We start from the raw sequence: 461373 nt of genomic DNA on the forward strand, positions 1-461373 counted from the left end.
GTTGTTTTTGCCAGTATTTCTCGAGAAACTCCGGCCAGTTCAGGTTCAGTTGATACGCCATGGTCAGCACCAGTGAGAGGGGAAACAGGCGCGATTATAGGCAAGAAGGCAGAGGGGGAACTTGTCGTGGGTCAAACGTGGGCGCGTAGGTCAGGTAAGGCTGCGCCCCACCCGACGCACGCGCGGGCCAAACTTAGTCCAGGTTCAGCTCGTCATAATGGGTAATCAGCTTGCCGACGATGCCGTAGTCCAGCGCTTCTGCCGGAGACATCCAGAAGTTGCGGTCGGTATCTTTTTTCACTTTTTCCAGCGGCTGGCCGGTAGCGTCAGCGATCAGCTTGTTCACGCGATCCAGCATGCGGATGATCTCACGCGCTTCGATCTCAATGTCCGACGCCTGGCCGCGCACGCCGCCCAGCGGCTGGTGGATCATAAAGCGGGTATTCGGCAGAGAGTAGCGGTGCTCTTTTTTCGCCGCCAGGAAGATGGTGATCCCGGCGCTCGCCACCCAGCCGGTGCCAATCACGTGCACTTCCGGACGGATGAACTTGATGAAGTCGTGGATGGTATCGCCCGCTTCCACGTGGCCGCCCTGGCTGTTGATGTACAGCTTGATCGGATCGTTGCTCACGCTTTGCAGCAGGATCATCTGGGTGATGACCTTCTGCGCCAGCTCCTGGTTGATCTCACCGGAGATAACAATCGAACGGGACTCAAGCAGCTTTTGCTGTAGCGCGCCCGCGCCGTTTGACCCTTCCGCTTTTTCCTTGTCGCTTTCTTTCAGTGTGTAGTGCATTGTTATGTCCTCAGCATTTAGCGCTCAAAACCAGAGTGTAGCCTGTTTTACCGGTGAAAGTCCTCACAGACAAATAACGAGGGATCTTATGAATATTGCACACGTCGCTCTCTGGACCCGCAGCCTCGAGGCACAGGTTCAGTTCTGGGAAACGGTGTTTGGCGGCCGCAGCAATGAACGCTACGTCAGTCAAAACCGCCCGGGGTTTGAATCCCATTTTATTACGCTGGATGACGGGCCGACCATTGAGCTGATGACGCTGCCGGATCTGCCCGGCGCGCCGGCGCACCCGGAGTTCATCGGCTGGGCGCATATCGCCATTAACGTAGGCAGCAGGGCGCAGGTGGACAGCATGGCAGAGCGGGCGCAGGCAAACGGCACGCTGCTCAGCGCCCCGCGCATGACCGGTGACGGTTTTTATGAAGCGGTGATTGCCGATCCGGACGGCAACCGCATTGAGCTGGTCGGTGCATAAAATCAGCGTTTCGTTCCTTAACCGCCCCGCCATGGCTCGCTATACTTCATATGGTTATCATATTGTTAAATGATAATGATATTTAATGTGTTAAGATGAAAGTCAGCATAAACAGTCTCTTACGCAAACGTCGGGGGCTGTTTTTATTCTCGATGATTTACTGATCGCACCGGGGCGGTGAATGGAACACATTGTTTATGTGGTTGATGACGATGACACTGTCAGGCAGTCCGTGGTCGGGCTGCTGGAATCAGCAGATTTACGCGCCCTTGGCTTCTCTTCCGCAGAAGCCTTCCTGAACCATCCCTTTGAGGAGCTGCCCTCCTGCGTGATCCTGGACATGCAGATGCCAACAATCACCGGGTTTGACGTGGCGGACGCGCTGAAGGCCAGCGGGCGGGAAATACCGATTATCTTTCTCACCGGCCACGGCACCATTCCGATGTCCGTCCGGGCGATCAAAGGCGGGGCCTACGAGTTTCTCACCAAGCCCGTTGAGTCCGGCGCGCTGATTGATTCCATCGAATCCGCGCTCAGGCTGGCGGAACACAACGCCGTGCGCAACAAAGAGCATTTCGCCCTGAAGCAGCGGCACAGCTCCCTCACCCCGCGCGAACACGAGGTGCTGACGCTTGCGATTAGCGGCATGCTTAACAAGCAGATTGCCGCCGAGCTTGGCGTCAGTGAGATCACGGTTAAGGTCCATCGCCGCCGGGTGATGGAGAAGATGCAGGTGCGATCCGTCGCGGAGCTGGTCAGGGCCGTTGAGCGCCTGACCAAGGGCCAGCCGACGGAATAGCCGCTACGCCTCCTGCGCGGCAAGCGGCAGCGTAAAGGCAAACACGGTGCCGTGCGGCTCCCGCCGACGCGCGCTCAGCTTCCCGCAGTGGCGCTCAATGATGCTGGCGCTGATGGTCAGCCCCATCCCCATGCCCTGCGCTTTGGTGGAATAGAACGAGTCAAAGATCTTCTCCAGCCGCTCGGGCTCAATACCGCTGCCGGTATCCGCTATTTCCACGAGCACCCTCCCCTCCGCATTGCCGGTAGCGATGGCGATGGTGCAAGGGCGATCTTTCACCTCGGCCATCGCTTCTACCGCATTCATCACCAGGTTAAGCAGCACCTGCTGGATCTGCACGCTGTCGCCGGTGATAAAGCTGCCCTGCGCCTGCAAAAGGTAATCAACGCTAATGTGTCGCTGCTCAAGCTCGCTGCGCGACAGCGCGATGATGTGGTGGATCAGGTAGTGCAGATCGATGCGCGAGAAGGTCGGATCCTGCTTGCGCGTCAGGGACTGGATGCTGCGGATGATCTCCCCCGCCCGCGCCCCTTCCGCGGCGATCTCCTCCAGCCCTTCGCGGACCTTATCCAGCCGGGCGGGCTCCCGGTTGAGCCAGCGCAGGCTCGCCCCGGCGTTCGAGACGATCGACATCAGCGGCTGGTTGATCTCATGGGCAATGGAAGAGGTCAATTGCCCGACGGTGGTCGCCCGGGACACCCGCGCCAGATCCGCCTGCGCCACCCGCATCGCATCCTCCGCGGCGCGCTGGCTGGTGATGTCGGTGATGATGCCGTAATACTCGTTCACTTCGCTGCCCACGCCCACCGGATCGCCAATCCCGAGAATATAGCGGGTGGAGCCGTCGGTACGCTTAACGCGAAACTCCGCCCGCATGGAGAGCCCGTCACGCACGCTTCCGGTGACGAGGGCGCTGATGCGGGCGTAGTCGTCCTCGTGAACGAAGGTTAAAAACTCCGCCATGGAGATCATTTTCTGCATCTCAGGCAGGCCGAGGATGCGGGCGTACTCCTCGGAGATAAACATCAGATCCTGCTCCAGCTCCCAGCGCCAGCTGCCGGTGTGGCTGATCTGCTCGCCCAGCATCAGCGAGGTCTGGCTGGATCGCAGCTCTTTCTCTACCCGTCGGCGCTGGATGTTTTCCGCCAGCAGCTCGGCGTACAGGCGCGCCGTCTCCAGGGATACCGCGGCCTGCGCGCCCAACAGGCTCACCACGCGGGAGTGTTCGGCGGTAAAGACCTCCGGCATCAGGCGGTTTTCCAGATAGAGCACGCCCACCAGACGCGCCTGTTTGAACATCGGAACGCACATGACGGCCGCCCCCGAGGTCACCAGATAGGGATCCTGGCTGAAGGGGTGAAACTCCTCCGGCTTGCCGGTGCGGATCTCCTGCCCGGTGCGGATCACCGCCGCCAGCACCGACAGCGGCATATCGGTCGCCATCGGGGCCTCCTTCAGGATCCGCACCCGTACCCCCTCGGTGCTGGTCCAGGCGCTGGCCTCGATCTCCGGGATATGGCTGTCGCTCACGCGCAGCAGCAGGCCGCGCTGTGCACCGGCCCGTTCAAGCAGCAGCGTCATCAGGTTTTCAATCAGCCGCTCAAGGTTAATTTCTTCAGACAGCGCGCGCGACGCCTTGATCACGCTTTGCAGATCGCGGATCGTCTCATTCTGCGCAAACGCCACCGTGTCGTAGGCGCTGGCCTGCGCGGAGTTCAGCAGGTGCGGGAAATCCTGCTCAAGCTGACGCACTTTTGCCTGCGCCCCGGTGCGTCCCCAGGCGGCTATCGCGCCGCGGAAGTGGGCGTCCGAGGCGGTCGGATAGCCGCAGGCAAGGGCAAAGCGCCCTGCCAGCTCGTGGGCCAGCGCGTTCAGGGGGTTAAAGCCGCCTTCCCGCGAGAGGCGCACCGCCTTCTCATACTGCTCAAGCGCAATGCTGTTCATGCCGTCCAGGCGCACGATTTCGGCATAAATCAGCGCCTCTTTATCGGCAAAGGTGCCCGGATTAATGCGCGCCCAGAGGGCGATTTTGTCGTAGTGGGCGTGAATGCTGCGGCGGTGATTTGCCGAGAAGGTCTCCGGCGTCAGCTGTCTGGAAAGCGACAGGGCGCTGTAGAGATGGTAATCCAGCAGATGGATGTGCCCCGGCGCAGACCACGCGAACCAGCCCGCCTGCTCCAGCTCCGCCTGCGCGGCGGCATACTCCCCGCAGGTGAAGTGCGCCATGCCGCGATACAGCCAGTACCAGAACAGCATGGTCGAGGTATGCTCCGGGGCCTGCTCCGGCGAGGCGGGGAGCAGTGCTTCAGGCAGCACCTGTGACGCGCTCCAGGTGCCGATGGTTGGCGTGCGCAGAAACTCAACGTAGCCGCGCTGGAGCATAAAAATCGTTTCCACGTCCTGGAAGTGGGTTTTACGGACAAAGGCCAGACCGCGATCGATGCTGGTCAGCACCCCGTCCAGGTGATCGCCCCGCGAGAGGAAGTTGATCACCTGGTGGCAGGCCGCAAAGCAGGCCACCGTCATATCGCCGTGGGTCACGGCGGCGGTAAAGCACGCCTTTGCACACTCGATGGTGAAGGACAGCGGCTGGGTCCAGACGCTGAGCTGGTCGAGCGGCAGCAGGGTTTTGGCTTCAAACGCATCGTAGCCGTGGCGGTTTACCAGCTCGCGGGCCAGGGTGCCGTACTGGAACCCGAGGCGGTACTCGGCGTAGCGTTGACCAATCAACACCCCAAACCAGGCCATTGCCGTGGTGGAGGCGCCGGTAATGCCGTGGTCGAGGGTCAGGTGCATCATGCGGCAGAGCAGCAAAAAGTGCAGGCGCGGGCAGATGAAGCTGGCGCAAATGCTGGCGCTGTAGAGCAGGTTCATCACCGCTTCGGTTTGCGGGTTATCCATCTGCGAGAGCTGAACAAAAAGGTTTTGCGGCGCGTCGCCCGCGCGGTTGCAGAAGCGCTCCCAGGCCTCGTCGCACTCGACGTCTTCCGGATAGTGGCTGATCTGGATGCCAAAAATCCCCAGCCAGCACAGCGCCGCCTCCAGCGCCAGGCGGCTGTCCGACTGTCTTATGTACACTTCCACCAGCAGGTTAGCCGCCAGCGCTTTTTCGGTCAGCCCGCCGGGGCAGCCGAGGATGGCGTCACACAGCTCGCGGGTTCGCGCCAGATGGCCGAGCGCAAATTCGCAGCCCGCCTCTTCGATATCGAGCATAAAATCTGACACCGCCCCGGCGTTGCCCAGCGCCCTGGCGGTCTGAATGTAGCTCAGCGCCGAAGGGTAATCGCCCGTGCGCTTCGCACGCCGCGCGGCCAGCAGGCTCAGCTCGCGGAACATCTGGCGCTGCGGCGCGGGCTGAATGCTGTCCAGGGCTGCCGTCACGTGGTGTACCGCGCGGAACAGGAGTTCGTTGCCCGCCGCCTGCCGCGCGGCCTCGGCCAGCAGGCTGGCGGTGGTCAGGTGCAGGTGACTTTTCTCACCCTGATCCAGCAGGGCGAAAGCGGCCTCCTGAACCCGATCGTGGGTGAAGGCGTACTCTTTTTCCGTCAGCACAATCAGCTGCGCTATCACCGCCGGGTGCAGGGCGTAACGAATTTCCGCGACCGACATCCCGACCACGCGGCACATCATTTCCAGCTCCCCCGTGCCGCCGAGACAGGCAATGCTGCCCAGCAGACGACGCGTTTCGTCGGGCATCTCTTCGAGCTTTTCCAGCACCAGGGTAACGACGTTCTCGGTGTAATGCCGGGCGCGGATCGCCTGCAGATCGTACTGCCATTTATCCTGATACTTGTTGTGGACCACCAGCCCGTCATCAACAATGCGGCGGAAAAACTCATGCACGAACAGCGGGTTGCCGCCGGTTTTTTCGTGGATCAGCGTGGCGAGGTCGGTCGTCGCCGCGCTGCGGGTGCGAAACACCGTCGCCAGCCAGCGCGCCACCGCTTTAACCGAGAGCGCCTGCGGGACAATCTCCGTCGCGCGTTGCGCCGCCTCCGGCAGGCTCGCCAGCTGCTGCTGTAGCGCCGGGTCGGACAACGAATCAATATCGCGGTGCGCCGCCACCACCAGCAGCGGGATAACGCCGCAGTTCATCAGCAGGTGCTTCAGCGTATGCAGGCTGGCGGCGTCGCTCCACTGGAGATCGTCGAGCACCAGCACCAGCGGACAGCCCTGGGAGGCAAAGGTTTTGACCAGCGCCAGCACCATATGGCTAAAGCGCGCCCGGGCATCAATGGAAAACGTATCCGCCGAGAAGCGGGGTTTACTCTCCAGCAGCAGGCCCAGCTCGGGCACCAGGCTGACGGCCAGCGCTTCATACCCCTCAAGGGCGCGCGAGAGGCGGATTTTCCACTTCGCCACCTCTTCAGCGGGCAGCCCGAGCAGGTGCAGCGTCAGGGTGCGAAACGCCGAGCTTAATACGCCGTAGGGCAACGTCGGCGAAAACTGATCGACCTTGCCCACCGCCAGCAGCACCCTGCGCTGCTGCAGCGTTTTTAGCGCCGTGGCGATGATCGAGGATTTACCGATCCCCGACGGCCCGCCGATGGTCACCAGCTCCGGCACAATGTTTTGCCCGACCCGCTCAAACGCGGCGATAACGTCATTTGCCTGCGGATGCGCCGCAAACAGGGAGTCCGCCAGATGGATCGCCGGCGTCCGGTCCTGCTGGCCGGGCGTAAAGGCGACGATCTCGCCTTCGCAGGTTAACGTCGCCTGACAGCGTCGAAGATCGGCAATCAGCCCGTCGACCGTCTGGTAACGGTTATCGGGATTCTTCTCCAGCAGCTTGAGGATGATGGTCGACAGCATGCCGGGCACGTCCGGGCGCATCACGGCGGGGGAAAGTGGCTCCGACGCAATGTGGTAATGCGCCCAGTTGGTCTGCTCCTCCGCGGCCAGCTCAAACGGCAGGCGTCCGGTCAGCAGCTCATAAAGCACGATGCCCAGGCTGTAGAGATCGCTGCGGCAATCAACGGCGCGCCGGGTGCGGTTGGTGTGCTCCGGAGACATATAAGCGGGCGTACCGCCCGAGACGGCCAGCCGGGTCTGGGAAAAAGCCCCGGAGATACTGCCTGAAAGGCCGAAGCTGCCCAGACGACAGCTGGAATCGTGATGAACGAAGATGGTGCCGGGTTTGATATCGCCGTGGATCAGGTTTTGCAGGTGCATCTGGCGCAGCGGCGCGCAGATCTGGATCGCCAGCTCGATAAACCGCGCGATCCCCGAGATCGCCCTGCCCGCGCGTCGCGCCAGCAGCTCGAAGGAAAACGGGGCATACACCAGCGCGAAGCGCCCTCGGTACTGGGTGGAGGCCACGGCGCGGATGGCCCAGCCGTCCTGGAGATGGTCTCGCAGCGCAAACTCATTTTTGAGCAGCCGGGTGGCCCGCTCTTCCTCTTCGTCGCTGACCGCGGTGGCAATGATAAAGGAGCCGCCAGAATGAGGATGCCGCGCGTGCATCCAGGAGATCCCTCCCTCCTGCGCCAGCACGGTAAAAATGACATCCTCTTTAAGGACAAAAACCCGCCCTTCATGGAAATTTCCCTGGGCGGGCCAGAATGCAGGCAGCTCGTTTTCGTTCATCCGCGATCCTTATTGTCGGCGGGCCAGCTCCCGCTGAATATGATCCAGCAGAATATCGATGTTAATGGGCTTACGCAAAAATGCAGCGGCGCCCATATCAAGAGCGTACCGCTGCATATTTTCATCAGCATGACCGGAGATAAAGAGCACGGGGGGGAGGCGGGGCGGCCAGCAGCCGCAGCTTTTCAAACAGCTCCAGGCCGCTCATGCCCCGCAGCTTGATATCGGCGATCACCAGCGACGCGCCGGACAGGGCGAACGGGTGGCTCAGAAACACCTCTGCCGAATCAAACGTATCGGTCGCATACCCTTCCGACTCCAGGAGGTTACTCAGCCCGCTGCGGACAGAACGTTCGTCATCGATGATGGCAATGCGCCACGGCAGCGTCATGCTGTTATTCCTCAGAAAATCATTAAACGTCGCGGTTTTCCTTCACGGGCGCGGAAGGCGCCGTGCCGCTGATTTTTGGCACACACTCGTGGCGAAACCAGGCGAGGGTCAGCGGTTCGCGACTCAGTACCCGACGCCCTACCGGGATCAGCTGTTCGCCGACCAGCATGCCAAACAGGCCAAGCAGGGCGACAACCGGCGGTGCCGGAGAATGGACGTTGAGCAGAGCGTAAAGTACCCCAGCCATCACGCCGCACACCAGCGAAATTATCCAGGCCTTCATGACGACTCTCCTGCCGGATGGTGAACCACCGCCGGAACGCTCGCCACGCTGTCGCGGGCCAGCAGATGGCGCGTCGCCTGTTCACCCGCCAGCATTCCCAGCAGGCCAATCAGCGCCAGCGCGGGCGGCGCGGGAGAGCGTACCTTCAGCGCGGCATACATCAGGCCGATCAGCACGCCTGCCGCAAGGGATATCAACCCTGTACTCATAGTGAACTCCAGAAAGCAGTCAGTGGCAGGCCGGATGAGGGACCAGCCTGCCGCCGGGGCTTAGCGGGCCGGGACCGGCGCTAAGGTACGGTGCTCGCTCTTCTGGCGAGACGGGGATTTGTGCACCATGGTGTAAGCGTAATCAACGCCCATACCGTACGCGCCGGAGTGCTCGCGAACGATATCCATCACCGCGGTGTAGGTCTCTTTACGCGCCCAGTCGCGCTGCCACTCCAGCATCACCTGCTGCCAGGTCACCGGGATCACGCCCGCCTGGATCATGCGCTGCATCGCAAAGTCGTGAGCTTCTTTGGAGGTGCCGCCGGACGCGTCCGCCACCATATAAATTTCGTAGTCGCCTTCCAGCATCGCGCACAGGGCGAAGCTGTTGTTGCACACTTCGGTCCACAGGCCGGCAACCACCACCTTCTTCTTGCCGCTGGCCTTCAGCGCGTCGCGCACCTTCTGGTCGTCCCAGGAGTTCATGGAGGTACGCTCCAGGATGTCCTGGCCCGGGAACACGTCCAGCAGCTCCGGGTAGGTGTTACCGGAGAAGCTTTCGGTCTCAACGGTGGTGATGATGGTCGGGATGTTGAACACTTTTGCCGCTTTCGCCAGCGCCACGGTATTGTTTTTCAGCACCTGGCGGTCAATAGACTGCACGCCAAACGCCATCTGCGGCTGGTGGTCGATGAAAATAATCTGACAGTTCGCAGGGGTTAAAACTTCGAGCTTTGAAGTGGTCATAGCATTTTCCAGTGGTTAAGGGTGAAATCGCCGCGAGTGCCGCGCCGATAAAATCACCCCCATCCTGCGGTTTTCCGCCTCCGGGCGTAATTATCTCTTCGTATAGTTAACCTTAGGTATAGTTATACTTTGGTATACCTATCCTATTGTATAACTGGATCTTTGCCGAAACCGGTTCCCATAATCCTGACCATTCCCCTCTCAGTCAGGAGCAGTTATGGTTACCCTCGGTAAAGCCGATCTCATTCTGGTTAACGGCCAGTTTCACACCGTCGATCGCGAGAACCCTCTCGCCGAAGCCGTTGCCGTGCGCGACGGGAAATTTCTGGAAGTGGGTACCGTCGCCGAGGTGATGCAACACCACTGCGACGGCACTAAGGTGGTTGACCTGAAGGGCCACGCCGCCATCCCCGGCCTGAACGACTCGCACCTGCACCTGATCCGCGGCGGGCTGAACTACAACCTCGAGCTGCGCTGGGAAGGCGTGCCGTCGCTGGCCGATGCCCTGCGGATGCTCAAGGAGCAGGCCCTGCGCACGCCGTCGCCCCAGTGGGTGCGCGTGGTGGGCGGCTGGAACGAGTTCCAGTTTGCCGAGCGCCGCATGCCGACCCTGGACGAAATTAACGACGCCGCGCCGGATACCCCGGTCTTTATCCTGCACCTGTACGACCGCGCCCTGCTCAACCGCGCCGCGCTGAAGGTGGCCGGCTACACCAGGGACACGCCAAACCCGCCGGGCGGTGAGATCCAGCGCGACGCCAACGGCAACCCGACCGGGATGCTGATTGCCCGTCCGAACGCCATGATCCTCTACGCCACGCTGGCGAAAGGGCCAAAGCTGCCGCTGGAGCAGCAGGTTAACTCCACCCGCCAGTTCATGCGCGAGCTGAACCGACTGGGGCTGACCAGCGCCATCGACGCGGGCGGCGGCTTCCAGAACTACCCGGAAGATTACGAGGTGATTGCCGAGCTGCACGAGAAGAAGCGGATGACCATCCGCATCGCCTACAACCTGTTTACCCAGCGTCCGGGCCACGAGCTGGAAGACTTTGAAAAATGGACCGACATGCTCACGCCGGGCCAGGGCAGCGACTTCTTCCGCCACAACGGCGCGGGCGAGATGCTGGTCTTCTCCGCCGCCGATTTTGAAGACTTCCTCGAGCCGCGCCCGGACCTCGCGCCGGGCATGGAGGACGAGCTGGAGCGCGTGGTGCGCCATCTGGTGGAGCACCGCTGGCCGTTCCGCCTGCACGCCACCTACAACGAATCCATCAGCCGCATGCTGGACGTCTTCGAGAAGGTGAACCGCGACATTCCGTTCAACGGCCTGCACTGGTTCTTCGACCATGCGGAGACCGTCACCCAGGCCAACATCGACCGCATCAAAGCGCTCGGCGGCGGCATTGCCGTGCAGCACCGCATGGCCTTCCAGGGCGAATACTTCGCCGAGCGTTACGGCATCGAAGCCACCCGCCATACGCCGCCGGTGGCGAAAATGCTCGAGACCGGCGTGCCGGTGGGCTTAGGCACCGATGCCACCCGCGTGGCGAGCTACAACCCGTGGACCGCGCTCTACTGGCTGGTCTCCGGCCGCACCGTCGGCGGAATGCAGATGTACGATCACAGCGCCCGTCTGGACCGCGATACCGCCCTGATGCTCTGGACCCAGGGCAGCGCGTGGTTCTCCAGCGAACAAAACCAGAAGGGGCAGATCAAGGTCGGCCAGCTCGCCGACCTGGCGGTGCTGAGCAAAGACTACTTCCGCGTGCCGGAAGAGGAGATCAAGGGCATCGAGTCCGTCCTTACCGTGGTCAACGGCGATATCGTTTACGCCGCTGGCAGCTTTGGCCCGCTTTCCCCGCCAGCTATTCCGGTCCTGCCCGAGTGGTCCCCGGTGGTGAAGGTGCCGGGCCACTACCGCAGCGCGCCGCCGCAGGCCGCACGCGTCGGCTTGAATGTGGTTCACCACTGCAGCGGCCCGTGCGGCGTGCACAGCCACCAGCACGATTTTGCCCGCACGTCAGCAATGCCGGTGTCCGACGATAACGCTTTCTGGGGGGCGCTGGGCTGCAGCTGCTTTGCATTCTGATGAAAAACACCTTTGCTCCGCCCCGGGTCGACCTGGGGCTGTTCTTCCTGCGCCTGACCGGCAGCCTGCTGCTGCTGTACGTGCACGGCCTGCCGAAGGTGCTGCACTTCAGCGAAGAGCTGACGCGCATTGAGGATCCGTTCGGCTTCGGGCCGTATGCGAGCCTGATCCCGGCGATTGTCGCTGAGGTGATTTGCCCGCTGTTTATCATTGCGGGCGTCTACACCCGCCTGGCGTGCCTGCCGATTATCGCCGTGCTGCTGGTGGCGATGCTGGTGGTACACCCGAACTGGTCGATTGCCGAAGGGCAATTTGGCTGGCTGCTGCTGATTATTTTCACCACCCTTGCCCTCACCGGGCCGGGCCAGTGGCGCGTGCAGCGTAAGGCTGCGGAGAGGTTCGCATGACCCAGGTTAACGACGTTCGCGACGCCCACGTTGAGCCAGCGCCCGCACCGACGGTTTCCCCCTGGCAGCCGCTGAGCCAGCCGGTGTTCCGCATGCTGTGGATCGCCACGGTGGTCTCTAACGTCGGCTCATGGATGAGCGACGTCGGCGTCAACTGGAGCATGCTGACCCTGAGCGCCGATCCGCTGAATATCGCGCTGGTGCAGGCGGCCAGCAGCCTGCCGATGTTCCTCTTCGCCCTGCCCTCCGGGGTGATGGCGGACATCGTCGACCGGCGAAAATACCTGCTCTTCTCCCAGCTGTGGGTGTTTATTGCTGCCGCCGGGCTGACGGTGCTCTCCTTCACCGGACACGTTACCCCCGCGGTTCTGCTGGTGGCGACGTTCCTGCTGAGCGTGGGGGCAGCGATGAGCTCGCCGCCGTTTCAGGCGGTGGTGCCCGACCTGGTGAGCAAGCCGGAGCTGGGTGCCGCCGTGGCGCTCAACTCCCTTGGGGTGAACATCAGCCGGGCGATTGGCCCGGCGCTGGGCGGCTTCCTGCTGTCGCTCGCCGGGCCGTGGATGGTGTTTGCCCTGAACGCGCTCTCCGTGGTCGGCGTGGCGTGGGTGCTGTGGCGCTGGCGTCCGGCGCCGTCCGTGCAGCGCCTGCCGCCGGAGCACTTCTTCTCGGCGGTGCGCTCCGGGATTCGCTACGTGCACGCCGCGCCGGTGCTGCGCAACGTGCTGGTGCGCACGGTGGCTTTCTTCGTTTTCGGCAGCGCGGGCTGGGCACTGCTGCCGCTGGTGGCGCGCCGCGAGCTGGGCTTAGGCCCGGCGGGCTACGGCGTGATGCTGGCGTGTATTGGCCTGGGGGCGATTGCCGGGGCGATCCTGCTGCCGCGCCTGCGCCAGCGGCTGAACGCCGACCGCCTGATGGTGGCCGCCAGCCTGACGTTTGCCCTCACCATGCTGGCGCTGGCGTTCGTGCGCCACTTCTGGCTGCTCAACCTGTTTGAGTTTTTCACCGGCTTCGCGTGGATTGCGGTGCTCTCCACCCTCAACCTCGGCGCGCAGCGCAGCGCCGCCCGCTGGGTGAAGGCCCGCGCGCTGGCGGTGTACCTGACGGTGTTTTTCGGCTCGATGACCGCAGGCAGCGCCATCTGGGGACAGATCGCGTCGCAGTTCGGCACCCCGACCTCGCTGGTGGTCGCCACGCTGGGGATGGCGCTGGCAAGCGCGACGGCGTTCCGCTGGAAGCTGGAGAAAGATCCTGATTTAAATCTCGACCTCAGCGGCCAGCCCCTGGACGGCGTGGAGATCGACCTGCCGAACGAGCGCGGCCCGGTGCTGGTGTCGCACGAGTACATCATCGACCCGCACAACGCGAAAGCGTTTTTGCAGGCGGTGCACGAGCTGCGCCGGGTGCGCCGCCGCGCCGGGGCGATGAGCTGGGCGGTGTACGAGGATATTGAGCGCCCCGGACTGTTTATCGAGACCTTCCTGATGGGCTCGTGGATTGAGCATCTGCGCCAGCAGGAACGCCACACCATGAATGACCTCCTGCTGCAGAGCCGCGTTCTGGCTTTTCATCAGGGCACAACATCACCGGCTATTCGCTACCTGGTCGCGCCGGTATAACCATAACCATCACCTGTACAGGAACACACTATGGCAACGTTTAAGGCAAAAGACGGCACGCAGATTTACTACAAAGATTGCGGCGCGGGCAAACCGGTTCTCTTCAGCCACGGCTGGCCGCTGGACGGCGACATGTGGGACAGCCAGCTGAACTACCTGGCCGAGCGCGGCTTCCGCGCCATCGCCTTTGACCGTCGCGGCTTTGGCCGCTCGGATCAGCCGTGGAACGGCTACGACTACGACACCTTTGCGTCCGACATTAACGACCTGATTACTACCCTGGACCTGCAGGAGGTGACGCTGGTGGGCTTCTCCATGGGCGGCGGCGACGTGACCCGCTACATCAACAACTACGGCAGCGCGCGCGTGGCCGGTCTGGCGCTGCTGGGCGCGGTGACGCCGATCTTCGGTAAATCCGACTCCTTCCCGCAGGGTGTGGATCAGAGCGTGTTCGACGGCATTCGCGACGGCCTGCGTAAAGATCGCGCCCAGTTCATCAGCGACTTCGCCACGCCGTTCTACGGCACCAACGCCGGGCAGACCGTCTCTGCCGGTGCGCTGACCCAGACGCTGAACATCGCCCTGCTGGCGTCGCTGAAGGGCACCATCGACTGCGTGACCGCCTTCGCCGAAACCGACTTCCGCCCGGATATGGCGAAAATCGACGTGCCGACGCTGGTCATTCACGGCAGCAACGACCAGATCGTGCCGTTTGAAAGCACCGGCAAGCTGGCGGCGGAGATGATCAAAAACGCCACGCTGAAGGTGTACGACAACGCGCCGCACGGCTTCGCGCTGACCCACCAGGATCAGCTCAACGAAGATCTGCTGGCGTTTGTGAAGTCGCTGTAATGTCCCGGGGCTGACGCCAGCAGGCGTCAGCCTGAATATGCGCTTCCCGGCATACTAAATTTGAGCGTAGAACTCCCTCTCCCTTGTGACTAGTATTCCTTCATTTCAAAGGGAGACTACATAAGATGAATATCCAGTTTCATAAGCGGCTAACCCGAAAGTTTATCTTCGCTATTTTAACATCCTCTTCATTTGTCACAGCCTGTACATTTAGCGTTATATGGTTCTATCTTGCGAATATTGACCGGCTTGATATTTTATACGATGCGTTGAGCGTGAGTAGCGCAGTAGGAATCATATTTGGATTTACCCTTGTATCACTAATTGGCTTCAGCCTTGTCATTTTTATCTCATCATTCCTTGCTTACTTAATTTACACCGCACATGAGAAAGAGTTTGTTAAATACGAAGGTTTGACACATAGTTTTACCTCAGTCTGTTTTGGTAATAGCTTTGTGATGTGCGTTGTGCTTATCGGAGCGTTTTGCTTACAATTTTTTCTGGATATAAATGGTTTTATCGTTCTTGCCTTAGCGGTAGCCATAATACTGGCCGCATCGTATGGCTTATGCTACAAGCTTATGTTCAACGTGCAGTCATATAAGGATGTTGATAATACGCGTGATGTAAAATATTTGCAGAAAAACGCCGTCAGGAACTGGCTGCCTCTGTTATTGATTGCCCCTGCTTTTACACAAATCTTCCCACTCATTTTTATCGCGGGCCAGCTAGATTTTAACGAAGAAAGTAATACATTATTACAGGTTATCATTTTTCTTGCGCTCTCGGTCGCGATGATTATTGTGGGCATTTTTCCCGGAATGATCCTGATAAACGAGAAGAAAAACAAAAGTATATTGCAAATAATCATTTATACACTAATCATTATTCCTGTCAGCATGCTTGTCCTGACAATGATTTTCCGCCCCACCCCCAATATGATCATTAACATGACCATGAACCTTTCCGGCATAAGCGACTGGCGCACGCATCAATATTACATAGATACTCATACTCACCCGCCAGCGATGTTTGATGGTTTAACATGGAACACACGTTACTATAAAGATATCCCTTCGAGATTCTTTATCACCGGCGTAAACATTTTCTCGCTTGGAAATATTCAGCTTATTTGCCCTACACAAATCAATCATGCCAGATCGCTGAGCCTGAAAACTACGCCAGAGAAATTTGACGAATATGACCTTCGCATAAAACGATTAAAAAACACCGCTATGAAATGTATCCCGTTTAAGAAGGATGAGATACACCAATGGGATTCGCCTATAGCTGAGCCTGTTTATTTTCAGAAAATAAAATCTACCGATGACAGCCTTTTATTAAATTTGCTTCATGATATCAAGTAGCTTGTTAAGAAACGCCCGCAGCGCGGGCGCTACTTAATCAATTCACCGTAAGCGTAGGCTCATGCTTCTGCCCAGGCTGACCGCGTTGCACAACGCCGTGCTCGCGCTCCGCCAGCAGCCGACAAATCTCCGCATGCCTCTCCTCGGTAAAGGTGAAGCGCGACATAAACCCCATGCGGATCAGCGACCCAATCGCCGGCAGCAGGCAGATCCCGAAGAACAGCCCCGACAGCACGCCTTCGCTCTGGATCTGCGCCTGCGGCACGTAGCCAATCATCGTCAGAAACACGCCGATGAGCCCACCGCCTACCGCCACCGACATCTTGCCGGTAAAGGTCTGCCCGGAGAAGGTGATCGCCGCGCAGCGCTTGTGGGTGTGGTACTCCGCGTACTCAATGGTGTCGGCAATCATCGACGAGGTAAGGATGTTGGTCATCATCACGAACAGCGTGCTCAGGCCGAGCAGAATAAACAGCATCGTCACCTGCTGATAGCCGATGATCCACATCACCACGCGCACCGCCACGTCCAGCCCGCAGAGGATCATAAACAGCTTCCGCTTCTGCATCCGGCGCGTCAGCATCGGGGCCACCAGACACAGCACCGCCGCCACAATCCCCATCACGCCAATCGCCATCTGCAGGCTGCCGTCGCCCAGGTTGTTGATAAAGAAGTAGATATAGAGACCACCCGCCACGTTGTGGAACACGCAGAAAAAGAACGACAGCAGCACAATAAACAGCGGCTTGTTCTGGCGCAGGTTGTGGAAGGTGTCGCGGATGGTTACCTTTTCCGGGCTCGGCGGCACGCGCTCTTTGATCTGCATAAAGCCGTTGAGCATCAGCGGCAGGCCCACCAGCATCATCACCAGCGCCGCCATAAAGTAGCCTTTATCGTTGCTGTACTGGGCGAAGAACGCCGCCAGCTTCGGGAAGAAGATGTTGGCGCAGGCAATCCCCGCGTTCACCCCGAGCATCGCCGCCGTTACCGCGCGGGTGCGCTGCCCGGAGTCGTTGGTCATCACCGACGACATCGACCAGAACGGGATATCGGAGATGGCGTACAGCGCCCCCCACAGGATGTAGGTCACCCCGGCGTAGAGGATTTTGGTGGTCATGTCCGCTTCGATTTTATAGAACGACAGCAGCGTGACGCCGGTGATCAGCAGCGGGGCGATCAGCAAAAAGTGGCGAAACTTGCCGAACCGGCTGTTAATGGTGTCCATAATGCTGGCAAACAGTGGATCGTGAACCGCGTCCCACGCGCGGGCAATCAGGAAGATGGTGCTCGCCGCCAGCGCCGAGATCCCCAGCACGTCGGTGTAAAAATAGTTAATAAACGAACCCACTAAACCAAAGCTAAAACACTGGCCTAATCCATAGCCGAAATAAGACCACAGCTCGCGAGACGGTATTTTCATTGTCGTTGCCATTGATATATGCCTGCCTGGTTGCCCGGCGGTGGACCGCCGGGTCGATATTATTAGCCTTGTGCCTGCGGGGCGATCTTGCGCAGCTGCTGCATCAGAGCGATTTCACGGCGCGAGAACGGAATGCCGTTCTCCTCGAACACGTCGTGGAACCAGAGGCGGCAGTAGTCTGTGGACTCCTTCATCACCACCGGCCACGGCAGCCACGTCTGGGTTTTGCCGCGCACCAGCCCCCACTGGTACGGCGCGACCTTCGCCGCGTACATCAGCGGAAGCTGCTCCTCGATAGTGCTGCCCACGTGGCGCGCCAGCCATTCGGTGCAGAACAGCGGTCGACCGAGCTGTTGCAGCTGCTGGATAATCGCCGTCATGCGGCCGGTGTGGGTGTAGGCGTGGAAGCTCACCACGTCCGAGAGCGCCAGTGCGGTCTGGTCCAGCGGATGCTGGAAGAACGTCTCACCCTCCTCCTCCGGCGGCAGGCGCCACGCGCAGACGGTGAGCGGCTGGGTCTGGTCTTCTTCACGCACCCACTGGAACGCCAGCTTCATCAGTTCGTGCGCGCAGGTCTCCAGCTTCGCGTCGTACTGCACCTCCTGCGTGCCGGTCGCGAAAATGCCGCGGTTGCCCGGCTCGTTATAGAGATCCCACAGCAGCACGCGCTTATCGTCGCGGAACTGGCGAACAACGTCGCGGATATAACGCTCAATCTGGGGCCAGCAGTCCGGATCGCACACCTTATCGCGCCCCGGGCTCGCCGCCGCCTGGCTGTTGTGCTTGCCCGGCACGGGCGGCTTTTGCGGGCCGAGGTAGGGCTCGTCGCCGGAGAAGCCGCAGTCGTCCATCAGGGTCAGCATGGTGCTGAAGCCGCGACCATCGGCAATCGTCAAAAAGCGGTCGATGCGCGCCTTCAGCCCGTCGCGGTCGTGCTCCCAGACGATAAACGGCAGGTTGATGCGCAGGGTGTTGTAGCCCGCCTCCGCCGCCCAGCCCAGCTCGCGCTCGATGGTTGCGGCATCGAAGGTCTCTGCCTGCCAGATATCGGTCCAGTTCACCGCCGTCGACGGCAGATAGTTAAACCCGCACAGCCAGCCTTTTTGCTCATACCACGCCTGTGCCTGCTCCCTGCTCCACTGCTCTTTCATTACGCGTCCTCTCACTGATAAAGTTTAGCTAATAAATATTAGTTGCAGGATAAATGCGCAAATCACGGCGTTGAGAAAAGCGACGGCACTCACAAAGTTCACGCTTCGATGAATGAGAAACGTGATCGACGGCGCTAAAGCGTGCGGTTAGGGTATGATGCGAAGTCGCGAAAGGGAGAGGACGGATGAAGCGAAAAACGAAGGTAACGATGAACGATATTGCGCGGGCGGCAGGGGTATCGCAGGCGACGGTATCGCTGGTGCTTAACCAGTCCCGCAACATCAAGCTCAGCGACGACACCCGCCAGCGGGTGATTGGCGTCGCCACCGAGCTCGGCTACGACCGCCTCCCCGCCGTTCACGCCCCGCGCAACCAGGAAGAGATCGCCCTGCTGGTGAGCTCCATGCAGAGCTTCGACCCGTTTATCGACGCCATCAGCCAGGCGCGGGAAGCCGCGTGGCGCAACGAGACGTTGCTCACCGTCTACGACTACGGCGACGACATCGAGCTGGCGCTGAACATCATCCGCCAGCTGGAGAAGCGCAACTGCATCGGGATTATTCTCGCCTCTCCGGTCACCACGCTGGTCGACATGACGGCATTCCAGAACTGCACCCGCATCCCGCTGGTGCTGCTCAACCAGCGTGACCCCGGCTCGCCGCTGCTGCCGTCGTTTATCCCGGACGACTACGCCAACGCCTTCCAGGTGACTAAACACCTTCTCGCCTGCGGGGCCACGCGCATCGCCCACATCACTGGCGAAAGCTGGATGGAGGCCTCGCGCCAGCGTCTGGCAGGCTACCAGGCGGCATTACAGCAAGCCGGACTCGCGTGCGACGATAGACTGGTGCGCCAGACCAACTGGCAGTTCAGCGAGTCCTTTACCGCCACCACCTCCCTGCTGGAACTGGCCGAGCGCCCGGACGCCATCTTCTGCGCCAGCGACTGGCTGGCGATTGGCTGCTATCAGGCGCTGGCGGTGAACGGCGTGCGCATCCCGCAGGACATGCTGCTGGCGGGCTACGACGACCAGAAGATTTCCGAGCAGCTCACCCCGCCGCTAACCAGTATCCAGCTGCCCTACAGCGAGCTGGGACGGCTGGCGGTGGAGTACCTGTGCAATCAGGAAGATGCCGCCACGCACGTGACGCTGGCGGGCAGGCTGAAGGTACGCGCCTCAAGCCTCGTCTGAGGTAAACACCATGCCCGCGTAGGGCTTCTCGCGACACGCCGCCAGCCGCGCGGCGAGGCTGCCCACGTGCAGCTCCAGCTTGTGCCCGTCCGGGTCGAGAAAGTAGAACGACGCCCCCTCGCTTTTGTTCTGCTTCCAGACGGTGACGCCCGCCTGCTCGAGCCTTTGCGAGTACGGTTCGAAATCCTCTTCCGCCACGGTAAACGCGTAGTGGGTGTAGTCGCTCTCCTGCGGCGGCACGTACTGGCGCGCCTCGTCGTACGACAGGCAGACCCACAGATCGCCGCAGGTGAGATAGGCCCCGGTATTCCAGCGGGCGTGCAGCGCAAGCCCCAGCAGCTCGTGCCAGAAGGTGACGCTTTTTTGCAGGTCGCTGACCGCGAGGGTCAGGTGGTTGAGAGATTGCAGCATGACGTGCCCCGCATGACTGAAATTTAGTTAATTGATCTTACCTCTACAGAGCCTTTTCAAAACCATTTCGGAGTAATTTGCATTAAGTAAACTCCATATTTAGCCCCCCCTATAATTGACAGCAGTAGATGCAGAGGATCTTGTTATATGATACTCGCTATCATACACCTCGGACATATAACCAAATGAAAAAAATCATAAAATACCGTTTGAGTAATCTTCAGACATTCATAATTTCTTTTTTCTTAATAATTATCGGTTGTAGTATAACGCGGTATACCAGCCTTGAAACCGCATGGCTTTTTTTGTTGGGTGGGCTTTTTTTAGCATTTATATCACTTCTGGAAAGCAAGCGTCTTTCGCGCGTTGAAAAAGGGGTTTCGCTCATTTTCTTTGGGATTTTCATGGGATTAGGAATCCCCGAACTGTTCCAAAAAAACTATAAAGACTTAATGACCCCTGATTTCGACGAGAACCTTGCTATATTTACTCAAATGGCTTTTTTTGTTTGTGCCGGAGCCGGAGGAGGTGTACTCGCCAACCATGCTGAGAATATTAAGACGGTCGACGTCACACCAAATACGCAAAATGGAAATGTTGATACAGCATTAAACTGTATAAAAACATTGCAAGTAGAAGCCATATCACAGCGTAAAAAGATAGAGCAGTTAAGGTTAGTTATAATCGTAGCTGTAGGCTTGGGTTTGGCAAACCTTATCGTAACCATTTTAAAGTAGAGAAGGATGCAATTGAATTGTTCAATAATTATGATACTGTAGTTCTATGAACATAAACCACGCCGTGCTCACCGTAAACCGCTGGTGGCTGCCTTCTTAAAGGCGGCACGGAGTAGTTTTTTCCATTTTCAGATAGCCGCCGAAAGGCGGCTTTCTCACATCTAAGACCCCTTTCGGCATTACAACGTTAAGGAGTCTTTATGAACCCGCAAACCATCCTCACCGGCGACCGCCCAACCGGCCCGCTGCACCTCGGCCACTTTGTCGGATCGCTGCGCCAGCGCGTGGCGTTGCAGCAGACGCACAACCAGTTTGTGCTGATTGCCGACCTGCAGGGGCTGACCGACAACGGCAGCAACCCGCAGAAGATCCGCGACAACATCCCCGAAGTGCTGGCCGACTACCTCGCTGCGGGCATCGACCCGAACCTGACTACCATCTGCCTGCAGTCCGCCCTGCCCGCCCTCGCCGAGCTGACGATGCTGTACATGAACATCGTCACCGTCGCCCGCGTGGAGCGTAACCCGACGGTGAAAAACGAGATTGTGCAGAAGGGCTTCGCCCGCTCGCTGCCGGTAGGGTTTATGGCCTACCCCATCAGCCAGGCGGCGGACATCACCGCGTTCAAGGCCGAGTGCGTGCCCGTCGGCGACGACCAGCTGCCGATGATTGAGCAGACCAACGAGATTGTGCACAAGATGAACAGCCTGCTGCCCGCCCCGGTGCTGCGCCACTGTAAGGCGATGCTGAGCGACACCAGCCGCCTGCCCGGCATCGACGGCAGCGCCAAGATGTCGAAATCGCTGGGCAACACGCTGCACCTTTCTGCCAGCGAAGAGACCATTCACCGTGCGGTCAGCGCCATGTACACCGACCCGAACCACCTGAAGGTGAGCGACCCGGGGCAGATTGAGGGGAACGTGGTGTTTACGTACCTCGACGCGTTTCATCCGGACAAGGGCAAGGTGGCGGCGATGAAGGCGCACTATCTGGCGGGCGGGCTGGGTGACCGGGCGTGCAAGAACGAGCTGGAGGGATGTTTGCAGGAACTGATTGCGCCGATGCGGGAGCGGAGGACGATGTATATGCAGGACAAGGGGGAGCTGATGGCGATGCTTAAGCGCGGCACGGAACGGGCGCAGGGGGTGACGCAGGAGACGCTGAGGGAGGTGAAGGTTGGGCTGGGGGTGCCGGTGTTTTGAGAGTGTGAGTTAAGAGAGTTGGCGGTGGAGTGTATGGTACCGGCATGAAGCCGCTAACTCTTTTATTACGGAAATCAGCGAGGCGCAATAAATTCTGAAATGCATTATTAGCCAATGTCGTTTGCCACTCTGTTGAGAGACCTATATTCATAGACTCTTTATATATTAACCGACTCGGCAAATGCTATGAGCACGTTTATTACTTATGTGCTGAATATATTTTTTTGTGGCTATGTACTGACTATACTTCTCATTTCTTTGATTAGTTTTGATAACTGGGAGGACCGCACAATCGCAATAATGATCATATGAAGTAGCGCACAGCTTATCGCAACATTACTGAATCGAGTACTTCCTCATAAGATACATATTTTAGGAAGGAAACTTGAACTGGCAGAAGGGCCGCTATTAGTTATTGGAGCTATTGTGTGTCTGGATGTGTTAGAACCTGGCCGATGAAGATTATTGGAATGTTTGCATGGGTTATTTTTATGATGTTTAGGCCATCATTTACGAAAAGAGATTAGTAATGATAATTCCTGCCCACGCATACGAAACACTGGCGGGCAAGTTCAATATAACGTTATGCAGCAGAGCCTGAGGTTGGACGTTCATTCCACGCATCGTGCGCTAACAAGTTACCGTCCTTGTACAAATGGGTAATCTTCTCATAATTAAATGCCACCTCCTCCATATGCCCCGTCCCCGGACAGCCTCGGGTGTCATACATTACTGGACTCACAGAAATGACCTTAACATTCTCGAGCGTGATTCGGTAATATTCCTCCTCTTGCCCGGAGTAGTTAATATGGTAAAACCTGAATTCTGCCGTTTTAAGGGTCTGACCCGTCGCTGCCGCTTTGAACAGATAGGGCGAAGAGCTGTCCAGTTCCTTGGTAAACTGAAACGGCGAATGTTGGCGAGTGCCGGTGACCTTGCCCGTTGCCGAGTCTGTTGGCAGGCTGAGGTTATGTTGTAATCCTCTTAGCTCAATACTTCCTTCCCTTTGTGCAACGTCACAAGAACCACAAATCATTGTGCCGCCGTCATTGGTTAAAAAGAGATGTACAGGTACGGCCATTCTATTGCTCCTTGTGTTTTAGTCGTATAACCATTTGCCCGCTTTTGCGGATTCGATAAGCATTCCGATAGTGAAATCTGGAACCATCACCACCGGGAATTTTTTGAATGGATTCCATGAAAAAGGCTCATCAGGATAGTAGGTGTTTATGTTAAAATTCCCTCTATCAACATCAAATTCTTTAAAAAACTCTTCCATTAAATCTTCTGCTTCAGTGACATCAAGCTGCATGTCAGTATCCAAATCCGTTTTTGCATTCAGTAATTTTTGCTTCGCTTCGTTATTCATCAGATAAACGCCATTATAGCGTCTGGCTAAGGCGTAGATGCGCTGCTCAATATCCTCTACCATAGCTTGTCGTAGCCCCGTGCGATTCGATTATAATCACGTATTGCAGCATAGGTGATTAGTGATACATCAGCGACTAATATCACCATACCAACTAATGGAATCGTTCTTCCGATAAACGTGCTGATTTGTGAAACCATCCTACAGCGTACAGTCCATGGCGTGTAGCCGCCAATCCACGTCGGGAGCCTAATGCCATACGGGAACTTAGCTTGTTTAAAATAACGCCGCATGGCTTTCGAGGCTCGGGACGTTCCTTCCATCGCTCCCGCGGGTTTCTTTCTGGTCTTCTGATTATTAGCACCGCTGTATAGCGCAGCAATTCCAGCGACGTCGTCAATACCAAAATGATCGGCAATTGACTCACAGTAAATCATAAAGAAAAGGCCGCCAGCTGTAAGGTTTGTTCTCCCGGCATAAAAATACGTTCCATTTAGTTCTTCGGTTGTGTCCATTATTCCTCCGAGGATTGTTCCAGGAAGAGATAATAAAAGCTAATAAAAATTTATTTTGAGAGGCACAGCTTATTTCTTTAAATAAAAACAAACATTCATCTGAACACAACTATTCGTAGTTATTATTCACACTCACTATATGAAATACTGCAAAAAAAGAACGGTGGTGCCGGGTGCCTCCCGGTGAGCAAAGCCCGCATAATGACGTTACCCATAAATGATGCCCCGCCGCACAGGGGAATTCGCCACAAAAAAGTATATAAAAAGTGAATGATAAAAAGAGGTTCAAAGAGTTAATAACACGTCGGTTATTTAGGCACCATCCCAAATAAGCTCCAGCAACTCCCGTTTATAACTACAGCCTATCTTTATTACCCTCGCAAATACTAAAATAAGTTCCACTTTATTGCCCATCAATGAGATGATGTATTTTGGTTTTATGTCATCCTTTTTGAGCTAATAATAATGCCTTACTTTGGCAGCAGGTCGTCAGGGCTCAGGGCTACACGGCGTAATCAAAAGACCATGTGACCCACTTTACCGACACGCTGTTCTGTATCGACGGCAATGGCACCATTGTCGATATTAACTGCCCTCTGTCCAACTTCTATTTTGCGAATGCGGTCTTCCCCTGCGCGCCATGCTGGAACGCGGGCTTAACGTTGGCTTAGGCACCGATATTGCGGGCGGCCATAGCCCTTCGGTATTTGATGCCTGCCGCCATGCCATAACCCCCGGCAAAGCCCTGAATGATGGTGTCGATGCCCGTATCGCCGCTGAACAACGCGGCAGACCCGACTCGGCAATCAGCTTCCGGGAAGCGTTCTGGCTGGTAACCGGCGGCGCGGGAGAGGTGCTTGACCTGCGCGTGGGCAAGCTGGCGGAATGATTACCCGCTTAAAAGCGGGCCATTTATCTACCCGATGCTTTCTGCTTAATCTCAGAATAACGGGCGGTTAATTGTTTCAGGTGCATTTCTGCCTGCGAGCTTGCCGCAGAAGGTAACGGCTGGCCTTCGGCCGTTTTGGCCAGGATCCTCAGCTGTTCTTCTACAGGTATCGCCTGGTTAAAGGATTGCATCGTGGAAAACACAGCGGATTTCAGCTCGCTGACGGTCATGTATTTGCCCTTCTGCTCATCCAGCCCGTTCAGACGATCGCTCAGCTGCTTCAGCTTTGTCATCCCCTGATGCCAGCCTTCCAGATTTTCTGTCGGCAAAGCGCTGGCGTTAAGCTGTTGCTGCCACCGTAGCGCCATGGACTCAGCCTGCTTCGGCCACAAAGCCTGCGCCTGCTCCACAAGCTGCCTGCTGTAGGCAATATTCCAGTCCGGGGGAAGCGCATCCAGCCGGATTAGCTGCTGCAGCGTTGCTTTAATAAAGGACTCTGGTGACGTCAGGCGCTGCCGTGCCGCTTCCCGCTGTACAGGCGTGAGCATCGCAGGTAATGGCGCAAGGGTTGCTGCAAGCTGCTGCTCCTGCGGGTCTGGCCGGTTGAAGTGCTGCCACCCCCACACCGCGGCCGCGCCTGCCACCAGCATCGTGCACATCCCCGCCGCAAAAGATCCCCAGGGTTTTACCGGTTCCGGTCTCGCCACAACGTCGATATTTGGCTGAGACTCCGGCTGCGCCACATATACCCACCTCACCGGGTCGTTTTTTGCCGCCACGGGACTACCCAATGCAGCATTGTTAGATATTCCGGCAGCAGCTGTATGATGCTGAATGACAACGCCCGGTTCTGACGCACCATGGCTGTTTTCGAGCCTTACGGCACCGTTATGCATCAGGGTACGCAGGGTATCGAGCTGGCTCAGATGTTTAAGCTCAAGGCGCTGTAACGCCTCCCCGAGAGCCGTAAGCTGTTGCTCCGCTTGATAAAGCTGGCTGAGGTCACTGTAGTTAAGGGAAAGGGTTCGCATCAGCTGCTGCAAACGCTGGCTGAGCCCGCTGAGGATTTCCATGCGGGCATGCACAGGCTGCGGCCAGAGCGTTCCCCACTGGTGGCTTATGAGGGCCTTCAGTATTGCTAACCCTTCATTCAGGCCGGGTAAACCGGCAAGCTGCGTACGGGCAAGCGTATACCAGGATGCGGTCTGAAGCTCGACACCATTTTGCTCAAACAGAGAGAGACAGAGTTTTTCCACATATTGCCAGTTCACATCCGGGCGCGCCGGATGAGTCAGCTTGCTCAGCTCATCGCGCAGGGCTGCATAATCCGGTAGCGTGCGCGGATCGCTGCCGGTTTTAATCTGACGGGAGGGGGTGCCATTCATGACCAGTTGTCCATTTAATGTCGGAGGGGGATTGTTTATGCAGCTTCGCAGCTATCTGCCTTTCTATGGCAAAAGCCCCGCAATAACCTCGAAAAAAACCTCTTCATCAAACGTGCGGGCAGGCCCATTTTGCTGAGTAAAAGTCCAGTGCTTAACGTGACCTGCGCGCATAAATAAACGCCCCAGCGCGGTAACGCGTCCCTGGGCATGAAGAGAAACTTCCACTCCGCCCGTCACGCCCTGAGCGTACAAAAACAGCGGGGTAAGTTTTATCATCCTGTTTTCATAACATAGCGAAATACCCGACACCTTAAAAACCCGGCCTTCCACCAGCAGGTCGGAGAGCAATGCGTCGGATAATTCAGGTGTGACGCCGGTACCCGCTAGCCAGCTGGAGAGCTGTTCCTGAAGCTGCTCCATCCGGAGACGGAACTCCGCAATGTCCGCCTGGTTTCTGTTTTTACTGCCGCGTAGGGGTTCCTTCCGGGCCTGTAGTTTTGTGAGAAACTGCATTTTTGCTGACATGGTTAACCGTTCTTCCCTGTAACTCAGATCCTGGCCCTGCTGTCCAGGTACTGTTGTTGTTTAAGGTGCCGTAACAGCACCCTTCCTTCCGGCATAAACTCGGTGCCATAGCGCACCAGCCCGATGCCCTTCAGTTCAGCATCAATGGCGTAGCGCAGCTCGCCCGGCTGCGTCTGCTCAAGCAGGGTGACATTCAGGCTTTTCAGGCGTGGCTCATATTTCAGTAACACCCCTGACAGGGTGGCTATCAGTTGATGGGCGGTACCGGGCATTCCCTGGAGGATTTTCGTCATGTCCGGCAGGCCGTAGTCAGGCAGATGCGCCAGCGTGCCCGCCCGGCAGTTGAGAATGCGCTGCATGTTGTCCAGCACCGACAGGATGAGCTGGTTTTCTTCGCTGACGTGGTTCAGCTCCAGCCCGCCGGCCACGTTGCCGTACAGCATGTCATACAGGGAAGGACGCGGCATATCAGTTGTCCTCCATAGGTTTCAGCACCAGCCGGTTGTCACCCGCATCAATGATACGGGGTTTGTCGGGGTCAAGGTCATCCCGGGTGAGCACTACCCGCCAGGTATCATTCGCCTGGTCAGGCGCCAGGAACATGGCCGCTACCGCCACGTACCGTGCCGCGTCATCCATCGGCATATCCACCAGTACAGCCCCACCGGGCAACAGCCGGATGTCTTTCTGCGCGACGATATCGGCTTTCAGTGCCTGGCTGTCGCGGGCAAACAGTGACGGATAGTCCGTGCTGTCAAAGGCCTGACGTTCCTTCAGCTGATAAATGCGCACCACGGTGGACAGCGGTATGCCTCCGGCATTGCTGTTAACCGCCTCGCGCGCGCGGATGTCCAGATGCAGCGTTTTCACCTGCCTGTAGAAAATGGATTTCGTCACGGCCACCGTGCCATCCGTCACCTTTTGTGTCAGGCCACAGCCTGACAGTGACAGGGAAAGCACTACAGCAGCCAGACAGGAACCGGTATTACCAGCGGTAATCGCCATCCTCATGAGTCTCCTTACGTTGATGATTTTCCTGAACCCGCTGATATCGGCCCAGACTGATAATGATCGGACGGGGGGTCCGTGACGCCCCCGCAGCCAGCGGTTTCATGATGGCTGTTCGCCCCAGCTGAGGGCTGTCCGGTGCCGTGCGGCAACAGATTTGTGCATCAGGTAGCAGCGCGCGATCCACGCGGAGCTGCATGCGAACGTCCAGGCGGCTTCCGAGATAAACATGCAGCAGCGCCAGAAGGTCAGCGTGCAGTCGCCCTCCGGGTAACCAGCCTTGCGCTTCACGGGCATCTCCGGTTGTGAGCTGCAACAGCACCTGGCCGTTCACATCCGTGGCATGGTCTCCCATTACCGGACGTCCTTTCAGGCTGACCGGCTGGCGCACGCTCATGGTCACCGGGGCGTTCAGCGGTATGCGGCGCCGGTCATGATGCCAGACTCGACCCTGTGTTCCGGGTGCCAGCAGGCTGACCAGCGATACCAGCCCTTCCGCCGTGCGTCCGGGCAGCAGCATCACCGGCAATAACGCCAGGAAGCGTGAAACCGGTGTGGCAATGTTCTGCCCACATCCGGGAATGCCGAGCCCGGCAAGCCCAAGCAGATACTGTGACGTTCTGTCCTGCCCGCCGGCCTCAAAAGTGGCCGGGTACGAATATTTACGCCAGATACGGTAATACTGGGCGATAAGGCGATGGTTGAAGATATCGAGAAAATCCGCCGTCGCTTCATACCCCTCCCGCTGCTGCGCAATATCGTCAATATAGTGAGACGGCAGCGGCGATTCGACGCCGTAAAGCCCCATAAAGTTGATGCGTACGGTGGGCGGCAGATGCGGATGCTCAGGCGCTTCCGCCCCTCTGATTTCACCAGCAGGGAAGCCCATCCCGGGATGAGGACGGAAGCGCACCGGCTCCTGACGGACCTGCCAGCTGCTGCCGGTAACGGGCGCATCCGGCAGGCTCTGTTCAAGCAACTGGCCGAAACGGTAAAAACTGGTATACGGGAGGAACTCCCGGTACTGCGCAATCAGCCGGGCAGGCGCGGGCTGTGGTTCTCTTTCCACCGGATGCATTTTCCTTCAGGCTGAACGATAAGGGTAAGCTGGTTAAACTGGTTCATGTCGGCATAGAGCGCCAGGAAGCGGTTGAGCATCTCGCCGAAAAGGTGGACATCACCCTCTCCTGTGAAACCGTTACCGTCAACCGTCACCTCCACATCCAGCCCCCTGAGCAGATACCCCTCCTCAAAGCGCTGGATGCGGTGGTGCGCCACCGCAAGAATGGCATCAAGACGACGGTTATTCAGCTCATCCTCCTGCCAGTTGTAGAGGGCAAGCGTGCCGCGCAGCACGTCAGCGCTGCTCATCATGTTGAGAAATCCGGTCCCCAGGTGGCTCATCACCCGCCAGTGAAAGCGATCCTCTGCCGGGGGATAGACCGGCAGGGTGGGCTTGCAGAGGTTGCGAACGCTCACCCGGGTCTGTAACGTCTGCTCGCAGCGGTCAAGCAGCGTGCTCTGAAGCGCTCTTCTGGGAAGCTGGCCGTTGGTGCCGGTGATGCGCAGGGATAACGTCTCCCGCTCTGCCATACTGGCAGCCTCCTGTTGCTGTCCCCCGAGGATCAGCCAGGTATCGTGCATGCCGGTGACGCCCCGCTTCACGCGGGTGTGGTAATAACGCTCTGGCGCCTCCAGGCGCAGCATGCCGCCCCGGTGGCGAAAACTGGTAAAGGGGACGTATTCCGCGCTGCCGGAACGCCCGGAGCCGGTCACCGAATCCACGGAATATATCTCCGTATGTCCATCCTGCACGCGTTTCGGGCGCAGCAGATATTCACTCTCCAGGCCGCTGACGGTCAGCGGGTCGGCCTCAAGCGTGAAAAGGTTAATCACCGGCACACAGTGCAGGCGCAGGGCATCATCCGTCACCGGCAGGTCAGACGGCCACTGCTGATTCAGCACCACCTCAATATCAAAACCCGATATACCTGCCGGCAGGGTGATGTTTTCCAGCCCGTTCAGGTGAACGAACATAAACTTTTCCCGGAAGGTAAAATATTCCAGCAGCAGCTGGTAGCCGCTGAAGGCGCTGTCGCCTTTGGGCCACAGGCGGTCCTCCTCTGCAAAGCCGCCAGGGGAAAACCAGGCGTCGAGGCGTATTCTGTCGGTCTGCCCCGGCAGGCGCAGATACAGGGCCGCCTGACGTTTCGTCAACATCAGGTGTAGCGCGCTGCTGACCGGAGCTTCCGCCGCCAGGTACAGGCACAGGCGCTTCAGGTCAGTCTGCGACCAGTCCGCCTGTGTGCTGCAGGCAAAACGTATTCTCAGGAGCGAACGACCGTCCGGCTCCGTGGCCATGGTGACCTGTTCCACCGCCATGGGGTTGAGCGGCATATCGCGGGTGGTACGGTAACGGCAGACGGTATTTTTCGGACCCACGGGCCGGGAGCTGATTTCCAGCCCGGCGGGTACGATTTCGGCCATTTTCATTGCCGACAGCTGGGGCGTCAGGGCCACCACCGACAGGGAGGGAATGGTGCGCAGGTAATGCGGCCAGAGCATGCTGACCAGGCTTTCGGTGAGTTCCGGCAGGTCATCATCAATTTTCTGACGCAGCCGCCCCATGGAAAAGGCAAAACCTTCAAACAGGCGCTCCACGTAGGGATCGGGTGTCCCGGCCTTATCGAGATCCAGCATCGCCGCCCGGTCAGGATGGGTTTGTGCGAACTCCTTTCCGGCTTCGCGCAGGTAGCGCATTTCGGCGTCAAAATAACGCAGGGTTAAATCGTCCATTTCGTTCCGGTTTCTCTTTCACTTTATCCACACAATACCGCTGCACGGGCAGGGTCAATAGCAATCAGCCCTGCCAGTAACGTGTCCATCACAGGAGCCAGGCGGGTTTTATCGGCTTCACTGCGTCCGGCTTTCAGCCTGAGGAGCTTGAGGTGACGGGCGCGCACTTCGAACAGCAGTTCCGGCTCCCAGTCACTGAGCGTCATCCCGCCAGCCTGTTCATCCAGTTTTGCAAACAGATGCACCGCCAGCTCATTTTTGCCGACCTGCTCAGCGACACGTCCCATAAGCAGGCGCAACAGCCACTGCTGGCGTGCTGTGGTAATGCCGGGCCGCTTCTGTAACCAGGAAAGCGCCGCATCCGCTCCTTCGCTGTCGGCAATCTGTAAGGCTTCCGGCTCTAGCGCCAGAATATCGTTATCCCCGGTGGCTGCCGCCGCTGTCACGGATGTCTCGTCCTGCCAGTGGACACCGCCATCCATCACCTGCTGGCGTATCCAGTTCAGCGTCACTTCATCCGCAAACGGCGTGCCGTCGTTAAAGCCCAGCGTCTCAAGGCCCGGCAGGCGGGTGAGCAGCCCATTCAGGTCGTTCTGTACGATATCGGCAAGCGCTTCCTGCCCGGACTTCACCAGCGCCTGATGGCTATACCACTGCAAATCCAGCCACAGGTGGTTGGCTCCCCGGGTAAACATGCTGTCGCCCTGCTCCAGCAGTTCCAGCCAGCTTTGCTGCAGGTACAGCCGTTTCAGCAGCGCGCTGGTCCGGTTTAGGCGGCTCAATACGGGTTTTGCCATCTGCCGATAGCGGTGGTAACTGATGCAGGGTGTCGTGGCGGATGCTGTTCATCAGATGATGCCCTGCGAGCCAGCCGTCTGGCTGGTCACGCAGGTATTTCGCCAGCACCCTCGCCTGTGAGAGCAGGTCCTGTCCGGAGGTGATACCGGACAAGACGGGTGGGCTGCTGCCTGCAGCGGGAGCAGGCGTATCGGCCACGTTCTGGGGGACAATGGCATCGACACCGCCGGATTTCATCAGCCGGGCCTCGAGCGCCTGATACAGGCCACCCAGTTCCGGGCGGGAAGCATCGTCAGTGAATGTTTGCTCGGTCAGCCAGAGCGCACCGGCGATACGCAGGGTATCAGCCTTCGCCACCTCGGGATAAAGTGAGAGACTGTCCAGCATGCGGGTACTGCCCAGCCACGCCAGCGCCGCCGTCCGGCTACGGTCGCGTAGCGGATGCAGTTGACTACCATAACGCTGAAGCAGCCCGGCCAGCAGCTCGAGGCCGTCCGCCAGACCGCTTTCCCCGTCCCTGTGCAGACGGGCCCAGGTGTAGTACGTCGCCACGCGGATATCCTTGGCCGTTGTGGTCAGAACCTTTTCCGCAAGCTGGCAGACAAGCTCCGTATCAGCCCCGGAGAGCTTATTGACCTCCTCACGCATCTGCTGGAAGTCGTCATCGTAACCGGGGTCATCCCCGGCAGGATTGTCCGCGGCAACCGGCGCAAGCCAGTTGTCCCACAGGGCGATACGCGCCTGCGCTCTGGCCCCCGTCTCTTCTGCTGTGGCCAGACAGGCGCTGAGCAGGGAATGAATGGTCGCCATCAGTTGTCTCCTTCTTCGGTGATACCGGCAAAATCCATATCCGCCTGCGGGGCGGCGCTGACGCTGAAAATCGTATCCGGCAGAACAAAGTTACGCAGTTTTAGCAGCGCGAGCGGTCCGGCCCCCGCTTCCGTTCTCAGAATGTAGTTAAGTAGCCTGCCGTCCTGCGCCTTCCAGCGCACGCTGAAGCTGCTGGCGGCTCCGGAATAAGGCTGCACATCGGCTTCATCCAGCAGGCGGATAAGCCCCCAGCTTCCGGGCATATCGGCATACTGCCGCGTACCGGCCTGGGTGCTGATCCAGCTTAAGGCGGCTCCCGGCGCCTCGGTGTCAGCAGGCCAGGTGAAGCGTTTCCAGGTGGGCATCTGGTTGACGTAGGTCAGCTTCTGGCCATCAATCACCATGTCCGTCTGCATGACTCCTGCTGCCGTCCCGGGGCGTAAATCAAAGTGCAGACCGGCTTCACCATTGGTGAATACCACATCCGCAATCTGGCTCAGCGTGTTGACCGCGCGTAAAAAGGCCGGGTTAAAATTCAGCCCCTGCGCATTAATACTATCCGGTACCCAGCGGCTCCCTTCGCGGTGTAACACGCCGTTCAGGTTGCCCTGAAGGAAGCGGGCGATACGCCCGGCGTCGGCGTTGAGGTATTTCGCCAGCAGGGGAAGCGACACGTCGCTGCTGACATTTTTGAACGGATAACGTCCGCCAAAGGTACTGTTCCACTCATCTACCACCGACGCCCTCCACTGTGCGTTCAGGCTTTCCGCCGCCGGAGACAACACCTGCTGCCAAGCCTGCTCCATCGGCCGGACAAAAACAGTCTGGCCAAAGCCGCTCCACTCCTGGCCGAGCCCTGCCGCCATCAGGCTGCCGTAGTCGCGGGTGGTGGTTAAATCCACCGCCTTCCCCTGAAACACGGTTTGCGCCAGCGTCCGGGTCATGGCCTGCGGGTCGGAAGAGTTGGTGACCTGCTGCAGGCGCAGACGCACCTGCGTCACCCGGGTCAGGAAGGTCTTGAGGCTGAGCACGTCGCTGCCACCGCCATGATTATCCATCAGTGCCAGCACCGGCCCGAAGGTAGCATCCAGCGGCCCGTGCGCAACCGCACTCTGGTCAATGGCCGGTTGCGTATCCCGGGAAAGCAGGTTTCTGGCGGATTTAACCAGCGAATCAGCCACCGCCTCGCCGGTTCTGCCGGTACGACCCTGGACATTCAGGGTATTCATCAGGGCAACCAGCGGCGACTGACGCACATCCGCCATCAGCGTCAGCTGGTCAATGGCATCAGAGAGCGTTTCCGCTTTCTGCCAGCGCAGGCCGTTGAGGAAAGCCAGCCAGGCGCCGCCGAAATCGGCAAAATAGCGTGCCGTCAGGCGCTGCCTGACCTCTTCCGGTGAAGCCTGCTGCTGCGATGTCTTGCCGCTGTCCGTTAGCACCCAGTCCATCTCTTCACGCCGCCCTTTTGCCACCCGATCAATGGCTGGCTGAACAGCCTCCTCCCAGGCCTTGCGGGTGAACATCCCGGGCACCACATCATCGGTAGTGAAGAGCCGGGCGGCGTCCGTATCGCCGGTCATGTCTGCAAGACGCATGTCTGCATACTGGTGCGCCACCTGCGAGAGCATTTTCTGGTACAGCGTGGCATCACTGTTACGCACCCCCATCAGGCGGACCAGCAGGGTTCGGGCCTGACTGACAAGCCCGTCATTCGCTGGCAACTGCCACTGCGTATGCGCTGCAGACTGCGCGCCGTAAAAAGCCAGCAGATCCAGCCCCTTCGCCTGCCAGATCCCCTGTGCGACGCCCTCACGCTGGGGCCAGTCCCGCATCAGTGTGCGGCTGAACCAGACAGGCTCCATCCGCTGCGGGTATGCCAGCATCAGGTAGAGTTTGAGCTGGTCATATGCGGCTTTTGCCATCCGGCTGCGCTGCGGGCTGTCCGGCGGAAGCTGGATAAAGCCCTCAAGCTGCTGCTGAAGGTGCCCGGCGGCGGCATCACGCAGCAGAGGTAATACGCCCTGCGCGTAGCGGGGTAACACCGCCGCCAGCAGGGCTGCGTTCTGGTTCATCCCGGCATGAAGGTACCAGGGCGCCCCGTGCGCCTCTCGGTATTGCAGGCGGGATATGGTTTTTTGCATTTCAGACAGCGCCTGCAACCGCCCGGCCTCAGGCTGCCGGGTGTCCAGCGTCCGCCGGACCTGCTCCTGTGCGTTCGAGACCAGGCTGCGGTTGGCAACATATGCGATCCCCATCCATACACCCCATCCCACCATCATCGAGACGACAATTGAAGCCATCACCTTATGCCACGGTATGCCCCGCCTGCGTGGACGAAGTGCCGCTGGTAGCATCCGGACAGAAGCAGGCAGCACATCCCAGCGTCTGTCCATAAACCAGCGATGCTGAACGGCACGTTCAGCTCCGGCAGAAGGCTGACTGAACATTACGCCAGCCAGCGGCAACGGGCGGTACGGATTGAGCATCACCGACAGCGGTGCGGTCACGCTCTGTGGCTCGCGAATAAGCTGGTCAGCCAGAGTTAGCAAGAAGTTATGTTTCACATCACCACAGATCTGCTGCAGCCCATGCGAAATCAACTCCGGCATGAGGGTGGAGAGTTGTTCAGTCAGCCCCTCGGTACGACAACCGGCAGGCAACAGACAGCCTGTCGCCTGCACAATGCGCCCTTCCGGCTTACCGGCACGCGGGTGCAGAGACCAGACGTACAGGGGAAGTTTCCAGCCCAGCGCATCCATGAGGTTGCTGATGGCATGAGACAGGTAATCCATGGTGCTTTCAGACGGCACCGGAATTACTGGGTCCAGACAGGGGGCAGACAACCGGTCAAACGCCGACGTTACCCACACCACGCCATCAACAGGACGACGACGCAGTTTACGCAGCGCGGTCAACCAGGCACTGTCGATTGGTGTATTAAGATCTCCCCCCACAACAACAACGTGCCACGGTCTTCCTGCCATAGTTGGGAAGTAAGACCGGGAGTCAGTAGTTCAACCTCAGCGACGGTGCCGGTTATTAGCAGGATGCGGGTTCTACGAAACCACAATAAACCGTAAGTGGATCTAAGATGCCGACGCAAATCCCTGAGTAACAGAATACGGGGGGAAAGAGTCTCTTTCTTGATAGACTGATTATCTTTACGATCGTTTATATTCTCTGGACTATAAATGATCTGTGCCTTCCTCTGCTTTCTCTGCAACCAGAATGGTGAAGCAGTGATACATAATAATAATGCTGAAAACACGCCTCCCCAAATAGACCATGCTTTGCGCAACGTGATTCCATTAGCCACCACGCTGTCCTGATTTAGAAATAACAGTAATGCACATATCCCGGCAAGACCAATAATTAATATAACGTATCCACTGATGCTGTAACGCACTTCAGTTGCTGGCGTAGTTTTTCCTTTGGTCATTGAAATAGCTCCCGGGTGATCAAGCAAAGTGAGTACACACTTTTCTTCTGCCGAAAGATTAGCAATTGCATTTCATCTGTACTGATTGCAGCATCTACCATCAATGCTATATATACGGGAAATGCCAATGGTCCGTTAGGACCAAATGAATGATCCAGAGAAAAACAAGGATATTTTGGTGGCAAATGCCACTGTTGTGCATAGGCATACTGGACAATTTGCTTTCGGTTTTCACCATCAATGTCTGCAAGCCATACATGTTGGAGATTATTATAATCGACCGAGTTATATTCAAACAAAATGCCTATATCTTTAATTAAGTCTTTGGAAGGCAAAATTCTTCCTAGCCCAGCCAATACTGTCAACTTACATTGGTCAACCAATAAAGGTGACGCGATCAGTTGCCCTGAAATGAACTCACTGTATTTACCCGTTTCCCCCTCCGGCCAAACCTGCAGGCCAAGCAAAAGAATCAGGCCGTCCTGCTGAGCGCGTGATTGCACTTCCTCAATCGAGTTTGCATATTCGGGATACAAATCCCATTGCTCATAAACAGCCAGACTTGTCGATTCCTCGCGAGGCCTGTCAGTAAGCAATACGATGACTGTATACAAACTACGTCTATAACCAGGATATTGTCTCTCTAACTGCTCGTCCACATACTGTAATCGAGTGGGTAAAGTAGAAAATGCAGAAAATAGCGGGCGTGCTTTTTTGGGAAATGCGGGTATATCAGCATAACTCCCAAAAAAAACCTTTACTCCTTGCTCTTCGGGCGTCATAACTACATTTCCCACAATGAGCCATTGTTTCATACACCAATTTTTCCAGTGTAATTTTGTTCGTTCAGCTTCATTATTCCATAACAGAGCAGCATTCATGGATTGTTCATAACGATGCCAGGCCCACCCAAAAAGAAATAACCACAGGAAAATGGCAGGTAGCACACCATAAAGAAAGACATGCACGTAACGGGTATCTCTGCCAACAAGCAGATTTAAGGTTATACCTGTCACCAGCATCATTAAAAATACTCCCCCCCATTTTTTTAAATCGGGACGAGAAAGGGATTGTTTTTCTTGTATATCAGGGATAGGCCATGACATGATTATGACTCGATACTGTTTTCGATGTGAGAACTGATAACCCTACAACCGCATTCACAAAGACAGCCATCGACAACAATAGATATTCCTTCTTCAGTTGCCGTGGGATCGCCTTCAATAATACGGTTTGTACCATGTCCCGGTATTGGACAGAATACGAGATCATCGACAAGTGCCACCTGCCCCCCATTAATAAACATTGTAGAAGAAGCCGAAATGACCTTACCACCATGAGTAGTGGCATCGCCAAGGCAAACTAATGCTGGCATAGCATACCTCTTTTGTTTAATTTAAATAGCAATAGCATTTCAGCACATGGCTAATTTATTTAACCTGAAAATTTTCTTTTTTTACTGCAATCATTCAAATATACTCTATTTAAAGAAAAACTATAACTATTACAAAAATCAGGAGCGTGGTAAAGAAACAGAAGCGAGCGGAGTCATAAGACATTAAATAATAGATTAAAAATATTTAGAAAAATGAAAAGCGAACCATTTAATTATTAGTAGAAACTCAATCAAATCACCCAACAACAAATAAAAACCAACCACATCCCTCCCTATATAAAAATCCAAATAAATTACAATAAATTACTTATGATACGCTCCCGGGCGCAACCTCAACGTACCGGTAATATTCTCCCAGGTGCTTACTGCTTCATTTTCTGTCAACTGATGATTACCCGACAGACCTCGTTGCAAAAAACTAATATACATCCAGGGTGACTCAGGCTGAGTTACATTCTCATTAGAATGAAACACAAAACGCAGCCCTTTTTCATCATTATTTATATTCCCGAAAACCATCCACTCCTCCGTATAAAGGCCATTGATTTTCCGTTTTCCTTTTTGTATGGTTCGGCCTTCCGCTGCTGTTATAATTTCGTCCATCTCAGCACTTCTGTCCAGCATAGTGTCATCGGCTTTATTGAAATTGTCCGTCGAAAAATCAAAATCAGCCCGAGGATATTTATTTGAAGTGTAAGTTATATCAAGCTCTTCCTTATTCTCTCCTAAACCATCTGCAATAAAAACTTCCGGAAGGCAAAACCCTGCCTGCTGTGGAATTTCCGTATCCTTTTTTCCTGATATCCTTTTCAGCAACTGGATCAACTCAGCCAGTTTCTCAGGAACTGTATTACCATAAAGCTCAGGATATTTACCACGTCTTTCAGTATAACGCTTAGCAGAACCATTATCTGCTTTCATAGCAATTTCCACTGCAACACCATTTGTATAAAGGTGTGCTTCTAATATCCGACCAACATCGGGCACTGAGTCGCTTTCGTTTCTTTCAAAAACAACCCCCTCCATCCCTATCGGTAATGGATAGACCTGTTTAAGATAAGGCATATCCTGTGGATTAACAGTTTTCTCTTTCCTTAAGGCTTCTTCCCTGAGTCGGATTTTCTGCTCAAATGCCGGACGGTATAGTCTTTTCGTTTTTACTGATGCCTCATTTATAAATGCCAGAATATTATCACTCGTTACCGAATATGCTTGAGGAATATCAATCAAATAGCGTCCTATACAGCGGGTCGTCATATTATCCAGAAAAGTATTCACCACGCTAGCCTCCTGTGCTGTTAATTTTAATTTTGGCGGATATCCACCGTATAAGTGATAGCCAGTTAAACCTGCGGCCACAGCAAATATTGCCAATAAATGTTTTTTTAGTTTCATGAATAAGCTAGTGTCGTCTGCTTTACATCTTGGATAATTTTAACCAACACACGCAGCGTGAATTGCTGTGCCAGCGTATATTGACAGGTTGAATAGTGCTGCACATGAACAAGATAACGTGCCTGCAATAATTCCACACACTATCCTGCAATAAATACCAGCCACATCAACCCTATATAAAAAGGTTTACACACGATACAATAAATCACTTACGAAATGCCCCAGGGCGCAACCTCAACGTACCGGTAATGTTCTCCCAGGTGCTTACTGCTTCATTTTCTGTCAACTGATGATTACCCGACAGACCTCGTTGTAAAAAACTAATATACATCCAGGGTGACTCAGGCTGAGTTACATTCTCATTAGAATGAAACACAAAACGCAGCCCTTTTTCATCATTACTTATATTCCCGAAAACCAGCCATTCCTCCGTATAAAGGCCATTGATTTTCCGCTTTCCTTTTTGAATGGTTCGGCCTTCCGCTGCTGTTATAACTTTGTCCATCTCAGCACTTCTGTCCAGCATAGTGTCTTCGGCTTTATTGAAATTGTCCGTCGAAAAATCAAAATCAGCCCGAGGATATTTATTTGAAGTGTAAGTTATATGAAGCTCTTCCTTATTCTCTCCTAAACCATCTGCGATAAAAACTTCCGGAAGGCAAAACCCTGCCTGCTGTGGAATTTCCGTATCCTTTTTACCTGTTATCCTTTTGAGCAACTGGATCAACTCAGCCAGTTTCTCAGGAACTGTATTACCATAAATCTCCGGTATATCTTTTCTATCATCATCATATCGGGAGGATAATCCATTTCTTGCCTTCATTTCAATCTCAACCGCCACACCATTAGTGTAAACAAGTGCTTCTAATGTACGAGCAGAATCCGGCATAGAAATACTCCTGTTTCTTTCAAAAACAACCCCTTCCATCCCTGCCGGTAACGGATAGATCTGTTTAAGATAAGGCATGTCCTGCGGATTAACGGTTTTCTCCTGCCTCAAGGTTTCTTCCCTGAGCCTGATTTTCTGCTCGAATGCCGTGCGGTAAATCCTTACTGTTTTTACCGGCGCCTCATTAATAAAAGCCTTTATATTATCATTTGTGACCGAAAATGATTCAGGCATATCAATCAGGTAGCGGCCAACACAGCGAGTCGTCATCTCATCCAGAAATGTATTCACCACACTATTCTCCTGCTCTGTTAGTTTTATTTCTGGAGGATACCCGCCGTATAAGTAATAGCCAGTTAAACCTGCGGCCACAGCAAATATTGCCAATAAATGTTTTTTTAGTTTCATGAATAAGCCAGTGTCGTCTGCTTCACATCCTGGATAATTTTCACCAATGCCCGCAGCGTGAATTGCTGTGCCAGCACATGTTGATAAGCGGGTTCGTGTTGCACGGAAACAGGGTAGCGGGCCCGTAAATGATGCCCGGCAATTCTTCCGGAACGTTCCGGCACAGTACCATCACCGGGTTCTTGCGGGGGTAGAAGTTTCCAGGTCTGATAGATTCCCTGTGCCCATCCTTTTCCGTCCAGTGGAGTTGAGACACTACGACTGGTTGAGTTTTCGGTTTTATCCAGTGCACGTCCATCTTCCGGCCTTCGGCTACGCCCCCGGTTCATCCACTGTTCTATTACTGGGGTTTTTGACTGCCAGATAATATCGCCATATGATGCGAATGATGATTCACAACTGTAAAAGGCATAGGTATTGGAATGATATTTCCCAGAAAGTTCTTCTATAAATGGACTTACTGTTCGATCTATAATTTTGGCGAAATTAGCCCAACTTTGGTCTTGTTCTTTCTGAGTAGCTCTAACTCCCGGATTAATTAACTGCGCTTCACAGAGACCCCACCACTTATCTCTCTGTAGATAAATTTCACTGTAAGGATCCTCTTTTGGATAGAAATGCACATCCTTCCCATCCATTATCTTCAACCATCGCATACCATAATCCCTCCCTGGCAGTAGCTGCATCGGGCCGGGAGCCTGTGATAGTATAGCAGTCATGGCTTCCGCATTGCCCCCCAGAGTCTGTGAAGTTGCCCATCCCTCAATGCTCCCTTCCGGATATTCCGTCCCTGCTTTCATTCTGCGATAGGTGGCTGCGGCCCCCAAGGCTGGCATCACCCCGTGCACTACGCCCAGTACTTTTGTTTCTCCCCCTAGGTTCTGGGTGTAATGGCGGGCAACTAATCCTCCCATTGAATGCGTAATCAGGATCACTTTTTCACATTTTCGCCCTTTCTTCTGGTAAAATTGGATTATCTCTTTGTCTATTTTGGCTGCCAGATCTTTGGCTGAATCCGCATTCGACTGGAGCCAGTTATATCCCACCGCAAAAACTGGATAGATATATCGGTAGGTTAAATCAATGTCTTCTTGTTGCAGCGAAATATCCCCAGAATCCATCAATTGCGTTTTGGTCAGCAGTTTACCGCGTTCTCCCGTGGCCTCGAAATCATTCAATTCATCCTGCAACCAAGAAAGAAAGGGAGCATAGCTTGTATATGCCACACTTCCCCACCCCCTCTCCCGGCGGGTTTTCAGCAGTAAGGTCTCCTCTTTTTCATCAACCTTACCGCTATCATCTACTTCGGTTAATGACGGATCGAGTTTCTTTTTCCGAATGACAGCACTTGCACCAAGCCATGTGAAAGCAATACTCGCCGTGCTGTCAAGATTCCAGATTTTCTGGCCATTCTTACGATTGCTTTTGAGGTTACTCCCCATTACCCCTGGAATAAAAACAACGGGTATCACCCGTTCTGGATACACAATACATTGCTGAACGAGCTCACTCCCTTTTGGTTGGCTATGCAGATCGTACTGTGCATTTCCAGCTTTATCATATGTTGGATAAATTTTTATTATTTCATCAGTATCTTTCATCGTTATCAACTCTCTTTATTCACGGTGAGGCGAACACTACTGACTGCATTAAAATTCTGTCTGGATGTATTGCCATCAGATGTCGTCTTTTCAGCAATTACCCCCATATCGCTATCCAATACCGTCTGGCGATTAGATACAGGAGTCTTTGTCCCACACCAAACCAGAGTTGGCTGCACTTCATAATTACCCTGTTGATATTGATTCAACATTTGACTGGTGCTTTGCCCTGTAAATTTTTGCCACACGGCTGCTCGCTCAATAATCTTATCCGGTGCCCCGCTTTCCACTACTCCATCACCAATTCTGATATAGGCTCCACCGCTACCACACAAAATTATCTCCTTTTTCGCACTAATGACTATTTTCCCTTCACTGCTACTGATTCGAACATCCTTCAGAGCATCCAACGTCATCTCATCATTCTGCGCCTGAATTTCCATCTTCCCTTTACCAGCAAATAATTTTACCCCCTTTTTTTGGGCATACAGACTGATTAATTCACCCGCAGCAACAGTCAGTTTTTTCAGAATACTAAAATCTGTATTCCCACCACTGGTCGCCGTGATATTTTCTCCTGCGGATAATTGCAAAGTTTTCGGTGTCACCTGTGCAATGCCTTCTGGGGCAGATAACAGTAAAGCTGCTTTTTTGAGGTCTCGCAGTGTGTCACTTAGCAAAGCCTTCTGTATTTGTAAATCTGCCAGTTCTGCCCTTGCCGTCTCTGCTGCACTATTTAACGACTCTGTCAGATTCTGAGCCTGCTCCAGTTGGCTTAAAGCTGCTGCCATATCTAGCATCATTCCCTTAGCTGAAGACTGCGTATCAGCCGTGATAAACACACCAGCCCCACCACGAATGGAAACATGCCTGTCGGTACGCAGCTCAGCACCTTCCCCCCGAAGCTCCCTGGACGCATTGACGTTGTGACCTAAATTAAGCTGCGTCTTACCCCCATATTCGGTACTGAGCTTGATATGTTCCTCACCCCGTTTGTCTTCCATCCGCAGTTTGTTAAACGCAGCAGTGCGGATCACATTTCGGGTGCTGTTCTTCTCCGTCACATGGTCAACATGGCGGGAATCATGCAGGGCATGGGCGATATACGGACGGTCGGGGTCGCCTTCGTGGAACGCTATCGCCACCTCCGTTCCCTGTATCAGCGGGAAGTGAAAACCGTACACGTCGCCGCCGTAAGGCTTCGCCAGACGCACCGGCATACTTTCCTGGCCCGGATTTTTGTCATCCAGGTCAGCATCAAATTTCACCCGGTACAGGCCTGATGCATCCTGCCAGGCGTAGATATCCCCTTCTTTTGCACTGGTCACTCGGGCGGTCATGGTGCCGGTGACTTTCGGCCGCGGAAGTAAAGGAGGACGCCAGCAGATAACCTCACTGTAGGGCACCCCCTTCAGAACAACCTGCAGGGCTTCCTTACGACTCGCGGTAAAACCGACACCGGTGAGCAGCACAGGATTGTGCAGCGGCGCAGGCAGCGTTGGCGGAAGACTATCGGTAATGGTCAGAACCTGCGCGGGTGCCAGCGTGGCGTCCGTACTGTTGCCCGTTATCCGCACCTGCTCCGCCAGAAAACGCTCATGGTCGAGGCGGGCATAAAAGTTGGCCGTCTCTGGCGTCGGGTCAATTTTATCACCCTGCTCAAGATGACGAAGATGATAATGGTATACCTCACCATAGTTAATCCCGTCGCCATCGCCGCGCGTCATATCTGCCGGAGCGGACTGCAAAAGATACTGCGCTTCACGATGGTTATAGTCTTTCGTGGTGACGCTGGCTTCCGCCACGTTGTGCGTAACATTCAGCCCCCCACACTGAATCCGCCCCGTTATCATTCATGCCGGACGGGCTATTTATCGCCAGCGTCTTGTCAAACGTCAGAGCTGCCTGACTATCGCCAAAATGCACCACTTCCGTCTGCGTATCCGGTTGCAGGGTGAAAAAATAAAAAATTCCCACCTCCGCCAGAAGACGCTGGATAAATGTCAGATCGCTTTCCTGATACTGGTTAATCTGCTCGCGTTTCGGGTAAGTTTTTTTGAGCCTGAATTCAAACTCCCAGCCTTTAAGGCCGTGCTCCTGGAGAACTTCTGTCACTACCTCAGGCACCGATTTATTAACGAAAAATCGGTGGGAACGATGCTGTTTGTCCAGCAGCTTAAGGGAAGGTTCCAGTGTAACCTGATATTTTGCCTGGTCGGCAGAGCCCGATATGCGGCGAAAATCGGTGATGACACCGTGTACTGCTTTCTGGTTCACCAGATCCTGAAGCACTCCCGTACCCAATGTAAATGTTGCTGATTTACGCAGCAGCAGGCTGGCATCCAGATAGTTGTCAGTACTGGTAAAATTGATGATGTAATAATAGGTCTGACTCAGCCCCTCCCTGCCGCTGAAATGCTCAACATCCAGCGGTGACGGACAGGAAGGAATATTTAAATGGTAGCGATTCAATGGGGGAGGGATAATATTTGAAAGCGTATCTTTCAGACTCATATTGTTAACTCCATGTCCGTAATCTGTATTGTGCAGTAATTATATAATGATGGCCGTTAAGTTTTACTTTTAGGATAAATCAATGATAATCATCCCATTCATCGTAAATATATGCATATGCAAATCGATACATCAGATAACCCGCAAAAAAGACCACAGCCGAGAGCAAACCCCACAGATATTTAAATTCAGAAGACGAGAGAAAAAAGAACCAGATTGTGAATAGTATACCCGACGCACCTAACCCCATACCCCCGCCACGGATAAGTCGGGATAGGATTATAAGTAATATCCGTTTTATCTTCATAATCCACCAAAAAAAATATTTGCCAGACTTATTAGATCTTAGCTTCGATTGAATTAATGGTAATTACCCCATTCATCATATATATAACGCAGAGAAAATCTATACACGAAATAGCCAATACAGATTCCTGCTACTGACATCCCAGCCCAGTAAAAACGCATATCATTTATTGAAAAAAAGACAAACCATATTAAAGAAACAGTACCTAAAGCCCCCATTGTCATTCCGGCAGCGCAAACAACCCTGGATATAATAACTAAGGCTATTTTTTTAAAATTCATAGACCACCGAAAAAATGCTCACATATTCTGTTAAACTTTTCCTTGTCTGCATTGCTGATCTCGCAAGCCTTTTCAAAAGGTTTAACAATATCCTCAACAAGAAAATACAAAAGATCTAAATCCCCCATACACTGTAATTTATTATGCAATACGATATTTCTTCCCTTAAGTTGTCTTGATGTATAAATGGCTCTTGATACCTCACCGCCAATCGCCAGCAGTAGCCCTGACATATAACCCGAGAAAAATGCAGACACGCCGCGTGAGGATATAGCCCTTCCAAGATTAATCCCGGTAAGCTGAGCAAAAAAGACCTTCCCTATAATTTCTCCGCCTACATTACTAATAATGGTAGAAATCTTTTCCATATCAATACGCGATGCAAAATCCTCCATGAATGGACTAATAACCTTTTCAATAAGATCTCTATTGAAAGTCATTGTTTTTACTAACCTGGCCATCCTGAATTTGTCATCCTGATTCTCACGCCGGTGCTCAGTATCTATAAAATCATACCCCATATAACCGAGACTGACCGGTAAAGAAATGATACCTTTCCCGACGGCCCCAAGAAAGCCATCGCCTTTAATATTAATGGCCTCCAACATATCTCTGGCTATTTCTTTAGCACTGTCCATCTATATTTTCCTGCTGAGATTCACCATTGCTTTCATCAAACGCCATCACAATCCCCTCTTCCTCACTCCATCCCAGAGTCAGCGACTGTGGTTTCTGTTTCGCGGCCATGTAGGTCAGCAACTGCTGACTCAGCACCGGCAGGATCTGCTGGTTCAGCAGGCTGTCGATATTGCGCGCCCCGGTATCCGGCAGCAGGCAGGCCGCGGTCAGCGCGTCGTACAGGCTCTCATCAATGGTCGTGCGGATACCGTAGTGACGGGCAAGGCGCTGTGAGACCCTGTCCAGCTTCATCGCCACGATGGTGCGCATGGCGGCCTCACTGAGCGGGCGGTAGAGCACCGTCTGAAAACGCGCCAGCAGCGCAGGCTGGAAGTGGTCGCGCAGTAGCGGACGGACAAGCTCGTGCAGGCCGGCCTCTGTCGCCTCCGGCTGTTCGTCCAGCATCTGCATGATGTGGTCGCCGCCCAGGTTGGAGGTCATCAGAATCACCGTATTACGGAAGTCGATTTCACGCCCCTCGCCGTCGCGCATAAAGCCGCGGTCAAAGACCTGGTAGAACAGGTTCATCACGTCCCGGTGGGCCTTTTCCACTTCGTCCAGCAGCACCACGCTGTACGGGCGCTTGCGCACCGCTTCGGTGAGAATACCGCCCTGGCCGTAGCCGACGTAGCCCGGCGGGGAACCCTTCAGCTGCGACACGGTGTGCGGCTCCTGGTACTCGGAGAGGTTGATGGTAATCAGCGACTTTTCTCCGCCATAGAGCGCATCGGCGAGCGCCAGCGCGGTTTCGGTTTTCCCCGCCCCGCTCGGCCCCGCCAGCAGGAACACGCCCTGCGGCCCGTTCTCCGGCGTCAGGCCGGCTCTGGACGCGCGCAGGCGCTGCGCCACGGCGCTCAGCGCCGCATCCTGGCCCACCACGCGTTTACCGAGGTGCTCTTCGAGGCGTAACAGCTCCGTCTGCTCGTCCTTCATTAATGACGAGAGCGGCACGCCCGTCCAGTCGGCAATCACCGTGGCGACGGTACGCGCATCCACGTCCAGCTCCAGCAGCGGGTTGTCCTGCTGAGCTTCACTCAGTTGCTGTTGCAGGTCTGAAATCTCCGCCTGACGGGAGATATCTGCGCGGCAGGCCACCAGCGCTTCCGTGAGTTTCAGCTCCTGGCCGTACTGCGCCTCCCGTTCGTCGAGCTCCAGAATAATGCGGACCTCGTCCTGCTCGATGGCCGCCAGACGTTCATCGTGGGTGAGGTTACCCACCGCGATATCCTCCAGCAGCGCCTGCTTCTCCATCGCCAGGGCCGTGAGCTGCGCCTTCATCCGGGTCAGCGGCTCCGGCACGGTGTCGAGGCTCATGCGCACGCGGGCCGACGCGGTGTCCAGCAGGTCAACCGCCTTGTCCGGCAGCTGGCGGCCGGTCAGGTAACGCCGGGAAAGGGTCACCGCCGCCCTGACCGCCTCATCGGTAATGTGCACCCCGTGGTGCTGCGCGTAGCGGGATTTCAGGCCCCGGAGCATCAGGCAGGCGGTGTCGTCGTCCGGTTCCTCCACCTTTACCATCTGGAAGCGGCGCTCCAGCGCGGCGTCGCGCTCAAAGTACTGCTTGTACTCGCTCCAGGTGGTGGTGGCGATGGTTCTGAGTTCACCGCGGGCGAGCGCGGGCTTCAGCAGGTTGGCCGCATCGGCGCCACCGGCCTGGTTGCCCGCCCCGATAATGGTGTGGGCCTCGTCGATGAACAGCAGCACCGGGGACGGAGACTGCTGTACCGCGTCGATGACGTTTTTCAGGCGCTGCTCAAACTCACCCTTCACGCCCGCCCCCGCCTGCAGCAGGCCGAGGTCCAGCGTGCGCAGGCTCACCGTTTTCAGGGACTCCGGCACGTTCCCGTCGGCGATGCGCAGCGCCAGCCCCTCCACCAGGGCGGTTTTCCCCACGCCCGGCTCGCCGACCAGAATCGGGTTGTTCTTGCGACGCCGCGAGAGAATATCCACCATCTGGCGGATTTCATTGTCGCGGCCGAACACCGGGTCGATTTTGCCCTCACGCGCGTTAGCGGTGACGTCAAGGGTGAACTTGTCCAGCGCGTTCTGCAGGGCCGGATTCAGTTCGCCCTCTTTCACCTCACCGCCGGACAGCGGCACGCTGCCGCCCTGCGCCAGCTCCTCTTCCTGCTGTACCTCTTCGCGCTCGTCTGACTGCGCATCCAGCAGCGGTCGCAGACGCTCAAGCTGGCTCTGCCCCAGCGTCAGCAGCGGCCATAAGCCGTCGCAGCGCACCAGGCTCTGCCGGTCCACCAGCGCCATCAGCAGGTGAATGCTGCGGATATGCGCTTCGCCTGCCAGCGAGGCGCGCAGCCACGCGTCCTGCATCAGGGTCTGAGTGCTGTCCGAAAGCTGCGGGCGGCCGCGCACTGAACGGGGCAGCTTCTCCAGAAAATTCAGCAAATCCTGCCATATCCCGTCCATGTCCCATTCATAACGGCGGGCCAGCACGGTGAGGTCGCCCTCCCCCTGCTCCAGCAGCTTCAGCAGCCAGTGCTCGGGCAGGATTTCCGCATGGGCGCGGGTCTGGCACAGGGAGGCTGCACCTTCCATCGCGCGGGCACAGTAGGGGTTCAGACGACGTAACAGGCTGGCTGGATTTTCCATGAGACTCTCTCTTTATCAGTTCCGGACACGCTACCGCCCGTCGCTTTTCCTGGTATTCAGGAACCCAAAGCGCATAAGGTCGGGCAGGCAGGCTGTGTTTTTCTTTGCTGAACGTCCGCGGCTACAGGCGTTCAGCAAAAACGGCGGACGGGAGAACCCGCCCGCACGAGACTCAGGCGGTGGCGCGTTCGTTCCAGGAATCGGAATGAATGATGTTGCCGTCCTTGTAGGTCCAGGTGATTTTTTCGTAGCGCAGCTCAATCTGCTCCAGGTGGTTGTGCTTCTCGAAAGACGGATCCTTGATGTCATGCATCACCGGATTCACCTTCACCACCTTCACGTTCTCAAGCTTCGTGTTGAAGTACTCCACTTCCTGGCCGGCATCGTTGATTTTGTACCACTTGAATTCCGCAGATTTCAGGGTCTGGCCGGTGGTCACCGCCTTGTACAGATACGGGCTGGAGGAGTCGATTTCCTTGGTGAACAGGAACGGCGTGTGGATACGGGTGCCGGTCAGCTTGCCGGTGTTGTTGTCGGTCGGGATGTACAGGTTGTGTTCCTGCGCCACCACCTCGATGCTGCCTTCACGATCCTGAACGTCCACGGACCCTTTGATGTCCGCACCGCCGTCGTCCTTCAGCCACAGATAAACAGGAATTGCCATGTTAATTACTCCATTTCATTTTTTGAGACGCCATCATCCTGCGATGGCGCGGGGGTGTTGCCCGGCAGCTGACAGGCGTTCGCCTGCGGCACCAGACTGATTTCGACACGGCGGTTCAGCGCCCGGCCTTCCGGCGTGTCGTTGGTGGCGACAGGACGGCTCTCGCCGTAGCCCTGCACCGCAAAGCAGCTCTCCGGCACGTCGCCGGTGTCGCGCATCCAGTCGCGCACCGCTGTGGCGCGAGCCTGTGACAACCTCTGGTTAAGATGCGGGTTACCGGTGTTATCCGTGTGGCCACTGACCACGATCAGCCAGCCGGGCTTCGCCTTAATTCCCACCAGCGAATTCACCAGCAGCTTCACCGAGCCGGGTTTAAGTTCGGCTTTGCCGGAGTCAAACAGTGAGAGGCTGTCAAGGCGGACGGTCTTCGGCCCCTGCACCACCTTATTAATGACCGGGCGAGGAGGAGGTGGTGGAGCCCAGTCACTGAGCGCAGCCTCCACCGGCGGGATCAGACGCAGCCCCTGATACAGGCCCAGCCCGTACCGCAGCGGCGCACCGCGACGTAGCCAGTCATCCAGCAGGTTACTGTCCGCTTTGAGGCGCTGTTGTGCCTGCGTCTTCGGTGCAGGAGGCTTCCCGTCCAGGCGATGGTAAAGCGCCAGATGATCGCCGACGCTGTTGAGCAGCCGCTGGTTATTGATAAAGGAGGCCAGCATTGCCAGCAGCAGAAACAGGCCTGCAATCATTCCGGCCTGACGCCAGCGTTGCTGGCTGCGGCTGAGTCCACGGCGGCGCGATAGCCCCGCCAGCAAAATATCCGGCAGGGGCAATATCGCCGCCTGCATGTCAGCCGACGGCGGCAGGGTCGTGAGGGCCGTGATATGCTGCTGCCACAGGTTGTCCGCTTTTGCCGCCACCGGTGCCAGGCAGAATCCTGCGGCTACGGGAGGAAGGGCAGGCAAATCGCCCTGGCGGGTATTAAGCTGCGCTCCCACCGCACGGTCGTACCAAGCCTGCATGGCATCCAGCCAGAAGGCCTCCCCCAGGCGTGACAGACGGTCTGTGACAGGGCTTTCCCGCAGCCAGTCGCTCACGGGGATCGCCCCCAAAGCCGGCAGACGCACCCGGACACCCGGCAGGTCCGGCGTTACGGTAAACCAGCGGACAGGTATGTCATCCTCTGAGGCATCCGGCCGGGACGGCCCTGAAACCGTCAGGGTCACCAGCACCGGCGGCAGGCCGTTCAGCCACGGGCGACACTGAGCTACCGCCCGTTGCCAGGTCCGCAGCCACTGCCCGAACGCATCATCCGAGGTATGACGCTCCGGCAGAAGGCCCAGCATAACGGCCACCTGCGGGACGAGCGCGGGGCGCACGGTCGCCAGCTGTTCTGCCAGAACAGGGAGTTGCTCCGGATTCTCTACCGGCAGCCACCAGCCCGAAGGCGTTTCCCGGAATGGCTGACCCGATTCAGACCAGGCCGTAGCATCACCGATAATGAACAGCACGCTGCCCTGATAATCCTCCGGAGGCAGGTGGTCAGCACTGAAACGACTCAGGGCATCACGACGGGACTGCCGCAGGTGCCACTGACGCCACAGCACAAGACCCGCAGCCGTGACAACCAGAAGACAGAGGATCCACCGGGTTGTGACCGACAGCGGCCAGAAGCCGAGGATCAGCCACAGGCTTAAAAACAGGGCCAGCAGCGTCAGCAGAAGACGGGAACGTTCGTGCATGCTCATCCCAGCCCCGTAATCTGCGCCACCTGCCCGGCCAGCAAGGATGAGAGCACAAACCAGACTACCGCCAGCGCCACGATCCCCGCGCCCCATGAAAGCCAGTACATCCGCCGCCCGGTTCGACGCCCGGCGGCCCGGACCACCAGTGGCGCATCCTGGCTGAGGGCGAATGGCGGTACCCGTTCGCCGAGGGCACGCACCACATCCTCACGGCGCTCGTCATCCTGGCTACGGTACTGGCCGGTAAAGCCGAGCTGCAGGGTACGGTACAGACACATCAGCACCACCGGATCCGCTACCGGGGCTTTTAACTGCTCGCGAATACGCTCCCAGAGCTCCTCACCTGCATCAAGCCGGCCAAAAAAGTGCGCCTGCAGCGGGTCCTGCTGCCAGGTGCGCCAGCCATCATCTGCTTTGCCCCGGTTAAGGACGCTCTCGTCCAGCAGGGCACAAAATGCATAGAGCATGGTATCGATGTTCGCCTGGCTAAAGCCTGCCTCAGCCAGTTTGTCACGCGCCTGCGTGACCAGCTGCCGGGCCTTTCGATACAGCGCCCTGCCGTCCTGCACCTCCTGGCCGCTACGCAACTGGCTCACCATCAGCCAGCCGGGATAGAAAATCTGTTCAGCCTGAATGATTCCGGATTGATTCATGTCCGCAGCACCGCAAAGAGTTCCAGTTTCACCTCACCCAGCGAAGCCGGGGTATAGAAGGTACAGTTTCCCGCGTCCAGCATGGCCCGCGCCGCATCCGTGCTTAAATCCAGCGCGAAATACTGGTTTTCCAGCCGCAGCGGAATGGCGGCCGGTACATGGGTGACCGGGCGAATAACCATCCCACTCAGCGCCACATTGACCACCTCGGATACGTCATCCGGGCTCCCGGCCTTGCACAGCTGCGGGAACTTCGTCTGCAGCTCATGAGCGGGCATGGCGGAGCGAACCGATAACCAGAAATCTGCACCTTCCCTGAGGCGAGCATCATGCAGAGCGCCTCTCCACATCACGCCATCCTGTTTCAGTTCAATGGAGACGACCCGGGACGGCAGGCTGGCTTCAAGCAGTTTGTCGAGCAGGGAGAGCAGCGGTGGGAAAACCTGCTCCGGTGCATCATGACGGTACGCAGGAATATCACGCGTATCGTGCTCCAGAGAGAAGGTCAGCAGGCTGCCGGCAAGCCGGGCAAGTTCACGGTAAACCAGCTCCGGGTGACGGTCCGGTACAGCAAGCAGTTCGGCCAGTACGGGTTCTGCGCTGTTCAGGGCATTCAGCAGCCAGAACAGCGACACATCAGCCACGGCGAAATCGGCAAGCCGGGCATTACTTTCCCGGCGCATGGACATCAACCGCTGACGGCGGGCCTGAAGACGATGCAGTAAATCGGAAAGATCGCAGACCAGCGCCGGGCAGGCCGACAGGGCAAGCAGTGGCGGGATAAAGCTGCTGTCGCGCCGCCACAGCCCCTGCGCATCCCGTACCAGCCGGGTGACCGGACAGGTCAGGTACGCCGCATTCTCCTGATGGGCCATGCGCAACGTCAGGCTGTGACGCAGGACAGCCAGCTCGCTGCGCTCATGTCCGGCGAGCTCCTGTACGGTAACCCGTTCAGCTTTCCAGCGGCACGGACGTTCGCTGTCGCTGCCGTCATCAAGATTGCCACCGTTTGCGCTGAGCAACGGCAGGGCCAGCACGATATCCACGGACGTTCTGCCTGAGGCGGCCGAGAGATCGCAGACTGGCGGCAGGTTGTCAGACAGATCGGTATCAATCAGCGTGCCGTCCGGGAAGCGGACGGTCAGGCGTGTAGCGTTCAGGCGGGAAAGCGCCAGCAGGCTGTCATCAAACTCTGCCGCCACCACGCCCCACGGCTGTGCCAGCCCCATTCGGGCCACCGTATCAGCCATATGGGCATCCCATATGGCCTGCTGCTGGAACTGTTGCGGGGCCAGAAAGGCCCCGTCTTCCCATAACGGGCGAAATATTTTCATCCCTGATGCCCCGTCTTATGCTTTGGCTTTCGGCATCTGGCTGACCAGCGACAGATTCACGTCCATGCCTTCCACCTGGAAGTGCGGCACGGCAAACAGCTGTACGCGGAAGAAGCCTGGATTATCCTCGATGTCTTCCACCACCACTTTTGCCTCACGCAGCGGATGAGACGCCTGCAACGCATCGCCTGGATCGGTCATTTCAGTGACCAGGCCTTTCACCCAGTTGTTGAGTTCCAGTTCCAGCAGACGGCGATCCTTGGTGGTGCCGATGTTTTCACGCTGAATAATCTTCAGGTAGTGCGCAATGCGCGACAGCAGGAAGATATACGGCAGGCGGGCGTTGATACGGCTGTTGGCCGTCGCATTAGCGGTGTCATACAGCGCTGGTTTCTGCGTGGAGTTCGCGGAGAAGAAGCAGGCATAATCGCGGTTTTTGTAGTAAGAAAGCGGAATGAAGCCCAGATTTGAGAACTCAAATTCACGGGTTTCCGGGATCATCACCTCAGACGGGATTTTCACCTGGCTGCCGGTACCCAGATCGTACAGGTGGATCGGCAGATCCTGCACTGCGCCGCCCGCCTGCGGACCACGGATCTGAACGCACCAGCCGTTGTTGATAAAGCTGCGAACCATATTGGCGGCAAAAGCAAATGACGCACTGATCCACAGATACTTCTCGTGATCCGGGCCTTTCACCTCTTCCACATAGTTGAAGCTGCGCACCGGCACCGTATCCGGACCGTAAGGCAGACGTCCCAGCACGCGCGGCATCACCAGACCGATATAGCGGGAGTCATCCGTCTCGCGGAAGGATTTCCATTTGATATATTCCGCGCGGTCAAAGTAGTTGCCGATATCCTTAATGGCAGCCACCTGCTCCATATTTTCCTTGAGGAAAAATTTCGGCCCGGCAGAGCCAATGAACGGCATATGCGCTGACGCCGATACTTTGGAGATATTGCGCATCAGCGCCACATCCTGCGGGCTGGCGTCGAATTCATACGCGGAGATCACCGCCCCGATCGGTTCCCCGCCCGGGGTGTCGTATTCTGCGATATAGGTGTGTGCGTACAGTCCGCTCTGGATAATTTCCGGAGAGTCTTCAAAATCCTGGCGCAGATCTTCTTTGGAGACATCAAGGATTTCGGTTTTGACGTTCTGGCGGTAATCGGTGTTGTCCACCAGGTGCTTCAGACCACGCCACAGCCCCTCAACCCGCTGAAACTCCGGGTTGTGCATCACGGCATCCAGCTGGCGGCTAATCTGGTAGTCCAGCGTGGCAATATGGTGGTCAATCAGGGTCTTATCCAGCTTCTCAACTTTTGCACCTGATTTACTCAGGCATTCCAGGAACACCTGCATCCCGGCGGTCAGACGCTCGTCAGCGCTCGCATCAGACATGGCCTGCGCATCCTGCCAGATATCCAGCGCGCTCAGTTCAGAAACCGGGCTGAGATTGATTTTCTCAAACAGGGAAGCATAAACGCCGCCCGTCTGCGGGCGTTCCAGCACAACACTTTCGCCCGTAACGGCATTTTGATTTTGTACAGACATCAGCATTTCCTCATTAATCCGTTAATTCATTGCGACCGTTACGGCTGTTTCGGTGCCAGAGCAGACAATTCATCGCGCAGTTCGCGGCTGAGCGCCGGGTCAAGCAGGATTTTTTCCAGCTCTTTTCGGAAGCCCTGGTTATCCAGCAGATTCGCTTTCAAATCGCGAAGCAAATTGCGCATGGCGAGCATGGCCTTCAGTTGGGGGATCTGGCGCGCGACCTCTTCTGGCGTAAAGTCCTTGATGTCGCGAAATGTCAGGCTGATATTCTCTTCGCTGCCATCACCCGCCAGCGTATTTTCAACAGTGAGATTCACTTTCGGGGAATATTCGGAAAGCACTGCATTAAAGTTATTTTTATTTACATCGATTTTTTCACGCTCTGATAACGGTCTTTGTTCTGCACCATTACTGAAATCGCCAGTCACCAGCAATTTAAGCGGTAATTCAACTTTCTTCTGGGCTCCCCCGGTATGTAAATCCAGTTTTAAATTAACGCGCGCCTTCGGAATCTCATTCTGGAAGCTTTTCTCGCTCATAAATCCCTCTTATCACCACTGTGTGAAAGTTTCCTGACTACATTTCTTTACACGCGGATAATAGGGTAAACGCCTTAACAAAATCAAATACGCAGATCTTTGTTTTTCAACTGGAAAATTCTTAAGAATTTTCTTTCAGAAAACAGGCAATAATCCGAAAAGCTAAAAACAAGGTGTCCCAACACGCGCGTAAAATCCTCCAAAAATTCTGTAATTCCCAGAACAACTATCCAAAGAAAATGAAAACTGCAGTCACTCGTTAATTTTATTTGCAAAACGAACAAAAACTGACCTACCTAAATACGGTAATTTTTTGCAATCCTTTAGAGAAATATCTCATTAAATTACGTCAATGAATAATTCTGAAATACCTCCGCACCGCCAGACGTTACGCGGGGTGTGCTAAAAAGCGTAATATTTACGTCCATTTCTGGACTATCCCTAAAAAGTGCTAATAAAAATCGATAAGTGTGATGCCAATCACAAACATAGGATCACCCCTCTTTTTGCAATGAAGAAAAATCCGGGCAAACATACCCCTCCATAACAATGAACTGCACCTCAACAGTTGGACACCCAACTGAGTAAGGTGCAGATTCATCCATCGTAGCAGGATGCCCGGACCGGAACTGATAGCAGCATTTACCGAAGAGCATTCCTTGCCTGTCAGCATGAGGGGCAAAAAATTATTTTCTCTGTAACGTTACGCTTTCGTCTGCCCATTCCCACGCTTTATCACCGGTATATCGCCCGTATCATTCAACGCGCCCGGAAACGTCTTCAACCACTGCGCGACTTTCTGCTTATTTATATTCACCACGCTCATCCCTTCCAGACATCCCCATAATTCTCTTGTATGCTGCGGCGTAATCACAATGCAGTCTTTCATGGCGCGGATTTTTACCGGCATACCGTTGATAAAGCCCGCACGGGTTAACCAGTCGCCGCCCAGAAGGAGGTATTTCATGTCTATGCGCGCATAAAGTTCGAAGCAAGCGGCACTGTCCTGCGGCGTTTCCGCGCGGGGATGGACGGGCGCCGCGTTGGGCGGGTTGCCGTGCAGACGGCGGGCGCTGTTTTTGCGTACCAGCTCACGGTTTTCAATCATGCCGGTGAAAGCGTCTGATTCTGTTTTGCAAACAGTAAACTCTGGCTTAAAATTCGTCGCAGCCATTTTCAACTCCTTCATAGTTGTTTGTGGTTAGCGGTATGGGGGTGTTGCAGCACCTTCATATCGCGAATTCTTCGTTAAATATTCCTCGATACTTCCTTTGCCGTTCGGCGTAATTTCTGGTGCTTATTATACAGGGCTGAATATAAACACAGCGGTTTTGGGTGGGGTAAATTTGGAATTTGCGAGGGGGATTCAGGAAATAGAGTAGTGTGCGGTAAGATCATGTTTTTGTTGACTGCGGGTTGATTGGTCCGGGTTTTGCGAGCATCATCGCAATTATTTACCTTTTTCCGTAACGCGATGGCTTCCAGCAAAACTCTCGAACAGGCAATTGCCGACATCACCATCTGGCGCAAAGGCGCACAGCGTGCGCCGCATAAACCTTTATTGCTTCTGTACGTGCTGGCGAACTATCAGCAGGGACATGCGCGGCTGTTTGATTACGGAACCGAGGTTCACGAGCAGCTGCTTAGCCTGTTAGAACGCTTTGGCCCACAGCGGAAGGCGCATTATCCGAATATGCCCTTCTGGCGGCTCAGAGGGGATGGATTTTGGGATCTGAAGAATACTGAGTTCTGTTCGACCACTGGCAGTAAGCAACCGCCTGTTAAAGAACTTGTGGAACATAACGTCGCAGGCGGCTTTGATGAAGAACACTTTGCGCTACTGAGCAAGAACAAAAATCTGATCGGCTCGCTGGCGCAGCAGATCCTTGAAGCACATTTCCCTGAAAGCATTCAGGAAGAGATCGCGGATGAGATGGGCTTTAATATCCAGCAGATCCGTAAGGTTCGAGATCCGCTGTTCCGCCAGCAGGTGCTGCGTGCGTATAACTATGAGTGCGCAATCTGCGGGTTTAACATGCGACATGATAACGCCTCTGTTGGACTTGAAGCCGCACATATCAAGTGGAAGCAGTTTGGCGGACCATGTGAGATCCCGAACGGACTAGCGTTGTGTGCAATTCATCATAAGGCGTTTGATAAAGGATCGATTGGACTGGATGAAAGTATGCGGGTGCTGGTGTCCGAGGCGGTGAATGGGAGCGGGATTGTTGGGCGGCTGTTCTGGGATTTTGCCGGGAAGCAGATAGCGTTGCCGATGTTAAAAGGGAATTATCCGAGGGAGGGATTTGTGGATTGGCATAGGACAGAGGTGTTTAGAGTGTGATTTAAGACGTCCCCTACCTTCATATTGATGACGCTTGATGAAAAATTGATTTTTATAGGTATTTTCAAAACTAATATTATCTAATATTCCTAAAAGAGATAACTATAATTTTTTAAAATGGAATTAACATGAAATTCGTATTCAGCCAATTCATCCTCTACTTTGCCGAGGTTAGTTAACCAAGCAAAAAAATAAATCCGAAGGGTTCTTAATAAAGCCACATCTATAAATAAAAAAATATTAATAACTCCCTCGTCCTGAGAAGGATATGCAGTATATTTTACACTCACCATAAACAGAACAAAACATCAATAAATCAAAGGGTTACACAAAAAAAATCAGAAAATTCATGACCTACACTTCCATTGGGATGAATTAATACAAAAATTCTCCCCTCAAATACAAACTGAAACAAAGAAGAGGGTTGAACTGGATCAAAAGATGAGTTTATCAATGCAAACTCTGCATACAGTTCATTTTTTTCCAAACCAAATCTCATAGCTATATTTTTAATCAATCGTTCTTGCGCCAATGAAGATTTTTTTATTTCGAGCAGTTTAAGTTCATCGCTATAATTATAACGACCTTTGATTTCTCCGACTAAAATCATTTTCCCCCTTATAGCGATAACATCCGGAAAAACTGTCTTATTTTTACCATTATCCTTATAGGATATGCTCAAATGGGCCTGCCCACCTGAGCATACAAGCTGTACTACCTGCCAATTATTAGATTGCAGGTATTTTCTGAATTCATTAACCATCAATATTTCATTAGAAAAATCACCCTGCATTAAAGAGAACCCCGTCCTTAAAGATAACGATATCAGCCAACTCCGCATAAATCCTTACAGGCTTTGATTTTGTTTCCTTACATCCATATCGCATATGATAATTGTATGTTTTAGCATTTTTTGGTTCAAACGGATTATTAAATGGACATGACTTCGCAACGAACTTACCCATAACATCAGTAATTTCTTTTATAGATACATTCTCTGCATAAGCAACCATATTATGGTATCTTTCCCTCGTACTTTTTCCAAACCTTGCGAAAGCAATATCATAATATCCAATCATACCAACATAAGGATCGCCTGCATGAGCTGTTATTCTAGTTGGATAAAACACCAATGACTCCTTCCTATCTAAAATATAAGAAGGGATTTTCGAGCATAGTGCTTTATGTAATGGTGAGCTTGCACTGATTTTGTTTATTAGCTCTTGAGTATCAATAAGCTCAAGTTTAACTGTGGAATTTTTATCTCCACCGCCCGGATTAGAAATTGAAGGGACTCCTGCTCTGTATGCGTTTGTACGAATCATATCAGTAAGTGTACTAACTAGTTTCTTTTTTGATAACGACTCGATATAATTTATATCTTCGCGAGATTTGACACACTCAAATATAAATTGCTTTAGATACTGAATCCCTTTACTATCAATTAAAGGATATTGAGTATTTTTTTCATTAATTAAGAAATGATTTTCATCCGAAGGCCAATCCAGAACAAAACATGGTGTTTTAAAAACATCCATTAATCTAACCGCACCATACTCTATCGCAACACTCCGTTTGTATATTCTCTCCCCAGAGTTTTCTCTTTTAATGGAGGGTATAATCAGAATACTCGGGCAGCCACTGCTAATTGACGCCAGCATTCTTGAAAATCTCTGTAGTGAATGCTGGTATTGTGGCGTACAACAAGCAAATTCAATTGAAAGCAACGGCTTTTCATGGCCATCATGTTGCATGGACACGATTAGGTCAGGCTTATCAAGATATAAAATATCGGATACATATGCGGGAAGGTCAGTATATTCACTAGTATCATTCCTGCTAGGCATTTTTTTATATGTCACATCCATATCAACCAAAGATGAAAACCAAGATTTTACTGATTCATCGCCTTCATAATAAACGATTATTTCCATGTTTACGCTCCAAAAACTTTAATATAAGATTTTGATAAAATCTCAGAAAACAAAGGAGGGACGGCATTCCCTATTAAATAATATTGCGTAACTAAACTACCGTAAAATATAAAGTCATCCGGGAACGACTGGATCCGTGCACATTCTCTAGGTGTTAACAACCTGTTCTCAACAGGATGTACAAAACGGCCTACAGTAATTTTATCCATACCAGCAACTATTGTTCCTGATGGTAATTCCCAACTCATACGTCCATAGATGTTCTTAGCATGACCACCTGAGCCATACTCACCTTCTACCATTTTGATTAAATGTTCGGTTAGCAAATTTTTGGGTACGTTTAGCAATCCGCCCCCAACAGGGACATGCTTAAACCTCTCAACCAATTTATCGCTGTGATTCAACGACTTATGGTTGAAAATCTTCAATTCTTTGTCAATGTACTCTTCACCAGGACCTATAGAAGGTAGATCACCGATTAAATCATATAAGGTTGTATGTGTGTTTTTTTTATGGCTTTCAATAGCGTTTATAAATTCAGAAAGAAGTGGTTCTTCGTTTGATTTACATGCAAATAAAAAAAATCTCTGTCTAGTTTGACCTAAACCAAAATCTAACGAATTCAATATGACTGTTTTATAAACATATTCAGATTTATTAAAAATACGCTCAATAGCATCAATAAAAAAACCACCATTAGGATGTTTTTTAGATCTAATAGCTTTAACATTTTCCATTATTATAAATCTAGGATTTATTTTAATAGCAGTGTCTAAAAATGCATCCACCAAGATACTTTTTTTGCAATCAAGCTCTCTTTTCCCAAGCGTACTAAATCCTTGGCAAGGCGGACCACCAATAACAAGGTCACATCGTCCTTTAAATTGGCTGATTATTTCATCTCTATCCTCTTCAAGTGAAAAATCGCTCAATTTAAAATCAATGCCTTCATGATTTAAGTCATAATTGCGTTTTGCTTCCTTCCATATATCCGTAGCTAATAACCCTTTAAAATAAGGAGATTTGTAGAATCCCCATGACAACCCACCGCATCCTGAAAATAAATCTATATAAGTTATTTTTTTTTGCATAATTCTTTCACTTTCTCAGCAATAGACTTAGCTAGTAACGGGGGAACAGAATTACCTACTTGAATATACTGCTCTCTCATATTACCGATAAAATTAAAATAATCAGGGAAGCTTTGTATTCTAGCTGCTTCTCTAACAGAAAGAGTTCTATTTTCAGTAGGGTGAATATATCTATATCCATCCATACCTATGTGAGCAAGAACAGTCCACGATGGTTTATTCATATCCAATCGTTTTAATCTATCCTGAAATCTCCCCTCATTAAAAGGCAATATATTTCTAATGCTTGGATCAAGATCCATATATTTATCACCCTGTTTCATGTGAGGGAAAACCTTCTTAGCTCTCTCGTTTGAAACCCTACAGATGTTATTACCAACAACTCCAGTGCTATTTCTTATCGCCACTTGAAAATCAGTCAAGTTATTATTTAAGGAATAAGGAAGATTTCCTGCTCGAATTCCATCATAAATAATTGGCAAATCAGCTATTGCGTCATAAACAGTTCTTGGGTTTTGTATAAATCTTGCAGTCGGGAAAACAAACTTTCCTAATTTACTGCCTACTATGAATAATCGTTTTCTTTTCTGCGGAACACCATAATGTGATGCATCCAAGATATCATAACTAATTTCATAACCTAACTCGCTACAAATAGAGAGTATTTTCTTGAAAATTTCGCCATTGTATTTAGTTTTTAAATTAGGAACATTCTCCATGACAAACACATCGGGTTTGAAATAAGAAACATAATCAAAGTAATTTTTGAATAAATAGTTTCTTGGATCATGCTTAATATCTTTGCTAGATATTGACTCAATTTTTGATCGACCAATACTAGAAAAAGTTTGACATGGAGGCCCTCCAATTATTATTGTTGGAGTATTACATGAAATCTGTGTTTTCTCAGAGAATTCCTCTGGGGAAATCTTGGTTATATCGCCAGATAAACTCTTACACTCAGGGAAGTTAAGAGAATGTGTTTTTGCGTATACAGGCATAAGCTCAATTGAAGCTGATATGTTAAATCCAGCCATGCTAAAGCCAGTACTCATGCCCCCTGCACCAGAAAACAAATCAATGATTTTATACTCTTTCATACGCTCACCAGAACAACAAAAACACTGTGTATATAAACAGACATTCTGCAACACATCATCTGCATAATCAAGTCAAACCTAGCTCTTAAAGTAAGCTAAATGACCTTAACGAACAGCTAACTTGCCCCTTCACTTCTATTGGCAGATGCACCTCAATAGCACTTTTCAGTAACAACCCCCTCGCTGTACTCTCCCTCCATCATAACGAAGATGCCTAAACTAATTGCAGGCAACGCTGGAATACGACTGTGTTATAGTCATTGCGACAAGGGAAAAATATAATGATACAATTCGCAAAAACGAATCATAAAATATAAACTGCTATCTATTCTGTCAAGTAAAACCCAGGAAACATTAATACAAATTTTTAATTTTAAGAATAGTATATCTAAGAAATAACAACCAATTCGTCCAAAAACTCAGTAAAAAATTCATCCATTTACTCTGTTTTTCAGCTAAACACGCATCCTTAACACTCTTAAAGAAAAAGATTTATATAAATTAATATTGCAGCCCTGACATTAACTATAAAACAATCTATTTAATGCAAATAAAAACTTAAATCTTTTATATTTATAAACCACCATCATAAACTTATTATTCTTAACAGCTTTTAATTGCATACGAATAATTTATATATGATTGAGATCTTTTTAAAGCACATGTTGTACATTTTAAAATTTGTAATTAATGCATCAAAATAAACAGTGTAACATTACAAATAAAAAACTAATTCTCGTAATTCTCGTAATTCTCGTAATTCTCGTAATTCTCGTAATTCTATTCATTTTTTTCAAAATAATCATTCTTAGGACAGTCTGTTTAATTTATTTGTATTTATCAAAATACCCTAGCCCAATTTAGGCTGCATTTAAGTATACAACGAAATAAATCAATTGTTCAAATTATACGAAAAATAGCCAGCGTTGTGTTGTGATATTTGAGATTTTATTAACAAGAAATTTGTTAAACAGACACAAAAAAAGCCGCCCTTAAGCGACTTTGATTTGCATCTTTTGGTGCCGAAGGCCGGACTCGAACCGGCACGTATTTCTACGGTTGATTTTGAATCAACTGCGTCTACCGATTTCGCCACTTCGGCACTGAAGGGGATGCGGAAACGTTGTGGATTATACCTGTCGCGCGCCGCCATGCAAGCGACGACGCGCTAAACCCGCGCTAAGTGCCCAAAAAACCAGCGCCCTTCGTCAGTCCAGCTCAGACACCGCCAGCCGAATCACCCTCGCCGCCTTCTGCTCCGGCAGCGCCAGCACCTTCGCCCACATCTCCTGCACCATATCGCAGGAGAGCTTCTCTTTGCCCACCGCCTTCTCCGGCATCTGCAGCAGCTGGATGTCCTCGCCGTACTTATCGGCAAGTGCCTTCATAATCGGTCGCACATCCTCGATAGCCGCCTCGCGTTCGGCCTGGGTCACGGTGTGGCGGTTTTTGCCGTAGGCCGCGCGCATCATGTCGGCGTCGGCCTGCATGCGCCGCGCCATCAGGTCTTTATCCAGCATGCGCATCGGGTTGATGCCGCCCTTCACCATCGGGTAGAGGAAGCGGAAGCAGGCGTCGTCGCTCACCTTCTGAATGGCGGCGGTCTGCTCCATGTTGATGGTCATGTAGTTCACCACGTTGGCGTCCGGGGCGTTCTGCAGGCGCGTCATCTGCAGATGCAGGATCTGCGGCTGGATGGTGTCGATAATCTGCTGCTCCGGCTCGCCCGCTTTTTGCAGGGCGGCCATCTGGTCGAGGATGCGCTGATGCAGCGCGGGCTCCTGCTCCTTAATCACCTGCCAGGCGGGCATCGCGTTGAGGGCGCTATCCATCTGCCGTTCCGGGGCGCGCTGCCTGTCGAAAAACCCCCAGAATGCCACGGCGGCAGCAGCAATGACGACAATCACAATACGGGTCCACGTTTTATTCATCTCGCATCCTTATCCTTGAATTATGCCGGTTTACACCGGCACGCCGCTGTGGAAGCGAAACTCGTGGTCCGGTGTCGAGATAAGTGTGGCTTCAATTTCACCAAAAAGCTTTATCCGCGGTGAGATATCGTCGTCGCTCACCTGCTGGGCCAGCGCCAGGTAGTCCTGATAGTGGCGCGCTTCCGAGCGCAGCAGCGAGAGATAGAACTTCTGCAGGTCGTCGTCGAGGAACGGGGCCAGCGCGGCGAAGCGTTCGCAGGAGCGGGCTTCGATGTAGGCGCCGCAGATGAGCTTGTCGATCAGCGTCAGCGGTTCGTGGGTGCGCACTTCCTTCAGCATCCCTTTGGCGTAGCGGCTGGCGGTGATTTTGACGTACGGAATGTCGCGGGCCAGCATCGCCTCGCGCACCTGCCAGAAGTGGTGCAGCTCCTCTTTAATCAGCAGCACCATGCTGTCGATGAGCGCCTGGCCCCACGGGTCGTCGGTTTTGGGCATCACGCTTTTGCCAATCTGCCTGTGCAGGGCGATGAAGTCCGGCTCCGGGCCATCGCGGAAGGTGAACTGTTCGTAAGGTTTGAGCCAGTCGAGCAGCGCATCGGCACCGCTTTCGTCGGCGACGTATTTACGCACCAGCAGCAGCGCGGTCTGGGCGGCCTTGAGCTCGCACACCATGTGGTCGGTGAGCAGCAGCGGCAGGTTCGCCGGGTCGCGGGCTTTATCAATCCATGCTTGCGGGGTCGGGCACTGGAGGAAGTTAAGTACAGGGGCGAGTATCTGCGGGTAATCCATGGTTCTGCCTTGAAAAAGCGGTGGCGTGCGCCACCGCCTGAAACGCTTAGTGACGCACGCCGTCGTCGTCTTCGTCGACGTAATCTTCGTCGTCGCCCTCTTCGCCGTCTTCACCGTTCGGATCTTCGAAGTAGGTTCCCCAGCCGTCGTACTCCACGTCAAACTTCTCGGCCAGGTTCATCAGCTGTTCTACCTGCGCGTCGATCAGCTCCGCCTTCAGCGCGCCTTCGCTCAGGATGTCGCAGCAGATGACGGTGTCGCCCTCTTCCACTTCCAGCTCTTCCGGCTCGGTTACTTCGTAACCCAGCTTGAAGGCCTCTACCGCCAGTTTTTCCAGCGCGTCGAAATCATCCGCAGAGAAATGGTGCTCGATGGTGTAAAGCGCGTCCGGATCGCTACCGTCTTCCAGCAGCTCTTCAATAATCAGACGCGTCTCTTCGCGTTGCTCTTCCAGGTGTTCCGGGTTTGCCATGGCTCAATCCTCTTTAAAGTGCGGCAGATACTTCTATTTTCACACACGGACGGGTTTGCCTCCACCTTTGTTAGAAAGATTTGTGAAACGGGGTTGCAAATGAATAATTACACATATAAAGTGAATTTTAATTCAATAAGTGGCATTCGCCATGTGAGGATAAAATGTCCGATTTGTACAAGAAACACTTTCTGAAATTGCTCGACTTTACCCCTGCACAGTTCACTTCTCTGCTGACCCTTGCCGCACAGCTCAAAGCCGATAAAAAAAATGGCAAGGAAGTACAAAAGCTTACCGGTAAAAACATCGCGCTCATCTTCGAAAAAGACTCAACCCGTACACGATGCTCTTTCGAAGTTGCCGCATTTGACCAGGGCGCGCGCGTCACTTATTTAGGGCCGAGCGGCAGCCAGATTGGGCATAAAGAGTCAATTAAAGACACCGCGCGGGTTCTCGGGCGGATGTACGACGGCATTCAGTACCGCGGCCACGGTCAGGAAGTGGTGGAAACGCTGGCGCAGTACGCGGGCGTGCCGGTGTGGAACGGGCTGACCAACGAGTTCCACCCGACGCAGCTGCTGGCGGATCTGCTGACCATGCAGGAGCACCTGCCGGGCAAGGCGTTTAACGAGATGACGCTGGTCTACGCGGGCGACGCGCGCAACAACATGGGCAACTCGATGCTGGAAGCGGCGGCGCTAACCGGGCTGGATCTGCGCCTGGTGGCTCCGAAGGCCTGCTGGCCGGAAGAGAGCCTTGTGGCGGAGTGCGCTGCGCTGGCGGAAAAGCACGGCGGCAAAATTACCCTGACGGAAGACGTGGCGGCGGGCGTGAAGGGCGCGGACTTTATCTATACCGACGTCTGGGTGTCGATGGGCGAAGCCAAAGAGAAGTGGGCGGAGCGGATTGCGCTGCTGCGCGGGTATCAGGTGAACGCGCAGATGATGGCGCTTACCGGCAACCCGGACGTGAAGTTCCTGCACTGTCTGCCCGCGTTCCATGACGACCAGACTACCCTCGGCAAGCAGATGGCGAAAGAGTTCGATCTGCACGGCGGGATGGAAGTGACGGACGAGGTGTTTGAGTCAGCGGCGAGCATCGTGTTTGACCAGGCGGAAAACCGGATGCATACGATTAAGGCGGTGATGGTGGCGACGCTTGGGGGTTGAGTCCTCTGCGCGCTGGTGCCCTCACCCCGGCCCTCTCCCACTGTACGGTCCGGGGACATAGTGAACACTTGTTCGGGGACATGGTAGACACTTACAACTAAGGCATAAGAACCCGTTTATGGAGTCGCTTATGCCCTGGGATGCGAGAGATACCATGTCATTACGTACCGAGTTTGTTTTGTTCGCCTCGCAGGACGGGGCGAACATCCGTTCCCTCTGCCGTCACTTTGGCATTTCACCTGCGACCGGCTACAAGTGGCTTCGCCGCTGGGGAGAGGAAGGTGCCTCCGGCCTTCAGGACCGCCCGCGCATACCGCACCATTCCCCGAACCGCTCATCTGACGACATCACTGCCCTGCTGCGTATGGCCCATGGCCGCCATCAACGCTGGGGCGCACGCAAGATAAAGCACTGGCTCGAAGACCAGGGGCACACTATGCCCGCCTTCAGCACCGTCCATAACCTTATGGCCCGCCATGGTCTGCTGCCGGGCACTTCACCGGGCATTCCCGTCACGGGACGGTTCGAACATGACGCGCCGAACCGCCTCTGGCAGATGGATTTTAAGGGCCACTTTCCCTTTGGCGGGGGCCGCTGCCATCCGCTCACCCTGCTGGACGACCACTCCCGTTTTTCCCTGTGCCTGGCGCACTGTACCGATGAACGGCGCGAGACCGTGCAGCAGCAGCTGGTCAGCGTGTTTGAGCGTTACGGCCTGCCGGACCGGATGACAATGGACAACGGCGCCCCGTGGGGAGACACCACCGGCACCTGGACGGGGCTGGAGCTGTGGCTGATGCGTCTGGGTATCCGGGTGGGGCACTCCCGGCCGTATCATCCGCAGACGCAGGGCAAGCTGGAGCGTTTTCACCGCAGCCTGAAGACGGAGGTGCTGCAGGGGAAGTGGTTTGCGAACGAGGGCGAGCTGCAGCGCGCCTTCGACCACTGGCGGACGGTATATAACCTTGAACGCCCGCATGAGGCGCTGGATATGGCGGTGCCGGGCTCGCGGTATAAGCCGTCTGTACGGCAGTACAGCGGCAACACACCGCCCCCGGAATACGACGAGGGCGTGATGGTCAGGAAAGTGGATATCAGCGGAAAGCTGAGCGTGAAAGGGGTAAGTCTGAGCGCAGGCAAGGCGTTCAGGGGAGAACGGGTCGGGCTGAAGGAGATGCAGGAAGACGGCCGCTACGAGGTGTGGTGGTACAGCACGAAAGTGGGGGTGATCGACCTGAAGAAAAAGTCGATCACCATGGGTAAAGGATGTTAAAAAGTGTTCACCATGTCCCCGAACACCTGTCTACCATGTCCCCGGACCGTACACCCACAGGGAGAGGGAGCAAACCGGCTCTGCTTCATTGATTTTTCACCCTGAAAAAGGTACGTTTTCGCCTTAATTCCAGCGTGGACATGCCAGCATTATGCCGATTATTCAGTCTGTTGAACGTGCGTTGCAGATCCTCGACCTGTTCAACGAGCAGGCCACCGAGCTTAAGATCACCGACATCAGCAAACTGATGGGGCTGAGCAAGAGTACCCTCCACTCGCTGCTGAAAACCCTGCAGCTTCACGGCTATATCGATCAGAACCCGGAGAACGGCAAGTATCGCCTCGGCATGAAGTTGGTCGAGCGCGGTCATTTCGTCGTGGGCTCCATCGACATTCGCCAGAAGGCGAAAGGCTGGCTGACGGAGCTGTCCCGGCGGACCGGGCAGACCACCCATCTTGGGATCCTGGACGGGCGTGAAGGGGTTTATATCGAGAAGATCGAAGGCAAGCTGGCCGCCATCGCCTATTCGCGCATCGGCCGCCGCCTGCCGGTTCACGCCACCGCCATCGGCAAGGTGTTGATTGCCTGGCTGGGCGAGGCCGAGCTGAACGCCCTGCTGGAGGGCTATCAATACACTACCTTTACGCCTGCCACCCTCGCCTCTCGCGAAGCCTTAATGAGCGCCCTGGCGCAGACCCGCGAGCAGGGCTATGCCCTGGATAGCGAAGAGAACGAGCAGGGCGTGCGCTGCGTGGCGGTGCCGGTGTGGAACCATGAATCCCGCGTGATTGCCGCCCTGAGCCTGTCGACGCTGACCTCCCGCGTGGACGACGCTGAGCTGGTTAATTTCCGCGAGCAGCTTCAGCAGGCCGGGCTCCAGCTCTCACGCGCGCTGGGCTACCCGGCCTGAGCCGTTATGCCGGCTCGTAGGTGAAGTAGTCGAAGTCCGCGTGGCAGCCGTCGCCGCTGATGTCCTCGCAGTGCAGCCCCACAAACGCGCCGGTGAAGAAGCCGCGCCCGCCGATGTAGTCGTCCGACAGCTTCCACGCCTCATACGTTACCGGCACGGTGTGCCACGTCTCGCCGTCGAACGAGTAGCTGTAGCGGTAGACCAGCGTATCCACGTCCACCCGCAGCCAGATGCTCTCCGCACTCTCCGGCACCGGAATCGGCTGCTCGTGCAGCGGCCACGACGGCACGTTGTGGTCGAGCTGAATCACCTTGATGGTTCTCCCCTGCCCCTCCTCGTAGTCCACAAAGCAGTAGCTCCAGTTTTTGCTGTTGTAGTAGCAGGTCAGCCCTGCGCTCTGCTGGAAGTGGACAGGCGAGAACTGCATCCGCGTCTCTGCCCGGAAGGTGAAGTGCTGCCAGCGGCGCGCCACGGTCGACTGGGTAAAGGTCGAGTTGAGCGAGTCGTTGCCGTAGAGCCGTAAATAGCCCGGGCGCGCGGTGAGCGAGCCGAGGGTGTCGTCGAACGGGATGCGCAGGGTTTGCAGTTCCGGGTCAAGCGTGCTGCCGTCGAAGTCCTCCCGCCAGCTGCACTGAATGGATGCAGGCTGTTCCGCCACCTGCGGGCCTTTAACGGCCAGCTGCGCGTGCTTGCCGCCTTCCACGTACGGCCAGCCGTCGCGCCATTCAATGCGGGCGATGCCGGTCTCGCGCCCCAGCGGGCAGTAGCCGCGCCCGCCGGATGCCAGCAGCGGCACGCCGGGCAGGCGCAGCGGGCGGCTGGTGAGGTAGGCCATGTACCATTCCCCGGTGTGGGTCTGCAGCAGCGAGCCGTGGCCGCTCTTCTGCAGCGGGTTCTCCGGCAGGTGCCAGCTGGTCATCATCGTCACGTCCGGGTGCAGCTCGTACGGCCCGTCGATGGTTTTTGAACGCAGCACCACGACGGCGTGCTCGTAGCTGGTGCCGCCCTCGGCGACCATCAGGTAGTACCATCCCGCGTGGCGGTACAGGTGCGCGCCTTCGGTGTAGCAGAGCGGCGTGCCGGTAAACAGGGTTTTGCGCTCCGGCAAGAGGGTGCCGGTCTGCGGATCGAATTCCTGCATTACAATGGTGTTGTGCGGGTTGCTGTGGTGGCGCGGCCCCCACGGGCGGTAGAGGTAATACTTGCGGCCATCGTCGTCGTGGAACAGGGACGGGTCAAACCCGCCGTTGCCCATCGGGATCGGCTCGCTCCATGGCCCCTCGATGGACGGCGCGGTGACGAGGAAGTTGCGGCCGTTTTTCCACGGCGAGTCGACAATCTTCACGTCGGTGTAGAGCAGCCAGAATTTGCCGTCGGCGTAGCTCAGGCACGGCGCCCAGATGCCGCCGGAGTCCGGGTTGCCCTTCATGTCCAGCATCGACACGCGGTCCAGCGGGGTGCTGACCAGCGACCAGTTTTTCAGGTCGCGGGAGTGGTAGATGCGCACGCCGGGGAACCACTCGAAGGTCGAGGTGGCGATATAGTAGTCCTCGCCCTGGCGGCAGAGGGACGGGTCCGGGTTGAAGCCGGTGAGTATCGGGTTAGTGATTTCCATATTGCCTCCGGTTAATGGGATGCGGCTGTCGCAGCGTCGGGAACGGCCTCGCCCTGCGCCGCGCGGTGCCTGATCAGCTGCTGGCTGATGGCCTCCACGCGGGCATCGGTGAGCTTATAGAACGACAGCATGATGAACATGCCCGCGTAGAGCACCACCGGCACCACGCAGAACAGAATTTTGATGGTGGTGAGCACCTCGACCGGCTGCACGCTGCTGCTGGCGGAATAGTTGACGTACGCGAGGATCCAGCCCACCACCGCCCCGCCAATCGCCAGGCCAATCTTCAGGCTGAACAGGTAGGTGGAGAACACCAGCCCGTCGAGGCGGCGCCCGCTGCGGCTTTCTTCGTAATCCACCACGTCAGAGGCCATCAGCCACTGCAGCGGCGTGGTGGTGTTAAAGACGAACAGGAACAGGATGTTGAGGGCAAAAATCAGCGCGATGTGCTCCGCCGGGGTGACGAAAATAAGCAGGCTGATCAGCGAGTAGGCGACGATGATCCACTTGAAGGCGGTGACGCGGTCGAAGCGGCCCAGCAGGCGGGAGGAGCAGAGCGAGCCGAACATCGTGGCAAGGCTGCCGTAGAGTAAAAACTGGGTCGCCATCTCCGGGTGATCCATCACGTATTTCACGAAGTAGAGCGTCGCCCCGCCGCGCACCACGTTGGAGCAGGTCGCCATCATCTTGAACGCGCACATGATCCGCCACTGGCCGTTGCCCAGCAGCAGCTTAAGGTCTTTCGCCACCGACGAGCCCGGCTGCACCTCAAAGGTGTAGCGCTCTTTGGTGGTGAAGAAGCAGACGTAGAGCAGCACCACGCCGCTCAGGCCCAGCACGCACATGGCGCCGAAATAGCCCACCTGCTCGTTCCCTTTACCGATGATGCTGACCAGCGGCAGCGCGATGCCGCTGATGGCGAGCGAGCCCGCCGCCGCCAGGAAGAAGCGCCAGGACTGCAGGGCGTGACGCTCTTTCGGGTCGGCGGTAATGACGCCCGGCATGGCGCAGTACGGGACGTTAACGAAGGTGTAGACCAGGGTCAGGAGAATGTAGGTCACGCAGGCGTAGACGATTTTGCCCTGCGCGGAGAAGTCCGGCGTGTAGAAGGTCAGCACGCAGACGATGCCGAACGGGATGGCGCCCCACAGCAGGAACGGGCGGAACTGGCCGTGCCGCGTGCGGGTGCGGTCCACCAGCAGCCCCATCAGCGGGTCGGTGACGGCGTCGAGCACGCGGGAGACCAAAAACAGCGTGCCCATAATCCCCGCCGACAGGCCGAAGACGTCGGTGTAGAAGTAGGCCAGCAGGAACATCGTGGCCTGCCAGACGAAGCCGCAGGCGGTGTCACCCAGCCCGTAGCCAATTTTGTCCTTCATGGTTAATTGCGTCATCAGAATTACACCCTTATGTAGTGTGCTGAATTACAACATCGTGTAGGAGGAGTGTAATGAGCTGTTCAATTAACCAGCAATGGTCATATCTTATTTCTGAATTACGTTATTTTGCTTTTGTGACGCCAGCGATATATCTCAACTTATTGTTTATATTGAAAAATAACAGACACAAAAAAGCCGCCCGCGGAATATTTTCCGCAGACGGGTTTATCTCAAAAAATAATTAAATGCCGAGCGCTTTTTTACCGGCGTTAATTACCTCAATGATTTTATCGGTGTCATAAATACAGCCTTTCCAGGTGCCGCCGCTCACCGACTGCAGCGCCGCCCACAGCCGGGTATCGTCCGGCAAAAAGTCGTGGGCGTGCAGGTCCGGGTGCGTCTGCCTTACTGCCAGCTCGCGCGCCCCCTCTTCCGGCGTCAGCGGGTTTTCTGCGGTACCTATAAAGTTCACGCTGCCCGTTAACGTCAGGCGATCCACGGCAATCTCAATGATGTCGTTATCGCGCAGCTTGCCAATCGGCCCGCCCGCCAGCGCCTCCGGCGACACGTGGCCGAAGCAGGCGCCCGTCGACACGCCCGAGAAGCGCGCATCGGTGATTAACGACACCGTCTTGCCCCACGAGATATGCTTCAGCGCCGAGGTGAGCTGGTAGGTCTCTTCCATGCCGGTGCCGGACGGCCCGCCGCCGATCACCACCATGATATCGCCCTGCTTAATCTCTTCCCGCTTGATGGCCTTAATCGCCTGCGCTTCCGAGACAAACACCCGCACCCGGCCGGTGTGGCGGTAAACGCCATCTTCGCCCACCACCGACGGGTCGATGGCCGTGGCCTTGATCACCGACCCTTCCGGCGCGATGTTGCCCGTCGGGAAGCAGACCGTCGAGGTCAGCCCTCTCGCTTTTGCCTTCTCCGGCGGCAGGATCACGTCATCCGGATCCACGCCGTCCTGCTCGCGCAGGCACTGGCGGAAGCGCGCCCGGCGCTCGGACGCCTGCCACCAGTCGAGGTTCTCGCCCACCGTCTGGCCGGTGACGGTCATGGCGTCCAGGTGCAGCAGGCCGAGTTCGCGCAGGTGGAGCATTACCTCCGGCACGCCGCCCGCGAGGAACGCGCGCACGGTCGGATGATAGTCCGGGCCGTTGGGCAGCACGCTGACCAGGCGCGGCACCCTGCGGTTGACGCGCGTCCAGTGCTCAACGTCCGGAATAGTGCAGCCCGCCGCGTGGGCGATGGCCGGGATGTGCAGCAGTAAATTGGTGGAGCCGCCGAACGCCGCGTGGATCACCATCGCGTTTTCGATGGCTTTGTCGGTGAGGATATCGCGCGTGGCGATGCCGCGGTTATCCAGCTCGCTCACCGCCCGCGCCGACTGGCGGGCGATCTCCAGCCACACCGCCTGCCCGGACGGCGCCAGCGCGGAGTGCGGCAGCGCCAGACCCAGCGCCTCCGCCACCACCTGCGAGGTGCCCGCCGTGCCGAGGAACTGGCAGCCGCCGCCCGGCGAGGCGCAGGCGCGACAGCCCAGCTCGGCGGCCTCCTGCAGGGAGAGTTCGTGGTTGGCGAAGCGCGCGCCGATGGTCTGCACCTTGCCCGCGTCTTCCCCCACGGTCGGCGGCAGCGTCGCCCCGCCCGGCACCAGAATGGTCGGCAGATCGTGCATCGCGGCCAGGGCAATCATGGTGGCGGGCAGTCCTTTATCGCAGGTCGCCACGCCGATCACCGCCCGGCGCGTCGGCAGGGAGCGGATCAGGCGGCGAAACACGATCGCCGCGTCGTTGCGGTACGGCAGGGAATCAAACATGCCGTGCGTGCCCTGCGAGCGACCGTCGCACGGATCGCTGACAAAAGCCGCAAACGGGATCCCGCCGTTGCGGGTGATCTCCTTCGCCGCCGCCTGCATCTGCATGCCGATCTCCCAGTGCCCGGTGTGGTAGCCCAGCGCAACCGGGCGTCCGTCTCCGGCGCGGATGCCGCCCTGGGTGCCGATAATCAGCACCTCTTTGCCGGTCAGCTTGTTGGCATCCCAGCCCATCCCGGCGTTCTGCGTCATGCCGAACAGGTTGCCGCTGGGGGATTCCATCAGCATCTGCGGGGTCAGCGGCAGCGCGCCCTGCGGCCCCGCCGCGTGGGTGATCACCGCATAAAACGCATCGTCCTGTGGGGTGAAAATGTTCTCGATGGTCATGGTTATCGTCCGGCTCAGCAGAGTTTGAGCTGTTGCAGCAGGGTTTTCAGCTGCGCCTTACGCGGCTCGTCCAGCGCGGAGGCGGGCGGCAGCACGTGCGTGGAAATCGGGCGGCCGCAGAGCACTATCGCCTCTTTAATGACGTTCACAAACGGCGTATCCAGCTGATACATCTGCGGTATTTGCAGTAAGGTCTGATGATACTCAGCCGCTTTCGCCACGTCTTTATCCCGCCAGGCTTTCAGAAGATTCACCGACACCTGCGGGGCAAAGTTGCCGCTCGCCGAAATCGCCCCGTCGCCGCCGAGCAGCAGGGTATTAAACAGATGATCGTCGTAGCCGCACAGCACGGTGAAGTGCGGATGGGCGGCTTTGACGGTGTGGATCATGCTGCGCAGGTGGGCCACGGAGTCGATGGTGTCTTTAATGCCGACGATGTTACTGCGCGAGTCGGCCAGGGTTTTGACCAGCGACGGCGTCAGATCCTGCCCGGTCAGCGCCGGGAAGTTATAGAGCATCACCGGCAGCGTGACGCTGTCGGCAACCTGCTCGAAATAGCAGATCAGGTTCGCTTCCGATACCTTCCAGTAGTAGGGGTTAATCACCACGATGCCGTCCGCCCCCGCCTGCTGGGCGTGCTGGCTCAGCGCAATGGTTTCCCGGGCGTTGGTGCCGCCGGTGCCGATCAGCACCGGCACACGACGATCGACGTGTTCAATAGCAAAGCGGGCAATGGTTTTACGCTCTTCGGCGCTGAGCTGGGAGAACTCACCGCCGCTGCCCAGGAAGAACAGGCCGTCAACGCCTGCCGCGATCAGATCGTCGATCAGCGCGGCGGTGCCCGGCTTATCAAGCTGGCCATCGGCGGTAAAAATGGTGGAGACAGGGGGAATGATTCCCGTGAACAACGCGGACTGCGGCATGAGATCTCCTTGCTGAATCATTTTGTTCTACATTATAGAACAGCGTTCATTAATTTAACGATCATACTATGACGCAGAAAAAGCACAGGTAAATGAGAAGGGAAGAGGGAGTGCGGGAAGTTTAAGCTGGATCACATATTAGAGGGTGCGGTCTGGTGCCCTCACCCTGACCCTCTCCCACAGGGAGAGGGAACTTTTACACCCTCTCCCCTTGGGAGAGGGCCGGGGTGAGGGGAAATTACTCCACCAACATCTTAACAACCACTTTCCTGACCTTAGCAGGCGCCCCCACCGCGCACAGCGGCTTATGTACTTCACCCGGCCAGAACACCACGAAATCCCCTTCGCTCAGCACCACGGTTTTCTCCTGCTCGCCTTCCGGCAGGAACGCGATGTCTTTATCCGCCAGCCAGTCGGTGTCCGGCGTGCCGTGTGGCAACGTACTGAACGTCATCCCTTCCTGCCCTTTGAGCACAATCTGAATGTCCAGATAGCGCGCATGGTACTCCGCGCGGCGCTCGGCAAACGGCTGGGTCATGTCTTCGGAGACCAGATAAAACAGGCTGTTGCCGCTGATGTCGTGCTTGCCGATCGGCGTGGCGTCGGTGACGTGTGCCTTAACGTGCTCAATGGCCTGACGCAGCTCGACCGGCAGCCAGGACTGAAGATGATGAATGTTGCCAATAATCATGGTTGAATCCTCAAAGTAAAACATCGTTTCATTTTTATCTTTTATACGAGGATTGTCTCGTTCACACCAGCCCTTTTTAGGCAAGTTTTGCGCGAGCGCATGTTTATCGGTAAATGTGTTAATCCTATGTTAATTACACGCCGGCAATTATGCAGCGGTTATGCATAACCTCATTCGGCGCGTTTTACGTGCCCGGCATAATCGGCTGAAATACAAGGTTAATTCACAAAACCTGCTGCCGCATCACACTTTATCACTTCGATTATTTCCTTTATAACTCCATATTTATTTATTGATTTTTCTTAAGTCAAAAATAGTTAACCGGCATTTCTGCATAGCCATTCTTTCGACATGATTTTATCTTTTAAAATCAAACACATGACCAACCATTTCAAAGTATTTAATTCTACAAAATAATAACAACCTCAAATAATGCCAGCAGATCCTGCTTAGCTATTCATCTGCCCGTAATATGAAATTAATCATTATCTGATGCGAATCATGCAAATGAAAACAAACCTCTTAATATCCGATTTCGCGTGAGCAATATCACATTACGGATTATTTAACTGCCTAGTATAAATCACGAAATCAATTGAGCTTAGCCGCCATGCAATTAAATACATTACATGGCGCATGCCCTTTTTATTCTGAAAAACAGTTAAAGGAATAATTATGGAAAAGCATTACGTCGGTTCTGAAATCGGTCAATTGCGTAGCGTTATGCTGCACCGCCCAAATTTAAGTCTTAAACGTTTAACGCCGTCAAACTGTCAGGAGCTGCTATTTGACGACGTGCTCTCGGTTGAGCGGGCGGGTGAGGAGCATGACATTTTCGCAAACACGCTGCGCGAGCAGGGTGTGGAAGTCCTGCTGTTGACCGACCTTCTGACACAAACCCTTGATATTGAAGAGGCTAAGGCCTGGCTGCTGGAGACGCAAATCTCCGACTACCGTCTCGGGCCAACCTTTGCCGGCGACGTCCGCGGCTGGCTGGCGGATATGCCGCACCGGGAACTGGCGCGCAGATTAAGCGGCGGATTAACCTACGGCGAAATTCCGGCAGCCATTAAAAATATGGTGGTGGATACCCACACGGCGAATGATTTTATTATGAAGCCGCTGCCGAACCATTTATTTACCCGCGACACTTCTTGCTGGATTTATAACGGCGTCTCCATTAACCCGATGGCCAAACCGGCCCGCCAGCGCGAAACGAATAACCTGCGGGCAATATATCGCTGGCACCCGGCGTTTGCCGACGGCGATTTTATTAAGTATTTCGGCGACGAGAATATTAATTACGACCACGCAACCTTAGAGGGCGGCGACGTATTAGTGATTGGCCGCGGCGCGGTATTAATTGGCATGTCTGAACGCACCACCCCGCAGGGCGTGGAGTTTCTCGCCAACAGCCTGTTTAAACATCGCCAGGCCGAGCGCGTGATTGCCGTTGAGCTACCGAAGCACCGTTCCTGCATGCACCTCGACACCGTCATGACCCACATCGACGTGGATACCTTCTCCGTCTACCCGGAAGTGGTGCGCAAGGACGCCCAGTGCTGGACGCTCACCCCGGACGGACGCGGCGGCCTGCTCCGCACCCAGGAAACCGACCTGCTGCACGCCATCGAGAAGGCGCTCGGCATTAATCAGGTACGCCTGATCACCACCGGCGGCGACGCCTTTGAGGCCGAGCGCGAGCAGTGGAACGACGCCAACAACGTGCTCACTATCCGCCCGGGCGTGGTGATTGGCTACGAGCGCAACGTCTGGACCAACGAGAAGTACGACAAGGCGGGTATCACCGTGCTGCCCATCCCGGGCGACGAGCTGGGACGCGGGCGCGGCGGCGCGCGCTGCATGAGCTGCCCGCTGGAACGAGACGGAATTTAAAGGAGCCATCATGGAACGAAAACCCACTCTGGTTGTGGCCCTGGGCGGCAACGCGCTGCTCAGGCGCGGCGAACCGCTGGAAGCCGACATCCAGCGTCAGAACATCGAGCTGGCCGCCCGCACCATCGTCGGGCTGACTGAGCAGTGGCGCGTGGTGCTGGTGCACGGCAACGGGCCGCAGGTCGGGCTGCTGGCGCTGCAGAACAGCGCCTACGACAGGGTCGCCCCCTACCCGCTGGACGTTCTCGGCGCGGAAAGCCAGGGAATGATCGGCTACATGCTCCAGCAGGCGCTGAAAAACAACCTGCCCCAGCGCGAGGTGAGCGTGCTGCTCACCCAGGTGGAGGTGGACGCCGCCGACCCGGCCTTCAGCAACCCGACCAAATACATCGGCCCGGTGTACAGCGAAGCGCAGGCGAAAGCGCTGGCCGCCGAGAAAGGCTGGGTGTTTAAGGCCGACGGCGGCTACTTCCGCCGCGTGGTGCCCTCTCCGCAGCCGAAGCGCATCGTTGAGCGCGACGCCATCGCGGCGCTGATCCAGCGCGACCACCTGGTGATCTGCAACGGCGGCGGCGGCGTGCCGGTGGTGGAAAACACCAACGGCTACCGCGGCATTGAGGCGGTAATAGACAAAGACCTCTCCGCCGCCCTGCTGGCGCGCCAGATTGAGGCGGATGCCCTGCTGATTTTGACCGATGCCGACGCGGTGTATCTCGACTGGGGCAAACCAACCCAGCGCCCGCTGGCGCAGGTCACGCCGGAACTGCTCAGGGGCATGCAGTTCGACGCCGGCTCGATGGGGCCGAAGGTCGCCGCCTGCCGCGAGTTTGTTGAAGCCTGCAATGGGATAGCCGGGATCGGCGCGCTGGCCGACGGCGCGGAGATCCTCGCGGGCGAGAAAGGCACGTTGATTCGTAACTGAATAACTTCACACCTCGCCCCTCACCCCTCACCCTAACCCTCTCCCCTTTGGGGAGAGGGCCGGGGTGAGGGGTGCGGGCACCAGACAGCTGACAATTTAAAAAGGATTCCCCCATGACCATTAACCTGAAAAACCGCAATTTCCTCAAGCTGCTGGACTACACCCCGGCAGAGATCCAGTACCTGATCGACCTTGCCATCGAGCTGAAGGCGGCCAAAAAAGCCGGGCGCGAGAAGCAAACCCTGGTCGGGAAAAACATCGCCCTGATCTTTGAAAAAACCTCTACCCGCACCCGCTGCGCCTTTGAAGTGGGCGCGTTTGACCAGGGCGCGCAGGTCACCTACCTCGGCCCAAGCGGATCGCAGATTGGCCATAAAGAGTCGATGAAAGACACCGCCCGCGTGCTGGGCAGGATGTACGACGGCATCGAATACCGCGGCTACGGGCAGGCCATCGTCGAGGAGCTGGGCGAGTACGCGGGCGTGCCGGTGTGGAACGGCCTGACCGACGAGTTCCACCCCACCCAAATACTCGCCGACCTGATGACCATGCTGGAGCACGCGCCGGGCAAAGCCCTGCCGGAGCTGAGCTTTGCCTATCTCGGCGACGCGCGGAACAACATGGGCAACTCGCTGATGGTCGGCGCGGCCAAGATGGGCATGGATATCCGCCTGGTGGCGCCGAAATCCTTCTGGCCGGAAGCCGGGCTGGTTGAGCAGTGCCGCGCCATCGCCAAAGAAACCGGCGCGCGCATCACCCTTACCGACGACGTGGAGGAAGGCGTTAAGGGGGCCGATTTCCTCTACACCGACGTGTGGGTCTCCATGGGCGAGCCGAAGGAGGCCTGGGCCGAACGCGTCAGCCTGATGAAGCCGTATCAAATCAACGCGCACGTCATGAAGGCCACCGGCAACCCGAACGTCAAGTTCATGCACTGCCTGCCGGCGTTCCACAACGAGCACACCAAAGTGGGCCGCGAGATCGAGATGGCGTATGGCCTGAAGGGGCTGGAGGTGACGGAAGAGGTCTTCGAATCACCGAACTCCATCGTCTTCGACGAAGCGGAGAACCGCATGCACACCATTAAGGCGGTCATGGTGGCGACACTCGGCGACTAATCACCGCCCGGCGCGCCGCGGGGTGCGCCGGGTTTCAGGAGAACATCATGGGCAAGTTCAAGTTTCCCTCCGCTTACACCATCCTCTTTGTGCTGATTGCCGTGGTTGCCGCGCTGACGTGGATTGTTCCGGCGGGGCAGTACCATATGGCAATGAACGAGGCGCTCGGCAAGGAGGTGCCGGTTGCCGGCACCTACGCGCACGTTGCGGCGCACCCGCAGGGTCTGGTTTCGGTGCTGATGGCCCCGATTGCCGGGCTGTACGATCCGGAGTCCGGCCAGGCCGGGGCCATCGACGTGGCGCTGTTTATCCTGATCATCGGGGGATTTCTCGGGATCGTCACCAGAACCGGGGCGATTGACGCCGGGATCGAGCGCGTCACCACCCGGCTGCGCGGGCGCGAGGAGTGGATGATCCCGATCCTGATGGCGCTGTTTGCCGCAGGCGGCACCATCTACGGCATGGCCGAGGAGTCGCTGCCGTTCTACACCCTGCTGGTGCCGGTGATGCTGGCCGCCCGTTTTGATCCGGTTGTCGCCGCCTCCACCGTGCTGCTCGGCGCGGGGATCGGCACGCTCGGCTCCACCATCAACCCGTTCGCCACGGTGATCGCCGCCAACGCCGCCGGGATCCCCTTCACCAACGGGATCGCCCTGCGCGTGGCGCTGCTGGTCATCGGCTGGGTCATCTGCGTGGCGTGGGTAATGCGTTACGCCCGCAAGGTCCGCCAGGATCCGTCGCTGTCGATCGTGGCGGATAAGCAGGAGGAGAACCGCGCCCACTTCCTCGGCAACAGGGGCGAGCAGACGCTGGAATTTACCCCGGTGCGCAAAATGATTCTGGTGATTTTTGCCCTCGCCTTCGCGGTGATGATTTACGGCGTGGCGGTGCTGGGCTGGTGGATGGCGGAGATCTCCGCGGTGTTTCTCGCCAGCGCCATCATCGTGGGGCTTATCGCCCGCATGAGCGAAGAGGAGCTGACCTCAACCTTTATCAACGGCGCGCGAGATTTGCTGGGCGTCGCGCTGATTATCGGCATCGCGCGCGGTATCGTAGTGATCATGGATAAGGGCATGATTACCCACACCATTTTGCACAGCGCCGAGGGGCTGGTGACCGGATTGTCGACGGTCGCGTTCATCAACGTGATGTACTGGCTGGAGGTGGTGCTGTCGTTTCTTGTGCCTTCTTCGTCCGGCCTGGCCGTTCTGACGATGCCGATCATGGCGCCCCTTGCCGATTTCGCTAACGTCAACCGCGACCTGGTGGTTACGGCTTACCAGTCGGCGTCCGGCATCGTTAACCTTGTCACTCCTACCTCTGCCGTTGTGATGGGCGGGCTGGCTATCGCCCGCGTGCCCTACGTGCGTTATCTGAAGTGGGTCGCGCCGCTGCTGGGGATATTAACGGTGGTGATTATGGTGGCGTTGAGCCTGGGTGCCTTGTTGTGATTTGCCGGATGGCGCTGCGCGTATCCGGCCTGCGGATCGGTGCGGTGCCACCGGTTATTTCGGGAACTGATATGGGAACTATGATGGATTACGAAGAGTACTCTCCCAAAGAGCAACTACAGCTAACGGTCTGCCAGCGTCTGATCGCGGAAAAGAGCTATCTCTCTCAGGAGGAGATCCGCCGCGACCTGCAGGAGCATGGTTTTGAGACCATCAGCCAGTCCACCGTTTCACGTCTGCTCAAGCTGCTTGGCGTCATAAAAATTCGCAATGCTAAAGGGCTAAAGATTTATTCGCTGAATCCACAGCTGCGCCCTGCCCCCGACGCGGCGCGCACCGTCTCGGAAATGGTGGTAAGCGTGGAGCACAATAGCGAATTTATCCTTATCCATACCGTGGCGGGATATGGCCGCGCGGTGGCGCGTATTCTGGATTATCACCAGTTACCGGAAATATTAGGCGTGGTGGCCGGAAGCAGTATTGTCTGGGTCGCCCCCCGGGTAGTGAAGCGCACCGCGCTGGTGCATAAGCAAATTAATTATTTACTCAGAACGCATTAATATTCACAAAGAACCGTTTGCTTTGAGTAAAGCGTGCATTAAATCGCTTGATCCGAAAAGCGAGCTGCGTATAATGCCCGACAATTTGCCGGGAGGAAGCATGGTCAAGCGTGTACGACATAACGTCTTACCGCGTCTGAAATCAGACGCTGGCCTGCCGTTTTTCTTCCCGTTGCGTAATCTATTCCCAGAGCCCCTCATTTGAGGGGCTTTTTTTTGCCCGGCGTCAGGAGATAAACATGAATCCGCTTTATCAAAAACACATCATTTCCATAAACGACCTCAGCCGCGAAGAGCTGGAACTGGTTCTGGAAACCGCGGCAAAACTGAAGGCCAATCCGCAACCGGAGCTGCTGAAGCACAAGGTGATTGCGAGCTGCTTCTTCGAAGCCTCGACCCGCACCCGCCTCTCCTTTGAAACCTCCATGCACCGCCTGGGCGCGAGCGTGGTGGGCTTCTCGGACAGCAGCAACACGTCGCTGGGCAAAAAAGGCGAGACCCTGGCGGATACCATTTCAGTGATCGGCACCTACGTTGACGCGATTGTGATGCGCCACCCGCAGGAGGGCGCGGCGCGCCTGGCAACCGAATTTTCCGGCGGCATTCCGGTGCTGAACGCCGGTGACGGTGCCAACCAGCACCCGACCCAGACCCTGCTGGATCTGTTCACCATTCAGGAGACCCAGGGCACGCTGGAGAACCTGAACATCGCCATGGTCGGCGACCTGAAGTATGGCCGCACCGTCCACTCCCTGACCCAGGCGCTGGCAAAATTTAACGGCAACCGCTTCTTCTTCATCGCCCCGGACGCGCTGGCGATGCCGCAGTACATTCTCGACATGCTGGACGAGAAAGGCATTCAGTGGAGCCTGCACGCCAGCATCGAAGAGGTGGTGGGTAACGTGGATATTCTCTACATGACCCGCGTGCAGAAAGAGCGTCTGGATCCGTCCGAATACGCCAACGTGAAGGCGCAGTTCGTGCTGCGCGCCAGCGACCTCGACGGCGCGCGCGACAACATGAAGGTGCTGCACCCGCTGCCGCGCATCGATGAGATCGCCACCGACGTGGATAAAACGCCGCACGCCTGGTACTTCCAGCAGGCCGGGAACGGCATCTTCGCCCGCCAGGCGTTACTGGCACTGGTTCTGAATCGCGAATTAGCTCTGTAAGGGGAAACGACCATGACACACGATAACAAACTCCAGGTTGAAGCCATCAAGCGCGGCACCGTGATTGACCACATCCCTGCACAGGTGGGCTTTAAGCTGCTGACGCTGTTCAAGCTGACCGAAACCGACCAGCGCATCACCATCGGCCTGAACCTGCCGTCCGGTGAAATGGGCCGTAAGGACCTGATCAAGATCGAGAATACCTTCCTGACCGACGAGCAGGTCAATCAGCTGTCGCTGTACGCGCCGGACGCCACGGTTAACCGCATCGACGATTACGACGTGGTGGGCAAATCCCGTCCGAGCCTGCCGGAGCGCATTGAGAGCGTGCTGGTCTGCCCGAACAGCAACTGCATTAGCCACGCCGAACCGGTTTCCTCCAGTTTTGCAGTGAAAAAACGCGCCGATGACATCGCGCTCAAATGCAAATACTGCGAAAAAGAGTTTTCTCATTATGTGGTGCTGGCCAACTAATTGAGGTTGGTAATGAAATCCCGGCTGTTATAATGGCCGGGAACATTCTTAACGCTGTAATTCTGGAGAAAAAATGAGCAAAGTACTCGCGACGGAAAATGCACCAGCGGCCATCGGCCCTTACGTTCAGGGCGTTGATCTGGGCAGCATGATCATCACTTCTGGCCAGATCCCGGTGAATCCAAAAACCGGTGAAGTGCCGGCAGACGTGGCGGCGCAGGCGCGTCAGTCGCTTGAAAACGTGCAGGCGATCGTTGAATCCGCCGGCCTGAAGGTGGGCGATATCGTCAAAACCACCGTTTTCGTAAAAGATCTGAACGATTTCGCCACCGTTAACGCTACCTACGAAGCGTTCTTCACCGAACATAACGCCACCTTCCCGGCGCGCTCCTGCGTGGAAGTCGCCCGTCTGCCAAAAGACGTGAAAATTGAAATTGAAGCGATCGCCGTACGTCGTTAATTCATTTCAATAAATAAAGGGTAGCTCAGGCTGCCCTTTATTATTTTGGCTATTTTTACTCTCGACATTCAATGACGCCATACGCGGTCCATTAATAAACTGCAGTTGCTTTGTTATCTTCTTTTAAATGGACTAAGAATGAAAATTTCAAAAATTGCGTTGGCGATCGCAACATTAACCGTCGCCTCTTCCGCACTCGCGCATGGATATATTGAATCACCCGCCAGCCGCGCTTATATGTGTAAGCTCGGTCAAAATATTGACTGCGGTTCCGTACAGTACGAACCGCAGAGCGTGGAGAAAACCTCCGGTTTCCCGACAGGGGCGATGCCGCCTGACGGCCAGCTTGCCAGTGCGGGGATTGCCAATTACTCCCAGCTGGATAAGCAGAGCCTGAACGCATGGACGAAAAACCCTATAACAGCGGGCCCGCATGAGTTTGTCTGGTATCACACCGCGCCGCACAAAACCACCAACTGGCGTTATTACATTACCAAACAAAACTGGGATCCAAATAAGCCCCTGACCCGCGCTCAGTTTGAATTAACGCCGTTCTGTACCATTAATGGAAATGGCCAGGCACCCGCAATGCGTCAGGCGATGAAATGTAATGTGCCGTCACGTACCGGCTATCAGGTTATTTATGGCGTCTGGGAAATTGCTGATACATCTAATAGTTTCTACCAGGCCATTGACGTTGATTTCGGTAACGGAGGCAACGTAACGCCGGATGAAAATACAGGTATCGAATCTGAGTGGAGCAAAACGCTCAGCGGCCAGATTGCGGGTAATAACCTGAACGTCGGCGATAAGGTCATTGCCCGCTTCTTCGACGCGCACGGTGAAGTGACTTCCCTGCGCACCGAACTGACGATTGCCACTGCCGCTCAGGGTGATGCCAACCAGTGGTCTTACGATCTGGCGCAGAAAATTAACACCGCGCACGACGATATCCGCGTCGGGGTGAAGGATGAAGCGGGCGAAATTAGCCCGGTTCACGGCGCGAACAGCGTATTCGTCAAAGATGGCAGCACCCTGCAATCCGTTGCGATTTCATACGAAGAGCAGAAGGCGGACGTCAATGAAACCATCGCCGTTACCGATTTGCACTACAGCAAAATCGAGAACGGCAGCGCGACCGTGACCTTCCACGTGAATACCCACGGCAACGTCGATTTCGAAGCCCACGTCATGAACCATCACGGCGCGGAAAAAGGGTATCTGAAGCAGGAGATGAACAACGCGAATCAGGACGTCACCATGACGCTGACCGGCGTTGAAGCGGGTCACCACATGCTGAAGTACTATGCCACCAATAAAGACGGCACCCTGTTTGCGCAGGACGTACTGAACCTGATGCTGGAAAGCGATGCCGCGGCGGACACCGGCGGCCAGCACGACTTTATCTTCCCGGATAATATCGCGTCCTACAAAGCGGGTACCGTGGTGCTGCAGCCTAAAGACGGTAAGACCTACGAATGTAAGCCATTCCCGTACAGCGGCTACTGCGTGCAGTGGAGCAAGTATGCGACCCAGTTTGAGCCGGGCACAGGTTCACACTGGAAAGAGGCGTGGGTTCTTAAGCACTGAGTCGTCTGATCCCCTCACCCTAACCCTCTCCCCAAAGGGGAGAGGGAACCGATCGAGCCCCTCTCCCCTTTGGGGATGTACGGTCCGGGGACATAGTGAACACTTGTTCGGGGACATGGTAGACACTTACAACTAAGGCATAAGAACCCGCTTATGGAGTCGCTTATGCCCTGGGATGCGAGAGATACCATGTCATTACGTACCGAGTTTGTTTTGTTCGCCTCGCAGGACGGGGCGAACATCCGTTCCCTCTGCCGTCACTTTGGCATTTCACCTGCCACCGGCTACAAGTGGCTTCACCGCTGGGCGGAGGAAGGGGCCGCGGGCCTTCAGGACCGCCCGCGCATACCGCACCATTCCCCGAACCGCTCATCTGACGACATCACTGCCCTGCTGCGTATGGCCCATAACCGCCATCAACGCTGGGGCGCGCGCAAGATAAAGCACTGGCTGGAAGACCAGGGGCACACTATGCCCGCCTTCAGCACCGTTCATAACCTGATGGCCCGCCATGGTCTGCTGCCGGGCACTTCACCGGGCATTCCCGTCACGGGACGGTTCGAACATGACGCGCCGAACCGGCTCTGGCAGATGGATTTTAAGGGCCACTTTCCCTTTGGCGGGGGCCGCTGCCATCCGCTCACCCTGCTGGACGACCACTCCCGTTTTTCCCTGTGCCTGGCGCACTGTACCGATGAACGGCGCGAGACCGTGCAGCAGCAGCTGGTCAGCGTGTTTGAACGCTACGGCCTGCCGGACCGGATGACGATGGATAACGGCTCACCGTGGGGAGACACCACCGGCACCTGGACGGCGCTGGAGCTGTGGCTGATGCGTCTGGGTATCCGGGTGGGGCACTCCCGGCCGTATCATCCGCAGACACAGGGTAAGCTGGAGCGTTTTCACCGCAGCCTGAAGGCAGAGGTGCTGCAGGGGAAGTGGTTCGCGAGCGGGGGTGAACTACAGCGCGCCTTCGACCACTGGCGGACGGTCTATAACCTTGAACGCCCGCATGAGGCGCTGGACATGGCGGTACCGGGCTCGCGGTATAAGCCGTCTGCACGGCAGTACAGCGGCAACACACCGCCCCCGGAATACGACGAGGGCGTGATGGTCAGGAAAGTGGATATCAGCGGAAAGCTGAGCGTGAAAGGGGTAAGTCTGAGCGCAGGCAAGGCGTTCAGGGGAGAACGGGTCGGGCTGAAGGAGATGCAGGAAGACGGCCGCTACGAGGTGTGGTGGTACAGCACGAAAGTGGGGGTGATCGACCTGAAGAAAAAGTCGATCACCATGGGTAAAGGATGTTAAAAAGTGTTCACCATGTCCCCGAACACCTGTCTACCATGTCCCCGGACCGTACACCCCAAAGGGGAGAGGGAACCGATCGAGCCTTCTCTTCATCGGTGAGAGGGGAACGATAGAGCCCCTCGCCCCTTTGGGGAGAGGGGTTGGGGTGAGGGGGTTCTTTCCTACTGATTCCGCGTCGCTCTGAGCAGCGTCTCCAGCGGATACACCGCCGCAATCACTACCTCATCCTGAATCTTCGCCGCGTTATCCAGCTCGCTCTGAATCGACGCGATCTCCTTATCGTCCAGCGTCCCCTGACGCGCCACCAGATCGGTAAGCCTCAGGCCAATCGACGCCAGCTTGTCCACCTCCTGAATTACCGGCTTGATCGCCTTCAGCTGATAGCTGTTTTCGCTTAACGCCAGCGCGTCGCTGGTGTTGTTCTGCCAGCGGTTAAACACGTGGCGCAGCGCGTCGGCGCTTTCCGTGTCTTCCGCGTCGCTCACCAGACGGTCCGCCCATTTGCTCATCTGACGCACGGTGGCGCTTTCGGCGTTCAGCGCATCGGCGAGCCTGTTTAGCGGTTCAAACTGATGGTAGTTTCCGGCCTGGAATTTGAGGTGCTGGCGGGTGTAATACTGGGCCGGCTCAAGCGCCTGGGCGAGAATTTGCAGTGGGAGCGTATCGGCGTTATTGGCCAGGCGCGTGAACTGCACCTGCTGCTGGGTATGCTGCTGCAGCCCGACCGATACCGTCGACCGGCTGCCCATCGCCTGCAGGCGGGTATACATGTTGTCGACGTCGTTTACGTCCTTCGCCGACCATAGCCGCTCCGCCACCGCAAAGGCGCGCGGCCACAGGCGGATATCCAGCACCGGCGCGACCACGTTTTCCGCCCACAGCGCGGCTTCACCGCCGAGCAGGTTGGCCTCATTCGCCACGTCCGGCACCACCGGCAGGATGCCTTTTGGCACCTCGCTCAGGCGCGTGCCGCTAATCGGGTAGCGGGCATTGCCCACCAGGAAATAGCCGCTCAGCTTATCGTTCTCAACGGAGACGACCGGGCGCGTTTCGCCCATCCAGGTGTCGACGGTAAACGTCACCTGGTTGTCATCGCGCCATTCGATATCCTGCACCGCGCGACGCGACTTCCCGGCAAAATCGATAAACCCGCGCCACCCCGACTCCCCTTTCACCAGCGTGAAGCTGCCCTCTACCGGCTTGCCCTTCAGCCGCTGCATGGAGAAGGCCCAGCTCTGAACGCTGTCGGTATCGGCTATCACATCCACGCCGTTCAGCCCCTGCGGGACAATTTCATTGCGATAGTGATAGGCGGTGGACTGAGGCTGGTCGAGGTAGAAGCCCGTTGAGAGAATGCCCCTGTAGCCGTTCTGCGCCACCTGCCCCAGCGCGTCCTGCCCCTGCCAGGACTGGATCAGAATGCTTTTCGGCAGGTCAGGATGGTAGATCTCATCCCAGCCGACCATCTGCCGGTGATGCTTCTCGAGGATCGTCTCCAGCCTGCGGTTAAAGTGAGCCTGCAGCGCGTGGCTGTCCGCCAGCCTGTTATCGCGCATGAACTGCTGAATGGCCGGATTCGCTTTCCACTGGCTGTCGTCGACCTCATCGCCGCCGATGTGCAGATACGGATCCGGGAAGATCGCCGCCAGCTCGCTGACCATCGCGTCGGCAAAGGCGTAGGTTGCCGCTTTGGTGGGATCCAGCACCGGCTTCAGCACGCCCCAGTGGCGCTCCATTTCGTACGGCCCCGGCGCGCTCATCAGCTCCGGGTAGGCCACGGCAATGGCCGAGGCGTGGCCCGGCATGTCGATCTCCGGCACCACGCGGATGCCGCGCACGGTAGCGTAACGCACCACCTCGCGCATCTGTTCCGGCGTGTAGAACAGCCCGTCGCTGGCAAGCTGGGTCAGCTTAGGATAGCGCGCTGAGCTGAAGCGCCAGCCCTGATCGTCGGTCAGATGCCAGTGCAGAACGTTAAGCTTGGCCGCGGCCATGCCGTCAATCTGGCGTTTGATATCCGGGAGCGGGATGAAGTGGCGCGCCGAATCAAGCAGCAGCCCGCGCCACGGGAAGCGCGGCGAATCCTCAATCTCGACCCACGGAATAGAGGTGTTTTCCGCGCCGTTCTGAATGAGCTGGAGCAGCGTTTCCATGGCGCGCAGCGCGCCGAAGCGGGTGTTGGCGGAGATAGTTACGCCACTGGCATCCACCGTGAGCGTATAGCTTTCGTCGCTGTCCGGCAGCGGCTGCGGCTTGACCTTTTTGACGATAGCGATGCGGATGGTTGGCTTTTCCGGCTTGTCGGCCTGCGGCTGCAGGGTCCAGCCGGTTTGCAGGGCGATGCGCTGGCGCAGGCGGTCCACCGCCTCACCCAGATCGTCGCCGCTGACGCTGACGGAAACGTTGTTGCTCAGCACCAGCGCGCCCTGGGTTGTCGGGCGTTCGACCTTCGCAGGCCAGGGCATCAGGGGAAGATCGCCTGCCGGGGCGGCAAACGCGGAGGCGCCGAGCATTAGCCCGGCGGTTAAGAGAGCGTACCGTAACATGAATGTTCCTTATCTGACGGGCCAAATACAGGCAAAACATTCTGTTAACATGCGCTCAATTTGTCGTCAAGCGAATGCGCCGACGGAGATCACAGGTTGTTGAATTTGGGAGAAAAGCCAGTCCCCTCACCCCGGCAATCTCCCCAAAGGGGCGAGGGTGTAATCATCCCCTCTCCCTTCCAGGGAGAGGGTCAGGGTGAGGGTAAGTTTTTACTGCCACCCGTACCGGCGCGCATAGAATCCTTTCACCAGCTGCGTCAGCACCATATAGCCCGCGAGGATCGCCACCAGCCACGGGAAGTAGCTCAGCGGCAGCGCCTGGAGCTGCAGATAGCTCGCAAGCGGTGAGAACGGCAGCGCGATCCCAAGCGCCATCACAACCCCGGTCATGATAATCAGCGGCCAGGCGGCACGGCTCTGGATGAACGGAATGCGGCGGGTGCGGATCATATGCACAATCAGCGTCTGCGACAGCAGCCCCACCACGAACCAGCCGGACTGGAACAGGGTCTGGTGTTCCGGAGTGTTGGCGTGGAACACAAACCACATCAGGCAGAAGGTCAGGATGTCAAAGATCGAGCTGATCGGGCCAAAGAACAGCATAAAGCGCCCCAGATCGGCGGGATTCCAGCGCTGCGGCTTCTGGATCTGCTCGTCATCGACGTTATCAAACGGGATCGCCACCTGGGACACGTCGTACATCAGGTTCTGGATCAGCAGGTGCAGCGGCAGCATCGGCAGGAACGGCAGAAACGCGCTCGCCACCAGCACGCTGAAGACGTTACCGAAGTTGGAGCTGGCGGTCATCTTGATGTACTTGAGCATGTTGGCGAAGGTCCGACGCCCTTCGATCACGCCCTCCTCCAGCACCATCAGGCTCTTTTCCAGCAGGATGATGTCTGCCGCTTCACGGGCGATGTCCACCGCGCCGTCCACGGAGATGCCGATATCCGCCGCACGCAGGGCGGGCGCGTCGTTGATGCCGTCGCCCATAAAGCCCACCACGTGCCCTTCCCGACGCAGCAGGGTGACGATGCGCTCTTTGTGCATCGGCGTCAGGCGGGCAAACAGCGTGGTGCGCAGGGCAAGCTGCGCCAGCTGGTCGTCTGAGAGCGATTCGATATCGCTTCCCACCACCACGTCGCCCGCGTCCAGCCCCACCTCGTGACACACTTTGGCGGCCACCAGCTCGCTGTCGCCGGTAAGGATTTTCACGGTGATACCGCTCGCCTTCAGCGCCTTCAGCGCGGGGGCGGTGGTCTCTTTCGGCGGATCGAGGAATGCGATGTAACCTTCGAGGATCAAATCGGATTCGTCGATACGCTGATAGTCACCTTCCCGCGCAGGCAGAAACTTGCTCGCCACCGCCACCACGCGCAGCCCCTGACGGTTCAGGTTATCAGTGACGCGTTTGATGCGGCGCAGCATGGTCTCATCCAGCGGCACGATCTCCCCGTTATGGCGCACCTGCGTTGAAACGTTCAGGATCTCCTGCAACGCCCCTTTGCAGATCAGCTGATGCACGTCCGGCTGTTCGCATACCACCACCGACATGCGGCGGCGCTCAAAGTCGAACGGGATCTCGTCGACTTTCTGCCAGCGGCCGGAGAGCATGCGGGCCGACTCTTCATCCACGCCTTCCAGCACCGCCACGTCGAGCAGGTTTTTCAGCCCGGTCTGGTAGTGGCTGTTCAGCCACGCGCTGTACAGCACGCGCTCGCTGGTCTTTCCGGCGATGTCGGTATGGTTCTCCAGCACGATTTTGTCCTGGGTCAGCGTGCCGGTTTTATCGGTGCAGAGAATGTCCATCGCGCCAAAGTTCTGAATGGCGTCGAGGTGTTTGACGATCACCTTCTGTTTAGAGAGTTTTACCGCCCCGCGCGCCAGCGTGGAGGTGACAATCATCGGCAGCATTTCCGGCGTCAGGCCGACGGCCACGGAGAGCGCAAACAGCGCCGCTTCCCACCAGTCGCCTTTGGTGTAGCCGTTGATCAGCAGCACGATCGGCGTCATGACCATCATAAAGCGGATCAGCAGCATGCTGACGCGGCCAATGCCCTTCTGAAACGCGTTCGGCTCGCTCTCCTGCTCGCTGACGCGTCCGGCAAGCTGTCCAAACCAGGTATTGCCGCCGGTGGCGGTGACAATCGCCTGCGCGGTGCCGCTGACCACCGTGGTGCCCATAAAGCACAGGGTGTCACACTCGAGCGGGTTCATCTGCTGCGGATCGCGGGAGCGCGCCACCTTCTCAACGGGCAGAGATTCCCCGGTGAGCGAAGCCTGCGCCACGAACAGATCGCGCGCCTGGATGATGCGCAAATCCGCCGGGATCATGTCCCCGGCCGCCAGCTTCACCAGATCGCCCGGCACCAGCTGGTCAATGGGCAGTTCAACCCAGGCGTTTTCACCGAGTTCGTTAATCACGCGCGAGACCGTCGCGGTGTTGCTGACCATCGCCTTCAGGGCGTCCGCCGCTTTGGTGGAGCGCGCTTCCTGAATAAAGTTGAGCAGCGTGGAGATACCCACCATCAGGGCAATAACGCCGGCGGCGAACAGATCTTCGGTAGCGTAAGAGATGATGCCCAGCACCGTCAGCAGCAGGTTGAACGGGTTGCGGTAGCAGAGCCACAGGTGCACCCACCACGGAGAGGGCTTTTGCGCCGGGATCTGGTTGTCGCCGTGCACGGCACGAATTTTTTCAACTTCGGACGCGTTCAGCCCTTCCGGGTGACCGCCAAAGGCGCGCCAGACTTCGTTTTCATCCATCGCCGCCACGTTAAGGCAGCGCTCGGTCAGGGAGGCGGGAATTGTCGCCCCCGCGATATTTTTGCCGTTCGGCAGCGGATCGCGCGCAATCAGGCGATGCGGCAGATGGCGGCTCAGCTGTGCAAACAGCTGCCGGGTGATATTTTTCAGCATAGTCATTCCCCCGCATCCGCAATGGCGGACGCAGTCTTTCCCGCAGGCGTGGCAAAGCCGTACCTGTCAGGCACTTAATTTTTCAAGCAGGAACGTATGAACGTTGCTGCCTCACGCCGGTGAGACAGCAAAAGGCTGGCTTACCGGAAAGAAGGTTTTCTCCTGGTCAGGAGAGGTGTGGGATCGGGATCCATGTCGCCTCCGGTAAGTAAAAAGTAGGGTGTCGGCACGCAGTATAGCGATTTAACCATACCGTTTGTGTTTAATCGGGCGGTATTATAATGCCCTGCAAATAAACCAAACGTAAACCAGACTTTGCCCATGGCGAATTCGCAGGATAGCATTAGGCTCAACTGACTATTTTATCGTTGTTACAGGGAATACAGCATGCAGAACCGCCTTACGATTAAAGACATCGCGCGTTTAAGCGGCGTGGGGAAATCGACCGTCTCACGCGTGCTGAACAACGAAAGCGGCGTCAGCGAGCGTACGCGCGAGCGCGTCGAGGCGGTAATGAATCAGCACGGTTTCTCCCCTTCCCGCTCCGCGCGCGCCATGCGCGGGCAGAGCGATAAAGTGGTCGCCATTATCGTCTCGCGTCTGGATTCTCTCTCCGAAAACCTCGCCGTGCAGACCATGCTGCCCGCCTTTTACGAGCAGGGTTATGATCCGATCATGATGGAGAGTAAATTCTCGCCGCAGATGGTGGAGGAGCATCTCGGTATGCTTCAGCGACGCAACATTGATGGCGTGGTGCTGTTCGGCTTTACCGGCCTTAAAGAAGATGTCCTCAAGTCCTGGCAGCCTTCACTGGTGCTGCTGGCGCGCGACGCCAGCGGGTTTGCTTCTGTCTGTTACGATGACGAAGGGGCGATTGTGATCCTGATGCAGCGCCTGTATGAGCAGGGCCATCGCTATATCAGCTATCTCGGCGTGCCGCATGCCGACATCACGACCGGCAAGCGTCGTCATGAGGCGTACCTGGCGTTCTGTAAAAAACATAACCTGCCCGCCGTGGCCGCGCTGCCCGGGCTGGGCATGAAGCAGGGATATGAGCAGGTCGCCAGCGTGCTGACCCCGCAGACCACGGCCCTGGTGTGCGCCACGGATACCCTCGCCCTGGGCGCGAGCAAATATTTGCAGGAGCAGCGCATCGGGGAACTGCAGTTAGCGAGCGTGGGAAACACGCCGCTGATGAAGTTCTTACACCCCGAGATTATCAGCGTCGATCCGGGCTACGCCGAGTCAGGCAGGCAGGCGGCCGCGCAGCTGATAGAGCAGATCAACGGGCGCGCTGAGCCGCGTCAGATCGTTATTCCTGCCCGTCTCTCATAACCTTCTTGAATAGATTATTGTGATCTTCGCCCGATTTCGGGAACGTTCCCATTTTCGCCGTCGCGCTCAGGGAGTAGGCTTGCGTTCAGGTCATTCATCCCTTCACCATCTGTCATGAGGTTTCATGATGAGTAAAGTCAAACAAGCCGATATTGATCGGTTGATCGTCCTGGTAGGCGGCCGTGAAAACATTGCCACCGTCAGCCACTGCATTACCCGCCTGCGCTTCGTGCTGAACGATCCGGCTAAAGCTAACCCAAAAGCCATTGAAGAGCTTTCAATGGTCAAAGGCTGCTTCACCAACGCCGGGCAGTTCCAGGTGGTGATTGGTACCGAAGTGGGCGATTACTATCAGGCTCTGCTGGCGACCACCGGGCACGCTTCCGCCGACAAAGAGCAGGCGAAGAAGGCCGCGCGCCAGAATATGAAGTGGCACGAGCAGCTTATCTCCCACTTCGCGGAGATCTTCTTCCCGCTGCTGCCGGCGCTGATCAGCGGGGGCTTAATTTTAGGCTTCCGCAACGTCATCGGCGATGTGCCGATGAGCGACGGTAAAACCCTGGCGCAGATGTACCCGGCGCTGCAAAGCATCTATGACTTCCTGTGGCTGATTGGCGAAGCGATCTTCTTCTACCTGCCCGTAGGGATCTGCTGGTCAGCGGTGCGCAAGATGGGCGGAACGCCGATTCTTGGCATCGTGCTCGGCGTCACGCTGGTCTCTCCGCAGTTAATGAACGCTTACTTACTTGGGCAGCAGGTGCCTGAAGTGTGGAACTTCGGCCTGTTTACCATCGCCAAAGTGGGCTATCAGGCGCAGGTGATCCCGGCGCTGCTGGCCGGGCTGGCGCTGGGCTTTATTGAGACGCGCCTGAAGCGCATCGTGCCGGATTACCTTTATCTGGTGGTAGTGCCGGTCTGCTCGCTGATCCTGGCGGTATTTCTGGCGCACGCCTTTATCGGTCCGTTTGGCCGCATGATTGGTGACGGCGTGGCCTTCGCGGTCCGTCACCTGATGACCGGCAGCTTTGCGCCGGTTGGGGCCGCGCTGTTTGGCTTCCTGTATGCCCCGCTGGTGATCACCGGCGTGCACCAGACGACGCTGGCGATCGATATGCAGATGATCCAGAGCCTGGGCGGCACGCCGGTCTGGCCGATTATCGCCCTGTCTAACATTGCGCAGGCCTCCGCGGTTACCGGCATCATCATCGTCAGCCGTAAGCACAACGAGCGTGAGATCTCCGTTCCGGCAGCTATCTCCGCTTACCTCGGCGTTACCGAACCGGCGATGTACGGTATCAACCTGAAATATCGCTTCCCGATGCTCTGCGCGATGATCGGCTCTGGCCTGGCGGGTTTGCTGTGCGGCCTGAACAGCGTGATGGCGAACGGGATTGGCGTGGGCGGCCTGCCGGGAATCCTCTCCATTCAGCCCGCGTTCTGGCAGGTGTTTGCGCTGGCAATGGCGGTGGCGATTATCGTCCCAATGGCGCTGACTACCGTGGTCTACCAGCGTAAGTTCCGTCAGGGCACGTTGCAGATTGTATAATTACTCTTCGGGGCGCAGTTGCGCCCCTTCGCATTTGCAGGAACGTACTATGAATACCCTTCCTCACTGGTGGCAAAACGGCGTCATCTATCAGATTTACCCAAAGAGCTTCCAGGACACCACCGGCAGCGGCACGGGCGATCTGCGCGGCGTGACGCAGCGCCTGGACTACCTGAAAACCCTCGGCATTGACGCCATCTGGCTGACGCCGTTTTATATCTCGCCGCAGGTGGATAACGGCTACGACGTGGCGAACTACATTGCCATCGACCCGACCTACGGCACGCTGGACGACTTTGACGAGCTGGTCGCCCAGGCGCACGCGCGCGGCATTCGCATCGTGCTGGATATGGTGTTTAACCATACGTCGACGCAGCACGCCTGGTTCCGCGAATCGCTGAACAAAGCGAGCCCGTACCGCCAGTTCTATATCTGGCGCGACGGCACGCCGGACGAGCTTCCCAATAACTGGCGCTCCAAGTTTGGCGGCAACGCCTGGCGCTGGCACGCCGAAAGCGAGCAGTATTACCTGCACCTGTTCGCGCCGGAGCAGGCGGATCTGAACTGGGAGAACCCGGAGGTGCGCGCCGAACTGAAAAAGGTGTGCGAGTTCTGGGCCGATCGCGGCGTGGACGGTTTACGTCTCGACGTGATTAACCTGATTTCGAAAGATTGGTCCTTCCCGGACGATCCCTTCGGCGATGGTCGTCGCTTCTACACCGACGGGCCGCGCATCCATGAATTTCTTCAGGAGATGAGCCGCGACGTCTTTACCCCGCGTAACCTGATGACGGTAGGCGAGATGTCCTCCACCTCGCTGGAAAACTGCCAGCAGTACGCGTCTCTGGACGGACGCGAGCTGTCGATGACCTTCAACTTCCACCACCTGAAGGTGGATTACCCCGGCGGCGAAAAATGGACAAAGGCGAAGCCGGACTTCGTGGCGCTGAAGACCCTCTTTAACCACTGGCAGCAGGGGATGCACAACAAAGCGTGGAACGCGCTATTCTGGTGTAACCACGATCAGCCGCGCATCGTGTCGCGCTTTGGCGACGAAGGGGAACACCGCGTGGCGGCGGCGAAAATGCTCGGCATGGTGCTGCACGGCATGCAGGGCACGCCGTATATTTATCAGGGCGAAGAGCTGGGCATGACCAATCCGCACTTCAGCCGCATCACCGACTACCGCGACGTGGAAAGCCTGAACATGTTTGCCGAACTGCGCGCAAACGGCCGCGATGCGGAGGAGCTGCTGGCGATTCTGGCGTGCAAATCCCGCGATAATGGCCGCACGCCGATGCAGTGGGACGCCTCGCACAACGCGGGCTTTACCGCGGGCGAGCCGTGGATTGGCGTTTGCGATAATTACGAGACGGTGAACGCCCGGGCCGCGCTGGACGACCCGGACTCGGTGTTTTACACCTATCAGTCGCTCATCAGGCTGCGTAAAACCCTGCCGGTGCTGACGTGGGGAGACTATGAAGATTTGCTCCCGACACACCCTTCCCTGTGGTGCTACCGCCGCCGGTGGCAGGGACAAACGCTGATAGTGGTGGCAAACCTGAGCGGCACATCTCAGGAATGGCACGCAGACGCTCCGGGCGGCGAGGCGCGGATCGTGATGAGTAACTACCCTGCCCCCCATACGTCTTCGCTCCGTCCGTTTGAAGCCGTGTGGTGGTTACAGGAGTAACTTCCCCGCCGGGCGCCCGTCGCGCCCGGCTTATTTTGCTGTTTTTGTTGAATAATTAAGCAAAATTTTGCCTCTGCGCATTTACAATCGCTCCAGCGCCCGCCGTTTGTACTCTCGTCTTTTTACTTTGTTCTGAATCAAAAAAATCGCAAACATGTTTGATGCAAATCACTATATGTAGCACTTAAAATGCATCCCGACCCAACATATTGTATCTATCGTCTACAATTCCAACAACAAGACGGCGCTTACGCTGGCCGGAATTGTGGATAACACGAACCGGGAACGCGGGAAGTCTTTGGCCTGCCGAGCAATAAGCCCGGTGAATACTTCCCCACCTCTGTGGATAACCTGTTTTTAAAATGGAGTGATCATGACACCGCATGTGATGAAACGTGATGGCTGTAAAGTGCCGTTTAAATCAGAGCGCATCAAAGAAGCCATTCTGCGTGCAGCTAAAGCAGCGGGAGTCGATGACGCAGATTACTGCGCCACCGTCGCAGAAGTCGTTAGCAGCCAGATGCATGAACGCAGCCAGGTGGATATCAATGAGATCCAGACTGCGGTAGAAAACCAGCTAATGTCTGGCCCCTACAAGCAGCTGGCGCGCGCCTACATTGAGTACCGTCACGACCGTGACGTCCAGCGCGAGAAGCGCGGTCGCCTGAACCAGGAGATCCGCGGCCTGGTGGAGCAGACCAACTCCTCGCTGCTCAATGAAAACGCGAATAAAGACAGCAAGGTAATCCCGACCCAGCGCGACCTGCTGGCCGGTATCGTCGCCAAGCACTATGCGCGCCAGCATCTGCTGCCGCGCGACGTGGTATCGGCGCACGAGCGCGGTGAAATCCACTACCACGATCTCGACTACTCGCCGTTCTTCCCGATGTTCAACTGCATGCTGATCGACCTGAAGGGCATGCTGACCCACGGCTTTAAAATGGGTAACGCCGAGATTGAACCGCCAAAATCCATCTCCACCGCGACGGCGGTCACGGCGCAGATCATCGCCCAGGTCGCGAGCCACATTTACGGCGGCACCACCATCAACCGCATCGATGAAGTGCTGGCCCCGTTCGTAACCGAGAGCTTCAACAAGCACCGTAAAACGGCGGAAGAGTGGCAGATCCCGGACGCCGACGGTTACGCCCGCTCCCGCACGGAGAAAGAGTGCTACGACGCCTTCCAGTCGCTGGAATACGAAGTGAACACGCTGCACACCGCCAACGGCCAGACGCCGTTTGTGACCTTTGGCTTTGGTCTCGGCACCAGCTGGGAGTCGCGCCTCATTCAGCAGTCCATCCTGCGCAACCGTATTTCAGGCCTGGGTAAAAACCGCAAAACGGCGGTGTTCCCGAAACTGGTCTTCGCCATCCGCGACGGGCTGAACCACAAGTTTGGCGATCCGAACTACGACATTAAACAGCTGGCGCTGGAGTGCGCGAGCAAGCGCATGTACCCGGACATTCTGAACTACGACCAGGTGGTGAAGGTCACCGGCTCGTTCAAAACGCCAATGGGCTGCCGCAGCTTCCTCGGCGTGTACGAAGATGAGAACGGCGAGCAGATCCACGACGGGCGCAACAACCTGGGCGTAATCAGCCTTAACCTGCCGCGCATCGCGCTGGAGGCGAAAGGTAATGAAGAGGCCTTCTGGACGCTGCTGGATGAGCGTTTACAGCTGGCGCGTAAGGCGCTGATGACCCGCATTGCGCGTCTCGAAGGGGTGAAAGCCCGCGTCGCGCCAATCCTTTATATGGAAGGGGCCTGCGGCGTGCGCCTGAAGGCGGACGATGACGTTGCTGAGATCTTCAAAAACGGCCGCGCGTCGATCTCGCTGGGCTATATCGGTATTCACGAAACCATTAACGCGCTGTTTGGCGACAGGCACATTTACGACAGCGATGCCCTGCGCGAGAAAGGCATCGCGATTGTGCAGCGCCTGCGTGATGCGGTGGACCAGTGGAAAGACGAAACCGGCTACGGTTTTAGCCTGTACAGTACGCCGAGCGAAAACCTGTGCGATCGCTTCTGCCGCCTGGACACCGCCGAGTTCGGGATTGTGGAAGGGGTGACCGACAAAGGGTACTACACCAACAGCTTCCACCTCGACGTTGAGAAGAAGGTGAACCCGTACGACAAGATCGACTTCGAAGCGGCCTACCCGCCGATCGCCAGCGGCGGCTTCATCTGCTACGGCGAGTACCCGAACATTCAGCATAACCTGAAGGCGCTGGAAGACGTGTGGGACTACAGCTACCAGCACGTGCCGTACTACGGGACCAACACGCCAATCGACGAGTGCTACGAGTGCGGCTTTACCGGCGAGTTTGAGTGCACCAGCAAAGGCTTCACCTGCCCGAAATGCGGTAACCACGATGCGGCCCGCGTCTCCGTAACCCGCCGCGTGTGCGGTTATCTCGGCAGCCCGGACGCGCGTCCGTTTAACGCCGGCAAGCAGGAAGAGGTGAAGCGCCGCGTGAAGCATTTAGGGAATGGGCAGATCGGGTAAGTTTTTTGCCGGGTTCTCCCCCTCACCCCAGCCCTCTCCCCAAAGGGGAGAGGGTGTAATCGTCCCCTCTCCCCTTTGGGGAGAGGGTTAGGGTGAGGGTTAAGGCATCACATCAGGTTAACGCTATGAACTATCACCAGTACTACCCCGTCGACATCGTCAACGGCCCCGGCACCCGCTGCACGCTCTTTGTATCGGGCTGCATTCACGAGTGCCCCGGCTGCTACAACAAAAGCACCTGGCGCTTAAATTCCGGTATGCCGTTCACCGCTGAAATGGAAGACCGCATCATCAGCGACCTGAACGACACGCGCATCAAACGTCAGGGGATTTCGCTATCCGGCGGCGACCCGCTGCATCCGCAAAACGTGCCGGATATTCTGAAGCTGGTGAAACGCATTCGCCGCGAATGCGCGGGAAAAGATATCTGGGTCTGGACGGGCTATAAGCTGGATGAACTGAATGCTGCACAACGAGAAGTGGTGGATCTGATTAACGTGCTGGTCGACGGCAAGTTCGTGCAGGATTTGAAAGATCCCATGCTGATCTGGCGAGGCAGCAGTAACCAGGTTGTGCATCATCTGCGTTAATTAATAGCGGATAGCCTCTATCCGCTTTTTTCTCAAAACCGGCTCAAACTCTCCACGGCCTCAGCCTTAAACGCCGCAAAATCCTCGCACTGGCACAGGCGCGCCATCGCGCGTTCACGCAGGAAGGTGACGAAGATGTCGTAAATGGCCATCGCCTCTTCGTATTCACTCCTGCTAATCGCAAGCAGGAAAATCACATGGGCTGTTTCATCTCCCCACTGAATGCCCTGCGGCGCCAGCACCGTGTAGACCACCGTTTTTTGCGCCAGCAGGCCGAGGGAGTGCGGCAGCGCGATGCCGTCGCCAAGCATGGTGCTGACGATGGCCTCACGCTCGATGACCGAATCCAGAAACTCCGCCCCGACAAAGCCCTCGCGTTCGAGCTGCTCGCACAGTTCGCGGAACAGGGTTTGCTGGTCGACGGGCTTGTCGATAATGCGGAAATGGGCCGCGTCGAAGTATTTCTCCAGCATCCACGGACGGGTTCTGTCCACCAGCACCAGCTTGCCGATCTGCTCCAGCTGATAGTCGGTCGGGAACGGCGCGATCGTCACCACCGGTTTGGATTTCTCGCTCACGCGGGCGGTGGAAATAACAAAGTCTTCGCCGACGGTATCCGCCTGCTCGTACTCGCGCAGGGTGAGCGTCCGCGCGATCTCAATCTGCGGGTATTTACGCTGGAGCACCGCCTCGATCATCCGCACCATCGCGTTTCCGGCGTCGCACACCAGCAGCACCCGCGGCTGGCGCTGGTAGCCGATGTTGTAGTGACGCTCCAGCCCGACGCCGATGTGCAGCACCAGGAAGCCAATCTCGTTTTCGCTGATCGCGTACGGGGTATATTTCCCCCAGCTCGACACGGCCGCGAGGGTCATGTCCCACGCCATCGGATAGTGCTGCTTGATGTTATCCAGCAGCGGATTGGGGATCATGATTTGATACCGCACGCGGGTGATCATGGTTTTGATGTGCGTGAGCAGATCCGCGTGCAGCTGTTCGTCGCTGAGCAGGTTGTAGTTATAGTGGGTATTGATGTAGCGCAGGATGTAGTTGACCAGCGCCTCATCGTCGTCGGCGTTAATCGCGCTGGGGGCGATCTCCTGGATCTGCCGCGCCGCAATGTGCACGCACAGCCAGCTCTCTTCCGAAGGTGAAAGCGCTTTGTCCGCCAGCTGCTGGATGGACGCCGCGATAGCTTTCGCCGCCTCGCGCACGTTGTCCTCCACGTCTTCTGCATGAAATTCCGGCAGCGGGTAACCTTCGCTGATGCGCCGCACCGACACCGCGCAGTACAGGCGCAGGAACAGCTCGCCTTCGTCGGTCAGGCGAATGTGATGGCGGGTCAGCGCGTCGTGAAGTACGGGCACCATCTTTTCCGCCACGCCCGCGTTGAGCGCTACCTCGGTAACCAGCGGGTTCAGGCTGTCCTGCTGCGCCAGCTCCCACAGGAGGTCGGTCAGGCAGGCGCGGATCGCCATCTCGCGGCCAAACAGCTTCATGCCGTGGCGCGGGCGGGTTTCCAGCGTCAGGTTGTAACGGTGGAACCACTCGCGTACCTCCACCATGTCGCTCTGCAACGTGGCGCGGCTGACAAACCACTCGTCCGCCAGGTCCTCCAGCTTAAGGGAAAACGCCGAGGTCAGAAAACGCACCACCAGATAGTGCACGCGCTCCGGCCCGGTTCGCGGAATGCGCAGCGCGCGCGGGTGCGATGCCTGCAGCTGCTGGTAACGTTCAGCATCATCAATTTTAAGCTGATAGCCGTTACCGCGGCTCAGAATGAACTGCGCGCCGTGGCTCGCCAGCAGCGCGTTCAGGGCGGTGATATCCGCCCGGACGGTTCGCGTGGAGACCGACAGCCGCTGCGCCAGCTCGTCCTGCGGCAGCGTCTCGTTTTGCAACAGATCGAAAAGTTGCGCTAAACGTTGGTTCGGAAATCGCACGTCGTCGTCCTCTTACTGCTCAGGGTGAAATAACCATCTGGGATGGGCTGCCGACCGGGGTATAGTCTGGCTCAACGCTCAGCCTGCCGTCCTGCGCCACGCGGAAGCGGGTAATGTTGTCGCTGCGCTGGTTCATGACGTACAGCCAGCGCCCCTGCTTATCGAGCGTCAGGGTTCGCGGATAGTCACCGCGCGTCCAGACATCGTCCTGGTGCGTCAGCGTCCCCTCCGCCGTTACGGTAAAGTGCCCGATGCTGTTATGCAAACGGTTAGCGACATACAGCTGTTTACCATCGGCGCTTAACGCCAGCCCGGCGGCAAAACTGGTGCCCCTGTAACCGTCCGGCAGGGCTGAAACCGTTTTACCTTCTTTGAGCCTGCCGCTGCTGTCCAGCGCATAATGGGTGAGCGTAGAGGCTTCTTCATTAATCAGCCACAGGGCGTCTCCCTTCGGCGTAAAGACAAAGTGGCGCGGCCCGGCACCTTTTGAGGAGGCGCTGATAAACGGCGGATCGTTCGGCGTCAGCTTGCCGCTTCGATCGTCAAAGCGGTACTGGTAGATGCGATCCAGCCCCAGATCGGTAGAAAACACATACTTCCCGCTCGGATCGGCGGCGATCATGTGCGCGTGGGGGCCGTTATGATCGCTGATGGCAAAGCTGCCCTCAACGGCAGCTTCCGGCTTCGCCGCCCCCGGTTCGCCCCGATCCTGATGCGTGTCCGTGGCCTCACCCAGGCTGCCGTCTGCGTTGACGGGCAGCACCGCGATCGATCCGCTGACGTAGTTCGCCACCAGCAGGTGCTGGCCGTTCGGCGTTAGCGACAGGTACACCGGCCCCGCACCGCCGGAGGAGACCTGATTCAGCTCGCTCAGCTCGCCGTTATCGCCCACGCGCAGCGCCTGCACCACGCCCTGCTCCACCTCGCTTGCCAGATACAGCGTTTTGCCGTCGTGAGAGACGGTCAGCTGCGCCGCGTTCGGGAGCCTGCTCACCAGCGTTTTATCGCCGAGCGCGCCGGTGTTCGGGTCGACGGTAAAGCGGTACAGCCCCTCGCCGTTGGGGTTATAGGTGCCAACCCAGGCGTACTGCGGCTGGGCGATAGCGGCAGTGGCAAGCAACGAGAGTGAAGCGACAAGCAGGTTTTGGGTGTGCATGGTGGCTCCTTTGGGGTTGTGCGGCGTGTTTCCCCTCACCCTAACCCTCTCCCCAAAGGGGAGAGGGGACGATTACACCCTCTCCCCTTTGGGGAGAGGGCTGGGGTGAGGGGTAAGGTTTTGTTTTACTTTACCAGCTTCTTCGTCATCGCAAGCAGCGTACGCACGTCTTCCGGACGCGTATCGCCGCTGTCTTTGTCGATAATCGAGCTGTAGATATGCGGAATGATTTTGCTCACGCCCGCGTCCAGCGCGATCTGCAGGATCGCCTCGAAGTTATCCAGATCGATTCCCCCGGTCGGCTCCAGCCAGAAGTCGTGTCGGGCGCAGGCTTCCGCCACCGCTTTATACTCGTCGCGACACTTGAGGCCGCCCATCGGGAAGTATTTGATCGAGCTGCCGCCGAAATCCTTCAGCAGGGCAATCGCCGTTTCAACCGGCACAATGCCGTCCGGTGCCGCGCTGCTCAGCGGGCCGGTGGAGATTTTCACCATCCCGACGGTGCCGGTCGGTGAGACCAGTCCGTTGACCACGGACTCATTCTGCCCCAGCAGCGCGCGGCTGGTGGCCACGCCAGTGAAAACCTGGTTGACGTGCTGCGGCTGAACCTGGCGGGAGATTTCGCTCACCATCGCCGACTGGTTCGGATCGCCCGCGCCCAGCCCTACGGAGAGCGCATTATCAATCAGCGCCGCGTACTCACGCATATCAGCGACCGCGCTCGCCACGTCCGGATAGTTTTTGGAGAGCACGCCCACCAGCACATGGCCTTCCGCCGCCTCGTAAATGGCGCTGGCGTTGGCTTTCGAGCCTGCCAGCACGTTCAGGCAGACGCGGTCACGGTAAAAATTGGGGGTCAGTTTCATGCTTTTTTCTCCTGTCCTAATACTTCGCTAATGCGGCGGTACACGATGTTCAGCTGGTCAGCGCTCACGCTGCGCACGTCCGCTTCGATGATCCCTTCGTTGGCCTTGTAGCCACGGAAGTAAATGGCGTATTCACCCTGCTTCAGCTGCGCGACAAGCTCGCCGGTGCCGACGCCGGTGGTCGCTTCGTCAAACTTAATCTCGGTGCGCGCAATGTCGCGACCGGCGCTGTCCCAGACCACGCTCGCCGTGACGCCGTTCAGGGTGTTGAGCGCGTCGGTAAACGGCGTCATTTTTGCCACCATCTCCGCCCCGCTCTCTTTGGTTGCCGTCAGGTAGTGTTCGATGGCGCAGGTCAGGCCAAGGATGCCCTCTTTACCCACCTTCATGGCGCGGCCAATGCCCGCCGTCTGACGCTTCACCCATTCAACATATTGAGTTTTGCCGATCACCAGCCCGCTGGTTGGCCCTTCAATCGCCTTCGCGCCGCTGTAGATAACAAGAGAAGCGCCGGAGCGGTAGTACGCGTGCAGATCTTCTTCCGCTGCGGCATCGACGATCAGGGGCAGGTCGTGCTTACGCGCCACGACCGCCGCCTGCTCAACGCTGAGCATGCTTTTCTGCACGCAGTGGTGCGATTTGATGTAGAGGATCGCCGCGGTGCGCGGGGTGATCGCCGCCGCCAGCTGATCGGCAGAGCATTCGTTGGCGTAGCCTGCCTCCACCAGCCTGCCGCCGCCCAGCGCCACCATGGTGCCCACCGGCGCGCCGAAGTTTACGTTGTGGCCTTTCGGCAGCACGATCTCGTTGTTTTCAATCGGGGTGACGTGCAGGTTTTCCAGCAGCCAGTCGCTGTCCTTCACCAGCACTGCCGCCACGGACTGGGCAATTCCCGCCGACGCGCAGGAGACCACCGTCGCGCCCTCCACGTCCAGCAGCTTCGCGATGTATTCCCCGGTTTTGTTAACCAGATCCTTCATCTCGAAGTAGTGATTCATGCCGTCCATCGCCGCCTGCACCACCTCCGGGCGCGGCGTGGAGACGCCCAGCGCCGTCATGCGGCCAGAGGTGTTAATAACCTGCTTTAAGTGGTACTTCTCATAAATCGAAGGCATGTTCCGTGCTCCCTTGTTCGGTCATGTAGCCCTTGCCCGCGCGGATCGCGGCAAGCGGCACCAGAATGTGTTCAGCCTGCAGGCTGTCGTTTTCAGCATCCGTCAGCACCGTCGGCTGGCGCTTAACGGTGAACAGCGTCAGGTCGGCGTCGAGGCCGGGCTCGATACGTCCTTTGCGCGTCAGGCGCAGGCCGTCGGCGGCGTTCGCGGTGACGCAGTCAATCACCTGCGGCAACGACATGCCGATGGCGAGGAATTTTGACATCACGCTCGAAAGCGAGCCGACCGGGCCGTTAATGCGGTTGCGGCAGTAGATATCCGAGCTGATGGTGTGCGGCAGAATGCCCATCGCGATGGCGCGTTTCGCCACCTCAAAGCTGAAGCTCGCCGTACCGTGGCCAACGTCCAGGCGCACGCCGCGCTTCAGGGCGGAGGTGATGGAGGCGCGCAGCTCGCCGGAGGGCGTCAGAATGCGGTTTGGCTTGCCGTTGTAGCAGTGGGTAATGATGTCGCCGGAGCTTAACAGCTCGGCAATTTCGTCGAGGTTCGGCGGATTGTTGCCGATGTGCACCATCAGCGGCAGGCCGCCGTTCTCTTTCTGAATGGCCTTCGCGCGCTCCAGCGGGGTAATACCGTTTTCCCCCACCACGCTGCTGCTCATGCGCGCCTTCAGGCCGACGATAAAATCAGGATGGCGCTTCACCGCCTGCTTTACGGCATCGGCATCAATATTCGCCATATTGGCCAGCTCGTTCTGGGCAATCAGCCCCACGCGGGAGATATTCAGCAGGGCAAACACCTCGGTTGAGGCTTTGCGGGTAATTTCATAGAAATCGTCCACGTCGTCGGCACCGGTACTGCCCGCGTCCACCACGGTGGTGACGCCGGTGGCAATGCCGACGCTGTCCGGCTCGTCGTGGTAAATGGGGGAGTTCGGGTAGCAGTGAACGTGGGAGTCAATCCAGCCCGCGCTGACGAACACGTTACCGTTAAGCTCAACCGTTTTGCGGGCGGGAGCGTCAATTTCGCCTGTCGCGGCGATCTTCCCGTCCTGAATGGCGATATCGGTCAGGGTATCGTCGGCAAGGCGCGCACGGCGCAGGAGTAAATCAAACATAAGGTTCTCCTGATAAATCGGGCGCCGGAGCGCCCGCGGGTATTAAAGGGCGACCGGGAACAGCCAGCCCAAAATCATTGCGCCGAGGATGGCGCCACCGGTGATCGGCTTCTGCCAGATGTAGAACAGCAGCGCACCCACCAGGGAGCCGACGCCGATAGGAATGGAGGCCGTCATGGCGCTGAGGATAATCAGCGGACCGAGGAAGCGGCCGGAAGCGTTGCCCGCGCCCATCATCACGTCTGCACCGTAGGTAGAGTTACTCTGGTTGATGGTGAACTTACGCGCCAGGATGATGACGTAGCCAATCGCCAGGCCAATCACCAGGCCGGTAATCAGCGAGGCAATGAAGTTGGTCACCGGGAACATGATCCCCGCACCCAGCAGCAGCGCCGGCACGCCAAGCCCCACGCCGGTCTGGATCGCCCCGCCGATGTCGAGGATCCCCACCAGCGAGCCTTCGATAATACGGGCGAACAGGAAGCTCGCGCCGAACGCGGCCACCGCGCCGTACACGCCGGTATCAATCCCCGCCTTCAGCATCGCCACGAAGGCCACTTCGTTAAACGCGCCGATGCCGTAGAGGTAGTACATGTGCGTCCCGGCAAACACGCCGGAGGAGAGCAGGCCAACGAAGATCGGGAACGACCAGTCGGCATACCAAAAACCTTTATTCTGTTCCATTGGAGGCTCCTGTTATTTACCGCTGAGCGAGTTGTGGATCATGTCGAGCCAGTTCGGCACCGTCAGATGGAAGGATTCGATCATCTTCATGTCGAAGCCGCGGAAGAAGCCGCTCAGCACGAACAGCAGAACGATGGCCGCCATCATCACCTTGGTAACGTGGTTCCAGCCGCTCTCTTCCACGCCTTTACCGATCAGGATCCCCAGCACCAGGCCCGGTACGGCGTTACCCATAATCAGCTGCGCCGCGCCGCCGAAGATGGTGGCCCAGAAGCCCGATTTTTTACCCGCGTCGATGGCCGCCAGCCAGAAGATCACCGGCATTACGGTGTTCACCAGCAGGTTCGCCGCCGGCACCAGCACCTTCACGGCGGTGACCTGAAGCGCGGCCGGAACGGAGGAGGCGGTAAGGTTCAGGAAGGTCACGACAATCATGCCGATGATGCCGCAGGCAATCGCCATTTTGCGGGGATCGTGCAGCGTTTCGCCGACGTTACGGTTTTTGATCATCAGTGCGGCAGCACCCCAGTTTGGGATGATGCGGTGGTCAACGTCCTGTGTGAAGGCGCCAGCGGCCACGGAAGAGGCCCAGGCGTTAAAGAAGAAGCCTAACCCAAAGGAGAAGTGGGACGCCGGATCCCCTTCGCAGGAGTTCAGCTCCCCCAACGTACGAAACGCGCCCATACCCTGAGTGGTAGGCGCATGAAACATGCGTGCAGCCCCGGCTCCAACACCGACGCCAACCAGGCCGCCAATGATGAGCGATTTTATTAATATAATTAAGAACATCAGTCTGCCCTTTTATGAATAATCAGCGTTGCGTGACGAAGTCCACCTGGTCGAGATTGATGGCGGTCACGTTGACGGTCACATCCAGCTCCACGCTGTAGGTGCGTCTTTCCCGGCGCAAAAAGAAGAACAGAAAGGCTTCTTTTCGCACCGCTTCTTGCGCCTGAACGACCTGCACATCCTGTGGCTCAATACGCAGTAAGATATGCGGTGAGGCTTTCATCACCGCGGCCTGAACGTGGTTGAGCGCGTCGGCAAAGGCGCGCGCTTTGGCGTCGCCCTTCCCCTTCACCCTCACCGTGGTTGTGAACTGTTCTTTCATGCTTATGCGCCGTATTTCTTCTGCCACGCCTGCACCAGACGCTCGCCCAGCTCTTCTTTATCCATAAAGCCAAAGCCCAGCACGTTGCAGCCTTCGTTGATGGCGGTCACGCCCTCATCCACGGAACGCATGCCGTACTTAGCCTTGTAGCCGTATTTGGTCTGGGCGGTGATGGCGCCCGCGCCGCCGCTGCCGCAGAACGAGATACCGAAGGTGGCGTTTTCCGCCTTCATTACGTCACCCAGCTTCATGTCCGCGGCCATGCCCGGTACGACAACCGCGCGCCCACCGGCTTTCTCCACGCCGGCAGCCACTTTCTGACCTTTGCCCAGGCGATCGCCAATCACGACTGTAATCTGTTCCATGTGTTGCTCCTTAAAGGTTGTCTTTCGCGACTTCGAAGTGAACGGAGAGCAGCCAGGCCTCTTCATCAGGAAGGTTGCCAAACTGCGCCACCACTTCACGGGCGAGCCGCATTGAATCGGGTGAAATTTCGTCGAACAGCTCTGCTTCAACCTCCGGCAACGGCTCGCCGGTCACGGACCGGTGCGCCATTGCGCGAACGTGGGAGGTCAGCATCTGCTCCTGTACTGCATTGGGGATGATGTTGTGCCGGGCCAGCAGGGCATAAACCTGCTGTAGCATGGTGTTCGCGAGCTGTTCAGTCTGCACCGCCTGTTCCCCAACGTCGTTCATTACCGCTCCGTTAATCACTCGTCTTACCCCGTTAATGGCTCTGGAATAAAACTAACGTTGGGAGGGAAGGGTTTGTAGCGAGTTGTTTTCCACTTCAAAGTGGAAAGGCGAGCAGCGGCAGTGATCTGTGCCACATAAATGCGGTGAATCTGGATAAAACGCTGTATTTGCGTGATGAATATCACGCTATTACGCGGCAATGGACAGGTCAGCGAAGTGGAAAAGATTACGAGCCGACTCGTAGAAATGTGACGTGGATAAGGTTTTCTTATGGGGATCCGCTAGAGTGGCGGCGGGTGCTTGAGACTGACCGTCTCAGGCATGGGACGGAAAGTGGAAAGCCCCGCCTGATAAAAAATCAGGGCGGGGGCTCGAAACGACACGTCACGACCGTGGAGTTCGCTACCTCGCCCGCTTTGAAGCAAGGAGGCATCCATGAAACGCAGAAACCCAAGTATCGGGGTTTTGATGATTATTTCTTTGACAATAATCATCTTAACGCTGGTGACGAGGAAAACACTGTGCGAGATCCGTTTTCGAAACGGCTCGCTTGAAGTGACAGCGCGGATGGAGTGTCGCTCCGGCAAGTAGGGAGCAAAGATGCGGGGGCGCTAACTGCGCCCCCGCATACGGGAAAGGACGTACAGCTCAGGCACCCAATTAACGATATTTTTTGTGATAGGTATTGCGCGTGGTGGCAAACTGCTCCGCTGCCGCCTGGGCTTCCTTCACCTTGCCTTCGTTAGCCAGCTTCAGCGCACCGTCGATCTGGCCGACCAGCACGTCAAAACCGTGACGGTAGTCTTTCATCTCGGCGCTGTCCGCCGCTTTGCTTTCCAGCTTCGGCGGCGTCGCCTTTTGCGCGTCCAGCGCCGCTTCGCGCATTTTGGTCAGGGCGTCTTTCATGTCCGCCGCATTGTCCGTTTTCTGCACAACCTTCAGGTTTTCGCTGAGAATATCCATATTGTCTTCGAGATCGGCAGCAAACGCGGACGAGCCAAGAACCAGCGTTGAAGCCGCGACGATCGCTAACAGGTGTTTACGCATTGCTCACTTCCTTTTTTATTATTAACAAAACGCTATCTTTATTGACCCGCAATTTTCATTTCGGGCAGAAGAACTGAACCACACTGTATATTGCTGCGTGTTTCAATATCGTTACCGACCGTAACGATGTTGCGCCACATGCCCTTCAGGTTACCCGCGATGGTGATTTCGCTCACCGGATACTGAATTTCGCCGTTTTCCACCCAGAAGCCCGCCGCGCCGCGCGAGTAGTCGCCGGTGATGCCGCTTACGCCCTGCCCCATCAGCTCGGTCACCACCAGGCCGGTGCCCATCTCTTTCAGCATCTGCTCAAAGCTCAGGCCCTGGCCGGCAATGCGCCAGTTGTGGATGCCGCCCGCGTGACCGGTGCTTTTCAGCCCCAGCTTGCGCGCGGAGTAGTTGGTCAGCAGCCACTGGGTCAGAATACCGTCCTTAACAATGTCGCGACGTTCGGTGCGAACGCCTTCGCTGTCGAACGGCGTGGAGGCCAGCCCTTTCAGCAGGTGCGGATGCTCTTCGATGGTCAGCCATTCCGGCAGGATCTGCTTGCCCAGCGAGTCGAGCAGGAAGGTCGATTTACGGTACACCGAGCCGCCCGCGATAGCGCCCACCAGATGGCCAAACAGGCCGGTCGCCACTTCGTTGGCAAAGATCACCGGGGCCTTCATGGTGGAAAGCTTACGCGGCGACAGGCGTGACAGCGTGCGTTCGGCACACTCTTTACCCACCCACTCCGGAGACTGCAAATCCCCCAGCGCGCGGCCGATGGTATAGGCGTAATCACGCTCCATGTCGCCGTTCTCTTCGGCGATCACGCAGCTGGAAAGCGAGTGACGGGTAGAGCAGTAGCCCTGCAGCATGCCATGTGAGTTGCCGAAGACTTTGATGCCGTAGTGGCTGTTGAAGCTGCCGCCTTCGGTATTGGTGATGCGTTTATCCGCCTGCAAAGACGCCTGTTCGGCGCGTGCGGCCAGCTCGATGGCTTCATCCGGGGTCACTTCCGCCGGGTGGAAAAGATCGAGATCCGGGGCATCAAACGCCAGCAGCTCTTTATCGGCCACGCCAGCGTAAGGATCCGGGGAGGTGTAACGGGCGATATCCAGCGCCGCCTGCACCGTACGGGCGATGGCATCCGGGCTGAGATCGGTAGACGAGGCGCTGCCTTTGCGATTCTGGTGATAAACGGTGATCCCCAGCGCGCCATCGCTGTTGAATTCTACATTCTCCACTTCGCCATAGCGGGTGCTCACGCTAATGCCGGTGGTTTTGCTGACCGCCACTTCGGCGCCATCTGATTTACCTGAAGCGAGCGTCAGCGCGGTGGAGACGGCTTCTTCCAGGATCTTACGCTGCGCTTCAACTTGTGAGGTTACTTTCATCGCAAATGCCATACTGTAAGAGAGAGTTAAGTGAAGTCTAACAGAGAACCGTTTTTCAGTGCGCGTCTTAACTGGTAACATTAGCCTCTTTTTTTAAGGAGCCTGACATGACTAAGCAGCCCGAAGACTGGCTCGACGACGTTCCCGGTGATGACATCGAAGACGAAGATGATGAGATCATCTGGGTCAGTAAAAGTGAAATTAAACGTGACGCCGAAGAGTTAAAACAGCTTGGCGCAGAGATGGTCGATCTGGGTAAAAACGCGCTGGATAAGATCCCGCTCGACCAGGATCTGCGTGATGCCATTGAACTGGCACAAAAAATCAAGAAAGAAGGGCGTCGCCGCCAGCTTCAGCTTATCGGTAAACTGCTGCGTCAGCGCGACGTTGAGCCGATCCGTCAGGCGCTGGACAAGCTGAAAAACCGCCACAACCAGCAGGTTGCGCTGTTCCATAAGCTGGAGCAGATCCGCGATCGTCTGATTGAACAGGGCGATGACGCCGTACCTGAAGTGCTGAACCTGTGGCCGGATGCCGACCGCCAGCAGCTGCGTTCGCTTATCCGTAACGCGAAGAAAGAGAAAGAAGGGAATAAGCCGCCGAAGTCTGCGCGTCTGATTTTCCAGTATCTGCGCGAGCTGTCCGAGAACGGCGAATAATATGTTTCCCTCACCCCAAAGGGGAGAAGGGAATTGAACAGCCTCTCCCCTTTGGGGTGTACGGTCCGGGGACATGGTAGACAGGTGTTCGGGGACATGGTGAACACTTTTTAACATCCTTTACCCATGGTGATCGACTTTTTCTTCAGGTCGATCACCCCCACTTTCGTGCTGTACCACCACACCTCGTAGCGGCCGTCTTCCTGCATCTCCTTCAGCCCGACCCGTTCTCCCCTGAACGCCTTGCCTGCGCTCAGACTTACCCCTTTCACGCTCAGCCTTCCGCTGATATCCACTTTCCTGACCATCACGCCCTCGTCGTATTCCGGGGGCGGTGTGTTGCCGCTGTACTGCCGTGCAGACGGCTTATACCGCGAGCCCGGTACCGCCATGTCCAGCGCCTCATGCGGGCGTTCAAGGTTATAGACCGTCCGCCAGTGGTCGAAGGCGCGCTGCAGTTCGCCCCCGCTCGCGAACCACTTCCCCTGCAGCACCTCTGCCTTCAGGCTGCGGTGAAAACGCTCCAGCTTGCCCTGTGTCTGCGGATGATACGGCCGGGAGTGCCCCACCCGGATACCCAGACGCATCAGCCACAGCTCCAGCGCCGTCCAGGTGCCGGTGGTGTCTCCCCACGGTGAGCCGTTATCCATCGTCATCCGGTCCGGCAGGCCGTAGCGTTCAAACACGCTGACCAGCTGCTGCTGCACGGTCTCGCGCCGTTCATCGGTACAGTGCGCCAGGCACAGGGAAAAACGGGAGTGGTCGTCCAGCAGGGTGAGCGGATGGCAGCGGCCCCCGCCAAAGGGAAAGTGGCCCTTAAAATCCATCTGCCAGAGCCGGTTCGGCGCGTCATGTTCGAACCGTCCCGTGACGGGAATGCCCGGTGAAGTGCCCGGCAGCAGACCATGGCGGGCCATCAGGTTATGAACGGTGCTGAAGGCGGGCATAGTGTGCCCCTGGTCTTCCAGCCAGTGCTTTATCTTGCGCGCGCCCCAGCGTTGATGGCGGTTATGGGCCATACGCAGCAGGGCAGTGATGTCGTCAGATGAGCGGTTCGGGGAATGGTGCGGTATGCGCGGGCGGTCCTGAAGGCCCGCGGCCCCTTCCTCCGCCCAGCGGTGAAGCCACTTGTAGCCGGTGGCAGGTGAAATGCCAAAGTGACGGCAGAGGGAACGGATGTTCGCCCCGTCCTGCGAGGCGAACAAAACAAACTCGGTACGTAATGACATGGTATCTCTCGCATCCCAGGGCATAAGCGACTCCATAAGCGGGTTCTTATGCCTTAGTTGTAAGTGTCTACCATGTCCCCGAACAAGTGTTCACGATGTCCCCGGACCGTACAGGGGAGAGGGCTGGGGTGAGGGGCTTACTCTGCTACCGCTTCCGCTTTCTTCGCCAGACCGTCCAGCAGTTTCTGATGAATACCACCAAACCCGCCGTTGCTCATCACCAGAATGTGATCGCCAGGCTGTGCCGCTTTCACCACCATATCCGCTAATACATCCACGTCCGCACTCCAGTGCGCAGGCTGAATGCAGGCGTCGGCCACTTCAGCCACCTGCCACGGAATATGCTGCGGCTGCAGCAGGAAGACTTCGTCGGCACGCCCCAGGGACGGCGCGAGATCGTCCTTGCAGATACCCATTTTCATGGTGTTTGAACGCGGTTCCAGCACGGCCAGAATGCGCGCGGTGCCGCCAACCTTGCCGCGTAACGCCGCAAGCGTCGCCAGAATAGCGGTTGGGTGGTGCGCGAAATCGTCATACACCGTCACGCCGTGGGCTTCGCCGCGCAGCTCCAGACGGCGGCGGGCGTTGATAAACGTCCCCAGCGCATTGGCGGCATCCGCAGGCAGTACGCCCACATGACGCGCCGCAGCGATCGCCATCAGGCCGTTGTGCATGTTGTGCTCGCCCACCAGGCTCCACTTCACCTCACCCACTTTCTCACCGTCGAGCAGCACTTCCCACTCGGATGCATCCGCGTTGAGCTTTTTCGCCTGCCAGTGGCCCTGCTCGCCCACCAGCTCCTGCTCGCTCCAGCATCCCATCGCCATGGTCTGCTTCAGGTTGATGTCGTTCTCCGGCAGGATGATGCGCCCCTGACCTGGAACAATACGCACCAGATGGTGGAACTGTTTCTGAATCGCCTTCAGGTCGTCAAAGATGTCAGCGTGATCGAACTCAAGGTTGTTGAGGATCAGCGTGCGCGGGCAGTAATGCACAAATTTGGAACGCTTGTCGAAGAATGCGCAGTCGTATTCGTCCGCTTCTATCACAAAGAACGGGCTGTCACCCAGACGCGCGGAGACGTCGAAATTCCCCGGCACGCCGCCGATCACAAAGCCCGGCTTGTAGCCGCAGGCTTCGAGGATCCAGGTCGCCATTCCGGCGGTAGTGGTTTTGCCGTGCGTACCGGCAACGGCGATAACCCAGCGGTCGCGCAGGACGAAATCATGCAGCCACTGCGGGCCAGACATGTACGGAATATTGCGTTCCAGCACCGCCTCAACGCATGGATTTCCACGGGTCATGGCGTTACCCACGATCACCAGATCCGGCTGCGGCTCCAGCTGGCTGGCGTCATATCCCCGAATCAGAGAGATACCCTGCTTCTCCAGCAGCGTGCTCATCGGCGGATACACATTGGCGTCCGAACCCGTCACTTCATGGCCCAGCGAGCGCGCCAGCATTGCCAGTCCGCCCATGAAAGTGCCACAAATCCCCAATATATGAATGCGCATACGTCACTATCCTTCTTCAATGTGGCGCACATTTTACCCGCATGTCAGCGGCTGTGAAACGCATTTCAGGTAAATCCGTATTTTGCTGGCGCGATTCACCTCTGCGCTAATATTTGAATGTTTGTTAAGATTGTTGGACATCAACCGCTTTACTCAACATAAGATGCAGGGAAAGTGTTATGAAAACGTTAGGTGAATTTATTGTCGAAAAGCAGCACGAGTTCTCTCATGCTACGGGTGAGCTCACTGCTTTGCTGTCGGCAATAAAGCTGGGCGCTAAGATCATCCACCGTGATATCAACAAGGCCGGTCTGGTCGATATCCTGGGTGCCAGCGGTGCCGAGAACGTTCAGGGTGAGGTTCAGCAGAAACTCGACCTGTTCGCCAATGAAAAACTAAAAGCAGCACTGCGCGCGCGCGACATCGTTGCGGGTATCGCCTCTGAAGAAGAAGATGAAATCGTCGTTTTCGAAGGGTGTGAACACGCAAAATACGTTGTTCTGATGGATCCCCTGGACGGCTCCTCCAACATCGACGTTAACGTTTCTGTCGGTACCATTTTCTCTATCTACCGCCGCGTCACGCCTGTTGGCACGCCGGTGACGGAAGAAGACTTCCTGCAACCGGGCAGCAATCAGGTCGCGGCCGGTTACGTGGTATATGGCTCGTCCACCATGCTGGTGTACACCACCGGCTGCGGCGTTCACGCCTTTACCTACGATCCGTCGCTGGGCGTCTTCTGTCTGAGCCAGGAGCGTATGCGCTTCCCGGAGAAGGGCAACACCTACTCCATCAACGAAGGCAACTACATCAGATTCCCGAACGGCGTGAAGAAATACATCAAATTCTGCCAGGAAGAAGATAAGGCTACCCAGCGCCCGTACACCTCCCGCTATATCGGCTCGCTGGTGGCGGATTTCCACCGTAACCTGCTGAAGGGCGGCATTTACCTTTACCCAAGCACCGCAAGCCACCCGGACGGGAAGCTGCGTCTGCTGTATGAATGCAACCCGATGGCGTTCCTGGCCGAACAGGCGGGCGGCAAGGCGAGCGACGGTAAAGAGCGTATTCTGGATATCGTGCCGGAAAGCCTGCACCAGCGCCGTTCGTTCTTCGTCGGCAATGACCATATGGTTGATGACGTAGAACGTATGATCCGCGAATACCCGGACGCGTAATACGCCAACAGGGGAGCCGGGAAGGCTCCCCTTTTTCGTTATGCCGATTGCGCCGTGAGCCTGAAAGAGGCCATGGCTTCCATCAGCTCGCGCGACTGCGCTTCCAGCGAGCGCGTGGCGGCGGTAGATTGCTGCACCAGCGCCGCGTTTTGCTGGGCGGTTTCATCCATCTGATTGACGGCAATATTCACCTGCTCAATACCCCGGCTCTGCTCCTGAGACGCGGTCGCAATTTCACGCATCAGCTTTGTCATTCGCAGCACTTCGGTGGCGATCTCGTCCATCGTCTCGCCGGCCTGCTGCGCCAGCTCGCTGCCTTCGTTCACGTGGGTCTGCGAATCGCTGATAAGCGAGCGGATCTCTTTTGCGGCGTCGGCGCTGCGGCTGGCGAGGTTACGCACTTCGCCCGCCACGACCGCGAAACCGCGCCCCTGCTCGCCCGCGCGCGCCGCTTCAACGGAGGCGTTCAGCGCCAGAATGTTGGTCTGGAACGCGATGCCGTCAATCACGCTCAGGATGTCGGCGATGCGCGCCGAGCTGCCGGAAATATCGCGCATCTTCTCAATCACGTAGCACACCATTTCACTGCCGCGATCGGCGGTATTGGATACCGACTTCGCCAGCTGGTGCGCCTGCCCGGCGTTGTCGGCGTTGAGTTTCACCGTGGCGGTGATCTCTTCCATGCTGGCGGCGGTCTGCTCCAGCGAGGTGGCGGTGGATTCCGTGCGTACGGCAAGATCCCGGTTTCCCGCCGTCAGCTCGCGGCTGCCGGTATCAATCTGCGAGCTGGCGTCGCGCACGCGCAGCACCGAGTCCATCAGCGACCGGCGCATCGCTTCGATCGCCGCGTTAAGGCGATTAAACTCCTGGCTCGCCGGGGCGTTCAGCGCGTGGGTTAAATCTCCGGCCGCTACGTGCTCCAGCTGGGCAATCGAGGCAGAAAGCGGCCTGAGCAGCATGTGGCGCAGCGCCAGCCAGGCCAGCACGATAATGCCCGCCGTCAGCAGCGCCGCGACAACGATCAGGATAAGCACCCGCGTTTTGCTCGCCTGCACGGCGCTCACTTCCGCTTTGCCGCGCGCCTCGCTCCACGCCTGGAACGCCTGCATGTCGTTATCAAACCGCTTCGCCACAGGGATCAGCTTATTTTCCAGCAGATCGTAATAGCTGTCCGCGCTTTGCTCGTTCAGGGCTTTCAGCATCGGGTCAATACCCTGCTTGTTATAGGCCGCCAGGCTCGCGGCCACGTTATCCAGCAGCGTTTGTCCCCGTTCATCCGCTACGCCACCGTCGATCGTGCCCTGCAGCGTTTTCCGCGCCTGCGCCACTTCCTGATTAATGGTTTTGACCGCTTTTGCAGCATCGTCCAGCATGCCGATCTCCATCATGCGGACGGCCTGCCCCGCTTCGTTGCGCGCGCGCAGGATCAGGGTGTAGCCAGCGTTCAGCTGCACCATCTGTTCCCCCTGAAGATGGTTGATGCGCTGGAGCGATGAGGAGCTTTGCGTGAGGGCATAAATGCCGATGCCGCTGACGGCCAGCAGCAGAAGGGTCATAACGGCCAGTAAAGAGAGCAAGCCGGTACGAATCGATAGCGTTTTAAGCATGATGTTATTTCCGGTAGCGAGATATTTCTGGGCATAAAGAAAGAGTATCGGCCGCTACCGGAATTTGTTTAGACTTTCAGCATGTTATCGCTCTGTTACTGATGTGTTCACACGGGTAACAGGCGAGCTCTGGCGGTTCTCCCAGAGCACCGTCAGGCCGCGCTGGAGCGCGATAAAAATAAACAGCAGGATGCCGATGGCGATTTTGGTCCACCAGGAGCTGAGCGTGCCGTCGAAGTTAATGTAGGTCTGGATCAGCCCCTGGATCGCCACGCCAAACAGCGTGCCGAGCACCGTTCCCACCCCGCCGCTGAGCAGCGTGCCGCCAATCACCACCGAGGCAATCGCGTCCAGCTCGACGCCCACCCCCGCCAGCGCATAGCCCGCCTGGGTGTAGATCGAGAACACGATACCCGCCAGCGTCGCCAGCCCGGTCGAGAGCATGTAGATGCGGATGGTGGTGCTGCGCGTCGACACCCCCATCAGGTTCGCTGACGTAGCGCTGCCGCCGATGGCGTAAACCTGATTACCAAACCGGGTACGGCGGGCAAGCAAGATGCCGATTGCCACGACGCCCAGCATCAGCAGCCCCATCGCGCTCAGCCGACCGCCGCCGGGGATTTTCCACGCCAGGCTGGAGAGCGTGTCGTAGATAGGATGGTTAATCGGAATCGACTCCTCCGACACCAGATAGCTTACGCCGCGCAGGAAGAACATCCCGGCGAGGGTGATGATAAACGCCGGGATTTTCAGCGCGTCGATTAAAAGCCCCATAAAGGCGCCGAACGCGCAGCCCATAGCCAGCACCAGCGGGAAGGCCAGCAGCGGCGAGATCCCCCAGTAGCCAATCGCTTTGGCAAGGAACACGCCGGTAAAGGCGATCACCGACCCGACGGAGAGATCGATCCCACCGGAGAGGATCACAAACGTCATGCCGACGGCGATAATCCCAAGAAACGCGTTATCGGTCAGAATGTTGCAAATCACCCGCGTTGAGGCAAAGCCCGGAAACTGGGTCAGGCAGTAAAGGTAACCCAGCACGAACACGCCCAGCGTGATCGTTAACGGTAAATTACGTTTTATCATGACCGCGGATCCCCTTAATGAGAGTGATAAAGCGCGGCGACTGCACGATAAGTACAATAAGCACCACGACCGCCTTGACGACCTGATTAAGCTCCAGCTGGAACCCGGAGAGCAAAATCCCGGTGTTCATGCCCTGAATAATCAGCGCCCCCACCACCGAGAGCAGGAGGTTGAAACGCCCGCCCATCAGCGACCCGCCGCCGATAACCACCGCGAGGATCGCGTCCAGCTCCAGCCAGAGTCCGGCGTTGTTGGCATCCGCCCCGCGAATATCTGCCGCCACAATCACCCCGGCAATTGCGGCACAGACGCCGCTCAGCACGTAGGTCAGCATCACCATCAGCCGTGTATTTACCCCGGCGTTTTTCGCGGCCCGGATGTTAATCCCGACCGCTTCGATGAACATGCCAAGCGCCGTTTTGCGGGTGAAAAGCCAGAACACCACCAGCGTTACCAGGGCGACAATCACCGGCGTCGGGAAGAACAGAAAATTACCGCTGCCGATCCACGCCAGGCCCGGAGAGTTAAAGGTGACGATCTGCCCGGAGGTGATAAGCTGCGCCACGCCGCGTCCGGCCACCATCAAAATCAACGTCGCGACAAACGGCTGGATCTTGAGAACCGCGACCAGAATGCCGTTCCACAGCCCGGCCAGTACTCCAGAGCCCAGCGCGGCGAGCAGGACTACCGGCAGGCTGTGCCCGGCGACGGTCATCGAGGCGGCGGTAGCGCCCGCTATCGCCATCACGGCGCCAACAGAAAGATCAATGCCGCCGGTGGCAATCACCAGCGTCATCCCAATCGCCAGCAGCGCCACGGGCGCGGCACGGTTTAAGATGTCGACAGGGCTGCCAAACAGGCGGCCATCCTGCACGACGATCTGAAAGAAGTGCGGAGCCACCAGGCTATCCACCAGCAGCACCAGCAGCAGCGCCGCGATTTGCGGGGTGCCGGTCGGCCAGCTGAAGCGGCGCTTCGCTTCGCCGGTTTGCGAAAGAGAACGGGACATCACATGTGACTCCTTACGCCGCGATGGCATTCATGATCGCCGGAACGGACAGTTCATCCAGCGGGATCTCCGCCACCTGCCTGCGATCGCGCATGATGATGACGCGATCGGCATAGCCAACCAGCTCCTCCAGCTCCGACGAGATGACCAGCAGCGCCAGGCCGTCGGCGCACAGCGTTTCGATAAGCCGGATGATTTCGGCGTGCGCGCCCACGTCGATGCCGCGCGTTGGCTCGTCGAGGATCAGGAACTGCGGTTTGGTCAGCAGCCAGCGAGAAAGCAGCACCTTCTGCTGGTTGCCGCCCGACAAAAACTCGATGGGCTGCTCAGCGCTCGGGGTACGAATGCCGAGCTGTCGGATAAAGCGCTCGGCAATGGCGTTCTGCTCCTTACGCGGGATCGGCCGCAGCCAGCCGCGCTGGGCCTGCAGGGCCAGAATAATATTTTCGCGCACCGAGGCGGCCGCAATAATGCCGTCCGTTTTCCTGTCTTCCGGGCAGAAGCCCACTCCCTGACACGACGCCTTATGCGGCGAACGCAGCGTTTGCGGTTTGCCTTTGATCAGCGCCGTTCCGCTGTCGGCGGGTTTGATCCCGAAGATCACCTCGGCGGTTTCGGTGCGACCAGAGCCTAACAGCCCCGCCAGCCCCACAATTTCACCGGGGCGCACCTCCAGGTTAAACGGTGCGATAGTGCCTTTTTTGCCGTAGTCGTGAAACGCGGCGACCGGTTTTTCGCTCAGCAGCGTCCGGCCCGCGCGCTGGAGCGCGTTGGCCTCCAGCTCCCGGCCCAGCATCATTTTAACCAGCTCAATCTGCGGCAGCTCGCGGGTTTCGCGGCAGCCAACAAAGCTGCCGTTGCGCAGCACCGTAATGCGATCGCTTACCTCGTAGACCTGATCGAGAAAATGGGTAACGAAAATCAGGCTCACGCCCTGATTGCGCAGCTGGCGCATCAGGGTAAAAAGCATCTCCACTTCCTGGGTATCGAGGCTGGCGGTGGGTTCATCAAGGATCAGCACTTTTGCCGAGAGATCGATAGCGCGGCAGATCGCGACGATCTGCTGCATCGCCACGGAAAAGCGGTTCAGCGGCTCGCGCACGTCGAGGGAGAAGCCGTAAGATTCCATCAGCTTCGCCGCGCGGGCTTCCATCTCCTTGCGGCGCAGCAGCCCAAAGCGCCTGGGCTCGCGGCCAATAAACAGGTTATCCGCCACCGACATGTTCGGCAGCAGGTTCACTTCCTGGTAGACCGTTCCGATCCCCAGCTGCTGCGCGTGGGCAGTATTTTTTGGCGAAATGGCGTTGCCTTCCAGCCAGATGGTGCCGCGATCGGCGTGATACACCCCGGTCAGGGCTTTGATCAGCGTCGATTTCCCCGCGCCGTTTTCGCCGAGCAACGCCATGATCTCCCCGCGCCGCAGGCTAAAATCAACGTTATCCAGCGCCTTAACGCCCGGGAAGAATTTACTCAGGCCCTCTGTGCGGAGGATTTCCTGGTGTTGTTCAGTGGTCATGGTTTTCCCCCTCACCCTGACCCTCTCCCCGGAGGGGAGAGGGGATTGATCGTGCCAACTGTTAATATCCAGCTCCGCCCTGCCTTTCCCCCTCTCCCCTCCGGGGAGAGGGCTGGGGTGAGGGGGCTGAGCTTAGTAGCCCATATTTTTCTTCTTCTCTAACTCTTCTTTCGCCGTATCCGGCAGGTAGAGCGTGGATTTGGTGACCGTCACTTTTTCAGGCATCGTGCCGTCTTTCTTGAATTTCTCCAGCGCATCGAATGCCGGGCCCGCCATGTTTGGCGTCAGCTCGACGCTGGCGTTCGCTTCACCGTCAATCATCGCTTTATAGATGTCCGGCACGCCGTCGATAGAGCCGGTGAGAATATCTTTGCCCGGCTTCAGGCCCGCTTCTTTGATGGCCTGGATAGCGCCGATGGCCATGTCGTCGTTGTGGGCGTAAACCATGCAGATGTTTTTGCCGTTATTTTCAGCTTTGATGAAGCTCTCCATAACCTCTTTGCCCTTGCTGCGGGTGAAGTCGCCGGACTGAGAGCGGACGATCTTAATATTTGGCGCGCTGGCGATAGCCTCCGCAAAGCCTTTCTTACGGTCGATAGCCACGCTCGCGCCGACGGTGCCCTGCAGCTCAACCACGTTACACGGCTTGCCATCCACCTGCTTCATCAGCCATTCACCAATCAGCTTGCCTTCGAGAACGTTATCTGCGGTGACGGTGGTCATATAGAGAGATTTGTCTTTTACGTCGATGGAACGGTCAAGCAGGAAGACTGGAATTTCAGCATCTTTGGCTTCCTTCAGAACCGGCTCCCAGCCCGTGGCGACAACCGGGGCGATAAAGATCGCATCCACGCCCTGGGCGATAAAGGAGCGTACCGCTTTAATCTGGTTCTCTTGCTTTTGCTGACCATCGGCGATTTTCAGCGTAATACCGCGTTTTTCAGCTTCACTTTTCGCCACGTTAGTTTCAGCGGCGCGCCAGCCGGATTCAGATCCGACCTGCGAAAATCCAACGGTTAACGGTGCGGCCATCGCCATAGACGACATGGCTGCCGAAACTGCTGTAACAAGAAGTAAGCGCTTCCACATATGAACGTCCTCGTAGGGTAGGTTATTGTTGGTTAAAAGATGTTCCGCGGTTGAACTATAGCCAATCGAATATGTTACGGATTGCGTTACATCACACTTCAGAAAAGTGAATAAAACGTTAATCACAAGTTTGTAATCGCTTTCATTTCAACATTTAAAATGCGACTGAGTTTATGGATTATCCTGTCATGGAATCGGTCCGAAAAGTGACGGGAGGAGGGAGAGAAGACGAAAACAGGCGGAGACTTTCAGCGCCAGTTGGCTATAATACTTGCCACTTGTTTACCATCCATTTTAAAGGACACCGACATGAGCTTACTCAACGTCCCAGCGGGTAAAGAACTGCCAGAAGACATCTACGTGGTTATCGAAATCCCGGCCAACGCAGATCCAATCAAATACGAAATCGACAAAGACACCGGTGCGCTGTTCGTTGACCGTTTCATGTCTACCGCCATGTTCTATCCATGCAACTACGGCTACATCAACCACACCCTGTCTCTGGACGGTGACCCGGTTGACGTGCTGGTCCCAACGCCGTACCCACTGCAGCCAGGTTCCGTCATTCGCTGCCGCCCGGTTGGCGTGCTGAAAATGACCGACGAAGCGGGTGAAGATGCGAAGCTGGTTGCCGTACCGCACACCAAGCTGAGCAAAGAGTACGATCACATTAAAGATGTGAACGACCTGCCAGAGCTGCTGAAAGCGCAGATCGCCCACTTCTTCGAGCACTACAAAGACCTCGAAAAAGGCAAATGGGTTAAAGTTGAAGGTTGGGATAACGCAGAAGCTGCGAAAGCAGAAATCATCGCGTCTTTCGAACGCGCTGCTAAGAAGTAATTCTTACCGCTGATGCTAAGCCCCGCGCGTCGGGGCTTTTTTATGGCTGGCGCCTGGCTTAAGGTGAAGCGCGTTCATCACAATATCAGGAAAGACCATACCGGCACTGCTTCCCCTGATAATACGCATCGACTCCTCCAGAGTCATACAAAATATAATTCATACGATGCGAATGAAGTTGCGCTCTTAAAACAGCCACATACCAGCAGAAAGATATACGAGAAAAAATTACGAAGCATGCTCGACGTTAAAAATATTACAAAAATTCATTTCACATTTTTTGTGATACTTCCCACGTAACTTCTCCAAAGAGCACAGCGTAAGTATCGACTGTGGTATCAGAAGCAGGACAGGCCCGCTAAGAATAATCTTAATTTTGGGAGTGTAAATAGTAAAACTGAAGAGAGCCCTATCATAAATGGTGGGAAATAGTTGAATGAATGTGTCATGAGTAACATACTGTTTTAATAATACATACAGCTTTCTCTTCCACAGGTTCACTATGTCATCCATTAACATTGATGTTGCCCGTCCTACTGGGATTTATTTTATCATTGAACGGCTGTATTCCCGTGATGGCCTTATGCCTTCTTTTGGGGAAATCAGCCCCTCTTTAACGCAGGTACACCGTACTGTCATTCAGCTAAAACGTAAGCAAGACATGTTCATGGATGGCGTTAAGGTTACACCTAAAGATATAACCCTTTGGCAACAGATAAAATACCTTACGGGTTCAAAAGTCACGACTAAAGATACAGAAACGCTAGTGTATACCACCGATTTTATCGGCTCCCTTGTTGCCACAACACCGTTAGGCAATATTGAGCTTGAAAATATTCCTCGTTTCCTCACAACAGAGTCTATCCACTCCCTGCCACAGGCGGTGAGTTATGGCCGTGATCCCATACCACACGTTCTACTTTATGGTCGTAAGGATATTGTCTTTTTTATGGATAATGGTGGAAAAGGTACGCCAACCGCTATTGCAAAATATAATCATAATACGCGTGATCTTGCCATAATCAAAGATCAGCTAGAAGCCAGTAAAACAATGAAAGAACTGCTCTCAAAAGGAGCAAGACTATGAGTAATAAAAGTCATATTGTAAGTTTAATCATCCTTATTATTGCCGCTTTTATCTTCGGCAGAAGCACGTATATTGATTATCTGGCATGGTATTACGGGAGCAATGATTTACTATTTAAAGAAATCACCCCCTCATTAGTATCCAGTTTATTTAACGGCCTTTATTTCGCTTTGTCAGCATGTATCATTTACGGGTTACTCACTCTTTTAAAAAGAATACCCAAAAATATCGTAGTTTCTTGTCTGCTTCAGTTCTGTATTAACATTGGGCTATATACCCTTTTCGTTGCAGTAGATAGAGGATATAGTAAATTGCATACATTAGGCCCGGGTGCTACTGACATTACCTACGGCTATTTTTTAGGGGCGTTGCTGACGAGCACTCTCCTGACCGTCGCGATCGTGAGCGTAATACATGCTAAGTTTCTTTCTTCGAAGCATAAAGATGGGCTACATAAAGGCGTTTGACTGCTACGGCAAAGACAGCAAAGGGCAGTATCTCTGCATCATGGCGTTCCAGCTTGCCTGGTTTATGTGTTACTTATGGCTCCCTTATCGAAGCGATTATGCGATTCTGCTGTTTTTACTGTTCTTTCTGCCCGTCATTTCAAGCAATACGCGGTGCATAAACTACTATGGCCGTTCACGCTCGCTGTGTTTGTTATGGCTTATTGCCCCGTACATCATGCTGTTCGTTCCTCTGTTTTTAACCCGGCGCAGGGATACAGAACAGAGCTGAATGAATAAAAAACAACGCCACCTTACGGTGGCGTTGTCGTTTTTCAGTACTGGTCTCTGTCTAACCAGTTACCGCTTTCAATCAGCCTTAACCCGTCAACCGAACGCTGGTACACGTACATCCATGCACTGCCGTAAGGCGTCTGGATCAGCTGGCGAGCGTATTCACCGCCCCTGGTGCGCAAGGCATCAAGTTCGGCCAGCGTAGCATTATCAATACGATAAACTTCACCCTGTACCGTTCCGTTCCCCGGAACCGCGCCTGGATAGTGGCCCAGACTGTACAACTGGTAGTTTTCGATTGTGTAATTTCCCAGCAACTGGGCGTTGGTCATCCAGTGGCTGTTGCCTTGCTTGGTTCGTAAACTGCCGTAAACAAATATTCGCATTGCTAAAACTCAAACTGATAGAGCAGATCAAGTGCCTGGTCTACGCCGGACACTGCTTCCAGATATAGCTTAGGCATCAGGCGATAACGTAACGTGAGTGTAGCCAGCGAGTCAAAGATCCCCACGCCATATTTTACCTGCAGACCCGGCAGTACATAGCCACTGACCACTACCTGCGAAGAGTCACCCACGCCCTGAGTGTCCAGCGCCAGATTGCTTACGCCAAACGTCTCGCCGATTTTACCCACAACCTGACCACTTTGTGCAACCCCCAGACCCACTAACATTGACGTCATTGCCGCGCCATCGCCCTGCTGGCTATCCAGCCCCTGACCGCGCAGCAGGTACGAGAGCGCTTCCTGTTGCGACATGGCCGGGTCTGAGAAGATTTCAGCCTTAGGTTCGTCGGCAGAGCCGGTAACGCGCACGCCCGCAATCACGTCATCTTCGGTGGCGTCCGGGTTACGAATCGCCTCGATGTTAAGGACCGGCTGATCCGGCGGACCGGAGAACAGCAGCTCGCCTTTACGCACAATCAAATCCTGGCCGTAGGCATGGAAGCGCCCTTCAGGAATATTGATTTGCCCGTTCAGGCCAAGCCCCTGCTGATCCTGCGCCACTTTCAGATCGCCCGTGAGCCTCGCCTTCAGCCCAAACGCGTCCAGACGCACGTTATTCCCCACGTGCACGATAAGATTACTATTGATCGGTATGCCGGCGCTCTTCTGTTCAAGAGGTTTCAGATTTTCATCGAGCATCACTTCATCACTGGAGACGCCGACCGCGCTTTCCGGCACCTCGTGCACGACGATGCGCGCCCACGGCACGTCAACGCGGCCATCCAGCGTGAAGAGACTCGGCGTCGCCTCAAAGACCACGTCTGGCGACACGTCCAGCCGCACCATCGGCGGTACCGTGATGCGAACCCTGCTGCCCTTGGCCGCAATACGGGCGCGCCAGTTGTCGAGCTGGCTCCAGTCTGCGTCACCGCTCAGGTTAATTTGCCCCTGCTGCGTCAGCACTGAACCGCTGAGGGTTGAGCTCTGGCCGTTAAAGTTCATCGCAAGCTGGCTTGGCTGCATATCGAACGGCATAAAGTTACCGTCGATATCCACACCGTTTAACCGCATCTGGCCGAACAGCTGCGGGCTTTGCGCATCCCCCGCCAGGCGCAGGTTGGCGCTGAGCATGCCCGCCGCCTTTTCCCCGCGCGAGAAAATCGGGTTCACCATCGCCAGGTTGAAGTTGCGAATATTGACGTTGCCGCCAAGATTGCGTCGGCCCTGCGGATCGGTGATTTGCACCTGTCCGTCAAGCTGGCCGTTGTTGGTCAGGCGGATAAGCCATCCCAGCTCGGCGCGGTTGTTACGCAGGTCGGCATTCAGGTTCAGGGTGTCAAACGCCACGGGCAGCGGCGCGTCATTGACCTCCTGCGTCACCTTCACGTTACGCCCGGAGAGCGTAACGCTACCCTGCGGTAGCCCCTCTTTGGTGGTGTCCCACGCCACGTCCGCTTTACCGCTAAAGACGCCGCTGGCCTGAGTGGTTTCCGGCATAAACGGTTTCAGCATCGCCAGGTCGAAACGGTTGAGGTTGATCTGCGCGCGCCCTTCCGCCCCCGCATCAATGGTCTGCGGCACGCACAGCTCGGCATTCGGGTTGGTCCAGCAGTGTGGCCCAATGCTGATCTTTTGCTCCGCATTGCGATAGTCCAGCGCGACAGAGCGTGACAGCACCAGCGGCCCTACCGGCGTACTGAAGCGGGTGTTATCCAGCACGCCTTTCCAGCGCGTCGCTTCACGGTCAAAACTGCCTGCCAGGTGGAGCTGACCGGAGACCGGCTCGCCCTGCACGCGCAGCTGGAGATCGTGCTGCTTTTCGTTACCTTTGGCCACCAGCGTCACCAGGCTGATGTTCACGTCAGGCTGGGAGATACGCTCCACGCGCAGGTCCAGGTTTCCGCCAATCTGATCGGTGGACTTCACGTCGCCGTCGACCCGTACGCGGGCGATGGAGAGCTCCTGCCAGCGCAGGTTATTGGCGGTGATGTCTGCCAGCAGCTGCGGCGCTTCAACCGTACCGCGAACCTTCACTAACCCCTTCGCCGTGCCGCCCAGCCCGGGCAGGGCGTTATCAAGATTCGGCGCGTCGATGGTGGCATCCAGATTCAGGTCTTTCACCCCCAGCTCACCCTTAATGTCCGCCGTGTTGCGGCCGAGCGCCACGTGCAGGCCCGGGATCACCCACTGGAGATAGCTGTTGCCCTTAACCGAACCTTCGACCTTGACCTTGTTCTGCTTCACGTTGCCGGTGAGCCTGATCTCCGGCACGTCCATCTGCCAGGTGCCGCCGTACAGGCTGCCGCGGGTTTTGATCAGACCATCCAGTTTTGACGGCCAGTTCGGCACCTCTTTGGCGGTGTTGATGCCGGTCAGCTTCAGCTCGCCGCGCCAGCTGATCGCCTGCTGCCAGTCGAGCAGCGCGGTCAGCTCGGTTTTCCCTTCCAGCGCCGCCACGGTCAGCTTGTCGAGGTTAACCTGCAGCTCGTTGCCCTTCGCATCGAGGGTGATATCGGCGGGAGGTACACCCTGCCCCTTCACTGCCGTACGGAACGACAGCGTGTAATCGGTCATTTTGCCGCTTAGCTTCAGCTTCAGATCGTCGGCCTGGAACTGTTTTTCGCCGGTGAACGGCCAGTAAAGCTGCTTGCTGACGAGCTCAAGATTGAGCGGTAAACCGGCCTCCGCCAGCCGGGTTTGCCCACGCAGCACCATATCCACCGGACCGGAGAGGTTTACGCCGAACTCCAGCTTGTCGCGCAGCGCACCGCCAACCTTCACCTTCACCTTCTCGCCCTTCAGCGGATCGACGTTCAGGGCGCTGTTAAGCGTGATATCCACCGGCCAGCTGTCGCGCAGCAGCGCGTTGCCTGATGCGTTCACCGAGCCCTGGTTAGTGTCGATATCCAGCGCGTCGAGCTTCATGTTGCCGTCGATGCTGCTGACCTTAAGCAGCATGTTATAGACCGTCAGATCGGTATCCCCGGTCAGACGCAGCTGCTCGCCCCTGAACGATTCGATATTAAGATTCAGCGGCAGATGCACGTCGGTCATCTCAGGCAGAACCGGTTTCGAGAAGAGCGCCTTCAGGGTTTCACCCAGCGGTTTTTCTTCCGGCTGCGGGTTCTGGATCTTCGGCTCAACGATCTCTTCCTGCGCCACGTCAGCGACCTTCGGCAGCGCAATCAGCAGCCCCTGCAAAGAGGTTGGCGTCAGGGTGAGGTTTTTCTCCTGCCAGCGCAGGCCGGAGGTGAAGTCCATCACGGACACCGTCGTATCGTCGATTTTGATATTGACGTTATCCAGCGCCACCCGACTGAGCGCGATCGGGTACGGCGTGGAGAGATTAAGCGGGCCGCTATCCTCTTCCTCGACCGGCGCAGACTTTGGCATTTTCTCGGAATCTATCGCCACGTTAACGTCTTTTAACGACAGATCGTTTACGCACAATTGACTATCCCGCAGGCAGCCCAGCTTCACCGCCAGATGAAACTCACCGGCGTTTACCGCCACGCCGGGCTGTTCGTAACGGATATTTTTCAGCCGCAGATCGCGCCAGCCGCCCGTCACCTGACCGATTTCAAGCCCCGGCACCCAGCGGTTCGCGGCGTTAAACAGCAGGTGCAGGCCGGTGGTGGTGCCCACCAGAAACGCCACCGCACCAAGCAGCAATACGATAAAAATCAGCACTCCGAGGCTTATTTTCTTCCATAAACTCATAATTCAGGCCCCAGACCGATGTAAAACTGTAAACCGTGTTCGTCTTTGTCACCCACCGGAACGGCGAAATCGAGCTTGATCGGCCCGACCGGTGACTGCCAGCGCACGCCCACGCCCGCGCCGGTTTTGAAATCGCTGCGGCGGATGTCGTTCACCGCTTCACCACCGTCGACAAACATGGCGCCCCACCATTTGCCGCTGACGTTGTACTGGTACTCCAGCGAGCCGGTCGCCAGCTTAGATGCCCCGGTCAGCTGCCCTTTTTCGTTTTCAGGCGAGATCGATTTGTACTTATACCCGCGAATGCTGCGGTCGCCCCCGGCGAAGAAGCGCAGATCCGGCGGAACGCGCTCAAAGTCGCCGGTTTCAATCCAGCCGAGGTTGCCGCGAACCACGAAGCGGTGTTTGTCGTACAGGGTGCGGATCCAGACGTTCTGCGCCTGTACCACCGAGAAGTCCACGTCCGAACCCCAGGCCGTATTGGAATAATCAATGGAGTAGCGCTGCGAATCGCCCCAGGTTGGCATCAGGCCGCCGCGCGAGCGGGTACGGCTGATCATCACCCCCGGATAAAGCAGCATGGTGGTGTTGGTGACGTTTGCCTGGGTAAAGTGGTCGAGGCTCCAGCGCAGGTTGATGGCGCGCTGCCAGCCGCTGGAGAGATCCCAGAAGCGGGATACCGCAAGCGTCGTCGAGTCCTGCTCGGTATCGTTCAAATCGGTGCGCTTAAAGCCGCCCTGAAGCAGGTAATACTGCTCAAGCGGGTTTTTCAGCAGCGGCATTTTATAGCTGAAGTCCAGCTGCTGCTCGGGTGCCGAGAGGCTGACGCTGGTGGTCAGGCTGTGGCCGTAGGAGTTCATCCACGGTTTTCGCCACTGGGCTTTCACCCGTGGGCCGACATCCGTGGAGTAGCCGACACCGGTCTCAATGGTGTTCTCGGTGCGCGGAGAGACCACGCCATGCAGCGGTAAAACCTTCGTTTTACGGGACTTCTCAAACTCCGGCGCCACCACCACCGAGTTAAACCAGCCGGTGGCGGACAAACGGCGGTTAAGCTCGCCCAGATCGCTGGACTGGTAGTAGTCGCCCTTTTTGAACGGCACCAGGTTTTGCAGGTACTCTTCGCGGATCTGCGAGCCTTCGAAGGTTACGTCGCCAAACCGATAGCGCTCGCCGCTGTCGTAATCGATATCCCAGAACGCCTGACGCCGCTCCAGCGCGACGCCCAGCTGGCTTTTATTGAACTGGCTGTCGAAGTAGCCTTTGCGCAGCGAGACGCTGGTGAGCGACTTTTTAAAGCGGTCGTAATCACCGTGATTCAGGACGGTGCCCACTTTCGGGCGGGTGCTGAGCAGGTCGAGATAATCCCGATCCGTACGCGCACCGCCGCGCAGCACCACGTTTGTGCCGCCAATTAAAACGGGTTCGCCCGGCGAAACGCGGGCAATCAGCACCTGCCGCCCTTTGGCCGGCGGCGGGCGTAAATCGAAATCGATGGTGGGCTCGTAATACCCCAGCGCCTTTAGGCCCTCACGGATAGCGTCATCCACGCGCGCGCGAAAACGCCGGTCCGGCGTCACTTCGTCGCTCTGGATGGTGGAAAGCTGCGCACGCACGTTTTTTTCCAGCGCCCCGGATAGCCCCTCAACCTGCAAACGGACATTCGCCGCGCTGGCAATCCCGCTTGTCAGCATTAAACTGACCAAACATAACTGGCGGATCTTTGTCACGTTTTCTCCTGAATATCCCTGTTTCCACCCTGGAAGCAAATGCAGTGCCGCTCCGCGGCAAAATACGGCCTGGTGGCCAAAAACCCAAATAACGGGTTGAAAAAGGGTGTAACACCCAAATATTTCTTATGATTAAATCTAGACTCATTCATCGCATTTATTGTGTTCAATTAAACGCGTCGTGACAACCTTAACCGAAACAACGCCACCCGGGAGGCCCCACCGTGAGTTTATTCGATAAAAAGCATCTGGTATCACAGGCCGATGCGTTACCGGGACGCAACACCCCTATGCCCGTGGCGACATTACACGCCGTAAACAACCATTCAATGACAAACGTTCCTGATGGAATGGAGATCGCCCTGTTCGCCATGGGCTGCTTCTGGGGCGTGGAACGCCTCTTCTGGCAGCTGCCGGGCGTGTACAGCACCGCGGCGGGCTATACCGGAGGGTATACGCCTAACCCAACCTATCGCGAAGTCTGTTCCGGTGAGACCGGCCATGCCGAAGCGGTCCGCGTGGTGTATGACCCGGGCGTCATCAGCTATGAACAGCTGCTCCAGGTGTTCTGGGAAAACCATGACCCGGCGCAGGGCATGCGTCAGGGTAACGATCACGGCACCCAATACCGCTCGGCCATCTATCCGCTCACCCCAGAGCAGGAGGCCGCCGCCCGTGCCAGCCTGACGCGCTTCCAGGAAGCGATGCAGGCAGCGGGTGATAAACGCCAGGTGACGACCGAAATCGCCACCGCAAAACCGTTCTACTATGCCGAGGACGACCACCAGCAGTATCTGCATAAAAATCCGTACGGCTACTGCGGTATTGGCGGCATCGGCGTTTGCCTGCCGCCGCAGCAGGCCTGACTACCGATCCAGCGCCACGCGAGCCGCGTGGCGCGTGGCGTTGCTCACCGAACCGTAATCCAGCACTTTCCCCTGCAACAGCAGGTTAAAGACCGGCGCCTGCGGCCGGTTAAGCCGCGTCTGCACCAAATGCACCGCCTCTATCCCCAGCTCCCGGCAGGGCACCGCAATCCCCGTAATCGGCTTTTCCAGCCGGTTGGCTAAGTTCCATGCAAAATCGGTGGTGATGATGGAGATATCTTCCGGCACGCGCAGCCCGTGGCGCCGGAGTGCCCTGAGCACGCCCTCCGTCATGCTGGTGCTGTTGGGAAAAATCACCTCGGGCCACTGCGCTCTGTCGTGGCCTGACAGCCATGCGTCAAGCTCGCGTTCAGCCTCCTCCGCCGTAAACCACTCCGTGACCAGCAGGTCCCGCTGCGGCTCAAACGCCACGTGAAAATGCCGGTACGCCTCTTTTATGCCGTCCAGCCGCGCATAGAGCGTGTCCCGCCGCAAGCAGGTGATGGTCAGCACCCGCCGGTGCCCCTGCTCGAAGAGATACTGCATGGTGGTAAAGCCAATCGCGCGGTGATCGGGAGAAACGGAATCCAGCACCCGATCCCGGTCGACGGAATTAATTAATACGCAGGGTTTATTTAGCGTACTGGCCAGCTTAAATATGGTGGAATCATCCGTACCAATGATAATGATCGCGTTAATATTTTTATGGCTGGCTTTTTCCATAAATAATTTCACATCCGCATGCTGTTCCTCTAATCCGCAATAGCTGATCCAGACATTGTGCGGCGCGCTGGCCTCGGCAATACCTTTGGTCACTTCCAGATAAAAAATATCCCCGCGCCCCTGAAAGGTTCTTTCGGGAGCAAATACCGCGATGCCGTTAATTAAGAGCCGCCCGCTCGCCATCGATTCCAGCACGCCAAGCTCCCGCGCGGTGCGGACAATCGCCTCCCGGGCCCTGTCGCTGGTGTAAGACTTGCCGCTTAACACTCTGGAAACCGTGCTCACGGAATACCCCGTCAGGGAGGCGATCTCCTCCATTTTTAACCTGCCCGGCATAGTGTGACCTCGCTCTCAATCAGTTTTTGCAAATATTTGCAGAAACAGCGCATTGATTTTAAAACTAAATTTCAAAACGGTTAGAGTTTACTTATTGACCTTGCGAGTATTCTCACAAAAACACATTGTCGCTGCGGCTCGCCTTTCCTATTTTTCGGTCATCACGCTTTTTGGCTGAAATTAAGGTGAGACATGGAGAAGGTACGTTTTGGCATTATTGGTGTAGGTAATATCGGTACGGTTCACGCGCGCTATTTACTGGCCGGTACCGTCAGCGACGCCTGCCTGACCGCGGTGTGCGATAACGCGGTGGATAAGCATCCCGCCATTCGTCAGCTGGTTGGCACCCTTCCGCTGTTCAGTGACGCGCAGGAGATGCTCCAGAGCGGGCTTATTGATGCGGTTATTGTCGCTACGCCGCATTACGACCATCCGCGCCTGTCGATGCTGGCGATGCGTCACGGCGTTCATACCCTGTGCGAGAAGCCGGCAGGCGTTTATACCGCGCAGGTGCAGGAGATGAACGCCTGCGCCCGCGAGTGCGACGTGGTGTTCGGCATCATGTATAACCAGCGGCCCAACCCGCTGTATCAGAAAGTGAAAGATCTGATCGACAGCGGCGAGCTGGGCGAGATCCGCCGCTCCAACTGGATCATCACCAACTGGTATCGCTCGCAAAGTTATTACAACTCCGGCGGCTGGCGCGCCACCTGGAAAGGCGAAGGCGGCGGCGTGCTGCTCAATCAGGATCCGCATCAGCTCGATCTGTGGCAGTGGCTGGTGGGCATGCCGGTTCGTCTGCGCGCGTTTTGCCAGTTCGGCAAGCATCGCGATATCGAAGTGGAAGACGAGGTCACCGCCTATGCGGAGTACGCCAACGGCGCGACCGGCGTGTTCATCACCACCGTCGCGGAAACGCCGGGTACCAACCGCCTGGAGATCGTGGGCGATCGCGGCAAAGTCGTCGTTGAGGAAGGGAAACTGCGCTACTGGCGGCTGCGCGAATCGGAAACCTCGTTTAACGCCCGCTGGCAGAATGGCTTTGGCGAGCCGGAATGCTGGGAAGTCACCCTCCCCGTAGCCCCTGAATACAGCGAGCATCACGTTATCACCGCCAACTTCTGCGCCGCCGTGCTGCGCGGCGAACCGCTAATTGCGCCGGGTCTGGACGGCATTCGCGGCTTAACGCTCTCAAACGCCATGCACCTCTCGACCTGGACCGACGACTGGGTTGAGCTGCCGCTGAATGAAAAACAGTATCTACGCCTGCTTCAGCAGCGCATCAGCACCTCTGTAGATAAAGGGGCCGCCAGCATCACGCTGGACGCCTCGGGCACCTGGTAACGCCGGAGAAAATCGATGCTAAATGTCGCCATTGTGGGAACGGGCAACATTGCCCATAACCATATTCAGGGTTATTTGCAGTTTGGACAGCGCTGCCGGATTGTCGCGCTGGTTGATATCTACCCGGAGAAAGCGGAGGAGAAAAAAGCGCGCTACGGCCTGACGGAGGCCCGCGTGTACGCCAGCCATCAGCAGATGCTGGAAGAAACGGTCGCGCTGGACATCGTTGACGTCTGCACCCCGCCCTATGTTCATGCGGAAATCAGCATTGATGCGCTGCGTGCGGGCTGCCATGTGCTGTGTGAAAAACCGATGGCCGCCTCGCTGGAGGAGTGCGACGCGATGATCGCCGCACAGCAGGCCAGCGGAAAAATGCTCTCGGTTATTGCCCAGAACCGCTTCACCGATGCCTTCTGGCGCTTAAAAGCGGCGGTGGATTCCGGCCTCGCCGGGAAGATCTGCCATGCGCAGGTAGATTCGTTCTGGTGGCGCGGGCACTGCTACTACGACCTGTGGTGGCGCGGCACGTGGGAAAAAGAGGGGGGCGGCTGCACGCTTAACCACGCGGTGCACCACATTGACGCCATTCAGTGGATGCTCGGTTTTCCGTCTGAGGTGGTGGCGATGATGAGCAACGTGGCCCACGATAACGCCGAGGTGGAAGATCTTAGCGCCGCGATATTTAAATACCCCAGCGGCGCGCTCACGCAGCTTACGGCTTCGGTGGTGCACCACGGCGAAGACCAGAAAATCATTATTCAGGGCGATAAGGCGCGCATCTCCGCGCCGTGGCAGGCTTTTGCCAGCGTAAGCGCCGACAACGGGTTCCCGCAGGAGACCAGCGACGCTGAACGCGAAGCGCGGCTAAACGCCGTGTTTCAGGAGACACCCAGGCTCGCATGGACGCTCCACGCCGGGCAGATTAATGACCTGCTCCAGAGCATTGAGCGCGGCACGGCCCCGCTGGTGGACGGCGTGCAGGGTAAGCGCTCGCTGGAGCTGATAACCGCAATTTACAAGTCGGCCATCACCCGCAGTATCGTCGCCTTACCCATCCGCAGCGATGACCCGTTCTACCTGACCGGCGGCATTAATGCTCTCGCCCCCCGTTTTTATGAAAAATCCGCAAGCGTCACCAGCTTCAGCGAAGTGGGCGCTATCCCTCTGGGTAAAGATCTGGATCGAGGACTGTAACCATGAACAAGAATGACGGAATGAACTACGCGCCGGTCGGCAAACCGCAGCCGGTGGTGCAGGCGGGTGAATTTGTGTTTGCCGCCGCCGCGCTCGACCACGGGCATATCTACGGCATGTGTAACGGCCTGATTGAAGCAGGCGCCACGCTGAAGTGGGTGTACGATCCCGACCCGGCCAACGTGGATAAATTTATCCAGCAGTACCCGCAGGCGAAAGTCGCGGAGTCGCTGGAGGTGATACTCAACGACGACGAGGTACGTCTGGTCGCGGGGGCAGCCATCCCCTCCGAACGCTGCGCGCTGGGGCTGAAGGCAATGGCGGCGGGCAAAGACTACTTCACGGACAAAGCGCCGCTCACCACGCTGGAACAGCTGGCCGATGCCAAAGCGATGGTGGAGAAAACCGGGAGAAAATACGCGGTCTACTACAGCGAGCGCCTGCACGTGGAAAGCGCGGTCTTTGCCGGGCAGCTGGTGCAGCAGGGGGCGATTGGTCGCGTGGTGCAAACCCTTGGCACGGGGCCGCACCGGGAAGGCACGGGCCGACCGGCGTGGTTTTACGATCGTCGCTACTTTGGCGGCATCCTGTGCGATATCGGCAGCCACCAGATCGAGCAGTTCCTGTTTTATACCGGCAACAGCGATGCCCGCGTGGTGGCCAGCCAGGTGCGCAACGTTAACCACCCTCAGCATCCGGCCTTCGAAGATTTTGGCGACGCCATGATTAAAGGGGCAAACGGCGCCAGCGGCTATTTCCGCTGCGACTGGTTCACTCCTGACGGGCTCTCTACCTGGGGCGATGGTCGCCTGACGCTGCTCGGTACCGACGGCTATATCGAGATCCGCAAGTATGTCGATCTTACCCGTGGCGAGCAGGATGTGGTCTACCTCGTCAATAAGGAGGGCGAGTTCCGCTATCCGGTCGCCGGGCAGGTCGGATTCCCGTACTTTGGCGCCCTGATCCTCGACTGCCTGCACCGCACTGAAAATGCCATGACCCAGGCACACGCGTTCAAGGCGGCCGAGCTGTGCGTTAAGGCGCAAATGCTCGCCAATGCGGCCGGGTAAGGGGGCGAGATGACACACCTCAACGCGGCGATTATCGGCGCCGGGGCCATTCACGGCTGCCACGTGAATGCCCTGAGGCAACTCCCCAACGTGGCCCTGCGCGCGCTGGTAGACACTGACAGCGTCAAAGGGCTGACGCTGGCGATGAACTATCGGTGCCGCTTTTATCAGGATTACCGGGAAATGCTGCTGGATGAGAGTATCGATGTGGTGCATATCTGCACGCCCCACTTCGAACATAAAAATATGATTCTGGCGGCGCTGGCCGCCGGGAAGCATGTTTTTTGTGAAAAACCGGTGGGCATGAACAGCAGCGAGCTTGCGGACATTGCCTCTGCCGCCGTGCAGGCGCCCGGCAGGCTCGGCGTTTGCTACCAGAACCGGCTCAACCCTACCAGCCTGCGCATTCGCAAGGAGCTGGCGGAGGGCGGGCTGGGCAGGATGTTAAGTATCAAGGCCGTACTCACCTGGTCCCGCTCTGGCGCGTACTACACGGAAAGCCCGTGGCGTGGAAAGCTGGCAACGGAAGGCGGAAGCCTGCTGATCAACCAGGCGATCCATACTCTCGACCTGATGCAGTGGTTCGGCGGTGGCGTGACGCGGCTGAAGGGGGTGGTCGACTGCGGTGAGCTGGCCGACGTCACGGAAGGGGAAGACAGCGCGATGGCCACGCTGCACTTCGCCAACGGGGCCCGCGGCCTGTTTTATGCCAGCAACTGTCACACCGCGGACTCCCCCCTCTGGCTGGAGATCCGCTGCGAACGCGGCTCGCTGTTGCTTAACGACAACACCCTATGGCGCATAACGCCCGACGAGCGGTTTCGTCTTGAAAGCGATGCTTCTCCCGACGGCACGGCGAAAAGTTACTGGGGATTAGGACACCAGCAGGCCATTCGCCGTTTTTATCACGCCATTCATCACCCGGAGAATACGGATTTTATCGATATCCGTACCGCCGGAATATCACTCAGGCTCGTGGAGGCTTTTTATCGATCGTCTCAGCTAAGGCAATGGATTGATATTAATAATCAGAACGTCACGTGTAGTCCAGCAGTGAAATAAAAAAACAACCTCTACATCTACCCTACACTGGATATTATTATGGTTAAACCAACTGAACGCAGAGTGGGTTATGGCGTGGCGCTTGGCTACGGCATAACCGACCTCTTTGGCGGAGGCGCTTTCGCCATTATCGGCACCTGGCTGCTATTTTTTTATACCACCTACTGCGGATTATCCGTCGTAGAAGCGGGTTCTATATTTGCCATAGCCCGCGTCATTGATGCGTTATTAAGCCCGATAATGGGGTATATCACCGATAATTTCGGCGATACCTGGCTTGGGCGTAAATTTGGCCGTCGCCGCTTCTTCTTATTACTCAGCTCCCCGCTCATGTTTCTGTATGCCCTGCTGTGGCTGACGGATATGGGCTACTGGTATTACCTGGGCACCTACCTTTCTATCGAGCTGCTGTCGGCGATGGTGCTGGTGCCGTGGGAGACCCTCGCCGCTGAAATGACCAACCGCTATGAAGAGCGCAGCCGCCTGTCCGGCGTACGTATGATTTGCTCCCAGCTGGGCGGTTTTCTTGCGGTGTCGGTCCCCGGCGTAATTATGCAGTTTACCGGCAAGGATAATTCATTTACCTATACGCTGACCGGGCTGATATTTTCCTGCGTCTTTTGTATTGCGGTATTTATTACCTGGTACACCACCTGGGAAGCAAAAGACGTGCATCAGGAGTCGGACTTTAAGATGGATACCCGGCGCAGCAGCGGAATAGGTAATCACCTGAAATATCTGGTTCTGGATCTCTTTTCGTCATTCCGTATTCGCGCGTTCCGCCTGCATATTCTGATATATATTTTTTCCTTCACCGCGATGGACGTATTTGGTTCAGTATTTACCTATTACGTAGTCTATTGCCTGAGTCAGGACGCGGCAGCGGTGTCCGGCTGGCTGAGTATTGCGGCGTTTGCCTCCGTGCCGGGCACGTACGGATTTATGCTGCTATTGAACAGGCTCAACATAACCCCTTCCGCCGCGCTGCGCCTCTCGTATGGCTGCATCTTTCTGGTGCTGGCGTTCCTGTTTACGGTCTATCTCACTGAAACACAGGTACCGACGCTGCTGTTCTCCGCCGTCTTTATCCTGCTGGGTGCCGCCCGATCCGGCCTTTATTATATCCCGTGGAATATTTACAGCTTTATTCCGGATATCGACGAAATCGTCACGCAGCAGCGCCGGGAAGGCATTTTTGCCGGCGTGATGGTGCTGACGCGCAAAAGCACCGTCGCGATTGCCATCATGATTATCGGCCTGGTGTTGCAGGAGTCCGGCTTTGTGAAAGGCAGCGGCGCGCAGCCTGAAAGCGCCCTCGGGGCGATAATCGGCCTGATGATTTTTGCCACCGCAGCGCTGCTGGCCGTGAGCTTTTTCACTACCTATAAATTCAAGCTGACCCGTGAAACGCACAAGGTGCTGCTCAAGGAGATCGCCCGTCGGAAGCTTGGCGGCGATTACCGCGACTGTGACGCCAACACCCGCGCGGTCATAAAGCAGCTTACGGGCTACGAGTACGATCAGGTCTGGGGCGGCGAAGCTACCCGCCAGGCGGTGGGAGATGTTAGCTTATCCCCCGTAAAATAACGCCCTTGCGCCGGATCGGCCCTGTGCCGGTCCGGCTTTTTTTGTCGAAAACGTGACCTCTGGCAGATTTACATCTCTTTACGCTATACTACCGCTGAAATAATCGGCTCAACGCTACGAGCTGAGTTCAATGTGTCTTCACACGAATGGTATCAACTCCCCTTCTGAGGATCTGGCGTTACGCCGGATAAACTATGTTAAACAGTATTTTAGTAATACTTTGTCTCATTGCCGTCAGCGCATTTTTCTCGATATCTGAGATCTCGCTGGCAGCCTCCCGTAAAATCAAACTGAAGCTGCTTGCCGACGAGGGCAACATCAACGCATCACGCATTCTGAAAATGCAGGAAAATCCCGGCATGTTCTTTACCGTGGTGCAGATTGGCCTGAACGCGGTCGCCATTCTTGGCGGTATCGTGGGCGATGCAGCATTCTCCCCGGCGTTTTATAGCCTCTTCGTTAACTACATGTCAGCAGAGCTGGCCGAGCAGCTGAGCTTCATCCTCTCCTTCTCGCTGGTCACCGGTTTGTTCATTTTGTTCGCGGACCTGACCCCGAAACGCATCGGTATGATTGCGCCAGAAGCCGTGGCTTTGCGTATCATCAACCCGATGCGCTTCTGTCTGTACGTCTTCCGCCCGCTGGTGTGGTTCTTTAACGGCCTGGCGAACGTCATTTTCCGCATCTTCAAGCTGCCGATGGTGCGTAAGGACGACATCACCTCCGACGATATTTATGCGGTGGTGGAAGCCGGCGCGCTGGCCGGCGTGCTGCGCAAGCAGGAACACGAACTTATTGAGAACGTGTTCGAACTGGAATCCCGTACCGTTCCCTCTTCCATGACCGGCCGTGAAAACATCATCTGGTTCGATCTGCATGAAGATGAGCAGAGCCTGAAGACCAAGGTGGCGCAGCATCCGCACTCCAAGTTCCTGGTCTGTAACGAAGATATTGACCATATCATCGGCTATGTTGACTCCAAAGACCTGCTGAACCGCGTGCTGGCGAACCAGAGTCTGGCGCTGAACAGCGGCGTGCAGATCCGCAACACCCTCATTGTGCCGGATACCCTGACGCTCTCCGAAGCGCTGGAAAGTTTCAAAACCGCCGGGGAAGACTTTGCGGTGATCATGAATGAGTACGCGCTGGTGGTAGGTATTATTACCCTCAACGACGTCATGACGACGCTGATGGGCGACCTGGTCGGCCAGGGGCTGGAAGAGCAAATTGTGCAGCGTGACGAGAACTCATGGCTGATCGACGGCGGTACGCCGATTGAAGACGTGATGCGCGTGCTGGATATCGACGAGTTCCCGCAGTCCGGAAACTACGAGACCATCGGCGGCTTTATGATGTTTATGCTGCGTAAAATCCCGAAACGCACCGACTCGGTGAAGTTCTCAGGCTACAAGTTTGAAGTGGTGGATATCGATAACTACCGCATCGACCAGCTGCTGGTGACGCGTATTGACAGCAAGCCGACCGTGCTGGTGCCGAAATTGCCGGACGCGGAAGAGAAGGTGTCGGCGTAATAGCTCATATACCCTAAATACATCAACGGCTCCCATCGGGAGCCGTCTTTTTAACTACTGCATAGCACGTTGGTTAAGCCATCTCAGTCTGCAGACGCATAACCTGGCGGTTGACTTCGGACATCACAGACAGGTGCTGTTTGTCCTTCACTTTCGGGATAAGGATTTTCCCCTTATCGAACTCAAAAGCGCCAACATCCTTGATGTACAACCGTCCACGGAACAGGATCTTCACGTACTTCGCCACCTGAAGCGGGTTGTAGCGTTGGAAAATTTTCATTCTTGTATCTCCTGTGAATCATACGCTCTTGCGGTGCCACAATCGGCCCGACTGTCCTGAGCGCAAATTTTGATGCCCAATGACTATAGACCAGAACCTCGTACTTACCCAGTGTGCATAAGTTTATTTACCGTTTGATTACAATTATTCAGAATAATCTTTGCAAACCGTGATGCAGAGCAGTATATGCCGTCGTTTTTGCAAGGATATGTGCGTTCGCCCGCAAACTGGCATCGGGATTGCGGGAAAAGCCCATTGATCGCACTTATGATTAAAGCGCATGACCAAGTGGTCGGATCACCTGCTCACAATAAGGAAACACCATGACCCTACGTAACATCCTGGCAGCAGCTTGCCTGTTGCTGCCTCTGATGGCATCCGCACATAACATTGAAAAAGGACAACGCGTTCCGCCCGTCGGCATTGCTGACCGGGGAGAATTGATTCTCGACAATGATAAGTTTAGCTATAAAGCCTGGAATAGCGCGCAGCTCGCGGGCAAAGTGAGAGTTGTACAACATATTGCCGGTCGTACATCCGCAAAAGAGAAAAACGCGACACTCGTGGAGGCGATCAAGTCAGCAAAATTCCCTCACGACCGCTACCAGACCACCACCATCGTGAACACCGACGATGCCATTCCCGGCTCCGGGATGTTTGTGCGTTCAAGCCTGGAGAGCAATAAGAAGCTCTATCCGTGGTCGCAGTTTATTGTCGACAGCAACGGCGTGACGCGTAAGGCCTGGCAGCTGGAAGAAGAGAGTTCAGCGGTTATCGTACTGGATAAAGAGGGCCGCGTAGCGTGGGTCAAAGACGGCGCGCTGACCCAGGATGAGGTGCAGCAGGTGGTTGCCCTGCTGCACAAGCTGCTGGCTCAGTAAAGTGATACCCGGAAGCCCGGGTTCAGGAATGACTCGCGCGGGGTGTAGTCCAGCGGCTTGCCCTGCCAGTCATGCACATGCGCACCGGCCGCAGCGGCAACGGCATGGCCCGCTGCGGTATCCCAGACGTTCGTTGGCCCGAAACGGGGGTACAGCTGCGCCTGCCCTTCCGCCACCAGGCAGAACTTCAGCGACGAGCCAATCGACGTGGTCTGATGTTCGCCCAGCTGCTGCAGGTACTCCTCCAGCTCGCTGTCGCTGTGCGAGCGACTGATCACCACCAGCGGTGGACGCGCGTCGCGCACCTGAATCTGCTTACGTACCCCGCACTCTTCCTTCCAGGCCTTGCCTTCCGCCGCGCTGTACATCACCTTCATCACCGGAGCGTAAACCACGCCCAGCACCGCTTTCCCGTTTTCAATCAGGGCGATGTTCACAGTAAATTCACCGTTACGCTTGATGAACTCTTTGGTGCCGTCGAGCGGATCCACCAGCCAGTAACGCTGCCAGTGCTGACGTTCGTCCCAGCTCTGGGGCGCTTCTTCGGAAAGCACCGGGATGTCCGGCGTCAGCGCCTGTAAGCCTTTCAGGATCACCGCATGCGCCGCGATATCCGCCGCCGTAACCGGAGAGTCGTCCGCCTTGCTGACAACGTCCATCGGCTGCGCACCGTCGTACACCTGCATGATCGCATCACCCGCATCCCGTGCGAGCTGACAAATCTTATCTAACATTCTCCACCTCTTCGTTAACGCAGTGGGCATAACTTATTGTTTTAGTTATATCGTAATGTGAACAATTCCGCTATCTGTGAAGCAATTCTGGTTTCAGGGGCCTTTTTTCTGGCAGCATTCACACTTCTGTAAGCAATAAAATATACATACATATTCTTTTGTGGCTTGGATCGAAAAAAAGGACTCCTCAGATGATTAAGTTTAGCGCAACGCTCCTGGCAACGCTGATTGCGGCAGGCGTTCAGGCAGCGACGGTGGATCTCCGCATTCTGGAAACCACCGATCTGCATGGCAACATGATGGACTTCGATTACTACAAAGATACCCCAACCGAAAAATTCGGCCTGGTGCGCACGGCAAGCCTGATTAACGCCGCTCGCGGTGAGATAAAAAACAGCGTGCTGGTGGACAACGGCGATTTGATTCAGGGCAGCCCGCTCGGCGATTACATGGCGGCGAAGGGGCTGAAGAACGGTGAGATCCACCCGGTCTATAAGGCGATGAATACGCTGGACTATGCCGTCGGCAACCTGGGCAATCACGAATTTAATTACGGGCTTAAATACCTGCACGACGCGCTGGCAGGGGCTAAATTCCCGTACGTTAACGCCAATATCATCGACGTTAAAACCCAGAAGCCGCTGTTTACCCCTTATCTGATTAAAGAGACCGACGCCGTCGATCGGGACGGTAAAAAACAGACGCTGAAAATCGGCTATATCGGCTTTGTACCACCGCAGATCATGACGTGGGATAAAGCCAACCTCGACGGTAAAGTGACCGTCAACGATATTACCGAAACCGCGCGTAAGTACGTGCCGGAGATGCGCGCGAAAGGCGCAGACCTGGTGGTGGTTGTCGCCCACTCGGGCCTCTCCGCCGACCCGTATCAGGCGATGGCCGAAAACTCCGTTTACTACCTCAGCCAGGTGCCGGGCGTCGATGCGATCCTGTTCGGCCACGCCCACGCGGTCTTTCCGGGCAAAGATTTCGCCGGAATCAAAGGCGCAGACATCGAAAAAGGCACGCTCAACGGCGTACCGTCCGTGATGCCGGGCATGTGGGGCGATCATCTTGGCGTGGTGGATCTGGTGCTGAATAACGACGGCGGAAGCTGGAAAGTCACGCAGTCGAAAGCGCAAGCGCGTCCGATTTATGACGTCGCCGCGAAAAAATCCCTGGCCGCAGAAGATAAACCGCTGGTCGAGGTGCTGAAGCACGATCACGACGCCACGCGTGAATTTGTCAGCAAGCCGATCGGTAAATCAGCCGACAACATGTACAGCTTCCTGGCGCTGGTTCAGGATGACCCGACCGTGCAGGTGGTAAACATGGCGCAGAAAGCCTACGCCGAACACTTTATTCAGGGCGACCCGGACCTGGCAAAACTGCCGGTGCTGTCTGCCGCCGCGCCGTTCAAGGTGGGCGGCCGCAAGAACGATCCGGCCAGCTACGTTGAGGTGGAAAAAGGCCAGTTGACCTTCCGCAACGCCGCCGACCTCTATCTTTATCCCAACACCCTCGTCGTGGTGAAGGCCACGGGGAAAGAGGTGAAGGAGTGGCTGGAGTGCTCCGCCGGGCAGTTTAACCAGATCGACCCGCACAGCAGCAAGCCGCAGTCGCTGATTAACTGGGACGGCTTCCGCACCTACAACTTCGACGTGATCGACGGCGTGGAGTATCAGATTGATGTAACCCAGCCCGCCAGATATGACGGCGAGTGCCAGACGATAAACCCGCAGGCGGAGCGCATCAAAAACCTGACCTTCAACGGTAAGGCCATTGACCCGAATGCGACCTTCCTGGTGGTGACCAATAACTATCGCGCCTATGGCGGTAAGTTCGCCGGAACGGGCGACAGCCATATCGCCTTTGCGTCCCCGGACGAGAACCGCTCGGTGCTGGCGGCGTGGATCGGCGCAGAGTCTAAAAAAGCGGGTGAAATTCATCCGGCGGTGGATAACAACTGGCGTCTGGCGCCCATCCACAGCGACACAACGCTGGATATTCGCTTTGAGACCTCACCGTCCGATAAGGCAGCCGCGTTTATTCAGGATAAAGCCCAGTATCCGATGAAAAAGGTCGCGACGGATGACGTTGGCTTTGCGATTTATCAGGTGGATTTGAGCAGGTAAAAGCAAAACGGCAACGCACGTTGCCGTTTTTAACGTTTGTTCCCTCTCCCGCGGGAGAGGGTCAGGCTGAGGGCATCAGGCCGCGCGCTCGTCCCGGTTCGCCAGCACCTGCGGCGTATTCACCTCAATCCAGTCCGCCAGCGCGACCACTTTCTCGCTTACCTCAACGCCCAGCGGCGTCAGGCTATACTCCACATGCGGCGGCACGACCGGATACGAGACGCGATCGACAAATCCGTCCTGCTCCAGCGCCTGAAGCGACTGGGCCAGCATCTTCTCGCTGACGCCGCCCATCTTGCGGCGCAAGTCGCTGAAGCGGTGCGTGCCCTCGCGTAATGCCACCAGGATCAGCACGCCCCAGCGGCTGGTTACGTGTTTGAGCACGTCCCGGGAGGGGCACTGTTCGGCAAAAAGATTCCCGTCACGCATTTGCTCGGTGAGCATTGGTATCGTCATTTTAATACTTACCTTTTTGTACGTACTTACTAAAAGTTAGTTATGGTGCTAGTGTGCCACAACACCAGACAAACACGAAGGAGATTCATCATGATCGCAATTACCGGCGCTACCGGCCAGCTTGGCAAACTCGTTATTGAACAGCTTCTGAAAACCGTTCCGGCCAGCCAGATTGTGGCTATCGTGCGTAACCCGGCGAAAGCCGACGCGTTGAGTCAGCAGGGGCTCGACGTGCGTCAGGCGGACTACACCGATGAAGCTGCCTTCACCACCGCGCTGAACGGCGTGGATAAACTGCTGCTCATCTCCTCCAGCGAAGTGGGCCAGCGCGCCGTACAGCATCAGAACGTGATTAACGCTGCCAAAGCGGCAGGCGTGAAGTTCATCGCCTACACCAGCCTGCTGCACGCGGATAACTCCCCGCTGGGCCTGCACGCAGAGCACGTTGAAACCGAAAATGCGCTGGCGGCCTCCGGCGTGCCTTATGCCCTGCTGCGCAACGGCTGGTATACCGAAAACTATCTGGCGAGCGCGCCGCCAGCCCTCGAGCACGGCGTGTTTATTGGCGCGGCGGGTGACGGCAAAATAGCCTCCGCGACCCGTGCGGATTACGCGGCGGCAGCGGCGAAAGTCATTTCTGAAGAGGGCCATGCAGGCAAGGTCTACGAGCTGGCGGGCGACCACGGCTGGACGCTGAGCGAGCTGGCGGCGGAACTGAGCAGGCAGAGCGGCAAGCCGGTGGCTTATCAGAACCTGAGCGAAGCGGATTTCGCCGCCGCGCTGAAGGGCGCAGGGCTGCCTGCCGGGCTGGCGGATATGCTGGCGGACTCCGACACGGGCGCGTCCAGAGGCGGCCTGTTTGACGACAGCCGTACCCTGAGCAGGCTGATTGGCCGTCCGACGACGCCGCTGGCGGAAAGCATCAAAGCCATTCTGTAATTGTTAAGAATCGGTTATTTTTTGTGGCATCCCCCTGGGTCATCTCTGATAATGAAGCGATGACCCACAAGGAGGCTCACCGTGCAAGGCGTACCGGAACAGTTTACTGATGAGAGAGACAGCGCGCGCTTTCGCCATCTGGCGCAGCTGCCCGGTCTTGAGCTTTATCATGCCCATATCTCTGACTACGCCTTCGAGCCTCATACCCATGAAGCCTTCGGCATCGGCACCATCGAAACCGGTGCCGAGCGCTTTCGCTATCGCGGGACCCAGCATCTCGCCGCTGAAAAATCCGTTGTCACCATGAACCCGGACGAGATCCACACCGGAGAGTCTGCAACCGAGGGCGGCTGGCGCTATCGGATGGTCTATCTCGAACCCGATCTGCTGGAGGAGGTCACCGGCCTGCGCCACTGGTGGTTTAGCGACGTAACCCGCCATGACCCGCTGCGCTCGCAGCAAATCGGCCAGCTGATTTACGGCCTGTGGCATACGGACGATCCGCTGGCACAGAAGGGGTTATTGCTGGATTTGATTCAGACTTTTCAGCCGCTGGCCCACCATGCGCCGGTCGTTAACGAAGGCGCGCACCGCTTCGAACGCGTTCGCGACTATCTGCACGATAACTATATGCGCTCGCTTACCCTGGACGAGCTGGCCAACGTCGTCTCGCTCAGCCCGTACCATTTTCAGCGTCAGTTCAAAGCCCATTTTCACGTCACCCCGCATCAGATGCTGATGGCCATTCGCCTGTGGCGCGCCAAAGCGCTCCTTACGCACGGCATGCCTGCCGCCGAAGTGGCCGCCGCAACGGGGCTGACCGATCAGTCGCACCTGACCCGCGCCTTTACCCGCCGCTACGGCATTACGCCCGTGCGCTACCAGAAGCAGGTTGCCAGGCGCTGATGCGCAATCTCATACAATACGCGCGCGCGTCCGCCTCCTACACTGGTTACAAAATGAATCACTGTGGATGAGAAGATGATTAGCGGCGTGTTGTATGCCCTGCTTGCGGGTTTAATGTGGGGGCTGATTTTCGTTGGCCCGCTGATTGTGCCGGAGTATCCGGCGATATTGCAGTCTACCGGACGCTATCTGGCGCTGGGGCTGATTGCCGTGCCGCTGGCGTGGCTGGGACGCGCGCGCTTGCGCCAGCTTGGTCGTCAGGACTGGGGCACCGCGCTGGCGCTGACTATGATGGGCAATCTCATCTATTACGTTTGTCTGGCAAGCGCCATTCAGCGCACCGGCGCGCCGGTTTCCACCATGATTATCGGTACGCTGCCGGTCGTGATCCCGGTTTTCGCGAACCTGCTTTACAGCCAGCGTGACGGCAGGCTGGCGTGGTCAAAAATGGCGCCGGCGCTGGCCTGCACCGCTGTGGGGCTGGTGTGCGTTAATATCGCCGAGCTGCGCCACGGTCTGGAGGATTTCAGCTTGTGGCGCTACGGTTCGGGTATCCTGTTAGCGTTCATCTCGGTGGCGTGCTGGGCCTGGTATGCCCTGCGCAACGCGCGCTGGCTGCGGGAGAACCCGGACAAACACCCGATGATGTGGGCCACGGCGCAGGCGCTGGTGACGCTCCCCGTCTCGTTAGTGGGCTATGTCGGCGCGTGTATCTGGCTGGGCAGCCAGCAGCCGGCGTTTACCCTGCCCTTTGGGCCGCGCCCGTGGGTGTTCGTCGGGCTGATGGTAGCCATTGCCGTGCTGTGTTCATGGGTAGGCGCGCTGTGCTGGAACGTGGCCAGCCAGAAGCTGCCGACGGTGATCTTGGGGCCGCTGATTGTCTTCGAAACCCTGGCCGGGCTGCTCTATACCTTCCTGATGCGCCAAAGCGTGCCGCCGCTGTTAACGGCCTGCGGGATCGCGCTGCTGGTCCTTGGGGTGGTGATTGCGGTGAGGGCGAAGCCGGAAAAACCGAGGGTCGTTCCGGCTTCGGAGACGTGATTTTGCCGGGTGGCGCGAACGCCTACCCGGCACCGGGTTAAAACGTTTCCCAGTTCGCTTCAGACGCCGACGCTACGGGCTGCGCCCTGGCTGCAACGCTTTTCACCGGGGCTGCCTTCACCGCCTGGCTGCGGGTAATTTTAAATACCGCCACCGCTTCGTTAAGGCGCGCCGCCTGGTCTTCCAGGGCTGCCGCCGCTGCCGCAGACTCCTCCACCAGCGAGGCGTTCTGCTGGGTGACGCGATCCATCTCCGCCACGGCCTGACCTACCTGGTCGATACCGCGGCTCTGCTCGTCGGACGCAGAAGCAATCTCGCCCATAATGTCCGTTACGCGCGTAACCGCACTGACGATTTCCGCCATCGTCGCGCCCGCCTCATTCACCAGCTGAGAGCCTGCGTTCACGCGCTCGCCAGAATCGTCGATTAGCGCTTTGATCTCTTTCGCCGCCTGAGCGCTGCGCTGGGCCAGAGTACGCACTTCGCCCGCAACCACCGCAAAGCCGCGGCCCTGTTCGCCCGCGCGCGCGGCTTCTACCGCCGCGTTCAGCGCCAGGATGTTGGTCTGGAAGGCAATACCGTCGATCACGTTGGTGATCTGCGCTATTTTGCTGGAGCTGGTGGCGATTTCATCCATTGTGCGCACCACGCCTTCCACCACGTTCCCACCCTTCTTCGCGGTGGAGGAGGCATCCAGCGCCAGACGGGAAGCCTGACGCGCGTTATCGGCGTTTTGCTTCACGGTAGCGGTCAGTTGCTCCATGCTGGCGGCGGTTTCTTCCAGCGACGCGGCCTGCTGCTCGGTACGGGAAGAGAGATCGTTACTGCCGGCAGAAATTTCACCCGCGCCGGTGTAGATGGTGTCTGCGCCTTCACGCACCACGCCCACCGTGTTGGCCAGCGCGGTTTGCATCTCCTGGACGTTACGCGCCAGGATCGCCATTTCGTTTTTCCCCTCAGCCTGAACGGTCTGGGTTAAATCCCCTGCTGCAATGGCGCGGATGTGGTTAATCACCTCTTCCAGCGGCAGCAGCAGCACGCGGCGCATCGCAACCCAGCTGGAAATAATCACCGCGATCACCAGCAGCATCACCGCAGAAAGGATCCACAGAATGCGCTTGTAGTCGCTTTCATTGTCCTTGATGCCTTTCGCGGTAAGCGCGGCCTGTGCCTCACGCCACTCGTGATAGACCTTCTGCATCGCGGTCTGTTTCTGCTCCGCATTTTGCTTGAACATATCTTCCAGATTACCCTGGCCCAGCAGGACGTTCATTTGCGTCAGCGTGGCGGAGTAAATGCGGTACTGTTCTTCCAGCCTGTCGGCCAGGCGCTCATCCAGCCCCGGGGTTTCCGGCAGCGCGTAGTAGGTATCGTAGTGGGCCTGCGCGTCGGCCAGCAGGTTTTTCGTGGTATTCACCAGCTCGTTCAGCTGGCCGCCGTTGATTTGGGAAGCCATGCTGCTTTGCAGGCGCAGCATGCCGCGGTTCAGGGTGACGCGCGCCTGGTTCAGGCTAATCCATGCATCGGTAAACTCCGCCACGTTCTGGCTGGAAACCTGAGAAACGGTGAAGTTCTCTTTATCGTTATTGAGCGCGTTAATGAAAATGCCGGCGGAGATCAGTTGCATAATGCCGAGCACAAGCAGCACCGAAATCAGAAGAGTAATCACTTTTATACGTTTAAACATGCGTTGCCTTTTTATATGCAGGTTTGTCTGACGTGTATCTATCGGCACGCGCGGCGGGTTGTTTACTGTTTCTCCACCTTTAAAAACTTTCTAAAGCCCTTTTCTGCATTCAATCAGCAGCTTAAAAGCGCTCTTTTTTTTTGTGAGCGCCCTCTCATTTTTACCCTTGCCACTAAAGGGTTATAGTATCGGCTTAAAGATGTATTTAAAATGCATCTTATATTACTGATGATGAGGTAACGACTATGGCCTTCCGCGATCAACCCCTGGGCGAGCTGGCGCTCTCCATCCCTCGCGCTTCTGCGCTGTTCCGCAAATACGACATGGATTACTGCTGCGGCGGTAAGCAAACGCTGGCGCGTGCAGCGTCGCGTAAAGAGCTGGACGTGGAGGCTATCGAAGCGGAGCTGGCGCTGCTGGCCGAACAGCCTGTCGATAAAGACTGGCGCACCGCGCCGCTTGCTGAAATCATCGACCATATCATCGTGCGTTACCACGATCGTCACCGCGAACAGCTGCCGGAGCTAATTTTGCAGGCGACCAAAGTCGAGCGCGTTCACGCCGACAAACCCTCCGTACCGCGCGGTCTGGCAAAATACCTGACCATGCTGCACGAAGAACTTTCCAGCCACATGATGAAAGAAGAGCAGATCCTCTTCCCGATGATTAAACAGGGAATGGGTAGCCAGGCGATGGGGCCTATAAGCGTGATGGAAAGCGAGCATGATGACGCCGGCGAGCTGCTGGAAGTGATCAAACACACCACCAACAACGTCACCCCGCCGCCAGAAGCGTGCACCACCTGGAAAGCCCTGTACAACGGCATTAACGAGACGATCGACGATCTGATGGAACACATCAGTCTTGAGAATAACGTTCTGTTCCCGCGTGCACTGGCCGGGGAATAAAAAAGGCCGCTGCGGCCTGATGCCCCCTCCCACGGGGAGAGGGAGCAAAAACTAAAAACGGCAACCGACGTTGCCGTTTTGCTTTTACCTTACGCCCGCCATACGTTTCTTACCGATAAACAGCCAGCCCAGCCCCAGCGCGATAAACCACAGCGGGGTGACGATCAGCGCCTGACGGGTATCTTCTTCCAGCGTCAGCAGCACCAGCACGAAGACGAAGAACGCCATGCATACCCAGCACATCAGCTTGCCCAGCGGCATCTTGTAGATCGACTTCTCATGCAGGTGTGGACGCTGTTTGCGGTACACCAGGTACGAGCACAGGATGATGGTCCAGACGAACATGAACAGGATCGCAGAGACAGTGGTAATCATGGTGAATGCGCCAATCACGCTCGGGTTGACGTAGAGCATCACCACGCCGCCCAGCAGGCAAATGCAGGAGAAGGTCAGCCCCTTCGCCGGTACCGCGCGTTTAGAGAGTTTGGCAAACGCGCTCGGGGCAACGCCTTCCTGCGCCAGGCCGAACAGCATGCGGCTGGTGGAGAACACGCCGCTGTTCGCCGATGAAGCCGCGGAGGTTAGCACCACAAAGTTAATCAGGCTCGCCGCCGCCGGCAGGCCGACCAGCACGAACAGCTCGACGAACGGGCTCTTCGTTGGCACTACCGAACTCCACGGCGTCACGGACATGATGATAATCAGCGCGAACACGTAGAACATGATGATACGCAGCGGAATGGAGTTGATCGCGCGCGGCAGGGATTTCTCCGGATCTTTGGTTTCCGCCGCCGTGGTACCGACCAGCTCAATGCCTACAAACGCGAATACCGCAATCTGGAACCCGGCAAAGAAGCCGCTAATGCCTTTCGGGAACCAGCCGCCGTCATTCCACAGATGGGCAAACGACGCCTGAACGCCGGTTGGCGACTGGAAGTGCGTCAGCACCATCACCAGCCCGACGACAATCAGCGCGATGATGGCGACGATTTTGATCATCGCGAACCAGAACTCCATCTCACCGAACATTTTAACGGTGGCGAGGTTGAGGCTCAGCAGCAGAATTATCACCGCCAGCGAGGCTACCCAGTCCGACAGGCCGGGGAACCAGAACTGTGCGTAAGCCGTAATGGCAACGACGTCCGCCATACCGGTAACGACCCAGCAGAACCAGTAGGTCCAGCCGGTAAAATAGCCCGCCCACGGGCCGAGCAGATCCGACGCGAAATCGCTGAAGGATTTGTATTCGAGATTCGAGAGCAGCAGTTCGCCCATTGCGCGCATCACGAAAAAGAGCATAAAGCCGATGATCATATAAACGAAGATGATCGACGGCCCGGCAAGACTGATGGTTTTGCCCGAGCCCATAAACAGCCCGGTGCCGATGGCGCCCCCAATGGCAATAAGCTGAATGTGACGGTTTGTGAGATTACGCCGTAGCGACTGTTCAGATGTCGCCTCTTCTGCGGCGGCGACTTTGACCTGATCTACCATGTTATATTTTCCTGTTTATGCCTGTCTGTGTTGTTAAGGCTCTGTTGGCCTTTAAATACGCCAAATAAATGACGGTCCCTTTGTAAGGGCTTATCGATAGTAGGTAAGAATCGGCGGGATGAATACTATGAATTGAATATTATGTTAATAATATGTTGAAAGTGAGTGTCATATCACTCATACAGCGCGAAACAGCTCACAAAAATACACGCAACAGTTTCGTTTGCAACATAAAATGTTGATTCCGTCGTAACTATAGGTTTTATCGCTATTTTCCTCTCCCCGTGCTGAGAGAGGAAAATAAGAAAAGCCGATTACAGGATTTCCAGCAGCTCGACTTCAAACACCAGGGTGCTGAACGGCGGAATGGACGCGCCAGCGCCGCGCTCGCCGTAAGCCAGGTTATGAGGGATAGTCAGTTCCCATTTGGAGCCTACTGGCATCAGGGTTAATGCTTCGATCCAGCCAGCGATAACGCCGTTAACCGGGAACTCAGCCGGTTCGCCGCGCGCTACGGAGCTGTCGAACACGGTACCGTCAATCAGCTTACCGGTGTAGTGGACGCGAACGTGGTCGGTACGAGCCGGGATTGCGCCGTCACCCTGGTTGATCACGCGGAACTGCAGGCCAGACTCGGTGCTGTTCACGCCTTCACGCTCGCGGTTCTCTTCCAGATATTTCACGCCTTCTGCCGCCATCTCTTCGAAACGCGCGCGACGTACGGCGTCAGCACGTTCGTGGATTTCACGCAGCGCACGGTGCACAACGTCTACCGGCACGGCAGGCTGCTTGCCTTCCAGCGCATCAGCGATACCCGCCACCAGCGCTTCCGGTAACAGACCTTCCAGGCCGGATTCGCTCAGCTGCTGTCCTACCTGCAAGCCGATGCCGTAGCTTGCCTGCGCTTCGATAGTGTCAAAAGTCGGGGTGGTCATGGGTTTTCCTTCCATCACATTTAAAGTAGCGGGCAGCATATCAGCCATGCCCTTATGGGTAAAACTTTGTCTTAAGTAAAGGTGACAAACTGCGGCGAAACGGAAACAATAGTAGCCGTCAGGATTTTCCCGAATATATGTCACGAAAGCTGGCTTTGTTACGCCCATCAGGCAGTTAGCAAACTACACTTCTCAGGACAGGATAAAAAGACGCGGAGCAGGAGGAGAGCCATGCCCGGGCGATTTGAACTGAAACCTACCCTGGCGAAAATCTGGCATGCGCCGGATAACTTTCGCATCATGGACCCGCTGCCGCCTTTGCACCGCAGGGGCATTATCATTGGCGCGCTGCTGATCGTCATCGGCTTCCTGCTTCCTTCCGGCGGTGACAGCGGTGATACCGCGCCGGTTAGCCGGAATGCCGAGCTGGATATTCAGTCGCAAAGCCGGCCGCAGCTCGATTCACAGCCGATGCAGACGCAGCTGGTTACGCCATCTAACGATCCGGGCCAGGTTGCGCCAGTTGAGCCTGAGCCCGTTCAGGACGATCAGGAGCAGGCCGCCGCCCCTTCTGAACCGCAGGCTCAACAGCCTACCGGCATCGAGCAGCAGTGGCGCTCGTATCGCGTCGAGTCGGGGAAAACCCTTGCCCAACTATTCCGCGACCACAATCTGCCCGCGACGGACGTGTATGCCATGGCGCAAGTCGAAGGGGCAGGCAAGCCGCTCAGCAACCTGCAAAATGGTCAGATGGTGCAGATCCGCCAGAATGCCAGCGGCGTGGTGACCGGGCTGACGATTGATACCGGGAACGGCCAGCAGGTGCTGTTTACCCGCCAGCCGGACGGCAGCTTTATCAGAGCACGGTAGTTTGCAGGCCGGGTAAGGCAACGCCGTTACCCGGCAATAATTCTCAGGCGCTCCGCTTATTTACCCACCATATCCCCGAACAGACCAGCACCAGCGCAATCGCGTATTTGATGTCCAGAATGTTTTCGCCGAGAAAAATAGCGGAGAGCACCGTCCCTGCCACGGGGATGACAAAGTTGAACGGGGCAATCATGCTTACGCGGTTCACCTTCAGCAGCGCGCTCCACAGGGCGAACGCCACCGATGAAAGCAGCGTCAGATAGCCCAGCACGGCGGCGGCCTTCATGCTGTGCACTTCCAGCGTCCCGCCCGTAGCATAGCCACCCGCAACCAGTGCCGCCCCGCCTATCCCCAGCTGCCAGCCGGTCATCACCGTCGGGTCAACGGTCTGGGAGATCCGTTTTCCGTAAAGCGTGGCGGCAGAGAGAATAAAGGCCGCCAGCACCACGAAACCGTCACCTTGCCAGACAAACTGGAAATCACTCAACCCGCTGTGGAAGTTTACCAGCATCACCCCGGCAAACCCGAGAATGCAGCCCAGCGTTTTGTTATAGCTGAGCTTGTCGTTGTGATAGATAAAGTGCGCCAGCAGCACGCTGAAGAAGGTGCCGGTGGCGTTCATGATGGAGCCATTCACGCCCGTCGTGTAGGCCAGGCCAATATAAAAGAAGGTGTACTGAATGGTGGTCTGAGTCAGCCCGAGGATCGTTAGCTGGCCAAACTGCGTGGGGGTGAGCCTGCCAATCGGTTTTCGCTGGGCCAGGGCAAACAGCAGCAGTAGCGCACCGGCAAACAGAAAACGGTATCCGGCAAACACCACCTTGGACGGGATATCATCGGTCGCGATCTGAAAGAGTTCGTAGCCACTTTTTATGGCCGGGTACGAGCTACCCCAAAGCAGACAGCAGAGCGTGGCGCAGGCATAGGCCACATTTCGACGGGCAAAGACGGGCGTGGGTAGAGCGGTGTCCATGACTAATCTCATAAATAAAATTGCGTTTCAATTTATTATCAGAGAATGCGTCAGGAATAGCGACCTTACAAGAGCAAAAGATGATGCAGGGTCACGCTAAAAAGCAAAACGCCGGCACAGGGCCGGCGCTTCGACGTGAGCAGAGTAAAAAATTACTCAGCTACAACGTTAACAACCAGTTTAGCGAACACTTCGCTGTGAACCTGGAAGTCAACTTCGTGCTCACCAGTGGTACGCAGAACGCCGTTCGGCATGCGAACTTCGCTCTTAGCCACTTTAACGCCTGCTGCAGTTACTGCATCAGCGATATCGCGGGTACCGATGGAACCGAACAGTTTACCTTCGTCGCCAGCTTTAGACGCGATAGTAACGGTGCCCAGTGCGTTGATTGCTTCAGCGCGAGCGTTAGCAGCCGCCAGAACGTCAGCCAGTTTGGCTTCCAGTTCAGCACGACGTGCTTCGAAAAACTCTACGTTTTTCTTAGTAGCTGGAACAGCTTTACCCTGTGGTACCAGGAAGTTACGAGCGTAACCCGCTTTAACGTTTACCTGATCACCCAGGCTGCCCAGGTTTGCTACTTTATCAAGCAGAATAACTTGCATTACCTTATCCTCTTAAAGTCGTATTAATGGACCGTGCCCGATTACTGATGACGATCAGTGTACGGCAGCAGAGACAGGTAGCGAGCGCGTTTGATAGCGCGAGCCAGCTGACGCTGATATTTTGCACGAGTACCGGTGATACGGCTTGGGACAATCTTACCGCTTTCGGTGATGTAGTTTTTCAGCGTTGCGATATCTTTATAGTCGATCTCTTGAACGCCTTCCGCGGTGAAACGGCAGAACTTGCGACGACGGAAATAACGTGCCATATGGCTAGTCTCCAGAATCTATCAAATCAATCTGCTCGGCATGCAGAACCATTTTGCTCAGACCGTTCTTTGCCTTGTGGCAAGAAATGAACCCCTGAACGATTACTGCGCTACCGACCGTTAAACTGTGAGTAATGGCCTGGTTTTCGTGTCCGCTAATAATTACGGGCATTTGGCACCACGCCTGCCGGTGAAACCCGGCTTCCTCTTGCACAGAACGATGCTCAAGCACGAACTGGCAATGCGGAATTCCTGATGGACTGACCTTTCGAAGGGGGGTCCTGCACACGGTACCGGACAACACCAGACGGTTGGTCATCAGAAATTACTCTTCAGAATCCCCAGCATCAGAATCATCTGCGGTTTCGTTTGCGAAATCATCGCGACGTTCACGACGCTCGTCTTTCGCTTTAACCATCGGAGATGCTTCGGTAACTGCGTGCTTAGTACGCATAACCATGCTGCGGATAACGGCATCGTTGAAGCGGAAGGTAGTTTCCAGCTCATCGATCACTTCCTGCGGAGCTTCAACGTTCATCAGAACGTAGTGAGCTTTGTGCAGTTTGTTGATCGGGTAAGCCAGCTGACGGCGGCCCCAGTCTTCCAGACGGTGGATCGTGCCTTCTGCACCAGTGATGGCAGCAGAGTAACGCTCGATCATGCCCGGAACCTGTTCGCTCTGGTCAGGGTGGACCATAAAAACGATTTCGTAATGACGCATCGAATTGCTCCTTACGGATTATTCAGCCTCCTGTCTGGGTCAGCCGAGGCCCGGGGAGGCAAGGAACGTGTTAAAGGTCGGCTGAAAAATTGACGCGTCATAATACTTGCGCCCCCCGGAAACTCAAGCTGATTGCACAAATAATTCGCACAAAGCGCGAAGCGGGTCTAAGTGGGTGATTTAAAATCGCTCATATCTGAAGTGCTGTTTTTTTGAACAACACCATCAGAAATGGTCACTCATCGCTGACAGAGAAGCGATTACACTTTAAGCAAAGACCATATAAACCGGGAAGGAGAGCAGCAACCGTATTACCGCAGCATGCAGTCGTGGAGCGCAAATCATGAAAAACATCGCAATCGCCATTATGGCTGCGCTTTTGCTCAGTGCAAACGCGATGGCAGCCATCAGGATAGACAGCCAGCAGGCCAGAAACATGGATGATGTGCAGAGCTTAGGCGTAATTTACATCAATCATAACTTCGCCACCGAAAGTGAAGCAGATCGGGCGCTTAATGAAGAAACCGACGCCCGGGGCGCAAAATACTATCACGTCATGCTGACGCGTGAGCCCGGCAGCAACGGCAATATGCACGCCAGTGCAGATATTTACCAATAACGCTTTATCGCCAGCACCAGGAAAGCCAACGAGACAGAGCAACAACCAGCCAGCCCCCTGCACGGGGGCTTTTTTATGAATGGCTCCGGAATACCACCGGTTACAGCTGTTTCGGTATCCCAGAGCGCATATTTACTTCTGCCCGTAATAGGCATTCGGGCCGTGCTTACGCGTGAAATGCTTGTTCATCAAATAATCATCAATGCCCTGAAGCTGTGGGTCAATGCCGCGGGCAATCCACGCCATTCTTGCCACCTCTTCCATCACCACCGCGTTATGCACGGCGTCGTGCGCATCCTTACCCCAGGAGAACGGACCGTGCTGGTACACCACAATACCCGGCGTATGCAGCGGTTCCGTCTCCCCCAGCGTTTCGATAATCACCCTGCCGGTGTTGAGCTCGTACTCGCCTTCCACCTCAGCCTGCGTTAGTGCTCGCGTGCACGGAATGTCTCCGAAGAAGTAGTCCGCGTGCGTCGTGCCCAGCGCCGGGATGGCCAGGCCAGCCTGCGCCCAGGCAGTGGCGTGCGTAGAATGCGTGTGCACGACACCGCCCAGCGACGGATAACGCTGGTAGAGCGCCAGATGGGTAGCCGTATCCGAAGAAGGACGCCACTTGCCCTCAATCACGTTTCCTTCGAGGTCGACCACCACCATATCGTCTGCTTTCATGGCGTCATATGCCACGCCGCTCGGCTTAATCACCACCAGCCCCTGCTCGCGATCGATGGCGCTCACGTTGCCCCAGGTAAACGTCACCAGGCCATAGCGCGGAAGATCCAGATTAGCCTCAAAGACCTGCTGCTTCAGCTTACGCATGTTCCGCCTCCAGTAAGCCTGCCCGCGCCATGCGCTCGCGCACCCAGTCCCGGGCTTTCGCCACTTCCGCCGCCGGATCGTCCGAGGTTTCGCTCCACATCTCAATCAGGTAAGGCCCGCAATAACCTGTCTGTTTGAGCGTCTCAAAGCAACGTTCGAAATCCACTACCCCGGTGCCGAACGGCACATTTTTAAACACGCCGGGACGGGTGTCCTTGACGTGCACCGCCACGATATGCCCGATGCCCGCCTGTAGCTCCATCTGCACGTCGTTATCCCATGCCGACAGGTTGCCGATATCCGGATAGAGCTGGAACCACGGGTTATTCAGATAGTGCGCGTAGCCCAGCGCCTTGCTGATGGAGTTCATCAACGGGTAGTCCATGATCTCCATTGCCAGCGTCACCTGCGCGCGGCTTGCCATGTCGACGCTCTCTTTCAGGCCGTCACGAAAACGACGCCGCGTTTCGTCGTTGGCCTCCTGATAGTAAACATCGTAACCCGCCAGCTGGATCACGCGGATGCCGACATCCTGCGCAAAGCGGATAGCTTTCCGCATGATCTCCAGCCCCTGCGCGCGCACGGCATCATCTTCGCTGCCGAGAGGAAAGCGGCGATGAGCGCTCAGGCACATGGACGGCACGCGCACGCCGGTCTCGGCAATGGCGCTCACCAGCGCCAGACGCTGTTCGCGGCTCCAGTCCAGGCGCGAAAGGCGCTCGTCCGTCTCATCCATGGACATTTCGACAAAATCAAAGCCCAGCCGCTTCGCCAGCTGTAGCCGCTCCAGCCAGCACTCCCCCGCCGGGAGTGCCTTTTCATAGATGCCAAGCGGGACCTGTTTTGACAACATACCCGCTCCTTAGCCCCAAAGCTGAGCGATTGAGCGTTTGAACTGGCGCGCCGCTTCCACCGGAGACGCCGCGTCGCGAATGCTACGACCGGCAATAAAGACGTGAATTGGAATACCCTTGAACAGCGGCAGATCTTCCAGCGCCAGGCCACCGGTTACGGTCACCTTGAAGCCCATATCGGCCAGGCGTTTGATCGCGCTGATATCGGCTTCGCCCCACGCCACGCCGGCGGCCTGCGCATCACGGCTGCGGTGATAAACCACCTGCTGGATGCCCGCCTCGCGCCACTCCTGCGCCTGCTCCCAGGTCCAGAAACCGGTCAGTTCAATCTGCACGTCGCCGTTGAACTCTTTTGCCACGTCCAGCGCGCCTTTGGCCGTGTTGATATCCGCGCAGCAGATGACGGTGACCCAGTCGGCGTTGGCTTCAAAACACATGCGTGAGAGAATTTTGCCCGCATCGGCGATTTTGGCATCCGCCAGCACGATTTTGTGCGGATAGAGCGCTTTCAGGTCGCGAACCGCGCGAACGCCCTCGCCCACGCACAGAATGGTACCCACTTCGATAATATCTACCTCTTCCGCAATCAGGCGGGTGGTTTCGTAGGCGTGAGACAGAGTCTGGTTATCCAGCGCGACCTGCAACATTGGTAATGACATTTTCAATTCCCTCTTAAACTGCCGCCGCAGTGGCGTTATCAATTAAATCCAGCACGTCCTGCGCGGTACGGCAGGCGCGTAAACGGTCAAAATTAGCTTCATCATCAAACAGGTTAACAATCTGCATGATGCCCACCTCCTGGTGGGTATTGGCATCTACGGCCGCCATGGTGATCAGGATGTCGACCGGGTCGTTATCTTCGTGGTTGAACACCAGCGGGGTTTTCAGCGTCACCAGCGCAAAGCCGGTTTTCTTGACTCCCTCTTCCGGACGGCCATGCGGCATTGCGAGGCCCGGGGCAATCACAAAGTACGGGCCGTGCTGCGCCACGCCATCCAGAATGGCCTGGTAATAACGCGGCTCGACAACGTCCGCCTTGACCAGCAGATCCACGCTCAGCTTCACCGCTTCCTGCCAGGTGCTGGCTTCGGCCTGTAGAAGAATGGAGTTATTCTCTGCCAGCGAATCACGTAGCTTCATGTGTCGCCCTCACTTCACGTCTTGTGGGAAGTGTTCTTTGATCACTTCCAGCAGTTTTGGCCCGAAATCCGCAGGCGACAGCATGTTGCGCACGCCTACCACATATTTGTTGCCCGACACGCTGATCTCACCGGCAATGTGAGTTGAAGCGATAATGATGTCCGCGCCGTTCAGTTCACTTTTGTATTCACCCACTGCGCAGCTGTTCACCGTGTGGTCAATGTTTGACTGGGTTAAAAACTGGTCCACTTTCATTTTCATGATCATGGAGCTTCCTTGCCCATTGCCACACACAGCCAGGATACGTACGGTCATAATCGAAACTCCTTAGTGAGCAGAAACTTCTGCTGTTTGTTTTTCCGCATCTTCTTCAGCCCGCAGCGAACGGCCAGCGAAGAACATATAAGTCAGTGCAATCAGGATGATGACGGTCATAAAGGCCAGCCCGACGGAGGCAAAGCCCTGCATCATTGGCGGTGCCAGAATTGACCAGTCCGCCATGCCCATCCAGGCGCTCATACCGGTGAGCTTGACCGCCCACACGCAACCAAAGATTTCAACCATGCCCATGACCAGGCAGATCTTGAGCGCCGCGCGCCAGCCGCCGAAGTGGTTAGCAAACACGCCGATAGTGGCGTTGGAGAAGAACATCGGGATAAAGCCAGGAATAATCAGGATGGAGGAGCCGCAGCCCACCAGGATGCCAACTGCAATCAGCTGGCCAATGGTGCCCCACATGAACCCCCACACGACGGCGTTTGGCGCAAAGCTATAGATAGCCGCACAGTCAATCGCCAGCACCGCGCCAGGGATCAGGCGCTGAGAGATACCGTTGAACGCTTCAGACAGCTCGGCGACGAACATACGCACGCCCTGAGTGATGATGAAAATAGCCACGGCAAAGGAGAAACCGGTTTGCAGGATATAGACCGTCCAGTGGGTTTTACCCGCCATCGCCTGCACCACGTCAATGCCGAAGGAGAGGAGAATGGCCCCGAAGAAGATAGTCATTACAATCGCCGTTGAGACGATGTTGTCGTGGAAGATGTTCAGCCAGCCCGGCAGCTTGAGGTCTTCAACGCTCTCCTCTTTTTTGCCCAGATACGGCGCAACTTTGTAAGCTATCCATGAAGCGAACTGCTGCTGGTGACCGATGGAGAAGCCGCAGCCGTCAGTGACCTCCTGCGTTGGCTTGTACATCATGTTGGAGGTAATGCCCCAGTAAAGTGAGACCAGCACAGCGGTGCAGATAACCGTGGTCCACATTGGGTAGCCAAAGATATAGAGCGAAACCGCAATCAGCCCCGCCTGCTGGAACATGATGTGCCCGGTGAGCATGATGGTGCGAATACCGGTGATGCGCCGCAGGAGCACATAAATAATGTTCAGCGCCAGCGCCAGCAGTACCGCATATCCAACCCAGCTGTACGCATCCCCCATGCGATCGATAGTGGCCATCATGGACGCGTAGGTATCAGAGATGGCGCCGTTAATGCCGTACACCTCCGACATTTTGGCAACCACCGGCTTAAAGGTGCTGGTCAGAATGCCAGACCCCGCCTGCAGCAGCATAAAACCAATGATGGTTTTGATGGTGCCTTTGATAATCACGCTGACGCTTTTGCGCAGCAGGATGTACCCCAGGCACGTCACGATACCCAGCAACAGCGGGGCGTTGGTCATTACCTGATTAAAGAAAACGGTAAAGACGTTGTAGAGGATCTCCATAACTCTCTCCAGAAAATGAGAACACGCGGGGCAATCCCTGCGTGGTTGGTGCCTTCACTCTATTAATCACAAATAATCACCACAAGATTGCATTTGATTATTTGTGACGTATCACGCAATTTATTTCCCTGGTATCAGTAATGATTTTCACTACCGATTAAAGAACATTAATTAATTCTTAAAATTCAGCATATTAATGATAATTAGAGGTTATCTTAACAATGCTAAACGGTATTTACCGTGATGCGGCGAGGGGAATTTTCCGCAAGATAGTCATTGCAAACCGATTCAAACAGTGCCAACATTAATCACAACACGTCACAACATGATTATTTTTGATTAAAAGCAGGAGCTAAACCGATGAGTAAAGTGAAAACCATCACCCGTGAGTCATGGATTCTGAGCACCTTTCCGGAGTGGGGTAGCTGGCTGAACGAAGAGATTGAGCAGGAACAGGTTGCTCCCGGCACGTTTGCAATGTGGTGGCTGGGCTGCACCGGTATCTGGCTGAAATCTGAAGGCGGCGCCAATATTTGCGTCGATTTCTGGTGCGGCACCGGTAAACAGAGCCACGGCAATCCGCTGATGAAAAAAGGCCACCAGATGCAGCGCATGGCCGGCGTGGAAAAACTTCAGCCGAACCTGCGTACCACGCCGTTTGTTCTTGATCCTTTTGCCATTCGCCAGATCGATGCCGTTCTTTCTACCCACGATCATAACGATCACATTGATGTGAACGTGGCGGCAGCGGTAATGCAAAACTGCGCTGACGACGTGCCGTTTATCGGGCCGCAGACGTGCGTGGATTTATGGATTGGCTGGGGAGTGCCAAAAGAGCGCTGCATCGTGATGAAACCTGGCGACGTGGTCAAAATCAAAGACGTTGAAATTCATGCGCTGGATGCCTTCGACCGCACTGCGCTGATTACCCTGCCCGCCAACCAGAAAGCCGCCGGCGTACTGCCAGACGGCATGGACGAGCGTGCGGTGAACTACCTGTTCAAAACCCCCGGCGGTTCCCTGTATCACAGCGGTGACTCCCACTACTCCAACTATTACGCGAAGCACGGTAACGAGCATCAGATTGACGTGGCGCTCGGCTCTTACGGTGAAAACCCGCGCGGTATTACCGACAAAATGACCAGCGCGGATATGCTGCGCATGGCGGAGGCGCTGAATACCAAAGTGGTGATCCCGTTCCACCACGATATCTGGTCGAATTTCCAGGCCGACCCGCAAGAGATCCGCGTTCTGTGGGAGATGAAAAAAGATCGTCTCAAGTATGGCTTCAAGCCGTTTATCTGGCAGGTTGGCGGCAAGTTCACCTGGCCGCTGGACAAAGATAATCTTGAGTACCACTACCCGCGTGGCTTCGATGATTGCTTTACTATTGAGCCAGATCTGCCGTTCAAGTCCTTCCTCTGATTGTGAAGCCAAATCGCCAGACCCTGTGTCTGGCGATGTCGTATTTCTTTTAGTAATTTCACGCTATTTCAAATATCATCTTTTCAAATCAATTCTTATCGGAATAGCTCATGACGGAAGCGCAACGGCATCAAATTTTACTGGAACTCCTGGCGCAAACCGGGTTTATCACCGTCGAGAAAGTGATCGAACGTTTAGGGATCTCCCCCGCCACCGCGCGGCGGGACATCAACAAGCTGGATGAGAGCGGCAAGCTGAAAAAAGTCCGCAACGGCGCAGAGGCCATTAGCCAGCAGCGTCCACGCTGGACGCCGATGAACATCCACCAGGCGCAGAATCACGATGAAAAGGTGCGGATTGCCCGGGCAGCGTCACAGCTGGTGAACCCCGGTGAAAGCGTCGTGATCAACTGTGGCTCAACGGCATTTCTGCTGGGTCGGGAGATGTGCGGCAAGCCGGTGCAAATCATTACCAACTATCTGCCGCTGGCCAACTATCTCATTGACCAGGAACATGAAAGCGTGGTGATCATGGGCGGCCAGTACAACAAGAGCCAGTCCATTACCCTCAGCCCGCAGGACAGTGAAAACAGCCTCTACGCCGGGCACTGGATGTTTACCAGCGGCAAGGGGCTGACCGCAGAAGGTCTCTATAAGACGGATATGCTCACCGCCATGGCGGAACAAAATATGCTTAACGTGGTGGGCAAGCTGGTGGTGCTGGTGGACAGCAGCAAGGTCGGTGAGCGCGCCGGGATGCTTTTCAGCCGCGCCGAGCAAATCAGCATGGTGATCACCGGCAAAAACGCCAACCCTGATATCCTCAGCAAGCTTGAGGATCAGGGCGTTAAGGTGCTTCGCGTCTAAAGATGCTGGCGGAAAAATGCGACGGTCGCATCCAGCGCCGCGGGCGTAATGCGGTGCCGGACGCCGGCTCCCCACAGGCAGGTCAGATTGCCATCCAGCCCTTCGCGCTGTAGCGCCTGCTGCAGACGGAACGTCTCGCCGGGCGGGACCACGTCGTCAGCATCGCCATGCCACAGCAGCAGCGGGCGATCGGCCAGCTGCGGGAGCGCATGGCTGACGTCCCACTCGGATAGCAAAGCCTCAATCTCCTGAGGCGCCTGCGGCGGAAACAGCGTCTTAGCCAGTGACGAAAAATAACCCGACCCCATCAGGCACGCCACGGACTTCACTCCAGGATGTCGGGCCATGATCCCCAGCGCCGTCATTCCGCCCATCGATGCGCCCGCTACCCCCAGCCGTTGCCCCTCCACCAGCCCGCCCGACAGGAGCGCGTCGCGCAGCCCGGCGAACTCGGTCAAGCTGCCGTGCAGCGTTTGCCAGAACAGCCCCTGCCGCGCCTGTTCATCACCCGTAAAGCGGGCGCCATGATTTGGCGCATCAGGCATGACTACACGAAAACCGGCCTGCGCCAGCGCTACGGCAAAATAGCTGTAGACCAGCTTAGAGGAGAGAAAGCCGTGATAAAAAACCACCGTCGGCAACGGTTGTTCAGCTTTACCTGTCGGAAATGCATGAATGATTTCATGGTCAACAAGGCGCCGGGTTTCAATTTCAATCATTGTCGATCCTGAACTGATGAATGATTCATAATGTTGAGAGCTGGATTACGGTTTCGCGATATTTTCATTCGAAATCTACGCCCCAGATAACACTTCGGGAACATTCCCCCAAAACTAAATTCGCAGACAACTACACTATGGCTATCAGGAAAAGAGACAGGTTTATGCGCAGGCTTACCGCTTTATTGCTGGTCTCACTGCTTAGCGGATGTTCCGTACTGCAGGGTACGCCAGAACCGGCTCCACCGGTTACCGATCGTCCTCAGGAAATTCGTCGTAACCAGACGGAAGGATTACAACGTCTGGGTTCCGTCTCCGCGATGGTTCGCGGTTCCCCGGATGATGCAGAAGACGCAATTGAAGCACAGGCCGTCGCCGCAAAAGCAGATTATTACGTCATCACGATGATTGATGAAACCATTATTACGGGACAGTGGTACGCACAGGGGATTTTGTACCGCAGGTAAGCATCATCATTTAAACGACTTTTACACTGCTTTGCGTCCGTAGACATTTTCCTGTCCACAATAAACTCCATGCCAGCAACAATGGAAATGAGTTTATTCGCGAAGGATTGCCCGGCGGATACCGGAGACACGTGAAAAGGAGCTGACGATGAAACGAACCCTTGCCTTAACGACGTTATTACTTTCAGCAGGCCTGCTGAGCACCACGGCGCAGTCAGCCGAATTTGCCAGCGCTGATTGTGTCACTGGCCTGAACGAAATTGGTCAGATCTCCGTGACGAATATTACGGGGAGCCCGCAGGACGTTGAACGTGTCGTGGCCCTGAAGGCGGACGAACAGGGCGCCTCCTGGTATCGCATCGTCCAGATGCAGGAAGACCGCCATATTAACCACTGGCGGGTCCAGGCCATTCTTTATGCATAACTTCCTCCCGATAAAAGCCACTTAATTTTAGTGGCTTTTCGTATTTGCAAATTTTTTATCCTCTCTGAAACCAAATAAAAACAACCATGTAACACCTTGTTACATTAAAGTGATAAACGTTCGCTTCGCTCTGCCGTTGAACAGCCATACCTTTTCAATGATGAGCAATTTATGATCACTTTCTTCCACCGGGCGGGCCTGGGCACGAAGCTATCGCTGCTGACAGGCGCGGGTGTCGCCACGCTTTTTTTGCTGTTCACCTTTCTTCTCAGCCACAAAGCCAGCCAGCAGCTCGAAGATTTAGCGGTTGAAGACCTGCACAATCAGTCTACCGGCATGGTGGACATGGTGCAGATGTTCAACACCAGCCTGAGCGAAGAGGTCGAAAGCTATACTCGCCTGTTCACCACCTTTTTGCCGCAGCCGCTGAATAGCGACAGCAGCCAGAGCCGGACCATCAACGGGCTTACCGTTCCCCTGCTCAAAGGTGGGGAAACGGAACTACACGAGAACAATACGCTTTCTGATGACTTCCTGAGCCGTACGGGGGCAATTTCGACGCTGTTTGTCCGCAGCGGTAATGACTTTATCCGCGTGGCCACGTCGCTGCGCAAAGAGAATGGGGAGCGCGCGATCGGAACCGTACTCGACGCCACCGGCCCGGCGTTCGCGGCGGTAACCAAAGGGGAAGTCTATCGTGGGCTGGCGCTGCTGTTTGGTAAGCGCTACATCACGCAGTACCAGCCCGTTAAGGATCCGCAAGGCCAGGTAATCGGGATTATCTTTGTCGGCGTGGACATCACCCATTCGTGGAACGTCATGCGCGAGAAAATCCTGAACCGTCGTCTGGGCGAGAGCGGTCGCTTCTTTGTACTGGACCGCAGCAATGGCAAAACGCGCGGACAGTACCTGTTCCACGCCACCGAAGAGGGTAAGCTGCCGAACTGGGACGCCGCCACACAGCAGCAGCTTCTGGGTGATAAACCCGGCACGCTGGAACGCGTGAGCGCGGATGGCCGTACGCTAAAAGTCGCCTATACGCCGCTGCCGGGCTGGAACTGGACCATCGTGGGTGAAGTGGATAAAGCCGTGCTGCTTTCAAGCGTGACGACCCTGCGCGATCGCTTCCTGCTGGCGGGCGTGGCGCTGTCTGCACTCTTCGCGGGCCTGTTCGTTCTCATCATTCGCCGGATGCTGACCCGCCCGCTGCGCGGGGTAATCGATCTTGCCCGCCAGTATGCCGCAGGCGATCTTCGCGCCAGCCTGCCGGTAACGCGTCAGGATGAGGTCGGCCAGCTGGTTGACGCCATTAACGGCATCGGGGATGGCCTGCAAAAAATTGTGCTGCAGGTCCGCGAGGCCGCAGGCGAGATCCATCAGGGAACTAACGCGCTGGCCTCAGACACTGGCGAGATTTCTGAGCAAATCAACAAGCAGGCCAGCAGCGTTGAGGAAACGTCTGCCAGCATGGAGCAATTAGCCGCGACCGTGCAGCAAAACGCCGCCAACATGGAGCAAACGCAGCAGCTGGTGGGAGAAACTTCGCGGGCGGTACACCACGGTGGACAGACGGTAACGCATGCCGTATCCACCATGGATGATATTCGCGACGCATCGAAACGTATCGAAGACATCACCCGCGTAATTGAGTCCATCGCTTTCCAGACCAATATTCTGGCACTCAATGCGGCGGTTGAAGCGGCGCGGGCAGGCGAACACGGCAAGGGCTTTGCCGTGGTGGCGCAGGAGGTGCGTGCCCTGGCGGCGCGCAGCGCCAATGCGGTGAAGGAGATTGAGCAGCTGATTGGCGACACGCTGAACAAGGTTAGCGAAGGCCATGCGCTGTCTGAACAGACGCGCCTGGCGATGGACTCGATCATTGTCCATATCGATAACATCAGCCAGCTCGTTACCGAGATCAACCACGCGTCCCGCGAACAGTCTGCGGGGATTGGTCAGGTGAATCTGGCGATGACGCACATCGGGGAGGCATCGCACATTAACGCCGATCGCATCTCACGCAGCGAGCAGACGGCGCAAACGCTGCGCGAGAAGGGCTCCCACCTCACAAGGCTGGTAAGCCTGTTCCAGCTGAAGGGTTAACCGACTCTGCCCGTTGCGCGCAGCAGCAGGTCATTTTGCACCTGCTCGCTCAACAGCGTACCGCCCCGGGCATCCAGCATCATGCGGCACCACGCCTGCGCCACGGGCGGCGATGCGTGCCGCAGCATCTGACTTCCTGCGCCAAGTAAAAAGAGCTGCTGGACGATCTCCCTGCCCTGCGCCTCCTGCGGTTTACGCAGCTTCTGCTGCAGCTGCCGCCAGCTGCGATCGAAGTGTCTGTCCTGGCCTTTCACCTGCGCAAAATCGTCGGTGAGCAGCTCGAGAATGCCTGGCTGCTTCGCCAGCACGCGCAGGACGTCCAGGCACATAATATTGCCTGAACCTTCCCAGATGCTGTTAACCGGCATTTCACGGTACAGCCGCGGCAGTTCGCTCTCTTCGCAATAGCCTGCGCCGCCCAGCACCTCCATCGCTTCCGCCACAAAGGGGATACCCGCTTTGCAGACGCTGTATTTAGCCGCCGGAGTGAAAAGCCGCGCCCATGCGGCTTCCTGCGCGTTTTCACGTTTGTCCCACGCGCGGGCCAGGCGGAACAGCAGCGCCGTGTGTCCCTCCAGCACCAGCGCCATACGGCCTAGCACCTCGCGCATCAGCGGCTGATCGACAAGGTTTTTACCGAAGGTCTGGCGCTGATGGGCATGATAAAGCGCCACCGAGAGCGCCCGGCGCATCAGTCCGTGGCTGCCCAGCGCGCAGTCAAAGCGCGTCAGCCCGCCCATCTTCAGGATTTGCCGGACGCCTTCGCCCTCTTCGCCCAGCAGCCAGCCGGAAGCATCAAGGAACTCCGCCTCACTGCTGGCGTTCGAGCGGTTGCCGAGCTTATCCTTCAGACGCTCCAGGCGAACGGCATTACGCTGGCCGTCAGGCAGGAAGCGCGGGACAAAAAAGCAGGATAAACCGCCTTTCGCCTGCGCCAGCACCAGGTGCGCATCGCTCTGCGGCACGGAGAAAAACCATTTGTGGCCCACCAGCCGGTAACTGCCATCGCTGCATTTTTCTGCTTTGGTAGTATTGCTGAGCACGTCCGATCCGCCCTGCTTTTCCGTCATCCCCATACCTATCAGCAGGCCGCGCTTTTGGGTGCCCGGCGCAAGATGGGGATCGTAGCGATCGCTCATCAGCGGCGTTAGCCAGTCATGAAAGGGCGCGGGCAGCGACTGCTGCAACAGCGGCGTGGCGGCAAAGGTCATGGTCACCGGGCATAACGTCCCGGCCTCCACCTGAGCATGAAGCACGAAACGCGCGGCCCTGGCGACGAAAGATCCTTTTCGCGCCGCTTCCTCCCACGCCAGGTTGTGGACCCGGTTAGCGCAAAGCCCCTGCATCAGAAGATGCCATGCCGGATGAAAGCGAACGTCATCCAGCCGCTCTCCCGTAGCGTCATAACGCAGCAGTTCAGGCGGGTTAACGTTCGCCAGCCTGCCCAGCTCCAGCGACTCCGCCGTGCCCAGCTGCTGTCCGATGCTGGCAAGAAGCTCCATATCCCATTCAGCCCCTTCGCGCGCAACCGCATCGCGCAGGGCGCAGTCAGAGAGAAAAAGGTTACTGTTCGAAAGCGGCGCGGGTTGATTAAAAACGGTATGCGTCTGCCAGTGCATGCTGTCTCCCTCCTTTCATTGGCAATTAGCGTAAGTATGGACAGGGCGCCTGAACGCTGCATGGGAGGGGGGTCACACGATGGCGATCGCACTGATATCATTCGTGAATTAGCTCACAGAACATAAGAATAAACTATTTCATTACTCCGCTTATGTTGAATAATTTATTCTTAACCCGTCGTTGTGAGGATCGTTATGCAACAGGATGCGCACAAGCGTGCATTAATTGCAGGCTCCATTGGTAACTTCATCGAGTGGTATGAATTTGCGGTGTACGGTTTTCTGGCAACCGTTATTGCGAAAAATTTCTTCCAGCTTGAAGGGGAAGCGGGACTGACGAGCCTGATCCTCACCTGGGCCTCGTTCGCCATCGCCTTCTTCTTCCGCCCGCTGGGGGCGGTGGTGTTTGGCCGCACTGGCGACCGGATCGGCCGTAAACCGACGCTGATTATCGTGCTGGTGCTGATGACGCTCGCCACCGCCGCCATCGGTATTGTGCCGGTCTACGCCAGCATCGGGATTGCCGCGCCGCTGATCGTTACGCTGCTGCGTATTCTGCAAGGTCTGTTCGCGGGCGGTGAGTATGGCGGTGCGGTTTCGTTGATGACGGAATTCGCTCCGCGCGGCAAGCGCGGCCTTTACGGCGCCTGGCAATCCTTCACCGTAGCGCTCGGACTGTTAGCGGGCGCAGGCATTGTCGCATTGCTCTCCGCCCTCCTAACACCCGAAGCCCTGCACGACTGGGGCTGGCGGATCCCGTTCTTCCTGGCGCTGCCGATGGGTGCGGTCGCGCTATGGCTGCGGGTGAGCATGGAAGAGACGCCAAGCTTCGTGCAGCAGCAGGAAAAACCGGTTATTGCACGGGCCAGCACCGCCGCCACCTTCAAAACCATCCTGATGGGCATTGGTCGCGTTATGGTCTGGTCTGCGGCGGGGTATACCTATCTGGTGATTATGCCGACCTATCTGCAATCGGCGCTGCACACCGGGTTTAACCAGGCGCTGCTGATTGCGGTGATTTCTAATGTTGGCTTTGCGCTCACCATCATTCCGTCGGGAATGCTCAGCGACAAAATCGGGCGGCGTACGGTAATGGTTATCGCCACGGTGCTGCTGCTGATCCTCGCCCTGCCGCTGCTGAAAATACTGCAGGCGGAGTCCAGCACGCTGGCGGTCAAAGCGATTGTGGTGTTGATTGCGGGAGGTCTGGTGGGAATGCTGGCAGGCCCGGGGCCGGCAATGCTGTCTGAAATGTTCCCGACGCGCGTGCGCTATACCGGGCTGGGGCTGGCCTATTCCCTGTCGAACGCGATCTTCTCGGGCTGTGCGGGGCTAATCATTACCGGGCTGATTAAAGAGACGGGGAATCTGGATATTCCGGCGTATTACGTAATGGCGACGGCGGTGGTGAGCATTTTTGCGCTGATGACGTTGAGGAAGGATGACCATTTGCGGTCGCTGGAGGAGTGAGGTTATCACCGTCTGGTGCCCTCACTCCGGCCCTCTCCCACAGGGAGAGGGAGAATGGCTGTTTATGCTCCGCGCTGGCGCACCGCTTCAAACAGGCAGATGCCCGTCGCAACGGAAACGTTCAGTGACGACACGCTGCCCGCCATCGGGATGCTGATTAGCTCGTCGCAGTGCTCGCGCGTCAGACGGCGCATACCTTCGCCTTCAGCACCCATCACCAGCGCCAGACGGCCGGTCATTTTGCTCTGATACAGGGTGTGATCCGCTTCACCGGCGGTGCCGACGATCCAGATGTTCTCTTCCTGCAACAGACGCATGGTGCGCGCCAGGTTGGTGACGCGGATCAGCGGCACGTTTTCCGCCGCGCCGCAGGCTACTTTTTTAGCGGTCGCGTTCAGCTGTGCGGAGCGATCTTTCGGCACAATCACCGCATGCACCCCTGCCGCATCCGCGCTACGCAGGCACGCGCCAAGGTTATGGGGATCGGTTACGCCATCGAGGATCAGGAAGAACGGGTTCTCCAGCCCGGCGATCAGATCCGGCAGATCGTTTTCCTGATACTGACGACCCGGCTTCACGCGCGCGATGATGCCCTGGTGCACCGCGCCTTCGCTTTTCTCATCCAGATACTGGCGGTTCGCCAGCTGGATCACCACGCCCTGCGCTTCCAGCGCGTGGATCAGCGGCATCAGACGCTTATCTTCACGCCCTTTCAGAATAAATACTTCCTGAAAACGCTCTGGTGCGCGCTCCAGCAGGGCCTGCACCGCGTGGATGCCGTAAATCATTTCACTCATTGATGGTTCTCGTAATAAATATTTCCCCTCTCCCCTGGAGGAGAGGGTCAGGTTGAGGGGAGGATTTACTCCGCCTGCTGTTTCTTCGCCGCGCGCTTCGCTTTGGTCGCGGCCGCTATTTTTTGGGTCTTAGTCGACGGTTTTTTCGCTTTACGGGCATCTTTCTTCGCCGCCTTTGGCTTCTGCTTCTTCTCGCCACGGAAGGCGCTGTCTGGCTCAAAGTTCACGCGCTTACCCGCCTGGCGGCGCTTGCCGCCCGCTTTGCCGTTGCCGCCTTTCTTCGCCTTTTCGCGCTCGGTTTTGCCGACGTTACGCGGCGCACGCTCGCTGGAGATGAGGCTAAAGTCGATTTTACGGTCGTCCATATTGACGGCTTCGACCTTCACTTCCACACGATCGCCCAGACGGTAGGTCTGGCCGCCAGATTCGCCGATCAGGCGCTGGCCAACCTGGTCAAAGCGGTAGTAATCATTATCGAGGCTGGAAACGTGCACCAGGCCGTCGATAAACAGCTCATCCAGACGCACGAAGAAACCAAAGCCGGTGACGCTGGCAATCACGCCCTTAAAGACGTTACCTACCTGATCCAGCATAAAGTCACACTTCAGCCAGTCCGCCACGTCGCGCGTGGCTTCATCGGCACGGCGCTCGGTCATGGAACAGTGCTGGCCCAGCTGCAGCATCTCTTCCACGGAGTAGTGATACCCCCCGGTTTCGGTCGTGTTGCCTTTGTGGCCCTGCTCATGCGCCAGCAGATACTTGATCGCACGGTGCAGCGACAGATCCGGATAACGGCGGATCGGCGAGGTAAAGTGCGCGTAAGACTGTAGCGCCAGGCCAAAGTGACCGCGGTTTTCCGGATCGTAAATCGCCTGCTTCATGGAGCGCAACAGCATGGTTTGCAGCATTTCCGCGTCAGGACGATCGCTGATGGACTCCAGCAGCTCGGCGTAATCGCGTGGCTCAGGCTTATTACCGCCCGGCAGTTCCAGACCGAGCTCGGCCAGTACGGAGCGGAACGAGGTAACGGCTTCCGTGGTCGGCTTATCGTGAATACGGAACAGCGCAGGCTCTTTGGCTTTCTCAACGAAACGTGCCGCCGAGATGTTCGCCAGGATCATACACTCTTCAATCAGCTTGTGGGCATCGTTACGCTGGGTCTGTTCGATACGCTCGATGCGACGTTCGGCATTGAAGATAAACTTCGCCTCTTCGCTCTCAAACGAGATCCCACCGCGCTCTTCGCGCGCCTGATCCAGCGTTTTGTAGAGGTTGTGCAGCTCTTCAATATGTTTGACCAGCGGCGCGTACTGTTCGCGCAGGTCACGGTCGCCCTGCAGCATATGCCAGACCTTGGTGTAGGTCAGGCGCGCATGGGAACTCATGACCGCTTCGTAGAACTTGTATCCGGTCAGGCGCCCCTTACTGGAGATGGTCATTTCACAGACCATACACAGGCGATCAACCTGCGGGTTCAGGGAACACAGACCGTTGGAAAGCACTTCCGGCAGCATCGGCACAACCTGAGACGGGAAGTAAACCGACGTGCCGCGGCTGCGCGCTTCGTTATCAAGCGGCGTATGCGGGCGAACGTAATAGCTCACGTCAGCGATGGCTACCCACAGGCGCCAGCCGCCACCGCGTTTTTTCTCGCAATACACGGCGTCATCAAAGTCGCGGGCGTCTTCACCATCAATGGTGACCAGCGGCAGATCGCGTAAATCCACGCGGCCTGCTTTGGACTCTTCCGGCACTTCTTCACGCAGGTTTTCGATCTGGTCTTCCACCGCTTTCGGCCAGACGTACGGAATTTCATGGGTGCGCAGCGCCATATCAACGGCCATGCCGGTGCCCATGTTATCGCCCAGCACTTCGACGATTTTACCTACCGCTTTGGTACGGCGGGTCGGGCGCTGGGTAAGTTCAACCACCACCACAAAGCCCATACGCGCGCCCATCACCTCTTCAGGCGGGATCAGGATGTCGAAGCTCAGACGGCTGTCGTCCGGCACAACAAAGCCTACGCCCGCATCGGTAAAGTAGCGGCCCACAATCTGGCTGGTTTTCGGCACCAGCACGCGGACCACGCGCGCTTCGCGGCGGCCCTTACGGTCTGCACCCAGCGGCTGCGCCAGTATCTGGTCGCCGTGGATACACATTTTCATCTGTTCGGATGAGAGGTACAGATCGTCCTTACGGCCTTCCACACGCAGGAAGCCAAAGCCATCGCGGTGACCTATAACGGTGCCTTTCAGCAGGTCGAGGCGTTCCGGCAGCGCGTAGCACTGGCGACGGGTAAAGACCAGCTGCCCGTCGCGCTCCATGGCGCGCAGGCGGCGGCGAAGGGCTTCAATTTGCTCTTCACCTTCAATGTTTAATTCAGCGGCAAGTTCTTCACGATTGGCGGGTTTTTCGCGTTTTGTTAAGTGTTCAATGATGAACTCGCGGCTGGGGATAGGATTCGCGTATTTTTCTGCTTCGCGTTCCTGGAAAGGATCTTGTGACATGTCGGTTCCTCCGTTGTCAGCTCCGGTGGAAATTTTCTTCATTCCACCAGCAATAATTTATAAAGCGGTTGATTCTCTTCAACCAAATCGGCCAGCGTGTAGTTATCCAGTTCCTTGAGAAAACTTTGCACGGCCTTTGAAAGCGCCTGTTTCAGGCGACAGGCGGGCGTAATGTGGCAGAACTCGCTGCTACAGTTCACCAGAGATAGCGGCTCCAGCTCACGTACCACATCGCCGATACGAATACTCTGTGCCGGTTTACCGAGACGGATCCCTCCATTCTTCCCGCGGACGGCAGCAACGTATCCGGCACGACTAAGTTGATTGATTATTTTGACCATATGATTACGGGATACACCGTACACCTCTGTGACTTCAGAGATACTGGTCATCTTCCCATCGGGTAACGACGCCATGTAAATCAGCGCGCGTAAGCCGTAATCGGTGAAACTTGTTAACTGCACATCAACCTCAGGAAAAAGGGAAAACGCGGTTAAACCGCAGAGATATTCATTAATGATGATAAACCAGCCAGATAGGTAGCGGCTAATTTATTTGAACTGAAAGGGGGAAGGAGAACGAAAAAGCCGGATGCGCGTTGCATATCCGGCCTGAGACAGTTTTTTCAGGCCCGGCAAGCGCAGCGCCGCCGGGCGAAACCATCATTATGCGTCGAACGGGTCGCGCAGGATCATCGTTTCAGTACGATCCGGGCCGGTGGAAATAATATCGATCGGCACTTCGGTCAGTTCTTCAATACGCTTAATGTAATCCAGCGCGGCTTTTGGCAGGCCACTACGCTCTTTCACGCCGAAGGTGGTCTCAGACCAGCCCGGCATGGTTTCGTAGATTGGCTCGATGCCTTCCCAGTCGTCAGCAGCCAGCGGAGTGGTGGTCACTTCACGGCCATCCGGCATACGGTAGCCTACGCAGATTTTCACTTCTTTCAGGCCGTCCAGCACGTCCAGCTTGGTCAGGCAGAAGCCAGACAGGGAGTTAATCTGCACTGCGCGACGCACGGCAACGGCGTCCAGCCAGCCGGTACGACGACGACGACCGGTGGTCGCGCCAAATTCGTTACCCTGCTTGCACAGGAACTCGCCGGTTTCATCAAACAGCTCGGTCGGGAATGGACCTGCACCCACGCGAGTGGAGTAAGCTTTGATGATACCCAGAACGTAATCCACATAACGTGGGCCCAGACCGGAGCCGGTTGCCACGCCACCGGCGGTGGTGTTAGAGGAGGTTACGTACGGATAGGTACCGTGGTCGATGTCCAGCAGCGTCCCTTGCGCACCTTCAAACATGACGAAATCGCCACGCTTGCGCGCCTGGTCCAGCAGATCGGACACATCAACAACCATACCGGTCAGAATGTCTGCGATCGCCATGACGTCATCCAGCACTTTCTGGTAGTCAACAGCGTCAGCTTTGTAGAAGTTCACCAGCTGGAAGTTGTGATATTCCATCACTTCTTTCAGTTTTTCAGCGAAGGTGGCTTTGTCGAACAGATCGCCCACGCGCAGACCGCGGCGTGCAACTTTATCTTCGTAAGCCGGACCGATACCACGACCGGTGGTGCCGATAGCTTTCGCGCCACGCGCCTTTTCACGCGCAACGTCCAGCGCCACGTGATAATCCAGGATCAGCGGGCAGGCTTCGGAGAGCAGCAGACGCTCACGAACAGGGATACCACGGTCTTCCAGACCTTTCATCTCTTTCATCAGCGCAGCTGGAGACAGCACAACGCCGTTACCGATGATGCTGGTGACGTTTTCGCGAAGAATGCCTGATGGAATAAGATGAAGGACGGTTTTTTCACCGTTGATTACGAGAGTATGGCCTGCGTTGTGACCGCCCTGGTAGCGTACAACATATTTAGCCCGTTCAGTCAGAAGATCGACAATCTTCCCTTTACCTTCGTCACCCCATTGGGTGCCCAGTACGACGACGTTGTTACCCATTTTTTTCAAAATCACCGTTTGCTTAAAAATGGATTCTACCATCGCTTTTTCAGATATACAGCACTTTTTGACCCTAAAATATGCCAGTTACGGTTAGTTTTTGATCAGCCAATCGTTTTCCTCAACATGTAGTAGATAACGATACCGGCAACCACAAGACCGCCGCCGAAACGACGCAATATATTGTCCGGCAGTTGGCTCATTGTTGCGATCATTCGACGCCACGCGCGGGGATAAAGCATCGGGCCGAGACCTTCCAGCACCAGAACCAGGGCCAGAGCAAGCCAGATCGTTGAATTCATTTTTCATCCTTATAAAAGAAAACCACCGCTCCTGACGAAGCGGTGGTTTGAATACTCAAACGAGACTGAGTTTATCGCGTTGCGTTGGATGGCGTCTTCATATAACGGAAGAAATCGCTGTCCGGGCTGAGCACCATCACATCCTGGTTGCTCTTGAAGCTATTCTCATAAGCTCGCAGGCTACGGATAAAGGCGTAGAAGTCAGGATCCTGGCTGAATGCATCAGCAAACAGTTTCGCCGCTTCGGCATCACCTTCACCGCGCAGGATACGGCCCTGACGCTCAGATTCCGCCAGCGTCTTGGTCACTTCATAGTCCGCTGCCGCGCGCAGTTTTTCCGCTTCTTCCTGACCCTGTGAACGGTGACGACGGGCTACCGCCTCACGCTCGGCGCGCATACGGTTGTAGATAGCCTCAGACACTTCCGCCGGCAGGTTGATCTGCTTGATACGCACGTCGACCACTTCAATACCCAGCGCCGCCATACTGTTCGGGTTGATCACCGGCACTTTACCGTTGGTTTCAGCCTGAACGCGTTCAGCCGCTTTAGCAATCGCATCATCCGCTGCTGGCGTTTCCACTTCGTCTTCCGTGCCCGCGGTACCGGAGTTCAGCGCATCGCGCACTTCCAGCGTCAGTCGGCCACGGGAGTCGGTCACGATGTCTTTCACATCCAGACGACCAATCTCGGAACGCAGACGGTCAGAGAACTTACGCTTCAGCAGCACTTCCGCCTGAGAAACGTCGCCGCCGCCTGTTGCCAGGAAGTAGCGGCTGAAATCGCTGATACGCCATTTAATATAGGAATCAACGATCAGGTCTTTCTTCTCTTTAGTCACAAAACGGTCGGCCTGGTTATCCATGGTCTGGATACGCGCGTCGAGCGTTTTAACAGACTGAATGAAAGGCACCTTGAAGTGCAGGCCCGGCTCGTAAATCACCGGACGCTTGTCGCCGTCACGCACGACGCTGCTGAACTGGAACTTGATCCCACGCTCGCCCTCTTTCACCACAAAGATCGAGGTATAAAGCACGACAAGTACGATGACGACGATCGCAATAACTGACTTACGCATCCTTATTCCCCCTGACGCTGGTAGTCGTTACGCTGCGCGTTAGCACGGCGTTGGTCCATAATGTCACCATCGTTCGAAGAAGGCGTTGTGTTCGCGCTGGCGCTGCCAGACGAGGCTGGCGGCAGACGCAGCAGGTTGTTCGCACCGCTGTTATCTTTCGCGGCTGGCGCAGAACCGCCTTTCAGCATCTGATCCAGCGGCAGTACCATCAGGTTTCCGCCCTTGCTGTCGTTAACCAGCACTTTGCGGGTATGGCTCAGCACTTTTTCCATGGTCTCGATATAGAGACGCTCGCGGGTAATTTCCGGAGCCGCTTTATATTCCGGCAGGATACGCGCGAAGCGAGCCACTTCACCCTGCGCTTCCAGGATGGTCTGGGTCTTATACGCACGCGCCTCTTCCAGAATACGCTGCGCCTGACCGTTAGCACGCGGCTGAACTTCGTTGGTGTACGCTTCCGCTTCACGGATGTACTGCTGTTCGTTTTCACGCGCAGCAATCGCATCGTCAAACGCGGCCTTCACCTCTTCCGGCGGACGAGCAGCCTGGAAGTTGACGTCCAGCAGGGTGATACCCATGTTGTACGGACGGATGGTCTCTTCCAGCTCGCGCTGGGTATCGCTACGAATAACGGTACGACCTTCGGTCAGGATACGGTCCATGGTGTATTTACCGATCACGCCACGCAGGGCGCTGTCGGTCGCCTGACGCAGGCTGTCATCCGCACTGGTCACGCTAAACAGATAACGTTCTGGATCCGTCACGCGGTACTGCACGTTCATCTCAACGCGCACCACGTTTTCGTCAGACGTCAGCATCACGCCGGAGGCCGCCAGTTCGCGAACGGACTCCACGTTCACCGCGGTCACGTTGTCAATGAAGGTCGGCTTCCAGTTCAGGCCCGGCTCAACCAGATGGCTGAACTTACCGAAACGGGTTACCACGCCGCGCTCTGCTTCTTTAATGGTGTAGAACCCGCTGGCTGCCCAGATGATTACCACCGCAGCGGCCACAATGCCGACTACGCGGCCACCCATAGGCGGGCGCGAACTCTGAGTGGAATTGCCACCCGAGCCAGAACCTTTTCCTCCGCCGAGGCCACCAAGCTTTTTGCTCAGTTTGCGGAAGATATCATCCAGATCCGGTGGCCCCTGCTCGCGACCACCTTTGTTGCCATTTCCCCCAGAGTTGCCGCCTTGATTATTGCTGCTTCCCCACGGGTCGCGGTCTTGTCCGTTATTACCGGGCTGATTCCACGCCATGTATATGCTCCATATTTGTTATGCAAGGGCGAATTATTCAGGCTTCCCCTTTCTGATCAGACGATATAGTCCGCCAGCGCAGGTTCTTGTTTACAGAGGCGACGCCAGTCAACGATCGGCATACGCACCTGCATCCCCACGCTGCCGTCATCCTCCATCCACTCTTTTTCTATCGCCTGAAGCTGATAAAACCGGCTGCGCAGCCTGCCTTCCTGTGGCGGCAGTCGCAGCGTGTGCTGAGCTACCTCACCGGAAAGACGTTCTGTCAAAGCCTGGAAAAGCAGTGGCACACCAATCCCGGACTGCGCAGACAGCCAGACCCGAATCGGTTTGTTCTCTTCATCTCGGTCGATACGCGGTTCGAAATCGTCCAGCATATCGATCTTGTTCATTACCAACAGCGTGGGAATGTCGTGGGCGTCGATCTCTTCGAGCACCACATTCACCGCGTCGATGTTTTCCTGCACGCGTACGTCTGCTGCATCAATCACGTGCAGCAGCAGGGTTGCCTGACGCGTCTCCTGCAACGTCGCTTTAAACGCCGCGACGAGATCGTGCGGCAGATGGCGGATAAACCCTACGGTATCCGCCAGCACCGTTTCACCGACGTCAGCTACGTCAATCCGGCGCAGCGTGGGGTCCAGGGTCGCAAAAAGCTGGTCTGCGGCATAAACCCGGGCCTCGGTTATCTGGTTAAACAGGGTGGATTTACCGGCGTTGGTATAGCCCACCAGCGACACCGTCGGGATGTCCGCTTTGGTTCGCGCACGACGCCCCTGCTCGCGCTGTTTCTCTACACGTTCCAGACGTGAAAGGATCTGGGTAATACGGCCACGCAGCAAACGGCGGTCGGTTTCGAGCTGGGTTTCACCCGGGCCGCGCAAACCAATCCCGCCTTTTTGTCTTTCAAGGTGTGTCCAGCCACGCACCAGACGCGTCGCCAGATGGCGCAGCTGCGCCAGCTCAACCTGCAGCTTACCCTCGTGGGTACGCGCACGCTGAGCAAAAATATCTAAGATCAACCCCGTGCGATCGATAACACGGCATTCGCAGAGAGCTTCCAGGTTACGTTCCTGAGCCGGAGACAGCGCATGATCAAACAGCACAACGGATGCGCCGGTTGCTTTTACGGCATCCGCAATTTCTACTGCTTTACCTTCACCAACAAAATACTTCGGGTGCGGCGCTTTACGGCTACCGGTAATCACCTGCATTGCTTCGACACCGGCGGAAGAGACCAGAGATTCAAACTCCTGGAGGTCTTCCATATCTTTGTCTTGCGAAAAATAGATGTGTACCAGCACCGCCTGCTCACCGGCGTCATAACGGTCAAACAAGCGTAAACCTCTCTAAAAAGATCAGCGGGGAACGCAGGATCCCTGGCTCCCCGTGTGGATAACAGTACGAAACCTTATTCAGTCTCGTCGCTGTCCTGCGCAGGAGAAGAAGAACCCTGCGCGTTGCTGCCATGATGGTAGTTACTACCAGTGCCGCCGCCAGCGTTATTGCTGTGATGAGATACCGGACGGGACGGAACAACAGTAGAAATAGCGTGCTTATAGACCATCTGACTGACCGTGTTTTTCAACAGGATCACGAACTGATCGAAAGACTCAATCTGACCTTGCAGCTTAATACCATTCACCAAATAAATAGAAACTGGAACACGTTCCCGACGCAATGCGTTCAGGAACGGATCTTGTAAAGATTGCCCCTTAGCCATTCTATCTTTTCCTTATATGCTTGTTTTGTACTTAGAACCTTGCGATTCTGAAAAATTGCGCACGATACGCCTCAATTGTACACATTCAGTGAGCGATATCACCAATAACCTCAATCACTTCGTTTAACGCCTGTTGCGGTTTTTCGCTGTCTAACCAGTGAACTCCCTCCCAACCGCGCAACCAGGTGATCTGGCGCTTCGCTAACTGTCTCGTGGCGCAAACACCTCTATAAACCATTTCATCGTATGAAATCTCGCCTTCAAGATACGACCACATCTGGCGGTATCCCACACAACGAACGGAAGGCATGTCCGTATGCAAATCTCCACGGGCAAAAAGCGCCCGCACTTCTGCTTCAAAATCTGAAGCCAACATCTGATGAAAACGCTGCTCAATTCGTTGATGGAGCAGTTCACGGCTCGCCGGGGCGATGGCGAACTGATGCACCTGATACGGCAGAGCGTCTCCTGACGTTTGCGTCAGTTCCGTTAAAGTTTTACCCGAAATGAAAAAAACTTCCAGTGCCCGGGAAAGCCTTTGCGGATCGTTTGGATGGATCCGCGCTGCGGCAACCGGGTCAATCTCTTCCAGTTGCTTGTGCAAAACGTCCCAACCCTGCTCTGCCGCCTGCTGCTCAATCTTTGCCCTCACTTCAGGATCTGCCGATGGCAGAGGCGATAACCCCTCCAGCAGCGCCTTAAAGTAGAGCATGGTTCCGCCAACCAACAGCGGTATACGTCCCGCGGCGGTAATCTCGGCCATCTCGGCTAACGCATCGCGGCGAAAATCTGCCGCGGAATAAGCCTGCGCCGGGTCGAGAATATCCAGCAAACGGTGCGGTGCCGCACGCAGTTCCTCTGCGCCGGGCTTCGCCGTGCCGATGTCCATCCCTCGGTAAATGAGGGCAGAATCGACGCTAATCAACTCTACTGGCAAAACTTTACGTAGCTCAATGGCTAACGCCGTTTTGCCGGAGGCCGTTGGGCCCATTAAAAAAATTGCCTTTGGCAGGCTCGCCTTACTTACGTCATTCATGTTTCAGGGCGGTCATCGCCTTTTGTAAATCAACAGGTTGTAACAAACCCTCTGGCGGCGCTTTTACCAGCTGCGGGCAGAGACGCTCCACCTCCGCCAGCACGGTAATCGCCTGCGCCACACTCCACGACGAATGTTCGCTGGCCAGACGGCGGGCGATCCACTGCGCGGTATCGGCGGCATCAAACGTCGTTTGCTGCGCCAGGTAGCCTATCAGTTCAGGAATCAAGTTTTGTAAATTTTGTTGGCGTAAGGGTAAAGGCACTGCGCGAATTGTCACATGCTGCGCGTCCAGTACGATTTCGATGCCCATTTCGGCCAGCTGCGCCTGTACCTGCTGCAAAACCCTTGTTTCTTCCGGGGATATTTTCAGGCGAACGGGGATCAGCAGCGGCTGCGCGCAGGCAGCATTCACGCCGGGCGTTAGCTGCGCCTGCTTGAGCCAGCGCTCCGCCACGGTAAGGGCCAGCAACATTAGCTTACCCTCGCGTTCAAGCAGGGCCACGTCAGGCGCGACGATGGTCAGCACCCGGCCAAAACTCTGGCTATGCCCATCCAGAGAGGGTGTTGAAACCGTGATGTGCTCTTTATGCTCTACCGACGGCGTATCCAGCAGTTTGCGGTACAGCGCTCCCTGCTGCTTTTGATAGCCCGGCTGGGCGTTGGGATAGTTCGCCCCGGTCGGTCGCGGAGCGTTACCCGTCGAGGCTAAGCGCGGCGCAGACGGCTCGCGCACCGCCGCCGGTTCGGCAAAGTGATTCCGTCCGGCCGCCACGCGGTTTTCCGGAAGCGGACGCGGCTCGGGTTGTTCCTTTGCCAGCGGCAGCTCTGGCGTGGCCTGCTGCTGCAATACAGCGGCCACGCCCTGATAGATAAAATCATGCACCAGACGCGACTGGTGGAAACGCACCTCATGCTTGGCTGGATGCACGTTAACGTCAACCTGATGCGGGTCAATTTCCAGATAGAGCACAAAGGCAGGCTGCTGATCGGCTCCGAGCTTATCCTCGCAGGCCTGCCGAATAGCGTGGTTTATCAGGCGGTCACGCATCATGCGGCCGTTAACGTAGCAATACTGGATCTCAGCAAATGCGGCGCTGCTCGCGTTCGGATCGGCAACCCAGCCGCGCAGGGCCAGATCGCCATGCTGCCACTCAATAGCCAGCGCTTTTTCCAGAAACGGCGTGCCGCAGATGGCCCCCAGCCGACGCTCCTTTTGCCCGCCTTCCGCCACCGCGCGATACTGGCGCATCACCTTGCCGTTATGGCTGAGGTTAATGGTGACGTCAAAACGCGCCAGCGCGATGCGGCGGATGATCTCGTCGATATGTCCGAATTCAGTCTTTTCGGTTCGCATAAACTTGCGGCGAGCGGGCGTGTTGTAGAAGAGATCCAGCACCTCCAGCGTGGTGCCTACCGGATGCGCCGCAGGCTTGACCGTGACGTCCATATCGCGCCCTTCGGCGTAGGCCTGCCAGGCTTCCTGCTGTTCCGCCGTGCGGGAAGTAAGGGTCAGGCGGGAAACGGAGCTGATACTGGCCAGCGCTTCGCCGCGAAACCCCAGGCTGATAATCGCTTCCAGATCGTCCAGCGAGGCAATTTTGCTGGTGGCATGACGCGCCAGCGCCAGCGCCAGCTCGTCTTTTTTAATGCCGCAGCCGTTGTCGCGAATGCGGATGAGCTTTGCGCCCCCGCGTTCAATATCGATATCAATGCGGGTTGCCCCCGCATCGAGGCTGTTTTCCACCAGCTCTTTCACTACCGACGCAGGGCGTTCCACCACCTCACCGGCGGCGATTTGGTTCGCGAGCTGCGGCGGTAGAACCTGAATCGGCATGAATTCTCCTTAATTAGTCGCGGTCATCTCACCCGGCAGCGCTGCACTGGCCGTCTGGGCTGCACCGCCCTGTGGTGCAGACTGAAGCGGATGCGCCTCAAAGTATTTACGCAGGCCGTTATAAATCGCTTCGGCAATTTGCTGCTGATAGCTGTCGCTTCCCAGTAGACGCTCTTCACCGTGATTGCTGATAAAGCCGGTCTCTACCAGAATCGACGGAATATCCGGCGAGCGCAGCACGCCGAGGCTCGCATGCTCCGGACGACGCTTGTGCAGCGATCCAACGCTTTGCAGCTGATTGAGTACGTTAGTGGCGACATCATACCCGACGCACTGAGAATGACCGAACTGTAAATCCAGCACTGCCTGGCTGAGATACGGATCGGCCTGGCTGTTTGCCAGCACATCGCCTGCCCCACCTAACAGTTCCGACTGCTTCTCATGCTCTTCAAGCCAGTTGGCCATTTCGCTGTTGGCGCGACGGTTGGACAGCACCCACACGGACGCACCGGTGGCGCTACGGTTCGGCGCTGCGTCCGCATGAATCGAGACCAGGAAGTTAGCGTTCTGTTTGCGCGCCACGTCCGAGCGTCCCATCACGGAGATAAAGTAGTCCCCGTCGCGGGTTAATACGCCTTTAAACATCGGATCGTCATTCAGAAGCGCGCGCAGCTTGCGGGCAATGGCAATGGTGACATTTTTCTCACGCGTGCCGCCCGGGCCAATCGCGCCGGGATCTTGCCCACCGTGTCCGGCGTCAATGGCGATAATCACCTTATCGCCGCTAGCTGGCGTACGTCGCGCGCTGGCCGCCGGACGCGTCACCGTGTTGCTGCTGGTCACGGCGGTAAGACGGTCATTTTGTGATTTAAACGGATTACGGGCAGGCTCAGACGGTCGTGAGGTATAAACCGGTGCCTCTACGCGCTTTGCCACAACGGGTGCAGGCGGCGGTGGTGGCGGCGGTGGCGGCACGTCGGCATTGATGGTGAAGACCACCGTATAATTCGCGCCGTTTTGCTGCTTAACCGCCTTCGTTTTGCCTTTTTCGGTGAGGTCAACCACCAGGCGAAGAGACTGGGCATCCTTCGGAGTACCCGAACGGATGCTTTTCACCAGATTATTACCGCTGAACTGTAGCGGCAGCCCCTGGATCACCCCGGACTGTTTAATATCGAGCGCCACGCTGCGGCTGTCGATTTGTGAAAAAGCATATTCAGGATCGCCCATAAAGCTGAACGTAATGCGGGCCTGGCTATCGCCATTCGACACCTGAATATCCGAGAGGCTTGCCGCCCCGGCCTGCGCGCACAACAGTACCGTGGCAGCCAACACCCAACTTTTAACGCGATTAATCATCCCGTTATCCCTACGCTCAACCGGCTAAACGCGCCAGTAAGGAACAGCCTGATGAGGAAACCGCACTGATGCGCGCCTCACGCCCTTGTGCCTGGTAATCTAAGTGAATTTCGACATCCGGGTCAGGCAGCACACCCGCACCTTGTTGCGGCCACTCCACCAGGCAGATGGCGTCGTTGGCAAAGTAATCGCGGATCCCCATAAATTCCAGCTCCTCCGGATCCGCAAGACGATATAAATCAAAGTGGTACACCATGATATTTTCAAGCGTGTACGGTTCTACCAGCGTGTAGGTCGGGCTTTTTACGTTCCCGTTATGGCCTAACGCCTGCAAAAAACCGCGGCTGAAGGTTGTTTTACCCGCGCCTAAATCGCCATACAGATAAATGACGGTCGCCCCCTGACAGGCCTGCGCCACGCGCTTGCCGAGATCTAAAGTGGCTTGTTCATCAGGTAAAGGAATTGCTCGATTAGTCATTTTCTACGTCAATCACATCCGGGTTAACAACACGCCGCAGCGTGCAAAAAAGATCGGTGGCCAGCATACCGCGCGTACCATAACGGGCAGCCAGCCCGTCAGCCGCCGCACCGTGGGCCACGCAGCCAGCACAGGCTGCATCATAAAGGGGAAGTTTCTGTCCGAGCAATGCGCCAATGATGCCGGAGAGCACATCGCCCATGCCGCCGCTCGCCATGCCTGCATTACCGGCATCAATAATGCCCACGGCGTCATCGCTTGCGATGACGGTTCCCGCCCCTTTCAAAACGGCAACACCTCCGTAACGTTTTACCAGACGTTGGGCAGAAAGTAAGCGATCGCTTTCAATTTCTGCCACGCTACAGTTAAGCAGCCGCGCGGCTTCGCCGGGGTGTGGCGTCAGAATGCGATTGTGACGCTTATCCGGATTTATTGCCAGAAGGTTAAGCGCGTCGGCGTCCCACAGCATCGGTTTACGAAAGTTCTCGACTTTTTGCAGGGCCTGTTTACCCCAGCTTTGTTGCCCGAGCCCGGGGCCAATTACCACCACATCCGCCCATTCGAGGCTCTCCTCCAGCGACTGCGGGGTAAGCTCGTGGACCATCAGTTCCGGACGCGCGGTAACGATCGGCGCAATGTTTTCGCTGCGGGTGAGCACGCGCACTAAACCGGCACCGCTGCGCAGGGCCGCTTCTCCGGCCATGCGAATCGCGCCTGCGGTACCGCTATCGCCACCAATTATCACCAGCCGGCCATGGTCGCCCTTATGGGACGTGGGCCGGCGCGGCGGCAGCCACCGTGCAAGCTGAGAGGCATCAAAGCGGGAAAGCTGGGTTTCCTGCCCCGCCAGCCAGTTTTCCAGCCCCAGCGCGTTGTGGTGCAGGATACCCACCACGTCCCGCGCCTTGCCGGTAAGCAGGCCCGGCTTCAGGGCGATAAAGGTCACGGTATGCGCGGCCTCGATCGCCGCTCCCGGCGTCGCGCCGGTTTGCGCCATCAGGCCGGAGGGAATATCCAGCGCAATCGCCGGAGCGGGATGCGCGTTGGCGCGCGCAATCAGGGCGGCGACGTTATCGCGAGGGGCGCGCATCAGTCCCGTTCCCAGCAGCCCGTCAACAATCACGTCCACGTCATCGGGCCAGGCGATATCAGGCGCGTGAATAACGCCCCCGGCGTTCAGCCAGGCTTCTCTCGCCGTACCGGCTTCTTCCGGCAGCGGTTTATCACTCTCCAGCGCCAGCAGGGTGACGCGCAGCCCCGCCGCCACCGCCAGACGAGCCACGACATAGCCGTCGCCACCGTTATTGCCGTGCCCGCACAATATCAGGTAATGCGAAGCATCCGGGTAGGCCATGCGCGCAACGTTGAACGCCGCCTCGCCCGCGCGCTGCATCAGTTCATAAAGGGTGATGCCCAGGCTGTCTGCGGCCTCTTTTTCGGCGCGTCGGAGGTCATCCGCATGCCAGATGGAATGTGGTATACTTGCGGGGTTTTTCTTCACAGTATGGTCCGTCATGTCACAGCCCCTCGATCTCAATGAATTAGCGCAAAAAATAAAACAGTGGGGCGCTGAACTGGGCTTCCAGAAGGTCGGTATCACCGACACCGATCTCTCTGCCAGCGAGCCTAAGCTACAGGCATGGCTGGATAAACAATATCACGGCGAAATGGAGTGGATGGCGCGTCACGGCATGATGCGTGCCCGCCCTCACGAGCTTTTGCCGGGTACGTTACGCGTCATTAGCGTACGCATGAACTATCTTCCCGCCAGTGCGGCCTTTGCGCGTACGCTAAAAAATCCCTCTCTGGGCTACGTCAGCCGTTACGCTCTGGGGCGTGATTACCATAAGCTTCTGCGCAACCGCCTAAAAAAGCTCGGGGAAACCATTCAGCAGCACTGTGTTTCGCTGAATTTTAGACCCTTTGTTGATTCTGCGCCTATTCTGGAACGTCCAATTGCTGAAAAAGCCGGGCTTGGCTGGACAGGTAAGCACTCACTTATCTTAAGCCGCGACGCGGGCTCGTTCTTTTTCCTGGGCGAGCTGCTGATTGATTTACCGCTGCCGGTAGACGGCCCGGTGGAAGAAGGCTGTGGGCGCTGCGTGGCCTGTATGACCATCTGCCCAACGGGCGCTATCGTTGAGCCGTATACCGTTGATGCGCGTCGCTGTATCTCCTACCTCACGATCGAACTGGAAGGGGCTATTCCGGAGGAATTCCGCCCGCTTATCGGCAACCGCATCTACGGCTGTGATGACTGCCAGCTGATCTGTCCGTGGAACCGCTATTCACAGCTGACGGACGAAGAAGATTTTAGCCCACGCAAGGCGTTACATGCTCCGCCGTTAATCGAGCTGTTTGCCTGGACCGAAGCCTGGTTCCTGAAAGTGACGGAAGGTTCCGCCATTCGTCGTATCGGCCATCTGCGCTGGCTGCGAAATGTGGCCGTCGCGCTGGGCAATGCCCCGTGGGATGAAGCGAATATTCAGGCGCTCGAAAGCCGAAGAGGTGAGCACCCACTTCTCGATGAACACATAGAATGGGCGATTGCGCAGCAAATCGAGAAGCGAAATGCCTGCGTGGTCGAGGTGCAGTTACCGAAAAAACAGCGTCTGGTCAGGGTCATTGAAAAAGGGCTTCCGCGGGATGCGTGATATATTCACAGCCTGTGAATAAAAATAAGAACGCAGGCGCCATCAGGCTTAGCAAACAGGTCAAGTGATCTCAATAACATTTTGACATGAAATTTTATTAATATAATTCATGCGGTTAGGAGAATTTCATTCACCCTGCTAACTTTTTGAACGGTTCTGGTTAAGCGACTTTTCTGTGGATAACTCTGTTTACAAGAGTATTTCAGATACAACGAAAGATGTCCCCAACGACGAAACTCGCTGTGGATGATTTTGATAAGAAGTAAAAATTTGGAGCGGGAAACGAGACTCGAACTCGCGACCCCGACCTTGGCAAGGTCGTGCTCTACCAACTGAGCTATTCCCGCTTGGGTGTTCTGGTGCTGGCGTATCTTGCGATACTTTTCAAATTTTGGAGCGGGAAACGAGACTCGAACTCGCGACCCCGACCTTGGCAAGGTCGTGCTCTACCAACTGAGCTATTCCCGCAAATCTGTACTGCTTTTGTTGCTGTCGTAACGTGTAATTCTCTGTCGTTACGGGAGGCGCATTATACGAGAAATCCGTTTAGCTGCAACCCCCCTCAAAGCGATTTTTTCGAAATTAAGTTCAAGTGCTTATTTAATCGGCAAGCTGAACAATTTAACGACAAAAACCCGGCCGCGCAAGGCGCCGGATCGCAAAATCACAGCTTAATAAAGTTTTCGCGGTAGTACGCCAGCTCCGCAACAGACTCGCGGATGTCGTCCATTGCCTGGTGCGTCCCCTGCTTTTTGAAGCCGTCGAGAATTTCCGGTTTCCAGCGGCGGGCCAGCTCTTTCAGGGTGCTCACGTCCAGATAGCGGTAGTGGAAGTAGGACTCCAGCTCCGGCATGTACTTAAACAGGAAACGACGATCCTGGCCAATGCTGTTGCCGCAGATAGGCGATTTTCCTGCGGGCACCCACTGCTTAAGAAATTCAAGCGTCGCCAGCTCCGCTTCGCGGTCGCCCATGGTGCTGGCCTTCACGCGCTCCACCAGCCCGCTGCCGGTATGGGTACGCACGTTCCACTCATCCATCAGCGCAAGCTGGTCATCAGACTGATGCACCGCAATCGTTGGGCCTTCCGCCAGAATATTGAGGTTAGCATCGGTGACCAGCGTGGCGATCTCAATAATGCGATCGCGCTCGGGATCCAGCCCGGTCATCTCCAGATCGATCCAAATCAGGTTATTTTCGTCCGCGCTCATGTTATTTTCCACCCTTCTCGCATAACCGGCAGTAGCAGGTTAACTAGTATTAATTAGAGTGTATCATAGAGGTTTTGCCCGCTACGGGCGACCAGGAGCCAGCGCGATTGAGTAAAAATAAACTCTCCAAAGGGCAGCAGCGCCGCGTGAACGCCAATCACCAGCGCCGTCTTAAAACCACTACGGAGAAGCCCGATTACGACGACAACCTGTTTGGCGAAGCGACAGAAGGCGTTGTGATTAGCCGCTTCGGTATGCACGCCGATGTCGAATCCGCCGACGGGAACATCCACCGCTGCAATATCCGTCGCACCATCCGTTCACTGGTTACCGGTGACCGCGTGGTCTGGCGTCCAGGCAAAGCGGCAGCGGAAGGGGTAACGGTTAAAGGCATTGTTGAGGCCGTACATGAACGCACGTCGGTCCTTACCCGCCCCGATTTCTATGACGGCGTGAAGCCTATTGCCGCCAATATCAACCAGATTGTGATCGTTTCGGCGATTTTGCCCGAGCTTTCGCTCAATATTATCGACCGTTACCTGGTGGCCTGCGAAACCTTGCAGGTTGAGCCGCTTATCGTCCTGAATAAAATCGATCTGCTGGATGACGAGGCCATGGCCTTTGTGAATGAGCAGATGGATATCTACCGCCATATCGGTTATCGCGTACTGATGGTTTCCAGCCGCACCAAAGATGGCCTGAAGCCGCTGGAAGATGCGCTGACGGACCGAATCAGCATCTTTGCAGGGCAATCCGGCGTAGGTAAATCGAGCCTGCTTAACAACCTGCTTGGCCTTCAGCAGGAGATCCTCACTAACGATGTGTCAGACGTCTCCGGCCTCGGCCAGCATACGACCACCGCCTCACGCCTCTACCACTTCCCGCACGGCGGCGACGTGATTGACTCTCCGGGCGTGCGTGAATTTGGTCTCTGGCATCTTGAGCCGGAACAAATCTTCAACGGATTTGTCGAATTCCATGACTATTTAGGCGCTTGCAAATATCGCGACTGTAAACATGACAACGATCCGGGCTGCGCAATCCGCGAAGCGGTAGAGAACGGTGAAATTGCGGAAACCCGTTTCGAAAATTACCACCGTATTCTCGAAAGCATGGACCAGGTAAAAACGCGTAAAAACTTTTCTGATTCTGATAACTGACAACTAAGCTAAGCGTCGCTAAAATCGTCCCCTTTTTTCAGGTTCCGGCGGCGTGCTGCCGGATCAGGAACGACAAAACAATGACCTGGAGGCTACCTTGTTAAACTCATTTAAACTTTCGCTTCAATACATTCTGCCGAAACTGTGGCTCACTCGCCTGGCGGGCTGGGGCGCGAGCAAACGAGCGGGCTGGCTGACCAAACTGGTCATCGATCTGTTTGTGAAATACTACAAGGTCGACATGAAGGAAGCGCAGAAGCCGGATACGGCCAGCTACCGCACGTTTAACGAATTTTTCGTGCGCCCACTGCGCGACGAAGTGCGCCCGCTGAATACCGACCCTAACGTGTTGGTCATGCCTGCGGATGGGGTGATCAGCCAGCTTGGTAAAATTGAAGACGACAAAATTTTGCAGGCGAAAGGCCATAACTACAGCCTCGAAGCGCTGCTGGCCGGGAACTACCTGATGGCGGACCTGTTCCGCAACGGTACGTTCGCCACCACCTATCTCTCCCCGCGCGACTACCACCGCGTTCATATGCCGTGTAACGGTATCCTGCGCGAAATGATCTACGTGCCGGGCGATCTGTTCTCCGTAAACCACCTGACGGCGCAAAACGTCCCTAACCTGTTTGCCCGTAACGAGCGCGTCATCTGCCTGTTCGATACTGAATTTGGCCCAATGGCGCAGATTCTGGTGGGTGCGACCATTGTAGGCAGCATCGAAACCGTCTGGGCGGGCACCATTACGCCGCCGCGCGAAGGCGTGATCAAGCGCTGGACGTGGCCTGCCGGTGAAGCAGAAGGCTCCGTTGCCCTGCTGAAAGGCCAGGAGATGGGCCGCTTCAAGCTGGGCTCAACGGTGATAAACCTGTTCGCACCGGGCAAAGTTAACCTGGTTGATGAGCTTAAGAGCCTGTCAGTGACCAAACTCGGCCAGCCTCTGGCAATCTCTACCGAAACCTTCGTGACGCCGGATGCAGAGCCTGCGCCGCTGTCTGAAGAAGAGATCAAAGCCGAACACGACGCCAGCCCGCTGGTTGACGACAAAAAAGACGAAGGCTAACAACAGAAGGATCGCTGACGTGCGCCCGATTATCGTATTACTGATGGCCTGGTGCCTCAGCATGGGGGCGTACGCAGCGACGGCCCCCGACGCCAAACAGATAGCCCAGGAGCTGGAGCAGGCAAAGGCGGCGAAACCCGCTCAGCCGGAGGCCGTTGAGTCACTCCAGTCTGCACTGAACGCGCTTGAGGAGCGGAAAGGCTCCCTCGAGCGCGCGCAGCAGTATCAGCAGGTTATCGACAATTTCCCTAAACTCTCACAGACCCTGCGTTCGCAGTTAACTAACCTGCGCGATGAGCCACGCGAAGTCCCGGCAGGCATGACCTCCGAGGCGCTGAACCAGGAGATCCTCCAGGTCAGCAGCCAGCTTCTGGAAAAAAGCCGCCAGGCGCAGCAGGAGCAGGAGCGGGCGCGTGAAATTGCCGACTCGCTCAGCCAGCTTCCGCAGCAGCAGACCGATGCCCGCCGTCAGCTGAACGAGGTGGAACGCCGTCTCGGGGCGCAGACAGGCAGCACGCCGCAAAACCAGGCGCAAAATCTTGGGCTACAGGCGGAATCCGCCAGACTCAAAGCGCTGGTCGATGAGCTTGAGCTGGCGCAGCTTTCCGCTAATAACCGCCAGGAGCTGTCGCGTATGCGCTCCGAGCTGGCGCAAAAGCAGAGCGAGCAGCTTGACGCGTATCTCCAGGCCCTCAGAAATCACCTCAACAGCCAGCGTCAGCGTGAAGCTGAACGTGCGCTGGAGAGCACCGAGCTGCTGGCCGAAAACAGCGCAAACCTGCCCGCCGGCATCGTCGATCAGTTTAAGGTTAACCGCGAGCTTTCCGCCGCGCTGAATCAGCAGGCGCAGCGAATGGATTTGGTCGCGTCGCAGCAGCGTCAGGCCACCAATCAGACGCTCCAGGTTCGTCAGGCGCTCAACACGCTGCGCGAGCAGTCCCAGTGGCTTGGCGCGTCGAACCTGCTCGGCGAGGCGTTACGCGCCCAGGTTGCTCGCCTGCCGGAGATGCCAAAACCGCAGCAGCTTGATACCGAAATGGCGCAGCTGCGCGTTCAGCGCCTGCACTATGAAGATCTTCTCAACAAGCAGCCGCAAATCCGCCAGATCCGTCAGGCCGACGGGAAGCCGCTCACCGGCGAGCAGAGCCGTATTCTGGAAGCGCAGCTGCGCACCCAGCGTGAGCTGCTGAACTCTCTGCTACAGGGTGGCGATACGCTGATCCTGGAGCTGACCAAGCTGAAAGTTTCCAATAGCCAGCTGGAGGACGCGCTGAAAGAGGTGAACGAGGCGACGCACCGTTATCTCTTCTGGACGTCTGACGTGCGGCCGATGACCTTCGCCTGGCCGATTGAGATCGTGCAGGATCTGCGCCGCCTCATTTCGCTCGACACCTTTAGCCAGCTGGGCCTCGCCAGCGTGATGATGATTACCAGCAAGGAAACCATCTTCCCGCTGCTGGGGGCATTGATTCTGGTGGGCTTCAGCATATATTCCCGTCGCCACTTCACCCGTTTTCTTGAGCGCTCCAGCGCCCGGGTGGGGAAAGTGACCCAGGACCACTTCTGGCTGACGCTGCGCACGGTGTTCTGGTCGATTCTGGTTGCGTCTCCGCTGCCGGTGCTATGGATGACGCTCGGATACGGCCTGCGCGAAGCCTGGCCTTACCCGCTCGCCGTCGCGATTGGTGATGGCGTGACCGCCACCGTGCCGCTGCTGTGGGTCGTGATGATTTGCGCCACGTTCGCGCGGCCAAACGGTCTGTTTATCGCCCACTTTGGCTGGCCGCGAAACCGCGTTGCGCGGGCGATGCGCTACTACCTGATGAGTATCGGGCTGATTGTGCCGCTGATTATGGCGCTGATCATGTTCGATAACCTCAATGACCGGGAGTTCTCCGGATCGCTGGGGCGCCTGTGCTTTATGCTGATCTGCGGGGCGCTAGCGGTGGTGACGCTCAGCCTGAAGCGCGCCGGGATCCCGCTCTATCTCGATAAGTCCGGCACTGGCGATAACATGTTTAACCGTCTGCTGTGGAACCTGCTGCTCGGCGCGCCGCTGGCGGCGATGCTGGCGGCGGCCGTCGGTTACCTTGCCACGGCGCAGGCGCTGCTCGCCCGTCTGGAAACGTCGGTTGCGATCTGGTTCCTGCTGCTGGTGGTGTACCACGTTATCCGCCGCGGCATGCTGATCCAGCGGCGTCGGCTGGCCTTTGACCGTGCCAAACACCGTCGTGCGGAAATCCTGGCCCAGCGCGCGCGCGGCGAAGAAGAGCCGAACCACGTTAACAGTACCGAGGGGGCGACGGACGCAGATGAAGTCGAACTGGATCTGGATGCCATCAGCACCCAGTCCCTGCGGCTGGTGCGCTCCATTCTCATGCTGGTCGCCCTGCTGTCGGTTATCTTCCTGTGGTCGGAAATCCACTCCGCGTTTGGCTTCCTGGAGAACATCTCTTTATGGGATGTAACCTCTACGGTGCAGGGAGTGGAAAGCCTTGAGCCAATCACCTTAGGCGCCGTGTTGATTGCGATTCTGGTGCTGATCATCACCACGCAGCTGATACGTAACTTCCCGGCCCTGCTGGAGCTGGCGCTGTTGCAGCATCTGGATTTAACCCCCGGCACGGGCTATGCGATCACCACCATCACCAAATACTTAATCATGCTGTTTGGTGGGCTGGTTGGCTTCTCGATGATTGGGATCGAATGGTCAAAGCTGCAATGGCTGGTCGCCGCCCTGACCGTGGGCCTCGGCTTCGGTTTGCAGGAGATCTTTGCCAACTTCGTCTCCGGCCTGATCATTCTGTTTGAAAAGCCGATTCGCATTGGCGATACGGTGACTATTCGCGATTTAACCGGCAGCGTTACCAAGATCAATACCCGCGCAACCACCATCAGCGACTGGGACCGGAAAGAGATCATCGTGCCGAACAAGGCGTTCATCACCGAGCAGTTTATCAACTGGTCGCTGTCTGACTCCGTCACGCGCGTGGTGCTGACCGTACCGGCACCGTCGGATGCCAACAGCGAAGAGGTAACCCAGATCCTCTATACCGCTGCGGAACGCTGTTCTCTGGTGATCGACAACCCGCCACCGGAAGTCTTCCTGGTGGATTTGCAGCAGGGGATCCAGATTTTCGAGCTGCGTATCTACGCCGCGGAGATGGGGCACCGTATGCCGCTGCGCCATGAGATCCACCAGCTGATCCTGGCAGGCTTCCGCGAGCACGGTATTGATATGCCGTTCCCGCCGTTCCAGATGCGTCTGGAAACGCTGGATGGACGCAAAACGGGACGAACGTTAACGTCTGCGGCGCGTTCGCGCCCGGCCGGCAGTCTGTAATCTTTTCCCCCTCCCCGTCGGGAGGGGGTTTTAGCCTACTGCGCGACGTCTGCTACGCAGGCCGTCGGGCGACGGCGGTAATTCTCATAAATCCCCATTGCCAGCAGCGAGAAGAAGATCGGACCGCCGACCATCCACAGCGCGCTGCTCCAGTCACCGGCCTCTGCCACTGGCTGAATAACGGTAAAGATGTTGGCAAACGCCACGACAAGCACCACTACGGTAGTCGCCAGCAGCGTTGCCGTGCGGGTTTTGAAGATCACAAACGGTCGCTCCAGCCCCTGCTTCGCCTTGAAGAAGGGAAACGCCAGCGTCAGGAACAGGTACGGAAGCGTCATCGACACGTTCGCCATCAGGGTTAGCTTGTTGTAGAACGCCGACGCGGTATCCCCGCCAAACGACACCAGCAAAATAAACACGCACACCAGCAGGCACTGCATCCACATGGCGTTTGCGGGCATACCGGCAGTATTTAGCTGCGTTATACAATCAGGCCACAGCGCCTTTGGCGTACCCTGAACGATCGCCTTCAGCGGGGAGTAGATCAGCGTAAAGAACGCGCCGGTATAGGCCAGGAACATCGACAAGCCGGTGATACGCGCAAACCAGATCCCCAGGGTGGCCGAGACTTCCGGCGTCAGGTTCATGGCGTTACCCAGCGTCATCCCCAGGCTTTTCATCAGAACGTAGGTGATGTTGCCGAGGTTGGTGGTGTTGTTGCTCAACACCTGCTGCCAGCTGGTGCTGACGCCCCAGAGGAAAATCGCCAGCGAGTAGCCAATGGAAATGACGATGGCGGCAAAGATAATGCCTCTGGCGAAGTTCTTTTCCGGGTTCTCTGTTTTGTCGACCAGCCCGCCTACGGCTTCAATCCCCCCGTAAGCGAAGATGGCAAATACCACAAAGGAGAGCATGGCCAGCCCGGACTGATAGCCCGGATTAGGTGATGAAACGAAATTCACCTCCTGCGCGAAATGCCCCCCCGTTCAGGCACAGGATGGCGATGCTGGCCAGCAGCAGCACCAGGTTCAGACACATCACTGAAATTCCGCCCACCGCGGTGATACGGGCAATTTTGTTGATGCCTTTCGAGGCGACCAGCGTAACCACCACCATCCAGCACACCGCCAGAATACCGACCACCTGCGTGGAGCTCAGCCCCGCCAGAGACCAGGCCTGGGTTTTATCCGCGCCGAAGAGAAACGTGGAGAACGGCACCCAGACCTTAGCCGCCGTGCTGACCATCCAGACGACGTAGGATGAAAACCACATGAACGTACCGATAAACGCGTAACGGGGCCCGACGCTGTTGTTCATCCACGAATAAATGCCGCCCTCCTCTTTTCGGTAAGCCGAGCCCATCTCCGCCATCATCAGCGCAAACGGGATAAAGAAGAACAGGGCAGAAAGGATATAAAACGGCGTCGCGCTGTAGCCCATCAGATAGAAAGCCGACGGGCTGTTGGCAAAGCCGAACACTGAGGTAAAAATCATGAGGATGAGCCCGGTAAGGGTCATCTTTTTAAGCGAGTGGGACATATAGCCATCCGGTAAGGAAGTAAACTGCGCGGATGGTAGCAGATGACCAGACAAATATTGTGGCTATACGAGTCAAATTAAGAAAAAGACCCGTGTACAGAGAATGTGGCAGTTTTTAATGTTGTTTGCGGAGATGGAAAGGGAAATTGCCGTCTGAAACAGGCCGGGTAAGCGACAGCGCCACCCGGCTAATCTTTAAGCGCGATCGACCGTAAACGCGATCACGTCGCCCAGCTGTTCCGCGCCAAGCGCCAGCATGACCAGACGATCCACGCCCAGCGCCACGCCGGAGCAGTCCGGCAGACCGGCCTTAAGCGCTTCCAGCAGGTTGGTATCAATCGGCTGCTGCGGCAGGCCGCGCGCGTTGCGCTTGCGGTTATCCTGCTCAAAACGCTGCTGCTGTTCACGCGCGTCGGTCAGCTCGTGGAAACCGTTCGCCAGCTCGATGCCTTTGTAATACACCTCAAAGCGCTCCGCCACGCGGTGATCTTCGGTGCTGATCTGCGCCAGCGAGGCCTGGCTGGCCGGGAAGTGATAAACAAACGTCGGACGATCTTTGCCAATCTGGGGTTCAACGCCAAAGGTGAACAGCAGCTGCAGCAGCGTGTCGCGGTCCTCTTCGGTATCCGCCACGTTGCTCAGATCCAGCTTTGCCGCCGCCTCACGCAGCTGGGTTTTATCGGCCGAGAGCGGATCGATTTCCAGATGGCGCTGGAAGGCCTGCTGATAGGAGAGCGTCTCGGCTTCCGCGCAATCCAGCACCTGCTGCAGCAGATCGTCGACTTCGTTCATCAGGCGATACATGTCGTAGTGCGGGCGGTACCACTCCAGCATGGTAAATTCCGGATTGTGGTGGCGGCCCATCTCTTCATTACGGAAGCTACGGCACAGCTGATACACCGGGCCACACCCGGCCGCCAGCAGACGCTTCATATGGTATTCCGGGCTGGTCATCAGATACAGATTCATGCCCTGAGAGTGGCCAGGGCCAACAAAACGGGTTTCAAACGGGACCAGATGAATATCCGTTACCGTTGCCTGACTCATGCACGGCGTTTCCACCTCCAGGACTCCGCGGTCGGCAAAGAAGCGGCGGATCTCCGCCATAATTGCCGCGCGCTTTAACAGGTTTGGAATGGATGCGCTCGGCTGCCAGGTGGCCGTTTCGCTCATGAGTATTTTCTCCGATTTCATACAAGGGCACGAAGTCTACTCGCAAGCCGGAGCAGAGACAAATTTTGCGCAGTAAAAGTCCTTTTTCATTACGCAGAAAAATACTGTGACGAAATTCATTAATCACGATGATAAATCACCGCACAGAACAGCAAAAAAATCGAACACGTCAAATTTCCCTTCCATCTACGCGGTTATACTGTTTTACCCATAAAGGAGCAGTGGAATCGCTTCCGCAACCGCCCGTTCGGGCAGGTGAACGACCTTTAGCTCATCGCGTTGCGGGAAAACAAAAATCTGGAGGAATGTCGTGCAAACTTTTCAAGCCGATCTTGCCGTAATAGGCGCTGGCGGGGCTGGATTACGCGCTGCAATCGCAGCAGCACAAGCCAATCCGAACGCTAAAATCGCACTGATTTCAAAAGTCTACCCGATGCGCAGCCATACGGTGGCCGCAGAAGGAGGGTCCGCCGCCGTCGCGCAGGATCATGACAGCTTCGAATACCATTTCCACGACACGGTTGCAGGGGGCGACTGGCTTTGCGAACAGGATGTCGTTGATTACTTCGTACACCATTGCCCAACGGAAATGACCCAGCTTGAACAGTGGGGTTGCCCGTGGAGCCGACGTCCGGACGGCAGCGTCAACGTCCGCCGCTTCGGTGGAATGAAGATCGAACGCACCTGGTTTGCCGCCGATAAAACCGGCTTCCACATGCTGCACACCCTGTTCCAGACGTCCCTCCAGTTCCCACAAATTCAGCGCTTCGACGAACACTTCGTTCTCGACATTCTGGTGGACGACGGCCAGGCGCGTGGCCTGGTGGCGATGAACATGATGGAAGGCACGCTGGTCCAGATCCGCGCCAGCGCGGTAGTCATGGCGACCGGCGGCGCGGGCCGCGTTTATCGCTATAACACCAACGGCGGCATCGTGACCGGAGACGGTATGGGCATGGCGCTCAGCCACGGCGTGCCGCTGCGCGATATGGAGTTCGTGCAGTATCACCCAACCGGCCTGCCCGGCTCCGGCATTCTGATGACGGAAGGCTGCCGCGGCGAAGGCGGTATTCTGGTCAATAAAAACGGCTATCGCTATTTGCAGGATTACGGCATGGGTCCGGAAACCCCGCTCGGCGAGCCGAAAAACAAATACATGGAGCTTGGCCCGCGCGATAAAGTCTCTCAGGCCTTCTGGCACGAGTGGCGCAAAGGCAACACCATTTCCACGCCGCGCGGCGACGTGGTGCATCTCGACCTGCGTCACCTGGGCGAGAAGAAGCTGCTGGAGCGTCTGCCGTTCATCTGCGAGCTGGCTAAAGCCTACGTGGGTGTCGACCCGGTGAAAGAGCCGATTCCGGTTCGTCCAACCGCGCACTACACCATGGGCGGTATTGAAACCGATCAGCAGTGCGAAACCCGCATCAAAGGGCTGTTTGCGGTGGGCGAATGCTCCTCCGTCGGCCTGCACGGCGCAAACCGTCTTGGGTCTAACTCGCTGGCTGAGCTGGTGGTCTTTGGCCGCATGGCGGGCGAGCGCGCGATGGAGCGTGCCGCAACCGCAGGCGAAGCAAACGGCGCGGCGCTGGATGCGCAGGCCGCAGACGTCGAGAAGCGTCTGAAAGGCCTGGTAAACCAGGAAGGCAACGAAAACTGGTCGAAGATCCGCGACGAAATGGGTCTCTCAATGGAAGAGGGCTGCGGGATCTACCGTACGCCGGAGCTGATGCAGAAAACCGTCGACAAGCTGGCGGAACTGCAGGAGCGCTTCAAGCGCGTGCGCATTACCGACACCTCCAGCGTCTTCAACACCGACCTGCTCTACACCATTGAGCTGGGCCACGGTCTGAACGTCGCGGAGTGTATGGCCCATTCCGCCCTGGCTCGTAAAGAGTCGCGCGGTGCGCACCAGCGCCTGGATGAAGGCTGCACCGAACGTGACGACGTTAATTTCCTTAAACACACTCTCGCCTGGCGCGATGCGGATGGCACCACCCGTCTGGGCTACAGCGACGTGAAAATCACCACGCTGCCACCAGCGAAACGCGTGTACGGTGCAGAAGCAGAAGCCGCCGATAAGAAGGAGAAGGCGAATGGCTGAGATGCAAAAACTGAAAGTTGAAGTGGTGCGCTACAATCCGGAAGTGGACACCGCGCCGCACAGCGCTTTCTATGAAGTCCCTTACGACGAGCAAACCTCCCTGCTGGATGCGCTCGGCTATATCAAAGATAACCTGGCGCCAGACCTGAGCTACCGCTGGTCCTGCCGCATGGCAATCTGCGGCTCCTGCGGCATGATGGTCAACAAGGTGCCGAAGCTGGCGTGCAAAACCTTCCTGCGTGATTACACCAAAGGCATCAAGGTTGAAGCGCTGGGCAACTTCCCGATCGAGCGCGATCTGGTGGTTGATATGACCCACTTTATCGAAAGCCTGGAAGCGATTAAGCCGTACATTATCGGCAACCCGCGCACGCCGGATCAGGGGCCCAACACCCAAACGCCGGCCCAGATGGCGAAATACCATCAGTTCTCCGGCTGCATTAACTGCGGCCTGTGCTACGCCGCCTGTCCGCAGTTTGGCCTGAACCCTGAGTTCATTGGCCCGGCGGCGATCACGCTGGCGCACCGCTACAACGAGGATAGCCGCGACAACGGTAAAAAAGAACGTATGGCGCAGCTTAACAGCCAGAACGGCGTCTGGAGCTGTACTTTTGTGGGCTACTGCTCCGAAGTCTGTCCGAAGCACGTCGACCCGGCCGCCGCCATTCAGCAGGGTAAGGTGGAAAGCTCGAAAGACTTTCTTATCGCCACCCTGAAACCACGCTAAGGAGTGCATGATGACGACTAAACGCAAAGCCTACGTGCGGCCGATGCCGTCCACCTGGTGGAAAAAACTGCCGTTTTATCGCTTCTATATGCTGCGTGAAGGCACGGCAGTTCCTGCGGTCTGGTTCAGCCTCGAACTGATGTACGGCGTTTTTGCCCTCAAGCACGGCCCGGAAGCCTGGACGAGCTTTGTGGGCTTCCTGCAAAACCCAATCATCGTTGTTCTGAACCTGATTGTGCTCGCAGCCGCGCTGCTTCATACCAAAACCTGGTTTGAACTGGCGCCAAAAGCCGCGAACATTATTGTAAAAGGCGAGAAAATGGGACCAGAGCCGGTCATTAAAGGGCTCTGGGGAGTGACGGCAGTGGTCTCTGTAGTCATTCTGTTTGTCGCACTGTTCTGGTAAGGAGACTATTGTGATCAATCCAAATCCAAAACGTTCAGACGAGCCGGTCTTCTGGGGCCTGTTTGGCGCAGGCGGCATGTGGAGCGCCATTATTGCCCCGGTCATCATCCTGCTGGTCGGGATTATGCTGCCGCTGGGGCTGTTCCCGGGCGACGCGCTGAGCTACGAGCGCGTGATGGCCTTTGCGAGCAGCTTTATTGGCCGCGCATTCATCTTCCTGACGATCGTTCTGCCGCTGTGGTGCGGCCTGCACCGTATCCACCATGCGATGCACGATCTGAAAATCCATGTACCGAGCGGTAAATGGGTCTTCTACGGTCTGGCGACCATTCTGACGGTGGTCACGCTGATTGCCGTGGTCACTATCTGAGTGAACAGGCCCGCCATCCGGCGGGCCTTTTATTTTTTCATCTTCTCCACCAGCCACCCGGCAAATTCACGCATGGCAGGGGTTTCCGCCCGCGACTGCAGTCTGGTCAGCCAGTAACTGCCGAGATCGATCTGCGTCGCAAACGGCTGCACAATGCGCTCGCTGGCTAACTGATGGGTAAACATATCGACGGGCGCGATGGCTATGCCCACGCCCGCCTGCGCCGCTTCCAGCATCGTGACTGACGAATCGAACACCATCACACGATGCGTTGGTGAAGGCGGGAGTTCGCCAGCTGCCTGCATCCACGCGCTCCACTCGTCGCGTCGGTAGGAGCGCAGCAGCGTAAACCTGAGGATGTCGGACGGACTGTGCAGTTCGGCGGCGATATCCGGCGTGCACAGCGGCGCGAGCGGCGCATGGCAAAGAAACTCGGCCTCGGTGCCGTGCCACGCCCCTCCACCGTAGCGGATGGTGTAATCAAGACCTTCGGCAGCCGGATCGACGCGGTTGTTATGGGTAGAAAGCTGAAGATCGATGTGCGGATAGCTGCGGCGAAAATCATCCAGACGGGAGAATAAAACGCCGGTCGCGAACGTGCCCACCACGCCGATTTTCAGCTTCTCCTGCGCGCGATGGTTAGCAAAGCGATCCAGCATTCCGGCTATACGGTCAAACGAATCATTCAGCACCGGCAGCAGGTTCTCGCCCTCGGTGGTCAGCATCAGCCCGCGCGAAACGCGGACAAACAGCTGACAGTTCAGATGCTGCTCCAGCGCTTTCACATGCTGGCTAATGGCCGAGTGCGTCACGTTCAGCTCAATGGCCGCATGCGTAAAGCTGAGATGCCTTGCGGCCGCTTCAAAGGCTCGAAGCGAATTAAGGGGGAGATAGCTTCGCGTCATGGCCTCATCCGTTAGAAAAATTAACAGCTAATGCTAAATTTAACCGTTTGTCAGATACAGTCAAATCCAACAGACTAGGCCTGTCTGACGGGCCCGGACATCCCCTTGACTCGCTATTACGGAAGATTACTGATGATGAAAAAATCCCTTTGCTGCGCCCTGCTGCTCGGCGTTTCTTGCTCTGCTCTGGCCGCGCCGGTGTCGGATAAACAGCTGGCGCAGGTGGTCGCGGATACGATTACGCCGCTGATGAAGGCCCAGTCCATTCCCGGCATGGCGGTGGCCGTTATTTATCAGGGTAAACCGCACTACTACACCTTCGGCAAAGCCGACGTCGCGGCCAACAAACCGGTCACCCCAGATACCCTGTTCGAGCTGGGCTCTATAAGTAAAACCTTCACCGGGGTATTGGGTGGGGATGCTGTCGCTCGCGGTGAAATTTCTCTGGGCGATCCGGTGACCAAATACTGGCCTGAGCTGACAGGCAAGCAGTGGCAGGGCATTCGGATGCTGGATCTGGCGACCTACACCGCCGGCGGTTTGCCGCTACAGGTACCGGATGCGGTGACGGATAACGCCTCACTGCTGCGCTTCTATCAACGGTGGCAGCCGCAGTGGAAGCCGGGCACAACGCGTCTTTATGCAAACGCCAGCATCGGCCTGTTCGGGGCGCTGGCGGTTAAACCTTCCGGCATGCGTTACGAGCAGGCAATGACCGAGCGGGTATTTAAACCGCTGGCGCTGCATCACACCTGGATTAACGTTCCAGAAGCGGAAGAGAAAAATTACGCCTGGGGCTACCGTGATGGTAAAGCCGTTCACGTTTCGCCGGGAATGCTGGACGCGGAAGCCTATGGCGTCAAAACCAACGTGCAGGATATGGCAGACTGGGTGATGGCAAACATGGCACCGGAGAAGGTCGCTGACGCCTCACTTAAGCAGGGCATCGCGCTGGCGCAGTCGCGCTACTGGCGGATAGGTTCAATGTACCAGGGTCTGGGCTGGGAGATGCTCAACTGGCCGGTGGAGGCCAAAACGGTGGTCGAGGGGAGTGACGGCAAGGTGGCGCTGGCCGCCTTGCCGGCGGTCGAGGTAGTTCCTCCGGCACCGCCTGTAAAAGCCTCCTGGGTGCACAAAACCGGATCGACTGGCGGGTTCGGCAGCTACGTGGCCTTTATTCCGGAAAAACAGATCGGGATCGTGATGCTGGCGAATAAAAGTTACCCCAACCCGGCGCGCGTTGACGCGGGTTATCGTATTTTGAGCGCGCTGAAGTAAAACACTGCCGGGTAGCGGCTTCACCCTACCCGGCCACATCCACATTTTCCTGCCGTCATCTACACTTAACAAAAAACGGTAAGGAAATTCTTATGCGCATTCTGTCCGTTATTGCCGTCGTGACGGCCGCATTTTTAGCTGTGGCCTGCAGTTCCCCCACTCCCCCGCCCGGCGTTACGGTGGTTAGCAACTTCGACGCACAGCGCTTCCTCGGTACGTGGTATGAAATCGCCCGTATGGATCATCAATTTGAACGCGGTTTAGAGAAAGTCACGGCCACCTACAGCGCGATGGATGACGGCGGGATCCAGGTCGTTAATCGCGGCTATAACCCGGATCGGCAGATGTGGCAGCAGTCGGTTGGTCAGGCCTATTTCACCGGCGCGTCGAACCGCGCCGCGCTGAAGGTCTCCTTCTTCGGCCCGTTCTACGGCGGGTATAACGTCATTGCGCTGGACAGAGAGTACCGCCACGCGCTGATCTGTGGGCCGGATCGCAACTACCTGTGGATCCTCTCCCGCACGCCAGCGATCTCTGCGGAAATGAAGCAGCAGATGCTTAACGTTGCGACCCGGCAAGGGTTTGATGTGACGAAATTAATCTGGGTGAAACAGCCGCATTAGTGCGTGCTGAGTTTTAACCCAATGATACCCGCGACAATCAATGCGAGGCTGGCAATACGCGCCAGGCTCGCGGATTCCCCCAGCAGGAGAATGCCGGTAATGGCAGCGCCTACCGCGCCAATTCCCGTCCAGACAGCGTAAGCCGTCCCTACGGGCAGGGTGCGCATCGACCATGAAAGCATGACGATACTGACAATCATCGCGGCAATGGTAATAACGCTGGGCGTCAGGCGGGTAAAACCGTGGGTGTATTTCAGGCCAATAGCCCATACCACTTCGAGTAAACCGGCAATAACAAGAACGATCCAGGACATAACAGGCTCCTTAACTTAACGACAAGTTGGGGCCGTCCCCGATGAGTGATGCGCTTGCGGGTCGTCCCGCAAGGCAGAGATTGAGCCTCTTATTTTGGTTAGCGAGAAATTTTTTTTCAATCCTTTTCTGCTGAACGCGTTAAGGCAAGAAATAGCCTCTGTAAGGCACGTAGTTCCGGCATTTATAACTCATCCGACTTCTCTATGATGTTAGGCTTTCTGATGGCAGGAAGCCAAACCACTAGCCGACTGCGAATATTTTATGTTCAAAATTCTTTTGGTTGACCGTTGTCACTTCACCCGCACGGGATTTGAAGCATGGCTCAATCATTCCGGCCTGTTTCCGGGTCAATTCGTCGTAACCGGGTTAAATAATCTCTTTCTTGCCAGAGAGCATATTTTGCAATGGAAGCCTTCGCTGGTGATCGCCGATTTATATAGCTTTCGGCAGGATATGCACCACTTCCAGCAGCTCTCTTCCCTGCTGATTGCCAGCGAAACGCTGCCTTTTATACTGCTGCAGCCGGGGCAGGAGCAGGAGATGACGGATTATCTTGCGCATTACCCGGTATGGTCTTCGCTGTCGAAGCATACCGATCTGGAAGGATTAGCGACGGTTATCAATGACGCCCTGACGTCATGCGCCACTGCGGAAATACCAAAAGTTGCGGCACCGCTGCTGACGCGTCAGGAAGAGAGAGTGCTGACTTTGTGGATGGATGGCGCAAGCAACCAGAAGATTGCCAGCAATTTACGTATTAACGGTAAGACGGTATATACGTACAAACGCAACATCCGCATGAAGCTGCATATGGATACGCGCTATTCCCCGTTTTTATCGCTACAGGAAGCGGAGAATTGACGGTACGGTGAAACCAGGCGCCGTACCGTCGCTTTCATTAGTTCTGAGCTTTAGTTGCTGCACCAGAAATAGCGTTACCACCGTCGGAGATATCTTCCCCTACGCCACGGGTGGTGTTACATGCAGTCAGTACCGAAGAAAGCACCAGAACAGAAAAGATCGCTGCAATTGTTTTCTTAACCATAATATCTTCCTTTTATAGCCAAAGTTATTTTGTGTATAGCAACTTAAGAATAGACAAGATCTTGTCGTTTGACGGAAAAGGAAGAATTTTTAGGAAAATTAGACGGAATTAGCTGGCAGCATGGGAAATGATATGGCCGAGATCCTGGATATCTTCACCCACGCCACGCGCGGTGTTGCAACCGGAGAGAATGGCGCCGGAGAGCGCTAACAGAAGCAGAATTTTAACGGTGCGTTTCATCTTCCCTGCCTGCAAAATCAGGCGCAGCGGGCGCTGCGCCTTATATCATCACGTAAATTACTTCACGCGGGATACGTATTCGCCGGAGCGGGTATCCACTTTGATCACTTCACCAATCTGAACGAACAGCGGCACTTTTACCACAGCGCCGGTGGACAGCGTTGCTGGCTTGCCGCCGGTACCTGCGGTATCACCTTTCAGGCCTGGATCGGTTTCAACGATTTCCAGCTCAACGAAGTTCGGAGGCGTAACGGCGATAGGCTGACCATTCCACAGGGTCACGATGCACTCAGCCTGATCCAGCAGCCATTTGGCGTTGTCGCCAATCGCTTTCGCGTCAGCAGACAGCTGCTCGAAGGTTTCGTTGTTCATGAAGTGCCAGAACTCACCGTCGTTGTACAGGTAAGTCAGGTTCATATCGACAACATCAGCGCCTTCAGCGGAGTCAGTAGATTTGAAGGTTTTCTCAACACGGGTACCGGTCAGGAGGCGGCGCAGCTTAACGCGCGCAAATGCCTGGCCTTTACCTGGTTTAACGAATTCGCTGGCTTCAACCGCGTACGGTTCGCCGTCCATCATGATTTTAAGACCAGCACGAAAATCGTTGCTATAGTACGTTGCCATAAGGCCCTCTAAATTTGTTAACTGGTAGCTAAGCCACAAAATGGCGCATATTGTAACCCTAAACACCCCGTCCAGAGAAGATTGGTTATCGCAACTTGCCGATGTAATCACCAGTCCTGATGAATTGCTGCGTCTTTTAGACCTCGAACAGCATGAAACGTTGCGTGCAGGCCGTGAGGCGAAGCGCCTTTTCGCCCTGCGCGTTCCCCGCGCGTTTGTTGCCCGCATGGAAAAAGGGAATCCCGACGATCCATTGCTTAAACAAACGCTTACCTCTCAGGACGAGTTTATTACGGCACCAGGATACAGCACCGATCCTCTGGAAGAGCAGAACAGTGTGGTACCGGGGTTGCTGCATAAATATCGCAACCGTGCCCTGCTGCTGGTAAAGGGCGGCTGCGCGGTAAATTGTCGCTATTGCTTCCGTCGTCACTTCCCGTATGCCGAAAATCAGGGCAACAAGCGCAACTGGCAGGTGGCGCTGGACTACATCGCGGCGCACCCGGAGCTGGATGAGATCATCTTCTCCGGCGGCGATCCGCTGATGGCTAAAGATCATGAGCTAGACTGGCTGCTGACTCAGCTTGAGTCCGTTCCGCACGTTAAGCGTCTGCGCATTCACAGCCGTCTGCCGATCGTGATCCCGGCGCGTATTACCGACGCGCTGGTCACGCGCCTCGAACAGTCCCGTTTGCAGGTGCTGCTGGTGAACCATATCAACCATGCGAATGAAATTGACGCAGACTTTCGTGCATCGATGGCGCGTCTGCGAAAGGCGGGCGTCACGCTGCTCAACCAGAGCGTACTGCTGCGCGGCGTAAACGACAGCGCCCGCGTGCTGGCCGATCTCAGCAATGCCTTATTTGATGCGGGCGTGATGCCGTATTACCTGCACGTTCTGGATCGCGTACAGGGTGCGGCACACTTCATGGTGACGGATGACGAGGCCCGACAGATTATGCGCGAGCTGTTAACGCTGGTTTCAGGTTATATGGTGCCGAAGCTGGCACGCGAGATTGGCGGAGAGCCGAGCAAGACGCCGCTGGATTTGCAGCTTAGGCAACGCTAGCTTACCTAACCCTCTCCCTGCGGGGAGAGGGAAAAGGCTATCAGTTCGGGCACTTATAGACCTGGCCGTTCATCTGGCTGGCGGTCGGCACAAAGCTGGACAGCATCCCCTGCGTCGGGCTGCTTACGCCGTAAATCACGTTACCGCCCATTGCCGCAGCTTGATTACGCAGGGCGTTGGCCGCACCGCGCATAGAGCCGCCCTCTTCGCCGTGCTGTCCCGACATCCAGTTGCTTTGCTCGCCGGTGGCGGTGCCTAACAGCTGGCATTCGCTGCCCGGCTTATCTTCCACAAAGCGAACGCTCTGGCCCGCTGCCGTCAGCTCATTGCTGGTGCTACAACCCGCCAGCAGCAATGCTGCACCTACAATCCCTGCACAGACTTTTATGCGCATGTTATTCCTCGTTTTCAATAAGCTGGACAGTAGTTGTCCGCGTGTAAACCTTATACTAAAAAGATGACCAAAAGAAAAATGCTGAGCATTTCTGCGAGCCAGATTCCGCCCGGCACTCCTCCGACATCTTAAATGAATTCTGATAATAACCTTTGGGATATCGTGTTTTAGCCCCCGATCGTTTTTAGTGGTGCGACGTACAACTTTTGTACGCGACTAAAACGGGGGGTTTCATGAGTGCATCATCCTCAGGAGAGGAAAAAGTAACATGGGTGGGCTATCTGGCGTTCGTGCTCACCATCGTATTTTTCTCAGGCTTTTTCGCTAAAAGCACCGAATGGTGGCGGGTGCTGGATTTTACCGTCTTAAACGGCAGCTTTGGGCCGGTGAGCGGCGCGCTAACGTTTCGCGGCGAGGGCGGCTCGGGGGCGAAAGACGGTTTCTTGTTTGCCCTTGAGCTGGCGCCGTCGGTCATTTTATCGCTCGGGATCATTGCCGTCACCGAAGGGCTGGGCGGGCTGCGTGCCGCCCAAAAGCTTATGACGCCCGTTTTGCGCCCGCTGCTTGGCGTGCCGGGCATTTGCTCTCTGGCGCTTATCGCCAACCTGCAAAACACCGATGCTGCCGCAGGGATGACCAAAGAGTTGACCGACGAAGGGGCGATAACGGACCATGAGCGCGCCATTTTCGCCACCTTCCAGACCAGCGGCAGCGCCATTATTACTAACTACTTTTCTTCCGGAGCAGCCCTCTTTGCCTTCATTACCGTCCCGGCGATCGCGCCGCTGGCGGTCATTCTGGTATTCAAATTTGTTGGCGCCAACTTCCTGCGGCTGTGGATCGCCCACATGGAACATCGTCGTATTCAGGAGGAAAAATGATCGCCCAGCCGCGTAAAAATATGATGGACATGTTTATCGATGGCGCCCGCCGCGGCTTCACCATCGCCACCACCAGCCTGCTGCCGAACGTGGTTATGGCGTTTGTCCTCATTCAGGCGCTCAAGGTCACTGGCCTGCTGGATGTTGTCGGCAGGATATGCGAGCCGATTATGGCGCTGTGGGGACTTCCGGGCGCGGCGGCGACGGTCCTTCTTGCCTCGGTGATGAGTATGGGCGGCGGCGTGGGGGTTTGCGCCAGCCTGGTCGTCGCCGGCACGCTCAGCGGCCATGATGCCACCATCCTGCTGCCCGCCATCTACCTGATGGGCAATCCGGTGCAAAACACGGGCCGCTGCCTCGGCACCGCGGGCGTGAACCCGAAATATTACCCGCACATAATTACTCTCTGCGTCATTAATGCCCTGCTCTCAATGTGGGTGATGCAGCTACTCTTCTGAGGAGATAAAAATGGATTTTTCAGTGCCGGAATCCCCGCTTTTACGCTATGCACATCTTGTTTGAGTAACGGCTCGACGGGCAATAAAAAACCCCGGACATCGCTGCCCGGGGTTCGTTCTGAGAGGTTCAGAACAACATGATTACATCATGCCGCCCATTCCACCCATGCCGCCCATACCGCCAGCAGCACCTAAGTCAGGCGCGTCGCCTTTAGGCAGGTCGGTTACCATGCACTCGGTAGTGATCATCAGGCCAGCTACAGATGCCGCGTACTGCAGAGCAGAACGGGTAACTTTAGTTGGATCCAGGATACCGAAGTCGATCATGTTGCCGTATTCTTCCGTTGCAGCGTTGTAACCGTAGTTACCTTCACCCGCCTTCACGTTGTTCGCTACCACAGACGGCTCTTCACCGGCGTTGGATACGATCTGACGCAGAGGAGCTTCCATCGCGCGCAGCGCAACTTTGATACCCACGTTCTGGTCTTCGTTCTGAGCGGTCAGGCCAGCCAGTTTAGCGGCTACACGCACCAGCGCGACACCACCACCAGCAACCACGCCTTCTTCTACCGCAGCACGGGTCGCGTGCAGGGCATCGTCAACGCGAGCTTTCTTCTCTTTCATTTCAACTTCGGTTGCAGCACCCACTTTGATTACCGCAACGCCGCCTGCCAGTTTCGCCACGCGCTCCTGCAGTTTTTCACGGTCGTAATCGGAAGTTGCTTCTTCGATCTGCTTGCGGATCTGACCAACGCGGCCCTGAATAGCGGCTTCTTCACCCACACCGTCGATGATGGTGGTGGTGTCTTTGTTGATCACAACGCGTTTCGCCTGGCCCAGGTCTTCCAGGGTCGCTTTTTCCAGCTCCATACCGATCTCTTCAGAGATCACGGTACCACCGGTCAGGGTAGCGATATCCTGCAGCATCGCTTTACGGCGATCGCCGAAGCCAGGTGCTTTAACCGCAGCCACTTTCACGATGCCGCGCATGGTGTTGACCACCAGCGTTGCCAGCGCTTCGCCTTCAACATCTTCAGCGATGATAACCAGCGGCTTGCCTGCTTTCGCAACGGCTTCCAGTACTGGCAGCATTTCGCGGATGTTGGAGATTTTCTTGTCAGCCAGCAGGATGAACGGGCTTTCCAGCTCAACGGCGCCAGTTTCTGGCTTGTTGATGAAGTATGGGGACAGGTAACCGCGGTCGAACTGCATACCTTCAACCACGTCCAGTTCGTCTTCCAGACCGGTACCGTCTTCAACGGTGATAACGCCTTCTTTACCGACTTTATCCATCGCTTCAGCGATCAGTTTACCTACGGTTTCGTCGGAGTTAGCGGAGATGGTACCAACCTGAGCAATAGCTTTAGAGTCAGAGCACGGTACGGACAGCGCTTTCAGTTCTTCAACAGCGGACGCGACAGCTTTGTCGATACCACGTTTCAGATCCATTGGGTTCATGCCCGCAGCAACAGCTTTCAGGCCTTCGGTGATGATCGCCTGCGCCAGTACGGTCGCGGTGGTGGTACCGTCACCTGCTGCATCGTTCGCTTTAGAGGCAACTTCTTTCACCATCTGCGCACCCATGTTTTCGAACTTGTCTTCCAGCTCGATTTCACGTGCAACAGAAACACCATCTTTGGTGATGGTTGGCGCGCCGAAGGATTTATCCAGCACTACGTTACGGCCTTTCGGGCCCAGGGTGACTTTCACTGCGTCTGCCAGTACGTTTACGCCGCGGAGCATTTTTACACGAGCGTCGTTACCGAATTTTACGTCTTTAGCTGCCATGTTCTTATTTCCTCAAATTCGTACAGTTTCGTGCGTTAATTACGCTTCAACAATTGCCAGAATATCGCTCTCGGACATGATCAACACTTCTTCATTGTCGATCTTCTCGGATTTCACGCCGTAGCCATCGTTGAAAATGACGATGTCACCAACTTTAACGTCCAGCGGCTGCACAGTTCCGTTTTCCAGGATGCGGCCCTTACCGACAGCGATGATTTCGCCACGCGTTGATTTTGCTGCTGCAGAACCGGTCAGAACGATACCGCCAGCAGACTTGGTTTCAACTTCTTTACGTTTGACGATCACACGATCATGTAACGGACGAATACTCATTGATAGCTCTCCTTTGAGAAAGTCATTATCAGTTATGGATGACGCCGGTCCGCATGCGGTTTTCCGGCTAGTGCCCTGAGAGATGGGGATAGCTTTTTACCCCTTCAAGGGGTAGCCGAAAAAAAATTTGCGAAAGTGTTACCATCGACTCTCTTTTGACGGTGGCAGGACGAGGTAAATGAGTGGACTCAGGCAGGAGTTGGGGCTGGCGCAGGGCATTGGCCTACTCTCAACGTCATTGTTAGGTACGGGCGTATTTGCGGTTCCCGCCCTGGCGGCGCTGGTAGCAGGAAATAACAGCCTGTGGGCGTGGCCGGTGCTTATCGTGCTGGTATTCCCGGTAGCAATCGTGTTTGCCATCCTCGGCCGGCACTTCCCGAGCGCGGGCGGCGTAGCGCATTTTGTCGGTATGGCGTTTGGTCCGCGGCTGGAGCGCGTGACCGGCTGGCTGTTTCTGTCGGTGATCCCCGTCGGCCTTCCGGCAGCCCTGCATATCGCGACCGGCTTTGGACAGGCGCTGTTTGGCTGGCACGACCAACAGCTGCTGCTGGCTGAACTGGGTACGCTGGCGATTATCTGGTGGGTCGGCTCACGCGGGGCCAGCTCCAGCGCCAATCTGCAAACGCTGGTCGCGGTGTTAATCGTCGCGCTGATCGTCGCCATCTGGCTTGCGGGCGACATTACCCTGGCGGATATTCCTTTCCCCGCGGTGAACGACATCGATCGCCCGCAGCTATTTGCTGCGTTATCCGTCATGTTCTGGTGTTTCGTCGGCCTTGAGGCGTTCGCTCACCTGGCATCGGAATTTAAACAGCCCGAGCGTGATTTTCCGCGCGCCCTGATGATTGGCCTGCTGCTGGCGGGCACCGTGTATTGGGCCTGTACGGTACTGGTGCTGCACTTCAACGCGTTCGGTGACGATAAAGCCGCCGCCGCGTCGCTGCCGGGCATCGTGGTGCAGCTGTTTGGCGTAAAAGCGTTGTGGGTAGCCTGCGTAATCGGCTATCTCGCCTGCTTTGCCAGCCTCAATATTTATATTCAGAGCTTCGCCCGGCTGGTGTGGTCTCAGGCACTTTATAAACCGGATAGCCGCCTGGCTCGCCTTTCTGCACGGCAGCTTCCGATAAATGCGCTGAATACCGTACTGGGCTGCTGCGCGGTGAGTTCCCTGGGCATTTATCTTCTCGACATCAACCTTGACGCGCTGATTGTTTACGCCAACGGTATTTTCATCATGATCTACCTGCTGTGCATGCTGGCGGGCTGTCGGCTGCTGAAGGGACGCTATAAGGCGCTGGCGGCCGTCGGGTGTGTGCTGTGTCTGGTGCTACTGGCGATGGTGGGCTGGAAGAGCGTGTACGCTATCGTCGTGCTGGCGGGGCTGTGGGCGTTCTTACCGAAGCGGAGCAGCCTGTGAAATAAAGCCCGGTGGCGCAACGCTTACCGGGCTTAACATTCCTTAACGATCGTCCTTATGATCTAAGCGGTCACGCTGGTCGTCCTTGCGCTGGTATTCCCCTTCAAAGGTATCTCCCGGCCCGGTACTGAACCCACCGCCCGGCATACGGCTGAATCGCAGATGCGGCAGCAGCTTCAGAGTCAGGTGCTTCTGCACCGGCGGCAGCAGCAACAGCAGGCCGAGGAAGTCGGTGAAGAACCCCGGCAGGATCAGCAGCAGGCCAGCAATAATCAACGACACGCTTTTGATCATTTCGGCTGCCGGGCTTTCGCCTGCGGCCATCTTCTGCTGCATTAACAGGAAATTTTTGAAACCCTGATTACGCACCAGCGACATGCCGATGACGGAGGTGAAGATCACCAGAATCAGCGTCAGCAGGACGCCCAGCACGTGGGCAACCTGGATGAAAATCGAAATCTCAATGTAAACATAGAGAAAGAAAGCAATAAATGGTATCCAGCGCACTGGCATCTCCTGTGTGGCAGGTGCCTTCGGGCCCCTGTCTGAATGTGTTCGCGAAGCGCGTAAGTAAGAGATGGAGACGGTTAGCCAAAATTCAATCGGTTTGCACGGATATTTTTTTTGGAAATATTAAAGCGGTGACCCATTTCACAGATTAATAATTATCATGGAATCGGGTCGATAATAAGTGATCCAGCTTACGGCAATTCGCTATCATCAGCATATGATCTCGAACATCGGGCCGATTGAGGGAATAATCGTCGGTCAGAAAATATTCAAAACCACATATATACTGTGTGTTTAGTACAATCCATCGGCAGCTTGAAAAGAAGGTTCACATGTTAAACAACATTCGTATCGAAGAAGACTTGTTGGGTACCAGGGAAGTTCCAGCGGATGCCTATTATGGTGTTCATACTCTGAGAGCGATTGAAAACTTCTACATCAGCAACAGCAAAATCAGCGACATCCCTGAATTTGTGCGTGGCATGGTGATGGTAAAAAAAGCCGCGGCTCTGGCGAACAAAGAGCTGCAAACCATTCCTAAAAGCGCTGCAAATGCGATTATCGCCGCGTGCGATGAAGTGCTGAACAACGGCAAGTGCATGGATCAGTTCCCGGTTGACGTCTATCAGGGCGGCGCGGGTACCTCCGTCAACATGAACACCAACGAAGTACTGGCAAACATCGGCCTGGAACTGATGGGCCATCAGAAAGGTGAATACCAGTACCTGAACCCGAACGACCACGTTAACAAATGTCAGTCCACCAACGACACCTACCCAACCGGCTTCCGCATCGCGGTGTATGCCTCTGTGGTGAAACTGGTGGACGCGATTAACCAGCTGGGCGATGGCTTCCAGCGTAAAGCCGTTGAGTTCCAGGACATTCTGAAAATGGGTCGTACCCAGCTTCAGGACGCGGTGCCAATGACCCTCGGCCAGGAGTTCCACGCGTTTAACGTGCTGCTGAACGAAGAGACCAAAAACCTGCTGCGCACGTCCGAACTGCTGCTGGAAGTGAACCTGGGCGCAACCGCCATCGGTACACGCCTGAACACGCCGGATGGCTATCAGCAGCTGGCAGTACAGAAGCTGGCGGAAGTGTCTAACCTGCCGGTGGTGCCTGCCGAAGACCTGATTGAAGCTACCTCCGACTGCGGCGCCTACGTGATGGTGCACAGCGCGCTGAAGCGTCTGGCGGTTAAGCTGTCCAAAATCTGTAACGACCTGCGCCTGCTCTCCTCCGGCCCGCGCGCTGGCCTGAACGAAATCAACCTGCCAGAGCTGCAGGCGGGTTCTTCCATTATGCCAGCCAAGGTGAACCCGGTGGTGCCAGAAGTGGTGAACCAGGTTTGCTTCAAGGTTATTGGTAACGACACCACCGTCACCATGGCTTCCGAAGCCGGTCAGCTGCAGCTGAACGTTATGGAGCCGGTGATTGGCCAGGCGATGTTTGAATCCATTCATATCCTGACTAACGCCTGCTACAACCTGCTGGAAAAATGCATCAACGGCATCACCGCCAATAAAGAGGTGTGCGAAGGCTACGTGTACAACTCAATCGGGATCGTCACTTACCTCAACCCGTTCATCGGCCACCACAACGGCGACATCGTCGGGAAGATTTGTGCCGAAACCGGTAAGAGCGTGCGTGAGGTCGTTCTCGAGCGAGGATTGTTGACCGAAGCCGAACTGGACGATATCTTCTCCGCCCAGAACCTGATGCACCCGGCGTATAAAGCGAAACGATATACCGATGAAAGCGAACAATAACCGTTCAGGCTAAGCTTCCGAAAGGCACGTCACTTGTGACGTGCCTTTTTTCTTTATGGGCGTTACCAAAACACAACAATTCAATATCAACTTGTTAATGAGCAAGGCAGGTCTTTATGTTTGGAGCAGAACTCGTCATCGTCCTGTTGGCGATTTATTTGGGAGCAAGACTCGGGGGTATCGGCATCGGTTTTGCCGGCGGTCTCGGTGTGCTCGTACTTACCCTTATCTTTCAGATTAAACCCGGCGCCATCCCGTTTGACGTTATCGAAATCATCATGGCGGTTATTGCCGCTATCGCGGCCATGCAGGTCGCTGGCGGTATGGACTACCTGGTGAGCCTGGCGGAGCGTATGCTGCGTCGCCATCCTAAATACATTACCTTCCTTGCCCCGCTGGTGACCTGGTTTATGACCATTCTCGCCGGTACTGGCCACACCGCCTTCTCCACGCTGCCGGTGATCACCGAAGTGGCGAAAGAGCAGGGTATTCGCCCGTCCCGCCCGCTTTCTATTGCCGTGGTGGCATCCCAGATTGCAATCACCGCGTCGCCTATTTCAGCGGCCGTGGTCTTCTTCGCGGGTATTCTTGAGCCGATGGGCGTGAGCTACCTGACGCTGCTGGCAATTTGCATTCCGGTGACGCTGATTGCGGTAATGATTACTGCCGTGCTGTGCAACTTCCTCGGTGCCGAGCTGAAAGACGATCCGGTTTACCAGGAGCGTCTGGCAAAAGGCGAAGTGAGCCTGCGCGGTAGCCAGGTCTTCAGGCTGAAGCCGCACGCAAAACGCTCCGTACTGCTGTTCCTGATTGGTATCGTCGCCGTCATGTTCTACGCGACCGCCATCAGCGACACGGTAGGCCTCATTCAGAACCCGGTTCTGCCGCGTAACGAAGCGATTGTCGTGTTCATGCTGACCATCGCAACGCTGATTAGCATCACCTGCAAAATCGACACCAGCGAAGTGCTGAACGCCAGCACCTTCAAATCCGGCATGAGCGCCTGCGTGTGCGTACTGGGCGTGGCGTGGCTTGGTGACACCTTCGTAAAAGCGCACATCAGCGATATCCAGACCGTCGCAGGCGACCTGCTGCACAACTATCCGTGGCTGCTGGCGGTGGTGCTGTTCTTTGCCGCGACGCTGCTGTACTCCCAGGCGGCAACCACCAAAGCGCTGATGCCTGCGGCACTGATGCTGGGCGTTACGCCGCTGACGGCGATTGCCTCTTTCGCGGCCGTTTCCGCCCTGTTCGTTCTGCCCACCTATCCAACCCTGCTCGCCGCGGTTGAGATGGATGACACCGGCTCAACCCGTATCGGTAAATACGTGTTTAACCACGCGTTCCTGATCCCGGGCGTGGTGGCGATTACGCTTTGCGTGGTCCTCGGCTTTATCATCGGCGGCATTGTGCTGTAAACGATTAGCCGTTGTAAAAATAGTTAAAATCGGGCCGCTCTGCGGCCCGTTTCATTAATGACCAGACGCCTTGCGTGATATAGTGAAGACTTTCGTGATGAGGAGGTCAGCTTGTGAACACGCCTGATGCTGTTGTTGTACTGTGTACCGCCCCTGATGAAGCTTCTGCCCAGGATCTCGCCGCCAAAGCGTTGGCCGAAAAACTGGCTGCCTGCGTCACGCTGCTTCCCGGCGCTACCTCCCTTTATTACTGGGAAGGCAAGCTGGAGCAGGAGTATGAAGTCCAGATGTTGCTTAAAACTAATCTGACAAATCAGCAGGCGCTCCTCGACTGCCTCAAGTCTCATCATCCATACCAAACCCCGGAACTGCTGGTGCTGCCAGTGGTCCACGGCGATAACGACTATCTCTCATGGCTCAACGCTTCCTTACGCTGATCCTGCTGCTGTGCAGCACGTCAGTTTTTGCCGGGTTGTTTGACGCGCCCGGCCGTTCGAACTTTATTCCTGCCGACCAGGCGTTCGTTTTTGACTTCCAGCAGAACCAGCACGAGCTCAGCCTCACCTGGCAGGTAAAAGAGGGGTATTACCTCTACCGCAAGCAGGTCAGCATCACGCCGGCAAAGGCTGACGTCGGTGCATTGCAGATGCCCGCGGGCGAGTGGCACGAGGACGAGTTCTACGGTAAAAGCGAAATCTATCGTCAGCGCTTAAGCGTGCCCGTCACGGTGAACCAGGCGGATAAAGGCGCTACGCTGACGGTGACCTATCAGGGCTGCGCCGACGCCGGATTCTGCTATCCGCCGGAAACGAAGGTCGTACCGCTCAGCGAAGTGAAAGCGGCTGTCGCCGTTTCTCCGCCCCCCCTCCGGCGAGAGCAGCGAAGGCAATACAGACCTTCCGTTCTCAGCGCTTTGGGCCTTACTGATTGGCATTGGCATCGCCTTTACCCCCTGCGTGCTGCCGATGTACCCGCTTATCTCTGGCATCGTGCTGGGCGGCAAACAACGTCTTTCCACCGCCCGCGCGCTGCTTTTGGCCTTTATCTACGTGCAGGGCATGGCATTAACCTATACGGCGCTTGGCCTGGTGGTCGCCGCTGCCGGGTTGCAGTTCCAGGCTGCGCTTCAGCATCCTTACGTGCTTATTGGGCTGTCAGCGGTATTTGTCCTGCTGGCGCTGTCGATGTTTGGTCTGTTCACCCTGCAGCTGCCCTCTTCCCTGCAAACCCGCCTGACGCTGATGAGCAATCGCCAGCAGGGCGGCTCTGCGGGCGGGGTATTCGCCATGGGGGCTATCGCAGGGCTGATTTGCTCTCCCTGCACCACCGCGCCGCTGAGCGCCATCCTGCTGTACATTGCGCAGAGCGGCAACATGTGGCTCGGCGGCGGAACGCTGTACCTCTACGCGCTGGGCATGGGCCTGCCGCTGATTCTGGTGACGGTGTTTGGCAATCGCCTGCTGCCGAAGAGCGGCCCGTGGATGGAGACGGTGAAAACTGCATTTGGTTTTGTCATTCTGGCGCTACCGGTGTTCCTGCTGGAGCGTATCATCGGTGACGCCTGGGGCATTCGCCTGTGGGCGATGCTTGGCGTGGCCTTCTTCAGCTGGGCGTTCATCGTCAGCCTGGGGGCGAAAAAACCGTGGATGCGTCTGGTGCAAATTCTTCTGCTGGCCGCCGCACTGGTGAGCGTTCGTCCTTTGCAGGACTGGGCGTTCGGCACCCCGAGTGCCCAGGCGCAGGCGCATCTGAATTTCACCCCGGTTAAAAACGTGGATGACCTCAACCACGCACTGGCACAGGCGAAAGGTAAACCGGTCATGCTCGACCTCTATGCCGACTGGTGCGTAGCCTGCAAGGAGTTTGAAAAATACACCTTCAGCGATCCGCAGGTACAGCGCGCCCTGAGCGACACCGTTCTGCTTCAGGCAAACGTAACCGCCAACAGCGCGCAGGATAAAGCCCTGCTGAAGCAGCTTAACGTGCTCGGCCTGCCTACCATCCTTTTCTTCAATGAAGAGGGGAATGAGCAGCCAGCGCAGCGCGTAACCGGGTTTATGGACGCAACGGCTTTCAGCGCGCATTTGCGCAATCGCCAACCGTAAACAACACTTTAGACGGGATAAACCGTTGGGAATAGCGGAGGAGATAACCGTGCAACGCGAAGACGTACTGGGACAAGCCCTGCAATTACTTGAGATTCAAGGGATCGCCAGCACCACGCTTGAGATGGTCGCCGACCGTATCGATTACCCTCTGGATGAACTTAAGCGCTTCTGGCCGGATAAAGAGGCGCTGCTTTACGATGCCCTGCGCTATCTCAGCCAGCAGGTAGATATCTGGCGCAGGCAGCTGTTGTTGAACGAAGAGCTGAGCACAGAGCAAAAGCTGCTGGCGCGCTATACCGCGCTGACGGAGTGTGTAAGCAACAACCGCTATCCCGGCTGCCTGTTTATCGCCGCCTGCACCTACTTTCCCGATCCTGGACACCCTGTTCATCAGCTGGCCGATCGGCAAAAACGGGCAGCGTACGAGTTCACACACGAGCTGCTGACCACGCTTGAAGTGGATGACCCGGCAATGGTGGCGAAGCAGATGGAGCTGGTCCTGGAAGGTTGCCTGAGCCGTATGCTGGTGAACCGTAGTCAGGCGGACGTGGATACGGCTCACCGTCTGGCGGAAGATATCCTGCGGTTTGCTCAGTGTCGTGCGGGTGGGGCGTTAACGTAAGCGTCCCCAGAAGCCAGCACATTGCCGTAAAGTTGAGCAGTTAAACCGCTTTTTCTGAATTAGTATTGACGATCTCACGTGATTGCGGTTTAATGCGCTCCGTTGCCCGGATAGCTCAGTCGGTAGAGCAGGGGATTGAAAATCCCCGTGTCCTTGGTTCGATTCCGAGTCCGGGCACCACTATTCTAAGAACCCAGCCTATGGCTGGGTTTTTGCTTTTCTGTTCCAGCTAAAATCTCGCCTCTCTCCCTGTTTCCTTACAACAGCACGTGTAATTTCAGTTATGCATTATGGTAACGCCAAAATAGTTGCCCGTGTACACTATACATCGGGCATGAGGGCAAGCTTAAACGAAGAGAATAAAAAATAATTGCCATTATGCAGGAACATTAAAACTTCATTGGGAATTTTCTTAAGACCTTGCGAGATTATAATTAGTATTTATCAACTCCTTTAGCTTATCTATTTGACTTCCCGTACTATGTTGCAAATGAAAATACCCCTTGTTAGAATACTGACATACTTTATGTGGTCTCCTTTGACAAAAACCACTGATGATGCTTTTGCATTTTATCCCGCATAACCTGACCATATTTTTCAAGCGGAAGCAGCAAGTGTCTCACTTTATAAATTGAAATACCGCACAGATCGGCAAGTTCTCTGGTCGACAAGCCGCGCATGCTGTGGTTTTTTAATAAATTGAGTATCAATATTTGTTCAGGCCCTCTGATCATCGCCAGACCACTTATTCCCATTTCCGCCGCTAACATTTGCAGATTGTCATGAGGTGCGTTGTAACCTGGATGTACTGCACCCGGGTTGTATGAACACTGTGGGAGTTTCATCGTCGACTCCTTGGTATTGAAGGAGTTAGCAGTATGTATCCCCCTGAGTCAATCAGCAACATTAGCTTCAGATGAGCGCAAAAACAGGATTTTTATCTGACATTCATAATGTTTTATCAAATTGAGTCGGTATGTTAGGGGAAAGTAAGGCTAAGGGAGAGGATCGACATGAGGTTCGATATTGAGGGATTCATCACTTTTGATACGGAGGAGGCATCCCTCCTTAACTTACTGACCGGGGATAGCGTTGAATTATCCCAAACCTCGACACGTCTGCTGGCTGAATTACTCAATCACCAGGGCGATATCCTTTCGCGAAATGAAATTTTCCAGTCCGTATTTGATAAATATGGTGCCAGAGCGTCAAACAGTAACCTGAACCAATATATCTCAACGTTACGCCGAAACCTGAGCGATCTGGGCGTTGAGAAAGAGATCATTACCACAGTTCCTCGTATTGGTTTTAAGATTGCGGACGATGCCATTATCCACAACGATCGCGAGTATCGCCCCCCTTTCTTGAGGAAAAGATACCCAAACCGACAATCAGACCGCCGCATTTATCCCTTTTTCAGCGGGCAGGCAGAATAGCTATTCTGGCCTTTGCTTTTATTCTTCTCTTAATCAAGCCGGTGGCCTTCAAATCAGACACTGACGTTCAAAAAATGATTGAGGATCAATGCATCATTTTCATGTCTCCTGCCCTGTCACTGCGCGAGGTGCAAAGTAGTTTTAACTTTACCTCCCAAAAGTTCGACTGCTCGCATCCAAAGGAGCTGTACGTCTACAAGAAACAGGTAAAAGGAACCCTGGGTAATATTATGCAACTGCTGCTCATCGAGTGTAATAAAGACAGTTGCGTAAGTTTTTATTACAGAGAAAAAAACAATGTCTAAACGCCTCCTTTTCCTGATAGTCATCGTCGGTCTGGCCCTGATCGGCATGGTTTACGCTCTTACCAGGCCTACGGCTTTCTCGTGCGAATCTCAGTTTTCTGTCTTGCAAAGCATCAACGGAGATAACATCCGTGCAGAAGGACTCATTTTTTTTAACATGACAGATGACGTTATCCTTATCAACATTGATGGTCTTCTTTCACACAATAACAAAAAATATCTAATCTCTCGCACGCTTAAGATTAGCTATAAAGCTTATAATACTAAAGCGCACCTATATAAAATAACGCATATTAACATTCAGCGTGACAATACAGATAACGTCGACGATAAGATTGCCATAAACCTGCTGTTTGGCAAAGGCCCTGACGGGAAGCTCATTTATCTTAATAAACTCAATAATAATACAATACTCTTTGGTAACCACACATTTCCGCAGTATGGTTGCAAACGAAAATAATTCGTGTGGTTTTCTTTAACGAAGCGCAGCGTAAATTAATTTTCTTAATATCATGAATATAAACCTAATAGAATTACTGGCTTGCATCTCAAAAATAATAGATATGATCAATCCTCGACTTAACTTGCATCATGTCCGAACGGCATATATTGCCTGGCATCTTGCCCGTGAATCGCAGTTAACGTCTGCGCAATGTCGGAAGACCCTGCTCGCAGCCCTGCTTCATGATATCGGCGGGCTTAACGAGGAATCACGACAGCAGCCCATAAGCTATTACGATAATGAATTCAATAACCATGCTGCTGTGGGCGCGGAACTGCTGGCGACCGTGCCGCTGCTGGCCCCCCTTAAGACCATTGTCCGTTATCATCATATTCCCTGGGAAAATGGCAAAGGCGCGAGTGTTAATGGTGCAAAAACGCCAAAAGAAAGCCATATCATCTTTCTGGCTGATCGACTGGACGTATTAATTGCTCAATACCGTACCAGCGATATAATCACGGCCAAAGATGAAATCATAGACATTATTTCCAGTGGAGAAGATACCCTGTTTAAACCAGACTATATCCGAGCATTCCGTCGAATGACAAACAGCGCGCTTTTTTGGCGAATAATTGAATCGACAGAATTTCATGACTATATTCAGGATATCCCTCGTATAAATAATGACTCCGTTTCGTTACATAATTTCCGCGATATTGCCGGGATGCTGGCATTTATAATTGACGGCTTCAGCCATCATGGCGTCCAGCACTCTCTGGTGGCCGGACGAATCTCGGGATACCTCGCAAAAAAAATGGGTATCCCACCGGAACAATGTCTGAAAATTGAAACAGGTGGATTGCTGCATAACCTTTCTTCTCTGGCACAGTGCGATACACCGGCGCATGCCGACGGGGGGAGTGCCGTCTGGAATGAACTCTGTTCCATTGAAGCCATAAGAGATATTGCGCGCTGGTGTCAGATTCAAAAAACCGTTGTTGCTAAATCTGGCTGTCCGCAGGAAGTGATGATTATGAAAGCCAGCATCTGGCTGGCGTCACTGCTGCAGGGGGTTACGTTATCATCGGAGTTTAAAGCGCGCGTCGGGGAAACGGCGGAAATCGCACCAGAGCTGGCAGGCATAGTGCAGCAACACAGTGCGGTTTTATTGCAGATCTTTCAGGAGTCCGTTAAGGAACGACGCGCTCTGGTGCAACGCATTAACCAGCTTAGCCAGCCATGAACCGCGAGAAGCCTCTTCTCGCGGTTGTTGTTCCTCAGGCGGATAACCCACCGTCCAGTACCAGCGTCTGCCCGGTGAGGTAACTGCTTCCTTCCCCGATCAGAAAAGCTACGGCACGCGCTACGTCCTGCGTTCGTCCCAGTCGCCGCAAGGGAATATTCTGCCGCATGGCTTTCAGCCGTGTTTCAGGAATAGCCTGAACCATTTCACCATCAATCAGGCCTGGAGCCAGACAGTTAACCCGAATGCCAAAGCGCCCTACTTCCCGCGCCAGTGAACGCGTGAGGCCGATCATTGCCGCCTTACTGGCCGCATAGGCCGTCTGCCCACTATTGCCCTTTATGGCCGTCACGGACGACATAAAGACGATTGCACCACTTCCCTGCATCATCATCGCTGGCAGCAGGATCCGATTCCAGTTCACGACAGCAACAAGATTGTTTTCCAGCACCTCATGCCAGTCGCGTGCTTTCTGGTGAATATGCAGCGCATCAATGGTCATTCCGGCGTTGTGAATAATTGCAGAGGGCGCGCCGAACTCACTGAGCAATGACGTCGCTAACTTCTCGACTCCAGCTTCGTCACTTCCATCGCAGCGGTAGCCTTTAACCCAGTTTGACGTACTGCGGCTGCGCGCGTATTGCAGCGTGCGGTCAATGCCGGCCATATTTCGACCGGTGAAGACGATATTCCACTCAGGCAACAGGTGGTTCACCAGGCTCTGACCAATTCCCCGGCTGCCTCCGGTGATCAACATCCATTTCTTCTCCATCTTAGCCTGCCATTTCCTGTGCAATCAGCATGCTCAGGTCGCGAAGCGTGACGGGTGGTTTTGTCATAAACATGTCAGCAGTGAGCGTTACGTTAAACTCACGTTTCGCCAGCACCATCAACTCCACATAGTCCAGGCTATCTGGTTCCAGTTCAGCCAGTGTCGTCTCCGGCGTGAGGGCTTCCGGTGCCAGATCTTTCGCATCGCAGAGCATTTCAGCGATGCTGTCGTAGATGGTTTCATATTGGCTCATGTTATTTTCCTTTTGTCAGGGCGCCGATTTTTAGCGTCACGGCACTGCTAATGTAGCGTTGTTGATAATGCGTACGCGCAGCGATTCTCACCGCTGCGCCATTTACCAGGTCGCCGACCACCACGGCGGGCAGCGTTTCAATTTCCAGGCTTTCTGAAAATGGCTCCGTAGACCAGGGTTCCAGCAGATGAGAGTCGAAGATAACCTCCTGATGGGTCTGTACTACGTGAAATCGGGAAAACAACATATCCAGCGAGTGGCAGACCGGCAGGATGGCCGCGATGGCCTGCTGACGTAGCAGCGCGCTATCCTGAAGAAGGTGACGAAACAGCAGCGCATCAAGAAAATGCCACTGCCGGGCATCGGGTAACAGGGGTAAAAAGGTCTGATGCAGAGCAACAATTGTCGATGCCCCCAGCTCCCGCTGGCTTTTTTCGTGTTCAATGGCAAAGAGATTTACCGGCGCGATTTGGCACGAGAGGTAATGCTCTTTTGCAGAAAGATCGCGCACAAAAGCAGCATCACGCTTATTCACGTCGCGCATCATCAGGTAGGCGGTATCGCGCCACAGCGGTCGGCGAAAACGTACGGTACACTTGAGAAAGGGGGCGCTGGTGGCCATAGGGCTGATAAACCGTTTCACATCCAGCGCGGCACGCATACCATGTACGCTGAGCTGATTTCCGCCACGCGCTTTCACCCACGCTTTATCAAAATGCACAGGATTATAATCTCCCGAAAACGCAGCCCACTGACGCGCATCCAGCTGGCTGTAACACAGCGTCCTCATGCGTGCTTCTCCAGAATCAGTGCCGCGTTTGCGCCACCAAAACCAAAGCTCAGGTTCAGCGTTCTGCGGATGTTACCGGCACGATGGCCTTCAATGACGTAATCCAGATCGCAGCGTTCATCCGCCTGCTGATAGTTGGTCGTCGCGGGAATGATACCGTGGCCGATAGCCTGTAAGCAGACGATGCTCTCAAACGTACCTGCGGCAGAAATTAAGTGCCCGGTGTACGATTTGGTGCTGGAAACCGGGATAGACCAGGCCGCATCGCCCAGCGCCATTTTCAGCGACTGCGTTTCATTGATATCATTGAGGGGAGTCGAGGTGCCGTGCGCGTTGATATAGTCCAGCTGCTCAGGCTGTAGTCCCGCCTGTTGCAGTACACAGGTGATGGTGTGCTCGCGAGCGAGGCAATCCTCCGCGGGAGACGTAAAATCCCAGGCATCTGAGAAATTGGCGTAACCGGTGACTTCGCCCAAAATCGTCGCTCCGCGCGCAATCGCCCCCTCACGCTCCTCAAGGCACAGCACCGCCGCGCCTTCAGACAATACGAATCCGCTACGATGGGCGCTGAACGGGCAACTGGCACGTTGAGGATCTGACGCCTCTTTACTCAGCGCCCCCAGCACGTCAATGTTCCAGATCGCACAGTGGCTTGTCAGAGATTCTCCGGCCCCTGCAAGCATCATCTGCGCCCTGCCGCTGCGGATCACTTCATACGCTTCACCAATAGCGATAGTTCCCGTCGCACAGGCAGCGACTACCGTATTCTGATAGCCATTTAGCCCCCAAAATTGACTACAGGCAGCGGTGGTAACGCTTGGCATGGAATAAAAACAGGTAAACGGAGAGGCGAGCCCTCTTGTCGCAAACTCACTCTGTGCATGGTAGCTTTCGTCCAGCCCTCCCCAACCGGTGCCCATGATCGCGCCGCAGTCTAAAGGGCTGTAGAATTCCTGCGGTGGCTCACCGCCAAAGGCCATTGCCATGGCCTGACGAGCCGCACCGAGCGTAAGCCGGGCAAAGCGTGGCAGCCGACGCCGTACCACGGCAGGAACGCCGCTCAGGCTCGGTTCGTTGTCCACCAGCCCCAGAAAGTAGGTTTTAATATTCCGCGCCGAGTTATCGACATAGCGATAGCCCAGGCGATAACGCATGATTGCCTGCCAGCTCTCATCTGCCGTGGCGCCAAGTGGGGTGACCGCACCATACCCGGTCACCACCACCCGCTTATATCCATCATTTCGCTTCATGTCTTATCATCCTGTATTGCGTGTCGCCTCCCTGTGCCAGCCAGAGCTGCAGCGTGGCGTAGAGGTAGTCGTATTGAGCCTGCGCAAGGGCATTCTCCAGGTTCAGCCGATCGTCCTGCGCGTTTAACAGCGTCTGAAAATCCACCGCCCCTGCGCGATAACGGCTTTGCGTCAGGGATAAACGCCGCTCGCTGAGGGTCAGCGACTGGTGAAGCCGAACGCGTTGTTCCTCAGCGCTCGATCGGTTTTCCATGGCATCGTCCACTTCGGCGAGTGCGCTGTAGGCGGTAGCGCGAAAAGCGATGGCTGCCTGTTTTATTGCTAAATCTGCCTGCGTGATGGTGAGCTGTCGGGTATTCCACTGAATAAAGGGCAGCGTCAGCGCGGTGCCCGTTGTGCGTATAGGATCGTGGAACCACTGGCTAAAGATCTGACTTCCGGCATTCAGGGAAGCATCAAGAGAAAGCGCGGGATAGAACTGCAATCGCGCCGCGTCATAGCCTGCCAGTGCTGCTCGCAGGCGGGACTCAGCAGCCTGAATATCAGGCCGGCGGGCAATCACCCGCAGCGGGGTATGTTGTGCAACTGGAACCTGCTGATTCACATCCAGCACGGTCGCTTCATCCGCGTGCTGTTCTGCCGGTCTGTTGAGCAACAGCGCCAGCGCATTGCGGGCGTTCTGCCGCTGCTGGTTCAGGAGGCGTAATTGATTCTGCCGCGTCAGCAGCGCCTGTCGGGATTGCAGTACATCAAGCTGACCGACCTTCCCTGCGTTGAACCATGATACGACCTGCTCAACGGTCTGCTGCGAGATTGCCAGACCGGCACGCTGATTACGGATCTGCTGGTTATAGAGGGCGATCCGCCAGTAAAGCTGAGCGGTGGTGCTGATGGTAGAAAGCACCGTTGCATGATAATCCTGCTCGCTCGCCAACGCCTGCCACTCGCTTTGCTCACGAATACGCGCCAGTTTTCCCCACAGATCCAGCTCCCAGGCGATGGAAATACCGCTGCTGTAGCTCTCCTGAGACGCCCCCCCGCTACGTACATTTTTGACGTTACTGGCCGCGCCGCTAATCGTGACGGCAGGCGTCATGTTAGTGTGGGTGAGCCCCGCCGTTACGCGCGCCTGCTGCAACGCGATCGCCGCCGCAGCCAGATCGTTATTGCTTACCAGCACCTGTTCAATCACCCGCGCTAATCGGGGATCGTCAAAACGCCAGCGGCTTTCAGCATTCTTATCCATTGCCGCAGGCCACTGGGTGGGCAACGACAGCAGCGGGCGCTGGAAGTCGCTGCGGGTTAATGCACCACATCCCGTCAGAAGTAACAGCATCGATAGCATCAGAAGACTTTTCATTCTCGGGCCAGCGCCTCGGTGGGATTGAGGCGGGCCGCGCTGCGCGCCGGAAAATAGCCAAACGTCAGGCCGATCAATGCGGAGAAGCCGCAGGCCAACAGCACCGGGAAAAGAGTAAAAACCATTGGGAACGCGTCGGTCACACAGGCGAAAAGCAGCCCAACTAACCACGATCCGAAAACCCCTGCCAGGCCTCCAAGGGCGCAAATCATCACTGCCTCAATCAGAAACTGGTTGAGGATGTCTGAGGGGCGTGCACCAACAGACAAGCGGATCCCAATCTCGTGTGTCCGTTCCGTCACCGACACCAGCATGATATTCATCACCCCGACGCCGCCCACCAGCAGGGAGATTGCCGCAATCGCGGTTATCAGCAGCGACATAGAGTCAGAGGTTTTCTGCATGGCGTTCGCCAGCCGATCGTCAGTCTGAACAAAGAAATCTTTGCGCCCATGCTCACGCAGCAGATGATGTTCCACACGCCGTGCCGCCTCATGCGGGTCCAGAGGCGGCTGAAAACGCAGAACCAGGGATTCCAGCGGTTTTTCACCCGTAAGCCGCTGCTGCAAGGCAGTATGAGGTACCCATGCGGCCATAAACCCACCCACCACTTTTGGTCCGGGGCGAGATGCAACACCGATCACCCGCCATGGCGCACCGGCAATCTGCACGATCTCGTTGAGCGGATCTTCTCCACCGGGAAACAGCGTATCGCGACCGGTTTCATCGAGGATCAGAACCGGTTCACCTTCAGCAACATCGCGCGCGGTAAAACCGCTACCCTGCACAAACCGCAGACCTTGCAGGGTGAAAAAGTCCTGCGAAACGCCGGACAGCAACATTGAGGAGTCTAAGCCCTTGCGAACGGCCAGCATGGTGGTGCTGATGACCGGCGAAACGCCCATAATCCAGGGAAGAGCCTGCAGGCTGCGCACGTCGTCCAGCGACAGCGCGCGCGCCATGTCCGGGCGCGTGTTGCCCCATCCGGTGCCGGGTCGGATCTCCAGCGTTGTGTTTCCCAGCTTGCCGATCTCATTCATGATCGCCTGCCGGGCGCCTTCGCCTGCCGCCATTGATGACACAACTGACGCAATACCGATGATGATCCCCAGCATAGAGAGAAACGCACGCAACCGGTGCCCGAGCAACGAACGCCAGGCCATGCGGACAGATTCGTGAAGGCGACGATGTAACGACGCGCGCCCGTTATCCTGCTCCGGCAACGGAACAGACGCATGAGCAGCGGTGTGCTGGACGTCGCTGATAAGTCGTCCGTCTCCGATCTCGATAGTGCGCTGTGCCTGCCGGGCGACGTCGCGATCGTGGGTAACGATAATCACCGTATGCCCTGCCCTGTGCAGTTGGTGGAATACCTCCATTAGCGCCTTGCCGCTGAGGCTGTCGAGCGCACCGGTAGGTTCATCCGCCAGGATGACATGCGCGCCGTTAATCAGCGCCCGGCAAACGCTCACTCGCTGCTGCTGACCACCGGAAAGCTGGGCAGGGCGGTGCTGTAGCCGATCTTCCAGCCCAAGCTGACGCGCAAGTCTGTGCGTACGTGCGTGACGTTCCTGTTCAGGCATGGCGGTATACAGCGCAGGGATAGCAATATTTTCTTCCGCCGTCAGATAGGGCATCAGGTGGTACCGCTGGAAAATGAATCCCAGATAGCGACTGCGCAGGTCGGCCAGATGAAGGCTGTCAGCGTTATGTACCGGCGTGCCGTTTATCAGTACCTCGCCCGAGGAAGGCCTGTCCAGGCAACCAATAATATTCATCAGCGTGGACTTTCCCGAGCCGGACGCCCCCACGATCGCTACCATCTCCCCGGGATAGATGGTCAGTGAAATATTGTTCAACGCCGCCAGCGTTTGCGTTCCCGCATGAAAGGTACGGCAGACCCGCCGTAGCACGATAATCGGCTCCATCCGCTATCCCCTCACCGTATCCTGCGCCAGCACGACCCGATCGCCCGCCTGTAATCCGTCCAGCACTTCTGCATACTGCCGATCGTTGATACCGATGCGGACCGCACGGGGTTGCGGTAATCCGTTTTCAAGGATGGTAACGGTGTAACGCCCGGCATCCAGCGCCTGACCTAGCGCGGCAACCGGAACGCGCAGAGCATTTCTGGCCTCGGCAATCTTGATAAATACCTGTGCCGTCATGGCCGTTTTAAGTTCGCGCCCGACGTTAGGCACTTCAAATGTGCCGGTGTAGTAGACCGCCATCGCCTGCTGGTTCCCTCCAGCGCCTCGCTCACCGGAGCCGTCCAGCGTCTCCTGTGGCGCCGGCTGTACAAAACCCATGACGCCGACGTAGCGTTTTTCCGGATTAGCTATTACATAGAAACTTAGCGGCTGGCCGGGGCGTATTTTTTGCACGTCGGCCTCTGAGATGCGCGTTTGTACCTGCATCGTATCGAGGTTCGCCAGTACCAGAATGGTCGGCGCGCTTTGCGAAGAGACAATAGTCTGCCCCTCCCGGGTCACGATGCCCAACACTTCACCGTCTACAGGAGCGACGATGCGGGTATAGCTCAGGTTGGCCTGCGCTGCTTTCACCGCCATTTCAGCCTGAGCAATCTGCGCGTCGCTCACCTCGACCTGCTGCACCTGCACAGCATATTGCGCGTTGGCCTGCTCAAGCTCGCTGCGCACCCCCGAGCCGTCGCGAAGCATCATCCGCTGGCGGTCGCGTTCCTGACGGTAACGCAGCAGCGTGGCCTGCGCCGACAGTTTTTGCGCTCTGGCGCTGGCCAGCTGAGCCCGTGCGTTTTTCAAATCAGACTCCTGCAAAGTCGGATCAATTTCCGCCAGCAGTTGCCCTTTTTTTACCTTTTCTCCCTGGCGAACGTACAGCTTACGCAACTGGCCGTTGACCTGAGCACCGACGTTAACCTGTACCGCCGGTTTCAGGATCCCCGTCACCAGCACGACCTTTTTAATATCGCCGGTGCCGATCGTTTCCAGCGGTAAAGCGTCGTGCGGTGAGGTTGTGTCCATCGTCAGCCAGGCTGCTGCTGACGCAACGGTAAGCACCAGAATGCAGCTCAGCACAACCCAACGATAATCAGGCTTCATCACGGCTCTCCCTCAGGCTGAGCTTGCCTGCGGCCAGCTGATAAATCCTCTGAAAGTTCGTCAGAACCTGCTCGCTATGGGAGACCACGATCAGCGATTTTCCGCTTTTCCGGCAATGCGCGTGGATCGTCGCCATCACAACTGCGGCGGTATCATCGTCAAGATTGGCGGTCGGTTCATCGAGCAATAAAACCGGGCGTGTACTGTACATTGCGCGCGCCAGCAACAGACGCTGGCGCTGGCCGAGCGAAAGCGCCGCGTGACTTTCGCGGATCAGGGCGTCAATCCCCCCCGGTAATGCACGCACCACGTCACCCAGCACAAGGGAATCAAGCAGGGCTTCAATCCGTGCACGCTCGCGTGTCCGGTAGCGCGTGTCGAATAATGTGATGTTTTCACGCACCGAGGTATTAAACAGAATGTCCTCCTGGCTTTGCAGGAAAACATAGTGCGCCAGCTGTGCAGCCGGGAGTACAGTTCCTGCGGCATAACATTCGCCCGCCTGCGGAGTTAACAGCCCGGCAATCAGCCGCAATAAGGTGCTTTTGCCCGCGCCGGACCCGCCCACGATCGCGATGTGTTCACCTGCCCCTAACGAAAACGAGATGGATGACAGGAGGGGGTTCGCGGGATCGTAGCCGTAACACCATCCCCTGAAAGCCAAATCCGGTGCCCTTTCTGCAGGTCGCTGTAGCGCCAGAGACGAGCGGGCCTCCTCTTCACGTGGCGCAAACAGGGCATGAGCACGGGTGTCGATCACGTGTAATTGCGATTTCTGAATGATGGCGTAGAAGATCCGCGTCACATATGAGATGAAGATTTGCCGCAGAAAGCTGTAGGCAAAAAAATCGCCAAGGGAGATCTGTTTGCTGTGGACCATCGGCAGCACCACCAGCATAAACGCCACCATCTCCAGGCTTCCGCTAAGCTGATACAGCCCTTCTTTTACCTGCTGATAAACTTTCTGACGCTGCAGACACGCGTATAAATCGCGGCTCAAGGCGGCAAACTGTCCCTGCCGCTGGCTTTCCAGTGCGGCGGTTTTTACGGTCAGAATGCCCTGTATGGTCTCCATGAAAAAGTCATTCAACGCGGCGCTTTTTAACTGGAGCTGCTGGGTATACCAGCGGTCGCGGATCACGGCCCAGACGCTGATGATCCCCATCACCGTGACACCGATAGCGGAGATCGCCGCCAGTACAGGGGCGATCCAGAACATGATTGCCAGGGCGATCGTGCCGATCACCTAGTCGGAACGCAGCCCGTTATCCAGCTCAATTTTTTGTAGCAGGCCCATCTGCCAGGCAGTGAAACGGCTGAAGATCTCCCCCGGAGCACGTCTTTCAAAAAAACGAAGCGGGTTCTGAAGCAAACGAGAAAACCCAGTGCCGCTGTTAAGCAGTACAAAGCGTTTGATATAACGCTCGCTGAGCACTCGCACGCCCAGCGCCATCAGGGAAGCCGCCACAAACGCCAGCATAAACCACCCGTACGGAAAGGCGCTGTTTTCTACGCTTGAGAACGCCTGGTTGATGGCGCCACTCACCATCGTTGGCATCAGAAACAGCGTCAACGATACGAGGAAGGTCAATATCATCAGCCGATAAATGCCCGACACCTGCGCCGTCTCCTGAAGGCTCATCGCCCCCGGCACGCTTCGCGTTTTTGTGGGTAACGCAAGATGGGGCTCGGCCGTCTGCTCCTGGCCGCGATCAACGATCAGCGCGTAGCCGCTGATCTCCTGCTTAAGCGCAGCGAAAGGCAGCCACTGTTCGCCTATCGCTGGATTCATTACACAGACATGGCTACCTTTTCGCCATGCCAGCAGGACATAGTGGTTCGCGCCATAATGTAAAATAGCGGGCAGCGGCAGATCGCTCAGCTCATCGTGTTCGAATAATACCGGCGTCGTCGTGATACCGAGGCGTGTCAGAATGTTCATCAACGCGTCCAGCGAGGTGCCGTGATCGGATGCCGGAAAAATATCGCGCAGCGTTTCCAGAGAAACTGTTTGTCCCTGCGTTTGTGCCAGCATCGCCACGCATGCCAGCCCGCACTCGTTAGTCTCTTCCTGAAAAATCAGATTCGGGATCGTGGTTGTCATGTTTATCGTTAATGATTAATAAAGTAGAGAGAATGGCTGTGCCACAAAAGCCATTCCTGCGGATGTTCACGCAGGGTTGATTCGATAACCCTGGGCAGAACACCAGCAACGTTTAGACTGCTCACCGGAGGATGAATGTGGATGCGCAGCCTGCTGTCATAACTCAGGTGGTAAAACACCACCTGAGCCGCAACAGCACCAGCAAGGCGCACAACGCCGCTGTGCAGCTTCGCGCTGCGTCCGAATAAACGACACGGCAGTTTCGCCGCCAGACTCCCTTCAGCCTGCAGGGTGTAATCTGGGGAAATATCAGGAAAAATAATCATATTCTGCTGCCCGGTGGCGACTTCAGTGATATGCGCCATCAGGCTACTGGCAAGTGCGTTGTTCTCCTGATGGATAGAGCAGTAGGAAAGCGCAATCCCGCCCAGGGCACGGGCGCGCGCGTTATACAGTTCTGCACTGGAGGAGACCAACGCGCAGGCCTTTCCTGGCGTAACGCTGGCACCGACGATAGCGGCTAATACGTCCGAAACCGTATGGAGCGGAGCCAGAATACAGGGCGTTTTTTGCTGGTGCAGCGGTGCAACCACCGCTTCCAGTTCCGCCGTACACTCACGGATTTGCTGAAGTAGTCCCGCGTTTTGCCCCCAGGTGGCCGCCTCTTCCAGAAGGCGTCGACGCACCGCAATCCAGGCCACGTCTATCCGGCCGTTTTGACCCGTCAGGCAGCGGTAGTTTTCGTTTGCTACCGCGTTTCGAAGATGAAATAAACGTCCGGTCAATCGCAACGCACAAAGCCCTTTCGCCACGACCAACAGTACGGGAAGAGGTCCGTAGCGCACCATTCTCCGCAGGAGAAATAACGCGGTCCGCGAAAGACTGTGCCGAAGGTCGACAATTCTTTCGGCGCTGTTCTTAAAACCGAACACGCTCCAGAGAATAAAAATTCTGACCACGAAATTATTTATCCTCTTTAAGCAATTTCAGCATACGCTGTGCAAATGTAGGAAACTCGCTATCCTGAGCAACTACATAGCGTTTATTAATAATGAACATCGGCGTAGCGCTGATATTATAGTGCTCGGTAATAGCCGTCATTTCGTTGAGCCGATCTTTTACCGCCTTGCTGTAACGCAGATTTTTAAATTTACTGACATCGATGTGATTTTTTACCAGCCAGGCGTCGAGATTTTTTTCATTGGTGAGGTCGATGTTTTTCGTGATAATGGTGTTATATGCACTCTCCCGAACAGTCTTTTCTACCCCCATAGCTTCCAGCGTGGCAAAAACAGGCGCCCAGACGGCAAGGCCATTATTATCACCTGCGATATGTATAGCGGTAAATGTGCTGCCCTGCGGCAGAGCCCGTGAAAATTCAGTCAGATTGTCTTCGTTCGCTGCACAATAATGGCAGCCATAAGACATTACTTCGATAATACCGTAGGGTTCTTTTATTGGACTTTTGGCAAGTTGTTCGCTGCTGACTTCCTGAAACGCCTGGGTCTGCGAGTCATCTTTTGCAAAAGAACTAAAGACAAAAATATGGTAATAAAGCACTGTAATCAGCGCTGAAACCATAACCAAAAACAAGGAGTAGGCTATAAGCGTAACGCGTGTAAATTGAGTCACCAGTATATTCTCGTCAGAAGTAAAGAAACCTGGAGGCGGAATCCCCCAGGCCAGAGTCGATTAATAACGGTTCGGGATGCCGCCACATTTGCTGGAATCAGCATCCTGCATAGAGGTGGTACAGCCGTGTTTATCCGTACAGGTGGTTATCTGCTTACAGGAAGTTACGCCACCGATCGTGACGTTCTGATAGGTGATTTCGCAGGTTTTACAGGTTCCACCTACAACGTTAGCTGCTTCGACTACTGTCAGTTTTTTCATATTCATTTCCTTACTCAGATTTAATTGAAGTGCCATAATTTGCACCGATAATTCGACAAATCGTTCTGCCGAAAATGTTTCACAGGATCAGGGCATCATGCCTCTGAACGCTGAGAATAAGGCGATGTTGTTTCTGATATTCAATCTTTTCATTAGATGCCGTTTGATATAACTCAGGCGACGGACATCTACATTAATCTCACCGGAGATTTGCGACAGTGATTTTCCTTTAAATAACTCTTCTATTAACCACCACTCATTTCCTGAAATCGTAGGTTCCACGTCCCGGTTAAAGAGTTTTCGTCGCGTATAGCTCACCAGAGAGGGGCTGAAGCAATATCCCTGACACCTGTGTTGCAGAAGCTCCTTAAAATATAACGTTATGCTTTCCATACTTTCGCTTTTTAAGAGCCAATGGGCGGTTGGGAATATGGCATAAAGTGCAAAGAAAATGGGCATATGGTGCTTACCCAATAAAATAACCATTTTTTTATTTTCATGCTGATAGCATTCCTTCATTATTTGCAATGTATGAATCCGTTCTCGCGGCAGGCTATCCACATCACAGAGGATCCATGCGCAACACTCATCATTAACCCGACGCTGAAGCTGAGTGATAAGCTGTTCATAATCATCCGTTACGGTATATAAAGCTTCCGTCGTTTCAGCCAGTAAACTGGTAATAAGTATTCTAATTCCTTGCGAATAAAAGATGTTTTTATCGTAAAGAAAATACTGATGATTCATGTGTCACTATCCTGTTAACGCCGCTACTGATAGTTCAATGTATAATTGGCAGTGGCGGTAAATGGCCCTGCGGTTATCGTTCCATTTGTTAAGGCATCCGGCTCGGCTTCAATAAAAGCCAGAAAGCTCAGCCGTATTAGCGTGTCGTTAAGAGGGGTTGGACGGGTCGCAACGTTCAGACGCACGGGCGTTTCATCGGCTTCCAGCAGACCAATCCCAACCCCTCCCGCATTCCCGGAGGGGGTTGCGTTGATCGCCAGTCGATCCGCCAGGTTTGCGTTAGCGACGCCACTGAAAGTTACCGTTACCGCGTCAAACACGTTCGGATTACAGTCCTGCAATCGAATGGTGAAGGGTACGGGCGTCGTTTTTCCGCTGCCAGACAACGATTTTGTAGAAATTTCACCAAAATCGACCTGCACGCGTTCAGACTCTGGTGCAATACTGCACGGGTAAGCCATGACCACCCCTTTAAAGCTGAGATCGCCACCGGTCAACTCGGCCTTCGCCCAGGCTGGTACTACTGAAACTACCGTCAACAAACAGGCGAGGATAAGTGTCATGCGATGCATATTCCCTCCTTACTGGAATTCAGCCACAACGGTTGCAGACGCGTGAAAATCACCTTCAGGGATCGATGAAGTGACGCTTTTGGCCACCGGAGCGGCAGTCAGGTTCCAGTCGCCCTGGTTGTTGGAGAATCCCGGCACGTTATAGAACGTATTTGGCACCACGGGGTTGCCCTGGGTATCGCGCAGCGCAATACCCAGCTCTGAACGATCGGTTGCTCCCTGCGTACTCAGGTACTTACCGTCTTCAAATGCCGGGTTAGCCTGCTGGATCCCCAACCTGATATTGAGTGCTCCCTGAGAAAAACTGCCGCCCTGGCATTTCACGTGTATCGGTACGTTCTGACTGTAATTGATACCGTTCAGGCGACTACCTGTCCCAGGGATGTTGCCGAAATCAACGACGATAGGCGTACCCTGATTGACGATGCATTTATCTGGAACGGTGACGACGCCGGAGGCGATGGTAACGCGCGACAGCGGGGTTTGCCCCATCACGCCAGGCCCCAGACGACCGTAAAGTGTCGCAATTTCAGAGCCCTGTAAATTCACCCCGTTGATAATGGGCCTGGTGATCATAAAGGTCACCCTTCCCTTCGCGCCGGACGCAAACTGGTTGGACAGGACGGTGCTCGGCGGGTTGCAGTAGTTCTGATTGACGTTGTTTGAAACACTGTCGAACGGCACGGTTTTGTACTGTTGCAGGTTACCGCCGATATAGATCTCAATTTTCACGTCCATATACTCATTGAGCTTGAGATAACCCGTCGTCATTCCAGATTGGGTCAGCGTCGCCTTCGATGTGTAATACACTGGCTGGTTAACCATAGGCTGCGTGCAGTAAGCCCGGCCCTGGAACATCCCTGCCAGGTCAAATTCATCCGTAACCACAGCGCCGACCTGATTGTTGGTAATATCCTGATTATTAATATTAATAAGATATTCGTAGGTGCCATTCACCGCCTTAATTTCGCCGCCCACTTCGGACCATGCCGTCCCGGGTGCCCCAAGCGCGCACATCGCCAGTAGGGCTGCATAATGATATTGCATCTTCAGGCTCCTTCCTGATTAACCCTGCTGGGCCGCTGGTAACGCTTTACAGGTATTGCCATCGCAACGATATTTCAGCGCCGGATGCCCGCCATAATCGTTCACAAACATCATGGAAAACTGGCTAACGTTTGGGTCTGTTATCGCAAACTGCTGGCTCGACCTGGGGGCAATCATAATCCCCGGAAACCGCGTGATCTTCTGCCCATCATCTTTGGTCAGGTTAAGGATTGTGACGTAGTAAGGCGTTGGGTTCTGTGCTGTCATCTGACCGGCATTTTTATGAAACACCACCTGATCCTGCCAGATTTCTCCCTTCATCTTCGGGATCACCGACGCCGGACGGTAAAACAGCTTAATGCGTGACTGCATAGCCAACTGTAGCGTATTGGGCTTTTCCGGCTTAGGCGGTATCTCCCTGACATTGAGATAGAAAAGGCTCTCTCTGTCCTTCGGCAATTTGTCTATGTCGGCCGTTTTGGTCACGCGCGCGATCCCTTTTTGCCCCCCGTTGATGCGCTGTAACGGCGGTAAAACAATCAGAGGCGAGGTGATCTTGTTGCCCTTTTCATCCTCCACCCACGACTGAGCGAGGAAAGGAATATCCGGACTGGTATTTGAAAGATTGGCACTGGATGATGCATCTTTCTCCGTAATAATAAGGCGAGTCCGATCCAGAGAAACTCCCGCCTGGGCGCAGCCTCCCACCATACTCAAAACACACGCCGCCATCAGATAACCATTCTGTCTTTTCTTGCTCATTTTTGGCCTTTATTACAGTGAGATAACATGTCTACAGGGTTTTACGGCACGGCAATAACGTGTCCGAATGGCCATTGTTTATGCTCGGCGGGATTGTGACCTTGCATTGCTGTTTGCCGCCCCACAAAACGTTCAGGGTTTCATTGGCATTGACGCCGGAAAGCCAGGCCTTACCGTCCTCAAGCACCATCGCGACGCTAACGCCATCGGTGTTGTAAATTTCCGCTCCGAATGGCGGAACGCTGTTGTCCGCAAGCCGTACCGTACCCATCATCTTCATCCCCTTCGCGATGCCGAAAGCCTGATAGCCAATGGCGCCTTCCGTCAGAGTGGTCGTGCTGATGGATTTTGCCGGTTCGATATCGCTGTCCATTGCATCGACATCCACACGTGTATCAAAGCTGTTGTAGCTCACCACGTCCGGTACTACGGCGATACCGAAGCGGTTCGTTCGAGACTTTTCACCGTTAAGCGGCACACCGCTAATGCCGTTGGTATCGACCATGACGCGGGCCGTATTCATCGTTGCCCCGCTGTTATGCATAGCCGCTCCATGGCGGGTTGCCGTAAAACCGCCGCGCAATGTGGTGCTTAGCGCCATGAACTCATTCTGCTGATAGCTGGCATTAGTATTAATTTCAGCCAACTGAGAACGATGCAGGTAATAGCCATCTACGCTGGCGTTGCTGTTCTGGCTGGCACCCGCGCGAACCCGCCACAGGTTATTGAAGTCGCTGTTATCGGTGTATGAGGCCATCGGGCTGCTCTTACCGTTAGTGGTCTGGATATCCAGCCCCCCCCCCACGTGTTATCGCCTATCGGCACGGAGAGGGAGAAAGATATCGCGTCATCCTGGCGTCCCTGATAATCGGTACGGTAAGCGGAGAGATTGGCGGTAATACCGCTGATATCACCGATACGGAAGGCGCGGCCCACCGACAGGCCGTAGCGATCCTGGCTGCGTTTATTCCAGTAGTTTTGATGAGTCCAGGTGAGAAAAAGGGTTGTTGCCTTGCCCGCTTCGCCTGCCCAAAATGTTTTACTTCCGGTGAGGGTATAGAGCTCTTTTTCACGTCCTCTTTGGTCATAACCTTCATAACGCTCATCCAGGTACTGTGCCATCGAACGGAAGTCTTCCTCCGAGAAACGGTAGCCCGCAAAAGTGATTGAGCTGTTGTATTCATCAAAGGTCTTTGCGTAACTGAGCTTGAATGAGGTACCTTTCAGGCGTTTACCGTCAGGCTGGCGACTCCATGACTCGGTGGCATCGACGGAAATAGCCCCAAAAGCATTCAGATCGCGCCCAATACCCAGCGAGGTCGCCGTGTAGGCTTCGCCCGAAGACTGCAAACCTCCGTACAACGACCAGGCGTTGCTGATCCCCCAGGAGAAATCGCCGGAGAGGAATGATGGCCCCTTCAGGGAGTGGTCGTAACGGGACGGAGTACCACCAGCGAGGTTGTAACGTACGTAGCCCGGACGGGTGAGATACGGGATGTTGGCAGTGTTCACCTGGAAAAGGGAGACAGAACCATCCTGCTCCTCAACGCGTACGTCGAGCGTTCCGCGTACCGAGCTGCGTAAATCCTGAATATTGAATGGACCAGCGGGCACCGTGGTTTCATAAATCACTCGTCCACTCTGGCTGACAGTCACTTTGGCATTTGAGCGGGCAATGCCGTGGATCTCAGGCGCATAGCCCTGTAGAGCAGGTGGCAACATGCGCTCGTCACTCGCAAGATTGATCCCGGTGAAACGTAAGGTATCGAAAACCTGTGAGTTCAGGTAAATCTCACCCAGCGTCAGTTTCGCCGCCATCAACGGCAGTGGTCGATAAGCGTAGATCTGATTCCAGTCGAAATCGGATTGATGGTCCTGGCTGTAATAGCTGGTCTGGTATTCTCCCCGAACCCGCCAGCCCCCCACATTGGCTCCAGCCTGGCCGTACCCCGATATTGCACTGTAGCTTTCATGATCGTTTAACTGACGGGTAAGCTGCCCGTTCAGGCTGTAATCAAAAATCAGACCGGCAATACCTTCATCCCAGCGTTCAGGCGGCGTCCAGTCAGGATCGTTATATTTCATCCATGCCTGCGGCACGGTAATATCAAGCACGCCGGCATAGTTGCTTAATTTTGCCCCCTGGCAGACGATGCAGCGAATAGCAGTTCTCGTAGATCTGAGTAGCCTGTAAACGCGCGTCCTCCTTGAGCGCAAGTTTGTCCAGCAACTCGCCGCTTATGCACGGCAATGAACGTTTTTCTCCAGGCGCTTCGACATAACGAATTTTCTCTTGCCCTACCGACTGACCGTTAATACGGATATCCAGCAGATAGTCTCCCGGTGTGACATAGTTGTCTGTCGCAAATCGCGACAGATCGATATGTGTGCGGTCCGCAGCGTCCAGGACATCGGTATTAAACTCAATACGTTCCTCTGCACTGGCCATTGCGGTATAGCAACTGGTCATGATCAGAAGAGCTATCATCGTCAGATTAGTTTTTAATTTTCCCGACATCATCCCCGCCCTGAACAAATCCATTAAAAACGTCCTGTATTCCACTGCGAATTTTTATTGTGTTAGTTACAATACGTAAGCAAACTGATAAGTGCTTATGTCTTCTCGTCTTAATGCGTTATGCACTAAATACGGAAATAAAATATTTTTACGAATAGATTTTTATTATGCTAATTTTAAAAAGTGCGGGAAATATTCCCGCACTTTGTACGTTGTGCGAATTACTGGTAAGCAATCTCGAAATTAACCGTGGACTGGAAGGAACCCGCTGTTACAGTCGCACTTGTACTTTCTGCTTTTACGTATGCCACGAACGGGATAGCGTTAGCGCCATCGACCAGCTGCACAGGAGTGGTTGCCGTACCCCATACCACGTCCTGACTGGCGCTGTCACGCAAACCAATGCCTGCACCAGACGCCGTTCCCGAGGTAAAGGCTGCCAGAGAGGCATCTGTTGGGTTGACGCTGGTTGGGGTATATGTCACTTCAGCCGTTTGCGCTACGGTAGTATCGCAGTGTTGCAGTTCGATATTCTGGTGTACGTTTCCGGCGTGTGCTCCGTTAGCCAGCGCAGAAACAGGAATCTGACCAAAATCGACGCTTACCGGGCTTGAACCTGGCGCCAGACCGCACGCGGTGTTCACCAGCTCACCCTGGAATTCAATTTGGCCTGTCGTCGTGTCAGCGAATACAGACACCGATCCCAGAGCGGCGGTAAAAGCCACTGCCATAGCAATTTTATTCAGTTTCATAACAATATCCTGTTTGTACTAATATCCTGAGAAATAAGGAGGCAGCACACCGCGATCGATATATATCGCGACTGTAATTAACTCCTTGTTTGTCCGGGAAACGTTATGGCAATCTTTAAGGTCGCCATATTTTTAATTACCACCGTTTCTTCGAACTGATAGAAATGCTATCAAATCAAAATTTCAGTACAAAGCAATACATTTGATGTGGAATATATACGCATTGTTAATTCGCGGGAATGCGAAGGGCAGGAGTTATATGTCGCAAAGAGTAATGATTAATCCTAATTTCATGACGTTTTTATAAAGGAATAATTCTCCTGGACTGAAATCAATTAAGATAATTCGTAGAAGAAAATACGAATATATTTAATAACACAGGATATGCGGTAGGATGTGAAGCGGGATAGTGTATTGAATCTTCTACCAATACGCTCAATAGTTAGCTTTTTCGAATCAGTTAATGTCTATGTTACTCATAAGTAGTTGAGAATAGGCCGAGAAATATGCCCGGTAACACAACCCAGGGGGGCGTACCTGTATCAGAAGAAGTTATGTTGCACGGTAGGGAGAGACTAAGATGATGGGGTTCAGGTAGGGGGCGACATTGATTGATGAGTGGGTACCTTACGCGCGCTGAAGTTTGTGCAACGCACAAACGCAAAAAGGCCATCCTTCCGGATGGCCTCTTCACTTATTTGATGCCTGGCAGTTCCCTACTCTCACATGGGGAGACCCCACACTACCATCGGCGCTACGGCGTTTCACTTCTGAGTTCGGCATGGGGTCAGGTGGGACCACCGCGCTAAAGCCGCCAGGCAAATTCTGTTAATCTGTATCAGAGCTGAAATTTGAGTGTCTGTCTCTTCGCCAAAACATCTTCGGCGTTGTAAGGTTAAGCCTCACGGTTCATTAGTATCGGTTAGCTCAACGCATCGCTGCGCTTACACACCCGACCTATCAACGTCGTCGTCTTCAACGTTCCTTCAGGAGACTTAAAGTCTCAGGGAGAACTCATCTCGGGGCAAGTTTCGTGCTTAGATGCTTTCAGCACTTATCTCTTCCGCATTTAGCTACCGGGCAGTGCCATTGGCATGACAACCCGAACACCAGTGATGCGTCCACTCCGGTCCTCTCGTACTAGGAGCAGCCCCCCTCAATTCTCCAGCGCCCACGGCAGATAGGGACCGAACTGTCTCACGACGTTCTAAACCCAGCTCGCGTACCACTTTAAATGGCGAACAGCCATACCCTTGGGACCTACTTCAGCCCCAGGATGTGATGAGCCGACATCGAGGTGCCAAACACCGCCGTCGATATGAACTCTTGGGCGGTATCAGCCTGTTATCCCCGGAGTACCTTTTATCCGTTGAGCGATGGCCCTTCCATTCAGAACCACCGGATCACTATGACCTGCTTTCGCACCTGCTCGCGCCGTCACGCTCGCAGTCAAGCTGGCTTATGCCATTGCACTAACCTCCTGATGTCCGACCAGGATTAGCCAACCTTCGTGCTCCTCCGTTACTCTTTGGGAGGAGACCGCCCCAGTCAAACTACCCACCAGACACTGTCCGCAACCCGGATTACGGGTCTACGTTAGAACACCAGCCATTAAAGGGTGGTATTTCAAGGTTGGCTCCACGCAGACTGGCGTCCACGCTTCAAAGCCTCCCACCTATCCTACACATCAAGGACCAGTGTTCAGTGTCAAGCTATAGTAAAGGTTCACGGGGTCTTTCCGTCTTGCCGCGGGTACACTGCATCTTCACAGCGAGTTCAATTTCACTGAGTCTCGGGTGGAGACAGCCTGGCCATCATTACGCCATTCGTGCAGGTCGGAACTTACCCGACAAGGAATTTCGCTACCTTAGGACCGTTATAGTTACGGCCGCCGTTTACCGGGGCTTCGATCAAGAGCTTCGCGTTGCCGCTAACCCCATCAATTAACCTTCCGGCACCGGGCAGGCGTCACACCGTATACGTCCACTTTCGTGTTTGCACAGTGCTGTGTTTTTAATAAACAGTTGCAGCCAGCTGGTATCTTCGACTGATTTCAGCTCCACCCGCAGGGGCTTCACCTACATATCAGCGTGCCTTCTCCCGAAGTTACGGCACCATTTTGCCTAGTTCCTTCACCCGAGTTCTCTCAAGCGCCTTGGTATTCTCTACCTGACCACCTGTGTCGGTTTGGGGTACGATTTCGTGTTACCTGATGCTTAGAGGCTTTTCCTGGAAGCAGGGCATTTGTTACTTCAGCACCGTAGTGCCTCGTCATCACACCTCAGCGTTAAAAAGGTACCGGATTTACCTGGAACCTCCGCCTACATGCTTAAACCGGGACAACCGTCGCCCGGCTAACATAGCCTTCTCCGTCCCCCCTTCGCAGTAACACCAAGTACAGGAATATTAACCTGTTTCCCATCGACTACGCCTTTCGGCCTCGCCTTAGGGGTCGACTCACCCTGCCCCGATTAACGTTGGACAGGAACCCTTGGTCTTCCGGCGAGCGGGCTTTTCACCCGCTTTATCGTTACTTATGTCAGCATTCGCACTTCTGATACCTCCAGCATGCCTCACAGCACACCTTCAACGGCTTACAGAACGCTCCCCTACCCAACAACGCATACGCGTCGCTGCCGCAGCTTCGGTGCATGGTTTAGCCCCGTTACATCTTCCGCGCAGGCCGACTCGACCAGTGAGCTATTACGCTTTCTTTAAATGATGGCTGCTTCTAAGCCAACATCCTGGCTGTCTGTGCCTTCCCACATCGTTTCCCACTTAACCATGACTTTGGGACCTTAGCTGGCGGTCTGGGTTGTTTCCCTCTTCACGACGGACGTTAGCACCCGCCGTGTGTCTCCCGTGATAACATTCTTCGGTATTCGTAGTTTGCATCGGGTTGGTAAGCCGGGATGGCCCCCTAGCCGAAACAGTGCTCTACCCCCGAAGATGAGTTCACGAGGCGCTACCTAAATAGCTTTCGGGGAGAACCAGCTATCTCCCGGTTTGATTGGCCTTTCACCCCCAGCCACAGGTCATCCGCTAATTTTTCAACATTAGTCGGTTCGGTCCTCCAGTTAGTGTTACCCAACCTTCAACCTGCCCATGGCTAGATCACCGGGTTTCGGGTCTATACCCTGCAACTTAACGCCCAGTTAAGACTCGGTTTCCCTTCGGCTCCCCTATACGGTTAACCTTGCTACAGAATATAAGTCGCTGACCCATTATACAAAAGGTACGCAGTCACCCCATAAAGAGGCTCCCACTGCTTGTACGTACACGGTTTCAGGTTCTTTTTCACTCCCCTCGCCGGGGTTCTTTTCGCCTTTCCCTCACGGTACTGGTTCACTATCGGTCAGTCAGGAGTATTTAGCCTTGGAGGATGGTCCCCCCATATTCAGACAGGATACCACGTGTCCCGCCCTACTCTTCGAGTTCACAGCAAGTGTGCTTTCGTGTACGGGACTATCACCCTGTACCGTCGGACTTTCCAGACCGTTCCACTAACACACAAGCTGATTCAGACTCCGGGCTGCTCCCCGTTCGCTCGCCGCTACTGGGGGAATCTCGGTTGATTTCTTTTCCTCGGGGTACTTAGATGTTTCAGTTCCCCCGGTTCGCCTCGCTAGCCTATGTATTCAGCTAACGATAGTGCAACGAATTGCACTGGGTTTCCCCATTCGGACATCGCCGGGTCAAGGGTTCATATCACCTCGCCGGCGCTTTTCGCAGATTAGCACGTCCTTCATCGCCTCTGACTGCCAGGGCATCCACCGTGTACGCTTAGTCGCTTAACCTCACAACCCGAAGATGTTTCTTTCGATTCATCGTCGACTTGCGAAAATTTGAGAGACTCGAACACACATGAGCTGTGTGTCGTTTCAATTTTCAGCTTGATCCAGATTTTTAAAGAGCAAATATCTCAAACGTGACTCGTAAGTCAGTTTTGAGATATGACGGCAGGTGACTTTCACTCACGAACCAGCAAGTGGCGTCCCCTAGGGGATTCGAACCCCTGTTACCGCCGTGAAAGGGCGGTGTCCTGGGCCTCTAGACGAAGGGGACACTGAAGTCTCAATCGCAAGACGCCTTGCTGTTTACTTTTCATCAGACAATCTGTGTGGACACTACAAAGGCAGGTTCTTTAAGGTAAGGAGGTGATCCAACCGCAGGTTCCCCTACGGTTACCTTGTTACGACTTCACCCCAGTCATGAATCACAAAGTGGTAAGCGCCCTCCCGAAGGTTAAGCTACCTACTTCTTTTGCAACCCACTCCCATGGTGTGACGGGCGGTGTGTACAAGGCCCGGGAACGTATTCACCGTAGCATTCTGATCTACGATTACTAGCGATTCCGACTTCATGGAGTCGAGTTGCAGACTCCAATCCGGACTACGACGCACTTTATGAGGTCCGCTTGCTCTCGCGAGGTCGCTTCTCTTTGTATGCGCCATTGTAGCACGTGTGTAGCCCTACTCGTAAGGGCCATGATGACTTGACGTCATCCCCACCTTCCTCCAGTTTATCACTGGCAGTCTCCTTTGAGTTCCCGGCCGGACCGCTGGCAACAAAGGATAAGGGTTGCGCTCGTTGCGGGACTTAACCCAACATTTCACAACACGAGCTGACGACAGCCATGCAGCACCTGTCTCAGAGTTCCCGAAGGCACCAATCCATCTCTGGAAAGTTCTCTGGATGTCAAGAGTAGGTAAGGTTCTTCGCGTTGCATCGAATTAAACCACATGCTCCACCGCTTGTGCGGGCCCCCGTCAATTCATTTGAGTTTTAACCTTGCGGCCGTACTCCCCAGGCGGTCGACTTAACGCGTTAGCTCCGGAAGCCACGCCTCAAGGGCACAACCTCCAAGTCGACATCGTTTACGGCGTGGACTACCAGGGTATCTAATCCTGTTTGCTCCCCACGCTTTCGCACCTGAGCGTCAGTCTTTGTCCAGGGGGCCGCCTTCGCCACCGGTATTCCTCCAGATCTCTACGCATTTCACCGCTACACCTGGAATTCTACCCCCCTCTACAAGACTCTAGCCTGCCAGTTTCGAATGCAGTTCCCAGGTTGAGCCCGGGGATTTCACATCCGACTTGACAGACCGCCTGCGTGCGCTTTACGCCCAGTAATTCCGATTAACGCTTGCACCCTCCGTATTACCGCGGCTGCTGGCACGGAGTTAGCCGGTGCTTCTTCTGCGGGTAACGTCAATCGGCAAGGTTATTAACCTTACCGCCTTCCTCCCCGCTGAAAGTGCTTTACAACCCGAAGGCCTTCTTCACACACGCGGCATGGCTGCATCAGGCTTGCGCCCATTGTGCAATATTCCCCACTGCTGCCTCCCGTAGGAGTCTGGACCGTGTCTCAGTTCCAGTGTGGCTGGTCATCCTCTCAGACCAGCTAGGGATCGTCGCCTAGGTGAGCCGTTACCCCACCTACTAGCTAATCCCATCTGGGCACATCCGATGGCAAGAGGCCCGAAGGTCCCCCTCTTTGGTCTTGCGACGTTATGCGGTATTAGCTACCGTTTCCAGTAGTTATCCCCCTCCATCAGGCAGTTTCCCAGACATTACTCACCCGTCCGCCACTCGTCAGCGAAGCAGCAAGCTGCTTCCTGTTACCGTTCGACTTGCATGTGTTAGGCCTGCCGCCAGCGTTCAATCTGAGCCATGATCAAACTCTTCAATTTAAGTTTGATGCTCGTGAATTAAACTTCGTAATGAATTACGTATGTTCACTCAGAGACTTGGTATTCATTTTTCGTCTTGCGACGTTAAGAATCCATGTCACTTTGAGTGCCCACACAGATTGTCTGATAAATTGTTAAAGAGCAGTGCAACGCGGCTTTCGCTCACCGTTGCGAGGTGGCGTATATTACGCTTTCCTCTTTCAGAGTCAACCCGTTATTTCAGGATTTTTTCTCTTCAACCTACCGGGCTGTTTGTGAAGTGATTCACATCCGCCGTGTCGATGGAGGCGCATTATAGGGAGTTCCCGAGCGACCGCAACAGAAAAGTTGCAAAAAAATGACTGACTGCTGTATTCCCCAGCAAAACCCCGCCTTATACCCTTTTACGCACAGAGTTATCCACAATTCATCGACGATCCCTGTGCGATCCAACGAATTGAAAGCGAAGATCCACTATACTAGCGGCAAATAATTCCCTCGCAGGTCAACCTTATGACGACACAACGTCTTCATCGTGACTGGCGCATCCCTGCAGCCGGACTCACCGTGCTGGTGTTACTCATTGCAGGTTTTGCCCTTCACGCGCACTGGAATGCTTTTCTTCAGTGGTGCCTGGCTGCCCAGATCGCTCTGCACCGTTATCTGGTGATGTATCTGTTGCAGCTTAATAACCACCAGTACAGCGGTGGGCTATGGCTGGTAACCGGCGCTTTCTTTTATGGCGTACTCCATGCCATTGGGCCAGGGCACGGCAAATTTATCGTCGCTACGTATCTCACCACCAATAAAGAGAGCCAGCTCGCGGCGCGCGTCGTACCGTTTATCGGTAGCCTGATGCAGGGCGTCAGCGCGATCCTCTTTGTCTTTATCCTGGCGGTGGGCTTAAACCTCGCATCCGGGGATATCAGCACCAGCCGGTGGTACGTCGAGAAAATCAGCGCCGTACTGATTGCCGCCTTCGGGGCGTTTATCATTTATCAGGCCTTGAAAAGCCTGCGCCCGCGCAAATTGACGATTAACACGCTCACGCCGCTTCACCAGCACGATGAGCATTGCGGCTGCGGCCATCACGGCGTGGGGGTAGATCTCGCAAAAAGCGACTGGAAAACCCGTCTGGGAGTAGTGCTGGCAATTGGCGCGCGCCCGTGCAGTGGCGCAATCATGATTCTGATGTTTTCGAATGCGCTTGGCATCATCAGCTGGGGCATTGCTGCGGTAATGACGATGTCGCTGGGCACGGCGCTGTCGATTATGGGCCTGTCGCTGGCGGTACGTTACGCCCGTGAACGCACAGTGGCCTGGTTTGGCGGCGGATCTTCCCTGAGCGGGATGGTTCCGCTGGTCAAAATTGCCGGCGGGATAGTTCTTATCCTCTTCGCGACCGTCCTGTTCCTGACGGTGATCCCCGTCAGCGCCGGCGGCGACTACATTGCCGCAGGATGCTAATAAAAGAAAACCCGCCAGCGGCGGGTTTTTTTATTACTCGTTGATTCGCGGATGCTGGTCAACAAGGCGAGAGCGTTTTTTCTGAAGCTCTTCAATCTCTGCGTCAATATCTTCAATCTTCTGCTCTACATTATCGTAGTGCTCACGCAGGATCTCTTTCGCTTCCTGAATATCGGACGCCGCGGGCGTTGCCCCTTTCAGCGGACGGTTCGCCGTCTCCTTCATGGTAATACCGGTAATCAGGCCGACCACCGCAATGACCATCAGGTAATAGGCAGGCATCATCAGATTCTGCGTGCTCTCCACCAGGGAAGCGGCAAGCGTCGGCGTCAGGCCCGCAATCAGAACGGAGATGTTGAAGGCTGCCGCCAGCGCACTGTAGCGAATATGCGTCGGGAACATTGCCGGCAACGTAGAAGCCATCACCCCGATAAAGCAGTTAAGGATCACCGCCAGCATCAGCAGACCGGCGAAAATCAGCCCCAGCACATTACTGTTAATCAGGATAAAGGCCGGAATAGCCAGGGCGAACAGCGCGACGCTGCCGAGAATGATGAATGGTTTACGGCCAAAGCGGTCGCTCAGCAGACCCATAATCGGCTGCACAAACAGCATACCCACCATGATGGCGATAATAATCAGCACACCGTGGTCTTCCGAGTAGTGCAGGTTATGCGACAGATAGCTCGGCATGTAGGTCAACAGCATGTAATAGGTGACGTTGGTGGAGATCACCAGGCCAATACAGGTCAGCAGGCTGCGCCAGTGTTTGGTTGCAATCTCCTTGAACGACACTTTCGGGCCATCCTGCAACCCTTCGCGGTCGCCCTGCTCCAGTTTTTCTACGTGCTGCTGGAATGCAGGCGTCTCTTCCAGCGCGTGGCGCAGGTATAGACCGATGATGCCCAGCGGCAGCGCCAGGAAGAACGGGATACGCCAGCCCCAGCTGAGGAAGTTCTCTTCCCCGACCACGGTTGAGATCAGCACCACGACCCCCGCGCCCATGACGAACCCGGCAATCGAGCCAAAGTCCAGCCAGCTGCCCATAAAGCCGCGTTTACGGTCCGGAGAATACTCGGCGACAAAAATCGACGCGCCGGTATATTCGCCGCCAACGGAGAAGCCCTGTGCCATCTTACAGATCAACAGCAGAATTGGCGCCCATATGCCAATGGTCGCGTAGGAGGGAATAAGGCCGATACAGAATGTACTTATCGACATAATGACGATGGTAATAGCCAGGATCTTCTGGCGACCATATTTATCACCCAGCATGCCGAAGAAAAGGCCACCGAGAGGGCGAATAAGGAAGGGAACAGAGAACGTACCCAGCGCGGCAATCATCTGCAGGCTGGGATCGGCACCAGGGAAGAACACTTTACCAAGCGCGTAGGCAACAAAGCCGTAGACGCCAAAATCGAACCACTCCATCGCATTACCGAGCGAGGCCGCCGTAATCGCTTTGCGCAGCTTAGCGTCATCAATAATGGTGACATCGCGCAGCGTGATGGGTTTAACCTTTTTCCTTCTAAGCATAGCTTTCCTCGTAGACTCAGCCCCGTCCGTTTCACAGCGTATTTAGCACTCTGTGAACCAGGGATCCGCTCCATGCGAATCTCCTTATTCAAGCGTAGCAGGTTTACTTACATTGACGTTTTACGTCGATACAACCGAACCTGTTGACGCCTGTCTGGGCAGCTAATGACCTTTTTACCCTACCAGCGTTTATATATGTGATCAACTTCACATATATTTTTCGCGTTCGTAAAGTGGCTTCAGCTTTTGTCAATTCCCGAGAATTAAGGTCATTCGCAATCTCCTTCACGAAGAGATCTTCACGGGCGTTATTATTCCTTTCAAAACCAAAAACAATCACATTTCTTCACATCGAATTTACACAAAATTTAATAATTAACAGCGGGAAACGCGGTTTACATTGAATATGTGACGAAGATAACTAAAACACTGTTTTATTTTCATTGAATCACAATTCCAAAGATCGCATCATAAATCCGAACACGATTTCTCAACGGCTTTCAAGCGAAGGCTGAATGAAAGCCAGTATTTCGCTTTACAGCATAAGTGACCAATTAACTGGCCTGTCCATAAGCCAATTAGTTGAATTTATTGAGCTATTTTTTTAAAGCTTTCCGCCAGCCAAGCGGGCGAGATGTGAGGGTTAATGATGAAGATTAAAGCAACAATAGAACGCATCCCTGGTGGGATGATGCTGGTCCCGCTGGTACTTGGTGCGATATTAAATACGCTGGCTCCGAATACCGGCGCTTATTTTGGTGGTTTTACAAAAGGAATGATTACCGGAACGGTACCGATTCTGGCCGTCTGGTTCTTTTGCATCGGCGCGTCTATTAACTTACGTGCAACAGGTACGGTATTACGTAAATCGGGGACGCTGGTTATTACTAAAATAGCGGTCGCCTGGGTTGTTGCCATGGTCTGCGCGATGTTCATTCCGGAGAATGGGATCCAGACCGGATTCTTCGCCGGGTTATCCGTTCTGGCGATTGTCTCAGCGATGGATATGACCAACGGCGGTCTGTATGCCAGCCTGATGAATCAATACGGCACCAAAGAAGAGTCGGGCGCGTTCGTGCTGATGTCCCTGGAGTCGGGTCCGTTGATGACCATGCTGATCCTGGGCTCTGCGGGCCTCGCCTCCTTTGAACCTCACCACTTTGTCGGCGCAATTCTGCCATTCCTGATCGGCTTCGCGCTGGGTAACCTCGATCACGATCTGCGCGATTTCTTCAGCAAAGCTACGCCGGTGCTGATCCCATTCTTCGGTTTCGCGCTGGGCAATACCATCAACCTGAACGTGATCCTGGAAACCGGCCTGCTGGGCATTGTGCTGGGTGTGGCAGTTATCATCATCACGGGTATTCCGCTGATTATTGCAGACCGCGTAATCGGGGGTGGCAACGGAACGGCAGGCGTGGCCGCCTCGTCAGCAGCGGGCGCAGCGGTAGCCAACCCGGTGATTATTGCCCAGATTAACCCGGCCTTCGAACCGGTTGCGGCCTCCGCCACAGCTCTGGTTGCCGCCAGCGTGATTGTGACCGCAATTCTGGTGCCGATCATCACGGCGCTGTACGCCAGACGCTTTGGACAGGTTCCGGAGACTCAGGCAGAACCAAAAGCGGTAGAAATGCACCACTGATCCTGTCGCCCCCCTCTTCCCAACGAGGGGGCATCTCACGCGCCAAAAATCTCCTCCACCATGCCATCTACCAGCCGTTTTGCCGAACAGAGCCTCGGCATACCCAACGCAACCGTCTGCCAGCTCTGCGTCACCGACCAGCACAGCGGGTGGTTATCCGCCTGACACCAGTCCCCCAGCCAGCCCAGCATGTCTTTATAATCCGTCAGATCGGGAGAAGCGGGCGTCGTCAGCCATTGATGATAAAAATGGCGGGTCGTGGGAGAGGCATTAATCCCCTGCGCCAGATAGTTAGCCGCCATGCTGCGCAGGTTATCCTTAAGCATTGCCGCCACATCGTGATTTGCCAGGCGGCAGGCATCGCCAAAGGCGCCCCAGCGCAGCTCCTCCAGGACAATATAGCAGCGGCCAGCCAGCGACCAGCCGTCATACTGCCTGGCCCGCCAGCGGGTAAAGATTTGCTCGCTGTGCTCCCCTGCCTGAACCATCAGGCCGCGCTGGGCAAGCGCTTTCTCTTTATAGGCGGCACGCTGGCTGAAATGAGCGGAGAGCGCCTCGCACTGCTGTAACACTCCGGGAGACTGAGGAAGGCGTGGATTAGCCTGCTGGCGCAGGGCTACCAGCCTGTCGGTCATACGGGTCAGCGCCAGGTGCCCGGGATCGAGCATACCGGCCAGCTTCTCCGCCAGCCCCATCCGTAATGCTGCATTTTCGTTGAGCATTCCCGCCATGGCCCACGCCCGCAGCCGGGCGTGCAAAATGATTTCCTGCGTCAAACGCTCACGAAACTGCAGCTGCTGTGGCCCGGAGAGGGAATGACGCGCAGCATCCACCCCCTGCACCAGATCGACCATAAATTTGGGATGAATACACTCCAGCGTCCGCCCGGGACCGTCCAGTAGCCGTGTTGTCATGGTTGCTCTGCCGCGAATAAGGTTTGAATGTCATCGCGTAACAGTCGGGTATCTTCCTGAATCCACGCCGCTGTGGTCATACTTTGCTTCAGCTGCTGGCTAAGCGCCCGGGTTGAACGCTCATTTTGCTGCCGCACGGCAAGGCTATCACGCAAGCTTTCCTGTAAACCGGTCAGGCATAACGAAAATTCCGCAAAGAACGTTGCCATACCCGCCGTAACAGAAACATCGACCTGCGCAGCCAAAGCTTTACGGATTTGATCGCAAAACCGATCGGTATGCTGCGTAAAGTTGTCATGAAGCTGAGCGATGTTGATGACGTATCGTGTGCGGGTCGCCACATATTCCTCCCAGCCCCAGGACGGATTATTGAGCCAGCGCGAGACGGTCTCCCGCATGCTGCCCGTCCCTGAAGGCCGATCGGCTGGAGGGGTGTCCCGCACAATGGCATCATTAAACAGCCCGCGCGTATTGAAATTAAGCTGGTTCGCCTGAAACGCCGGAAAGCTGATCCGCGCCCGAAAACCGGCATGGCTGAGCTGTTCTTTAATTCGCGTCTCGATGGGGCGTATGGCCTCGTTCAGAGAGCGGGCCAGCGTGGACTCCAGCTGATCGAAGCGTAGCGCCAGCTCCCGGCTAATCCTGCTCTGCGCATCCAGCACGATCGGTTCGCATGACGATCTGATCTTATTCAGCAAAATCTGCGCCTGCCCTTCATCTTCAAGCACCAGCTGCTGGATCCCGTCCGCGTCGTCAGCATGCGCGCAGGCTGACTCACGTCCTGCTAAATCAAGAAGATAAGGACGGCTAAAAATGTCGCCTAGCGCCTGCCGAAGCGCTTCTTTCTGGCGAAGCAGGAACGCATCCGCTGCGTTGAGGGCTTCTTCGACTTCATGCTGCACCTCATCGCTTACCGCGCTCTGCCGCTGCCTGAGCATCGCCATATCCTCTTCCAGACGGGCAATATTCAGCTCCAGTTCGTCAAAGGCGACGGTCAGCCCCTGATGGCGAAAGTCCAGGTACTCTCGGGCGTTTTGCGCGTAATTAAGCAGCTTATGCGAAGCCGAACGCAGCGCGAACAGCGAGGCGTTGGCGTAAGCCGCGTAAATCAGCCTGCGGATCGGTTGCTCAAACAGCGAATCTTCCCACAGCAGATCTGCCGCGTGGCGAATATGGTCGATATCGTCCAGATCCGCCGTTCGCCAGCGTCGGCCCAGCGCGGCCTCGGCAAAATCCTGTACCCAGCGCTGATCCTGATGATCGGGAAGCCGCCCGTGGGCGTTTATCTCATAGCGGGCGCGGTTCGCCAGATAGGCCCACATGGATGAAACGGGATAAATCTGCCCGGGCGAAATATTCCCCTTCATCAGCGTGCCGGAGATCATCGCCCGCACCTGCTCAGCATCATCGCTGTTACGATCTTTCTGATCGAACTTATTGACCAGGGCATAAAGCGGCACGGATTTTCCCGCCGCCGAAACCGCCTGACGAACCTCTGCGTCCGAAATGGATTTGAGCTGGGTATAGTCCATTACCGCCAGCACGGCGGAGGCGCGCGCCAGCTGCTCGCTGAGCATTTTTTGCAGATGCGGCTGACCGGCCTCGTTCGGCCCCGGCGTGTCGAGCAGCGTCAGCTGGCCAAGGTGCGCATCCAGTCCGGCGAGGTGCACAAACTCCACCTCAATCACCGGAATATTTTCAATCGCCGCATACTCGGAAAACGGAAACTCCACGCCCAGCGCCTGGGAAAGGCGCACCAGATCGTTCAGGCTTTTCAGGCAGTGAAAGATAGGCTCTGCGCCCAGATGATGTTTTTCAAACGCCTCGCCTTTTTCGATGCGCGCCAGCAGCGTGTTCATGTCCTTGTCTATTTCCAGACGCCGCGCCAGCTTGCCGCGATCTTTATCGGACAATTTTTTCTGCAGCTGAGAAATCAGGATATCAATGGGCGCAACGTGTAAAAAATGGAGAACCGGCTCCTTCTGGCCCGGCGTATGGCGGATTAGCGTGGGAAGCGCCGTCATCGGACGATTGCGATTGGGCAGCACCTCGGTGCCCACAATGGCATTGATGGTGGTCGATTTCCCCGCTTTCATGGTGCCAACAATCGCCAGCACCATTTCGAGGCGGGTTATTTTGCGTAATTCATTATTCAGCATCGCCTGCTGCGCATCGACGCCACGCGCGCTGAAATGTAATGGCAAAACGTTGTTATTAATGCCGCTCATCGCAGCGGCTGTACTATCCAGCTTAGCTATCGGTATTGATTTTAATGAAGCAAGATTGTTCAGCGCGAGCTGCAACAAACGTTCGGCTTCCTGGCTTAATTCAAATATGGTCTGTGTGTGCATGATAAAAGCCTTTCCTTAACGCAAATTTATTACTTTTATTAAGCCACTTTTTTTAATTATGCTTTTTAGGCTTATATGACCACGTATGGAAAACATGTTCATTTAATACAACGTACTGAAGGCAATGGAAATTTAATTCCCATTGTTGTAACGCGTGTTAAGCATCCCCTGGCCAGAAAGCCAAAAGTGAATAGACAGAGCTCATTTTCAGAAAACTTCAGGATATATCACCGTTATTTACCCACCAAAAAAGAGAGGTATTCCCCGTCACCAAAAGATGTATAGGTTAAGAGAAGATGGATAAATAACGGCTTGTGGCTTCACCTTATCCGAAATGACACAGCGTAGCAATTTGCTGTAATAAAATATTCGATATCGTTAGCATCATTACCATCGCTGCCGTTAGGGGCTTAAGCGTCCCTTCAATGACTGACGATACCTCTCACCCGGCAGCATTGATACGCTATTTTTATAAGATAATATCACCGACAAAAGTGGGGATTTGCGCTATACTCGCTGCCTTTTTCGGCATCCTGCCGTCATTTGCTGGCATTTTCCAGCGTGTTAACACTTTTGAGGATACCAACATGCAACTTCCACACTGCCCGAAATGCAATTCTGAATACACCTATGAAGACAATGGCATGTTCATTTGCCCGGAATGCGCCCATGAATGGAATGATGCGGAGCCTGCACCGGACAGCGATACGCTGATTGTGAAAGACGCAAACGGCAACCTGCTGGCAGACGGCGACAGCGTTACCGTAGTAAAAGATCTGAAGGTTAAAGGCAGTTCTTCCATGCTGAAGATTGGTACCAAAGTGAAAAACATCCGTCTGGTGGAAGGCGATCATAATATCGACTGCAAAATTGACGGCTTTGGACCAATGAAGCTGAAATCTGAATTTGTGAAAAAGAACTGATTTATCCGCCCGGTCGCGCTTCGCTCACCGGGCTGACGGATACTACACTTAACGGGCTTCTCTTACCTGAGGTAATGATTATGCCCTTAAGTCCCTACGTCTCCTTCGCCGGCAACTGTGCAGAAGCCACCGCCTTCTACCAGCAGGCCGTCGGCGCAGAGCTTCTCTATAAAATCACCTTCGGTGAAATGCCAAAAGACGAAAACAGCGATGAAGGCTGCCCGTCGGGCATGAACTTCCCGGACTCCGCCATCGCCCACTCTAACGTTCGCATTGCCGGCAGCGATATCATGATGAGCGACGGGCTGCCGCCGGGCAGCAGCGCGCAGTATGCCGGATTCACGCTGGTGCTCGACACCCAGGACGTGTCGGAAGGCAAGCGCTGGTTCGACAACCTCGCCGATGGCGGCACTATCGAAATGGCCTGGCAGGAAACCTTCTGGGCGCACGGATTCGGCACAGTGACCGACAAATACGGCGTACCGTGGATGATTAACGTCGTTAAGCAACAGCAACCGTCCCAGGCCGGATAAGCGCTGCGCATCCGGCAACCGCGCCCGGTGACGCCTGGCTCACCGGGCCTGGCGTGGCTGTCATCAAACTCCGCACAACTCTTCAAATTCCCGCAACCAACACTTAACCCAAATGTCACATTGATGCGCCAGCATGAGGCCACATTTATCGTGAGGCCCAGCACATGCAAACTGTCATCCGCGTCGAGAAACTGAGCAAGACCTTCAATCACAACAGGGCGCTGCATGCCGTTGATCTGACCGTCCAGCAGGGCGAAATGGTAGCACTGCTGGGGCCGTCTGGTTCAGGTAAATCCACCCTTCTGCGCCACTTAAGCGGCCTCATCACCGGTGATAAAACGCCGGAAAGCCACGTTGAGCTGCTGGGTAACACCGTGCAGCGCGCGGGCCGCCTGGCGAGCGATATCCGTAAAAGCCGCGCCCGCACGGGCTGTATCTTCCAGCAGTTCAACCTGGTAAACCGCCTGACGGTGCTTGAGAACGTGCTGATTGGCGCGCTCGGCAGCACCCCGTTCTGGCGCACCTGCCTGCGCTGGTTCTCCCCGTCCCAGAAGCAAGACGCCTTAAGGGCGCTGACCCGCGTCGGCATGGCCCATTTCGCCCACCAGCGTGTTTCTACCCTGTCCGGTGGGCAACAGCAGCGTGTGGCCATTGCCCGCGCCCTGATGCAGAAAGCGAAAATCATTCTGGCCGATGAGCCTATCGCCTCGCTGGATCCGGAATCGGCCCGCATCGTGATGGAGACCCTGAGCGACATCAACAAGCACGACGGCATCACCGTGGTGGTAACGCTGCATCAGGTGGATTACGCCCTGCGCTACTGCGAGCGGATCGTTGCCCTGCGTCAGGGGCATGTCTTCTTCGATGGCGCCAGCCACCAGTTTGATAACGAACGTTTTGATCGTCTCTACCGCAGCGTAAACCGCGTCGAAGAGCGCGCGCAGGCTGCTTAACGTCCGCATAACGAGGAATGGAAATGAACTACAAAGCCGTTGCCGCGCTGGCCTTCACCAGCATGTTCAGCATCAGCACCCTGCTAAGCCCGGCGTACGCCGAGGAACAGGAAAAAGCGCTGAACTTCGGCATCATTTCGACGGAATCACAGCAAAACCTGAAGCCGCAGTGGGAACCGTTCCTGAAGGACATGGAAACCAAACTGGGGATCAAAGTGAACGCCTTCTTCGCCCCGGACTACGCGGGCATCATCCAGGGGATGCGCTTCAATAAAGTGGATATCGCCTGGTACGGCAACCTCTCCGCCATGGAAGCGGTGGACCGCGCCAACGGTCAGGTTTTTGCCCAGACCGTTGCGGCAGATGGCTCCCCGGGCTACTGGAGCGTGCTGATCGTTAACAAAGACAGCCCGATCAACAACCTCAACGACATGATCGCCAAACGCAAAGAGCTGACGTTTGGTAACGGCGACCCGAACTCGACGTCCGGCTTCCTCGTGCCGGGCTACTACGTCTTCGCGAAAAACAACATCTCCGCCAGCGATTTCAAACGCACGGTGAACGCCGGGCACGAAACCAACGCGCTGGCCGTGGCGAACGGGCAGGTAGACGTCGCCACCAACAACACCGAAAACCTCGACAAGCTGAAGACCTCCGCGCCGGACAAGCTGAAGGCGCTGAAGGTCATCTGGAAATCACCGCTGATCCCCGGCGACCCGATCGTGTGGCGCAAAAATCTCTCCGAAGGCACCAAGGACAAGGTCTACGACTTCTTCATGAACTACGGCAAAACGCCGGAAGAGAAAGGGGTTCTGGAGCGTCTGGGCTGGGCACCGTTCCGTGCCTCAAGCGATCTGCAGCTGGTCCCGATTCGCCAGCTGGCGCTGTTTAAACAGATGCAGGGCGTGAAGGATAACGCGGGTCTGAAGGAAGAGGAGAAGACCAGCAAAGTGTCGGAAATTAAGGCGCAGCTGGAAGATCTCGACCGTCTGACCGCCGCGCTGAGCGCCATGACCAGCGTGAATAAAGCGGTGCAGTAATGCTTTTCTACCCCTCACCCTAACCCTCTCCCCATAGGGGAGAGGGAACTGCCCGGTGCGGTTATTTCCCCCCTCGCCCCTTTGGGGAGAGGGTCGGGGTGAGGGGACATAAACCAACGGAGTTATCATGCAAACCATCACTCTCCCACCGCCAAAACGCAGCTGGTTTTCGCTCATAAGCTGGGCCATTCTGCTGGCGGTGCTCGTTATCTCCTGGAAGGGCGCGGAGATGGATCCGCTGCTGCTCTTCAAGGATTCCGGCAACATGGCCACCTTCGCCGCCGACTTCTTCCCGCCGGACTTCAGCCAGTGGCAGGACTACCTCGGTGAAATGGCGATCACGCTGCAAATCGCCGTCTGGGGCACCGCCCTCGCCGTGATCCTCTCCATTCCGTTTGGCCTGATGAGCGCCGAAAACATCGTGCCGTGGTGGGTATACCAGCCCATGCGCCGCCTGATGGACGCCTGCCGCGCCATCAACGAAATGGTCTTTGCAATGCTGTTCGTGGTGGCCGTCGGCCTCGGTCCGTTCGCGGGCGTGATGGCGCTGTTCATCCATACCACCGGCGTGCTCTCCAAGCTGCTCTCGGAAGCGGTCGAAGCCATCGAGCCCGGCCCGGTGGAAGGCATCCGCGCGACCGGTGCGAACAAAATCGAAGAGATCCTCTACGGCGTGCTGCCGCAGGTCATGCCGCTGCTCATCTCCTACTCCCTGTACCGCTTTGAGTCCAACGTCCGCTCCGCCACCGTTGTCGGCATGGTCGGCGCAGGCGGGATTGGCGTCACCCTGTGGGAAGCGATTCGCGGTTTCCAGTTCCAGCAAACCTGCGCGCTGATGGTGCTTATCATCGTCACCGTCAGCCTGCTGGATTTCCTTTCTCAACGTTTGCGTAAGCACTTCATCTGAGAAGCGAGGCTTTGTTTTATATGCACTTATCCAGACATCCGACCAGTTACCCCACCCGCTGGCAAGAGATTGCGGCAAAGCTCGAAGTGGAGCTGCGCACGCACTACCGCTGCGGTGACTACCTGCCCGCCGAGCAGCAGCTTGCCGACCGCTACGAGGTCAATCGTCATACCCTGCGCCGCGCCATCGACCAGCTGGTGGAGCGCGGCTGGGTGCAGCGTCGCCAGGGCGTGGGCGTGCTGGTGCTGATGCGCCCGTTTGACTATCCGCTCAACGCGCAGGCGCGCTTTAGCCAGAACCTGCTGGACCAGGGCAGCCATCCCACCAGCGAAAAGCTGCTCTCGGTACTGCGCCCGGCCTCCAGCCACGTGGCCGACGCGCTGGGGATCCAGGAGGGCGACAACGTCGTTCATCTGCGCACGTTGCGCCGGGTAAACGGCGTGGCGGTGTGCCAGATCGACCACTACTTCGCGGATCTTACCCTCTGGCCGGTGCTGCAACATTTTGCCAGCGGTTCCCTGCACGACTTCCTTCAGGACGCCACCGGCATTGCCCTCAAACGCACCCAGACGCGCATCAGCGCCCGCCGCGCGCAGGCGAAAGAGAGCAAGGTGCTGGAAATTCCCAACATGGCCCCGCTGCTCTGCGTGCGCACCCTCAACCACCGTGACGGCGACATCAACGCAACGGAATACTCCGTCAGCCTGACCCGCGCCGACATGATTGAATTTACCATGGAGCACTGAATGCACTTCGATACCGCCACCCGTCAGCGCTGGATGCGCGTGCTGGCCCACAGCCAGCCTGCCGCGCTGCACAGCCGCATGAAAACGCTCGGCCTGACGCCGGACTACGACACCATTCGCGCGCCGGAAATTGGCCTGGTACAAATTCAGGCGCGCATGGGCGGCACCGGCGAGCGCTTCTTCGCCGGTGACGCCACCCTTACCCGCGCGGCAATCCGCCTGCACAGCGGCACGCTGGGTTACAGCTATGTGCTCGGCCGCGATAAACCGCACGCCGAGCGCTGCGCGGTAATAGACGCGCTTTTACAGGAACAGCCGCATTTTCAGACGTTAATGGAAACCCTTATTGCCCCGCTGGAAGCCGACCGCGCCGCACGCATTGCCGCGCGTCAGGCCGAGGTAAACACCAGCCGGGTCGACTTCTTTACGCTCGTTCGCGGAGATAACGCATGACGCTTCAACCTGCTTTTACCCTTGCCGTTCAGGATGCCCAACAGAGTTTTCGTCGTCTGCTGAAGGCCATGAGCGAGCCCGGGGTGATCGTTTCGCTGCACCAGCTTTCGCAGGGCTGGCTACCGCTGAACCTCGCCTCCACCAGCGTGCTGCTGACCCTGGCCGACAACGACACCCCGGTGTGGCTGTCGGGCGCGTTACTGAACGATATCGCCAGCCAGAACCTGCGTTTTCACACCAGCGCACCGCTGGTCGATCGGCCCCAGCAGGCGGTCTTTGCCGTGGCCGACGAGCAAATCAGCCATGAGCAGCTGAATGCCCTGAGCGAAGGCAGTGCCGTCGCCCCTGAAACCAGCGCCACGCTGATTTTGCAGGTCTCCAGCCTGAGCGGCGGGCGCATGCTGCGCCTGACCGGTGCAGGTATTGCCGACGAACGCATGGTCGCGCCACGTCTGCCGGAGTGCATTATTCACGAGCTGACCGAGCGCCCGCATCCGTTCCCGCTGGGCATTGACCTGATCCTGACCTGCGGCGAGCGCCTGCTGGCGATCCCGCGGACCACTCACGTGGAGGTGTGCTGATGTACGTAGCCGTCAAAGGAGGCGAGAAGGCGATCGCCGCCGCCCATGCATTGCAGGAGCACAGACGACGGGGTGATGAACAGCTTCCCGAGCTCAGCGTCGCCCAGATTGAGCAGCAGCTAAACCTGGCCGTCGACCGGGTGATGACCGAAGGCGGCGTGGCCGACCGCGAGCTTGCAGCGCTGGCGCTGAAGCAGGCCAGCGGCGATAACGTCGAAGCCATCTTTCTGCTGCGCGCCTGGCGCACCACCGTTCCCCGCCTTGCCGTCAGCGAGCCGGTGAACACGGCGGAGATGCGCCTGGAGCGCCGCATTTCTGCCGTTTATAAAGATATTCCCGGCGGCCAGCTGCTTGGCCCGACTTATGACTATACCCATCGCCTGCTGGACTTCACCCTGCTGGCGAACGGCGAAGCCCCAACGCTCAGCACGTCAGACGCCGGGCAGGAACCGTCTCCGCACGTCTTCAGCCTGCTGGCAAACCAGGGGCTGGCGAAGGCGGAAGAAGATACGGGCGCACAGCCCGACGACATCACCCGCACGCCGCCGGTTTACCCCTGCTCGCGCTCGTCCCGCCTGCAGCAGCTGATGCGCGGCGACGAAGGCTACCTGCTGGCGCTCGCCTACTCTACCCAGCGCGGCTACGGGCGCAACCACCCGTTCGCGGCGGAGATCCGCAGCGGCTATATCGACGTTGAAATCGTGCCGGAAGAGCTGGGTTTTGCGGTGAACGTCGGCGAACTGCTGATGACCGAGTGCGAAATGGTCAACGGCTTTGTCGCGCCAGAAGATGAAGATCCGCATTTTACCCGCGGCTACGGCCTGGTGTTTGGCCTCGGCGAACGCAAGGCGATGGCAATGGCGCTGGTTGACCGCGCCCTGCAGGCGCCGGACTACGGCGAACATGTCTCCGGCCCGGCGCAGGACGAGGAGTTCGTGCTGGCCCACGCGGATAACGTCGAGGCCGCGGGCTTTGTCTCGCACCTCAAGCTGCCGCACTACGTCGATTTCCAGGCCGAACTGGAACTGCTGAAACGCCTGCAACGGGAGCGCGCCAATGGCTAACTTAAGCGGCTACAACTTTGCCTATCTGGATGAGCAAACCAAACGCATGATCCGCCGCGCCATCTTAAAAGCGGTCGCGATCCCCGGCTATCAGGTGCCGTTCGGCGGCCGTGAAATGCCGATGCCCTACGGCTGGGGGACGGGCGGCATCCAGCTTACCGCCAGCGTCATTGGCGAGGCGGACGTGCTGAAGGTCATCGACCAGGGCGCGGACGACACCACCAACGCCGTATCGATCCGCAACTTCTTTAAGCGCGTAACGGGGGTGAACACCACCGAAAAAACCGAAGACGCGACGCTGATCCAGACCCGGCACCGCATCCCGGAGACCCCGCTGACGGAAGATCAGATTTTGATTTTCCAGGTGCCGATCCCGGAGCCGCTGCGCTTTATCGAGCCGCGCGAAACCGAAACCCGCACCATGCACGCGCTGGAGGAGTACGGGATCATGCAGGTCAAGCTCTATGAAGATATCGCCCGCTTCGGCAACATCGCCACCACCTACGCCTATCCGGTGAAGGTGAACGGTCGCTACGTGATGGACCCGTCGCCGATCCCGAAATTCGATAACCCGAAGATGGACATGATGCCCGCCCTGCAGCTCTTTGGCGCCGGACGCGAAAAACGCATCTACGCCGTCCCGCCCTGGACGCGCGTCGAAAGCCTGGATTTTGACGATCACCCGTTTACGGTGCAGGAGTGGGACGAGCCGTGCGCCATCTGCGGCTCGACGCACAGCTATCTGGATGAAGTGGTGCTGGACGACACGGGCAAACGGATGTTTGTCTGCTCCGACACCGATTACTGCCGCCAACAGAGCGAGGCGAACGCCCAATGAAACCGCTGCTTTCGGTTAATAACCTGACCCATCTTTATGCGCCGGGAAAAGGCTTCAGCGACGTGTCGTTTGAGCTGTGGCCGGGCGAAGTGCTGGGCATTGTCGGCGAGTCCGGCTCCGGCAAAACCACCCTGCTGAAGTCTATCTCCGCGCGCCTGACGCCGCAGAACGGCGACATTTTGTATGAAGGCAGGTCGCTGTACGGCATGAGCGAAGCCGAGCGCCGCCGCCTGCTGCGCACCGAGTGGGGCGTGGTGCACCAGCACCCGATGGACGGCCTGCGCCGTCAGGTATCGGCGGGAGGCAACATCGGCGAACGGCTGATGGCCACCGGCGCGCGCCACTACGGCAGCATTCGCGCTACGGCGCAGCGCTGGCTTGAAGAGGTTGAGATCCCCGCCTCGCGCATCGACGACCTGCCCACCACCTTCTCCGGCGGCATGCAGCAGCGTTTACAGATCGCCCGCAACCTGGTCACTCATCCGAAGCTGGTGTTTATGGATGAGCCCACCGGTGGGCTGGACGTCTCGGTGCAGGCGCGCCTGCTCGACCTGCTGCGCGGTCTGGTGGTGGAGCTGAACCTTGCCGTGGTGATTGTCACCCACGATCTGGGCGTTGCGCGCCTGCTGGCGGACCGCCTGCTGGTGATGAAGCAGGGCCAGGTGGTGGAAAGTGGGCTAACCGACCGCGTGCTCGACGATCCTCATCATCCGTATACCCAGCTGCTGGTGTCATCTGTTTTGCAGAACTGATGCTCATTCGCCGGGTGGCGCTGCGCTTACCCGGCAAGTCGATTCGCGAGGCCAAAATGATTCACGTTGAAAATGTCAGTAAAACCTTTGTGCTCCATCAGCAAAACGGCGTGCGCCTGCCGGTGCTGCAAAACGCCTCTCTGGACGTCAGCAAGGGCGAATGCGTGGTGCTGCACGGCCACTCCGGCAGCGGCAAATCCACCCTGCTGCGCTCCCTGTATGCCAACTATCTGCCGGACGAAGGCCATATCCGCATACGCCATAACGAAGAGTGGGTCGATCTGGTGCAGGCTCCGGCGCGCAAGGTGCTGGAAGTGCGCCGCTCGACGATCGGCTGGGTCAGCCAGTTTCTGCGGGTGATCCCGCGGATCTCCGCCCTGGACGTGGTGATGCAGCCCCTGCTTGATCTCGGCGTGCCGCGGGAAACCTGCGTCGCCAAAGCGTCCAGCCTGCTCGCGCGCCTCAACGTGCCGGAGCGCCTGTGGCACCTTGCCCCGTCGACCTTTTCCGGCGGCGAGCAGCAGCGCGTGAACATCGCGCGCGGCTTTGTCGTCGACTACCCGATTCTGCTGCTGGATGAACCCACCGCCTCGCTCGATGATAAAAACAGCGCGGCAGTGGTTGAGCTGATCGAACAGGCCAAAGCGCGCGGGGCGGCGATCGTCGGGATCTTCCACGACGACGCCGTACGCAACCGCGTGGCGGACAGGCTGCATCCGATGGGGGAAAACGCATGATTATCAATAACGTCAGGCTGGTGCTGGAAAACGAGGTTGTGGAGGGTTCGGTCGACGTCCGGGACGGCGTCATCCGCTCGTTTGCCGAAACCCAGAGCCGCTCCCCCGAGGCGATGAACGGCGAAGGCGGCTGGCTGCTGCCGGGGCTGATCGAACTGCATACCGATAATCTCGATAAATTCTTCACTCCACGCCCGAAGGTGGACTGGCCTGCCCATTCGGCGATGAGCAGCCACGACGCGCTGATGGTCGCCAGCGGCATCACTACCGTACTGGATGCGGTAGCGATTGGCGACGTGCGCGACGGCGGCGATCGCCTGGAGAATCTGGAGAAGATGATTAACGCCGTGGAAGAGACGCAAAAACGCGGCCTCAACCGCGCCGAGCACCGTCTGCACCTGCGCTGCGAATTGCCGCACCACACCACCCTGCCGCTGTTTGAAAAACTGGTTGGCCGCGATCCGGTCTCGCTGGTCTCGCTGATGGATCACTCGCCGGGGCAGCGCCAGTTCGCCAACATAGAGAAATATCGGGAATACTATCAGGGCAAATACGCCCTCAGCGATGCGGAGATGGCGCGCTACGAAGAGGAGCAGCTTCAGCTTGCGGCGCGGTGGTCGCAGCCGAACCGACTTTCGATTGCCGCAATGTGCCGTGACCGCAACATCGCGCTGGCCAGCCATGACGACGCCACGCACGACCACGTGCGTGAATCCCACCAGCTTGGCAGCGTCATAGCCGAATTTCCCACCACCTTCGAGGCGGCAGAAGCCTCGCGTAAGCACGGTATGAACGTGCTGATGGGCGCGCCGAACGTCGTGCGCGGCGGTTCGCACTCCGGCAATGTGGCGGCAAGTTCGCTCGCCTCCCTCGGCCTGCTGGATATCCTCTCTTCCGATTACTACCCCGCCAGCCTGCTGGATGCGGCCTTCCGCGTGGCGGACGACGAGGAGAACAGCTTCACCCTGCCGCAGGCGATTCGCCTGGTGACGAAAAACCCGGCCACCGCGCTTCACCTTCACGATCGCGGTGAAATCGCCGAAGGCAAGCGGGCCGATCTGGTGCTGGCCCACCGTAAGGGCGAACACGTTCATATCGACCACGTCTGGCGTCAGGGAAAAAGGGTGTTTTGATGGGAAGATTAATCTGGCTAATGGGCCCGTCCGGCTCCGGTAAAGACAGCCTGCTGTCGGCGCTACGGCAGCGGGAACATTCACAGCTGCTGGTGGCGCACCGCTACATTACGCGCGCCGCTAACGCCGGAAGCGAGAACCATATCGCCCTGAGCGAGCAGGAGTTTTTTACCCGCGCCGGGCAAAACCTGCTGGCGCTCAGCTGGCACGCCAACGGCTTTTACTATGGCGTGGGCATTGAGATCGATCTCTGGCTGCACGCGGGGTTCGACGTGCTGGTTAACGGCTCGCGGGCGCATCTCCCGCAGGCTCGCGCCCGATACGAAACGGCGCTGCTGCCGATCTGTTTACAGGTTTCTCCGGACGTTTTGCGCAGCAGGCTGCAAAACCGGGGACGCGAGAACGCGCGCGAGATAGACGAGCGGCTGGCGCGCGCGGCGCGCTACGCCCCGTCCGGGTGTCACGTCCTCAATAACGACGGAAGTTTGCTACAGTCAGTCGAGACCTTTCTATCCCTTATCCGCCAGAAGGAGAGACAGCATGCCTGACTGCCAGCTTCGCCCCGCCTCGGCCGAGGATGCACAGAGCGTTTACGCCCTTATCTGCGAGCTTAAGCAGTGTGAATTCGATCGCCAGGCGTTTCACGCCGGATTTCTTGCCAACCTTCAGGATCACAATATGCGCTACCAGCTTGCCGAGCTGGACGGGCAGGTCATCGGCATGATCGGCCTGCACATGCAGTTTCACCTGCACCACGCCCGCTGGATCGGCGAGATCCAGGAGCTGGTCGTGATGCCGCAGGCGCGCGGGCTGAAGGTGGGCAGTCAGCTGCTCGCCTGGGCAGAAGATTTCGCGCGACAGGCCGGCGCCGAGCTGACCGAGCTCTCCACCAGCGTGAAGCGCGTGGACGCGCATCGTTTTTACGTTCGTGAAGGGTACACGCAAAGCCATTTCCGATTCACCAAACCGCTGTAGAGGTGCGCCATGAGTCTGACGATCGCGTTAACGGGTACCGGAGGCGCGCAGCTGGTGCCGGTTTTTGGCTGCGACTGCGCGGCGTGCCGCCGGGCGCGTTTGCAGGAGAATTATCGTCGTCGCCCCTGCAGCGCGGCCGTTAAGTTCAACGATGCGGTCACCTTGCTTGACGCGGGGATCCCGCACCTGATGGACGACTGGCCCGCGGGCAGCTTCCAGCAGTTTTTGCTTACCCATTATCATATGGATCACGTTCAGGGGCTGTTCCCCCTGCGCTGGGGCGTGGGCGCGACGATCCCGGTCTACGGGCCGCCTGACGACGCAGGCTGCGACGACCTGTTTAAACATCCTGGCCTACTGGATTTCAGCCACACGGTCGAGCCGTTTGTGACGTTTGAGCTACAGGGTCTGCGGGTCACGCCGCTGCCGCTCAACCATTCAAAGCTTACCTTTGGTTATCTGCTGGAGTCTGCCCACAGCCGGGTGGCGTGGCTTTCGGATACCGCCGGCCTGCCGGATAAAACGGTGAAGTTCCTGCTCAACAACCAGCCGCAGGCGATGATTATCGACTGTAGCCATGAACCTCGCCCGGAGACGCCGCGCAACCATTGCGATTTAAACACCGTGATTGCGCTGAACGAGGTGATTGGCTGTCCGCAGGTGATCCTGACGCATATCAGCCATCAGTTTGACGTGTGGATGATGGATAACCCGCTGCCGGACGGCATCGAAGCGGGATATGACGGCATGGTACTGGTGCTGGACTAAGCGATTTCCCTCTCCTGCGGGAGAGGGCATCAGGCAGCCCCTACCACCGTTCGTAATCCTCTTCCAGCCTGCGTTCATCCTCTTCTAGCCGACGTCGGTCATCATCCAGTTGGCGCTGGCGTTCGTCCAGGCGGCGGCGCCTGTCTTCGAGCTGTCGGCGGCGATCGTCGTACTGCCGGCTGTCGGTTTGACGGCTGCGATCGTAACGATCGTCATCATCGTCATTACGGCTGCTGCCGGGGTTATAGGCGTCGTTGATCGCCTGCTGAATATTGCCAATGGCATCATCAATCACATCGGCATGCGCCAGCTGGCTGGTTAAAGTCAGCAGACCCCATAGCAGGGCGGTAGAGTAACGTTTCATAAGGCCAGACTCGCAGGTGAACTGGCCTTAAGGTAATGACTGGCTACTGGCTGGTGTAGCGGAGGAATCTCAAATTATCATCACCTGAGCAGCGCCGCTCAGGCTTGCCGAAGGTTTATTCAACCCCCGTCACCTCCCCCTGCCCTTTCGACACGTCAATTTTGACGATTGCCTGTTTTTCGTCAGGGTTTTGCCCGACAAAGGGTCGTAAAGTCAGGAAATACCCACAACAAAAACATGGCATAGAAGCTGCATAATGGGCAGGTAAGAACTGTTTAACTGGAGCAAAGTGATGAAAAAAGTCGTCACGGTTTGCCCTTATTGTGCCTCAGGTTGCAAGATCCACCTGGTGGTCGATAACGGCAAAATCGTCCGGGCGGAAGCGGCGCAGGGTAAAACCAATCAGGGCACGCTGTGCCTGAAAGGATACTACGGCTGGGATTTTATTAACGATACCCAAATCCTCACGCCACGCCTGAAAACCCCTATGATCCGCCGCGAGCGCGGCGGCAAGCTGGAAGCCGTCTCCTGGGATGAGGCGCTGGATTACGTCGCCTCGCGCCTCAGCGCTATTAAGGCCAAGTATGGACCCGATGCGATTCAGACTACCGGCTCCTCCCGCGGAACCGGGAATGAAACCAACTATGTAATGCAAAAATTCGCGCGCGCCGTTATTGGTACCAATAACGTTGACTGCTGCGCTCGCGTCTGACACGGCCCATCGGTTGCAGGTCTGCACCAGTCGGTCGGTAACGGCGCAATGAGTAATGCCATTAATGAGATTGATAACACCGATCTGGTGTTTATCTTTGGCTATAACCCGGCGGATTCTCACCCCATCGTTGCGAACCACGTGATTCGCGCCAAACAGAACGGGGCGAAAATTATCGTCTGCGATCCGCGCAAAATCGAAACCGCGCGCATTGCCGATATGCACATCGCACTGAAAAACGGCTCGAATATCGCGCTGCTGAATGCGATGGGGCACGTCATTATTGAGGAGAGCCTGTACGACCAGGCGTTTGTTGCAAGCCGTACGGAAGGGTTTGAGGAGTACCGGAAAATCGTCGAAGGCTATACGCCGGAGTCGGTGGAAGCGATAACCGGGGTAAGCGCGCAGGAGATCCGCCAGGCGGCACGTATGTATGCCGGGGCCAAAACCGCCGCCATCCTCTGGGGTATGGGCGTGACCCAGTTCTATCAGGGCGTGGAAACCGTGCGCTCGCTGACCAGCCTCGCCATGCTGACCGGCAATCTGGGTAAAGCGCATACGGGCGTGAACCCGGTGCGTGGCCAGAATAACGTGCAGGGTGCGTGCGATATGGGTGCGCTGCCGGATACCTATCCAGGCTATCAGTACGTAAAATTCCCGGAAAACCGCGAGAAGTTTGCGAAGGCCTGGGGCGTGGAGAGCCTGCCGGAACATACCGGATATCGCATCAGCGAGCTGCCGCACCGTGCGGCGCATGGTGAAGTGCGTGCGGCGTACATCATGGGTGAAGATCCGCTCCAGACCGACGCCGAGCTGTCCGCGGTGCGCAAAGGCTTTGAGGATCTGGAGCTGGTCATCGTCCAGGATATCTTTATGACCAAAACCGCGGCGGCGGCGGATGTGATTTTACCGTCGACCTCCTGGGGCGAGCATGAAGGTGTCTATACGGCGGCAGACCGCGGCTTCCAGCGCTTCTTTAAGGCGGTTGAGCCGAAATGGGATCTGAAAACCGACTGGCAAATCATCAGCGAAATCGCCACCCGCATGGGCTACCCGATGCACTACAACAATACCCAGGAGATCTGGGACGAGCTGCGTCATCTTTGCCCGGACTTCTACGGTGCTACCTATGAAAAAATGGGTGAGCTGGGCTACATCCAGTGGCCGTGCCGGGACGAGTCGGAGGACGATCGGGGAACGTCTTATCTCTTTGAGGAGAAATTCGATACCCCGAACGGGCTGGCGCAGTTCTTCACCTGCGACTGGGTCGCGCCGATCGATAAACTCACCGATGAGTATCCGATGGTGCTCTCCACCGTGCGCGAAGTGGGCCACTACTCCTGTCGTTCGATGACCGGTAACTGTGCCGCGCTGGCGGCGCTGGCGGACGAACCGGGCTACGCGCAAATCAACACCGCCGACGCCGAGCGGCTCGGTATTGAGGATGAAGCGCTGGTGTGGGTGAACTCCCGTAAGGGCCGCATCATTACCCGCGCGCAGGTTAGCGACCGTCCGAACAAAGGCGCGGTGTATATGACCTACCAGTGGTGGATTGGCGCCTGTAACGAACTGGTGACGGAGAACTTAAGCCCGATAACCAAAACGCCGGAGTATAAGTACTGCGCCGTAAACGTGGAGCCCATAGCGGATCAGCGCGCTGCGGAACAGTATGTGATCGACGAATATAACAAGCTGAAAGCCCGCCTGCGTGAAAGCGCAATGGGATGACGCTGTTAATTATTCAATGAATAAATGGGGTGAAAGATTCACCCCATTATTATTTCTGACATAACTATTAATAATATCTATAAATATCTCTGAAGGCGTCTCGCAGAAAAATGTAATTCACAAGAAAATGAATTACATCTTTGCATTTTGATTCAGGCAGATAAGATATGCGGCGGGTGCTTAAGGCTTTCTGTCTTGAGCATGGTTGAGGGACAGAAGGTGGAAAGCCCCGGGAAATCGTCATTTACCCGAGGCTACCCCTCAACTACCAACAGGTTGAAAGTAGCCTCTTATTCTATTTTTCACAAGGAGTAAAAGGCATGACGCCATTAAAATCTGCGTTAGGCATCGTCTTTATTATTTGCCTGACGATAGTGGTATTTACCTTTATTACTCGCGGCAAGCTATGCGAGTTTTCAATTAAGGGTGAACATCGGGAGGTGGCGGCGAAATTAGCCTGCAACGCAGGCTAACCTCTTCGGGCGGAGCGACGGTTCCGCCCGGCTTGTAGGATGCTGAGGTCTTAACGCACCCGTTTTTTTCTTCTGTCACCACGACTATACTGCGCGGCATGTACCCAGATGATAAGAATCCATGAAATCCATTTTTTTGTTGTTGTTATTTTTTATCGCTTTTGCCCACGCCGACGAGATTGGCAGCCAGTATAAAAAGCAGGCTGAAGCCGGCGATGCGCGCGCGCAGTATTATCTCGCTGACACCTGGTTCAGCTCCGGCGATAGCGCGCAGGCGGCACGGTGGGCAGAAAAAGCGGCAAAAGGCGGCGACGTCGACGCCATGGCGCTGCTGTCGCAAATCCTCTTTACGCAGGGCGACTATGCGCAGGCTAAAGCCCTGGCCCAGCAGGCGAACATTGCCGGCAGCAAACGCGGCGCAATCATGCTGGCGCGGTTGCTGGTGAACACGCAGGCGGGCAGTACCGATTACCCACAGGCCATCAGGCTGCTGCAAACGGCTACCGAAGACATCGATAGCGACTCGGCGGTAGACGCGCAGCTGCTGCTGGGGCTGATTTATGCCAACGGTGTAGAAGTGGCGCAGGATGACGTGCAGGCCGCGTCGTGGTTCAAGCGGAGTTCAGCCCTGTCACGCACGGGCTATGCGGAGTACTGGGCAGGAATGCTGTTCAGGCAGGGCGAGAAAGGCTTTATCGCGCCGAATAAACAGAAAGCGCTCTACTGGTTGAACCTGAGCTGTACCGAGGGGTTTGATACGGGGTGCGAGGAGTTTGATGCGCTGAGCGGGGAGTAGAACCCCCTCACCCTGCCCCTCTCCCCACTGGGGAGAGGGAAGGATACGTTACATCACTGGTCAGCCGTCTTATCAAAACGGCCCAGCACGTCGCGTTCATACGCGAGCGCTTTTTTACGGTCGAACTTGTGTTCCCACTTGGAGATAACCAACACCGCGAGCGCATTGCCCACCACGTTCAGCGCGGTACGCGCCATATCGAGGATACGGTCCACACCGGCGATAAACGCCAGGCCTTCCAGCGGAATACCGACGCTGCCCAGCGTTGCCAGCAGCACCACGAACGAGACGCCCGGCACGCCTGCGATACCCTTTGAGGTCACCATCAGGGTCAACACCAGCACGATTTCCTGCCACAGCGACAGGTCAATGCCGTACAGCTGAGCGATGAAGATTGCCGCAATACTCTGATACAGCGTTGAACCATCCAGGTTGAAGGAGTAACCGGTCGGTACAACGAAGCTGGTAATGGAGGCCGGCGCACCGTAGGCCTCCATCTTCTCAATGATACGCGGCAGCACGCTCTCGGAGCTTGCCGTGGAGTACGCCAGAATCAGCTCATCTTTCAGAATGCGGATCAGGATCCAGATACTGAGCCCGCACAGACGCGCCACAATCCCCAGCACCACCAGCGCGAAGAACAGGATCGCGAAGTGCACCAGAATCACCAGCTTCGCCAGCGGCCACAGGGAAGCAAAGCCGAAGTTCGCCACGGTCACGGCGATCAGCGCAAAGACCCCGACCGGAGCATAGCGCATCACCATGTGGGTCACTTTGAACATGGTTTCAGAGATAGAGCGGAACACGGTTACCAGCGGTTCACGGTGCGTCGCCGGGAGTGAAGAGAGTCCCAGACCGAAGAGAACCGAGAAGAAGATGATCGGCAGCATCTCGCCCTTCGCCATCGATGCCACGATGTTGGTCGGAACCAGCGACAGGATCGTGCCCATCAGACCGTGCGCATGGCTCTGCACGTCGGCGGTGGTGCTTTGATATTTCGAAATATCCACCGTCGCCAGCTGCGACATATCGATCCCGGAACCTGGCTGGAACACGTTCGCCAGGGTAATGCCGAGAATGATGGCAACCGTAGTGATCACTTCGAAATAGATAATTGTTTTTGCACCGATGCGGCCCAGCTGTTTCGCATCACCCACTCCGGCGATACCGACCACCAGCGTCGAGATCACAATCGGTACAACGATCATCTTGATCAGATGAATAAAGATATCGCCCGCCGGCGAGAGAAGGTTCGCAATCAGCCACTCGCGGCTGTCACTATGATAATGGAGATAACTGCCCAGCAAGATGCCCAGCACAAGGGCCAGCAGGATCTGCCAGGCCAGGCTGACTTTCAAATTTTTCATAGAAACTGACTTCCTCAATGAAATCTCCGCACCATCAAAACTGCATGAATATGGAGACATACTGAAAGGGTATGAATTGTGTTGCGTTGGTTTATGGGATTTTTTAACGCGGCGTATGAGTATCATTTGCACGGCATGCTGCGCAAGCCTTAAAAAACAAGGCATTTCACTGCAAAAAGGGTCAATGACGGTAATTTATAACAATACGCATAAATAACCGTTTGTTATACAAACTATTTTCACTTCAAAAAAGTGAATAATTCTTCAGTTGAATTATTTCCCTTCAAAGTTTCATTCGCTCAATTTTCATACTATTCAAACATTGCGTGATCTGTCGCCCAAATACTAAACAAAGCTTGTAAAGCCCCTACTATTAACGTTTTTGCGACATATTATTAACATCTTACAAGGAGAAAAAAAGCCATGAGCCAAATACACAAACACGACATTCCCGCAAACATTGCGGACCGTTGCCTGATCAACCCGGAGCAGTACCACGAGAAATATCAGCAATCCGTATCCAGCCCTGACGCATTCTGGGGTGAGCAGGGCCATATCCTCGACTGGATCAAACCTTATCAGAAGGTAAAGAACACCTCCTTCGCGCCGGGCAACGTCTCCATTAAATGGTATGAAGACGGCACGCTGAACCTGGCGGCGAACTGCCTGGACCGCCACCTGGCGGAACGCGGCAACGAAACGGCTATTATCTGGGAAGGCGACGATGCCTCTCAGAGCAAACATATCTCCTATAAAGAGCTGCACCGCGACGTGTGCCGCTTCGCCAACGTCCTGCTGGCCCAGGGCATTAAAAAGGGCGACGTGGTGGCTATCTATATGCCAATGGTGCCGGAAGCCGCAGTGGCGATGCTGGCCTGCGCGCGCATTGGCGCCATCCACTCCGTTATCTTCGGCGGCTTTTCACCGGAAGCGGTTGCCGGACGCATCGTTGACTCGAACTCGAAGCTGGTGATCACCGCTGACGAAGGCGTGCGCGCCGGGCGCGGTATCCCGCTGAAGAAAAACGTCGACGACGCGCTGAAAAACCCGAGCGTAAAATCCGTCACGAACGTCATTGTGCTTAAGCGCACCGGCGGCAAAATCGACTGGAACGAGGGGCGCGACCTGTGGTGGAGCGACCTGATTGAAAACGCCAGCGACCAGCACCAGCCGGAAGAGATGAACGCGGAAGATCCGCTGTTTATCCTTTATACCTCCGGCTCCACCGGCAAGCCAAAAGGCGTCCTCCATACCACCGGCGGCTATCTGGTTTACGCGGCCACGACCTTTAAATACGTTTTCGACTACCATCCGGGCGACATCTACTGGTGCACCGCCGACGTGGGCTGGGTCACCGGTCACAGCTACCTGCTGTACGGTCCGCTGGCCTGCGGCGCAACGACGCTTATGTTTGAAGGCGTACCGAACTGGCCGACCCCGGCGCGTATGTGCCAGGTGGTGGATAAGCACCAGGTCAACATTCTCTACACCGCGCCGACGGCCATCCGCGCGCTGATGGCGGAAGGCGACAAGGCCATCGAAGGCACCGATCGCTCATCCCTGCGTATTCTCGGATCCGTAGGCGAGCCTATCAACCCGGAAGCCTGGGAGTGGTACTGGAAGAAAATCGGCAACGAGAAGTGCCCGGTGATGGACACCTGGTGGCAGACCGAAACCGGCGGCTTCATGATCGCCCCAATGCCCGGCGCTACGCGGCTGAAAGCCGGCTCCGCAACTCAGCCGTTCTTTGGCGTGCAGCCTGCGCTGGTGGATAACGAAGGCAACCCGCAGGAAGGCGCTACCGAAGGCAACCTGGTGATCGTCGACTCCTGGCCGGGACAGGCGCGTACCCTGTTCGGCGATCATGAGCGCTTCGAACAGACCTACTTCTCCACCTTTAAAAACATGCACTTCAGCGGCGACGGCGCGCGCCGTGATGAAGACGGATATTACTGGATCACCGGGCGCGTGGACGACGTGCTTAACGTCTCCGGCCACCGTCTCGGCACGGCAGAGATTGAATCGGCGCTGGTGTCACATCCGAAAATCGCCGAAGCGGCGGTTGTTGGCATTCCGCACAACATTAAGGGCCAGGCGATTTACGCCTACGTTACCCTGAACCACGGCGAAGAGCCGTCTCCAGAGCTGTATACCGAGGTGCGTAACTGGGTGCGTAAGGAGATCGGCCCGCTTGCCACGCCGGACGTACTGCACTGGACGGACTCCTTACCAAAAACCCGTTCCGGCAAAATTATGCGCCGAATCCTGCGCAAAATCGCGGCTGGAGACACCAGTAACCTCGGCGACACCTCGACGCTTGCCGATCCTGGCGTGGTGGACAAACTGCTCGAAGAGAAGCAGGCCATCGCAATGCCATCGTAATCTTTTCTCCCTCTCCCTGTGGGAGAGGGCCGGGGTGAGGGCATCAGACCGCACCTTCCTCCCTTCACCCTAACCCTCTCCCCATAGGGGAGAGGGGATAAAACAAACCAACCTTACTTCTGGAGATTTCTGTGATGAATAACGATATTTGTCAGCAGATAGAGAATAGTGCGCACTACAGGGAGCTGGTCGAAAAACGGCAACGGTTTGCCTTCTTGCTTTCCATCATCATGCTGATCATCTACGTCGGCTTTATTCTGCTGATCGCCTTTGCCCCCCAGTGGCTCGGCACGCCGCTGCACGCCGGAACCAGCGTCACGCGCGGTATCCCGATTGGCATTGGCGTTATTGTGATTTCATTTCTGCTGACCGGCGTCTACGTCTGGCGCGCGAACGGCGAATTCGATCGCCTTAATAAAGCGGTACTGCAAGAGGTAAAAGCATCATGAAGCGAGTCCTGACGGCGCTTGCTGCCACTCTTCCCTTTGCCGCCCACGCGGCAGATGCCCTTACCGGCGAGGTCCAGCGCCAGCCTACCAACTGGCAGGCGATTGTTATGTTCCTGATTTTCGTCGTGCTGACGCTGTACATCACCTACTGGGCGTCAAAGCGCGTGCGCTCCCGTAACGATTACTACACCGCGGGCGGCAATATTACCGGCTTCCAGAACGGGCTGGCGATTGCGGGTGATTTTATGTCTGCCGCCTCCTTCCTCGGGATTTCTGCGCTGGTCTATACCTCCGGCTATGACGGCCTGATCTACTCACTCGGGTTCCTCGTCGGCTGGCCGATCATTCTGTTCCTGATTGCCGAGCGCCTGCGTAACCTTGGCCGCTATACCTTTGCGGACGTGGCCTCCTATCGTCTGAAGCAAGGCCCTATCCGCATGCTCTCCGCCTGCGGTTCGCTGGTGGTGGTGGCCCTGTATCTGATCGCTCAGATGGTGGGTGCAGGCAAGCTGATCGAGCTGCTGTTCGGCCTGAACTACCACGTCGCGGTGGTGCTGGTTGGCGTGCTGATGGTGATGTACGTCCTGTTCGGCGGCATGCTCGCCACAACCTGGGTGCAGATCATCAAAGCCGTGCTGCTGCTGTTCGGCGCGAGCTTCATGGCCTTTATGGTGATGAAGCACGTGGGCTTCAGCTTCAATAATCTGTTTACCGAAGCGATGGCGGTGCACCCGAAAGGGGAAGCGATCATGAGCCCGGGCGGGCTGGTGAAAGATCCGATATCCGCGCTCTCTCTCGGTCTCGGCCTGATGTTCGGTACCGCAGGCCTGCCGCATATCCTGATGCGCTTCTTCACGGTATCAGACGCGCGTGAGGCGCGTAAGAGCGTGTTCTACGCCACCGGCTTTATGGGTTATTTCTACATCCTGACCTTTATCATCGGCTTCGGCGCGATCATGCTGGTGGGTGCAAACCCGGCGTTTAAGGACGCGGCGGGCGCGCTGATCGGCGGTAACAACATGGCGGCGGTGCATCTGGCCGACGCGGTGGGCGGTAACCTGTTCCTCGGCTTTATCTCTGCCGTGGCCTTCGCCACCATCCTCGCGGTGGTTGCAGGGCTGACGCTGGCTGGCGCGTCTGCGGTATCCCACGACCTTTACGCCAACGTCTTCCGTAAAGGCGCAAGCGAGCGCGATGAGCTGAAGGTCTCCAAAATTACCGTGCTGGTGCTGGGCGTGGTGGCGATCCTGCTGGGCATTCTGTTTGAGAAGCAGAACATCGCCTTTATGGTGGGGCTGGCCCTCTCGATTGCCGCAAGCTGTAACTTCCCGATCATTCTGCTCTCCATGTACTGGTCAAAACTGACCACCCGAGGGGCAATGATTGGCGGCTGGCTGGGGCTGCTGACGGCGGTGATTTTGATGATCCTCGGCCCGACCATCTGGGTGCAGATCCTCGGTCACGAAAGCGCGATCTTCCCGTATGAATACCCGGCGCTGTTCTCCATTGCCGTGGCGTTTATCGGGATCTGGTTCTTCTCGGCTACCGATAATTCACCGGAGGGTAACCTGGAGCGTGAGAAATTCCGCGCCCAGTTTATCCGCTCGCAAACCGGCCTGGGCGTTGAGCAGGGCCGCGCGCACTAAGCCTTACTCCCCGGCCGCTCCGGCCGGGGTTTTAAAACATCACCCACGCCACCAGCGGTGCAATCAGCACCATCAGAACGCCCGAAAGCATCATCACCAGGCTTGCCACGACCCCTTCCTGCTGGCCGAGCTCGTACGAACGCGCCGTCCCCGCACCGTGCGACGCCGCGCCAAACCCTGCCCCTTTCGCCATCCCTTCGCGGATAGAAAGCCGCAGGAACAGCACATCCCCCACCGCCATACCAAAGACGCCCGTGACCACCACAAACAGCGCCACCAGATCCGGCTGTCCGCCGAGCGGCTTAGCGGCCGCCAGCGCAAACGGCGTGGTCACCGAACGCACGGCCAGGCTGCGCTGAATTTCATCGGACAGGGTAAACAGCCGCGCCAGCCAGACGGAACTGCACACCGCCACCACCGTCGCGGTGATAACGCCCGCGCTGAGGGACATCCAGTGACGTTTGATAACGCGCAGATTGTCATACACCGGCACCGCAAAGGCGACGGTAGCCGGGCCGAGCAGCCACAGCAGCCAGTGGGATTCGCCGATGTAGTTCTGCCAGGAGATATGGCCGAAGACCAGCATCAGCACCAGCAGGATCGGCGTAAAAACCAGCGGCATCAGCGGCAGCGCGCGAAAGCGGCGATACAGGCGCTTGTTGGCATAGTAGATCGCCACCGTCGCAATCAGGCACAGCACGCTTATCTGAAAGTTAGTCATGCTTGTGCCTGCTGATTTCAAACCGATACACCTTATCCACCACCCAGGCGGTGGCGCCCAGCACCATCAGCGTGCTCAGGGCGATAACCGCGAAGATGCGCCAGCCGTCGACCATCAGCAGCTGCGCATAGTTCACCACCGCCACCACGGCCGGCACGAAGAACAGCAGCATCTCCGCCAGCAGCCAGCGCGCGCCGGCCCGCACCCAGCTAAGGGGCAAGGCGCGCGAGAGGATCAGCGTCAGCATCAGCACCATCCCCACCAGGTTGGCGGGTAAAGGCAGATGCAGCCAGTCGACAAGATATTCCGCAAAAACAAACAGTCCCGCGTAGAGCAGTACCTGAACCGGTACCTGGAGTCGTTGCACAACGGCAGGCGTAACACGGCTTAACGCCACGGCCATGGGGGTTTTCCTCAGAAATGAGACGAGGCGCCAGTATAGTGAGCGTACGTAATCGACTGAAATGAATTAAAATCATCGAAGGTATAGTTTCGAGGAATAATCATGGACATAAGAACGCTGCGCTATTTTGTCGAGGTGGTTCGCCAGCAAAGTTTTACCCGCGCAGCGGAGAAGTTGTTCGTTACCCAGCCCACCATCAGCAAGATGCTGAAAAACCTTGAGGATGAGCTGAACTGTACCCTGCTGATCCGCGACGGACGCAAGCTGCTGCTGACCGATACCGGACGCGTGGTGTTCGAACGCGGGCTGGCGATCCTCGCAGAGTTCCGCCAGCTGGAGGCCGAGCTTGGCGATATCAACCACCTGACGAAGGGGCTGCTGCGGCTCGGCATTCCGCCGATGGTCGGCATGATGATGGCCGGACCGATAAGCCTGTTCCGCCAGCGCTACCCCGGCGTTGAGCTAAAAATTTCCGAGTTTGGCGGCCTGACCGTGCAGCAGGCGGTGATGAACGGCGAGCTGGACGTTGCCATGACGGCCCTTCCCGTGGAGGAAGAGAGCGGCCTGGCGACGCTGCCGCTGTTCAGCCATCCGCTGTGCGTTCTGGTGCCGCGCTCCGGCGCCTGGCTGAAAACTGACTCGGTGAAGCCCGAGCTGCTCGGCGAACACCCTTTGCTGATCTATAACGAAGATTTCGCCTTAAGCCGTCAGCTGATGGCGCTGTTTAATCACCACAGCGTGAAGCCGCGCATTGCGGTGCGCAGCGGCCAGTGGGATTTTCTGGCTGCCATGGTGCAGGCGGGCGTGGGGATTGCCATTCTGCCGCAGCCCATCTGCGAGCGTCTGGATAAAAGCACGCTGCGCTGGATCCCACTCGAAAGCGATCTGCACTGGCAGCTGGGGATGATCTGGCGGGAAGGGGTGTATCTGTCGCACAGCGCGCAGGCGTGGCTGGAGTGTTGCGAGGGGTTTTGGGTTTCCCCCTCACCCCAACCCCTCTCCCCATAGGGGCGAGGGGCTCGATCGGTTCCCTCTCCCCTATGGGGAGAGGGTCAGGGTGAGGGGCAACAGCGCTACTGATTCTCTATCAGCAGCGCTTCCAGCAGATCCAGATCGTGCAGCAGCTTTTGCAGCGTCTCGTTGCTGATCTGACGCGTCGCGCGCAGGTGATACAGCTCGGCACGCTCGGAGCGCAGCGCCGCAAGGCGGAAACGCCGCTCCAGGTTCTCTTCCTGCAACGAGCTTTCCACGTCGTTACGTCCGTCAGCACGGCGACGCAAATTACCTATCACGCGTGAGCTGACTTCCTTCAGCAGCTGGTTATCAATATTCTCTTCGGCATCGGCTGCCAGACGCTCCTCCATCTTCTCGATGGCCACAATCGCCACCTCTGCCGTCGCCGCACGGGCAATCCGCTCCTCTTTGTGCTGCTGCGAGGAGTCACCCGCGTCAATATGTTGCAGCAGAATCGGCAGCATAATCACGCCGACAAACAGCGAGAAGAGGATCACGCCCGCCGCCAGGAACACCAGTTCGTAACGCGCCGGGAAGACGTCGCCCGTCGGCAGCAGCAGCGGAATAGAGAGCACACCGGCAAGGGTAATCGCCCCGCGAACGCCAGCGAAAGAGGCAATCAGCAGCTCGCGCGTGGTCCAGGAGCCGAACTCCATTGGCTTTTTCGTCAGGAAGCGAACGCTGAACTTTTTCATCGTCCACAGCCAGCCGAAACGCACCAGCATCAGCGCGATGTAGATCAGCACGATATCGGTAAACAGCATCCAGACTTCAACGTTGGGATCCGCTTCTGCCGCGATAAGCGAGGATTCCATGATGCCCGGCAGCTGCAGGCCCAACAGCAGGAAGACCATGCCGTTAAAGACAAACTCCAGCATCGCCCAGGTGCTGTTTGCGCGCAGGCGCATCGCCAGCGGCGCGCGGCGCATCACGCCGGAACGGGTGATGGTCATCCCCGCCGCTACCGCCGCCAGAATGCCCGATACGCCGATATGTTCGGCAATCAGGTAGGAGGCAAACGGCAGCAGGAACAGCAGAACGATCTGCGTCGCCGGCTCATCGCCGCCCCAGCGGCTGAGGAAGCGCAGCGAGCGGCCGTACAGCCAGCTCACCACAAAGCCTGCGAGGATGCCGCCAATCGCCACCTTGAAGAATTCCAGGGTCGCGCCGCCCACGGTAAAGACCATGGTTCCCATGGCAACCGCCACGGCAAACTTCAGGGCCACCAGGCCGGAGGCGTCGTTCATCAGCGCCTCGCCCTGCAATATGCCCATGATTTTCTTTGGAATACGGCCTTCGCCCACGATGCCGGACAGCGCCACGGCGTCGGTAGGCGACAGCACGGCGGCCAGCGCAAAGGCGGGAATTAACGGGATACCCGGTACGGCCCAGTAGATCAGGAAGCCAATCCCAACCACGGTAACGACCACCAGCGCCAGCGCCAGCCCGAAGATCTCTCGCCCGTGCTCAAGAAATTCGCGCGTCGGGGTTTTCCAGCCATCGGCAAACAGCAGCGGCGGGATAAACAGCACGAGGAACAGTTCCGGATCGAACTCCACGTGCAGACCGAACGTCGGCCACGCCAGCAGCGCGCCGATAGCTATTTGCATTAAAGGCAGGGGGACCTGGAAGGGCAGTACGCGTGTAACCACCCCGGATAATGAGACCACAAGGGTCATGATGAGTATTGTGAAGAAAATTTCCATGCGTTCCCTGTTTGCTGTGTTACTTATGTACTACGGAAGGCGTCGTGCCTTTTATTCTATCCTCACCAGAGTAACGCAAAAGACAACGGGATGAGTCCTGAAAATAAAAAAACGGGCGGCCTTAGCCACCCGTTTTCGCATCAAAGGTTAACTCAGATTGCCCAGCCGCCCGCGTAGAACGCGACCAGCGCAACGGCGATAACCACGGTACCAACGTTCAGCTTGCGCCACTCGCCGGATACCAGACGGCCAATCACCAGCGAGGCGAAACCGATCATAATGCCGGTCACGATGTTACAGGTCAGCACGATAAACACCGCGGTGATCAGGCCGGACATGGCATCCACGAAATCCGCAAAGTCGATTTTCGCCACGTTGCTCAGCATCAGCAGGCCGACGTACATCAGCGCAGGCGCGGTCGCGTAAGCCGGCACCAGATAGGAGAGCGGCGAGAGAAACAGGATCAGCAGGAACAGCACGCCGACGGTAATTGCCGTCAGGCCGGTTTTACCGCCTGCCGCCGTACCCGCCGCGGACTCAATGTACACTGCCGCAGGCGCGGCCCCTACCAGCCCAGAGAAGACGCTGCTCAGGGAGTCGGTGGTCAGCGCTTTGCCGCCGTCGATAATCTGACCGTCTTTATCCAGCAGGTTTGCCTGACCGGCCACGGCACGAATGGTACCGGTCGCGTCAAACACGGCGGTCATCACCAGCGCCAGCACGCTCGGCAGAATAACCGGATTCAGCGCGCCCACGATGTCCAGGCTGCCGATCAGAGAGTTGCCGTTGTCGTCGCTCAGCGACGGCATGGCGAAAATACCGGAGAAATGAACGGCTGGATCGAAGATCAGGCCGACGATGGAAACGCCGATAATGGTCAGCAGAATGCCGCCCGGCACCTTCAGCTTTTCAAGACCGATAATTACCGCCAGCCCCACCAGCGACATGATCACCGGGAAGCTCGCGAAGTTACCCAGCGCAACCGGCAGGCCGTCCAGCGGGTTCTTGATGACCAGGCCCACGCCGTTCGCGGCAATCAGCAGCAGGAACAGGCCGATACCGATACCGGTACCGTGCGCCACGCCCTGCGGCAGGTTGCGCAAAATCCAGCTACGGATGCCGGTGGCAGAGATTACGGTGAACAGTACCCCCATCAGGAATACCGCGCCGAGCGCTACCGGCACGCTGATCTGCTGGCCCAGCACCAGGCTGAAGGCGGTAAACGCGGTCAGGGAGATGGCGCAACCGATCGCCAGCGGCAGGTTCGCCCACAGGCCCATCACAATAGAGCCAACACCCGCAACCAGACAGGTAGCAACAAAAACCGCCGCTGGCGGGAAGCCAGCCTTGCCGAGCATGCCCGGCACGACGATAACGGAGTACACCATCGCCAGGAACGTCGTCAGACCGGCAACGACTTCCTGACGCACGGTGCTGCCGCGTGCAGAAATTTTAAACATGGCGTCAAGTGAACCGCCGGTACGCGCGGATGGCGTAGACATAGAAAACATCCCCTGAGAGTTTTTATAGAAAGTCCGTAAGCGTGGTGGAGACTCCACTGCCAGCGAAACGTCAAATCCTTGTGCTGCGTTTGCGACGAAAGGGGCGTCACAAAAAAAGCAAACGTTTAGCTCCGCGCTTACAAAACGGGTGGTCAAATTTAGGCAAACGATTATCCAGCCTAATACCCGCCCTTTTCAACTGAACTTTCTCGTTTTTCGCTAAAATTCCCTTATGACGATGAAGAAGTAATCAGAGGATGCGCAAACGTTATCGTCCATGCGCAATTTCGTTACAGATCACCCCTCGCCGGGAATGGTCAGCGGGCCGCCTTTCTCCAGCGTGGTCTGCCAGCCGGGACGCGCTTCCACTCTCTGCTTCCACGCCTGAATATGGTCCAGATTGTCGATGCCGCCTCGCGCCAGCAGGGCAAAAAGCGGAAAACTCATCTGTATATCGGCCATGGTCAGCGCGTCGCCCGCAAACCAGGGGCGCTTAGCCAGATAATCGTTGATAAAACGCGCGTGCGTTTCCAGCTGGCGGTTGAGATATGCCTTTTGCACCCCTGCCCCAGCGCCTTACCCAGCGTGCGCAGGCCAAACGGTACGGGAGGTTTACCCAGGCTGCTGAAGACCAGCTTCATTAACAGCAGCGGCATCAGCGAACCTTCGGCGTAGTGGAGCCAGAATCGATACTGCACTTTATTGGCGGGATCTAACGGCTTGAATCGTGATTCCGGATCGTACGTTTCCTGAAGATATTCCAGAATCGCCCCCGATTCGGCCAGAACCAGTCCGTTATCTTCCAGCACCGGGGATTTACCCAGCGGGTGCACTTTTTTGAGCGAGTCAGGCGCCAGCATGGATTTTTCGCGCTGGTAGCGCACAATCTCATACGTCAGCCCCAGCTCCTCCAGCGCCCAGAGGACGCGATGTGAACGAGACTGGTTAAGGTGGTGGACCGTTAGCATGATGTTCTCCTGTGAGTCATACTTATTAACTATAGAAAACTGAACAACTTCACGAAAAAAATTCGGCTAAAATCCGACCGTCCCCGCTGGAAAAAACGACCACCACGCTTAGAATTAAAGTGTCAGCACAAACCGGAACCTCCTCCACAAGCTCGACACGAGGGGTGCTGATGTCGGGGGAAACCCTCCCGTGAACCAGCGGGATAGAGCGAAAGACAAAGACCGGAAATAAACTAAAGCGCCCTTGTGGCGCTTTAGTTTTTGATGCTTTTACACGGCAACGGGCGGCGCTGGCTCAATCTTCCTCCAGCAGGCGCGCCCCCGTCCCCTGCTCGCCCAGCCTGTCGCCCGGGTTACGCAGCGGGCAATCGCTACGGGATAAGCACCCGCAGCCAATGCATCCGTCCAGCTCATCGCGCAGCGCTACCAGGGTATGAATACGCCGGTCCAGCTCCTCTCGCCACTGGGACGACAGCTCCTTCCACTCTTTTGCGCTCAGGGAGTGCCCTTCCGGCAACACGCCGAACGCGTCCCCAATCGTGGCCAGGGGGATGCCGATACGTTGCGCAATTTTAATGATGGCCACGTAGCGGAGCACGTCACGGGTGTAGCGCCGCTGGTTTCCGGCGTTACGGATACTTTTTATTAACCCTTTGCTTTCATAGAAGTGAAGCGCCGACACCGCCACGCCGCTTCGCTTAGCCACTTCACCGGGGGTTAACAGCGCTTTGATACGCGGCAATCTCTTTTCCATAAAACCTCTTTACCTCAAGTTAACTTGAGGAATTATACTCCCCCGCAGAGAAAACGACGAATCAACCAGGACAGATGTCTCCACAGAGGGGTAACCTTATGTCGCATCAGCAAATTATTCAGACGCTTATTGAATGGATTGATGAACACATCGACCAGCCGTTAAGCATTGATGTGGTCGCTAAGAAGTCGGGCTATTCGAAATGGTATCTTCAGAGAATGTTCCGCACCGTGATGCACCAGACGCTCGGGGACTATATCCGCCAGCGCAGGCTGCTGCTGGCGGCACAGGCGCTACGCTCTACGCAGCGGCCCATTTTTGATATCGCGATGGATTTGGGTTATGTGTCGCAACAAACGCTTTCCCGCGTGTTCCGCCGCGAGTTTGACCGAACGCCGAGCGACTACCGCCATCAGCTTAATTAATGCGTGTTAACGCGATGGCTGCTGCTGCCAGGCCATAAACGCCTGGGGCGGCATCGCTTTCGCGAAGTGCCATCCCTGACAGTACTGCACGCCGCGTTTCAGCAGCCAGCTCACCTGATCCCCCGTCTCGACCCCTTCCGCAATGGTCTTCAGCCGCAGGCTTTGCGCCATCTCTATGATGTGCTCGGCAATCAGGTGGCTGGTGCTGTTGGTGGTTAAGGTATCGATAAAGGATTTGTCGATTTTCAGAATATCGACGTTCAGCGAATAGAGGTTATGCAGGTTAGAGTAGCCGGTTCCGAAATCATCAATCGCCACTTCATAGCCCGCCTGGCGGAACGCCTGAATCACCGGCGTGGTTTTGGGCACATCAATAAAGCCACGCTCCGTCACCTCAATTTTGATCTGCTGCGCGCGAACCGCGTAATAGCGGGCTTTGTCTGAGATCAGCGCGATAAGACGCGAGGAGTGGAAGTCCGAGGCCGACAGGTTAATCGAGATATAGAGATGAGGATGAGCGGCAAGAAAATGCCCCAAATCGCTGAACACCTCCTCCACGACGTAATCCGTTATGCGCTCAATCATCCCCTCTTTTTCGGCCAGGGGAATAAACTCCGCCGGGCTCATGACCTGTCCGTTAAAGCCGGGCCAGCGCAGCAGCGCCTCTGCACCCACGCACTGGTTATTTTTAATATCAATAATGGGCTGATAATGTACGCAAAGCTGCCGCTTATTCAGCGCCCGGTGCAGAAGGCGGCCAGGGGAATTAAATTCACGGTGCGTGCGGGACCACACCAGCAGAATAATAATGCTGCAAATCATCCCCAGCGGCAGCGTCAGGGTAGCCTGATGATAAAGCGTTTGATAAAAGCGGGCGCTGGAGGTTGAAACGATGGCGGCAATGGGCCGCGTATCCGATTTCACGATCGTATAAAACCGGTCATCCTTTTGAAACGCCGCGTCCTTATGTCCAATCATCGAGCTTAATAAGGAAATATTGGCTTTCTGGCTAACGGAAAAAAAAGCATTGCTGACGGTGTCATACACGCCCCACGCCAGGGCACGATCGTCTGACATCACTTCGCTATATGAAAGCGGATTAACCACCACCACATTATGTCCGCGCTGCACATATATCATTTTATAGCCGTTAAAAAATGGCGTATCGCGAAAATAATAGATGGCAACGTCGGGCTTACGATTGTAATTGGCAGTGGAGATCGTATAAGGATGTGCCGGTGTAGAAATGGTCGAACAAAGAAAACTCTGACCTTCAGCATAAATTAAATCAGCAACAAACAGGCGGCCGCGGACAACGTTCAACATATATTGACGATGCTCCGGCGTACAAACTTTACCCTGATATTTTTCCGCCTCGTCCTGCGCCAGACCAATCTGTTGAATAACCAGTTCAGTTTTGTCTAAAGCAAGTTCAGCAAACGTGCGAAGCTGGGAACTGGTTTCCGACACGGCTCTCAGCTGGGCAAACCATAGCGCAAGCATCACCGGCAGCATGACTACCATGATAATCCCTACCGCTCTGAGCACCTTGCGCCGCGCGCTACGATTCATTTCCCGCTCTATATCCCTGCATGTTGTACGCCTGCGGCAATCAAGGCCGGCTGCTTTGAAAAACAGGTGATTACGTTGCATGAATCATGCGAAGTTAGCAACTGACTTTTGGTATTAAAAATCTGAAATTTCATGATGACGATAATATTTTCCCGTAAGCCAAACTAAAAGTATTCGTTTCGTTTAAGGTAAGGAAATAATTACCCGCGGCAGAAGTGAAAAGTCTGCCAACATGAAATAGGGGCTATTTGTTCCCGTGCTGATTTATAAATAATCAGATGCCAGGACCGTTTTCCGTCTTTCCGTACGCCTGGCGTCATATAAGGCATTATCGGCACGGGTCAGTATTGCTGAGTTTCCCGCTGCCGCTCACGCTTCAACCACGCCTGCGCTGTAGGAGAGCTCCGGCGCCGCCCCAGGAGAGATTTGCCCCATGCCGCCGGCTGGTGCAGCTTTTTCAGCGAACGCCGGGCGTTGAGCGACGCCAGCGCCTGCATGCCGTCGTTAATAAGCACCCGTTTTTCTTAAATTATCTGTTCTCTGCACCGCAGAGATGCTGATTTGCGCGACGGAGATATATTTTCCTGAGCTATAAATTCCCTTTTTTCGACGCGCAGAGACTGGCGAATAAAACAGCAAATGTGATATAGTTCACACATCTTATGTAACGAGAAACATTGTTTCATTCCAGTTCGTCTGCTCTGTCGAGGATGGGTTTTATGGCAACCATTACCACCAGCATGGTACTCCTGCGCTGGCCGTTGTTAAGCGCGGTTTTGATGTTCCTGGCCAGCACGTTAAACATTCAGTTTCGAAAATCGGATTACGCGGGTCTTGCCGTCATTAGCACCCTGCTGGGACTAGGCGCCGCGTGCTGGTTCGCGACAGGTCTGCTCGGCATTACGCTGATGGATATGGCCGCCGTCTGGGAAAACATTAAAGTGGTAATGGTGGAAGCCATGAGCCATACGCCACCAGACTGGCCGATGGTCATTACCTGATTATCTTTTGATAACAAACTGTTGAAAGCCTCCTGCGGGAGGCTTTTTTATTTCCAATTGTAATGATAACCATTCTCATATTAATATAGCGGCGTGATGATTAACTTTTGATGCATTCCGCATGTCTGACCGCGCCGCCAACACAGCTTCTTTGACCCTCGAATCGCTTTACGGCGCGCATCACGGCTGGCTGAAAAACTGGCTTACCCGCAAACTGCAGTCCACCTTTGATGCCGATGATATCGCGCAGGACACCTTCCTGCGGGTGATGGGCAGTGACGCCCTGACCACAATCCGCGATCCGCGCGCCTTCCTGTGCACGGTTGCTAAACGGGTGATGGTCGATCTCTTTCGCCGAAACGCGCTGGAAAAAGCCTACCTGGAGATGCTGGCGCTTATGCCAGAGGCGCTGGCACCGTCACCGGAAGCGCGCGAAAGCCAGCTGGAAACCCTACAGCTTATCGACGCCATGCTTGACGGGCTCAGCGGCAAAACGCGCGAGGCTTTTTTGCTGTCACAGCTCGAGGGCCTTTCCTACAGCGAGATTGCCCAAAGGCAGTCCGTCTCCGTCAGCTCGGTGAAAAAATACGTGGCAAAGGCCGTTGAGCACTGCCTGCTGTTTCGCCTGGAGCACGGCCTGTGAATCCTTCCGTAACCGACTCCCGCCGCCGGGCGCTGCGCTCGGCATCGCACTGGTATGCGGTATTAAGCGGCGAACGCGTCAGCCCGCAGCAGGAAGCGCGCTGGCAGCAGTGGTATGAAGAGGACCAGGATAATCAGTGGGCCTGGCAGCAGGTCGAAAACCTGCGCAGCCAGCTCGGCCGCGTGCCGGGTAAGGTTGCCAGCCGGGCGCTGCAGGACACCCGTTTTACCCGTCGCCACGTCATGAAAGGTCTGCTGCTGTTGCTCGGCGTCGGCGGCGGCTGGCAGCTCTGGCACTCTGAAGCCGGGGAAGGCCTGCGTGCCGACTACCGTACCGCCAGAGGCGCGGTCAGCCATCAGCGGCTGGAGGATGGTTCACTGCTCGCGCTCAACACGCAGAGCGCAGCGGATGTTCGTTTTGACGAGCATCAGCGTACCGTCCGGCTCTGGTACGGCGAAATTGCCGTCGCTACCGCTAAAGATGAGCGCCAGCGGCCTTTCCGCGTTCTGACCCGCCAGGGCCAGCTCACCGCGTTAGGCACGCGTTTCTCCGTGCTGCATGAGGACAACAGCACGCTGCTCACGGTCCAGCAGCATGCGGTTGAGGTTTCACTGGCACGACATCCTCAGGAAAAACGCATCGTAAACGCTGGCGAAAGCCTGCGGTTCAGCGACGCTGAGTTCGGCGAGACGATTCCGGCGGAGGAGGAAAGCGCCAGCTGGACGCAGGGGGTGCTGAGCTTTAGCGATAAACCGCTGGGTGAGGTTATTGCCACGCTGAGCCGCTACCGCAGCGGCGTACTGCGCTGCGATCCGGCGGTCGCGCAGCTACGGCTGAGCGGCACCTTCCCGCTGAAAGATACCGATGCGGTTCTGAACGTTATAGCACAGACGCTGCCGGTGAAAATTGAGTCAGTTACGCGCTACTGGATCACCCTCTCTCCAGCGTAAGAAAAATAATTCTCATTTCGATTGTCCTTTTTACCCTTCTCGTTCGACTCATAGCTGAATACAACAAAAATGATGATGGAGAAGGTATGACGCCTTTACGCGTTTTTCACTCAGCAACACCTTTGGTTAACGCCATTCGCCTGAGCCTGCTGCCGCTGGCCGGGCTTTCGCTATCCGCCTTCGCCGTACAGGTTGATATCGCACCGGGCACGCTCGATAAAGCGCTTAACCAGTATGCCGCACGCAGCGGAATTACCCTGTCGGTTGACGCCAGCCTGACGCGCGGCAGGCAAAGTAACGGTCTGCACGGCGACTACAGCGTCGAAAGCGGCCTGCAGCAGCTGCTGAACGGCAGTGGCCTGCAGGTTAAAGCGCTGGGTAACAACAGCTGGACGCTGGAGCCTGCTCCCGCCCCACAGGAAGATGCCCTGATCGTATCAGGAGACTGGCTGGGCGAAGCGCGTGAAAACGACGTATTCGAACATGCCGGCGCGCGCGATGCGATCCGCCGTGAGGATTTCGCCAAAACCGGCGCAACCACCACGCGCGAAGTGCTCAACCGCATTCCCGGCGTTAACGCCCCGGACAATAACGGAACCGGCAGCCACGATCTGGCGATGAACTTTGGTATTCGCGGCCTCAACCCGCGTCTTGCCAGCCGCTCGACCGTGCTGATGGACGGTATTCCTGTGCCGTTTGCCCCCTACGGCCAGCCGCAGCTCTCGCTTGCACCCGTCTCGCTCGGCAACATGGATGCGATTGACGTGGTGCGCGGCGGCGGCGCGGTTCGCTACGGGCCGCAAAGCGTGGGCGGCGTGGTGAACTTTGTTACCCGCGCGATCCCACAGGATTTCGGCATCGAAGCGGGGGTGGAAGGCCAGCTCAGCCCCACCTCCTCACAAAACAACCCGAAAGAGACCCACAACCTGATGGTGGGCGGCACGGCGGATAGCGGATTCGGCACTGCCCTGCTCTACTCCGGCACCCGCGGCAGCGACTGGCGCGAGCACAGCGCAACCCGCATCGACGACCTGATGCTGAAAAGCAAATATGCGCCGAACGACGTGCACAGCTTTACCAGCCTGCTGCAATACTACGACGGCGAAGCAGATATGCCCGGCGGCCTGTCCCGCGCGGATTACAACGCCGACCGCTGGCAATCTACCCGTCCGTACGATCGTTTCTGGGGCCGTCGCAAGCTGGCAAGCCTGGGCTATCAGTACCAGCCTGACGGTCAGCATAAGTTTACCGTTCAGGGCTTTTATACCCAAACCCTGCGCAGCGGCTATCTGGAGCAGGGGAAACGTATCACGCTCTCCCCGCGAAACTACTGGGTACGCGGCATCGAGCCACGTTACAGCCAGAGCTTTACGATCGGCCCGACCGCGCACGAAGTGGGCGTAGGTTATCGCTACGTGAATGAATCCACCCACGAAATGCGCTACTACACCGCCACCCGTAGCGGCCAGCTGCCGTCAGGTTCAAGCCCTTACGACCGTGACACCCGCTCCGGTACCGAGGCGCACGCCTGGTATCTGGATGACAAAATTGACGTCGGCAACTGGACCATCACGCCGGGCATGCGTTTTGAACATATCGAGTCATACCAGAACAACGGCATCAAAGGCACGCACCAGGAAGTGAGCTACAACGCCCCGCTTCCGGCATTAAACGTGCTCTATCACCTGACTGACAGCTGGAATCTTTATGCAAACACCGAAGGCTCGTTCGGCACCGTACAGTACAGCCAGATTGGCAAGGCTGTGCAAAGCGGCAATGTGGAACCGGAAAAAGCGCGAACCTGGGAGCTCGGCACCCGATACGACGATGGGGCGCTGACGGCGGAAATGGGGCTGTTCCTGATTAACTTTAACAATCAGTACGACTCCAACCAGACTAACGACACCGTTACCGCGCGCGGTAAAACGCGCCACACCGGGCTGGAAACCCAGGCTCGTTACGATCTCGGTACCCTGACCCCGACGCTGGATAACGTCTCTGTTTACGCAAGCTACGCCTACGTGAATGCGGAGATCCGCGAGAAAGGCGACACCTATGGCAATCAGGTGCCGTTCTCCCCGAAACACAAAGGTACTCTGGGCGTGGACTACAGGCCGGGCAACTGGACGTTCAACCTGAACGGCGATTTCCAGTCCAGCCAGTTTGCGGATAACGCCAATACCGTTAAAGAGAGCGCCGACGGCAGCACCGGACGCATTCCGGGCTTTATGCTCTGGGGCGCGCGCGTGGCGTACGACTTTGGCCCACGGATGGCCGATCTCAACCTGGCGTTCGGGGTGAAAAACATCTTCGACCAGGCGTACTTCACCCGCTCTTACGACGACAACAACAAAGGCATCTACGCTGGCCAGCCGCGCACGCTGTATATGCAGGGGTCGTTGAAGTTTTAACTCCCGCCAGCCCGACCTGCACGCGGGTTTTGCAGGTCGGGTCAGCGAAGCGCTACAGGACACAGGCTACTCACATGTTCACACCATTACGCACCCTTTTCGCCGCTCTGCTGCTGATCGCCGGCCACGCCTTTGCCGTCACGGTTCAGGACGAACGCGGCACGTTTACGCTGGATAAAACGCCGCAACGGATCGTGGTACTGGAACTGTCGTTCGCGGACGCGCTGGCCGCCGTAGACGTCAGCCCGGTCGGTATTGCCGACGATAACGATACCAACCGCATCCTCCCCGAGGTGCGCGCGCGGCTGAAGCCCTGGCAGTCCGTCGGCACGCGTGCGCAGCCGAGCCTGGAGGCGATCGGCGCCCTGAAGCCGGACCTGATTATTGCCGACAGCAGCCGTCATTCAGGCATCTATGGCGCGTTGCAGAATATTGCTCCGGTATTATTGCTCAAGTCACGGAACGAAACGTACGCGGAAAACCTGCAGTCTGCCGCCCTCATCGGCGACGTTGTGGGGAAATCAGCGCAGATGAAGGCCAGGCTGGCGCGTCATAAACAGCTGATGGCGCAGTGGGCCAGCCAGCTGCCAAAGGGAACGCTGGCGATCTTCGGTACCTCTAGGGAACAGCAGTTCAACCTGCACACCCGGGAGACCTATACCGGCAGCGTCCTGACCGCCCTGGGGCTAAAGGTGCCAACGGCGATGGCCGGGGCATCCATGCCGTCTGTTGGGCTGGAGCAGCTGCTGGCGCTCAATCCGGCCTGGCTGCTGGTTGCGCATTATCGCGAAGAGAGCATCGTTAAGCGCTGGCAGCAGGATCCGCTCTGGCAGATGTTAACCGCGGCGCAAAAACAGCAGGTTGTTTCGGTCGACAGCAACGCCTGGGCGCGGATGCGCGGTATTTTCGCCGCCGAGCGCATCGCCAGCGATACGGTAAAAATCGTTCATCACCAGCCTTTATCCGATGTGAAATAATGCCTATCAGACATCCGGCGCTACGGTGGGGCCTCCCCGCTGTCGCGCTCTTGCTTCTTTTCTGGCTGAGTCTGTTTTGCTACTCGGCCATTCCCGTTTCCGGGGCTGACGCTTTTCGCGCCCTGCTGCCTGGCCACGCGCCGACGCTCCCCGAGGCGCTGGTGCAAAACCTCAGGCTACCGCGCAGCCTGGTCGCGATCCTGACCGGTGCAAGCCTGGCCCTTGCAGGCTCGCTCCTGCAAACCCTGACGCATAACCCCATGGCCTCTCCTTCCCTGCTCGGCATTAACAGCGGGGCAGCGCTGGCCATGGCGCTCACCAGCGCGCTGAGCCCGACGCCGGTGGCCGGTTTTTCCCTCTCCTTCATCGCCGCATGCGGCGGCGGCGCGAGCTGGCTGCTGGTGATGACCGCAGGCGGCGGATTTCGCCATACGCAGGACAGAAACAGGCTGATCCTCGCGGGTATCGCCCTGTCGGCCTTTTGCATGGCCCTGACCCGCATTACGCTGCTGCTGGCGGAAGATCACGCTTACGGCATTTTCTACTGGCTGGCAGGGGGCGTTTCACACGCCCGCTGGCAGGAGTTCTGGCAGCTCCTGCCGGTGGTGGCCATTGCCGCGCCGGTCGTGCTGCTGCTGGCGAAGCAGCTGAATCTGCTTAACGTCAGCGACAGCACCGCCCATACGCTGGGGGTGGATCTGCCGAGGCTGCGCCTCATCATCAACGTACTGGTGTTACTTCTGGTGGGAGCCTGCGTCAGCGTGGCGGGGCCGGTGGCCTTTATCGGACTGCTGATGCCGCATCTGGCACGCTACTGGACAGGATTCGATCAGCGCAGCGTCTTGCCGATGAGCATGCTGCTGGGCGCGATGTTTATGCTGCTGGCTGATGTACTCGCCCGCGCGCTGGCTTTCCCCGGCGATCTTCCCGCCGGCGCGGTGCTGGCGCTGGCCGGTGCCCCCTGCTTTGTCTGGCTGGTCAGGAGGCGGGGATGAAAAAGGTGCTGGCCATCGTGCTTGCCCTGGCAGGGTGTTCCCTGCTGTCGCTCCATCTGGGCGTAATCCTCGTTCCGTGGCGTTCGCTGCTGACCGACTGGCAGCCCGGACGCGAGCACTATTACGTGTTGATGGATTACCGCCTGCCGCGCCTGCTGCTGGCGCTGTTTGTCGGGGCGGCCCTCGCGGTGGCGGGCGTGCTGGTGCAGGGGATCGTACGTAATCCCCTGGCCTCGCCGGATATTCTCGGCATCAACCATGCCGCCAGCCTTGCCTCGGTGGGCGCTTTGCTGCTTATCCCGTCGCTGCCGGTGATGCTCCTGCCGCTGCTGGCGTTTGCCGGAGGCATGGCGGGACTTTTCCTGCTGAAAATGCTGGCAAATACCCGACAGGCGATGAAGCTGGCGCTGACGGGGGTCGCCCTTTCAGCCTGCTGGGCAAGCCTGACGGATTACCTCATGCTCCTGCACCCGCAGGATGTGAACAGTGCCCTGACGTGGCTGACAGGCAGCCTGTGGGGACGAGACTGGACCTTTGTGAAAATCGCCGTGCCGCTGCTGATGGTATTTCTGCCCCTGAGCCTGCGTTTCTGCCGCGATCTTGACCTGCTGGCCCTGGGCGATGCCCGGGCAGCCACGCTCGGCGTATCGGTATCCCGCACCCGGTTTCGGGGCCTCCTGCTGGCGGTTGCCATGACCGCAACCGGCGTGGCCGTCTGCGGCCCCGTCAGCTTTATCGGCCTCGTGGTGCCGCATATGGTGCGAAAAATTACCGGCGGAAGACACCGCAGGCTGCTGCCCGTTTCTGCCCTGACGGGCGCGCTGTTACTGGTTATCGCCGACCTGCTGGCGCGGGTGATTCATCCGCCGCTGGAGCTTCCGGCAGGCGTTATGACCGCGATTATCGGCGCGCCGTGGTTCGTCTGGCTGCTTGTGAGAATGCGATAAATGACGTTACGAACTGAAAATCTGTCCCTCCGCTACGGCACGCAAACGGTGCTCGACGGGCTATCTCTTACGCTGCCTGCGGGAAAGATCACCGCGCTGCTCGGCCCGAACGGCTGTGGAAAATCGACGCTCCTGAACTGCTTTTCCCGGCTGTTAACCCCTGAGTCCGGGACGATACTGCTTGATGAACAGCCTGTCGCAGGCATGACGGCCCGCCAGCTGGCTCGTCGTCTGGCCTTGCTGCCGCAACACCATTTAACGCCCGAGGGGATCACCGTTCGGGAACTGGTCTCTTATGGCCGCAGCCCGTGGCTACCGCTATGGGGGCGTTTATCCGTTGAAGACAATGCCCGCGTTAACGTGGCCATGAGCCAGACCCAGACCCACGCTCTGGCTGACCGGCGGTTAACCGAACTGTCTGGCGGCCAGCGCCAGCGCGCGTTCCTGGCAATGGTGCTGGCGCAGGATACCCCCGTCGTGCTGCTTGATGAGCCAACGACGTATCTGGACATTAATCATCAGGTTGAGCTGATGCGTCTGATGGGTGACCTCAGGACGCAGGGAAAAACGGTGGTCGCGGTGCTGCACGATTTAAATCAGGCAAGCCGCTACTGCGATTATCTGGTGGTGCTGGCAAGCGGACGCGTGATGGCGCAGGGTACGCCAGAGGAGGTGATGACCCCCGCGTTGCTGAAAGCCGTGTTTAACGTGGAGGCGGAAATCCATCCGGAGCCGGTATCGGGCAGGCCGATGTGCGTGGTGGTGTAGTTTTTTACCGCCCGTAGCCGCGTTGGCCATCGCGTACTAACACACCTACGCGCTAATCGGCAGCGGAAATTTACTGATAATCGCCAGTCGGTTCTGGTGGTGCTCTTCATCGCCCCAAAGCCAGTTCACCTGATCGCCTATATCACTGTCTTTCACAATCGGCCGCATTTCACAGGTGATCATGTCGTACGCATACAAATGATGCCCACTGGCGATGGCATCATATAGACGCGATTGCCAGAAGCTCATACCATCTCGTGTCTGATGGCGGTCTGTAACAATGACGTTGTATTTTTCCAGTAAATAGCGAGAAAACACTTTTCCTGGCAAATCGCGCAACACGCCACGGTGCGACGGTTTAGGCGAGCGCCATATCAGAATTTGCGTCACTGGCATGTAATTTAAAAATGCATCTTTCTGATAAATCACGCGATTGTAGTAAACAATCTCCTGCGTAATTTCATTGACCAGCGCCAGTTCAAAGTGCTCATTAGGAATATCAGCAATTCGATTTTCAGCTCTGACAAAATGATATCCCGGCGGGAATGGGCCAAAGCACAGTTCTTCATCCACTGACGCGCAAGGGGAAATTTCATTCAGCAACGCAGCGTTGTGGTTATCCACCGTGAGCATTGCGAATGTCTTCTGAACGTCTGCGGGATCAAAGAGTTGTTGTGGCATAGCTCCTCGCGGATGATATGGGTCAGGTACCCAATATAACGTGATGAGTATTAAACAAGAAGCCCTGCAACAGCAGGGCTTTTTTTAGTGCTGAAGACAATCAGAACGGGATGTCGTCGTCAAAATCCATTGGCGGTTCGTTAGACGGTGCCGGAGCAGACTGCTGCTGCGGACGAGACTGCGCACCGCCGCTGAACTGGTTGCCGCCCTGTGGCTGCTGAGGCTGGCCCCAGCCGCCCTGCTGCTGACCGCCACCCGCTGGTGCGCCGCCGCCCTGACGGCCACCCAGCATCTGCATGGTGCCGCCAACGTTGACCACCACTTCCGTGGTGTATTTTTCCTGACCGGATTGATCGGTCCATTTGCGGGTGCGCAGCTGGCCCTCAATGTAAACCTGAGAGCCTTTACGCAGATATTCACCGGCCACTTCTGCCAGCTTGCCAAACAGCACTACGCGGTGCCATTCGGTCTGCTCTTTCATTTCACCGGTCGCTTTATCACGCCAGGATTCGGAAGTAGCCAGCGTAATGTTGGCAACTGCGCCACCACTCGGCATGTAGCGTACTTCCGGGTCCTGGCCCAGATTACCGACGAGAATCACCTTGTTTACGCCTCTGCTGGCCATGTTCGTGTCTCCTGAATACGTTTCTTAATAGTGTAAACGCGCGAGTGTACCATTTCCATGCGACACTTTGATAGTTGCGTAGCATGTTCCAGAGTTCTCTCGCGGACTCGACATTGTTACACAGACAATCAGAAAATGCATTCCAATACTGTATATTCAAACAGGTCATTTTGTGTCATAATTAGCCGTTTCTGACAGCCGTTTGTCCTTCAAACAAATCAGGCAATCCGTGTTCCAACCGGGAAAGGTGAATGGATAAGATCGAAGTTCGGGGCGCCCGCACCCATAATCTCAAGAATATCAACCTCATAATCCCTCGCGACAAACTTATCGTCGTGACCGGGCTTTCGGGGTCTGGCAAATCCTCACTGGCTTTCGACACCTTGTATGCCGAAGGACAGCGTCGTTACGTTGAATCACTCTCGGCGTACGCGCGTCAGTTCCTGTCGCTGATGGAAAAACCGGATGTAGACCATATTGAAGGGTTATCGCCTGCTATCTCCATTGAGCAGAAATCTACCTCGCATAACCCGCGCTCCACGGTCGGTACGATTACCGAAATCCATGACTACCTGCGTCTGCTGTATGCGCGCGTGGGCGAGCCGCGCTGTCCGGACCACGACGTCCCGCTGGCGGCGCAGACCGTAAGCCAGATGGTGGATAACGTGCTGTCGCAGCCGGAAGGCAAACGCCTGATGCTGCTTGCGCCAATTATTAAAGAGCGCAAGGGCGAGCACACCAAAACGCTGGAAAACCTGGCAAGCCAGGGCTATATCCGCGCCCGTATCGATGGCGAAGTGTGTGACCTGTCGGATCCGCCAAAGCTGGAGCTGCAAAAGAAACACACCATCGAAGTGGTGATTGACCGCTTTAAGGTGCGTGACGATCTGGCGACCCGTCTGGCGGAATCCTTTGAAACGGCGCTGGAGCTCTCCGGCGGCACGGCGGTGGTTTCCGACATGGACGACGCAAAAGCGGAAGAGCTGCTGTTCTCCGCTAACTTCGCCTGCCCGATTTGCGGCTACAGCATGCGCGAGCTGGAACCGCGCCTGTTCTCGTTCAACAACCCGGCGGGCGCATGCCCAACCTGTGACGGCCTGGGCGTGCAGCAGTACTTCGACCCGGACCGCGTGATCCAGAACCCGGAGCTGTCGCTGGCGGGCGGGGCCATTCGCGGCTGGGATAAGCGTAACTTCTACTACTTCCAGATGCTGAAATCGCTGGCAGAGCACTATAAGTTCGACGTCGAAGCCCCGTGGGCCAGCCTGAGCGCAACCGTGCACAAAGTGATCCTGTTCGGTTCCGGTAAAGAGAACATCGAGTTCAAGTACATGAACGATCGCGGCGATACCTCCGTGCGCCGTCACCCGTTCGAAGGGGTGCTGCACAACATGGAGCGCCGCTACAAAGAGACCGAATCCAGCGCGGTGCGCGAGGAGCTGGCGAAGTTCATCAGCAACCGCTCCTGCGCCACCTGCGAGGGCACGCGCCTGCGTCGCGAAGCGCGCCACGTGTTTGTGGAAAACACGGCGCTGCCGACCATCTCAGACATGAGCATCGGTCACGCGATGGACTTCTTCAACAACCTGAAGCTCTCCGGCCAGCGGGCGAAAATCGCCGAAAAAGTGCTGAAAGAGATCGGCGACCGTCTGAAGTTCCTCGTTAACGTCGGCCTGAACTACCTGACGCTTTCCCGCTCCGCGGAGACCCTGTCCGGCGGTGAAGCCCAGCGTATTCGTCTGGCGAGCCAGATTGGCGCGGGCCTGGTCGGCGTGATGTACGTGCTGGATGAGCCGTCTATCGGCCTGCACCAGCGCGATAACGAACGTCTGCTCGGCACGCTGGTTCACCTGCGCAACCTTGGCAACACGGTGATCGTGGTTGAGCACGACGAAGACGCAATTCGCGCCGCAGACCACGTGATTGACATCGGCCCGGGCGCTGGCGTGCACGGCGGCCAGGTGGTTGCGGAAGGAACGCTGAAAGACATTATGGCGGTGCCGGAGTCGCTGACCGGTCAGTACATGAGCGGAAAGCGCAAGATTGAAGTGCCGAAACAGCGCGTGGCAGCGAACCCGGAAAAAGTGCTGAAGCTAACCGGGGCGCGCGGCAACAACCTGAAAGACGTGACCCTGACGCTGCCCGTCGGGCTGTTCACCTGTATTACCGGCGTGTCCGGTTCCGGTAAATCGACGCTGATCAACGATACGCTGTTCCCGATTGCGCAGACGGCGCTGAACGGCGCGACGCTGGCCGAACCTGCGCCGTACCGCGACATTCAGGGGCTGGAGCATTTCGATAAGGTTATCGATATCGACCAGAGCCCGATTGGCCGCACGCCGCGCTCCAACCCGGCGACCTATACCGGCGTCTTTACGCCCGTACGTGAACTGTTTGCCGGCGTGCCGGAAGCGCGCTCGCGCGGGTATACGCCAGGACGCTTCAGCTTTAACGTGCGCGGCGGCCGCTGTGAAGCGTGCCAGGGCGACGGCGTGATCAAGGTTGAAATGCACTTCCTGCCGGATATCTACGTGCCGTGCGACCAGTGCAAAGGCAAGCGCTATAACCGCGAAACGCTGGAGATTAAGTACAAAGGCAAGACCATTCACGAGGTGCTGGATATGACCATCGAAGAGGCGCGCGAGTTCTTTGACGCCGTCCCTGCGCTGGCACGCAAGCTGCAAACGCTGATGGACGTAGGTCTGACCTATATTCGTCTGGGACAGTCTGCGACGACGCTGTCCGGCGGGGAAGCGCAGCGCGTAAAGCTGGCGCGTGAGCTGTCCAAACGCGGTACCGGTCAGACGCTGTATATTCTGGACGAGCCGACCACCGGCCTGCACTTTGCGGATATCCAGCAGCTGCTGGACGTGCTGCACCAGCTGCGCGATCAGGGCAACACTATCGTGGTCATTGAGCACAACCTGGACGTGATTAAAACCGCGGACTGGATTGTCGATCTCGGCCCGGAAGGCGGCAGCGGCGGCGGTGAAATCCTCGTCTCCGGTACGCCAGAGACCGTTGCAGAGTGCGAAGCCTCGCACACCGCGCGCTTCCTCAAACCACTGCTGTAATCGTCACACGGAGAGCTGCTGTCGAATTGTTTCCGGCAGCAGCTCAACCGCCTGTTGATACGACGCGTCTACCAGATAGTAAATCTGCGATCCCGGCAGCGAGCCGTCGAGAAACACCGTACTCCAGTGCGCTTTGTTCAGATGCTTGCTTGGCCTGACGTCATCGTGCTGCTGGCGCAGTAAATCGGCCAGTTCCGGGCTGGTTTTCAGCGACGCCGCAGGACGTCCCTCCACCTCTTTCACCATCGCGAACAGCACGTCACCCACTTTGATCTGCGTGGCTTTCCAGTCGCTGTGAACGCTTTGTTCCGCGCCAGGCTTGCTCATGCAGTACTGAAGTATCTCCGAAATTGTCATCATTATTCCCCTTGTAGCGTTGCGATAATTTTACGCGAACCACCGTGAATGCGATGCTCTCCCAGCCAGATCCCCTGCCAGGTACCCAAAAGCAGGCGTCCATTGTGGACCGGCAGCATCAGCGAGACGCCCAGCAAAGAGGATTTGATATGCGAAGGCATATCGTCCGCCCCCTCGTAATCATGCTCATACGGAGCGTTATCCGGAACGCTTTTCAGGAAATGTCTTTCCATATCGGACCGGACGGTGGGATCGCAATTTTCATTCAGCGTGAGAGAAGCTGAGGTGTGCTGAAGCAGCAGATGCAGTAAACCCGTTTTAACGCGCGACAGGTCGCGGATTTGACCGATGACTTCGTCCGTCACAAGGTGAAATCCGCGTGGTTTTGCGCTTAGGGTCAGGGTCTGTTGATACCACATGTGCTGCTCCGTGTTGAAAGATGAATCTTTCTAAGTGTGCAGCAAGAAAGCGAAAGGTAAAACCCGCGCGGCGAGATTTGCTTAAAAAAGAATCAACCCGCCGCTAACGCATCAATATTCGGAGTTAACGATCACCTCTTCGCCAAATTTTCCGGCCATTGGCAGCGGCCGGTAGGTCGAGTTCGAGGCGCGTAACACCCGGATGCCTCTGGCTCCCACGTCGTGCGCCGCAGTGATGTCGTTATCCGAATCGCCGTAGAACACCCTGATGTTTTTCTTTTCCAGCCACTGGGTTTTGGTGTTTTGCCCTTCATGGTCACCGGCAAAGATGACCGGGTTCATGCTGGCAGCCGGGATCAGGAAATCATCCTGCAGCGTTTTCGATACGGTTTCGGTTTTGGTCTGGCTGCGCCCGGTTACAAAGTAGATGCTGTCGCCGCGCTTTACGTGCATGGCGATAAGCGCGCGGGCAACCTCTTTCGGAATACTGAACTCATCCCAGCCGTTGTTCATCTTTTCCCAGAATTCCGGGTTTTTCAGATAGGCTTCGCTGCCCGGCGAATAAGTTTTTTTGCCGCGCCAGAAGCCGGGGCTGGAGAAGAGAACGGTGTCGTCAATGTCGAAGCCCACGGCCATCGGCGGCCGACCCGTCAGGCTGTTTTCAATTTGTGCCACAGAGACCCAGTGAATGGGCGCCTGTTCGGCAAGAATGGCGGCGGTGGTTCCGGTGTAAAGCGGCGTCGGTGCGGAGGCTCGCGCCACTACGGCGCTATTAAGCGAGAACAATAAGCAGGCGGCGCTGAGCGCCAGTGTGATCTTGCGCATATTTTCCCCTGAATTTTCAGCTTGTTATCGTTTTAATTTGAGTGGATGGTCAAAAAACTATCCGACCATAACCCCGACGGGAGGGGATGGAAAGGAGTTTTTACTTATGAAGCTGAATAAAAAGAAGAAGATCACAAAGCGGGACATCGACCTGAGCAGCCTGATGCCCTCACCCCGCCCCTCTCCAACCGGGAGAGAGGGGGTTAGTGAGTGCCTACATAACGGCGGCAAAGGCCTGCGCCACGCGCTGAACGTTGCTGGCGTTCAGCCCCGCCACGCACATGCGGCCGCTGGCGATCAGGTAGACGCCGAATTCTTCGCGCAGGCGATCGACCTGCGCAGCGCTTAGCCCGGTGTAGCTGAACATCCCGCGCTGCTTGAGCAGATAGTCGAAGTTATGCCCCGGCACCGCCTCTTTCAGCACGTTAACCAGCTCCTGGCGCATCGACAGAATACGCTTACGCATCGCTTCCACTTCCGCAAGCCAGTTGGCTTTCAGCTGGTCATCGCCCAGTACGGTCGCCACCACCTGCGCGCCAAAATTCGGCGGGCTGGAGTAGATGCGGCGGACCGTCGCTTTAAGCTGGCCGAGCACGCGGCCTGCCGCCTCAGCATCGTCACACACCACGGAAAGGCCGCCAACGCGCTCGCCGTACAGTGAGAAGATTTTCGAGAAGGAGTTGCTGACCAGAGCAGGCAGACCCGCGCTGGCGATAGCGCGAATGGCGTACGCGTCCTCCTTCATGCCCGCGCCAAAGCCCTGGTAGGCAATGTCGAGGAACGGGATCAGGTTTCGCGCCTTCAGCACTTCGATTACCGCATCCCACTGCGTATTCGTGAGATCGGCACCGGTCGGGTTATGGCAGCACGGGTGCAGCAGCACGATGCTGCGCTCCGGCAGGGTATTGAGTTTTTCAAGCAGCGCGTCAACGCGCACGCCGTTGGTTTCGCTGTCGAACCACGGATAGGTCGCGACCTTAAAGCCCGCGCCTTCAAAAATGGCCACGTGGTTTTCCCACGTCGGGTCGCTGACCCATACGCCGGAATCCGGGAAATATTTTTTCAGGAAATCGGCGCCCACCTTTAGCGCACCCGAGCCACCCAGCGTCTGGATAGTCGCCACGCGCTTTTGCGCGAGCACCGCGTGGTCCGCACCAAACAGCAGCGGCGCGATGGTATTGCGGTATGCGTTTAACCCTTCCATCGGCAGATAAAGCGAAGCACCGTGCGGCGTGGCGTTAAGACGCGCTTCAGCTTCGGCAACGGCCTGTAGCTGAGGAATAATGCCGTCCTCGTTGTAATAAAGACCGATGCTGAGGTTCACTTTATCGCTGCGAGGATCTTCTTTGAAACGCTCCATCAAGGAGAGGATAGGGTCGCCGGCGTAGGCGTCTACTTTCTGAAACACGCGATGTTCTCCGGATTTTTTTTGCGGCAGGGAATTCCACAATAAACCGGAAGCAGGAGAAGATCGAGAAGGTTATGAAAACCGTTTCTGTATATGCCGACGAATTTGTTCGATACGCTCACAGGTCGACCCTGTGACGTGTAAATACGGGATATTTCGGCGCGCCAGTTCAGCGACATACCACGCCTGCTGCCTGTGGCGAAACGCCGCGCCTTGCCGGGTACCATCCTGTACAAATGGAAATTCATCGCCGCACAGTATAACCAGCGAATAGTCCCGCCGGGCTAAGTCGTGCAGCGCCTGAGGCGCCGAGCCATACTGGTCGAGCGTATAAAACAGCGTGGTTAAGGGCGACGTATCGCAGATCAGATAAGGCGCCGTGCTGGCTGCTTCCTCACGCCGCACCTGCTCACGCGCAATATGCAGGAGATCGTCGCATTCCAGTACTCCGTTCTTTTCCTCCCAGTATTCGCGACCGAACTCAGCGACGCAGGGCGCGTTAAGCGCTGCTGCCAACGCCCGGGAAAGCGTGCTTTTGCCCGTCGATTCGCCGCCTAATAAGCAAATTCGAAAGACAAAACTCCGGTAAACCTCCGCCGGGAGCATCTCACGGTAGCGATGAACATCGGAGCGAATAAGCGTGCCTGAGGGCGCATCAGGGCCCTCCGGGCGCTGAAGCCGCACGTGCGTAACCGGGGATCCGAAACGCTGGCTTAACACACCCGCAAAACCGTCCCCATAGTCTTCTGCGGTGAATACCGCCTGCGGCTGACAGTGCAGAACGTCTTCACACAGCGTGGCAACGTAATGACGATGGAGATCGTCGTCAGCGTCATTCGGTGGCGGTGGCGGTGGCGCAATATCGTGGGTCGCCATCACCCGCTCAGACAGCACAAGGTGGCGGCACTGAGGGAAACGCGTCCGTAACCAGTGAAGCCGCTTTTCTGGCTCGTAGCCCGGTATTTCAGGCGACGAATAGCTGATGATAACGACCGTATCGCACTGCGCGAGCGCTGCATGGATAAGCGCTTCATGGCCTAAATGTAAAGGTGCAAATTTGCCCACGACCAGGCCGGTTGGGTAACGCTTCATTGCGTACGGAGTTCCTTACGCCATTGATACAGTCCGTGCCAGGCATTACACCAAAACGCCAGGTATAAAACGGCCGTCAGATACAGCTCTCTCGTCGCATACAGCGGAACTGCCAGCGTGTTTACTGCCAGCCACACGTACCAGTTTTCCAGGCGCCGTCCCATCAACATAAACTGAGCAAGGACGCTGAATGTTAAAATAAGGGAGTCCAGCCAGGGGGCCCAGGCATTGGTGTAGAGATGCAATATCAGTCCATACCCCGCCGCCACAATCGTGGCGCAGGCTAGCAAAATAGCAATATGCCCAGGCCTGGTTCGCCGTACAGGTAATACATCTCCACGGTGCCCTTTAAGCCAGTGTATCCACCCCGTTATGCTCGTGATGATGAAGAAGAGCTGTAGGGTGACATCGGCATAAAGCTGCACCGAATAGAAGACCCAGGCGTATAGCCCGCTGCCGAGAATGCCGATCCACCACGTATTGATATTGTTTCTGGCCGCCAGCCAGACGGAGAGCGCATAGGCCAGACAAGCAGCCATTTCAGATGGTGACATATCCCTTCCCGGACAATGTGTTAGTCGATGTATTTCATCGCCACCCGCGACGTCAGCCGCGTGATAAGTTCGTAAGCACTCACTTTTGTGATTTCAGCAATGCGCTCAACGGGCAGGCCTTCCCCCCACATAACCGCTTCATCACCCGCCTTGTCCTGCGCGTCTGGCCCCAGATCGACACAAATCATATCCATCGCCACGCGGCCGACAATCTTCACTTCCCGGCCGTTGACCAGCACCGGCGTACCCGTTGGGGCAGCGCGCGGATAACCGTCGCCGTAGCCCATCGCCACCACGCCGAGGCGCGTATCGCGCTCGCTGGTCCAGGTTCCGCCGTAGCCCACCGGCTCCCCCGCTTTGTGCTCGCGCACGGCAATCAGCTTTGAAACCAGCGACATAACCGGCCTGAAGCCAAAGTCAGGCCCCCAGGGTTTGTGCTCCAGGGGTGAAACGCCGTAAAGAATAATGCCCGGGCGCGCCCAGTCGAAGTGCGACTGCGGCCACAGCAGAATACCGCCGGACGCCGCAATCGAGCGCATCCCCGGCTTGCCTTCGCAGAAGGTGTTGAAGATATCAAGCTGCTGCTCGGTCGCACCGCATTCAGGCTCATCGGCACGGGCAAAGTGGCTGACAATATTCACCGGCTGGCGCACATTTTTGCACCGGCACAGGCGCTGATAAAAGGCCTCTGCGTTTTCCGGGCGCACGCCCAGACGGTGCATGCCCGTGTCGAGCTTCATCCACACGGTAACCGGCTCGCTCAGCCCGGCCGTTTCCAGCGCGGCCAGCTGTTCTTCATTGTGTACCGCGGTGTGCAGATGCTGGTCGGCAATGGTCGGCAGATCGGCGGCGTCAAAAAAGCCTTCGAGGAGCAGAATCGGTTGCGTTATGCCGCCCGCGCGCAGGCGCAGAGCTTCTTCGAGACGGGCGACGCCAAAGGCGTCGGCATCGGGGAGCGTTCGCGCGGTCTCAAGAAGACCGTGACCGTAAGCGTTCGCTTTCACGACTGCAACGAGCCTGCTGGCGGGTGCCAGCTCACGCAGTCGTTGCAGGTTGTGTCGCAGAGCGCGGCGGTTAATAACAACAGTTGCCGCTTGCATGTAAAAAATCCTTATTCGTCGTCGTACTGCGGGCCCGCATAGTTATCAAAGCGTGACCACTGGCCGTTAAAGGTAAGACGTACCGTACCGATAGGACCGTTACGTTGCTTACCGATAATAATTTCGGCGATCCCTTTCAGGTCGCTGTTCTCGTGATAAACCTCATCACGGTAGATGAACATGATTAAGTCGGCATCCTGCTCGATGGAGCCGGATTCACGCAGGTCGGAGTTGACCGGACGTTTGTCAGCACGCTGTTCCAGGGAGCGGTTAAGCTGGGAGAGCGCCACCACCGGGACGTGCAGCTCTTTGGCTAACGCCTTGAGCGAGCGGGAGATCTCGGCGATTTCCAGCGTACGGTTGTCGGAGAGCGACGGGACGCGCATCAGCTGAAGGTAGTCGATCATGATGAGGCCGATGCCGCCGTGTTCGCGGGCGATGCGGCGCGCGCGGGAGCGCACTTCCGTCGGGGTCAGGCCGGAGGAGTCATCGATGTAGATATTACGCTTTTCCAGCAAAATGCCCATGGTACCCGAGATGCGCGCCCAGTCCTCATCGTCGAGCTGGCCGGTACGGATACGGGTCTGATCCACGCGCGACAGGGATGCCAGAGAACGCATCATGATCTGCTCGGAGGGCATTTCAAGACTGAAGATGAGTACCGGCTTGTCCTGCAACATCGCCGCATTTTCGACGAGGTTCATCGCAAATGTCGTCTTACCCATCGACGGACGCGCTGCGACGATGATCAGATCCGAAGGCTGAAGGCCCGCGGTTTTCTTGTTGAGATCGTCATAGCCGGTGTTAACGCCGGTGACGCCGTCGTGCGGCTGCTGGAAAAGCTGTTCGATACGCGCAACGGTGGCATCGAGCACGTCGGCGATGTTTTTCGGCCCTTCGTCTTTGTTCGCGCGGCTTTCAGCGATTTTAAAGACCCGGGATTCCGCCAGGTCGAGCAGATCTTCGCTGGTGCGCCCCTGCGGATCGAAACCGGCCTCGGCGATTTCGTTCGCCACCGAGATCATCTCGCGAACAACGGCGCGCTCGCGAACGATGTCCGCATAGGCGCTGATGTTCGCGGCACTTGGCGTGTTTTTTGACAGCTCCGCCAGATAGGCAAACCCGCCGACGCTGTCCAGCTGCCCCAGGCGCTCCAGCGATTCTGCGAGCGTAATCAGGTCAATCGGGCTACCCGACTCCTGCAAACGCGCCATCTCAGTGAAGATATGGCGGTGCGGGCGGGTATAGAAATCTTCCGCGACAACGCGCTCGGCGACGTCGTCCCAGCGTTCGTTATCCAGCATTAAACCGCCCAACACGGACTGTTCCGCTTCAATCGAGTGCGGCGGGACTTTTAACCCGGCGACCTGATAATCACGCTCACGAGGTTCAGTCTGTTTGTTGAAGGGTTTGTTTCCTGCCATAGTGAATGGAGTTACCGAGATAAAGAGTGGGTCGAAAGGTTACCATATTTTTCTTACGGAGGGAGCATGGCAACGCGCATTGAGTTCCAGAAACACGGCGGTCCGGAAGTGCTGAAGGCGGTTGAATTTACCCCCGCTGCGCCTGGCGAGAACGAAATTCAGGTTGAAAACAAAGCGATTGGCATTAACTACATCGATACCTATATTCGCGGCGGTCTCTACCCGCCCCCGTCAATGCCGAGCGGGCTGGGCACCGAGGCGGCCGGTATCGTCAGCAAAGTAGGCAGCGCGGTTAAGCACGTTAAAGAAGGCGATCGCGTGGTGTACGCGCAGTCCGCGCTGGGTGCTTACAGCTCCGTTCATAACGTACCGGCCGAGAAGGCGGCGCGTCTGCCAAACGCCATCTCCTTCGAGCAGGCTGCTGCCTCATTCCTGAAAGGGCTGACGGTCTTTTACCTGCTGCGCAAAACCTACGAAATTAAGCCGGATGAGCAGTTTCTGTTCCACGCTGCCGCAGGTGGCGTGGGGTTGATTGCCTGCCAGTGGGCGAAGGCCCTGGGCGCGAAGCTGATCGGCACCGTCGGCAGCGCGCAGAAAGCCCAGCGTGCGCTGGACGCGGGCGCATGGCAGGTGATCAACTACCGGGAAGAGAGCATCGTTGAACGGCTGAAAGAGATCACCAGCGGCAAAAAAGTGCGCGTAGTGTATGACTCGGTGGGGAAAGATACCTGGGAGTCCTCGCTCGACTGCCTGCAACGTCGCGGGCTGATGGTGAGCTTCGGTAACGCCTCGGGCGCTGTCACCGGCGTGAATCTGGGCATTCTGAATCAGAAAGGGTCGCTGTACGTCACGCGCCCCTCTTTGCAGGGTTACATCACCAGCCGGGAAGAACTTGAGGAAGCCAGCAACGAGCTGTTCTCGCTGATCGCCAGCGGCGTAATCAAAGTGGACGTGGCCGACGCGCAGAAGTACGCGCTAACCGATGCGCAGCGGGCGCACGAGGTGCTGGAGAGCCGGGCGACGCAGGGGTCGAGCCTGCTCATTCCCTGAGTTCTGTAAAGAAATTGGGCTTCCCGTGGGAAGCCCTTTCTTTTTTTAGTTCGGCTGTATGTAGGGTACAGCTCGATGAATTCTTTAGCGGCAGCCATAGTGACAGATTCGATAAGTAAATCCTATTCTGTTCTAAACATTGCCGCCGGAAAAGTTGCAGGTATGTGACGTACCCCTCAATACCTTAGTAACGAAAGCGGTTATTACGCTGATAAGCGGGCAGTTTTGGCGATTTAATCGCCCGTATCGCCCATACCACCGCAACCGCCAGCAGCAGCCACGGCAACAGCTTGATCGTCAGGGCAAACAGTCCGCCGACAAACATCACCACCGTAGCGACAACGAGCGCGGCCAGAATACCGAGCAGCGATACGCCCGTGACCATCAGCATGATAAAGAAGCCAATCACAAAAAGTAGTTCCAGCATGGTGCTCTCCCACGAATTCCCGAATGATGCTGCAATCGTTACAAGAATCATGCCAAAAATAACCCTTTGTTTTGAAAACAAAACGCCCCGCAACGTGTTGCAGGGCGTGGTGTTTTTGACCATCTTTTAGCGAATATTATTGCTTATCCGCGACCAGGCGCAGCGCGTGTTCCAGCACGTTAATATCCGCACCGGCCTTATGCGCGTTCTCGCTGAGGTAGCGACGCCACTGGCGCGCGCCAGGAATGCCCTGGAACAGGCCGAGCATGTGGCGGGTAATGTGGCCCAGATAGGTACCGTTGCTCAGCTCGCGCTCAATGTACGGATACATGGCGCGCACCACGGCTACCGGATCGGCGTCGGCACCTTCAGTGCCGAAGATTTCACGGTCAACCGTCGCCAGGATGCCCGGGTTTTGATACGCCTCGCGCCCGACCATCACGCCATCCATATGTTCGAGGTGCGCTTTGGCTTCGTCCAGCGACTTAATTCCGCCGTTGATCGACATGGTCAGATGCGGGAAATCGCGCTTCAGCTGGTACACGCGCGGGTAGTCCAGCGGCGGGATCTCGCGGTTCTCTTTCGGGCTGAGGCCCGAGAGCCAGGCTTTACGGGCGTGGATGATAAACATCCCGCACTCGCCCTTCCCTGACACCGTGTCGATGAAGTCACACAGGAATTCGTAGCTGTCCTGGTCGTCAATGCCGATACGGGTTTTGACCGTAACCGGAATGGACACGACATCGCGCATCGCTTTGACGCAGTCTGCGACCAGCTGTGCGTTACCCATCAGACAGGCGCCGAACATGCCGTTCTGTACGCGGTCGGAGGGGCAGCCGACGTTGAGGTTAATCTCGTCATAGCCGCGCGCTTCAGCCAGCTTTGCGCACTGCGCCAGCGCGGCCGGATCGCTGCCACCCAGCTGTAGCGCAACCGGATGCTCTTCTTCGCTGTACGCCAGATAGTCGCCCTTGCCGTGGATAATTGCGCCGGTGGTGACCATTTCGGTGTACAGCAGCGTATGGCGGGAGAGCTGGCGCAGGAAATAGCGGCAGTGTCTGTCCGTCCAGTCGAGCATCGGCGCAATGGAGAAACGGTGTGCTGGGAAGGTGGTCTGGCGTTCTGACAACATGGCGAAGTTTTAAGCATCTGGTGGAAAAGGGGCGCTACTATAGCACAAAGAAAAGCCGGAGGCGCAGCGCCTCCGGTGTACTTTAGAACGTCATGCTCAGCTGAGCGCCGGCGCCCCAGGTTTCGTCTTCGCCATAAAGCCCCATCAGATCGACATGAACGGTGCTGAACGGCGCAAACCCGACGCCGCCGGTAAAGACGTTGCTGTCATTACCTTTCATGTCCGCACGGTAACCGGCGCGCACCGCCAGCCAGCTAAGCGGCGTGACTTCAGCACCAATGCCGGCGTACTGGGAGGTATCTTCGCTTTTGAAGCCTTTGGTTTCGGTCAGATCCCCGTCCGCGGTCAGCGTCACCAGATCGTTATGCCAGGCGGCTCCGGCGGTCACCAGCGGACGGATCTGATAGGTGTCTTTATAACTCACCACCTCTCCCGTACGCCCGTTGCGGATGCGGATATCTTTGGTATCGATATCGCGCGACATCAGGTTTTGCCCGCTTACGCCAACCGTCCAGTTTTCACCGAAATCAGCAGCAATACCGGCATCGACGTTGAAGCCGGTGTCGTCGGTACGGTAGCGGCTGTCGTTCCACTTATTACTGTCGTAATCGTAGATTGAGGTGGTGTAGTTATAGAGCCAGGTTTTTTGCAGCTTTGGCGTGACGCCAACGGAAACCGGAACGCCGCCAAAATCGAACTGGCGGGCCACCGCAATACCGTAGTCGGACACAATTGCCGCCCGGCCGGACGCCGTAGAGTTCAGGTTTTTGGTGATTTGATCGGTACCGTTTAGCGCGGCGTCCAGCGCCACGCCGGCCGCCACCGCATCGCTTCCCTGAATACCGCGCAGATAATCAATGTCCTGCTGATCGATAGAGGAGCTGACCCGGCCATGGGCGTAGCCTTTCGCCATAAAGGCCACCGAGAGCACATCGTTAGGGATACTGACGGCAATTCCGGCGCCCGCGTTAGCGCGTGCGGTTTTGCCCTTCAGGTAGTCCAGCTCATCAGCGAGATCTTTCGCGGCGCCCTGGAACTGATTGATCGAACCTAATGGATTGGTGATGATATCAATGGGCGTCAGGCTATCAACCACATCCTTGTAACGATTGATTTTGTCGTTAATGGTGTCGATTTCGTCCTGAAGATTGTCTTCATCGGTCACCTGCACGCCAACGGACGGCAAAATGACCGTCACGTCATCCTCAGGTTTAGACTTTGCCAGCAGCGCGGGGTTGATTAACGCCCCGCTGCCATAACTGCCTGCTGCCACTCCCGTGCCGCCCATTGCGTCACTACGCGCTTCCGTCCAGGTATTGGCTGCTCCCGCCTGATTTGCCATAAAAAAGGAGACAGCGATGCTAACCATCGAAAATTTAAAATGTTTTTTCACAGTGTGCTCGTAAATAGTTTGTTATTAGTTAACCCTGTCTGTTATCACCCAAACAGGAACGAACTATTGCTGTGAATAAGTGCAAAAAGACCCGCTATTTCCCTAAGTTAAATTCCATCCCGGCCTGTTGTAATATGTGACGACCATCAATATTTATAGAAGAGGAAATTATTTTCGCCCAGGTTTTCCATCGTGCGGACCAAAAAATTGAGGCGGATGATCCACCCAGCGGTCTTCGCGGGTCGCGGCATATACCGGATTGAGCGGATAGTAGATGCGGTTATGTTTTTTATTGGCCTCCCCCACCACCAGCAAGCGCACCTCTTCATCGGTGTTGTTGATAAAGGTATGGCAGACTCCCGTCCCGGCAGGGAAACCCACGCTGTCTCCGGGTTCGAGCTTCCACAGATAGCCATTGATCCAGGCCTCCGGGTAACCCTCCAGAACGTACACAAACTCTTCTTCGTCGCTTTCAGCATGGGGATAAGACGTGCGGCGTCCGGGCGGCAGCCGTTCATGGTGAATACCGATGCGGCCCAGCCCCAGCTTGCGGGACAGCGGCGCACCAATTGAAAAATGTTCGTTGCTGTCAGGATAGGTGGCGTTATCGGCACCTTCTACGTCCCGCCAGTGCCGAATACAGTCAGGTCTTTTCATTATGCATTCTCCCCATTTGCGATGCGTCAGGTATAGCACAGCCCGGCGGATCTCGGTGTTTTTATCAGAACATGATAAAGTGAGGGTTTTCTACCCTTTCCACATCCGAGGTGCCCGATGGACAAGTCCACAAAAGAGCTGTTAGCGCAAGCTGAAAAGCTGTGCGCGCAACGCAATGTGCGCCTGACCCCGCAGCGCCTTGAGGTACTGCGTCTGATGAGCCTGCAGCAGGGCGCCATCAGCGCGTACGATTTGCTCGACCTGCTGCGCGAAAGCGAGCCGCAGGCAAAACCGCCAACCGTCTACCGGGCGCTCGACTTCCTGCTCGAACAAGGGTTTGTGCATAAGGTGGAATCAACAAACAGCTACGTGCTTTGCCACCTTTTCGACCAGCCGACCCACACGTCCGCTATGTTTATCTGCGATCGTTGCGGCGTGGTAAAGGAGGAAGGTGCAGAAGGCGTGGAAGATATTATGCATACGCTGGCAGCCAGAATGGGCTTTGCGCTACGCCATAACGTGATAGAAGCACACGGCTTATGCTCTGCCTGCGTGGAGGTGGAATCATGCCGCCATCAGGATGCCTGCCAGCACGATCACTCCATTCTGGTGAAGAAAAAACCGCGCTGACGGCAAAGAAAAAGGCGGCTCATGGCCGCCCTTTAGGGTACTGTCCGGTTACCAGCGGTAGTCGTTACGGGTTTCCCAGTCTTTGACTTCGTTTTCCGCCTGATCTTTTTCGTAACCGTAGCGCTCCTGGATTTTACCTACCAGCTGATCGCGCTTGCCTTCAATGACGGTCATATCGTCATCTGTCAGCTTACCCCACTGTTCTTTCGCTTTACCTTTGAATTGCTTCCAGTTGCCGCCGATTTCATCTTTATTCATAATCGTGTCCTCGTGTTAAGCGTCTAAGAGTATCGTCCGCTTCGTTCTTTTCTGCTGGACGTGATTATTATTGTAGTTAAGGATTCGGCAGCTGGTTTTATATTCGGAATCTTTAACCGTTACGATATATCGCTTCGGGCAGGAAACCAGGTATTGTTTCGCCAGTGGCGACGCCAGATAACAGCCAGCGAAAGGCCGCGCAGTGAGAGAAAGACCGCCAGCGCCAGCCACAGTCCGTGGTTGCCGAGATACGGCAGCGTCAGCAGCGTCAGGCCGAACCCCGCCGCAGCGACGGCCATGCTGTTACGCATCTCCGCCCCTCGCGTCGCACCGATAAACATGCCGTCCAGCAGATAGCACCACACGCCCACCACCGGTAAAACCACCTGCCAGAGGATATAGCGATCTGCCAGCTCGCGCAGCGCGGGCAACGAGGTGAGTAGCGCGACAATATGCCCGCCAAAGCAGGCGTAAACCAGCGCAAAAATCAGCGCCACCAGGCCCGCCTGCCGGCAGGCTGCACGCCATACTTCGCGCAGCTGGCCGCTTTCACGCGCGCCATAGGCCTGACCTGAGTGCGCTTCCACGGCGTAAGCAAAGCCATCCAGCGCGTATGCGGTAAAGGTCAGGAGCGTCATCAGAACGGCGTTGACCGCAACTATTTCTGGCCCAAGGCGCGCGCCAAAAACCGTCAGTGCGCCAAAGCACAGCTGCAACAGGAGCGAACGCAGCATGATGTCGCGATTGAGCGCCAGCAGCTTACGCATATTGCCGCGCCAGGCCGTTTTCAGCAGCGCAAGCGTAATACCGCGCATCGCCAGCACGCGCCAGACCATCCACAAACCGATAAGCAGCGTGCCGTATTCGGCGATTGCCGTGGCCAGCGCCGCGCCGCGGACGTTCATGTGCAGCCCCATTACCAGCCAGAGATCGAGGAGAATATTGAGAAGGTTACCCACCACCAGCAGGATCACCGGCGCGCGGGCATACTGCACGCCCAGCAGCCAGCCCAGCAGGACCAGGTTTGCCAGTGAAGCAGGCGCGCTCAGCCAGCGAATTTCAAGGAACCGCCGGGCCTGCTCCAGTACGGCATCGCTGCCGCCCACAATATGAAGCGCCAGATCGATAAGCGGCGTACGCAACAGAACGATTAACGCGCCGGCACCAAAAGCCAGGATAAGCGGCTGAACCAGCGCGCGAGCAAGACGCAGGGGATCTTTTGCACCGTACGCCTGGGCCGTCAGGCCTGTCGTACTCATGCGCAAAAAGAGCAGCAGCATAAAGAGGAAGCTGGTCGCCGTTGCGCCAATCGCGACGCCGCCCAGATAAATCGGCGAATCCAGATGCCCGATTACCGCCGTATCAACCAGCCCCAGCAGAGGAACGGTGATATTGGAAAAAATCATCGGTAGCGCAAGACGCCACAACGCCTTATCGGCAGAAGTTAGCAAGGCCATTGAAATTACCGGAATCAGAAAATAAGCCAGGCCGCAGAGGAACTGCGGCCCGTCAGGAAGAGATTACAGCCATTCGCCGTTGCGGATAACACCTACCGCCAGGCCTTCAACAGAGAAGTTCTGCTCGCGGAGATCCACTACAATGGGGGAAAACTCGCTGTTTTCTGGCAGAAGCTGTACGGTGTTACCCTGTTTCTTCAGGCGCTTAACCGTCACTTCATCATCAATGCGCGCTACGACCACTTGTCCGTTACGCACGTCCTGGGTTTTGTGTACCGCCAGCAGATCGCCATCAAGAATACCGATATCTTTCATGGACATACCGCTAACGCGCAGCAGGAAATCAGCGCTCGGCTTGAACATGCCCGGGTCAACCTGATAGTGCCCTTCGATATGCTGCTGTGCCAGCAGGGGTTCACCTGCGGCGACGCGACCCACCAGCGGAATACCGGTCTCTTCTTCCACCAGCAGACGAATACCGCGTGACGCGCCGGAAACTATCTCAATGACGCCTTTACGCGCCAGCGCTTTAAGGTGCTCTTCGGCAGCATTAGGAGAACGGAAGCCCAGACGCTGCGCGATTTCTGCACGCGTGGGTGGCATACCCGTCTGGCCGATATGATCCCGAATGAGATCAAACACCTCTTGCTGCCTGGTCGTTAACGCTTTCATTCCGCCCCTGGGTGTATATACAGTTATGCTGTGAGTATATACAGTCAAAGGCGATTTTGGAACCAAAAACTGCACAAAAAACCAGGGACTTAATTATTCCTCGAGGCTCATCGGAAATGTGACCAAAGCAGCGTGACCCAGGTTATTACCGCAGTGATAATCGACAGCAGCACGGCGGCAGAGCCCATGTCTTTCGCCCGGCCAGAAAGCTCATGGAATTCTGACCCAATACGGTCAACGACGGCCTCAATAGCGCTATTAAGAATTTCCACTATCATCACCAACAGTACGGAGCCAATTAAAAGCACGCGGGTAATCGCGTCAACATCAAGGAAACAGGCGATAATCACCGCAACAATAGCTGCGATACCCTCCTGGCGAAATGCGGCTTCATTGATCCACGCGGCACGGAAACCTTTCCAGGAATAGCCGGCGGCTTTAATGATTCGGGTTAACCCAGTGGTATTATTGGCCATTTAAAGAACCTTTTAGGAAAAAGAGCGTCTGTAACAGGGGGCGCAGCGCGTTGCGCTACAGCCTCAAGTATGACGGGTAACAACAGAAATTTTGCGCGCTTTCTGTTATCCTTGCGCCGCAATTGCATTATTAACCAGAGGCTTTACATCGTTTATGTCCGGCTGGCCACGAATTTACTACAAATTACTTAATTTACCATTAAGCGTACTGGTAAAAAGTAAGTCTATTCCAGCAGAACCCGCGCTGGAATTAGGGCTCGATACGTCGCGCCCTATTATGTACGTTTTGCCTTATAACTCGAAGGCAGACCTGCTGACGCTTCGCGCTCAATGTCTGGCGCACGATTTACCCGACCCGCTTGAACCGCTGGAAGTCGACGGCACCCTGCTGCCGCGCTACGTGTTCATTCATGGCGGGCCACGCGTGTTTACCTATTACACGCCGAAAGAAGAGTCCATCAAGCTGTTCCATGACTACCTCGATCTGCACCGCAGCAACCCCGATCTGGACGTACAGATGGTGCCGGTGTCGGTGATGTTTGGACGTCGTCCGGGACGCGAAAAAGGGGAAGAGAACCCGCCGCTGCGCATGCTCAACGGCATTCAGAAGTTCTTCGCCGTCTCCTGGCTGGGACGCGACAGCTTTGTCCGCTTCTCTCCTTCCGTTTCATTGCGCCGCATGGCGGACGAACACGGCACCGATAAGATCATTGCGCAAAAGCTGGCGCGCGTTGCCCGAATGCACTTTGCACGCCAGCGTCTGGCGGCAGTGGGGCCACGCCTCCCGGCGCGACAGGATCTGTTCAACAAGCTGCTGGCATCCAAAGCGATTGCCCGTGCCGTAGAAGACGAAGCGCGCAGCAAGAAAATTTCACACGAGAAAGCGCAGCAGAACGCGATTGCGCTGATGGAAGAGATCGCCGCGAACTTCTCCTACGAGATGATTCGTCTGTCCGACCGTATTCTCGGCTTCACGTGGAACCGCCTCTATCAGGGCATTAACGTCCACAACGCCGAGCGCGTGCGTCAGTTAGCGCACGACGGCCATGAGATTGTCTACGTGCCCTGCCACCGCAGCCACATGGACTACCTGCTGCTCTCTTACGTGCTTTATCACCAGGGTCTGGTACCGCCGCACATCGCTGCCGGTATTAACCTGAACTTCTGGCCAGCGGGCCCGATTTTCCGCCGTCTGGGCGCGTTCTTTATTCGTCGTACCTTTAAGGGCAACAAGCTCTACTCCACCGTCTTCCGTGAGTATCTGGGCGAGCTGTTCAGCCGCGGCTATTCCGTAGAATACTTCGTGGAAGGGGGACGCTCCCGTACCGGTCGTCTGCTCGATCCGAAGACCGGCACGCTGTCGATGACCATCCAGGCGATGCTGCGCGGCGGTACGCGCCCTATCACGCTGGTGCCGATTTACATTGGTTATGAGCACGTGATGGAAGTGGGAACCTACGCAAAAGAGCTGCGCGGTGCGACCAAAGAGAAAGAGAGCCTGCCGCAGATGCTGCGTGGGCTGAGCAAGCTGCGCAACCTCGGCCAGGGCTACGTAAACTTTGGCGAGCCAATGCCGCTGATGACCTGGCTGAACAACCACGTTCCGGAGTGGCGCGAGTCTATCGATCCTATCGAAGCGGTACGCCCGGCCTGGCTGACGCCAACGGTTAACGGCATTGCTTCCGAGCTCATGGTGCGCATCAACAACGCCGGCGCAGCGAACGCCATGAACCTGTGCTGTACCGCGCTTCTGGCCTCTCGCCAGCGTTCACTCACCCGCGAACAGCTGACCGAGCAGATCGATTGCTACCTGGACATCATGCGCAACGTGCCGTATTCCGCGGATTCGACCGTGCCGTCTGCCACCGCCAGCGAGCTAATCGACCACGCGCTGCAGATGAACAAGTTCGAAGTCGAGAAAGATACGATCGGTGACATCATCATTCTGCCGCGCGAGCAGGCCGTGCTGATGACCTACTACCGCAATAACATCACGCATATGCTGATGCTGCCGTCGCTGATGGCGGCCATTATTACCCAGCATCGCCGTATTTCACGTGAGGAGCTGCTGCGCCATATTCAGACCATCTACCCGATGCTGAAAGCGGAGCTGTTCCTGCGCTGGAGTAAAGATGAGCTGGCGGTAGAGCTCGATAAAATGTCGGCAGAGATGCATCGTCAGGGGCTCATTACCATCAATAGTGACGAACTGCATATCAATCCGTCACGTTCTCGCACCCTGCAGCTCCTCGCTTCCGGCGCGCGCGAAACATTGCAGCGCTATGCCATCACCTTCTGGCTGTTGAGTGCAAACCCTTCAATCAACCGCGGTACGCTGGAAAAAGAGAGCCGGACCCTGGCACAGCGCCTGTCCGTACTGCACGGCATTAACGCACCGGAATTCTTCGACAAAGCGGTATTCAGCTCGCTGGTACTGACGCTGCGCGATGAAGGGTTTATCAGCGATACGGGCGACGCCGAGCCTGCTGAGACGCTGAAGGTTTATCAGATGCTGGCGGAGCTGATTACCTCGGATGTGCGTTTGACGATTGAGAGTTCGACGCAGGGCGAGTGATGTTATCAGCGGTTTGATGCCCTATCCCAGGTGCATATGTGAAAACATGAAAAACGGCAGTCTCTGACTGCCGTTTTTTTACCTCGTCACCGGGCTTTCAGGAGAAGTAACTCATCGCCAGCCCCAGGAACAGCACCAGCCCGACGTAGTTATTATTCAGGAACGCCTTAAAGCAGGCTTCACGCTCGCGCTTTGCGATCAGCTTCTGCTGGTACGCAAACAGCAGCCCCGCCACCAGCACGGACCAGTAAAACTCCCAGTTCAGTCCGTTCAGGCGGCCAATCGCCACCATCAGCGCCAGCACCGCCACCTGCAAAATGCCGATGATCAGCCTGTCGTGACGACCAAACAGGATCGCCGTCGACTTAATGCCGATCTTCAGATCGTCATCGCGATCGACCATCGCATATTGCGTATCGTACGCGACGGCCCAGAGAATATTCGCCAGGAACATCAGCCAGCAGCTAAGCGGAACGGACTCGCTGACCGCGGCAAACGCCATCGGAATCGACCAGCCAAATGCCGCACCCAGCACCACCTGCGGCAGATGGGTGTATCGCTTCATAAACGGGTAAACCCAGGCCAGCGCCAGCGCGGCGACGGACAGGAGGATAGTCATGGTGTTGAGCGTTAACACCAGCAGGAAAGAGAGCAGCACCAGCACCACAAACAGGATGCGCGCCTCTTTTCCGGTTACCTGACCGCTCGGCAGAGGACGATTGGCGGTGCGCTTAACGTGTCCATCAAATTTTCGGTCGGCATAATCGTTGACCACGCAGCCCGCGGCGCGCATCAGCCAGACGCCCGCCACGAACACCGCCAGGATCCACAGCGGCGGCACGCCCGGCGTTGCAACCCACAGCGCCCATAAGGTCGGCCACAGCAGCAGCAGCGCGCCGATGGGTTTATCGGTACGCATTAAGCGGTGATAGGCCAGCAGCTTATTCTGCGTCAGACTCCACTCCATTTTTTCTCCCTCTTAGTACAACGGCGATGCGGGCAAAAATAGTTCCGTCAGTATTAACGGCTTGCCGCTCAAACGAAGGTGGGAACGGCGCCCCCACAGGTCGGCATCGCGACCAATTTCAATAAAATCACGGGTCAGTTCAGACGAGGTGAACAGATATCGCCCCAGCGGCGTTTTGCCGAGGCGTTGCAGTGCAAGCTCCGGCCCGGAAAGTGTAGACTCAGGAACGACCGTCCGCCCGGCAAGCCACGGCTCGCCATCCGCACAGAGTAAAATTTCACGCAGCCAGTATCGTTCTTCCTGCGGCAACAGCGGCAACTCGCTGGCAATCGCCTCAGCCGAGACAAACCCTTCCTGAATCATCGTCACCGTGACCGTTTTGCCCTGCTGCTCAAAACGTTTTGTCATGGAATCTTCCAGCAGCAGCCAGTCCAGCTGTTCTGGGTCAAGCGCAGGAATTTGTTCGAAATAGCGTAGCGCACGCAGCTGCGTTAGCGCGGGGTGTGACATGCCAGACTCTCCGATACATAACGTAAAAGCATTGTATCGCAGATTGGCAAAATGAGGACGGACAAACAAAATTTAACGATCACTATCGCAACAGGGGCGCAACAAGGCGGGAGAAATGTTCGTGGCAGCAACAGCAGAACTTGATTTTGGTTAAGTATCGCGCGGATAAATTGTGAGCTAATGCAGCTCTTGGGAAGGAATATCAGGAACTTAATACATGGATGACAATAAAAATAGCCCCCCTAATCGCTCTTATCATCGCCCTATCTGGGATGACGATGGCACGTTTCATTATAAGCTTGTTCCTCAGCCAAAGGACAAAAACCACACGTCGGTTTGCCTTGTGCCGCCTACAAAAGTGATCCCGGTGATTTTTATTCCTGGGGTGATGGGGTCAAACTTAAAGAGTGGGGATAAGAAAGTCTGGCAGTTCAGCTTGTCATCGCTTAAAAAATGGCCACTTGCCGGCCCCAAAAAAGAAAGCAACTGCTTGATCCGACGACCACCGTCGTCGATGACTCTGGGGAAATTTTAAACGACGGTGCGGATGGGAAAAAATTCCCGTCCCGTCGCGCCCGAGGATGGGGAAGTGCATTTTACATGAGCTACGGTGAGGCGCTTGACCGGCTGCAATATCTGCTCAGCGACGACGATATCCTGATGGATAATTACTTTCGGGAGACACAGTTGCAAACGGCACGGCAGCGTTTTATCGGTGTCAAAATCGGTGACGAGCCTCAGGAGCAGGTGCTGAGCGAAGAAGAAGTGGCTCACGGACACAAGTTCTTATTCCCGCTGCACGTTTTTGGTTACAACTGGCTGCAATCTAATGCGGACTCTGCGGCGTTGCTGGGCGAATATATCCGTAAGGTGTTGAGTGCGTACCACGGACGCCTGGCAGTCAACAAGGTCATCCTGGTCACCCATTCGATGGGCGGACTGGTCGCCCGCCATTACTCGGAAAATATGGGCGGACAAGACTTAATCCTGGGCATCGTACACGGCGTCATGCCGGATCTCGGCTCACCGGCAGCTTATCGCCGCATGAAGATCGGTGAGCGTGGCATTACTGGAATGATTATCGGAGACAGTGCAGAAAAGCTGATGCCGGTGCTAGCACAGTCTCCCGGTCCGTTACAGCTTCTGCCGGGTATGGCTTATGGTCCGGGATGGCTGAAAATCAACAGTAAAGAGACTCAACTCTCCCTCCGGTGGCCAATCCGTATGAGGAAATTTATCTAAACAAAACAGCGTGGTGGCGTCTATGTGAGCAGGATTTGCTGCTGGATGATACTGACCGGGAATGGAGCGATTTTCAAGATAGAATAAAACAGGACGTATACAAATTTATTGAGAAGTTAAACGGCAAATACCACCCCCAGACCAGGCTGTTTTACGGAGCCAGCAAAAGCAACCCGTCAGATGGATTCCTGACATGGAAAGAGCGGATCCCCCAAAGCGTCAAGGAAGCGCAGAGGTACAGGATGAATGCAGGTCACCCTTTTGAACTGTCCCCGTTAAGGTCCCATCAACTAATTTCATCCGCAAGCCCCGGCGATGGGACCGTGCCGATCACCTCCGTCCGCACCTCCTCTTCACGTATTCAGGGCGTCCTGGCGACAGATGTCGATCATGAAGGAGCTTATGCTGTCGATCCTGTCGATCGCTCCCGCTCGGTATACAGCGATCTCTCCGACGCACTGGTGTTCACGGTTCGCTCGGTGGTGAAAATTGTGCAGCAGGTTCCCGCTCCATGAAAAAAGATACCTCCCCCGTGATTGTCACGCTGACGCTCCTGCTGCTGGCGGCAGGATATTACACCCATAACTATGTGACATTCGTGCATGCGCCCCCGGCGTTAACGGACAAGGAAAAACGTATGGTTAATACTCTTTTTGCCACCACCAAATCCCAGTGCGTGGGGCGCTATGTGTTTGAGGTTCCGGCCTCGTTCGAAAATACCCTGACTGACCGGGCACAGATTAATGAGATCCGCATCAGCAGCAAGCGGCTCTACCGCCCGGCATTTGAGCAGCGTATCCGGTTGCGGGAACAGAAACTGAAAAACAGCGCTACCGTGGACCCTGTAGATCAGCCATTTCTCAAGCAGATATACAAGCTGAGTGATAATGCGGTGATTTTTGACCGCAACAGAAATGAGAGTGTGGCGGGGTTTGGGCGCGTTCTGGAAGGTCACCTCTACGTTGACGGAGTGGCATTCATCCTGACTTCTGAAATCAGAGACGTATCGGATCCCAAATACAGGAAAGACAGGATTGATTATTTAAACGGGGGGATGAAAGAGCATCAACTCAATACTAAACCCCAGAAACTGACAGAATTACAGGACCTCATGTCCCGGCTGAGCGGACGGCATAATGAGGATATTCCTTCCGTACCCGGCACCTGTATTCCGCAAGGGTTTATCCGCGACGGAAACGGCAAGCCTAAGGAAGATATTACCTTTGTTTACCCTTATAGTTCGGTGTTTTCTTTTTCAGTCTGGAGCAATAACGCCCTTAAGGAAAGTACAACCATGCTGGAGCGCAGCGGGGAAATTCAGCCTTACATCAATAGCATAGACGGAAGTACGCTGCGAAAAGGAGAAGCACGCATTGCCGGCTTTAATGCCAGTGAATGGCTAATCACCGCCCCGCCAGATAACTCATCCGATAATCCGTCAAAACAACTAATGTTTACCGCCGTAGCCAATGAAACCAACGCTGATTTTGCACACCCCAGCCTTGATCTGACATTAAGCAATGAAATCTTACCTGAAGGAAGTGATGTCTCATCCCCACCGGCCTACAGCGACGCTGAAATGGTGGAAATCTGGGATCGCATCATTCGTTCTTTCCGCGTCAGGGAAAATGCGTTCTGAACAGATTGCCCCTGAGTAGTGGCCAAAAAAAGTGCGCCCGTTAAGGCGCACTAAACTACTAACAAAATCAGCACTGTGGGGAGACGGTTACCCCTTGCCTTTTACACTGCTGATAAAGGTGGAACGGGCAGTGGTTGAACCTAAACGTTCGGCTTCATCAAGCAGCTTCAGCGCTTTATCGACGTCGCCGCGCTTCACCGCCTGCTTAATGGCGTTGTTGAAGTATTCTTCGGTGTCGTTCAGTACCGGCTCAGCTTTCTTGGCCGGGGCTGGCGCTGCGGCTGGTGCAGCGGCAGGGGCGGCATAAGCAGGCGCGGCGGTATTACCTACCGTTACCGGGCCAGGACCCGACGAGCCGAACAGCGGGCCTACGAGCACGCTGGAGGCGCTGTTGGTGGACACTTTCAGTTTGATCAGGCCGTCGGTAGTATGGCGAGCATGCGGGTCCGGGATGTCCGGGACAGCGTTACCGGTGCCTTTCGCGTAGGCTTTTGCCGGATCGACAAGCTTCGTTGTCTGTTGCAGATCTTTCTCTGTGGTGAACACCAGAACATAAATCTTCTGCTGACCCAGGGCCGGCGTCAGGCGCATAACGCCTTCCAGACGGTCTGCACTCATCACGCCAGGCTCCTGATAGCTAAAATAGGAGCTTGGGAAGAATGCGGATGGCGTCATGTTCTGATCGAGGATCAGCACGTTAGGCGCGAAGACGCTGGTCTGTTTATTGACTTCACTGGTCAACGTCAGGGTCAGCTCGCCGATATTCGCGGGCACGCTGAACGCCGCGACAGGACCGCTGATACCCGGAACGTTCAGCGACTGACCGCCAGCGGCAAGCTGGGTGGTTTGCGTTTTCGACTGGTCAACTGGCGTCCACACCAGCTGCTGAAGTGCCGCCGCCGGAATAGCTGGCGCAGCACTGGTATTTTGAGGAACGAAATTCACATCTGCAAAGGTGACCGCAGGCGCGCAGGCCAGCAGCCCCGCAGAGAGGCACAGCGCGACGAGACTTTTCTTCATTTTCATTGTTATTACCTCTGATAGCGTGAGCGCTGCGGTGGCCAGGCAATAGCGCGCAGCGCCTAAGGAGAGAGGGGCTTACGCCCCTCTTTTCAGGTCATTACGTCAGGTTTGACGAATTACCACCAGATTTCCATCTGGGCGCCGAAGGTCCACTCATCGTTGTCGCCACGGCTGAAGGTTTTCGCGGACGTGTCGCTATACGCTACGCCAGAGGTGTAACCTGCACCTGAGTCGTTGTTCGCGTAGCCCCATTTCTCATCCCACTTCGCGTAGGTTGCGAAGACGCGGATAGCCGGACGAGACCAGATGCTGTCGCCTGCCTGCCACTGCTGGGCCAGGGTGATTTTGTACTGGCTGTTTTTGTCGTCAGTTTTCTGAGACTTAACGTTGTCGTAGCCCACTTCAAGCAGGGTGCTCATGATCGGCGTCCATTTGAACATTGGACGAACGCCCACGGTCCACCACTCGGTACCGTTGTTGTTATCACGATCGATGTTCTGGTACATACCGACGTACATCAGGTCCCAACGATCTGCCAGGGTGATTGCACCGTGGTCCAGCACGCGCCACATGGAGCCGTCGTTATCGATGCTGCCACCCTGCGGAATGCCTTTACCGTTAGAGGTCATGGAGTCCGTACCGTACTGGAGCACGAACTTGTTGAAGCCCTTCATCATGCTCTGGGTGTGTTCAGCGGTGAACAGCCAGCCATCTTTAGAGGCGCCAGGTTGCAGGTAGTAGTCGTCAGGAATGTTGGTGTGACCGTAGTCAACGCCCAGCTCCAGCGTACCGCCCGGGTTAGTTTCCAGACCGGCTAAGCGAACGTCGAAGACGTCGTTTGGCACCACGTTGTCATAAATACGGTCACCGTTCGCGTCACGATCGGCGAAGGTTGCAGAGCCGCCGGATTCAGAAGAACGGGTCGCGGCCAGAGACAGTTTACCGAAGCCCAGATCGATGTTTTCGATACCCGCACCAGGACCAGAGATATCCCAGTAGTAGAAGTCGATCATGTGGACGTCATGACGCTGATAGAAGCGCTTACCGGCCCAGATGGTGGAGCCCGGCAGCCATTCAATCAGGTTTTTACCCTGCACGTTAGCTTCACGGAAGGCCGGGCTGGTGGATTCCCAGTCGTTCTGCTGAGAAACGGAGTAGGCTACGTTGGTGTCGAAGTAGAAGCTCTTGTCGCCCTCTTTCCACACTTCCTGGCCCAGCTTCAGCTCGGCGTAGGTTTCACATTCGTTACCGAGACGGTACTTACTTTGTGCCCCGGTTGCCTGGAAACACTGTTGTTCACCGCCACTACCGGTCCAGCCGATGCCGGAACGAGCATAACCTTTAAAGTCTACGGCGCCCGCCTGGGCAGACAGGATGCCTGCCGCAATGGCGACAGCCAGAGGGACCTTGCGCAGAGTAATCATTATTCTATCTCCTGAGATCATTGCTTTTCTTTGTAATTGGAATGCTTAAACGCCTGGCTCTTTGTGCAGCCGACGACACGCTGTGCCATCCTCACGGAACAGATGGCAACGCTCTGGCGGCAAACCGATAGCGAATGTGGCACCCTCTTCTACCAACACCACGTCATTCTGGCGGTAGACCAGGTTCTGACGGATGGCGGGGATCTGGATATGAATCTGTGTTTCGTGACCAAGCTGTTCGACCACCTGAACTTCACCTTCCAGCGTCACATCGGCGATATGGCTCGGCAGTAAATGCTCAGGACGGATACCGAGGGACATATTGGCCCCCACCTGTACGTTGGCGCTGTCGACCGGCAGCCAGACTTGCTGGCGGTTAGGCAGTTCCACCTGTACCTGTTCAATCGCCGTCGCGGTCACTTTAACGGGCAGGAAGTTCATTTTTGGCGAGCCAATGAAGCCCGCAACAAAGCGGTCTGCCGGATAGTGATAGAGCTCAAGCGGTTTGCCCACCTGCGCCACGCGGCCGGCATCAAGCACCACGATCTTATCGGCCAGCGTCATCGCTTCGACCTGATCGTGGGTGACGTAAATCATCGTGCGGCCAAGACGCTTGTGCAGACGGGAGATTTCGATACGCATCTGGACGCGCAGGGCGGCATCCAGGTTAGAGAGAGGTTCATCGAGCAGGAATACGCGCGGCTCGGCCACCAGCGTGCGGCCAATCGCCACGCGCTGACGCTGACCACCGGAGAGCGCTTTCGGCTTACGCTCCAGCAGGTGTGCCAGCTGGAGCACTTCCGCCACCTGAGTGACGCGCTGGTTAATGGTCTCTTTTTTCGCCCCGGCCAGCTTCAGGCCAAAGGACATATTCTCGGCAACGGAAAGATGCGGATACAGCGCGTAGGACTGGAACACCATGCCCACGCCGCGTTCAGCGGGCGGGACGTCGTTCATTCGGGTATCACCAATAAACAGATCGCCGCTGGTGATGGTTTCAAGACCGGCAATCATACGCAGCAGAGTCGATTTACCACAGCCTGATGGACCAACAAACACCACGAACTCGCCGTCGTGGATGTCCAGATTGATGTCTTTTGACACCACTACGTCGCCCCAGGCTTTCGTTACATTACGCAGCTGTACGCTCGCCATGCCCTTCTCCCTTCGTTACAACCTGTCACCGACAGAAACATTCAAGATAAGTTCACTATGCGTGTTTCATTACTTTCGTGAATCCTCCACCCCCGGCTTTTTTATGGGGGAGGAGGCGGGAGGATGAGAGAGCAGGCTCTGCGACCGCAGCTGAGGGGCTGAGGCAAAAATCGTGAAGCGGCCTGCAAATTTCGGTGGGTTTTTATGTGCGCCAGCACTCATAACTTAAATTTATGTTACAGCGATCACACAAACGGGGGGTGGGGCGTAGGGCCTGGGAGGATGGAAAGAGGATGTCAAATAAGGAGACTGAGTCACGTTGAACCACCTTATGTATCCACGAGCACATCACCAAAAAGGATGGCAGATATGAAGATCAAGACTGGCGCACGCGTTTTCGCATTGTCCGCCCTCGCAGCAATGATGATTTCCGCACCGGCTCTCGCCAAAATTGAAGAAGGTAAGCTGGTTATCTGGATTAACGGCGACAAGGGCTATAACGGCCTGGCCGAAGTGGGCAAAAAATTCGAGAAAGACACCGGTATCAAAGTTACCGTAGAACACCCGGACAAGCTGGAAGAGAAGTTCCCGCAGGTTGCCGCGACGGGCGATGGCCCGGACATCATCTTCTGGGCGCACGACCGTTTTGGCGGCTACGCGCAGTCTGGCCTGCTGGCGGAAGTCACGCCAGACAAAGCCTTCCAGGACAAGCTGTTCCCGTTCACCTGGGACGCCGTTCGCTATAACGGCAAGCTGATTGCTTACCCAATCGCGGTTGAAGCCCTGTCGCTGATTTACAACAAAGACCTGGTGCCAAACCCGCCGAAAACCTGGGAAGAGATCCCTGCTCTGGATAAAGAGCTGAAGGCGAAAGGTAAATCCGCCCTGATGTTCAACCTGCAGGAGCCGTACTTCACCTGGCCGCTGATTGCTGCCGACGGCGGCTACGCCTTCAAGTTTGAAAACGGCAAATATGACGTGAAGGACGTGGGCGTGGACAACGCGGGCGCGAAAGCGGGCCTGACCTTCCTGGTTGACCTCATCAAGAACAAACACATGAACGCCGATACCGACTACTCCATCGCGGAAGCGGCGTTCAACAAAGGCGAAACCGCGATGACCATCAACGGTCCGTGGGCCTGGACCAACATCGACAAGAGCAAAATCAACTACGGCGTTACCCTGCTGCCAACCTTCAACGGCAAGCCGTCTAAACCGTTTGTTGGCGTGCTGAGCGCGGGCATCAACGCCGCCAGCCCGAACAAAGAGCTGGCGAAAGAGTTCCTGGAAAACTACCTGCTGACCGATGAAGGTCTGGGTAACGTGAACAAGGACAAACCGCTGGGCGCCGTTGCGCTGAAATCCTTCCAGGATCAGCTGGCGAAAGATCCGCGCATTGCGGCCACCATGGATAACGCCCAGAAAGGCGAAATCATGCCGAACATCCCACAGATGGCAGCGTTCTGGTACGCCACCCGTACCGCGGTCATCAACGCCGCCAGCGGTCGTCAGACTGTCGATGCCGCGCTGAAGGATGCTCAGGGCCGTATCACTAAGTAACGCCGTAGTCTCCTCTCCCTCTGGGAGAGGGTTAGGGTGAGGGTTGTCGCTATCCGCACGCCCTCACCCCGGCCCTCTCCCCCAGGAGAGGGAGAAAAGATCAAATGTTGTAGAGGAAGAACCCCATGGATGTCATTAAAAAGAAACACTGGTGGCAAAACGACGCGCTGAAGTGGTCAGTGATTGGTCTGCTGTGTCTGCTGGTGGGTTACCTTGTTGTTTTAATGTACGTGCAAGGGGAATACCTTTTCGCCATCATGACGCTGATTTTAAGCTCGGTTGGCCTGTATATTTTCGCCAACCGCAAGGCGTATGCCTGGCGCTATGTCTACCCTGGCGTTGCCGGAATGGGGCTTTTTGTCCTCTTTCCGCTGATCTGCACTATTGCGATTGCCTTTACCAACTACAGCAGCACCAACCAGCTTGCGCAAGAGCGCGCCACTCAGGTGCTTCTGGACCGTTCCTATCAGGCCGGTAAGACCTTCAACTTCGGTTTGTATCCTGAGGGCGACGAATGGAAGTTAGCGCTTACTGACGGCGAGAGCGGCAAACATTATATTTCCGACGCGTTCAGGTTTGGCGGCGAGCAGAAGCTGGCCTTAAAAGAGGCGGCGGCCCTGCCGGAAGGTGAACGTGCCAACCTGCGTATCATTACCCAGAATCGTCAGGCGCTGACCCAGCTCACCGCCGTGCTGCCCGATGACAGCAAAGTGACCATGAGCTCGCTGCGCCAGTTCTCCGGCACGCAGCCGCTTTACACCCTGGCGGATGACGGCACGCTGACGAACAACCAGAGCGGTGTGAAGTACCGCCCGAACAATGATATTGGTTTTTATCAGTCCGTGAACGCAGACGGCGGCTGGGGTGATGACAAACTCAGCCCGGGCTATACCGTCACCATCGGCTGGGATAACTTTACCCGCGTATTTACCGACGAAGGCATTCAGAAACCGTTCTTCGCCATCTTCGTCTGGACGGTGGTATTCTCCGTACTGACCGTGATCCTGACCGTAGCCGTGGGCATGGTGCTGGCCTGTCTCGTTCAGTGGGAGTCACTGAAAGGTAAAGCGATTTACCGCGTGCTGTTGATTCTGCCCTACGCCGTACCGTCGTTTATCTCGATTCTGATTTTCAAAGGGCTGTTTAACCAGAGCTTCGGTGAAATCAACATGATGCTGAGCGCGCTGTTCGGCATCAAACCGGCCTGGTTCAGCGACCCAACCACCGCCCGCTCGATGATTATCATCGTGAATACCTGGCTGGGTTATCCGTACATGATGATCCTGTGCATGGGGCTGCTGAAGGCCATCCCGGATGACCTGTATGAAGCCTCGGCGATGGACGGCGCAGGCCCGTTCCAGAACTTCTTCAAAATTACGCTGCCGCTGCTCATTAAGCCGCTGACGCCGCTGATGATCGCCAGCTTCGCCTTTAACTTTAACAACTTCGTGCTGATTCAGCTGTTGACCAACGGTGGCCCGGACCGTCTCGGCACGACCACGCCGGCAGGCTATACCGACCTGCTCGTGAGCTACACCTACCGTATCGCCTTCGAAGGCGGCGGCGGCCAGGACTTCGGTCTGGCGGCAGCGATTGCCACCCTGATCTTCCTGCTGGTTGGCGCGCTGGCGATTGTGAACCTGAAAGCCACACGTATGAAATTTGACTAAGGAGGACACTGAATATGTCTATGGTACAACCCAAATCTCAGAAGCTGCGCCTCCTCGCGACGCACTTAGGCCTGCTGATTTTCATCGCGGCAATCATGTTCCCGCTGCTGATGGTTATCGCCATCTCCCTGCGTTCGGGCAACTTCGCAACCGGAAGCCTGATCCCGGACGAAATCTCCTGGGAGCACTGGAAGCTCGCGCTGGGCTTCAGCGTTGAGCACGCCGACGGCCGCGTTACTCCACCGCCGTTCCCGGTGCTGCTGTGGCTGTGGAACTCGGTAAAGGTGGCAACCATCACCGCAATCGGCATCGTAACGCTCTCCACCACCTGCGCTTACGCTTTCGCCCGTATGCGTTTCCCTGGCAAAGCGACGCTGCTGAAAGGGATGCTGATTTTCCAGATGTTCCCGGCGGTGCTCTCACTGGTGGCGCTGTATGCCCTGTTTGACCGTCTCGGCCAGTACGTGCCGTTTATCGGCCTGAACACCCACGGCGGCGTGATCTTCGCCTATCTTGGCGGTATCGCCCTGCACGTGTGGACCATCAAAGGCTATTTCGAAACCATCGACGGTTCGCTGGAAGAAGCCGCCGCGCTGGATGGCGCGACCCCGTGGCAGGCATTCCGTCTGGTACTGCTGCCGCTGTCGGTCCCGATTCTGGCGGTGGTGTTTATCCTGTCGTTTATCGCCGCCATCACCGAAGTGCCGGTCGCCTCGCTGCTGCTGCGTGATGTGAACAGCTACACCCTGGCCGTGGGCATGCAGCAATACCTCAACCCGCAAAACTACCTGTGGGGCGACTTTGCCGCTGCGGCCGTACTTTCCGCTATCCCGATTACCGTGGTGTTCCTGCTGGCGCAGCGCTGGCTGGTTAACGGCCTGACGGCGGGCGGTGTGAAAGGTTAAGTTTTATCTGTTATGCCACTGCAACCCTCAACTTTAGACGTATTGTATTAACCCAACTTGTGACTGTTGTTAGGCGCTCTCCGGAGCGCCATTTTTTTATTCGCGCTTAAGCCGCTTCGAGTTGCACAGCCAGAGGGTGATCACCAGCAGCAGGATCGCCGCCGAGTAGATCAGCACGTCGAGCGGGGATTTGTGATCGACGATGATCAGCCGCACAATCGCGGTGATGCCAATGTAGATGAAATAGCGCAGCGGGAAGTGAAAGCCGGACTGGAAATACTTCACAATCAGGGCAATAAATTCGAAGTAGAGAAAATAGACCACCAGGCCTTCCACCAGCGCGTATTTGCTGGTTTGTTCGGGAGCAAACAGCACATCCGCCAGATGCACCGTCTCTTTGCCGAGAAAGACGACCAGGATCAGGCCAAGGCTTAGCAGACCGAGGTTGAGCACGGTCTGGAGGATGGTTGAGATGAACTCAACGCGCGGACGAGTCAGGGATGTCATACAGCACCTCATTCTCCGGGGCGAGGTTCCTGTATAACGCAAAAATGTGACGGGGATCTATATTTTTTGTTTATGTTTGACGCAGTGGAGAGGGGACTGTTCGGTGCGGTTTTCACCCTCGCCCCTCTGGGGAGAGGGACGGGGTGAGGGGAACAAGCGTCAGCGGAAGTTAATGTTCTTATCGCTGGTCATGTTATACAGCTGGAACTTACGTCCAAGCTGCTGACCACCGTCACGCGTCAGCGGGGTCCAGCCCACCGCCGCGCGGCTGCGGGTTGGGCCTGACGAGAAGAGATCCAGCGGAATCGACACATAAACCCCTTTGGTGAAGTCCCCTTCACCGTACTCGTCCGGCGAAACGTTGGTGATGGTGGCATAACCGCCCACCACTACGCCGCTGTCGAAGTGTTTAGAGATATCCAGCGTGCCGCCCTTATCGCCGGCAAGATACTGCCCGACGCTGGCTTTCACCAGCACGTCCTGCGCGAATGACGGCGTCCAGTAGGCGGTCAGGTGGCCGGTTTTGACGCTGTAGTCGGTGAACTTCATCATGTCCTGCGCGCTGCGCCAGTCACGCTGTTTCACGTAGTTGGCATCAATCCCAAACGCCCAGTTGCTGTCGACGGGACGGTAAAGCACCTCAGCTCCCGCACCGCCAAACATGGTTTCCAGATAGCCACCGTAAACCTGGCCGTAGAAGCCGTTGCCGAAGTACTGGAAGTAGTTGGCCTGCAGGTTGTTCACGTAAGCGTTGTTCTGTACGTATTCACGCACCTGGGTACGCACGCGCGGCAGTTTTGAATCGTTCGGCGGGTTGGTGTAGTTAAATTTATCGTAGTTGTTCGCAATATTGCCGAACAGGCTGCCCGTCGTCAGCAGGTGATCGGTGACCCACAGATCCGCCGTTGCCATGACGCCCAGCTGATACATGTAGAAGTTTTCCGGCCCGCCGACGGACTGGTTCAGCACCGGATCGATATGGAAATCGAAGCGGGATTTATCGATATACCAGCCCTGCTCGGTGGTTTCTGGCACTACCGGCTCAACGCGTTTTTGCACCAGCTCGGTTTCATGCCCCAGCGGTTCGCCTTCCAGATGGCGCTTAAGGCTGGCAACATCGGTTTCGGTGGTCACCTGCGGCAGGTTAAGACGGTTCTCCGTAATGCGGATTGTGCGGATCCCCTCCGGCAGATCGTTCATGACGATCCGGTTGGCGCGCTCGATCCCTTCGCGGGAGTCACGGTATTTCACCTGCTCGCCGGTGACGTACAGCGTATCGCCTTTGGTCTGGATCTTCGGATCCGCCAGCCCCGCGTTATACTTCAGCAGCGTCAGCTGGTTCGCCACCACGGAGTGCTGAATGATCGCATCCTGCGGCTCCGGCTGGTATTTCGGCCGCGGATTGTCGTTATAGCGCGGGCGCATGTCGTTAAAGTTGGTGCGCAGCGTAAAGCCAAACATCAGGGTATTGCCGCGCTCGTAGCTGAGGTTAACGTCGGCCCAGTCGGTCACGCGATAAATGGCCCCGACGTTAAACTTGCTCTTCTGCTCAATTTTGCCGGCGAAATCTTCGCTGTAGTTATTGCCTTCGTATTCCAGCTTCAGGCGCAGGGGCTGCCATGGGGTTTGATACTCGACGCCGCCAAACAGCGAGGCCGGGCCGTGGAACATCTGGTCGCCGTTGATGGAACCCGCTTTTTTGTAGCTGTTATCGCGGTAGCAGTATTTGTCGCTGTAGGTACAGAACGGGTTGGTTACGTTGCCGCTGGTACCGAGGTAGCCCCAGCCAAGACCCAGCGAGAAATCAAACGGTCCCCAGGCTTTGCTGGCAACGATGTATTCCGCATCAAACAGGCCGGTCCCGCCAATGTCCTTCGCCCCAACGGAGACCTGCGGCATCCAGTAGCTCTCTTCCCACAGGCGCAGCTTCACGTCGAAGGCTTTGTCTTTATAGGTCTGATCGCCGGAGAAGGCGTCGACGCTGCTGTACTGTTTTGTACGCACGTCGGTGTAGCGCAGCGTGGTCTCCAGCCAGGGGAACAGCTGCACGGACGCAGAGTAATAGCGGTACTGATCGTTATCGCGATAGTTAAGGCTAATTTCCCCCTCGCGCGCCATACGCGCGGTTGGGGTTTGCAGTAAGCCCACGCCGCCAAAGTCGGACTGAGACGTGCCAATCGGTGCCGGATACGTTTCTGCATGACAGGCGGCACTCACGCACAGTGCAAGCATGCTGTAGAGATAGGTTTTTTTCATTATTCCGGTATCCGCTGTATCAGGGAGCGAAGGATGTCGGCATTAAGCCCGTCATACGCTTTCGTCCAGAAATGGTCGGCAAATCCGACAAAAATGATGCTGCCCGGCATGGGTTCGATATGGCGTTTATTCCAGTAAGCAACCGGCGCTTTTTGCGTGCGCCCGTCAGGGTAAACGACCCAGGCGTAGCTGTTATCGGCACCGCTCAGCAGGCTTTGCTCGTCAAGGTAGCTCGCAACATCGCGGCCCGGCGTAAACGGCTTATCGCCAGGGCTGCTGATAAGCCCCATCACGGTGACGGTGGACGGCTGAGCCGGAAGCCACAGGGTATATTCCCCTTCCAGCGACGGGTTGCCGTTTTCCGCCACCCGCACTTCGTCAGGATCGAGGTTCACCTTCTGGCGTCCCGTCACCTTCAGCGCCTGGAGCTGCTGGCGCAGGCTGTTGATGGCGCCCGCATCGTCGGCATCTTCCTGTTGCGTCAGCCCGTTCAGTCGGGCGAGCAGCGCCTGATGCCTTTGTTCCGCGCGAATCGTCGCCTGACGCTCGCTTATTACCGCCCCGGTCCACCAGCTTTTCGCCAGCCTCGGCTGTCCAACCAAATCAAGCAGGTGTCCGGCATTGGTTAAGGTTTTAGGTTTTTCGCTGTCGGGGGTATAGACCTGTACCGTTCCGGCAGACCATGCCAGCGGTGAGGCAAGAGAGGCGATCAGCGCCGCGTGAAGAAGTGCTTTCATGATTTCGCCGCCTTGATCAGGGTGGTTTTCACCGGGAAGAAACCGGCACCAAGATACTGTAAGGACTGGCGAATCTGGCCCTCGTCGTCCACCCAGAAGCGGTTATGCCAGGTGGCCCGATCGGTTGTCACCTCTTCATCAAGCACGCGAACCTGCGTTTCGTCGCTGCCGACCTTCACGGTGTCCGTACCGTCCCAGCGGAAGGTCGAGCGAGCCGTGGCATAGCGCACCTGCTTGTGCTCGGTCCAGCCCATCGTGCGCGTCCAGCCTGCGCCGTCGACGATCTGATTGGGCCTGGCGAGCGGATCCGCAGCCAGGTTGTTCACCTCAAGCAGGTTGTCGCCGCCGAGCAGGGTTTTCACGATGCGGGCGTGCTGCGTCACGATGGTGGCCTGATCCTGCGTCACCCATTTCTGCTGCCCGTTTTCGTCGAAAGCGAGCACCACAAACAGTTGCGGACCATCGTTTAGCTGCATGTACTGGCTGGCATACGGCATGTTCTGAAGTTCGTCATCGGTCAGATGCACGCCCGGTGTGCCGAACATGCTGTCCCACAGTGAGTTGCCCAGCCCTTTGGTGGTGGCTGAGCACGCCTGCAACAGCAGGCAAATCAGAATGATTGCAGGTCGCTTCACGACTCTTCTCCGAAGGGGCGAAATAACCACACCGAAGTGTGGTTATGATTAAAACACCCGGAATTACTGGGTGCTGGTCGTCGTAGTGGTCGTGGTTCCGGTATTGGAGCCATCACCGCCACCGGTTGCCGCCAGCGCGACACCCACGGCTGAACTTACGGCGCTGGTGCTGGCTGCGGTAGAACTCCCCGCAGACGCAGACGTCGCTGCCGACCCTGCTGCTTCCCCGACCTGGACCGGAGCTGCATAGACAGACGTCGCCGCAAGTGCAGATATGGCAAAAATGCCATACAGTACTTTCTTCATAACAATTTCCCTTCAATGAATGAATGGAGATTTGCCCGAAAAGAAATTCAGGCGGATTCGAGTATACACAACTAAAGCAGCGGGTTTACCGTGGGGGGAAATAGGGATGAAGTTTTCGGACTAATGGTTAAAATCGAAAGAGGATAAAAATAAATAAAATATATAAACCATAAAAATCAGCTAGTTATAATATATCCACAATATATGCCTGCTCCGTATTTTCTTAAAATAAACCGCAGTAATTAACGGGTTGCCCGTCTTTTTCGGATTAAACTCAGATTCAGAATTTGAGTTAACTAACAGACATCAGGAATTATCCGATAAAAAAATGCCGGCATATCGCCGGCATGCTTCATGACATATTTATTACGCGCGCCATGCTTTATAACGGTTAATCAAACCATTGGTGGAGCTGTCGTGGCTGTCGATCGCTTTATCGTCACCCAGCTCTGGCAGAATACGGTTTGCCAGCTGTTTGCCCAGCTCTACGCCCCACTGGTCAAAGGTGAAGATGTTCAGGATGGCGCCCTGAGTAAAGATCTTGTGCTCATACAGCGCAATCAGCGCGCCCAGGCTGAACGGGGTGATTTCGCGCAGCAGGATGGAGTTGGTTGGGCGGTTGCCTTCGAACACTTTGAACGGCACAACGTGTTCCAGCGTTGCCGGATCTTTACCCTGGTCACGATACTCCTGCTCAACCACCTCGCGGGATTTACCAAACGCCAGCGCTTCGGTCTGCGCGAAGAAGTTAGACAGCAGCTTCGGATGGTGGTCGGACAGCGGGTTGTGCGTGATAGCCGGGGCGATGAAATCGCACGGTACCATTTTGGTGCCCTGGTGGATCAGCTGGTAAAACGCGTGCTGGCCGTTGGTGCCCGGCTCACCCCAGATAATTGGGCCTGTCTGGTAGTCCACGGCGTTGCCGTTACGGTCAACGTATTTACCGTTGGACTCCATGTTGCCCTGCTGGAAGTAAGCCGCAAAGCGGTGCATGTACTGGTCGTACGGCAGAATTGCTTCGGTTTCAGCGCCGAAGAAGTTGTTGTACCAGATACCGATCAGCGCCAGCAGCACCGGCAGGTTTTTCTCTGGTGCGGTGGTGGAGAAGTGTTTATCCATCGCGTGCGCGCCGGAGAGCAGTTCAACGAAGTTGTCGAAGCCCACGGACAGGATGATGGACAGGCCAATCGCAGACCACAGGGAGTAGCGGCCGCCAACCCAGTCCCAGAACTCGAACATATTCGCGGTATCAATACCGAACTCGCCTACCGCTTTACCGTTGGTAGACAGGGCCGCGAAGTGTTTCGCTACGTGCTTTTCGTCACCCGCGGTTTTCAGGAACCAGTCGCGCGCGCTGTGGGCGTTGGTCATGGTTTCCTGGGTGGTGAAGGTTTTAGACGCTACCAGGAACAGCGTGGTTTCCGGGTTCACGTTCTTCAGCACTTCGGCGATGTGGGTACCATCGACGTTAGACACGAAATGCATGTTGAGGTGGTTTTTGTATGGACGCAGCGCTTCGGTCACCATGAACGGGCCGAGGTCAGAGCCGCCGATACCAATGTTCACCACGTCGGTAATCGCTTTGCCGGTGTAGCCTTTCCAGCTACCGGAGATAATCGCTTCTGAGAAGGTTTTCATCTTTTCCAGCACCGCGTTCACTTCAGGCATCACATCTTTGCCATCAACGATGATTGGCGTATTGCTACGGTTACGCAGCGCCACGTGCAGCACGGCACGGTCTTCGGTGCGGTTGATCTTCTCACCGGAGAACATGGATTTGATGGCGTCTGCCAGCTCGGTCTCTTTCGCCAGATCCTGCAGCTTTGCCAGCGTCTCTTCGGTGATACGGTTTTTGGAGAAATCCACCAGCATCAGGTCATCGAACGTTGCGGAGAACTTGCTGAAACGATCGGCATCCTGCGCGAACAGATCCGCGATGGTGACGTCTTTCATTTCATCAAAATGTTTCTGTAGTGCCTGCCATGCAGCGGTCTGCGTTGGGTTGATGTTTTTCATAGCAATACTCTTCTGATTTGAGAATTGTGACTGCGGTCGATTGTAGCGCCTGCAAATAAAAATTGTGATGGTTTTTATGCCATTGCCCTGGCCTGCATCAAACGCAGGTGAAAAGACCCGAAAAGTATAGCTGCTGACGCCCTCTCCCGGAGGGGCGAAATGTCGGTCAAAATGGGGTAAAAAGGAGCATAAAATATGGGCCTGTTATTAGTCCTGTTTCTGAGGGGTACCCCCCCATGAAAAATCCGCATAATCCCAGCATTGACAGGACCTCCCCCGCATTTTATTTATAGGGCCGTATTTTGCGCCTGCACCTGTTCTCGCTCCACTCTTGTGCCAAGGTCGCTCTATTCATTCCCTGACACGAGGTTGTTATGACGAGTTTTGTGGTCGCCAAGTTTGGCGGCACCAGTGTGGCAGACTACGCTGCCATGAACCGCAGCGCCGATGTGGTGCTGGCCGATCCGAATACCCGCCTGGTGGTGCTCTCTGCATCCGCCGGCGTGACGAACCTGCTGGTTTCGCTGTCTGAAGGACTGGAAGCGACCGAACGTTTCGTGAAGCTGGATGCACTGCGCAAAATTCAGTTCGATATTCTTGAGCGTCTGCAAAATCCGAACGTCATACGTGAGGAAGTGGAACGCCTGCTGGAAAATATCACCACCCTGGCAGAGGCCGCGTCGCTGGCAACCTCCACCGCCCTGACCGACGAGCTGGTCAGCCACGGCGAACTGATGTCCACCCTGCTGTTCGTTGAGATCATGCGCGAACGTAATATTCAGGCGCAGTGGTTTGACGTGAGAAAAGTGATGCGCACCAGCGATCGCTTTGGTCGCGCCGAGCCGGACGTGGAAGCGCTGGCCGAGCTGACCAACCAGCAGCTTGCCCCGCGCCTGGAAGAAGGCATTGTGATCACCCAGGGCTTTATCGGTAGCGAAGCCAAAGGGCGTACAACGACGCTGGGCCGTGGCGGCAGCGACTATACCGCCGCCCTGCTGGGCGAGGCCCTGCACGCCACCCGCGTGGATATCTGGACGGACGTGCCGGGCATCTACACGACCGACCCGCGCGTGGTGTCTGCGGCAAAACGTATTGATGTGATTGCGTTTGAAGAAGTGGCTGAAATGGCCACCTTCGGCGCGAAAGTGCTGCACCCGGCAACGCTGCTGCCAGCCGTGCGCAGTGACATTCCGGTCTTCGTTGGCTCCAGTAAAGATCCAAAGGCGGGCGGTACGCTGGTCTGCAAGAAGACGGAGAACCCGCCGCTGTTCCGCGCGCTGGCCCTGCGCCGTAAGCAGACGCTGGTCACGCTGCACAGCCATAATATGCTGCACTCACGCGGCTTCCTGGCAGAAGTGTTTGGTATTCTGGCGCGCCATAATATCTCCGTGGATTTGATCACCACCTCGGAAGTCAGCATTGCGCTGACGCTCGACACTACCGGCTCCACCTCAACCGGTGACACCCTGCTGACGCAGTCACTGCTGATCGAGCTATCCGAACTGTGCCGCGTGGAAGTAGAAGAAGATCTGGCGCTGGTTGCCATTATTGGCAACAAGCTCTCACGCGCCTGCGGCGTGGGCAAAGAGGTCTTTGGCGTACTCGACCCGTTCAGTATTCGCATGATTTGCTACGGCGCGTCCAGCTATAACCTCTGCTTCCTGGTGCCCGCCGATCAGGCCGAGCAGGTCGTGCAGAAACTTCATCAGAATTTGTTTGAATAAAATTCATTAGCACGATAAACAATACCAATAAGCCGGGCACAGACCCGGCTTTTTTATAACAAAACAACACGACAATACTGCAAGGAATCCACTATGTTATCCGCCATCACCCGGCTGTTCCCGTTATGGGCGCTGCTGCTCTCCGTACTCGCGTACTACACCCCCACCACGTTCACCGGCATTGGTCCGTGGGTAACCACGCTACTGATGCTGATTATGTTCGGCATGGGCGTACATCTTAAAATCGACGACTTTAAGCGCGTGCTTGCGCGTCCGGCCCCGGTTGCCGCAGGGATTTTCCTGCACTATCTGGTGATGCCGCTTGCGGCGTGGCTGCTGGCGATGGCCTTCAGGATGCCGCCGGATCTCTCCGCCGGGATGGTGCTGGTGGGCAGCGTAGCCAGCGGTACGGCCTCTAACGTGATGATCTATCTGGCGAAAGGGGATGTCGCGCTCTCCGTCACCATCTCGTCCGTTTCGACGCTGGTGGGCGTGATTGCCACACCGCTGTTAACCCGCCTGTACGTGGATGCGCATATCCAGGTGGACGTGATGGGCATGCTGCTGAGCATTCTGCAAATCGTGGTGATCCCGATCGCGCTGGGGCTTATCATTCACCACCTCTTCCCGCGGGTAGTGAAAGCGGTTGAGCCGTATCTGCCCGCGTTTTCGATGGTCTGCATTCTGGCCATCATCAGCGCCGTGGTGGCGGGTTCCGCATCGCACATCGCATCCGTGGGCTTTGTGGTGATTATCGCTGTGGTGCTGCACAACACCATCGGCCTGCTGGGCGGATACTGGGGCGGGAAGCTGTTTGGCTTTGACGAATCCACCTGCCGCACGCTGGCGATCGAAGTGGGAATGCAAAACTCTGGCCTGGCGGCGGCGCTTGGCAAAATTTACTTCTCGCCGCTGGCGGCTCTGCCGGGGGCGCTATTCTCCGTCTGGCACAACCTGTCCGGTTCGCTGCTGGCGGGCTACTGGTCCGGCAAACCGATTGACGAACAAGCGAAAAAAGATGCGGTGAAGCAGGGTTAATTTACGCGGCTTGCTTTACACTGAAGCCTCCCCATCAGGAGGCTTCAGCAATGGCTACACCACGATTGACCCAGAAAGACATGACGGAAGCCGAGCAGCGCGAACTAAAAACGCTTCTTGACCGCGCCCGCATCGCGCATGGCCGCACGCTAACGAACGCCGAAACCAACCAGGTTAAAAAAGAGTACATCGATAAACTGATGGCACAACGTGAGGCCGCGGCGAAAAAGGCCCGCAAGCTGAAAAAAGAGCAGGCTTACAAGCCGGACGCAGAGGCGACCTTCTCCTGGTCCGCCAGCACATCAACCCGTGGAAGGCGCTAATCAGCGCCCTTTCTTTTTACGCCCCGGCTGGGTAAAGCGTTTTCCGTTACCCGGCTTGCCTCGTCCTTTCTCTTCCGCATGCGGCGCCTTAACCACCGGACGCTTAACCGCCTGCGTTTTCGGTTTGGCTTTGGCTTTCGGCTTCGCTTCTGACGAGGAGTTCTCGATAAGTTTGAACAGCTCAATCAGCTCGTCGTCCGTTAAGTCACGCCACTCGCCCAGCGGGATCCCGGACAGGCTGACGTTCATGATGCGCGTGCGTTCCAGCTTCGTCACTTCATAACCGAAGTATTCGCACATGCGGCGGATCTGTCGGTTTAAGCCCTGCACCAGGGTAATGCGAAACGCGAACGGCGCCTCTTTCCTCACCTTACACTTCTTCGTCACGGTGCCCAGAATCGGCACGCCTGCGCCCATTCCGCGAATGAATTCGTCCGTGACCGGCTTGTTCACCGTAACGATGTACTCTTTTTCATGGTCGTTACCGGCACGCAGGATTTTGTTCACCAGGTCGCCGTGGTTAGTGAGAAAAATCAGCCCCTGAGAGTCTTTATCCAGGCGGCCAATCGGGAAAATACGGCTGCTGTGGTTCACGAAGTCAACAATGTTGTCCCGCTCGCCATCTTCCGTGGTGCTGACGATACCAACCGGTTTATTCAACGCGATAAACACCAGGTCTTCGGCATCACGCGGTTCGATGACCTGACCATTCACTTTGACCACGTCGCCAGGCACCACCTGATCGCCGATGGTGGCGCGTTTGCCGTTCAGAAACACGTTACCCTGTTCAATGTAACGGTCAGCCTCGCGACGTGAGCAGATCCCGCTCTCGCTAATGTATTTGTTTAATCGGGTTGATTGAGTTGGCAGCATAGTTTCTCCTGTGAAGGGCGAAATATACCTTACCTTGCGGCTGACAAAAAAGACCTAGTAACCGTTGATCAGAAAATCGAGTGCATCCCGCAATGAAGCACTGTTGTCAGTGAGATCGGCAACGCGTTCACCTAACTCTTTTGAAGAGATGCCTGACAGCATATGCATCATGACAACGCAGGGCTTACCCGCGATTTCAACGACAGGGCACACTTTCGCAGGCGGACGAATGCCGCCAAGCTGGCTTAATTCAACGGCGGGAGCAACCAGTACATGCTTCATCACATTAGCAACAGGATGCTGCATATTAATAAGCCATGGATAAGCTTTTCTCCCATTACCTTCATTCTCATAAGCAAAATATTGCTCCATCAGAACGACCTCTGAAAGTCACTAAAGGAGCCATTTTCATCAACCCACTGGTTGATGGCCTCTATAGACGCTTTATTTTCTGCTAACCACTCTGCGCGCTGATGCGCACGAAACTGCTCCTGTAGCGCGGCCGTGAGTACAGCAGAGAGATTGAGTTTAAGCCGTCGCGCTTCCTCAAGAATTTCTGGTGCTAACGAAACATTGACTGATTTTTTAATGCCATGAGTAGTGCGCATGAGAACCCCCATTGGAATGCGCATGAATTGGCGAAGTGTAGCGTAATAAACGAGCATTTTCTATTCCCTTCAAAAAGTAAGGTCTGAAGAGTAAATTGACCCTTATAAAGTGTCACGCCTCGCAAATGGGTTTTGCGAGACGCTTTCAGAGATTAATACTCATCCCGCTGGTCGTCTTCATCCGGCTGTTCCATCACGCTGTACGCCACGGCGCAGAACAGCGAGTTGAGGCGCTTCATATCCCCCAGCAGCCCCAGGTGCAGGGAGCTGGTCTCGATACTCTGCACGTTTTGCTGATGCAGGCGCTCAACGTGGGCGTGCGAGTAGCGACGGTTAAGGATGCGGAAACGATGCTTGTTGCGGCGCAGGCGCCTCGCGCTCGGCACGTCGCTGGAGAAGAAGACCGACATCGCCAGCTTCAGGTTGCTCACCAGCTGTTCGTGCAGCGCTTCCAGCTCCTTCAGCCCTTCAACGGAAAAGGCCCGACGCGCGGCCAGGGATTTGTCCGCGATTTCGCTGCCCATACGCTCGACGATATCCGAGGCCTGTTCCAGGTTCAGCGACATCTCGATGATTTCCGCCCAGCGGCGGGACTCTTCTTCCGCCAGCTCGTCCTGCGGAATGCGCGCCAGATAGAGCTTGATGGCGGTGTACAGCACGTTGATATCGTCCGCCAGCCTGCGCAGCTCTTTCTCCTGCCGCGGCTCGCCGTGCATCACCTTTTGCAGGCCTTCGAGCATGGTTTCCATCGCATCGCCCATGCGCAGCGTTTCGCGGGCGGCATTGGCGATGGCCAGCGCGGGGGTATCCAGCACCGAGGTGTCCAGATGCTTCGGCTTAAGGCGCGCGTCCAGCTCCGGTTCATCACGAATTAGCCGCTCGCAGAAGCGGGCCATCGGCGCGGCAAACGGCACCATCGCCAGGCAGCGCACCAGGTTGTAGAAGACGTGGAAGTAGATCACCAGCTCCGACTTTGGCAGAGGGAGGTTATCCATCAGGTTCGCCAGCGGGTGTACAAACGGCAGAATAATCAGGCTGCCCACCAGCTTAAACAGCAAACTTCCCAGCGCCACGCGGCGGGCAGCGGCATTGGCAGCGCTGTTGTTGAGCATCGCCAGCAGGCCCGAGCCGAGGTTGGCGCCGATCACCAGACACAGCGCGACGGGGAAAGAGATGGCCCCTGCGGCGGTGAGCGTGGCCGTCAGCAGCACTGCCGCCAGGCTGGAGTAGCTGACGATGGCAAACACCGCGCCGATGAGCGCATCCAGCATAATATCGCCGGTTAACGAGGCGAAAATAACCTGCACGCCGTTGGCCTGGGTGATAGGCGTGACCGCCTGCACAATCAGCTCCAGCGCCAGCAGAATCAGCCCGAGGCCAATACCGACGCGACCGAGCTGCCCGGCGCGGCTTTGCTTACGGCTGAGGAAGAAGATGACGCCGATAAAAATCAGCAGCGGCGACAGCCAGGAGAGATCGAAGGTGAGGACACGCGCCATCAGCGCGGTACCGACGTCGGCACCCAGGACAATGACCAGCGCCGGGGCGAGCGCCACCAGATCCTGCGCCACGAAAGAGGTGACGAGCATGGTGGTGGCATTGCTGCTCTGCACCAGCGCCGTCACGCCAATGCCCGCGCAGAAGGCGAGCGGCTTCTTCTCAACGCTGCCGCTAAGAACGGTACGTAAGCGCGCGCCGAACACGCGCATCACGCCGGTACGGACAATATGGGTGCCCCATACCAGCAGTGCGACTGCCGAGAGCAGGTGTAACAACGTCAACACGGAAGGTGTTCCTCCTTATCGTTATTCGTTTTTATGATTCAGTATAAGGGTTTAAACGTAAGAAAGAGACAAGGCACCCTAGCGGTGCCCTGTTTGTTGTAAGGAAAAGTGACGTTAGTCCGCGTCGTAGCCTAAATTTGGCGCGAGCCAGCGCTCTACCTCTGACACGCTCATGCCTTTGCGCCGGGCATAATCTTCAATCTGATCGCGCTGAAGCTGCGCCACGGCGAAATACTTGCTGTCCGGATGGCTGAAATACCAGCCCGAAACGGACGCCCCCGGCCACATGGCGAATGACTCGGTGAGCTTCATGCCGGTATGCGCTTCTACGTCGAGCAGTTTCCAGATGGTGCCCTTCTCCGTATGTTCCGGGCAGGCCGGATAGCCCGGCGCCGGGCGGATGCCCTGGTAGTTTTCGCGGATCAGATCCTCGTTGCTGAGATTCTCGTTCGCCGCATAGCCCCAGTACACCTTGCGCACGCGCTCGTGCAGATACTCGGCGAAGGCTTCCGCCAGGCGGTCGGCAATCGCTTTAACCATGATTTTGTTGTAATCATCGTGCTGCGCGTCGAACGCGTCCGCCAGCGCGTCTTCTTCCAGACCGCCGGTTACCGCAAACGCGCCGATGTAGTCGGCTTTACCACTCAGCTTCGGCGCGACAAAATCCGCCAGGCAGTAGTTGGCAAAGCCCACTTTCTCCGTTTGCTGGCGCAGGTGATGGCTCACTGCCAGCACGTGGGTACGGGTCTCATCGCGATAAATTTCCACGTCGTCGCCCACGCGGTTCGCCGGGAAGAGGCCCACCACGCCGCGCGGATTAAGGGCTTTCTCTGCGCTCAGTTTGTCGAGCATGTCGTTGGCGTCTCTGAACAGGCGCTTCGCCTCTTCGCCTACCACTTCATCTTCAAGGATGCGCGGATATTTGCCCGCCAGCGACCAGGTCATAAAGAACGGCGTCCAGTCGATGTAGTTACGCAGCGTCTCGATGCTGGCGGTGACGTCCTGCACGCCCAGACGGTGCGCAACCGGCGGCGTATAGCTGGACCAGTCGAACGCCAGATCGTTATCCCGCGCCGCCTGAAGTGAAACAGGCGGCGTGCGCGGTTTTTTACGGCCGTGCTGAATGCGGACGGTTTCATACTCTTTGCGGGTGCGCGCCACGAAGTCATCGCGCTGGGTGTCGGAGAGCAGCGCGGAAACCACGCCAACGGTGCGCGAAGCGTTCTGCACGTAAACCGTCGGGCCACTGTAGTTCTGTTCGATTTTCACCGCCGTATGCGCTTTCGAGGTGGTCGCCCCGCCAATCAGCAGCGGAATGGTGAAGCCCTGACGCTCCATCTCTTTTGCAACGTTGACCATCTCGTCCAGCGACGGGGTGATTAGCCCTGAGAGGCCAATCAGATCGGCGTTCACCTCGCGCGCGGTCTTGAGGATTTTATCCGCCGGAACCATCACGCCAAGATCGATAATCTCGTAGTTATTGCACTGCAGCACCACGCCGACGATGTTCTTGCCGATGTCGTGCACGTCGCCCTTCACGGTAGCGATGACCATCTTGCCGTTGCTGGAGCCTTTCTCTTTGCTGGCTTCGATAAACGGCTCCAGATAAGCCACGGCCTGCTTCATGACGCGGGCGGATTTCACCACCTGCGGCAGGAACATTTTGCCCTCGCCAAACAGATCGCCGACCACGTTCATGCCGTCCATCAGCGGCCCCTCGATCACCTCAATCGGGCGGGCTGCCTGCTGACGCGCTTCCTCGGTATCCTGCTCGATGAACTCGGTAATGCCTTTCACCAGCGAGTATTCCAGACGCTTTTTCACGTCCCAGGCGCGCCATTCGGCCTGCTGAACGTTGGCTGATTCGTCAGATTTACTGCCGCGGTATTTTTCCGCCAGCTCCAGCATGCGTTCGGTTGCGTCGTCACGACGGTTGAGGATCACATCTTCCACCGCATCGCGCAGCTCCGCTGGCAGATCGTCGTAAATTGCCAGCTGCCCGGCGTTAACGATCCCCATGTCCATCCCGTTGCGGATGGCATAGTAGAGGAACACGGCGTGGATTGCTTCACGCACCGGGTCGTTACCGCGGAACGAGAACGACACGTTCGACACGCCGCCGGAGATCAGCGCATGCGGCAGCTCGCGCTTAATATCTTCACATGCCCCGATAAAGTCCTGGGCGTAGTTATTGTGCTCCTCGATGCCGGTCGCGACGGCGAAAATATTCGGGTCGAAGATAATGTCTTCCGGCGGGAAGCCCACCTCTTCGGTCAAAATCTTGTACGCGCGGCGGCATATCTCGATTTTGCGCTCGCGGGTATCCGCCTGGCCCACTTCGTCGAAGGCCATCACCACCACGGCGGCACCGTAGCGGCGCACCATCTTCGCGTGGTGGATAAAGATATCAACACCCTCCTTCATGGAGATGGAGTTAACGATGCCTTTACCCTGAATGCACTTCAGCCCCTTTTCGATCACTTCCCATTTGGAGGAGTCAATCATGATCGGCACGCGGGCGATGTCCGGCTCGCCGGCAATCAGGTTGAGGAAGCGCACCATCGCCGCTTCGGCGTCGAGCATCCCCTCGTCCATGTTGATATCGATGATCTGCGCGCCGCTTTCCACCTGCTGGCGGGCAACGTCCAGCGCTTCGCTGTACTTCTCTTCTTTGATCAGGCGCTTGAATTTAGCAGAACCGGTCACGTTGGTACGTTCACCCACGTTCACAAACAGGCTGTCGTCGCCGATGGTCAACGGCTCCAGGCCGGAAAGGCGACAGGCAACGGGAAGCTCCGGCAGCTTGCGCGGCGGCAGCCCGGCCACCGCATTGCTCATGGCGGCGATGTGCTCCGGCGTAGTACCGCAGCAGCCGCCAACGATGTTCAGGAAGCCGGACTCGGCCCACTCGCGGATTTGCGCCGCCATGGTGTCGGCATCCAGATCGTACTCGCCAAACGCGTTCGGCAGGCCGGCGTTCGGGTGCGCCGTGACGTAGCACTCCGCAATGCGCGACAGCTCCTGCACGTACTGGCGCAGTTCGTCTGGCCCCAGGGCGCAGTTCAGGCCAAAGGAGAGCGCCTCCGCGTGACGCAGCGAGTTGTAGAAAGCTTCCGTTGTCTGGCCGGACAGGGTACGGCCGGAGGCGTCGGTAATGGTGCCGGAAATCATGATCGGCAGGTCAACGCCCAGCGCCTCGAACTCCTCCTTCACCGCGTAAATCGCGGCTTTGGCGTTGAGGGTGTCGAAGACGGTTTCAATCAGGATCAGGTCGGAGCCGCCCTCCACCAGCGCTCTGGTCGATTCACGATAGGCCGCGACCAGCTGGTCAAAGGTGATGTTACGGAATGCCGGGTCATTGACGTCCGGTGAAATCGACGCGGTGCGGTTGGTGGGGCCAAGCACCCCGGCAACGTAGCGCGGCTTGTCCGGCGTGCGCGCCGTCCACTCATCGGCACAGGCGCGGGCGAGTCTGGCCGCTTCAAGGTTGATCTCCGCCGACAGGGATTCCATCCGGTAATCCGCCATGGCGATGGTTGTCGAGTTAAAGGTGTTGGTCTCAACGATATCCGCACCCGCTTCGAAGTAGGCGTTGTGGATATCCTTAATCACGGACGGCTTGCTGAGCACCAGCAGGTCGTTGTTGCCTTTCAGGTCACAGGGCCAATCGGCAAAGCGTTCGCCGCGGAAATCGTCTTCGCTCAGACGATAGCCCTGGATCATGGTGCCCATGCCGCCGTCCAGCACCAGAATTCGTTCATTTAACTGCGCACGCAGTTGCTCTACTTTGCTGCTCACACTTGCTCCCGACAACGCTCAACATGGCCAATAGGCTGCGTTCCATACTGGCATAATCTCGCAGGGCCGAAAAGCCACACGGCGGTAACATGAGACATGTTCACCATCACTCCTCCGATCAGTCAGGATAACGGTTGCAAAACCACCAAATAAAACGAAAATGATTTCCACGATACAGAAAAAGGAGTTCATCATGGTTACGACCGTTCCCGCCAAACGCGGCAGAAAACCTGCCGCCAACCCTGCCGCACAGCCCGGCGGACAGGTTCAATCCCTGACCCGCGGCCTGAAGCTGCTGGAATGGATAGCCGAATCGCACGGCAGCGTGGCCCTGACGGAGCTGGCGCAGCAGGCGGGACTGCCGAACTCCACCACTCACCGCCTGTTGACCACCATGCAGCAGCTGGGCTTCGTACGTCAGGTGGGCGAGCTGGGTCACTGGGCGGTTGGCGCGCATGCCTTTATCGTTGGCAGCAGCTTCCTGCAAAGCCGCAACCTGCTGGCCATTGTCCACCCGATTCTGCGCAAGCTGATGGAAGAGTCCGGCGAGACGGTAAATCTCGCGGTGCTGGACCAGAGCGACCATCAGGCGATTATCATCGACCAGGTGCAGTGCACGCAGCTGATGCGTATGTCCGCGCCGATAGGCGGCAAGCTGCCGATGCACGCCTCCGGGGCGGGAAAAGCGTTTCTCTCGCAGCTGAGCGAAGAGCAGGTGACGGGGCTGCTGCACCGCAAAGGGCTGCACGCCTACACCCACGCCACGCTGGTATCGCCGGTTCATCTGAAGGAAGATTTGGCCCTGACCCGCAAGCGCGGCTATTCCTTTGATGACGAAGAACATGCCCTCGGGCTGCGCTGCCTCGCGTCCTGTATCTTCGACGAGCACCGCGAGCCGTTTGCCGCCATTTCTATCTCCGGCCCCATTTCACGTATGACCGATGACCGGGTAACCGAGCTAGGCGCGCTGGTCATTAAGGCGGCGAAAGAGGTCACGCTGGCGTACGGCGGGATTCGCTAGGATTGAGGGCGGTCTGATGTCCTCACCCGGGTCCTCTCCCACAGGGAGAGGGAGAAAACATGATGCCCTTACCCTGCGGGAGAGGGAGAAAACCGGACGCAAAACCGCTGCTTGCGGCGGTAAGCGTAGACGTCTTCCACATGTCCGTTTTTAATCCGCGTTTGCAGCCCGCGCCAGTAGCTGGCCCGAAACAGGTCGGCATGCATCTCTTCAAATAACGGTGCAATGCGCGGGTCCGCACATAGCCAGTGGCGAAACTCTTCGGGAAACACATCCCCCGGCGAAACGCTGTACCACGGCTCGGCGGAAAGCTCGTCATCCGGATACCGGGGCGGCGGTATATCGCGGAAATTCACCTCGGTCATATAGCAAATTTCATCGTAATCGTAGAACACAACCCGGCCGTGGCGGGTGACGCCGAAGTTTTTAAATAGCATATCGCCCGGAAAAATATTGGCGGCGGCAAGCTGGCGAATCGCGTTGCCGTACTCCTCAATGGCATCACGCAGTGCCTGGCCTTTAGACTGCTCCAGCCAGATATTCAGCGGCACCATGCGGCGCTCTATATAGAGATGGCTTATCACGATTTTGTCACCAAGATCGGTGATTTTGCCGGAGGCTTCCTGCATTAACAGCGACATAAGCGCCGGGTCGATTTGCTGCTTGTCCAACACAAAGTTTTCAAACTCCTGGGTATCGGCCATGCGCCCGACGCGATCGTGCTCTTTAACCAGCTGGTAGCAGGCGCGAACGTGGGCTGCGGTCATCTCTTTCTGCGGGGCGAATGTATCCTTAATCACCTTAAACACCCGGTCAAAGCCCGGGAGCGTGAAGACCAGCATCACCATGCCGCGGATTCCCGGCGCTTCGATAAACTGCTCATCGGCCGTCGTGACGTACCGCAGATACTCCCGGTAGCTTTCCGTTTTGGCGTGCTTCTGGCAGCCAATCGCCATATACAGCTCGGCGGTGGTTTTGCCCGGCAGGATCTCCCGCAGCCACTCCACCAGCGCGGCGGGCAGCGGGGCGTAAACCATAAAGTAGGAGCGGGCGAAGCCAAATACGATACTGGCCTCGGCGCTGGTGGTCAGGCAGGTATCGACAAACAGTTCGCCCTCGTCGGTACGGTGGATGGGTAACAGAAACGGCACGATGGCTGTTGGCGTAACCAGTTTGCCGACCAGCCAGGCGGCTTTATTGCGGTAGAATAGCTCGTTGGCCACCTGCAAATGGCTGCGGCTGAGCACCTGCCCGCCGAAGGTTTCGCTGAGATGCGCATGGATATAGCCGACATCACGGGATTTATTCTCCCAGGGCAGACGCAGCGGCAAATCCGTTAAGATGCGGTGCAGCAGCTTTTCCCATCCGCGGTCGGGGAAAAAATCTTTCGCCAGCGGGCGCGGAATGGTACGAAAGCGTCGCTCGGGCTGGGAGCTGAAGATAAATAACCGCTCAGGAGATAACGAGCGGTGGTCAAATAACCGGCAATAGACGGAGTTAAAAAAGCTCTCCGCAATTTCGAAGCGAGGGTAGTCGGGTAACAAATGGGTATAGTGCTCTTTGACGCGCAGTAGAAATTCCGCATCAGGACTTTTACCGTCGGTAATACAGCGCAGCTGCTCCACCACCAGACCCACGTGGTGGTCGTAAAGATGGATACGCTGCTTCATGGCCTGCTGAACCGCATGCCAGTCGGCGTGCTCAAAGCGCTGCTGCGCGCCGGATGTCACTTCAAGAAAACGACCATACTGGGCATCAAAGCCCTGCAAAATGGTTTGGACAATCAGCAATTCCAGGCCACGCGACATAGATTTCCCCTCACCCCTCACCCCGGCCCTCTCCCCGGAGGGGAGAGGGAGAAAACAGATCCGCACCAGACCATCCCCTCTCCCTTTCGGGGGAGGGTTAGGGTGAGGGAAAAAATTAGAACTGCGCTTCTTCAGTTGACCCCGTTAAGGCGGTGACGGAAGAGGTGCCGCCCTGAATGATAGTGGTCACGTTATCGAAATAGCCCGTCCCGACTTCCTGTTGGTGCGAGACGAAGGTATAGCCCTCTTTACCCGCGGCGAATTCCGGCTGCTGCACCTTCTCAACATAGTGCTTCATGCCTTCGCCCTGCGCGTAGGCGTGCGCCAGGTCGAACATGTTGAACCACATGCTGTGGATGCCCGCCAGGGTGATGAACTGGTACTTGTAACCCATATCCGACAGCTGCTGCTGGAAGCTGGCGATGGTGGTATCGTCCAGATTCTTTTGCCAGTTGAAGGATGGCGAGCAGTTATAGGCCAGCAGCTTGCCCGGATATTTCGCATGAATGGCGTCGGCAAAGCGCTTCGCCAGCGCCAGATCCGGCGTGGAGGTTTCACACCAGACCAGATCGGCATACGGCGCATACGCCAGGCCGCGGCTGATCGCCTGTTCGATACCGGCATGGGTGCGGTAGAACCCTTCGCTGGTGCGCTCGCCGGTGATGAACTCGCTGTCGTACGGGTCACAGTCAGAGGTGATCAGATCCGCCGCGTCCGCATCGGTACGGGCAATGACCAGCGTTGGCACGCCGAGCACGTCCGCGGCCAGACGCGCGGCAACCAGCTTCTGAATCGCTTCCTGGGTCGGCACCAGCACTTTCCCGCCCATGTGGCCGCACTTCTTCACCGACGCCAGCTGATCCTCGAAGTGAACGGCCGCTGCACCAGCCTCAATCATCGATTTCATCAGCTCGAAGGCGTTCAGCACGCCGCCGAAACCGGCTTCCGCATCCGCGACGATCGGCAGGAAGTAGTCAATAAAGCGCGGATCGTTAGGTTCGATACCCGCGGCCCACTGGATCTGATCCGCACGGCGGAAGGTATTGTTGATCCGATCCACCACCGACGGTACGGAGTTAGCCGGGTAGAGGGACTGATCCGGGTACATGCTGGAGGCCAGGTTGGCGTCAGCCGCAACCTGCCAGCCGGAGAGATAGATAGCCTCAATACCGGCCTTCGCCTGCTGCAACGCCTGGCCGCCGGTCAGCGCACCGAGGCTGTTGATATAGCCCTTTCTGGCGCCCCCGTGCAGCAGATCCCACATTTTCGCCGCGCCGTTCTGCGCCAGCGTGCATTCCGGGTTAACCGAGCCGCGTAACTTCACCACTTCCTCTGCGCTATAGGGACGGCGGATGCCTTCCCAGCGCGGTTGAGTCCACTCTTTCTGTAATTCTTCGATTTGTTGGGTACGGGTTTTCATGTGCAGATGCTCCATATTGTTATGTGGTGAATTACGCCAGGAAGCGGTAGCCCGGCAGGGTCAGGAAGTCGATTAACTCATCTGACGTGGTGATTTGCTCCATCAGGCGCGCGGCATCGTCAAAGCGACCGCTGCTGAAGCGGTGCTCGCCCAGCTCGTCCTGGATCACCCGCATCTCTTCGGCCAGCATCTGGCGGAACAGTGCTTTCGTTACCGGCTTGCCGTTGCTGAGCGTTTTTTGATGGTGGATCCACTGCCAGATTGAGGTACGTGAAATTTCCGCCGTCGCCGCATCTTCCATCAGGCCGTAGATTGGCACGCAGCCGTTACCGGAAATCCACGCTTCGATGTACTGAACGGCGACGCGAATGTTAGCGCGCATTCCCTCTTCCGTTCGTTCACCCGCACACGGTGCCAGCAGGTGTTCTTCAGCGATGGGGGCATCGTCTTCACGCGTAACAAAAAGCTGGTTTTTATTGTCACCCAGCACGCGGTTGAAAACCTCCATCGCCGTATCGGCCAGGCCCGGGTGAGCGATCCACGTCCCGTCATGGCCGTTGCGGGCTTCCAGCTCTTTATCGGCTTTCACCTTGTTGAGCACCTGATTGTTACGCTCCGCGTCTTTGCTCGGGATAAAGGCCGCCATGCCGCCCATCGCAAATGCGCCGCGTTTGTGACAGGTCTTGATCAGCAGGCGCGAGTAAGCGCTGAGGAACGGCTTATCCATAGTGACGACCTGGCGATCCGGCAGCACCCGATCGGCGTGATTTTTCAGGGTCTTGATATAGCTGAAAATGTAGTCCCAGCGACCGCAGTTCAGGCCCACAATGTGGTCGCGCAGCGCGTGAAGGATCTCGTGCATCTGGAATACGGCAGGCAGGGTTTCAATCAGCAGCGTGGCCTTAATGGTGCCGCGCGGCAGGTTGAAGCGGTCTTCTGCGTAGCTGAACACTTCACTCCACCACGCCGCTTCCTGCCAGGACTGGGTTTTCGGCAGATAGAAATAGGGTCCGCTGCCTTTCGCCAGCAGGTTTTTATGGTTGTGGAAGAAGTAGAGCGCAAAGTCGAACAGGCTGCCCGGAATCGCTTCTCCGCGCCACGTGACGTGTTTTTCAGGCAAATGCAGACCGCGTACGCGGCAGACCAGCACTGCCGGATTAGGTTTGAGCTGGTAAATTTTACCGGCTTCATTGGTATAGCTGATGGTACCGTTTACGGCATCGCGCAGGTTGATCTGCCCTTCGATAACTTTCCGCCAGTCCGGCGCGAGGGAGTCTTCGAAGTCCGCCATAAACACTTTGACGTTCGCATTCATGGCGTTGATCACCATCTTACGCTCTACCGGACCGGTGATCTCGACGCGACGATCCTGTAAATCTTCAGGTATACCGCGGATTTTCCATTCGCCTTGCCTAATGGAAGCGGTTTCCGAAATAAAACCAGGCAACTTGCCGTTATCGATTTCCTGCTGTTGATGAATACGTGCCGCCAGCAGCTTGTTGCGCTGCGGGGTAAAGCGGGTCACCAGCTCAGTCAAAAATTCGACGGCTTCTGTCGTTAAAACGTGTTGTTCCTGCTCGCCGTATGGCTGGGTAAAGGCCAGTTCATCCGCAGTGGTTGCCTGTTGATTCATTACGCTGCTCCTCGTCAAAGATCCAAATTCACGCTCCCGATGCGAGCGAAAGATCGTTGTGTAGTTTTCGCTCAGCAGAATTAAGACTATCTATATTTTTTCCAAAATCAAAAACAATTTCCATTTTAATAAAATATTGTAGATAACCTGTTGATTAACATTGAATTAAAATATCATTGCTTGTTGAGCGGTATTTCGGAAATAAAAAAGGCACCCGAAGGTGCCTGTTTTGAACAGCTGAAACGCTTTAGGATCGTTTAACGCAGAAGATTACTCCAGCGTCGGATTCATGTGGCGCAGATCGTATGGCGTGATTTGGTAGACGTAGTAGTTGAGCCAGTTAGTAAACAGTAAATTGCCATGGCTGCGCCAGGTAGCTCTCGGTTTGTTCTGCGGATCGTTTTTTGGGAAATAGTTGTACGGCACTTCAGGATTAAGGCCCGCTTCGACATCACGGAAATACTCTGACGCGAGGGTGTCCGGATCGTATTCCGGATGGCCAGTCACAAACGCGATGCGCTTGTCCCGGCTGGCAAACAGGTAAGCATCGCCCTCTTCCGTTTCGGCCAGGATCTCCAGATCGGTGTAATCGCGGATCAGCTGCGCCGGGAAATCAGCATAGCGGGAGTGCGGTGCCAGGAAGGAGTCATCGAAACCGCGCGTCAGCAGCGCGTGAGGGTGAATAATGTGGTGTTCATAAACGCCAGAAAGCTTTTCGGTTCGGGTTTGCTTAGGGATGCCGTAGAGAATATTCAACGCGGCCTGGACTGCCCAGCAGACAAATAGTGTGGACGTGACGTGATCTTTTGCCCACTCCAGCACCTGCCTGATCTGCGGCCAGTAGGCAACGTCATTAAATTCTACCAGCCCCAGCGGAGCGCCGGTGACGATCAACCCGTCGAAGTTCTCCTCGCGAATGTCGTCAAAATTACAGTAGAAGTTATTCAGATGCTCAGCAGGCGTATTCCGCGATTCACGCGCGTCAATGCGCAGCAGCTGGATATCAACCTGAAGCGGAGAGTTCGAAAGCAAACGCAGGAACTGGTTCTCCGTTTCGATCTTCTTTGGCATCAGATTAAGAATCAGTACCTTCAGCGGGCGAATTTCCTGACCTGTAGCGCGTGAAGCCGTCATCACAAAGACGTTTTCTTCACGTAAGAAATTGACGGCTGGTAGCTCGTCCTGCACCCGAATCGGCATAACCTTAAATCCTCACAGCATACGTATAAACGTTTAGACATCCAGACAGCTAACGATAACCAGATTTGGCTGGAATGTCGAGTCTGCAAGCGAAAGGTGAGAAAGTTTCAAGGAGGGGATGGTGCGGTCTGAAGGCCTCTTTCACAGGAAGAGAGGAAAGCCCAAAGCAAAAAACCCCGCACCTTACGGTACGGGGTTCTTCTAATTGATGCCTGGCAGTTCCCTACTCTCACATGGGGAGACCCCACACTACCATCGGCGCTACGGCGTTTCACTTCTGAGTTCGGCATGGGGTCAGGTGGGACCACCGCGCTAAAGCCGCCAGGCAAATTCTGTTAATCTGTATCAGAGCTGAAATTTGAGTGTCTGTCTCTTCGCCAAAACATCTTCGGCGTTGTAAGGTTAAGCCTCACGGTTCATTAGTATCGGTTAGCTCAACGCATCGCTGCGCTTACACACCCGACCTATCAACGTCGTCGTCTTCAACGTTCCTTCAGGAGACTTAAAGTCTCAGGGAGAACTCATCTCGGGGCAAGTTTCGTGCTTAGATGCTTTCAGCACTTATCTCTTCCGCATTTAGCTACCGGGCAGTGCCATTGGCATGACAACCCGAACACCAGTGATGCGTCCACTCCGGTCCTCTCGTACTAGGAGCAGCCCCCCTCAATTCTCCAGCGCCCACGGCAGATAGGGACCGAACTGTCTCACGACGTTCTAAACCCAGCTCGCGTACCACTTTAAATGGCGAACAGCCATACCCTTGGGACCTACTTCAGCCCCAGGATGTGATGAGCCGACATCGAGGTGCCAAACACCGCCGTCGATATGAACTCTTGGGCGGTATCAGCCTGTTATCCCCGGAGTACCTTTTATCCGTTGAGCGATGGCCCTTCCATTCAGAACCACCGGATCACTATGACCTGCTTTCGCACCTGCTCGCGCCGTCACGCTCGCAGTCAAGCTGGCTTATGCCATTGCACTAACCTCCTGATGTCCGACCAGGATTAGCCAACCTTCGTGCTCCTCCGTTACTCTTTGGGAGGAGACCGCCCCAGTCAAACTACCCACCAGACACTGTCCGCAACCCGGATTACGGGTCTACGTTAGAACACCAGCCATTAAAGGGTGGTATTTCAAGGTTGGCTCCACGCAGACTGGCGTCCACGCTTCAAAGCCTCCCACCTATCCTACACATCAAGGACCAGTGTTCAGTGTCAAGCTATAGTAAAGGTTCACGGGGTCTTTCCGTCTTGCCGCGGGTACACTGCATCTTCACAGCGAGTTCAATTTCACTGAGTCTCGGGTGGAGACAGCCTGGCCATCATTACGCCATTCGTGCAGGTCGGAACTTACCCGACAAGGAATTTCGCTACCTTAGGACCGTTATAGTTACGGCCGCCGTTTACCGGGGCTTCGATCAAGAGCTTCGCGTTGCCGCTAACCCCATCAATTAACCTTCCGGCACCGGGCAGGCGTCACACCGTATACGTCCACTTTCGTGTTTGCACAGTGCTGTGTTTTTAATAAACAGTTGCAGCCAGCTGGTATCTTCGACTGATTTCAGCTCCACCCGCAGGGGCTTCACCTACATATCAGCGTGCCTTCTCCCGAAGTTACGGCACCATTTTGCCTAGTTCCTTCACCCGAGTTCTCTCAAGCGCCTTGGTATTCTCTACCTGACCACCTGTGTCGGTTTGGGGTACGATTTCGTGTTACCTGATGCTTAGAGGCTTTTCCTGGAAGCAGGGCATTTGTTACTTCAGCACCGTAGTGCCTCGTCATCACACCTCAGCGTTAAAAAGGTACCGGATTTACCTGGAACCTCCGCCTACATGCTTAAACCGGGACAACCGTCGCCCGGCTAACATAGCCTTCTCCGTCCCCCCTTCGCAGTAACACCAAGTACAGGAATATTAACCTGTTTCCCATCGACTACGCCTTTCGGCCTCGCCTTAGGGGTCGACTCACCCTGCCCCGATTAACGTTGGACAGGAACCCTTGGTCTTCCGGCGAGCGGGCTTTTCACCCGCTTTATCGTTACTTATGTCAGCATTCGCACTTCTGATACCTCCAGCATGCCTCACAGCACACCTTCAACGGCTTACAGAACGCTCCCCTACCCAACAACGCATACGCGTCGCTGCCGCAGCTTCGGTGCATGGTTTAGCCCCGTTACATCTTCCGCGCAGGCCGACTCGACCAGTGAGCTATTACGCTTTCTTTAAATGATGGCTGCTTCTAAGCCAACATCCTGGCTGTCTGTGCCTTCCCACATCGTTTCCCACTTAACCATGACTTTGGGACCTTAGCTGGCGGTCTGGGTTGTTTCCCTCTTCACGACGGACGTTAGCACCCGCCGTGTGTCTCCCGTGATAACATTCTTCGGTATTCGTAGTTTGCATCGGGTTGGTAAGCCGGGATGGCCCCCTAGCCGAAACAGTGCTCTACCCCCGAAGATGAATTCACGAGGCGCTACCTAAATAGCTTTCGGGGAGAACCAGCTATCTCCCGGTTTGATTGGCCTTTCACCCCCAGCCACAGGTCATCCGCTAATTTTTCAACATTAGTCGGTTCGGTCCTCCAGTTAGTGTTACCCAACCTTCAACCTGCCCATGGCTAGATCACCGGGTTTCGGGTCTATACCCTGCAACTTAACGCCCAGTTAAGACTCGGTTTCCCTTCGGCTCCCCTATACGGTTAACCTTGCTACAGAATATAAGTCGCTGACCCATTATACAAAAGGTACGCAGTCACCCCATAAAGAGGCTCCCACTGCTTGTACGTACACGGTTTCAGGTTCTTTTTCACTCCCCTCGCCGGGGTTCTTTTCGCCTTTCCCTCACGGTACTGGTTCACTATCGGTCAGTCAGGAGTATTTAGCCTTGGAGGATGGTCCCCCCATATTCAGACAGGATACCACGTGTCCCGCCCTACTCTTCGAGTTCACAGCAAGTGTGTTTTCGTGTACGGGACTATCACCCTGTACCGTCGGACTTTCCAGACCGTTCCACTAACACACAAGCTGATTCAGACTCCGGGCTGCTCCCCGTTCGCTCGCCGCTACTGGGGGAATCTCGGTTGATTTCTTTTCCTCGGGGTACTTAGATGTTTCAGTTCCCCCGGTTCGCCTCGTTAGCCTATGTATTCAGCTAACGATAGTGCAACGGATTGCACTGGGTTTCCCCATTCGGACATCGACGGGTCAAGGGTTCATATCACCTCGCCGTCGCTTTTCGCAGATTAGCACGTCCTTCATCGCCTCTGACTGCCAGGGCATCCACCGTGTACGCTTAGTCGCTTAACCTCACAACCCGAAGATGTTTCTTTCGATTCATCGTCGACTTGCGAAAATTTGAGAGACTCGAACACACATGAGCTGTGTGTCGTTTCAATTTTCAGCTTGATCCAGATTTTTAAAGAGCAAAACTTCTTAATGCACTCGAAAGTACATTCAGAAGTTCATCATTCATCAGACAATCTGTGTGAGCACTACAAAGGCAGGTTCTTTAAGGTAAGGAGGTGATCCAACCGCAGGTTCCCCTACGGTTACCTTGTTACGACTTCACCCCAGTCATGAATCACAAAGTGGTAAGCGCCCTCCCGAAGGTTAAGCTACCTACTTCTTTTGCAACCCACTCCCATGGTGTGACGGGCGGTGTGTACAAGGCCCGGGAACGTATTCACCGTAGCATTCTGATCTACGATTACTAGCGATTCCGACTTCATGGAGTCGAGTTGCAGACTCCAATCCGGACTACGACGCACTTTATGAGGTCCGCTTGCTCTCGCGAGGTCGCTTCTCTTTGTATGCGCCATTGTAGCACGTGTGTAGCCCTACTCGTAAGGGCCATGATGACTTGACGTCATCCCCACCTTCCTCCAGTTTATCACTGGCAGTCTCCTTTGAGTTCCCGGCCTAACCGCTGGCAACAAAGGATAAGGGTTGCGCTCGTTGCGGGACTTAACCCAACATTTCACAACACGAGCTGACGACAGCCATGCAGCACCTGTCTCAGAGTTCCCGAAGGCACCAAAGCATCTCTGCTAAGTTCTCTGGATGTCAAGAGTAGGTAAGGTTCTTCGCGTTGCATCGAATTAAACCACATGCTCCACCGCTTGTGCGGGCCCCCGTCAATTCATTTGAGTTTTAACCTTGCGGCCGTACTCCCCAGGCGGTCGACTTAACGCGTTAGCTCCGGAAGCCACGCCTCAAGGGCACAACCTCCAAGTCGACATCGTTTACGGCGTGGACTACCAGGGTATCTAATCCTGTTTGCTCCCCACGCTTTCGCACCTGAGCGTCAGTCTTTGTCCAGGGGGCCGCCTTCGCCACCGGTATTCCTCCAGATCTCTACGCATTTCACCGCTACACCTGGAATTCTACCCCCCTCTACAAGACTCTAGCCTGCCAGTTTCGAATGCAGTTCCCAGGTTGAGCCCGGGGATTTCACATCCGACTTGACAGACCGCCTGCGTGCGCTTTACGCCCAGTAATTCCGATTAACGCTTGCACCCTCCGTATTACCGCGGCTGCTGGCACGGAGTTAGCCGGTGCTTCTTCTGCGGGTAACGTCAATCGGCAAGGTTATTAACCTTACCGCCTTCCTCCCCGCTGAAAGTGCTTTACAACCCGAAGGCCTTCTTCACACACGCGGCATGGCTGCATCAGGCTTGCGCCCATTGTGCAATATTCCCCACTGCTGCCTCCCGTAGGAGTCTGGACCGTGTCTCAGTTCCAGTGTGGCTGGTCATCCTCTCAGACCAGCTAGGGATCGTCGCCTAGGTGAGCCGTTACCCCACCTACTAGCTAATCCCATCTGGGCACATCCGATGGCAAGAGGCCCGAAGGTCCCCCTCTTTGGTCTTGCGACGTTATGCGGTATTAGCTACCGTTTCCAGTAGTTATCCCCCTCCATCAGGCAGTTTCCCAGACATTACTCACCCGTCCGCCACTCGTCAGCGAAGCAGCAAGCTGCTTCCTGTTACCGTTCGACTTGCATGTGTTAGGCCTGCCGCCAGCGTTCAATCTGAGCCATGATCAAACTCTTCAATTTAAGTTTGATGCTCGTGAATTAAACTTCGTAATGAATTACGTATGTTCACTCAGAGACTTGGTATTCATTTTTCGTCTTGCGACGTTAAGAATCCATGTCACTTTGAGTGCCCACACAGATTGTCTGATAAATTGTTAAAGAGCAGTTGCAACGCGACTTTCGCTCACCGTTGCGAGGTGGCGTATATTACGCTTTCCTCTTTCAGAGTCAACCCGTTATTTCAGGATTTTTTCTCTTCAGCCGACCGGGTAGTTTGTGAAGTGATTCACATCCGCCGTGTCGATGGAGGCGCATTATAGGGAGTTCTCCGCAGGCCGCAACCGCTAAATGACAGAAAAATGACTGACTGCTGCATTCCCCAGCAAAACCCCGCCTTATACCCTTTTACGCACAGAGTTATCCACAGCGCTTCGAAAAAGTGAAAATATGCGAGCGTTGCGCAAACGTTTTCGTTAAAATGCTCGCGCCTAACAAGGATGCCCCGTCAGGTGTGTTAGATGAGTTTTTCGCGGGAAAATTCATCTAACGCTCTCTGTAATCGTGAAATCCAGGGGATTTACCATGCAACAACGTCGTCCAGTCCGCCGCGCTCTGCTCAGTGTTTCTGATAAAGCCGGTATCGTCGAATTCGCTCAGGCACTTTCCGCACGTGGTGTGGAGCTGCTTTCTACAGGTGGCACCGCGCGCCTGTTAGCAGATAAAGGTCTGCCGGTAACCGAAGTGTCCGACTACACCGGTTTCCCGGAAATGATGGATGGACGCGTCAAAACCCTGCACCCGAAAGTGCACGGAGGTATTCTTGGCCGTCGCGGTCAGGACGACGGCATTATGGAACAGCATGACATCGCGCCAATCGACATGGTTGTCGTTAACCTCTATCCATTTGCCCAGACCGTAGCCCGCGAAGGCTGCTCCCTGGAAGATGCGGTTGAGAATATCGACATCGGCGGTCCGACCATGGTGCGCTCTGCCGCCAAGAACCATAAAGATGTAGCCATTGTGGTGAAGAGCAGCGACTACAACACCATTATTAATGAGATGGACGCCAACGAAGGGTCGCTGACCCTGGAAACGCGTTTCGACCTCGCCATCAAAGCCTTCGAACACACCGCCGCGTACGACAGCATGATTGCCAACTACTTCGGTAGCCTGGTGCCGGCTTACCACGGTGAAAGCAAAGATCCTTCCGGCCGCTTCCCGCGCACGCTGAACCTGAACTTCATTAAGAAACAGGATATGCGTTACGGCGAGAACAGCCACCAGCAGGCTGCCTTCTATATAGAAGAAGAGGTAAAAGAAGCTTCTGTCGCAACCGCTCAGCAGGTTCAGGGCAAAGCGCTCTCCTATAACAACATTGCCGACACCGACGCCGCGCTGGAATGCGTGAAGGAATTCAGCGAGCCGGCCTGCGTTATCGTCAAGCACGCCAACCCGTGCGGCGTTGCCGTGAGCACCTCTATCCTTGACGCTTACGATCGCGCCTACAAAACCGACCCGACCTCCGCGTTTGGCGGCATTATCGCCTTCAACCGCGAGCTGGATGCCGAAACCGCACAGGCCATTATCTCCCGCCAGTTTGTTGAAGTGATCATCGCGCCGTCCGCATCAGAAGAAGCGCTGAAAATCACCGCTGCGAAACAGAACGTGCGCGTGCTGGTTTGCGGCCAGTGGGCAGAACGCGTGCCGGGCCTGGACTTCAAGCGCGTGAACGGCGGCCTGCTGGTTCAGGATCGCGATCTGGGTATGGTGACGGAAGCCGACCTGCGCGTGGTGACCAAGCGCCAGCCGACCGAACAGGAGCTGCGTGATGCGCTGTTCTGCTGGAAGGTGGCGAAGTTCGTGAAATCCAACGCCATTGTCTACGCGAAAGAGAACATGACCATCGGGATAGGTGCAGGCCAGATGAGCCGCGTTTATTCTGCGAAAATTGCCGGTATCAAAGCAGGTGACGAAGGTCTGGAAGTGAAAGGCTCCGCCATGGCCTCTGACGCCTTCTTCCCGTTCCGCGACGGCATCGATGCGGCCGCTGCGGTGGGCATCACCTGTGTGATCCAGCCTGGCGGCTCAATCCGCGACGACGAAGTGATTGCCGCCGCCGACGAACACGGCATCGCGATGATCTTCACCGACATGCGTCACTTCCGCCATTAATTCCCGGAGCAGAAAATGAAAGTATTAGTGATTGGCAACGGCGGGCGCGAGCACGCGCTGGCGTGGAAAGCGGCGCAGTCCCCGCAGGTTGAAACCGTCTTTGTGGCACCGGGTAACGCCGGTACTGCGCTTGAGCCCGCGCTGCAGAACGTCGCCATCGGCGTCACCGATATCCCCGCGCTGCTGAGTTTTGCTCAGCGCGAAAACATCGATCTGACTATTGTTGGTCCGGAAGCGCCGCTGGTGATCGGCGTGGTAGACGCCTTCCGCGCCGCTGGCCTGAAAATCTTTGGCCCAACGGAGGGTGCTGCCCAACTGGAGGGTTCGAAAGCCTTTACCAAAGATTTCCTGGCTCGCCATAACATCCCGACGGCGGAATACCAGAACTTCACAGAGGTGGAGCCCGCTCTGGCTTACCTGCGCGAAAAAGGCGCACCGATTGTCATTAAGGCCGACGGCCTGGCCGCCGGGAAAGGCGTGATCGTGGCGATGACGCTCGAAGAAGCCGAAGCCGCCGTTCACGATATGCTGGCCGGCAACGCCTTTGGCGATGCGGGTCACCGCATCGTGATTGAAGAGTTCCTCGACGGCGAAGAGGCGAGCTTTATCGTGATGGTCGACGGCGAGCACGTTCTGCCGATGGCCACCAGCCAGGATCACAAGCGCGTGGGTAATGGCGATACCGGCCCGAATACCGGCGGAATGGGTGCCTACTCCCCTGCTCCGGTGGTCACTGATGAAGTGCATCAGCGCACCATGGATCGCATCATCTGGCCAACCGTGAAAGGGATGGCGGCAGAAGGCAATACCTATACCGGTTTCCTTTATGCGGGCCTGATGATCGACAAGCAGGGCAATCCGAAGGTTATCGAATTTAACTGCCGCTTTGGCGATCCGGAAACGCAGCCGATCATGCTGCGCATGAAATCTGACCTGGTGGATCTGTGCCTGGCGGCTTGCGACGGCAAGCTGGACGAGAAAACCTCAGAGTGGGACGAGCGTGCATCGCTGGGCGTGGTGATTGCTGCGGGTGGATATCCTGGCAACTACAACACCGGGGATGAGATCCACGGCCTGCCGCTGGAGGAAATTGACGGTGCGAAGGTGTTCCACGCCGGTACGACGCTGGCTGACGACGATCGCGTCCTGACCAACGGTGGCCGCGTGCTGTGCGCCACCGCGCTGGGCGATACCGTTGCCGAAGCGCAGAAGCGCGCCTATGCGCTGATGGCGGATATTCGCTGGAACGGCAGCTTCAGCCGTCAGGATATCGGCTATCGGGCGATTGCGCGGGAGCAGGGCGAGTAATTTCCCCCTCACCCTAACCCTCTCCCCTCAGGGGAGAGGGAAATCAAATCAGAAACTCTTTTCTGTCGGCTGCCAGGTGCAGAAATCTTCGTTCGCCACCAGCAGCAGCTGTGAACCTTCCGGCGCCTCAAGCCACGCCACGCTCACTTCCATCGATGAATGCCGCTGACGGCGCTGAATATGTTCGGTTGCCCAGGATTCAAGGTCAGGCTTTACCGTCTGCCCTTCGCAGGTGGTCACCGTCCCATCGGTATGCCAGCGCCCCTGGCGCAGCACCACGCGGCCCTGACGCAGCGCATCGCTGGTCTGGCGGATTTGTTCAGCGCGGTAACGGTAGAGGGCGATCTGATCGCTGGAAAGCTGCTGTTTCTGACCGCTGGCTTCATGCTGCATAAAGCTCAGCTCGCCGTGGTCATCGAAACGCACTTTCACGTGTTCGGGGGTCTTGCTGTAGATGTTCAGCTCAATCAGCGTTAGCGCCTCGCCCTGCCAGCGATATTCTGCGGTCGAGGTATTGCCGCTATGCCACGGGCTGAATGCGGAAAGCAGATGAACTTCATTGCTGGAGTCTTTACGCCAGATCCTGACCGCCCCCTGGTTGTCAGCGTAACCGCTGGCGGTAAACGGAGGGAGTGAGGCATCGTGGCTACAGGCGGACAGCAACAGCGCGCCTGCCAGCGCGAGCGCGCCACGCCAGAATGACAAAAGGGGCGTTGCCGCCCCTTCGTTAAAACTGTTCACTGCCACGCGTCTTACTTAACTGCGTCTTTCAGTGCTTTACCAGAAACAAATGCCGGCACGTTAGCTGCGGCGATTTTGATTTCTTTACCGGTCTGCGGGTTGCGGCCAGTACGCTCAGCGCGGTGGTTCACTTTGAAGGTACCGAAACCAACCAGTTGTACAGCATCACCTTCTTTCAGAGACTCAGTAATAGCAGCAGGGTAGATTCCAGAGCAGCTTTAGCCTGCACTTTAGACAGATCAGCCTTGTCCGCAATTACATCAATCAGTTGAGTCTTGTTCATAAGTTATCCTTTCAATGTGTTTATCGCTTGCTAAGCATCGAGTGCGACGAAAATGCCAAAAAAGCACTCTCCTGCATACACGCACCGATAGCCACTTTTTTTCGCCCCCCAAATGTAGACCAGACGGGGGGCGAAAGGGAAGAGTCGAGGAGTGACAAAACAGGCGTTAAATCACGTTTTGTTGTCTCATTGGTTAAAAATTATACCAATATTGCTCTCACCGGCCTCGCGCAGGTCCGCGCGCAGCCCTTTGATCAGCTCAATATCACGCTCTTCACACTCTGCCAGCAGGCGGAAAATCTCCCACTGAATGTCCCATTCTTGTTCCACCGCCGGGTTAGCACGCAGCTCATCGTCGGTCATTTCGCGGCCTTCCTGGGTCATTTCCAGCATCGCGACGGTAGTGATCGATGCCTTACTGACTTCAATAGCGTGTTCCAGGGTTTCACCGCTCAGACGGGAGTGGATTAGCTCGCTCAATGCCACACAGGCATCGATGGCCGGGTAAACACCATACAGGTCGTAATCATCCGCTGCCGGGATCGCCTCCTCCAGCTTTTCGAGCTGAGAGTCAAAATTCACCTTCGCGTCTTTGACCGTCAGCGTCTCCCAGATCAAATCCAGGATACGACGATAAATCTGGCCTTCGCCAAACTCCGTTTGCTTACAGAACGCGGCGTAGTTGGGATACATGCGCTCGCACAGGCAAGCCATAAAAGTCACGTGCTGCCAGCTTTCCAGCTTCTCAAGGCGCAGATGAATCGGGTTTTGTAACATGATGATGTCTCGAATCGAAAATTAGCCGCAGTTTACCTGAATCACGGCTGAATTGCCTGCCATCGAACAAAAGCCGGACGCGAGGAAGCGACGGCATCAGCCCAGCGCGTCGGCTCCGGTAAGCGGTAGCCCTTCATGCAGCGTTGTACCCACGCCAGCGCGCTGTCCATGCTCACACGGTGCCCGGTCGCGATAAACAGCGGATTGCAGCGCGCCTTACTGCGCCAGACCCACGCCAGCTGCTCGCCTTTATGGATAAGCGGCGCCAGCGCGCCCGGTTCAGCAGAGAGCGGCTCAAACGCGCCGCACAGGCGTTTTTTCGCCACGCCAATGGTAGGCACATCCACCAGCAGACCAAAGTGGCTGGCGACGCCCAGGCGGCGCGGGTGCGAAATACCGTGTCCGTCCACAAACAGCAGGTCAGGTTTTTGCGAGAGTTGCTCCCACGCGGCCAGCAGCGCCGGATATTCGCGGAAGGAGAGAAAGCCGGGGATGTAGGGCATTGTGGTGGCGATACGCGCCACCTTGTATTCCACCAGCTCCAGCGAAGGGTATTTCAGCACCACCATCGCCGCCCGCGTGACTTCACCGCCCTGCTCAAACCCGACGTCCGCCCCGCCAATGTACTGCGGGGGATCCTTATCCAGACGATCCTCGCGGATCACTGATGAAGCCAGTTCGATTTGCTGAGCGCGTAGCGACGCGAGATCCATACCTACTCCTTACCTGTGATACTGGGCTGAAAGCCGATGCACCGCCTCCACAAATACGCCCGCGTGTTCTGGCGGCACATCCTGATGAATGCCGTGGCCGAGGTTGAAGACGTGGCCTTCACCCTGGCCGAAACCAGACAGTATAGTCGACACTTCCTCTTCAATGCGGGCTGGCTGAGCATAGAGCATGGAGGGATCCATGTTGCCCTGAAGCGCGACTTTGTCGCCCACGCGACGGCGCGCATCCGCGATATCGGTGGTCCAGTCGAGGCCCAGCGCGTCGCAGCCGGTTGCCGCCATGGCTTCCAGCCACTGGCCGCCGCCTTTCGTGAACAGCGTCACCGGCACGCGGCGGCCTTCGTTTTCACGCAGCAGGCCATCGACGATTTTGTGCATGTAATACAGCGAGAACTGCTGATAATCACGCCCGGTCAGCACGCCGCCCCAGGTGTCGAAAATCATCACTGACTGCGCGCCCGCTTTGATCTGCGCGTTGAGATAGAGCGTGACGCTCTTCGCCAGCTTGTCGAGCAGCGTATGCAGCGCCTGCGGCTCGGCGTACATCATTTTTTTAATAACGGTAAAGGCTTTGCTGCTGCCGCCTTCCACCATGTAGGTTGCCAGCGTCCACGGGCTACCGGAGAAGCCAATCAGCGGCACTTCACCTTTCAGCTCGCGGCGAATGGTGCGCACGGCGTTCATCACGTAGCCCAGCTCGCCTTCCGGATCGGGGATCGGCAGCTTATCGACGTCGGCTTTGCTTTTAATCGGAGAGGTGAAGCGCGGACCTTCGCCGGTTTCAAAATAGAGCCCAAGGCCCATCGCGTCCGGAATGGTAAGGATGTCCGAAAAGAGAATGGCGGCATCGAGCGGGAAGCGGCGCAGCGGCTGGAGCGTCACTTCGCAGGCCAGCTCGGCGTTTTTGCATAGCGACATAAAATCGCCCGCCTGCGCGCGCGTGGCTTTATATTCTGGCAGATAGCGTCCCGCCTGGCGCATCATCCACACCGGGGTGACATCAACGGGCTGGCGCAGCAGCGCACGCAGATAACGATCGTTCTTCAGTTCGGTCATTTTGCAGTTCCTTATTGCGTCAGTCCGTCAGTGTAACACTACTCATACTCGGCCCGACACATTGCCACGGTATCTTCTATCAGGCGGCGCGCCACGGTTCCCGGCGGGGGCAGCAGGGGTAAATCGTCGTAGCGATACCAGTTCGCCTCAAGCAGCTCTTTCTGGTCGATAACAATCTCGCCGCTGTCGTAGTCCGCCATAAACGCCGTCATCAGCGACATCGGGAACGGCCACGGCTGGGAGGTCACGTAGCGCAGATTTTTCACCTTAATGCCGCTCTCTTCCATCACCTCCCGCGCCACCGCCTGCTCCAGCGTTTCACCCACTTCGACGAAGCCGGCGAGGACGGTATGAATGCCGTTACGATGACGAGTGTGCTGCGCCAGCAGAATGGAATCGTCACGCCGGATGGCGACGATGATGCACGGTGCGATTTGCGGATAGTAGCGTTCCCGGCAGTGGCCGCAGAGCATCGCCCACTCGGTTTTGCTCGGGTGCATGGTGTGGCCGCAGTAGCCGCAGAATTTGTGCGAGCGGTAGAACTCCGCCAGCTGCACGCCCCGGCCCGCCAGCTGGAACAGGCCAACATCCAGATCCAGAACCTGGCGAACGGATCCCATATCCTGACGGCGCGCCTGTTGGATCAACCACACGGATTCGCCCTGCCACTCGCCGATCTTCAGCGCGGGTTGCCCCACAAGATCGAACGTTTCCGCCGTACCGTAGGGTAATTCTCCACCGGGCAGCCATAATTTCTGTTCGTGGCTGACGATCCACCAACCCAGATCTGATTTTTCAATAATACGATCCATATCTATTGCACTACCTTCGCTTCACTGACATGTTGTTAGCATTGTGGTTACATTTTGGATAAGTAGATCCCATTCTAAACCTTGTGGAGTCGACCATGTTAAACCAGCTGGAAAGCCTGACTGAGCGCGTTGGAGGAAGTAACAACCTGGTGGATCGCTGGCTACATGTGCGCAAGCATCTACTCGTGGCGTATTACAATCTGGTCGGTCTTAAGCCTGGCAAAGAATCCTTTATGCGGCTGAATGAAAAGGCGCTGGATGACTTTTGTCAGCGCCTGGTCGACTACCTCTCCAACGGCCATTTCAACATTTATGAACGCATTATCCGCGAAATGGAAGGCACAAGCCCGTTTTTAGCCGCAACAAAACTCTATCCACAGCTGGAGGCCAATACCCAGCAGATAATGGAGTACTACGATTCAACGCTCGAAAACGCTATCGATCACGATAATTATCTTGAGTTTCAGCAGGCGCTGTCCGATCTTGGCGAAGCGCTGGAAGAGCGGTTCACGCTGGAAGACAAGCTCATTGCCCTCGTGCTGGATAACAACCTGCTTGTCAGCAGCGACGATAACGTCGTGCGTCCTGCTTGAGTTATTAATCGTTAACGAGTAATTTACAACCAGTCGCCCCTCTGCGGAGGGGGATTTTTCTTGTCGGAGTGCCCAGTGTGAAAGCACGGGCTGAGACCGTTAATTCGGGATCCGCGGAACCTGATCAGGTTAATACCTGCGAAGGGAACAAGAGTCATGCTGCTGTTGTATCGCCCCAGAGGCGATCTTCTCTTGCTTCATCCGTCGTCTGACAAGCCATGTCCTTCACTTTTGGAATGAGCTATGTCTACAACAAAACTGACCCGCCGCGAACAGCGCGAACACGCCCAACGCTTCATCGACACCCTGGAAGGCACCGCTTTCCCGAACTCTAAACGCATCTACATTTCCGGCTCGCAGGCCGATATCCGCGTGCCGATGCGCGAAATCCAGCTTAGCCCGACGCTTATCGGCGGCAGCAAAGAGAACCCGCAGTTTGAAGACAACGAAGCCGTGCCGGTGTACGACACCTCCGGCCCTTACGGCGATCCTTCTGTTGCTATCAACGTGCAGCAGGGTCTGACAAAGCTGCGACAGCCGTGGATTGACGCGCGTAACGACTGCGAGGAACTGAGCGTGCGCAGCTCAGCGTACACTAACGAGCGCCTGGCCGACGACGGCCTGGACGAGCTGCGCTTCACCGGCCTGCTGACGCCAAAACGCGCCAAAGCGGGCAAATGCGTGACCCAGCTGCACTACGCGCGCCAGGGGATCGTCACGCCGGAGATGGAGTTCATCGCCATTCGCGAAAATATGGGGCGCGAGCGCATCCGCAGCGAAGTCCTGCGCCACCAGCACCCGGGCGAAGGCTTTGGCGCACGCCTGCCGGAGAACATTACGCCGGAGTTTGTGCGTGACGAAGTGGCCGCAGGCCGCGCGATAATCCCCGCCAACATCAACCACCCGGAATCCGAGCCGATGATTATCGGCCGCAACTTCCTGGTGAAGGTCAACGCCAACATCGGCAACTCGGCGGTAACATCCTCCATCGAAGAAGAGGTGGAAAAGCTGGTCTGGTCGACGCGCTGGGGAGCGGACACGGTGATGGATCTTTCCACCGGCCGCTACATTCACGAAACCCGCGAGTGGATCCTGCGCAACAGCCCGGTGCCGATTGGCACCGTCCCGATTTATCAGGCGCTGGAAAAAGTGAACGGCATTGCGGAAAACCTTACCTGGGAAGCGTTCCGCGATACGCTGCTGGAGCAGGCGGAACAGGGCGTGGACTATTTCACCATCCACGCCGGCGTGCTGCTGCGCTACGTGCCGATGACGGCGAAACGTCTGACCGGCATCGTCTCGCGCGGCGGTTCGATTATGGCGAAGTGGTGCCTGTCCCATCATCAGGAAAACTTCCTCTACGAACATTTCCGCGAGATCTGCGAAATCTGCGCCGCCTATGACGTTTCGCTATCGCTGGGCGACGGCCTGCGTCCGGGCTCCATCCGCGATGCCAACGACGAAGCGCAGTTTGCCGAGCTGCATACGCTGGGCGAGCTGACCAAGATCGCCTGGGAATATGACGTGCAGGTGATGATTGAAGGCCCGGGACACGTGCCGATGCAGATGATCCGCCGCAACATGACCGAAGAGCTGGAGCACTGCCACGAAGCGCCGTTCTACACCCTGGGGCCGCTGACCACCGATATTGCGCCGGGCTATGACCACTTCACTTCAGGGATTGGCGCGGCGATGATCGGCTGGTTCGGCTGCGCCATGCTCTGCTACGTTACGCCGAAAGAGCACCTCGGCCTGCCCAACAAAGAGGACGTAAAGCAGGGGCTGATTACCTACAAAATCGCCGCCCACGCCGCCGACCTGGCGAAAGGCCACCCGGGCGCGCAAATCCGCGACAACGCCATGTCCAAAGCGCGCTTTGAATTCCGCTGGGAAGACCAGTTTAATCTGGCGCTCGATCCCTTCACCGCCCGCGCCTATCACGACGAAACCCTGCCGCAGGAATCCGGCAAAGTGGCCCACTTCTGCTCCATGTGCGGACCAAAATTCTGCTCAATGAAAATCAGCCAGGAGGTGCGCGACTACGCCGCCGCGCAGACCATTGAAGTGGGTATGGCGGACATGTCAGAAACCTTCCGCGCGAAAGGCGGCGAAATCTACCTCAAAAAAGAGGAGGCATAATGTACAAGCCCGATTTCCCCCCCGTCCCCTTCCGCTTAGGGCTTTACCCGGTGGTGGACAGCGTGGCGTGGATTGCCCGTCTGCTTGAGGCAGGCGTGCGCACCATCCAGCTGCGCATCAAGGATAAGCGCGATGAAGAGGTAGAGGCTGACGTGGCCGCCGCCGTTGCGCTGGGGCGTCGCTACGATGCCCGCCTGTTTATCAACGACTACTGGCGGCTTGCCGTTAAGCACGGGGCCTACGGCGTGCATCTGGGTCAGGAAGATCTGGAGACGACCGACCTGCATGCCATCCGCGAAGCCGGCTTGCGTCTTGGCATTTCCACTCATGACGATATGGAGATTGACGTGGCGTTCGCGGCCCGCCCCTCCTACATCGCCCTCGGCCACGTTTTCCCGACGCAAACCAAACAGATGCCGTCGGCCCCGCAGGGCTTGACGCAGCTGGCGGCGCACGTTAAACGCCTCGCCGATTATCCCACCGTCGCCATCGGCGGGATCGGCCTTGAGCGCGCGCCTGCCGTGCTGGAAACCGGCGTCGGCAGCATCGCCGTGGTCAGCGCGATCACCCACGCGGCCGACTGGCAGGCCGCCACCGCGCAGCTTTTACAACTGGCAGGAGCTGGCGATGAGAGATCGTGATTTTATGCGCTACAGCCGCCAGATCCTGCTGGAAGATATCGCCATCGACGGGCAGCAAAAGCTGCTCGCCAGCCGGGTACTGATTGTTGGCCTGGGCGGATTAGGCGCCCCCGCCGCGCTCTATCTGGCCGGCGCGGGCGTGGGCACGCTGGTGCTGGCGGACGACGACGAGGTGCACCTCAGCAACCTGCAGCGGCAAATCCTCTTCACAACGGAAGACGTCAGCCAGCCTAAAGCGCACGTCACGCGCCAGCGGCTGAACCAGCTAAACCCGGACATTGAGCTGGTTGCGCTCCGGACGCGGCTTAGCGGCGAAGATCTGCAGCGCGAAGTTGCCCTTGCCGACGTGGTGCTGGACTGCACCGACAACATGGCGACGCGCCAGGCGATCAATGCCGCCTGCGTGGCCCGGAATACGCCGCTGATCACCGCCAGCGCGGTCGGTTTTGGCGGGCAGATAATGGTGCTTACGCCGCCGTGGGCGCAGGGCTGCTACCGCTGCCTGTGGCCAGACGAGGTCGAACCGGAGCGCAACTGCCGCACGGCAGGTATTCTTGGCCCGGTTGTGGGCGTGATGGGCACGCTGCAGGCGCTGGAGGCCATCAAGCTGCTCAGCGGCATGGAGACGGAACGGAACACGCTGCGGCTGTTCGATGCCCGCTCCGGCGGCTGGCGCCATCTGGCGTTACATCGCGCCAGCCGCTGCCCGGTATGCGGAGGCCGCGATGCGCATTCTGCTTAACGATGAGCCGGTGACGTGCGACGACGGGCTCACCGTTGCCGCACTGCTCGACACGCTGCGCCAGCTAAAGCCGGGAACGGCGCTGGCGCTCAATCAACAGATCCTGCCGCGCGAGCGGTGGGAACACCAGCAGGTCAATGAAGGCGACCAGATCCTGCTGTTTCAGGTTATCGCAGGGGGCTGAGATGTTACGTATTGCCGATAAGGTCTTTGATTCACATCTGTTTACCGGAACCGGGAAGTTTGCCTCTCCGCAGCTGATGGTTGATGCCATCCGTGAAAGCGGCAGCCAGCTGGTGACGCTGGCCATGAAGCGCGTGGACCTGCGCCAGCACAACGATGCCATTCTTGCGCCCTTGCTGGAGGCTGGCGTGACGCTTTTACCGAACACCTCCGGGGCGAAAACGGCCGAGGAGGCCATTTTCGCCGCCCGGCTGGCTCGCGAGGCGCTCGGCACCCGCTGGCTGAAGCTGGAAATTCACCCGGATGCCCGCTGGCTGCTGCCCGACCCGATTGAAACCCTGAAAGCCGCCGAGAAGCTGGTGCAGCAGGGGTTTATCGTGCTGCCCTACTGCGGCGCCGACCCCGTTCTCTGCAAGCGCCTGGAGGAGGTCGGCTGCGCCGCCGTGATGCCGCTGGGCGCGCCCATCGGCTCTAATCAGGGGCTCGAAACCCGCGCGATGCTGGAGATCGTCATTGAGCAGGCTACCGTACCCGTGGTGGTGGACGCGGGGATAGGTGTACCCAGCCACGCCGCGCAGGCGCTGGAGTTGGGGGCCGATGCGGTACTGGTGAATACCGCGATTGCGGTCGCCGACGATCCGGTGATGATGGCGCGCGCGTTCCGTCTGGCCGTGGAGGCTGGCGTGCTGGCGAGAGAGTCCGGCCCCGGCGCGCGCAGCTTTCAGGCGCAGGCCACCAGCCCGCTCACCGGCTTTCTGGAGGCGCTCTGATGGCTACCTTTACCGATCGCTGGCGTGAGCTTGGCTGGGACGATATTGCCCTGCGCATCAACAGCAAAACCGCGGCTGACGTTGAGCGCGCGCTGCATGCCCGCCACCTTACCCGTGAGGATCTGATGGCCCTTCTCTCCCCCGCGGCCAGCGCGTATCTCGAGCCAATGGCGCTGCGCGCGCAGCGCCTCACCCGCCAGCGCTTCGGCAACACGGTGAGCTTTTACGTGCCGCTCTACCTCTCTAACCTGTGCGCCAACGACTGTACCTACTGTGGTTTCTCCATGAGCAACCGCATTAAGCGTAAAACGCTGGACGAGCATGAGATCGCCCGCGAGTGTGCGGCTATTCGTGAAATGGGGTTTGAGCACCTCCTGCTGGTGACGGGTGAACATCAAAGCAAAGTGGGAATGGACTACTTCCGCCAGCACCTTCCGGCCATTCGTCGGGAATTTTCCTCGTTGCAGATGGAAGTGCAGCCTTTGTCGCAGGAGGAATACGCAGAGCTGAAAACCCTCGGGCTGGACGGCGTTATGGTTTACCAGGAAACCTACCACGAGACGACGTATGCCCGGCACCACCTGAAGGGGAAGAAACAGGATTTCTTCTTCCGGCTGGAGACGCCGGACAGACTGGGACGGGCCGGGATCGACAAAATCGGTCTGGGGGCGCTGATTGGGCTTTCCGATAGCTGGCGGGTGGATTGCTACATGATGGCGGAACATTTGCTGTGGTTGCAGCAACGCTACTGGCAGAGCCGCTATTCCATCTCGTTCCCGCGGCTGCGTCCCTGCGCGGGCGGCATTGAACCGGCCTCGCTAATGGATGAACGCCAGCTGGTGCAAACCATCTGCGCTTTTCGCCTGTTCGCGCCGGAGGTGGAACTGTCGCTCTCCACCCGCGAGTCCCCGGCGTTCCGCGATCGCGCCATCCCGCTGGCCATCAACAACGTCAGCGCCTTTTCCAAAACGCAGCCTGGCGGCTATGCCGACGAGCGTCCGGAGCTGGAGCAGTTTGCGCCTCACGACGGGCGGCGGCCAGAGGCGGTCGCGGAAGCGCTGGCCGCGCAGGGGCTACAGCCCGTGTGGAAAGACTGGGACAGCTGGCTGGGAAGAGCCTCGCATTTGCGCTGAAACAGACTGTAAAAACGCGGAAAGGTTACGAGGCGTCTCGTAGGATTGAAACCGGGCGATTGTTATCCTCAGCCCGGTTTCCTTATGCTTGGCACGTCAGCAACGGATGCTGACCAGGGCGAAAATGCTTCTTCCTCGTTTCGCCCTGCCCCCCGCCTCTTAATCAGAATCTTAACCGATAAAATAAATAGGACGCTTCTTATCTGTTCTTAAGATAAATCATCTCGTCGGTAATCACCTTCTGTATAATTTACTACCAGCAACCGGACAGCGACTATGCTGAGGATTACGACAGACGCAACGCGTCCACCTTCTGGACTGATGTACAACTCATGGCACTCCACAGTAAAAAGCTCTCTTTTACGCGGCCGATTATGGTCAGCTTCGCCGGGATCCTGTTCAGCTTCGTGCTGATCGCCGTGCTGGTAACCCTTTCACAGCGAAAGGACTTTCTCGAGGATTATCATAGAATTAATGGTAATTTCACCCATAACCTGGCGGTGAACTACACCGAGTCTATCCTGCGAGAAAATGACTATATTCTCGGGCGCGCCGCGATGTACTTCGCGCGTAACGACAGAGTGAATCAGACCATTAATATCGATCCAACACACGGCCTGCAGATGTTAATGCATTTACAGAACCTGATGCCGACCGTGTCGTCTATCTCTCTCGCGGACACCGGGGGGCATCATCTGCGCGCGCCGGAAGTGCTGCCTACGGAAAAGAGCCGGTCTTTCGACGCAAAAACCCGCCCCTGGTTTATCGGGCAGGCAGAGGCCAGCAACTTCCCCCACTATACCCGCCCCTATCTGGACTATTTCACCGGGCATCCCACCGTCACCCTTTTTAAGCCGGTCATTTCACCCGAAGGCCGCCTCAAGGGCACGCTCGCTTTCCATCTTGATTTGACCTCCATGGGATATACCCTGCGCCAGATGGTGGCGCCGGTGCAGGGTGAGTTTTTTGTCGTTGAGCGCGACGGCGCCGTTGTGCTTCATCCGGACACGGGCGCGCTCTTTAAGCAGTACGTAAGCGAAGCGCTGATGGACAAAATGACCAGCGGCGAAGGCCATATTTTCGATCCCAAAAGTAAGACCTGGTACTACTACTACTCCTTCACCAACCCGGACTGGTTTGTAATTTATCGGGTTTCCGATACCACCCTCACCGTCATTACCCGGCATGAGACCACTATCGTCGGCTGGGGATTTGCGCTGGCGGCCATCATCATCATGCTGTTCGGGCTGTACCTGCGTCACGCCTCACGTTCCGTGCTGATGAACATTATCAACGCCATCAAAACCGGGGACGTCAACCAGGCTCCGCGCCTTGAGGCGATGCTCAGCCATACCATACAGTCGAACAAGGAACGCGAGATGGCGTATGTCCGTCAGGCCACGCATGATGCGCTAACGGGCTGTAAAAACCGCCGGGCGTTCGACAGCGATGTGGATGAGCTGCTGAACGCCCATCAGCCGTTCGCCCTGGCGCTGGTCGACATTGATAACTTCAAATCCATCAATGACACCTGGGGCCACCTGAGCGGGGATATCGTGCTGCGCAACGTGGCGCGCGAAGGCATTCAGATCATGCAGCCGCATCACCTCTCCGTTTACCGCTACGGAGGTGAAGAGTTCGCGGTGATTTTCCCTGCCGAGCTGATTCACTCCGCTCATGCACTTCTGGAAGCCTGGCGCACCGCCGTCCAGCAGCGTGCCTGGCGGGAAGAGAACCTGCAGGTGACCTTCAGCGCCGGGCTGGGAGAATGGCATTTCGAACCGCTGGAGCAATTTGTTGGTAGCGTTGATGAAGCGCTTTACCGCGCCAAACAGCAGGGCAAAAACCGTGTTTTAAGCACGTCCAGCCGTTAATTTCCCGCCTGGCATTTCGCCCGTTCCGACGGGCAGAACGCACGCCTGTTTAAAATTGTAACCGGTTTCAGGAAAATGCCGATTTCTTTGTGATGCCTGACACACAATCGCGGTAAAGCGGTTGTTGAAGCGGTCTGCACGGGATAATTATCAATAAACACATGTAGATCGAGGCTGACTATGAAGAACATCGTTTTATGCTGTGCAGCGGGAATGTCAACCAGCATGCTGGTTCAACGTATGAAAGATGCCGCGCAGAAAAAAGGAGTCGAAGTAACCATTAAAGCCGTTCCGGTCGCGGAGTTTAAAGACAACATCGCGACGGCTGACATCGTATTACTGGGGCCACAGGTTAAATACGAGCAGGCAAAACTGCAGGCTCAGGCCGATCCGCTGGGCAAGAAGGTCGCGGTGATCGACATGATGGATTACGGCATGATGAAAGGCGATGCCGTACTGGAAAAAGCGCTCAAGCTGCTGGAGTCATAATGGAAGACTTAGAAACCACCATCATGGAACTGCTGGTTAACGCGGGCGCGGCGCGCAGTGCGGCGCTGACGGCGCTGCAGATGGCGCGTAAGGGTGAGTTTGACGAAGCTGAAAAAGCGATGGAAGAATCGCGCGAGTATGTGAAGCATGCGCACACGATTCAGACGCAGCTTATCGGCCTTGACGAAGGGACCGGGAAACTTCCGGTTAACCTGATCACCGTTCACTCGCAGGACCATCTGATGAACGCGATGGTTATTCAGGATCTGGCAGGCGATATGATTGAGCTTTATCGGCGGATCCCGCTGGTAAACTGATAAAAAGCCCGGTGGCGCTACGCGTTTCGGGCCTGAAAAAACACAATAAAAAAACCCGCCGAAGCGGGTTTTTTATTAACGGCATCAACGATTATTCGTTGTCGGAACCGCCCAGACCTGCGTTCAGCAGTTCTGCAAGGCTCGCGGATGCATCTTCGGCAGTAACCTGCGGAGCAGCCGGCAGTTCGCCCGCTGCGCGACGACGCATACGATCCTGGTGGTACGCATAACCGGTACCGGCCGGGATCAGACGACCCACGATAACGTTCTCTTTCAGACCGCGCAGTTCATCACGTTTACCAGCAACAGCCGCTTCGGTCAGGACACGAGTAGTTTCCTGGAACGACGCTGCGGAGATGAAGGACTCGGTTGCCAGAGACGCTTTGGTGATACCCAGCAGATCGCGTGCGAAGGTTGCACCGATTTTGCCATTCGCTTCCAGATCGCGGTTAGCGATCTTAACGCGTGAGTATTCAACCTGCTCGCCTTCCAGGAAGTCGGAGCTGCCCGCGTTTTCGATGGTTGCTTTACGCAGCATCTGACGAACGATTACTTCGATGTGTTTATCGTTAATCTTAACGCCCTGCAGACGGTATACGTCCTGTACTTCGTTAACAATGTAACGAGTAACAGCATGCACACCACGCAGACGCAGGATGTCGTGCGGCGCTTCTGGACCGTCGGAAACCACGTCACCACGTTCCACGCGTTCACCTTCGAACACGTTGAGCTGACGCCACTTAGGAATCATCTCTTCGTACGGCTCGCTGCCATCTACTGGAGTAATAACCAGACGGCGTTTACCTTTGGTCTCTTTACCGAAGGAGATGATACCGCTGATTTCCGCCAGAATTGCAGGCTCTTTCGGACGACGTGCTTCGAACAGGTCCGCAACGCGTGGCAGACCACCGGTGATGTCCTTGGTACCGCCGGATTCCTGAGGAATACGCGCCAGGGTGTCACCAGAGCTGATCTGTACGCCATCTTCCAGCTGTACAATCGCTTTACCCGGCAGGAAGTACTGCGCAGGCATATCGGTACCAGGGATCAGAACGTCGTTACCCTGAGCATCAACGATTTTCAGTGCAGGACGCAGATCTTTACCGCCGGTAGTACGTTCAGCAGAATCCAGAACCACCAGAGAAGACAGACCGGTCAGCTCGTCGGTCTGACGAGTAATGGTCTGGCCGTCGATCATGTCAGTAAAGCGGATGAAACCACTTACTTCGGTGATAACCGGCATGGTGTGTGGATCCCAGTTTGCAACGGTTTCACCGCCGGCAACCTGCTCGCCATCACCTTTCGCCATAACCGCACCGTAAGGCACTTTATAGCTCTCTTTGGTACGACCGAATTCGTCGATCAGCTTCAGCTCGGTGTTACGAGAGGTCACAACCAGCTTGCCTGCAGAGTTAACAACAGACTTCGCGTTGCTGAGCTTGATGCTACCTTTGTTTTTCACCTGGATGCTGGATTCAGCAGCCGCACGAGATGCCGCACCACCGATGTGGAACGTACGCATCGTCAGCTGTGTACCCGGCTCACCGATGGACTGTGCCGCGATAACGCCGATGGCTTCACCTTTGTTGATGATGTGGCCACGCGCCAGGTCACGACCATAGCAGTGTGCACACACGCCAAAGTCGGTGTCACAGGATACAACGGAACGCACCTTCACGGAGTCAACAGAGTTCGCTTCCAGCAGGTCACACCACTGTTCGTGCAGCAGCGTGTTGCGTGGAACCAGAATGTCTGCGGTGCCCGGCTTCAGAATGTCTTCCGCGGTCACACGACCCAGTACGCGATCGCGCAGTGGCTCTTTAACATCACCACCCTCGATAACCGGGGTCATGGTGATACCTTCAAGGGTGCCACAGTCGTCTTCGGTTACGACCAGATCCTGCGCAACGTCAACCAGACGACGCGTCAGATAACCGGAGTTCGCCGTTTTAAGTGCGGTATCCGCCAGACCTTTACGCGCACCGTGCGTGGAGATGAAGTACTGGAGTACGTTCAGACCTTCACGGAAGTTCGCGGTGATTGGCGTTTCGATGATGGAGCCATCCGGCTTCGCCATCAGACCACGCATACCTGCCAGCTGACGAATCTGTGCCGCAGAACCACGCGCACCGGAGTCGGCCATCATGTAGATGCTGTTGAAGGAAACCTGCTGCTCTTCTACGCCGTCACGGTTAATCACGGTTTCGGTTTGCAGGTTATCCATCATCGCTTTGGATACACGATCGTTCGCCGCAGCCCAGATATCGATAACTTTGTTATAGCGTTCGCCTGCGGTTACCAGACCAGACTGGAACTGCTCCTGGATCTCAGCAACTTCAGCTTCCGCTTCAGAGATGATCTCGTGTTTCTTCTCCGGGATGACCATGTCATCGATACCAACAGATGCACCTGAACGCGCTGCATAAGCAAAGCCGGTGTACATTGTCTGGTCAGCGAAGATAACGGTCGGCTTCAGACCCAGAATGCGGTAACAGGTGTTCAGCATTTTGGAGATCGCTTTCTTGCCCAGCGCCTGGTTGACGATGGAGAAAGGCAGACCTTTCGGTACGATCATCCACAGAATCGCACGGCCAATGGTCGTGTCTTTCAGGCTGGTTTTCGCAACGAATTCGCCGTTTTCATCTTTTTCGTACTCGGTGATACGCACTTTAACGCGCGCATGCAGAGAGGCCAGGCCAGCGCGATAAATACGCTCAGCTTCTTTAGGGCCAGTCAGCACCATGCCTTCGCCTTTGGCGTTAACACAGTCACGGGTCATGTAGTACAGACCCAATACAACGTCCTGAGAAGGAACGATGATTGGTTCACCGTTCGCTGGAGACAGGATGTTGTTGGTAGACATCATCAGCGCACGCGCTTCGAGCTGGGCTTCCAGCGTCAGCGGTACGTGAACAGCCATCTGGTCACCATCGAAGTCGGCGTTATATGCCGCACAAACCAGCGGGTGCAGCTGGATAGCTTTACCTTCGATCAGTACTGGCTCAAATGCCTGGATACCCAGACGGTGCAGGGTTGGTGCACGGTTCAGCAGTACCGGGTGTTCGCGGATAACTTCGTCCAGGATATCCCAAACGACAGCTTCTTCACGCTCAACCATTTTCTTAGCGGCTTTGATGGTGGTGGCCAGGCCACGCAGTTCCAGCTTGCCGTAGATGAACGGTTTGAACAGCTCCAGTGCCATTTTCTTCGGCAGACCGCACTGATGCAGACGCAGGTATGGACCTACGGTGATTACAGAACGACCGGAGTAGTCAACACGCTTACCGAGCAGGTTCTGACGGAAACGACCCTGTTTACCTTTGATCATGTCGGCCAAAGATTTCAGAGGACGTTTGTTAGAACCGGTGATCGCACGACCGCGACGACCGTTATCCAGCAGGGCATCTACCGCTTCCTGCAGCATACGTTTTTCGTTGCGTACGATGATGTCCGGCGCAGCCAGATCCAGCAGACGTTTCAGACGGTTGTTACGGTTGATAACGCGACGGTACAGATCGTTCAGATCGGACGTTGCGAAACGACCACCATCCAGCGGAACCAGCGGACGCAGATCTGGCGGCAGAACCGGCAGAACGGTCAGGATCATCCACTCTGGTTTGTTACCAGACTGAACGAACGCTTCCAGCAGTTTGATACGCTTGGTCAGCTTTTTACGCTTGGTTTCGGAGTTGGTTTCGTTCAGCTCTTCGCGCAGAGTTTCACACTCTTGCTCCAGATCCATGCTCTTCAGCAGGGCCTGAATAGCTTCCGCACCCATCTTAGCGTCGAATTCGTCACCGAACTCTTCCAGCGCGTCCAGATACTGTTCTTCGGTCAGAATCTGGTTACGTTCCAGATTCGTCATACCGCCTTCGATAACCACATAAGATTCGAAGTACAGAACACGTTCGATATCACGCAGCGGCATATCCAGCAGCAGGCCGATACGGGACGGCAGGGATTTCAGGAACCAGATGTGAGCAGTTGGAGACGCCAGCTCGATGTGGCCCATACGCTCACGGCGTACTTTGGTCTGGGTCACTTCAACGCCGCACTTCTCACAGATCACACCGCGGTGTTTCAGGCGCTTGTACTTACCGCACAGGCACTCGTAGTCTTTTACTGGCCCGAAAATACGCGCACAGAAAAGGCCGTCACGCTCAGGTTTGAACGTACGGTAGTTGATGGTTTCCGGCTTTTTAACTTCACCAAAAGACCATGAACGGATCATGTCTGGCGAAGCCAGAGCAATTTTGATCGCATCAAACTCTTCGGTTTTAGTCTGCGCTTTCAGAAACTTTAATAAATCTTTCACGGATTTGCTCCCGTCGGAGTTAGCACAATCTGGTGTCGGGGGTTAACCCGACACCAGTGACCTGTTTGAGCGAGAATTACTCGTCTTCCAGTTCGATGTTGATACCCAGCGAACGAATCTCTTTCAACAGTACGTTGAAGGATTCCGGCATGCCTGGTTCCATCTGATGGTTGCCGTCTACGATGTTTTTATACATCTTAGTACGACCGTTCACGTCATCAGACTTAACGGTAAGCATTTCCTGCAGGGTGTATGCTGCGCCGTATGCTTCCAGCGCCCACACTTCCATCTCCCCGAAGCGCTGACCACCGAACTGAGCCTTACCACCCAGCGGCTGCTGAGTAACCAGGCTGTAAGAACCGGTAGAACGAGCGTGCATCTTGTCGTCGACCAGGTGGTTCAGTTTCAGCATGTACATGTAACCTACGGTTACCGGACGCTCGAACTGTTCCCCAGTACGGCCGTCAAACAGCGTAATCTGACCAGACGTTGGCAGACCACCCAGTTGCAGCAGCTCTTTGATTTCAGCTTCTTTTGCACCGTCGAATACCGGCGTTGCAATTGGCATACCTTTGCGCAGGTTCTCTGCCAGACGCAGCACTTCTTCATCGCTGAAGGTGTTCAGGTCGACTTTCTGACGCACGTCGGTACCCAGATCGTAGGCACGCTGGATGAATTCGCGCAGTTTCGCGACTTCCTGCTGCTGTTTCAGCATGGCGTTGATCTTGTCGCCGATACCTTTCGCAGCCATACCCAGGTGGGTTTCCAGAATCTGACCGATGTTCATACGAGACGGTACGCCCAGCGGGTTCAGTACGATATCTACCGGCGTACCGTTAGCATCGTGCGGCATATCTTCGATCGGGTTGATCTTAGAGATAACACCCTTGTTACCGTGACGACCTGCCATCTTATCACCAGGCTGGATCTGACGTTTAACGGCCAGATATACCTTAACAATCTTCAGCACGCCTGGTGCCAGATCGTCGCCCTGAGTGATTTTACGGCGTTTCGCTTCGAGTTTTTTCTCGAACTCGTGTTTCAGTTCGTCATACTGCTCAGCCAGCTGTTCCAGCTGATTTTGTTTCTCTTCGTCGGTCAGGCCCAGTTCCAGCCAGCGATCGCGTGGCAGTTTGTCGAGCTTCTCAGCTTCAACGCCACCGGCAACCAGCACCGCATAGATACGGCTGAACAGACCCGCTTCGAGGATCTGCAGTTCTTCAGACAGGTCTTTCTTAGCCTGCTTGAGCTGCATCTCTTCGATTTCCAGCGCACGCTTATCTTTCTCAACGCCATCACGAGTGAAGACCTGAACGTCGATAACCGTACCGGAAACACCGTTTGGTACGCGCAGAGAAGAGTCTTTAACGTCAGACGCTTTCTCACCGAAGATTGCACGCAGCAGTTTTTCTTCTGGCGTCAGCTGGGTTTCACCTTTCGGCGTTACCTTACCAACCAGAATGTCGCCGCCGGTCACTTCCGCACCGATGTAAACAATACCGGATTCATCCAGTTTGGAGAGCGCAGCTTCACCCACGTTAGGGATGTCAGCGGTGATCTCTTCTGGCCCCAGCTTGGTGTCACGGGACACACATGCCAGTTCCTGAATGTGGATGGTGGTGAAACGATCTTCCTGAACCACACGCTCGGAGACGAGGATGGAGTCTTCGAAGTTGTAACCGTTCCACGGCATGAACGCTACGCGCATGTTCTGACCGAGCGCCAGTTCACCGAGGTCGGTGGACGGACCGTCTGCCAGCACGTCGCCGCGCTCAACTGGCTCACCCAGAGATACGCAAGGCATCTGGTTGATACAGGTGTTCTGGTTAGAACGGGTGTATTTGGTCAGGTTGTAGATGTCGATACCCGCTTCGCCCGGATACATCTCGTCTTCGTTAACTTTGATAACGATACGGGATGCGTCAACGTACTGAACGGTACCGCCACGCTTAGCAACTGCAGTAACACCGGAGTCAACGGCAACAGCACGTTCCATACCGGTACCAACCAGCGGCTTATCAGCGCGCAGAGTTGGAACGGCCTGACGTTGCATGTTCGCACCCATCAATGCACGGTTGGCGTCATCGTGTTCCAGGAACGGGATCAGGGACGCACCGACGGATACCACCTGCTGGGTGGATACGTCCATGTAGTCAACCTGGTCGCGGCTGAACAAGCTGGATTCGCCTTTGCTACGGCAGGTAACCAGGTCTTCTACAAAGTGGCCTTCGTCATCCAGGTTGGAGTTCGCCTGAGCGATAACGTAGTTGCCTTCTTCGATAGCAGACAGGTAATGAATTTCGTCGGTAACAACACCGTCAGTCACTTTACGGTACGGCGTCTCAAGGAAACCGTATTCGTTTGTCTGTGCATACACGGACAGGGAGTTGATCAGACCGATGTTTGGACCTTCAGGCGTTTCGATAGGACATACGCGACCGTAGTGCGTCGGGTGTACGTCTCGAACTTCAAAGCCTGCACGTTCACGGGTCAGACCGCCTGGGCCGAGTGCAGAGATACGACGTTTGTGCGTAATCTCAGACAGCGGGTTGTTCTGGTCCATAAACTGAGACAGCTGGCTGGAACCGAAGAACTCTTTCACTGCTGCAGAAATCGGCTTGGCGTTGATCATATCCTGAGGCATCAGGGTATCCAGATCGCCCAGAGACAGACGCTCTTTCACCGCACGCTCTACACGTACCAGGCCAACGCGGAACTGGTTTTCCGCCATTTCGCCTACGGAACGGATACGACGGTTGCCGAGGTGGTCGATATCATCCACTTCGCCTTTACCGTTACGGATATCGATGAGCTTCTTCATCACTTCAATGATGTCGTCTTTGCTCAGGATACCGGAACCTTCGATTTCGTCGCGCAGCAGAGAACGGTTGAACTTCATACGACCAACCGCGGACAGATCGTAGCGGTCTTCGGAGAAGAACAGGTTCTCGAACAGGCTTTCAGCCGCTTCACGAGTTGGTGGCTCACCAGGACGCATCATGCGGTAGATTTCTACCAGCGCGCTCAGACGATCGTTGGTTGGATCGACGCGTACAGTCTCAGAGATGTACGGACCGTGGTCCAGATCGTTAGTGAACAGCGTTTCGATACGTTTGTGGCCAGACTGGCTCAGCTTAGCCAGCAGATCCAGGCTCAGCTCCATGTTAGCCGGGCAGATCAGCTCGCCAGTTGATTCATCAACGTAATCTTTCGCGGCTACTTTTCCTGCAATGTACTCAACCGGAACTTCGATGTGTTTGATATCATCTTTTTCCAGCTGGCGGATGTGGCGCGCGGTGATACGGCGACCTTTTTCCACATACACTTTGCCGTCGGCTTCGATGTCGAACGACGCGGTCTCACCACGCAGACGTTCCGGCACCAGCTCCATCTGCAGCTTGTTGTCGCGGATTTCAAAGATCACTTTCTCAAAGAACAGGTCCAGGATCTGCTCAGTGGTATAGTTCAGTGCACGCAGAATGATTGTTGCAGGCAGTTTACGACGACGGTCGATACGGACAAACAGGTTGTCTTTCGGATCGAACTCGAAGTCCAGCCATGAACCACGGTAAGGAATGATGCGTGCGTTATACAGTACTTTACCGGAAGAGTGTGTTTTACCTTTATCGCTGTCGAAGAAGACGCCCGGGCTACGATGCAGCTGGGAAACGATAACACGCTCAGTACCGTTGATAACGAAAGTACCGTTGTCCGTCATGAGTGGAATTTCACCCATGTAGACTTCTTGTTCTTTAATGTCTTTTACGGTGCCTTCCGGCGCTTCGCGCTCGTAGATCACCAGACGCAGTTTTACGCGCAGCGGTGCGGAATAGGTCACGCCACGGATCTGACATTCCTGAACGTCAAACACCGGTTCGCCAAGGCGGTAGCTGACGTACTGCAGCTCGGAATTACCGCTGTAGCTCTGAATCGGGAACACGGAACGGAAGGCTGCTTCCAGGCCGTACTGCCCTTCAGGATCTTGCTCGATAAACTTCTGGAACGAGTCAAGCTGGATAGAAAGGAGATATGGAATGTCCAGAACTTGTGGACGTTTACCAAAATCCTTACGAATACGTTTTTTCTCGGTATAGGAGTAAACCATAGGGTTCCTCAGCTCGCTGACAAGTCGACCCATCTGTCCGACGAAGGGACAGTTTGTGCAACACCATTTTGTGGACCGGAAAATTGAATACTTTCCGCAATACCTGTTGCTATCACGCTTAAACCATTTCATTGCGATTTACACAGAGCGAGCACCCTGTCGCAGTATATTAAGTCGTCGATAGAAACAAGCATTGTCAGGACAACCAGCAGTCAAACAGTGTGAAATGCTGCTGATGCCTTACAGCGCAAAAAGGCTGGTGACTAAAAAGTCACCAGCCATCAGCCTAATGACTTAGGCTGCAACCAGAAAAGTTGGCTTATTTAACTTCAACTTCAGCGCCAGCTTCTTCCAGAGATTTTTTCAGTGCTTCTGCGTCGTCTTTGCTCACGCCTTCTTTCAGCGCAGCTGGAGCAGATTCTACCAGGTCTTTAGCTTCTTTCAGACCCAGGCCAGTTGCGCCACGTACTGCTTTGATTACAGCAACTTTGTTCGCGCCAGCAGCTTTCAGAATTACGTCGAATTCAGTTTTTTCTTCAGCAGCTTCAGCCGGGCCAGCAGCTACAGCTACAGCAGCAGCAGCAGAAACACCGAATTTTTCTTCCATTGCAGAAACCAGCTCTACAACGTCCATTACGGACATAGCTGCTACTGCTTCAATGATTTGATCTTTAGTGATAGACATTTAAATTGTTCCTGAAAATCAGAATAAGTTTATACGTAAGCAAATGCTTTATAAAGATAACTGCGATTAAGCAGCTTCTTTCGCATCGCGTACAGCAGCCAGAGTGCGAACCAGTTTGCCAGCCGCAGCTTCTTTCATGGTTGCCATCAGGCGTGCAATTGCTTCTTCGTAGGTCGGCAGGGTTGCCAGGCGATCGATTTGCGATGCCGGGATCAACTCACCTTCAAAGGCTGCAGCTTTGACCTCAAATTTTGCATTCGCTTTCGCGAACTCTTTGAACAGACGAGCAGCAGCGCCCGGGTGTTCCATAGAGTATGCAATCAGGGTCGGACCAACAAACGTGTCTTTCAGGCACTCGAACTGAGTACCTTCAACTACGCGACGCAGCAGGGTGTTACGAACAACACGCATGTATACGCCAGCTTCACGACCTGCTTTACGCAGTTCAGTCATTTTGTCTACAGTAACGCCACGGGAATCCGCAACTACTGCAGACAGCGCGCCTTTGGCTACTTCGCTGACTTCAGCAACAATCGCTTGTTTGTCTTGAAGATTTAAAGCCATTAGCTTTGCTCCTGGATGTTTGCCGGAACTCATGTTCCGGAACTCACTTCACTCAACCCAACGGGAAGAGCGTCTTAATACGGTGAGCAGAAACAAGCCAGAGTATTTAAAATAATCTTAGCGTTCTGTCACCGTCTACGCAGGGGATTAAGTTTCTTGCGAAACACCTGCGGTCTTCGACGGAGGCCTGGATAGGCCAGGCTCCAACGAACAATTCTTTTAGCCGCTAACTTTTGTTAGCAAACGTGGGGGTAAGATTGTAGACAAAATCACCGCCCACGTAAAGGCATTAGTTTGCAGCAGCGCTCAGGCCAGCCTGGTCAACTGCAACACCTGCACCCATGGTGGTGGAGATGCTAACTTTCTTGATGTACACGCCTTTAGCCTGAGTTGGTTTTGCTTTTTTCAGCGCAACCAGCAGAGCTTCCAGGTTTTCTTTCAGTTTGTCAGCGTCAAAGTCCACTTTACCGATGGTGGTGTGGATGATGCCGTTTTTGTCGTTACGATAACGAACCTGACCTGCTTTAGCGTTCTTAACCGCTTCAGCAACGTTAGGCGTTACAGTACCAACTTTCGGGTTTGGCATCAGGCCGCGTGGACCCAGAACCTGGCCCAGCTGGCCAACAACGCGCATTGCATCTGGAGATGCAATAACAACGTCAAAGTTCATTTCGCCTTTCTTGATCTGATCAGCCAGATCTTCCATACCTACCAGTTCAGCGCCGGCAGCTTTTGCGGCTTCAGCGTTTGCACCCTGAGCAAATACAGCTACGCGTACGGAACGGCCAGTACCGTGTGGCAGTACAGTTGCGCCACGAACGTTCTGATCGGATTTACGAGCGTCGATGCCCAGGTTAACGGCAACGTCAACGCTTTCAACGAACTTAGCGGTAGCCAGTTCTTTCAGCAGAGCGATAGCTTCGTTGATGTCGTACTGTTTGGTCGCATCAACTTTGTCACGGATCACGGACATGCGCTTGGTCAGTTTAGCCATTTCTTAGTCCTCCACTACCAGGCCCATGGAACGTGCAGTACCTTCGATGGAGCGAGTCATCGCTTCAATGTCGGAACCAGTCATGTCGGCAGCTTTGGTCTGCGCGATTTCCTGCAGCTGAGCGCGGGAAATTTTACCCACTTTGTCTTTGTTCGGCTTACCGGAACCAGACTTGATACCAGCCGCTTTCTTCAGCAGAACTGCTGCTGGAGGGGTCTTGGTAACGAAAGTGAAAGAACGGTCAGCGTAAACAGTGATAACAACTGGAATTGGCAGACCTTTTTCCATGGATTCAGTTTTCGCGTTGAACGCTTTACAGAATTCCATGATGTTCACACCCTGCTGACCCAGAGCTGGACCAACTGGTGGACTTGGGTTCGCCATACCTGCTGCAACCTGCAGCTTGACGTAGGCTTGTACTTTCTTAGCCATTCTAAAATCCTCTGATTGGGTAATAACGCCTCAGAGAGGCTCCCCGTGAATAAAATTCGTTTTACGGGCCGGGACCCATAAAAACAAAAGGCGCGAAATTGTATTCCAATCTCGCGCCCTGTGCAACGATTAAATCGTCGCTTTTTTGATCGCTGCTTAGGCTTTTTCTACCTGGGCAAAGTCCAGCTCTACCGGGGTCGCACGACCGAAGATAGAAACAGAAACTTTCAGGCGGGACTTCTCGTAGTCCACTTCTTCCACAACGCCATTAAAGTCAGCAAACGGACCGTCATTAACACGAACCATTTCACCCGGTTCAAACAGCGTTTTCGGACGCGGCTTATCACCAACCTGCTGGAGGCGGTTCATAATCGCATCAACTTCTTTGTCGCTGATTGGCGCCGGACGGTCAGACGTGCCGCCGATAAAGCCCATCACGCGCGGTACGCTGCGCACCAGGTGCCAGCTCGCGTCGTTCATAACCATCTGAACCAGCACGTAACCCGGGAAGAATTTACGCTCGCTTTTGCGACGTTGGCCGCCACGGATCTCGACCACTTCTTCGGTCGGAACCATAACTTCGCCAAATAACTCTTCCATGTTGTGTAATTTGATATGCTCACGCAGCGACGTTGCTACGCGGCCTTCAAAACCGGAAAACGCCTGAACGACGTACCAGCGCTTTTTAGGGGCTTCAGACATCTCAGAACCTCAGGCCAGTGATAAAGGATACCAGGCGAACCAGAATACCATCCAGTCCCCACAGGATCAGTGACATTACAGCGGTAACCGCCGCTACAATCAGCGTGGTGTGCAATGTTTCCTGGCGAGTCGGCCAAATGACCTTGCGGACTTCGGTACGCGCTTCGCGGGCAAACGCAACGGTCGCTTTGCCTTTTGTCGTCAACAGCGCGACACCACCCGCTGCAGCAATCAGAATTACCACTGCAAGCGCACGTAGCGGCAGCATCATGTCACGATAAAGATAGTTGCCGACAATCGCCACAATCAGCAGCACGGCTACAACTATCCATTTCATCGCTTCCAGGCCGCGCCCGCTCCCTTGAGCTTCGGTATTCGCACTCATAAACCAACCTGTCAGAAGTATTCTACAAACATTTTCACCCCGCGAGCGCGAGGCAAACCAATCGAAATGCTATTCGCTTTTCGTATTATACGCTCTCTGCAGAGCCTGTCTCAGCAATGATTATGACAAAATTAATCACTGATGAGCCAGGTTCTGATGTGAAAGCGTGCAAAAAGGGCATCAAATGATGCCCTTTTATTGCGCATTGCGTCAAATGTTATCAGCGATTAGCCGAGAACTTTAGCAACAACGCCCGCGCCAACGGTACGGCCGCCTTCACGGATTGCGAAACGCAGACCGTCGTCCATCGCGATTGGGTGGATCAGAGTCACAACCATCTTGATGTTGTCGCCTGGCATTACCATCTCTACGCCTTCTGGCAGTTCGATGGTACCGGTCACGTCAGTTGTACGGAAGTAGAACTGTGGACGGTAGCCTTTGAAGAACGGAGTATGACGGCCGCCTTCGTCTTTGGACAGAATGTACACTTCAGATTCGAACTTGGTGTGTGGCTTGATTGAACCTGGCTTCGCCAGTACCTGACCACGTTCGATTTCTTCACGTTTGATACCACGCAGCAGAACACCTACGTTCTCACCAGCACGGCCTTCGTCCAGCAGTTTGCGGAACATTTCAACGCCAGTACAGGTAGACTTCGCAGTGTCTTTGATACCAACGATTTCAACTTCTTCACCAACTTTGATGATACCGCGCTCTACACGACCGGTAACAACGGTACCACGACCGGAGATGGAGAATACGTCTTCGATTGGCAGCAGGAATGGCTTGTCAATCGCACGCTCTGGTTCTGGGATGTAAGAATCCAGGTAGCCAGCCAGTTCGATGATTTTCTCTTCCCACTCTGCTTCGCCTTCCAGCGCTTTCAGCGCGGAACCACGAACGATTGGGGTATCGTCGCCTGGGAAATCGTACTGAGACAGCAGTTCACGAACTTCCATCTCTACCAGTTCCAGCAGCTCTTCATCATCAACCATGTCGCATTTGTTCAGGAACACGATGATGTAAGGAACGCCTACCTGACGACCCAGCAGGATGTGCTCACGGGTCTGAGGCATTGGGCCGTCAGTCGCAGCAACAACCAGGATCGCGCCGTCCATCTGCGCAGCACCGGTGATCATGTTTTTAACATAGTCGGCGTGGCCTGGGCAGTCTACGTGAGCGTAGTGGCGAGTCGGGGTGTCATACTCAACGTGAGAGGTGTTGATGGTGATACCACGAGCTTTTTCTTCTGGTGCGTTATCGATCTGGTCGAAAGCACGAGCAGCACCACCGTAGGTTTTAGCCAGTACGGTAGTGATTGCAGCGGTCAGCGTTGTTTTACCATGGTCAACGTGGCCGATAGTACCGACGTTAACGTGCGGTTTTGTACGTTCAAACTTTTCTTTAGACATCGATTGTCCCTCTAAGACACGGATAAATCGGTGATATCACCACATCAACCAGGCGAAAATGCCTGAACTGTTGAATACATTTATATTGAAACAGAGAGAAATGGGAGGGAGAAGTGAAGTGGTGCTGATACCCAGAGTCGAACTGGGGACCTCACCCTTACCAAGGGTGCGCTCTACCAACTGAGCCATATCAGCACGTATTGGAGCGGGCAGCGGGAATCGAACCCGCATCATCAGCTTGGAAGGCTGAGGTAATAGCCATTATACGATGCCCGCATCCTGAAACTCGGCTACCCAGTTCTTTCTGTAACAAAAAAAGAGATTTCTCTCTTTTCTGTTCGAGCTGGTCAATTTTTCCAACCAGCTCTGGCGGCTTTGACGCTGCCAGAAAGTGGTGGTGGGGGAAGGATTCGAACCTTCGAAGTCTGTGACGGCAGATTTACAGTCTGCTCCCTTTGGCCGCTCGGGAACCCCACCGGACTTGATGGTGCCGACTACCGGAATCGAACTGGTGACCTACTGATTACAAGTCAGTTGCTCTACCTACTGAGCTAAGTCGGCATCAAGTAGCGCGCATTCTATGGAGACATGCGCGGTCATGCAACTAAAAAATTGCATAAAACGTTCTTTCGCTCACATTTTATTCGAAACCAGTGCTAACCGCTGTAAATTCATCCACTCGCGGTTAAATATTCAACATGAACCTCTGATTTTGACATGCTATAGCCCTGCGTGATGCCTCCCCGGTTACGCATCGCTTTCCCATATTTTTTCTTATTATTCCTCTCATCTGGTGTTAACCTCCTGCCCATTGTCCAAAATTAACTATGTGATGAGCCCGCACCCGCCGTTTCGTGATGGTTCACAGAAGCATGCTTATGAGCAAAAAAGAGCAAACGTTAATGACGCCATATCTTCAGTTTAACCGTAGCCAGTGGGCAGCCCTGCGTGACTCCGTCCCTATGACACTGACGGAAGGTGAAATCGCACGGCTAAAAGGGATAAACGAAGATCTCTCCCTGGAAGAGGTGGCAGAAATCTATCTCCCCCTCTCTCGCTTGCTTAACTTCTATATCAGCTCCAATTTGCGTCGTCAGGCCGTGCTGGAACAGTTCCTTGGCACGAACGGTCAACGTATTCCTTATATCATCAGCATTGCGGGCAGCGTGGCAGTGGGCAAAAGTACCACCGCGCGCGTGCTACAGGCGCTGCTGAGCCGCTGGCCAGAACACCGCAGCGTTGAGCTGATCACCACCGACGGCTTCCTGCATCCCAACGAGGTCTTAAAAGAACGCGGCTTAATGAAGAAGAAGGGCTTCCCGCTCTCCTATGATATGCACCGCCTGGTAAAGTTTGTCTCTGACTTAAAATCGGGCGTGCCGAACGTTACCGCGCCGGTCTACTCGCATCTGATTTACGACCGCATCCCGGACGGCGACAAAACGGTTGTGCAGCCCGATATCCTGATTCTGGAAGGATTAAACGTTCTGCAAAGCGGGATGGACTATCCTCACGATCCGCATCATGTGTTTGTCTCTGACTTCGTCGATTTCTCTATTTATGTCGATGCGCCGGAGGAACTGCTGCAGCGCTGGTACATCAACCGCTTCCTGAAGTTCCGCGAAGGCGCTTTCACCGACCCGGATTCCTATTTCCATAACTACGCCCAGCTCTCTGAAGAAGAGGCTATCAACGTGGCGACCGGGCTGTGGAATGAGATCAACTACGTGAACCTGAAAGAGAACATCCTGCCGACGCGCGAACGCGCCAGCCTGATCCTCACCAAGAGTGAGAAACACGCCGTCGACCAGATTCGTTTACGGAAGTAGACGTCAGGCGTAAAAAAACCGGCTCATCGCCGGTTTTTTTCTTTATGCTTGCGGCTTTTCGCCGTTTTCATCCTGATCGACCGCGAAGCAGGCCACCAGTTGACCGCCGTAATCCTTCAGCTGTGGCTGCAGCTGCGTGCACGGGCCAAAGCGGCGACGGCAGCGGGCGTTGAAGGCACATCCCGGCGGCGGATTCAGCGGGCTTGGCAGCTCGCCGGTCAGCTTGATGCGTTCACGACGGTCGTCCGGGTTCAGTCTCGGCGTCGCGGACAGCAGCGCCTGCGTATAGGGATGACGCGGGTTAGTAAAGATCTGGTCTTTGGTCCCCTTCTCCACGCAGCGTCCCAGATACATCACCATTACCTCGTCGGCAATGTGCTCGACGACGGAGAGGTCATGGGAGATGAAGACGTACGACAGCCCAAGATCCTGCTGTAAATCCATCATCAGGTTAAGCACCTGCGCGCGAACGGAGACGTCGAGCGCCGAAACCGGCTCATCTGCGATCACCACGTCCGGGTCAAGCATCAGACCACGGGCGATGGCAATACGCTGACGCTGACCGCCAGAGAACATATGCGGGTAGCGATCGTAATGCTCGGTTTTAAGCCCCACTTTCGCCATCATTGCCAGCGCTTTTTCGCGGCGCTGCGCTTTGCTCAGATTGCTGTTAATCAGCAGCGGTTCTTCCAGAATTTGCCCGACCTTCTTCCGCGGGTTCAGCGAGCCGTACGGGTTCTGGAACACAATCTGGATTTTCTGACGACGCAGCTTCTGCGCCTGCGGATCGTGCTTGAGCAGATCCTGCCCCTGATAGTAAAGCTCGCCGCCGGTTGGCGTTTCAATCATCGTCAGCAGACGGCCCAGCGTGGATTTTCCACAGCCAGACTCCCCAACCACCGCCAGCGTTTTACCGCGTTCGAGGCTGAAGGAGACGCCGTCCAGCGCTTTCACCAGGCGCTCAGGGGCAAAAATGCCCTTCTTCACCGGGTAGTGTTTTTTCAGGTCGATAGCCTGCAACAGCGGCTGTTGCGTGGTGGCCTGTTGCGTACTCATAGTGTTGGCCTCCCGGCATCATCGAGTGGGTAGTGGCATTTTGACTGTCGACCATCGGCCAGCAGATTCAGCTCTGGCTCCTCAGCGCGGCATTTGTCCGTCGCATACGGGCAGCGCGGATTGAGCAGACAGCCCTGCGGACGGTCGTATTTACCCGGCACCACACCCGGCAGCGACGCCAGACGCGCTTTGTCCTGGGCAAACTCCGGCAGCGCACGCAGCAGCGCCTGCGTATACGGGTGACGCGGCGCGCGGAAGATATCGTGCGAACTTCCGGTCTCCACCACCTGGCCCGCGTACATCACGATGATCTTGTGCGCCGCTTCCGCCACCAGCGCCAGATCGTGCGTAATCAGCACCAGCGCCATGTTCTCTTTCTGCTGCAGCTCCAGCAGCAGCTCGATGATTTGCGCCTGGATGGTAACGTCCAGCGCGGTTGTCGGTTCATCGGCTATCAACAGCTTTGGCCGACAGGCGATCGCCATGGCGATCATCACGCGCTGGCTCATCCCGCCTGAAAGCTGATGCGGGTAAACATCCAGGCGTGACGCCGGATCGGGGATCCCCACCTGCGTCAGCAGATCGATAGCACGCTGGCGGCGGGTTTTCTTATTACCGCCCTGATGCACCTTAATAGCTTCCATAATCTGGAAGCCAACGGTGTAGCACGGGTTCAGGCTGGTCATGGGGTCCTGGAAGATCATTGCCACTTCTGCGCCCACCAGCTGGCGGCGCTGCTTCTCGGAAATGCGCTTCAGATCCTGGCCGTTAAACTCCAGGCTTTCCGCCATCACGCGGCCGGGGTAGTCAATCAGCCCCATGATTGCCAGCGAGCTAACGGATTTACCGGAACCTGACTCTCCAACGATACCGACCACTTCACCCTGATTTACGCTGTAGCTGATTCGGTCCACGGCGCGAAACGGTGTGCCTTCGTCGCCGAAGTGCACGGATAATTTATCTACATTTAATAACGCCATCTCGTGCCTCTTACTGCTTCAGTTTGGGATCAAGTGCATCACGCAGGCCATCACCCATCAGGTTAAATGCCAGCACCGTCAGCAGAATCGCCAGACCCGGGAAGGTGACGACCCACCAGGCGCTTTGCGCGAACTGCAACACGTCGGAGAGCATGGTGCCCCACTCCGGCGTTGGCGGCTGCGCACCCATGCCAAGGAAGCCAAGAGCGGCCATATCGAGAATGGCGTTAGAGAAACCGAGCGACGCCTGAACGATCAGCGGCGCAAGGCAGTTCGGGAAGATATTGATAAACATCTGGCGCATCGCACCGGCACCCGCCACCCGGGACGCGGTGACGTAATCGCGGTTCACTTCCACCAGCACCGCCGCACGGGTTAAACGCACGTAGTGCGGTAGCGCAACAAACGTAAGCGCAAGCGCGGCGTTACCGATCGACGGACCGAAGACCGCCACCAGCACCAGGGCCAGCAGCAGGCTTGGCAGCGCCAGCATAATATCGACGACGCGCATAATGATGTTATCAACGATGCCGCCGAAGTAGCCCGCCACCAGGCCGAGCACGACGCCCATGACCAGCGACAGCACCACGACAAGACAGCCAACCAGCAGCGACAGACGCGCGCCGTACATCAGGCGCGACAGAACATCGCGGCCCACGTCATCGGTGCCCAGCAGGTGGGCAAAGCTGCCCCCGTCCTGCCAGACCGGCGGCACAAGCAGCGCATCGCGGAACTGATCCGCCGGGTTATACGGTGCGAGGAAGTTCGCAAATACCGCAATCAGGATCATGATGGAAACATACGCCAGCCCGACAACCGCGCCTTTGTTGCGCTTGAAGTAGTGCCAGAACTCCTGCATCGGCGTCATAGGCACCGGTGCAGTGACCACGTTATTTTGAGTTACTTGTGACATGATGGCCCCTTACTTCTTATGACGAATACGCGGGTTCACCACGCCGTACAGCAAATCGACCAGCAGGTTGACGAGAATAATCATCGTCGCGACCAGCAGCACACCGCCCTGCACCACCGGATAGTCACGGCGTTGCAGCGCATCAATCAGCCAGCGTCCGAGGCCCGGCCACGAGAAGATGGTTTCGGTCAGGATTGCCCCCGCCAGCAGTGTTCCCACCTGCAGGCCGATAACGGTGACAACCGGCAGCATGGCGTTACGCAGGGCATGAATGATGATGACGCGCATACGGGTCAGGCCCTTGGCGCGGGCAGTACGAATATAATCTTCGCCCAGCACTTCCAGCATGGAAGAACGGGTCATACGCACGATTACCGCCAGGGGTATGGTGCCCAGCACCATCGCAGGCAGGATCATGTGCGCAACCGCATCAATGAAGTTGCCCTCTTCGCCCCAGATCGCCGTATCAATCAGCATAAAGCCGGTTAACGGGTTGGTGTCGTCAAGGAAGACCATATCGCTGACGCGACCGGAGACCGGCGTCAGGTTCCACTGCACCGATACCAGCATGATCAGCATCATGCCCCACCAGAAGATAGGCATGGAGTAGCCGGTCAGGGCCAGGCCAACGGCAGTGTGGTCGAAAATAGAGCCACGCTTAACGGCAGCCAGTACGCCAACGGGAATACCCACCGCGGTCGCAAAGATCATGGCGCAGATACCCAGCTCCAGCGTCGCTTTAAAACGCGGCACGAACTCGTCCCACACCGGGAGCCGGCTTTTTAGTGAAATCCCTAAATCGCCGTGCAATACGCCCCAGATATAGTGGAGGTACTGCTGCCACATCGGCTTATCAAGGCCGAGTTCAGCCAGCAGTTGCGCATGACGTTCAGGGGAGATACCACGCTCGCCCGCCATAATCATCACCGGGTCACCCGGGATCATATGGACGAAGGCAAAAGTGAGAAGGGTGATACCGATAAACGTCGGGATAACAAGTCCCAGACGTCGGAGGATGAACTGCAACATAACCCGGATTCTCTCTGATGACGCACGCCCAGTGGCGCAACGTCTGTATTGCTCACAAATGTAAATTCCCTCTCCCATCGGGCGAGGGTCAGGGTGAGGGCAAACATGCGCGGCCCTCACCCCTGCCCTCTCCTGAAGGGAGAGGGAGAACACCCTACTTATTATTCGATTGATACGTTTTCGAAGTGATGTTTGCCGAGCGGATCAACAACGTAGCCCTTCACTTCTTTACGCACCGGCTCGTACACGGTGGAGTGAGCAACAATCAGCGCCGGAGCCTGGTCGTGCATGACAACCTGCGCCTGCTTGTACAGTTCAATACGTTTGTTGTGATCGTCGGTCGCACGCGCCGGCTGGATCAGGTCTTCAAACGGCTTGTAGCACCAGCGAGAGTAGTTAGAGCCGTCTTTCGCTGCCGCACAGCTGAACAGGGTAGCGAAGAAGTTATCCGGATCCCCGTTGTCGCCGGTCCAGCCCATCATTACCGCCTGGTGTTCACCCGCTTTGGCGCGCTTCAGGTACTCGCCCCACTCGTAGGTCACGATCTTGGCCTGAACGCCAATCTTCGCCCAGTCAGCCTGGACCATTTCCGCCATACGGCGTGCGTTCGGGTTGTAAGGACGCTGTACCGGCATTGCCCACAGCTCAACGGTGAAGCCTTTGTCCTGACCCGCTTCCTTCAGCAGCGCTTTCGCTTTCTCAGGATCGTAGGTGTAGTCCTTGATGTCATCGTTATAGCCCCACATGGTTGGTGGGATCAGGTTCTTGGCCGCAACGCCCGCGCCCTGGTATACGGCTTTGATGATCGCTTCTTTGTTCACCGCGTAGGTCAGCGCCTGACGCACTTTCACGTCGTCGAACGGTTTCTTCTCGGTGTTGAAGGAGAGATAGCCCACGTTCAGGCCCGCCTGCTCCATCAGGTTGATATTTTTGTCCTGCTTCATGCGAGCAATGTCAGCCGGGTTTGGATACGGCATCACCTGGCATTCATTTTTTTGCAGTTTTGCGTAACGCACGGATGCGTCAGGGGTGATGGAGAAGACCAGACGGTCGATCTGCGGCTTGGTGCCCCAGTAGCCCGGGAAGGCTTTATACAGGATACGGGAATCTTTCTGGTACTGAAGCAGCTGGAACGGGCCGGTACCGATTGGGTTCAGGTCCACTTTTTCCGGCGTGCCGGCTTTCAGCATGTTGTCCGCGTACTCTTTAGAGAGAATAGAGGCGAAGTCCATGGCCAGGTCAGCCAGGAATGGCGCTTCCGGACGCGTCAGCACGAACTGAACGGTTTTATCGTCCACTTTTTTCACTTCAGCGATCAGGTCCGGCAGGCCCATCCCTTCGAAGTATTCATAGCTGCCGCCAGACACTTTATGGTACGGGTTCTGCGCGTTTTTCTGACGGTCGAAGGAGAACACAACGTCGTCGGCGTTAAGATCGCGCGTTGGTTTGAATTCTTTGCTGTCCTGCCACTTCACGCCCTGACGCAGGTGGAAGGTATAGGTTTTACCGTCTTCGCTGATATCCCACTTTTCAGCCAGGCCAGGAATCACTTCCGTGGTGCCGGTTTTAAATTCAACCAGACGGTTATAGATCGGTACAGAGCTTGCGTCGTAAGTCGTACCAGAGGTAAAGAGCTGTGGGTTAAAGCCTTCAGGAGAGCCCTCAGAACAGTAAACCAGGGTTTTGGCCTGTACGCTTGCTGCGACGGTCATGGCCACCAGGCTCAGACCAAGCTTCAGCACCCCTGACTTCTTCAAGGAAATACTCATTATTGTGCTCCAATGTGATGTTTTGCTTTGTTGTGTTACGCCGCCTGACCTTTATTTATTTTTTACCCGGTCCGGTCGGTGATGCCCGAAGGCGTTAAAAGGGATAGAGAATCCTTTCAGAAGAGCGTTTGAGTTGCAGCGCAGATCCTCCCTGATATGCCCCTCGTGCCCTACAATCTGTCAACAGAATGTGAAAATGTCAATACAGGTGGCGGGGATTTACGTGGAGTGTGAGAAACCGCAAACAAAGATTAAAAAAACTCTGAAAGCCAGTTTTCAGCAGAGAAATTTATGCTACTCGCCATGATGCAGCACAACTATCTTCATATTTCGCAACACACAGTGATTAAGTTTTATTCAGAATGGGTAAATTTTCTTACAGAATGGTGATTATCTGAGCACTAAATACCGCGAACGTTAAAACGCACAGCGAAAAATGCTGAGGTTATCCATAAGCAACGCGAAAAAAGATCAAACTATATATAAAAAAATACAATGGATTATGTCACAAAACCGTGAGCAGACAGGGAGAAGCAGGGCTAAGGGGTATTTTAATAAATGGCATGGGATAAGGCGTTAATGCAAAAAGGGCTAACCTTGCGGTTAGCCCTTTTTAGAATGTGGTCGGCGAGAGAGGATTCGAACCTCCGACCCACTGGTCCCAAACCAGTTGCGCTACCAAGCTGCGCTACTCGCCGAATGCGGAGCGCATCTTACTGCTGAGGTACGCTCCCCGTCAATCCCTTATTTTCAAAAAGCCATTCAACTGGCGATATTGTCGCCAGAGCAGCTACTGCGCGGCTTTTGTGGTGTTATCAGGGAGTTTACACCAGTTGTTATTTTCGTTAATCCCACCGTCTGGGGAGGTATAGCCGAGACAGCCCATAATGGTGTCGTACAGCTCAACGTGACGGCGCGGCACCTTAATCTCTGCCTGCTGTTTCAGATGGGCAAACATTTTGGCTTTGTCAGGGTTTTCCAGATACTTATCCGACATCCACATAATCATCGGTACCCGGAACTGCTCCGGCGGCGCCAGCTTACGCGGCGTACCGTGTAAATGCTCTTTCTCGTTGATGGACTCGCCGTGGTCAGCCGCGTAGATAACGATCGCTTTCTTATCGCGCAGCTGATCTATTACCCTGCTGAGGAAAGTATCCACATACAGCACCGTGTTATCGAAAGCATTTACCAGCTCTTCCTTACTACAGCTGGCATTAATGCTGACACACTCCGGCTGCCACTTCGCATAATCTCGCGTGTAACGCTGGTAATAGCTGTAATGTGATCCTTTGGTATGCAGGATAATCAAATGCTTACCTTTAGGATGACTTTTCAAAGACTGTGACATCTCCTCGAGCAACAGCATATCATCGACGCTCTTTCCACGGTTACGCGGCTCGGCGCCAATCTGTTCGCGGTAGGCGATATTGTCCGCCATGGTGTTGGTGTAGAACCACATCTCGCTTTGCATGGCGAACAGATCAGAGCTAAAGCCAAGCTGCTTCAGCACAGCAAACACGTTTTGCTCTTTGAGGGTACGCTGCGGGTTTTCACTCGCACCGCCCTCACGCACAAACATACAGCGCAGCGAGAGCTTCGTGGCGGTATCGCAGGAGTAGCCGCGGTAAGCCACCAGATTCTTTTCCTGCGCCAGCTTCGGCGTGGTGTCGCGGTCATAACCGAGAATGCCCATATGATCCCAGCGCGTCGTTTCGCCGATTACAAAGACCACATACGTATCATCCAGCCCGTCTGCCGGGGCCTGGTAGGTGAATTTTTTGGTCGGGTTGATCAGCGATTTCACATCACTGGACTCGTCCGCCTGCGCCCATGCATACAGGCCTAGCGCCGACAGCCAGTTAGAGGGCAGATACGAGTTGGCGACCACGCCGCCGTAGCTTGGCATATCCACGCCCGTGGCTTTTTCGACATTTCGTTGCTGTTTTTCCATCAGGCGAATCGGTGCCCACACCAGCAGCCCCGCCAGCAGAACAACGACGACGTTGCGGATACGCTGTCCCCGGGTACGCAGCTGGCGTAACAGGGTATAGCGGCAGGTATTGCTCCAGATAAAGAAGAGCGGCACCAGGCAGGTCAGAATTGTCCACATGATGAACCCTTGTCCCACCACCTCTTTCGAGAGGTCGATGTCCGTGGTCATCACCGAGGCGACAATACCATAGCCAATAACTACGTTCATGAAGGTCATGTAATAGCTGGCGGCGGCGGAGATAATCACCACCAGCGAGGCCAGAATTTGCCAGGTACGGCGGCCAAAGAGCGAGAGCAGGCGTAACAGGAAGAATGTCGCGAGGACGGAACCGAACACTTCAATTACGGCAAAAATTCCATTTCTTACGGTGAGGTGCTCGAAGTAACCTTCCACTCTTCTGAACAGCACCGCGCCATTCAGAAATAATCCGATATAGACAGCCAGCATCAAACACAATCTTTGCTGGGTAAGAGACCTAATATATTTCATGCAAACAACCCTGGGGGAAGGGGTATATAGACCCGCCGAATCTCATTGAGAAAGCTGACAGAGTAAGTAGATGCGAGAGAAACCGTTATCAGAAACGTCTACAAGCGCGATAAGTAGACCACAGCGGGAAAGAAAAGTGGCAGCAGAGAATGTGATCGATAAGGATTTTTACAAAATAACAAGTCCGGAAGCGATGCTGAGATAAAAAAAGAGGCCCTGCGGCCTCTTTTTATCGAATCATGCATGCGCTTCTTTATACGCTTCACGCTGCGGCTGACGAATCGTCGTGGAGAGCGCGAGGGAAATAATCAGCAAGGCAAATATCACGCAGAAGGTCACGTAGAAGCCACCAAACAGCGAGGCAATCAGCGAACCGCAAATACTGCCGATACCAAAGCCGAGATAAATCACGCCGTAGTTTTTTGCCAGGTTATTCAGGCCAAAGAACTCGCTCACCAGCGACGGGAAGACGGTAATGGTGCCGCCAAAGTTAAAGGCCACGCACGCGATTGCCGCAAAGAATGTCGCCTCGTTCAGCGGCGCGAACAGCAGCGCCGCCATGCCCACCAGCGAGATAACCTGTCCCAGCGTAATCACGCGGATACGGGCGATTTTGTCAGACAGAATACCCAGGACCAGGCGACCAGAGAGGTTAGCGATGGAGATCACCGTCACCGCATTCGCCGCCGTCGCTGCATCCAGCTTCACCATTCCCTGCGCGATATCTTTCGCCACGCCAATAACATACAGACCGCTCATGCAGGCCGTCAGGAACATCACCGCCAGCATCCAGTACTGCGGTTTACGCATGGACTGCGCGAGGGTGAAATCATTCTCCACCACGCCGTTAACGCTTTTTACCTCCTGCTGAGGAGCATCTTTCATCAGCGTGGCGCCGAAGAGGATCATGACCAGAACAATCACGCCCCAGATCATAAAGGTTTTCTCAAGCCCTACCGAGGCCAGCAGTTGGGAGTCGATGAATTTAAAACCAAGGCTGCCCAAACCATATGAACCAATGGCAAAGGCTGAGATGAGCCCTTTACGCTCCGGGAACCACTTCACGCAGTTGGACAGCGTCAACAGGTAGCCTGCGCCGTCCGCCAGCCCCACCAGCACCCCGGCGCTCAGCCACAGCATCATCAGGTTACTGGAGTGCGCCGTCAGGAAGAAGCCCACCCCCAGCAGGATGCCGGAGGCCATGGTCACGCGCTTCACGCCGAAGCGCTCCTGCAGTTTACCCGCCACGGAGGAGGAAATTGCTAACCCAAGGCTCAGCAGGCCAAAGGAGAACGCCACCTGGCTTATCGGTGCGCCGAGCTTATCGGACAGCGCGCTGTTAAACAGGCTCCAGGTATAGACCGAGCCCAGTGCAAACTGGGTAACGATGGTGCCGAATAGCGTCAGCCAGCGCGTGCGGTTATAGGTTGATGTGTTCATGGCAGTTGTCCTGCAAGAGAAATTAAGGGAATTCGCTGAGGACAACGATACAGAAAACCCTGCAACAGCTGGGGTAAAACGGCATGAGATGCAGGAGAAACGGAATGAAATGCCTGGAATCGGGAATGAATGACCTTGCCGGGAAAGAAAATGCCCGGATGTGAGTGGACACTATCGCCACAAGCCGCGCCATTATTGTATTAAATATGTTACCGCAGCGTTTAAAAAAATAACAACCCTAAAATCTGGCACTCAATCCCAGGGTATATAAATACTCTTCATCGGCCTGCTGGTTATAGCTTATCTTCGCCCAGGGGTGTAAATCACCGTACTGCGTATCGACACGCCACCCCAGCGAGTTAAAGCTGGCATGCCAGAGGGGGTCGGTAAGCGACTGCGTGGTGGTTGTATCACCATACGCATTCACCACTACAGGGGCAGAGCCATCATTGCGCCACGCCATGACGGGTCCGGTCGTGAAACGTCCCGCCACGGGAAAATTCCAGCCAACGCTCAGAACGGTTTCCGCATCCGAACCGGATGGGTCGTTCAGGGCAAACCCCGCAGCATTCTGCGAGCGATTAATACGTTCCGCGAGAATATCTTCATAGCGAGGTTGGTGATCGGCGTCCCATGTATAGCGTTCTGTCGTATTACTTTGTGCATCTGAAACGATATATTCCTGTTGCCACGCAAAAGCGGTGTTACAAGAAAACAGGCAGGCTGAGACGCCCACCAGGCCAGAAGCAGCATGGCGACCACTGATTTTTTTTATCATCATCAAAGCGACTCCAGAAAGAGCCGAGTCCGGCGATATATGTCATTGTTCGAAGAGGTATTAGGGCATATAGCCCTGTATTAACTATTGTCTCTTTAGCAGGCACGTCAAGCCGGGCAGATTGAAATTTTTGCGTTTACCGTATCAGGAAGGGAGAGAGCCTATGCAACGTTGCGGCTGGGTAAGCCAGGATCAGCTTTATATCGATTATCACGACAGGGAATGGGGCGTACCGGAGACCGACGGTAAAAAACTGTTTGAGATGATCTGCCTTGAAGGCCAGCAGGCTGGGCTATCGTGGATCACCGTGCTGAAAAAGCGTGAGAACTACCGCAACGCCTTTCACCGGTTCGATCCGGTTGCCGTTGCGGCAATGGGTGACGAAGACGTGGAAAGGCTGGTTCTGGATGCCGGCATCATCCGCCATCGCGGTAAAATTCAGGCGATTATCGGTAACGCGCGGGCTTACCTGGCGATGGAGCAAAACGGCGAACCTTTTTCGGCCTTCGTCTGGTCGTTTGTGGATAACGAGCCGAAGGTAACCCAGGCCGCCACGCTTGCAGAGATCCCAACCTCGACACCCGCTTCAGATGCCCTGTCAAAAGCGCTAAAAAAACGCGGCTTTAAATTTGTGGGCACCACCATCTGCTACTCCTTTATGCAGGCCTGCGGGTTAGTCAATGGCCACATCACGGGCTGCTTCTGCCACCCGGAGGGAGAACATGATCCGCAAATGGGAAAGTGAGAATACCGCCCGGCTTTTAAGCCTGTGGCTTGAGAGCACAACCGAGGCGCACCCGTTTATCGATGCAGGCTACTGGAAAGCGAATGAAGCAATGGTGCGCGATGAATACCTTCCCGTTGCCGAAACCTGGGTATGGGAGGAGAACGGCGCCCTGCGTGGCTTTATCAGCGTGATGCAGTCCCAGTTCGTTGGCGCCCTGTTTGTCGCCCCGGCATTTATCGGAAAGGGTATCGGGCATGCGCTGCTGAACCACGTTCAGCAGCACTACCCGTATTTAACCCTGGAGGTGTATCAGAAAAACGTGCGGGCGGTGAATTTCTATCATGCTCAGGGTTTTCGCATTGAAGACAGCGCCTGGCAGGATGATACTCAGCACCCGACGTGGATCATGAGCTGGCAGGCGGATCGAACGCCGTCAGCGTAAGCTCTGGCCCCTGATATTTCTCGACCCATGCCAGCGCCGTATTGCCCGCGCAGCCGTTCCCCAGCTTCGAGCTGGGGAGATCTTTGGTCAGCACGTTTACGGCCCCGTTCTTACAAATGCCGCCCTCGTCCAGCGCCAGATCGGGCCATGCGCCCTGATGAATGCAGAAAACGCCAGGGCGGATCCCGTCACTCACCACGGCACCCGCCAGCACCTGCCCGCGCGCGTTCCAGACGCGAACGATATCGCCGCTGTGGATCCCCCGCGCTTTTGCGTCATCGCTATTCAGCACGATCGGCTCACGCCCGGCCACCGCATACTGCTCGCGCAGCGACGAATAGTTGAGCTGGCTGTGCAGACGATGCGCCGGATGGGCTGAGAGCAGCTGGAGCTGCTCCGGCTGCGCATTGCCATGCCATTCGTCCGGCTCCAGCCACGCTGGGTGCGGCGGGCAGTCCGCATAGCCAAAGCTGGCGATGCGCTCGCTGTGGATCACAATCTTCCCGCTTTCCGTTTTTAACGGGTGATTCTCCGGGTCGCGACGGAAATCCGCAAAACGTATAAACCGCGCGTTCTGCTCGCTTTCCGGCATTTCGATAAGCTGATTCGCCTCCCAGAATTCAGCAAACGGCGGCAGCGTCACGCCCTGCGCGGCCCCGCGCTGGCCGGCAATCTGATAAAACGTTTCCAGCCATTGCAGATCCGTTTTACCTTCGGTGAAACGCTCGCGGCCGCCCGCTTCCCACATTTCGCTCAGGTCGGCAAAGACGTCAAAATCATCACGCGCTTCATCCCGTGGAGCGACGACGCGCTTCATCGGCACCATGTGCTGGTTGCTGTAATCCCCGGTCATGGTGAGATCGTTACGCTCGAAAGAGGTCGTGGCCGGCAGCACGATGTCGGCATGCTTCGCTGATGCGGTCCAGAAGCACTCCGAAATCACCACCAGCTCCGGCTTCTGCCAGGCGCGGATCAGGCGGTTAGTATCCTGATGATGGGTGAAGTTGGCCCCGCCCGCCCACCAGACAAATTTGATATCCGGGAAATGGCGGTCCTGACCGTTATGCTGATAAAACCCGCCCGGGTTCTCCAGGGCCTCAACGATGCGCGCCACGGGGATTTTATCTACGGCGTCCACGCCGCCCTGCACCGAGCCCTGCATAGAAGCCAGCACCGCCGCTTTACGCGTCGGATTGCCGCCGTTCGCAAAGTGATAGGAAAGACCAAAACCGCCGCCCGGCGTGCCAATCTGTCCGAGCATGGCGGCAAGCGTCACCAGCATCCAGTGCTTCTGCTCGCCAAACTGCTGGCGCTGCATTCCCCAGCCGGACATCAACATCGTTGCATTATTATGGAATAAGACCGCCAGTTCGCGGATTTTAACCGCCTCTACGCCGCAAATCCCCGCGGCCCACTCTGCCGTTTTGGCGACACCGTCGGATTTGCCCGTCAGATAGTCGGAAAATTTATCGAAACCCGTGGTGCAGCGCGCGAGAAATGCCGTATCGTGCCAGCCGTTCTCAACCAGCGTATGGGCGATACCCAGCATCATTGCCACGTCGGTACCCATATGCGGCGCGATCCACTCGGCGCTGTCCCCGAAGAAATCCATGGTTTCAGAGCGCATCGGGTCGATACAGATGATGCGCTTGCCGCTTTTACGCAGCGCATCGAAATACCCGATGCCCTGTTCGTCGGACGCATTCCAGGCAATTTTCAGGGTGTTGAGCGGGTTGGCGCTCCACAGCACCACCACCCCGGTATGCTCCAGCACCAGCGGCCAGCTGGTCTGCTGCTGGTATACCTCATTGCCTCCTACGACATACGGCATGATCGCCTGCGCCGCTCCGGTAGAGTAATCACCCAGATGGCCGGTATAGCCCCCGGCCAGGCTCATGTAGCGCTGCAGCAGGGTGGCGGCCTTATGCAGCACGCCGTTAGAGCGCCAGCCATACGATCCGGCAAAAATGGACGACGGGCCGTAGCTGTCGCGGATGCGTTTATGCTGCGAGTGGATCAGCGCCAGCGCGTCGTCCCAGCTTACGCGAACGAATTCATCCTGCCCGCGAATGCCCTGCGGTTTATCCGGCGAGGCCAGAAAGCCCTTACGCACCATCGGCCAGCGCACGCGGGTTTTGCTGTGAACCTGATCGCGAACGACGGTCTGTAACGAGTTGAGGTGGCGTGAAGGCAAAGCCCCGCGGGACGACAGCACAGTATCGCCATCAGTTTCGACCAGCATTGGCCCCCAGTGGGCGGCGGTCAGAATGGTTTTGATTGAGGTGCTCAAAGCGTGCGCTCCTGGTTGCGTGCAGGTGTTCCGGCCTTTCGATGAGGCAGTTTAAGGTTTGTGACGAATTTCAGAGTTATGCACTGAATTTTCTCCGTATCCGGACGTCATAATCCACTGCCACGTTCGTCGTGGCAAAGAATAAAAAGGATTAAGGAAATAAGATGAAAAAACGCGTACTCGTTATTGCCGCTCTGGTGAGCGGTGCACTGGCTGTATCTGGCTGCACAACCAACCCTTACTCCGGCGAACGCGAAGCGGGTAAATCCGGCATCGGCGCAGGTATTGGCTCGCTGGTCGGCGCAGGCGTGGGTGCCCTCTCCTCCTCCAAGAAAGATCGTGGCAAAGGCGCGCTAATTGGCGCAGCAGCAGGCGCAGCGCTGGGCGGCGGCGTGGGTTATTACATGGATGTGCAGGAAGCGAAGCTGCGTGACAAAATGAAAGGTACGGGCGTGAGCGTCACGCGCAGCGGCGACAACATCATCCTGAACATGCCAAATAACGTGACCTTCGACAGCAGCAGCGCAACACTGAAGCCCGCAGGCGCGAATACCCTGACCGGCGTGGCCATGGTGCTGAAAGAGTACAACAAGACGGCGGTAAACGTAATTGGCTATACCGACAGCACCGGCGGCCAGGAGCTGAACATGCGCCTGTCGCAGCAGCGTGCCGATTCCGTGGCCAGCTCGCTGATTACCCAGGGCGTTGAAGCGAACCGCATCCGCACCAGCGGTATGGGTCCGGCTAACCCGATTGCCAGCAACAGCACGGCGGAAGGCAAAGCGCAGAACCGTCGCGTTGAGATCACCTTAAGCCCGATTCAGTAGGTGGAAGCAAAACGGCAACGTTCGTTGCCGTTTTTAGCGTTTGCGCCCTCTCCCACGGGAGAGGGTTGGGGTAAGGGCATCAGGCAACACCTTTCATAATGAACCACTTGCCATCGATAATTTTCCCGCTAAGGTATTCTCACTCATTTCAGGGAAATCAGCGATGCGCAAACCAGCCCGGGCCACCATCAGCGACGTGGCGAAAGCCGCCAGAACCGGTAAAACCAGCATCTCGCGCTACCTCAACGGCGAGAAACACCTGCTTTCCGATGCCTTGCTGGCGCGTATTGAACAGGCCATTGCCGAACTCGACTACCGTCCCAGCCTTATGGCGCGCGGCCTCAAGCGCGGTCGAACCCGTCTGATAGGCCTTATTATCGCCGACATCACCAACCCCTACTCCGTTAACGTCCTCAGCGGCATCGAAGCGGCGTGCCGTGAAAAAGGCTTTACCCCGCTGGTCTGTAATACCAATAACGAGGTTGATCAGGAGCTGCACTACCTCGATCTGCTCCGCAGCTATCAGGTAGAAGGGATCGTGGTGAATGCCGTCGGGATGCGTGAAGAAGGGTTAAATCGCCTGCAACAGTCGTCCCTGCCAATGGTGCTTATCGACCGTAAAATCCCGGAGTTTGCCTGCGATGTGGTCGGGCTGGATAACACCCAGGCCGCCACCACCGCCACCGAGCACCTTATCGAGCAGGGTTTCGAAGCGATTCTGTTCCTGAGCGAACCGCTGGGTATGGTAAACACCCGCCGCGACCGTCTGGCGGCGTTTCACGCCACGCTGGCGCGTTATCCCGGCGTAATCGCCGAAAATGCCGAAATCCCCCTGCACGAATCTGGCCAGATGGATAATGCCCTGCGCCAGTTCCACACCCGCCATCGGGGCATGCGTAAAGCGGTGATCTCCGCTAACGGCGCGCTCACGCTTCAGGTGGCGCGCTCGCTCAAGCGTATTGGCCTGCACTGGGGCAGCGACATCGGCTTACTCGGCTTCGATGAGCTGGAGTGGGCAGAAATAGCAGGCGTGGGGATTACCACACTCAAGCAACCTACCTGGCAGATCGGCTATGCCGCTGTTGAACAAGTGGTTCGTCGAATTGAAGGCACCAGCGACGCCGTCCGCGAGCAGGTTTTTTCCGGCGAGCTGATCGTTCGCGGCTCTACCGCCCGTTAAACTCCCCTTCGTGACAGCGATCATAAATCTGGCATCCTGAACTTTTCTTTGGAACCGGTTCCATCTAGCGTAATACTATCGATTACGCGATGGAGTCAGGAAATGAGCAGGAAAATAATGGTGGTCACCGCCGCGTATGGCGCCGACCGTGTGCGTCAGGCGGGCGGACAGCGGGCGATGCTGCCCGTAATTGCTGCCGCAGGGGCGGATGGCGTCGAGATCCGCCGCGAGCTGTTTTGCAGCGACGAACTGCTGGCGCTGCCTGCGCTTGGCGAGTCCATTGAACTGCTGGGTTTGCTGGCGTGCTACTCGGCACCGGCGCCCCTGTTTATGCCAGACGGAACCCTCACCCCGGATCTCCCGCGCTATCTTGCCGAAGCCAGCACGCTGAACGCGCTGTGGCTTAAGGTCTCACTGGGTCATTTCAGCAACAAACAGCCGCTTCACTCCCTGCGCGCGCTGCTGGATGAAAGCGGCATGACGCTGGTGGTAGAGAACGATCAGACGGACTGCGGCCAGCTCGCCCCGATGCAGCGCTTCAAGGCCGCCTGTCGGGTGATGTCGCTGCCGGTTACGCTGACGTTCGATATGGGCAACTGGCTGTGGGTCGGCGACTCTCCGGAAGAGGCCGCGCGCCAGCTGGCTCCGGCCGTCAGCTATATTCACGTCAAAGCCGCCGTCCCCCACAAGGAGCAGTTCCGCGCCGTTGCCCCGGACCAGAGCGACTCAGGCTGGCGGGATCTGCTTAATCAACTGCCTGCCGACGCCCCGCGCGGTATCGAGTTTCCGCTCGAAGGGACGGACTTGACCGCCGTTACCCGTCATTACGTCAACCTGCTGCGCGAGGAGTAAACCATGCACAAGACGCTGGATGTGATCACTATCGGCGAGGCCATGGCAATGTTCGTTGCCACCGAAACGGGCGAGCTGAGCGCGGTTGAACGCTTTATTAAACGCGTGGCAGGCGCAGAGCTGAACGTTGCAACCGGGCTGGCGCGCCTTGGGCTGAACGTCGGATGGGTGAGCCGCGTGGGGGATGACAGCTTTGGCCATTTCGTTCTCGACTCGCTGAAAAAAGAGGGGATTGATGCCGAAGGCGTCACGCTCGACGGGCGCTTCCCGACCGGCTTTCAGCTTAAGTCTAAAGTCGAAAATGGAACCGATCCCATCGTGGAATACTTCCGCAAAGGGTCGGCGGCAAGCCATCTCTCGGTGGAAGATTATCACGCCGACTATTTTGCATGTGCACGCCATCTGCACCTGAGCGGTGTGGCAGCCGCATTGTCGGCCAGCTCGTATGAGCTGCTCGATCGTGCCGCGACCACCATGAAGGCTCTGGGTAAGACGATCTCGTTCGATCCTAACCTGCGTCCGGTGCTGTGGAAAAGCGAGGCGGATATGGTCGAGAAGCTGAATCGTCTGGCATTCCAGGCGGACTGGGTTCTGCCGGGTATAAAAGAGGGAATGATCCTCACGGGCGAAGGTACGCCGGAAGGCATTGCTGATTTTTATCTCAACAGAGGTGTGAAGGCCGTGGTGCTGAAAACCGGTGCCGACGGCGCATGGTTTAAAACCGCCGACGGTGAGCAAGGCGCGGTCGCCGCGGTAAAAGTCGACAACGTGGTCGATACCGTGGGCGCTGGCGATGGATTTGCCGTCGGGGTCATCAGTGCCCTGCTGGAAGGCAAACCGCTGCCGCAGGCCGTGGCGCGTGGCAACAAAATTGGTTCGCTGGCGATTCAGGTGCAGGGCGACAGTGAAGGCCTGCCAACCCGCGCGCAGCTTAACGACTAAATCCCCTCACCCCGGCCCTCTCCCCAAAGGGGAGAGGGTTAGGGTAAGGGGTTAACAACCTCAACAACAGAGGCAAGCCTATGAACAGTTCGACCAATGCAGTAAAACGCTGGTGGTACATCATGCCAATCGTGTTTATCACGTACAGCCTGGCGTACCTGGATCGTGCCAACTTCAGTTTTGCATCCGCCGCCGGGATCAACGAAGACCTCGGGATCACCAAAGGGGTATCCTCCCTGCTGGGGGCTCTCTTCTTCCTGGGCTATTTTTTCTTCCAGATCCCCGGCGCGATTTACGCCGAGCGCCGCAGCGTGCGAAAGCTTATCTTCATCTGCCTGATCCTGTGGGGCGCATGTGCATCCCTCACTGGGGTGGTGAATAATATTCCTGCTCTGGCCGCCATTCGCTTCATTCTCGGCGTGGTTGAGGCGGCAGTTATGCCGGCGATGCTGATTTATATCAGCAACTGGTTCACGAAATCCGAGCGTTCACGCGCCAATACGTTCCTGATACTCGGCAATCCGGTCACCGTACTGTGGATGTCGGTGGTTTCCGGCTACCTCATCCAGTCCTACGGCTGGCGTGAGATGTTTATCATCGAAGGGGTTCCCGCGATCCTCTGGGCCTTCTGCTGGTGGGTGCTGGTAAAAGATAAGCCTGCCCAGGCAAAGTGGCTTTCGGAGGATGAGAAAGCCGCACTGCAGGCGCAGCTGGATAAAGAGCAGCAGGGGCTGAAAGCGGTGCGTAACTATGGCGAAGCCTTCCGCTCCCGTAACGTCATCCTGCTGTGCGCGCAGTATTTTACCTGGAGCATTGGCGTGTACGGCTTTGTGCTGTGGCTGCCGTCGATTATCCGCAGCGGCGGTGAGAACCTGGGCATGGTGGAAGTTGGCTGGCTGTCATCGGTGCCTTACCTGGCCGCAACCATCGCGATGATCGTCGTTTCCTGGGCGTCGGACAGGCTGCAAAACCGTAAGCTGTTCGTCTGGCCACTGCTGCTGATCGCTGCCTTTGCCTTTATTGGCTCCTGGGCCGTGGGTGCGAACCACTTCTGGGCCTCCTATACGCTGCTGGTGATCGCGGGTGCTGCCATGTACGCCCCATATGGTCCGTTCTTTGCCATCATCCCGGAAATGCTGCCGCGTAACGTCGCGGGCGGCGCGATGGCGCTGATCAACAGCATGGGTGCGTTGGGCTCGTTCTTTGGCTCGTGGTTTGTCGGCTATCTCAACGGCGCAACCGGCAGCCCTTCAGCCTCTTACATCTTTATGGGGGTGGCGCTTTTTGCCTCGGTATGGCTTACTCTGATCGTTAAGCCTGCTAATAATCAACAGCTACCCGTCGGCGCACGCCACGCCTGAATCCTTTTAAAATCAACGGAGATTAGCATGAAGCCGTCCGTCATTTTGTACAAAGCACTGCCCGAAGATCTGCAAAAACGCCTGGAAGAACACTTTACCGTTACCCGGGTGAAGAACCTCAGCCCGGAAACCGTGGCGCAGCACGCCGACGCGTTTGCCAGCGCCGAGGGCCTGCTGGGGTCAAGCGAAAAGGTGGATGCAGCGCTGCTGGAGAAAATGCCGAAGCTTCGTGCAACCTCAACCGTTTCCGTGGGTTACGACAACTTCGACGTGGATGCGCTTAACGCGCGCAACATCCTGCTGATGCATACGCCACATGCCCTGACGGAAACCGTCGCCGACACGCTGATGGCGCTGGTGCTCAGCACCGCCCGTCGCGTGGTGGAAGTGGCTGAGCGCGTAAAGGCAGGCGAATGGACGAAAAGCATCGGCTCCGACTGGTTCGGCGTGGACGTTCATGGCAAAACCCTGGGAATAGTCGGGATGGGGCGTATCGGTATGGCGCTGGCCCGGCGCGCCCATTTCGGCTTCAACATGCCGATTCTCTATAACGCACGCCGTCATCACGGCGAAGCTGAGGAGCGCTTCAACGCCCGCTACTGCGAGCTTGATGCGCTGCTACAGGAAGCCGACTTTGTCTGCCTGATCCTGCCGCTGACGGATGAAACGCGTCATCTCTTTGGCAAAGCGGCGTTTGAAAAGATGAAGAGATCGGCCATTTTCATCAACGCGGGTCGCGGCCCGGTGGTGGATGAGAAGGCGCTGATTGAGGCACTGCAAAACGGTGAGATCCACGCCGCCGGCCTGGACGTGTTTGAACAGGAGCCGCTGCCGGTAGATTCTCCGCTGCTGGCCATGCCAAACGTCGTCGCCCTGCCCCACATCGGCTCTGCGACTCACGAAACGCGCTACAGCATGGCGGCGACCGCAGTAGACAACCTGATTGCTGCGCTTAGCGGAAAAGTGGATAAAAACTGCGTTAATCCGCAGGTACGGCAGTAGAAACGAAAAAACCCGCCAGAAGGCGGGTTTTTGAATTTTGTGCTACTGGGTTGGAAGCTTACAGGCTTACAACGTTACCAGCTGCTGGGCCTTTAGCGCCGCTTTCGATGGTGAAGGAAACTTTCTGACCTTCATCCAGAGATTTGTAGCCATCGTTCTGGATAGCAGAGAAGTGTACGAACACGTCTTTAGAGCCATCGTCAGGAGTGATGAAGCCGAAACCTTTATCAGCGTTGAACCATTTTACCAGACCAGTCATTTTAGCAGACATAGAAATTACCTTATTAACAAATATATTGTGCCTTCCGGCTTTGATGGATTGCGTTACAGATTTTTAAGCGATGAAGGAAGGGTCACTACGAAGGGTATCTATGGATAACAATCTGGACTGCTTTACTAAACTGCTTTAGGTCTGTGTAACAAACCGACGAACATAGTTATACCGATGTGGTAGACGAATGACAAGCGTTATTTTCATTACGCATAAAAAAACCCCGCCGGAAGCGGGGGTTTTTATTATTCCGTAGCAGCGACCGCTGCGCTCCATGCCTGGCTAAAGGCCTGGTGCTGGGACGCCAGCGGCCCGATCAGCGTATTGTACTGGCTCGCCTGCTGGGAGGTCGGGAACTGGATACCATTAGAGACGAAGCTCACCTGCGTACCCTGTTCACTGATAAAGTCACCCACCTGCACCAGCTGCTGAGTAAAGACCTGAGCAGCCGGGATCAGCGGCTGCAAGGCGTTTGACGGTTTGGTCACCACTTTCTCATACACCTGGTCGTAGACCGGTTTCAGATCTTCGCCCTGCTTCAGCGCGGAGCGCGATGCATCAGCCTGCATTTTGGCATTTTGCAGCTGCTGGCTCAGCACCCCAAGCGCACCGTTGGACTGGCGCAGCGGTTCACGCTGGGTCATATAATCCTGCGGTACGCGGATGGCATTTACGCTGTCCACGACCGGGCGGATCCCGGAATCCATCGCCTGGCTTACCTGCTGCGAATAGCCATACAGAATGGCGTAATCAGAGACGAATGGACCAAACTGTTTTTTCTGATCCGCAGTCAGCGTTGGTAAACGCTCGCCGCTACGCATCACTGTATTCTGGAGAAAATCGATAAACGCTTTGCGCTGATCGCCTTCCTTATCAAAACACCCGCTCAGGCTAACCACCATTAATAACGCCGCTACAGGCGCAAACCAGCGAGAGCAGGACTTTCCTGTCGCCATTTTATTACTCCTTTCACCCAAAAAAGCGCACACCGGCACACGCGTGCCTAACGCTGACAAGAATAGTCCAGGACAGCCTTGCAAGATAGACTTTTCATACAAAACGGGTATTCCCATTTTATGGCTTACTATTTACAAAAAAATACCTGACCCGCCCGATATATGACTAATCAGGTAATTAGCATAAATATCCATATAGCTGAAACGCGTAAAGCGATGGTGATCGCACAATTAATCACAGCCGTGACGATCCTGTGTCTGGTTTAGGGACTATTCTTAACAGGCTCTCTGATGTTCATGATCCCGATGTGTGATTTATGAGGAGTTCTCAATGGAATTAAAAGATCCTGAGTTTGAGCTGCTGAGCAGCCTGGAACAGATTATTTTTAAAGATGTACCGCCGACGTTTACCCTGCAAACAAAGCCCAATCCTTTCAGTGAATTTGAGCGTTTACGCAAAGGATCGGGCCTGAAAACAGATGAATTCGCAAGAGCGATGGGTGTCAGCGTAGCGATGGTAATGGAGTGGGAGTCAAAACGCGAAAAACCTACTCCGGCCGAGTTAAAGCTGATGCGCCTGATTCAGGCGAACCCAGACCTTCGCAAGCAGTTAGCCTGATAACGTTTTTTTGCCCCCGCCCTTGCGGGGGCTTGTGTTTACAGACTTCCGCATCGCCATCCTGACTCTTCCCACACCAGCTCATGCGTCAGCTTCAGCCCTTTCAGAAAGGCTTCATCGTGCGATACCACCAGCAGCGCGCCGGGAAAATCGGCCAGGGCCGCTTCAATGGCCTGAACGGAGGCCAGATCGAGATGATTGGTCGGCTCATCCAGAAGCAACAGCTGCGCTGAAGCTTCACGCCACAACGCGCAGGCCAGCGCGGCCTTCAGGCGCTCGCCGCCGCTCAGTTCACCCAGAGGAAGCGTTACTTTTTCCGCGCCCAGCTGAAGCTGCGCCAGCCGGGTACGCAGCGTGCCCTCCTCGAGCGGCGTATTGCCCAGGTTGAGGTGTGTCATCACCGACTGCGACAGATCCAGCCGGGAAAGTTGCTGATCGAGACAGGCGCGCGTGACGGAGACGTTACAGGTACCGGAAACGGGGGCAGTTTCGCCCAGCATCACTTTTAAAAGCGTAGATTTCCCACAGCCGTTAGGCCCGCGAAGCGCCACGCGCATGGGGCCGTCCATTCGCCAGTTTATCGGCGGGAGAGACACATGCGGAAGCACCAGATCCTGGAGCACCAGCACCTGCTTCCCTTGCGCAATTTGACTGCCCGGCAGGGTAAACATCACCGCGTTATCCGCTTCTACCCGCTCGCGTGCCTGGTTAACCGCAGCGTTAAGCGCATCATTTTGATCGCTATGCTGTTTTTTCCAGGAACCGATGCGCTCTTTCGCCGCCGCTTTGTACTTGACCCGTTCAAACGAGGCAATGTTGAGGCTATCGACCTTGCGAAGCGTTTTTGCTGAACGCCGCTGGCTGTCATCATGCTCTTTATGCATACGGGCGCGGGTACGTTTACGCTCGGTGGCGGCATGTTCCAGCGCAGCGCGGGCGGCCTGCTGCTCAGCGTCACGCTGGCTTTTATAGTCAGCATAATTTCCGCCGAAGCTGCGCAAGCCAAAAGCGCTCAGTTCAAGGATGCGCGTTACCTGCGCCAGTAACTCACGGTCGTGAGAGGCCACCAGCACGCCGCCCTGATACCGGGAAAGCTGCTCGTAGAACCATTCCCGGCCCTGCCCGTCGAGGTGGTTGGTCGGTTCATCCAGAAGCAGGTAATCCGCATCTTCGGTGAATGCGCCACACAGCAAGGCACGAATACGCTCGCCGCCGCTCAGCGCCGCTGCGGGTTTATTTGGATCGAACGGGGGAAGGTTTGCAGCGATGAAAGCATGGCTCAGACGTTCAGCCAGATCCCAGCGTCCCTCGAGCGTGTCGAGATCCTCGGGTTCATAATCACCGCTGTCGACGCGTTTACGGGCGGCGAAGATCGCCTCATGGCCAAGCAGCCCGGCAAGCGTGGCGTGAGGGGAAATATCCTGCTGCTGGGCCACGTAGGCGTGCGAGCCAAAGCGCTCAACGTGCCCGCTGGCGGGTTCGTCTATGCCAGCCAGCAGGCGCAGCAGGCGCGTTTTTCCACTGCCGTTGCGGCCAACCAGCGCGCAAACCGACGAATCCAGAGAAAGATTCAGTGGACCAAAAAGGATATCGCCCGTCGCAAACTGACAGGTGACCTGATGCAAAATAAAAGAGGGGGACTGCGCAAAATGAGCCATAAGCACTCCTGAATGAAATCAAAACATCCCCTGCCGACGCGTTGCGTTTAGCAAGGATCGAAATTCATCAGTCGTGTTTGTTCATTTTTGGGGGGCGCTCCTGAGGACGAAATTTATCCGGAATAAGGATAGCGGTAATGCGCTGCCCATTTCAAGGTTAAATTTTCACCAGCGCTTTTATCAGAGCAGAAAAAACCCGCCGAAGCGGGTTTCTGATTCAGATAAACGCAAACGCATCGCCGAACAGGCGATCTTCCCGCGCGTCACGTTCGTTACAGAACAGGTCGCGGGCAATTTTCGCCATTTCAAAGCGACCGGCAATGTAGATATCGTGCCCGGCCAGCGTTCCGTGATCCTGCAATACCGCTGTCAGCACGGTACCGCTGCGCCCGCGCCAGCCCTCTTCCGGCTGCTCGACAACCGGCTCGATGCGCAGGTGTGGATGATTCACGCTCAGCGCTTCCAGCTCCGACAGATCGTAAAGGTGCTTCTCTTCACGGCCACCCCAGTAGATGGTGATATCACGATTCGGATTGCGCGCCAGAGCGGTCAGCAGAATAGAGCGAACATAAGAGAAGCCCGTGCCACCGGCAATCAGGATCAGCGGGCGATCTTCGTCTTCACGCAGCCAGGCCTCGCCGTGAGGGATATCGACCACGATTTCACGCTCTTTCAGGATGCGGTCCATCACGGCCATCGCGTACAGGTTAAGCTCAGACGCACCAATATGCAGCTCAATAAATTCCTTCTCTGCAGGCGTAGAGGCCATAGAGAAAGGACGCTTATCACGCTCGTCCATCACGACCATCAGGTACTGGCCGGCACGGAATGAGAATGCCGCTTCAGGAACCAAACGGACGCGATATACGGTGTCGGTAATAGCATCTACCGACGTCACTTTACAGCTTAAGGTTGTCATTCGCTCTCTCTGTCGGGAAGTCTATAGGGCTAAACGGTCTTATTCTGCCTTACCGTTATTCATTATGGCCAGCTCGTCCCAGATCGCGTCAATGCGCGCGGTCACGGCAGGATCTTTCTCGATCGGGCGACCCCATTCACGGTCGGTTTCGCCAGGCCATTTATTCGTGGCATCCAGTCCCATTTTTGAGCCAAGGCCGGAAACCGGCGAGGCAAAGTCCAGATAATCAATCGGCGTGTTTTCCACTAACACCGTATCACGCGCGGGATCCATACGCGTGGTGATGGCCCAGATGACGTCATTCCAGTCGCGGGCGTTGACGTCATCATCGCAGACAATCACAAACTTGGTATACATAAACTGGCGCAGGAAAGACCATACGCCCATCATCACGCGTTTAGCGTGACCGGCATACTGCTTCTTCATCGTTACCACCGCCAGGCGATACGAACACCCTTCCGGCGGCAGATAAAAATCAACAATTTCCGGGAACTGTTTTTGCAGGATCGGCACGAACACTTCATTCAGCGCCACGCCCAGTACCGCCGGCTCGTCGGGTGGACGGCCGGTGTAGGTGGAGTGATAAATGGCATCTTCACGCTGGGTAATGTGCGTGACGGTGAACACCGGGAAGTTATCCACTTCGTTGTAGTAGCCGGTGTGGTCGCCGTACGGCCCTTCGGGTGCCAGCTCGCCCTGTTCAATGTAGCCTTCCAGCACGATCTCCGCACTGGCCGGTACTTCCAGGTCATTGGAGATACACTTAACCACTTCAGTTTTGGTGCCGCGCAGCAGCCCCGCAAAGGCATATTCCGACAGCGTGTCAGGAACGGGCGTAACCGCGCCCAGAATGGTTGCCGGATCGGCACCCAGCGCGACGGAAACCGGGAAGCGTTCGCCCGGACGGGCCGCGCACCACTCCTGGAAATCCAGCGCGCCTCCGCGATGGGACAACCAGCGCATGATGAGCTTGTTTTTGCCAATCAGCTGCTGACGATAGATGCCGAGGTTTTGACGCTCTTTATGCGGCCCACGCGTGACGGTGAGGCCCCACGTTATCAGCGGTGCGGCATCTTCAGGCCAGCACTGCATAATCGGAATGGTGGTGAGATCAACCGCATCGCCTTCCAGCACTTTTTGCTGGCACGGCGCACCGCGCAGGCGTTTGGTCGGCATGTTCAGTACCTGCTTAAACTGCGGCAGCTTGTCGAACAGGTCGCGGAATCCTTTCGGCGGTTCCGGCTCTTTCAGAAAGGCCAGCAGTTTGCCCACTTCGCGCAGCGCCGTAACATCTTCCTGCCCCATCCCCATCGCCACGCGGCGAGGTGTGCCGAACAGGTTACACAGTACCGGCATGGCGTAGCCTTTTGGGTTTTCAAACAGCAACGCCGGGCCGCCCGCGCGCAGGGTGCGGTCAGCGATTTCTGTCATTTCCAGATACGGATCAACAGGAAGCGTAATGCGTTTGAGTTCGCCCTGCTTTTCAAGCAGCGCCAGGAAGTCGCGTAGATCGTGGTATTTCATGCAGTTAATCATGGCCTCTCTGTAAGCGCTTCATTATACGGCGTAAGCCCGCGTGATGCTGTAATTTTGTTAAATTAGCGTGAACTTCCACGACTTACTCGCTTTTTGCCCATTATAATCACCTTAGCGATCCCGCCAGGGTTTTGATATGCTTGCGCCCCGAACAATGGGAAGAGTGATTATGCAGGCCTGGTATTTACTGTATTGCAAACGCGGGCAACTTCAGCGCGCGCAGGAACATCTTGAACGTCAGTCTGTTAACTGCCTGACACCCGTGATCACGCTTGAAAAAATGCAGCGTGGAAGACGCACGACCGTCAGCGAGCCCCTGTTCCCGAACTACCTGTTCGTTGAGTTCGACCCCGAAGTGATCCACACCACGACGATCAGCGCCACGCGCGGCGTCAGCCATTTTGTGCGTTTTGGCGCCCATCCGGCAAGAGTACCGTCATCGGTTATTCATCAGCTTTCCGTTTACCAGCAGCCTGAAGATATTACCGATCCGGAAACCCCCTATGCCGGCGACAGCGTGGTGATCACCGAAGGCGCCTTTGAAGGCTTACAGGCCATCTTCTCTGAGCCGGACGGTGAAGCGCGTTCAATGCTGCTGCTTAACCTGTTGAACAAAGAGGTGTTGCAGAGCGTCAAAACACCGATTTCCGTAAAGTTTAGAACTGCACGCCGAACAGACGACGCACGTTGTCATCGGTTCGTGCTGACAGCCACTGGGCATCCTCTCCGCGCCAGTGCGCCACGCGTTCAGCTATGTGCCCCAGGTAAGCGGGTTCATTACGTCGCGATGCCGGTTTGGGCTGCATATCCCGAGGCAGCAGATACGGCGCATCTGTTTCAAGCAGCAAACGATCGGCCGGGATAACGGGCAGCAGCTCGCGCAGCTCAAGCCCACGCCGTTCATCGCACACCCAGCCGGTAATTCCCAGATAAAGCCCGCGGTTCAGGCAATCCAGCGCCTCCTGCCGGGAGCCCGTAAAGCAGTGCAGCACCGCGCCAGGCAGTTTATCCAGCCAGGGCTCCAGCAATGCCAGAAAACGTTCATGCGCATCGCGACAGTGCATAAACACCGGCATTCCCAGCTCTGCTGCCAGGGCGAGCTGGGCGGTAAACGCGTTTTCCTGCTCTTCAGGCGTTGAGAAGTTGCGGTTGAAATCAAGCCCGCATTCACCAATGGCAACGACTTCCGGCGTTTTCGCCAGGCGATGAAGTACCTCAGCACTTTCATGCGTCCACTGGCTGCTGTCATGAGGGTGCACGCCTGCGGTGGACCAGCAGCGTTGATAGCGTTGCGCCAGCTGCTGTGCCTGCTCGCTCTCGTGCAGATTGGTTCCCGTCAGCAACAGCCCGTTAACGCCAGCGGCAAACGCGCGCGCCACCACCTCATCACGGTCTTTCGCAAACTGTGAGCTGGTCAGGTTAAGCCCAATATCAAACATGGTATTCCCCATATGACAACCGCCCTGACGGGCGGCTGATTTTATTCTTTAGTGGTCTCTTCCGACTCTACGTCTTCATCATCACGCGTACGCCCCTTACCCACGTAGAAACGTGCGAAGAACACGCCGACTTCAAACAGGCAGTACATAGGTATTGCCAGCAGCGTCTGCGAGAAAACGTCTGGCGGAGTTAACAGCATACCCACGACAAACGCCCCGACGAGGATGTACGGACGCTTTTTACGCAGATCGTCCGGTGTCGTAACGCCTACCCAGCAGAGCAGGACTATCGCCACGGGCACTTCGAACGCGACGCCGAACGCCATAAACAGCGCCATGACAAAGCTGAGGTAGCTGGCGATGTCCGTGGATACCTGCACCCCTTCCGGCGCGGTATGCGTCAGAAAACCAAAGGCCAGCGGGAAGACCACGAAATAAGCGAACGCCATGCCGATATAGAACAGCAGGGAGCTGGATACCAGCAGCGGGATCACCAGCTTACGCTCATGCCTGTACAGCGCCGGGGCGATGAAGGCCCAGACCTGATACAAAATAACCGGCGCAGACGCAATCAGCGACACCCAGAAGGTGAGCTTGATTGGGGTAAAGAACGGCGAAGCAACGTCCGTTGCGATCATCGTTGCCCCCAGCGGCATCTGTTTAATCAAGGGCGCAGAGACCACCTGGTAGATATCGTTGGCGAAATAGACCAGACACAGGAATATGAGGAAAACCGCAATAATGCAGTTTAACAGGCGCTTGCGCAGTTCAATGAGGTGCGCGATGAGCGGTTGAGTATCATCTACTGCCATGTTTACGCTTTATCACTTGAGGAAGGGGATGATTCGGAAACGGGTGCGGCAGGTTTAACTTCAGCGGCTTTCACCACGGGCTCTTCTGACGGCACCTGCTTTTTCACTTCAGGCTCCTGCGGCGATTGCTCTGGCGAAGCAGCCTGATGCTCCGCGCTGGAAGGCGTCACCCCCTCGCGCTGCTCCTCGCTGCCCTTCACCACCGGGTTATGGATGGTGTTAGCTTCGTCGCTCGCCTTTTCAGGATCGTTAATGCTGTATGAGCGCTTCATGGATTCGGCTGCTTCACGCAGCTCATCCATCGACGCTTTCAGCTCCGGCGTCAGGTTGTCCATGCTCGCCTTTTCAACCTTTTTCAGGCTGTCCTGAAATTCCTGAAGCTTAAGCTCCTGCGCCAGCTCGTTCTGCACGGTCGTTGCCAGCGAGCGAAGCGCACGCACCCAGCCCACCACGGTTTTCACCGCAACGGGCAAGCGCTGCGGCCCTAACACGATCAGACCAATCACAAATACCAGCAGTAACTCACCAAAACCAATGTCGAACACGAATTACACCTGCTCTTTATCGTGACGTTTAGCATCGTCCTTTTTGGCTTCATCCTGCTTGTCGGCGATGGACTTAGCAGTGAAATCAGCATCCTGACCGGTTTTATCCTGCTTATTCTCGTCATCGCTCATGGCTTTCTTAAAGCCTTTGATTGACGCGCCAAGGTCGGAACCAATGGACCCGAGTTTTTTCGTGCCAAACAGCAGCACAACGATGACGGCAATGATCACTAACTGCCAGATACTGATACCACCCATGCGCGTTCCCCAGTGATAGATGATTAATTAGTCAGATCGCATTATACGTATGCAACCCATCGATAGCGACGCTAATTCAACGCGTTTTTCGCCAGCCAGCAAGCCAGACAACAACACCGGCAGCCATAATCCACGCAGGCATCATTTCCCAGTCCGGGCGATTGATCAATAGCAACGTGCCGCTTATCAGCAGCGTCGCGCCAATTCCGAAGAGATAGCGAGACTGCCCCTGACGCACGCGGCTGGATTGAAGCTCATGCGCGATTTTATCCATGCTGTGCTGAAGGTTCTTGCTCTGACGCAAACTGTCGTAAACCAGCTCAGGAATTTCAGGCATTTTTTCAATCCAGAACGGGCCTTTCTCCTTAAGCGAGCGAACCAGCGCTGGAATACCGACCTGATCCTTAATCCAGGATTCGAGGAAGGGTTTAGCGGTTTTCCACAAGTCTAACTGAGGATAGAGCTGGCGGCCTACGCCCTCAACGTAAAGTAATGTTTTCTGAAGTAAAACTAATTGAGGCTGCACTTCCATATTGAAACGGCGCGCGGTGTTGAACAGGTTGAGCAGAACGTGTCCGAACGAGATCTCCGACAGCGGCTTTTCAAAAATCGGCTCGCAGACGGTGCGGATCGCAAACTCGAACTCTTCCACGTTGGTATCTGGCGGAACCCAGCCTGAATCTACGTGCAGTTCGGCCACCTTACGGTAGTCGCGGTTGAAGAAAGCGATAAAGTTCTCGGCGAGATAACGCTTATCCTCTTTGTTCAGCGAGCCGACAATACCGCAGTCGATGCCAATATATTGTGGATCTTCCGGGTGCTCATAGCTGACAAAAATGTTGCCAGGATGCATGTCCGCATGGAAGAAGCTGTCGCGGAAAACCTGAGTAAAGAAGACCTGCACGCCCCTTTCGGCCAGCAGCTTCATATTGGTGCCCTGTTTTTCCAGCGCCACCACGTCCGAGACAGGAATACCGTAGATACGTTCCATTACCATCATGTTCTGGCTGCAATAGTCAGAATAGACTTCAGGAACATACAGCATCGGGCTGTTTTCAAAGTTACGACGCAGCTGAATGGCGTTGGTCGACTCGCGCAGCAGGTTTAGCTCATCAATCAGCGTTTTTTCGTATTCCCGTACCACTTCCAGCGGGCGCAGACGGCGGCCATCCGGCAGCAGGCGCGGCACCCAGCGAGCCAGACGATAAATCAGCTTCATGTCCGCTCTGATAACCGGCAGGATATCCGGGCGAATCACCTTAATGACCACCTCTTTGCCATTCTCCTTCAGGCGCGCGGTGTGAACCTGCGCGATAGAAGCGGATGCCAGAGGCTGGATATCGAAATCATCAAACCAGGTGTCGATGGGAATATTGCCCATCGCTTCCTCGATTTGTTTCTTTGCCCTCTCCCCATCAAACGGGGCGACGCGGTCCTGCAACAGCGCGAGCTGATCGGCTATCTCCGGCGGGAAAAGATCGCGACGTGTTGAGAGCATCTGACCAAACTTGATCCAGACCGGACCCAGTTCCTGCAAAGCAAGACGCAGGCGTGTACCCAGCTCCTGATCCTTATGGCGATTCGGCATCCAGAACAGCGTGCGCCGCCAAAGCCGAAGCGGCAGGGTGATACGCATTCTGGGGATAAGCTCGTCGAGCCCGTAGCTCAAAAAGGTGCGAACGATAAAATAGAGGCGCCGAATTTCACCAGGCGTCATTTGCCCTCCAGTTTTTCCAGCCGTTTGGTTAACGCATCCACTGCGCGCTCAACTGCCGCGGTCTCTTCTGCAAACCAGGCAACTTCCAATGGCCCCGGCGCCATACGCCACTCTTCGGTCAGAACCTCAGCAGCGTAGCGCTGTTGACGCTGGAGACCTTTGCGCAAAAAAGCAGAACCCGTGCGCAGCGTTTTGCTTATCCCTTCAGCCGCGATATCGCCGATATAGGGCGCCAGCAGCTCCGCCGGGTCGAATTCGGCCTGGTCGCTAAGCGCAGCGAAGTTCTGTACCACCTGAATATCGCCCTGGACTTCCAGTTCGCCGCTGCGAATAAGCGCCGTCAGCTGCTGGCGATCGCGCAGTTTTGGCAACACGCTCATGTGCGTGATCACCGAGCAGTCAGCCTCGCCTTCCCACTCACCCAGAACGTCAAGCTGGCGTTCGCTGAAGACCAGCACAAGCGGCGTCGAGAACTCTTTTAAAACGATACGCAGTACCTTTCCGTTAAGCCGCTGACGTGCGGTTTTCAGCGCCGGGGCGCGATACAGAAAGGCATTCAGTACATTCTCGATGCCTGCGGTGACTAAGGGTTTAATGGGCACGGGAAACCTCCACTCAGAACTTGTAACCACGATGCAGCGCGACGACACCCGCCGTCATATTGAAGTACTCCACGTTTTCAAATTCTGCATCCTGCATCATCGCTTTCAGCGTGTCCTGATCCGGGTGCATTCGGATGGATTCAGCCAGATAACGGTAACTTTCGGCATCGTTCGCCACCAGCTCGCCAATGCGTGGCAGAACGTGGAAGGAATACGCATCGTAGGCTTTGCTCAGCGGGTCGATAATCGGTTTGGAGAACTCGAGCACCAGCAGGCGTCCACCCGGCTTCAGCACGCGGTACATAGAGCGCAGCGCTTTATCTTTATCGGTCACGTTACGCAGCCCGAAAGAGATGGTGATGCAGTCAAAGGTATTGTCCGGGAACGGCAGCGCTTCGGCGTTGGCCTGAACGTATTCAACATTGCCTACCACGCCGATGTTGCGCAGCTTCTCGCGTCCCATTTTCAGCATGGAGTCGTTGATATCGGCCAGTACCACGCGACCGGTTTCACCTACCAGGCGGGAAAATTTTGCGGTGAGATCGCCCGTTCCTCCGGCTAAATCCAGCACCGTTTGTCCACGGCGTACGCCGCTGCAATCAATGGTGAAGCGCTTCCACAAGCGATGAATGCCGAATGACATCAAATCATTCATCACATCGTACTTCGCCGCCACGGAATGAAATACGTGGGCCACCATGTCAGCTTTCTGCGCTTTGGCGACAGTCTGAAAGCCAAAGTGCGTCGTGTCTTGTGAATCGTCAACCATCTCAGAGCCTGCTAATCAGTCAAATGTTCGTGAAGTGTAACAGATTGGGCGCATTTGCCCTACGTTTCAACCACCGCGAAAGAAACGCGTCGGCTGCGCTTCTGGTGATAAACTCGCCGCTAAATCGTTGTCTTCATTGCGGGTATTTTGCTCAGCGTCGCCTTCGCGCAGGCGGAACTCTTCGTCCTGCGCGGTCGCCTGCTCCACCAGATCCGGATTAATCTCGCGTTTAACCTCCACCCCCAGGCTGCGAAACGCCTCCGCCTGCGCCAGCAAATTGCCGCGCCCGGAGGAGAGTTTTTTCATCGCCTGACGGTAATTATCCTGCGCCCGATCCAGGCTTTGCCCCACCGAGGACATATCGTCCACAAACAGCCGCATTTTGTCGTACAGCTTGCTGGCGCGATCGGCAATCTGCTGCGCGTTACGGCTCTGGTGTTCATAACGCCACAGGTTGGCAATGGTGCGTAATGCCACCAGCAGCGTGGTGGGGCTGACCAGCATAATGTTATTTTTCAGCGCTTCGGTGATCAGTTCGGGCTGTCTGTCCAGCGCCAGCAGAAAGGCCGGCTCGACCGGAATAAACATCAGCACGTAATCCAGCGATCGCAGCCCCGGCAACTGCTGATAGTCTTTTCTGCCAAGCTGACGAATATGGTTACGCACGGAAGCAATGTGCTCCTGCAGCGCCGATTCGCGGGTGTAGTCATCCTCGGCGTTGAAGTAGCGTTCATAGGCCACCAGCGTCATTTTCGCGTCGATGACCACATCTTTGCCCTGCGGCAGACGCACAATCACGTCCGGCTGCATTCGCGAGCGCGCGTCAGTCTCGATGCTGACCTGCGTCTCATATTCGTATCCCTCGCGCAGGCCAGAGGCTTCCAGCACGCGGGTTAAAACGACTTCGCCCCAGTTCCCCTGCGCTTTGTTATCGCCTTTGAGGGCGCGCGTCAGGTTAACCGCCTCTTGCGCCATCTGGGCATTCAGCTGCTGGAGATTACGAATTTCATGCGCCAGCGTGTGGCGCTCGCGTGCCTCCTGACCAAAGCTGTCCTGCACCTGGCGGCGAAAGCCGTCCAGCTGTTCGCGCAGCGGCGTCAGCAGGCTGTTCAGGCTCTGGCGGTTCTGTTCATCCACGCGGCGGTTGCTGTGTTCAAAAATACGGTTCGCGAGGTTCTCAAACTGCTCGCTAAGGCGCTGCTCGCTGTTGATCATCTGGCGGATTTTGTCTTCGGCGTGCAGCTGGGTGGATTCGAGGCGGGTGGTTACTTCGCGAAGATCGGCCTCCAGCGAGGTGTTGATATCACGCAGGTTACGCAGTTCGTTATTGAGCAGTTCGCACTCGTCGCGCCAGTGAGCGCTTAACGAAAGCTGCTGCTTCGTTGCGCTGAGCTCGGCGACGATCTCCTCGCGCTCTGCCAGCTGCTCGGCTTTCTGCTGCGCGTGCTGATAGCTGGAGATGAGCCAGCCAATCCCCGCACTCGCCAGCGCAACTACCGCATAAATCAGGATTGAGATATCCACAATGCCCCCTGCATCCACGTATTACCCGCACAAAATAGAATTGTGCTGTATAAACGTCCAGTTTGAAAGGGTTTTCCTGCGAGGCGCTACGCAAAAAAAAATAAAGGCCGAACGCGTCGGCCTTTACTCTCAGAAGAGAGGATTAGATCAGGCGGCGAGCCGCTTCTACCACGATTTTCACCGCATGGCTTTCAGTCTGCTTCATGGTTTCGGCGTTCGGGATCTCCTGCTGGGTACGGTTAACGATAACGCCCGCCACCATACCGGCACGCAGACCCTGGCTCGCGCACATGGTCAACAGCGTCGCGGATTCCATTTCGTAGTTCATCACGCCCATGGACTGCCACTCTTCCATAGAGCCTTTGAAGCGGCTCACCACGCGGCCTGAGAAGGTGTCGTAACGCTCCTGGCCCGGGTAGAAGGTATCGGAGGATGCCGTGACGCCCACGTGAGTGGTGGCACCCACGGATTTCGCCGCTTCAACCAGCGCGGTGGTGCATTCGAAATCAGCCACTGCCGGGAACTCCATCGGCGCAAAGTGCAGGCTTGCCCCGTCCAGACGGACGGATGCCGTCGTCACCAGCACGTCGCCCACGTTGATGTGCGGCTGAATGGCGCCAGTGGTGCCGATACGCAGGAAAGTACGAATGCCCAGCTGCGCCAGCTCTTCAACGGCGATAGAGGTAGACGGGCCACCAATACCGGTAGAGCACACGATCACCGCTTTACCGTCCAGCTCCGCGCGCCAGGTGGTGAATTCGCGATGGGCTGCCAGCTTAACCGGCTTATCCATCAGCGCGGCGATCTTTTCCACACGCTCAGGATCGCCGGGGACGATAGCAAGCGTAGCCCCTTGTAAATCGTTTTTAGTGAGGCCGAGATGAAAAACATCAGACTTAGACATAGGTGACTCCTCTGTGGGTCGGTTAGTCAGAAGAAGTAAAACGGTACTTTACAGAAGCAACACGCATCATTTCGTGACACACCTCACCATGAATGAAAATGGTTGCAGTTAATTTCCACAAAATAGTGATTTACATCACATTAACAAGTTATAACGTAGGGTGCTGCACAAAAGATAGACGCTATGAGGCACTGTGGGTTGTTAACCTGGTGTCTATATTTATCTTTGCGCTAATCCATTCATTGGTACGGAGAATGCCATGACTGAAAAAACCGGTTTTGCACCTGCTGCTGCCCCGCATGCTTCAACCATCGTCTCAACCCCTGAAGAGGCTATTACCGCGGGCGAGACCTCCATTCCCTCGCAGGGAGAGAACATGCCGGCGTACCACGCGCGGCCAAAATCCGCCGAGGGCCCGCTGCCCATCGTGATTGTGGTTCAGGAAATATTTGGCGTTCATGAACATATTCGCGACCTCTGCCGCCGTCTGGCGCTGGAGGGCTATCTGGCCGTTGCGCCAGAGCTCTATTTCCGTCAGGGCGATCCGAACGATTACAGCGACATCCCGACGCTGTTCAGCAACCTGGTCAGCAAAGTGCCGGATGCGCAGGTGCTGGCCGATCTGGATCATGTTGCCAACTGGGCGGCGCGCAACGGCGGTGATGCGCATCGACTGATGATAACGGGTTTCTGCTGGGGTGGACGTATTAGCTGGCTGTATGCCGCGCATAATCCACAGCTCAAAGCTGCCGTCGCCTGGTACGGCAAACTGGTGGGGGAAAAGACCCTAAACTCACCGAAATATCCGGTGGATATCGCCACGGATTTAAATGCACCGGTATTAGGCCTGTATGGTGGCCAGGATACGGGGATCCCGCTTGATACCGTCGAGACCATGCGCCATGCCCTACGCGCGGCGAATGCGAAGGCGGAGATTGTGGTGTATCCGGATGCCGGACACGCGTTTAACGCCGACTATCGTCCGAGCTATCACGCCGAATCCGCGAAAGATGGCTGGCAGAGAATGCTGGCGTGGTTCAGCCAGTACGGCGGAAAGAAAGCGTAAAGCAGAAGCCCGGCGGCGGCTACGCCTTACCGGGCTATAGATATGACTAATGACTTAACCCTGACGCAAGTTCTGCGCCGCCTTCACCATGTTCGCCAGCGCCGCGCGCGTCTCCGGCCAGCCGCGGGTTTTCAGGCCGCAGTCCGGGTTCACCCACAGGCGTTCCGCGGGGATGCGCTGGGCTGCTTTTTGCAGCAGGCCCTCAATCCACTCCACGCTCGGCACGTTCGGGGAGTGAATGTCATACACGCCCGGCCCTATTTCATTCGGGTAGTCGAACTCTTCAAACGACTCCAGCAGTTCCATGTCTGAACGCGAGGTCTCGATGGTAATAACGTCGGCATCCAGCGCGGCAATCGAATCCATGATGTCGTTAAATTCGCAGTAGCACATGTGGGTGTGGATCTGCGTGTCGTCCTTAGCGACGGCGGCGCTGATGCGGAACGCTTCCACGCCCCACCGTAAATAGGCATCCCAGTCGCTGCGGCGCAGCGGCAGACCTTCGCGCAACGCCGGCTCGTCGATCTGGATGATGCCAATGCCCGCCGCCTCCAGATCCGCTACTTCATCCCGCAGCGCCAGCGCTATCTGTTTGGCGATGGTTTCGCGGGTCACGTCTTCGCGCGGGAAGGACCAGCAGAGGATCGTCACCGGCCCGGTCAGCATGCCTTTTACCGGCCTGTCGGTCAGCGACTGGGCATACTTCGCCCACTCAACCGTGATCGCTTCGGGGCGGCTGACGTCGCCAATGACTATCGGCGGCTTCACGCAGCGGGATCCGTAGCTCTGCACCCAGCCGTTCTGGGTAAAGACGAAGCCGTCCAGGTGTTCACCAAAGTATTCCACCATGTCGTTACGCTCGGCCTCGCCGTGTACCAGCACGTCCAGCCCGAGGCGTTCCTGCTCGACGATCGCCTGCTTGATGTGTTCGGCGATACCGGTGCGGTAGTGGTTCGCATCAAGGTTGCCCTTTTTGAAGTCCAGGCGCAGGCTGCGGATCTCCGTCGTTTGCGGGAAGGAGCCGATGGTCGTAGTCGGCCATGCGGGCAGGTTGAAGCGGGCGCGCTGGGCTTCGGCGCGCACCTCATAGGGGCTTTGACGCTGGCTGTCCTGGCCGGTGATGGCCGCCAGACGTTTCTCCACCGCCGGGTTATGCACGCGCGCCGAGTGGCGACGTGCCTGGATCGGTGCGCTCCAGCCGGCAATCGCCGCCGTATCGCCGCTGTTCAGCGCTTCGCGCAGCAGGGTCAGCTCTTCACATTTTTGCAGGGCGAAGGCAAACCAGCTTTTTACCTCGGCATCCAGACGGGTCTCTACGCTCAGGTCGATCGGGCTGTGCAGCAGGGAACAGGACGAGGCCACCCACAGCTCACGTTTGCCGACGATATCTTTGATTTGCGCATATTTCTCCGTCAGATCGGCGCGCCAGACGTTACGGCCATTAACCAGACCGGCGGAGAGCAGCCAGTCTGCGGGCAGTCGCTTGTGCAGTTCCGCGACATCGTCTTTACCGTGTACGAGGTCAACGTGCAGGCCCTGCACCGGCAGTCTGACGATGGTGCCGAGGTTCGGCGTCACGCCATCAAAATAGGTCGTCAGCAGCAGCTTCACCTGCCCTGTGAGCGCGTCATACGCCGGCCTGAAGGCGTCGAGCCAAACCTGGGGCAGCTCGAGCACCAGCGCCGGCTCGTCGATTTGCACCCACTGAATGCCGCGTTTGCCCAGCTCAATCAGCACCTGTTTGTAGACCGGCAGAATGTCCTTCAGCAGGCTCAGACGATCGAACTGCTCGCCTTTCACTTTGCCGAGCCACAGGTACGTTACCGGCCCCAGCAGCACCGGTTTTACCTGGTGGCCCAGCGCCAGCGCTTCGTCCACTTCATCCAGAAGCTGGGTCCAGGTCAGCCTGAACTGCTGGCCTTTTACAAACTCCGGCACCATATAGTGATAGTTGGTGTTAAACCATTTGGTCATTTCCGCCGCCGCCGCTGGCTCACCCGTTGGCGCACGGCCACGGCCAATGCGGAACAGGGTATCGATATCTACCGATCCATCGTTGTTCTGATGACGAGCCGGCACGTTGCCAAGCAGCAGGCTGGTCGTCAGAACATGGTCGTACCAGGCAAAATCGCCCACCGGCAGCAGGTCAATGCCCGCCTGCTTTTGCTGCTCCCAGTGACGTGCACGAAGCTCACGCCCCACCGCCAGCAGTTCTTCACGGGTGGCATTACCCGCCCAGTAGCTTTCTTGCGCTTTTTTCAGCTCGCGACGCAGGCCAACGCGAGGGAAACCGAGAGTGTGATTGCGGATTGTCATGGCATACCCCTTGTAGAAAATCGTTATTTAGACGTCCAGATGTTTACACTTCTATAATTGGCAGGTACTGTATATTCCTCAAGCGCAAAATGTTCATGGCGAAGTGAAGGACTTTCATGATCGAGATTAAACACCTGAAAACGCTACAAGCGTTGCGGAACTGCGGTTCTCTTGCGGCGGCAGCGGCCACGCTGCACCAGACCCAGTCTGCCCTTTCTCACCAGTTCAGCGATCTGGAACAACGCCTCGGCTTCCGTCTTTTCGTGCGTAAGAGCCAGCCCCTGCGCTTTACGCCGCAGGGCGAAATTCTGCTTCAGCTGGCTAACCAGGTACTGCCGCAAATTGCCAGCGCGCTGCAGTCCTGCAACGAGCCGCAGCAGACCACGCTGCGCATCGCCATTGAGTGTCACAGCTGTATTCAGTGGCTGACCCCCGCGCTTGAGAACTTCCGCCAGAAGTGGCCGCAGGTGGAGATGGACTTCAAATCCGGCGTCACGTTTGATCCGCAGCCGTCGCTCCAGCAGGGCGAGCTGGATCTGGTGATGACCTCGGACATTCTGCCGCGCAGCGGCCTGCACTATTCGCCGATGTTTGATTTTGAGGTGCGTCTGGTGCTGGCGCCGGATCACCCGCTGGCCGCCAAAACGCGCATTACGCCGGAAGATCTTGCCAGCGAAACGCTGCTGATTTACCCGGTGCAGCGCAGTCGCCTGGATATCTGGCGTCACTTCCTGCAGCCCGCTGGCATTAGCCCACAGCTGAAAAGCGTGGACAATACCCTGCTGCTGATCCAGATGGTGGCGGCCAGAATGGGGATCGCGGCGCTGCCGCACTGGGTGGTCGAGACCGTTGAACGCCAGGGTCTTGTCGTGACCAAAACCCTGGGTGAAGGACTGTGGAGCCGGCTGTACGCCGCCGTGCGCGATGGCGAGCAGCGTCAGCCGATTACGGAAGCGTTTATTCGCTCAGCGCGGAACCACGCGTGCGACCATCTTCCGTTTGTGCGGAGCGCGGAGCGACCCAGCGGCGATGTACCCACAGCGAAGCCAGGATCACCGTTCCCCCAATAAGGAAACTCGGCCAGTGCGGCTGTTCCTGCCAGATGGCGAGGTTCACCAGCAGCCCCGCCGGCACGCGCACGTTGTTCATGATCCCAAGCGTCCCGGCGTCTACCTGCGTAGCGCCGTAGTTCCACATGAAATATCCCAGCCCTGACGCCACCACGCCCAGCCAGACCAGCACTCCCCACTGCACGGAGGTAGTCGGCAGCTTTTGCGGGTTGCCGAGCAGAAACCACGCCGCCACCGCGACGATCGCCGCGCCCGTATAGAACCACGCAAACGCGTTGTGCTGCGGCATCGGGCGGGTTTCCATCAGGCGCTTGTAGCCCACCATACCGATGGCGAAGCTGATATTGGCGAGCTGGACGAACATCAGCCCGGTCCAGAAGTGATCGCTCACCTTGTCGTAGCGAATGATCGCCGCGCCAACCACCGCCAGCGCGGCGCTCAGCAGATATCCCCAGCGCAGGCGCCGCTTGCTCAGCAGATCGTAAATCAGCGTGATATAGAGCGGCGTAAGCACGGTAAAGAGCAGAAACTCCGAGACGGACAGGTAAACGTAAGCCCTGAAGCTGAACAGGTACATGATGCCGAGCTGCATCGCGCCCACCAGCATGTACAGCAGAATGGTTTTCAGCGTTTGCCCGCGGGTGCGCAGGAACGGCAGGAATACCAGCGCCGCCAGCCCTACGCGCATCAGCACCGAGAAGTAGCTGTCGACCGATCCGGCAAGGTATTCGCCAATCAGGCTAAAGGAGAAGGCCCACAGGATAGTGGTGATAATGAGTAGCGCCACAATGCTTGTCTCTGAGAAAGAAGGAGAGGCATTGTAGCGAACTCTTTAGTTGACATCTGAACAATAAACAACCGAATGAAGATTATTCAAGGAACAGCTTGCGCAGGTATTTTGGTACCGCGTTGTCGCCGTTGGTGCCGATGACCTCCAGCTCCGGGTGCAGATCCTTCAGGCGCTGGTGCGCGTTCTGCATGATGCAGCCTTTGCCCGCCATAGAGAGCATCTCGGCATCGTTCATGCCGTCGCCAAAGGCGATGCAGTCTTTCAGATCAAAGCCCAGGCGTTTTGCTACCGCTTCCAGCGCATGGCCTTTGGACACCCCGCCCGCCATCACTTCCAGACAGGTCAGCGTGGAAAAGCTCACGTTTACGCGGTCGCCCCAGCGCGCGTTAATCGCCTGCTCCAGCGGCAGCAGGGCTTCGTGGCTTTCACAGGTAAAGAACACCTTGCTGATCCCTTCAGGATCCAGCAAACCCGGCTCATACAGGGAATAGCTGAACACCGCTTCCTTGAAGAAGCGCATTTCGTCCGGACGATGACGGTTCATAAACCATTCGTCGTCGCGGTAAACGTTGGTAACGATATCCGGGTTGTTATGCACCACGCCAAACAGATCGGCGGCGATATCGCGATCCAGGTTGTGGGTGAAAATCAGGTTGCCGTCCGTGTCATGCACGCGCGCACCGTTGGAGGTGATCATGTACGACCTGATCTCCAGGTTATCGCGGATCTGCCCCACGTCCACGTGGTGGCGGCCCGTGGCGAACACAAAGTTCACGCCGCGGGCAGTCAGGAGTTTTAAGGTCTCTTTCGCGTAAGGCGACAGGGTGTGGTCGGGAGAAAGCAGCGTGCCATCTAAATCAGATGCAACAACCTGGTACATAGGGATTTAAACCTCTGGTAAAAGCAAGAATCAGTTATGCCTGTTGAAAAATTCAACAATGGCGTTGAGCGCGACTGAGCGCATAGCGTCCTTTTCAAAAAGGATCTCATGGTACGCGCCGTTGATGACCAGCGGTTTACCCCCTTCACAGGGATTGCCCGCGGCGGCGCGCAGTTCACAATAGCGGTCGTGCATGCGGTTATCTACCACACGCTCTTCTTCTGCCTGAATCAGGAGCGTCGGCGTGTCATCATCACCAACGCCAGCCAGCACCTGCTCGCCGGCATGAATACCTTCCCGCACCCAGTGCCAGGTGGGGCCGCCAACGCGCAGGCGCGGCTCGTCGGCATAGAAGCGCAGGTTGCGGCGATAACGCTGCCGGCTGTGGGTTAAGACGTTGATGGCAAACGGCAAAGCCCGCCAGCGCCCCGTTCCGATGGCGTAACCTTCGCGGATGCGCTGATGGCCCTCAGCCCAGTCGAGAAGATGGCGCACCATCCAGTCCGGAAAACGTATCACGATGCCATACATCGGCGCGGTAAGCGCAATGGCATCGCACTGGTGATCGTAGCGCTGCAAAAAGAGCGTAGAAATGGCGCCGCCCATGGAGTGCGCCAGAATATAGCGCTTGCGCCACGGGCCGGGCTGCACTTCCTGCTGCCAGAAGGCGGCCAGATCGTCGACGTAATCGCTGAAGTTATCCACGTGGCCGCGATGGGTATCCGGCAACATCCGGCCGGAGAGTCCCTGCCCGCGATGGTCGATAATTAACACGTCAAAACCCAGATGGAACAGGTCATACGCCAGCTCGGCATATTTGATGTAGCTTTCGATACGCCCGGGGCAGACCACAATCACCCGGTCATTTTTTTCATCACGGAAACGAACGAAGCGTACCGGGATATCCCCGACGCCCGTAAACTCATCTTCCTCACGCTGGCGCCAGAAATCGGTCAGCGGCCCCATGGAGAAAGCAGCAAATGCGTTTTCTCGCGTTTCCCAGTCCTTTTTCTGCTGCAACATCGGGTTTCCACCCCCGTTTTCAGGGAATATTGTTTTTTTCGTCACCGGTCACAAAATGACTCAACAATAGCGTATTGTGGCATAAAAACAGACGTTCCGGGAGCTTCAAATGACCTTCGAGTGGTGGTTCGCTTACCTGCTGACATCCATCATCCTCAGCCTTTCACCTGGCTCTGGCGCAATTAACACCATGACCACCTCCATCAACCATGGCTATCGCGGTGCGGTGGCTTCGATTGCCGGCTTACAGACCGGGCTCGGCATTCACATTGTGCTGGTGGGGATTGGCCTGGGTACGCTGTTCTCCCGCTCGGTGCTGGCCTTTGAGGTGCTGAAATGGGCCGGTGCGGCGTATCTGATTTGGCTCGGTATTCAGCAGTGGCGGGCGGCAGGCTCGATTGACCTGAACACGCTCTCCCGGACGCAAACCCGCGGGCACCTGTTTAAGCGCGCGGTATTCGTTAACCTGACCAATCCGAAAAGCATTGTGTTCCTTGCCGCCCTGTTTCCGCAGTTCATCGTGCCGCATCAGCCGCAGGTGATGCAGTACAGTACGGTGCTGGGCGCGACCACTATCATTGTCGACATCATCGTGATGATTGGTTACGCGACGCTGGCGCAGCGAATTGCGGCGTGGATCAAAGGGCCTAAGCAGATGAAGGCCCTGAATAAAGTCTTTGGTTCGCTGTTTATGCTGGTTGGCGCGCTGCTTGCGTCAGCGCGTCATGCTTAGCGAGAGAGGATAAGATGAATGCCGAAGCCGGCGAACAGCGCGCCGGCAAAGCCGTCGATCCACTTCGCGATGCGCTGGTAGCCGCGACGCATCGCCGGTAAGGCGAACAGGCTGGCAACGATAGTGAACCAGGCAAACGTCTCAACAACGATCAGCAGGAATATCCCCCAGCGTGCGCCTGCGCCGACGCTGTCGCCGACAAACAGCGAGAACACAGAGCCGAAGTAGATGATCGCTTTCGGGTTCGCCAGGTTGGTCAGCAGCCCTTTCACAAAGCTACGGCCTCCGGTGGCCAGCTCAACCTTTGGCGCGTCCGGTTTTTTCGCTTCTTTCTTTAAGGCCCCGCGCAGCATCTGGTAGCCCATCCAGCACAGGTACAGACCGCCACCGACCATGATGATGTTATGCAGCCACGCCATCTTCGCCAGGATCAGGTTCAGACCGAGCAGCGCAACCGCTGCCCAGACCATGACGCCCATGGTAATACCGAGCACGCCCATCATCGCCTCTTTGCGGGAGCGGCTGACGGCCGTTTGCGACACGAAGAAAAAGTCAGGGCCAGGACTCATCAGCGCAACGATGTGCACTAACGCCACGGTGAGAAATAGCATTAACATAATTAGCTCGCGGGGAAATAATTCAGTGAGTCATCATCCTGGCACTTTTTAGCCCGACTGACTACTCCTCATCATCACCATCAGCGTGGGAACGGATAAGCGCCATAAACTCTTTACCAAAGCGCTCCAGCTTACGCGTGCCGACACCGTTGACGCTGAGCATCTCGCTGGCGCTGAGGGGCATCTGTTCGGCCATCTCAATCAGCGTCGCGTCGTTGAACACCACGTATGGCGGGATGTTCTCTTCATCAGCAATGGCTTTACGCAGCTTACGCAGCTTGGCGAACAGCTTGCGGTCGTAGTTGCCGCCGTAGGATTTCTGCATCACGCGCGGCTTCAGGGCGATGACGCGCGGTACGGCGAGCTTCAGTTCAACTTCACCGCGCAGGACCGGTCGCGCGGCTTCGGTTAGCTGAAGCGCAGAGTGTTGGGCAATGTTTTGCGTGGCAAAGCCGAGGTGGATCAGCTGGCGGATGATACTCACCCAGTGCTCGTGGCTCTGGTCTTTACCGATGCCGTAAACCGGCAGCTTGTCGTGGCCCATGTCGCGGATACGCTGGTTGTTGGCACCGCGCAGCACTTCTACCACGTAGCCCATCCCGAAGCGCTGGTTCACGCGTCCGATAGTCGAAAGCGCTTTACGCGCGTCCATCAGGCCGTCGTACTGCTTCGGCGGGTCAAGGCAGATATCACAGTTGCCGCACGGCTCCTGGCGCCCTTCCCCAAAGTAGTTGAGCAGCACCAGGCGGCGGCAGGTCTGCGCTTCGGCAAACGCGCCCATCGCGTTGAGCTTGTGGCGCTCGATATCCTGCAATTGACCCTGCGGTTTCTCTTCCAGGCAGCGGCGCAGCCACGCCATGTCGGCCGGATCGTAAAACAGCATCGCTTCCGCAGGCAGGCCGTCGCGCCCCGCGCGGCCGGTTTCCTGATAGTAAGATTCAATGTTGCGCGGGATATCGAAATGCACCACGAAGCGGACATTGGGCTTGTTGATACCCATGCCGAACGCCACCGTCGCCACCACGATCTGCAAATCGTCGCGCTGGAATTTCTCCTGCACGTCGGCGCGGATGTGGTTCTCCAGCCCGGCGTGATAGGCCGCGGCGCTAAAGCCGCGGTTTTGCAGACGCGCGGCGGTGTCTTCCACCTTCGCGCGGCTGTTGCAGTAGATGATGCCGGACTTGCCGCGCTGCTCCTGCACGTAGCGTAAGAGCTGGTCCAGCGGCTTGAATTTTTCCATCAGCATGTAGCGGATGTTCGGGCGGTCGAAGCTGCTGACCTGAATGTAGGGGTCGTTCAGCCCCAGCAGGCGAACGATATCCAGACGCGTGGTGTCATCCGCCGTGGCGGTAAGCGCCATAAACGGCAGCTCAGGGAAGCGCTGACGCAGCTGGCCGAGAGCGGCATATTCGGGGCGGAAGTCGTGCCCCCACTGCGAGATACAGTGCGCTTCATCCACCGCCAGCAGCACCGGATTCCAGTGCGCCAGGTGATCGAGGAAGTTGTCCAGCATCAGGCGCTCTGGCGCAATATACAGCAGGCGAACCTGCCCGGTACGGCACCCGGCCATCACCTCTTGCTGCTGCTCGCGGGTCTGGGTTGAGTTAAGACAGGCGGCCGCTACGCCGTTGGCGAGCAGCTGGTCGACCTGGTCTTTCATCAGGGAAATAAGAGGAGATACCACGACCGTCAGGCCGTTAAGCACCAGCGCGGGCACCTGATAGCAGAGCGATTTCCCGCCGCCGGTCGGCATCACCACCAGGCAATCGCGCCCTTCCAGCACGGTTTCAATGATGGTTTCCTGGCCAGGGCGAAACTGCTGGTAGCCAAAGGTTTCATGCAAAACCTGTTTAGCCAGCGATTCCTGATTCAATACTTCCGCCTGCGCCACGTTAACCCCATATGCCAGAAATGAAACAGGCGCTATTTTCAGCGCCTGAGAGAGAAACTTCAACGTTTAACGCAAAAACATTCGAGCAGCTTAGAAAATATCGTTCAGCATCACGCCCACGCCGACGCGGGTCTGGTTGAAGTTATAGTCGATCAGCGATTCACCATAGCCGCTATATACCTGAGTATAAAGGCGTACGTGTTTCGTTACCGGGTAGCTCAGGCCCAGCTCAGCGCCGCCGTATCCGGTATTCCAGTTGTACTGACCTTTGGCGCTCAGCACCGCGTCACCCAGCTGATAGCCCACCTTAAGCTGGTAGTAACCCATGTATTTGGTGATATCCGGGTTGTCATCGGTATCGCCCACCACATACCACGGCTTCACTTCCACCATGAAATTGCCGTTCTGCGCCATCAGACGCGTATAGGCGCGGTTCCAGCTGCGTGAGGTTGGGTCGGAACGCCCGTTGGAATCGTGGTTGAAGCCCACCTCAACGTCGCGCAGCGTCCAGCCTGCAAACTCATAATCGGTGGCGAAACCGAGGAACAGCTGCGGTTCATAGTTGGTTTCGCGGAACGGTGAAGATTCGCCGCTGTTGGAGAGCTGCCACCAGGACTTCTGGGTGTATGACGCGCCAAGCACCGAGTTAGGCCCTAAAATCCCGCGCCAGAACGGGAAGGCGAGGCTGAGCTGGAACTTCACCTCATCTTTACGCGCATTATCAGACCAGTTATAGGAGCTTATCGCCTCTTTGTTGAGATCGCTGGTCTGGGTGTAAATCACGTAGTTCGTGTCGTAAGGGTAAAGCGTGAACGGATTGTCATGCTCCTGAAGCATATTGGCGATGATGCTGCCCTGAACGGCAGGCTTATCATGCACCTCTTTGATCGTCGCTTCCTGCGCATATGCTGTGAGGGGCAGCGCAACCGCCGCCAGTAACCAACCCAGATACGTCCGCATCGGTGGTGTTCTCCTGAAATGGTGACATTTAATGAATAGTTTTGTCCGGGCATTCTACAGACTTCTGCGATAACTTCCGCTACCTCGTTTCTTAAAGTGGCATTCCTTAACCCTGAAGCATAAAATCAACATTTTGTTAACAACAAGGATGCCGCGTCTCATGTCAGCCACGCTAACTGCCGAAGAAACCTTAAAACTCGTGGGCGAGATTTTTGTGTACCACATGCCGTTCAACCGAGCGCTCGGTCTTGAGCTGGAGCGATACGAAAAAGACTTTGCCCAGCTGAGCTTCAATAACCAGCCAATGATGGTGGGTAACTGGGCGCAAAGCATTTTACACGGCGGCGTTATTGCCTCTGCGCTGGACGTGGCGGCAGGGCTGGTCTGCGTGGGCAGCACGCTGACGCGCCACGATACCATCAACGAAGATGAGCTGCGCCAGCGCCTTTCACGCATGGGCACTATCGATTTACGCGTCGACTACCTGCGTCCGGGGCGTGGAAATCGCTTTACCTGCACCAGCAGCCTGCTGCGCGCCGGGAATAAAGTTGCCGTTGCCCGCGTTGAGCTGCATAACGAAGAGCAGGTTTATATCGCCAGCGCAACCGCCACTTATATGGTGGGTTGAGGCGGCAAAATCGGGTAAAATTACTTCACTTTTTTGTAACGGATTTTCCCGATGGATGCTAAACAGACGCGGCAGGGCGTTTTACTCGCCCTTGCCGCTTATTTTATTTGGGGTATTGCACCAGCGTACTTCAAGCTTATCGCCTATGTACCGGCGGACGAGATCCTCACCCACCGCGTCATCTGGTCGTTTTTCTTTATGATCGCGCTGATGAGCATTAGCCGCCAGTGGTCAGGCGTCAAAACGCTGCTCAAAACCCCGAAGAAGGTGTTCCTGCTTGCGCTCTCCGCGGTGCTGATTGGCGGAAACTGGCTGCTGTTTATCTGGGCGGTAAATAACCACCACATGCTCGAAGCGAGCCTTGGCTACTTTATTAATCCGCTGGTGAATATTTTGCTGGGGATGATTTTCCTCGGCGAGCGGTTCCGCCGCATGCAGTGGGTGGCCGTGATTCTGGCCTTCTGCGGCGTGCTGGTGCAGCTGTGGACCTTCGGCTCGCTGCCGGTTATCGCCCTGGGGCTGGCATTCAGCTTTGCGTTTTACGGCCTGGTGCGTAAGAAAATTGCCGTAGAAGCGCAGACGGGAATGCTGTTTGAAACCCTGTGGCTGCTGCCGGTTGCCGCGATCTACCTGTTTGGCATTGCCGACAGCGCGACGAGCCACATGGGCAGCAACCCGTGGTCGCTGAACCTGAAGCTGATGGCCGCAGGCGTGGTCACGACGATCCCCCTTCTGTGCTTCACCGGCGCGGCAACGCGTCTGCGCCTCTCCACGCTGGGCTTCTTCCAGTACATTGGCCCGACGCTGATGTTCCTGCTGGCAGTGGTGTTTTACGGCGAAGTGCCGGGGGCAGATAAGATGGTAACGTTCGCGTTTATCTGGGTGGCGCTGGCGATATTTGTTGCCGATGCGATTTATACCCAGCGCCGGGTGCGTAAAGGGTTGTAATGCTGCCCTCACCCTAACCCTCTCCCACAGGGAGAGGGAATTCCCCTGGATCTTACAGCCAGTTCTTCCGCTTGAAGTACAGATACGGCGCCAGCCCCGCGAGGATCATAAAGATAATCGCCCCCGGGTAGCCAAAGCTCCACTTCAGCTCCGGCATAAACTCAAAGTTCATCCCGTAGCTGGATGCCACCAGCGTCGGCGGCAGGAACACCACGGATACCACCGAGAAGATCTTGATAATGCGGTTCTGCTCGATGTTGATAAAGCCCATCGCCGCCTGCATCAGGAAGTTCACCTTCTGGAACAGGGATTCGTTGTGCGGCAGCAGGGATTCGATATCGCGTAAGATCTCACGCGCCTGCTCCAGCTGGCCGCCCGGCAGACGCGCCTTGCGCACCAGGAAGTTCAGCGCGCGCTGGGTATCCATCAGACACAGGCGCACCTTCCAGCCGATATCTTCCAGCTCCGCCAGCGTGGACAACGCTTCGTCGTACTCATCGCCCTGATGGCCTTCCATGATCACCCGGCTCAGCTTTTCCAGATCGCTGTAGATGTTTTCAATTTCATCCGCCAGCTGTTCGATTTTGGTTTCAAACAGGTCCAGCAGCAGCTCGTAGGCGTTGCCGTCCATCATCGCCTGGCTGCGGGCGCGCATGCGGTAGAGACGAAACGCAGGCAGTTCGCGCTCGCGCAGGGTAAACAGGCGGCCATCACGGATGGTGAACGCCACGGTGGAGTTCCCCGCGTGGTCTTCGGCATCTTCAAAGAAGAAGAAGGAGTGAATGTGCAGGCCGTCTTCGTCTTCAAAAAAACGGGCGGATGCTTCGATGTCTTCCAGTTCCGGGCGTGTCGCCAGGCTTTGCCCCAGTTCAGATTGTACGCGAAGGCGTTCATCGTCGTCCGGCTCGACCAGATCCACCCATACGGCATCAATGAGGGGCTGTGACTCTTCGGCTTCAAGCCGAGTCAGTCGGTTATTTTCGAGTTGAAATGCGCTCAGCATGACCGGGACTCCCAATGCAAAAAATATCGGACAGTTCGGTGGGCACACAGAAACAAATTGGGTTTCAGACCATTAAACAGCCTGACTCAGCGCGACGGGAATGATGCAGTCGCTGACAACCACTAAGGCCATCAGCAAGAGGAGATAGCCTTAGGAGTTGTTCCTGGATGACAGGGAATTGAGCCAGTATCTACTGGGTGTGTCCAAGGCGAATGTCCTCTTAGCGTAATCGTGCGCGCATGTTACGCCAGCAATAACTGTGGCGTCAACACGCAACGGAACGCTGAAGGGCATTAATTGACCTTCAACGTATAAGGCTAGCAGATTATTACAAAATAGTGATATTTTTCTGAAAGTTACACACTTTCCAGCTTAGCATAGGCCGCTACCAGCCATTTGATCCCCTGCCCCTGGAACGCGACCTGCAAACGGCTGTGCTCGCCGCTGCCTTCCAGGTTCACGATGGTTCCTTCGCCAAACTTCGAATGGCGAACGCGCTGGCCCAGCTTGTAGCCGGTGTCGGTTTCAGAGATTGGCGACCCCATACGCTGATGGCTGACCGGACGGCTGATGCTGGCGCGCAGACGCACCTCTTCCACGCACTCTTCCGGCAGCTCGCCGATAAAGCGCGACGGACGGTGATACACCTCTTTCCCGTACAGACGGCGGGTTTCGGCGTAGGTCAGCGTCAGTTTCTGCATCGCACGGGTCACGCCCACGTAGGCCAGACGACGCTCCTCTTCCAGCCGTCCGCCCTCATCCAGCGACATCTGGCTCGGGAACATGCCTTCTTCCATCCCGACGATAAACACCTGCGGGAACTCCAGACCTTTCGCGGAGTGCAGGGTCATCAGCTGAACCGCATCCTGCCAGGTATCGGCCTGCCCTTCACCCGCCTCAAGCGCGGCGTGAGAGAGGAATGCCTGCAACGGCATCAGGTCTTCATCTTCTTCGTTGTAGCTGAACTGGCGCGTTGCCGTCACCAGTTCCTCTAAGTTCTCAATACGGGTCTGGCCCTTCTCGCCTTTTTCCTGCTCGTACATGGTGCGCAGGCCGGAGTCTTTGATTACCCGGTCAGTCTGCACGTGCAGCGGCATGTCGGCGGTTTCCTGCGCCAGCGCGTCAATTAGCTCCAGGAAGCGCTGCAGCGCGCTCGCGGCGCGCCCGGCGAGGGCTTTTTCCTGTAACAGCTCGCGGCACGCCTGCCAGAGCGTGAGCTGGCGATCGCGCGAGGCCTGGCGCACCACGTCCAGCGTACGGTCACCGATGCCGCGCGTCGGCGTGTTTACCACGCGCTCAAACGCCGCATCGTCGTTACGGTTGGCAATCAGGCGCAGATACGAAAGGGCATCTTTGATTTCCTGACGTTCGAAGAAGCGCATACCGCCATAAATACGGTACGGCATGCTCACCTGTAACAGCGCCTCTTCCAGCACGCGCGATTGGGCGTTGCTGCGATAGAGAATGGCACACTGCTCCAGCGCGCCGCCGTTGTCCTGCCAGGTTTTGATGCGGTTCACCACGAAGCGCGATTCGTCGAGCTCGTTGAAGGCGCAATAAATCGAAATAGGTTCGCCGTCGACGCCGTCGGTCCACAGCTTTTTACCCAGACGCCCGTTGTTGTTTTCAATCAGGGCGTTGGCCGCGCTCAGAATGTTGCTGGTTGAACGGTAGTTCTGCTCCAGTCGGATGGTTTGCGCGCCGGGGAAATCGTTGAGGAAGCGCTGGATGTTCTCTACCTGCGCCCCGCGCCAGCCGTAGATAGACTGGTCGTCATCCCCTACGATCATCACCTTGCCGGTATCCCCCGCCAGCAGGCGGATCCAGGCGTACTGGATGTTGTTGGTATCCTGGAATTCGTCCACCAGGATGTTGGTGAAGCGCTCGCGGTAATGTTGCAGGATATGCGGCTTATTCAGCCACAGCTCGTGGGCGCGCAGCAGCAGCTCGGCGAAATCGACCAGGCCGGCGCGGTCGCACGCTTCCTGATAGGCCTTGTACACGTTCTGCCAGGCCTGCTCGACCGGATTGCCGAAGCTCTGAATGTGGTGCGGGCGCAGCCCCTCGTCTTTCTGACCGTTGATGTACCACATCGCCTGACGCGGCGGCCACTGCTTCTCGTCGAGGTTCATCGCCTTAATCAGGCGTTTAAGCAGGCGAAGCTGGTCTTCACTGTCGAGGATCTGGAAATCCTGCGGCAGGTTGGCGTCCATGTGGTGCGCGCGCAGCAGACGGTGCGCCAGGCCGTGGAAGGTGCCAACCCACATGCCGCCCTGGCTGGTGCCCATCAGCTGTGCGATACGGTGGCGCATCTCTGCTGCCGCCTTGTTGGTAAACGTCACCGCCATGATGGAGTACGGCGAACAGTTCTCCACGCTCTGGAGCCAGGCGATACGGTGAACCAGCACGCGCGTCTTACCACTGCCCGCTCCAGCCAGTACCAGCAGGTTTGTACGCGAGGCGGCAACCGCGTCACGCTGTTTGTCATTAAGGCTGTCGAGCAGGTAAGAAACGTCCATTGGCACCGTCACGTCATGTCGGGCAGGCGAATGTTTCCACTCGCCAAAACCCTGTTAATTTATACAGAACAATTGATGATTATATCAGCGTCGTGAGGGATGCCAACCGTGAAATTTCCACGTGCGGCAGAAGACGGCTGTCGGAAGTGGTCATCAGGTCGGCGTTTTCCGGCTTGATCCAGCAGGCCTGCATGCCGCAGCGGATCGCCCCGGCGACGTCCGTGGTCAGGTCATCGCCCACGTGCAGAATTTCACCGAGCGGCAAGCCCAGCTTTTCCGCCGCCAGATGATACATATCGTTGAACGGCTTCGAGCGTCCGTGCGGGCCCGCGCGCAGCACGAACTGAAAATAATTCCCCAGGCCAAACAGTTCTGGCTGGGCATTGCCGTTTGTTATTGCCACCAGCGGCCATTTCGCGGCCAGTTTAGCCAGCGTGTCGTGGGTTTCCTGCGGCACGTCGATGCGGCTACGCCATCTGGCGAAGTTTTCCATGGCCGCTTCGGCACCCACGGCCGCTTCCTGCGCGCTCAGGCCCGCGTTGAGCATTGCCTGCTCAACAGCACGACGACGCCATTCGGTTACGTCGTGGTAAATCTCCGGTTCGGTTTCCCGCAGGGACTGGCGCAGCAGCTGGAAGTCTTTGTTCTGCATCGCTTTCAGCGCAGGATGATAGTTCTGCACAAACGCCAGCGACTCCTGCTCGGTGCGCACGATCACCGGGCGGTTGTCGTAAAGGGTGTCATCAAGATCAAACGTCAGGGCTGAGATCTGACCGAGTGGGCGGTAAAAACGCATTATTTCCCCCGTTTGGCGCGTGGATGCGCCGCGTCATACACCGAGGCAAGGTGTTGGAAGTCTAAGTGGGTATAGATTTGAGTGGTCGACAGATTCGCATGGCCAAGAAGCTCCTGCACGCCGCGCAGGTCGCCGCTCGATTCCAGCATGTGCGTCGCAAAAGAGTGGCGCAGCTTGTGCGGGTGAACGTGGCTGTTCAGCCCCTGTTTGATCCCCCACTCCGCAAAGCGCTTCTGCACGTTTCGCGCCGAGATCCGCTTGCCGAGCTTCGATAAGAACAGCGCATCGTCTTCCGCGCCAAACAGCCCGCGCAGATCCAGCCAGTGCTCGATCCACGAGACGGCGTTGCGGCCAATCGGCAGGCGGCGCTCTTTGCTGCCCTTGCCCATGACCCAAACTTCGCCCGTTTCCAGATCGAGGTGTTTTATGTCGAGATTGACCAGCTCTGACAGACGCAGCCCGGCCCCGTACATCACTTCCAGCATCGCGCGGTCGCGCACGGCCAGCGGATCGTTAAGATCGATATCCAGCAGGCGGTTTACGTCGTCAACGTCGATATTTTTAGGCAGATGGCGCGGAGCCTTTGGCGTGGCAATACCCTTTGCCGGGTTGGCTTTCAGGCTGCCCTGGCTGACCAGCCAGTCGAAGAAGCTGCGCAGCGCAGAGAGCCGGAGCGCCAGGCTCGCCGGGCTTAAGTTTTTTTTACGGCTACGCACCACGAAGCCGCGTACCGTCGCGGCGTCGCACTGCTGCCAGCTTTTAAGGCCGATGTCGCCGGCAATCTGCATGATGGCTTCAAGCTGGCGCCGATAGTTCAGCAGCGTGACGGGGCTAAGCTGACGTTCCACGCTCAGGTAACGCAGAAAGCGCGTGACGTCAGCGGCGAGGAGATCGTCCATCATACGCGCTCGATCCAGCGCTCCAGCAGCTCGGGCAGCATCAGTGCCACCTCCTGCAACAGCTGCGTGCCCTGCCCCTGCTCATAGTGATGCGCGTCGCGGCTGGTAAATAACATCACCCCCAGATCGCCGTCGCGCCCCATCAGCGACATCGCCACCGAGCCGATGGCTTTAGCTTCAGGCAGCACCACCAGCAGCTCTGGTCCGTTCAGCGGCCCCAGATAATGGTGCTCGTGGCCCAGACGCTGAATGCGCAGCGGCTCAAACGCCTGACGGCTCAGCGCCAGGTGGGTAAAACCGGACGGCGCGCCAATACGCCAGCGGTCAGGGAACAGGCGGATAGTTGCGCCTGCCAGCCCCAGCTCGCGCGCCCAGCGGTGGAAGCGGTTGAGGAACTCTTCGAGGCTGTGCGCAGAAGCCAGGCGCGCCTGCAGGTGCAGAAGGCGGTAGAACAGGCTTTCGTTAGTGCTGGCCTGCTCCATCAGCAGCGTCATGTTCTCTTCGAGCTGGCTGATGTGGTTGCGCGAGCGCGCCATGTGCCATTCGACCAGCGACACGGTCTCGCGAACCGGATGCGGCACGCGCATCCGTTCGACGACGCGTGCATTGCGGATAAAAAACTCAGGATTGTTCAGCAGGTAATCCACAACTGCGCTATCGTCCAGCTCCGTTACGGGTTCCTGCAGTTCTTCCCCTGGTTGCTTCATAGATGGATAAACCCGTCATAAACATGTGTCGCCGGGCCAGTCATGTACAGTGGATGACCCGGTCCTTTCCAGGCGATATCAAGCCGCCCACCTGGCAATTCCACGCGAACCTCTTCCGCCAGTAACCCCTGGGAGATACCAACAGCCACGGCCGCACAGGCACCGCTTCCGCAGGCCTGGGTTTCACCCGCGCCGCGCTCGTAAACCCGCAGGCGAATGAGTTCACGCTTCACCACCTGCATGAAGCCGATGTTCGCCCGCTCAGGGAAGCGTTCATGGCCTTCCAGCACCGGGCCAAGCGTTTCAACCGCGGCGGTGGCAACATCATCCACCTGAATTACGCAGTGCGGGTTACCCATCGAGACGACGCCGCACAATACTGTCTGCTCGGCGGCACGCATGATATAGGTCTTTTCCGCTTTGTTGGCGCGAAACGGCACGGCAGACGGTTCGAAGTTGGGCTCGCCCATGTGCACGCGCACCAGCTCGTCGTCAGTGACGCTGAGCACCATCCGGCCATTGGCCGTGCTGACGCGGATATCGCGCTTGTTGGTCAGCCCTTTCAGGCGAACAAAGCGGGCAAAACAGCGCGCGCCGTTGCCGCACTGGGAGACTTCACTGCCGTCGGCGTTAAAAATGCGATAGTGGAAGTCCAGGTCAGGATCGTAAGGAGGTTCCACCACCAGCAGCTGATCAAACCCCACTCCCACGTGTCGATCCGCCAGACGACGGATCAGCTCCGGGGAGAAAAAAACATTCTGCGTTACCGCGTCGACGACCATAAAATCGTTGCCAAGGCCATGCATTTTAGAGAACTGCATCATTTGCTCCATTGCGCGGGTACAGAACGTAATCGTCAGAGATTGACCTGAGTCGGGCCACCGTTGTTGCCGCGATCGTTAGTATTCGGCGTTGATGACTCGATACCACTTTGCACCGGTTTCGTCGGCGGTGGTGCGTTTTTATCCTCTGGCGGGAAGTACAGCGGCCCTTTCAGTCCACAGCCGGTCAGGCTAAACAGAGTGACAAGAACGGCAAGCGTTCGAAAGACGTTTTTCATGTAGAGGTTGCCCGTAAGTTCAAATCTGTTTCTATCATCGCAGGAGAAGACACAAAAGCAAGAGTTTGCCGCTTTCCTGCAACGGGAATTATTTAGCGTTATACTGCCGCCATCACGAAAAACAGGAACAACACCATGAACGACAGTGAATTTCATCGCCTTGCCGACACCCTGTGGATGACCATCGAAGAGCGTCTGGACGACTGGGACGGCGACAGCGATATCGATTGTGAAATCAACGGCGGGATCCTGACCCTGAGTTTTGAAAACGGCAGCAAAATCATTATTAACCGCCAGGAGCCGCTTCACCAGGTATGGCTGGCGGCCAAACAGGGCGGCTATCACTTTGATCTGAAAGGTGACGAGTGGATTTGCGACCGCAGCGGCGAAACGTTCTGGGATCTGCTGGAGCAGGCAGCGACGGCGCAGGCGGGCGAGGACGTGAGTTTCAGGTAGTTTTTTGCTGCCCGGTGGCGGCTATGCACCGGGCCTGCAACGGCTCGAAAAGCGCAAGCGCCACCCGGCTAAAAGACTCAGGAGAAATACTGCTGCAACAGCGGTGCGGTATCCTGATTAGCAGGCACGGCGGGCGTAATCGCCTGCGTACGGAACGGGATCACCTGCGCGCGTCCGTCCACGTTCACAATCTGGTAGAACTGCGGCAGGTTGAAGTTGATGAAGCTTGAGCCGTAGGTGAAGCGGTCATGCGAGGACGAATAGAAGCGGCTGACGTCGCGCACCAGCTCCTCTTTACTGCCTTCACAGTGGTGATACACCTCGGCGCGGTTGGTTTCATCCAGGATGTAGATGTTAAACCCGGCGTTGTCGCCCGACTCTTCGAAGAAGAACTGAATAATCCCTTCACTCGCAAAGCCGTCCACTACCTGCGGCAGCTTGACGTGGTTGGTTTCCACCTGAACGGACAAGCCATGCAGCTTGTTGTGCGAAATCGCGCCGTAGAACTCAATGGCGTTTTCCAGCTTCTGCACCGACACGTTCAGACGTTCAAAGAACAGGCCCCAGGTCTGACCGGAGACGCGCAGCGCTTTGAAACGCCCGGTTTCCTGACGGGTGCTGGAGAGGCGCAGCTCGATGCACTCTGAAACCAGCTGCTGCACGCGGGTACGAATCAGGCCGCGCAGGTGCTGGCTGTAGCAGAACACTTCCACGCTGTCCGGCGGCGCGGCGTCCTGATGCATCTTGCCGAGGATGGTTTTCAGCGCTTCGATCATCGCCTGCTCGCCGTTGAAGTGCAGGGTACGCACTTCGTTCCACGAGTTGCGGTACAGCAGATCCACGCTGCCCACCAGGCAGTTTTGCTGCTCGCCGAAGCTAAAGACGTCCAGCTTGCGGAAGTCGAAATGGACCACCTGATTGCGGAAGGCCGCCGTCGGGTCATATTCCAGGTTGACGATGATCGCCAGGTGGCGAATCTCGCATGGGCTATAGAGCGCTTTCGGCGTTGGCGCCGGCAGGCGCAGCGGGAAGTGGTGGGAGACATCCGCCACCATCTCCTGCAATTTGGCTAAATCGACCACCTCGTTGCCTTTGATAAACAGGCGGGTGCGCGAGGTCAGCAGGCCGTTAAACCAGGCCCAGGCCACCAGCTTGTTCAGGTAGCGGTTATACTCCAGCGGCTGATGGCTGATGATCGAGTCCATGCTTGGCGCACGGTTGTACAGATACCATCCGGTGCGGTTAGCGCGGCCCGGCGGCACGTAGATAAAGGTCAGATTCGGCTCAGACAGGTCAGGCGAAATCTGCGGGTTCACCAGGGTAACTTTGCCCGGCAGCGCTTCAAACGCGGCGTACAGCTTACGGGTCAATACCCCGATATCCTGCGGGCTGGCGGAAACGCTCAGGTTGTTACGGCGAGCAAAGCGGATCAGGTTACGGTAGCTCTGCATCATCGCATCGAGCAATTCGTTGTGCGCTTCACGCACCTGATCGATCTTCCAGTTGGCGCGGTTGTCGAGCATAGAGAGACGCTCTTCGTCCCATCCCCACTCTTTTACCAGCTGGCTCACCACTTCACGACGCCAGCCAACGCAGGCGCGTTCGCGGCTCAGTTTTTCACAGACTTTGAGGTAGAAACACCGGCGCACCAGGTCAAGACGCGTGGTGTCATCAATGGCCGTCAGGTATTCGGTAACGCGTTCCAGCATCATGCAGTAGGCATCAAGCCCGTAGGAGACAATCTCTCCGTCGTGCAGACGCTGCTTGATATCTTTCGCCAGCAGGCGCGGCGTAGGGTATTCCCAGGAATAGGCTTCCAGCAGCAGGGTTTTCAGCACCGCTTTGTACGGCGAATCAATACTTTTATAGAGCTGCCAGAGGCTTGCGCCAAAGTACTCTTCGGCGGACAGGGAGCTAAGGCCACCCAGATCCAGCCACTCGTTTGGCGTCAGGACGCCCTGCGAGTAGAGCGACATAACGTAGTCGTCGTAATGCTCTTCTTCATCGCACGGCACCATATTCCACAGAATACGCTTCCCGGCCAGACGAACGGCAGTACGGTAAAATTCATCCAGCAGCAGGATGTGCTGAGTCGAGCCACAGTCTTCACCACCCAGACTGCCGCTTTCATTATGGCGGAAACGGTTTTCATCAATCAGGAAGAAGCTCACTTCCACGCCGAGCGACGCCGCCCAGCTCTCCAGCAGGCTACATTTACGCTGCAGCAGCTGGCGCTCTTCGTTATCGAGCCATGACTGATGGCAGACCCAGATATCCAGGTCAGACGAACAGCTTTGCCCAACCGAGGAGGTGCTGCCCATGGAGTAAACCCCGGTGATCGGCAGCTCACCTTTCGGCGAGACCTGCGGCGGCATGCCGCGGTAAAGCTCAAGTTCAGTCAGGTAGTGCTGTTGGGTTTCATCAGGCGTGAAGAGGCAAATGCCCTGGGGAACGTTACCATCAAGGTAACCCGGCATTAGCGGATGGTGATAGTGCAACAATGTCGGCAGTAGACTGTATACCTGCTGGAAAGCAGGGCCCATGGCAGCAAGCGCGCGATCGACACGCAGTTGGTTGATGGCATCCAGTCTCTGTTTCAGAGTCTCAATATAGAGGTACAAGACGTATCGCCTGATGTTTCCGGGTGTCGCACGCCAGTCAAAACAGAAAAAGCAGCGGACCCGCAGTATTTCAAAAAGATAACCGTTACCCTTCTTTCGCCTTTTGCTTTTCTGGTGGTACAGACGAAAAAATGGTCTAAAACGTGATCAATTTAACACCTTGCCGGTTGACCGTAAAGAAAGATGCGCTACATACAAGTGTAGCACCGTTCTGCACGTGTAAATTCCTGAATACGGCTGTGGCTGACGAGAACGCCGCCCGTCCCTCTCACTCTTCATCAACCGTAAAACTGCCATCCGAGTGTCAACAATGTTAGGATGGTTAGCGATTGATAATGACGGTAACAAGCATGTTAGACAATGTTTTGAGAATTGCCACACGCCAAAGTCCTCTTGCGCTCTGGCAGGCACATTATGTTAAGCAGCGCCTGGAAGCCTGCCACACCGGATTACGCGTTGAGCTGGTGCCTATGGTTACGCGTGGCGATGTCATTCTTGATACGCCCCTGGCCAAGGTCGGTGGGAAGGGCCTGTTTGTCAAAGAGCTGGAACTGGCATTGCTTGAGAACCGCGCCGATATCGCCGTGCATTCGATGAAGGATGTGCCCGTTGAGTTCCCGGAAGGGCTGGGGCTGGTGACCATCTGCGAGCGCGAGGATCCTCGCGATGCGTTTGTCTCTAACCGCTATGCGTCGCTCGACGCTTTGCCAGAGGGCAGCGTGGTCGGCACGTCAAGCTTACGCCGCCAGTGTCAGCTGGCTGAACGTCGCCCTGACCTGGTGATTCGTTCGCTGCGGGGTAACGTCGGCACGCGCCTTGGCAAGCTGGATAACGGCGACTACGATGCCATTATCCTTGCGGTTGCAGGTCTGAAACGCCTGGGGCTGGAGTCGCGCATTCGCGTGGCGCTGCCGCCCGAGCTGTCGCTGCCCGCCGTCGGTCAGGGTGCCGTCGGCATTGAGTGCCGTCTGGACGATGCGCGCACTCAGGAACTGCTCGCGCCGCTGAATCATGACGACACCGCCGTTCGCGTAAAAGCCGAGCGCGCAATGAATACTCGCCTTGAAGGTGGCTGCCAGGTGCCAATTGGCAGCTATGCTGAATTAACCGAGGGTGAACTGTGGCTGCGTGCGCTGGTCGGCGCACCGGACGGTTCACGGATGGTGCGCGGTGAACGCCGCGGCACGCCGCAGGATGCCGAGCAGCTTGGCGTGTCGCTGGCGGAAGAACTGCTGAATAACGGCGCACGTGAAATTCTGGCCGAGGTCTATAACGGAGAGCCCCCTGCATGAGTATTCTTGTCACCCGCCCTTCTCCCGCAGGAGAGCAGTTAGTGAGCCGTCTGCGCACACTGGGGCAGGTGGCCTGGAGTTTTCCGCTGATTGAATTCTCCCCCGGTCGCGAGCTGTCCACGCTCACGAACCAGATGAATATCCTCCGCGAAGGAGATCTGCTCTTTGCCCTGTCGCAGCATGCCGTGGAGTTTGCCCATGCGCAGCTGCAACAGCAGGCCGTTAACTGGCCCCAGGCCCCGCACTATTTCGCCATCGGGCGCACCACCGCGCTGGCCTTACATACCGCCAGCGGAATAGATGTTCGTTACCCGTTAGATCGGGAAATCAGCGAAGTCTTGCTACAATTACCTGAATTACAAACTATTGCCGGAAAGCGCGCGCTCATTTTGCGCGGCAACGGTGGCCGCGAGCTGCTGGGCGAAACGCTGCGGGAACGCGGTGCGGACGTGACGTTTGTTGAGTGCTATCAGCGTTGTGCAAAACACTATGATGGCGCGGAAGAGGCGATGCGCTGGCAGGCGCGCGGAATTAATACGCTGGTCGTCACCAGCGGTGAAATGTTACAACAGCTTTGGTTGCTGATACCGCTCTGGTATCGCGAAAACTGGTTACTCCGCTGTCGGCTTCTGGTCGTCAGCGAGCGTCTGGCGAACCACGCCCGGGAACTGGGCTGGCAGGATATTCGGATCGCTGATAACGCCGACAACGATGCGCTGCTGCGCGCATTACAATAACTCTCAAATGGGAAGCCATAATGACGGAACACGAAAAATCCTCCGCCGTGGTTGAAGAGACCAGGGAGACTGTGGACACCACGTCACAGCCAGAGACGACAGACAAAACCGTTGAGAAGAAAAACGGCAGCAACAAAACCAGCCTTACGCTGAGCGTTATTGCCATCGCGATTGCGCTGGCCGCAGGCGTGGGTCTTTACGGGCTGGTGAAAAAACAGGGCACGAACCAGACGGCCACCAGCGACGCGCTGGTGAACCAAATCACGGCCCTGCAAAAAGCGCAGGAGACGCAAAAAGCCGAGCTGGAGGGCGTGATTAAGCAGCAGGCCGCCGCTCTCGCCGACGCGAACAGCAAGCGTGAAGCGTTGACCAAACAGCTGAGCGAAGTGCAGGAAAAAGTCGCCACGATTTCCGGGACCGATGCCAAAACCTGGCTGCTCTCGCAGGCCGATTTTCTGGTGAAGCTGGCCGGACGTAAGCTCTGGAGCGATCAGGATGTCACCACCGCCGCCGCGCTGCTGAAAAGCGCCGACGCAAGCCTGGCCGACATGAACGATCCAAGCCTGATCGGCGCGCGTCGCGCCATTACGGAAGATATCGCCAGCCTGTCGGCGGTGTCTCAGGTCGATTACGACGGCATCATTCTTAAGGTGAATCAGCTCTCAAACCAGATTGATAACCTTCAGCTTGCCGATAATAACGACGACGACTCCCCGATGGATTCCGACGGTACCGAGCTGTCCAGCTCCCTGAGCGAGTGGCGTATTAACCTGCAAAAAAGCTGGCAGAACTTTATGGACAGCTTTATTACCATTCGCCGCCGCGACGAAACTGCCGTGCCGCTGTTAGCGCCGAACCAGGACGTCTATCTGCGCGAAAACATTCGCTCCCGCCTGCTGGTGGCGGCTCAGGCCGTACCGCGTCATCAGGAAGAGACTTACAAACAGGCGCTGGATAACGTATCAACCTGGGTTCGTGCTTATTACGATACCAATGACGCCACCACTACCGCGTTCCTTGAGGATATCGACAAGCTGAGCCAGCAAAATATCACCATGAACGTGCCGGACAGGCTGGAAAGCCAGCCGATTCTTGAGAAGATCATGCAGACGCGCGTGCGTAACCTGCTGGCCCAGCCGGGCGTTCCGGCGGAGCGCCCGGCTGAAACCCCTGCCGCCGCGCCAGCGCCTGAAAGCGCGCCGCAAGGAGAGTAATGATGCTAAAAGTATTCTTGCTCTTCATCCTGCTTATCGCCGGGATCGTGCTGGGGCCAATGCTCGCGGGGCACCAGGGCTATGTGCTGATCCAGACCGATAACTACAATATCGAAACCAGCGTTACCGGGCTTGTGATTATCCTCATCCTGGGCGTTGTCGTGCTGCTGGCGGTGGAATGGATCCTGCGCCGTATTTTCCGCACCGGGGCCCATACCCGCGGCTGGTTCGTTGGTCGTAAGCGCCGTCGCGCCCGTAAACAGACCGAGCAGGCGCTGCTGAAGCTGGCCGAGGGCGACTATCAGCAGGTTGAAAAGCTGATGTCGAAAAATGCCGACCACGCCGAACAGCCGGTGGTGAACTACCTGCTGGCGGCGGAAGCGGCACAGCAGCGCGGTGATGAAGCGCGCGCGAATCAGCATCTTGAGCGCGCGTCTGAGCTTTCTACTAAGGATCCTATTCCGGTTGAGATCACCCGCGTACGCCTGCAGCTGGCGCGGAATGAGAACCATGCGGCGCGTCACGGCGTCGATCGCCTGCTGGAAATTACTCCCCGCCATCCGGAAGTGCTGCGTCTTGCCGAACAGGCGTACATTCGCACCGGTGCCTGGGGCTCGCTGCTGGACATTATCCCTTCCATGGCGAAAGCCGACGTGGGCGATGACGAACATCGTGATGAGCTTCAGCGTCTGGCCTGGATTGGCCTGATGGATCAGGCGCGTGCCGATCTCGGCAGCGACGGCCTGAAAACCTGGTGGAAAAACCAGAGCCGCAAAACGCGCCAGCAGGTTCCATTGCAGGTAGCGATGGCGGAACATCTGATCGAGTGTGACGACCACGACACCGCGCAGGAGATCCTCCTCGACGGCCTGAAGCGCCAGTATGACGATCGCCTGGTGATGGTGATCCCGCGCCTGAAGACCAATAATCCTGAGCAGATCGAAAAAGTGCTGCGCCAGCAGATTAAAACCGTCGGCGATCGTCCGCTGCTGTGGAGCACGCTGGGCCAGTCCCTGATGAAGCACGGCGAATGGCAGGAGGCGAGCCTCGCCTTCCGCGCGGCGCTGAAACAGCGCCCGGACGCGTTTGATTATGCCTGGCTTGCCGATTCGCTGGACAAGCAGCACAAGCCGGAGGAGGCCGCCGCCATGCGACGCGATGGGCTTTTGCTAACGCTACAGAACAACGGAACGCAGCAGTAATTATCAAGGAGGCCAGACGGCCTCCTTTTTTTAGGCATAAAAAAACGCCTGCTATAAAAGCAGGCGTTAAAACAGGTCTGTAAGACAACATATTTGGTGCTTCACTCAACGTTATGCCCATGGTGTCTGATGAGGCCGAAGCGACATCTGTCAGTGGACGATAAGCACCGTAAACGGCTCTGCGTCATTCCTGAGTATATGAGGCACTAAGGCGAACATACGAGATGGAATGAGCATCTACACGTATATTATTGCACGTAATGTGCCAGGTTTACACGCAGAACTTTTACATCGCGCAACATTTTAAGATTAAAGGAAATTATGCTGTTTAGCGCCGTCTGAAGCCGCACAACGTAGCGCCGCAGGCGGTAATTTGTCGCCATCAGGAGACAGCCAGAGCGATAAAATTAAAAAGCTTTTAATATTAACAGGTTAAATGTCGCTGAATCGCGACAATGAAAAAGGGTGCTGTCGGGGAAGGACTACAGGATGTAAAAGCGCAGAAAACAAAAAACCCCGCCGAAGCGGGGTTCAAAATTGGTCGGCGAGAGAGGATTCGAACCTCCGACCCACTGGTCCCAAACCAGTTGCGCTACCAAGCTGCGCTACTCGCCGATGTACTGCTTTTTTGAATTTTTAGTTCAATTCATTAAAAAGTCGTGGTGCGAGGGGGGGGACTTGAACCCCCACGTCCGTAAGAACACTAACACCTGAAGCTAGCGCGTCTACCAATTCCGCCACCTTCGCAATTCACAACTCTTTCAATAATGGGGTGGCTAATGGGATTCGAACCCACGACAACTGGAATCACAATCCAGGGCTCTACCAACTGAGCTATAGCCACCACTGTATTCTTTCACGCGGTTCTGACTACTTCTCAGACCACCGCAGCTTAGCGCCGGGACTAAAATGGCGCGCCCGACAGGATTCGAACCTGAGACCTCTGCCTCCGGAGGGCAGCGCTCTATCCAGCTGAGCTACGGGCGCTTAGCGCCGTTGCGGGGCTGGATATTACGTACCTCCGCCCCCGCTGTCTAGTGCTTTTTTGAAAAAAATGCGCGTTTGGTTATGGTTTGCACATTTTGCCGCTTATTCCTCCACTTTCTGGGCGGAGCCACGGCGGCCCAGGCCAAAAAGCTTATAGGCAGCCGTCACGGCGGCCAGGAAGATCATCCCGACAAACAGCGACATGCGGGTATCTTCATTAAAGTACATTCCAATTAATACGCAAATCAGGAACGCCATCGTTAAATAGTTCGCATACGGGAACAGAATGGAGCGGAACGGATGGCTGGCAATCGCCTGTTTGTGCGCCTGACGAAAACGCAGCTGGCTAATCAGAATAACAAACCACGGCACCATTCCCGGCAGCACGCTGGCACTATAAACATAAACGAACACGCGCTGCGGATTCGGGATGATGTAGTTCAGGCAAGAGCCAATCAGCAGGATCACAATCGACACCGCCACGCCCGCCACGGGGACCCCCACGCGGGAGACTTTGCCCATCGCTGCCGGCAGCTGTTTGTTTTGCGAGAGCGCGTAAAGCATGCGTCCGCAGCTGTACATCCCGCTGTTACAGCCCGAGAGCGCCGCCGTCAGCACCACAAAGTTGATAATCGCGGCTGCCGCCGTGATGCCAATCTTAGCGAAGGTTAAGACAAACGGGCTGCCGGTAGTGCCGATCTCGTTCCAGGGGAATATGGTGACGATAACAAAGATCGCACCCACGTAGAAAATCAGGATACGCCACAGCACCTTGCCAACCGCGCTACGCAGCGTGACCTGTGGGTTTTTCGCTTCACCCGCGGTAATGCCGATCAGCTCAACGCCCTGATAGGATGCCACCACGATACAGAGCGCCGTCAGGAAGCCCTTCCAGCCGCCCGCAAAGAAGCCGCCGTGCTCTGTCAGGTTACCAAAACCGATGGCGTGCCCGCCGTTACCGAAGCCAAAGAAGATGACGCCGAGGCCCACGACAATCATCACGATGATAGTGGTGACTTTGATCATCGCAAACCAGAACTCGATTTCGCCGTAAAGACGAACGGCGGCAAGGTTCGCCAGCGCTACCAGCCCTACGGCGATAAGCGCGGGTATCCACTGGGCCATCTCCGGGAACCAGAACTGCACGTAGACCCCGATGGCGGTGATCTCTGAAATGCCGACGGCCATCCACATAAACCAGTACGACCAGGCCGTGAGATAGCCGAAAAACGGGCTCATATAACGGTGGGCGTAAACGGCGAAAGAGCCCGTCACCGGCTCCAGGAACAGCATTTCGCCCATGGAGCGCATGATGAAGAAGACGAACAGCCCGGCAATGATATAGGCCAGCAGCACGGAAGGCCCCGCCCACTTCAGCGTGCTTGCCGAGCCCATAAACAGGCCAACGCCGATAGTTCCGCCCAGCGCGATCAATTCAATATGTCGAGCTTCCAGCCCACGCTGAAGCTCCGGTTTTTTCTCTGCCATAAATCCTCGGTTGTGTTTGCTGTTTCCCGACTTGCTGCCGGTTATTATTTTTGAGGGGTAGTGAAATACGGAGCGAATGGTTTCTTAAATTCTGGCAAATGGCAAACAATGCATTAAAAAAATGAATGCATTGCACATAAACTCAGCAGTTTTGCGGGAGGCGTTGCAGCGCGAACAGCAGATCGCGCTGCCTTGTGGTTACATTTTTCCGGTGTAGTGCCAGGCGAGGTAGCGCAGCAGACGAATCTGCCGTTTGATACGCGTCGGCTGGGAAAGCAGGCGGTACAGCCACTCCAGCCCAAGGTTTTGCCAGACCTTTGGCGCACGCTTAACGTGGCCGGTAAAGACGTCGTAGGTGCCGCCCACGCCCATATAAAGCGCGTCCGGGCTGACCAGACGGCAATCACGCATCAGGATCTCCTGGCGCGGTGATCCCATGGCAACGGTGACAATTTTCGCCCCGCTGTCGCGCACGCGCTCAAAGAGCGCCTGGCGGTCTTCCGGCCTGAAGTAGCCATCCTGGCTGCCCACGATGTTAACGTTCCACTGGCTGCGCAGCTTTTGTTCCGTCTGCGCCAGCACCTCGGGCTTACCGCCTATCAAAAACACCGGCGTGCCTTCAGCCCCTGCGCGCTCCATAAGCCGCTCCCAGAGATCGGCTCCCGCCACGCGAGAAACATTAGCGCCAGGAAACTTTTTCCGGATTGAACGCACCACGCTTATACCGTCTGCGTATTTGAACTCCGCGGCCTCAATCAGGCCTTTCACTTCCGCATTGTCCTCAACCGCCAGCATTTTTTCTGCGTTGATGGCCACCAGCGTGCCCGATTTCATCTGCCCGTCCGCGAACAGAAAATCCAGCGCATGTTGCATATCGCGCCAGCCGATAAGCTGTAGCCCACGCAGCGCATAACGCGGTGCTGAAGTTGTATCCGTCATGATAATCCCTACTCAGACTTGCGGCAGCGTTGTGCTGCCCTGTGGCTCACGTCTGTGCACAAGCCCTGCACTTTCAAACAGCCAGTACAGGAGTTTTGCCAGCAGCAGACAGATGCCGAAAACGACCATAAAGAACACCACGCGTGAGACGAACGAATCTAGCCCCTCGCGCGCCAGAACGATCATATTGAAAATGGCACCGAAACAGAAACTGTGCAAAACAGCGGCTTTGTAGCGGTTGGTCTCTTCATTGCCCAGCGTGTACAGCCAGTCGAACCATTTTATTATCAGCCCTACCGCGATCGCGCCAGGCAGGATAAACCAGTTACCGCCCATCACTACCAGCGAGCCGATCAGGGTTGGCGAAATCGCCAGACCTGAATGGTTGTTCAGCACTTCCCAGGTGAAATAGTTCGCCGTGTTGAGGACAATACCGGGGCGATCGGGCCACAGCCACGACGGGATAAAGACGTAAAAATCTCGCGCAATCGGCGCCAGCCCCTGGAATTCGATCTTGTCGTAGTTTTGCAGCAGTAGCGCCAGGTTTTCCCACGGAGAGAAGGTATCGCGCGTGAGGTACAGGAAGGTGTAAAACGCTTCGTCGCCGGCCACGTTCAATCCATAGCGCTTCAGCGCCAGCCAGAACATCCCCACAATGCCAAAGACGCCTGCCGCCACCAGCATCCACAGGGAGATCCAGCCGCGAATAATGCCGATAAACAGGAAAATCGCGAAGGCGATAATGATGTTGGCGCGCGTACCGCCGACGATCATATAGGTCAGAATGCCAAACGCGACCGTGCTGACCAGGAAGAACAGCCAGGCTTTGCTGTCCTGACGCAGGAAAAAGACCATCAGCATCGCCGGAATGAAGAAGTAGAAGAAACGCTTAAGCGCGACTCCGGAGACTTCGGCGGAGAATATCTGGCTGTAGGACTGGAGCTTAAACAGCAGGAAGCCGTTATGCATGAAGAAAATCGCCACGCTGACCAGGGCGATGGTCATCAGCATGACCCACGTCAGATGGGTTTCTACCCGGTTCATGGTAAAAAGCGGGCGACGGGGCGTAGCGTCTTTCGCAGCCCGCAAGCGCGTTTTGTAGGTGACGTAGTACACCGCGTAGAAGCAGGTGGCAGAGAGCAACGCCTGCAGCAAAATGTCCGGTGGCGCGACGCCAACATCAAAGCGGAACACGAGGATGCTGGTCAGCGGGAAGCCAAAGAAAAAGGTCAGCAAAAACAGCAGCGAGAAGAATACGTTGAAGTTAAAACGTACGCGCCGGAACTCAAACCAGGTGAGCGTGGCGATAAACAGCGTGCTCAGCAGCCAGACCACCAGCAGGCCGCTAAACTGCAACTGGCTCATGCGTTGTCTCCTGAAGCAATACGCAGCGCGCGTTGCCACGGCGTAAGGTAGTTCGGGCTGAAAAAGTCGATGCTATTTTTATCCACCAGCGCGAGCTGGCGCTGTGCTTCCCGCACGACGTCGACATTTAGCGTGTCGGAGGTAAACAGGACCGGAATATGCTGCTCGGTCATGTCCTGCCAGAACGGGTTTTCGCGGTTGAGCACGCACGGCACACCCGCCTGAATCAGCAGACACAGCGTGCCAATCCCCTGCTGACGGGCAAAGATGAAATAGCCCAGATCGCATTTTCGCAGCAGTGCGAGGTAGTCATTAAATTCCAGCCTGTCGCTGAGAATGTGCAGGTTTTCCGCGCTAAACAGCGCAAGCCCCTGCTGGCGGACCTCGTCGATATAGGCGTCGTTGTTGGCGGGATAGCCCATCGGCACCACCACGCTTACCGTATCGCCAAACTGCTGATGCACCGCCCGGAGCGCCGCGACATGCTCGTTACTGCGATCGCCGGAATTCCCCACCAGGATGGTCAGCTTGCCCTCACGAACCGCGTCATTCGCCATGCCGTTCAGCGCCGGATCCATACGGGTTGGAAAATAAAGCAGCTCCCCGCGAACCTTCGGGTGCTGCCTGGCAAAGTAGTTGAGATCGCCCCGGGTGGCAAAAACACAGCCCACGCGCGCCTGCGCCAGACGACGCAGCGGATAGAAAAGACGGAATTTCCAGCCCCGGGAGACTTCGTAGAGATCGGCCCCCCAGATGTGCCAGCTGAACTGGGAAGGCTTGATCCCACCGCTTAACAGCGCCAGCCACAGCCCGGCGTTGAACTGTCCGTGGAAGAAGAAACGCTGGGTACGATCCGTTTTGGCTTTAGCCACGACGGCCTTCTTCAGTGCCGCTTTGTCTGGCCAGAACGTGATGTTCAGTGCCGGACACGCCGCGCTCAGGCCGTTATCCTTTCCAGCGACCATAAACTCGCGCGCATCGGGCGTGCCGGATGCCAGCTCATCGTTGAAGAAGCGAAGTACGGTCTGGTTATGATGCGGAATGTCCGATCCCAGTATGTGAATCAGTGCAGTCATGCGCGTTTACGCCAAAGTAAAAATACGCCGCAGCAGGCAGCGAAATAAACGATATAGGTTGCCATATAGGCCTGAGCCGCTCCCAGCGCGCCGTGGGCAGGGATCAGCCAGTGAGAAAACGCCGTCAGCAGCGCAAACTGGCTAATCTCTGCCAGGATATACAGCCGCAGCGACGCCTTCGCAATCACCAGATAGCCGAAAACGTAAGCCCCTACTTTCAGCACATCGCCGACCAGCTGCCAGGCAAACAGGTCGCGCATGGCGGTAAACTTCGCCGAGAACAGCAGCCAGATGGCGACATCACGCAATAGCCAGACGGTAAAGCTGGCGACCGCAACAGCTGGCAGCACAAAACGCAGGGAGCGAAAAATCTCGCGGGTAATATCCTGCCTGGAAGTCAGGCGCGATAAGGTTGGCAGCAAATAGACGCTAAAGGAAGCCGTAATAAACTGTAGGTAGGCGTCGGAAATGCTGCTTACGCCCTGCCAGATTCCGACCTCGTCCCAGCTGTAATGCGCCGCCAGCAGGTTTCGCATCATCACGTAGGCCACCGGAATCGTGACGGAAGTGATGAGGGCCATCAGCGTAAATTTCGCCAGCTGGCCCGCCAGCATCTTGTCCCACTGCGGCTTCAGGTAGCTCAGCGGGACGTCGCCCCTGCGCATCACCATGAAGGCCGCCGGAATGACAACCAGGGCAGGCACCAGCGCCAGCCCCAGCAGCGCGCCTTCATAGCCGCCCAGCCGGTAGCAAAAATAGTAGGCAATCACGCCGATGACGCTACCGAGGATGAGCGCCAGCGCATTCCCGGCGGCATCGCGGAAGCCTTTCATCAGCGCCAGCAGCAGGTTCGCCCAGGCGATGCCCATCTGAACGAGCGCCACCAGCCGCACAAGCCCCTGATAGTGCGAGTGTCCGAACAGCCCCTGGCTAATCGGTGCTGCCGCCAGCAAAAATACCGCAGCCAGCAGCGTGGAAAAGCCCAGCACCATGGCAGAAGAGGTGCCCACCACGGTCCGGAGCTTTTCGGCATCGTCGCGATGCTGGGCGACGTATTTGGTCACGCCGTTGAATATCCCGGCGCCTGCCAGAACGCCAAGCACCGTGACCAGCTGGCGGAAATTTCCCGCCAGACCAACGCCTGAAGGGCCAAATGAGACGGCCAGCAGCTTGACGACCAGCAGCCCGGCGCCAATTTTTACAAGCGTGGACGCTGCCGTCCACACCGACGCTTTTGCCAGAGACATATCAGCCGAAATAACTCAGAAGCGTATTGATTACCGTACGCTGGTTCACCGGCGCGAGGTTGTAGAACAGAGGCAGGCGGAGCAGGCGTTCGCTCTCTTTGGTGGTGTAGCGGTCTTCACCGGCAAACGTCCCAAACGCTTCTCCAGCCGGGCTGGAGTGCAGCGGGATATAGTGGAATACCGCCATAATTTCCGCCTCTTTCAGCCAGGCGATCAGCTTGCTGCGATCGTCGTTATCGTGCAGCTTGATGTAGAACATATGGGCATTGTGGACGCAGTCTGCCGGAATGGTCGGCAGCTCAATACGTCCCGCTTTCGCCAGCGGCTGCAGCGCGTCGTAGTAGGTTTGCCACAGGGACAGGCGTTGCAGATTGATACGCTCTGCCGCTTCAAGCTGCGCCCACAGGTACGCGGCCTGCAAATCTGCCATCAGGTAGCTTGAGCCGATATCGCGCCAGGTGTACTTGTCCACCTGACCACGGAAAAACTGGCTGCGGTTGGTCCCTTTTTCACGGATCACTTCCGCACGCTCAACCAGCGCACGATCGTTAATCAGCGTCGCGCCACCCTCACCGCCTGCGGTGTAGTTTTTGGTTTCGTGGAAGCTAAAGCAGCCGATATGGCCGATGGTTCCCAGCGCGCGACCTTTGTAGGTGGACATCACGCCCTGCGCGGCGTCTTCCACCACGAACAGGTTGTGCTTTTTGGCGATCGCCATGATGGTGTCCATTTCACAGGCCACGCCCGCGTAATGCACCGGGACAATCGCCCGCGTTTTGTCGGTGATGGCCGCTTCAATCAGCGTTTCGTCGATATTCATCGTATCCGGACGGATATCCACAAACACAATTTTTGCGCCGCGCAGGACGAACGCGTTTGCCGTGGAGACGAAGGTGTAGCTCGGCATAATCACTTCATCGCCGGGCTGAATATCCAGCAGCAGCGCCGCCATTTCGAGCGATGCGGTGCAGGACGGCGTCAGCAGTACCTTAGCACTCTGAAAACGTTGCTCCATCCACTGCTGGCAGCGACGGGTAAAACCGCCGTCGCCGCAGAGCTTGCCGCTGCCCATAGCGGACTGCATATAATCAAGTTCAGTGCCCACGACGGGAGGCGCGTTAAATGGAATCATTTTGTCACCTGTATAACCAGTAGGCGGTGGCGTCGATGCTGGCACCACTCGCGATATAACGTTTAAGCGCAGCGGTGTTGCCCATCTGGGTCGCTACCCGCAGCGTCGAAACCTGTTGTTGATGCGCCCAGTGCAGCGCCGCCTGCATGAGTTTCGCGCCCATGCCGCGACCGGCTAACAAACCGATGCGCGCTTCGCGCTCGTTGAGCTTGCGAAGCGAAACAAAGCCCTGAATCTGCCCCTCCGCAGCGCGGAACACCAGACAAACGTGGTCAAACGTGCCTTTAACCGCATTTTCAATCCACTGGGCATAAAAACGACCGCTGTCATCAGGTCCATACCAGGGCGCACGAAAGCGGCTCTGAGCGAAGGCCTGTGCCGCCATCTGGCGCAGCGCTGGAATGTCCTGCTCTGATGCCACTTCCGCGCCCGGGGTGCCGTGAAGGGTCACGTTAATGGAGAGATCGACCTCACCTTCAACCAGCCGGAATCCGTGCTGCTGGAGCGCGTCCAGCAGATCGGCGCGGTCCGCCGGGATCTTCGCCTGTACGCGCTGCCAGGCGCTGAAGTCTGCGTCCTGCAACGCGGGGGCATTCTCGCGCAAACGTACTATCGCCGAAGGGCGGGAAAAAAATGCGCTTTCCCACTCAAGCGATTCCAGCACGCCGTTGAGCGTACTCAACGCCACACGCCTTTAGTATCAACAATATACTTCTGGGATACGGCATCACCGGAAACGGCTTTAAACGCGTTGTGATCCACCAGCAGCACCAGCACGTCAGCCGTCGCCAGCGCGTTATCCAGTGCGGTAAGGGTACAGTGGCCCGCAAGTTTTGCCGGCAGCTCATGAATATTCGGCTCAACCACCAGCGTTTCACCGCTGTGCCAGTGGGCGATCGTTTCGGCAATGGCCATCGCCGGGCTTTCGCGCAGATCGTCAATATTCGGTTTGAATGCCAGGCCAAAGCAGGCAATTTTCAGCTCGCTCGCGCGCTTGCCGCTCTCGGCCAGGCAATCGGCAACCGTGGCTTTAACCTGATTAAGCACCCACTGAGGTTTGTAGTCGTTCACTTCGCGCGCGGTACGGATCAGGCGCGCCTGTTCCGGGTTTTGCGCCACGATAAACCACGGGTCGACCGCAATACAGTGCCCGCCCACGCCCGGCCCCGGCTGAAGAATATTCACGCGCGGATGGCGGTTAGCAAGGCTAATCAGTTCCCAGACGTTAATCCCCCGATCGGCGCAAATCAGCGACAGCTCGTTTGCAAACGCGATGTTGACGTCGCGGAAGCTGTTTTCCGTCAGTTTGCACATTTCGGCGGTACGCGAGTTGGTCACCACGCATTCGCCTTCAAGGAAGATCTTATACAGCTCGCTGGCGCGCGCGGAGCAGACTGGCGTCATGCCGCCAATCACGCGGTCATTTTTAATCAGTTCCACCATCACCTGGCCCGGCAGCACGCGCTCAGGGCAGTAGGCGATATTGATGTCGGCCTGTTCTCCCGCCTGCTGCGGGAAGCTGAGGTCGGGACGCGCCTCGGCCAGCCACTGCGCCATTTGCTCGGTTGCCCCAACAGGCGAAGTGGACTCAAGGATTACCAGCGCGCCTTTCCTGAGCACGGGCGCAATTGATTTTGCTGCCGCCTCGACGTAAGCCATGTCTGGCTCATGATCGCCTTTAAACGGGGTGGGAACAGCAATCAGGTACGCATCGGCTTCCACCGGCGTAGTGCTGGCACGCAGGAAGCCACCTTCCACCGCCTTTTTCACCACGCGATCGAGATCGGGCTCCACGATATGAATTTCGCCACGGTTGATGGTTTCCACCGCGCGCGCGTTGATATCAACGCCGACAACCTGCTTTTGACGAGAGGCAAAGGCCGCGGCGGTAGGCAGCCCGATATAGCCAAGACCAACGACAGAGATGGTAGTAAAACTCATAGCGTTACCCGATTGTGTTTAAGTGCGTGCAAAATACGACCACAAGCCTGGCCATCACCGTACGGGTTATGGGCCCGGCTCATCGCCTGATACTCTTCTTCGTCATGCAGTAAGCGCGTGACCTCTTCGACAATACGGCGCGGATCCGTTCCCACCAGACGTACCGTACCGGCAGTCACCGCTTCCGGACGTTCGGTGGTTTCACGCATCACCAGCACCGGCTTGCCGAGGGATGGCGCCTCTTCCTGAATACCGCCGGAATCGGTCAGGATCAGCCAGGCGTGGTTCATCAGCCAGACAAACGGCATATAGTCCTGCGGCTCAATCAGGAGCACGTTCTCCACGTGGCCCAGGATACGGTTGACCGGTTCACTGACGTTAGGGTTGAGGTGCACCGGATAGACAATCTGCACATCGTCGTTCTGCGCGGCGATTTCAGCCAGCGCATGGCAGATGTGCTCAAAGCCACGACCAAAACTTTCGCGGCGGTGCCCCGTTACCAGAATCGTTTTCTTGCCGTTGTTCAGGAACGGATAGCGTGCAGCAAGTTCAGCCTGAAGCTCGCTGTTAGCCAGCACGCGGTCACGCACCCAAATCAGCGCGTCAATAACCGTATTGCCGGTAACAAAGATTTTGCTGTCGCTGATGTTTTCTCGCAGCAGGTTCTGACGTGAGTTTTCGGTTGGCGCAAAATGGTACATTGCCAGGTGACCGGTGAGCGTGCGGTTGGCCTCTTCCGGCCACGGGGAATAAAGATTGCCGGTACGCAGACCCGCTTCAACATGGCCAACAGGGATACGCTGGTAGAACGCGGCCAGGCTGGTCGCCACGGTGGTGGTGGTATCGCCGTGCACCAGCACCACATCTGGCCTGAACGACTCAAGGATAGGCTTTAACTCTTGCAAGATACGGCAGGTAATTTCCGTCAGTCCCTGCCCCGGTTTCATAATATTTAGATCGTAATCCGGGACGATAGAAAAGAGGGTTAAAACCTGATCGAGCATCTCGCGGTGCTGGGCAGTCACGCAGACTTTCGCTTCAATATCAGGATCTCTGGCCAGCGCATGAACCAGAGGCGCCATCTTAATGGCCTCCGGCCTGGTGCCAAATACGGTTAGTACTTTCACATCGATTCTCTTCGATTAGACGATGAAGGCCGCAGCCTTCATCGTAGACGGCGTTCTTAGTTTGTGCGGCGACGCATTAACGCCACGCCAGCGCCAGTCAGTGCGCCCACAATCCCCCACATGATCATCAGGAATGCGCGACGCGGACTATCGCGTTTTACAGGTTCTTCAGGCGTTCTCAAATAACGATAGGTCTGAAAACGCGGATCCAGCGTTGGACCAACGTTGAGCGTGTTGAGCATGGCGCGGTTTTGGTCGTAATCAAGATCGAAATCAGGGCCAACGGCCTGGATATTTTCCAGCCGGGCCTGAAGCATTGGACGACCAAGGAGGAACATTTCTGAGTCAGGGAGTTCGTCAGCGGGAACATCCGTTTCGCTACGGGAAATATTGTGCTGTTCCGCAATTTTCAGTGCCTGCTCAATGTTATGCACGCGTCGCGCGAAGATAGCTTTTGCGACCTCTTCCTGACGTTTCACCTGCGCTTTCATCTGGATAGTACGCGCAGCCCAGGCGCCTTTAAGTTCGTCATTCAGATGACTCGCCGCGCGCTGGCTGGCAAACGCGACATACTGACGCAGAAGATTATTGGCATCCGGCGCCGTTTCCGCGATCAGCTTTACGCTGTCGCTGACATTACGGAGTGCATCACCAGGCATAAACTGAATGTTGTTGATTAAATCATCCAGCAGCGCGGCATCCGCTTTGCTGTTACCGACCATGCGCTGCTTGTAGTAGTCCGTCTGGGACCAGAAATCACGGCGCGTATCCCATGACGCCAGCTGCATCACGAACTCTTTGTAGGATTCATCCATGACCGAGGCCTGATCCGGGGTCGCCAGATTGGCCTTGATATCAAGATTACGCAGGAACTGCTGCTGGGAGTAGTATCCTCCGAGCATATTTACCGTTGGTCGGTCCGTGATCGCCGTGGCGCTCCACTCCTGTTTTGCGAAGAAGGTGTAGGCTAGCGCCAACAGTGCGAACCCCAACGCGATCCCCACAATCCACAGCTTGCCTCGCCAAAGCACTCGAAACAAACCACGAATATCCAGCTCGTTCTCAGTTACCACTGATTTCGCTCCCGCCAACGGTTGAGTCATCATAGTCCCGGTTTTACTTAGTTAATGTTGTGTTTTTGCCACTGTTACGACGCATCCTGCGTTTTAAACGTTTAATGAAACGCGCGACTTTCCATGCACGCTTGATGCAGTAACCGTACATGAAAAATGCTAGCAAGAATAATACCAACATTACCCATTCAGGAATGAAATGTGCGTATTCCGCAGCAACGCCGATGGCAGCCAGAATGGCAGCCGCAAGCGTAATCAGCACAAATGCCTGACGGGACGTGAAACCGGCGCGCATAATCAGATGGTGAATATGCTGACGGTCGGGGGAGAATGGGCTCATCCCTTTACGCAGACGGCGGTACATAATGGCAACCATGTCCATCAGCGGGATAGCAATAATCCAGAGCGCCGTTACCGGGCTAATAGGATGCGTTTTACCCTGAGTGGTCTCCAGCAGAACCCAGATAACCGTAAAGCCAATCAGCGTACTGCCCGCATCGCCCATAAAGACCTTATAGCGACGTCCTAACACACCCAGGTTGAGGCAAATGTAAGGCAGGATGGCGGCAATCATGGCAAAGCACCACATTGACAGGCTGTACTGGCCGTCAAACCATAAAATGATGCCGATAGCGCCAAACGAAACAGAGGACAACCCGCCAAGCAGGCCGTCTATACCGTCAACCATGTTGA

404 protein-coding genes, 14 tRNA genes, 6 rRNA genes, 12 pseudogenes and 1 riboswitch (2 of these 437 only partly in view) are annotated in these 461373 nt (G+C 56.3%); of the genes and pseudogenes, 165 read left to right on the forward strand and 271 right to left on the reverse strand.

Going from position 1 to position 461373, the window contains the following annotated elements; translation table 11 throughout:
* Nucleotides 1–61, reverse strand: partial view of a cupin domain-containing protein gene (locus tag HWQ14_RS01870; protein ID WP_176608802.1) — the start only. The gene continues 1061 nt to the left of window position 1, outside the view; 61 of the gene's 1122 nt are visible here — the first part of the coding sequence; its start codon is at nucleotides 59–61; its stop codon lies off the left edge, out of view.
* 132 nt (nucleotides 62–193) lie between these two features.
* A complete protein-coding gene (locus HWQ14_RS01875) occupies nucleotides 194–796 on the reverse strand; it encodes an ATP-dependent Clp protease proteolytic subunit (protein ID WP_148422090.1) in 603 nt (200 codons plus the stop codon).
* An 88-nt stretch (nucleotides 797–884) separates the two neighbouring features.
* On the opposite strand from HWQ14_RS01875, the gene HWQ14_RS01880 reads away from it, so the two are divergent.
* On the forward strand, nucleotides 885–1271 hold the full coding sequence (locus tag HWQ14_RS01880; RefSeq protein WP_176608803.1) for a VOC family protein: 387 nt from the start codon (nucleotides 885–887) through the stop codon (nucleotides 1269–1271).
* A gap of 181 nt (nucleotides 1272–1452) precedes the next feature.
* Nucleotides 1453–2070: a response regulator transcription factor gene (locus tag HWQ14_RS01885; RefSeq protein ID WP_148422094.1), complete on the forward strand. Its 618-nt coding sequence runs from the start codon at nucleotides 1453–1455 to the stop codon at nucleotides 2068–2070.
* A 3-nt stretch (nucleotides 2071–2073) separates the two neighbouring features.
* On the opposite strand, the gene HWQ14_RS01890 is transcribed toward HWQ14_RS01885, so the two are convergent.
* From HWQ14_RS01890 to HWQ14_RS01910, 5 genes and pseudogenes are all read right to left on the reverse strand, one after another.
* Nucleotides 2074–7656, reverse strand: coding sequence for a trifunctional serine/threonine-protein kinase/ATP-binding protein/sensor histidine kinase (locus HWQ14_RS01890; protein WP_176608804.1), 5583 nt, complete (start codon nucleotides 7654–7656; stop codon nucleotides 2074–2076).
* 9 nt (nucleotides 7657–7665) lie between these two features.
* Nucleotides 7666–8047 (reverse strand): annotated as a pseudogene (locus HWQ14_RS01895) (response regulator transcription factor).
* Between the two features lie 22 nt (nucleotides 8048–8069).
* Complete coding sequence (locus HWQ14_RS01900; protein ID WP_176608805.1) at nucleotides 8070–8330, reverse strand: XapX domain-containing protein; 261 nt, start codon at nucleotides 8328–8330, stop codon at nucleotides 8070–8072.
* A complete protein-coding gene (locus HWQ14_RS01905) occupies nucleotides 8327–8539 on the reverse strand; it encodes a DUF1427 family protein (RefSeq protein ID WP_029882206.1) in 213 nt (70 codons plus the stop codon). Before HWQ14_RS01905 ends, HWQ14_RS01900 begins: the two co-directional genes overlap by 4 nt.
* 60 nt (nucleotides 8540–8599) lie before the next feature.
* The gene (locus HWQ14_RS01910) at nucleotides 8600–9286 is read right to left on the reverse strand and encodes a hydrolase (protein ID WP_148422098.1); all 687 of its coding nucleotides are present in this window, start codon (nucleotides 9284–9286) and stop codon (nucleotides 8600–8602) included.
* A gap of 217 nt (nucleotides 9287–9503) precedes the next feature.
* Between HWQ14_RS01910 and HWQ14_RS01915 the strand changes: the two genes are divergently transcribed.
* The 5 genes from HWQ14_RS01915 to HWQ14_RS23185 all read left to right on the forward strand — a co-directional run bounded on the left by HWQ14_RS01915 (nucleotide 9504) and on the right by HWQ14_RS23185 (nucleotide 15617).
* Nucleotides 9504–11375 (forward strand): amidohydrolase, encoded by a 1872-nt coding sequence (locus HWQ14_RS01915; RefSeq protein WP_176608806.1) that lies wholly within the window; start codon nucleotides 9504–9506, stop codon nucleotides 11373–11375.
* The gene (locus tag HWQ14_RS01920) at nucleotides 11375–11782 is read left to right on the forward strand and encodes a DoxX family protein (RefSeq protein WP_176608807.1); all 408 of its coding nucleotides are present in this window, start codon (nucleotides 11375–11377) and stop codon (nucleotides 11780–11782) included. Before HWQ14_RS01915 ends, HWQ14_RS01920 begins: the two co-directional genes overlap by 1 nt.
* Nucleotides 11779–13398 carry an MFS transporter gene (locus HWQ14_RS01925; RefSeq protein ID WP_176608808.1) on the forward strand — a complete coding sequence of 540 codons (1620 nt, stop codon included), beginning with the start codon at nucleotides 11779–11781 and terminating at the stop codon, nucleotides 13396–13398. The genes HWQ14_RS01920 and HWQ14_RS01925 overlap by 4 nt, the downstream gene beginning before the upstream one ends.
* 30 nt (nucleotides 13399–13428) lie before the next feature.
* Nucleotides 13429–14250 (forward strand): alpha/beta fold hydrolase, encoded by an 822-nt coding sequence (locus HWQ14_RS01930; RefSeq protein ID WP_176608809.1) that lies wholly within the window; start codon nucleotides 13429–13431, stop codon nucleotides 14248–14250.
* Nucleotides 14251–14375: 125 nt separating this feature from the next.
* Nucleotides 14376–15617, forward strand: coding sequence for a hypothetical protein (locus tag HWQ14_RS23185; protein WP_245166432.1), 1242 nt, complete (start codon nucleotides 14376–14378; stop codon nucleotides 15615–15617).
* A 37-nt stretch (nucleotides 15618–15654) separates the two neighbouring features.
* Here HWQ14_RS23185 and HWQ14_RS01940 read toward each other — a convergent pair whose 3' ends face one another.
* Both HWQ14_RS01940 and HWQ14_RS01945 read right to left on the reverse strand, forming a co-directional pair.
* Nucleotides 15655–17049 carry an MFS transporter gene (locus HWQ14_RS01940; protein ID WP_245166433.1) on the reverse strand — a complete coding sequence of 465 codons (1395 nt, stop codon included), beginning with the start codon at nucleotides 17047–17049 and terminating at the stop codon, nucleotides 15655–15657.
* 50 nt (nucleotides 17050–17099) lie between these two features.
* Complete coding sequence (locus tag HWQ14_RS01945) at nucleotides 17100–18188, reverse strand: cellulase family glycosylhydrolase (RefSeq protein WP_176608810.1); 1089 nt, start codon at nucleotides 18186–18188, stop codon at nucleotides 17100–17102.
* Nucleotides 18189–18373: 185 nt separating this feature from the next.
* On the opposite strand from HWQ14_RS01945, the gene HWQ14_RS01950 reads away from it, so the two are divergent.
* Nucleotides 18374–19381, forward strand: coding sequence for a LacI family DNA-binding transcriptional regulator (locus tag HWQ14_RS01950; RefSeq protein WP_176608811.1), 1008 nt, complete (start codon nucleotides 18374–18376; stop codon nucleotides 19379–19381).
* On the opposite strand, the gene fosA is transcribed toward HWQ14_RS01950, so the two are convergent.
* A complete protein-coding gene (gene fosA, locus HWQ14_RS01955; protein ID WP_176608812.1) occupies nucleotides 19367–19792 on the reverse strand; it encodes a FosA/FosA2 family fosfomycin resistance glutathione transferase in 426 nt (141 codons plus the stop codon). The genes HWQ14_RS01950 and fosA overlap by 15 nt on opposite strands.
* Nucleotides 19793–19977: 185 nt before the next feature.
* Here fosA and HWQ14_RS01960 point away from each other — a divergent pair, with 185 nt between their 5' ends.
* Both HWQ14_RS01960 and trpS read left to right on the forward strand, forming a co-directional pair.
* Entirely contained in the window at nucleotides 19978–20529 is a 552-nt protein-coding gene (locus tag HWQ14_RS01960) for a hypothetical protein (RefSeq protein ID WP_176608813.1), read from the forward strand.
* A gap of 200 nt (nucleotides 20530–20729) precedes the next feature.
* Nucleotides 20730–21731: a tryptophan--tRNA ligase gene (gene trpS / locus HWQ14_RS01965; protein WP_176608814.1), complete on the forward strand. Its 1002-nt coding sequence runs from the start codon at nucleotides 20730–20732 to the stop codon at nucleotides 21729–21731.
* A gap of 583 nt (nucleotides 21732–22314) precedes the next feature.
* On the opposite strand, the gene HWQ14_RS01970 is transcribed toward trpS, so the two are convergent.
* From HWQ14_RS01970 to HWQ14_RS01980, 3 genes are read right to left on the reverse strand one after another with little or no spacing between them, the layout of a single operon-like run.
* Entirely contained in the window at nucleotides 22315–22812 is a 498-nt protein-coding gene (locus HWQ14_RS01970; RefSeq protein ID WP_023315311.1) for an Hcp family type VI secretion system effector, read from the reverse strand.
* An 18-nt stretch (nucleotides 22813–22830) separates the two neighbouring features.
* Nucleotides 22831–23163 carry a DUF1493 family protein gene (locus tag HWQ14_RS01975; RefSeq protein ID WP_032625306.1) on the reverse strand — a complete coding sequence of 111 codons (333 nt, stop codon included), beginning with the start codon at nucleotides 23161–23163 and terminating at the stop codon, nucleotides 22831–22833.
* Nucleotides 23157–23615 carry an STM2901 family protein gene (locus tag HWQ14_RS01980; protein ID WP_176608815.1) on the reverse strand — a complete coding sequence of 153 codons (459 nt, stop codon included), beginning with the start codon at nucleotides 23613–23615 and terminating at the stop codon, nucleotides 23157–23159. The genes HWQ14_RS01975 and HWQ14_RS01980 overlap by 7 nt, the downstream gene beginning before the upstream one ends.
* Nucleotides 23616–24255: 640 nt before the next feature.
* Here HWQ14_RS01980 and HWQ14_RS01985 point away from each other — a divergent pair.
* Nucleotides 24256–24504: a hypothetical protein gene (locus HWQ14_RS01985; RefSeq protein ID WP_176608816.1), complete on the forward strand. Its 249-nt coding sequence runs from the start codon at nucleotides 24256–24258 to the stop codon at nucleotides 24502–24504.
* 23 nt (nucleotides 24505–24527) lie between these two features.
* Here the strand turns inward: HWQ14_RS01985 and HWQ14_RS01990 are convergent, their stop codons facing one another.
* The 23 genes and pseudogenes from HWQ14_RS01990 to HWQ14_RS02100 form a co-directional block, all read right to left on the reverse strand.
* Nucleotides 24528–25889, reverse strand: a complete 1362-nt coding sequence (locus tag HWQ14_RS01990) for a VasL domain-containing protein (RefSeq protein ID WP_176608817.1) — start codon at nucleotides 25887–25889, stop codon at nucleotides 24528–24530.
* Between the two features lie 63 nt (nucleotides 25890–25952).
* Nucleotides 25953–26414 carry a hypothetical protein gene (locus tag HWQ14_RS01995; RefSeq protein WP_176608818.1) on the reverse strand — a complete coding sequence of 154 codons (462 nt, stop codon included), beginning with the start codon at nucleotides 26412–26414 and terminating at the stop codon, nucleotides 25953–25955.
* 23 nt (nucleotides 26415–26437) lie between these two features.
* Entirely contained in the window at nucleotides 26438–26881 is a 444-nt protein-coding gene (gene tssE, locus HWQ14_RS02000; RefSeq protein ID WP_176608819.1) for a type VI secretion system baseplate subunit TssE, read from the reverse strand.
* A gap of 1 nt (nucleotide 26882) precedes the next feature.
* Nucleotides 26883–27419, reverse strand: coding sequence for a type VI secretion system lipoprotein TssJ (tssJ, locus tag HWQ14_RS02005; protein WP_176608820.1), 537 nt, complete (start codon nucleotides 27417–27419; stop codon nucleotides 26883–26885).
* Nucleotides 27400–28500 carry a type VI secretion system baseplate subunit TssG gene (gene tssG / locus HWQ14_RS02010; protein WP_176608821.1) on the reverse strand — a complete coding sequence of 367 codons (1101 nt, stop codon included), beginning with the start codon at nucleotides 28498–28500 and terminating at the stop codon, nucleotides 27400–27402. The genes tssJ and tssG overlap by 20 nt, the downstream gene beginning before the upstream one ends.
* Entirely contained in the window at nucleotides 28455–30218 is a 1764-nt protein-coding gene (tssF, locus tag HWQ14_RS02015; RefSeq protein WP_176608822.1) for a type VI secretion system baseplate subunit TssF, read from the reverse strand. Before tssF ends, tssG begins: the two co-directional genes overlap by 46 nt.
* Before the next feature lie 23 nt (nucleotides 30219–30241).
* Nucleotides 30242–31826: pseudogene (tssA, locus tag HWQ14_RS02020) on the reverse strand (type VI secretion system protein TssA).
* Nucleotides 31826–35265 (reverse strand): annotated as a pseudogene (locus tag HWQ14_RS02025) (ImcF-related family protein). The pseudogenes tssA and HWQ14_RS02025 overlap by 1 nt, the downstream one beginning before the upstream one ends.
* Nucleotides 35262–36371 (reverse strand): hypothetical protein, encoded by a 1110-nt coding sequence (locus HWQ14_RS02030; RefSeq protein WP_176608823.1) that lies wholly within the window; start codon nucleotides 36369–36371, stop codon nucleotides 35262–35264. Before HWQ14_RS02030 ends, HWQ14_RS02025 begins: the two are co-directional and overlap by 4 nt.
* Nucleotides 36372–36373: 2 nt before the next feature.
* The gene (locus HWQ14_RS02035) at nucleotides 36374–36640 is read right to left on the reverse strand and encodes a PAAR domain-containing protein (RefSeq protein ID WP_176608824.1); all 267 of its coding nucleotides are present in this window, start codon (nucleotides 36638–36640) and stop codon (nucleotides 36374–36376) included.
* A gap of 324 nt (nucleotides 36641–36964) precedes the next feature.
* The gene (locus HWQ14_RS02040) at nucleotides 36965–38056 is read right to left on the reverse strand and encodes a T6SS immunity protein Tli4 family protein (RefSeq protein WP_176608825.1); all 1092 of its coding nucleotides are present in this window, start codon (nucleotides 38054–38056) and stop codon (nucleotides 36965–36967) included.
* Between the two features lie 205 nt (nucleotides 38057–38261).
* On the reverse strand, nucleotides 38262–39353 hold the full coding sequence (locus HWQ14_RS02045; RefSeq protein WP_176608826.1) for a T6SS immunity protein Tli4 family protein: 1092 nt from the start codon (nucleotides 39351–39353) through the stop codon (nucleotides 38262–38264).
* Nucleotides 39350–40954 carry an esterase/lipase family protein gene (locus HWQ14_RS02050; protein ID WP_176608827.1) on the reverse strand — a complete coding sequence of 535 codons (1605 nt, stop codon included), beginning with the start codon at nucleotides 40952–40954 and terminating at the stop codon, nucleotides 39350–39352. The genes HWQ14_RS02045 and HWQ14_RS02050 overlap by 4 nt, the downstream gene beginning before the upstream one ends.
* 5 nt (nucleotides 40955–40959) lie before the next feature.
* A pseudogene (locus tag HWQ14_RS02055) lies at nucleotides 40960–43468 on the reverse strand (type VI secretion system Vgr family protein).
* A 584-nt stretch (nucleotides 43469–44052) separates the two neighbouring features.
* Nucleotides 44053–44694 carry a hypothetical protein gene (locus HWQ14_RS02060; protein WP_176608828.1) on the reverse strand — a complete coding sequence of 214 codons (642 nt, stop codon included), beginning with the start codon at nucleotides 44692–44694 and terminating at the stop codon, nucleotides 44053–44055.
* Entirely contained in the window at nucleotides 44681–47341 is a 2661-nt protein-coding gene (gene tssH / locus HWQ14_RS02065; protein WP_176608829.1) for a type VI secretion system ATPase TssH, read from the reverse strand. Before tssH ends, HWQ14_RS02060 begins: the two co-directional genes overlap by 14 nt.
* A 172-nt stretch (nucleotides 47342–47513) precedes the next feature.
* Entirely contained in the window at nucleotides 47514–48005 is a 492-nt protein-coding gene (hcp, locus tag HWQ14_RS02070; protein ID WP_001007319.1) for a type VI secretion system effector Hcp, read from the reverse strand.
* A 5-nt stretch (nucleotides 48006–48010) separates the two neighbouring features.
* Nucleotides 48011–49747, reverse strand: a complete 1737-nt coding sequence (locus HWQ14_RS02075) for an OmpA family protein (RefSeq protein ID WP_176608830.1) — start codon at nucleotides 49745–49747, stop codon at nucleotides 48011–48013.
* A gap of 2 nt (nucleotides 49748–49749) precedes the next feature.
* Nucleotides 49750–50403 (reverse strand): type VI secretion system protein TssL, short form, encoded by a 654-nt coding sequence (tssL, locus tag HWQ14_RS02080; protein ID WP_176608831.1) that lies wholly within the window; start codon nucleotides 50401–50403, stop codon nucleotides 49750–49752.
* On the reverse strand, nucleotides 50400–51737 hold the full coding sequence (gene tssK, locus HWQ14_RS02085; protein ID WP_176608832.1) for a type VI secretion system baseplate subunit TssK: 1338 nt from the start codon (nucleotides 51735–51737) through the stop codon (nucleotides 50400–50402). The genes tssL and tssK overlap by 4 nt, the downstream gene beginning before the upstream one ends.
* Nucleotides 51738–51752: 15 nt before the next feature.
* A complete protein-coding gene (tssC, locus tag HWQ14_RS02090; protein WP_176608833.1) occupies nucleotides 51753–53300 on the reverse strand; it encodes a type VI secretion system contractile sheath large subunit in 1548 nt (515 codons plus the stop codon).
* A gap of 32 nt (nucleotides 53301–53332) precedes the next feature.
* On the reverse strand, nucleotides 53333–53833 hold the full coding sequence (tssB, locus tag HWQ14_RS02095; protein ID WP_014830481.1) for a type VI secretion system contractile sheath small subunit: 501 nt from the start codon (nucleotides 53831–53833) through the stop codon (nucleotides 53333–53335).
* 703 nt (nucleotides 53834–54536) lie between these two features.
* Entirely contained in the window at nucleotides 54537–55007 is a 471-nt protein-coding gene (locus HWQ14_RS02100) for a SymE family type I addiction module toxin (protein ID WP_176608834.1), read from the reverse strand.
* Nucleotides 55008–55307: 300 nt separating this feature from the next.
* Between HWQ14_RS02100 and HWQ14_RS02105 the strand changes: the two genes are divergently transcribed.
* On the forward strand, nucleotides 55308–56177 hold the full coding sequence (locus tag HWQ14_RS02105) for a phosphorothioated DNA-binding restriction endonuclease (RefSeq protein WP_176608835.1): 870 nt from the start codon (nucleotides 55308–55310) through the stop codon (nucleotides 56175–56177).
* Nucleotides 56178–56493: 316 nt separating this feature from the next.
* Here the strand turns inward: HWQ14_RS02105 and HWQ14_RS02110 are convergent, their stop codons facing one another.
* The 8 genes from HWQ14_RS02110 to rraB form a co-directional block, all read right to left on the reverse strand.
* The gene (locus HWQ14_RS02110) at nucleotides 56494–56970 is read right to left on the reverse strand and encodes a hypothetical protein (RefSeq protein ID WP_176608836.1); all 477 of its coding nucleotides are present in this window, start codon (nucleotides 56968–56970) and stop codon (nucleotides 56494–56496) included.
* Nucleotides 56960–58111, reverse strand: coding sequence for a hypothetical protein (locus HWQ14_RS02115; RefSeq protein ID WP_176608837.1), 1152 nt, complete (start codon nucleotides 58109–58111; stop codon nucleotides 56960–56962). The genes HWQ14_RS02110 and HWQ14_RS02115 overlap by 11 nt, the downstream gene beginning before the upstream one ends.
* A gap of 2 nt (nucleotides 58112–58113) precedes the next feature.
* Entirely contained in the window at nucleotides 58114–59202 is a 1089-nt protein-coding gene (locus tag HWQ14_RS02120; RefSeq protein WP_176608838.1) for a DNA cytosine methyltransferase, read from the reverse strand.
* Nucleotides 59187–60302 carry a DNA cytosine methyltransferase gene (locus HWQ14_RS02125; protein WP_176608839.1) on the reverse strand — a complete coding sequence of 372 codons (1116 nt, stop codon included), beginning with the start codon at nucleotides 60300–60302 and terminating at the stop codon, nucleotides 59187–59189. Before HWQ14_RS02125 ends, HWQ14_RS02120 begins: the two co-directional genes overlap by 16 nt.
* Nucleotides 60303–61319: 1017 nt before the next feature.
* A tRNA-Leu gene (locus HWQ14_RS02130) sits at nucleotides 61320–61404 on the reverse strand.
* 106 nt (nucleotides 61405–61510) lie between these two features.
* Nucleotides 61511–62233 carry a topoisomerase II gene (locus HWQ14_RS02135; protein WP_176608840.1) on the reverse strand — a complete coding sequence of 241 codons (723 nt, stop codon included), beginning with the start codon at nucleotides 62231–62233 and terminating at the stop codon, nucleotides 61511–61513.
* Nucleotides 62234–62263: 30 nt separating this feature from the next.
* Nucleotides 62264–63022, reverse strand: a complete 759-nt coding sequence (gene miaE / locus HWQ14_RS02140) for a tRNA isopentenyl-2-thiomethyl-A-37 hydroxylase MiaE (protein WP_176608841.1) — start codon at nucleotides 63020–63022, stop codon at nucleotides 62264–62266.
* A 46-nt stretch (nucleotides 63023–63068) separates the two neighbouring features.
* The gene (gene rraB / locus HWQ14_RS02145) at nucleotides 63069–63494 is read right to left on the reverse strand and encodes a ribonuclease E inhibitor RraB (protein ID WP_023334329.1); all 426 of its coding nucleotides are present in this window, start codon (nucleotides 63492–63494) and stop codon (nucleotides 63069–63071) included.
* Between the two features lie 99 nt (nucleotides 63495–63593).
* Here rraB and argL point away from each other — a divergent pair, with 99 nt between their 5' ends.
* The 4 genes from argL to xynR all read left to right on the forward strand — a co-directional run bounded on the left by argL (nucleotide 63594) and on the right by xynR (nucleotide 66846).
* Nucleotides 63594–63689 (forward strand): putative translational regulatory protein ArgL, encoded by a 96-nt coding sequence (gene argL / locus HWQ14_RS23190; RefSeq protein WP_242527695.1) that lies wholly within the window; start codon nucleotides 63594–63596, stop codon nucleotides 63687–63689.
* Nucleotides 63659–64663 (forward strand): ornithine carbamoyltransferase, encoded by a 1005-nt coding sequence (gene argF / locus HWQ14_RS02150; protein ID WP_176608842.1) that lies wholly within the window; start codon nucleotides 63659–63661, stop codon nucleotides 64661–64663. Before argL ends, argF (HWQ14_RS02150) begins: the two co-directional genes overlap by 31 nt.
* Nucleotides 64664–64793: 130 nt before the next feature.
* A complete protein-coding gene (locus tag HWQ14_RS02155) occupies nucleotides 64794–65936 on the forward strand; it encodes an IS481 family transposase (protein WP_432418025.1) in 1143 nt (380 codons plus the stop codon).
* A 151-nt stretch (nucleotides 65937–66087) separates the two neighbouring features.
* Complete coding sequence (gene xynR / locus HWQ14_RS02160) at nucleotides 66088–66846, forward strand: DNA-binding transcriptional repressor XynR (RefSeq protein WP_176608844.1); 759 nt, start codon at nucleotides 66088–66090, stop codon at nucleotides 66844–66846.
* A gap of 4 nt (nucleotides 66847–66850) precedes the next feature.
* Here xynR and HWQ14_RS02165 read toward each other — a convergent pair whose 3' ends face one another.
* The 5 genes from HWQ14_RS02165 to HWQ14_RS02185 form a co-directional block, all read right to left on the reverse strand.
* Nucleotides 66851–68461, reverse strand: coding sequence for a glycoside hydrolase family 43 protein (locus HWQ14_RS02165; protein WP_176608845.1), 1611 nt, complete (start codon nucleotides 68459–68461; stop codon nucleotides 66851–66853).
* Nucleotides 68462–68472: 11 nt separating this feature from the next.
* Nucleotides 68473–69855, reverse strand: a complete 1383-nt coding sequence (locus HWQ14_RS02170) for an MFS transporter (RefSeq protein WP_176608846.1) — start codon at nucleotides 69853–69855, stop codon at nucleotides 68473–68475.
* A 226-nt stretch (nucleotides 69856–70081) separates the two neighbouring features.
* A complete protein-coding gene (yagF, locus tag HWQ14_RS02175) occupies nucleotides 70082–72049 on the reverse strand; it encodes a xylonate dehydratase YagF (protein WP_176608847.1) in 1968 nt (655 codons plus the stop codon).
* Nucleotides 72050–72063: 14 nt separating this feature from the next.
* The gene (gene yagE / locus HWQ14_RS02180; protein ID WP_176608848.1) at nucleotides 72064–72972 is read right to left on the reverse strand and encodes a 2-keto-3-deoxygluconate aldolase; all 909 of its coding nucleotides are present in this window, start codon (nucleotides 72970–72972) and stop codon (nucleotides 72064–72066) included.
* A gap of 238 nt (nucleotides 72973–73210) precedes the next feature.
* Nucleotides 73211–73663, reverse strand: coding sequence for a YhcH/YjgK/YiaL family protein (locus tag HWQ14_RS02185; protein WP_176608849.1), 453 nt, complete (start codon nucleotides 73661–73663; stop codon nucleotides 73211–73213).
* 675 nt (nucleotides 73664–74338) lie between these two features.
* On the opposite strand from HWQ14_RS02185, the gene arcA reads away from it, so the two are divergent.
* The 5 genes from arcA (at nucleotide 74339) to HWQ14_RS02210 (ending at nucleotide 79610) form a co-directional block, all read left to right on the forward strand.
* Nucleotides 74339–75559: an arginine deiminase gene (gene arcA / locus HWQ14_RS02190; RefSeq protein WP_176608850.1), complete on the forward strand. Its 1221-nt coding sequence runs from the start codon at nucleotides 74339–74341 to the stop codon at nucleotides 75557–75559.
* Between the two features lie 10 nt (nucleotides 75560–75569).
* Nucleotides 75570–76481, forward strand: a complete 912-nt coding sequence (gene arcC, locus HWQ14_RS02195; protein ID WP_176608851.1) for a carbamate kinase — start codon at nucleotides 75570–75572, stop codon at nucleotides 76479–76481.
* Between the two features lie 113 nt (nucleotides 76482–76594).
* Nucleotides 76595–77599 (forward strand): ornithine carbamoyltransferase, encoded by a 1005-nt coding sequence (gene argF, locus HWQ14_RS02200; RefSeq protein WP_176608852.1) that lies wholly within the window; start codon nucleotides 76595–76597, stop codon nucleotides 77597–77599.
* A 47-nt stretch (nucleotides 77600–77646) separates the two neighbouring features.
* The gene (locus HWQ14_RS02205; RefSeq protein ID WP_176608853.1) at nucleotides 77647–79050 is read left to right on the forward strand and encodes a YfcC family protein; all 1404 of its coding nucleotides are present in this window, start codon (nucleotides 77647–77649) and stop codon (nucleotides 79048–79050) included.
* An 80-nt stretch (nucleotides 79051–79130) separates the two neighbouring features.
* A complete protein-coding gene (locus HWQ14_RS02210) occupies nucleotides 79131–79610 on the forward strand; it encodes an arginine repressor (RefSeq protein WP_042322591.1) in 480 nt (159 codons plus the stop codon).
* Nucleotides 79611–79613: 3 nt separating this feature from the next.
* On the opposite strand, the pseudogene HWQ14_RS02215 reads toward HWQ14_RS02210, so the two are convergent.
* Nucleotides 79614–79731 (reverse strand): annotated as a pseudogene (locus tag HWQ14_RS02215) (hypothetical protein).
* Here HWQ14_RS02215 and HWQ14_RS02220 point away from each other — a divergent pair.
* From HWQ14_RS02220 to HWQ14_RS02245, 6 genes are all read left to right on the forward strand, one after another.
* On the forward strand, nucleotides 79711–79815 hold the full coding sequence (locus tag HWQ14_RS02220; protein ID WP_176608854.1) for a pyrBI operon leader peptide: 105 nt from the start codon (nucleotides 79711–79713) through the stop codon (nucleotides 79813–79815). The pseudogene HWQ14_RS02215 and the gene HWQ14_RS02220 overlap by 21 nt on opposite strands.
* A 34-nt stretch (nucleotides 79816–79849) precedes the next feature.
* Nucleotides 79850–80782, forward strand: coding sequence for an aspartate carbamoyltransferase (gene pyrB / locus HWQ14_RS02225; protein WP_148422660.1), 933 nt, complete (start codon nucleotides 79850–79852; stop codon nucleotides 80780–80782).
* A 12-nt stretch (nucleotides 80783–80794) separates the two neighbouring features.
* Nucleotides 80795–81256 (forward strand): aspartate carbamoyltransferase regulatory subunit, encoded by a 462-nt coding sequence (gene pyrI / locus HWQ14_RS02230; RefSeq protein ID WP_014830457.1) that lies wholly within the window; start codon nucleotides 80795–80797, stop codon nucleotides 81254–81256.
* Between the two features lie 73 nt (nucleotides 81257–81329).
* Entirely contained in the window at nucleotides 81330–81716 is a 387-nt protein-coding gene (ridA, locus tag HWQ14_RS02235) for a 2-iminobutanoate/2-iminopropanoate deaminase (RefSeq protein ID WP_003863373.1), read from the forward strand.
* A 138-nt stretch (nucleotides 81717–81854) separates the two neighbouring features.
* A complete protein-coding gene (gene gbpA / locus HWQ14_RS02240; protein ID WP_176608855.1) occupies nucleotides 81855–83306 on the forward strand; it encodes an N-acetylglucosamine-binding protein GbpA in 1452 nt (483 codons plus the stop codon).
* Nucleotides 83307–83471: 165 nt separating this feature from the next.
* A complete protein-coding gene (locus HWQ14_RS02245) occupies nucleotides 83472–84614 on the forward strand; it encodes an IS481 family transposase (protein WP_432418028.1) in 1143 nt (380 codons plus the stop codon).
* Between the two features lie 161 nt (nucleotides 84615–84775).
* Here the strand turns inward: HWQ14_RS02245 and HWQ14_RS02250 are convergent, their stop codons facing one another.
* On the reverse strand, nucleotides 84776–87160 hold the full coding sequence (locus tag HWQ14_RS02250; RefSeq protein WP_176608857.1) for a beta-N-acetylhexosaminidase: 2385 nt from the start codon (nucleotides 87158–87160) through the stop codon (nucleotides 84776–84778).
* A gap of 210 nt (nucleotides 87161–87370) precedes the next feature.
* Nucleotides 87371–90079 carry a magnesium-translocating P-type ATPase gene (gene mgtA, locus HWQ14_RS02255; RefSeq protein ID WP_176608858.1) on the reverse strand — a complete coding sequence of 903 codons (2709 nt, stop codon included), beginning with the start codon at nucleotides 90077–90079 and terminating at the stop codon, nucleotides 87371–87373.
* A 387-nt stretch (nucleotides 90080–90466) separates the two neighbouring features.
* On the opposite strand from mgtA, the gene treR reads away from it, so the two are divergent.
* The 5 genes from treR (at nucleotide 90467) to nrdG (ending at nucleotide 97755) form a co-directional block, all read left to right on the forward strand.
* Nucleotides 90467–91414, forward strand: coding sequence for a trehalose operon repressor TreR (gene treR, locus HWQ14_RS02260; RefSeq protein WP_176608859.1), 948 nt, complete (start codon nucleotides 90467–90469; stop codon nucleotides 91412–91414).
* A gap of 127 nt (nucleotides 91415–91541) precedes the next feature.
* A complete protein-coding gene (gene treB / locus HWQ14_RS02265; RefSeq protein ID WP_176611142.1) occupies nucleotides 91542–92960 on the forward strand; it encodes a PTS trehalose transporter subunit IIBC in 1419 nt (472 codons plus the stop codon).
* Between the two features lie 49 nt (nucleotides 92961–93009).
* Nucleotides 93010–94653 (forward strand): alpha,alpha-phosphotrehalase, encoded by a 1644-nt coding sequence (gene treC / locus HWQ14_RS02270; RefSeq protein WP_176608860.1) that lies wholly within the window; start codon nucleotides 93010–93012, stop codon nucleotides 94651–94653.
* Between the two features lie 373 nt (nucleotides 94654–95026).
* Entirely contained in the window at nucleotides 95027–97165 is a 2139-nt protein-coding gene (gene nrdD, locus HWQ14_RS02275) for an anaerobic ribonucleoside-triphosphate reductase (protein ID WP_176608861.1), read from the forward strand.
* Nucleotides 97166–97290: 125 nt separating this feature from the next.
* Nucleotides 97291–97755: an anaerobic ribonucleoside-triphosphate reductase-activating protein gene (nrdG, locus tag HWQ14_RS02280; protein ID WP_176608862.1), complete on the forward strand. Its 465-nt coding sequence runs from the start codon at nucleotides 97291–97293 to the stop codon at nucleotides 97753–97755.
* Nucleotides 97756–97787: 32 nt separating this feature from the next.
* Here the strand turns inward: nrdG and HWQ14_RS02285 are convergent, their stop codons facing one another.
* The 10 genes from HWQ14_RS02285 to HWQ14_RS02330 form a co-directional block, all read right to left on the reverse strand.
* Entirely contained in the window at nucleotides 97788–99698 is a 1911-nt protein-coding gene (locus tag HWQ14_RS02285) for a BglG family transcription antiterminator (protein WP_176608863.1), read from the reverse strand.
* A gap of 19 nt (nucleotides 99699–99717) precedes the next feature.
* Nucleotides 99718–100854, reverse strand: coding sequence for a lactonase family protein (locus HWQ14_RS02290; protein WP_176608864.1), 1137 nt, complete (start codon nucleotides 100852–100854; stop codon nucleotides 99718–99720).
* A gap of 125 nt (nucleotides 100855–100979) precedes the next feature.
* Nucleotides 100980–101720: a 2-dehydro-3-deoxy-phosphogluconate aldolase gene (gene dagF / locus HWQ14_RS02295; RefSeq protein ID WP_176608865.1), complete on the reverse strand. Its 741-nt coding sequence runs from the start codon at nucleotides 101718–101720 to the stop codon at nucleotides 100980–100982.
* A complete protein-coding gene (locus tag HWQ14_RS02300; protein ID WP_176608866.1) occupies nucleotides 101717–102835 on the reverse strand; it encodes a DgaE family pyridoxal phosphate-dependent ammonia lyase in 1119 nt (372 codons plus the stop codon). Before HWQ14_RS02300 ends, dagF begins: the two co-directional genes overlap by 4 nt.
* Complete coding sequence (locus tag HWQ14_RS02305; protein WP_176608867.1) at nucleotides 102819–103952, reverse strand: amidohydrolase/deacetylase family metallohydrolase; 1134 nt, start codon at nucleotides 103950–103952, stop codon at nucleotides 102819–102821. Before HWQ14_RS02305 ends, HWQ14_RS02300 begins: the two co-directional genes overlap by 17 nt.
* Before the next feature lie 42 nt (nucleotides 103953–103994).
* Nucleotides 103995–104636 (reverse strand): DUF4310 family protein, encoded by a 642-nt coding sequence (locus HWQ14_RS02310; RefSeq protein WP_003856081.1) that lies wholly within the window; start codon nucleotides 104634–104636, stop codon nucleotides 103995–103997.
* 12 nt (nucleotides 104637–104648) lie between these two features.
* Nucleotides 104649–105425 (reverse strand): DUF4311 domain-containing protein, encoded by a 777-nt coding sequence (locus HWQ14_RS02315; protein ID WP_006810337.1) that lies wholly within the window; start codon nucleotides 105423–105425, stop codon nucleotides 104649–104651.
* A 22-nt stretch (nucleotides 105426–105447) separates the two neighbouring features.
* Entirely contained in the window at nucleotides 105448–105747 is a 300-nt protein-coding gene (locus HWQ14_RS02320; protein ID WP_006810338.1) for a DUF4312 family protein, read from the reverse strand.
* A gap of 2 nt (nucleotides 105748–105749) precedes the next feature.
* Nucleotides 105750–106112, reverse strand: a complete 363-nt coding sequence (locus tag HWQ14_RS02325) for an SFCGS family glycine-rich protein (protein ID WP_006810339.1) — start codon at nucleotides 106110–106112, stop codon at nucleotides 105750–105752.
* Between the two features lie 10 nt (nucleotides 106113–106122).
* The gene (locus HWQ14_RS02330) at nucleotides 106123–106461 is read right to left on the reverse strand and encodes a glycine dehydrogenase (protein ID WP_086527803.1); all 339 of its coding nucleotides are present in this window, start codon (nucleotides 106459–106461) and stop codon (nucleotides 106123–106125) included.
* Nucleotides 106462–106911: 450 nt separating this feature from the next.
* Between HWQ14_RS02330 and HWQ14_RS02335 the strand changes: the two genes are divergently transcribed.
* Nucleotides 106912–107034 carry a Hok/Gef family protein gene (locus HWQ14_RS02335; RefSeq protein ID WP_230372849.1) on the forward strand — a complete coding sequence of 41 codons (123 nt, stop codon included), beginning with the start codon at nucleotides 106912–106914 and terminating at the stop codon, nucleotides 107032–107034.
* 69 nt (nucleotides 107035–107103) lie between these two features.
* Here the strand turns inward: HWQ14_RS02335 and cybC are convergent, their stop codons facing one another.
* Both cybC and pmbA read right to left on the reverse strand, forming a co-directional pair.
* On the reverse strand, nucleotides 107104–107490 hold the full coding sequence (gene cybC / locus HWQ14_RS02340) for a cytochrome b562 (protein ID WP_148421948.1): 387 nt from the start codon (nucleotides 107488–107490) through the stop codon (nucleotides 107104–107106).
* A gap of 38 nt (nucleotides 107491–107528) precedes the next feature.
* The gene (pmbA, locus tag HWQ14_RS02345; RefSeq protein WP_176608868.1) at nucleotides 107529–108881 is read right to left on the reverse strand and encodes a metalloprotease PmbA; all 1353 of its coding nucleotides are present in this window, start codon (nucleotides 108879–108881) and stop codon (nucleotides 107529–107531) included.
* Nucleotides 108882–108976: 95 nt separating this feature from the next.
* Between pmbA and yjgA the strand changes: the two genes are divergently transcribed.
* Entirely contained in the window at nucleotides 108977–109528 is a 552-nt protein-coding gene (yjgA, locus tag HWQ14_RS02350; RefSeq protein WP_148421944.1) for a ribosome biogenesis factor YjgA, read from the forward strand.
* 110 nt (nucleotides 109529–109638) lie between these two features.
* Here the strand turns inward: yjgA and HWQ14_RS02355 are convergent, their stop codons facing one another.
* Nucleotides 109639–110781 (reverse strand): IS481 family transposase, encoded by a 1143-nt coding sequence (locus tag HWQ14_RS02355; protein WP_432418029.1) that lies wholly within the window; start codon nucleotides 110779–110781, stop codon nucleotides 109639–109641.
* A 113-nt stretch (nucleotides 110782–110894) separates the two neighbouring features.
* Nucleotides 110895–112271 carry a UDP-N-acetylmuramate:L-alanyl-gamma-D-glutamyl-meso-diaminopimelate ligase gene (gene mpl / locus HWQ14_RS02360; RefSeq protein ID WP_176608870.1) on the reverse strand — a complete coding sequence of 459 codons (1377 nt, stop codon included), beginning with the start codon at nucleotides 112269–112271 and terminating at the stop codon, nucleotides 110895–110897.
* Nucleotides 112272–112450: 179 nt separating this feature from the next.
* Here mpl and fbp point away from each other — a divergent pair, with 179 nt between their 5' ends.
* A complete protein-coding gene (gene fbp / locus HWQ14_RS02365; RefSeq protein WP_148421940.1) occupies nucleotides 112451–113449 on the forward strand; it encodes a class 1 fructose-bisphosphatase in 999 nt (332 codons plus the stop codon).
* Nucleotides 113450–113487: 38 nt separating this feature from the next.
* On the opposite strand, the gene HWQ14_RS02370 is transcribed toward fbp, so the two are convergent.
* The 5 genes from HWQ14_RS02370 to ytfQ form a co-directional block, all read right to left on the reverse strand.
* Nucleotides 113488–115056 (reverse strand): methyl-accepting chemotaxis protein, encoded by a 1569-nt coding sequence (locus tag HWQ14_RS02370; RefSeq protein ID WP_176608871.1) that lies wholly within the window; start codon nucleotides 115054–115056, stop codon nucleotides 113488–113490.
* Between the two features lie 84 nt (nucleotides 115057–115140).
* Entirely contained in the window at nucleotides 115141–116142 is a 1002-nt protein-coding gene (gene yjfF, locus HWQ14_RS02375; protein ID WP_176608872.1) for a galactofuranose ABC transporter, permease protein YjfF, read from the reverse strand.
* Nucleotides 116129–117154, reverse strand: a complete 1026-nt coding sequence (gene ytfT, locus HWQ14_RS02380) for a galactofuranose ABC transporter, ATP-binding protein YtfT (RefSeq protein ID WP_176608873.1) — start codon at nucleotides 117152–117154, stop codon at nucleotides 116129–116131. Before ytfT ends, yjfF begins: the two co-directional genes overlap by 14 nt.
* A 10-nt stretch (nucleotides 117155–117164) precedes the next feature.
* Nucleotides 117165–118667 (reverse strand): galactofuranose ABC transporter, ATP-binding protein YtfR, encoded by a 1503-nt coding sequence (gene ytfR / locus HWQ14_RS02385; RefSeq protein ID WP_176608874.1) that lies wholly within the window; start codon nucleotides 118665–118667, stop codon nucleotides 117165–117167.
* A gap of 132 nt (nucleotides 118668–118799) precedes the next feature.
* Nucleotides 118800–119756, reverse strand: a complete 957-nt coding sequence (gene ytfQ, locus HWQ14_RS02390; protein ID WP_176608875.1) for a galactofuranose ABC transporter substrate-binding protein YtfQ — start codon at nucleotides 119754–119756, stop codon at nucleotides 118800–118802.
* A gap of 309 nt (nucleotides 119757–120065) precedes the next feature.
* Between ytfQ and ppa the strand changes: the two genes are divergently transcribed.
* The 3 genes from ppa to HWQ14_RS02405 all read left to right on the forward strand — a co-directional run bounded on the left by ppa (nucleotide 120066) and on the right by HWQ14_RS02405 (nucleotide 122150).
* Nucleotides 120066–120596: an inorganic diphosphatase gene (ppa, locus tag HWQ14_RS02395; RefSeq protein ID WP_006810347.1), complete on the forward strand. Its 531-nt coding sequence runs from the start codon at nucleotides 120066–120068 to the stop codon at nucleotides 120594–120596.
* A 502-nt stretch (nucleotides 120597–121098) separates the two neighbouring features.
* A complete protein-coding gene (locus HWQ14_RS02400; protein ID WP_176608876.1) occupies nucleotides 121099–121683 on the forward strand; it encodes a hypothetical protein in 585 nt (194 codons plus the stop codon).
* A complete protein-coding gene (locus HWQ14_RS02405) occupies nucleotides 121680–122150 on the forward strand; it encodes a hypothetical protein (RefSeq protein ID WP_176608877.1) in 471 nt (156 codons plus the stop codon). The genes HWQ14_RS02400 and HWQ14_RS02405 overlap by 4 nt, the downstream gene beginning before the upstream one ends.
* A gap of 314 nt (nucleotides 122151–122464) precedes the next feature.
* Here HWQ14_RS02405 and HWQ14_RS02410 read toward each other — a convergent pair whose 3' ends face one another.
* From HWQ14_RS02410 to tamA, 3 genes are read right to left on the reverse strand one after another with little or no spacing between them, the layout of a single operon-like run.
* Nucleotides 122465–122809, reverse strand: a complete 345-nt coding sequence (locus HWQ14_RS02410; protein WP_148421929.1) for a gamma-glutamylcyclotransferase family protein — start codon at nucleotides 122807–122809, stop codon at nucleotides 122465–122467.
* Between the two features lie 2 nt (nucleotides 122810–122811).
* Nucleotides 122812–126588, reverse strand: a complete 3777-nt coding sequence (tamB, locus tag HWQ14_RS02415) for an autotransporter assembly complex protein TamB (RefSeq protein ID WP_176608878.1) — start codon at nucleotides 126586–126588, stop codon at nucleotides 122812–122814.
* Entirely contained in the window at nucleotides 126585–128318 is a 1734-nt protein-coding gene (tamA, locus tag HWQ14_RS02420) for an autotransporter assembly complex protein TamA (protein ID WP_148421926.1), read from the reverse strand. Before tamA ends, tamB begins: the two co-directional genes overlap by 4 nt.
* Nucleotides 128319–128542: 224 nt before the next feature.
* Between tamA and msrA the strand changes: the two genes are divergently transcribed.
* The gene (gene msrA / locus HWQ14_RS02425; RefSeq protein ID WP_148421924.1) at nucleotides 128543–129184 is read left to right on the forward strand and encodes a peptide-methionine (S)-S-oxide reductase MsrA; all 642 of its coding nucleotides are present in this window, start codon (nucleotides 128543–128545) and stop codon (nucleotides 129182–129184) included.
* On the opposite strand, the gene HWQ14_RS02430 is transcribed toward msrA, so the two are convergent.
* Entirely contained in the window at nucleotides 129185–130243 is a 1059-nt protein-coding gene (locus tag HWQ14_RS02430) for a LacI family DNA-binding transcriptional regulator (protein ID WP_148421923.1), read from the reverse strand.
* A 192-nt stretch (nucleotides 130244–130435) separates the two neighbouring features.
* Between HWQ14_RS02430 and HWQ14_RS02435 the strand changes: the two genes are divergently transcribed.
* From HWQ14_RS02435 to HWQ14_RS02460, 6 genes are all read left to right on the forward strand, one after another.
* Entirely contained in the window at nucleotides 130436–131587 is a 1152-nt protein-coding gene (locus tag HWQ14_RS02435; RefSeq protein ID WP_176608879.1) for a Gfo/Idh/MocA family protein, read from the forward strand.
* Between the two features lie 15 nt (nucleotides 131588–131602).
* Nucleotides 131603–132781, forward strand: coding sequence for a Gfo/Idh/MocA family protein (locus tag HWQ14_RS02440; protein WP_148421919.1), 1179 nt, complete (start codon nucleotides 131603–131605; stop codon nucleotides 132779–132781).
* Between the two features lie 2 nt (nucleotides 132782–132783).
* Nucleotides 132784–133851 carry a Gfo/Idh/MocA family protein gene (locus tag HWQ14_RS02445; RefSeq protein WP_176608880.1) on the forward strand — a complete coding sequence of 356 codons (1068 nt, stop codon included), beginning with the start codon at nucleotides 132784–132786 and terminating at the stop codon, nucleotides 133849–133851.
* A 9-nt stretch (nucleotides 133852–133860) separates the two neighbouring features.
* Nucleotides 133861–134913 (forward strand): Gfo/Idh/MocA family protein, encoded by a 1053-nt coding sequence (locus HWQ14_RS02450; protein ID WP_176608881.1) that lies wholly within the window; start codon nucleotides 133861–133863, stop codon nucleotides 134911–134913.
* Nucleotides 134914–134952: 39 nt separating this feature from the next.
* Nucleotides 134953–136500: an MFS transporter gene (locus HWQ14_RS02455; RefSeq protein WP_176608882.1), complete on the forward strand. Its 1548-nt coding sequence runs from the start codon at nucleotides 134953–134955 to the stop codon at nucleotides 136498–136500.
* A 194-nt stretch (nucleotides 136501–136694) separates the two neighbouring features.
* On the forward strand, nucleotides 136695–138032 hold the full coding sequence (locus tag HWQ14_RS02460; protein ID WP_148421912.1) for a hemolysin family protein: 1338 nt from the start codon (nucleotides 136695–136697) through the stop codon (nucleotides 138030–138032).
* A gap of 73 nt (nucleotides 138033–138105) precedes the next feature.
* On the opposite strand, the gene HWQ14_RS02465 is transcribed toward HWQ14_RS02460, so the two are convergent.
* Complete coding sequence (locus tag HWQ14_RS02465) at nucleotides 138106–138312, reverse strand: DUF1107 domain-containing protein (protein WP_003856054.1); 207 nt, start codon at nucleotides 138310–138312, stop codon at nucleotides 138106–138108.
* Nucleotides 138313–138635: 323 nt separating this feature from the next.
* On the opposite strand from HWQ14_RS02465, the gene HWQ14_RS02470 reads away from it, so the two are divergent.
* Nucleotides 138636–139193 (forward strand): YtfJ family protein, encoded by a 558-nt coding sequence (locus tag HWQ14_RS02470; protein WP_176608883.1) that lies wholly within the window; start codon nucleotides 138636–138638, stop codon nucleotides 139191–139193.
* Here HWQ14_RS02470 and cysQ read toward each other — a convergent pair.
* Nucleotides 139187–139927, reverse strand: a complete 741-nt coding sequence (gene cysQ, locus HWQ14_RS02475; protein WP_148421904.1) for a 3'(2'),5'-bisphosphate nucleotidase CysQ — start codon at nucleotides 139925–139927, stop codon at nucleotides 139187–139189. The genes HWQ14_RS02470 and cysQ overlap by 7 nt on opposite strands.
* Before the next feature lie 191 nt (nucleotides 139928–140118).
* On the opposite strand from cysQ, the gene HWQ14_RS02480 reads away from it, so the two are divergent.
* Nucleotides 140119–142062: a bifunctional 2',3'-cyclic-nucleotide 2'-phosphodiesterase/3'-nucleotidase gene (locus tag HWQ14_RS02480; RefSeq protein WP_176608884.1), complete on the forward strand. Its 1944-nt coding sequence runs from the start codon at nucleotides 140119–140121 to the stop codon at nucleotides 142060–142062.
* A 75-nt stretch (nucleotides 142063–142137) separates the two neighbouring features.
* Here the strand turns inward: HWQ14_RS02480 and HWQ14_RS02485 are convergent, their stop codons facing one another.
* Complete coding sequence (locus tag HWQ14_RS02485; protein ID WP_176608885.1) at nucleotides 142138–142518, reverse strand: winged helix-turn-helix transcriptional regulator; 381 nt, start codon at nucleotides 142516–142518, stop codon at nucleotides 142138–142140.
* A gap of 90 nt (nucleotides 142519–142608) precedes the next feature.
* On the opposite strand from HWQ14_RS02485, the gene HWQ14_RS02490 reads away from it, so the two are divergent.
* The 3 genes from HWQ14_RS02490 (at nucleotide 142609) to HWQ14_RS02500 (ending at nucleotide 145404) form a co-directional block, all read left to right on the forward strand.
* Complete coding sequence (locus tag HWQ14_RS02490) at nucleotides 142609–143457, forward strand: SDR family oxidoreductase (protein ID WP_176608886.1); 849 nt, start codon at nucleotides 142609–142611, stop codon at nucleotides 143455–143457.
* Between the two features lie 81 nt (nucleotides 143458–143538).
* Nucleotides 143539–144363, forward strand: a complete 825-nt coding sequence (locus HWQ14_RS02495; protein WP_176608887.1) for an AraC family transcriptional regulator — start codon at nucleotides 143539–143541, stop codon at nucleotides 144361–144363.
* A 75-nt stretch (nucleotides 144364–144438) separates the two neighbouring features.
* On the forward strand, nucleotides 144439–145404 hold the full coding sequence (locus HWQ14_RS02500) for a DMT family transporter (protein WP_148421959.1): 966 nt from the start codon (nucleotides 144439–144441) through the stop codon (nucleotides 145402–145404).
* Between the two features lie 37 nt (nucleotides 145405–145441).
* Here the strand turns inward: HWQ14_RS02500 and HWQ14_RS02505 are convergent, their stop codons facing one another.
* A complete protein-coding gene (locus HWQ14_RS02505; RefSeq protein ID WP_176608888.1) occupies nucleotides 145442–147091 on the reverse strand; it encodes a methyl-accepting chemotaxis protein in 1650 nt (549 codons plus the stop codon).
* Nucleotides 147092–147336: 245 nt separating this feature from the next.
* Between HWQ14_RS02505 and ytfE the strand changes: the two genes are divergently transcribed.
* Nucleotides 147337–147999 (forward strand): iron-sulfur cluster repair protein YtfE, encoded by a 663-nt coding sequence (gene ytfE / locus HWQ14_RS02510; RefSeq protein ID WP_176608889.1) that lies wholly within the window; start codon nucleotides 147337–147339, stop codon nucleotides 147997–147999.
* An 84-nt stretch (nucleotides 148000–148083) separates the two neighbouring features.
* On the opposite strand, the gene cycA is transcribed toward ytfE, so the two are convergent.
* Both cycA and fklB read right to left on the reverse strand, forming a co-directional pair.
* Entirely contained in the window at nucleotides 148084–149493 is a 1410-nt protein-coding gene (cycA, locus tag HWQ14_RS02515) for a D-serine/D-alanine/glycine transporter (protein WP_176608890.1), read from the reverse strand.
* A 314-nt stretch (nucleotides 149494–149807) separates the two neighbouring features.
* The gene (fklB, locus tag HWQ14_RS02520) at nucleotides 149808–150428 is read right to left on the reverse strand and encodes an FKBP-type peptidyl-prolyl cis-trans isomerase (RefSeq protein WP_008502892.1); all 621 of its coding nucleotides are present in this window, start codon (nucleotides 150426–150428) and stop codon (nucleotides 149808–149810) included.
* A 231-nt stretch (nucleotides 150429–150659) separates the two neighbouring features.
* Here fklB and HWQ14_RS02525 point away from each other — a divergent pair, with 231 nt between their 5' ends.
* Nucleotides 150660–151298, forward strand: coding sequence for an OapA family protein (locus HWQ14_RS02525; protein WP_176608891.1), 639 nt, complete (start codon nucleotides 150660–150662; stop codon nucleotides 151296–151298).
* Nucleotides 151299–151341: 43 nt separating this feature from the next.
* Here HWQ14_RS02525 and HWQ14_RS02530 read toward each other — a convergent pair whose 3' ends face one another.
* The 5 genes from HWQ14_RS02530 to rpsF all read right to left on the reverse strand — a co-directional run bounded on the left by HWQ14_RS02530 (nucleotide 151342) and on the right by rpsF (nucleotide 153863).
* A complete protein-coding gene (locus tag HWQ14_RS02530; protein ID WP_176608892.1) occupies nucleotides 151342–152271 on the reverse strand; it encodes a DMT family transporter in 930 nt (309 codons plus the stop codon).
* A gap of 152 nt (nucleotides 152272–152423) precedes the next feature.
* Nucleotides 152424–152873, reverse strand: coding sequence for a 50S ribosomal protein L9 (rplI, locus tag HWQ14_RS02535; RefSeq protein ID WP_006810372.1), 450 nt, complete (start codon nucleotides 152871–152873; stop codon nucleotides 152424–152426).
* Between the two features lie 41 nt (nucleotides 152874–152914).
* A complete protein-coding gene (gene rpsR, locus HWQ14_RS02540; protein WP_000135199.1) occupies nucleotides 152915–153142 on the reverse strand; it encodes a 30S ribosomal protein S18 in 228 nt (75 codons plus the stop codon).
* A 4-nt stretch (nucleotides 153143–153146) separates the two neighbouring features.
* The gene (gene priB, locus HWQ14_RS02545; protein WP_003856035.1) at nucleotides 153147–153461 is read right to left on the reverse strand and encodes a primosomal replication protein N; all 315 of its coding nucleotides are present in this window, start codon (nucleotides 153459–153461) and stop codon (nucleotides 153147–153149) included.
* Nucleotides 153462–153467: 6 nt separating this feature from the next.
* On the reverse strand, nucleotides 153468–153863 hold the full coding sequence (rpsF, locus tag HWQ14_RS02550) for a 30S ribosomal protein S6 (protein WP_003856034.1): 396 nt from the start codon (nucleotides 153861–153863) through the stop codon (nucleotides 153468–153470).
* A 343-nt stretch (nucleotides 153864–154206) separates the two neighbouring features.
* Here rpsF and yjfY point away from each other — a divergent pair, with 343 nt between their 5' ends.
* Nucleotides 154207–154482, forward strand: coding sequence for a DUF1471 family protein YjfY (gene yjfY / locus HWQ14_RS02555; RefSeq protein ID WP_148421885.1), 276 nt, complete (start codon nucleotides 154207–154209; stop codon nucleotides 154480–154482).
* 132 nt (nucleotides 154483–154614) lie between these two features.
* Here yjfY and HWQ14_RS02560 read toward each other — a convergent pair whose 3' ends face one another.
* The 6 genes from HWQ14_RS02560 to ulaA are packed head-to-tail and all read right to left on the reverse strand — an operon-like array spanning nucleotide 154615 to nucleotide 159023.
* Nucleotides 154615–155301 (reverse strand): L-ribulose-5-phosphate 4-epimerase, encoded by a 687-nt coding sequence (locus tag HWQ14_RS02560; protein WP_176608893.1) that lies wholly within the window; start codon nucleotides 155299–155301, stop codon nucleotides 154615–154617.
* A complete protein-coding gene (locus HWQ14_RS02565) occupies nucleotides 155294–156154 on the reverse strand; it encodes an L-ribulose-5-phosphate 3-epimerase (protein ID WP_176608894.1) in 861 nt (286 codons plus the stop codon). The genes HWQ14_RS02560 and HWQ14_RS02565 overlap by 8 nt, the downstream gene beginning before the upstream one ends.
* Before the next feature lie 9 nt (nucleotides 156155–156163).
* On the reverse strand, nucleotides 156164–156814 hold the full coding sequence (gene ulaD, locus HWQ14_RS02570) for a 3-keto-L-gulonate-6-phosphate decarboxylase UlaD (RefSeq protein ID WP_028015985.1): 651 nt from the start codon (nucleotides 156812–156814) through the stop codon (nucleotides 156164–156166).
* A 13-nt stretch (nucleotides 156815–156827) separates the two neighbouring features.
* Nucleotides 156828–157295 (reverse strand): PTS ascorbate transporter subunit IIA, encoded by a 468-nt coding sequence (gene ulaC / locus HWQ14_RS02575; RefSeq protein WP_003856024.1) that lies wholly within the window; start codon nucleotides 157293–157295, stop codon nucleotides 156828–156830.
* 9 nt (nucleotides 157296–157304) lie between these two features.
* A complete protein-coding gene (ulaB, locus tag HWQ14_RS02580; protein WP_003856022.1) occupies nucleotides 157305–157610 on the reverse strand; it encodes a PTS ascorbate transporter subunit IIB in 306 nt (101 codons plus the stop codon).
* A 12-nt stretch (nucleotides 157611–157622) separates the two neighbouring features.
* Entirely contained in the window at nucleotides 157623–159023 is a 1401-nt protein-coding gene (ulaA, locus tag HWQ14_RS02585) for a PTS ascorbate transporter subunit IIC (RefSeq protein WP_148421881.1), read from the reverse strand.
* Between the two features lie 360 nt (nucleotides 159024–159383).
* Between ulaA and ulaG the strand changes: the two genes are divergently transcribed.
* On the forward strand, nucleotides 159384–160448 hold the full coding sequence (gene ulaG, locus HWQ14_RS02590; RefSeq protein WP_176608895.1) for an L-ascorbate 6-phosphate lactonase: 1065 nt from the start codon (nucleotides 159384–159386) through the stop codon (nucleotides 160446–160448).
* A gap of 110 nt (nucleotides 160449–160558) precedes the next feature.
* Nucleotides 160559–161314 carry an HTH-type transcriptional regulator UlaR gene (gene ulaR / locus HWQ14_RS02595; protein WP_148421879.1) on the forward strand — a complete coding sequence of 252 codons (756 nt, stop codon included), beginning with the start codon at nucleotides 160559–160561 and terminating at the stop codon, nucleotides 161312–161314.
* Here ulaR and yjfP read toward each other — a convergent pair.
* A complete protein-coding gene (gene yjfP / locus HWQ14_RS02600) occupies nucleotides 161311–162033 on the reverse strand; it encodes an esterase (protein ID WP_176608896.1) in 723 nt (240 codons plus the stop codon). The genes ulaR and yjfP overlap by 4 nt on opposite strands.
* A 137-nt stretch (nucleotides 162034–162170) precedes the next feature.
* Between yjfP and bsmA the strand changes: the two genes are divergently transcribed.
* The 3 genes from bsmA to HWQ14_RS02615 all read left to right on the forward strand — a co-directional run bounded on the left by bsmA (nucleotide 162171) and on the right by HWQ14_RS02615 (nucleotide 165027).
* On the forward strand, nucleotides 162171–162500 hold the full coding sequence (bsmA, locus tag HWQ14_RS02605) for a biofilm peroxide resistance protein BsmA (RefSeq protein WP_148421875.1): 330 nt from the start codon (nucleotides 162171–162173) through the stop codon (nucleotides 162498–162500).
* 148 nt (nucleotides 162501–162648) lie between these two features.
* A complete protein-coding gene (gene yjfN, locus HWQ14_RS02610; protein ID WP_148421873.1) occupies nucleotides 162649–162924 on the forward strand; it encodes a DUF1471 family protease activator YjfN in 276 nt (91 codons plus the stop codon).
* 171 nt (nucleotides 162925–163095) lie between these two features.
* Nucleotides 163096–165027 (forward strand): methyl-accepting chemotaxis protein, encoded by a 1932-nt coding sequence (locus tag HWQ14_RS02615; protein ID WP_176608897.1) that lies wholly within the window; start codon nucleotides 163096–163098, stop codon nucleotides 165025–165027.
* On the opposite strand, the gene HWQ14_RS02620 is transcribed toward HWQ14_RS02615, so the two are convergent.
* Nucleotides 165024–166646, reverse strand: coding sequence for an isovaleryl-CoA dehydrogenase (locus HWQ14_RS02620; RefSeq protein WP_176608898.1), 1623 nt, complete (start codon nucleotides 166644–166646; stop codon nucleotides 165024–165026). The genes HWQ14_RS02615 and HWQ14_RS02620 overlap by 4 nt on opposite strands.
* A 195-nt stretch (nucleotides 166647–166841) precedes the next feature.
* On the opposite strand from HWQ14_RS02620, the gene HWQ14_RS02625 reads away from it, so the two are divergent.
* A complete protein-coding gene (locus HWQ14_RS02625) occupies nucleotides 166842–168116 on the forward strand; it encodes an MFS transporter (protein WP_148421868.1) in 1275 nt (424 codons plus the stop codon).
* Between the two features lie 62 nt (nucleotides 168117–168178).
* Here the strand turns inward: HWQ14_RS02625 and rlmB are convergent, their stop codons facing one another.
* From rlmB to nnr, 14 genes are all read right to left on the reverse strand, one after another.
* Nucleotides 168179–168913 (reverse strand): 23S rRNA (guanosine(2251)-2'-O)-methyltransferase RlmB, encoded by a 735-nt coding sequence (gene rlmB / locus HWQ14_RS02630; RefSeq protein WP_148421866.1) that lies wholly within the window; start codon nucleotides 168911–168913, stop codon nucleotides 168179–168181.
* A gap of 65 nt (nucleotides 168914–168978) precedes the next feature.
* On the reverse strand, nucleotides 168979–171420 hold the full coding sequence (rnr, locus tag HWQ14_RS02635; RefSeq protein WP_148421865.1) for a ribonuclease R: 2442 nt from the start codon (nucleotides 171418–171420) through the stop codon (nucleotides 168979–168981).
* A gap of 38 nt (nucleotides 171421–171458) precedes the next feature.
* The gene (gene nsrR / locus HWQ14_RS02640; RefSeq protein ID WP_014882230.1) at nucleotides 171459–171884 is read right to left on the reverse strand and encodes a nitric oxide-sensing transcriptional repressor NsrR; all 426 of its coding nucleotides are present in this window, start codon (nucleotides 171882–171884) and stop codon (nucleotides 171459–171461) included.
* A 201-nt stretch (nucleotides 171885–172085) separates the two neighbouring features.
* A complete protein-coding gene (locus tag HWQ14_RS02645; RefSeq protein WP_032628076.1) occupies nucleotides 172086–173384 on the reverse strand; it encodes an adenylosuccinate synthase in 1299 nt (432 codons plus the stop codon).
* A 104-nt stretch (nucleotides 173385–173488) separates the two neighbouring features.
* Entirely contained in the window at nucleotides 173489–173686 is a 198-nt protein-coding gene (locus HWQ14_RS02650) for a DUF2065 domain-containing protein (RefSeq protein WP_003855996.1), read from the reverse strand.
* 71 nt (nucleotides 173687–173757) lie between these two features.
* Nucleotides 173758–174762, reverse strand: coding sequence for a protease modulator HflC (gene hflC, locus HWQ14_RS02655; RefSeq protein ID WP_148421863.1), 1005 nt, complete (start codon nucleotides 174760–174762; stop codon nucleotides 173758–173760).
* Nucleotides 174763–174764: 2 nt separating this feature from the next.
* Complete coding sequence (gene hflK, locus HWQ14_RS02660; RefSeq protein ID WP_176608899.1) at nucleotides 174765–176024, reverse strand: FtsH protease activity modulator HflK; 1260 nt, start codon at nucleotides 176022–176024, stop codon at nucleotides 174765–174767.
* A 56-nt stretch (nucleotides 176025–176080) separates the two neighbouring features.
* Nucleotides 176081–177361 carry a ribosome rescue GTPase HflX gene (hflX, locus tag HWQ14_RS02665; protein WP_148421859.1) on the reverse strand — a complete coding sequence of 427 codons (1281 nt, stop codon included), beginning with the start codon at nucleotides 177359–177361 and terminating at the stop codon, nucleotides 176081–176083.
* A 74-nt stretch (nucleotides 177362–177435) separates the two neighbouring features.
* Entirely contained in the window at nucleotides 177436–177747 is a 312-nt protein-coding gene (hfq, locus tag HWQ14_RS02670) for an RNA chaperone Hfq (protein ID WP_148421858.1), read from the reverse strand.
* An 85-nt stretch (nucleotides 177748–177832) separates the two neighbouring features.
* Complete coding sequence (miaA, locus tag HWQ14_RS02675; protein ID WP_148421857.1) at nucleotides 177833–178783, reverse strand: tRNA (adenosine(37)-N6)-dimethylallyltransferase MiaA; 951 nt, start codon at nucleotides 178781–178783, stop codon at nucleotides 177833–177835.
* Entirely contained in the window at nucleotides 178776–180620 is a 1845-nt protein-coding gene (gene mutL, locus HWQ14_RS02680; RefSeq protein ID WP_176608900.1) for a DNA mismatch repair endonuclease MutL, read from the reverse strand. The genes miaA and mutL overlap by 8 nt, the downstream gene beginning before the upstream one ends.
* 9 nt (nucleotides 180621–180629) lie before the next feature.
* On the reverse strand, nucleotides 180630–181979 hold the full coding sequence (amiB, locus tag HWQ14_RS02685) for an N-acetylmuramoyl-L-alanine amidase AmiB (protein WP_176608901.1): 1350 nt from the start codon (nucleotides 181977–181979) through the stop codon (nucleotides 180630–180632).
* Nucleotides 181980–181995: 16 nt separating this feature from the next.
* A complete protein-coding gene (tsaE, locus tag HWQ14_RS02690) occupies nucleotides 181996–182457 on the reverse strand; it encodes a tRNA (adenosine(37)-N6)-threonylcarbamoyltransferase complex ATPase subunit type 1 TsaE (protein ID WP_003855970.1) in 462 nt (153 codons plus the stop codon).
* Nucleotides 182450–183973 (reverse strand): bifunctional ADP-dependent NAD(P)H-hydrate dehydratase/NAD(P)H-hydrate epimerase, encoded by a 1524-nt coding sequence (gene nnr, locus HWQ14_RS02695; RefSeq protein ID WP_176608902.1) that lies wholly within the window; start codon nucleotides 183971–183973, stop codon nucleotides 182450–182452. Before nnr ends, tsaE begins: the two co-directional genes overlap by 8 nt.
* On the opposite strand from nnr, the gene queG reads away from it, so the two are divergent.
* A complete protein-coding gene (queG, locus tag HWQ14_RS02700) occupies nucleotides 183972–185111 on the forward strand; it encodes a tRNA epoxyqueuosine(34) reductase QueG (protein WP_148421849.1) in 1140 nt (379 codons plus the stop codon). The genes nnr and queG overlap by 2 nt on opposite strands.
* Before the next feature lie 271 nt (nucleotides 185112–185382).
* On the opposite strand, the gene HWQ14_RS02705 is transcribed toward queG, so the two are convergent.
* The 3 genes from HWQ14_RS02705 to orn all read right to left on the reverse strand — a co-directional run bounded on the left by HWQ14_RS02705 (nucleotide 185383) and on the right by orn (nucleotide 186321).
* A tRNA-Gly gene (locus HWQ14_RS02705) sits at nucleotides 185383–185458 on the reverse strand.
* Between the two features lie 45 nt (nucleotides 185459–185503).
* Nucleotides 185504–185579: transfer RNA gene (locus tag HWQ14_RS02710), tRNA-Gly, on the reverse strand.
* A gap of 196 nt (nucleotides 185580–185775) precedes the next feature.
* A complete protein-coding gene (gene orn / locus HWQ14_RS02715) occupies nucleotides 185776–186321 on the reverse strand; it encodes an oligoribonuclease (RefSeq protein WP_013095280.1) in 546 nt (181 codons plus the stop codon).
* A 107-nt stretch (nucleotides 186322–186428) separates the two neighbouring features.
* Here orn and rsgA point away from each other — a divergent pair, with 107 nt between their 5' ends.
* The 3 genes from rsgA to mscM all read left to right on the forward strand — a co-directional run bounded on the left by rsgA (nucleotide 186429) and on the right by mscM (nucleotide 191890).
* A complete protein-coding gene (gene rsgA / locus HWQ14_RS02720; RefSeq protein WP_176608903.1) occupies nucleotides 186429–187481 on the forward strand; it encodes a small ribosomal subunit biogenesis GTPase RsgA in 1053 nt (350 codons plus the stop codon).
* 97 nt (nucleotides 187482–187578) lie between these two features.
* Nucleotides 187579–188547 carry an archaetidylserine decarboxylase gene (gene asd / locus HWQ14_RS02725; RefSeq protein ID WP_176608904.1) on the forward strand — a complete coding sequence of 323 codons (969 nt, stop codon included), beginning with the start codon at nucleotides 187579–187581 and terminating at the stop codon, nucleotides 188545–188547.
* A gap of 19 nt (nucleotides 188548–188566) precedes the next feature.
* Nucleotides 188567–191890 carry a miniconductance mechanosensitive channel MscM gene (gene mscM, locus HWQ14_RS02730; RefSeq protein WP_176608905.1) on the forward strand — a complete coding sequence of 1108 codons (3324 nt, stop codon included), beginning with the start codon at nucleotides 188567–188569 and terminating at the stop codon, nucleotides 191888–191890.
* A gap of 35 nt (nucleotides 191891–191925) precedes the next feature.
* Here mscM and yjeM read toward each other — a convergent pair.
* Both yjeM and epmA read right to left on the reverse strand, forming a co-directional pair.
* Nucleotides 191926–193429: pseudogene (gene yjeM / locus HWQ14_RS02735) on the reverse strand (glutamate/gamma-aminobutyrate family transporter YjeM).
* A gap of 195 nt (nucleotides 193430–193624) precedes the next feature.
* Nucleotides 193625–194602 carry an elongation factor P--(R)-beta-lysine ligase gene (epmA, locus tag HWQ14_RS02740; RefSeq protein WP_176608906.1) on the reverse strand — a complete coding sequence of 326 codons (978 nt, stop codon included), beginning with the start codon at nucleotides 194600–194602 and terminating at the stop codon, nucleotides 193625–193627.
* Nucleotides 194603–194912: 310 nt separating this feature from the next.
* On the opposite strand from epmA, the gene frdA reads away from it, so the two are divergent.
* Genes frdA through frdD form a run of 4 tightly spaced genes read left to right on the forward strand, consistent with a single transcriptional unit; the run spans nucleotide 194913 to nucleotide 198206 of the window.
* Complete coding sequence (gene frdA, locus HWQ14_RS02745; RefSeq protein WP_148421839.1) at nucleotides 194913–196703, forward strand: fumarate reductase (quinol) flavoprotein subunit; 1791 nt, start codon at nucleotides 194913–194915, stop codon at nucleotides 196701–196703.
* Nucleotides 196696–197430, forward strand: a complete 735-nt coding sequence (gene frdB / locus HWQ14_RS02750) for a fumarate reductase iron-sulfur protein (protein ID WP_148421837.1) — start codon at nucleotides 196696–196698, stop codon at nucleotides 197428–197430. The genes frdA and frdB overlap by 8 nt, the downstream gene beginning before the upstream one ends.
* Before the next feature lie 10 nt (nucleotides 197431–197440).
* A complete protein-coding gene (gene frdC / locus HWQ14_RS02755; RefSeq protein ID WP_176611143.1) occupies nucleotides 197441–197836 on the forward strand; it encodes a fumarate reductase subunit FrdC in 396 nt (131 codons plus the stop codon).
* A gap of 10 nt (nucleotides 197837–197846) precedes the next feature.
* Complete coding sequence (gene frdD, locus HWQ14_RS02760; protein ID WP_148421835.1) at nucleotides 197847–198206, forward strand: fumarate reductase subunit FrdD; 360 nt, start codon at nucleotides 197847–197849, stop codon at nucleotides 198204–198206.
* A 29-nt stretch (nucleotides 198207–198235) separates the two neighbouring features.
* Here frdD and ampR read toward each other — a convergent pair whose 3' ends face one another.
* Nucleotides 198236–199111: a LysR family transcriptional regulator AmpR gene (gene ampR / locus HWQ14_RS02765; protein ID WP_176608907.1), complete on the reverse strand. Its 876-nt coding sequence runs from the start codon at nucleotides 199109–199111 to the stop codon at nucleotides 198236–198238.
* A 132-nt stretch (nucleotides 199112–199243) separates the two neighbouring features.
* Here ampR and blaACT point away from each other — a divergent pair, with 132 nt between their 5' ends.
* A complete protein-coding gene (gene blaACT / locus HWQ14_RS02770) occupies nucleotides 199244–200389 on the forward strand; it encodes an ACT family cephalosporin-hydrolyzing class C beta-lactamase (RefSeq protein ID WP_176608908.1) in 1146 nt (381 codons plus the stop codon).
* Between the two features lie 92 nt (nucleotides 200390–200481).
* The gene (locus HWQ14_RS02775) at nucleotides 200482–201012 is read left to right on the forward strand and encodes a lipocalin family protein (protein ID WP_176608909.1); all 531 of its coding nucleotides are present in this window, start codon (nucleotides 200482–200484) and stop codon (nucleotides 201010–201012) included.
* Here the strand turns inward: HWQ14_RS02775 and sugE are convergent.
* Entirely contained in the window at nucleotides 201009–201326 is a 318-nt protein-coding gene (gene sugE / locus HWQ14_RS02780) for a quaternary ammonium compound efflux SMR transporter SugE (RefSeq protein WP_063450951.1), read from the reverse strand. The genes HWQ14_RS02775 and sugE overlap by 4 nt on opposite strands.
* Nucleotides 201327–201588: 262 nt before the next feature.
* Here sugE and HWQ14_RS02785 point away from each other — a divergent pair, with 262 nt between their 5' ends.
* The gene (locus HWQ14_RS02785) at nucleotides 201589–202188 is read left to right on the forward strand and encodes a helix-turn-helix transcriptional regulator (RefSeq protein ID WP_176608910.1); all 600 of its coding nucleotides are present in this window, start codon (nucleotides 201589–201591) and stop codon (nucleotides 202186–202188) included.
* Nucleotides 202189–202225: 37 nt separating this feature from the next.
* Here HWQ14_RS02785 and ecnB read toward each other — a convergent pair whose 3' ends face one another.
* The 3 genes from ecnB to efp form a co-directional block, all read right to left on the reverse strand.
* Complete coding sequence (gene ecnB / locus HWQ14_RS02790; protein ID WP_003855942.1) at nucleotides 202226–202372, reverse strand: lipoprotein toxin entericidin B; 147 nt, start codon at nucleotides 202370–202372, stop codon at nucleotides 202226–202228.
* 108 nt (nucleotides 202373–202480) lie between these two features.
* Nucleotides 202481–202612, reverse strand: a complete 132-nt coding sequence (locus HWQ14_RS02795; protein ID WP_148421825.1) for an entericidin A/B family lipoprotein — start codon at nucleotides 202610–202612, stop codon at nucleotides 202481–202483.
* Between the two features lie 57 nt (nucleotides 202613–202669).
* A complete protein-coding gene (gene efp, locus HWQ14_RS02800; protein ID WP_003855940.1) occupies nucleotides 202670–203236 on the reverse strand; it encodes an elongation factor P in 567 nt (188 codons plus the stop codon).
* 40 nt (nucleotides 203237–203276) lie between these two features.
* Here efp and epmB point away from each other — a divergent pair, with 40 nt between their 5' ends.
* Nucleotides 203277–204305 (forward strand): EF-P beta-lysylation protein EpmB, encoded by a 1029-nt coding sequence (gene epmB, locus HWQ14_RS02805; protein WP_148421823.1) that lies wholly within the window; start codon nucleotides 203277–203279, stop codon nucleotides 204303–204305.
* Between the two features lie 40 nt (nucleotides 204306–204345).
* On the opposite strand, the gene HWQ14_RS02810 is transcribed toward epmB, so the two are convergent.
* On the reverse strand, nucleotides 204346–204699 hold the full coding sequence (locus HWQ14_RS02810) for a DUF4156 domain-containing protein (RefSeq protein ID WP_003855938.1): 354 nt from the start codon (nucleotides 204697–204699) through the stop codon (nucleotides 204346–204348).
* Nucleotides 204700–204932: 233 nt separating this feature from the next.
* On the opposite strand from HWQ14_RS02810, the gene HWQ14_RS02815 reads away from it, so the two are divergent.
* Both HWQ14_RS02815 and HWQ14_RS02820 read left to right on the forward strand, forming a co-directional pair.
* The gene (locus tag HWQ14_RS02815) at nucleotides 204933–205580 is read left to right on the forward strand and encodes a nucleoside recognition domain-containing protein (protein WP_176608911.1); all 648 of its coding nucleotides are present in this window, start codon (nucleotides 204933–204935) and stop codon (nucleotides 205578–205580) included.
* A complete protein-coding gene (locus tag HWQ14_RS02820; RefSeq protein ID WP_176608912.1) occupies nucleotides 205577–206038 on the forward strand; it encodes a YjiG family protein in 462 nt (153 codons plus the stop codon). The genes HWQ14_RS02815 and HWQ14_RS02820 overlap by 4 nt, the downstream gene beginning before the upstream one ends.
* A gap of 141 nt (nucleotides 206039–206179) precedes the next feature.
* Here HWQ14_RS02820 and groL read toward each other — a convergent pair whose 3' ends face one another.
* On the reverse strand, nucleotides 206180–207826 hold the full coding sequence (groL, locus tag HWQ14_RS02825) for a chaperonin GroEL (RefSeq protein WP_015572446.1): 1647 nt from the start codon (nucleotides 207824–207826) through the stop codon (nucleotides 206180–206182).
* A 39-nt stretch (nucleotides 207827–207865) separates the two neighbouring features.
* Entirely contained in the window at nucleotides 207866–208159 is a 294-nt protein-coding gene (locus HWQ14_RS02830) for a co-chaperone GroES (protein WP_003855929.1), read from the reverse strand.
* A 178-nt stretch (nucleotides 208160–208337) separates the two neighbouring features.
* Here HWQ14_RS02830 and yjeH point away from each other — a divergent pair, with 178 nt between their 5' ends.
* Entirely contained in the window at nucleotides 208338–209576 is a 1239-nt protein-coding gene (gene yjeH, locus HWQ14_RS02835; RefSeq protein ID WP_148421816.1) for an L-methionine/branched-chain amino acid transporter, read from the forward strand.
* Nucleotides 209577–209618: 42 nt separating this feature from the next.
* Here yjeH and HWQ14_RS02840 read toward each other — a convergent pair whose 3' ends face one another.
* Entirely contained in the window at nucleotides 209619–210083 is a 465-nt protein-coding gene (locus HWQ14_RS02840; RefSeq protein WP_176608913.1) for an FxsA family protein, read from the reverse strand.
* A 335-nt stretch (nucleotides 210084–210418) separates the two neighbouring features.
* Between HWQ14_RS02840 and aspA the strand changes: the two genes are divergently transcribed.
* From aspA to HWQ14_RS02870, 6 genes and pseudogenes are all read left to right on the forward strand, one after another.
* A complete protein-coding gene (gene aspA, locus HWQ14_RS02845; protein WP_176608914.1) occupies nucleotides 210419–211855 on the forward strand; it encodes an aspartate ammonia-lyase in 1437 nt (478 codons plus the stop codon).
* 116 nt (nucleotides 211856–211971) lie between these two features.
* Nucleotides 211972–213273: an anaerobic C4-dicarboxylate transporter gene (locus HWQ14_RS02850; RefSeq protein ID WP_176608915.1), complete on the forward strand. Its 1302-nt coding sequence runs from the start codon at nucleotides 211972–211974 to the stop codon at nucleotides 213271–213273.
* 113 nt (nucleotides 213274–213386) lie between these two features.
* Nucleotides 213387–213710, forward strand: a complete 324-nt coding sequence (gene cutA, locus HWQ14_RS02855; RefSeq protein ID WP_059354422.1) for a divalent cation tolerance protein CutA — start codon at nucleotides 213387–213389, stop codon at nucleotides 213708–213710.
* A pseudogene (locus HWQ14_RS02860) lies at nucleotides 213686–215378 on the forward strand (protein-disulfide reductase DsbD). Before cutA ends, HWQ14_RS02860 begins: the two are co-directional and overlap by 25 nt.
* A 49-nt stretch (nucleotides 215379–215427) precedes the next feature.
* Nucleotides 215428–216003 (forward strand): transcriptional regulator, encoded by a 576-nt coding sequence (locus tag HWQ14_RS02865; RefSeq protein WP_148421810.1) that lies wholly within the window; start codon nucleotides 215428–215430, stop codon nucleotides 216001–216003.
* A gap of 104 nt (nucleotides 216004–216107) precedes the next feature.
* A tRNA-Phe gene (locus HWQ14_RS02870) sits at nucleotides 216108–216183 on the forward strand.
* Between the two features lie 344 nt (nucleotides 216184–216527).
* Here the strand turns inward: HWQ14_RS02870 and HWQ14_RS02875 are convergent.
* A complete protein-coding gene (locus tag HWQ14_RS02875; protein WP_176608916.1) occupies nucleotides 216528–216848 on the reverse strand; it encodes a FaeA/PapI family transcriptional regulator in 321 nt (106 codons plus the stop codon).
* Nucleotides 216849–217016: 168 nt separating this feature from the next.
* On the opposite strand from HWQ14_RS02875, the gene HWQ14_RS23195 reads away from it, so the two are divergent.
* From HWQ14_RS23195 to HWQ14_RS02890, 3 genes are all read left to right on the forward strand, one after another.
* The gene (locus HWQ14_RS23195) at nucleotides 217017–217439 is read left to right on the forward strand and encodes a winged helix-turn-helix domain-containing protein (protein WP_245166434.1); all 423 of its coding nucleotides are present in this window, start codon (nucleotides 217017–217019) and stop codon (nucleotides 217437–217439) included.
* 297 nt (nucleotides 217440–217736) lie between these two features.
* Complete coding sequence (locus HWQ14_RS02885) at nucleotides 217737–218204, forward strand: FidL-like protein (RefSeq protein WP_176608917.1); 468 nt, start codon at nucleotides 217737–217739, stop codon at nucleotides 218202–218204.
* A 103-nt stretch (nucleotides 218205–218307) separates the two neighbouring features.
* A complete protein-coding gene (locus tag HWQ14_RS02890; RefSeq protein WP_176608918.1) occupies nucleotides 218308–219429 on the forward strand; it encodes an HD domain-containing protein in 1122 nt (373 codons plus the stop codon).
* A gap of 34 nt (nucleotides 219430–219463) precedes the next feature.
* On the opposite strand, the gene HWQ14_RS02895 is transcribed toward HWQ14_RS02890, so the two are convergent.
* From HWQ14_RS02895 to HWQ14_RS02995, 21 genes and pseudogenes are all read right to left on the reverse strand, one after another.
* Complete coding sequence (locus HWQ14_RS02895) at nucleotides 219464–220201, reverse strand: SDR family NAD(P)-dependent oxidoreductase (RefSeq protein ID WP_148422632.1); 738 nt, start codon at nucleotides 220199–220201, stop codon at nucleotides 219464–219466.
* Between the two features lies 1 nt (nucleotide 220202).
* Nucleotides 220203–220454 carry an acyl carrier protein gene (locus tag HWQ14_RS02900; RefSeq protein ID WP_148422633.1) on the reverse strand — a complete coding sequence of 84 codons (252 nt, stop codon included), beginning with the start codon at nucleotides 220452–220454 and terminating at the stop codon, nucleotides 220203–220205.
* Nucleotide 220455: 1 nt separating this feature from the next.
* The gene (locus HWQ14_RS02905) at nucleotides 220456–221244 is read right to left on the reverse strand and encodes a MaoC/PaaZ C-terminal domain-containing protein (protein WP_176608919.1); all 789 of its coding nucleotides are present in this window, start codon (nucleotides 221242–221244) and stop codon (nucleotides 220456–220458) included.
* Nucleotides 221241–222494 carry a beta-ketoacyl-[acyl-carrier-protein] synthase family protein gene (locus tag HWQ14_RS02910; RefSeq protein WP_148422635.1) on the reverse strand — a complete coding sequence of 418 codons (1254 nt, stop codon included), beginning with the start codon at nucleotides 222492–222494 and terminating at the stop codon, nucleotides 221241–221243. The genes HWQ14_RS02905 and HWQ14_RS02910 overlap by 4 nt, the downstream gene beginning before the upstream one ends.
* Nucleotides 222481–223854: a TolC family protein gene (locus tag HWQ14_RS02915; protein ID WP_176608920.1), complete on the reverse strand. Its 1374-nt coding sequence runs from the start codon at nucleotides 223852–223854 to the stop codon at nucleotides 222481–222483. The genes HWQ14_RS02910 and HWQ14_RS02915 overlap by 14 nt, the downstream gene beginning before the upstream one ends.
* Entirely contained in the window at nucleotides 223851–225782 is a 1932-nt protein-coding gene (locus tag HWQ14_RS02920; RefSeq protein ID WP_176608921.1) for an ABC transporter permease, read from the reverse strand. The genes HWQ14_RS02915 and HWQ14_RS02920 overlap by 4 nt, the downstream gene beginning before the upstream one ends.
* 3 nt (nucleotides 225783–225785) lie before the next feature.
* Complete coding sequence (locus tag HWQ14_RS02925; RefSeq protein WP_176608922.1) at nucleotides 225786–226937, reverse strand: efflux RND transporter periplasmic adaptor subunit; 1152 nt, start codon at nucleotides 226935–226937, stop codon at nucleotides 225786–225788.
* A pseudogene (locus tag HWQ14_RS02930) lies at nucleotides 226927–229041 on the reverse strand (peptidase domain-containing ABC transporter). The gene HWQ14_RS02925 and the pseudogene HWQ14_RS02930 overlap by 11 nt, the downstream one beginning before the upstream one ends.
* 8 nt (nucleotides 229042–229049) lie before the next feature.
* Nucleotides 229050–230000, reverse strand: coding sequence for an ABC transporter (locus HWQ14_RS02935; RefSeq protein ID WP_176608923.1), 951 nt, complete (start codon nucleotides 229998–230000; stop codon nucleotides 229050–229052).
* Between the two features lie 4 nt (nucleotides 230001–230004).
* A complete protein-coding gene (locus tag HWQ14_RS02940) occupies nucleotides 230005–230622 on the reverse strand; it encodes a DsbA family protein (RefSeq protein ID WP_176611144.1) in 618 nt (205 codons plus the stop codon).
* A gap of 111 nt (nucleotides 230623–230733) precedes the next feature.
* The gene (locus HWQ14_RS02945) at nucleotides 230734–230934 is read right to left on the reverse strand and encodes a DUF4762 family protein (protein WP_148422641.1); all 201 of its coding nucleotides are present in this window, start codon (nucleotides 230932–230934) and stop codon (nucleotides 230734–230736) included.
* 87 nt (nucleotides 230935–231021) lie between these two features.
* On the reverse strand, nucleotides 231022–231681 hold the full coding sequence (locus HWQ14_RS02950) for a DNA-binding response regulator (protein ID WP_148422642.1): 660 nt from the start codon (nucleotides 231679–231681) through the stop codon (nucleotides 231022–231024).
* Nucleotides 231682–231704: 23 nt separating this feature from the next.
* Nucleotides 231705–232244, reverse strand: a complete 540-nt coding sequence (locus HWQ14_RS02955; protein ID WP_432418036.1) for a fimbrial protein — start codon at nucleotides 232242–232244, stop codon at nucleotides 231705–231707.
* Between the two features lie 18 nt (nucleotides 232245–232262).
* Nucleotides 232263–233270, reverse strand: coding sequence for a fimbrial protein (locus HWQ14_RS02960; RefSeq protein ID WP_413815243.1), 1008 nt, complete (start codon nucleotides 233268–233270; stop codon nucleotides 232263–232265).
* Nucleotides 233271–233318: 48 nt separating this feature from the next.
* On the reverse strand, nucleotides 233319–234062 hold the full coding sequence (locus HWQ14_RS02965; RefSeq protein WP_245166435.1) for a fimbrial biogenesis chaperone: 744 nt from the start codon (nucleotides 234060–234062) through the stop codon (nucleotides 233319–233321).
* Between the two features lie 31 nt (nucleotides 234063–234093).
* Nucleotides 234094–236580: pseudogene (locus HWQ14_RS02970) on the reverse strand (fimbria/pilus outer membrane usher protein).
* A gap of 221 nt (nucleotides 236581–236801) precedes the next feature.
* A complete protein-coding gene (locus HWQ14_RS02975) occupies nucleotides 236802–237332 on the reverse strand; it encodes a fimbrial protein (protein ID WP_176608926.1) in 531 nt (176 codons plus the stop codon).
* A 703-nt stretch (nucleotides 237333–238035) separates the two neighbouring features.
* Nucleotides 238036–238151, reverse strand: a 5S ribosomal RNA gene (gene rrf / locus HWQ14_RS02980).
* A 72-nt stretch (nucleotides 238152–238223) separates the two neighbouring features.
* A 23S ribosomal RNA gene (locus HWQ14_RS02985) occupies nucleotides 238224–241129 on the reverse strand.
* A 192-nt stretch (nucleotides 241130–241321) separates the two neighbouring features.
* Nucleotides 241322–241397: transfer RNA gene (locus tag HWQ14_RS02990), tRNA-Glu, on the reverse strand.
* Nucleotides 241398–241482: 85 nt separating this feature from the next.
* Nucleotides 241483–243024: ribosomal RNA gene (locus HWQ14_RS02995) — 16S ribosomal RNA — on the reverse strand.
* The 16S, 23S and 5S rRNA genes sit together here with 1 tRNA gene alongside, the layout of an rRNA operon.
* A 492-nt stretch (nucleotides 243025–243516) precedes the next feature.
* Here HWQ14_RS02995 and HWQ14_RS03000 point away from each other — a divergent pair.
* Nucleotides 243517–244470 carry a nickel/cobalt transporter gene (locus tag HWQ14_RS03000; protein WP_176608927.1) on the forward strand — a complete coding sequence of 318 codons (954 nt, stop codon included), beginning with the start codon at nucleotides 243517–243519 and terminating at the stop codon, nucleotides 244468–244470.
* A 33-nt stretch (nucleotides 244471–244503) separates the two neighbouring features.
* On the opposite strand, the gene proP is transcribed toward HWQ14_RS03000, so the two are convergent.
* Nucleotides 244504–246006, reverse strand: a complete 1503-nt coding sequence (gene proP / locus HWQ14_RS03005; protein WP_148422140.1) for a glycine betaine/L-proline transporter ProP — start codon at nucleotides 246004–246006, stop codon at nucleotides 244504–244506.
* A gap of 649 nt (nucleotides 246007–246655) precedes the next feature.
* Between proP and kdgT the strand changes: the two genes are divergently transcribed.
* Nucleotides 246656–247648, forward strand: a complete 993-nt coding sequence (kdgT, locus tag HWQ14_RS03010; protein ID WP_148422285.1) for a 2-keto-3-deoxygluconate transporter — start codon at nucleotides 246656–246658, stop codon at nucleotides 247646–247648.
* Nucleotides 247649–247683: 35 nt separating this feature from the next.
* On the opposite strand, the gene HWQ14_RS03015 is transcribed toward kdgT, so the two are convergent.
* Both HWQ14_RS03015 and crfC read right to left on the reverse strand, forming a co-directional pair.
* Nucleotides 247684–248562 carry a diguanylate cyclase regulator RdcB family protein gene (locus tag HWQ14_RS03015; RefSeq protein ID WP_176608928.1) on the reverse strand — a complete coding sequence of 293 codons (879 nt, stop codon included), beginning with the start codon at nucleotides 248560–248562 and terminating at the stop codon, nucleotides 247684–247686.
* Complete coding sequence (crfC, locus tag HWQ14_RS03020; protein WP_176608929.1) at nucleotides 248559–250913, reverse strand: clamp-binding protein CrfC; 2355 nt, start codon at nucleotides 250911–250913, stop codon at nucleotides 248559–248561. Before crfC ends, HWQ14_RS03015 begins: the two co-directional genes overlap by 4 nt.
* Nucleotides 250914–251500: 587 nt before the next feature.
* On the opposite strand from crfC, the gene HWQ14_RS03025 reads away from it, so the two are divergent.
* From HWQ14_RS03025 to phnP, 16 genes are all read left to right on the forward strand, one after another.
* Nucleotides 251501–251836 (forward strand): zinc ribbon domain-containing protein YjdM, encoded by a 336-nt coding sequence (locus HWQ14_RS03025; RefSeq protein WP_148422145.1) that lies wholly within the window; start codon nucleotides 251501–251503, stop codon nucleotides 251834–251836.
* An 80-nt stretch (nucleotides 251837–251916) separates the two neighbouring features.
* The gene (gene yjdN / locus HWQ14_RS03030; RefSeq protein ID WP_148422147.1) at nucleotides 251917–252369 is read left to right on the forward strand and encodes a VOC family metalloprotein YjdN; all 453 of its coding nucleotides are present in this window, start codon (nucleotides 251917–251919) and stop codon (nucleotides 252367–252369) included.
* 164 nt (nucleotides 252370–252533) lie between these two features.
* Nucleotides 252534–253322 (forward strand): phosphonate ABC transporter ATP-binding protein, encoded by a 789-nt coding sequence (gene phnC, locus HWQ14_RS03035; protein ID WP_176608930.1) that lies wholly within the window; start codon nucleotides 252534–252536, stop codon nucleotides 253320–253322.
* Between the two features lie 23 nt (nucleotides 253323–253345).
* Nucleotides 253346–254362: a phosphonate ABC transporter substrate-binding protein gene (gene phnD / locus HWQ14_RS03040; protein ID WP_176608931.1), complete on the forward strand. Its 1017-nt coding sequence runs from the start codon at nucleotides 253346–253348 to the stop codon at nucleotides 254360–254362.
* Nucleotides 254363–254489: 127 nt separating this feature from the next.
* Nucleotides 254490–255269 (forward strand): phosphonate ABC transporter, permease protein PhnE, encoded by a 780-nt coding sequence (gene phnE / locus HWQ14_RS03045; protein ID WP_032646912.1) that lies wholly within the window; start codon nucleotides 254490–254492, stop codon nucleotides 255267–255269.
* A gap of 20 nt (nucleotides 255270–255289) precedes the next feature.
* Nucleotides 255290–256015 carry a phosphonate metabolism transcriptional regulator PhnF gene (gene phnF, locus HWQ14_RS03050; protein ID WP_176608932.1) on the forward strand — a complete coding sequence of 242 codons (726 nt, stop codon included), beginning with the start codon at nucleotides 255290–255292 and terminating at the stop codon, nucleotides 256013–256015.
* Entirely contained in the window at nucleotides 256016–256468 is a 453-nt protein-coding gene (phnG, locus tag HWQ14_RS03055) for a phosphonate C-P lyase system protein PhnG (protein WP_176608933.1), read from the forward strand.
* On the forward strand, nucleotides 256465–257049 hold the full coding sequence (gene phnH, locus HWQ14_RS03060) for a phosphonate C-P lyase system protein PhnH (RefSeq protein ID WP_176608934.1): 585 nt from the start codon (nucleotides 256465–256467) through the stop codon (nucleotides 257047–257049). Before phnG ends, phnH begins: the two co-directional genes overlap by 4 nt.
* Nucleotides 257049–258113, forward strand: coding sequence for a carbon-phosphorus lyase complex subunit PhnI (locus tag HWQ14_RS03065; protein ID WP_176608935.1), 1065 nt, complete (start codon nucleotides 257049–257051; stop codon nucleotides 258111–258113). The genes phnH and HWQ14_RS03065 overlap by 1 nt, the downstream gene beginning before the upstream one ends.
* Nucleotides 258106–258951: an alpha-D-ribose 1-methylphosphonate 5-phosphate C-P-lyase PhnJ gene (phnJ, locus tag HWQ14_RS03070; protein ID WP_176608936.1), complete on the forward strand. Its 846-nt coding sequence runs from the start codon at nucleotides 258106–258108 to the stop codon at nucleotides 258949–258951. Before HWQ14_RS03065 ends, phnJ begins: the two co-directional genes overlap by 8 nt.
* Nucleotides 258948–259703 carry a phosphonate C-P lyase system protein PhnK gene (gene phnK, locus HWQ14_RS03075; protein ID WP_148422159.1) on the forward strand — a complete coding sequence of 252 codons (756 nt, stop codon included), beginning with the start codon at nucleotides 258948–258950 and terminating at the stop codon, nucleotides 259701–259703. Before phnJ ends, phnK begins: the two co-directional genes overlap by 4 nt.
* 56 nt (nucleotides 259704–259759) lie before the next feature.
* The gene (gene phnL / locus HWQ14_RS03080) at nucleotides 259760–260440 is read left to right on the forward strand and encodes a phosphonate C-P lyase system protein PhnL (protein ID WP_176611145.1); all 681 of its coding nucleotides are present in this window, start codon (nucleotides 259760–259762) and stop codon (nucleotides 260438–260440) included.
* Complete coding sequence (gene phnM / locus HWQ14_RS03085) at nucleotides 260437–261573, forward strand: alpha-D-ribose 1-methylphosphonate 5-triphosphate diphosphatase (RefSeq protein WP_148422160.1); 1137 nt, start codon at nucleotides 260437–260439, stop codon at nucleotides 261571–261573. Before phnL ends, phnM begins: the two co-directional genes overlap by 4 nt.
* Nucleotides 261570–262121 carry a ribose 1,5-bisphosphokinase gene (phnN, locus tag HWQ14_RS03090; protein WP_148422162.1) on the forward strand — a complete coding sequence of 184 codons (552 nt, stop codon included), beginning with the start codon at nucleotides 261570–261572 and terminating at the stop codon, nucleotides 262119–262121. Before phnM ends, phnN begins: the two co-directional genes overlap by 4 nt.
* The gene (phnO, locus tag HWQ14_RS03095) at nucleotides 262114–262548 is read left to right on the forward strand and encodes an aminoalkylphosphonate N-acetyltransferase (protein ID WP_148422165.1); all 435 of its coding nucleotides are present in this window, start codon (nucleotides 262114–262116) and stop codon (nucleotides 262546–262548) included. The genes phnN and phnO overlap by 8 nt, the downstream gene beginning before the upstream one ends.
* A gap of 9 nt (nucleotides 262549–262557) precedes the next feature.
* Nucleotides 262558–263316, forward strand: coding sequence for a phosphonate metabolism protein PhnP (gene phnP / locus HWQ14_RS03100; protein ID WP_148422167.1), 759 nt, complete (start codon nucleotides 262558–262560; stop codon nucleotides 263314–263316).
* Nucleotides 263317–263356: 40 nt separating this feature from the next.
* Here phnP and yjdP read toward each other — a convergent pair whose 3' ends face one another.
* Nucleotides 263357–263680, reverse strand: a complete 324-nt coding sequence (gene yjdP / locus HWQ14_RS03105) for a DDRRRQL repeat protein YjdP (protein ID WP_148422169.1) — start codon at nucleotides 263678–263680, stop codon at nucleotides 263357–263359.
* Between the two features lie 292 nt (nucleotides 263681–263972).
* On the opposite strand from yjdP, the gene fdhF reads away from it, so the two are divergent.
* From fdhF to HWQ14_RS03120, 3 genes are all read left to right on the forward strand, one after another.
* On the forward strand, nucleotides 263973–266120 hold the full coding sequence (gene fdhF, locus HWQ14_RS03110) for a formate dehydrogenase subunit alpha (RefSeq protein WP_176608937.1): 2148 nt from the start codon (nucleotides 263973–263975) through the stop codon (nucleotides 266118–266120).
* Nucleotides 266121–266440: 320 nt separating this feature from the next.
* A complete protein-coding gene (locus HWQ14_RS03115) occupies nucleotides 266441–266593 on the forward strand; it encodes a Hok/Gef family protein (RefSeq protein ID WP_176608938.1) in 153 nt (50 codons plus the stop codon).
* 121 nt (nucleotides 266594–266714) lie between these two features.
* Nucleotides 266715–267389, forward strand: a complete 675-nt coding sequence (locus HWQ14_RS03120; RefSeq protein WP_176608939.1) for a tetratricopeptide repeat protein — start codon at nucleotides 266715–266717, stop codon at nucleotides 267387–267389.
* Between the two features lie 53 nt (nucleotides 267390–267442).
* Here HWQ14_RS03120 and gltP read toward each other — a convergent pair whose 3' ends face one another.
* The gene (gltP, locus tag HWQ14_RS03125; RefSeq protein ID WP_148422177.1) at nucleotides 267443–268756 is read right to left on the reverse strand and encodes a glutamate/aspartate:proton symporter GltP; all 1314 of its coding nucleotides are present in this window, start codon (nucleotides 268754–268756) and stop codon (nucleotides 267443–267445) included.
* A gap of 423 nt (nucleotides 268757–269179) precedes the next feature.
* Here gltP and acs point away from each other — a divergent pair, with 423 nt between their 5' ends.
* The 3 genes from acs (at nucleotide 269180) to actP (ending at nucleotide 273233) form a co-directional block, all read left to right on the forward strand.
* Nucleotides 269180–271138 carry an acetate--CoA ligase gene (acs, locus tag HWQ14_RS03130; RefSeq protein ID WP_176608940.1) on the forward strand — a complete coding sequence of 653 codons (1959 nt, stop codon included), beginning with the start codon at nucleotides 269180–269182 and terminating at the stop codon, nucleotides 271136–271138.
* 134 nt (nucleotides 271139–271272) lie between these two features.
* Entirely contained in the window at nucleotides 271273–271587 is a 315-nt protein-coding gene (locus HWQ14_RS03135) for a DUF485 domain-containing protein (protein ID WP_003860260.1), read from the forward strand.
* Nucleotides 271584–273233, forward strand: a complete 1650-nt coding sequence (actP, locus tag HWQ14_RS03140; RefSeq protein ID WP_176608941.1) for a cation/acetate symporter ActP — start codon at nucleotides 271584–271586, stop codon at nucleotides 273231–273233. The genes HWQ14_RS03135 and actP overlap by 4 nt, the downstream gene beginning before the upstream one ends.
* Nucleotides 273234–273264: 31 nt before the next feature.
* Here actP and HWQ14_RS03145 read toward each other — a convergent pair whose 3' ends face one another.
* Entirely contained in the window at nucleotides 273265–273954 is a 690-nt protein-coding gene (locus HWQ14_RS03145; RefSeq protein ID WP_176608942.1) for an LrgB family protein, read from the reverse strand.
* Complete coding sequence (locus HWQ14_RS03150) at nucleotides 273947–274357, reverse strand: CidA/LrgA family protein (protein WP_148422183.1); 411 nt, start codon at nucleotides 274355–274357, stop codon at nucleotides 273947–273949. Before HWQ14_RS03150 ends, HWQ14_RS03145 begins: the two co-directional genes overlap by 8 nt.
* Nucleotides 274358–274459: 102 nt before the next feature.
* Here HWQ14_RS03150 and HWQ14_RS03155 point away from each other — a divergent pair, with 102 nt between their 5' ends.
* Nucleotides 274460–275365, forward strand: coding sequence for a LysR family transcriptional regulator (locus HWQ14_RS03155; RefSeq protein WP_176608943.1), 906 nt, complete (start codon nucleotides 274460–274462; stop codon nucleotides 275363–275365).
* 65 nt (nucleotides 275366–275430) lie between these two features.
* Here the strand turns inward: HWQ14_RS03155 and HWQ14_RS03160 are convergent, their stop codons facing one another.
* The 4 genes and pseudogenes from HWQ14_RS03160 to soxR form a co-directional block, all read right to left on the reverse strand.
* Nucleotides 275431–277077, reverse strand: a complete 1647-nt coding sequence (locus HWQ14_RS03160; protein ID WP_148422186.1) for a Na+/H+ antiporter — start codon at nucleotides 277075–277077, stop codon at nucleotides 275431–275433.
* 152 nt (nucleotides 277078–277229) lie between these two features.
* The gene (ghxP, locus tag HWQ14_RS03165; protein WP_148422188.1) at nucleotides 277230–278579 is read right to left on the reverse strand and encodes a guanine/hypoxanthine transporter GhxP; all 1350 of its coding nucleotides are present in this window, start codon (nucleotides 278577–278579) and stop codon (nucleotides 277230–277232) included.
* A 297-nt stretch (nucleotides 278580–278876) separates the two neighbouring features.
* Nucleotides 278877–279547, reverse strand: a pseudogene (locus HWQ14_RS03170) (glutathione S-transferase family protein).
* 295 nt (nucleotides 279548–279842) lie between these two features.
* Nucleotides 279843–280301, reverse strand: coding sequence for a redox-sensitive transcriptional activator SoxR (soxR, locus tag HWQ14_RS03175; protein WP_176608944.1), 459 nt, complete (start codon nucleotides 280299–280301; stop codon nucleotides 279843–279845).
* 98 nt (nucleotides 280302–280399) lie between these two features.
* Between soxR and soxS the strand changes: the two genes are divergently transcribed.
* On the forward strand, nucleotides 280400–280726 hold the full coding sequence (gene soxS, locus HWQ14_RS03180) for a superoxide response transcriptional regulator SoxS (protein ID WP_176608945.1): 327 nt from the start codon (nucleotides 280400–280402) through the stop codon (nucleotides 280724–280726).
* Between the two features lie 6 nt (nucleotides 280727–280732).
* Here soxS and HWQ14_RS03185 read toward each other — a convergent pair whose 3' ends face one another.
* On the reverse strand, nucleotides 280733–282298 hold the full coding sequence (locus HWQ14_RS03185) for an EAL domain-containing protein (RefSeq protein ID WP_176608946.1): 1566 nt from the start codon (nucleotides 282296–282298) through the stop codon (nucleotides 280733–280735).
* A 719-nt stretch (nucleotides 282299–283017) separates the two neighbouring features.
* On the opposite strand from HWQ14_RS03185, the gene HWQ14_RS03190 reads away from it, so the two are divergent.
* The 8 genes from HWQ14_RS03190 to fecE all read left to right on the forward strand — a co-directional run bounded on the left by HWQ14_RS03190 (nucleotide 283018) and on the right by fecE (nucleotide 290990).
* Nucleotides 283018–283299 carry a YjcB family protein gene (locus tag HWQ14_RS03190; protein WP_148422198.1) on the forward strand — a complete coding sequence of 94 codons (282 nt, stop codon included), beginning with the start codon at nucleotides 283018–283020 and terminating at the stop codon, nucleotides 283297–283299.
* A gap of 121 nt (nucleotides 283300–283420) precedes the next feature.
* Nucleotides 283421–283942 (forward strand): ferric citrate uptake sigma factor FecI, encoded by a 522-nt coding sequence (gene fecI, locus HWQ14_RS03195; protein WP_020686643.1) that lies wholly within the window; start codon nucleotides 283421–283423, stop codon nucleotides 283940–283942.
* A complete protein-coding gene (gene fecR, locus HWQ14_RS03200; RefSeq protein WP_176608947.1) occupies nucleotides 283939–284892 on the forward strand; it encodes a ferric citrate uptake sigma factor regulator FecR in 954 nt (317 codons plus the stop codon). Before fecI ends, fecR begins: the two co-directional genes overlap by 4 nt.
* Before the next feature lie 86 nt (nucleotides 284893–284978).
* Nucleotides 284979–287303, forward strand: coding sequence for a TonB-dependent Fe(3+) dicitrate receptor FecA (fecA, locus tag HWQ14_RS03205; protein ID WP_176608948.1), 2325 nt, complete (start codon nucleotides 284979–284981; stop codon nucleotides 287301–287303).
* A gap of 74 nt (nucleotides 287304–287377) precedes the next feature.
* Nucleotides 287378–288280, forward strand: coding sequence for a Fe(3+) dicitrate ABC transporter substrate-binding protein FecB (locus HWQ14_RS03210; protein WP_176608949.1), 903 nt, complete (start codon nucleotides 287378–287380; stop codon nucleotides 288278–288280).
* Complete coding sequence (gene fecC, locus HWQ14_RS03215; protein ID WP_176611146.1) at nucleotides 288277–289275, forward strand: iron-dicitrate ABC transporter permease FecC; 999 nt, start codon at nucleotides 288277–288279, stop codon at nucleotides 289273–289275. Before HWQ14_RS03210 ends, fecC begins: the two co-directional genes overlap by 4 nt.
* Entirely contained in the window at nucleotides 289272–290222 is a 951-nt protein-coding gene (gene fecD, locus HWQ14_RS03220) for a Fe(3+) dicitrate ABC transporter permease subunit FecD (RefSeq protein ID WP_148422208.1), read from the forward strand. Before fecC ends, fecD begins: the two co-directional genes overlap by 4 nt.
* Nucleotides 290223–290990, forward strand: a complete 768-nt coding sequence (gene fecE / locus HWQ14_RS03225; RefSeq protein ID WP_148422210.1) for a Fe(3+) dicitrate ABC transporter ATP-binding protein FecE — start codon at nucleotides 290223–290225, stop codon at nucleotides 290988–290990. It abuts the gene before it with no gap.
* A gap of 45 nt (nucleotides 290991–291035) precedes the next feature.
* On the opposite strand, the gene HWQ14_RS03230 is transcribed toward fecE, so the two are convergent.
* Both HWQ14_RS03230 and ssb1 read right to left on the reverse strand, forming a co-directional pair.
* The gene (locus HWQ14_RS03230) at nucleotides 291036–291671 is read right to left on the reverse strand and encodes a hypothetical protein (RefSeq protein WP_176608950.1); all 636 of its coding nucleotides are present in this window, start codon (nucleotides 291669–291671) and stop codon (nucleotides 291036–291038) included.
* 100 nt (nucleotides 291672–291771) lie between these two features.
* On the reverse strand, nucleotides 291772–292296 hold the full coding sequence (ssb1, locus tag HWQ14_RS03235; protein WP_003860284.1) for a single-stranded DNA-binding protein SSB1: 525 nt from the start codon (nucleotides 292294–292296) through the stop codon (nucleotides 291772–291774).
* A 251-nt stretch (nucleotides 292297–292547) separates the two neighbouring features.
* Between ssb1 and uvrA the strand changes: the two genes are divergently transcribed.
* The gene (uvrA, locus tag HWQ14_RS03240) at nucleotides 292548–295370 is read left to right on the forward strand and encodes an excinuclease ABC subunit UvrA (RefSeq protein WP_176608951.1); all 2823 of its coding nucleotides are present in this window, start codon (nucleotides 292548–292550) and stop codon (nucleotides 295368–295370) included.
* 3 nt (nucleotides 295371–295373) lie between these two features.
* Here uvrA and HWQ14_RS03245 read toward each other — a convergent pair whose 3' ends face one another.
* The 8 genes from HWQ14_RS03245 to dnaB all read right to left on the reverse strand — a co-directional run bounded on the left by HWQ14_RS03245 (nucleotide 295374) and on the right by dnaB (nucleotide 302549).
* A complete protein-coding gene (locus HWQ14_RS03245) occupies nucleotides 295374–295727 on the reverse strand; it encodes an MmcQ/YjbR family DNA-binding protein (RefSeq protein ID WP_148422293.1) in 354 nt (117 codons plus the stop codon).
* Nucleotides 295728–295729: 2 nt separating this feature from the next.
* Nucleotides 295730–296146, reverse strand: coding sequence for a secondary thiamine-phosphate synthase enzyme YjbQ (locus tag HWQ14_RS03250; RefSeq protein WP_063159204.1), 417 nt, complete (start codon nucleotides 296144–296146; stop codon nucleotides 295730–295732).
* A gap of 111 nt (nucleotides 296147–296257) precedes the next feature.
* The gene (gene aphA / locus HWQ14_RS03255) at nucleotides 296258–296971 is read right to left on the reverse strand and encodes an acid phosphatase AphA (protein WP_148422216.1); all 714 of its coding nucleotides are present in this window, start codon (nucleotides 296969–296971) and stop codon (nucleotides 296258–296260) included.
* Nucleotides 296972–297185: 214 nt separating this feature from the next.
* Complete coding sequence (tyrB, locus tag HWQ14_RS03260; protein ID WP_176608952.1) at nucleotides 297186–298379, reverse strand: aromatic amino acid transaminase; 1194 nt, start codon at nucleotides 298377–298379, stop codon at nucleotides 297186–297188.
* 72 nt (nucleotides 298380–298451) lie between these two features.
* Nucleotides 298452–299471: an AAA family ATPase gene (locus HWQ14_RS03265; protein WP_148422219.1), complete on the reverse strand. Its 1020-nt coding sequence runs from the start codon at nucleotides 299469–299471 to the stop codon at nucleotides 298452–298454.
* Nucleotides 299468–300025, reverse strand: coding sequence for a nicotinamide riboside transporter PnuC (gene pnuC, locus HWQ14_RS03270; protein ID WP_176608953.1), 558 nt, complete (start codon nucleotides 300023–300025; stop codon nucleotides 299468–299470). The genes HWQ14_RS03265 and pnuC overlap by 4 nt, the downstream gene beginning before the upstream one ends.
* A 20-nt stretch (nucleotides 300026–300045) precedes the next feature.
* The gene (alr, locus tag HWQ14_RS03275) at nucleotides 300046–301125 is read right to left on the reverse strand and encodes an alanine racemase (RefSeq protein ID WP_176608954.1); all 1080 of its coding nucleotides are present in this window, start codon (nucleotides 301123–301125) and stop codon (nucleotides 300046–300048) included.
* Between the two features lie 11 nt (nucleotides 301126–301136).
* Nucleotides 301137–302549 (reverse strand): replicative DNA helicase, encoded by a 1413-nt coding sequence (gene dnaB, locus HWQ14_RS03280; RefSeq protein ID WP_003860298.1) that lies wholly within the window; start codon nucleotides 302547–302549, stop codon nucleotides 301137–301139.
* Between the two features lie 66 nt (nucleotides 302550–302615).
* On the opposite strand from dnaB, the gene HWQ14_RS03285 reads away from it, so the two are divergent.
* On the forward strand, nucleotides 302616–303599 hold the full coding sequence (locus tag HWQ14_RS03285) for a quinone oxidoreductase (RefSeq protein ID WP_176608955.1): 984 nt from the start codon (nucleotides 302616–302618) through the stop codon (nucleotides 303597–303599).
* 184 nt (nucleotides 303600–303783) lie between these two features.
* On the opposite strand, the gene pspG is transcribed toward HWQ14_RS03285, so the two are convergent.
* From pspG to HWQ14_RS03305, 4 genes are all read right to left on the reverse strand, one after another.
* The gene (pspG, locus tag HWQ14_RS03290; protein WP_148422226.1) at nucleotides 303784–304026 is read right to left on the reverse strand and encodes an envelope stress response protein PspG; all 243 of its coding nucleotides are present in this window, start codon (nucleotides 304024–304026) and stop codon (nucleotides 303784–303786) included.
* A 136-nt stretch (nucleotides 304027–304162) separates the two neighbouring features.
* Nucleotides 304163–305158, reverse strand: a complete 996-nt coding sequence (gene dusA / locus HWQ14_RS03295; RefSeq protein WP_176608956.1) for a tRNA dihydrouridine(20/20a) synthase DusA — start codon at nucleotides 305156–305158, stop codon at nucleotides 304163–304165.
* A gap of 82 nt (nucleotides 305159–305240) precedes the next feature.
* On the reverse strand, nucleotides 305241–306527 hold the full coding sequence (traF, locus tag HWQ14_RS03300) for a conjugal transfer protein TraF (RefSeq protein ID WP_227009758.1): 1287 nt from the start codon (nucleotides 306525–306527) through the stop codon (nucleotides 305241–305243).
* Between the two features lie 192 nt (nucleotides 306528–306719).
* The gene (locus tag HWQ14_RS03305; RefSeq protein WP_176608958.1) at nucleotides 306720–307208 is read right to left on the reverse strand and encodes a cupin domain-containing protein; all 489 of its coding nucleotides are present in this window, start codon (nucleotides 307206–307208) and stop codon (nucleotides 306720–306722) included.
* A gap of 117 nt (nucleotides 307209–307325) precedes the next feature.
* Here HWQ14_RS03305 and zur point away from each other — a divergent pair, with 117 nt between their 5' ends.
* The gene (zur, locus tag HWQ14_RS03310; protein WP_047052067.1) at nucleotides 307326–307838 is read left to right on the forward strand and encodes a zinc uptake transcriptional repressor Zur; all 513 of its coding nucleotides are present in this window, start codon (nucleotides 307326–307328) and stop codon (nucleotides 307836–307838) included.
* A 48-nt stretch (nucleotides 307839–307886) separates the two neighbouring features.
* Here zur and HWQ14_RS03315 read toward each other — a convergent pair whose 3' ends face one another.
* The 4 genes from HWQ14_RS03315 to HWQ14_RS03330 all read right to left on the reverse strand — a co-directional run bounded on the left by HWQ14_RS03315 (nucleotide 307887) and on the right by HWQ14_RS03330 (nucleotide 310701).
* Nucleotides 307887–308096, reverse strand: coding sequence for a CsbD family protein (locus HWQ14_RS03315; RefSeq protein ID WP_003860314.1), 210 nt, complete (start codon nucleotides 308094–308096; stop codon nucleotides 307887–307889).
* A gap of 119 nt (nucleotides 308097–308215) precedes the next feature.
* Entirely contained in the window at nucleotides 308216–309553 is a 1338-nt protein-coding gene (dinF, locus tag HWQ14_RS03320) for an MATE family efflux transporter DinF (RefSeq protein WP_176608959.1), read from the reverse strand.
* A gap of 63 nt (nucleotides 309554–309616) precedes the next feature.
* Nucleotides 309617–310225, reverse strand: a complete 609-nt coding sequence (lexA, locus tag HWQ14_RS03325; protein WP_148422235.1) for a transcriptional repressor LexA — start codon at nucleotides 310223–310225, stop codon at nucleotides 309617–309619.
* Nucleotides 310226–310332: 107 nt separating this feature from the next.
* Entirely contained in the window at nucleotides 310333–310701 is a 369-nt protein-coding gene (locus HWQ14_RS03330; RefSeq protein ID WP_148422237.1) for a diacylglycerol kinase, read from the reverse strand.
* A gap of 154 nt (nucleotides 310702–310855) precedes the next feature.
* Here HWQ14_RS03330 and plsB point away from each other — a divergent pair, with 154 nt between their 5' ends.
* Nucleotides 310856–313276, forward strand: coding sequence for a glycerol-3-phosphate 1-O-acyltransferase PlsB (gene plsB, locus HWQ14_RS03335; RefSeq protein WP_176608960.1), 2421 nt, complete (start codon nucleotides 310856–310858; stop codon nucleotides 313274–313276).
* A gap of 97 nt (nucleotides 313277–313373) precedes the next feature.
* On the opposite strand, the gene ubiA is transcribed toward plsB, so the two are convergent.
* Together ubiA and ubiC are read right to left on the reverse strand one after the other, a co-directional pair.
* Entirely contained in the window at nucleotides 313374–314243 is an 870-nt protein-coding gene (ubiA, locus tag HWQ14_RS03340; protein ID WP_148422241.1) for a 4-hydroxybenzoate octaprenyltransferase, read from the reverse strand.
* A 12-nt stretch (nucleotides 314244–314255) separates the two neighbouring features.
* Entirely contained in the window at nucleotides 314256–314753 is a 498-nt protein-coding gene (ubiC, locus tag HWQ14_RS03345) for a chorismate lyase (protein ID WP_176608961.1), read from the reverse strand.
* Nucleotides 314754–314970: 217 nt separating this feature from the next.
* Here ubiC and HWQ14_RS03350 point away from each other — a divergent pair, with 217 nt between their 5' ends.
* The 4 genes from HWQ14_RS03350 to HWQ14_RS03365 all read left to right on the forward strand — a co-directional run bounded on the left by HWQ14_RS03350 (nucleotide 314971) and on the right by HWQ14_RS03365 (nucleotide 317634).
* Nucleotides 314971–315288, forward strand: coding sequence for a hypothetical protein (locus HWQ14_RS03350; protein ID WP_176608962.1), 318 nt, complete (start codon nucleotides 314971–314973; stop codon nucleotides 315286–315288).
* 65 nt (nucleotides 315289–315353) lie between these two features.
* Entirely contained in the window at nucleotides 315354–315995 is a 642-nt protein-coding gene (locus tag HWQ14_RS03355) for an esterase/lipase family protein (RefSeq protein WP_176608963.1), read from the forward strand.
* 35 nt (nucleotides 315996–316030) lie between these two features.
* Nucleotides 316031–316510 (forward strand): hypothetical protein, encoded by a 480-nt coding sequence (locus tag HWQ14_RS03360; RefSeq protein ID WP_176608964.1) that lies wholly within the window; start codon nucleotides 316031–316033, stop codon nucleotides 316508–316510.
* Nucleotides 316507–317634 carry a T6SS immunity protein Tli4 family protein gene (locus HWQ14_RS03365; protein ID WP_176608965.1) on the forward strand — a complete coding sequence of 376 codons (1128 nt, stop codon included), beginning with the start codon at nucleotides 316507–316509 and terminating at the stop codon, nucleotides 317632–317634. The genes HWQ14_RS03360 and HWQ14_RS03365 overlap by 4 nt, the downstream gene beginning before the upstream one ends.
* Nucleotides 317635–317721: 87 nt before the next feature.
* On the opposite strand, the gene malM is transcribed toward HWQ14_RS03365, so the two are convergent.
* The 3 genes from malM to malK all read right to left on the reverse strand — a co-directional run bounded on the left by malM (nucleotide 317722) and on the right by malK (nucleotide 321236).
* Nucleotides 317722–318660: a maltose operon protein MalM gene (gene malM, locus HWQ14_RS03370; protein ID WP_148422248.1), complete on the reverse strand. Its 939-nt coding sequence runs from the start codon at nucleotides 318658–318660 to the stop codon at nucleotides 317722–317724.
* Nucleotides 318661–318773: 113 nt separating this feature from the next.
* Nucleotides 318774–320084, reverse strand: coding sequence for a maltoporin (locus tag HWQ14_RS03375; protein WP_026080558.1), 1311 nt, complete (start codon nucleotides 320082–320084; stop codon nucleotides 318774–318776).
* A 42-nt stretch (nucleotides 320085–320126) separates the two neighbouring features.
* Complete coding sequence (gene malK, locus HWQ14_RS03380) at nucleotides 320127–321236, reverse strand: maltose/maltodextrin ABC transporter ATP-binding protein MalK (RefSeq protein ID WP_148422249.1); 1110 nt, start codon at nucleotides 321234–321236, stop codon at nucleotides 320127–320129.
* A 369-nt stretch (nucleotides 321237–321605) separates the two neighbouring features.
* Here malK and malE point away from each other — a divergent pair, with 369 nt between their 5' ends.
* The 3 genes from malE (at nucleotide 321606) to malG (ending at nucleotide 325371) form a co-directional block, all read left to right on the forward strand.
* Entirely contained in the window at nucleotides 321606–322796 is a 1191-nt protein-coding gene (gene malE / locus HWQ14_RS03385; RefSeq protein WP_176608966.1) for a maltose/maltodextrin ABC transporter substrate-binding protein MalE, read from the forward strand.
* Nucleotides 322797–322921: 125 nt separating this feature from the next.
* Nucleotides 322922–324466, forward strand: coding sequence for a maltose ABC transporter permease MalF (gene malF / locus HWQ14_RS03390; protein ID WP_176608967.1), 1545 nt, complete (start codon nucleotides 322922–322924; stop codon nucleotides 324464–324466).
* Between the two features lie 14 nt (nucleotides 324467–324480).
* Nucleotides 324481–325371, forward strand: a complete 891-nt coding sequence (malG, locus tag HWQ14_RS03395; RefSeq protein ID WP_042716434.1) for a maltose ABC transporter permease MalG — start codon at nucleotides 324481–324483, stop codon at nucleotides 325369–325371.
* A 96-nt stretch (nucleotides 325372–325467) separates the two neighbouring features.
* Here the strand turns inward: malG and psiE are convergent, their stop codons facing one another.
* From psiE to pgi, 6 genes are all read right to left on the reverse strand, one after another.
* Entirely contained in the window at nucleotides 325468–325878 is a 411-nt protein-coding gene (gene psiE, locus HWQ14_RS03400; RefSeq protein WP_063449873.1) for a phosphate-starvation-inducible protein PsiE, read from the reverse strand.
* A 159-nt stretch (nucleotides 325879–326037) separates the two neighbouring features.
* Nucleotides 326038–328134, reverse strand: a complete 2097-nt coding sequence (locus tag HWQ14_RS03405) for a YjbH domain-containing protein (RefSeq protein WP_176608968.1) — start codon at nucleotides 328132–328134, stop codon at nucleotides 326038–326040.
* Nucleotides 328134–328871, reverse strand: coding sequence for a capsule biosynthesis GfcC D2 domain-containing protein (locus tag HWQ14_RS03410; protein ID WP_176608969.1), 738 nt, complete (start codon nucleotides 328869–328871; stop codon nucleotides 328134–328136). The genes HWQ14_RS03405 and HWQ14_RS03410 overlap by 1 nt, the downstream gene beginning before the upstream one ends.
* Nucleotides 328868–329506: a YjbF family lipoprotein gene (locus HWQ14_RS03415; RefSeq protein WP_176608970.1), complete on the reverse strand. Its 639-nt coding sequence runs from the start codon at nucleotides 329504–329506 to the stop codon at nucleotides 328868–328870. The genes HWQ14_RS03410 and HWQ14_RS03415 overlap by 4 nt, the downstream gene beginning before the upstream one ends.
* 63 nt (nucleotides 329507–329569) lie before the next feature.
* Nucleotides 329570–329812, reverse strand: coding sequence for an exopolysaccharide production protein YjbE (yjbE, locus tag HWQ14_RS03420; protein WP_003860341.1), 243 nt, complete (start codon nucleotides 329810–329812; stop codon nucleotides 329570–329572).
* A 366-nt stretch (nucleotides 329813–330178) separates the two neighbouring features.
* Entirely contained in the window at nucleotides 330179–331828 is a 1650-nt protein-coding gene (gene pgi / locus HWQ14_RS03425; RefSeq protein WP_148422261.1) for a glucose-6-phosphate isomerase, read from the reverse strand.
* 374 nt (nucleotides 331829–332202) lie between these two features.
* On the opposite strand from pgi, the gene lysC reads away from it, so the two are divergent.
* The 3 genes from lysC to HWQ14_RS03440 all read left to right on the forward strand — a co-directional run bounded on the left by lysC (nucleotide 332203) and on the right by HWQ14_RS03440 (nucleotide 334913).
* On the forward strand, nucleotides 332203–333552 hold the full coding sequence (gene lysC, locus HWQ14_RS03430; protein ID WP_176608971.1) for a lysine-sensitive aspartokinase 3: 1350 nt from the start codon (nucleotides 332203–332205) through the stop codon (nucleotides 333550–333552).
* A 93-nt stretch (nucleotides 333553–333645) separates the two neighbouring features.
* Nucleotides 333646–334590, forward strand: coding sequence for a ketopantoate/pantoate/pantothenate transporter PanS (gene panS / locus HWQ14_RS03435; protein WP_176608972.1), 945 nt, complete (start codon nucleotides 333646–333648; stop codon nucleotides 334588–334590).
* A gap of 50 nt (nucleotides 334591–334640) precedes the next feature.
* Nucleotides 334641–334913 carry a DUF3811 domain-containing protein gene (locus HWQ14_RS03440; protein WP_047354151.1) on the forward strand — a complete coding sequence of 91 codons (273 nt, stop codon included), beginning with the start codon at nucleotides 334641–334643 and terminating at the stop codon, nucleotides 334911–334913.
* Here HWQ14_RS03440 and rluF read toward each other — a convergent pair whose 3' ends face one another.
* The 5 genes from rluF to metH form a co-directional block, all read right to left on the reverse strand.
* Nucleotides 334914–335786, reverse strand: coding sequence for a 23S rRNA pseudouridine(2604) synthase RluF (rluF, locus tag HWQ14_RS03445; protein WP_176608973.1), 873 nt, complete (start codon nucleotides 335784–335786; stop codon nucleotides 334914–334916).
* A gap of 54 nt (nucleotides 335787–335840) precedes the next feature.
* On the reverse strand, nucleotides 335841–336158 hold the full coding sequence (locus tag HWQ14_RS03450; protein WP_148422269.1) for a CcdB family protein: 318 nt from the start codon (nucleotides 336156–336158) through the stop codon (nucleotides 335841–335843).
* Nucleotides 336158–336451, reverse strand: coding sequence for a type II toxin-antitoxin system CcdA family antitoxin (locus HWQ14_RS03455; protein ID WP_014830260.1), 294 nt, complete (start codon nucleotides 336449–336451; stop codon nucleotides 336158–336160). Before HWQ14_RS03455 ends, HWQ14_RS03450 begins: the two co-directional genes overlap by 1 nt.
* 95 nt (nucleotides 336452–336546) lie before the next feature.
* Complete coding sequence (locus HWQ14_RS03460; protein WP_176608974.1) at nucleotides 336547–338178, reverse strand: Na/Pi cotransporter family protein; 1632 nt, start codon at nucleotides 338176–338178, stop codon at nucleotides 336547–336549.
* A 114-nt stretch (nucleotides 338179–338292) separates the two neighbouring features.
* Nucleotides 338293–341976 carry a methionine synthase gene (gene metH / locus HWQ14_RS03465; RefSeq protein ID WP_176608975.1) on the reverse strand — a complete coding sequence of 1228 codons (3684 nt, stop codon included), beginning with the start codon at nucleotides 341974–341976 and terminating at the stop codon, nucleotides 338293–338295.
* A gap of 193 nt (nucleotides 341977–342169) precedes the next feature.
* Between metH and iclR the strand changes: the two genes are divergently transcribed.
* Nucleotides 342170–342997 carry a glyoxylate bypass operon transcriptional repressor IclR gene (gene iclR, locus HWQ14_RS03470; protein WP_000258962.1) on the forward strand — a complete coding sequence of 276 codons (828 nt, stop codon included), beginning with the start codon at nucleotides 342170–342172 and terminating at the stop codon, nucleotides 342995–342997.
* Nucleotides 342998–343065: 68 nt separating this feature from the next.
* Here iclR and aceK read toward each other — a convergent pair whose 3' ends face one another.
* The 7 genes from aceK to HWQ14_RS03505 all read right to left on the reverse strand — a co-directional run bounded on the left by aceK (nucleotide 343066) and on the right by HWQ14_RS03505 (nucleotide 354112).
* Entirely contained in the window at nucleotides 343066–344805 is a 1740-nt protein-coding gene (gene aceK / locus HWQ14_RS03475) for a bifunctional isocitrate dehydrogenase kinase/phosphatase (RefSeq protein ID WP_176608976.1), read from the reverse strand.
* A 115-nt stretch (nucleotides 344806–344920) separates the two neighbouring features.
* A complete protein-coding gene (gene aceA, locus HWQ14_RS03480) occupies nucleotides 344921–346225 on the reverse strand; it encodes an isocitrate lyase (protein ID WP_148422280.1) in 1305 nt (434 codons plus the stop codon).
* 31 nt (nucleotides 346226–346256) lie between these two features.
* A complete protein-coding gene (gene aceB, locus HWQ14_RS03485; RefSeq protein WP_176608977.1) occupies nucleotides 346257–347858 on the reverse strand; it encodes a malate synthase A in 1602 nt (533 codons plus the stop codon).
* A 270-nt stretch (nucleotides 347859–348128) separates the two neighbouring features.
* The gene (gene metA, locus HWQ14_RS03490) at nucleotides 348129–349058 is read right to left on the reverse strand and encodes a homoserine O-acetyltransferase MetA (RefSeq protein ID WP_176608978.1); all 930 of its coding nucleotides are present in this window, start codon (nucleotides 349056–349058) and stop codon (nucleotides 348129–348131) included.
* A 210-nt stretch (nucleotides 349059–349268) separates the two neighbouring features.
* A 5S ribosomal RNA gene (gene rrf / locus HWQ14_RS03495) occupies nucleotides 349269–349384 on the reverse strand.
* A 72-nt stretch (nucleotides 349385–349456) separates the two neighbouring features.
* Nucleotides 349457–352362, reverse strand: a 23S ribosomal RNA gene (locus HWQ14_RS03500).
* 208 nt (nucleotides 352363–352570) lie between these two features.
* A 16S ribosomal RNA gene (locus HWQ14_RS03505) occupies nucleotides 352571–354112 on the reverse strand.
* Between the two features lie 561 nt (nucleotides 354113–354673).
* On the opposite strand from HWQ14_RS03505, the gene purH reads away from it, so the two are divergent.
* A complete protein-coding gene (purH, locus tag HWQ14_RS03510) occupies nucleotides 354674–356263 on the forward strand; it encodes a bifunctional phosphoribosylaminoimidazolecarboxamide formyltransferase/IMP cyclohydrolase (RefSeq protein WP_148422701.1) in 1590 nt (529 codons plus the stop codon).
* 15 nt (nucleotides 356264–356278) lie between these two features.
* A complete protein-coding gene (gene purD / locus HWQ14_RS03515; RefSeq protein WP_176608979.1) occupies nucleotides 356279–357571 on the forward strand; it encodes a phosphoribosylamine--glycine ligase in 1293 nt (430 codons plus the stop codon).
* Between the two features lie 48 nt (nucleotides 357572–357619).
* On the opposite strand, the gene HWQ14_RS03520 is transcribed toward purD, so the two are convergent.
* From HWQ14_RS03520 to nudC, 6 genes and pseudogenes are all read right to left on the reverse strand, one after another.
* Nucleotides 357620–358312, reverse strand: coding sequence for a DUF1481 domain-containing protein (locus HWQ14_RS03520; RefSeq protein WP_176611147.1), 693 nt, complete (start codon nucleotides 358310–358312; stop codon nucleotides 357620–357622).
* A gap of 11 nt (nucleotides 358313–358323) precedes the next feature.
* Nucleotides 358324–358595 (reverse strand): annotated as a pseudogene (gene hupA / locus HWQ14_RS03525) (nucleoid-associated protein HU-alpha).
* Nucleotides 358596–358781: 186 nt separating this feature from the next.
* The gene (locus HWQ14_RS03530) at nucleotides 358782–359372 is read right to left on the reverse strand and encodes a YjaG family protein (protein ID WP_148422703.1); all 591 of its coding nucleotides are present in this window, start codon (nucleotides 359370–359372) and stop codon (nucleotides 358782–358784) included.
* A 41-nt stretch (nucleotides 359373–359413) separates the two neighbouring features.
* Entirely contained in the window at nucleotides 359414–360085 is a 672-nt protein-coding gene (gene nfi, locus HWQ14_RS03535; protein WP_148422704.1) for a deoxyribonuclease V, read from the reverse strand.
* Between the two features lie 9 nt (nucleotides 360086–360094).
* Complete coding sequence (gene hemE / locus HWQ14_RS03540; RefSeq protein ID WP_148422705.1) at nucleotides 360095–361159, reverse strand: uroporphyrinogen decarboxylase; 1065 nt, start codon at nucleotides 361157–361159, stop codon at nucleotides 360095–360097.
* A gap of 38 nt (nucleotides 361160–361197) precedes the next feature.
* On the reverse strand, nucleotides 361198–361971 hold the full coding sequence (nudC, locus tag HWQ14_RS03545; RefSeq protein ID WP_148422706.1) for an NAD(+) diphosphatase: 774 nt from the start codon (nucleotides 361969–361971) through the stop codon (nucleotides 361198–361200).
* Between the two features lie 95 nt (nucleotides 361972–362066).
* Here nudC and rsd point away from each other — a divergent pair, with 95 nt between their 5' ends.
* From rsd to HWQ14_RS03595, 10 genes are all read left to right on the forward strand, one after another.
* Nucleotides 362067–362564 (forward strand): sigma D regulator, encoded by a 498-nt coding sequence (rsd, locus tag HWQ14_RS03550; RefSeq protein WP_176608980.1) that lies wholly within the window; start codon nucleotides 362067–362069, stop codon nucleotides 362562–362564.
* A gap of 54 nt (nucleotides 362565–362618) precedes the next feature.
* Nucleotides 362619–362728: riboswitch (TPP riboswitch) on the forward strand.
* Nucleotides 362729–362807: 79 nt separating this feature from the next.
* Nucleotides 362808–364703, forward strand: a complete 1896-nt coding sequence (gene thiC, locus HWQ14_RS03555; protein WP_176608981.1) for a phosphomethylpyrimidine synthase ThiC — start codon at nucleotides 362808–362810, stop codon at nucleotides 364701–364703.
* Nucleotides 364703–365344, forward strand: coding sequence for a thiamine phosphate synthase (thiE, locus tag HWQ14_RS03560; RefSeq protein ID WP_176608982.1), 642 nt, complete (start codon nucleotides 364703–364705; stop codon nucleotides 365342–365344). The genes thiC and thiE overlap by 1 nt, the downstream gene beginning before the upstream one ends.
* Nucleotides 365331–366086 (forward strand): HesA/MoeB/ThiF family protein, encoded by a 756-nt coding sequence (locus HWQ14_RS03565; RefSeq protein WP_176608983.1) that lies wholly within the window; start codon nucleotides 365331–365333, stop codon nucleotides 366084–366086. The genes thiE and HWQ14_RS03565 overlap by 14 nt, the downstream gene beginning before the upstream one ends.
* Nucleotides 366070–366270, forward strand: a complete 201-nt coding sequence (gene thiS / locus HWQ14_RS03570; RefSeq protein ID WP_176608984.1) for a sulfur carrier protein ThiS — start codon at nucleotides 366070–366072, stop codon at nucleotides 366268–366270. The genes HWQ14_RS03565 and thiS overlap by 17 nt, the downstream gene beginning before the upstream one ends.
* 1 nt (nucleotide 366271) lies before the next feature.
* Entirely contained in the window at nucleotides 366272–367039 is a 768-nt protein-coding gene (thiG, locus tag HWQ14_RS03575) for a thiazole synthase (RefSeq protein WP_148422712.1), read from the forward strand.
* Nucleotides 367039–368172, forward strand: a complete 1134-nt coding sequence (gene thiH, locus HWQ14_RS03580) for a 2-iminoacetate synthase ThiH (protein WP_176608985.1) — start codon at nucleotides 367039–367041, stop codon at nucleotides 368170–368172. The genes thiG and thiH overlap by 1 nt, the downstream gene beginning before the upstream one ends.
* 332 nt (nucleotides 368173–368504) lie before the next feature.
* On the forward strand, nucleotides 368505–370046 hold the full coding sequence (locus HWQ14_RS03585; protein WP_176608986.1) for a sensor domain-containing diguanylate cyclase: 1542 nt from the start codon (nucleotides 368505–368507) through the stop codon (nucleotides 370044–370046).
* A gap of 180 nt (nucleotides 370047–370226) precedes the next feature.
* On the forward strand, nucleotides 370227–370535 hold the full coding sequence (locus HWQ14_RS03590; RefSeq protein ID WP_010425948.1) for a PTS sugar transporter subunit IIB: 309 nt from the start codon (nucleotides 370227–370229) through the stop codon (nucleotides 370533–370535).
* Nucleotides 370535–370852: a PTS lactose/cellobiose transporter subunit IIA gene (locus tag HWQ14_RS03595; RefSeq protein ID WP_008503455.1), complete on the forward strand. Its 318-nt coding sequence runs from the start codon at nucleotides 370535–370537 to the stop codon at nucleotides 370850–370852. Before HWQ14_RS03590 ends, HWQ14_RS03595 begins: the two co-directional genes overlap by 1 nt.
* Nucleotides 370853–370943: 91 nt before the next feature.
* Here HWQ14_RS03595 and rpoC read toward each other — a convergent pair whose 3' ends face one another.
* From rpoC to HWQ14_RS03660, 13 genes are all read right to left on the reverse strand, one after another.
* The gene (gene rpoC / locus HWQ14_RS03600; RefSeq protein WP_148422715.1) at nucleotides 370944–375167 is read right to left on the reverse strand and encodes a DNA-directed RNA polymerase subunit beta'; all 4224 of its coding nucleotides are present in this window, start codon (nucleotides 375165–375167) and stop codon (nucleotides 370944–370946) included.
* Nucleotides 375168–375243: 76 nt separating this feature from the next.
* Nucleotides 375244–379272, reverse strand: a complete 4029-nt coding sequence (rpoB, locus tag HWQ14_RS03605; RefSeq protein ID WP_015569976.1) for a DNA-directed RNA polymerase subunit beta — start codon at nucleotides 379270–379272, stop codon at nucleotides 375244–375246.
* Between the two features lie 319 nt (nucleotides 379273–379591).
* The gene (gene rplL / locus HWQ14_RS03610) at nucleotides 379592–379957 is read right to left on the reverse strand and encodes a 50S ribosomal protein L7/L12 (RefSeq protein ID WP_002445276.1); all 366 of its coding nucleotides are present in this window, start codon (nucleotides 379955–379957) and stop codon (nucleotides 379592–379594) included.
* 66 nt (nucleotides 379958–380023) lie between these two features.
* On the reverse strand, nucleotides 380024–380521 hold the full coding sequence (gene rplJ / locus HWQ14_RS03615; protein WP_003862338.1) for a 50S ribosomal protein L10: 498 nt from the start codon (nucleotides 380519–380521) through the stop codon (nucleotides 380024–380026).
* 289 nt (nucleotides 380522–380810) lie between these two features.
* The gene (gene rplA / locus HWQ14_RS03620) at nucleotides 380811–381515 is read right to left on the reverse strand and encodes a 50S ribosomal protein L1 (protein WP_006810530.1); all 705 of its coding nucleotides are present in this window, start codon (nucleotides 381513–381515) and stop codon (nucleotides 380811–380813) included.
* A gap of 3 nt (nucleotides 381516–381518) precedes the next feature.
* A complete protein-coding gene (gene rplK, locus HWQ14_RS03625) occupies nucleotides 381519–381947 on the reverse strand; it encodes a 50S ribosomal protein L11 (RefSeq protein ID WP_003862340.1) in 429 nt (142 codons plus the stop codon).
* Between the two features lie 156 nt (nucleotides 381948–382103).
* Nucleotides 382104–382649, reverse strand: coding sequence for a transcription termination/antitermination protein NusG (gene nusG, locus HWQ14_RS03630; protein WP_003862341.1), 546 nt, complete (start codon nucleotides 382647–382649; stop codon nucleotides 382104–382106).
* A gap of 1 nt (nucleotide 382650) precedes the next feature.
* Nucleotides 382651–383034, reverse strand: a complete 384-nt coding sequence (secE, locus tag HWQ14_RS03635; protein ID WP_001275693.1) for a preprotein translocase subunit SecE — start codon at nucleotides 383032–383034, stop codon at nucleotides 382651–382653.
* Nucleotides 383035–383261: 227 nt separating this feature from the next.
* Nucleotides 383262–384446 carry an elongation factor Tu gene (gene tuf, locus HWQ14_RS03640; RefSeq protein ID WP_176608987.1) on the reverse strand — a complete coding sequence of 395 codons (1185 nt, stop codon included), beginning with the start codon at nucleotides 384444–384446 and terminating at the stop codon, nucleotides 383262–383264.
* 119 nt (nucleotides 384447–384565) lie between these two features.
* Nucleotides 384566–384641 (reverse strand) — tRNA-Thr (locus HWQ14_RS03645).
* A 6-nt stretch (nucleotides 384642–384647) separates the two neighbouring features.
* Nucleotides 384648–384722 (reverse strand) — tRNA-Gly (locus HWQ14_RS03650).
* Nucleotides 384723–384838: 116 nt separating this feature from the next.
* A tRNA-Tyr gene (locus HWQ14_RS03655) sits at nucleotides 384839–384923 on the reverse strand.
* Nucleotides 384924–384931: 8 nt separating this feature from the next.
* Nucleotides 384932–385007: transfer RNA gene (locus tag HWQ14_RS03660), tRNA-Thr, on the reverse strand.
* Between the two features lie 317 nt (nucleotides 385008–385324).
* Here HWQ14_RS03660 and coaA point away from each other — a divergent pair.
* Nucleotides 385325–386275 (forward strand): type I pantothenate kinase, encoded by a 951-nt coding sequence (gene coaA / locus HWQ14_RS03665; RefSeq protein WP_063868899.1) that lies wholly within the window; start codon nucleotides 385325–385327, stop codon nucleotides 386273–386275.
* Between the two features lie 42 nt (nucleotides 386276–386317).
* Here the strand turns inward: coaA and dppF are convergent, their stop codons facing one another.
* From dppF to HWQ14_RS03710, 9 genes are all read right to left on the reverse strand, one after another.
* Nucleotides 386318–387331, reverse strand: a complete 1014-nt coding sequence (gene dppF / locus HWQ14_RS03670) for a dipeptide ABC transporter ATP-binding subunit DppF (RefSeq protein WP_176608988.1) — start codon at nucleotides 387329–387331, stop codon at nucleotides 386318–386320.
* Nucleotides 387328–388311, reverse strand: a complete 984-nt coding sequence (gene dppD / locus HWQ14_RS03675; RefSeq protein WP_148421546.1) for a dipeptide ABC transporter ATP-binding protein — start codon at nucleotides 388309–388311, stop codon at nucleotides 387328–387330. Before dppD ends, dppF begins: the two co-directional genes overlap by 4 nt.
* A 10-nt stretch (nucleotides 388312–388321) precedes the next feature.
* Nucleotides 388322–389224, reverse strand: coding sequence for a dipeptide ABC transporter permease DppC (gene dppC / locus HWQ14_RS03680; protein ID WP_148421548.1), 903 nt, complete (start codon nucleotides 389222–389224; stop codon nucleotides 388322–388324).
* 9 nt (nucleotides 389225–389233) lie between these two features.
* Nucleotides 389234–390253 (reverse strand): dipeptide ABC transporter permease DppB, encoded by a 1020-nt coding sequence (dppB, locus tag HWQ14_RS03685; protein ID WP_006810536.1) that lies wholly within the window; start codon nucleotides 390251–390253, stop codon nucleotides 389234–389236.
* Between the two features lie 161 nt (nucleotides 390254–390414).
* Entirely contained in the window at nucleotides 390415–392022 is a 1608-nt protein-coding gene (dppA, locus tag HWQ14_RS03690) for a dipeptide ABC transporter periplasmic-binding protein DppA (protein WP_176608989.1), read from the reverse strand.
* 621 nt (nucleotides 392023–392643) lie between these two features.
* Nucleotides 392644–392720, reverse strand: a tRNA-Pro gene (locus tag HWQ14_RS03695).
* A 92-nt stretch (nucleotides 392721–392812) separates the two neighbouring features.
* Complete coding sequence (eptB, locus tag HWQ14_RS03700; protein ID WP_148421552.1) at nucleotides 392813–394507, reverse strand: kdo(2)-lipid A phosphoethanolamine 7''-transferase; 1695 nt, start codon at nucleotides 394505–394507, stop codon at nucleotides 392813–392815.
* 237 nt (nucleotides 394508–394744) lie between these two features.
* Nucleotides 394745–395947, reverse strand: a complete 1203-nt coding sequence (locus HWQ14_RS03705) for an L-lactate MFS transporter (protein WP_148421554.1) — start codon at nucleotides 395945–395947, stop codon at nucleotides 394745–394747.
* A gap of 238 nt (nucleotides 395948–396185) precedes the next feature.
* Nucleotides 396186–396728, reverse strand: a complete 543-nt coding sequence (locus tag HWQ14_RS03710; protein WP_176608990.1) for a lipase — start codon at nucleotides 396726–396728, stop codon at nucleotides 396186–396188.
* Between the two features lie 160 nt (nucleotides 396729–396888).
* Here HWQ14_RS03710 and tag point away from each other — a divergent pair, with 160 nt between their 5' ends.
* Entirely contained in the window at nucleotides 396889–397470 is a 582-nt protein-coding gene (tag, locus tag HWQ14_RS03715) for a DNA-3-methyladenine glycosylase I (protein WP_176608991.1), read from the forward strand.
* Entirely contained in the window at nucleotides 397448–397894 is a 447-nt protein-coding gene (locus tag HWQ14_RS03720) for an N-acetyltransferase (RefSeq protein ID WP_176608992.1), read from the forward strand. Before tag ends, HWQ14_RS03720 begins: the two co-directional genes overlap by 23 nt.
* Here the strand turns inward: HWQ14_RS03720 and HWQ14_RS03725 are convergent.
* Entirely contained in the window at nucleotides 397857–400184 is a 2328-nt protein-coding gene (locus tag HWQ14_RS03725) for a molybdopterin guanine dinucleotide-containing S/N-oxide reductase (RefSeq protein WP_176608993.1), read from the reverse strand. The two genes, HWQ14_RS03720 and HWQ14_RS03725, sit on opposite strands and share 38 nt — an antisense overlap.
* Nucleotides 400185–400348: 164 nt before the next feature.
* Between HWQ14_RS03725 and HWQ14_RS03730 the strand changes: the two genes are divergently transcribed.
* From HWQ14_RS03730 to ghrB, 6 genes are all read left to right on the forward strand, one after another.
* Nucleotides 400349–401011 (forward strand): OmpA family lipoprotein, encoded by a 663-nt coding sequence (locus tag HWQ14_RS03730; RefSeq protein ID WP_148421564.1) that lies wholly within the window; start codon nucleotides 400349–400351, stop codon nucleotides 401009–401011.
* 163 nt (nucleotides 401012–401174) lie between these two features.
* Nucleotides 401175–402191 (forward strand): LacI family DNA-binding transcriptional regulator, encoded by a 1017-nt coding sequence (locus tag HWQ14_RS03735; protein WP_176608994.1) that lies wholly within the window; start codon nucleotides 401175–401177, stop codon nucleotides 402189–402191.
* A gap of 102 nt (nucleotides 402192–402293) precedes the next feature.
* The gene (locus HWQ14_RS03740) at nucleotides 402294–403043 is read left to right on the forward strand and encodes a sugar phosphate isomerase/epimerase family protein (protein WP_176608995.1); all 750 of its coding nucleotides are present in this window, start codon (nucleotides 402294–402296) and stop codon (nucleotides 403041–403043) included.
* 3 nt (nucleotides 403044–403046) lie between these two features.
* A complete protein-coding gene (locus HWQ14_RS03745; protein ID WP_176608996.1) occupies nucleotides 403047–403985 on the forward strand; it encodes a sugar kinase in 939 nt (312 codons plus the stop codon).
* Between the two features lie 80 nt (nucleotides 403986–404065).
* Nucleotides 404066–405346, forward strand: coding sequence for an MFS transporter (locus HWQ14_RS03750; protein WP_176608997.1), 1281 nt, complete (start codon nucleotides 404066–404068; stop codon nucleotides 405344–405346).
* Between the two features lie 27 nt (nucleotides 405347–405373).
* Nucleotides 405374–406348, forward strand: coding sequence for a glyoxylate/hydroxypyruvate reductase GhrB (gene ghrB, locus HWQ14_RS03755; protein WP_148421574.1), 975 nt, complete (start codon nucleotides 405374–405376; stop codon nucleotides 406346–406348).
* A gap of 58 nt (nucleotides 406349–406406) precedes the next feature.
* On the opposite strand, the gene cspE is transcribed toward ghrB, so the two are convergent.
* Both cspE and HWQ14_RS03765 read right to left on the reverse strand, forming a co-directional pair.
* Nucleotides 406407–406619 (reverse strand): transcription antiterminator/RNA stability regulator CspE, encoded by a 213-nt coding sequence (cspE, locus tag HWQ14_RS03760; protein ID WP_003860775.1) that lies wholly within the window; start codon nucleotides 406617–406619, stop codon nucleotides 406407–406409.
* Nucleotides 406620–406864: 245 nt separating this feature from the next.
* The gene (locus tag HWQ14_RS03765) at nucleotides 406865–407575 is read right to left on the reverse strand and encodes a DUF3053 domain-containing protein (RefSeq protein WP_148421576.1); all 711 of its coding nucleotides are present in this window, start codon (nucleotides 407573–407575) and stop codon (nucleotides 406865–406867) included.
* A gap of 331 nt (nucleotides 407576–407906) precedes the next feature.
* On the opposite strand from HWQ14_RS03765, the gene HWQ14_RS03770 reads away from it, so the two are divergent.
* Entirely contained in the window at nucleotides 407907–408194 is a 288-nt protein-coding gene (locus HWQ14_RS03770; protein ID WP_176608998.1) for an HTH-type transcriptional regulator, read from the forward strand.
* Nucleotides 408195–408232: 38 nt separating this feature from the next.
* Here HWQ14_RS03770 and HWQ14_RS03775 read toward each other — a convergent pair whose 3' ends face one another.
* From HWQ14_RS03775 to ubiD, 3 genes are all read right to left on the reverse strand, one after another.
* Nucleotides 408233–409852: an ABC-F family ATP-binding cassette domain-containing protein gene (locus HWQ14_RS03775; protein ID WP_176608999.1), complete on the reverse strand. Its 1620-nt coding sequence runs from the start codon at nucleotides 409850–409852 to the stop codon at nucleotides 408233–408235.
* Between the two features lie 217 nt (nucleotides 409853–410069).
* On the reverse strand, nucleotides 410070–410771 hold the full coding sequence (gene fre / locus HWQ14_RS03780) for an NAD(P)H-flavin reductase (RefSeq protein WP_148421582.1): 702 nt from the start codon (nucleotides 410769–410771) through the stop codon (nucleotides 410070–410072).
* 39 nt (nucleotides 410772–410810) lie between these two features.
* The gene (ubiD, locus tag HWQ14_RS03785; RefSeq protein ID WP_148421584.1) at nucleotides 410811–412307 is read right to left on the reverse strand and encodes a 4-hydroxy-3-polyprenylbenzoate decarboxylase; all 1497 of its coding nucleotides are present in this window, start codon (nucleotides 412305–412307) and stop codon (nucleotides 410811–410813) included.
* 169 nt (nucleotides 412308–412476) lie between these two features.
* Between ubiD and rfaH the strand changes: the two are divergent.
* Nucleotides 412477–412967 (forward strand): annotated as a pseudogene (rfaH, locus tag HWQ14_RS03790) (transcription/translation regulatory transformer protein RfaH).
* Here the strand turns inward: rfaH and tatD are convergent.
* The 9 genes from tatD to udp all read right to left on the reverse strand — a co-directional run bounded on the left by tatD (nucleotide 412964) and on the right by udp (nucleotide 420877).
* Nucleotides 412964–413746: a 3'-5' ssDNA/RNA exonuclease TatD gene (gene tatD, locus HWQ14_RS03795; protein ID WP_148421585.1), complete on the reverse strand. Its 783-nt coding sequence runs from the start codon at nucleotides 413744–413746 to the stop codon at nucleotides 412964–412966. The pseudogene rfaH and the gene tatD sit on opposite strands and share 4 nt — an antisense overlap.
* Nucleotides 413747–413787: 41 nt before the next feature.
* Nucleotides 413788–414558, reverse strand: a complete 771-nt coding sequence (gene tatC / locus HWQ14_RS03800) for a Sec-independent protein translocase subunit TatC (RefSeq protein WP_148421587.1) — start codon at nucleotides 414556–414558, stop codon at nucleotides 413788–413790.
* Nucleotides 414559–414560: 2 nt separating this feature from the next.
* Entirely contained in the window at nucleotides 414561–415103 is a 543-nt protein-coding gene (gene tatB, locus HWQ14_RS03805; protein ID WP_148421589.1) for a Sec-independent protein translocase protein TatB, read from the reverse strand.
* Between the two features lie 3 nt (nucleotides 415104–415106).
* Nucleotides 415107–415361, reverse strand: coding sequence for a Sec-independent protein translocase subunit TatA (gene tatA, locus HWQ14_RS03810; RefSeq protein ID WP_148421591.1), 255 nt, complete (start codon nucleotides 415359–415361; stop codon nucleotides 415107–415109).
* A 76-nt stretch (nucleotides 415362–415437) separates the two neighbouring features.
* Entirely contained in the window at nucleotides 415438–417078 is a 1641-nt protein-coding gene (gene ubiB / locus HWQ14_RS03815; RefSeq protein ID WP_176609000.1) for a ubiquinone biosynthesis regulatory protein kinase UbiB, read from the reverse strand.
* Nucleotides 417075–417680: a ubiquinone biosynthesis protein UbiJ gene (gene ubiJ, locus HWQ14_RS03820; RefSeq protein ID WP_148421595.1), complete on the reverse strand. Its 606-nt coding sequence runs from the start codon at nucleotides 417678–417680 to the stop codon at nucleotides 417075–417077. Before ubiJ ends, ubiB begins: the two co-directional genes overlap by 4 nt.
* Nucleotides 417681–417693: 13 nt before the next feature.
* On the reverse strand, nucleotides 417694–418449 hold the full coding sequence (gene ubiE, locus HWQ14_RS03825; RefSeq protein WP_003860790.1) for a bifunctional demethylmenaquinone methyltransferase/2-methoxy-6-polyprenyl-1,4-benzoquinol methylase UbiE: 756 nt from the start codon (nucleotides 418447–418449) through the stop codon (nucleotides 417694–417696).
* Between the two features lie 66 nt (nucleotides 418450–418515).
* On the reverse strand, nucleotides 418516–419973 hold the full coding sequence (gene rmuC, locus HWQ14_RS03830; RefSeq protein WP_176609001.1) for a DNA recombination protein RmuC: 1458 nt from the start codon (nucleotides 419971–419973) through the stop codon (nucleotides 418516–418518).
* Between the two features lie 142 nt (nucleotides 419974–420115).
* Complete coding sequence (gene udp, locus HWQ14_RS03835; RefSeq protein ID WP_003860792.1) at nucleotides 420116–420877, reverse strand: uridine phosphorylase; 762 nt, start codon at nucleotides 420875–420877, stop codon at nucleotides 420116–420118.
* 259 nt (nucleotides 420878–421136) lie between these two features.
* Here udp and HWQ14_RS03840 point away from each other — a divergent pair, with 259 nt between their 5' ends.
* On the forward strand, nucleotides 421137–421943 hold the full coding sequence (locus tag HWQ14_RS03840) for a dienelactone hydrolase family protein (protein WP_176609002.1): 807 nt from the start codon (nucleotides 421137–421139) through the stop codon (nucleotides 421941–421943).
* A 54-nt stretch (nucleotides 421944–421997) separates the two neighbouring features.
* On the opposite strand, the gene metE is transcribed toward HWQ14_RS03840, so the two are convergent.
* Nucleotides 421998–424259, reverse strand: coding sequence for a 5-methyltetrahydropteroyltriglutamate--homocysteine S-methyltransferase (metE, locus tag HWQ14_RS03845; protein ID WP_176609003.1), 2262 nt, complete (start codon nucleotides 424257–424259; stop codon nucleotides 421998–422000).
* Between the two features lie 116 nt (nucleotides 424260–424375).
* On the opposite strand from metE, the gene metR reads away from it, so the two are divergent.
* Nucleotides 424376–425329 carry an HTH-type transcriptional regulator MetR gene (gene metR, locus HWQ14_RS03850; RefSeq protein WP_063868862.1) on the forward strand — a complete coding sequence of 318 codons (954 nt, stop codon included), beginning with the start codon at nucleotides 424376–424378 and terminating at the stop codon, nucleotides 425327–425329.
* On the opposite strand, the gene HWQ14_RS03855 is transcribed toward metR, so the two are convergent.
* The 3 genes from HWQ14_RS03855 to pldB all read right to left on the reverse strand — a co-directional run bounded on the left by HWQ14_RS03855 (nucleotide 425217) and on the right by pldB (nucleotide 428022).
* The gene (locus HWQ14_RS03855; protein WP_176609004.1) at nucleotides 425217–426116 is read right to left on the reverse strand and encodes a carboxylate/amino acid/amine transporter; all 900 of its coding nucleotides are present in this window, start codon (nucleotides 426114–426116) and stop codon (nucleotides 425217–425219) included. The genes metR and HWQ14_RS03855 overlap by 113 nt on opposite strands.
* Nucleotides 426117–426198: 82 nt before the next feature.
* Nucleotides 426199–426999: a sugar/pyridoxal phosphate phosphatase YigL gene (gene yigL / locus HWQ14_RS03860; protein WP_176609005.1), complete on the reverse strand. Its 801-nt coding sequence runs from the start codon at nucleotides 426997–426999 to the stop codon at nucleotides 426199–426201.
* 30 nt (nucleotides 427000–427029) lie between these two features.
* On the reverse strand, nucleotides 427030–428022 hold the full coding sequence (gene pldB / locus HWQ14_RS03865) for a lysophospholipase L2 (protein ID WP_176609006.1): 993 nt from the start codon (nucleotides 428020–428022) through the stop codon (nucleotides 427030–427032).
* Between the two features lie 109 nt (nucleotides 428023–428131).
* On the opposite strand from pldB, the gene rhtB reads away from it, so the two are divergent.
* Nucleotides 428132–428755, forward strand: a complete 624-nt coding sequence (gene rhtB / locus HWQ14_RS03870) for a homoserine/homoserine lactone efflux protein (protein WP_176609007.1) — start codon at nucleotides 428132–428134, stop codon at nucleotides 428753–428755.
* Here the strand turns inward: rhtB and rhtC are convergent.
* The 3 genes from rhtC to pldA form a co-directional block, all read right to left on the reverse strand.
* Nucleotides 428752–429372, reverse strand: coding sequence for a threonine export protein RhtC (rhtC, locus tag HWQ14_RS03875; RefSeq protein ID WP_176609008.1), 621 nt, complete (start codon nucleotides 429370–429372; stop codon nucleotides 428752–428754). The genes rhtB and rhtC overlap by 4 nt on opposite strands.
* Before the next feature lie 61 nt (nucleotides 429373–429433).
* Nucleotides 429434–431263, reverse strand: coding sequence for an ATP-dependent DNA helicase RecQ (gene recQ / locus HWQ14_RS03880; RefSeq protein WP_148421613.1), 1830 nt, complete (start codon nucleotides 431261–431263; stop codon nucleotides 429434–429436).
* Between the two features lie 90 nt (nucleotides 431264–431353).
* Nucleotides 431354–432223, reverse strand: a complete 870-nt coding sequence (gene pldA / locus HWQ14_RS03885) for a phospholipase A (RefSeq protein WP_148421615.1) — start codon at nucleotides 432221–432223, stop codon at nucleotides 431354–431356.
* A 160-nt stretch (nucleotides 432224–432383) separates the two neighbouring features.
* Here pldA and yigI point away from each other — a divergent pair, with 160 nt between their 5' ends.
* Nucleotides 432384–432851, forward strand: coding sequence for an acyl-CoA thioesterase YigI (gene yigI / locus HWQ14_RS03890; protein WP_006812366.1), 468 nt, complete (start codon nucleotides 432384–432386; stop codon nucleotides 432849–432851).
* 51 nt (nucleotides 432852–432902) lie between these two features.
* Nucleotides 432903–433799 (forward strand): EamA family transporter RarD, encoded by an 897-nt coding sequence (rarD, locus tag HWQ14_RS03895; protein ID WP_176609009.1) that lies wholly within the window; start codon nucleotides 432903–432905, stop codon nucleotides 433797–433799.
* Between the two features lie 52 nt (nucleotides 433800–433851).
* Here rarD and corA read toward each other — a convergent pair whose 3' ends face one another.
* From corA to lptM, 8 genes are all read right to left on the reverse strand, one after another.
* A complete protein-coding gene (gene corA, locus HWQ14_RS03900; RefSeq protein ID WP_003860807.1) occupies nucleotides 433852–434802 on the reverse strand; it encodes a magnesium/cobalt transporter CorA in 951 nt (316 codons plus the stop codon).
* 150 nt (nucleotides 434803–434952) lie between these two features.
* Nucleotides 434953–435009: a YsgD/CorL family protein gene (gene ysgD, locus HWQ14_RS23205; RefSeq protein ID WP_212743980.1), complete on the reverse strand. Its 57-nt coding sequence runs from the start codon at nucleotides 435007–435009 to the stop codon at nucleotides 434953–434955.
* A 149-nt stretch (nucleotides 435010–435158) separates the two neighbouring features.
* Complete coding sequence (gene uvrD, locus HWQ14_RS03905; RefSeq protein ID WP_176609010.1) at nucleotides 435159–437321, reverse strand: DNA helicase II; 2163 nt, start codon at nucleotides 437319–437321, stop codon at nucleotides 435159–435161.
* Nucleotides 437322–437400: 79 nt separating this feature from the next.
* Entirely contained in the window at nucleotides 437401–438117 is a 717-nt protein-coding gene (gene yigB, locus HWQ14_RS03910; RefSeq protein ID WP_148421621.1) for a 5-amino-6-(5-phospho-D-ribitylamino)uracil phosphatase YigB, read from the reverse strand.
* Nucleotides 438117–439019, reverse strand: coding sequence for a tyrosine recombinase XerC (gene xerC / locus HWQ14_RS03915; protein WP_148421623.1), 903 nt, complete (start codon nucleotides 439017–439019; stop codon nucleotides 438117–438119). Before xerC ends, yigB begins: the two co-directional genes overlap by 1 nt.
* A complete protein-coding gene (locus HWQ14_RS03920) occupies nucleotides 439016–439723 on the reverse strand; it encodes a DUF484 domain-containing protein (RefSeq protein WP_148421625.1) in 708 nt (235 codons plus the stop codon). The genes xerC and HWQ14_RS03920 overlap by 4 nt, the downstream gene beginning before the upstream one ends.
* Nucleotides 439720–440544 carry a diaminopimelate epimerase gene (dapF, locus tag HWQ14_RS03925; RefSeq protein WP_176611148.1) on the reverse strand — a complete coding sequence of 275 codons (825 nt, stop codon included), beginning with the start codon at nucleotides 440542–440544 and terminating at the stop codon, nucleotides 439720–439722. Before dapF ends, HWQ14_RS03920 begins: the two co-directional genes overlap by 4 nt.
* A gap of 35 nt (nucleotides 440545–440579) precedes the next feature.
* A complete protein-coding gene (lptM, locus tag HWQ14_RS03930) occupies nucleotides 440580–440783 on the reverse strand; it encodes an LPS translocon maturation chaperone LptM (RefSeq protein WP_148421627.1) in 204 nt (67 codons plus the stop codon).
* Nucleotides 440784–440918: 135 nt separating this feature from the next.
* Between lptM and cyaY the strand changes: the two genes are divergently transcribed.
* Complete coding sequence (gene cyaY, locus HWQ14_RS03935) at nucleotides 440919–441239, forward strand: iron donor protein CyaY (RefSeq protein WP_148421629.1); 321 nt, start codon at nucleotides 440919–440921, stop codon at nucleotides 441237–441239.
* A 77-nt stretch (nucleotides 441240–441316) separates the two neighbouring features.
* Here the strand turns inward: cyaY and cyaA are convergent, their stop codons facing one another.
* Nucleotides 441317–443860, reverse strand: coding sequence for a class I adenylate cyclase (gene cyaA, locus HWQ14_RS03940; RefSeq protein ID WP_148421631.1), 2544 nt, complete (start codon nucleotides 443858–443860; stop codon nucleotides 441317–441319).
* A gap of 350 nt (nucleotides 443861–444210) precedes the next feature.
* Here cyaA and hemC point away from each other — a divergent pair, with 350 nt between their 5' ends.
* Genes hemC through hemY form a run of 4 tightly spaced genes read left to right on the forward strand, consistent with a single transcriptional unit; the run spans nucleotide 444211 to nucleotide 448305 of the window.
* Nucleotides 444211–445152, forward strand: a complete 942-nt coding sequence (hemC, locus tag HWQ14_RS03945; protein ID WP_148421633.1) for a hydroxymethylbilane synthase — start codon at nucleotides 444211–444213, stop codon at nucleotides 445150–445152.
* Complete coding sequence (hemD, locus tag HWQ14_RS03950) at nucleotides 445149–445889, forward strand: uroporphyrinogen-III synthase (RefSeq protein WP_176609011.1); 741 nt, start codon at nucleotides 445149–445151, stop codon at nucleotides 445887–445889. Before hemC ends, hemD begins: the two co-directional genes overlap by 4 nt.
* A gap of 20 nt (nucleotides 445890–445909) precedes the next feature.
* Nucleotides 445910–447103: a uroporphyrinogen-III C-methyltransferase gene (hemX, locus tag HWQ14_RS03955; protein ID WP_176609012.1), complete on the forward strand. Its 1194-nt coding sequence runs from the start codon at nucleotides 445910–445912 to the stop codon at nucleotides 447101–447103.
* Nucleotides 447104–447105: 2 nt separating this feature from the next.
* Nucleotides 447106–448305: a protoheme IX biogenesis protein HemY gene (gene hemY, locus HWQ14_RS03960; protein ID WP_148421690.1), complete on the forward strand. Its 1200-nt coding sequence runs from the start codon at nucleotides 447106–447108 to the stop codon at nucleotides 448303–448305.
* A gap of 538 nt (nucleotides 448306–448843) precedes the next feature.
* Here hemY and HWQ14_RS03965 read toward each other — a convergent pair.
* From HWQ14_RS03965 to wecA, 15 genes are all read right to left on the reverse strand, one after another.
* Nucleotides 448844–448920: transfer RNA gene (locus tag HWQ14_RS03965), tRNA-Pro, on the reverse strand.
* 45 nt (nucleotides 448921–448965) lie between these two features.
* A tRNA-Leu gene (locus tag HWQ14_RS03970) sits at nucleotides 448966–449052 on the reverse strand.
* Between the two features lie 21 nt (nucleotides 449053–449073).
* A tRNA-His gene (locus HWQ14_RS03975) sits at nucleotides 449074–449149 on the reverse strand.
* A 66-nt stretch (nucleotides 449150–449215) separates the two neighbouring features.
* A tRNA-Arg gene (locus HWQ14_RS03980) sits at nucleotides 449216–449292 on the reverse strand.
* 102 nt (nucleotides 449293–449394) lie between these two features.
* A complete protein-coding gene (gene thrP, locus HWQ14_RS03985) occupies nucleotides 449395–450780 on the reverse strand; it encodes a bifunctional threonine/serine APC transporter ThrP (protein WP_176609013.1) in 1386 nt (461 codons plus the stop codon).
* A 198-nt stretch (nucleotides 450781–450978) separates the two neighbouring features.
* Nucleotides 450979–451719 carry a lipopolysaccharide N-acetylmannosaminouronosyltransferase gene (gene wecG / locus HWQ14_RS03990; RefSeq protein ID WP_148421641.1) on the reverse strand — a complete coding sequence of 247 codons (741 nt, stop codon included), beginning with the start codon at nucleotides 451717–451719 and terminating at the stop codon, nucleotides 450979–450981.
* 12 nt (nucleotides 451720–451731) lie between these two features.
* Entirely contained in the window at nucleotides 451732–453084 is a 1353-nt protein-coding gene (wzyE, locus tag HWQ14_RS03995; protein WP_176609014.1) for an ECA oligosaccharide polymerase, read from the reverse strand.
* Complete coding sequence (locus tag HWQ14_RS04000) at nucleotides 453081–454160, reverse strand: TDP-N-acetylfucosamine:lipid II N-acetylfucosaminyltransferase (RefSeq protein WP_176609015.1); 1080 nt, start codon at nucleotides 454158–454160, stop codon at nucleotides 453081–453083. The genes wzyE and HWQ14_RS04000 overlap by 4 nt, the downstream gene beginning before the upstream one ends.
* Complete coding sequence (gene wzxE, locus HWQ14_RS04005) at nucleotides 454157–455407, reverse strand: lipid III flippase WzxE (protein ID WP_176609016.1); 1251 nt, start codon at nucleotides 455405–455407, stop codon at nucleotides 454157–454159. The genes HWQ14_RS04000 and wzxE overlap by 4 nt, the downstream gene beginning before the upstream one ends.
* Nucleotide 455408: 1 nt before the next feature.
* On the reverse strand, nucleotides 455409–456539 hold the full coding sequence (rffA, locus tag HWQ14_RS04010; protein WP_176609017.1) for a dTDP-4-amino-4,6-dideoxygalactose transaminase: 1131 nt from the start codon (nucleotides 456537–456539) through the stop codon (nucleotides 455409–455411).
* A 4-nt stretch (nucleotides 456540–456543) separates the two neighbouring features.
* Nucleotides 456544–457221, reverse strand: coding sequence for a dTDP-4-amino-4,6-dideoxy-D-galactose acyltransferase (rffC, locus tag HWQ14_RS04015; RefSeq protein ID WP_176609018.1), 678 nt, complete (start codon nucleotides 457219–457221; stop codon nucleotides 456544–456546).
* On the reverse strand, nucleotides 457218–458480 hold the full coding sequence (wecC, locus tag HWQ14_RS04020) for a UDP-N-acetyl-D-mannosamine dehydrogenase (RefSeq protein ID WP_176609019.1): 1263 nt from the start codon (nucleotides 458478–458480) through the stop codon (nucleotides 457218–457220). Before wecC ends, rffC begins: the two co-directional genes overlap by 4 nt.
* Complete coding sequence (gene wecB / locus HWQ14_RS04025; RefSeq protein ID WP_176609020.1) at nucleotides 458477–459607, reverse strand: non-hydrolyzing UDP-N-acetylglucosamine 2-epimerase; 1131 nt, start codon at nucleotides 459605–459607, stop codon at nucleotides 458477–458479. Before wecB ends, wecC begins: the two co-directional genes overlap by 4 nt.
* 56 nt (nucleotides 459608–459663) lie before the next feature.
* Entirely contained in the window at nucleotides 459664–460710 is a 1047-nt protein-coding gene (gene wzzE, locus HWQ14_RS04030) for an ECA polysaccharide chain length modulation protein (RefSeq protein WP_148421649.1), read from the reverse strand.
* Nucleotides 460711–460723: 13 nt separating this feature from the next.
* Nucleotides 460724–461373: the 3' portion of a UDP-N-acetylglucosamine--undecaprenyl-phosphate N-acetylglucosaminephosphotransferase gene (wecA, locus tag HWQ14_RS04035; RefSeq protein ID WP_001050933.1), read on the reverse strand. Its footprint extends 454 nt past the window's final position; only the last 650 of its 1104 coding nucleotides appear in the window; the start codon falls outside the window, past its right edge; its stop codon occupies nucleotides 460724–460726.

It is taken from the genome of Enterobacter cloacae (assembly GCF_013375935.1).
In the GTDB taxonomy this organism is placed as follows: Bacteria; Pseudomonadota; Gammaproteobacteria; order Enterobacterales; family Enterobacteriaceae; genus Enterobacter; species Enterobacter pasteurii.

What these genes read in the sequence shown, in the direction of transcription:
- HWQ14_RS01875 (WP_148422090.1), bottom strand. Translation starts at nt 796, where the DNA reads ATGCACTACACACTGAAAGAAAGCGACAAGGAAAAAGCGGAAGGGTCA.
- HWQ14_RS01880 (WP_176608803.1), top strand. Translation starts at nt 885, where the DNA reads ATGAATATTGCACACGTCGCTCTCTGGACCCGCAGCCTCGAGGCACAG.
- HWQ14_RS01885 (WP_148422094.1), top strand. Translation starts at nt 1,453, where the DNA reads ATGGAACACATTGTTTATGTGGTTGATGACGATGACACTGTCAGGCAG.
- HWQ14_RS01890 (WP_176608804.1), bottom strand. Translation starts at nt 7,656, where the DNA reads ATGAACGAAAACGAGCTGCCTGCATTCTGGCCCGCCCAGGGAAATTTC.
- HWQ14_RS01900 (WP_176608805.1), bottom strand. Translation starts at nt 8,330, where the DNA reads ATGAAGGCCTGGATAATTTCGCTGGTGTGCGGCGTGATGGCTGGGGTA.
- HWQ14_RS01905 (WP_029882206.1), bottom strand. Translation starts at nt 8,539, where the DNA reads ATGAGTACAGGGTTGATATCCCTTGCGGCAGGCGTGCTGATCGGCCTG.
- HWQ14_RS01910 (WP_148422098.1), bottom strand. Translation starts at nt 9,286, where the DNA reads ATGACCACTTCAAAGCTCGAAGTTTTAACCCCTGCGAACTGTCAGATT.
- HWQ14_RS01915 (WP_176608806.1), top strand. Translation starts at nt 9,504, where the DNA reads ATGGTTACCCTCGGTAAAGCCGATCTCATTCTGGTTAACGGCCAGTTT.
- HWQ14_RS01920 (WP_176608807.1), top strand. Translation starts at nt 11,375, where the DNA reads ATGAAAAACACCTTTGCTCCGCCCCGGGTCGACCTGGGGCTGTTCTTC.
- HWQ14_RS01925 (WP_176608808.1), top strand. Translation starts at nt 11,779, where the DNA reads ATGACCCAGGTTAACGACGTTCGCGACGCCCACGTTGAGCCAGCGCCC.
- HWQ14_RS01930 (WP_176608809.1), top strand. Translation starts at nt 13,429, where the DNA reads ATGGCAACGTTTAAGGCAAAAGACGGCACGCAGATTTACTACAAAGAT.
- HWQ14_RS23185 (WP_245166432.1), top strand. Translation starts at nt 14,376, where the DNA reads ATGAATATCCAGTTTCATAAGCGGCTAACCCGAAAGTTTATCTTCGCT.
- HWQ14_RS01940 (WP_245166433.1), bottom strand. Translation starts at nt 17,049, where the DNA reads ATGGCAACGACAATGAAAATACCGTCTCGCGAGCTGTGGTCTTATTTC.
- HWQ14_RS01945 (WP_176608810.1), bottom strand. Translation starts at nt 18,188, where the DNA reads ATGAAAGAGCAGTGGAGCAGGGAGCAGGCACAGGCGTGGTATGAGCAA.
- HWQ14_RS01950 (WP_176608811.1), top strand. Translation starts at nt 18,374, where the DNA reads ATGAAGCGAAAAACGAAGGTAACGATGAACGATATTGCGCGGGCGGCA.
- fosA (WP_176608812.1), bottom strand. Translation starts at nt 19,792, where the DNA reads ATGCTGCAATCTCTCAACCACCTGACCCTCGCGGTCAGCGACCTGCAA.
- HWQ14_RS01960 (WP_176608813.1), top strand. Translation starts at nt 19,978, where the DNA reads ATGAAAAAAATCATAAAATACCGTTTGAGTAATCTTCAGACATTCATA.
- trpS (WP_176608814.1), top strand. Translation starts at nt 20,730, where the DNA reads ATGAACCCGCAAACCATCCTCACCGGCGACCGCCCAACCGGCCCGCTG.
- HWQ14_RS01970 (WP_023315311.1), bottom strand. Translation starts at nt 22,812, where the DNA reads ATGGCCGTACCTGTACATCTCTTTTTAACCAATGACGGCGGCACAATG.
- HWQ14_RS01975 (WP_032625306.1), bottom strand. Translation starts at nt 23,163, where the DNA reads ATGGTAGAGGATATTGAGCAGCGCATCTACGCCTTAGCCAGACGCTAT.
- HWQ14_RS01980 (WP_176608815.1), bottom strand. Translation starts at nt 23,615, where the DNA reads ATGGACACAACCGAAGAACTAAATGGAACGTATTTTTATGCCGGGAGA.
- HWQ14_RS01985 (WP_176608816.1), top strand. Translation starts at nt 24,256, where the DNA reads ATGCTGGAACGCGGGCTTAACGTTGGCTTAGGCACCGATATTGCGGGC.
- HWQ14_RS01990 (WP_176608817.1), bottom strand. Translation starts at nt 25,889, where the DNA reads ATGAATGGCACCCCCTCCCGTCAGATTAAAACCGGCAGCGATCCGCGC.
- HWQ14_RS01995 (WP_176608818.1), bottom strand. Translation starts at nt 26,414, where the DNA reads ATGTCAGCAAAAATGCAGTTTCTCACAAAACTACAGGCCCGGAAGGAA.
- tssE (WP_176608819.1), bottom strand. Translation starts at nt 26,881, where the DNA reads ATGCCGCGTCCTTCCCTGTATGACATGCTGTACGGCAACGTGGCCGGC.
- tssJ (WP_176608820.1), bottom strand. Translation starts at nt 27,419, where the DNA reads ATGGCGATTACCGCTGGTAATACCGGTTCCTGTCTGGCTGCTGTAGTG.
- tssG (WP_176608821.1), bottom strand. Translation starts at nt 28,500, where the DNA reads ATGCATCCGGTGGAAAGAGAACCACAGCCCGCGCCTGCCCGGCTGATT.
- tssF (WP_176608822.1), bottom strand. Translation starts at nt 30,218, where the DNA reads ATGGACGATTTAACCCTGCGTTATTTTGACGCCGAAATGCGCTACCTG.
- HWQ14_RS02030 (WP_176608823.1), bottom strand. Translation starts at nt 36,371, where the DNA reads ATGTCATGGCCTATCCCTGATATACAAGAAAAACAATCCCTTTCTCGT.
- HWQ14_RS02035 (WP_176608824.1), bottom strand. Translation starts at nt 36,640, where the DNA reads ATGCCAGCATTAGTTTGCCTTGGCGATGCCACTACTCATGGTGGTAAG.
- HWQ14_RS02040 (WP_176608825.1), bottom strand. Translation starts at nt 38,056, where the DNA reads ATGAAACTAAAAAAACATTTATTGGCAATATTTGCTGTGGCCGCAGGT.
- HWQ14_RS02045 (WP_176608826.1), bottom strand. Translation starts at nt 39,353, where the DNA reads ATGAAACTAAAAAAACATTTATTGGCAATATTTGCTGTGGCCGCAGGT.
- HWQ14_RS02050 (WP_176608827.1), bottom strand. Translation starts at nt 40,954, where the DNA reads ATGAAAGATACTGATGAAATAATAAAAATTTATCCAACATATGATAAA.
- HWQ14_RS02060 (WP_176608828.1), bottom strand. Translation starts at nt 44,694, where the DNA reads ATGGACAGTGCTAAAGAAATAGCCAGAGATATGTTGGAGGCCATTAAT.
- tssH (WP_176608829.1), bottom strand. Translation starts at nt 47,341, where the DNA reads ATGGAAAATCCAGCCAGCCTGTTACGTCGTCTGAACCCCTACTGTGCC.
- hcp (WP_001007319.1), bottom strand. Translation starts at nt 48,005, where the DNA reads ATGGCAATTCCTGTTTATCTGTGGCTGAAGGACGACGGCGGTGCGGAC.
- HWQ14_RS02075 (WP_176608830.1), bottom strand. Translation starts at nt 49,747, where the DNA reads ATGCACGAACGTTCCCGTCTTCTGCTGACGCTGCTGGCCCTGTTTTTA.
- tssL (WP_176608831.1), bottom strand. Translation starts at nt 50,403, where the DNA reads ATGAATCAATCCGGAATCATTCAGGCTGAACAGATTTTCTATCCCGGC.
- tssK (WP_176608832.1), bottom strand. Translation starts at nt 51,737, where the DNA reads ATGAAAATATTTCGCCCGTTATGGGAAGACGGGGCCTTTCTGGCCCCG.
- tssC (WP_176608833.1), bottom strand. Translation starts at nt 53,300, where the DNA reads ATGCTGATGTCTGTACAAAATCAAAATGCCGTTACGGGCGAAAGTGTT.
- tssB (WP_014830481.1), bottom strand. Translation starts at nt 53,833, where the DNA reads ATGAGCGAGAAAAGCTTCCAGAATGAGATTCCGAAGGCGCGCGTTAAT.
- HWQ14_RS02100 (WP_176608834.1), bottom strand. Translation starts at nt 55,007, where the DNA reads ATGGCTGCGACGAATTTTAAGCCAGAGTTTACTGTTTGCAAAACAGAA.
- HWQ14_RS02105 (WP_176608835.1), top strand. Translation starts at nt 55,308, where the DNA reads ATGGCTTCCAGCAAAACTCTCGAACAGGCAATTGCCGACATCACCATC.
- HWQ14_RS02110 (WP_176608836.1), bottom strand. Translation starts at nt 56,970, where the DNA reads ATGCAGGGTGATTTTTCTAATGAAATATTGATGGTTAATGAATTCAGA.
- HWQ14_RS02115 (WP_176608837.1), bottom strand. Translation starts at nt 58,111, where the DNA reads ATGGAAATAATCGTTTATTATGAAGGCGATGAATCAGTAAAATCTTGG.
- HWQ14_RS02120 (WP_176608838.1), bottom strand. Translation starts at nt 59,202, where the DNA reads ATGCAAAAAAAAATAACTTATATAGATTTATTTTCAGGATGCGGTGGG.
- HWQ14_RS02125 (WP_176608839.1), bottom strand. Translation starts at nt 60,302, where the DNA reads ATGAAAGAGTATAAAATCATTGATTTGTTTTCTGGTGCAGGGGGCATG.
- HWQ14_RS02135 (WP_176608840.1), bottom strand. Translation starts at nt 62,233, where the DNA reads ATGAATAAAACGTGGACCCGTATTGTGATTGTCGTCATTGCTGCTGCC.
- miaE (WP_176608841.1), bottom strand. Translation starts at nt 63,022, where the DNA reads ATGGATTACCCGCAGATACTCGCCCCTGTACTTAACTTCCTCCAGTGC.
- rraB (WP_023334329.1), bottom strand. Translation starts at nt 63,494, where the DNA reads ATGGCAAACCCGGAACACCTGGAAGAGCAACGCGAAGAGACGCGTCTG.
- argL (WP_242527695.1), top strand. Translation starts at nt 63,594, where the DNA reads ATGAATAATTACACATATAAAGTGAATTTTAATTCAATAAGTGGCATT.
- argF (WP_176608842.1), top strand. Translation starts at nt 63,659, where the DNA reads ATGTCCGATTTGTACAAGAAACACTTTCTGAAATTGCTCGACTTTACC.
- HWQ14_RS02155 (WP_432418025.1), top strand. Translation starts at nt 64,794, where the DNA reads ATGCCCTGGGATGCGAGAGATACCATGTCATTACGTACCGAGTTTGTT.
- xynR (WP_176608844.1), top strand. Translation starts at nt 66,088, where the DNA reads ATGCCGATTATTCAGTCTGTTGAACGTGCGTTGCAGATCCTCGACCTG.
- HWQ14_RS02165 (WP_176608845.1), bottom strand. Translation starts at nt 68,461, where the DNA reads ATGGAAATCACTAACCCGATACTCACCGGCTTCAACCCGGACCCGTCC.
- HWQ14_RS02170 (WP_176608846.1), bottom strand. Translation starts at nt 69,855, where the DNA reads ATGACGCAATTAACCATGAAGGACAAAATTGGCTACGGGCTGGGTGAC.
- yagF (WP_176608847.1), bottom strand. Translation starts at nt 72,049, where the DNA reads ATGACCATCGAGAACATTTTCACCCCACAGGACGATGCGTTTTATGCG.
- yagE (WP_176608848.1), bottom strand. Translation starts at nt 72,972, where the DNA reads ATGCCGCAGTCCGCGTTGTTCACGGGAATCATTCCCCCTGTCTCCACC.
- HWQ14_RS02185 (WP_176608849.1), bottom strand. Translation starts at nt 73,663, where the DNA reads ATGATTATTGGCAACATTCATCATCTTCAGTCCTGGCTGCCGGTCGAG.
- arcA (WP_176608850.1), top strand. Translation starts at nt 74,339, where the DNA reads ATGGAAAAGCATTACGTCGGTTCTGAAATCGGTCAATTGCGTAGCGTT.
- arcC (WP_176608851.1), top strand. Translation starts at nt 75,570, where the DNA reads ATGGAACGAAAACCCACTCTGGTTGTGGCCCTGGGCGGCAACGCGCTG.
- argF (WP_176608852.1), top strand. Translation starts at nt 76,595, where the DNA reads ATGACCATTAACCTGAAAAACCGCAATTTCCTCAAGCTGCTGGACTAC.
- HWQ14_RS02205 (WP_176608853.1), top strand. Translation starts at nt 77,647, where the DNA reads ATGGGCAAGTTCAAGTTTCCCTCCGCTTACACCATCCTCTTTGTGCTG.
- HWQ14_RS02210 (WP_042322591.1), top strand. Translation starts at nt 79,131, where the DNA reads ATGATGGATTACGAAGAGTACTCTCCCAAAGAGCAACTACAGCTAACG.
- HWQ14_RS02220 (WP_176608854.1), top strand. Translation starts at nt 79,711, where the DNA reads ATGGTCAAGCGTGTACGACATAACGTCTTACCGCGTCTGAAATCAGAC.
- pyrB (WP_148422660.1), top strand. Translation starts at nt 79,850, where the DNA reads ATGAATCCGCTTTATCAAAAACACATCATTTCCATAAACGACCTCAGC.
- pyrI (WP_014830457.1), top strand. Translation starts at nt 80,795, where the DNA reads ATGACACACGATAACAAACTCCAGGTTGAAGCCATCAAGCGCGGCACC.
- ridA (WP_003863373.1), top strand. Translation starts at nt 81,330, where the DNA reads ATGAGCAAAGTACTCGCGACGGAAAATGCACCAGCGGCCATCGGCCCT.
- gbpA (WP_176608855.1), top strand. Translation starts at nt 81,855, where the DNA reads ATGAAAATTTCAAAAATTGCGTTGGCGATCGCAACATTAACCGTCGCC.
- HWQ14_RS02245 (WP_432418028.1), top strand. Translation starts at nt 83,472, where the DNA reads ATGCCCTGGGATGCGAGAGATACCATGTCATTACGTACCGAGTTTGTT.
- HWQ14_RS02250 (WP_176608857.1), bottom strand. Translation starts at nt 87,160, where the DNA reads ATGTTACGGTACGCTCTCTTAACCGCCGGGCTAATGCTCGGCGCCTCC.
- mgtA (WP_176608858.1), bottom strand. Translation starts at nt 90,079, where the DNA reads ATGCTGAAAAATATCACCCGGCAGCTGTTTGCACAGCTGAGCCGCCAT.
- treR (WP_176608859.1), top strand. Translation starts at nt 90,467, where the DNA reads ATGCAGAACCGCCTTACGATTAAAGACATCGCGCGTTTAAGCGGCGTG.
- treB (WP_176611142.1), top strand. Translation starts at nt 91,542, where the DNA reads ATGAGTAAAGTCAAACAAGCCGATATTGATCGGTTGATCGTCCTGGTA.
- treC (WP_176608860.1), top strand. Translation starts at nt 93,010, where the DNA reads ATGAATACCCTTCCTCACTGGTGGCAAAACGGCGTCATCTATCAGATT.
- nrdD (WP_176608861.1), top strand. Translation starts at nt 95,027, where the DNA reads ATGACACCGCATGTGATGAAACGTGATGGCTGTAAAGTGCCGTTTAAA.
- nrdG (WP_176608862.1), top strand. Translation starts at nt 97,291, where the DNA reads ATGAACTATCACCAGTACTACCCCGTCGACATCGTCAACGGCCCCGGC.
- HWQ14_RS02290 (WP_176608864.1), bottom strand. Translation starts at nt 100,854, where the DNA reads ATGCACACCCAAAACCTGCTTGTCGCTTCACTCTCGTTGCTTGCCACT.
- dagF (WP_176608865.1), bottom strand. Translation starts at nt 101,720, where the DNA reads ATGAAACTGACCCCCAATTTTTACCGTGACCGCGTCTGCCTGAACGTG.
- HWQ14_RS02300 (WP_176608866.1), bottom strand. Translation starts at nt 102,835, where the DNA reads ATGCCTTCGATTTATGAGAAGTACCACTTAAAGCAGGTTATTAACACC.
- HWQ14_RS02305 (WP_176608867.1), bottom strand. Translation starts at nt 103,952, where the DNA reads ATGTTTGATTTACTCCTGCGCCGTGCGCGCCTTGCCGACGATACCCTG.
- HWQ14_RS02310 (WP_003856081.1), bottom strand. Translation starts at nt 104,636, where the DNA reads ATGGAACAGAATAAAGGTTTTTGGTATGCCGACTGGTCGTTCCCGATC.
- HWQ14_RS02315 (WP_006810337.1), bottom strand. Translation starts at nt 105,425, where the DNA reads ATGTTCTTAATTATATTAATAAAATCGCTCATCATTGGCGGCCTGGTT.
- HWQ14_RS02320 (WP_006810338.1), bottom strand. Translation starts at nt 105,747, where the DNA reads ATGAAAGAACAGTTCACAACCACGGTGAGGGTGAAGGGGAAGGGCGAC.
- HWQ14_RS02325 (WP_006810339.1), bottom strand. Translation starts at nt 106,112, where the DNA reads ATGGAACAGATTACAGTCGTGATTGGCGATCGCCTGGGCAAAGGTCAG.
- HWQ14_RS02335 (WP_230372849.1), top strand. Translation starts at nt 106,912, where the DNA reads ATGATTATTTCTTTGACAATAATCATCTTAACGCTGGTGACGAGGAAA.
- cybC (WP_148421948.1), bottom strand. Translation starts at nt 107,490, where the DNA reads ATGCGTAAACACCTGTTAGCGATCGTCGCGGCTTCAACGCTGGTTCTT.
- pmbA (WP_176608868.1), bottom strand. Translation starts at nt 108,881, where the DNA reads ATGGCATTTGCGATGAAAGTAACCTCACAAGTTGAAGCGCAGCGTAAG.
- yjgA (WP_148421944.1), top strand. Translation starts at nt 108,977, where the DNA reads ATGACTAAGCAGCCCGAAGACTGGCTCGACGACGTTCCCGGTGATGAC.
- HWQ14_RS02355 (WP_432418029.1), bottom strand. Translation starts at nt 110,781, where the DNA reads ATGCCCTGGGATGCGAGAGATACCATGTCATTACGTACCGAGTTTGTT.
- mpl (WP_176608870.1), bottom strand. Translation starts at nt 112,271, where the DNA reads ATGCGCATTCATATATTGGGGATTTGTGGCACTTTCATGGGCGGACTG.
- fbp (WP_148421940.1), top strand. Translation starts at nt 112,451, where the DNA reads ATGAAAACGTTAGGTGAATTTATTGTCGAAAAGCAGCACGAGTTCTCT.
- HWQ14_RS02370 (WP_176608871.1), bottom strand. Translation starts at nt 115,056, where the DNA reads ATGCTTAAAACGCTATCGATTCGTACCGGCTTGCTCTCTTTACTGGCC.
- yjfF (WP_176608872.1), bottom strand. Translation starts at nt 116,142, where the DNA reads ATGATAAAACGTAATTTACCGTTAACGATCACGCTGGGCGTGTTCGTG.
- ytfR (WP_176608874.1), bottom strand. Translation starts at nt 118,667, where the DNA reads ATGACCACTGAACAACACCAGGAAATCCTCCGCACAGAGGGCCTGAGT.
- ytfQ (WP_176608875.1), bottom strand. Translation starts at nt 119,756, where the DNA reads ATGTGGAAGCGCTTACTTCTTGTTACAGCAGTTTCGGCAGCCATGTCG.
- ppa (WP_006810347.1), top strand. Translation starts at nt 120,066, where the DNA reads ATGAGCTTACTCAACGTCCCAGCGGGTAAAGAACTGCCAGAAGACATC.
- HWQ14_RS02400 (WP_176608876.1), top strand. Translation starts at nt 121,099, where the DNA reads ATGTCATCCATTAACATTGATGTTGCCCGTCCTACTGGGATTTATTTT.
- HWQ14_RS02405 (WP_176608877.1), top strand. Translation starts at nt 121,680, where the DNA reads ATGAGTAATAAAAGTCATATTGTAAGTTTAATCATCCTTATTATTGCC.
- HWQ14_RS02410 (WP_148421929.1), bottom strand. Translation starts at nt 122,809, where the DNA reads ATGCGAATATTTGTTTACGGCAGTTTACGAACCAAGCAAGGCAACAGC.
- tamB (WP_176608878.1), bottom strand. Translation starts at nt 126,588, where the DNA reads ATGAGTTTATGGAAGAAAATAAGCCTCGGAGTGCTGATTTTTATCGTA.
- HWQ14_RS02430 (WP_148421923.1), bottom strand. Translation starts at nt 130,243, where the DNA reads ATGCCGGGCAGGTTAAAAATGGAGGAGATCGCCTCCCTGACGGGGTAT.
- HWQ14_RS02435 (WP_176608879.1), top strand. Translation starts at nt 130,436, where the DNA reads ATGGAGAAGGTACGTTTTGGCATTATTGGTGTAGGTAATATCGGTACG.
- HWQ14_RS02440 (WP_148421919.1), top strand. Translation starts at nt 131,603, where the DNA reads ATGCTAAATGTCGCCATTGTGGGAACGGGCAACATTGCCCATAACCAT.
- HWQ14_RS02445 (WP_176608880.1), top strand. Translation starts at nt 132,784, where the DNA reads ATGAACAAGAATGACGGAATGAACTACGCGCCGGTCGGCAAACCGCAG.
- HWQ14_RS02450 (WP_176608881.1), top strand. Translation starts at nt 133,861, where the DNA reads ATGACACACCTCAACGCGGCGATTATCGGCGCCGGGGCCATTCACGGC.
- HWQ14_RS02455 (WP_176608882.1), top strand. Translation starts at nt 134,953, where the DNA reads ATGGTTAAACCAACTGAACGCAGAGTGGGTTATGGCGTGGCGCTTGGC.
- HWQ14_RS02460 (WP_148421912.1), top strand. Translation starts at nt 136,695, where the DNA reads ATGTTAAACAGTATTTTAGTAATACTTTGTCTCATTGCCGTCAGCGCA.
- HWQ14_RS02465 (WP_003856054.1), bottom strand. Translation starts at nt 138,312, where the DNA reads ATGAAAATTTTCCAACGCTACAACCCGCTTCAGGTGGCGAAGTACGTG.
- HWQ14_RS02470 (WP_176608883.1), top strand. Translation starts at nt 138,636, where the DNA reads ATGACCCTACGTAACATCCTGGCAGCAGCTTGCCTGTTGCTGCCTCTG.
- cysQ (WP_148421904.1), bottom strand. Translation starts at nt 139,927, where the DNA reads ATGTTAGATAAGATTTGTCAGCTCGCACGGGATGCGGGTGATGCGATC.
- HWQ14_RS02480 (WP_176608884.1), top strand. Translation starts at nt 140,119, where the DNA reads ATGATTAAGTTTAGCGCAACGCTCCTGGCAACGCTGATTGCGGCAGGC.
- HWQ14_RS02485 (WP_176608885.1), bottom strand. Translation starts at nt 142,518, where the DNA reads ATGACGATACCAATGCTCACCGAGCAAATGCGTGACGGGAATCTTTTT.
- HWQ14_RS02490 (WP_176608886.1), top strand. Translation starts at nt 142,609, where the DNA reads ATGATCGCAATTACCGGCGCTACCGGCCAGCTTGGCAAACTCGTTATT.
- HWQ14_RS02500 (WP_148421959.1), top strand. Translation starts at nt 144,439, where the DNA reads ATGATTAGCGGCGTGTTGTATGCCCTGCTTGCGGGTTTAATGTGGGGG.
- HWQ14_RS02505 (WP_176608888.1), bottom strand. Translation starts at nt 147,091, where the DNA reads ATGTTTAAACGTATAAAAGTGATTACTCTTCTGATTTCGGTGCTGCTT.
- ytfE (WP_176608889.1), top strand. Translation starts at nt 147,337, where the DNA reads ATGGCCTTCCGCGATCAACCCCTGGGCGAGCTGGCGCTCTCCATCCCT.
- cycA (WP_176608890.1), bottom strand. Translation starts at nt 149,493, where the DNA reads ATGGTAGATCAGGTCAAAGTCGCCGCCGCAGAAGAGGCGACATCTGAA.
- fklB (WP_008502892.1), bottom strand. Translation starts at nt 150,428, where the DNA reads ATGACCACCCCGACTTTTGACACTATCGAAGCGCAGGCAAGCTACGGC.
- HWQ14_RS02525 (WP_176608891.1), top strand. Translation starts at nt 150,660, where the DNA reads ATGCCCGGGCGATTTGAACTGAAACCTACCCTGGCGAAAATCTGGCAT.
- HWQ14_RS02530 (WP_176608892.1), bottom strand. Translation starts at nt 152,271, where the DNA reads ATGGACACCGCTCTACCCACGCCCGTCTTTGCCCGTCGAAATGTGGCC.
- rplI (WP_006810372.1), bottom strand. Translation starts at nt 152,873, where the DNA reads ATGCAAGTTATTCTGCTTGATAAAGTAGCAAACCTGGGCAGCCTGGGT.
- rpsR (WP_000135199.1), bottom strand. Translation starts at nt 153,142, where the DNA reads ATGGCACGTTATTTCCGTCGTCGCAAGTTCTGCCGTTTCACCGCGGAA.
- priB (WP_003856035.1), bottom strand. Translation starts at nt 153,461, where the DNA reads ATGACCAACCGTCTGGTGTTGTCCGGTACCGTGTGCAGGACCCCCCTT.
- rpsF (WP_003856034.1), bottom strand. Translation starts at nt 153,863, where the DNA reads ATGCGTCATTACGAAATCGTTTTTATGGTCCACCCTGACCAGAGCGAA.
- yjfY (WP_148421885.1), top strand. Translation starts at nt 154,207, where the DNA reads ATGAAAAACATCGCAATCGCCATTATGGCTGCGCTTTTGCTCAGTGCA.
- HWQ14_RS02560 (WP_176608893.1), bottom strand. Translation starts at nt 155,301, where the DNA reads ATGCGTAAGCTGAAGCAGCAGGTCTTTGAGGCTAATCTGGATCTTCCG.
- HWQ14_RS02565 (WP_176608894.1), bottom strand. Translation starts at nt 156,154, where the DNA reads ATGTTGTCAAAACAGGTCCCGCTTGGCATCTATGAAAAGGCACTCCCG.
- ulaD (WP_028015985.1), bottom strand. Translation starts at nt 156,814, where the DNA reads ATGTCATTACCAATGTTGCAGGTCGCGCTGGATAACCAGACTCTGTCT.
- ulaC (WP_003856024.1), bottom strand. Translation starts at nt 157,295, where the DNA reads ATGAAGCTACGTGATTCGCTGGCAGAGAATAACTCCATTCTTCTACAG.
- ulaB (WP_003856022.1), bottom strand. Translation starts at nt 157,610, where the DNA reads ATGACCGTACGTATCCTGGCTGTGTGTGGCAATGGGCAAGGAAGCTCC.
- ulaA (WP_148421881.1), bottom strand. Translation starts at nt 159,023, where the DNA reads ATGGAGATCCTCTACAACGTCTTTACCGTTTTCTTTAATCAGGTAATG.
- ulaG (WP_176608895.1), top strand. Translation starts at nt 159,384, where the DNA reads ATGAGTAAAGTGAAAACCATCACCCGTGAGTCATGGATTCTGAGCACC.
- ulaR (WP_148421879.1), top strand. Translation starts at nt 160,559, where the DNA reads ATGACGGAAGCGCAACGGCATCAAATTTTACTGGAACTCCTGGCGCAA.
- yjfP (WP_176608896.1), bottom strand. Translation starts at nt 162,033, where the DNA reads ATGATTGAAATTGAAACCCGGCGCCTTGTTGACCATGAAATCATTCAT.
- bsmA (WP_148421875.1), top strand. Translation starts at nt 162,171, where the DNA reads ATGGCTATCAGGAAAAGAGACAGGTTTATGCGCAGGCTTACCGCTTTA.
- yjfN (WP_148421873.1), top strand. Translation starts at nt 162,649, where the DNA reads ATGAAACGAACCCTTGCCTTAACGACGTTATTACTTTCAGCAGGCCTG.
- HWQ14_RS02615 (WP_176608897.1), top strand. Translation starts at nt 163,096, where the DNA reads ATGATCACTTTCTTCCACCGGGCGGGCCTGGGCACGAAGCTATCGCTG.
- HWQ14_RS02620 (WP_176608898.1), bottom strand. Translation starts at nt 166,646, where the DNA reads ATGCACTGGCAGACGCATACCGTTTTTAATCAACCCGCGCCGCTTTCG.
- HWQ14_RS02625 (WP_148421868.1), top strand. Translation starts at nt 166,842, where the DNA reads ATGCAACAGGATGCGCACAAGCGTGCATTAATTGCAGGCTCCATTGGT.
- rlmB (WP_148421866.1), bottom strand. Translation starts at nt 168,913, where the DNA reads ATGAGTGAAATGATTTACGGCATCCACGCGGTGCAGGCCCTGCTGGAG.
- rnr (WP_148421865.1), bottom strand. Translation starts at nt 171,420, where the DNA reads ATGTCACAAGATCCTTTCCAGGAACGCGAAGCAGAAAAATACGCGAAT.
- HWQ14_RS02645 (WP_032628076.1), bottom strand. Translation starts at nt 173,384, where the DNA reads ATGGGTAACAACGTCGTCGTACTGGGCACCCAATGGGGTGACGAAGGT.
- HWQ14_RS02650 (WP_003855996.1), bottom strand. Translation starts at nt 173,686, where the DNA reads ATGAATTCAACGATCTGGCTTGCTCTGGCCCTGGTTCTGGTGCTGGAA.
- hflC (WP_148421863.1), bottom strand. Translation starts at nt 174,762, where the DNA reads ATGCGTAAGTCAGTTATTGCGATCGTCGTCATCGTACTTGTCGTGCTT.
- hflK (WP_176608899.1), bottom strand. Translation starts at nt 176,024, where the DNA reads ATGGCGTGGAATCAGCCCGGTAATAACGGACAAGACCGCGACCCGTGG.
- hfq (WP_148421858.1), bottom strand. Translation starts at nt 177,747, where the DNA reads ATGGCTAAGGGGCAATCTTTACAAGATCCGTTCCTGAACGCATTGCGT.
- miaA (WP_148421857.1), bottom strand. Translation starts at nt 178,783, where the DNA reads ATGAATGACGTAAGTAAGGCGAGCCTGCCAAAGGCAATTTTTTTAATG.
- mutL (WP_176608900.1), bottom strand. Translation starts at nt 180,620, where the DNA reads ATGCCGATTCAGGTTCTACCGCCGCAGCTCGCGAACCAAATCGCCGCC.
- amiB (WP_176608901.1), bottom strand. Translation starts at nt 181,979, where the DNA reads ATGATTAATCGCGTTAAAAGTTGGGTGTTGGCTGCCACGGTACTGTTG.
- tsaE (WP_003855970.1), bottom strand. Translation starts at nt 182,457, where the DNA reads ATGACTAATCGAGCAATTCCTTTACCTGATGAACAAGCCACTTTAGAT.
- queG (WP_148421849.1), top strand. Translation starts at nt 183,972, where the DNA reads ATGTCACAGCCCCTCGATCTCAATGAATTAGCGCAAAAAATAAAACAG.
- nnr (WP_176608902.1), bottom strand. Translation starts at nt 183,973, where the DNA reads ATGACGGACCATACTGTGAAGAAAAACCCCGCAAGTATACCACATTCC.
- orn (WP_013095280.1), bottom strand. Translation starts at nt 186,321, where the DNA reads ATGAGCGCGGACGAAAATAACCTGATTTGGATCGATCTGGAGATGACC.
- epmA (WP_176608906.1), bottom strand. Translation starts at nt 194,602, where the DNA reads ATGAGCGAAACGGCCACCTGGCAGCCGAGCGCATCCATTCCAAACCTG.
- frdB (WP_148421837.1), top strand. Translation starts at nt 196,696, where the DNA reads ATGGCTGAGATGCAAAAACTGAAAGTTGAAGTGGTGCGCTACAATCCG.
- frdC (WP_176611143.1), top strand. Translation starts at nt 197,441, where the DNA reads ATGACGACTAAACGCAAAGCCTACGTGCGGCCGATGCCGTCCACCTGG.
- ampR (WP_176608907.1), bottom strand. Translation starts at nt 199,111, where the DNA reads ATGACGCGAAGCTATCTCCCCCTTAATTCGCTTCGAGCCTTTGAAGCG.
- blaACT (WP_176608908.1), top strand. Translation starts at nt 199,244, where the DNA reads ATGATGAAAAAATCCCTTTGCTGCGCCCTGCTGCTCGGCGTTTCTTGC.
- HWQ14_RS02775 (WP_176608909.1), top strand. Translation starts at nt 200,482, where the DNA reads ATGCGCATTCTGTCCGTTATTGCCGTCGTGACGGCCGCATTTTTAGCT.
- sugE (WP_063450951.1), bottom strand. Translation starts at nt 201,326, where the DNA reads ATGTCCTGGATCGTTCTTGTTATTGCCGGTTTACTCGAAGTGGTATGG.
- HWQ14_RS02785 (WP_176608910.1), top strand. Translation starts at nt 201,589, where the DNA reads ATGTTCAAAATTCTTTTGGTTGACCGTTGTCACTTCACCCGCACGGGA.
- ecnB (WP_003855942.1), bottom strand. Translation starts at nt 202,372, where the DNA reads ATGGTTAAGAAAACAATTGCAGCGATCTTTTCTGTTCTGGTGCTTTCT.
- HWQ14_RS02795 (WP_148421825.1), bottom strand. Translation starts at nt 202,612, where the DNA reads ATGAAACGCACCGTTAAAATTCTGCTTCTGTTAGCGCTCTCCGGCGCC.
- efp (WP_003855940.1), bottom strand. Translation starts at nt 203,236, where the DNA reads ATGGCAACGTACTATAGCAACGATTTTCGTGCTGGTCTTAAAATCATG.
- epmB (WP_148421823.1), top strand. Translation starts at nt 203,277, where the DNA reads ATGGCGCATATTGTAACCCTAAACACCCCGTCCAGAGAAGATTGGTTA.
- HWQ14_RS02810 (WP_003855938.1), bottom strand. Translation starts at nt 204,699, where the DNA reads ATGCGCATAAAAGTCTGTGCAGGGATTGTAGGTGCAGCATTGCTGCTG.
- HWQ14_RS02815 (WP_176608911.1), top strand. Translation starts at nt 204,933, where the DNA reads ATGAGTGCATCATCCTCAGGAGAGGAAAAAGTAACATGGGTGGGCTAT.
- HWQ14_RS02820 (WP_176608912.1), top strand. Translation starts at nt 205,577, where the DNA reads ATGATCGCCCAGCCGCGTAAAAATATGATGGACATGTTTATCGATGGC.
- groL (WP_015572446.1), bottom strand. Translation starts at nt 207,826, where the DNA reads ATGGCAGCTAAAGACGTAAAATTCGGTAACGACGCTCGTGTAAAAATG.
- HWQ14_RS02830 (WP_003855929.1), bottom strand. Translation starts at nt 208,159, where the DNA reads ATGAGTATTCGTCCGTTACATGATCGTGTGATCGTCAAACGTAAAGAA.
- yjeH (WP_148421816.1), top strand. Translation starts at nt 208,338, where the DNA reads ATGAGTGGACTCAGGCAGGAGTTGGGGCTGGCGCAGGGCATTGGCCTA.
- aspA (WP_176608914.1), top strand. Translation starts at nt 210,419, where the DNA reads ATGTTAAACAACATTCGTATCGAAGAAGACTTGTTGGGTACCAGGGAA.
- HWQ14_RS02850 (WP_176608915.1), top strand. Translation starts at nt 211,972, where the DNA reads ATGTTTGGAGCAGAACTCGTCATCGTCCTGTTGGCGATTTATTTGGGA.
- HWQ14_RS02875 (WP_176608916.1), bottom strand. Translation starts at nt 216,848, where the DNA reads ATGAAACTCCCACAGTGTTCATACAACCCGGGTGCAGTACATCCAGGT.
- HWQ14_RS23195 (WP_245166434.1), top strand. Translation starts at nt 217,017, where the DNA reads ATGAGGTTCGATATTGAGGGATTCATCACTTTTGATACGGAGGAGGCA.
- HWQ14_RS02885 (WP_176608917.1), top strand. Translation starts at nt 217,737, where the DNA reads ATGTCTAAACGCCTCCTTTTCCTGATAGTCATCGTCGGTCTGGCCCTG.
- HWQ14_RS02890 (WP_176608918.1), top strand. Translation starts at nt 218,308, where the DNA reads ATGATCAATCCTCGACTTAACTTGCATCATGTCCGAACGGCATATATT.
- HWQ14_RS02895 (WP_148422632.1), bottom strand. Translation starts at nt 220,201, where the DNA reads ATGGAGAAGAAATGGATGTTGATCACCGGAGGCAGCCGGGGAATTGGT.
- HWQ14_RS02900 (WP_148422633.1), bottom strand. Translation starts at nt 220,454, where the DNA reads ATGAGCCAATATGAAACCATCTACGACAGCATCGCTGAAATGCTCTGC.
- HWQ14_RS02905 (WP_176608919.1), bottom strand. Translation starts at nt 221,244, where the DNA reads ATGAGGACGCTGTGTTACAGCCAGCTGGATGCGCGTCAGTGGGCTGCG.
- HWQ14_RS02910 (WP_148422635.1), bottom strand. Translation starts at nt 222,494, where the DNA reads ATGAAGCGAAATGATGGATATAAGCGGGTGGTGGTGACCGGGTATGGT.
- HWQ14_RS02915 (WP_176608920.1), bottom strand. Translation starts at nt 223,854, where the DNA reads ATGAAAAGTCTTCTGATGCTATCGATGCTGTTACTTCTGACGGGATGT.
- HWQ14_RS02920 (WP_176608921.1), bottom strand. Translation starts at nt 225,782, where the DNA reads ATGGAGCCGATTATCGTGCTACGGCGGGTCTGCCGTACCTTTCATGCG.
- HWQ14_RS02925 (WP_176608922.1), bottom strand. Translation starts at nt 226,937, where the DNA reads ATGAAGCCTGATTATCGTTGGGTTGTGCTGAGCTGCATTCTGGTGCTT.
- HWQ14_RS02940 (WP_176611144.1), bottom strand. Translation starts at nt 230,622, where the DNA reads ATGGTTTCAGCGCTGATTACAGTGCTTTATTACCATATTTTTGTCTTT.
- HWQ14_RS02945 (WP_148422641.1), bottom strand. Translation starts at nt 230,934, where the DNA reads ATGAAAAAACTGACAGTAGTCGAAGCAGCTAACGTTGTAGGTGGAACC.
- HWQ14_RS02950 (WP_148422642.1), bottom strand. Translation starts at nt 231,681, where the DNA reads ATGAATCATCAGTATTTTCTTTACGATAAAAACATCTTTTATTCGCAA.
- HWQ14_RS02955 (WP_432418036.1), bottom strand. Translation starts at nt 232,244, where the DNA reads ATGACACTTATCCTCGCCTGTTTGTTGACGGTAGTTTCAGTAGTACCA.
- HWQ14_RS02960 (WP_413815243.1), bottom strand. Translation starts at nt 233,270, where the DNA reads ATGTGCGCGCTTGGGGCACCCGGGACGGCATGGTCCGAAGTGGGCGGC.
- HWQ14_RS02965 (WP_245166435.1), bottom strand. Translation starts at nt 234,062, where the DNA reads ATGAGCAAGAAAAGACAGAATGGTTATCTGATGGCGGCGTGTGTTTTG.
- HWQ14_RS02975 (WP_176608926.1), bottom strand. Translation starts at nt 237,332, where the DNA reads ATGAAACTGAATAAAATTGCTATGGCAGTGGCTTTTACCGCCGCTCTG.
- HWQ14_RS03000 (WP_176608927.1), top strand. Translation starts at nt 243,517, where the DNA reads ATGACGACACAACGTCTTCATCGTGACTGGCGCATCCCTGCAGCCGGA.
- proP (WP_148422140.1), bottom strand. Translation starts at nt 246,006, where the DNA reads ATGCTTAGAAGGAAAAAGGTTAAACCCATCACGCTGCGCGATGTCACC.
- kdgT (WP_148422285.1), top strand. Translation starts at nt 246,656, where the DNA reads ATGAAGATTAAAGCAACAATAGAACGCATCCCTGGTGGGATGATGCTG.
- HWQ14_RS03015 (WP_176608928.1), bottom strand. Translation starts at nt 248,562, where the DNA reads ATGACAACACGGCTACTGGACGGTCCCGGGCGGACGCTGGAGTGTATT.
- crfC (WP_176608929.1), bottom strand. Translation starts at nt 250,913, where the DNA reads ATGCACACACAGACCATATTTGAATTAAGCCAGGAAGCCGAACGTTTG.
- HWQ14_RS03025 (WP_148422145.1), top strand. Translation starts at nt 251,501, where the DNA reads ATGCAACTTCCACACTGCCCGAAATGCAATTCTGAATACACCTATGAA.
- yjdN (WP_148422147.1), top strand. Translation starts at nt 251,917, where the DNA reads ATGCCCTTAAGTCCCTACGTCTCCTTCGCCGGCAACTGTGCAGAAGCC.
- phnC (WP_176608930.1), top strand. Translation starts at nt 252,534, where the DNA reads ATGCAAACTGTCATCCGCGTCGAGAAACTGAGCAAGACCTTCAATCAC.
- phnD (WP_176608931.1), top strand. Translation starts at nt 253,346, where the DNA reads ATGAACTACAAAGCCGTTGCCGCGCTGGCCTTCACCAGCATGTTCAGC.
- phnE (WP_032646912.1), top strand. Translation starts at nt 254,490, where the DNA reads ATGCAAACCATCACTCTCCCACCGCCAAAACGCAGCTGGTTTTCGCTC.
- phnF (WP_176608932.1), top strand. Translation starts at nt 255,290, where the DNA reads ATGCACTTATCCAGACATCCGACCAGTTACCCCACCCGCTGGCAAGAG.
- phnG (WP_176608933.1), top strand. Translation starts at nt 256,016, where the DNA reads ATGCACTTCGATACCGCCACCCGTCAGCGCTGGATGCGCGTGCTGGCC.
- phnH (WP_176608934.1), top strand. Translation starts at nt 256,465, where the DNA reads ATGACGCTTCAACCTGCTTTTACCCTTGCCGTTCAGGATGCCCAACAG.
- HWQ14_RS03065 (WP_176608935.1), top strand. Translation starts at nt 257,049, where the DNA reads ATGTACGTAGCCGTCAAAGGAGGCGAGAAGGCGATCGCCGCCGCCCAT.
- phnJ (WP_176608936.1), top strand. Translation starts at nt 258,106, where the DNA reads ATGGCTAACTTAAGCGGCTACAACTTTGCCTATCTGGATGAGCAAACC.
- phnK (WP_148422159.1), top strand. Translation starts at nt 258,948, where the DNA reads ATGAAACCGCTGCTTTCGGTTAATAACCTGACCCATCTTTATGCGCCG.
- phnL (WP_176611145.1), top strand. Translation starts at nt 259,760, where the DNA reads ATGATTCACGTTGAAAATGTCAGTAAAACCTTTGTGCTCCATCAGCAA.
- phnM (WP_148422160.1), top strand. Translation starts at nt 260,437, where the DNA reads ATGATTATCAATAACGTCAGGCTGGTGCTGGAAAACGAGGTTGTGGAG.
- phnO (WP_148422165.1), top strand. Translation starts at nt 262,114, where the DNA reads ATGCCTGACTGCCAGCTTCGCCCCGCCTCGGCCGAGGATGCACAGAGC.
- phnP (WP_148422167.1), top strand. Translation starts at nt 262,558, where the DNA reads ATGAGTCTGACGATCGCGTTAACGGGTACCGGAGGCGCGCAGCTGGTG.
- yjdP (WP_148422169.1), bottom strand. Translation starts at nt 263,680, where the DNA reads ATGAAACGTTACTCTACCGCCCTGCTATGGGGTCTGCTGACTTTAACC.
- HWQ14_RS03115 (WP_176608938.1), top strand. Translation starts at nt 266,441, where the DNA reads ATGACGCCATTAAAATCTGCGTTAGGCATCGTCTTTATTATTTGCCTG.
- HWQ14_RS03120 (WP_176608939.1), top strand. Translation starts at nt 266,715, where the DNA reads ATGAAATCCATTTTTTTGTTGTTGTTATTTTTTATCGCTTTTGCCCAC.
- gltP (WP_148422177.1), bottom strand. Translation starts at nt 268,756, where the DNA reads ATGAAAAATTTGAAAGTCAGCCTGGCCTGGCAGATCCTGCTGGCCCTT.
- acs (WP_176608940.1), top strand. Translation starts at nt 269,180, where the DNA reads ATGAGCCAAATACACAAACACGACATTCCCGCAAACATTGCGGACCGT.
- HWQ14_RS03135 (WP_003860260.1), top strand. Translation starts at nt 271,273, where the DNA reads ATGAATAACGATATTTGTCAGCAGATAGAGAATAGTGCGCACTACAGG.
- actP (WP_176608941.1), top strand. Translation starts at nt 271,584, where the DNA reads ATGAAGCGAGTCCTGACGGCGCTTGCTGCCACTCTTCCCTTTGCCGCC.
- HWQ14_RS03145 (WP_176608942.1), bottom strand. Translation starts at nt 273,954, where the DNA reads ATGACTAACTTTCAGATAAGCGTGCTGTGCCTGATTGCGACGGTGGCG.
- HWQ14_RS03150 (WP_148422183.1), bottom strand. Translation starts at nt 274,357, where the DNA reads ATGGCCGTGGCGTTAAGCCGTGTTACGCCTGCCGTTGTGCAACGACTC.
- HWQ14_RS03155 (WP_176608943.1), top strand. Translation starts at nt 274,460, where the DNA reads ATGGACATAAGAACGCTGCGCTATTTTGTCGAGGTGGTTCGCCAGCAA.
- HWQ14_RS03160 (WP_148422186.1), bottom strand. Translation starts at nt 277,077, where the DNA reads ATGGAAATTTTCTTCACAATACTCATCATGACCCTTGTGGTCTCATTA.
- ghxP (WP_148422188.1), bottom strand. Translation starts at nt 278,579, where the DNA reads ATGTCTACGCCATCCGCGCGTACCGGCGGTTCACTTGACGCCATGTTT.
- soxR (WP_176608944.1), bottom strand. Translation starts at nt 280,301, where the DNA reads ATGGAAAAGAGATTGCCGCGTATCAAAGCGCTGTTAACCCCCGGTGAA.
- soxS (WP_176608945.1), top strand. Translation starts at nt 280,400, where the DNA reads ATGTCGCATCAGCAAATTATTCAGACGCTTATTGAATGGATTGATGAA.
- HWQ14_RS03185 (WP_176608946.1), bottom strand. Translation starts at nt 282,298, where the DNA reads ATGAATCGTAGCGCGCGGCGCAAGGTGCTCAGAGCGGTAGGGATTATC.
- HWQ14_RS03190 (WP_148422198.1), top strand. Translation starts at nt 283,018, where the DNA reads ATGGCAACCATTACCACCAGCATGGTACTCCTGCGCTGGCCGTTGTTA.
- fecI (WP_020686643.1), top strand. Translation starts at nt 283,421, where the DNA reads ATGTCTGACCGCGCCGCCAACACAGCTTCTTTGACCCTCGAATCGCTT.
- fecA (WP_176608948.1), top strand. Translation starts at nt 284,979, where the DNA reads ATGACGCCTTTACGCGTTTTTCACTCAGCAACACCTTTGGTTAACGCC.
- HWQ14_RS03210 (WP_176608949.1), top strand. Translation starts at nt 287,378, where the DNA reads ATGTTCACACCATTACGCACCCTTTTCGCCGCTCTGCTGCTGATCGCC.
- fecD (WP_148422208.1), top strand. Translation starts at nt 289,272, where the DNA reads ATGAAAAAGGTGCTGGCCATCGTGCTTGCCCTGGCAGGGTGTTCCCTG.
- fecE (WP_148422210.1), top strand. Translation starts at nt 290,223, where the DNA reads ATGACGTTACGAACTGAAAATCTGTCCCTCCGCTACGGCACGCAAACG.
- HWQ14_RS03230 (WP_176608950.1), bottom strand. Translation starts at nt 291,671, where the DNA reads ATGCCACAACAACTCTTTGATCCCGCAGACGTTCAGAAGACATTCGCA.
- ssb1 (WP_003860284.1), bottom strand. Translation starts at nt 292,296, where the DNA reads ATGGCCAGCAGAGGCGTAAACAAGGTGATTCTCGTCGGTAATCTGGGC.
- uvrA (WP_176608951.1), top strand. Translation starts at nt 292,548, where the DNA reads ATGGATAAGATCGAAGTTCGGGGCGCCCGCACCCATAATCTCAAGAAT.
- HWQ14_RS03245 (WP_148422293.1), bottom strand. Translation starts at nt 295,727, where the DNA reads ATGACAATTTCGGAGATACTTCAGTACTGCATGAGCAAGCCTGGCGCG.
- HWQ14_RS03250 (WP_063159204.1), bottom strand. Translation starts at nt 296,146, where the DNA reads ATGTGGTATCAACAGACCCTGACCCTAAGCGCAAAACCACGCGGATTT.
- aphA (WP_148422216.1), bottom strand. Translation starts at nt 296,971, where the DNA reads ATGCGCAAGATCACACTGGCGCTCAGCGCCGCCTGCTTATTGTTCTCG.
- HWQ14_RS03265 (WP_148422219.1), bottom strand. Translation starts at nt 299,471, where the DNA reads ATGAAGCGTTACCCAACCGGCCTGGTCGTGGGCAAATTTGCACCTTTA.
- pnuC (WP_176608953.1), bottom strand. Translation starts at nt 300,025, where the DNA reads ATGTCACCATCTGAAATGGCTGCTTGTCTGGCCTATGCGCTCTCCGTC.
- alr (WP_176608954.1), bottom strand. Translation starts at nt 301,125, where the DNA reads ATGCAAGCGGCAACTGTTGTTATTAACCGCCGCGCTCTGCGACACAAC.
- dnaB (WP_003860298.1), bottom strand. Translation starts at nt 302,549, where the DNA reads ATGGCAGGAAACAAACCCTTCAACAAACAGACTGAACCTCGTGAGCGT.
- HWQ14_RS03285 (WP_176608955.1), top strand. Translation starts at nt 302,616, where the DNA reads ATGGCAACGCGCATTGAGTTCCAGAAACACGGCGGTCCGGAAGTGCTG.
- pspG (WP_148422226.1), bottom strand. Translation starts at nt 304,026, where the DNA reads ATGCTGGAACTACTTTTTGTGATTGGCTTCTTTATCATGCTGATGGTC.
- dusA (WP_176608956.1), bottom strand. Translation starts at nt 305,158, where the DNA reads ATGTTGTCAGAACGCCAGACCACCTTCCCAGCACACCGTTTCTCCATT.
- traF (WP_227009758.1), bottom strand. Translation starts at nt 306,527, where the DNA reads ATGGTTAGCATCGCTGTCTCCTTTTTTATGGCAAATCAGGCGGGAGCA.
- HWQ14_RS03305 (WP_176608958.1), bottom strand. Translation starts at nt 307,208, where the DNA reads ATGAAAAGACCTGACTGTATTCGGCACTGGCGGGACGTAGAAGGTGCC.
- zur (WP_047052067.1), top strand. Translation starts at nt 307,326, where the DNA reads ATGGACAAGTCCACAAAAGAGCTGTTAGCGCAAGCTGAAAAGCTGTGC.
- HWQ14_RS03315 (WP_003860314.1), bottom strand. Translation starts at nt 308,096, where the DNA reads ATGAATAAAGATGAAATCGGCGGCAACTGGAAGCAATTCAAAGGTAAA.
- dinF (WP_176608959.1), bottom strand. Translation starts at nt 309,553, where the DNA reads ATGGCCTTGCTAACTTCTGCCGATAAGGCGTTGTGGCGTCTTGCGCTA.
- lexA (WP_148422235.1), bottom strand. Translation starts at nt 310,225, where the DNA reads ATGAAAGCGTTAACGACCAGGCAGCAAGAGGTGTTTGATCTCATTCGG.
- HWQ14_RS03330 (WP_148422237.1), bottom strand. Translation starts at nt 310,701, where the DNA reads ATGGCCAATAATACCACTGGGTTAACCCGAATCATTAAAGCCGCCGGC.
- plsB (WP_176608960.1), top strand. Translation starts at nt 310,856, where the DNA reads ATGTCCGGCTGGCCACGAATTTACTACAAATTACTTAATTTACCATTA.
- ubiA (WP_148422241.1), bottom strand. Translation starts at nt 314,243, where the DNA reads ATGGAGTGGAGTCTGACGCAGAATAAGCTGCTGGCCTATCACCGCTTA.
- ubiC (WP_176608961.1), bottom strand. Translation starts at nt 314,753, where the DNA reads ATGTCACACCCCGCGCTAACGCAGCTGCGTGCGCTACGCTATTTCGAA.
- HWQ14_RS03350 (WP_176608962.1), top strand. Translation starts at nt 314,971, where the DNA reads ATGGATGACAATAAAAATAGCCCCCCTAATCGCTCTTATCATCGCCCT.
- HWQ14_RS03355 (WP_176608963.1), top strand. Translation starts at nt 315,354, where the DNA reads ATGAGCTACGGTGAGGCGCTTGACCGGCTGCAATATCTGCTCAGCGAC.
- HWQ14_RS03365 (WP_176608965.1), top strand. Translation starts at nt 316,507, where the DNA reads ATGAAAAAAGATACCTCCCCCGTGATTGTCACGCTGACGCTCCTGCTG.
- malM (WP_148422248.1), bottom strand. Translation starts at nt 318,660, where the DNA reads ATGAAAATGAAGAAAAGTCTCGTCGCGCTGTGCCTCTCTGCGGGGCTG.
- malK (WP_148422249.1), bottom strand. Translation starts at nt 321,236, where the DNA reads ATGGCGAGCGTACAGCTGCGTAATGTAACGAAAGCCTGGGGCGACGTA.
- malE (WP_176608966.1), top strand. Translation starts at nt 321,606, where the DNA reads ATGAAGATCAAGACTGGCGCACGCGTTTTCGCATTGTCCGCCCTCGCA.
- malF (WP_176608967.1), top strand. Translation starts at nt 322,922, where the DNA reads ATGGATGTCATTAAAAAGAAACACTGGTGGCAAAACGACGCGCTGAAG.
- malG (WP_042716434.1), top strand. Translation starts at nt 324,481, where the DNA reads ATGTCTATGGTACAACCCAAATCTCAGAAGCTGCGCCTCCTCGCGACG.
- psiE (WP_063449873.1), bottom strand. Translation starts at nt 325,878, where the DNA reads ATGACATCCCTGACTCGTCCGCGCGTTGAGTTCATCTCAACCATCCTC.
- HWQ14_RS03405 (WP_176608968.1), bottom strand. Translation starts at nt 328,134, where the DNA reads ATGAAAAAAACCTATCTCTACAGCATGCTTGCACTGTGCGTGAGTGCC.
- HWQ14_RS03410 (WP_176608969.1), bottom strand. Translation starts at nt 328,871, where the DNA reads ATGAAAGCACTTCTTCACGCGGCGCTGATCGCCTCTCTTGCCTCACCG.
- yjbE (WP_003860341.1), bottom strand. Translation starts at nt 329,812, where the DNA reads ATGAAGAAAGTACTGTATGGCATTTTTGCCATATCTGCACTTGCGGCG.
- pgi (WP_148422261.1), bottom strand. Translation starts at nt 331,828, where the DNA reads ATGAAAAACATCAACCCAACGCAGACCGCTGCATGGCAGGCACTACAG.
- lysC (WP_176608971.1), top strand. Translation starts at nt 332,203, where the DNA reads ATGACGAGTTTTGTGGTCGCCAAGTTTGGCGGCACCAGTGTGGCAGAC.
- panS (WP_176608972.1), top strand. Translation starts at nt 333,646, where the DNA reads ATGTTATCCGCCATCACCCGGCTGTTCCCGTTATGGGCGCTGCTGCTC.
- HWQ14_RS03440 (WP_047354151.1), top strand. Translation starts at nt 334,641, where the DNA reads ATGGCTACACCACGATTGACCCAGAAAGACATGACGGAAGCCGAGCAG.
- rluF (WP_176608973.1), bottom strand. Translation starts at nt 335,786, where the DNA reads ATGCTGCCAACTCAATCAACCCGATTAAACAAATACATTAGCGAGAGC.
- HWQ14_RS03450 (WP_148422269.1), bottom strand. Translation starts at nt 336,158, where the DNA reads ATGGAGCAATATTTTGCTTATGAGAATGAAGGTAATGGGAGAAAAGCT.
- HWQ14_RS03455 (WP_014830260.1), bottom strand. Translation starts at nt 336,451, where the DNA reads ATGCTCGTTTATTACGCTACACTTCGCCAATTCATGCGCATTCCAATG.
- iclR (WP_000258962.1), top strand. Translation starts at nt 342,170, where the DNA reads ATGGTTACGACCGTTCCCGCCAAACGCGGCAGAAAACCTGCCGCCAAC.
- aceK (WP_176608976.1), bottom strand. Translation starts at nt 344,805, where the DNA reads ATGTCGCGTGGCCTGGAATTGCTGATTGTCCAAACCATTTTGCAGGGC.
- aceA (WP_148422280.1), bottom strand. Translation starts at nt 346,225, where the DNA reads ATGAAAACCCGTACCCAACAAATCGAAGAATTACAGAAAGAGTGGACT.
- aceB (WP_176608977.1), bottom strand. Translation starts at nt 347,858, where the DNA reads ATGAATCAACAGGCAACCACTGCGGATGAACTGGCCTTTACCCAGCCA.
- metA (WP_176608978.1), bottom strand. Translation starts at nt 349,058, where the DNA reads ATGCCGATTCGGGTGCAGGACGAGCTACCAGCCGTCAATTTCTTACGT.
- purH (WP_148422701.1), top strand. Translation starts at nt 354,674, where the DNA reads ATGCAACAACGTCGTCCAGTCCGCCGCGCTCTGCTCAGTGTTTCTGAT.
- purD (WP_176608979.1), top strand. Translation starts at nt 356,279, where the DNA reads ATGAAAGTATTAGTGATTGGCAACGGCGGGCGCGAGCACGCGCTGGCG.
- HWQ14_RS03530 (WP_148422703.1), bottom strand. Translation starts at nt 359,372, where the DNA reads ATGTTACAAAACCCGATTCATCTGCGCCTTGAGAAGCTGGAAAGCTGG.
- nfi (WP_148422704.1), bottom strand. Translation starts at nt 360,085, where the DNA reads ATGGATCTCGCGTCGCTACGCGCTCAGCAAATCGAACTGGCTTCATCA.
- hemE (WP_148422705.1), bottom strand. Translation starts at nt 361,159, where the DNA reads ATGACCGAACTGAAGAACGATCGTTATCTGCGTGCGCTGCTGCGCCAG.
- nudC (WP_148422706.1), bottom strand. Translation starts at nt 361,971, where the DNA reads ATGGATCGTATTATTGAAAAATCAGATCTGGGTTGGTGGATCGTCAGC.
- rsd (WP_176608980.1), top strand. Translation starts at nt 362,067, where the DNA reads ATGTTAAACCAGCTGGAAAGCCTGACTGAGCGCGTTGGAGGAAGTAAC.
- thiC (WP_176608981.1), top strand. Translation starts at nt 362,808, where the DNA reads ATGTCTACAACAAAACTGACCCGCCGCGAACAGCGCGAACACGCCCAA.
- thiE (WP_176608982.1), top strand. Translation starts at nt 364,703, where the DNA reads ATGTACAAGCCCGATTTCCCCCCCGTCCCCTTCCGCTTAGGGCTTTAC.
- HWQ14_RS03565 (WP_176608983.1), top strand. Translation starts at nt 365,331, where the DNA reads ATGAGAGATCGTGATTTTATGCGCTACAGCCGCCAGATCCTGCTGGAA.
- thiS (WP_176608984.1), top strand. Translation starts at nt 366,070, where the DNA reads ATGCGCATTCTGCTTAACGATGAGCCGGTGACGTGCGACGACGGGCTC.
- thiG (WP_148422712.1), top strand. Translation starts at nt 366,272, where the DNA reads ATGTTACGTATTGCCGATAAGGTCTTTGATTCACATCTGTTTACCGGA.
- thiH (WP_176608985.1), top strand. Translation starts at nt 367,039, where the DNA reads ATGGCTACCTTTACCGATCGCTGGCGTGAGCTTGGCTGGGACGATATT.
- HWQ14_RS03585 (WP_176608986.1), top strand. Translation starts at nt 368,505, where the DNA reads ATGGCACTCCACAGTAAAAAGCTCTCTTTTACGCGGCCGATTATGGTC.
- HWQ14_RS03590 (WP_010425948.1), top strand. Translation starts at nt 370,227, where the DNA reads ATGAAGAACATCGTTTTATGCTGTGCAGCGGGAATGTCAACCAGCATG.
- HWQ14_RS03595 (WP_008503455.1), top strand. Translation starts at nt 370,535, where the DNA reads ATGGAAGACTTAGAAACCACCATCATGGAACTGCTGGTTAACGCGGGC.
- rpoB (WP_015569976.1), bottom strand. Translation starts at nt 379,272, where the DNA reads ATGGTTTACTCCTATACCGAGAAAAAACGTATTCGTAAGGATTTTGGT.
- rplL (WP_002445276.1), bottom strand. Translation starts at nt 379,957, where the DNA reads ATGTCTATCACTAAAGATCAAATCATTGAAGCAGTAGCAGCTATGTCC.
- rplJ (WP_003862338.1), bottom strand. Translation starts at nt 380,521, where the DNA reads ATGGCTTTAAATCTTCAAGACAAACAAGCGATTGTTGCTGAAGTCAGC.
- rplA (WP_006810530.1), bottom strand. Translation starts at nt 381,515, where the DNA reads ATGGCTAAACTGACCAAGCGCATGTCCGTGATCCGTGACAAAGTTGAT.
- rplK (WP_003862340.1), bottom strand. Translation starts at nt 381,947, where the DNA reads ATGGCTAAGAAAGTACAAGCCTACGTCAAGCTGCAGGTTGCAGCAGGT.
- nusG (WP_003862341.1), bottom strand. Translation starts at nt 382,649, where the DNA reads ATGTCTGAAGCCCCTAAAAAGCGCTGGTACGTCGTTCAGGCGTTTTCC.
- secE (WP_001275693.1), bottom strand. Translation starts at nt 383,034, where the DNA reads ATGAGTGCGAATACCGAAGCTCAAGGGAGCGGGCGCGGCCTGGAAGCG.
- tuf (WP_176608987.1), bottom strand. Translation starts at nt 384,446, where the DNA reads ATGTCTAAAGAAAAGTTTGAACGTACAAAACCGCACGTTAACGTCGGT.
- coaA (WP_063868899.1), top strand. Translation starts at nt 385,325, where the DNA reads ATGAGCAAAAAAGAGCAAACGTTAATGACGCCATATCTTCAGTTTAAC.
- dppF (WP_176608988.1), bottom strand. Translation starts at nt 387,331, where the DNA reads ATGAGTACGCAACAGGCCACCACGCAACAGCCGCTGTTGCAGGCTATC.
- dppD (WP_148421546.1), bottom strand. Translation starts at nt 388,311, where the DNA reads ATGGCGTTATTAAATGTAGATAAATTATCCGTGCACTTCGGCGACGAA.
- dppC (WP_148421548.1), bottom strand. Translation starts at nt 389,224, where the DNA reads ATGTCACAAGTAACTCAAAATAACGTGGTCACTGCACCGGTGCCTATG.
- dppB (WP_006810536.1), bottom strand. Translation starts at nt 390,253, where the DNA reads ATGTTGCAGTTCATCCTCCGACGTCTGGGACTTGTTATCCCGACGTTT.
- dppA (WP_176608989.1), bottom strand. Translation starts at nt 392,022, where the DNA reads ATGAGTATTTCCTTGAAGAAGTCAGGGGTGCTGAAGCTTGGTCTGAGC.
- eptB (WP_148421552.1), bottom strand. Translation starts at nt 394,507, where the DNA reads ATGAAATATATTAGGTCTCTTACCCAGCAAAGATTGTGTTTGATGCTG.
- HWQ14_RS03705 (WP_148421554.1), bottom strand. Translation starts at nt 395,947, where the DNA reads ATGAACACATCAACCTATAACCGCACGCGCTGGCTGACGCTATTCGGC.
- HWQ14_RS03710 (WP_176608990.1), bottom strand. Translation starts at nt 396,728, where the DNA reads ATGATGATAAAAAAAATCAGTGGTCGCCATGCTGCTTCTGGCCTGGTG.
- tag (WP_176608991.1), top strand. Translation starts at nt 396,889, where the DNA reads ATGCAACGTTGCGGCTGGGTAAGCCAGGATCAGCTTTATATCGATTAT.
- HWQ14_RS03720 (WP_176608992.1), top strand. Translation starts at nt 397,448, where the DNA reads ATGATCCGCAAATGGGAAAGTGAGAATACCGCCCGGCTTTTAAGCCTG.
- HWQ14_RS03730 (WP_148421564.1), top strand. Translation starts at nt 400,349, where the DNA reads ATGAAAAAACGCGTACTCGTTATTGCCGCTCTGGTGAGCGGTGCACTG.
- HWQ14_RS03735 (WP_176608994.1), top strand. Translation starts at nt 401,175, where the DNA reads ATGCGCAAACCAGCCCGGGCCACCATCAGCGACGTGGCGAAAGCCGCC.
- HWQ14_RS03740 (WP_176608995.1), top strand. Translation starts at nt 402,294, where the DNA reads ATGAGCAGGAAAATAATGGTGGTCACCGCCGCGTATGGCGCCGACCGT.
- HWQ14_RS03745 (WP_176608996.1), top strand. Translation starts at nt 403,047, where the DNA reads ATGCACAAGACGCTGGATGTGATCACTATCGGCGAGGCCATGGCAATG.
- HWQ14_RS03750 (WP_176608997.1), top strand. Translation starts at nt 404,066, where the DNA reads ATGAACAGTTCGACCAATGCAGTAAAACGCTGGTGGTACATCATGCCA.
- ghrB (WP_148421574.1), top strand. Translation starts at nt 405,374, where the DNA reads ATGAAGCCGTCCGTCATTTTGTACAAAGCACTGCCCGAAGATCTGCAA.
- cspE (WP_003860775.1), bottom strand. Translation starts at nt 406,619, where the DNA reads ATGTCTGCTAAAATGACTGGTCTGGTAAAATGGTTCAACGCTGATAAA.
- HWQ14_RS03765 (WP_148421576.1), bottom strand. Translation starts at nt 407,575, where the DNA reads ATGGCGACAGGAAAGTCCTGCTCTCGCTGGTTTGCGCCTGTAGCGGCG.
- HWQ14_RS03770 (WP_176608998.1), top strand. Translation starts at nt 407,907, where the DNA reads ATGGAATTAAAAGATCCTGAGTTTGAGCTGCTGAGCAGCCTGGAACAG.
- HWQ14_RS03775 (WP_176608999.1), bottom strand. Translation starts at nt 409,852, where the DNA reads ATGGCTCATTTTGCGCAGTCCCCCTCTTTTATTTTGCATCAGGTCACC.
- fre (WP_148421582.1), bottom strand. Translation starts at nt 410,771, where the DNA reads ATGACAACCTTAAGCTGTAAAGTGACGTCGGTAGATGCTATTACCGAC.
- ubiD (WP_148421584.1), bottom strand. Translation starts at nt 412,307, where the DNA reads ATGATTAACTGCATGAAATACCACGATCTACGCGACTTCCTGGCGCTG.
- tatD (WP_148421585.1), bottom strand. Translation starts at nt 413,746, where the DNA reads ATGTTTGATATTGGGCTTAACCTGACCAGCTCACAGTTTGCGAAAGAC.
- tatC (WP_148421587.1), bottom strand. Translation starts at nt 414,558, where the DNA reads ATGGCAGTAGATGATACTCAACCGCTCATCGCGCACCTCATTGAACTG.
- tatA (WP_148421591.1), bottom strand. Translation starts at nt 415,361, where the DNA reads ATGGGTGGTATCAGTATCTGGCAGTTAGTGATCATTGCCGTCATCGTT.
- ubiB (WP_176609000.1), bottom strand. Translation starts at nt 417,078, where the DNA reads ATGACGCCTGGTGAAATTCGGCGCCTCTATTTTATCGTTCGCACCTTT.
- ubiE (WP_003860790.1), bottom strand. Translation starts at nt 418,449, where the DNA reads ATGGTTGACGATTCACAAGACACGACGCACTTTGGCTTTCAGACTGTC.
- udp (WP_003860792.1), bottom strand. Translation starts at nt 420,877, where the DNA reads ATGTCTAAGTCTGATGTTTTTCATCTCGGCCTCACTAAAAACGATTTA.
- HWQ14_RS03840 (WP_176609002.1), top strand. Translation starts at nt 421,137, where the DNA reads ATGACTGAAAAAACCGGTTTTGCACCTGCTGCTGCCCCGCATGCTTCA.
- metE (WP_176609003.1), bottom strand. Translation starts at nt 424,259, where the DNA reads ATGACAATCCGCAATCACACTCTCGGTTTCCCTCGCGTTGGCCTGCGT.
- metR (WP_063868862.1), top strand. Translation starts at nt 424,376, where the DNA reads ATGATCGAGATTAAACACCTGAAAACGCTACAAGCGTTGCGGAACTGC.
- yigL (WP_176609005.1), bottom strand. Translation starts at nt 426,999, where the DNA reads ATGTACCAGGTTGTTGCATCTGATTTAGATGGCACGCTGCTTTCTCCC.
- pldB (WP_176609006.1), bottom strand. Translation starts at nt 428,022, where the DNA reads ATGTTGCAGCAGAAAAAGGACTGGGAAACGCGAGAAAACGCATTTGCT.
- rhtB (WP_176609007.1), top strand. Translation starts at nt 428,132, where the DNA reads ATGACCTTCGAGTGGTGGTTCGCTTACCTGCTGACATCCATCATCCTC.
- rhtC (WP_176609008.1), bottom strand. Translation starts at nt 429,372, where the DNA reads ATGTTAATGCTATTTCTCACCGTGGCGTTAGTGCACATCGTTGCGCTG.
- pldA (WP_148421615.1), bottom strand. Translation starts at nt 432,223, where the DNA reads ATGCGGACGTATCTGGGTTGGTTACTGGCGGCGGTTGCGCTGCCCCTC.
- yigI (WP_006812366.1), top strand. Translation starts at nt 432,384, where the DNA reads ATGTCAGCCACGCTAACTGCCGAAGAAACCTTAAAACTCGTGGGCGAG.
- rarD (WP_176609009.1), top strand. Translation starts at nt 432,903, where the DNA reads ATGGATGCTAAACAGACGCGGCAGGGCGTTTTACTCGCCCTTGCCGCT.
- corA (WP_003860807.1), bottom strand. Translation starts at nt 434,802, where the DNA reads ATGCTGAGCGCATTTCAACTCGAAAATAACCGACTGACTCGGCTTGAA.
- uvrD (WP_176609010.1), bottom strand. Translation starts at nt 437,321, where the DNA reads ATGGACGTTTCTTACCTGCTCGACAGCCTTAATGACAAACAGCGTGAC.
- yigB (WP_148421621.1), bottom strand. Translation starts at nt 438,117, where the DNA reads ATGCGTTTTTACCGCCCACTCGGTCAGATCTCAGCCCTGACGTTTGAT.
- xerC (WP_148421623.1), bottom strand. Translation starts at nt 439,019, where the DNA reads ATGATGGACGATCTCCTCGCCGCTGACGTCACGCGCTTTCTGCGTTAC.
- HWQ14_RS03920 (WP_148421625.1), bottom strand. Translation starts at nt 439,723, where the DNA reads ATGAAGCAACCAGGGGAAGAACTGCAGGAACCCGTAACGGAGCTGGAC.
- dapF (WP_176611148.1), bottom strand. Translation starts at nt 440,544, where the DNA reads ATGCAGTTCTCTAAAATGCATGGCCTTGGCAACGATTTTATGGTCGTC.
- lptM (WP_148421627.1), bottom strand. Translation starts at nt 440,783, where the DNA reads ATGAAAAACGTCTTTCGAACGCTTGCCGTTCTTGTCACTCTGTTTAGC.
- cyaY (WP_148421629.1), top strand. Translation starts at nt 440,919, where the DNA reads ATGAACGACAGTGAATTTCATCGCCTTGCCGACACCCTGTGGATGACC.
- hemC (WP_148421633.1), top strand. Translation starts at nt 444,211, where the DNA reads ATGTTAGACAATGTTTTGAGAATTGCCACACGCCAAAGTCCTCTTGCG.
- hemD (WP_176609011.1), top strand. Translation starts at nt 445,149, where the DNA reads ATGAGTATTCTTGTCACCCGCCCTTCTCCCGCAGGAGAGCAGTTAGTG.
- hemX (WP_176609012.1), top strand. Translation starts at nt 445,910, where the DNA reads ATGACGGAACACGAAAAATCCTCCGCCGTGGTTGAAGAGACCAGGGAG.
- hemY (WP_148421690.1), top strand. Translation starts at nt 447,106, where the DNA reads ATGCTAAAAGTATTCTTGCTCTTCATCCTGCTTATCGCCGGGATCGTG.
- thrP (WP_176609013.1), bottom strand. Translation starts at nt 450,780, where the DNA reads ATGGCAGAGAAAAAACCGGAGCTTCAGCGTGGGCTGGAAGCTCGACAT.
- wecG (WP_148421641.1), bottom strand. Translation starts at nt 451,719, where the DNA reads ATGACGGATACAACTTCAGCACCGCGTTATGCGCTGCGTGGGCTACAG.
- wzyE (WP_176609014.1), bottom strand. Translation starts at nt 453,084, where the DNA reads ATGAGCCAGTTGCAGTTTAGCGGCCTGCTGGTGGTCTGGCTGCTGAGC.
- HWQ14_RS04000 (WP_176609015.1), bottom strand. Translation starts at nt 454,160, where the DNA reads ATGACTGCACTGATTCACATACTGGGATCGGACATTCCGCATCATAAC.
- wzxE (WP_176609016.1), bottom strand. Translation starts at nt 455,407, where the DNA reads ATGTCTCTGGCAAAAGCGTCGGTGTGGACGGCAGCGTCCACGCTTGTA.
- rffA (WP_176609017.1), bottom strand. Translation starts at nt 456,539, where the DNA reads ATGATTCCATTTAACGCGCCTCCCGTCGTGGGCACTGAACTTGATTAT.
- wecC (WP_176609019.1), bottom strand. Translation starts at nt 458,480, where the DNA reads ATGAGTTTTACTACCATCTCTGTCGTTGGTCTTGGCTATATCGGGCTG.
- wzzE (WP_148421649.1), bottom strand. Translation starts at nt 460,710, where the DNA reads ATGACTCAACCGTTGGCGGGAGCGAAATCAGTGGTAACTGAGAACGAG.